The organism is Streptomyces sp. SD31, from assembly GCF_052068475.1.
Classification (GTDB): Bacteria; Actinomycetota; Actinomycetes; order Streptomycetales; family Streptomycetaceae; genus Streptomyces.
This window is the reverse complement of record NZ_JBQHCX010000001.1, coordinates 571,022-901,919: the sequence shown is the minus strand read 5'-3', so window position 1 is coordinate 901,919 and position 330,898 is coordinate 571,022. Positions and strand designations below refer to the sequence as shown.

The following is a 330,898-nucleotide window of genomic DNA, read 5'->3' as shown; positions in this document are numbered from 1 at the left end:
GCTGTTGAGTTCTCAAGGAACGGACGCTTCCTTTGTACTCACCCTCTCGGGCTTTCCTCCGGGCGCTTCCCTTCGGTCTTGCGTTTCCGACTCTATCAGATCTTTTCTCGATCCGATTTCCTCGGCGCTTTCCAGGTTCTCGCTTTCGCGTTTCCCTTTCCGGCGGTTCTGACTCTATCAGATCCTTTCGGATCCGATTCCCGGTCAGCGGGGCTTGTCTTCGCGGCTGTTGGGCCGTTCCGACGAGTGAGACTTTAGCGGATTCCGGGCTCCCGAGCTAATCGGGGCTGCGTTCTTCCGAACGCGGATTCCTCATTCCGTAAATACGCACGCCAATGAAACGACGGCAGACAGATTCACTGTCGTCGAGTGATGGTTGGTACTTGCGGAGTGGCTGTCCGGGGACCGACCGGAGTCGGCGCTCACGTCGGACAACTCGGAGAACAGTACGGATCGGCTCGGGGCGTGTCAACTTCCCTCCAAGTGGAACCCCAGGGGCGTACTCTGGGACGCATGACGACGCGTACGTGCACCCAACTGTGGTGGGCCGCCTGACGGCGGCCGTACTCACGTATGCACTCAACGGCCGCCGCCTCGGCGGCCGTTCTCGTATCTCCCTCCGGAGCTCCAGAGGGTCGGCCGCCGTGACAGCGGCCTTGACCAGGAGATGGAGAAGAGATGACTCGGGTCTTCAGTGGGGTCAAGCCGACGGGGCATCTGACGCTGGGGAACTACCTGGGAGCCATGCGGCGGTGGGCGGGCGTCGATCAGCACGAGGCTGAAGCGCTGTTCTGCATCGTCGATCTGCATGCGCTGACCGTGGACCACGATCCGGCGCGGGTGCGCAGGCTGAGTCGGCAGGCGGCGACGTTGTTGCTGGCGGCGGGGCTGGATCCGGAGCTGTGCACCGTGTTCGTACAGAGTCATGTGGATGAGCACGCGCGGCTGTCGTATGTGCTGGAGTGCGTGGCCACCGATGGCGAGATGCGGCGGATGATCCAGTACAAGGAGAAGGCCGCGCGCGAGCGGGCGCGGGGCGGGAGTGTGCGGCTGTCGCTGCTGACGTATCCCGTGCTGATGGCCGCGGACATCCTGGTGTACGGGACCGATGAGGTGCCGGTCGGGGACGATCAGACGCAGCATGTGGAGCTCGCGCGGGATCTCGCGGTGCGGTTCAACCAGCGGTACGGGCACACGTTCGTGGTGCCTCGGGCGACGCCTCCGCAGGTCGCGGCCCGGGTGATGAATCTGCAGGATCCGACGTCGAAGATGGGTAAGAGCGACGACTCCGGGCCGGGGATCGTCTATCTGCTCGATGAGCCGGATGTGGTGCGCAAGAAGGTCATGCGGGCCGTGACCGACAGCGGGCGGGAGGTCGTGTACGACCGGGCCGCTCAGCCGGGGGTGGCGAATCTGCTGGAGATTCTGGCGGCGTGCACGGGTGGGAACCCATCGGAGCTGAGCGGTGTATATGAGTCGTACGGCGCTTTGAAGTCAGCCACCGCGGAGGCCGTGGTCGAGGTTCTCAGGCCCGTGCAGGAGAGGCACAGGGAGCTGTGCGCGGATCCTGGCTATGTGGAGGGGGTGCTGCGGGATGGTGCGGAGCGAGCTCGGGCGATGGCCCGGCCGACCGTGGATGCCGCGTATCGGGCGATCGGGTTGCTGCCGGCGGCTGCGGTTGCCGCTGCGGATATCGGGGTGACTGCTTAGGGGGCGTGCTGGGCCGCCCCCTGTGCAAGGGCGGCCAGGGCGTCAGCTGCTGTTGCCGGAGGCCAGTTGGCGGCTGCGGTCGCGGGCTGCTTCGAGGGCGGCGATGAGGGCGGCTCGTACGCCGTGGTTCTCGAGTTCGCGGATGGCGTTGATGGTGGTGCCGGCGGGGGACGTCACGTTCTCGCGGAGCTTGACGGGGTGTTCGCCGCTGTCGCGGAGCATCGTCGCGGCGCCGATCGCGGACTGGACGATCAGGTCGTGGGCCTTGTCTCGGGGCAGGCCGAGGAGGATGCCGGCGTCGGTCATGGCTTCGACCAGGTAGAAGAAGTACGCCGGGCCGGAGCCGGAGAGCGCGGTGCAGGCGTCCTGCTGGCCCTCGGGGACGCGCAGCGTTTTGCCTACGGCGCCGAAGATCTCCTCGGTGTGGACGAGGTCGGCTTCGCTGGCGTGGGTGCCGGCGGAGATGACGGACATGGCCTCGTCGACGAGAGCGGGGGTGTTCGTCATGACGCGGACGACCGGGGTGCCGGTGGCGAGGCGGGACTCGAAGAAGGAGGTGGGGATGCCGGCGGCTCCGCTGATGACCAGGCGGTCGGCGGGGACGTGCGGGGCGAGTTCGTCGAGGAGGGTGCCCATGTCCTGGGGCTTGACCGTGAGGATCAGGGTGTCGGCGGTCTTGGCGGCTTCCGCGTTGGTGACCGGGGTGACTCCGTAGCGGGTGCGGAGTTCTTCGGCTCGCTCCGCGCGGCGGGCCGTCACCAGGAGGTCGGCCGGGGCCCAGCCGCCGCGGATCATTCCGCTGAGCAGGGCTTCGCCGATCTTGCCGGTGCCGAGGACTGCGACTTTCTGGGTCATGGCTGGGGTGTCCTCCGGGGGTTGCGTCGTCCGGGTTCATCCTCGCACCGAGGGCGGCTTTGGACTTGGCGTGTCCGGTGGGCGGGACGGATGGGCGGCGGGCTCGCGTACTGCTCGGCCGCCGGGGCGGTCATGCCGTCCTGCGTCGCAGGGTCGCCGCGCCCAGGCCCAGTACCAGTAGGGCGCAGCCCGCCACGATCAGGGCATCGCGTACGAAGTCGGCGGTCATGTCGGTGTGCTTGAGGACCTCGTTCATTCCGTCGACCGCGTAGGACATGGGGAGGACGTTGGAGATGGCCTCGAGGGCGGGGTGCATGTTGTCGCGGGGTGTGAAGAGGCCGCAGAGGAGGAGTTGGGGGAAGATCACGGCCGGCATGAACTGGACGGCCTGGAATTCGGAGGCCGCGAAGGCCGAGACGAAGAGACCGAGCGCGGTGCCGAGCAGTGCGTCGAGCAGGGCCACGAGCAGGAGCAGCCAGGGGCTGCCGGTGACGTCCAGGCCGAGGATCCAGAGGGCGAGTCCGGTCGCCAGGGCGGACTGGATGATCGCGAGGGTGCCGAAGGCGAGGGCGTAGCCGGCGATCAGGTCGCCCTTGCCGAGGGGCATGGCGAGGAGGCGTTCGAGGGTGCCCGAGGTGCGTTCGCGCAGGGTGGCGATGGAGGTGACCAGGAACATCGTGATCAGCGGGAAGATCCCGAGGAGGGAGGCGCCGATGTTGTCGAAGGTGCGCGGGCTGCCGTCGAAGACGTAGCGCAGCAGGAACAGCATCACGCAGGGGACGAGGAGCATCAGCGCGATGGTGCGCGGGTCGTGGCGGAGCTGGCGCAGGACCCGGGCGGCGGTGGCGGTCGTGCGGGCGAGGTTCAGGGCGCCGGTGGGGGCGGGCCGGAGCGTCGTGGTCGGGCTCGTCGTCGTGGTCATCGGGTCGTCTCCTTCGCGTGGGCGGCCGCGGTTGCCTCGTCGACCAGGTGCAGGAAGGCCGCCTCGACCGTCTCGGAGCGCGTACGGGTGCGGAGGGCGTCCGGGGTGTCGTCGGCGAGGAGCCGGCCCTCGCGCATGAGCAGGAGGCGGTGGCAGCGCTCGGCCTCGTCCATGACGTGGGAGGAGATGAGGAGGGTGGCGCCGCGGGAGGCGGCGATGTCGTGGAAGAGGCCCCAGAGGTCGCGGCGCAGGACCGGGTCGAGGCCGACCGTCGGTTCGTCCAGGACGAGGAGTTCGGGGGTGCCGAGCAGGGCGACCGCCAAGGAGACGCGGCTGCGCTGGCCGCCGGAGAGGTTGCCGGCCAGGGCATCGGCGTGGCTGGTGAGGTCGACGTCGGCGAGCACGCGATCGACGTCCTGGCGCCGATCGGCGGCGGCGTGGCCGGGGTCGAGGATCGCGGCGAAGTAGGCGAGGTTCTGGCGGATCGTCAGGTCGTCGTAGACGGAGGGAGCTTGGGTGACGTAGCCGATGCGGGTGCGCAGGGTGGGGTGGCCGGCGGGGCGGCCGAGGACGTCGAGGGTGCCGGTGACCTTGGCCTGGGTGCCGACGACGGCCCGCATCAGGGTGCTCTTGCCGCAGCCGGACGGGCCGAGCAGGCCGGTGATCTGGCCGCGCGGGACGGTGAAGTCGAGGTCGCGGAGTACTTGGCGGGCGCCGCGGACGACGTTCAGGGTCTCGGCTCGGATGGCGGGGTCGTCGGGGGGATCGGAACGAGCGGAAGAGTAATTCATCATGCGATGAATAATCCTCCGGTGGGACTGCAGCGTCAAGGCGGCGAGGAGGGCGGGCGCGAGGAGCGGTCGACGCGACGGTGTGTGCGGTGCCGCCGCGGGCGGTGGGCTGGGCGGGGGGCGTGCCCCGCGTACCGGGCCTGCTGCGCCTTCGGGGTGGGGTTGCCTCCCGCGCTGTGACGGTGTGCGCGCAGGGCGCGAAGTTGGGCGCCTGGTTCGCGCGTGGTGCGGCCTCGGTCCTGGTCGGCCCGTTCGCCCGCCCTCCTCGGCTCGGCGCGGTGCTGGGTGTCCTGAGCCGTATGGGGAGGGCGGGCGTGAGGAGGGGGCTGACGGCGGTGGGCCGGCGTGGGAGGGCGAGGGGCGTCAGGAGGTGGTGGCTACGAGGAGGTCCACGTCGTAGGTCTCTTCGATGATTCCGTCCGGGAAGGCGGCGAGGAGGAGTCGCTTCTCCTCGGCGAGGAAGGCGGTGCTCGCCTCGGTGCCGTGGACCAGGAAGATCGAGTGGCTCCCGATGTTCGCCAGGTGTGTGTCGATCGGGACGCGGCGGCTCCAGCGGACCTTGCGGGCGGTGAAGGTGAGGCTGCCGGTCGGGTCGTTCAGGGCGGATCTGGCGCCGCTGCCGTTCTGCTCGACGACAGGATGGGCGCCGAAGCGCCGCTCGATACGGCCCGCCTGCGCCACATGCCACGGGATGTCGAGAGGCGTGATGTTCCACCACAGCGCCAGCGCACCGCCCGGGCGCAGCACGCGGAGGGCCTCCGGGACCGAGTGGGCGGGGTCGGTCCAGTGCCAGGCCTGGGCGTAGGTGATGAAGTCGGCGGAAGCGGTGGCGACGGGGAGTGTGTTGCCGTTGCCGCGGACGATCGGTATGTCGGGGTTGGTGCGGCGGAACTGGGCTGCCATGCCGTCGCCGGGTTCCACGGCCAGGACGTCGGCGCCGCGCGCGCGGAGCAGGGCGGTGGCGATGCCCGTGCCGGCGCCCACGTCGACGACGCGCGCGCCGGTGAGGGGACGGCCGGCGAGTTCCTCGATCGCGTCGAAGAGGGCGGGTGGGTAGGAGGGGCGGTTCGCGGCGTACTGGGCTGCGGCGGAGTCGAAGGAACGGGCTCGGTCGGCGTGGGAAGGGACCGTCATACGGCCATGGTGGCGGTGGATGGTGCGGTGTGCACCGAGTTTGCGGAGAGGTGGTTTCCCCCGGGGGCTGGCGAGAGAGCGGCGGCAGCGACGCGGGGTGGGGAGAGGCGGCGTGCGCTGGGTTCGGAGGGGGACGGCTCCCGTCCATACCGAGGGTGTGGCTTCTTCTGTGCGTTGAGGCGTGGGCGACACAGTTGGGGAGGTCCGGGCCGCCCGCACGTGCTTCGGGCTCGGCGGGGGTTGGGCTGGGCACCTCGCCGGACCTGTAGCAAGGCGTGGGGCGCTGTCGTCGGTGTCTGTCTGGCTATGGGCGGCGGCGCTTCTTTGCCGGGTTGCCTGTGCGGCGGGTCGTGCGGGTGTCGTGTTGTTGGCGTGCGGTCTCGTATTCCTGGCGGTGGAGTTTCTCGCCGGGAGCCTCGGTGAGGGAGCGGAAGAAGTAGGCGAGGAGTGAGCCGACGAAGCCGATGGCCAGCAGGCCGCGGAGGGAGGCCTGGCGGTCGGGGTCGGGGCGCTTGGTGAAGGCGTCCCAGGTGTGGCGGAAGGCGAGGGCGCTGCACACCGCGAACATCACGACCACCACGACGGCGACGAAGTTGCCGACGTCGGCGATCTGGAGCCCCTGGTAGGCGAAGCGCAGGACCAGGCAGGAGGCGGCCGCGGTGACGAGGGAGCCGACGGTCACCGCGATGCGGCGGGCGGTGTAGCCGTTGTCGTGGTCGACCCAGGTCGTGCCGAAGAAGCGCAGGGGCTCGGGGCGGGGGCCCGTGGAGCCCGCGGGGGTGGCCGGGGTGCCGTTCTTCTCGCTCACGCGTCGATTATGGCTCCGGCTTGGCCGCGGGCTCCGTACGGGTTCCGGTGACCGGACCGCAGTGCGGATCGGAGATCAGATCACAGGTCGGGGCACGGATCGGACCAGAGGTCGGCTCAGAAGGAGCAGCGCGGGCGGACGTAGCCGTCGCTGCCGGTGTTCACGTAGGCGTCCGCGACGTACTCGCCGTCGCCGATGTTGTCCCAGATGTTCGACGTGCCGTAGGGGCCCGTCACCGTGGTGCCCGGCGTCTGGCAGTAGATCGGGATCCTGGCGCCCTCGGGGAGCACGCGGACGAGGGCGTAGTTGGTGCCGGGGCCCCGGCGGACGTTCAGGCGGACGCCAGGTGCGACCGAGTAGTAGCGCACCGCCGTGGCCGTGACCGCGGTGGCCGTAGCCGCCATGGTGGTGTCCGGCGCGGTCGTGTCCGCCGTGGTGGTAGCCGGTGTGGCCGTGGTCAGCGTGGGCGTGGCGGCCATCGTTGTGACGGCCTCTTCCACGCTGCCGTCGATCTCTTCGGCTCTTCTGACCTCTTCAGCGCGGCCTGCAGACATGCGAAAACCTCCCCCGTTGATCCCCATGACAGCCATGGGGCCCCGTTGATTCCCCTAAATCACGCCACGCACGCATGTGCGTGTTTGGAACACGGAGGCTAGCAAGCCGCCTCTGCCTCGCACGAGTCATCGACTAGGCTCCGAGCGTCGCGCGCGCGGACGAACAGCACGGGGGTGGTCCCATGGCGCCACAGCAGGACGCCGGAGCGGGCGCGGAAGCGGAACTTCCGGAGTACGCCGGTCACTACCGCCTGGAGTCGCGCCTGGGGTCCGGGGGCATGGGCGTCGTACATCTGGCGCGGAGCACTTCGGGCATGCAGGTCGCGGTGAAGGTCGTGCATGCCGAGTTCGCCCGGGATCCCGAGTTCAGGGGGCGGTTCCGGCAGGAGGTGGGCGCCGCGCGCAGGGTGAGCGGTGCCTTCACCGCACCCGTGGTCGACGCCGATCCGGAGGCCGAACGGCCCTGGATGGCCACGCTGTTCATCCCCGGCCCGACGCTCGCCGACCAGGTGAAGCGGAACGGGCCGATGGACCCCGGACAGTTGCGGCGGCTGATGGCCGGGCTGGCCGAGGCGTTGCGCGACATCCACCGGGTCGGCGTCGTGCACCGGGACCTGAAGCCGAGCAACGTGCTGCTCGCCGGCGACGGGCCGAAGGTCATCGACTTCGGCATCTCTCGGCCAAAGGACAGCGAACTGCGCACCGAGACAGGGAAGTTGATCGGTACGCCGCCGTTCATGGCGCCCGAGCAGTTCCGACGGCCACGGGAGGTCGGGCCGGCCGCCGACATCTTCGCGCTCGGGTCCGTGTTGGTGCACGCGGCGACGGGACGGGGGCCGTTCGACTCCGACAGTCCGTATGTCGTCGCCTACCAGGTCGTTCATGACGAGCCGGACCTGACCGGCGTACCGGGGAATCTCGCTCCGCTCGTGGTGCGCTGTCTGGCCAAGGAGCCCGAGGACCGGCCCACGCCCGACGAGTTGATGCGGGAACTTCGGTCGGTGGCGGCGTCGTACGACACGCAGGCGTTCATTCCGGCGCAGCGGACCGGCGGGACGCCGTCCAAGCCGGAGCGCGATCCAGTGCTCGATGCGGGGCCCGGCCCGGGACTCGATTCGGTGCTCGATGCGGAACTGGATTCGGAGCTGGATTCGGAGCTCGATCCGCAGCCGGAGGCGGAGCGAGGGCGGCCGCGTGTCGGGGAGAAGCAGGCTGGGCGGCCGCCCGGCAGGCGCCGGGGCAGGCTGTCGGCCCTCGGGGCCGGGGCCGTAGCTCTCGCCTCGGTTGTCGCGCTGGCCTCCGTGCAGCTGCTCGGCGGCGACCCGACGCCGGAGCGGGAGAGCGCGGGGACCGCGTCGGCCGCTTTCGGCGGGTGGGCGGCGACACCGGCGCCCAAGAAGGGCACGCCCCGGTGTTCGTACGGTGCCGGGAAGGTGCTGTGCGCCCAGACCGGGCTCGTCTTCGCGCTCGACCCGCTGGACGGCCGGCTGCTGTGGCGGCAGCCCGTCGACGCGTCGCATGTGGACGGACCGCCGGCCGTGGCGGGCGGGCTCGTGCATCCGTCGTCCGGGCAGGGCCGCCGGCTGGAGGCGCTCGATCCCGCTACGGGCAAGGCGCGTTGGCGGCAGAACATGCCCGCGTACAGCGGACCTGCGACCGTCGGCGGCATGCTGCTGCTCACCGGCGCCGACGGCACGGTCACCGGCGTGGACGGCGCCTCGGGCGACACGAAGTGGAGTCGGGCCCTACCGGGGCACCGGGCGCCGTACTTCGTCTCCTTCGCCGGAGATTCGCTGGCGTACACGACGACGACCTCCGACGACGATTCGAGTACGCGGGTCACCGCAGTGGACCCGGCCACGGGTGACGTGCGCTGGGACGCGCGGCTGGATGGGGCGCTGGAGCTCGTCGGCACGTCGGACGGGTCGGCCTTCTTCATCTCCGTCGAGGGGATCTACAGCGACACGAAAACCGTGGTCCGCTACTCCCCCGCCGACAGGACCTCGCGGCGCGTGGCTCTGCCCCTCCCACTCCTGCAGGCGCGCGGCACCGTACACGGGGACGTCGTCCATCTCGTGGGCGGCGACGGGATGATGGTCGCCGTCGACACGGAGGCGCGCAGGCAGCTGTGGAGCCTGGAAACGGCCGTGCTGCGCACGTCGTCGCCCGTCGCCGACGGCCGGCATGTGTACGTCACGGCCCCCGACGGCCGGCTGTTCGCCGTGGATGCCCGCGACGGCCGCCTTCTGGGCCAGACGCCGGCCCGGCTCGGCCCGAACTCCGACGGGTTGGCGGCCGACCTGCCCGAGCCCGTGCTCACCGACGGCCGCGTCTACGCGAGCGCCCCCGACGGCACCGTCTTCGCCGTCGACGGCAGCGACCCCGCTGCCTGGTGACGCCGTACATGTGAAGGGGCGACGCGAAAGGGCCGCCCCCGCGCCGGCAGGAGGCGGCCCCGCGATACGACCTTCTCAGCCCAGCTTCGTGACGTCCCGCACCGCGCCCTTGTCGGCGCTGGTCGCCATCGCGGCGTAGGCCCGCAGCGCCGCCGACACCTTCCGCTCGCGGCCCTTCGGGGCGTACGCCCCGTTCAACGCCTGCTCACGGCGGGCGAGTTCCGCATCGTCGACGAGCAACTCGATCGAGCGATTCGGGATGTCGATGCGGATACGGTCGCCGTCCTCGACGAGGGCGATCGTGCCGCCGGACGCGGCCTCCGGGGAGGCGTGGCCGATCGACAGGCCGGACGTGCCGCCGGAGAAACGACCGTCGGTGATCAGCGCGCAGGTCTTGCCGAGGCCGCGGCCCTTGAGGAAGGACGTCGGGTAGAGCATCTCCTGCATGCCGGGGCCGCCCTTGGGCCCCTCGTAGCGGATGACGACGACGTCCCCGTCGGTCACCTTCTTGTTGAGGATCTTCTCGACGGCCTCTTCCTGCGACTCGCAGACGACCGCGGGCCCCTCGAAGGTCCAGATGGACTCGTCGACACCGGCCGTCTTCACGACACACCCGTCCACGGCGAGGTTGCCCTTGAGGACCGCGAGGCCGCCGTCCTTGGAGTACGCGTGCTCGGCGCTGCGGATGCAACCGCCCTCGGCGTCCTCGTCCAGCGCCTCCCAGCGCTCGGACTGCGAGAAGGCCTCGGCCGACCGGACACAGCCAGGGGCGGCGTGCCACAGCTCGACAGCCTCGGGAGAGGGCGACCCGCCCCGCACGTCCCAGGTCTTCAGCCAGTCCGCCAGGGAGGGGCTGTGAACGGCGTGCACGTCCTCGTTCAGCAGCCCGGCGCGGTGCAGCTCGCCCAGCAGCGCGGGGATGCCGCCGGCGCGGTGCACGTCCTCCATGTAGTACGTGCGGTCCTTGGCGACGTTCGGCGCGACCTTGGCCAGGCACGGAACCCGGCGGCTGACCGCGTCGATCTGCTCCAGTCCGAACGGAATCTCCGCCTCCTGGGCGGCGGCCAGCAGGTGCAGGATCGTGTTGGTGGAGCCGCCCATGGCGATGTCGAGGGCCATGGCGTTCTCGAAGGCCGCGAAGGTGGCGACGTTGCGCGGCAGGACCGTCTCGTCGTCCTCCTCGTAGTAGCGGCGGGTGATGTCCATGACCGTCTGCGCCGCCGCGACGTACAGCTGTTTACGGGCCGTGTGCGTGGCCAGGACCGAGCCGTTGCCGGGCAGGGAGAGGCCGATGGCCTCGGTCAGGCAGTTCATCGAGTTGGCGGTGAACATGCCGGAGCAGGAGCCGCAGGTCGGACAGGCGTTCTCCTCGATGCGGAGGATGTCCTCGTCCGAGATCTTGTCGTTCACGGCGTCGGAGATCGCGTCGACCAGGTCGAGCGTACGGACCGTGCCGTCGACCAGCGTGGCGCGGCCGGACTCCATGGGGCCGCCGGAGACGAAGACCGTGGGGATGTTGAGCCGCAGGGCGGCGTTCAGCATGCCCGGGGTGATCTTGTCGCAGTTGGAGATGCAGATCAGGGCGTCCGCGCAGTGCGCCTCCACCATGTACTCCACGCTGTCCGCGATCAGATCACGGGACGGCAGGGAGTAGAGCATCCCGCCGTGCCCCATCGCGATGCCGTCGTCGACGGCGATGGTGTTGAACTCGCGCGGGATGCCGCCGGCCGCCGTGATCGCCTCGCTGACGATCCGGCCGACGGGCTGGAGGTGGGTGTGGCCGGGCACGAACTCGGTGAAGGAGTTCGCCACCGCGATGATCGGCTTCCGGCCGATGTCCGCACCGGGTACACCGGAGGCGCGCATAAGGGCGCGGGCGCCCGCCATGTTGCGACCGTGGGTGACTGTGCGGGACCTCAGCTCGGGCATCGTCGCTCGCTCCTTCGGGACTGCAGAGACTGCGATCAGAGACTTCTGACTGCTAACGAGCGTACGCCGGTCATCCAGAGGTCGGGACGAGGTGTCCGGAATGCGGGATGCATGTCTCGTGGAGCAGGCGGTTGACTCACTCGTCCGATTCACTCGTCGGCGGCGTATCGCCCCGTGAGATGCCCCTGCACCACGGGCGCCACGCGCGCGATGATCTCCTCCGGGTCCGCCGACGCGATCGGCTCGATCTTGATGACGTACCGCATCATCGCGATGCCCACCAGCTGCGCGGCCGCCAGCTCGGCACGCAGTTCCGCGTCCGGGGCGTCGATCTCCCCGGCGATGCGCCGCAGCAGCTGGGCGGAGACGAGCCGACGAAAAACAGCGGCCGCGGCCTCGTTGTTGACCGCCGACCGGACGATCGCCAGCAGCGGCTTGCGGGTCACCGGGTTCTCCCAGAGCCCGAAGATGGTGCGGGTCATCCGCTCGCCGACGCCGTCGAGGGGCCCTTCGATCACCGCGTCGCGCACCTTGAGGGCGGGCGCGAAGGCGACCTCCACCGCCGCTTCGAAGACCTGCTCCTTGGTGCCGAAGTAGTGATGCACCAGGGCCGAGTCCACCCCGGCCGCCTTGGCGATGCCGCGGACGGACGTCTTCTCGTACCCCCGCTCGGAGAACTCCTCACGGGCCGCGTTCAGGATGCGGTCGCGGGTGCCGGCGGATTCCGTACGAGGGGGCCGGCCGCGGCGTCGGGAGCTCACCTCGCCCTGCCCCGAGGTGGGGTCGGTCACCGCCGGGGCACCTTCACCGCCGAGGCCAGATGCAGCCGCGTGAAGGCGAGGGCCTCGGCGAGATCGGCCTCGCGTTCGGCGCTGGACATCGCGCGGCGGGTGTTGACCTCGATGACGACGTGGCCGTCGAAGCCGGTCAGGGCGAGCCGTTCCAGCACCTCGGCGCAGGGCTGGTTGCCGCGGCCCGGGACGAGGTGCTCGTCCTTGGCCGACCCCCTGCCGTCCGCGAGATGCACGTGCCCGAGCCGGTCCCCCATGCGATCGACCATCTGGAGCGCGTCGCTACGGGCCGTGGCGGTGTGGCTGAGATCGATCGTGAAGTGCCGGTAGTCGTCCTTCGTCACGTCCCAGTCGGGGGCGTACGCGAGCATCTCGCGGTCGCGGTAGCGCCAGGGGTACATGTTCTCGACGGCGAACCGCACATCCGTCTCGTTCGCCATCCGCCAGATGCCGTCGACGAAGTCCCGGGCGTACTGGCGCTGCCAGCGGAACGGCGGGTGTACGACGACCGTGGACGCCCCCAGCTTCTCGGCGGCCGCCTGGGCGCGCTGGAGCTTGGTCCAGGGGTCGGTCGACCACACGCGCTGGGTGATCAGCAGACAGGGGGCGTGTACGGCGAGGATCGGGATCTGGTGGTAGTCGCTGAGCCGGCGCAGCGCCTCCATGTCCTGGCTGACCGGGTCGGTCCACACCATGACCTCGACGCCGTCGTACCCGAGGCGCGCGGCGATCTCGAAGGCCGTCGCCGTCGACTCCGGATAGACGGAGGCCGTCGACAGGGCAACCTTCGCATCCGGGATGCGCACCACTGGTTCTGCCACGGGGACAGAGTACGGGGCGGCACTGGACGCCGGGGAACCGATGGCCACGCGCCCGCCACGAGCGTCCGCAATCGGCCAGGGGTGCGAACTGGGCATATACCGGGGGCTCAAGCGAGGGGGCGCCGACGGGGGTGTGGCGGGGTTCACGCAGCCGCGCGCCGTCGGCTCCCTCGCCCCCGCCGCCCCTACCCGTCCCATCCCCAGGGGCTCCGCCCCTTCGCCCCCGCCAGGGGGCTCCGCCCCCTGAACCCCCATCGGCCTGACCGGCCTCGTCCTCAAATGCCGGACGGGCTGAAACGCCTGGACCGGCGCCGAGAGGCTGGCGTGACCTCGTCCTCGAACACCGGACGGGCCGAAATGCCTGGACCATCGCTGGAGAGTGACCGCAAGCATCGAACGAGGAGCCCCACGGACCCGCAGTCGCGTACGGCGGCAAGGGGACGTGCCGGGGGGTGTCCGCCCGCAGAGTCCGGTGTCAAGAAACGGCACCTCTCGCCCAACGCCCACCACCGGACCGAGGACGGACACCCCCCGGCACGGCCCCGACCCACACCCCACCCGCAGGCGCTACACGCACCCCCACTCACCCGCACAGGCCGCCGCAGGCACCCCCGCCCAACCGCCGGAGGCAACCGTCACCCCACCGTCAAGTGATCCAACTTCCGCAAAATCACGCCTTCCCGCAACGCCCAAGGGCATATCTCCAACGTCTCCACCCCGAACAGATCCATCGCCCCCTCAGCCACCAACGCCCCCGCGAGCAGCTGCCCCGCGCGCCCCTCCGAGACGCCCGGCAGTTCCGCCCGCTCGGCGACCGTCATGCCGGCCAGCCGCGGAACCCAGCCCTCCAAGGACTCCCGCTTCAGCTCACGCTGGACGTACACGCCCTCCGCGGAGCGGGCCGCGCCGGCGAGGCGGGCAAGCTGCTTGAACGTCTTCGACGTGGCGACCACGTGATCAGGAGCCCCGAAGCGGCTGAATTCACCGACCGTACGGGCGATCTGCGCCCGCACATGCCGCCGCAGCGCCCGTATGTCGTCGGGATCCGGCGGATCCCCCGGCAGCCAGCCGGCCGTGAGCCGCCCCGCCCCGAGCGGCAGCGACACCGCCGCATCCGGCTCCTCGTCGATGCCGTACGCGATCTCCAGGGACCCGCCCCCGATGTCCAGCACCAGCAGCTTCCCGGCCGACCACCCGAACCACCGCCGGGCGGCGAGAAACGTCAGCCGAGCCTCCTCCGCACCGCTGAGAACCTGCAGCTCAACCCCGGTCTCAGTCTTCACGCGCGCGAGAACGTCATCGGCGTTGGTGGCCTCCCGCACCGCCGACGTCGCGAACGGCAGCACTTCCTCGACACCCTTGTCCTCGGCGGCCTGCAACGCCTCATGGACGACGCCGACCAGTTTGTCGACCCCCTCGGGACCGATGGCCCCGCTGTCGTCGAGGAGTTGGGCAAGGCGCAGCTCCGCCTTGTGTGAGTGCGCGGGCAACGGGCGCGCGCCAGGGTGTGCATCCACCACCAGCAGATGCACGGTGTTAGATCCCACGTCGAGGACACCGAGTCTCATGTACGGAACGCTACTGCCACCTGGGCGATCCTCCGCCCTCGAAGCCGCGGCCACGGACGCCGTACTCTGGTCCCGTGCCAAAGACGAAAAAGGCGAAGAACGAAAAGATGGACAAATCCCCCAAGGGTTCCTCCAAGGGTTCTTCGCAGGCGAAGGCGGCAACCAAGCCCAAGAAGCCGAAGAGCGGCTCCCCTGAACCGGACGAGAAGGGGCTCGACTTCGCGCGCGCATGGGTGGAGTTCCCTGATCCGGCGGACGACGAGCAGGTCTTCCGCTGCGATCTGACATGGCTGACCTCCCGTTGGAACTGCATCTTCGGCAGCGGCTGCCAGGGCATCCAGGCGGGCCGCGCGGACGACGGCTGCTGCACGCTGGGCGCGCATTTCTCGGACGAGGACGACGAGAAGCGGGTCGCCGAACATGTGGCGAGGCTCACGCCGGAGATCTGGCAGCACCACGACGAGGGCACGGCGCACGGCTGGATCTCGGAGGACGAGGACGGCGACCGCCAGACGCGCCCCTACAACGGCTCGTGCATCTTCCAGAACCGCCCCGGTTTCGCGGGCGGCGCGGGCTGCTCGCTGCACATCCTCGCCCTGAAGGAGGGCCGCGAGCCGCTGGAGACCAAGCCGGACGTCTGCTGGCAGCTGCCGGTGCGACGGACGTACGACTGGATCGACCGGCCCGACGACACGCGCGTGCTGCAGGTGTCGATCGGTGAGTACGACCGCCGCGGCTGGGGTCCTGGCGGCCACGACCTGCACTGGTGGTGCACCTCGGCGACCTCGGCGCACGGCGCGGGCGACCCGGTGTACGTGTCCTACCGGCCGGAGCTGACGGAGCTGATGGGCAAGGCGGGCTACGACCGCCTGGTCGAGCTGTGCGAGGCACGGCTGGCGTCGCAGCTGCCGTTGCTGGCACCGCATCCGGCGGATCCCGTCGACTAGGAGGTCGACCGGGTAGAAGGTCGACCGGGAGACCGACCGGCCACCGGCGTACTACGACGTCCCTGGGCTCGGATCGCCGCTGCCGCTCGGCGGCGGCATCGAGCCCCCCGGATCGGAAGGTCCGGACGGTCCGGACGAACCCGACGGCGACGGCTCGCCGGCCGTGGGCGTCGGATCGGGCGACGACGGCGGCGGCTCGCTGGGCATGGGGTCGGGCGGAGCCGAGGTCGTCGGCGACGGATAGGGCCCGGAGGACGAGGGCGGCGGGCTGCCGGGCGTCCCGGGGTCGGTCGGATCGCCGGGATGGGTGGGGTCGGTGGGATACGGGTCGGGGCCAGGGCCCGGGCCGTGACCCGGGTCGGACGGGCCGGGAGCGGTGCCGTAGCCCTCGATGGAGACGAGGGCTCCGACGGGTGAGATCGCCACGCGCGCGCTCCAGTGCCCGGACGGCTCGCGCAGATGGTCGACGTACACCTTGATCGTCAACGACTCACCGGGCGCCAGCGTTCCCGCCGACTGGCTCAGATAGAGCCAGTGCGCACCGGTGGTCGCGGACCAGCGCACCGGCGTGCGCCCCGTCGCCGTGAGCGTGACGAGCGTGGTGTCGCCACTGTGACCGGCGGACACCTCCAGGCGCCCGGCTCCCGCCCCGCGCTCGCCGCCGACGCTGATGACCTGCACGGAGACGTCGGGCTGGCCGCGATCACCGAAACGGTCACCGCGCTTGGCGCTCGCGCTGCCGGCGTTCTCGTAGCCGGCGTCCGCGGCGTCCCCGTCGAGGGTGCCCGGGCCGTGCGCCTCGCTCGCGCTGGCCGAGTGGCCGTCGACGCCCTCGCCGGTCGGGGTGGCCCGGTAGGCGGCCCACAGGGCGAGGACCGGGGCGGCGACGACGGTGGCGACGACGGTCGTGGTGACGGCACGCGCGCGTAGCCGGTCCCTGCGGGCGGCGCGGTCCTTCGGATCCATCGGGAAGCCACGCCGGTCGAAGCGCGGTACTGCGGCACCCCGCGCGCGTGGGTGGTGCGCCAGGGCCATGTGCAGGGCCGCGCGGGGCGCCTCCAGCACCGGCAGTTCGGCGGGGGTGACGGCCGCGCCGGGCCACCGGCCGGGGATGGCGCGCTCGGCGGTACGGCGGCAGCGCGGGCAGTCGTCGACGTGCCGGATGAGCTCGCGGCGCAGGGCCGTGCCGAGCACGAGCTGGTTGTCGCCGGTGAGCCGGGCGACACTCGGACAGGCGCCGGTCTCGACGACGGCGAGGGCCGCGCGCGTGCGCTCGACCTCGCAGGCGGCGGAGGCGAGCAGCTCGCGGGCGGTGGCCACGTCCATGCCGAGGACGGCGGCGACCTCGTGGGCGGCGAGGTGGTGGCGTACGGCGAGTTCGAGGGCCTCGCGCTGCTCCGGGGTGGTGCCGGCGGCCTCCGGCCAGGCGAGCAGGGCGAGTTCGCGGCGTCGCTGCTGCTGGACCTCCTCGGAGACGGGCGGGTAGGAAGCCGGTGCTCCCGCCTGCGCCCCCGTCGGCCGATGGGCGCCGGGGCGGGCCGCCGCATGACTGCCCGGACGTTTCTGCCTGGCCTCGGCCAGCTTGCGCAGGCACGCCCAGCGGGCCAGTGCGTACAGCCAGGGCCGCCGGTCCGCGGCGGCTTCCGGCACCCGCTGACCGCGCCGCTCGGCGAGCGCGAGGGCGTCGCCGAGGGCGGCGGTCGCGGTGTCGTGGTCGCACAGGACGGACAGGCAGTAGGTGAACAGCCCGTCCAGATACGGCTCGTAGCGCGCGGGCGGCCGCTGCGCCAGCGTTCGCGCCGCCGCACGATCACGCGCCTCCCGATGCGCCCGATGCGCGCCGGCGGTGCGGGTCGAGGTCTCCGGACTGCTGCTCATCATTGGTGGACCGTAGGGGGCTGCGGGTGGCGCCTTCTCCCTGCTTGAGCTCTTTTACTCCGTACGGGTGAAACGATCCCTCAAACGAGGACAGGAGCACGGGATTCCGTGACTTGTCCATGGCGAGACGGCCAGGACGAGGCACTTCCGCCGCACGGCGTTGTCAGTGGGCTCGGTTACGGTTCTTCGCATGGCTGCCCGTACCAAGACCACGAAGGACCGCCCGTCCTACCGCTGCACGGAGTGCGGCTGGCAGACGGCCAAGTGGCTCGGCCGCTGCCCCGAGTGCCAGGCATGGGGGACGGTCGAGGAGTACGGCGCGCCCGCGGTCCGTACGACGACGCCGGGGCGGGTGACGACGTCCGCGGTGCCCATCGGGCAGGTCGACGGCCGGCAGGCGACCGCGCGGTCCACCGGCGTGCCGGAGCTGGACCGCGTCCTCGGCGGCGGACTGGTGCCCGGCGCGGTGGTCCTCCTCGCGGGCGAACCCGGCGTCGGCAAGTCCACGCTGCTGCTCGACGTGGCGGCCAAGTCGGCGAGCGACGAGCACCGCACGCTCTATGTCACCGGCGAGGAGTCGGCGAGCCAGGTCCGGCTGCGCGCCGACCGCATCGGCGCCATCGACGACCACCTCTATCTCGCCGCCGAGACCGATCTGGCCGCCGTCCTGGGCCACTTGGACGCGGTGAAGCCGTCGCTGCTCATCCTGGACTCCGTACAGACCGTGGCCTCCCCGGAGATCGACGGTGCGCCCGGCGGCATGGCACAGGTCCGCGAGGTGGCCGGCGCCCTGATCCGGGCCTCCAAGGAGCGCGGGATGTCCACGCTCCTTGTGGGCCACGTCACCAAGGACGGCGCCATCGCCGGACCCCGCCTGCTCGAACACCTCGTGGACGTGGTGCTCAGCTTCGAGGGCGATCGGCACGCGCGCCTGCGTCTCGTACGCGGCGTCAAGAACCGCTACGGCGCGACGGACGAGGTCGGCTGCTTCGAACTGCACGACGAGGGCATCACGGGCCTTGCCGACCCAAGCGGACTTTTCCTGACCCGTCGTGCCGAACCCGTCCCCGGCACCTGCCTGACGGTCACCCTGGAGGGCCGCCGCCCCCTGGTTGCCGAGGTCCAGGCGCTCACGGTCGACTCGCAGATCCCCTCGCCCCGCCGTACGACGTCCGGTCTGGAGACGTCCCGCGTCTCGATGATGCTGGCCGTGCTGGAGCAGCGCGGGCGGATCAGCGCGCTCGGCAAGCGGGACATCTACTCCGCGACGGTCGGCGGAGTGAAGCTGTCGGAACCCGCGGCGGACCTCGCCGTCGCCCTCGCGCTCGCCTCCGCCGCCAGCGACACCCCCCTGCCCAAGAACCTCGTAGCGATCGGGGAGGTGGGCCTCGCGGGCGAGGTCAGACGGGTCACGGGCGTGCAGCGCAGGCTCGCCGAGGCGCACCGCCTGGGCTTCACGCACGCGCTCGTGCCGGGGGACCCGGGCAAGATCCCTGCGGGCATGAAGGTGCTGGAAGTGGCCGACATAGGGGACGCCCTCCGGGTCCTTCCGCGCTCCCGTCGTCGAGAGGCCCCACGGGACGAGGAGGAGCGCCGGTAGACTTTGCCCTGGTCTCGCCCGTCCGTACGAACCGAGTGTGCGAAACGGGAGCGTCCCAGAACCTGCGACCGGAGGAGTGCAGTGGCAGCCAACGACCGGGTAGCAGCTCCCGGAAAGTCCGGTGGGAGTACCGGTTCCGATGGCCTGATGCGCGCCTCGCTGAGCGCAGTGGCACCCGGCACGGCCCTGCGGGACGGACTGGAGCGCGTGCTCCGCGGCAACACCGGCGGGCTCATCGTGCTCGGCTTCGACAAGACGGTCGAGACGATGTGTACGGGCGGATTCGTCCTGGATGTCGAGTTCGCGGCGACGCGCCTGCGGGAGCTGTGCAAACTCGACGGCGGCATCGTGCTGTCGTCCGACCTGTCGAAGATCCTGCGGGCGGGCGTGCAGTTCGTGCCCGACGCGACGATCCCGACGGAGGAGACGGGCACCCGGCACCGCACGGCGGACCGGGTCAGCAAGCAGGTCGGCTTCCCGGTCGTGTCGGTCTCCCAGTCGATGCGGCTGATCGCGCTGTACGTCGACGGCCAGCGCCGCGTCCTGGAGGACTCGGCGGCGATCCTCTCCCGCGCCAACCAGGCCCTGGCGACCCTGGAGCGCTACAAGCTCCGCCTCGACGAGGTCGCGGGAACGTTGTCAGCGCTGGAGATCGAGGACCTGGTCACGGTCCGCGACGTCTCCGCGGTCGCCCAGCGCCTGGAGATGGTGCGCCGTATCGCGACCGAGATCGCCGAGTACGTGGTGGAGCTGGGCACCGACGGCCGCCTTCTGGCGCTCCAGTTGGACGAGTTGATCGCGGGCGTGGAGCCCGAGCGTGAGCTCGTGGTGCGCGACTACGTCCCCGAGCCGACGGCCAAGCGCTCCCGCACGGTCGACGAGGCGCTGTACGAGCTGGACGCCCTCACCCACGCCGAGCTCCTGGAACTGGCCACCGTGGCAAAGGCGTTGGGCTACACGGGATCCCCGGAGGCGCTGGACTCGGCAGTCTCCCCGCGCGGCTTCCGCCTCCTGGCCAAGGTGCCGAGGCTGCCCGGCGCCATCATCGACCGCCTGGTGGAGCACTTCGGCGGCCTGCAGAAGCTGCTCGCCGCCAGCGTGGACGACCTGCAGACCGTGGACGGCGTGGGCGAGGCCCGGGCGCGGAGCGTGCGGGAGGGGCTGTCGCGGCTGGCAGAGAGCTCGATCCTGGAGCGGTACGTCTAGCAGGCCTGCCCAGGGTCCAGTAGGTCTGAAGGGGCGCGGGGCCCTTCATCGACATGCGGCCGCCGCCGTGTTCGATATGCGGCCACCGCCGCGTTCGGCATATGGCCACCGCCGCGTGGGCGCGACGCCACGACGGCCCCGCAGTACGACGGCGCCGCAGACGCGACAACCGACGCCCCATGGCGGCCGCTTCAGCGGCGCGCCTAGTCGTTCTCCAGCACGAACGACGTCTGCGCCGTCCCGAACCCGGGCGTCTTGGCCTCCACCAGGTACGTCCCCGGCTCGGCCGATCCCGCGGCAGGCGTCGCACACTGCGGAGCGCTCGCCCGGCGGTCCCACTTCACCGTGTACGTGATGGCCGAACCGGCGGGCACCCGGAACACCAGGCTGCCGGAGACCTCGGGGCAGTCGGCGGAGGACCAGAAGTCGTCCTCGGCTCCCGCCTGAGTGATCGTCACCACCGAGTTCTTCGGGCCGAGATCGATCTTGCAGTCGTAGCTGGAGGTGTTCGTCGCGGTCAGCAGCAGCGCGGGCGTCTGGCCGGGCTCGTACGCGTTGTGGAGGCTGCTCACCGTCACCTTCACCGCACCCGCGATGCAGTCGCTCAGCGTGGAGCCCGCGGCCACCGTGTCGTCCACGCCGACGCCGGTCCCCGAGCCGCCGCCCGCGGATCCGCTGCCGGAGCCGTCGGAACCGTCGCCCCCGGCCCCCGCGCCGGCCCCTGAGCCGTCACCGGAGTCCGACCCGCCGGAGTCCCCGCCGCCGGGCGACTCGTCCCGCCCGCCCGGCGCCTGACTGATCGCCGGCCCGGAAGTCGACGGCCCCGGCGTGATCGTCGAGGGCTCGGGATTCTTGCCGTCGGACCCGCCCGCGTCGTTCTTGCCGCCTCCGCCGCCCGAGGTGAGCACCCAGGTGGTCAGCAGCGCCAACACGGCGACCACGGACAGCATGACGACCCTCCGGCGCCAGTAGATGGAGGAGGGAAGCGGCCCGACAGGATTGCGCAGAGATCCCACGGCGCAAACTGTACGAGAGATCGGTGCGTCAGCTTGCTCCACCCGCCGCCGAAGTCCGCAACTTTTCCGGATCATCATCCCGGAAGCCACCCGTCACCTGCTCTGCGACGACCACCCCACCCCTCTCTTCCGTCAGGTACGGCACCTGACGATCGCAGGGTGTGACGGTATCTGCCCGCCGCCTACGGTCCGTGACCATGGACTTCGAGGACGCCTAGCTCTACCGGGACATCACCGGCTTCGCCCACGACACCCCAAGGTGGGTACAAGACACCGCCGATACAGGGACGGAGACCGGACTGCTGCTGTTCGCCATGCTGTTCGTGACCACCTGGGGGCGAGCCAGACGCGACACCACCCGAGCGTTCGCGATCGCGGCCCTTGCACCTCTGGCCACGGCTATGGCGTACCTCTACAGCCACCACGCCACCATCACCGGCGCCGCCGCCGTCACCCCGGCCCTGCCCCTGGGCCTGGGCCTTGTCATGGCTCTCTCCCGCGTCTTCGTCGGCGTGCATCATCCGGACGACGCCGCGGCGGGCCTCGCCCTCGCCGCGCTGGTCCGCGGCGTCCGCACCGGCGTTCGTACGGTGGCTGACCGGGTCGGAGCGGTCCGGACTGCCCTATCTCCCTTGAACTGCACGGCATTTTCGCGTGGCGCGGACTGAGCTCAGCCACGCGCGCGTGCGGCGGCCTCGCGGCCGAGTCTCCGGCCACCGCCCGTACACCGGCGATCAGTTCGTACGGGCCCCCGGACTTCGGCAGGAAGCCGGTGGCGCCGCCGCCGAGTGCGCGGGCCACGTCCGGCCGGTGCGCCCCGACCCGCACCATCGCCTCGTCGTCGGCCGGCAGTACGCGGATCGCTGTGCGAACTCCGCATCTGTGGAAGGGCGTTGGGGCAGGCCGCCCCTGGGGATCACGTCCTTCGCGACCAGCCGCTCCTCATCATCGAAGCAGAGCCTGAAGTGGTCGATGGAGACGAGGAGTTCGCCGCTCGCGCGGTAGTAGCGGCAGTCGCTGCCCTTCGGGGCGGCATGGGCGCGTGCTCCACGGGGCTCGTCGCGCGCGGTGTGTTCCGGCAGGGCCTGAGCGGGGTCGTGGACCGACGCGCCGAGCCGCAACTCGGCGTAGGCAGCAGGCAGCGGGCAGCGGGCAGCGGGCAGCGGGCAGCGCGATCCTCGCCGTGCCGAGGCAGCCGACGCCCCGAAGACGACCGCCGCCGGGCGCACCCGTTCCGCGCGCAGGCCGGGCAGCAGCGCGAAGACGCCGAGCGCCGGGCTTCAGGAAACGGTGAACCGGGCGGGGCGACGGCCAGACTCAGTACGGCCGTCAGCCCGAAGGCCACCAAGGGGTAACGCCTGGCCACGGCGGCCGCGGCGGCGAGTGCGACCAGGCCGGCCAACTGCTGCCACACGGCACGCGGCTCGTTCATGCCGAGACGGTCGGCCGTGAGCGCGAGCAGCGAGGCAGAGGCAAAGACAGAGGCAGAGGCAGGTCAGTGGGGGTCTGGGGGCGCAGGCCCCACGAACCGCGTCCCACCCCGCCCAGGAGCCACAACGCACCGGCAGCCGCACCTACCCACCCGACCGCCACCGGCATGGCAGGATCGGAAGGCCATGACTGCGCCCACGAAACCCCCGCACAGCCACCCCGCCGACGCCGGCTCGGACGCCCCTCTCGCTCAGCCTCTGCAAGAACGCGCTCAGCCTCTGCAAGAAACCGTCATCGACTGGTTCGACGAAAACGCCCGCGACCTCCCCTGGCGGCGCCCCGAGGCCGGCCCGTGGGGGGTGATGGTCAGTGAGTTCATGCTGCAGCAGACGCCCGTGAACCGCGTCCTGCCCGTCTACGAACAGTGGCTCGCCCGCTGGCCCCGCCCCGCCGACCTGGCCAAGGAGGCACCCGGCGAGGCGGTGCGCGCCTGGGGCCGGCTCGGCTACCCGCGCCGCGCGCTGCGGCTGCACGGTGCCGCCGTCGCCATAGCGGAACGGCACGGCGGGGACGTACCGACCGACCATGCCCAGCTCCTCGCGCTGCCCGGTATCGGCGAGTACACGGCGGCCGCGGTGGCCTCCTTCGCGTACGGCCAGCGGCACCCCGTACTGGACACCAACGTCCGCCGGGTCTTCGCCCGCGCCGTCACCGGCGTGCAGTACCCGCCGAACGCGACCACCGCCGCCGAGCGCAAGCTCGCCCGCACCCTGCTCCCGGACGACGAGCGCACCGCCGCGCGCTGGGCCGCCGCGTCCATGGAACTCGGCGCGCTGGTGTGCACCGCGAAGAACGAGTCGTGTCACCGCTGCCCGATCGCCGCGCAGTGCGCCTGGCGGCTCGCGGGCAAGCCGGAGCACGACGGGCCGCCGCGCCGCGGACAGACGTACGCCGGCACGGACCGCCAGGTGCGCGGCAAGCTGCTCGCCGTACTCCGCGAGGCTCACACGCCCGTCCCGCAGGCGGCGCTCGACCGGGTGTGGCACGAGCCGGTGCAGCGCGCCCGCGCCCTGGACGGCCTGGTCGCGGACGGTCTGGTGGAGCCGTTGCCGGGCGGGATGTACCGGCTGCCGCTGACCTGATGCCGGCCCCGGCCGACAAGGGCGGGCAAGGGCGACCTGACGCACAGTCACATCACAGCCGTAGGCCCTCTGCAACACACCACACACAGCGGCCGCATGGTCGCCGCACGGCCATCACCTCACCAAATCACCCCATATCCACCCCAACCGATCGGCCGTTTTACCCCTTTCCTGATTCCGTTACACAACCGACGGACAGCCGAGCGCTAGCCGCAGGCTGCTTCGGACAGCCCCGTGACAACGCCTCCGTAGCTTCATTTCCGTACCCGACAGGCGGGGACGACTACGAACCACAGGCAGTGAGACCGACGGCGAACGGCCGGCCGGACACGGGGAAGCGGAGGCGGTCAACATGGCGCAGGGAGAGGTGCTCGAGTTCGAGGAGTACGTCCGCACCCGGCAGGACGCGCTGCTGCGCAGCGCCCGCCGACTGGTCCCGGACCCGGTGGACGCCCAGGACTTGCTGCAGACGGCGCTGGTGCGGACGTACCACCGCTGGGACGGCATAGCGGACAAGCGGCTCGCGGACGCCTACCTGCGCCGCGTCATGATCAACACGCGTACCGAGTGGTGGCGGGCCCGCAAGCTGGAGGAGGTGCCGACCGAGCAGCTGCCGGATGCCTCGGTCGACGACTCCACCGAGCAGCACGCGGACCGCGCCCTGCTGATGGACATCATGAAGGTGCTGGCACCGAAGCAGCGCAGTGTCGTGGTGCTGCGACACTGGGAGCAGATGTCCACGGAGGAGACGGCCGCCGCCCTCGGCATGTCGGCCGGAACGGTCAAGAGCACGCTGCACCGGGCGCTCGCCCGGCTCCGCGAGGAGCTGGAGAGCCGCGATCTGGACGCACGCGCGCTGGAGCGTGAGGAGCGGGAGCGTTGCGCGGCCTAGGCACGACAGCGGGCGGCACCGGACACACGGGCAGGACCGGACACACGGACAGGACCGGGTACACGGACAAGGGTGACAGGGACACGGACGGGGATTCCGAGGACGTCGGCCCCGACCGCCCCGGGCCCGTAACCGCCCGGGGAACCTTGCAGGCGGCGTTCACGGCGGTGGCCGTGGTCGTCGCCCTCGCCCTTTTCGCCTCCGCGTGCACCACCGGCGGTACCGGCGCCCGCGACGAGGGACCGGCGCACGACGCGGCGGGCGGCTCGACCGTCTCGGCGTCGCTCGCGGCGTCACCCTCGGCCTCGGCCGCCCCGGACTCGACGGAGGCCGTCCGGCTGGTCAAGGCGGACCCCGCGGTCTCGGCGGAGGTCAAGCGCGAGCTGAAGCCGTGTGTGTCCGACGACTATCCCGTCGACGTCTCCTACGGCGATCTGACCGGCGGACCGGCGGACGACATCGTGGTCAACGTCCTGTCCTGCGGCGATCAGGTCGGCGTCGCCTCGTACGTGTACCGCGAGCAGCGTGGCGCCTACCACAATGTGTTCAAGGCGGAGGATCCGCCGGTCTACGCGGAGATCGACCGCGGTCTGCTGGTGGTGACCGAGCAGGTGTACGCCAAGGACGACGCGCTGTCGAACCCGTCCAGCGAGTACGTGATCCAATACCTGTGGACCTCCGACCGCTTCGTCCCGAAGTACCGCTCGCGCACCGACTACAGCACTCTCGGCGGTGGTGACGAGTCGGCGCCGCCCGACAGCTGAGGACCACCCGAGAAGCGGTGAACGCATCGGCCGGTCCACGCGTCCCCCAAGTGGACACGCACGACGCACCCACACATACCTGAGAACATGCGGCACACGGCACACGAGGACTGAGAGCACCGGGATGGCAGACCAGACCCACGTTCTGTTCGTCGAGGACGACGACGTCATCCGCGAGGCCACCCAGCTCGCCCTGGAGCGGGACGGCTTCGCGGTCACCGCCATGCCCGACGGGCTGTCGGGACTGGAGGCGTTCCGGGCGAACCGGCCGGACATCGCGTTGCTGGACGTCATGGTCCCGGGCCTGGACGGCGTCAGCCTGTGCCGCCGTATCCGCGACGAGTCGACCGTGCCGGTGATCATGCTGTCGGCGCGCGCGGACTCGATCGACGTGGTGCTGGGCCTGGAGGCGGGCGCGGACGACTACGTGACCAAGCCGTTCGACGGAGCCGTGCTGGTCGCGCGGATCCGCGCCGTGCTGCGCCGCTTCGGGCACGCGGGTCGCGACGACCGGGCGGACGACGCTGGCGCCGCGGCCACCGGCGGGGTGCTGACCTTCGGCGATCTTGAGGTCGACACCGAGGGCATGGAGGTGCGCAAGACCGGGCAGCCGGTGGCGCTCACACCGACCGAGATGCGGTTGCTGCTGGAGTTCTCCTCCGCGCCGGGGACGGTGCTGTCGCGGGACAAGCTGCTGGAGCGCGTGTGGGACTACGGCTGGGGCGGGGACACGCGCGTGGTGGACGTCCATGTGCAGCGGCTGCGGCAGAAGATCGGCCAGGACCGCATCGAGACGGTCCGTGGCTTCGGCTACAAGTTGAAGGCCTGAGCGGGGCGGGCATGAGGGGGACCTTTCGACACGCGGCCGCGTCCGGCGCCGGGCACGCGGGCCTCACGGACTCGGCGCACATCGCGGGCCAGGCCGTGATCGGCAGTACGGGCCCGCGCGCCAGCACTCGCACGGGCAGCCGGGTCGCCATTCGTACGGGCCTGAGGTGGAAGCTGAGTGCGGCGATCGCGCTGGTCGGCGCGCTCGTGGCGCTCGTGCTGAGCCTGGTCGTGCACAACCAGGCCCGGGTCTCGATGCTGGACAGCGCGCGCGACCTCGCGGACGAGCGCGTCCAGATCGCCCAGCGCAGCTACGAGCAGTCCAAGCGGCTGAACTTCCCCAACGCCACGATCGACGACCCGGAGCTGCCTGCGGCACTGCGGGAGAAGGTCGAGGAGGGCCGGCGGGCGACGTACGTGACCGACACACCGAGTGGCGCGCCGGACATCTGGGCGGCCGTGCCGCTCAGCAACGGGCATGTGCTGTCGCTGCGCACCGGCTGGACCGACCGCAGTGAGCACATCCTGAACCGCCTCGACCAAGCCATGATCATCGGGTCCGTCTCGGTCGTCCTCGGCGGCAGCGCGCTCGGCGTGCTCATCGGCGGGCAGCTGTCGCGCCGGCTGCGCAAGGCGGCGGCCGCGGCGAACCAGGTCGCGAGCGGCGAGCCGGACGTGCGGGTGCGGGACGCCATCGGGGGTGTCGTACGGGACGAGACCGACGACCTCGCGAGCGCGGTGGACGCCATGGCGGACGCGTTGCAGCAGCGGCTGGAGGCGGAGCGCCGGGTCACCGCGGACATCGCGCACGAGCTGCGCACGCCGGTGACGGGACTCCTGACGGCAGCCGAACTCCTGCCTCCCGGCCGGCCCACGGAGCTGGTCCTGGACCGGGCGAAGGCGATGCGCACGCTCGTCGAGGACGTCCTGGAGGTGGCCCGCCTGGACAGCGCCTCGGAGCGAGCCGAGTTGCAGGGCGTCATGCTGGGCGAGTTCGTCAGCCGGCGGGTGGCGGCGAAGGATCCCGCCATCGAGGTGCGGGTCATCCACGAGTCGGAGGTCACGACCGACCCGCGGCGCCTGGAACGGGTGCTGTTCAACCTGCTGGCGAACGCGGCGAAGCACGGCAGGCCGCCGATCGAGGTCAGCGTCGAGGGCCGAGTCATCCGGGTCCGCGACCACGGCCCCGGTTTCCCCGAGGACCTGCTCGCCGACGGCCCCAGCCGCTTCCGCACCGGCAGCAGCGACCGCTCGGGCCACGGCCACGGCCTCGGCCTGACGATCGCGGCAGGCCAGGCCCGGGTCCTCGGCGCCCGTCTGACCTTCCGCAACATCCGCCCGCCGGGCGCCCCGGACCACATACCGTCGGAGGGCGCGGTGGCCGTCCTCTGGCTCCCGGAACACGCGCCGACGAACACGGGGAGCTACCCGATGCTGCCGTAGGGGACGGCCGCTCCGGGGGGGGCGGCTCCTGGGGACTCCCGGATGAACTCCACCCCGCGCGCCACCCCCACCCTCCAGCCCGCCCGGCGTTCGATGAACGAGACCACACCCTCCCTCTCGACGCCGGTCCGGGCATCTCAGCCCGTCTGGGGGAGTTTGAGGACGAGGCCCGTTCAGGGCCGAGCGGGGGTCCAGGGGGCGGCAGCCCCCTGGCGGGGTCGAAGGGGCGGAGCCCCTTCAGGATGGGACGGGTAGGGGCGGCGGGGGCGAAACACGCCCAAGGGCACCCGCACCGCACACTCAGACGGCCTCCACCACCGCAACCTTGGCCGCCGAACCGTCCGCAGTCTCAGCGTCCCCCTTCTCTCCCGCCCCCCTGAGCGGCACCTCCTTCACAAACACAGCCGCCACCAACGCGACCACGGCAACCACGGCCCCGAGGAGAAACGCCGAGTGCGTACCGGCCGACACCGCGTGCTTGTACGCCTCGCTGACAGCATCCGGCAGCTTCGCGAGACCCTTCGCATCCAGCTGCGCCGACTGCTCGGTCACCTTCGCCCCCAGCGCCCCGCCCCGCTCGGCCATGACGTCCTGGACCCGGCTGTTGAACAGCGCCCCCATGATCGCGACACCGAACGAGGACCCGAGCGTACGGAAGAGCGTGGTGGACGAGGACGCGACACCCATGTCCTTCATCTCGACACTGTTCTGCGCGACCAGCATCGTGATCTGCATCAGACAGCCCATACCGAGCCCGACCACGGCCATGTACACACCGGACGTGAACCGACTGGTCCCGGTGTCCATCAGCGACAGCAGATACAGCCCGACGACCATCAGCACACTGCCGACGACCGGGAACACCTTGTACCGCCCGGTGTTCGTGGTCACCCGCCCGGCGACCATCGAGGTGACCAGCATCGCCCCGAGCATCGGCAGCAACAGCAGCCCGGAATTGGTAGCGGAAGCGCCCTGTACGGACTGCTGATACAGCGGCAGGAACAACGTCGCACCGAACATCACGAACCCGGTGATGAACCCGATCAGCGACATCAGCGTGAAGTTCCGGCTGCGGAAAATGTGCAGCGGAACCACCGGCTCCGCCGCCTTGGTCTGCCAGAACACGAACCCGACGAGCGCCGCGACCCCGATCCCGACAAGCTCCATGATCACCGCGGACGTCCAGGCGTACTCCGTACCGCCCCACGTGGTGACCAGCACGATCGCCGTGATCCCCACGGTCAGCAGCGCCGCCCCGAGATAGTCGATCCGCGCCTGCGCCCGCTTCTTCGGCAGATGCAGGACGGCACTGATCGCGGCGAGCGCGACGACACCGAGCGGCAGGTTGATGTAGAAGGCCCAGCGCCAGCCCCAGTGGTCGGTGATGGTGCCGCCGACCAGCGGCCCGCCGATCATCGCCAGCGCCATCACGCCGGCCATCATGCCCTGGTACTTGCCCCGCTCCCGCGGCGGAATCAGATCACCGATGATCGCCATGACGCCGACCATCAGGCCGCCGGCGCCGAGCCCCTGCACCGCCCGGAACGCGATCAGCTGTCCCATGTCCTGGGCCATGCCGCTCAGCGCGGAGCCGATCAGGAACAGCACGATCGACGACATGAAGACGCCCTTGCGCCCGTACATGTCGCCGAGCTTGCCCCACAGCGGAGTGGAGGCCGCGGTCGCCAGCGTGTACGCCGTCACGACCCACGACAGATGCTCCAGACCGCCCAGCTCACCCACGATCGTCGGCATGGCCGTGCCCACGATCATGTTGTCGAGCATCGCGAGCATCATCGTGATCATCAGCGCGAGCAACACGACCCGTACGCTCTTCGGCTGCTTCTCGCCCGGCTCCGCCGCCCCCGGCTCGCCTGTCTTCGTCTCCGCCATGATTCCCACTCCCCCGGCCACTTGCTGCACTTACTTGCCGACCGGCTAGTTGTCTACACTCAGGGAAAGTAGGCCGCTAACTAGCCGGGCGTCAAGTAAGTTTTATGGAAAGCCGAGAGGTACGAGGATGGGTGGCACCATGGACGGCACCAAGCAGCGGCGCCGCGGGAACACCCGCCAGCGCATCCAGGACGTAGCCCTCGAACTCTTCGCCGAACAGGGCTACGAGAAGACCTCCCTGCGCGAGATCGCCGAGCGCCTGGAAGTCACGAAGGCGGCTCTGTACTACCACTTCAAGACCAAGGAAGAGATCATCGTCAGCCTCTTCGAGGATCTGACGCAGCCGATCGAGGACCTGATCGAGTGGGGTAAGCGGCAGCCGCACACACTCGAGACGAAGCAGGAGATCGTACGCCGCTACAGCGAGATCCTGACCGGCGCGGCCCCGCTCTTCCGCTTCATGCAGGAGAACCAGGCCACCGTCCGTGAGCTGAGCATCGGCGAGATGTTCAAGAACCGCATGCTCGGCATGCGCGACATCGTCATCGACCCGGACGCCGACCTCGTCGACCAGGTCCGCTGCATCAGCGCCCTGTTCACGATGCACGCCGGGATGTTCGTCCTGAAGGACCTCGAAGGCGACCCCGAGGAAAAGCGCAAGGCCATCCTCGAGGTCGCCACGGATCTGATCACTCAGGCGCACAAGGGCACCTGAACGGCTCGGTCCGTCAGATCTTCAGGCCCTTGGCCCGCAGGAAGGCGACGGGGTCGACCGCGGTGCCGTAGTTGGCGGTCGTACGGATCTCGAAGTGCAGGTGCGGCCCGCTGGAGTTACCGGTGTTGCCGGACTTGGCTATCCGCTGCCCGGTCTTGACGACCTGGCCGACCTTCACGTCGATGCGCGACAGGTGGGCGTACTGGGAGTAGGACCCGTTGCCGTGCTTGATGACGATGGCGTTGCCGTACGCGGGACCGTCACCGGCGCCGTTGCCACCGGCCTTGACGACGGTGCCGCCGTGCGCGGCCACGACCTGGGTGCCACTGGCGACGGCGAAGTCCTGCCCGCTGTGGGTGGACTGCCACATGCCGCCCGCCTGGGCGAAGCTGGCGGACTTCGTGTACTTCTTCACCGGGCTCACCCAGGAGACGGCCTTCTTGGCGGGGGCCTTCTTCGCGGCGGCCTGCGCCTGTACGGCGGTGGAGACACCGGTGGCGGAGGTCATCTCGGCGGCGACCGCGCCTCCGGCGCCCAGCACGACCGAGGCCCCCAGGCCGGCGGCCAGCACAGCGGCACGGTTGCGGATCGAGGACGTACGGGACGAACGGAACGAGAAGCGCGGGGACATTCGAAACCTCATGGGGACGACGACAGAGAAAACCACCCGGCGGACAAGGCCTCGCCGAATGGCCATCCCTTGGTAACCCGGCTCCCCTCGAACCCCAAAACCCCTGATCTACGACGGACCCTAGTACTCCGCCGCAAAATTCCCCGCATCTTGACAGAGCACCCAATCCGGACGAACCCATACTGACGCCGAAATTCTCGGCCATCTTTTGAGGCGAACGCCCTTTTTGTCCGATTGCCCGTTTCCACTATTCCCGCTAGTAACGGACAAATCGCCTGTGCGGCATGTCACCGCTGAGCGCAATCGCGAGACCCCGGAATGTGACGGGCGCTACGCCCGCGGGCTCCGCTTTTCCGAAACAAATCCGCGCCCAACTATGTGAGCGACGCCTCAAGTTGAGCTACCGTCCGGTAACCCGCTGGTTCCCCACCAGCCACCCGCACCCACGAACATGCACGCGACAACCAAGCGCACGTGACGTGAGAGGACCCCCCACATGACGCTTCGCCCCTGGGCTCGCCGAATAGCGGTCAGCACCGTCTCCGCGGCAGCCCTCGTGGCACTCGCGGTCCCCGCGGACGCCGCGGCGACCGCGACGAGCACCTCCACCACCGCCACCAGCACGGCAGCGGCCGAGGATGTCGACTACGACACCTGGCAGAAGGACTGCCAGGCGGTGATGGACCAGGCGCTGCCCTACCTGAAGCAGCGGATCGCGAACACCAAGCCGGGTGAGAAGCAGGCGATCGTCTTCGACATCGACAACACCACCCTGGAGACGGACTTCGGCTTCAGCTACCCGCAGCCGGCCAACGGGCCGGTCCTGGAGGTCGCCAAGTACGCCCGGGAGCACGGCGTCTCCCTGTTCTTCGTGACCGCCCGCCCGGGCATCATCTACTCGGTGACCGACTACAACCTCAAGCGCGTCGGTTACCAGGTCTCCGGCCTCTACGTGCGCAGCTTCGTCGACCTCTTCAAGAACGTCGCCGACTACAAGACGGCCCAGCGCGTCGACATCGAGTCGAAGGGCTACACGATCATCGCGAACATCGGCAACAGCGCCACCGACCTGTCGGGTGGCCACGCCGAGAAGACGTACAAGCTGCCGGACTACGACGGGCAGTTGTCGTAAGCCCCTCCCCTCGGGAGCGGCCCCCGCGGGCATGCGAAAGGGGCCGGTGCTGAAAAGCACCGGCCCCTTTCTTCGGCTCAACCCCCTGAGGGTCAGGCGTCCTTGCTCAGGTTCGGCCCGCTTCCACCGGCCGCCTGCTCGATCGGCGGGACGTCCGGCAGCGCCGACTTCTCCTCACCGCGGAAGGTGAAGGTCTTGGCGTCGCCCTCGCCCTCGGTGTCCACGACCACGATGTGACCGGGACGCAGCTCGCCGAAGAGGATCTTCTCCGACAGCGAGTCCTCGATCTCGCGCTGGATGGTCCGGCGCAGCGGCCGGGCGCCCAGCACGGGGTCGTAACCCTTCTTGGACAGCAGCTCCTTGGCGGACTGGGAGAGCTCGATGCCCATGTCCCGGTCCTTCAGGCGCTCGTCCACCTTGCCGATCATCAGGTCGACGATCCGCAGGATGTCGTCCTGGGTCAGCTGCGGGAAGACGACCACGTCGTCGACGCGGTTGAGGAACTCGGGACGGAAGTGCTGCTTGAGCTCGTCCGACACCTTGTTCTTCATGCGCTCGTAGTTGGTCTTCGTGTCACCCGAGGCCGCGAAGCCCAGGTTGAAGCCCTTGGAGATGTCCCGGGTGCCGAGGTTGGTCGTCATGATGATGACCGTGTTCTTGAAGTCCACGACCCGGCCCTGGGAGTCGGTCAGGCGACCGTCCTCCAGGATCTGCAGCAGCGAGTTGAAGATGTCCGGGTGGGCCTTCTCCACCTCGTCGAAGAGGACGACGGAGAACGGCTTGCGGCGGACCTTCTCGGTCAGCTGGCCGCCCTCTTCGTAGCCCACGTAGCCGGGAGGCGAACCGAAGAGACGCGACACCGTGTGCTTCTCGCTGAACTCCGACATGTCGAGGGAGATCAGCGCGTCCTCGTCGCCGAAGAGGAACTCGGCGAGCGCCTTGGACAGCTCGGTCTTACCGACACCGGACGGGCCGGCGAAGATGAACGAGCCACCGGGCCGCTTCGGGTCCTTCAGACCGGCACGCGTACGACGGATCGCCTTCGACAGCGCCTTGACGGCGTCGACCTGGCCGATGACCCGCTTGTGGAGCTCGTCCTCCATACGCAGCAGACGCGAGGACTCCTCCTCGGTCAGCTTGAAGACCGGGATGCCGGTGGCCGTGGCGAGGACCTCGGCGATCAGCTCGCCGTCGACCTCGGCGACGACGTCCATGTCGCCGGCCTTCCACTCCTTCTCCCGCTTGGCCTTGGCGGCCAGGAGCTGCTTCTCCTTGTCGCGGAGGGAGGCGGCCTTCTCGAAGTCCTGCGAGTCGATCGCGGACTCCTTGTCCCGGCGGACACCGGCGATCTTCTCGTCGAACTCGCGCAGGTCCGGCGGCGCGGTCATCCGGCGGATACGCATCCGGGAACCGGCCTCGTCGATCAGGTCGATCGCCTTGTCCGGCAGGAAGCGGTCCGAGATGTACCGGTCGGCCAGGGTGGCGGCCTGGACCAGCGCCTCGTCGGTGATGGAGACGCGGTGGTGCGCCTCGTACCGGTCACGGAGACCCTTGAGGATCTCGATCGTGTGCGGGAGCGAGGGCTCGGCGACCTGGATGGGCTGGAAGCGGCGCTCCAGGGCCGCGTCCTTCTCCAGGTGCTTGCGGTACTCGTCCAGCGTGGTCGCACCGATGGTCTGCAGCTCACCGCGGGCCAGCATCGGCTTCAGGATCGAAGCCGCGTCGATGGCGCCCTCGGCGGCACCCGCACCGACCAGCGTGTGAAGCTCGTCGATGAACAGGATGATGTCGCCGCGGGTGCGGATCTCCTTGAGCACCTTCTTCAGGCGCTCCTCGAAGTCACCGCGGTAGCGGGAGCCGGCGACCAGCGCGCCGAGGTCCAGGGTGTAGAGGTGCTTGTCCTTGAGGGTCTCGGGCACCTCGCCCTTGACGATGGCCTGGGCGAGGCCCTCGACGACGGCGGTCTTGCCGACGCCGGGCTCACCGATCAGGACCGGGTTGTTCTTCGTACGGCGGGACAGCACCTGCATGACCCGCTCGATCTCCTTCTCGCGCCCGATGACCGGGTCGAGCTTGGACTCACGAGCGGCCTGGGTGAGGTTCCGGCCGAACTGGTCGAGGACCAGGGACGTCGAGGGGGTGCCCTCGGCAGGCCCGCCGGCGGTGGCGGTCTCCTTGCCCTGGTAGCCGGAGAGCAGCTGGATGACCTGCTGCCGCACCCGGTTGAGATCTGCGCCCAGCTTGACCAGGACCTGGGCTGCGACGCCCTCGCCCTCTCGGATCAGGCCGAGCAGGATGTGCTCCGTGCCGATGTAGTTGTGGCCCAGCTGAAGGGCCTCGCGGAGCGACAGCTCCAGGACCTTCTTGGCACGGGGGGTGAAGGGGATGTGCCCGGACGGGGCCTGCTGCCCCTGCCCGATGATCTCCTCCACCTGCTGGCGGACCGCCTCGAGCGAAATCCCGAGGCTCTCAAGGGCCTTGGCGGCGACACCCTCACCCTCGTGGATCAGGCCCAGGAGGATGTGCTCGGTGCCGATGTAGTTGTGGTTGAGCATCCGGGCTTCTTCCTGAGCCAGGACGACAACCCGCCGCGCGCGGTCGGTGAACCTCTCGAACATCGTTAATCGCTCCTCAGAGCGGTCAGGCAGTGGGGGGAACTTCCCCTCCCTGTCCTTCCGCAGCTTAGTCCCGCAAGCGGGGACCGCTCATTCCAACTGCCGACACCGTCGATGGCCTCCTGACCCCGCTAACGCCGACATCTGCTCCAACCCGATGGTGCGAGACGATGTTCCCGCAGGCCAGGTGGTTACCCTCACCATCAGTACGCCGATGGCGAACGTGAGACCCACTGTCCTGCGTGTCGCCCCCTCCCACTAGGGATGTCTTACCCGCTGGGACCGACACTCCATGCCGCGCCCCCCGGTTCCCTCCGCTACGGGCGAACAACCTTGCGCCACCCCACACCCCCGCGCGCCCCCTCTTTCAGCACTCTGCGCACGCAGCAGGACACCCAGCGTAACCCGCACGTCCATTCGGCGGTTGCACTTGGCATGTTCGGCACCCGCCTCGCGATCACCACGGACTCCACCACGATCCCCTTCCCCCGTCGGCCGCTCGATCCGAGCGATCAGGTCCGCCGGTGGTACGAGAACGAACTGGGCTGGCCGGTGGTGCCCGGGCCGCCGGGATTCCCGCTGAGCCTGCGCGTGGGTCTGCGCTTCGACGTCCTGGACGCCCCTGCCGAGGCGGGCCTCGCGGCACTGCGCCATCTGACGTCTCGCTCCCCGGTGGCCGTCCGGGGCGAGCGGATGCTGCTGCTCATGTCCGCGGGCAGCGCCCAGGAGGTGCCGGGGGTCATGGACTGGCTGGACTGGGGCACGCTGCCCCTGGACCTGGCGACGCTCGGCGAGGGCGACCTCATGGAGGCGCCGCTGCCACCGGAGCAGGGGCCGGTCATGACCGTACGGCCTCTCGATACGCGATCGACGGAGGCCGTACGACGTCCTGGCGTGCCGGAGCGCGGTGAGGTGCGGCCGCTTCCCCTGGGCCGCACCGACGCCGTGCAGGGGGCCGCCGTGTGGCTGCGACCCCCCGAGCCTGGGGGCGAGGTCGAGGCCTCGCTGCCGACACTGTCGGCCATGGGGGGCGGTGGGGGCGCCCCCGATCTGGTGCGGGTTCTGGCCACGGTGGCGACGCAATGCCACCGCCTGCGACTGCGACGCGGGTGCGTCCAGCCTTTCGCCGTCCGTGGATAAGGCGTTGCCCTCGGATCAGGCGTTGACCTCTGATCAGGCGTTCGCCTTCTCGTAGGCCTCGCGAATGGACGCCGGGACGCGGCCGCGGTCGTTGACCTCGTAACCGTTCTCCTTCGCCCACGCGCGGATCTGCGCGGTGTCCTGGCTGCCACCGGAAGCGGCACGCGCCTTTCCACGCCCGCCCGAAGCGCGGCCACCGGTGCGACGACCGCCCTTCACGTAAGGGTCGAGAAGGCCACGGAGCTTGTCCGCATTGGCAGTCGTGAGATCGATTTCGTACGTCTTGCCGTCCAGCGCGAACGTCACGGTCTCGTCCGCCTCGCCGCCGTCGAGGTCGTCGACAAGAAGGACCTGAACCTTCTGTGCCACCGGATTTCCTTTCATCGATAACTTGAGGGCCTGGGGTCTGCGGCGTCCGCCGTTTCGCCGTCCCCTGTTATATGCAGTACTGCAGTACGTCGGAAAGCAAACCGCTTTTGCTGGAAAAACACAAACCCCCGGGAGAGACCCAGAGGGCGACCGCGGTCCGGAAACATGCGCGTTTCGGACATAGGGCACCTGGGCAGGGTCACCCACCGGAATAGCGGGCGGCGATCACAGATGCAGAAGCATCCGGCTGTTGCCCAAGGTGTTCGGTTTCACTCGTTCGAGACCGAGGAACTCCGCCACGCCCTCGTCATAGGAACGCAGCAGCTCCGCGTAGACATCGGTGTCCACCGGCGTCTCGCCGATCTCGACGAAGCCGTGCTTGCCGAAGAAGTCCACTTCGAAGGTCAGGCAGAAAACCCGGCGAACGCCGAGCCAGCGCGCGGTGTGCAGCAACTTCTCCAGCAACTGATGGCCGACGCCGGCACCCTTCAGGCCGGGCTTCACCGCCAGAGTGCGGACTTCCGCCAGGTCTTCCCACATCACGTGCAAGGCGCCGCAGCCGACGACCTCGCCGTTGTCGTCACGTTCGGCGACCCAGAACTCCTGGATGTCCTCGTAAAGCGTCACCGTGGCTTTGTCGAGCAGGATGCGACGCTGGACGTACTCGTCAAGGAGACGACGCACCGCCTCGACATCGCTGGTACGGGCCCGCCGGACGGTGATGGCTTTTGCGGTGACTTCTGGGCTCTCCGCCGAGGAGCTCTCGGCCGAGCGGCTCTCTGCTGACATGAGCGGACGCTATCGCCCGTCGGGCTCCTGCGCCGCGCCGGGGTTCTCGCTGCCGGTATCGGCACGGGTATCCGGGCTGGTATCGCCGCTGGTATGGGGGGCTGTATCGGTGCCGGTATCGGTGCTGCGGGTATCGGGAGCGGGGGTATCGGTGCTGCTCGTATCGGTGCTGCTCGTATCGGTGCTGCTCGTATCGGTGCCGCTCGTATCGGTGCCGCTCGTATCGGTGCTCTCGGTATCGGCGCTCGTAACGCGGCGCGTATCGGGCGGCTGCGCGGGCTCGGGTGTTTCCGGGCCCTGGACGATGCGTACGGCGTCCCGCAGGGCGTGGCGCTGTTCCTCGCTCATCATGCCGAAGAAGGCAACGAGTGCGGCTGCGGGGTTGTCGCTCTGCGACCAGGCGTCGTTCATCAGGGCGGCGGCGTAGGCGGCTCGTGTGGAGACCGCCTCATATCGATAGGCCCGGCCTTCCGCTTCGCGACGCACCCAGCCCTTCTGATGGAGATTGTCCAAAACGGTCATCACCGTGGTGTACGCGATGGACCGTTCCTGCTGGAGATCTTCCAGGACTTCTCGAACGGTCACCGGGCGGTTCCACTTCCACACCCGCGTCATGACCGCGTCTTCGAGTTCTCCCAAGGGGCGAGGCACAACTCAGCACAATAGTAGGAGATCTAGATGTTTGCGTGCCGAACGTGCACTTCAGTCAGCAAACGGGAACAAAAAGGGCGTACGACTCGGAAAGCGCTGAGGCTTGGAGTCGTACGCCGTTGACCGCGCCAGTGCCCGGATTCGGGCGCCGGGGTTCAGGCTTCCGGGTTCGCGGGGGCCTGGCGGGTGGCCTCCACGCGCGCGAGGGCGGCGTCCACGGCCGCGTCCTCCTTGGCCTTGTTGGCTCCGCCCTGGGTCTTCACGATCACCCTGATCAGACCGATGAAGAACACGGCCATGACCGTCGGGGGGAGGAGTGCGGAGACGTAGTCCATGCGTCCAGGGTAGCCAGGGGGTGGGGCTCGGCCGGGGTGGGGGTTGGGGGTGCGGTCAGCCTGCGGCGAGCTGCTGGGGCGGGGTCGTGGGGGGTGGGGTCGGTTTGCGGCGCGGGAAGACCTCGCCGGGGGTGGGGATGGGGCGCGTCGGCTTCGGGGCGGCGGGGGTGGGGCCGGGGCTTGGGGCGGGGCCTCGGCCGGGTCCGGGGGCTGCCGGCTTTTCGGCGGGCTTCTTCCGGGGCTGCTTGCCGGGTTCCTGGCCGGCGTCCTGGGCGGGGAGGTGGACCGCGGGGGTGGGCGAACCGTCGGAGAGGCCTCCAGGGAGGGCCTGGAAGCGCGTACGGGAGCCGGGGACGGTCGGCGTGACGTGGGGGGCCGGGCCGGCGGTACCGCGCGCGAGGCGGGCTCGTACGTCCTGCTCGGCGAGTGCCCGGCAGCGGCCGAGGAGGGTGGCCGCGGTGGGGTTGCCGCGCAGGGCCCGCAGTGCGGCGAGGTCGTCGGAGGTCGGGTGGTACCCGGCGCCCAGAGCCTCCTCGAGGAGGGTGAGGTAGCCGGCTGCGGAGCCGGGCAGGGCGGCGCGGCAGCGGGCGAGGTCGGCCACCAGGAAGGCGCGCATCCGGGCGCCCTCGCGCATGGCCTCGTCGAGCGACTCGGCGAGGCGGAGACAGTCCTGGATGTCCTCGGCCGTGGCGGGGCTGGGGTGAAGGGCGAGGGCGAGAGCGCGGCGGAGCACACGCAGCTCCTCCACGCCGAACGCCATGCCGCCGCGGGATCCGTATGGCGTGGGCATGGGCCGACGATACGCGCTAATCAGACAAACACGGCATAAGGGGGGTGGGTGTGGCGGGCGGAGCCACTCGGGTGGTGGGGGTGCGCGTTGGTGCCTGCGGCGGCCTGCTGCTGTTCGGTGGGGGTGCGGGTAGCGCCTGCGGGTGGGGTGTGGGTCGGGGCCGTGCCGGGGGGTGTCCGTCCTCGGTCCGGTGGTGGGCCTTGCGCGAGAGGTGCCGTTTCTTGACACCGGACTCTGCGGGCGGACACCCCCCGGCACGTCCCCTTGCCGCCGTACGCGGGTGCGGGCCGTCGCTCCCAGCCGTGGGCCGTCCCCAGCCGCGGGCCGTCCGGCCCCAGCCGCGGGCAGTCGTGCCGCTGGGGCGGCACGGGTGGGCGCGGGCGGCACCCCTTCAGCGCCGGGCTGCGCGACCCCCTCGCTCAGCGCCTACGCCGGGCAACCCGCAGCGAACGGCACCTGTGACTGGGTCGGCCGACGCAGTCACCCCGTACCGGGCTGCGCGACCCCGCCCAGCCTCATGCCGGGCAACCCCACAGCGAACGGCACCGGTGGCTCGGCTCGACCGACGGAGTCACATGCGGGAGACGTTGCGTTCGTACACCAGGCGTAGGCCGATCAGGGTCAGCCACGGCTCGTGTTCGTCGATGACCGAGGACTCGCCCAGGACCATCGGCGCCAGGCCACCCGTTGCGATGACCGTGACGTCGTCGGGGTCGTCCGCCAGCTCGCGGGCCATGCGGCTGACCACGCCGTCCACCTGGCCGGCGAAGCCGTAGATGATGCCGGCCTGCATCGCCTCGACCGTGTTCTTGCCGATCACGCTGCGCGGGCGGGCCACCTCGATCTTGCGGAGTTGGGCTCCCTTGACGCCGAGTGCCTCGACCGAGATCTCGATGCCGGGGGCGATGACACCGCCCACGTACTCACCGCGCGCGCTCACCGCGTCGAACGTCGTCGCCGTACCGAAGTCGACGACGATCGCGGGGCCGCCGTAGAGCTCCACGGCCGCGACCGCGTTGATGATGCGGTCCGCGCCGACCTCCTTGGGGTTGTCCGTCAGGATCGGTACGCCCGTCTTGACGCCGGGTTCGACCAGGACCGCGGGGACGTCGCCGTAGTAGCGGCGGGTGACTTCGCGTAGTTCGTGCAGGACCGAGGGGACGGTGGCGCAGATGGCGATGCCGTCGATGCCGTCGCCCAGTTCGTCGCCGAGGAGCGGGTGCATGCCCATCAGGCCCTGGAGGAGGACCGCCAGTTCGTCGGCGGTGCGGCGGGCGTCCGTCGAGATGCGCCAGTGTTCGACGATGTCCTCGCCGTCGAAGAGGCCGAGGACGGTGTGGGTGTTGCCTACGTCGATGGTGAGCAGCATGGCCGTTCCTACTCCGCCGCTCGCAGGTCCAGGCCGATGTCCAGGATCGGCGAGGAGTGGGTGAGGGCCCCTACGGCCAGGTAGTCGACGCCCGTGTCCGCGTACGCCTTGGCGTTGGCGAGGGTCAGGCGGCCCGAGGCTTCGAGTGCTGCCCGGCCGTGCACGATCGCCACCGCCTCCTCGCAATCGCCCGGCGTGAAGTTGTCCAGGAGGATCAGGTCCGCGCCCGCGTCCACCGCCTCGCGAAGCTGGTGGAGGGTGTCCACCTCGACCTCGATGGGGAGGTCGGGGAAGGCTTCGCGGACCGCCTTGAATGCCTGGGCCACGCCGCCTGCGGCCACTACGTGGTTGTCCTTCACCAGGGCCGCGTCCGACAGGGACATGCGGTGGTTGACCCCGCCTCCGCAGCGCACCGCGTACTTCTCCAGGGCGCGCAGGCCCGGCGTCGTCTTGCGGGTGTCCCGGACCTTCGCCCGCGTGTCTTCCAGTACGTCCGCCCACGCGCGCGTGGCCGTCGCGATGCCCGACAGGCGGCAGAGGATGTTCAGTGCGCTGCGTTCGGCCGTCAGGAGGTCGCGGGTGCGGGTGGTGATGGAGAGGAGCTTCTGGCCTGCCTCCACCTTGTCGCCGTCCTCGACGTGGCGCTCCACCTCGAACTCGTCCTCGCAGACGAGCGAGACGACCGCTTCGGCGACCCTGAGGCCCGACACGACGCCTGCCTCGCGTGCGACGAAGTCGGCGGTGGCGACTGCCTCTTCGGGGATGGTGGCGACCGTCGTGACGTCCACGCCGTGTGCCAGGTCCTCCTGGATGGCGACGTTGGCGATGTCCTCGACCTCGACCGGGTCGAGGCCGGCGTCGGCCAGCAGCTGTGCGAGGGCGGGGTCGAGGCCGCACTCCAGGTACTCCTCGTCGGCACCGCAGGCGCAGTCGTCGCCGCAGCCGCCGGTCGAGGCGAGGGGAAGGTCGGGGGTGGTCACTTCTGTCACTGCTCCTGCTGTGGCTGCCGGGTCGGGGGGAAGTCTGCGGTTTCGGTGGTGTGCACGGCCAGTGTGCGGTCCGGGTTCAGCCGTACGACGATATGGCGGCGCCAGGTCGTGTCGTCGCGGTCGGGCTCGTCCTCACGCCAGTGGCAGCCTCGCGTCTCCTCGCGCATGCGGGCGGCGGCGACCAGGACTCGGGCCACGCACATGAGGTTGGTGGCCTCCCACGTGTCGACGCCGGGCTCGGCGGTCTTGCCGTTCTCCGCGAGGGCGTCCCGGGCGTCGGTGTGCAGCTGCTGGATCTGCTCGGCGGCCTTGCCGAGGGACTCGGCGGAGCGCAGGACGCCGGCGCCGTCCGTCATGATCCGCTGGATCGCGAAGCGGGCCTCGGGTGCGAGCAGGGGGTGCTCGGGGGTTTCGGGGTACGGCACGGGGTGCGGCACGCGTGCGTGAAGGCCGTTCGACGTGCGGACCGCCGCGATGTCCGCCGCGATGCGCTCGGCGTACACCAGGCCTTCGAGGAGCGAGTTGGAGGCCAGTCGGTTGGCGCCGTGCACGCCGGTGCAGGCCACCTCGCCGCACGCGTACAGGCCGGGGACGGTCGTACGGCCCTGGGAGTCGGTGCGGACGCCGCCGGAGGCGTAGTGGGCGGCCGGGGCGATCGGGATGGGGTCGTGCACCGGGTCGATGCCGTGGGCGCGGCAGGCGGCGAGGATCGTCGGGAAGCGGTGCTCCCACATATCGGCGCCGAAGTGGCGGGCGTCGAGGAACATGTGCTCGGCGTCCTGCTCCTGCATGCGCCGCATGATGCCCTTGGCGACGATGTCCCTGGGGGCGAGTTCGGCCAGTTCGTGTTGGCCCAGCATGAAGCGCACGCCGTCGGCGTCGACCAGGTGGGCGCCTTCGCCGCGTACGGCCTCGGAGACCAGGGGCTGCTGGCCCTCCGCGTCCGGGCCGAGGAAGAGGACGGTGGGGTGGAACTGGACGAATTCCAGGTCACTGACCTCGGCGCCCGCGCGCAGGGCGAGGGCGACGCCGTCGCCGGTCGACACGGACGGGTTCGTCGTCGCCGAGAAGACCTGGCCCATGCCGCCGGTCGCCAGGACCACCGCGGGGGCGTGGACCGCGCCTACGCCGTCGTGCTGGCCCTCGCCCATGACGTGCAGGGTGACGCCCGCCGTACGGCCCTCGGCGTCCGTCAGGAGGTCCAGGACGAGCGCGTTCTCGATGCTGCGCAGGCCACGCGCGCGTACCGCCTCGACCAGCGCGCGGGAGATCTCCGCGCCGGTCGCGTCGCCGCCGGCGTGGGCGATCCGGCGGCGGTGGTGGCCGCCCTCGCGGGTGAGTTCCAGGCCGCCTTCCTCGGACTCGTCGAAGTGGGCGCCGGTCTCGATGAGGCGGCGTACGGCGTCGGGGCCCTCGGTGACGAGGAGGCGGACCGCGTCCTCGTCGCACAGGCCCGCGCCCGCGACCAGGGTGTCGTCGAGGTGCTGCTCGGGGGTGTCGCCCTCGCCGAGGGCCGCGGCGATGCCGCCCTGGGCCCAGCGGGTGGAGCCGTCGTCGAGGCGGGCCTTGGTGACGACGACGGTCGTCAGGCCGGCGGCCTCGCAGCGCAGGGCCGCGGTGAGGCCTGCGACACCGGAGCCGACGACCACGACGTCCGCGGAGATGGACCACCCGGGCGCGGGCGCGTGCAGTCGTATGCCTGTGCTGGTCACGAGGCGGCTCCGAAGGTGAGGGGGATGTTGTCGATCAGCCGGGTGGTCCCGACCCGGGCGGCGACGGCGAGGACGGCCTCGCCGGTGAAGTCGTCCTCGATCTCCGTGAAGTCGGACGGGTCGACGAGCGCGAGGTAGTCCAGTTCGAGCGGCGGGTCGAGGCGGGCGGCCTCGTCGAGGACCAGGCGGGCGGCGGCGCGGACGGCCACCGCGGCGCCGGGGACGGCCTTGGCGACCGCGTGCGCGTCGGCCGCCGCGCGGGACTCCCCTATGGCGCTGAGCGCTTCCGCACGCGCGTGCGTGGCGGGCACTTCCCGCGCACGGGCGCGCAGCGCTTCCTGGGCCGCGTGCCGGTCCCGGCCGGCGAACAGCGCCTGGGACAGCGCGAGTGCCGTGTGCCGTTCCTTGGGCGAGAGGTAGCGGTTGCGGCTGGAGAGCGCGAGGCCGTCCTCCTCGCGCACGGTCGGGACGCCCACGATCTCGACGCCGAAGTTCAGGTCGCGGACCATGCGACGGATCAGGGCGAGCTGCTGGGCGTCCTTCTGGCCGTACAGGGCGACGTCGGGGCGGGTGAGGTGGAGCAGCTTGGCGACGACGGTGAGCATGCCGTCGAAGTGGCCGGGCCGTGAGGCGCCCTCCAGGCTCTCCCCCATGGGTCCGGCGCTGATGCGGACCTGGGGCTCGCCGCCCGGGTAGACCTCGTCGACCGAAGGGGCGAACACCGCGTCCGCGCCCGCCTGTTCAGCGATCTTGAGGTCGGCGTCCAGGGTGCGCGGGTAGCGGTCGAGGTCCTCGCCCTTGCCGAACTGCAAGGGGTTCACGAAGACGGTGACGACGACCTCGCCGTCCGGCCCCGCGATGCCGCGCGCGGTGCGGATCAGGGTGGCGTGGCCCTCGTGCAGGGCGCCCATGGTCATCACGACGGCGCGGCGACCGCTGCGCACACGCGCGTGCAGTTCGTCGGCGGTGCGCAGCAAGGTGGTGGTCATCGGGCGTCTCCCTCGGCGCCGTTGGTCCCGGTGGCGAGTACCCCGAGGAGGTCCTCGGCGAGCTCCGGTTTGAGCAGTCCGTGGGCGAGCGCCCGGTCGGCGGTCGCGCGCGCCATCGCGAGATAGCCGGCGACGGTCTGCGGGGCGTGCCTGCGCAGCTCCGTGACGTGCGCGGCGACGGTGCCCGCGTCCCCGCGCGCGACGGGGCCGGTCAGGGCCGCGTCCCCGGAGCGCAGCGCGTTGTCCAGGGCGGCGCCGAGCAGCGGGCCGAGCATCCGGTCGGGGGCCGCGACGCCCGCCTCGCACAGCAGCTCCATGGACTGGGCGACGAGGGTCACCAGGTGGTTGGCGCCCAGCGCGAGGGCCGCGTGGTACAGCGGGCGCATCTCCTCGGCGATCCACTCGGGCTCGCCGCCCATCTCGATGACGAGGGCCTCGGCGGCCAGCCGCAGCTCCTCGGGCGCGGTGACGCCGAAGGAGCAGCCGGCCAGGCGCTGCACGTCCACGGGGGTGCCGGTGAAGGTCATCGCGGGGTGCAGGGCCAGCGGCAGCGCGCCCGCGCGCAGGGCGGGGTCCAGGACCTTCGCGCCGTACCGCCCGGAGGTGTGCACCAGCAGTTGGCCCGGCCGTACGGCTCCCGTCTCGGCGAGGCCCTCGACCAGCCCGGGCAGCGCGTCGTCCGGGACGGTCAGCAGCACCAGCTCGGCACGGGCGAGGACTTCGGCGGGCGGCACGAGCGGCACGTCGGGGAGCAGTTCCGCGGCCCGTCGCCGGGAGGCGTCGGAGACTCCGGAGACGGCCACCGGGCGGTGTCCGGCGAGTTGGAGGGACGCGGCGAGCGCGGGGCCGACACGACCGGCGCCGACGACACCGACGGTGAGCCGCGCGGGGCGGTCCCGGGGATCTGGCTGTTGGCTTGTACTCACGCGACGGAGGCCTTCCCGTTCCAGTCCGCTCTGGGTACCGGACGATTTCTCGTCATGTTAACGCGATCGGTTCCACGGGCGTCCGGTTGTCCACAGGCTGTGGGTTATCGCACGCAGCGTTTACGGCGGGCGGGCGTCAGGGGCGTACGGAAATGCGGGTGCTCGCGCGCGTGGGCGCACGGCATCATCCGGAGCATGAGTGATACGGCGGAGCAGGGCGATGAGCTGTCGGCACCGGAGCGGTTGCGCAAGCGGCGGTCGGCTGCCTTGCGGGAGACGCCGCGTGTGCTCTCGCGCGGCGGCTTCAGCAGCACGATCCGCCGACGGCTCGCACTGCTGATGGAAGCGGCTCCCGAGGTGTACGACCTGGACGAACCGTCGGACATGTACGGCAACGGGATCGTGGCGGCCCTGGAGGAGCGCGTGGCGGCGCTGCTGGGCACGGAGGCCGCCGCGTTCTTCCCGACCGGCACGATGGCCCAGCAGGTGGCCCTGCGCTGCTGGGCGTCCCGTACCGGGAACCCCACCGTCGCCCTGCACGCGCTGGCCCACCCCGAAGTGTGGGAGCGTGGCGCGTTCAGCCAGGTCAGTGGGTTGCGAACGGTGCGGGTGACCAGTGAGCCGCGGCTGCCCACCGCCGATGAGATACGCGACTTCGACGAGCCCTTCGGGGCGCTGATGCTGGAACTGCCTCTCAGGGACGCCGGTTTCGTGCTGCCCTCCTGGGAAGAGCTCATCGAGCTCGTGGAGGCGGCGCGGGAGCGCGACGCGGTGGTGCACTTCGACGGCGCACGCCTGTGGGAGTCCACCGTCCACTTCAGCCGTCCCCTCGACGAGATCGCGGCCCTGGCCGACAGCGTCTACGTGTCGTTCTACAAGTCCCTCGACGGCTTCGGCGGCGCCGCGCTCGCCGGTCCGAAGACACTCGTGGAAGAGGCGAAGACCTGGCGGCACCGGTACGGCGGCATGGTCTTCCAGCAGTTCCCCACGGCGCTGTCGGCGCTCGTCGGCCTGGAACGGGAGCTGCCCCGGCTGCCGGAGTACGTCCGCCACGCGCGCGTGGTGGCCGCCGCGCTGCGCGAGGGGTTCGCGGAGGCGGGCGTGGCGTGGGCGCGCGTACACCCCGAGGAGCCGCACACCCACGAGTTCCAGGTCTGGCTGCCGTACGAGGCCGGTCCACTGATGGAAGCGGCGGTGCGGCAGGCGGAGGAGACGGGCACGTACCTGTTCGCCGCGCCCTGGGACCGCGGCGGGCCCGGCCTGTCCTTCACGGAGGTCTCCGTCCGCGCCGCCGGCCTGGAGTGGACGGCCGGCGAGGTGAAGACGGCGGTCGCGGAGTTCGTGGCCCGGCTGACCGAGGAGGTCGGGGAGGGCAGGGAGGTCAGCAAGTAGAGCGCGGCCGCGGACCCAGCCACCGGCGCAGGGCCTGCCGTATCCGCCCCTGGGCCGGACGCTCCGCCACGACGGCCCGGAACTGCCGGTAACCGCGCCACTCGCGCACGATCCGCCGGTCGTGGGCACCGGGCGCGGGCGGTGCGGGCTCGCCGTGCTGCCGGGCGCGGTAGGTGTCGAGGAGGTACTGCTGCGTGATGCTCATGACGGGTCGCCTTCTCGGGACGTAGGAGTCATGGGTGGTGGTGATCGGGCTCCGCGGCTGCCCCGGTGATCCCACGTTGCGCCGAGCCTGCCGCCACGTCGCGTCGATTGACGGCGACCGTCAATCGACGGGGGCGTTGTCAGTGGCGAGGTGCACCATGAGGGCATGAGCGTGAGCATCGACATCGCGGGGCTGCGGCCGGAGAGGGTCGTCGTCGTGCCCTCGCCCCTGGCCGAGCTCGGCATGGCGCTGCACGCGCTGTCGGAGCCGGGGCATCACCCCGGCCTGCAGGGCTGGGTGACGGGCGTGACGGCCCGGCTGGACTCGCATCTGGCCGACCGGATGTGCGAGGCCGACTTCCTGTGGCGGACGACGTTCTCCGACCTCTTCATGCCCTTCGCCGGAATCCCGGGCCGCAGCACCCTCCCGGGCGCCACGCTCGCCGAGGACCTGGACCTGCTGGACAAGCTGACGGACGAGCAGTTCGTGGACGCGGCGCTGGAGTTCTCCTGCGCGATGCCCTACGGCGTCGGCCCCAGCCCACTCGTCGACGCCGGGCTGCGCCGCCGTGCCCTGGAGCTGGCCGCCGCGCGGGGACCGCAGCAGGAGCGGTTCAGTGAACTCCTGCTGACCGACCCGCCCAGGATCCGGGCCTGGCTGCGGCAGTTCCTGGAGGACTGCGACGAGGCGTTCTTCGCGGACACCTGGTCGCGACTGCGCCACCAGCTCACGGCCGACGCCCGCCGGAAGACCGACCTCCTGCGTCACAAGGGCCTGGCCGAGGCCCTGGCCGCGGTGTCCCCCGCGGTCACGGTCGACGAGACCGCCGGGGAGATCACGGTCGACAAACTGAGCGTGGCCCGTACGACCACCGAGGACGGCGGCCTTCTCCTCGTACCGACCAGCCTCGGCTGGCCCCACCTGTCCGTCCTGTACCGGCCCGGCTGGCAGCCGGCGGTGCACTATCCGGTCGGCTCCCCGGAGCTCGCGACCTCGTCCACCGTCGAGCAGCTGGCCCTGCGGATGACGGCCCTGTCCCACCCCGTCCGCATGCGGATCTGCCGCTATCTGGCCCGCAGCGCCTACACCACGAGCGAGCTGGCGCAGGCGCACGGCATGACAGCCCCGGAGATATCCCGCCACCTGAGCGTCCTGAAGAAGGCGGGCCTCATCACCACGCGCCGCCGCGGCCGGTACGTCCAACACCAGCTGGACATAGCGATCGTGGCCCGGCTGGGCAGCGACTTCCTGGAGGGGATCCTGCGCTGACCGGTCGGCTCAGTCGAACCGGATGTGTCTGATCCCGACCCCCGCCTGCCGCAGCCGCGTCCGCAGCGCACCCTCGTTGTTCGGCCGGAGCCGCAGCCCGGCCAGGACGGCGATGCGGTCCGCCGTCTTCGGCACGGTCGAGTGGTCCGTCCACAGGTGCTCGGCGAACTCCGGCTCGCGCAGCCGCTCCAAACAGTGGTCGAGCTGCTGGACGGCCCAACTCTCCCGGCGCAGCCCGGCGTTCTTCCCGGCGACATACTGAGGGAGGTGACCGAGGCCGCGTTCGCGCAGCCGCCTGAGTACGGTCTCGCGCTCGGCGAGGAGCGTGAAGTGCCGTACGTCGTGGCCGAGTTCGCGCAGTCGGCCGACCGTCTCGGCGAAGTGGTCCGGGTTCGTGACCGTCATGGGGGCAATGACCGCTCCGTCGTGCTTGGTGAGCGCGAGGTCGAGGACCTCGACGACGCCCTGCCGCCAGGAGGTCAAGTCCTGGAAGTCGCCGCGCAGTTCCGGCGGGAGCATGCGGCGCAGGCCGAACCCCGGGTGCTCGGGGTCGCAGATGACACTGCCGGGCAGCCGGCGCTGGATCTCGTGTGCGGTCTGTGTCTTGCCACCCCCGAAGGGGCCGTTGATCCACAGGAGCATGGCCAGACCCTAGTGGGCGCCGGTCACGCGCGCGTGACGTCCCGGGGACTCAGCCGTGCCCGCCCGCCCGGACCAGCCCCGTCTCGTAGGCCAGGACCACCACCTGCACGCGGTCGCGCAGCCCCAGCTTGGTCAGGATGCGGCCGACGTGGGTCTTCACCGTCGCCTCGGACAGCACCAGCCGGGCGGCGATCTCGCCGTTGGACAGGCCCTGCGCGACCAGCACCATGACCTCGCGCTCGCGGTCGGTGAGCCGCTCCAGCTCCTTGTGCTGGGCCTCCTCGCCGGCGGAGGGCAGCATGGGGGCGAACCGGTCCAGCAGGCGCCGGGTCGTCGACGGGGCCACCACCGCGTCGCCGCTGTGCACGGAGCGAATGGCGCCGAGGAGTTCGCCGGGCGGCACGTCCTTGAGCATGAAGCCGGAGGCGCCCGCCTTCAGCCCGGAGAAGGCGTACTCGTCGAGGTCGAACGTGGTCAGGATCAGCACCTTCGGCGGGTCCGGCTCCGAGCAGATTCGGCGGGTGGTCTCCACGCCGTCCAGCTTCGGCATGCGCACGTCCATCAGCACGACGTCGACGGGGGTCGAGCGCAGCACCTGGAGGGCCTCGACGCCGTCGCCCGCCTCCGCGACGACCTCCATGTCCGGCTGGGCAGCGAGCACCATCCGGAACCCGGTGCGCAGCAGCACCTGGTCGTCGACGAGCATCACGCGGATCGTCATCGGGTCCTCTTCCGTGTCTTCCGTATCCGTCTACAGGGTGTTCTACGCCTACAGGGCGTTCTACAGGGGCGTTACAGGTGTCAACAACGGGCATGCGCAGGCGTCAGTGCGCCGGTTTGAGCGGCAGCAACGCACTGATCCGGAATCCTCCGCCCGGGCGCGGCCCCGCGTCCAGGGTGCCGCCGACCATGCCGACCCGCTCGCGCATACCGATCAGGCCGTGCCCCTGGCCGTCGGCGCCGCCCTCCTCGTACAGCTCGTGCGGGGCACCCTTGCCGTCGTCCTCGACGAGCAGGCCGAGACCGTCGTCGAAGTAGACCAGGCGCACGCTCGCGCCCGCGTTCGGACCGCCGTGCTTGCGGGTGTTGGTGAGCGCCTCCTGCACGATGCGGTACGCCGTGAGCTCGACGCCGCTGGGCAGCGGACGCGGGGTGCCCTCGACCTTGAAGTCGACCGGCAGGCCGGAGGTGCGGCACTGCTGGATGAGGTCGTCGATCTGCTCGACGTCGGGCTGCGGGACGTACTCGCCGCCCTCCTGGTGCTCGCCGGTGCGCAGCACGCCGAGCAGGCGGCGCATCTCGGCGAGGGCCTGGCGGCCGGTGGAGGAGATCGTCTCCAGGGCCTTCTTGGCCTGGTCCGGGGCGGCGTCGAGGACGTAGGCGGCGCCGTCGGCCTGCACCACCATCACCGAGACGTTGTGCGCGACGACGTCGTGCAGCTCGCGTGCGATCCGGGCGCGTTCGGCGGCGACCGCGACCTTGGCCTGCGCCTCGCGCTCCTTTTCGAGCCGGGTCGCGCGCTCCTCGAGCTGCTCGTAGTAGGCGCGGCGGGTGCGGATCGAGTCGCCGAGCACCCAGGCGAGCACGAACGGCACCGTCATGAAGACCATCAGCGCCACGGTGCCCAGGACGCTCGAATCCTTCTCCGGCCAGCGCACCTGTGCGAGGGGCGCCGCGAACAGGGACACGCCCAGTGCGAGCCGGGAGGCCCAGCGGGCGCCGGTCGCGGCCACGGTGTAGGTGATCACCAGGAAGGCGAAGTTGGCGGGCGTCGTCGCCACGTCCAGCACCAGCTGCGCCAGCCCCACGCCGATGGCCAGCAGCAGCATCTTCTCCGGCATGCGCCGGCGCAACGCGATCACCAGGCACAGCAGGATGAGGACCGGGACGATGACCGCCTCGGATCCGGTCCCCCGACTCTCCTGCCCGTCCACCTGCCCGACGGACACGGTGAGCACAGAGATCCCGAGAAGGAAGACGGCCCAGAAGCCGTCGACCCATGTCGGGTGCCTGCGGAGAAAGTCATAGAGGCGTTGCACGTAACCCAGCGTAGGGAAGCGAGATGCGTGCAGGGGTCAACCGGAGGGCCGATCCGCACCACGCGCGCGTACTCCGCAAGGTGGAGGCTGCGTTCCCCTGTGCGCTTAGCCTGAGCCGGTGACAGCAGAGGCGACGGACGAGTGGCTCGGGTGGCGCGCGGCAGCGGAAGCCGCCCTCTACGGCCCGGACGGCTTCTATCGCCGTCCCGAGGGACCGGCGGGCCACTTCCGTACGTCCGTCCACGCCTCGCCGCTCTTCGCCGGTGCCGTGGCCCGGCTGCTGTGCCGGGTCGACGAGGCGCTGGGCCGGCCCGACTCGCTCGGCTTCGTCGACATGGGCGCGGGGCGGGGCGAGCTGGTCGCCCGCGTACTGGCCGCGCTCCCCGCCGAAGTGGCGGCACGCACGCGTGCGTACGCCGTCGAGCTCGCCGACCGCCCGGAAACCCTGGATCACCGGATCGAGTGGCTGCCGCAGCCGCCCCAGCGGATCTCGGGCCTGCTGTTCGCCAACGAGTGGCTGGACAACGTCACCGTGGAGGTCGTGGAGGTGGACTCCACGGGCGTACCGCGGCGGGTTCTCGTACGACGGGACGGGACCGAGCGCCTCGGGGAGCCGGTCGCCGGTGTGGAGGCGGAGTGGCTCGCGCGATGGTGGCCGCTGGGGCGCGTGAAGGGGGCGCGGGCTGGTGAAGGGGCGTGGGCCGTGTCGGGCGCGCCGGTCGTGGAAGGGCTGCGGGCCGAGATCGGGCTGCCGCGGGACGAGGCCTGGGCCGCCGCCGTCTCGACGCTGGACCAGGGCCTCGCGGTCGCCGTGGACTACGCGCACACGGCACCCGCCCGGCCGCCCTTCGGGACGCTCACCGGCTTCCGCGAGGGGCGGGAGACGGCGCCCGTGCCGGACGGTTCGTGCGACATCACGGCCCACGTGGCGCTGGACGCGTGCGCGACCGCGTGCACACTGCCCGGCGCACGCCTGCTGTCCCAACGCGAGGCGCTGCGCGCCCTCGGCATCACAGGCGCACGCCCCGCACTCGAGCTGGCCTCCACACACCCGGCCGCATACGTACGCGCCCTCGCGAGCGCCGGTGAAGCCGCCGAGCTCACGGCCACGGGCGGGCTCGGAGACTTCGGCTGGCTGATGCAGCCGGTTGGAATTCCGGACGTACTGGCGGACTGAGCGTCCTAGCCAGTCGGAATTCCGAACGAACCCCTACGATGACCTACGAAGTACCCCTACGACGTCCCCGGACGACGAGCCGCTACTTGTCGATGTCCCCCACCACGAAGAACATCGACCCCAAAATCGCCACCATGTCCGCGACCAACGTCCCCGGCAACAGCTCGACCAGCACCTGGATGTTGTTGTACGACGCCGAGCGCAGCTTGAGCCGGTACGGCGTCTTCTCGCCCTTGCTGACGAGGTAGTAGCCGTTGATGCCGAGCGGGTTCTCGGTCCACGCGTACGTGTGGCCCTCGGGCGCCTTCAGCACCTTGGGGAGCCGCTGGTTGATCGGCCCGGGCGGCAGCTCGGCGAGCCGGTCGAGGCAGGCGTCGGCGAGGTCGAGGGCGTTGTGGGTCTGCTCCAGCAGGCACTCGAACCGGGCGAGGCAGTCGCCCTCCTCGCGGGTGACGACCTTCAGGACGTCCCCCAGCTCGCCGTAGGCGAGGTACGGCTCGTCGCGGCGCAGGTCGAAGTCGACGCCCGAGGCGCGCGCGATCGGCCCGCTCGCGCCGTACGCGTGCACGGTCTCCGGCGGGAGGACGCCCACGCCCCGCGTGCGCCCGCGGAAGATCTCGTTGCCGAGGACCAGGTCGTCGAACCGGTCCATGCGCGAGCGCACGTCGGCGACGGCGGTACGCGCGCGCGTGGTCCACCCGGCCGGCAGGTCCTCCTTCAGGCCTCCCACCCGGTTGAACATGTAGTGCATCCGCCCACCGGAGACCTCCTCCATGACGTGCTGGAGCTCCTCGCGCTCGGTGAAGGCGTAGAAGATCGGCGTGATCCCGCCCAGCTCCAGCGGATACGACCCCAGGAACATCAGGTGGTTGAGCACCCGGTTCAGCTCCGCGAGGAGCGTGCGCGTCCACACCGCCCGCTCGGGTACCTCCATGCCGAGCATGCGCTCCACGGCGAGGACGACGCCCAGCTCGTTGGAGAAGGCCGACAGCCAGTCGTGGCGGTTGGCGAGCATGATGATCTGGCGGTAGTCGCGGGCCTCGAACAGCTTCTCCGCACCGCGGTGCATATAGCCGATCACCGGCTCCGCGCGCGTGATGCGCTCGCCGTCCAGGAGGAGCTTGAGGCGCAGCACGCCGTGCGTGGACGGGTGCTGGGGGCCGATGTTGAGCACCATGTCGGTGCTCTCCGCGGCGCCGCCGATGCCGACCATGGTCTCCGTCGTAGGAGTCATGGACACAGTCTCCCCTACGTACGCTGACCTCATGGAGACGGGGAGCCCGGAGCACACCGGGGCGGCGGGAGACGAGCGGGCGGGGGACGAACGGGTGGAGGCCGAGCAGGCGGGAGCCGAGCAAGCGGGAGCCGAGCCGGGGTGGACCGGGCTGCCCCCGGGGCTGCTGAAGATGCGGCGGCTGTTGCTGGTGGTGTGGCTGGGGCTGCTGACGATCGGCCTGGCGCTGCTGCTCGGCCTGCTCGTCGGGCCCGGCTGGGCCGCCTTCGCCCTGGTGCCGCCGGCCCTGATGGCCTGGGGCTGGGTGATGCTCGGCCGCAACTGGCGTTCTTGGCGCTACGCCGAGCGCGCGGACGACCTGCTGATCAGCCGGGGCGTGCTGTGGCGCGAGGAGACGGTCGTGCCCTACGGCCGGATGCAGCTGGTCGAGGTCACCTCCGGCCCCGTGGAGCGGCACTTCGGCCTGGCCAGCGTCCAGCTGCACACGGCCGCCGCGGCCACCGACGCCACCATCCCCGGCCTCGACCCGGCCGAGGCGGAACGGTTGCGCGACCGGCTCACCGAGCTGGGCGAGGCACGATCGGCAGGGCTGTGACGACGCCCGGCGTCGACGACGCCATACGCGAGAAGCGGCCTGTGACCGAACGGCGGCTGCACCCCGTGACACCGCTCAGGCGCGCGTGGGCGCCGGTCGCCGTGCTCATCGGGTGGGCGGTGCACGACCCCGACCAGGCGCAGCGCCAGCTGACCAGGCTGACGACCACCACGATTCTGCTCGCGCTCGCCGTGCTCGTCCCGGCGGCGGCCCTGTACGGCTTCCTCACCTGGTGGTTCACGCACTTCGCGGTGACCGACACCGAACTGCGCATCCGTACCGGCCTGGTGTTCCGGCGCACCGCGCACATCCGGCTGGAACGCCTCCAGGCCGTCGACATCACCCAGCCGCTGCTCGCGCGCGTGGCGGGCGTCGCGAAGCTCAAGCTCGACGTCATAGGCACGGACAAGAAGGACGAACTCGCTTTCCTGGGCGCGGAGGAGGCGCGTGCGCTCCGCGCGGAACTCCTCGCGCGCGCCGCCGGTTTCGCGCCCGAGACGGCGCACGAGGTCGGCGAGGCACCGTCCCAGGAGCTGCTGCGCGTGCCACCGGGTGTCCTGGCCGTCTCGCTCGTCCTGACCGGCGCCACCTGGGCGACGCTGGCCGCCGCGGTCGTCGTACCGGCCGTCCTCTGGCTGGCCACGGAGAGCGCGTGGACGGTCCTCGCGACCGCGGTTCCGCTGTTCGGCGCGGCGGGCGCGAGCAGCGTGGGACGGTTCGTCACCGAGTACGACTGGACCGTGGGCGAGTCGCCGGACGGGCTGCGCCTCGACCATGGCCTGCTCGACCGGGCGCACGAGACGGTGCCGCCCGGCCGCGTGCAGACCGTACGGATCGTCGAACCACTGCTGTGGCGGCGGCGCGGCTGGGTGCGGGTGGAACTGGACGTGGCGGGCTCGTCCAACTCGGTCCTGCTGCCGGTCGCCCCGCGTGAGGTCGCCGAATCGGTCGTCGCGCGCGTGCTGCCCGGGGTTACCGTTCCGCCACGCGCGTCGCTGTCCCGTCCACCGCGGCGGGCGGGACGGTGCGTGCCGGTGTGGTGGCGCGGGTACGGCCTGGCCGTCACGGACGCGGTGTTCGCCGCCCGGACCGGCCTCTTCCGGCGGAGCCTGGCACTCGTGCCGCACGCGAAGGTCCAGAGCGTACGGCTGGCTCAGGGGCCGTGGGAGCGGCTGTGGGGCGTCGCCGACGTACACGTGGACACCGGGGCCAACAAGACCGTCACCGCCCGGCTGCGGGACGCCGGGGAGGCGGCGGAGCTGCTGCGGGGACAGGCGGAGCGGTCGCGCACGGGGCGGCGGGACGCCCGGCCGGACCGGTGGATGGCCTGAGCGTCCCTCACGGCGTGCGTGACCGGGTGAGCGTCAGGAAACCGCGCTCCTGAGCCCCTGTACATCGATCTGTTCCGTCTCGTCATGAGCCGTCAGGTCGATGACCTGGCCGATGCCCCGGGACTCCTCGTCGGCCGGCTTGAACTCGGCCTCGGACTCGGCCTTGTGGAGGGCGAGGGCCTCCTGGCCGACGACGTCGGCGAGGTCCTCGTTCTGGACGGACTCCAGCGCGGAGGGCGCCGCCCCCTGCTTCGTACCGAAGAAGTCGAAGCCGCCTGCGACCGCTTGACGCCGTACGGGCGTCGCCGGTACGACGGCCACCGCGGTCGGCGCGATGAAGTGCCCCGAGGCCTGCCGGGCCGCAGGCAGGGCCGACTGGGCCTCGGCGACCGTGTCTGCCGTGGAGGTGGCGGCCGCGCGCTCGTGCCCGTCGACCGCCTCGGGCTTCCCCTGCGCCTCGTCCTCCAGCGCGGGTTCCGTCTCGGTCCCCCCGGTGACCGCCGCCTCGACGGCATCCGGACCGGCTTCCGCCGACTCGTCGTCGGAGGGGCCGTCGCCCTTCGGGGGGTCGTTCTTCGGGGGGTCGTCCTTCAGCGGGTCGTTCTTCAGCAGGTCGTTCTTCGAGGAATCGTTCCTTGGCTCGCTCTTGGCGGGCTCGCTGTCCTTCGCCGAGCCGTCCCCGCTCTTGCCCGGACCGTCTCCCGCTGATCCCTCCGACGCCTCCGGAGCCTCCTCCGCCGCCCCTGGAGCCTCATCGCCGGCGAACCGTGCCAGCGCGGCGTTGGCCCGCAGGAACAACCGGGAACCCTCCGGCGAGAAGACGGCCGGAGTCTTTGCCGTCTCCCCGACGCCCTCGGTGTCCGCGCCCGCCGTCTCGGCAGGGGCAGCCACAGCCCCCTCCGCAGCGGCAGAAACCACACTCGCGGAAGCCGCACCGTCGACCGCCGCCGGCGGCAACGCGCGCGCGGGCGTGGCCGCCTCTATCTCCAGAACCCGGCGTTCCTCCAGGACGCTCGCCCGCTCGGTCTCCGCCGTGGCGTACCGGCGCAGCAGCGCCGCGTGCTCGTTGCGCAGCCCCGCGAGCTCCGTCCGCTTGGCCCGCAGCCGCTGCTCCAGCTTGACGCGCAGCTCGCGCGACTCCTCGAGGTCGGTCTCCAGTTCGGCGACCCGCTCCTCGTACCGCCACTCGTCGCTCGCACGCGCGCGCGTGAGGTCGGCGACCCGCTTGCCCGCCTGCGTGTCCCAGCGACGCAGGACGACCGCGCCCACGACCGCCGTCGCCGCGGCGGCCGCGGCAAGGCCGCGCAGCACTACGGGCTCGGTGAACACCCAGGGGGCGAGGGCCCAGACGAGGGAGACGCCTGCGATCGCCGACGGGGGCAGCAGCCTGTGCAAGGGCGGGGAATGACGGTGACGTCCACGTGGCATGGCCAGAAACTTACCGCGCGTAGGCGAATCTTGTTGCCCCGCCCCGTAAAAACACAGCCATCCCGAGTCGTTCACACCGCATCAGGAATCAGATCGGCCACCGAATTGACCGACAACCAAGATCACAAAGCCCCGACGGCCATGTCACCCGCCATGTCACCCGCCACTTAACCCGCCGCTTCACCGGTCACGTCACCGGCCGAGTCACCTGGCGCTGAGCCGCCCGCTCATCCACTCCAGCGTCCCCGGAATCTCCCGCCGCCAGGTGTTGAAGTTGTGCCCTCCGCTTTCCAGGATGATCGACGAGATCCGCGTCAGGTTCGTGGCCTTCACACGCTCAATGAACTTCAACGTGTCCTTGTAGTTGGATTCTCCAACTTTGCTGCTGCTGACGAGCAGTGAAGTGTCCGGAGCGGGCATGTGCTTGAGGTACCACCACAGGTTCGCGCGATTGCGCAGTTCCTCGTCGCCGTGGAAGAGATCGCCCGTCGTCGGATCGATCGGCGCCTTGTAGTACGCGGAAAGCCCCGCCCCGGCGGCGTACACCCGGGGATGGTGCATGGCGAGCTTCAACGCGCAGTAGCCGCCCGTGGAGTCACCGATGATGCCCCAGCTGCCCGGTTTCCCGCCCACCCTGTAGTGCCCGCTCACGGCATCGACCAGATCTTTGGCGAAGAACGTCTCGGTCTGCGGGCCACCCGGGATGTCCACGCATTCCGTGTCCCGCGGCGGCGCCACGGTCGGCCGCATCATCACCAGGATCATCGGCCGCATACGACCGTCCTCGGCGAGCCTCGCGGCCGTGCGCGGATAGTCGAGCTTGTCCACCAGCGCCCGGGCCGTCCCCGGATAACCGGTGAGGACGACGGCCGCCGGGAATGTGCGCGTGCGGTACTGCGGCTGAAAATACTCCGGCGGCAGATAGACGTACGCGGGCGTCGCGATGTGGGTCGTACGGCCCACGATGTCGATCTTCTGGATCTGCCCGCCCAGGTGCGGCCGGGCACTGGCCGCCCCGGGCACCCGCCGCGTGTCGACGACCTCCAGCGGCCCGCCGGCCGGCGTGTGGTCCACGACGACACCCTGGTCGGTCTCCTGCCCGAACAGGTCGGCCCAGCTGGCGTAGAACCCGAACGCCTGGTTGGCGACGAGACCGACCGCCGCGAAGAGCATCACCTGTGTGGAGAGCAGCAGACCGACGCGCCCGCCCACGTTCCGCCAGCCGCGCCGCGCCAGCCGTGGCCACAGCCACACCGTGCCGACGAACAGCCCTACGGCGGCCGCGACCGCCAGCGCCAGCACCTTGTCGCTCGTGAGACCCATCGATGGTTACCTGTCCGCGCTTTCCGCCCGGTTCGCGCTTCCTCCGCGCTGCCTCCCCCGCTCCTTCGCAAGGGTTTGCCCCGGACTTTCCTTGTCCTTTGAAGCGGTTTTGAGGAGTCGAGTGAACCTCTCCCCTCGAGACACCGTCCTAGAGGGCGCAATGTCGCCGGATGCCCGAATCGGCACCGGATCCAAGGTCTCTCGCAGAACTAATGGGATGCGATGTCTGTCAGGACAGATGTGGAAATGTCGGGCGAGGTTCCCCAACGATCGAGCCAGATACGGCACCTGCCGGGCCGAGTACGGCATCTGCTCCGCGGCCCGCGCCCGGAGGCCGTTCCGGTGCTCGTCGGCAGGGCCTGCGCCCTGGTGGGCCTGCTGGACATCGCCGCGGGCGTCTTCCCGCGCTTCCGGCACAGCCGTATGCACGCCATCGCCGAGGTGCTGCCGGGCGCGATGGGCCCGTTCGCGGCCGCGCTGTCGCTCAGCGCGGGCGTGCTGCTGCTCCTGCTCGCCCACGGCCTCAAGCGCGGCAAGCGGCGGGCGTGGCGCGCCGCGGTCGTGCTGCTGCCGGCCGGAGCGGTCGCGCAGTTCACGTACCGCCACTCCCTGGTGGGCGTCCTCATCTCTGTCGTGCTGCTCACAGCGCTGTTGCGCCATCGCGACCAGTTCGCGGCGCTGCCCGACCCGCGCAGCAGGTGGCGCGCGCTGGCCAACTTCGTCCTCATGAGCGCCGGTTCCCTCGCCCTCGGGCTGGTCATCGTCAGCGCCCATCCGGAGACCCTGGTCGGCGACCCGAGCCTGGCCGACCGCATCGCGCACGTCATCTACGGCCTGTTCGGCTTCGAGGGCCCGGTCGACTACGAGGGCAACACCTCGTGGACGGTCGCCTTCTCCCTGGGCGCCCTCGGCTGGATCACGGCGGTCACCACGATCTACCTCGCCTTCCGCCCCGAACACCCCGCCGCCCACCTCACCGAGGACGACGAGGCACGCCTGCGTGCCCTACTGGTCAAGCACGGCCGCCGCGACTCCCTCGGCCACTTCGCGCTGCGCCGCGACAAGGCCGTCGTCTTCTCCCCCAGCGGCAAGGCGGCGGTGACGTACCGCGTCGTCTCCGGCGTGATGCTCGCCAGCGGCGACCCGATCGGCGACGTCGAGGCCTGGCCCGGCGCCATCGAGCGCTTCATGGACGAGGCCAAGGCCCACTCCTGGACCCCGGCCGTCATGGGCTGCTCCGAGACCGGCGCCGAGGTGTGGACCCGCGAGACCGGGCTCGACGCCCTCGAACTGGGCGACGAGGCGGTGGTGGACGTCCCGGATTTCTCGCTCGCCGGCCGCGCGATGCGCAACGTACGTCAGATGGTCAAGCGCATCGAGCGCGCCGGTTACGAGACCCGGGTACGGCGCGTCGGTGACCTCGGCGAGGCCGAGCTGGACCGCATCCGCCGCGCTGCCGAGGACTGGCGCGGCACCGACACCGAGCGCGGCTTCTCGATGGCGCTCGGCCGTGTCGGCGACCCGGCCGACGGCGACTGCCTCATCGCCACCGCCCACAAGGCCGACGAGGACCCGGGTCCGTACGGCGACCTCAAGGCGATCCTCCACTTCGTGCCGTGGGGCACGGACGGCGTCTCGCTGGACCTGATGCGCCGCGACCGCTCGGCCGACCCCGGCATGAACGAACTGCTGATCGTGGCCGCGCTCCAGGCCGCCCCGAAGTTCGGCATCGCGCGCGTGTCCCTCAACTTCGCGATGTTCCGCTCGGCCCTGGCGCGCGGCGAGAAGATCGGCGCGGGCCCGGTGCTGCGCGCCTGGCGCGGGCTGCTGGTGTTCCTGTCCCGCTGGTTCCAGATCGAGTCCCTGTACAAGTTCAACGCCAAGTTCCAGCCCCGCTGGGAGCCCCGCTTCGTCGTCTACCGCGCCTCCGCCGACCTGCCCCGCCTCGGCTTCGCCGCCATGCAGGCGGAGGGCTTCGTAAACCTGGCCCTGCCGCTGCCGCGCTTCCTGCGCCGCCGTACGACCGCCCGGCGCCCGTGCCCCCACTCGGTGGCGGAACGGAACGTCCGCGCGGCGTGACACGGCCGTCCCGGGGCGGCATGACACGGCCCTCCATGACCGGCCCGAGCGGCAGCCCGCCCCCGCCCCCATCCCAGGGCTGCTGCTCGGGCCACCGCACGTCCCGGACCTCCCATGGGCCTACGCTGAACATATGAGCAAGCAGAGCGGACGCGGGCGCGTCACGGGCCTTCCGCAGTGGGACCGGTGCGCGGTCATGGGAGTCGTCAACGTGACCCCCGACTCCTTCTCCGACGGCGGCCGCTGGTTCGACACCACATCCGCCGTCAAGCACGGCCTGGCCCTGGTCGAGGAGGGCGCCGACCTGGTCGACGTCGGCGGCGAGTCCACCCGCCCCGGCGCCACCCGCGTCGACGAGGCCGAGGAACTGCGCCGCGTCGTCCCCGTGGTCCGCGACCTCGCCTCCGAGGGCGTCACGATCTCCGTCGACACCATGCGCGCCTCGGTCGCCGAGCAGGCCCTCGCCGCCGGCGCCGCCCTCGTCAACGACGTCAGCGGCGGCCTCGCCGACCCCGCGATGATCCCGGTCGTGGCGGACGCGGGCGCCCCCTTCGTCGTCATGCACTGGCGCGGCTTCCTGCAGGGCGGGAACGTCAGGGGCGTGTACGCCGACGTCGTCGCCGAGGTCGTCGACGAGCTCCACACGCGCGTGGAGGCCGTCCTGGCCGGCGGCATCGCCCCCGACCGCATAGTCGTCGACCCCGGTCTCGGCTTCTCCAAGGACGCCGAGCACGACCTCGTCCTCCTCGCCCACCTCGACCGCCTCCTCGCCCTCGGCCGTCCCCTCCTCGTCGCCGCCTCCCGCAAGCGGTTCCTCGGCCGCGTCCTGGCCGGACCGCAGGGCGCGCCGCCGCCCGCCCGGGAGCGCGACGCCGCCACGGCCGCCGTCTCGGCGCTCGCCGCGCAAGCCGGCGCGTGGGCGGTGCGCGTGCACGAGGTGCGCGCCACGGCGGACGCGGTACGCGTCGCGCGCGCGATCGAAGAGGCGCGTGACGCCCAGAACGCGCCCGGCGCGAACGCCGAGCACAACGGCACGCACAGCTCTGAAGGAGCCCGGTGAGCGCCCCCCACACCGACGTCGAGCAGGTGGAGGCCACCAACACCGCCTTCTACGAGGCGTTGGAGAGCGGCGACTTCGAAAAGCTGTCCGCGCTCTGGCTCACCCCGTCCGACCTGGGCATCGACGAGACGTACCACGACCCGGCCGACGCCGCTGTGGTCTCCTGCGTGCACCCCGGCTGGCCGGTGCTCACCGGGCGCGGCGAGGTTCTCAGGTCGTACGCGCTGATCATGGCGAACACCGACTACATCCAGTTCTTCCTCACCGACGTGCACGTCTCCGTCACCGGCGACACCGCCCTGGTGACCTGCACCGAGAACATCCTCAGCGGCGGCCCCGCCCCCGAGGGCGGGGAGGAGCTCGGCCCGCTCGTGGGCCAGCTGGTGGTCGCCACCAACGTGTTCCGCCGCACACCCGACGGCTGGAAGATCTGGTCGCACCACGCGTCGCCCGTTCTGGCCGAAAACGACGAGGAAGACAGCGACGAGACCCCCGCCTGAGTGGGTAGGCGCCCTCAGGGGCCGCTACCGGGACACCCCAGGGCCGACGCGCGGGAGCCACCCGCGAGGGGGCCTGCCTGGCCCGCCGGGACCAAGAAGTGGTTGGAATCACGCACCTGCGGGTAGGCGCGGCTACCAAGCCATGAGCCGCCGGGTTCCCCGGGGGAAACACTCGATGAATCCTCCTGGCCCCGGACCGGACCCACGCCCCCGTGGCCCGGTCCTGTCAGTGCCCGCAGGTAGATTCGTTCGAGGCCGGTGTGGAGCCCGCACGCGACACGGACCGGCCGTCACCGACGATTGCAGGAGTGATTCGCGTGGATCGTGTCGCGCTGCGCGGCCTCAAGGCCCGCGGGTACCACGGTGTGTTCCCCGAGGAGCGCAGGGAGGGCCAGACCTTCGTCGTGGACCTCGTCCTGGGCCTGGACACCCGGCCGGCCGCCGCCGACGACGACCTGGCGAAGACCGTGCACTACGGCATCGTGGCGGAGGAGGTCGTGGCCGTCGTCGAGGGCGAGCCGGTCAACCTCATCGAGACGCTCGCCGCACGCATCGCCCAGGCCTGCCTGAAGCACGAAGGGGTCCAAGAGGTCGAGGTCACCGTCCACAAACCGGACGCGCCGATCACGGTCCCCTTCGACGACGTGACCGTCACCATCACCCGGAGCCGAGTATGACCGCGTTCTTCACCGAAGGTCACAGCGACCCGACCGTACAGCCGGTACCCGCCTCCGTCGTCGAGAAGGTCGACGCCGCCGACACCACCCTCCACAACCCGAAACGGGCTGTGATCTCCCTCGGCTCCAACCTCGGCAACCGCCTGGAGACCCTCCAGGGCGCCATCGACGCGCTGGAGGACACCCCCGGCGTCCGCATCAAGGCGGTCTCCCCGGTGTACGAGACGGAGCCGTGGGGCGTGGAGCCGGGAAGCCAGCCGTCCTACTTCAACGCGGTCGTGGTCCTCAAGACCACGCTCCCCCCGTCCTCCCTCCTGGAGCGCGCCCACGCGGTCGAGGAGGCCTTCCACCGGGTACGGGACGAGCGCTGGGGCGCACGCACCCTCGACGTCGACATCGTCGCGTACGCCGACGTCATCTCCGACGACCCGACCCTCACCCTCCCCCACCCGCGCGCCCACGAACGGGCCTTCGTCCTCGCCCCCTGGCACGACGTCGAGCCGCAGGCACAGCTGCCGGGCCGCGGTTCGGTGGCCGACCTCCTGGCCGGTGTCACCCGCCACGGCGTCGAACCGCGCGCGGACCTGGAACTCCGGCTGCCCGAGTAGTCGTTAAGGTCAAGACGACACAGTCCGTGGGGACCCGGGGGAGCTGAAGGGACACCGTGAGAGAGCTGCGCATCAGGATGCTGGTCGGCATCTTCCTCGTCGCCGGGATCCTGTCCTGGGCGGGCGCCCGCCTCTGGAACTCGATCGGCACCCTGCCGAGCGTCCCCTTGGCCGCCCCCATCGTCCTCGCCGTGATCGCCGTGGTCCTGCTCGCCACGGCGCTCTCGATTCGCGCCCGCCTGAAGGCCCAGCGCGAACGCGACCCCGAGGCCAAGGGCGTCGACCCCCTGATGGCCGCCCGCGCGGTCGTCTTCGGCCAGGCCAGCGCCCTGGTAGCCGCCCTCGTCGCCGGCATGTACGGCGGCGCGGGCGCCTTCCTCCTGGAACTCCTCGACATCCCCGCCCGCCGCGACCAGGCCATCTACGCCGGCTTCTCGGTCGTAGCAGGCGTGGGCGTGATAGCGGCGGCCATCTTCCTGGAACGCGTGTGCAAGCTCCCGGAGGACGACGAGCACAACGGGGCGGGGGCGGCGCCGACGGTGTGACGCGGGATCGGCGTGTAGCGGGCGATCAGCGGGCGCGCGGGATCAGCGGGCCATGATGAGGCTCATCGCCTCGTTGCGCGTCGCCGCGTCCCTCAGCTGACCGCGCACCGCCGAGGTTATGGTCATCGCGCCGGGCTTACGGATGCCCCGCATCGACATGCACATGTGCTCGCACTCCACGACGACGATCACGCCGCGCGGCTCCAGCATCTCCATCAGGGAGTCGGCGATCTGCGTGGTGAGACGTTCCTGCACCTGAGGGCGGCGAGCGAAGACGTCGACCAGCCGGGCCAGCTTGGACAAGCCGGTGATCTTGCCGCTGGTGGCCGGAATGTATCCGACGTGGGCCACACCCCTGAACGGCACCAGATGATGCTCACAGGTCGAGTACACCTCGATGTCCTTCACGAGCACCATTTCGTCGTGCCCGATGTCGAACGTCGTGGTCAGCACGTCCTGCGGCTTCTGCCACAACCCCGCGAAGATCTCCCTGTACGCCCGCGCCACCCGCGCCGGCGTCTCCTTCAGCCCCTCCCGATCGGGATCCTCCCCGACCGCGATCAGCAGTTCGCGTACGGCGTTCTCGGCGCGCTTCTCGTCGAACTCGCCGATGAAGCCCTCGCCATCCAGCGTCACGGGGTCGGTCATGTGGTGCCTCGTTCCTATGCGGGTCGCGCGCGTGTGGGCCACGTGCGCGCTGAACTGCGTGCATACAAAAATGCCGCGCCCCCCAGGCTAGAACCAGGGGGGCGCGGCATCCATTCCGGGCCGGTGGGGTCACCGGAGCCGGGGCGTCAGCTCTCCGGACGATCCTCGGGAACCGGCTCGGTCGCCGGCGCGGGCTCCGCCGCCGTCGACTTCGCGGTGCTGATCGCCGGAGTCGCGCCGTTGGCGCCGTTCGTCAGTGCGAGCTCCTTCGGGGAGAGCACCGGCGGGCGGGTCGACGGCGTGCGCCGCGAGGAGCCGGTCCAAGCGGGCCGGGGCGGGCGCTTGACGATGGGGGCGAAGATCTCGGCGATCTCCTCCTTGCCCAGCGTCTCCTTCTCCAGCAGCTGAAGCACCAGGTTGTCGAGGACGTCGCGGTTCTCGACCAGGATCTCCCAGGCCTCGTTGTGCGCGTTCTCGATGAGCTTCTTGACTTCCTCGTCCACCAGGGCGGCGACCTCTTCCGAGTAGTCGCGCTGGTGAGCCATCTCACGTCCGAGGAACGGCTCGGTGTTGTCGCCGCCGAACTTGATCGCGCCGAGACGCTCGGTCATGCCGTACTGCGTGACCATCGCGCGGGCGGTGGCCGTGGCCTTCTCGATGTCGTTCGCGGCGCCCGTGGTCGGGTCGTGGAAGACCAGTTCCTCGGCCGCGCGGCCGCCCAGCATGTAGGCCAGCTGGTCCAGCATTTCGTTGCGCGTGGTCGAGTACTTGTCCTCGTCCGGGAGCACCATCGTGTAGCCGAGGGCACGGCCTCTCGACAAGATCGTGATCTTGTGGACCGGGTCGGAGTTGGGGGAGGCCGCCGCGACCAGGGCGTGGCCGCCCTCGTGGTACGCGGTGATCTTCTTTTCCTTGTCCGACATGATCCGGGTCCGCTTCTGCGGGCCCGCCACGACGCGGTCGATGGCCTCGTCCAGCATGTGGTTGTCGATCAGCTTCTTGTCCGAGCGGGCCGTGAGCAGCGCGGCCTCGTTGAGGACGTTGCTCAGGTCCGCGCCGGTGAAGCCCGGCGTGCGGCGGGCGACCGCCGACAGGTCGACGTCCGGGGCGACCGGCTTGCCCTTCTGGTGGACCTTGAGGATCTCCAGACGGCCCTGCATGTCCGGGCGGTCGACCGCGATCTGGCGGTCGAATCGGCCGGGGCGCAGAAGGGCCGGGTCGAGGATGTCGGGCCGGTTCGTCGCGGCGATGAGGATCACGCCGCCCTTGACGTCGAAGCCGTCCATCTCGACGAGCAGCTGGTTCAGGGTCTGCTCGCGCTCGTCGTGACCGCCGCCGAGGCCGGCGCCGCGGTGGCGGCCGACCGCGTCGATCTCGTCGACGAAGACGATCGCCGGGGCGTTCGCCTTGGCCTGCTCGAACAGGTCACGGACTCGGGAGGCACCGACACCGACGAACATCTCGACGAAGTCGGAACCGGAGATCGAGTAGAAGGGGACGCCCGCCTCGCCGGCGACGGCTCGCGCGAGGAGCGTCTTACCGGTACCGGGAGGCCCGTAGAGCAGCACGCCCTTGGGGATCTTGGCGCCCACGGCCTGGAACTTCGCCGGCTCCTGGAGGAACTCCTTGATCTCCTGGAGCTCCTCGACGGCCTCGTCCGAGCCGGCGACGTCCGAGAACGTCGTCTTCGGGGTGTCCTTGGTGATGAGCTTCGCCTTGGACTTGCCGAAGTTCATGACCCGGGAGCCGCCACCCTGCATCTGATTCATCAGGAACAGGAAGACGACCACGATGAGGACGAAGGGAAGCAGGGAGAGCAGGATGCCGACGAACGGGTTCTGCTTGGACGGCGAGACCGTGTAGCCGTCCGGGATCTGCTTGTCCTGGTACTTGTTCTGCAGCGTGCTGGCGATGGTCACGCCCTGATCGCCGATGTAGCTCGCCTGGATCTTGGTGGCGTCCTCGACCTTTTCGCCGTCCTTGAGCTGGACCTTGATGATCTGCTCGTCGCCGGTGGTCAGTTTGGCCGACTCGACCTTGTTGTCATTGATCGCCTGGACGACCTGGCCGGTGTCCACCGTCTTGTAGCCGCCGGACGAGCCGACGACCTGCATCAACACGACCACGGCAAGGACGGCCAGCACGATCCACATGACCGGCCCACGGAAGTATCGCTTCACGTCCATCCATACGGAGCGGTGCCGCCCCGTCCCTCCTGCCATAGTGAGTTTGATAAGACAGTTCTTCTGACGGTACCCCAGCTTTGACGACCGTAGCCGCACGGGACGGCTGGCAAGCCCGTCTGCATGCTCCAACGGCTCGAGGCCCGCCGGGGTTCCCGATCTTCATACGGCGCTTGGGCCCTTCGGGTCCGGTACCCCGGACCGTCGGACTCAGCCGCCGTAGACGTGGGGCGCGAGCGTACCGACGAACGGGAGATTGCGGTACTTCTCGGCGTAGTCGAGGCCGTAGCCGACGACGAACTCGTTGGGGATGTCGAAGCCGACCCACTCCACGTCGATGGCGACCTTCGCGGCCTCGGGCTTGCGCAGCAGGGTGCACACCTTGAGGGAGGCGGGCTCGCGCGAGCCGAGGTTGGAGATCAGCCAGGACAGGGTCAGGCCGGAGTCGATGATGTCCTCGACGATCAGGACGTGCTTGCCCTTGATGTCGGTGTCGAGGTCCTTGAGGATCCGCACGACACCGGAGGACTGGGTGCCGGCGCCGTACGACGACACGGCCATCCAGTCCATGGTGACGGGGGTGGACAGCGCCCGGGCGAGGTCGGCCATGACCATCACCGCGCCCTTGAGGACGCCGACGATGAGCAGGTCCTTGCCCGCGTACTCCGCGTCGATCTTCGCGGCCAGCTCGGCCAGCTTCGCGTCGATCTCTTCCTTGGTGATGAGCACCTGCTGGAGCTCGGCACCCATGTCTTTCGCGTCCACCCGCATCACTTTCGGTCGTCCCACCGGCTGCTCCGTGCCGCTCTCACGACCCCGCTCGAGGGCCGGTGGGAGGGTCCGGATTCAGCCTTGCCGAATCACCAGTCTGCCACCCTGGCGCTGTGCGACGACTTTGCCGGGGAGATTGATGGCTCCCTGACCACGCCAGCCGGTGATCAGGCGGTCGACTTCCTCGATGTGGCGGGCGAACAGCGCACCGGCGGGTGCCCCGGCCTCGATGGCGGCCCGGCGCAGGATCCGACGGCGTACGGCGGGCGGCAGGGCGTACAGCTTGGCGCACTCCAGGAGGCCGGCCGAGTCGCGTACGGCGGCCTCGGCCTGGCCGGCCCAGGCGTCGAGGGCGTCGGCGTCGTCGCGGGAGAGCTGGGCGGTGCGTGCGAGGGCCTCCACCACACCCTTGCCGAGCGCCTTCTCCAGCGCGGGCAGGCCTTCCTGGCGCAGGCGCGACCGCGTGTAGGCGGGATCGGAGTTGTGGGGGTCGTCCCAGACCGGGAGGGACTGGACCATGCAGGCCTTGCGGGCGGTCTGCCGGTCGAGCTGGAGGAAGGGGCGCCGGTAACGGCCGCCGGCCCCCGAGACCGCGGCCATTCCGGACAGGGAGCGGATGCCGGAGCCGCGGGCGAGGCCGAGCAGCACGGTTTCGGCCTGGTCGTCGCGGGTGTGGCCTAGGAGGACGGCGACGGCGCCATGGCGGACGGCCGCGGCGTCGAGGGCGGCGTAGCGGGCGTCACGGGCGGCGGCCTCGGGTCCGCCTTGGCGGCCCACGGTCACGGCGATGGACTCGACCGGGTCGAGGCCGAGTTCGCGCATGCGCAGGACGACTTCCTCGGCGCGCAGGTCGGAGCCGGGCTGCAGACCGTGGTCGACGGTGACGGCGCCGGCGCGGATGCCGAGTTTGGGGGCTTCGAAGGCGAGCGCGGAGGCGAGGGCCATGGAGTCGGCGCCGCCGGAGCATGCCACGAGCACGAGCGGGGAGGGGGGTCGCTCGTGCGGGGCGGTGCTCGGGGGCTCCTGCGGGACCTGGCCGGGGAGTTCGTACGACGGCTCGCGCGCCGTGTCGTACGCGGTGGGCATGACGCCGGTCGAGGTCATGGACGGCGCCATGGGCAGCGCCATGTGCGGGATCTCGTACGAGGTCGCGCGCGCGGTGGCGGGCGCGGGGACGTCGGTGGGGTGGCTGTGTTCGTTGAGGATGTCGTGGAGGACGCGGCGGACCGCCAGGCGTATCGCCGCGACCGCAGGATGGGGACCCATTGTCCGGTTCCCTTCATGAAATTGTCGGGGGGTGAGCCCGAGCTCGGTCACTCAGAGTGTGTAGATGGTGACAGAACCGGGCCGTTCCCCGAGCATTGCACGCCTACCCATCGCTCACGGTCCCTCGGACGGGTGATTGAAGGGGCGTTCGCCTGCCGTCGGCCGGATTCGGTTCACGACGTTCGTATGAGATGCACGACTCGGCGCGTGATTCACGACTCCGCCTTGCGGTGCACCCGCGCGATCCAATCCGCCGGTTTGGCGATCTCCGCCTTGGTCGGGAGGGTGTTCGGGGAGGTCCACACGCGGTTGAAGCCGTCCATGCCGACCTGGTCCACGACCGCCCGTACGAAGCGTTCGCCGTCGCGGTACTGCCTGAGTTTGGCATCCAGACCCAGCAACTTGCGCAGGGCCATGTCCAGTCGGGAGGCGCCCTTGGCGCGCCGCTGCTGGAACTTCTCGCGGATCTCGGCGACGGTCGGGACGACCTGGGGGCCGACTCCGTCCATCACGAAATCGGCGTGGCCCTCCAGGAGCGACATCACGGCGGTGAGCCGGCCGAGGATCTCCCGTTGGGCCGGGGTCTGCACCAGTTCGACGAAGGACCGTCCGCCGTCGTCCTCCTCGGCCTCGGGCCGGCCGCCGGCGAGCGACTGCGCGGCCTCACGGATGCGCTCCAGGACGGTCATGGGGTCGACGTCCGTCTCCCCCAAGAACGACTGGATTTCGCCCTCCAGGTGGTCCCGCAGCCAGGGCACGGCGGTGAACTGCGTGCGGTGCGTCTCCTCGTGCAGGGTCACCCACAGGCGGAAGTCGTGGGGCTGTACGTCGAGTTCGCGCTCCACGTGCACGATGTTCGGGGCGACGAGCAGGAGTCGGCCGCCGCCGTTCTGGCCCGCCGGGAGCTCGCGGGTGGCCGGGGCGAAGGTCTCGTACTGGCCGAGGACGCGGGAGGCCAGGAAGGACAGCAGCATCCCGAGTTCGACGCCGGTGACCTTGCCGCCGACCGCGCCCAGGACCGCGCCGCCGGTGCTGCCGCCGCGGCGCTCCTGCATCTTTTCGAGCAGGGGCTTGAGGATCTCGCGGAACCCGGCGACGTTCGCCCGCACCCAGCCGGGGCGGTCCACGACGAGGACGGGGGTGTCGTGGGTGTCCTCCGTGCCCATACGAGTGAAGCCCCGGACGTGTTCCTCCGAGGCCTTGGCATGTCGGCGCAGCTCGGCGACGACGGCCCTGGCCTCGTCGCGGCTCACCTCGGGGCCCGGCCGTACGAGCCGGGTCGCGGTCGCCACCGCGAGATTCCAGTCGACCATCTCGGCACCACCGATGCTCGTCATGTGTCAACCGTACGTGAGCGTTCCCACTTGGGGCAGGCCGTGGGGGTTGGCGGGGCCGCGGTGCCTTTGGGGGTTGCTCGGCGTCGTGGGGGGCGTACGTGGGTCGGCAGGGGCCGGCGCGTGTGCGGGCGGCGCCCGGCGTTGCAGGCCGTGCCCACCCGTTCCGCCCCAGCGGAACGACTGCCCACGGCGGGAGCGGACGCGGCTGCCGGTGGGGGCGGAGCGGTAGCCGGGCGGGCGTGGCGGCGGGGCGGGGCAGAGCTGTAGCCGGGCGAGACGGGACCGAAGCCGGGCTCGGTCGGGCGGTAGCCAGGCGGGACCGGACCGAAGCCGGGTGGGATCCGACGGCAGCCACGCGGGATCCGGCGAAGCCAGGCCGACGTGACCGAAGCGCAGGCGGGGGTGGGGCCGAAGGCGGGTGGGGCCTGGCGGTGGCAGCGTGAGGTCGGCGGCGTGGTCAGCCGCAGCCGCACGCCGCCAGGGCCGTTGCCGTTCTGTCCAGGGCCGACTGGGCCGCCGCCGGGTCCGTCGTGTTGGTCGCCAGGAAGGCGAAGGCCAGTAGGTGGCCGTCCTGGTCGACCACCGTGCCGGCCAGGGCGTTCACGCCGGTCAGGGTGCCTGTCTTGGCTCGGACAACGCCTGCCGCGCCGTCCGTGTAGCGGCTGGTCAGGGTGCCGGTGAAGCCTGCCACCGGGAGGCCGGTCAGGGTCGCGCGCAGTTGCGGGCGGGTCGGGTCGGCTGCCCTGGCGAGGAGGGACGTGAGCAGGTCCGCCGTGAGCCTGTCGTCGCGGTTGAGGCCGCTGCCGTCCTTGAAGGCGGCGCCGGAGACCGGGAGTCCGAGCTTCTTCAGCTGCGCCCCGATCGCCTCGCCGGCGCCGTCGAAGTCCGCGCGCTGTCCGCTCGCCACGGCCGTATGGCGGGCCAGGGCCTCGGCGATGTCGTTGTCGCTGTTGGTGAGCATGCGCTCGACCAGCGTGGAGAGCGGGGGCGAGGAGACCTCGGCGAGGGGCTCGGCCCGGTTCGTCGCCTTGGACGGGCCGGGGGACGTCGTCTTGATGCCGTGGTCCGCGAGGAAGGACGCGAACTGGGCCGCCGCGTCCTTCGCCGGGTCCGTCACCCGGGGTGCCGGGCCGCTGGTGGAGTCGTCCGTGCGGGCCTCGTCGGCCATGAGGGCGCTGACCGGGGCGAGGTTGTCGTTCACGCCGATGGGGTGCAGTTCGGGGCCGGCGTAAAGGGTCTTGTCGTACGAGAGGGTGACCTCGCGCACGTTTCGCTTCTTCAGCGCCGCCGCCGTCTCGTCGGCCAGCTCACGCAGGCTCGCCCAGCCGTCGGCCTCCTTGCGGGCCGTCAGCGTGGGGTCGCCGCCACCGACCAGGACCAGTTCCTTCGTGTCGGGTTCGAGGGCGGTGCGGGTGGTGAGGCGGTGGTCGGGGCCCAGCGCGGCCAGGGCGGCCGCTGCGGTGGCGATCTTCGTCGTGGAGGCGGGGATGAGGGGCTCGGAGGCTCCGTCGCCGTAGAGGCGCTTGCCGGTGGCCACGTCCACGATCGCCGCCGTCCCGCGAGTGCCGAGTTCCGGGACGTCCAGGAGCGGGCCCAGAAGGCCGGCGAGCGCCTTGCCGTTCGGGGCCGACTTCACGGTGCTGACGCCGCCGCCCAGGCCGGTGAGGACGGAGGCCGCACTGGGGGCGGGGCGGGGTCCTTCGGCGTCCGTATCCGCGGAATCGGACGTATCGGCATTACGGCCGTGATCTGTGCCACCCGTGCGCTCCTGGGCGGCCGCCCAGTCCCGCTCGGCCGTACGCTGACCGGTGGAGTCCCAGGGGCCGGCGGAGGTCACCACTCCGGCGGCCAGTGCCAGTCCGGCGGTGGCGGCGCCCGCGGTGTACTGCCAGGTCTTCGGCTTGCGTCTCCGCGCAGCCTGCGGGGAGACGGCTCGCGCGAGCCGTACGACCTGCGGTTTCGCGGCCGTCGCGGCGCGTGCGAGGCGGGGGCCCACGGCGTCCGCGGCCCGTGCCAGACGCGGTCGTACGGCGCTCGCGACCCGCGTCACATGCGGTCTCGCGGCTCGCCACGGCCTCAGCTCTGGCACTACCACCAGCCCCTTTCGCGATCACACACCTGCGTGAGGGACACTTAACCACCAGAACTATGTGCTGATCATGGAGGAGCCACCGGTGGAGTTCGACGTCACGATCGAGATTCCGAAGGGTTCGCGGAACAAGTACGAGGTGGACCACGAGACCGGTCGGATCCGCCTGGACCGTCGACTCTTCACCTCGACCGCCTACCCGACCGACTACGGCTTCGTCGAGAACACCCTCGGCGAGGACGGCGACCCGCTGGACGCGCTGGTCATCCTGGACGAGCCGACCTTCCCGGGCTGCCTCATCAAGTGCCGCGCGATCGGCATGTTCCGGATGACGGACGAGGCCGGCGGCGACGACAAGCTGCTGTGCGTGCCGGCGACGGACCCGCGGGTGGAGCACCTGCGTGACATCCACCACGTCTCGGAGTTCGACCGCCTGGAGATCCAGCACTTCTTCGAGGTCTACAAGGACCTGGAGCCCGGCAAGTCCGTCGAGGGCGCCGACTGGGTGGGCCGCACCGAGGCCGAGGCCGAGATCGAGCGGTCCTACAAGCGCTTCAAGGACCAGGGCGGCCACTGAGCCATCGGGCTGAGGCACCGGCTGCTCTCAGCCACTCTCAGCCATGTGAACGGGCTGCACGCGTGCGCGTGCAGCCCGTTCGCGTGTGTGTGCGCATACTGAGTGCGGCAGGAGGTGTCGTACAGGGAGTGCTACGCACGTGACGGACCCGGAGGACCGCAAGCCGCAGTCGGACGAGGCGAGGATGGCCTTCACGCCGCCCGTCGGCGTCGAGGTCGGGGACAACGAGTCGGAGACCACGTCCGAGTTCGCCCTCCCCAAGGGGCTGGGTGTACCGCAGGCGCCGGTCCAGGAACCCGAGGGCTCGGCGTTCCGGGCGCCGAGCGGCTACAGCGTCGAGGACGCCTCACCCGCGTTCACCCCCGCGACCGGCATACCGAAGATCAGCCTGACCAAGGACCTGCCCTGGCAGGACCGGATGCGCACGATGCTGCGCATGCCGGTGGCCGAGCGGCCCGCGCCGGAGCGGATGCCGAAGGCGGAGGAGGAGGGTCCGGCCGTCCCGCGCGTGCTGGACCTGACCCTGCGTATCGGCGAGTTGCTGCTGGCGGGCGGTGAAGGCGCGGAGGATGTCGAGGCGGCGATGTTCGCGGTCTGCCGGTCCTACGGCCTGGACCGCTGCGAGCCGAACGTCACCTTCACCCTGCTGTCGATCTCGTACCAGCCGTCGCTGGTGGACGACCCGGTGACGGCGTCACGCACGGTGCGGCGGCGCGGCACCGACTACACGCGCCTGGCCGCCGTATACCAGCTCGTCGACGACCTCAGCGACCCGGAGAGCCACATCTCCCTGGAGGAGTCCTACCGGCGGCTCGCGGAGATCCGCCGCAACCGGCACCCGTACCCGACCTGGGTGCTGACCGGGGCGAGCGGGCTGCTCGCGGGCGCGGCCTCCGTGCTGGTCGGCGGTGACGTGATCGTCTTCATCGCGGCCATGCTGGGCGCGATGCTCGGCGACCGGCTGGCGTGGCTGTGTGCCGGGCGCGGGCTGCCGGAGTTCTACCAGTTCACGGTGGCGGCGATGCCGCCGGCCGCGATCGGGGTCGCGCTGACGCTGGCGCACGTCGACGTGAAGGCCTCCGCGGTCATCACCGGTGGGCTGTTCGCGCTGCTGCCCGGGCGGGCGCTGGTGGCGGGCGTGCAGGACGGGCTGACCGGCTTCTACATCACCGCGGCCGCGCGCCTGCTGGAGGTCATGTACTTCTTCGTCGGCATCGTCGTGGGTGTGCTGGTGATCCTGTACCTGGGCGTGAACCTGGGCGCCGGCCCCGACCCCGACGCGCTGCTGAACGTCTCCGAGCGGCCGTACTGGCAGATCGGCGCGTCGATGCTGCTGTCGCTGACCTTCGCGGTGCTGCTCCAGCAGGAACGGGCCACCGTGCTCGCCGTGACCCTCAACGGGGGTGTCGCGTGGGTGGTGTACGGCGCGCTGCACTACGCCGGTGAGCTGTCGCCGGTTGCCTCCACGGCTGTCGCGGCGGGGCTGGTGGGGTTGTTCGGGCAGCTGATGGCTCGGTATCGGTTCGCGTCGGCGTTGCCGTACACCACGGCGGCGATCGGGCCCCTGTTGCCAGGGTCGGCCACTTATTTCGGGCTGCTGTCGATCGCGCAGAACAAGGTGGATGCGGGGCTTGTCTCGCTGGCCACGGCCGCTTCTTTGGCCATGGCCATCGCTATTGGGGTGAACCTCGGGTCCGAGATCTCTCGGTTGTTCTTGCGGATCGGGTCGCCCGAGAAGCGGCGGGCCGCCAAGCGGACGCGGGGATTCTGAGCGTCAGGTGCCTACGAGCCCTACGGCCCCGCGCCCCTCAGGGTTTCAGTAACCCTGGTTGGGCGGGTACTGCTGGTTCTGCTGGCCGTAGCCCTGGGGGTACTGCGGGGCGTACGGCTGCTGCTGAGGCTGCTGGTCGTAGTACTGCTGGTCGTAGCCGTACTGCTGTCCGCCCTGGTTGCCGTACTGCTGGTGGCCCTGGTTGCCGTACTGCTGCTGGGGCTGGGGCTGGTCCTCGGACGGGATGCGGCGGAGCTGGGTCGTCGCGTCGTCCATCACCATGTGCTGCTGCTGGGCGGGGGCCGGGGTCTCCGCCGCCGCGCGCTTGTTCTTGGCGCGCTCTCGCAGGTACTCGATGATGATCGGGACCACGGAGACGAAGACGATCAGGACGAGGATCGCCTCGACGTTCTTGTTGATGAAGTCGATCTGGCCGAGCCAGTAGCCCGCGAGGGTGACGCCGGTGCCCCAGGCGATGCCGCCGATGACGTTGTACGTGAAGAACGTGCGGTACTGCATGCGGCCGGCGCCCGCGACGATGGGGGCGAAGGTGCGCACGATCGGGACGAAGCGGGCGAGGACGATCGCCTTGGGGCCGTACTTCTCCATGAACTCGTGGGCCTTCTCCAGGTTCTCCTGTTTGAAGAGCTTGGAGTTGGGGCGGTTGAAGAGCTTCGGGCCGAGGAATTTGCCGATCATGTAGCCGACTTGGTCGCCGATGACGGCGGCCAGGACGATGAGCGTGCAGACCAGCCACAGGGGCTGGCTGATGTACTGCCCTTGGGCCACGAAGAGGCCCGCCGTGAAGAGCAGCGAGTCGCCGGGCAGGAACGCGAAGAGGCCGGACTCGGCGAAGACGATCAGCAGGATGCCGGGGAGGCTGAAGGTCTCGATCAGATAGTTCGGGTCGAGCCACTCGGGGCCGAGCGCAAGCGTGGTCACGGGATTGTGGCTCCTGCTGGATGGGGGCGGGCGGGCTGAGGCTGGCTGCTCAAATTATCAACGCTGCACTGGCCGCCCAGGTTCCATGGACCCCCTCAGGATGCACTGTGCCCCCGCTGGGTCAAAGCTGTGATTCATGGGCATCGAAGAGTACGGCGGCGGTCAGGGGCCTCAACCCGACGTTCTGGTCGTGACCACGAACGACATTCCCGGCCACCGGGTCACAGAGGTCCTCGGCGAGGTCTTCGGGTTGACGGTGCGCTCGCGGCACCTCGGCAGTCAGATCGGCGCCGGGCTGAAGTCGCTGGTCGGCGGCGAGCTCAGAGGGCTCACCAAGACGCTGGTGGAGACCCGCAACCAGGCCATGGAGCGGCTCGTCGAGCAGGCACGCGCGCGTGGCGCGAATGCCGTGCTGGCGTTCCGGTTCGACGTCACCGAGGCGGCCGACGTGGGCACCGAGGTGTGCGCCTACGGGACCGCGGTGGTCCTGGCCCGGGAGTGACCCGTACGGGGTCCCGGGCCAGGGGTTACGAGGAGTGCCGGGCGGCGTTGGCGAGGATCGCCTCCCGGAGGTGCTCGGCGAGGCCCGGCCGCATGGCGTCGTAGTACGCCTTGAAGCGCTCGTCGGAGACGTACATCTCCGCGAAGCACTGGTGCATCTCGTACGACACCTCGAAGTACCACCTGCTGACGTGCTGCCGGTGTTCCTCGGCCAGGTCCATGGCCGCCTCGCCGGACGGCTGCTCGCCGGCGGCCACCAGGGCGGCGTACCGTTCCTGCCAGTCGTCGACCTCGGCCTGGACGCGCTTCCAGTCCTCCTTGGTGTAGGTGGCGACGCGGCGCTGTGACTCGGCGTACGCCTCCGTGCCGCCCCAGCGCTGCTCCGTCTCCTCGGCGTACTGCTCGGGGTCCTTGTCCCCGAACACCTCGAACCGCTCCTCCGGCGTCAGATTGATGCCCATCTTGCGTGCCTCCATGGCGTGCTCCACGGCCGCCGCCATCTTCTGCAGCTTCTCGATCCGGGCGGTCAGCAGCTCGTGCTGCCGGCGCAGGTGTGCGCGCGGGTCCGCGTCCGGGTCGTCGAGCAGGGCGGCGACCTCCTCGAGCGGGAAGCCGAGCTCGCGGTAGAACAGGATCTGCTGCAGCCGGTCGAGGTCGGCGTCGTTGTAGCGCCGGTGGCCCGCGTGGCTGCGCTCGCCGGGTACGAGCAGGCCGATGTCGTCGTAGTGGTGCAGGGTGCGCACCGTCACTCCGGCGAAGCCGGCGACCTGTCCCACGGAGTAGCTCAACTTCCGCTCCCTTCTCGGTACGCACTCCACGGTGAGTCCTCACGCGACGTGAGGTGCAAGCCCGTTTTCCCTTCGGGGAGCCGGTGCCCGTCAGCTGCTAACGGCTCAGACGGGCGAACCGCCGTACCGCCAACGGGAAGAACACTGCCAGGAGCACCAACGGCCATACGATCGCCGCCGCCACATGGTCCGTGCCCGTACCGCCGAACAGGTCCCGTACGGCGGTCGCCGTGTGCGACATCGGGTTCCACTCGACGACCGTGCCCAGCCAGCCGGGCATGGTGTCGGGCAGCGCGAGGGCGTTGGACAGGAAGCCGATCGGCCAGACCAGGATCTGCACCGCCTGCACCATCTCCGGCTTTCCGGCCACCAGTGCCAGGTGGATGCCGATCCACAGCATGGCGAAGCGGAAGAGCAGGAGCAGTCCCACGGCGCCCAGGAAGGCCCCCGCGCCGCCGTCCGCGCGCCAGCCGAGCGCGTGTCCGACGCCCATGAGGACGCACAGGGTCAGCGCCGACTGGAGCATGTCGGCCACCGAACGGCCCACCAGCACCGCGCCGTTGGCCATCGGCATGGACCGGAAGCGGTCGATCACGCCCTTGTTGAGGTCCTGGGTGACCGCGATCATCGTGCCCTCCAGGCCGAAGGCCATGGTGAGCGCAAGCATGCCGGGGAGGACGTAGTCGATGTAGGAACCCTGGACGCCCCGGCCGCCGCCGATGAGGTAGCCGAACATCAGCAGCAGCATCACGGGGAAGACCAGGTTGACCACGACCTGCACGGGTTGCCGCGCCCAGTGGGCGAGTTCGCGGCGGGTCATGGTCCAGGAGTCGGTCAGTGCGTACGCGGTCACACGGCCTCCTTCACGCGTCGGCGGTCCCCTGTGAGGTGCAGGAACACCTCGTCCAGCGTCGGCCGCCGCAGCGCGACGTCCTCCGCCGCGATTCCGGCCTCCTCCAGTGCCCGTACGACGCCGGAGAGCGCCGTCATCCGGTCGGTTACCGGGGCGCTGAGCAGGCGGCGGTCGGGGTCGACGGAGATGTCGTCCTTCGGTACGGGCAACAGGGCCACGGCGGCGCCCAGCTGACCGGCGTCGCGCAGAACGACGTCGATGCGGTCGCCGCCGGTCAGCGCCTTGAGCTCGTCCGCCGTGCCGTCGGCGACCACGCGGCCGGCGTCGACGACCGAGATGCGGTCGGCGAGCTGGTCGGCCTCTTCGAGGTACTGGGTGGTGAGCAGGACCGTCGTACCGCCGCCGACCAGGGAGCGGACCGCGGACCAGACCTCGGTGCGGCCGCGCGGGTCGAGGCCGGTGGTGGGTTCGTCCAGGAAGAGCACCTCCGGGTCGGTGATGAGTGAGGCCGCCAGGTCCAGTCGCCGGCGCATGCCGCCGCTGTACTGCTTCACCGGCTTGCGGCCGGTGTCGGCGAGCCCGAAGCGGTCCAGGAGCTCACCGGCACGCACGCGCGCGTGGCGGGCGCCCAGGTGGTAGAGGCGGCCGAACATCTCCAGGTTCTGATGGCCGCCCAACTCCTCGTCCAGGGCGGCGTGCTGGCCGAGCAGGCCAATGCGCAGGCGTACCTCGTACGCCTGCCGCACCACGTCGTGCCCGGCCACCTCGACGCGGCCGCCGTCCGGCCGCAGGAGGGTGGACAGGATCCGGACCAGGGTCGTCTTGCCCGCGCCGTTCGGCCCGAGCACTCCGTGCACCGTGCCGCGCGCGACCGTGAGGTCGAGCCCGTCCAGTGCGTTCTTGCCGGCTTTGCCGCCGTACTTCTTGCGTGCCTTTTCGACGGTGATCGCCGTGTCGGCCACTGAGACCCCCTCGCTAGTCAAACTTGACTACCAGCTCGAAGCTAGTGCCCGGGGATGGGCATAGTCAAACTTGATTAGCGGCGATCCTCCGGATCCCGCTCCCCCGTCGCGTACGGGTTTTCCTGGTCCTCGGCGAGGATCCCGACGAACGGCTCACCCTCCCCCGCGAAGGTGTAGGCGCCGCCCCGGATGCGTTCGATGAGGCCGCGGGTCCACTCGGCGCCGGTGTCGGCGGAGTGGACCCAGAAGTTCATGATCTCGCCGATATGGCCGAGCCGGCCGGGGCCGTCCTCGGGCGTGTAGTACTCGGTGACGGCCTTGCGCCACTGCTCGATGCTGCGCACCCGCTCCTCGAGGAGGGCGAGGACCTCCTCGCGGTCCAGGTCGACCATGCAGCCGAGGGCGGCGGTCAGTACGTCCGGTCTCTGGTCGTAGGCCGTGAGGTACTGGCGCACCAGCCCGAGGTATTCCTCGGTGCCCTTCTCGGTGATCTCGTACTCCGTGCGCGGCGGCCCGCCGGCCGTGGACGGCGCGATCTCGTGGCCGTGCAGCAGTCCCTGCTTGGCCATCTGCTTCAGGGCGTGGTAGATCGAGCCGGGCTTGGCGTTGGACCACTCGTGCGCCCCCCAGTACTCCAGGTCGTTGCGCACCTGGTAGCCATGGGCCCGCCCGTGCTGGCGGACCGCGGCGAGCACGAGGAGACGGATCGCTGACATGCGGTCCAGATTAGGACCGGGACGGACCGGGGCCGAGACCAGCCCCGGAACGGCGTCCCGTCATGTCCCTCGGCAGCGCCCCGGTCAGAACGGGAACCCGCTCCTGCCGTGCTGCACCGAGATCCACTTGATCGTCGTGAACGCGTCCAGCATCGTCTCGCCGTTCAGGCGGCCGAGGCCGGAGTGCTTCTCGCCGCCGAAGGGGACGATCGGCTCGTCGTGGACCGTGCCGTCGTTCACGTGGAACATGCCGGTGTCGATCCGCTTGGCGAAGGCGACACCCCGCTCGATGTTGCCGGTGTGGACGGCGCCGCTCAGACCGTACGGGGTGTCGTTGACGAGGCGTACGGCCTCCTCCTCGCCGTCGAACGGGATGAGGAAGGCGACCGGGCCGAAGACCTCCTGCTGGAGCAGGGCCGAGTCGGCGGGGACGTTCGTGAGGACGGAGGGCTCGACCAGGTTGTCGGTCGTCGTGCCGTGCACCAGGGCCGTGGCGCCCTCGGCGATCGCCTGCGCGACCGTGGCCGAGATCGCTTCCGCCTGGGAGGAGTTGATGACCGGCCCGATGACCGTCTCGGGGTCGCGCGGGTCGCCGGCCTTGAGAGTCTTCACCTTGGCCACGAACTTCTCGGTGAACTCGTCCGCGACCGAGCGGTCCACGAGGACCCGGTTGGCGGCCATGCAGACCTGGCCCTGGTGGACGTACCGGCTGAAGACCGCCGCGTCGACCGCGTAGTCGACGTCGGCGTCGTCGAGGACCACCAGCGCGCTGTTGCCGCCGAGTTCGAGGACCGAGCGCTTGAAGAGCGAGGCGCAGACGGTGGCGACGTGGCGGCCGACCTTGTCGGAGCCGGTGAAGGAGATGACCTTCGGGGTCGGGTGCTCGATGAAGGCGTCGCCGATCTCCGCGATGTCCGTGATGACGACGTTGAGGAGGCCGGCGGGCAGACCTGCGTCCTCGAAGATCTTCGCGACCAGGGAGCCGCCGCAGATCGGGGTGTTCTGGTGCGGCTTGAGGACCACGCCGTTGCCGAGGGCGAGGGCCGGGGCGACCGACTTGATGGAGAGCAGGAAGGGGAAGTTGAAGGGGCTGATGACGCCCACGACGCCGACCGGAACGCGGTAGACGCGGTTCTCCTTGCCGTCCGTCGGCGACGGGATGATCTTGCCCTCGGGGCGCAGCGCCAGATGGACCGCCTCGCGCAGGAACTCCTTGGCGAGGTGGAGTTCGAAGGCCGCCTTCAGCCGGGTGCCGCCGAGCTCGGCGATGATCACCTCGGTGAGCTCCTGCTCGCGGTCCTCTATCAGGCGCAGCGCCTTCTCGAAGACGGCGCGACGGGCGTAGGGATTGGTCGCGGCCCACTGCTTCTGGGCGCGGGCGGCCGCCTGGTAGGCCTGATCCACCTCGTCGACCGTGGCTATGGTGATCGACGCCAGCTTCTCGCCGTCGTACGGGTTGAAGTCGATGATGTCCCAGGAGCCTGTGCCCGGGCGCCATTCACCGTCGATGTACTGCTGAGCCAGGTCGGTGAAGTAGGACGACATGTGATCCCTCAATCCCTAGCGGACACCCGATCGACTGATCACGGACGCCTGGATCGCCTTGATCGGGCTTGATCGGCTTTGATCGTCTTCACGGTCTGATCACACGTCATCGTACTTGCGTTTCAAGAGAGTTGAAGGAGTCCCCGGAGAAGATCCCGGCTCTCGTCCGGACCCGGACTGTCCTGCTGAAGCTCCTTCAGCGCCTTCTCGTACTGGGCGACGTCCTCGTGCTTGTCGAGGTAGAGCGCGCTGGTGAGCTGCTCCAGGTAGACGACGTCCGAGAGGTCGGACTCGGGGAAGCTGAGGATGGTGAAGGCGCCGGACTCGCCGGAGTGGCCGCCGAAGCTGAACGGCATGATCTGCAGGCGCACGTTCGGGTGCTCGGAGACCTCGATCAGGTGCTGGAGCTGGCCGCGCATGACCTCGCGGTCGCCGTAGGGGCGGCGCAGGGCGGCCTCGTCGAGGACGATGTGGAACTCGGGAGCGCTCTCGGCGACGAGGTACTTCTGCCGTTCCAGGCGCAGCGCGACCCGCTTCTCGACGTCGGCCTGGCTCGCGCCCTGCATCCCGCGCCGCACGACCGCGCGGGCGTACGCCTCGGTCTGCAACAGGCCGTGCACGAACTGCACTTCGTACGCGCGGATGAGGCTGGCCGCGCCCTCCAGGCCGACGTAGGTGGGGAACCAGCTGGGCAGGACGTCCGAGTAACTGTGCCACCAGCCCGCGACGTTGGCCTCGCGGGCCAGGGAGAGGAGCGAGGCGCGCTCCTGCTCGTCCGTGATGCCGTACAGGGTCAACAGGTCTTCGACGTCTCGCGTCTTGAAGCTCACCCGGCCCAGCTCCATACGGCTGATCTTCGACTCGGAGGCGCGGATCGAGTAACCCGCCGCCTCGCGCGTGATCCCGCGTGATTCCCGCAGTCGCCTCAGTTGCGAGCCGAGCAGCATGCGCCGCACCACCGATCCGGGCTCTCCCGCGCTCACGTTCGCCAGCCTCCCCAACCCGTCTTCAGGGCCCGCAGTCTGCCACTAAATCACTTCGAGCAGTACTCGTCCGATTACAGAGATGGAAAAAAGCCAAGGATTCCTGTCAGGGAACGGTGAGTGGGAGGCAAGGAGAGGGAGTGAAGTTGGCGGAAAAAATGGCCAACAAGCGGTACGGGAGCGTCCAATTCGGTCACGTGCACGTGCATCTGCCCTTGCATCTGCTCTGCGCATCGGAAACCATGGTCCCGCGCAACCGCTGCATCGCAACGACCGCGAACTCCCGGGAGTGCCTCGCATGGGGACGAATGGATCGACCATGCTCGAGCCGTTACGGCAGGGCCTTCCGCCGCTGGATCCCGCAGCCGTCTCCAACGCCGCCTCCTGTGCTCTGCCCGCCCGCTACGACGCGGTGCGCGAGGCACGGCAGTTCACGCGCCGCACCCTCGACCAGTGGGAACTGGGCCATCGCTTCGACGACGTGTGCCTCGTGGTCTCCGAGCTGGTGACCAACGCGCTGCGGCATGCGCTGCCGGCGGGGGCGCAGCGGATACCCGAGCAGACGCCGCCCGTGCGGCTGCATCTGATGCGGTGGACCGAGCGGCTGGTGTGCGCGGTGCGCGATCCCAGCCACGACAGTCCGGTCGCGCGCGATTCCGATGACTTCTCGGCGGAGTCGGGGCGTGGGTTGTTCCTTGTCGACTCCTTCAGTGACAGCTGGGGCTGGCATCCGCTCGCGGGGGCGCTGAGCGGGAAGGTGGTCTGGGCGCTGTTCCGGCTGCAGGCGGGGCAGGTCGCGGGGGCGGCGGGGTCGGGGGCGGGGTCCCGGTCGGGGGACTGATGAATCGCGGTGCTCGATTGCCGCTGTTCTACGCGCGTTGCTGGGCGCTTGGTGCCGAATGCCCTGAGTTGTGCCGCCGACTTCGGCCGGGTGCGGGTCGATGGAGGCTGCGTCAGCCCGCGACCAGGTGGTCGAACTCGCCGTCCTTGATACCGAGGAGCATCGCCTCGATCTCGGCGCGGGTGTAGACGAGGGCCGGGCCGTCCGGGAAGCGCGAGTTGCGTACGGCCACGTCTCCGCCGGGCAGGCGTGCGAACTCCACGCAGGAGCCCTGTGAGTTGCTGTGCCTGCTCTTCTGCCAGGCCACCCCGTTCAGATCCGTGGCTGCCATGCCGTTGTACACGTCGTGGTCCACAGGTCGCTCCCCGGTGGTGCGGTGGTGATGCCATTGATGCGCGAGGTGGTGCAGTGATTGCAGTGGTGGTGCAGGTGTCAACTGCTCACGGATCATAGCTCTGTTCACGTGCAGCTGCATGAGCAGATGCACGTGCACGCGGGGTGTTGCTGCGGTTACTTCTGTGACGTACGCGGCCCTGTATTCGTTCCGGCGTCAGCTGAGTGGGGCGTGCGGGCCGAAATCCCTCGCGTACTAGGAACAGACGCGTTTTGCTGCCTTTCTGTTCCATGCCATGCCTGCGGCGTCCTGTTCCTGATCGGTGGGGGTTCGCGTAGCGCCTGCGGGAGGGTTGTGGGTCGGGGCGGTGGGCGGCTGCGGGGACGTGGGGGTGCGCGTCATTCCCCGAAAACACTCAACGCCGGTCCGGGCAGTCAGCCCGTCCGGCGTTTGAGGAGGAAGTCCGGGGTCAGCGGCTCACGTAAGGCAGGAGGGCCATTTCCCTCGCGTTCTTGATGGCCTTGGCCAGTTGCTTCTGCTGCTGGGCCGTGACTCGGGTGACCCGGCGGCTGCGGATCTTGCCTCGGTCGGAGATGAACTTCCGCAGGAGGTCGGTGTCCTTGTAGTCGATGTAGGTGATCTTGGCCTGGTCCAGGGGGTTGGGGCGGTTCTTGGCGGGCTTGCGCTCGGGCTTGCGGGGCATGGGGGTCAGACCTCCAGGAGGGTGTCGAAGGCGGGCGGGAGTTGTTTCCAGGCGTCGCGGCCGGCGGCGTACTCGGCGTCGGTCAGGAGGCAGGACTCGAGGAGTTGCTCCAAGCCGTCGCGGTCCAGGGCCGGGGACGTGAAGACCAGGTGCTGGCAGCAGTCGCCGTGCTCGGGGTGCCAGTCCAGCGCGGCGGCGGCCCGGCGGACCGGCGGCACCATGTCCCAGGCCGCGTCGGGGAGCGAGGCGAGCCAGGGGCCCGCACTCTCCACGCACAGGGCACCGCCAGCCGCGTCCCAGTGGAGCAGGACGTCGGGCCGGTCGGCGAGCCAGAAGCGGCCCCGGCTGCGGGCGGCCGCGCAGGTGAGGTCCTCCAGTGCCTCGTACAGCCGCTCGGGGTGGAAGGGACGCCGGCGGTGCCAGACGAGGGTGGAGACGCCGTGCGCGTCGGCCTCCGCGGGGAGCAGGGCGCACGCCGGGTGCTGGGCGGCCGCGGCCGACTCGACGTCGAAGCCTGCGAGGGCCGCCTGGGCGAGAGGGGAGCGGTGGCGTGGAGGGGGCACCGTCAGGTCGTCGCCGGCGCCGATCGGGACCTGGCGGGCCGTCGGGTGGAGTTGGGTGAGCAGTTCGCGGTCCTCCTCGTCGGCCTCCGGGGAGTCGGTGACGGCGAGGACGGGGGCGTACTCCAGCTGGCGTGCGAAGGTGTCGGCGACCGTGCGCTGGTCGGTCGGCGCCGCCGCCAGGCCCCGGTCGGCCAGGTCGTCGCCGTTGCCCAGGTAGGGCAGGACCAGCGCCGGGTCGACCGCGGTGATCACGCCGGTGAGCGTCAGCCCGCCGGCCGTGACCACCTCGGCCATGGCCTTGGGTTCGACCGAGTCCCACAGTTCGACGATCGCCATACGGGTGGTGCCGGCGTCCCGGAGCCGGATCAGCTCCGGGACCAGGTCCTCGCGCAAGGCGCAGCAGGCGCAGTCGTTGACGAGGGGGGTCTCGCCGGCGGTCACGATTCCGGTGGCGTCGCGGATCGTGCGGACGACCGTGCCGGCGGTGGCCGTCGCCAGGTCGTGGTGGAGTACGACGCTGTCGGGGACGTCGGCGAGCAGCTGCGCCACGGCCGCCTTGCGGGCGTCGGTGTGCAGCCCTCCGACGATCACGACGGAGAGCCCGGACATCTGAGCCACGTCGTCAGCCCTGCTTTCCGTACCGGCGCTCGAAGCGCTCCACGCGGCCGGCGGTGTCCAGGACGCGGGCCGTGCCGGTGTAGAAGGGGTGGCTGACGTTGGAGATCTCGACGTCGACGACCGGGTAGGTGTTGCCGTCCTCCCACTCGATCGTCTTGCCGGTGGGCACACCGGCGAGCGTCGAGCGGGTGAGGAAGGCGTGGTTCGCGGCGCGGTCGCGGAAGACGACGGGGCCGTAGGAGGGGTGGATTCCCTTGCGCATGGGGGTCTTCAGCGCTCCTCTCGGAAGTCGACGTGGCGGCCGGCGACCGGGTCGTACTTGCGCAGGACCATGCGGTCCGGGTCGTTGCGGCGGTTCTTTCGGGTCACGTAGGTGTAGCCGGTGCCGGCGGTGGACCGGAGCTTGATGACCGGGCGGAGTTCGTTGCGAGCCATGCTGCTATCTTACTGAAAATGAATTCCATTAACAGCTGCGTCTGAGGAGAGGTTCGTCACCGTGTCCGCCCACTGCATGCTGACCGGCGCCCAGCCCGGTTTCGGCAACACCATTTCCCACTCCCATCGGCGGACCTCCCGCCGCTTCGACCCCAACATCCAGACCAAGCGCTACTGGCTGCCGAGCGAGGGCCGGTATGTGCGGCTGCGGCTGAGCGCCAAGGGGATCAAGACGGTCGACGTCATCGGCGTCGAGGCGGCCGTCGCCCGTATCCGCGCGCGGGGAGTGAAGGTCTGATGGCGAAGAAGAGCAAGATCGCGAAGAACGAGCAGCGGCAGGAGATCGTCGCGCGGTACGCCGAGCGGCGGGCCGAGCTGAAGGAGATCATCCGTCGGCCGTCGTCCACCGATGCCGAACGGCTGGCCGCGCAGCGGGAGCTGAGCAGGCAGCCGCGGGACGCCAGCGCGACGCGGGTGCGCAACCGGGACCAGGTGGACGGGCGGCCGCGCGGGTACTTCCGTGCGTTCGGGCTGTCCCGGGTGTCGATGCGGGAGCAGGCGCACGCGGGGTATTTGCCGGGGGTGCGCAAGGCCTCCTGGTAGGCCTGGCAGGTCCTGAAGATCCGCTTACGACTCCCTGGTAACTTGCTGCGGTCGTCTCGGCCCGGTGGGCCGGCTCGGCCGTATGCCGACCGCTACAGCTTGGGAGTCTCCAGTGACCTCGGCGAATTTCTCGCGTGCGCGCACGATGTCGGGCCGGCGGATGCGGGTCGCGGCCGTGGCCGCGTCCCTGGCGGGGGCGCTCGCGCTGACCGCGTGCAGCGGTGACGGCGGCTCCGACGCCAAGGACGACTCCGGTCCCAGCGCTCCCGCGTCCGCCAGTGCCGACACCGGCGGCGGTACGGGAGGGTCGGCATCCGGTGGCCTGGCGGGCAGCTGGCTGGCCACGACCGACGGCAAGGCGGTCGTGCTGGTCGTCAACGGCACGGAGGCCGCGCTCTTCTCGACCGGCGGGACCGTGTGCAGCGGGACCGCCGGTGAGCAGGACGGGATGCGGATGATCCGCCTCAAGTGCCCCGACGGCAGCAAGGACCGGGCGGTCGGGATGGTCGACTCCGTCGGCAGGACGCGGCTGAAGGTGACCTGGCAGGGCGAGGGCGGCCTCGGCGCGGAGACCTACCAGAAGGCGCAGGGCGGGAAGCTGCCTACGGGCCTGCCCACGGCCGGTCTGGGATCCTGATGTCCGATCAGTGAGCCCCGATCAGTTCGGTGATCGCCGTCCGGTCACCGGCGTGACTCCAAGAGGACCCATGCGCGCCACTCCCCTCACCGTCGCCGCCCTCGCCGCGGCTCTCCTCCTGACCGCCTGCGACGCCGGCGGGGGCGAGGACGACAGCAAGGACAGTGCGGCCGGTTCCGCCTGCGCCGACAAGGTGGCCGTGCAGTTCGGGCCCGCCAACGCCGCCCCGGCCGCCGGTGACACCGGCAACGTGCCCGTCACGATCACCAACCGCAGCGGCGCCGAGTGCACCCTGGACGGGCTGCCCGCCGTCGAGCTCTCCGCGGGCGACACCGTCACCGACGTCCCGACCGACAAGGCCGCACGGGCGAAGAAGACGGTCCTCGTGAAGGATGCGGTCACCTCCTTCACCCTCACCTACGTCCGGGGCGAGAAGGGCGGCGGCACGAGCCTCGCCGTGCGGCAGGTGAAGATCCACCTTCCCGGGTCCGCCGAGACGCACAGCTTCAAGTGGTCGTACGGCGATGTCGCGCTGAAGAGCGACGGGCAGGCGCCGGACGCCTCGGTGAGCGGGTTCCAGCAGTCCGGCGACTGACGGGGTTCGGCGCGCGGGTTCAGCCGAGCGGCCGACGGTGGGCCATCTGCGCCCGGTCGGCCGCCTCCGCACCCTCCACCCAGCCCGCCTCGTCGCTGACGCCGCGCAGACGGGTCGTGGTCGTCTCCGGGAACATGCGGTCCAGCCGGTCGGTGACCGCCACCTCGCGGGAGGCGAGGACCGGGAGCAGGTCGTCGCTCACCGGCGCCTCGGCCGCGGCCCGCAGCCGGGTGCCGACGCGGTGGGCGTAGGCCGCCAGGAACGACTGCCGGAAGGTCTTGGTCCGCTTGCGGCCGCCCGCGCGCTGGGCGGCCTCCGCCTTCGTCATCGCCGCCTGGGCCTGCACGAGGAGTGAGGTGTAGAGGAGTTCGACCACCTCCAGGTCGGCCTCGAAACCGACGACCGTGGAGAAGCCGAACGGTTCGTTCCACACGGCACGGCAGTGGTTGACGGTCGCCACCGCGTCCAGCAGGACGGCCTTCGCCTGCTCGTACGGCGGTTCCACACCGATCCGGCAGGCGCCGGGCGCGTCATGCGACGGCGCCTGCGCGTCCAGCAGTGCCTCGTCGATGCTGTGCCGGGCCATCAGCTCCTGCGCCTTGGCGCTGAGCGCCTCCGCCTCCTGCGGGAAGCCGGTGGCCTCCGCCTTCGCCAGCAGGGCGCGGATACGGGTGAGCATGCGGGACTCGGGCCTGGGGTGCCTGGGGTGCCTGGCGGGCTGCTCGGCCTGCTCGTCCAGCGGTTCCAACGCGGGCAGGCGCAGCAGGAGGCGGTACAGCTCCAGGACGGCCGTCGCGTGCGAGAAGCGGTCGGTTCGGGGTGGGGCTTCGGTGGGCAGGTCCTCGATCTGCGCCGTCCAGCGGGGGCCGCGGGGGCGGTCGTACGGCGTCTGGGAGCGGATCAGCGCCGCGAGCAGTCGTACGTGTACGTCGTCCAGGTCGCGGCGGATCAGCCGTACGACGTCGGCGGGCTGCCAGCCGCGTCGCCAGGCCGCGGCGACGAACTCGATGCCGCGCCGGGTGAGTTCGGCGTCCGTTGCGGGGTCGGCGGCGAGGAGGGAGGCGCCGGTGTCGAGGGCGGTGTCGGTGTCGGCGTAGAGGGCGTGCTCGAAGGCCCGGTCGACGGGGCCGGGCGTACCGCTCGAACTGTTCGTGCTGCTCACCCGGCGATGGTGCCACGGGGCGGACGCGGCCCGGCTTGGGCGGTGGGGGAAATCCCGTTGAGACGCGGGGCGGGCCATGCCTAGCTTCCGCACCATGGACGAGATTCGCCCCGTACGTTTCGACCATCCCGACGCCATGCGGCTCTCCACCCTGGTGCAGGCCGAGTACCTGCGGCGCTTCGGCTACGACGACATGACCCCGTTGCACCCGGCCCACTTCGACCCGCCGGACGGCCTCTTCCTCGTCACGTACCGCGAGGGCAAACCGGTGGCGTGCGGTGGCTGGCGTGCCCAGGAGGCGGACGACGAGGGGTACGCGAACGGCGACGCCGAGCTCAAGCGCATGTTCGTGGTGCCTGAGGCGCGGGGGCAGGGGCTCGCCCGCGGCGTGCTGCGTGCGCTGGAGGACAGCGCGCGGGCCGCCGGACGGGTCCGCATGGTGTTGGAGACCGGCACGCCACTGCACGAGGCCATGGCGCTGTATGTCTCCGGCGGATACGCGCCTACGGCGAGCTTCGGCCCGTATCGGGACTACTCCGACAGCCGGTTCTTCGCCAAGCCGCTCTGACCGCGCCCCCGAAAGCCGAATGTCAACCACGGGTTGACGCTCTAGGGAGCGTCAACCTACGGTTGACACATGTCGACGAACCCGACCATCACGTCATCCGTACGTCTCGACGAACTCATCGCGGCCATCAAGAAGGTCCACGAAGAGCCCCTCGACCAGCTCCAGGACGCGGTGATCGCCGCCGATCACCTCGGTGAGGTGGCCGACCACCTGATCGGCCACTTCGTGGACCAGGCCCGGCGATCGGGCGCCTCCTGGACCGACATCGGCAAGAGCATGGGCGTCACCCGGCAGGCCGCGCAGAAGCGGTTCGTGCCGAAGGAGTCGGCCGAATTCGACCCCCAGCAGGGTTTCGGCCGCTACACGCCGCGTGCCCGCAACACGGTGATGGCCGCCCACAACGAGGCCATCGCGGCCCGCAACGCCGAGGGCCGGCCCGAGCACCTGGTCCTCGGTCTGCTGGCCGAGCCGGACGGTCTGGCCGCGAAGGCGATCGCCGCGCAGGGCATCCTCCTGGACGCCGTACGCCAGGCCGCCGCCGCCGCACTGCCGCCCGCCGCCGACGAGGTCCCCGACCTCGTCCCCTACGGCTCCGACGCCAAGAAGGTGCTGGAGCTCACCTTCCGCGAGGCCCTGCGTCTCGGCCACAACTACATCGGCACCGAGCACATCCTGCTGGCCCTGCTGGAGTTCGAGAACGGCACCGGCGTCCTGTCCGGCCTCGGCCTCACCAAGCAGGCGGTGGAGGAGTACGTCGTCGAGATGCTCTCCCAGTTCCTGAAGAGCGGTGAGCAGACGAGCAAGGCGGCCCGGGAGGAGGGCGAGGCGCAGAGCTGAGGGCGTTGTCAGACCCGGGTGCCACACTCGCTGCATGACCGACCGGTGGGCGCTCGCTCCGGCCGAGGACGGTGGCGTGGAGATCGCCCCCCTCGGTCCGGACGGGCTGCCCGCGGGGCCGGTGCGGTGGGAGGCGGACCTGGGTGAGGCCGTGCGGGGGCGGCCCGATGTGGCGCGGTGGGTGTGGCGGTCCACCGCCGAGGTCTATCCGCGGCTGCTCGCCACGGGGGTGCGAGTGGAGCGGTGCTACGACATCGAGGACGCGGAGACGCTCCTGCTCGGCCACGAGGGGCGGTACGGCGAACCGAGGTCCGCCGCCGCCGCCCTCGCCCGGCTCCGGGGTGGTCCCGTACCGCCCGATCCGCCCCAGCGGGCGGCCGAACCGGGCTCGCAGTCCTCGCTCTTCGAGCCGCAGGCGGTCCATGTGCCGCTGGCCGACCTCGTCGAGGTGTACGCCGACCAGCAGCGCCGGCACGACCGGGCCGCGCACCCGGAGCGGATGCGGCTGCTGACGGCGGCCGAGTCGGCGGGGATGCTCGTGGCCGCCGAGATGAACCGGGCCGGGCTGCCGTGGAGCGCCGAGGTGCACCGCCGGGTGCTGCACGAGCTGCTGGGCGAGCGGTACGCGGGCGGCGGTGAACCACGACGGCTGGCCGAGCTGGCGGACGAGGTGTCGGCCGCGTTCGGGCGCCGGGTGCGGCCCGATCTGCCCGCCGATGTGATCAAGGCCTTCGCGCAGGCCGGGATCAAGGTCAGATCGACCCGGCGCTGGGAGATCGAGTCCCTGGACCATCCGGCCGTGAAGCCGCTGATCGAGTACAAGAAGCTGTACCGGATCTGGGTGGCCCACGGCTGGTCCTGGCTGCAGGACTGGGTGCGGGACGGGCGGTTCCGGCCGGAGTTCCTCGCGGGCGGGACGGTCACGGGGCGCTGGGTGACCAACGGCGGGGGCGGGCTGCAGATCCCGAAGGTGATCCGGCGTGCCGTGGTCGCCGACCCCGGCTGGCGGCTGGTGGTGGCCGACGCCGATCAGATGGAGCCGCGGGTGCTGGCGGCGATCTCCCGTGATCCCGGGCTGATGGAGGTGGCCGGGCGGGAGAGCGACCTCTACCAGTCCGTCTCCGACCGGGCCTTCTCCGGCGACCGTGCACAGGCCAAGCTCGCCGTGCTGGGTGCCGTCTACGGCCAGACCTCCGGCGACGGGCTGAAGAACCTCGCCGCGCTCAGACGCCGTTTCCCCAAGGCGGTGGCGTACGTCGACGAGGCGGCGCGGGCCGGGGAGGAGGGGCGGCTCGTGCGGACGTGGCTGGGGCGGACGTGTCCACCGGCGGTCGGGGCGGCGCAGGACGCGGCCGAGGAAGCGGGGATCCCGGTCCCGGACACGGAGGACGGGTCGGCCGGGGGCTCCGGTCCGCAGGAGTGGGTGCCGGGGTACGCCTCCTCCGACGCCCGCGCCCGAGGCCGCTTCGCCCGCAACTTCGTCGTGCAGGGCAGCGCCGCCGACTGGGCCCTGCTGCTGCTCGCCGCGCTGCGGCAGGCCTGCGCGGGCATGGCGGCGGAACTGGTCTTCTTCCAGCACGACGAGGTGATCGTGCACTGTCCCGAGGAGGAGGCCGAGGCGGTCGTGACGGCGATCCGGGAGGCGGCGGAGCTGGCAGGGCGGCTGACGTTCGGGGAGACGCCGGTGCGGTTTCCGTTCACTGCGGCGGTGGTGGAGTGCTATGCGGACGCCAAGTGATCAGCGCTGTTCGGTGTCGGCGGACTTGGTTTCGGCGGGCCCCTCGTCGGCGAGCAACTCCCTGAGTTCCGTGAGGACCGTCTTCTCGTCCGTGCCGTCCAGGGCCTCAAGGGCCGTGCGCCAGGCGTCGTACGCCTCCTGGATACGTCCGCGTTCGCGCAGCAGGAGGCCGTGCTGGTGGCGGGCGAGGCCGGCGGTGTAGCGGTCGGCGCGGGCGTCGGCGCGGTGGAGCAGCTCGGCGCACTCGCGGTCGGCCCGTTCGCTGCGGCCGAGGATGCGCAGGGCGCGGACCAGACCGAGGCGGGTCTGCGACTCGCCGTGCCAGTCGCTGTGGCTGCCGAGGATGCGCAGGCTCTCGTCGAAGTGCGGTACGGCGGCGGCCGGTTCGCCGAGGGTGACGTGGGCGTAGCCGATGTTGCAGTGGGCGGAGTGCCGTACGACGACGTTGCCGATCCGGTCACCGATCGCGAGGGAGCGCCGGTGCTGCTCGATGGCGGCCCGGGGGTCGGTGTGCTCGTAGAGGTTGCCGAGGTGCTGGTATGTCACGGCCTCGCCGTAGGGGTCGTCCAACTGCCGTGAGTACTCCAGGCTCTGGTGCAGCGCCTGCCCGGACTCGGCGTACCGGCCGAGATTCTCCAGCAGCAGCCCCCGGTTGTTGAGGCAGCGCCAGATCCGGGAGGCCACGTCGAGGCGCCGCCAGATCGCCAGGGACCGGTCGTTGAGGGCGAGGGCCTCGTTGTTGCGGCCGGTCAGGAAGTGCAGGCCGGCGAGATCGCCCAGCGCGTACGCCTCGGCGGCCTCGTCTCCGAGCCGTCGGGCCACGCGCAGGGCGGCCCGTCCGAGCACGTCCATCTCGGCGACGCGTCCGGCGCGCTGGACGCAGGGGAAGAGGAGGCGGATGAGGGTGGAGATGTGGGCGGCGGTGCCGTCGGCGTCGGCGTCGGCGTCGGCGTCGGCGTCGGCGTCGGCGTGCGCATACCGCTCGACCAGCACGACGATGTTCTCCAGCTCCAGGTCACCCCAGGCGAAGGCCTCCTCGGGACTGTTGAAGGGCGCGGTCATGAGCACATGGTCCGTGTGCTCCGGCGGCTGTGCGGCCGTCGGCCTGCAGCGGTCGTCCTGGTCGAGACCGGGTTCGACGATGGCGGTGAGGGTGCGTTCGGCGACGGCGGCGTACCAGCGCAGGGCGGTCTCGGCGGTGTCCGTCTCGCCGTCCGCTTCCGCTCCCGCGAGCTCACGGGCGAAGTCGCGCACCAGGTCGTGCGGGGCATAGCGGCCGTACGCGATCTCCTCCAGGAGAGCCACGTCGACGAGGCGGTCGAGGGCGGCCTCGGCGCGGCGCTCGTCGGTGCCGGTCAGGCGGGCCAGCAGGGGTGCGCCGTACGCGGGCAGGTCGACGGCGCCGATGCGGCGCAGGGCGAGGGCCGCGTCCCGGTCGGCCTCGTGGTCGGAGGCGGCGAGGGCGTCGTGGGCGACGGCGAGGGAGCGGCGGACGCTGAGGTCGTCGTACTCCAGGTGGGGCAACCGGCTCTCGGTGGCGGCCAGTTGACCGGCGAGCACGTCGAGGGTGAGGGCACGGCGGGCGGCGAGGCGGGCGGCGACGACGCGGAGGGCGAGAGGGAGGCGGCCGGTGAGCTCGATGAGGGGGTGGGTGGCGTCGAGGCCGTCGTGAGCGGGACGGGCGGCTGGTCCTGTGCGCTGGTCACCGTCGTGGTGCCGGTGCTGTGGGTCGTGGTGGTGCTGTGCGTCGTGCCGGGGGCGCGCGCCCTGCCCGTCTTGCGCGTCGCGCCCCGACGCCGCCCTCAGCAGGGCCGCGCTGTCCTCCGCCGTCAGGGGTGTGAGCGGGAAGCGGCGGACGCCGTCCAGGGCCGTCAGTGGGGAGCGGCTGGTGACGATCACGGCACAGCCGGGGCCGGCCGGGAGCAGCGGGCGTACCTGCGCGGCGCTCGCGGCGTCGTCCAGAACCATGAGCGTGCGGGTCGGGGCGAGCAGGGAGCGCAGCAAGGCGGCGGCCGCGTCCGGGTGTTCGGGGATGGAGCGGGGGTCGGCACCGAGGTCGCGGAGCAGTGCGGCGAGCGCCTGGCCGGGGGTGAGCGGGGGCATGCCGGGAGTGGCGCCGTGCAGGTTGACGTAGAGCTGACCGTCGGGGAAACGGTTCGCCAGCCCGTGCGCGGCCTGCAGCGCGAGCGCGCTCTTGCCGACGCCGGCCATACCGCTGAGCACGGCTACCGCGACGGGGGGCTGAGGCGTGGGCGTGGGGGCGAGGGCGGGCGCGGGGGCGAGGGCGCGGCGCAGGTCGCCGAGTACGGCGGTACGGCCGGTGAAGTAGGCGGGAGGTGGGGGGAGTTGGGCGGGGCGGGGTGGTGGAGGGGGGCCTTGTTGCTGGGGTGGGGTGGGGGGTGTGCTCTCCGGCTGGTGGGGGGCTGGGGTGGCGGGCGCGTCGGAATCCCGGGGGGCCGGGGCGGCCGACTCGCGGAGGGCCGAGTTCGCGGGCACGTCCGCTTCCGGGACCGGCTGGGCAGCCGAAGCCTTCTTCTCGCGGCGGGTGGGAGCGGGCAACGCTGCCGTCTCGTGGAAGCCGTCGGCGGGCGTGGGGTGCCGGACGGCGTCGTCATCGCGCGTAGCTTCAAGGGGCGTGGCGCCGTAGGACACGTCGTCGGCGTGGGAGGTGGCGGCGTCGGCGACGTCCCGAAGTACGTCATCGTCCCGCTCGGCTGAGCCCTCCGCACCCTCCTCAGCCCCACTCACCTCGCGCCCACCGGACCCCGCGGCTATGCCACGCACCCCACGCCCGGTGCCGCCGCCCTCCGCGCCCGGCTCCATCGCACGCCCCGCGCCACCGACGTCCCCGGTCCCCCGCAACACCTCCATATGCGCCTCTCGCACCCCCGCCCCCGGTTCCACGCCGAGCTCCTCGATCAGGCGCATGCGCAGATCGCGGTGGACGGCCAGGGCCTCGGCGCGCCGGCCCGTGCGGTGCAGGGCGAGCATCAGGTGGCGGTGGAAGGACTCCCGTAGGGGGTGTTCGGCAGCGAGGGCCGCCAGTTCGGGCACGAGGCCGTCGAGTCGTGGGCCGGCGACGGCCAGCTCGGCGTCGTAGCGCCACTCCAGGAGCAGGAGCCGCGCCTCCCTCAGGCGCTGTACGAGCGCATAGCCACCCACCTCCGCGGGCAGGCCGGACAGGGGCGTGCCCCGCCACAGCGCGAGCGCTGCCGTGCACTCGCGCGCCGTGCGCTCCCAGTCCCGCGCGGCATGCGCGGCGCGGGCCGCGGCGACGCGGCTCACGAAGACGTCGACGTCCAGCTCGCCCTCGTCGGCGCGGATCACATAGCCGGGCGGCACCGCCCGCAGCCGCTCGGGGTCGTCGAGCAGCCGCCGTAGGCGAGCCACATGGTTGTGCAGCGAGGCTCGCGCGGACGCGGGCGGCGCCCCGCCCCACAGCACGTCCGTCAGCGATTCCACGGAGACGACCCGGCCGCCTTCGAGCAGCAGCGCGGCGAGCAGGGCACGCACCTTGGGGCTGCGGATGGTCCGGACAGCGCGGTCGGTCGCGGCCGGCGAGTCACCGCCGCGGCCCTGGACGTCGTCCACATTCCGACCGTCGAGGTTCTGGTTGCCAGGAGCCAGACCGACGAGATTCTGACCGCCGAGATTCTGACCGCCGAGGTCCCGGCCGTCAGAGTCCCGACCGCCGAAATCCTGGCCATCAGCGTCCCGGCCATCGCCGGAACTCCTGTCGGCCTCATACACCACCGGCGGCCCCAGCAGTCCGAACCGCAGCCCGCACCGCTTCACGCCGCCCACTGCCTTCCCACGCGGCGGGTCGGCACTCGCACCCGCGCTCACGCTCCACGACGAACATCCACACAGCACGGCGAAAATGCCGCGCCTGGCGGAGATCCGCCCCCGTACGACGGTTTCCCGCCACCCTTTTCGACGCCCTCGGTGGGAAAACCGTTCCCCTCCGGGCCTTTCCCGTTACCGTCCGTCGACTTCGCGCCAATCGAACGGCCTCGAAGCGGAACGCCGTTGGCCATATGTTAGCGATCCGTTGGCGCGGCCTGATGTGATCACTTCATCGGATCTGGCCCGACGGCGCGCGCGTACGACGCGCAACTCGGGGGAGTGTCGCCGTCGGCCGGATCCGGGGACGCAGGCGGGTCCCGGTCGCCGGAGGTGAGCGACCGGGGCCCGCGTCCCTTCCCTCCTCGCGCTCCCCGCTCGACCTCGGCAGGTCATGCGCCGCGGTTCTCCCTGCGCCGCACGAACTTCAGGCCCGACCAGTCCTCTCCCAGAGACGCGACCTTCACGTCGACCACGCCGAGCGGGAGGAAGAGGTCCCGCAGCGCGTTCTCGGTGATGTCGCTGACGTGGCCGGCCGCCCGGCGGGGCCACGCGATCCAGAGCATGGCGTGGTCCGCGAGGTCGCCGACCAGCCCGGGACCTTCGGCGACGAGGTCGCCGTACGACCGATAGAACGCGACGGCGACGTCCGCGCCCCGCGGGCCTCCTTCGGCCACCTCGCAGCCGTCCGGCAGCCCGGGAATGTCCCAGCGTGCGGGCGCGTGACGGAGGCGGACCCGGTGGCCCGGCTGGATGCCGATCTTCCTGGCGAGCGGCGTACCGGAGTAACCCATGGCGACCCCCTCATTCATCTCCACCTGTATCCACCCATCTCCGGGCCGCCTTCCCGCCGCCTTCCCGCCCTCTCGGCACCGCCTTCAGGCACGGGAATCCATGCACGGGAATCCGACTTGTCCGATTCTCGCGCAACGCGCACGCTGGAACCGTGAGTAACATCACCGCTGCAAAGTGAGCCATAATGACCACTTTTGATCAGAACCTCGGTCACTACGGGTGGTCACCGGATGCCGCGACAGCCACGATCGGCCTGGAGGGCATCGTCACGGGGTGGAGCGAGGGTGCCCGGCGGCTGCTGGGGTACCGCGCCTCCGAGGTCGTGGGACGGGCCGCGGCCGACCTCCTGGTGGATCGGGAGGCGACCGGCTTCTCGCCCGTCGGCTCCCAGGAGTGGAGCGGCACGGCGGCGCTGCGGCACCGCGACGGCCACCGCGTCGAACTGACCCTGCACGCCCAGCCCTCCCTCGACGGCGACGGCGCGACGCAGGCGTTCGTCGTCACCGCAACCACCGGAACCCCCGCCTCCCAGCGCGACCGGTGGATGGTGGAGTGGGCCTTCGCCCAGTCCTCGATCGCACTGTCCACCTACAGCGCCGCGTCGGGATCGTGGCGGTTGAACGCGGGCGCCGAGGCCGACCCGCTCGGGGAGGCCCGCTCCGACGCGGGGTTCCTCAGGTGTGTCCGGCGGGTCGCCGAGGAGGCCATGCCGATGCGGTACGAGGGGTTCGCCCCGGCCCCGGCCGCGGCTGCCCGGCAGCGCTCCTGGATCGTCGAGCTGTGGCCCGTGCGGGACCCCGAGTCCGGCGAGGTGGCCGGGGTCGGCACCGCCGCCTTCGACAGCAGCGAGCAGTACGCCGCCCGGCAGCGGCTGGCCCTGCTGAACGAGGCGGGCACCCGCATCGGCACCACCCTCAACGTCGGCCGCACCGCCCAGGAGCTGGCCGATCTGGCCGTGCCGCGGCTCGCCGACTTCGCCAGCGTGGACCTGCTCGACTCGGTGATCCGCGGGGAGGAGCCGGTGCCGGGGCCGGTCGACGCGGCCGTGGCGCTGCGCCGGATCGCCCATCAGTCGGCCACCGAGGGCGAGGGCGTGCCGGAGGCCGCCGTCGAGCTGGGCGGGATCGACACCTATCCCCCGTTCTCGCCGCCCGCCCGCTCCCTGACCAGTGGCCGGCCGGTCCTCAGCGGCAAGGAGGACCCCGATTTCCAGCGGTGGGTCACCGAGCACGAGGCGCGGGCCGCCATCGTCCGGGAGCACAAGTTCCACTCGGTCATGGCCACCCCGCTGCGGGCCCGCGGCATCACCCTCGGGGTCGCGGTCTTCGTCCGCAGCAAGAACTCCCCGCCGTTCCAGCAGGACGACCTGATCCTCGCCGAGGAACTCGCGGGCCGGGCGGCCGTCGGCGTGGACAACGCCCGCCGCTACACCCGCGAGCGCACCAACGCGCTCACCCTCCAGCGCAGCCTGCTCCCCCGCGACCTTCCGAAACAGGCGGCCGTCGAGGTGGCGTACCGCTATCTGCCCGCCGGCACGGGCGCCGGCGTGGGCGGCGACTGGTTCGACGTCGTACCGCTGTCGGGCACCCGGGTCGCCCTGGTCGTCGGTGATGTCGTCGGGCACGGCATCCACGCCTCCGCCACCATGGGACGGCTGCGTACCGCCGTGCGCACCCTCGCCGACGTGGACCTGCCCCCGGACGAGCTGCTCACCCACCTCGACGACCTGGTCACCCACCTCACCTCGGACGACGACAGCACCGTCCGCGACCTGCCGTACACCGGTGGGGTCGGCGCGACCTGTCTGTACGCCGTGTACGACCCGGTCTCCCGGATCTGCACCATCGCCAGCGCCGGCCACGTCCCGCCCGTCGTGCTGCTGCCCGACGGGTCGGTCAGCGTCGTCCACCTCACGCCCGGTCCGCTGCTCGGCGTCGGCGGGCTGCCCTTCGAGGCGACCGAGCTGGAGCTGCCCGAGGGCAGCCTGCTCGCCTTCTACACCGACGGCCTGCTGGCCCGGGAGCGCGACGTCGGCGTCGGCCTGGAACGGCTCTGCTCGGCCCTGGCCTCCCCCGTGCCGTCGCTGGAGGTCACCTGCGACGCCATCCTCAAGGCGCTGCTCCCCGAGAGTCCCGCCGACGACGTGGCCCTCCTGCTCGCCCGCACCCGCGCCCTGCACGCCGACCAGGTCGCCGCCTGGGCCCTGCCGTCCGACCCCGCGATCGTGGCCGACGCCCGCGCGCAGGCCTCCCGGCAGCTCGCCGCCTGGGGCCTTCAGGAGGCGGCGTTCGTCACCGAGCTGGTGGTGAGCGAGCTGGTCACCAACGCCATCCGCTACGGCGACGTACCGATCGGGCTGCGCCTGATCCGCGACCGCACCCTGATCTGCGAGGTGTCCGACGCCAGTAGCACGGCCCCCCATCTGCGCCGGGCCCGGACCTTCGACGAAGGCGGCCGCGGGCTGCACATGGTCGCCCAGCTCACCCAGGGCTGGGGCACCCGTCAGACCCCCACCGGCAAGACGATCTGGGCCGAACAGCCCCTTCCCGTCGGCTGACCATGACCGCGCGCACGGGTTGCCTACGCGCTCGCCCGCGTCCGGATGCGCGGCTCGGGCGCGATGGTGCTCGCCCTGGCTGGTCGCCCAGCTCCCGCCCGCCATCGTGAACGCCTTCATCGGACGGCACGGCACATCGTGGGGCGCCCTGACGGCGACGGCCACCCTCATCAGCGTGCCGGTGGTCTGCGTGTTCGCCCTTGTGCCGGCGCTTCATGGTCGGCGGGTTGACCGCAGGCAGCGTCCGAGGGTGAGCCGGGTGAGCCGCTCGGAGAAGCGGGACGTCAGACCCCGAGCGGATTGAAGCGCGTCGCCGCCATCAGATACCAGGCGGTCGCCCCCGTATGCCGATACGGGTAGTAGCCGAACCCGAAGCCGGTGTCGAGCGGACTGCTCGCCGCCACGACTCCGCAACGCCCGGGAAGCTCCCGCCCCCCGATGGTCTGCCCGCCCCCGAGCAGATCCTGAGCCCGCTCGATGGAGTCGATCAGCCGCCGGGCCCGCGCCTCGTCACCCCGCCCGCTCCGCTCCCGCAGGGCGAGCGCGAGATGAGCGGTCCCCTCGAACCACACGCCGTTGCGGTCGGGCTTGGGCTGGGTGTCGGCGATCGGAGCGTCCTCGTTCGCGAGGAGACTGACCGAGCTGAAGGTGACGCCTTCGTACGACTGCCCCGCCGGGACCGTGCTGTTGCGCCGCTCGGCATGGTCGAGAACGGCCAGCTCACGCGCGGCCCAGTCCAACGACCGGGCGTGCACACGGGAGTCGAGGGCGAGGTGGGTCCAGGTCTGGGTGTCCTCGGGGACGGGCGAGGTGTTGATCGTCGTCCCGTCGTTGGTCCCGGTGTAGAAGAACCCGCCGGAGGGCTCCCACATCTGCCTGACGAAGGCCTCGGCACGCGCCCGCCGCGCCCTCCACACCCGGTCCCCCGTGAGCCGGGCGAGCCGCCCGAAGAGGCAGACGAGGTCGGTGTTGTGCTCGGTGGAGGTGAACGGAAGCTTCTCATTCGCCCCATTGACCCCGAACTTGTAGCCCCCGAGCGGTTCCTCGGTACGCCCGTTGCGCTCGATCCACTCCCCGATCCGCACAGCCCCGTCGAGGAACCGCCGCTGCCCGGTCCGCCGCGCGAGCGCGCTGAGCGCGATCCCGGCCCAGGCCATGTCGCCCACGGCCGTCCCCGTGAACCCGAACTGTGTCCCGACGTTGGCGGTCCCGTCCGCCCGCACGAACCCGTCCGGCTGCCGCGAGCCGTCGTAGAAGGTGTACGGCCCCACGTTGTAGGCCTGCCGCAGCCGACCGTCGTCATGGACCGGGTCATGCTCCTGGGCGTACAGCAGCGCGTCCCCGAGTACGACGGCCCGGGCATGTGCGTCTGTGGAGCGGGTGGCGAGGAGGGCGAGGATCGCGAGGGCGTTGTCGTAGGTGAAGGCGGTACTGAACAGCCCCGCCTGGTCGGTGTAGCTCTGGGCGAGCCGGGTGCTGCCGTGGTCGGGGTAGGCGTCCATGGCGGCGGCGAGGAAGGCGTGGGCGCGGCGCTGGGCGGAGGTCGCGTCGGCGTGGGCGCTGCCTGCCGCGGCCGAGGTGAGCACTGCGGCGCCGAGGGCGGCCCCGATGAGGGTGCGACGACTGAACGCCGGGCCTCGACTGTCGGTCATGCCGTTCGTGCCGTCCATGCCGTCCATGGGTCTCCCTTGCCGGGCTTTGAGAGCGCTCTCACGAGTGCGAGGCCATTCTGCTGGTGCGGGTGGGACGGGTCAACGGCCTTGCGGCACGGGACAGTCGGCGTCGTCAGTCGTGGTCGGGAACGCCCGAGGACGGCGCCGTCCTCAACCGGTCAGCTTCCACTGCTGCTCGGGGGCGTTCCACTCGGTGATGCAGGTCGACTGGATGGCCTGCGCGCCGTTGTCGGTGCTGCCGCCGCCTTCGATCGACAGGCACCTGGCGCTCTTGCCGTTCTTGAACTGGCCGCCCGTGGCCCGGGCCCACCGCTGCTCGGGAGCGTCCCAGTCGGAGATGCAGGTGGACTGGACGGCCCGGGCGCCGTTGGCGGTGCTGCCGTGGTCCGCGATGGACAGGCACTTGCCGGTCTTGACGTTCTTGAGCATGTTGGACGAGGGGCCGGCCCAGTACCACCGCTGCTCGTCACCCCCGTTGCAGGCCCACTGGATGGCACTGGTGCCGTTTGCGGCGCTGCCGCCGTTGTCGAGGGACAGGCACTTCCCGCTCTTCGCGTTGACGAGCCGGTACGTGGTCCTGTCCCCCGTCGCTTCGGAGGCCGAGGCGCTCGGGGCCGCCTCCGTCTCGCCGGAGGAGGCAGAGGGGTCAGGGGAGTTGACCGAAGGCGCCGGGCTCTGCGCGGGATCCGCCACGGCCTTGCCTTGATCTCCCGCCTCCTTCCCCTCCTTGCCGCCCTTGTCACCGGACTTGCTCGCACGAGCGCTGCCGGGCTGCTCCGACGGGGTGTTGTCGTCCCCCTCGGCCGTTGCGCGGTCGGCCGCAGAGGAGACGGCCGCGTTCTTGCCGTCGTTGTCGTCGGAGCCGGCGCCGACGGCCAGGTAGGTGACGCCGCCACCGATGAGGAACACCGCGAGCGCGGCCGCGGCGATCGTCAGTGAACGGCTGCGGCGCGACCGAGGGCCGGTGGAGGCTCGCTCGTCGACGGCTGCCGTGTCGGGCTGCGGCCGGAACGGCGCCGCGGCGTGGTTCAGGGCGGGCGGCGGGCCGAACGGTCCCGCTGGTGGCGCCTCGGGCGTCCCGGGGGTCTGTGCCGGCGGGGCGGAGCGGCCGAGGCGCATCGTGACCGCCGGATCGGGCTGCGCGGTGCCGGACGCGTCGGGGGACGCGGGGGGCAGCGGCCGGCCCGTGGCGATCGCGCTGAGGAGCTGTGCCGCCTGTGCCGCGTCCGGGCGGGACGCGGGGTCCTTGGCCAGCAGCCCGTGCAGGACGGGGGTGAGCGGGCCGGCCCGGCGCGGCTCGGGCAGCGGTTCGGTGACGATCGCGGTGATGGTCGACCAGGTGGAGGTGCGGCGGAAGGGAGTACCGCCCTCGACGGCGGCGTACAGGGTGGCGCCCAGCGACCAGACGTCCGAAGGCGGGCCCGGCTGCTCCCCGCGGGCCCGCTCGGGCGCGAGGTAGTCGAGGGAGCCGACGAGTTCACCGCTGCGCGTGAGGTTGGTGCCGGCGTCGTCGCCGGGATCGTCGATGGCCGCGATGCCGAAGTCGGTCAGCACCACTCGACCGCCGTGTTCGAGCAGGATGTTGGCGGGCTTCACATCGCGGTGGAGTACGCCGGCCCGGTGGGCGGCGGCCAGGGCGTCGAGGACCTTGGCGCCGATCTCGGCCGCGTGCCGGGGGTCGAGGGCACCTTGCCGGCGCATCACGTCGTCCAGGGAGGCGCCCTCGATCAGCTCCATGACGATGACGGGGTGACCGTCGTGGTCGGTGACGTCGTGCACGGCCACCACGCCGGGGTGGTGTATCCGGGCCGCCGCACGGGCCTCGCGCTGCATGCGCAGCCGCAGGCCGGCCAGTCGGTCCGCCTCGTGCTCGTCGGCGAAGTCGCGGAGCTCCTTCACCGCGACCTGCCGGCCGAGGGTTTCGTCGACGGCCCGCCATACGGTGCCCATGCCGCCGCGGCCCAGCCGCTCCACTGTGCGGTACCGGCCGGCGATCAGCCTGCCGTCACCCTTCGCACGGCTCTCCCCCGTCACTGCCACTGCCCGCCTCGAGGTTGGTTTCCCGTGTGCGCATGGCAGCCTACGGGCTGTCCGGAGGCGGCGAGTTGACGGGTCCCCGGGCTTGGACGAGCAGCATGGGCACAGCAGCGCGTCCCCGAGCCCCACGGCCCGGGCCCGCCGTCTCCGGCCCGTGCCGCTGCCGCTGCCGCTGCCGCCGCCGAGAGCGCTCTCACCAAGTGCGGGCTCACCCTCCCGGTGGGGCGGGGCGGGTCAACGGGCATACGGCGCCGTGCAGTTGATGAGAAAGCCCGGAAAGATCCACCTGGGCTGCACCCGGCGAGCCCAGACCCGAGAAAGGGTGCGAATTCGAACCTTTCAGGAGGATTGACGAACTCCGTTGCGGGGCGAGAAATGCACCGACTACTTTCGGACAGGGAAAGCTTTGGCCCTGAGACCTTCGAACATCTCCGGCCGCAAAGCACCAGAGCGGCCCGTGGGGCACCACTCAAAACAAGCCAACCGTTGCAAAATACATTCTTGTTGGTATATTTTTCGGTGTGCAGTAGCGCCGCGTTTTAGCGACGTGAACATCAACAGGGGGATTCTTACCGTGCATATTGACAGCACATTGTCCGATAGCGCCGATCGCCACGGTGGAAACGGGGTCCCGCACCCCCGTCCATCCCGACGGCGCCGGGACGAGCCTCTTCCTCGCCGCTAGCGCGTCGGCCATCGGTTGAACGCGGACCGGAGCGCAGCCACCCGCACCCATCCCGCCGCCCCGGTACCCACCTGATCCACCGTCTGTCGTTTGCCTCGCAACCCTTCCTCCGACGGCCCGCAACCGCCGGAGCGAAGCCATGACCAGAGGCATCCGAGCAAGGAACCGAACGGAAGTCGGCCACGCGCCGCACCGACCGCAGCGTGCCCTCGTACACAGGTCACGCTTCGGCGACCACGCACACGCAGCAGTCCCGCACAACGGGGCCTGCCCGCCGAGCGAATGAGCGGAAGCGACCCCGGTCGCCCGTCTGCGCGCGCCGCGGCCTCGACCGGGCCGGGCGATACGCCGACGACCCGCTCCCTGAGGGGAAAACATGGATATCCACCACCTGCGAGCGTTCCAGGAAGTGGCTCGCGTACTGAGCTTCACCGAGGCCGCCCGGAACCTGTACCGCGCGCAGTCCACCGTGACCGGGCAGATCAAGAGCCTGGAAAAGGTACTCGGCGTACAGCTCTTCCACCGCAAGGGCCGATGCCCGATCGAACTCACCGAGGCCGGCCTGCTGCTGCAGCAGCGTGCCGCGCTCATCCTCGATGCCGTCGATTCGGCCAACCGGGATGTCAAGCAGGCAGCCCGCCCACGACGAGGCCTCCGACCCGGCGGCAAGGCCACCGGGGGCGTACGACTGCGGGCCTGACACCGGCGCCGACAGCGCGCCGGGATCAGCCGAGTGAGCGCCGCGCGGCCGGAAGGACCGTCTCCCACATCAGTGCCAGCACGTCCGCGGCGTTCACCTTGCCGGTTACCAGGCCGAGCTCCCGGGGCCCGAGCACGGCCGCGATCAACAGCCGGGCAAGCAGTTCGGGCCGATGCCCGGCGCCGATGTCGCCCTGCTCCTGAGACGACAGGACCAGCGAGGTCACCAGGGTCCGCAGCTCGGCGAAGTGGGGCCCTTCGACCTCCCCGGCCCGGGCCGCTGCCATCGACAGGCGCAGCCCTGCCAGGAAACGAACGTCCTCGGCGGTACGCCGAGACAGTTCCAGCAACAGCCGGGTGAGCGTCTGCAGAGCGGGGCCGGGGCTGTGCCGGGCCGCGGTCGTCACCTCGATCCAGCTTTTGTCGAACTCGTCGATCACCGCCGCGGCGAGCGCCGCCTTCGAGGGAAAGTGGCCGTACAGCGCGCCCTTGGTGAGACCGATACGGTCCGCGACCAACTGGAGGTTGGTGTCGGCGAAACCGCGTGCTGCGAAGATTTCACCTGCCGCGTCCAGAATGACTGCGTGCGTCAGGCGTGCCCTCGCCTGCTTCATCGAGGCGCTCCTTGGGGCAGATCGACAGGATTTATCTGCGGGTACAGATACGACCCTATTCCGCCTCACTCATTCAGGCAGAATTCGAGAAACTGTCAATGAGAGTTGTTTTATCCTGCGTGTCCGCGTCCGGCCCGCCGCGGCAGCCGCGCCACGGCGGGCGTCTGCCTCACCAGCGGTGCGTCTCGGCGAAGAAGTCCGCGATCTCGACGGCCTTCTGCTCGGCGCGGGCCCTGCGGTGCACATGAGCGCCGAGCGCGAGGTCGAGGATGCCGAGCCCGAAGGGTGAGAACACCACCGGCCGGTCGTCCGGCACGGACAGGTCGCCGTTGAGCACTGCGGCCAGCGTGCCCGTGACGAACTCCCGCCCGCCCGAGGCCTGTTCGGCCAGGTGCGGCGAGGTGTTGGCCTTCATGCAGTGCTCGACGTCGTCAAAGATGTTCGCCGACGCGAGGATCACCTCGGGGGCGAGGTCGCGCAACGACAGGTTCAGCACGAGCTGGCCGGACTTGAAAGGCGTGTGGACATAGGGGGTGCCGGCGGTGGTGGTGAAGACGACCGTGTCCGCCTCGAGAGCGGTGCCGAGGTCCTCGGTGAAGACGGCTTTCTGCCCGAGCTCGCCGTTCAGGTGCTCGACGAGCGCCTGCCCGGACGCGGCGTGCAGATCGTGCACCAGGTACTCGTCGGGTGCGCAGCCGGCCGCGTGCAGGTACTCACAGACGTTGCGGGCGATGATGCCCGCGCCGACCACGGCGACCCGCGTACCCCGGTACCCGCCCGGTCGCAGCGCGTCGGCCGCGACGGCCGCGGACGCGGCGGTGCGGGCGGCGCTGATCTGGGCGGCCTCCAGGCAGGCGATCGGGTAGCCGGTCTCGTAGTCGTTGAGGATCAGCACCGCCGAGGCCCGCGGTATGGACTTCTTCGTGTTGGACGGGAAGCTGGAGATCCACTTGATGCCGGCCAGTTGCACGTCCGCGCCGAGGAACGACGGCAAGGCGATGATCCGTGCGTCGGGCTTCTCGGGAAAGCGCAGGAAGTAGCTGTCGGGATTGACGGACTCGCCGGCCTCGTGGTCCAGGTAGGTCTGCTTCACGAGGTCCAGGACCGAACGGCGGTCGTGGGTCAGGATCTCGTGGACCACCGGGCCGGGGACCAGGTCGAAGTCGAACATGAAGGTGTTCCCTCTCTGCGGGTTGTGCCGAAGACGCCGCTCCTCCGCACGCGTTCGGAGGCGGCTGACATCGCTAAGGGCGAGGCAGCGGAGCGAGTGCCTCGGTCCCGAAGTGCTCGAAGACCCAGGCGTCGTCGTAGATGGTGTCGAGGTAGCGCTCCCCCATGTCCGGGGAGATGCACACCGTGCGCAAGGTGCGCTGGGGGTCGTTCTGTTCGAGCCAGGTACGGGCTCCGTCGACGACGGTGCCCGTGGAGCCGCCGAAGAGCAGACCGCGCGCGGACAGGGCGCGGCACATCCGGACAGCGGCCTCCTCCGGGACGAAGACCACGTCGTCGAAGGCGTACGGATCGAGCAACGGCGGTACGACACCCGCGCCGAGGCCCGGTATGAGACGGGTCGCGGCGGGTGCGCCGAAGCTGACGGAGCCGACCGAGTCGACGGCGACGACACGGGCGCTGCTGCCCAGGTCGCGGAAGTAGCGCACGCAGCCCATCGCGGTGCCGGCCGTGCCGACGCCGACGAACAGCACGTCCAGGTCCGGGAAGTGCTTGAGGATGCCCTGGGCGGTGCCCTCGTAGTGGGCCAGCCAGTTCGCCTCGTTGGAGTACTGGTTGAGCCAGAGGTGGCGGGAGTCCTCCGCGCAGCGACGGCGTACGAGGTCCAGCCGGGCCTTGAGGTATCCGCCCTCGGGGTCGGGTTCGTCGACCACGACCAGACGGGTACCGAGCGCCCGCATGAGCGACGCCGTCAGCTCATTGCACCTGCGGTCGGTGACGCAGGTGAAGGGGATTCCCTTCGCCGCCGCGATGACGCTGAGGGCGACGCCGAGGTTCCCGGAAGAGGACTCGATGAGGACGGAGTCGTCCCGCAGGAGGTTGTCCCGCTCAGCGGCGGCGATCATGTTCGCCGCCGCCTTCATCTTGATGGAGCCGCCGAAATTGAGGCCTTCGCACTTGACGTGGAGCGCATGCCCCAGCACGGGTTCGAGATCTATGTAGAGATCCGAGTCGACCAGTTCATGCGGTGACCGAATGATGGGCACTGGTAGCTCACTCCGCGGTGACGAGGGACGGGTCGGTACGGCGGGTCACGTGCACCACGGTCGTGGCCAGGGCGATCAGGTCGGGGTTGTGCGAGACGACCACCCACGCCCCGGGCCACTGCTCGGGCACGGTCTGCCAGATCGCGCGCGCCGTCGGTCCGTCCAGCGAGGAGTCGCAGTCGTCGACGACGTAGAGCTCGGCGGGACGGCACAGCATGCGGGCCAGGGCCAGGCGCTGGCGCTGTCCGCCGGACAGGCGGCTGGCCTCGCCGGAGTCGAGGAAGGTGTCCAGGCCCTCGGGCAGCTCGGGGGTGCCGGGCCGCAGGTGGACCGCGGCCAGAGCCTGGTGCATGCGCTCCTCGGTGATGCTGTCGTCGCCGAGTCGCAGATTGTCGCGGACCGTACCGGTGACGAAGCGGGGTGACTGGCGGGCGTAGGAGATGTGCGGGGCGCCGAGCCGGGCTCGGTCACCGGTGATGTCGGTGCCGTTCCAGCTGACCTGGCCGGCCGCGTCCTGCTGCAGCGCGAGGAGGGCACGGACCACGGTGCTCTTGCCGGCTCCGATGTCACCGGCGACCGCCACCAGTTGGCCGGGCCGGACGGTGAGGTCGACCGGCTCGGGGGCGGGCCCTCCCTCCGCCGCCCGGCGGGTCAGTCCGGTCGCGGTGAGCTCCCGCAGGGGCTCGGCGGTGACGGAGCGGCCCGCGGTCGGCTCGGCGTCGCCGCTCATGCCGGCCAGGCGCCGGTAGGACACCTTGCCGCTCTGGTAGCGGGCGAGGATCTTGCCGAAGAAGAACATCTGCTGGCCCAGCCAGCTGGAGTACGTCATGAACAGCACGAGCTCACCGATGGTGAAGTCGCCCTCGACGATCCGCACACTCGCGGTCAGCAGCACCACGGCGGTGCCGATCATGACGAGGTTGCGGAACAGGTCGGAGAGCAGGTCGGCGAAGACCTGATGGCGCTGCTGGAGGCGACGCCGCTCGGCGAAACTCTGCTCCAGCCGAGCCATCCGGCCGGTGATGGCACCGGACAGACGCAGATCGCGGATGCCCGTCAGGGTGTCGGTGATCGCGCCGCCGATGAGGCCCTGCTTGACCCTGGTCTGCGCCTGCAGGGACGCCACCCGGTTCTTCAGCGCGACCGAGGCGAGCAGGCCCCCGAGCAGCAACAGCAGCGGGATGGTCATGACGAGGTCCGTGGCGACGAGCACGGAGACGGCGATGACGAGCAGCACCGACCGGTAGATGAGGTCGGTGGTCCACTCCAGCAGCCCCCCGATCTCGTCGGTGTCGTCGCGCAGCCGGTTGATGGTGTCGCCGTTGCTCGCGGCGGCGTCCCGGGTGGCGGGACGGCCGAGCAGACCGCGCAGCACGCGCACCTTGAGCCAGGCGCTGGTCTTGAAGATCAGCATGAAGGTCAGCTGCAGACCGCCCCACAGCACGAGGGCCCGGAGCGCCATCAGCCCGACGGCGAACGCGAGCAGCCACCAGACCCCGGTGTCGACGGAATCGGTCCCCGCGCGGTCGATGAGCCGGGAGATCACCAGGCCGATGACGAGGGGAAGAGCGTAGATGACGGTCCAGCTCGCGATCGCGGCGAGATAGAGGCCCTTCAGACGGACACCGGCGTGCAGCAGGAACCGGCCGAACGGCTGGGAGCCCAGCGGCGGTTGGAGCTGCCCGGACGGGGGGACGGCTTCTGGCGGATTCACCTGGCGGCTCCTTCGCGGGGGCGGTCGACGTCCGTGATCCGGCCGCCAGCCATGGCGACGATCCGGTCGACGCCGTTCAGCGCGGCTTGGCGGTGTTCGACCATGACGACCGTGCGGTCCTTCATCACGGTCCTGAGAAGGTCCGACCAGGTCCGTTCCGCTCCGGGGTCGAGCTTGGAGGCCCCTTCGTCGACGACGAGCAGGCCCACCGGGCGGATCAGGACGCGGGCGCAGGCGACGACCTGCATCTCGCCCTCGGACAGGGCCCGTCCCGCGGCGCCGATCCCCGTGTCGAGCCCCTGGGGCAGCGCCCGGATCCAGCCGTCCGCGTTGAGTTGCTTCAGCACCTGCCAGATCCGCTCGTCGGAGACCGAGTCGTCGAAGAGAGTGACGTTGTCGCGCACGGAGGCCGCGAAGACGTGCGCACGCTGGCTCAGCACGGTCAGCCGCGAGGTGAACTCCCCCGGGTCGATGCGGTTGACGTCCACTCCGCCGATGGTCACCCGGCCCTCGCCGGGGGACGCCAGCCCGCACAGGAGATTGATCAGGGTGCTCTTGCCGGCACCGGTCTGCCCGACTATGCCGAGGCTGCCCCCGGCGGGCACGGTGAAGGAGACGTCACGCACCACGGGGCTGTCGCCGTAGGCGAAGCTGACGTGGTCGAAGGCCACTTCGAGGGGTCCCTCGGGAAGCGAGCCGGACGGCAGCGTGTCCTTGGCCTCGGCGGCGGGTTCCTCCAGTGTGCGGGCCGCGGTGGCCAGGACCGCCATGGTCTTCTGCAGTTCGCCCCACTGGGAGGACATCTCCTCCATCGGCTTCTGCAGCAGGTCCACGTACAGGTAGATCATGGTCAGGGTGCCGATGGACAAGGTCCCCTGGTCCAGGCCGCGCAGCCCGAAGCCGAAGCCGAGAGCGAACGCGACGGCGAAGAACAGCTGGGTCAGCGGCCAGAAGGCACGACCGCTGATGTACGCGCGGCCCTCCGTGCGCAGCAGGCCGGCCAGTTTGTCCTGGACCGTGCCGGTCGCCCAGCGGGACTTGCCCAGGGGCAGCAGATCATCCCGTGCGGCCAGGGAGTCGCCGACGAACCCGAAGAGGGCGGCCTGCTGCTCCCGAGCCAACTCCCAGCGGGTGACGGCGCGTCGGGCGAGCCGGGTCAGCAGCATGCACACGCCGACGATGAGCACGGCGATCCCGGCTCCCGCGGCGGGAACCGCGACGACCATCACGGTGAGCGTGCCCACGACGATCGCGACATTGCCGATCATCTGGAAGCCGGACTCGGCGATGGACTTGCCGACGATGTCGCTGTTGCCCTCGACCTTCTCCAGCACCTCGCCGACGGGACGACTCTCCACCTCCAGCACCGGGCGTTCGACGGCGGCGCGGCGCAGCAGCCGGACGCGCAGGCCGTCCGAGATCTCCCAGGCGCTGCGCACGGCCAGGTAGCCGGCGCCGATGCGGGCCGCGCCGCCGACCAGGGCGACAGCCAGGTAGACCAGGGCGACGGTGACGAGCAGCGACCGGCTGCTCCCCTCGGTGGCGCGGTCGACGAAGTACTGGACGAGGAGCGGGCCCGCCAGCGTGGCGAGGACACTGACGACCAGCACGCCGAGGGCGCCGGCCACGACGGTTCTGACGGGCCGGATCTCCTGACGCAGCAGGCGCGTTGCACTGCTCCGTGTACCGGTCATGCGATCGGCACTTCAGGCCGCTGCGACGTCATCGCATCTCTCCCTCGGGTGGGGACCGCTGCGGACTCGTGCGCAGCCGGACGGAGGAAGAAGACCAAATCTCTTTCGAAGGTTTCAATTGACATCGGGGATGCCGATCGAAGTGAGGCCCCCCGGTTGGCACCTGACATTCCTTTGATCGGGATGCCCGATGTCATTTGAATCCCTCGCGAAGGTTTTGCTGTCCTGACGGCCACGGCGGCGGGCACGACGCCTCCACCGGATGCAGGTACGCGCGTTCGAGCGCAGACGCGAATGCGGACAGAGGGGCGACCTTGAACGAGTCCAGCAGGCTGATTCAGGAACTGATCGCGGAGCAGGCCAGAATCCGGCCGGACAGCGTGGCTGTGTCGTACGGCGACGAGCGGTTGACCTATCGTCAACTGGTCGTCCGCGTGCGGTCATTGGCCTGGCGACTGCGCGAGGAGTACGGCATCGGCCGGGACAGCCTGGTGCCGTTGCTGTTCGAGCGTTCCCTGGACATGGTCGTCGGCATCCTGGCGGTCATCGAGGCGGGTGGCGCCTGTCTGCCGCTGGACCCCAAACACCCGGCCGCGCGGCACCGGTTCATCCTGCGGGACAGCGGGGCGCGTCTGCTGCTGTCCGACATCGACTCGGATCCGAGCCTCGCCGAACTGGTGCACGTCCTCGATCTGCGCCGGCCCACCTGGCCCGAGCGAGCCGAGGAACTGCCGCTCGTCGGCACCGCCGACGACCTCGTCTACTGCCTGTACACCTCGGGTTCGACCGGCGAGCCCAAGGGGGTGCTCATCGAGCACCGCGGTGTGCGCAACGTGCTGCAGTGGGGTGCGGCGTACTTCTCGACGGGCCCGGACGACCGGGTGCTGCAGAAGACCACGTACACGTTCGACATCTCCATCATGGAGCTGCTCCTGCCGCTGATCAGCGGCGCCCGGCTGGTCCTGCTGGCGGCGGGCGCGGAGACGTCACCGCAGGCGATCCGCGAGGCCGTGGTGCGGCACGGCATCACCCTGATCCAGTTCGTGCCGTCGGGGCTCGCCTCGTATCTGGCCGTCATGGACAGCGCCGACCCGCTGCCCGGTGTCACGCGTTGCCTCGTCGCGGGCGAGCCGCTCAAGCCCGGTCTGCGCACGGCGTTCTACACGTCCACCACGGGCTGCGGCCTGTACAACCTCTACGGGCCCACCGAGACGTCGATCTACGCGACGGCCTGCCTGGTGGACCGCGAGGCGCCCGTCACGGTCGGCGGTCCGCTCGCCAACACCACCCTCCTGGTCGTCGACAAGGACAACAAGCCCTGCCCGGTCGGCGTGCCGGGCGAACTGCTCATCGCCGGCGACGGGTTGACCCGCGGCTACCTCAACCGGGACGAGCTGACCCGCGAGCGCTACATCGAGGACCCGACCGGCAGCGGCCTGCGGGTGTACCGCACGGGCGACCTGGCGATGCGGCTGGAGAGCGGCGAGATCGACCTGGTGGGCCGCATGGACCATCAGGTGAAGATCCGCGGCTACCGCATCGAGCTCGGCGAGATCGACAGCGCGCTGTCCGCGCTGTCCGGTGTGCACAACAGCGCGGTGATCGCCACCGAGATCCACGGCCGGCAGGAGCTCGTCGCCTACTGGGTCGGCGACGACCGGGCCGACACCGCGTCCCTGCGCACCGGCCTGCTCGAAACGCTGCCCGCCTACATGGTGCCCGCCCGGTTCATGCGCCTGGACGCCTTTCCGCTGACCTCCAGCGGAAAGATCCAGCGTGCCGCCCTGCCCGCCCCGGACCTGGACGCCGACTTCGACGGCACGGTCTACGAGGCACCGGTCGACGAGATCGACGGCGCGGTGTGCGCCGTCTTCCAGGAGGTCCTCGGCTGGGGGCGCGTCGGTCTGAACGACCGGTTCCTCGATCTGGGCGGTGACAGCCTCAAGGCCGTACGCGTCGTCCTGCTCGTCCGCAAGCGACTGCGGCGCGAGGTGGGCATGGACGCGCTGCTGCGCAACGAGACCGTCGCCGAACTCGCCGCGTCCCTGCGCGCGGGGGGACCGTCGGACGCGAGCACCGCGCTGCCCGCGATCGTTCCCGCGGCCGACGCCGAGTGGCACCCCCTGTCCTCGGGGCAACTGTCCATGTGGCTCCTGGAACAGGCCGGTGCCTCGCACGCGGCCTACACCGTCCCGGCGCTGTACGAGCTGCGCGGAACCCTGGACCGGGAGGCCCTGCACGGCGCTCTCACCGGACTTGTGGCCCGCCACGAGTCGCTGCGCACCGCCTACGGGCAGTTCGGCGGCGAACCCATGCAGCGGGTGCGCGCGCAGGCGGACGTCGCCTGGCAGGTGACGAGCGCCTCCGACGAGGCGGCAGCCCACCGGCTGGTCGCCGAGTTCGTGCAGCGCGACTTCGACCTCGCGGCCGGTCACCTGATCCGCTTTCTGGTCGTGGAGCGCGCCCCCGAGCACCATCTCCTCGTCATCAGCGCGCACCACATCGCGGTCGACGGCTGGTCGCTGACCGTGCTGATCGACGACGTCATCGAGGTCTACAACGCGCTGCTGGACGGCCGGCAGCCCGCGCGGGCCCCGCTGGGCGTGCAGTACAAGGACTACGCCCACTGGCAACAGGGACTGCTGGACCGGCCGACCACCGAGGAGTCGCGCGCCTACTGGCTCCGGCGGCTCGCCGATGCGCCGGAGCCGCTGGAGCTGCCCGCCGACCGCTCGCGGCCCGCCGTCCGCACCTACCGCGGCGCGGTGCTGCGCCGCACTGTCGCCGCCGAACGGCTGGTCGGCCTCAAGTCCCTGTGCCGTCAGGAGGGTTCGACCCTGTACGCGGGTATCAGCGCCGCTCTTCGCGTGCTGTTCTTCCGCTACACCGGTCAGCGCGATTTCGTGCTCGGCACCTCGGCGCTCGGCCGCCCGGTGGAGGCCCTGCACCACCAGATCGGCTACTACGTCAACAGCGTCGCCCTGCGCGAGGAAGTATCCGCCGGCACGTCGTTCCGGGCGCTGCTGGGCACCGTCCAGGGATCCCTCAGCGACGCCGTCCGGCACGGCGAGTACCCCTTCGACCGGGTGGTGCGCGACACCGGCGTGGTCACCGCGGGCGGTCACAACCCCCTGTTCGACGTCATGGTGATGATGGACCCGGCGTGGGGCGCGCCCACCGAAGGGGCGACGGGGCTGCGGATCCGCCACCTGGACCACCCCGTCCAGCACAGCAAGATGGACCTCACCCTCTTCTTCAAGGAGACGGACGACGGCCTGAGGATCACCGCCGAGTACGCGACGGACCTGTACGACGAGGTACGCGTCGCCCGGCTGCTCACGCACTTCGAGACGCTGCTCACCAGCGTCGTCGCCGACCCCGGGGCGCCCGTCGAGGAACTGGAGCTGCTCGGCGACGCCGAACGCGCGTTGGTGCTGACCGGCTTCAACGCCACGGACACCGACTACGAGACGGACACCCCGGTCCACCACCTCTTCGAGCGGCAGGCGGCCCGTACCCCGGAGCGCACCGCCACGATCGACGAGCACCGGAGCCTGACCTTCGCCGAGCTCAACGCCAGGGCGAACGCCGTCGCCCAGGTGCTGCGCGAGGACCACGGCGTCGGCCCCGGCAGCCTGGTCGCCCTGCACCTGGACCGGTCCGTCGACATGACGACCGCCGTCCTCGGCGTGCTCAAGGCGGGCGGCGCCTACCTGCCGCTGTCCACCACCGACCCGGAGGACCGCATACGCGCCATCCTCGAGGACTCCGGCGCCGCGGTCGTGCTCGCCGACCCGGTCCATGCGCAAGCGCCCGCCCTGAGCGGCCGTACCGTCATCGACGTCACCGCCGTCCCCGCGGACGTCACCGGCACGAACAACCCGCCCCCGCTGGCGGGCCCCGACGACGTCGCGTACTGCATCTATACCTCCGGCTCCACAGGCGTGCCCAACGGTGTCCTCGTCGAGCACCGCGGCCTGATCAACCGACTGCGCTGGACGATCGAGGACCTGGGCCTGAGCGACCGGGACGTCGTCCTGCAGAAGACGCCGTACGTCTTCGACGTGTCGGTGTGGGAGCTGCTGCTGCCCGGCATGATCGGTGCGCGCCAGGTGATGCTGGCACCCGGCGGCCAGTCCGACCCGGCGCTGATCCGCGACACGATCGAGCGCGAGGGTGTGACGATCCTGCACTTCGTGCCGTCGATGCTCAGCCAGTACCTGGCCGCGGTCGACCACGGGTTCGCGGGCGTACGCAGCGTCGTGTGCAGCGGTGAGGAACTCGGCCGGGACCTCGCCACCCGATTCCTCGCGGCCACCGCCGGCACCGGCACCCGGCTGCACAACTACTACGGGCCCACCGAGGCCACCGTCGACGTCTCCCTCCTGGAGGTCGACGACCGGCCCGGACCGGTCACCATCGGCCGCCCCGCCGCCAACACCCGGCTGTACGTCCTCGACGCGACGGGCCGCCCCTGCCCGGTCGGCGTCCCCGGCGAGCTGTACATCAGCGGCGTCCAGGTCGCCCGCGGTTACCTCAACCGGCCGGAGAAGAGCGCGGACAAGTTCACCGCGGACCCGTTCCGGCCCGGAGCGCGCATGTACCGCACCGGTGACCTGGCCCGCTGGCAGGACAACGGCGAGGTGCTCTATCTCGGCCGCCTCGACCACCAGGTCAAGCTGCGCGGGCTGCGCATCGAGCTCGGTGAGATCGAGCAGGCCCTGGCGGCCGGGGCGGAAGTCGAGCGAGCCGTGGTGCTGGTGCGGAAGGATCCGGCCGGCGCGGAGTTCCTGTGCGCGTACGTCGAGAACGCGGTGCCCGGCCGGCCGGCCTCCCCCGCCGAGCTGCGGGCCGCGCTCGGTGCGCGGCTGCCGGCGTACATGGTGCCGACGCACTACGTCTTCACCGACGCCATTCCCGTGACCCGCAACGGCAAGGCCGACCGCCGCGCCCTGCTCTCGCTGGCCGACACCCAGGTCGCCGACGGCGCGTACGTGGCGCCGCGCTCCGACACCGAGGAACGGCTGACCGGTATCTGGACGGCGCTGCTGCCGGTGGCCCGCGTGGGTGTGGAGGACGACTTCTTCTCGCTCGGCGGCAACTCGCTCAGCGCGCTGCAGCTGTCCACCCGTATCAGGCGGGAGTTCGGCGTGGAGCTGAAGCTGGCGGCGCTGTTCACGCACCGGACCGTCGCCGCCCAGGCCGAGCTGATCGCCGGTTCGGCGCAGGGCGCGGGGAGCGCACCGGTCGTCTCGCGCGTCGCCCGCGGCGAGCGGCACGTCCTGTCGTTCGCCCAGGAACGGATGTGGTTCCTGCAACTGCTCGATCCCGACAGCGGCGCCTACAACATCCCCGTACTGGCCCGGCTGGCCGGGCCGGTCGACGCGGAGGTGATGGGGCAGGCCGTCGCGAGCCTCGTGGCTCGGCACGAGATCCTGCGCACGACCTTCGTCAGCGAGGCGGGCGAGGTCTTCCAGACGGTCCGCGAGGACCTTCCGAGCCCGTACGCGATACGGGACCTCTCGGACCTGCCGGCCGACGCCGCCCGGGCCGAGGCCGCGCGGCTGGTGCGCGAGATCGCCGCCACGCCGTTCCACCTGACGGACGCGGCACCGCTGCGGGTCGTGCTGTTCAGGATCGGTGCCGAGGAGTCGCAGCTGCTGGTGGTGGTGCACCACATCGCCGGTGACGGCTGGTCCCTGCGTCTGATGATGCAGGAGCTCTCGGCCCTGTACACCCGCCACTCCGGCTCCGGCGAGCCGCTGCCCGAGCCCGCGGTGCAGTACATCGACTACGCGGCGGCCGTGCGCGCTCCCGAGTACCGGACCGCCGTCGAAGGCGACCTGACGTACTGGGTGGACCGGCTCGCCGACGCGCAGCCCCTCGAACTGCCCACGGACGAACTCGACGAGACCGTACGTGACGAGGCCGGCGGCGTGACGATCCTGCGGGTCGACGGCGCCACCGGCCGCCGGGTGCGGGAGCTGGCGACGCGCACCGCGACCACTCCCTTCGAGATCACCATGGCCGCGCTCAACCTGCTGCTGTCCCGCCTGAGCGACCAGCAGGACGTGGTCGTCGGCTTCCCGGTGGTGGGCCGGCCCGGCCTCGAACTCGAGAAGACGGCCGGCCTGTTCCTCAACACGCTGGTGCTGCGCACCGACCTGACCGGCGCCCCCGCCTTCACGACGCTCCTGGAGCAGGTCAGCACCCGGGTGCGGGAGGCCTACGAGCACCAGGCCGCCCCCTTCGAACTGCTCGTCGAACGCCTCAATCCGGTGCGCGACCTGGAGCGGACCCCGGTGTTCAACGTGCTGTTGAACTACCTGGGCGACCTGCGCGAGGACCTGACGATCGACGGGATCACCGCCGAGGTCGACGACCACGCCTTCGACCTGCGCGCCAAGTTCCCGCTCACCTTCTACGTCCGCGACGAGCCGGACGGCGGCATGCTGATCGAGCTGGTCCACCGGACGGACCTGTTCTCGGCCGCGCGCGCCGAGACGATGGCGGCCCAGCTGGCCGAACTCCTCGCCCTGGTCACGACGGCCCCCGAGCAGCCGATCACCTCGTACGCGCTGACGGCCGGGGCCGCCCGCGACCAACGGGCGGCGCTCGCGGCGCCGCTGGACGAGCCCGAGCAGCAACCGGTGACCGAGCTGATCGCCACGGTCGCCGTCCGGCACCCGGACCGGGTCGCCGTCCGGCAGGGCGACATCGCGCTCACCTACGGCGAACTCGTCGCCCGCGCCGAGGCCGTCGCCCGTCAGCTGGTGGCGCGTGGCTGCGAAGTCGGTGACATCGTCGGCGTCACCGGGCCGCGCGGGATCGGCTTCCTGGTCGGGCTGCTCGGCGTGCTGCGCAGCGGGGCGACCGCGTTCCCCCTTGATCCGGCGCTCCCCGAGGGACGCAGGCGACACCTGCTGGAGATCGGCAGGCCCGGCCTGTTCGTCCGGGTCACGGAGGACGAGTCCGACGGTGCGGCTCCGCCCCTCCTGCCGGACGGCCGACAGACCGTCGACGTCGGCGCCCGGGGTCTGCTCCCGCAAGAAGCGGCGGACCCCGGCGAGACGCCGCTGCCCGAGGTGTCCGCCGCCGATCCGGCCTACCTCTTCTTCACTTCCGGCACCACCGGCCTGCCGAAGGGTGTGCTCGGCCGGCACGGCTCGCTCAGCCACTTCCTCACCTGGCAGGCCGCCGAGTTCGGGATCGGTCCGGACGACCGGTGCTCGCAGCTGACCAGCGTGTCCTTCGACGTGATGCTCCGCGACACGTTCCTCGCCCTGGTCTCCGGCGGGACCGTCGTCGTGCCCGAGCCGGCCGACGAACTGGGCGGCAAGGCCGTCTTCCGCTGGCTGGAGCGCGAGCGGGTCACCGTCCTGCACGCGGCCCCGACCGTCCTGCAGACCTGGCTGCTGGACGCCCCCGACGAGGTGCGCCTCGACGATCTGCGGCTGACGTTCTGCGCGGGCGAGCCGCTGAAGGCGGCCCTGGTGGAGAACGTCCGCAAGCGCTGCCCGCGGACCGAGGTGGTGAATCTGTACGGGCCGACCGAGACGACGATGGCGAAGTTCTTCCATCGCGTGCCGGACCGGCCGCTGCCCCCGGTCCTCCCGGTCGGCACACCGCTGCCGCAGACCCAGGGCCTCGTCATGCGGGGCAGCGGCGACGACGCCGTGCTGTGCGGCGTCGGCGAACCCGGCGAGATCGTCATCCGCACCCCGTTCCGCACGTTCGGCTACCTCGACGACCCGCGGTCCACCGACGCGAGCTTCTTCCCCAACCCGCAGCGCGAGGACGCCGGTGACCTGCTCTACCGCACCGGCGACATCGGGCGGCTGCGCCCGGACGGGCTGCTGGAGATCCTCGGGCGCGCCGACCACCAGGTGAAGATCAACGGAGTGCGGATCCAGCCCGCCGAGGTCGAGAACGCCCTGACCGGTCACTCGGCCGTGGCCACAGGCATCATCGTCGCCCACAAGGACGACAACGGCGAGGCCCACCTCGTGGCCTACGTCGTCCCCGAGGAACGCGGCCAGGACGAGCGCGCCCTCGCCGAAACGCTGCGCGCCCATATGACGGGCCTGCTGCCCAGGGCGATGGTGCCCGGCGAGTACATCGCCCTCGACCGCATCCCCACCAACACCAACGGCAAGCCCGACCGAGCCGCCCTTCCCGCACCCCGCTTCGCCCGGACGGCACCGCCCAGCGCCTCGACGGCCCCTCGCTCCGAGGCCGAGCACCGCATCCGCGGCATCTGGTCGACCGTGCTGGAGCGCACGGTGCCCGGTGTCGAGGACAACTTCTTCGAACTCGGCGGTACCTCGCTGAAGTTGCTGCGTCTGTACGCGCTGCTCGACGAACAGTTCCCGGCCGCCTTCCGGGTCGCCCAGCTGTTCGCCCACCCCACGATCGCCACGCAAGCGGCGCTGGTCGCGCCTGTCACTGCCCAGTCGGAAGACGAGGTCACCGAGCATGAGTTCTGAGATCAACGCGATCGGCGCCGGCCGGGACGTCGCCGTCATCGGCATGGCGGCCCGGTTGCCCGAGGCCGACGACCTGCGGCTGTTCCTGCGCAATCTGCGCGAGGGCCGGGACAGCGTCCGCGAGCTGACCGCCGACCGCATCAGCCGGACCTCACTGTCCGCGGACGAGCAGTATCAACTGTGCGGCTTCCTGGAGGACATCGACACCTTCGACCACGCCTTCTTCGGCATATCGAAGGGTGAGGCGCAGAACATGGCGCCGGAGCACCGGCTGTTGCTCCAGGTCGCCTACCAGGCGGTCGAGAACGCCGGCTACGCCCCGACGTCCCTCGACGGCGTGCGCGGTTCGGTGTACGTGGGCGACACGAAGATCGAGTACGACCAGCTGGCGCTCGAGCCCGAGCCCACCATGGTGATGGGCACGCATGTGTCCGCCATGGCCGGGCGGTTGTCCCGGTTCTTCGGTCTGCACGGCACGTCCGCGATGGTCGACTCGGCGTGCTCCTCCGGCCTCCTCGCCGTGTACCAGGCGGTGAACGACCTGCTGCTCGGTGAGAGCGAGCTGGCCATGGTGTGCGGCGTCAGCCTCAACGTCCTGGCCGACCACAAGAGCGGCGATCTGGACATCGGTATCCGCTCGGCCGACGGCAAGGCCCGCGCCTTCTCCGCCGACGCCTCCGGCACCGGCTCCGGCGAGGCCGTGGCCGCCGTCCTGCTCAAGCCTCTCGACGCGGCGCTGCGCGACGGTGACACGGTGCACGCCGTCATCAAGGGCATCGCCGCGGGCAGCGGCGCCTCCCGCTCCAGCACGCTGACGGCCCCGGACAGCGCCGCCCAGGCCGAGGTCATCGAACGGGCGTGGCGGAAGGCCGGGATCGACCCGGCGACCATCTCGTACGTCGAAGCCCACGGCACCGGCACGCGCCTGGGCGACCCGATCGAGATCGAGGGTCTCGACCTGGCCTTCGGGCGGGTGACCGAGCGAAAGAACTTCGTCGCGGTGTCGACCGTGAAGTCCAACATCGGCCACACCTGGAGCGTCTCCGGCCTCGTCGGCCTGATCAAGGCGGCCCTCGCACTGCGCAGCCGACAGTTGTTCCCCAGCCTGCACACCGCCGAACTCAACCCGCTGATCGACTTCGCGAACTCGGCGGTGTCCGTCACCCGGGAGCTGACGTCCTGGGACCCGGCCGCCGGGGTACGCCGAGCGGGCGTCAGCTCGTTCGGCGTGATGGGCACGAATGTGCACGCGGTCCTGGAGGAGGCACCCGCCGCTGCGGCCGACGGCGTACGCGACGCCGGGGAGACGTACTTCGTCCCGCTGTCGGCGAAGAGCCCCACGGCCCTCGGGGCCAACGCAACCGCCCTGCGTGACTGGATCGCGGACCACCCGGACCTGGACCCGGCCGACGTCGCCCGCACGCTGGCGGCGGGCCGCGACCACCACCCGTACCGCATCGCCCTCACCGCGAACAGCTTGACCGGACTCACCGACGCCCTGGCCGCCGTGGCGCCCGAAGCGGCTTTTGTGCGCCCCGTCGAACCGGTGACGACGGCACTGCTGGTCTCAGGCTCGGGAGAGCCCGCTCCGGGCCTCGCCAACCGACTGCGCGCCGCTCACCCCTACTTCGACGAGCGGTACCGGCAGGCCACGGACGCGGCGTCCGACGGCGGTCCGGTGGACGAGCGGTTCGCGCTCCAGTACGCCTTCGTCAGCCTGCTCGGCCACATCGGTCTCGACTTCGAGCACGTCGTCGCCCAGGGCGCGGGGAAGCACGCACTGGACGCCGCCAACGGCCGCGTCGACCTCACCGAGGCGCTGCGCCGGGCCGCGGCCGAGGACCGTGCCGTACCCGCGGATCTCGAGGCGCGCGTGGACCGGCTCCTCGGCAAGCTCACCGGGCCGCGGCGCGTCCTGTTCGTCGAGGCGGGACCGCTGTCGACCATCTCCGGGGCGCTGACCGAGCGCTCGGGAGACGGCTACGACGTGGTGGCCGTGGACGCCTCAGGTCTCGCCGGCTTCCTGAGCGCCCTGTACACGGCGGGTGCCCGGTGGCGCTGGGAGGCCTGTGCGGGCCCGGGACGTCGGGTGGAGCTGCCCTCGTACCAGTTCGACCGCGTCCGCTGCTGGCTGGACGCCGGCAAGGTCCGCACCCGCGCATCCGCCCCGGAGACCGCGGGCGCACCGCCTGCCGCCGTAACTCCTCTGGAAGCGGTCCTGCTGGTGTGGCGGGAGGTCCTGGGCGTCGACACCCTCGACCCCGACGCCTCCTTCTTCGACCTGGGCGGCGACTCCATCAGCGGCATGCAGGTCATGAGCCGCCTCAGCACACTCCTCGACGCCGAACTCGACGAATACGCCCTCTTCGACCACGAGACCCCCCAGCGACTCGCCGACCACATCCAGGCCGCCCTGCCCACACCCGCCCCCGCAGAGACCACCACCATGAGCACGCTGGACGCCGTGACCCTGGTGTGGCGGGAGGTCCTGGGCGTCGACACCCTCGACCCCGACGCCTCCTTCTTCGACCTGGGCGGCGACTCCATCAGCGGCATGCAGGTCATGAGCCGCCTCAGCACACTCCTCGACGCCGAACTCGACGAATACGCCCTCTTCGACCACGAAACCCCTCAGCGACTCGCCGACCACATCCAGGCGACGGCCGGCTCCACCGCCGCGGCCCCGGCCGTGCCGGTCACCGGCTCGGCGGAGCCGTTCCCGGCTTCCCCCGCCCAGCTGAACATCTGGCTCGCCGCCCAGTTCGAGGGTGGTTCCGCCGCCTTCAACCTGACGCGCAGCTTCCGACTCGACGGCCAGGTGGACGCGGACGTGCTGCAGCGCGCCTTGGACGCGCTGGCCCGGCGGCACGAGGCGCTGCGCACGACCTTCGCCTTCGCCGACGGACTGCTCAGCCAGACCTCGGCTCCCGCCGAGGGCTTCACCGCGCCGCTCGACCTGGAGCGGTCCGCCACCGCGCGGCCCGACGACGCCCGTATCGCGGAGTACGTGCGGCCGTTCGCGTCAGCCGGCTTCGACCTGGCCACCGGTCCCCTGATCCGTGCGCAGCTGGCCACCTTCCACAACGACGAGCACGTCCTGACGCTCAGCACCCACCACATCGTGGCCGACGGCTGGTCCCTGGAACTGCTCGTCCGCGACCTGTCGGCGTTCTACGCCGCCTTCGCGGGCGGCGCCCCGCTCGACCTGCCCCCGATCGAGGTCGGCTATCGCGACCACCACATCGAGGAGAGGCGACGCGCCGACGAGCGCCGGGAGCCGGCGTCGGCCTACTGGCTGGAGCAGTACGCCGACGTTCCGGCGGCGATCGACCTGCCGGTCCGCTCCGGCGTCGGCGGAGAGGCGTTCAGCGGCGCCTATCGCAGCTACGCGCTGCCCGCCGGGCTGTTGGAGAAGCTGAGGCAGTTCGCCAAGGCCGAGGGCGGCACCGTGTTCACCTCGGTCGTCAGCGCCTTCGCGGCGCTGCTCGCCCGCTACACCGACGAGGGCGAACTCGTCCTCGGCACCTCGTTGAGCGGTCGCGGCAAGCAGAGCGCCGAGCAAGTGGTCGGCATGCTGGTCCGCACCTTGCCGCTGCGCCTGCGGGTCGACGACGAGGCGGACTTCAGGGACCTCTTCGCCCAGGCCCGCACCCGCTTCACGGAGGGCGCCCGGCACAGCGACTACCCCTACGAGGAGCTCGTCCAGGAGCTGCAGCAGCGCGGCCTCACCCACTCCTCGCACCTGTTCAACGTGCTGATCGAATTCGAACAGTTCGCCGGCGACGACGAGCAGGCCCTCAACGCGATGTCCAGTGACCGCCTGCGCGTCACCCCGCTGGACGTCACCCTGCAGACCAGCGTGTTCCCGCTGAACATCATGCTCGCCGAGCTGCACGGCACCCTGGAGGCGGCCATCCGCTTCGACACGCGCCTGTTCGACGACGGCGCCGTCGACCAGCTGTGGGAATCCTTCACCGGCCTGCTGGCGGCCGTCCTGGAGCGCCCCGACGCGGCGCTGAGCCAGATTCCGTACCTGACACCGGCCGAGGAGCAGCGGGTACGCTCCATCGGCGCGCACACCTTCGACTTCGACCCGTCGTCGAAGATCCATCAGGCGGTCGAACGATTCGCCCGCACGCACCCCGACCGCGTCTGCCTCGCGGCCGGCTCGCAGGAGCGGACCTACGCCGAACTCAACGCCCGTGCCAACCGGCTCGCCCGCTACTTCAGGGACGAACTGCGGGTACAGGTCGAGGAAGTCGTGGCCCTGGTCATGGACCGGTCCCTCCTCACCGTCGAGTCGATCCTGGCCCTGTGGAAGTGCGGCGCCGCCTACCTGCCGATCGACCCGGGCTATCCGCCGTCGTACGTGAAGTCGATGCTGGAGTCGTCCCAGGTCCGCGTCGTGGCCCTCGATCCGACCCGGATGTCGCCCGAACTGCGCGATCACATCGGCGACGAGCGCACCGTGGTCGAGCTGACGGACGCCACCGGTGCCGGCCTCGACAGCGACGACCTGGGCATCACCACGGACGACTCGGCGTTGTCGTACGTCATCTACACCTCGGGCTCGACCGGTGTGCCCAAGGGCGTGATGGTCGAACACCTGGGGATGCTCAACCATCTGCACTCCAAGATCAACGACCTGTCGCTGAGCGAGCGCAGCGTGGTGGTGCAGAACGCGTCGAACAGTTTCGACATCTCCGTGTGGCAGATGTTCGCGGCCCTCTACGTCGGCGGGAAGACGGTGATCTACGAGGCCGCGCTGCAGCTCGACCCGGTGCGCTTCGGCGAGCGGGTCGACGCCGACAAGGTCACCGTCCTGGAGGTCGTCCCCTCGTATCTCGACACCATGCTGGACACCTGGGAACGCGCCGGGCGCCGCTTCGACCTGTCCTGCCTCGTCCATCTGATGGTGACCGGCGAGGCGGTCCTGCCGCGCTCGGTCAACCGCTGGCTCGCCCATTACCCGCCCATTCCGGTCGTCAACGCCTACGGTCCCACCGAGGCCTCCGACGACGTCACGCACCATGTGATGGCCGAGCCGGTCACCACCGACACCGTGCCGCTGGGCAAGCCCATCCACAACACGCTGATCTACGTCCTCGACGAGCATCTGCGGGTGTGCCCCCAGGGGATGAAGGGCGAGATCTACGTCTCGGGGATCGGGGTCAGCCGCGGCTACCTCAACGCACCCGAGCAGACCGCGCGCGTGTTCCTGGAGGACCCGTTCCAGCCGGAGCGGCGCATGTACCGCACGGGGGACGCCGGCCGATGGACCGCCGAGGGCACCCTGGAGTATCTCGGCCGTACCGACAGCCAGGTGAAGGTCAGGGGCTTCCGCATCGACCTGGGCGAGATCGAGCGCCGTGTGGACGCCTGTCCCGGTGTGAAGGCGGCCGCGGTCGTCGTGCGCGGCGACGCCAAGGACCGGCTGTGCGCGTACGTCGTCCTGGAGCCGGGAACCACCGTCGCCGAGTGCCGCACCCGACTGCACCGCGAACTGCCGCACCACATGGTCCCGGCCGACTTCGTCGAGATCGACAGGATGCCGCTGACGTCCAACGGCAAGATCGACCGCAAGTCCCTCGCGAGCACCGCCCCGCCGCGTCCGCGCACCACCGACGTGGCCGCGCCGCGCACCGAGGCGGAGCGGGTGCTCGCCGACATCTGGCGCGAGGTGCTCGGCGCGGAGGAGGTCGGCATCACCGACCCGTTCTTCGAGATCGGCGGAAACTCACTGCGGGCCATCCAGGTGCTGTCCCGGATTCGCAGCCAACTGGGCGTGGCCGTGGACTTGGAGGTGCTGTTCTCGCAACCGACCGTCGCCGCGCTGGCCGCCGCCCTGCAGCACGCGGAGAGCGGCCACGACGAGGCCATCGTCAGCATCGGCGGACCGGGCAGCTATCCCGTCGCACACACCCAGACCCTGCTGCTGCGCGCCGAGGAGACCTACAGCCGGCCCGACGCGTTCCACCGCAACGACCTGTACGAGCTGCGCGGCGATGTCGACGCGGGCGCGCTGGAGCGCAGCTTCGCCCAACTCGTCGACCGGCACGAGGCGCTGCGGACGACGTTCGCGAAGCAGGACGGCCGGTGGATGCAGGTCGTCCACGAGCCGGGCGCGTTGCCCCTGTCGTTCGCGCTCCACGACTTCACGGGCCGGCCGGCCACCGAGGCACGCGCCTTCGCCGAGGAACGGATCCGGGTGCCCTTCTCCGTCCTCGACGAGCCGCTGATCCGCGCCGACCTGCTGCACACGGACGAGCGGTGGCTGCTGGTGACGTCCATGCACCAACTGGTCTCCGACGGCCGGACGGTGGACGTCCTGCTCGAGGACTGGCTGAGGCTGTACGACGCCCAGGTGGACGGCCGCGACGCGGGCCTCGAACCCCTCGCGGCGCAGTTCAAGGACGCGGCCCAGTGGCGCAACGCCCGTATGACGGGTGAGCGGGAGGAGCAGCACCGCCGGTTCTGGACGACCGAATTGGCGGGTGCCAGTTCCGTCGTGCCGCTGGACACCGACCGGCCGCGACCGGCCCGGACCTCGTTCCCCGGGGGCCGGGTGCACCACCCGGTGACCGGCCTCGCGGCGCGCCTGGCGGATCTGGCGAGCACCCACGCCGTGACCGAGTTCGTCGTCGCGAAGACCGCGGTCAGCCTGTTGCTGACGGCGGAGACCGGCCGCGACGACATCACCGTCGGCACCTACACCCGCGGCCGCAACCGCCTCGACCTCGAGGACCAGATCGGCTTCCACATCAACACCGTGCCTCTGCGCACCCGGCTGCAGCCCGACGACACCGTCGCCTCGGTCCTGCGCACCGCCCAGCAGGATGTGCTGCGTGCCTTCCAGCACGAGGAGTACCCGTACGAGTGGACGATGCGGGACCTGGGTTGGGAGCGCGGCCCGGACCGCAGTCCCGTCTTCGACGTGATGGTGGCCATGGACTTGGCGGAGGCGCCCGAGCCGTCCGGCGCGGACGGGCACCGGCTGGAGTTCGAGCGGCTGGCGTTGCCCCGCCGCTCGAAGGAGGCCGATCTGCAGTTCGTGTTCGACCGCACCGCCGACGGCGGCATGGAGATCGCGGTCACCTACAACTCCGAGCTGTTCGACGCCGCCCGCGTCGAGCGCCTGGCCGAGCGTCTGGAGGACATCACGGCAGCCCTCGCCGAGAACCGGCCGCTGGTGGAACTGCTCAAGGGAGCACCGAGCCGGGCCGAGTAGGCCACAAGGAGACCGCAGACACCCCGGGTACCCCGGGCACTCCGGACACCCCGGATACCCCCGGGCACCCCGGACACTCCGAAGACCGCGGACACTCCGAAGACCGCGGACATCGCGGACATCGCTGACACCGCTGACCCGGTGCCGTCACCTCGGCGGCACCGGGTCACAACCGGGAGGAGATCACCGTCAGCACCTCGGAAAGCTGCTCGTCGATGAAGAAGTGGCCCCCCGGCAGAACCCGCAGCTCGAACCCGGCACGGGTCTCCTGCTCCCACAGGGCGACGCTCCCGACGGCCACCCGCGGATCACGGTCACCGGCCAACGCGACAATGGGGCAGCCCAGCTTCGGGCCGGGGACGTACGCGTAGTTCTCCAGCATCCGGTAGTCCGCACGCAGGGCAGGCAGCGCCAGGCGCAGCAATCCGGGGTGTTCCAGGACCCGCGCGTCACCGCCGGACAGCAGCCGCAACTCCGAGACCAGCAGCGCGTCGTCCGCGTCCCCCAACGAGGGCGTTCCCGGCGCGGGCCAGGGCAGTGACGGCGCCTGACGCCCCGACGCGAAGAGCACGACGGGCCCCCGCCCGTCCTCCTCCAGACGCCGCGCGACCTCGAACGCCAACACCGCCCCCATGCTGTGCCCGAGGAGTCCGACCGGCAGCCCGTCGCCGAGCTCGGGCGCCAACTCCCGCAGCACGGCGTCCACGAGATCGTCCACCCGCTCGACACAGGCCTCTCGGTGCCGGTCCTGCCGCCCCGGGTACTGCACGGCCAGCGTCTGCACGCCGTCCTCGGCCAGCCCCGCGGACAGGAGGTGATACGCGCTCGCCGACCCTCCCGCATGCGGAAAGCACACCAGCCGCGCCCGAGCCTCACCAAGAGGATGAAAACACCGCACCCACGCACCCACCGACGCCCTCCCCACCACGGCTTTCACCTCACGCTATCCGCCGCCCTTCGGCCCGAATGCGGGCCCCCACCTCGTCGACTCGGACGAGCACACCGCTGCCGACGCCGGTGGGGGTGGGGGTGGCGGTGACGGTGACGGTGACGGTGACGGTGACGGTGACGGTGACGAACTCGCCGGATGGATCGGCGACACCCTCACCAGCCTCGGCGGCACATGTGGCCGACCCGACCTCCCGACACACCCCGAGGGGATTCACCTCGGGTGTCGCAGCGGTCGGCTCTTCGATGCTGGGGCGCTCCGGCACGTCAACGTGGAGCACTGTTCGCCGTCTCCAGGTCCACGGCCGCAGGCAGCGCGAGCAGTTCCTCGCGCGCCGGCCCACGGGACACATCGCCGCGCTTAGTGATCACAGAGAACCTGTACCCCGAGAGCCTGGAGGCAGGTGGCGGATTTGCAAGCCACACGCCACAGAATCACTCCACCCCAATAACAAGAGTTTTGTTAATATGGCTCTATGGCCACCATTCCCGAACCCGCTCCCGGCGAGGGCCCCATCCGTCCGGTCTCCGTCTCCCTCCACGAAGGCACCATTGCTGCCCTCAAGGCACGCACCGGCAAGCGCGGCATGTCCGCCTACGTCGAAGCCCTCATCCAGCGCCAACTCGAGCGCGACCGGCTGCGCGAACTCATTGAAGACGCGGAGACCGAGCACGGGCCGGTGGATCAGGCAGCGGTCGAGGCCAAGCGGGCGATCCTGCGCGGCGACACGGCCGGCTCGGCGGACGCCGCGTGAGCGGCACCCTCGTCCTGGACTGCGAGGGCCTGTCCAAACTCGTACGACGCACACCTGAACTCACCGAATGGCTGGCTGCCGCCGAGGCGGAGGACATCCGCGTCATCACCAGCTCCGTCACCCTCGTCGAAGCCCGCGACCCCAAGACCAATCAGGCCCGCTTCGACTACGCCGTCTCCCGCGTCAACATCGTCCCGCCCACCGAAGCCATCGCTCGCCATGCGAGCAAACTCCTCGCCGCGGCCGGCCTCCACGGCCACAAATACGCCCTCGACGCCATCGTCGCCGCCACCGCACTGGCCTTCCCCGCACCCGTGACTGTCCTGACCTCGGACCCAGAAGACCTCCACATACTGTGCGGCCACGGCGTCCACATCATCAAGATCTGACACAGTGCGATGCCGGGCAGCGGAGAACTCCGACTCGCTGCCCCTCAGCACAGCCCTGTCCATCTGCGCGGAGACGAGGTCCGAGGCTGCGACGGAATACGCCCCGCACAAGCTGGCGGCCTATCTCTACCAACCGGCCGAACCCGCGAACAGTGCGAGAACCGTCTGTTCCTCTGCGACGTCACAGCGCGCGCCCTGCACCGGGACATGGCCCTGCTGGAGACCAGGACACCTGAGCGGCTCTGACCGGTTCGCGATCAGAACTGGGAGAGCTCCCCAGCCCTGACGTCTGTCGGCTCCCCGCGCGCTTGGCTTCGAGGATCGCTTCGGCCTTGACTTGCTCGGCCTCTGCAACGATCCGCCAGGAACTCCGATGCCCGTTTCAAGATCAGCCCTGAAACGGAGTGGTTGTGCCGCCGGTGCGCGGCGTGCAGCACCTCCGCGATCTGCGCGGCCCACCCGGCGGCGAGCGGCCAGGACGGCGTGGACTCCTTGAGCCGCCTGTGCATGGGCACTCCCTGCACGAGTTCCATGACCGCTGCAGCCAATCAATGAAAACAGCAGGTCAGGAGCACAAACGGCGCCAATCCCACGTCCTGCCGTCGTCGTCAAACCCTTGACCCACGCATTGCGACCGCGCAGGTCACCAGCCGGACTCCCGCCCGGACCAGACAGCATGAACAACAAGAAACCCCAGGTCGAAATCCTGACCTGGGGTTTGAATGGAGCCGCCTTCGGGATTCGAACCCGAGACCTACGCATTACGAGTTGTCCAATCTTGGTCCACAGGCGTCCATGAGTGCTCGCCGGGGGGCTCGTAAGCCTGGTCAGAGCATCTGCCGGACTTCCGCGGACCTCAGCGGACTGCCCCAGAACGAGCGGCGGGAGACCGTAATTGAGACCGCCGCATGCAGCGCTTCGTCCCGGCCGCTTCCTTCGGCACGCAAGGTCCACAAGCGAGGCAAACCGTGAGACACCGACGCATCCGAGTCGCCATACTTGGACCATGACCCTGAACGTCTCCACCGATCGTCCCCTCAGAAGCCCGAGACAGCTTCTGGACTTGGTCACAGCTATTCGCGATGCCGCCGAGCACGACGAAAGCGACTGGATCGAGTGGAAATCGAACCTGGATCTGACCAAGAAGGAAGTGAAGGCGACCCTCGCCCGTCACATCATCGGCATGGCTAACCGAATACCCGAGAAGTCTGCTGCCACATGCGGCGGTTATGGCTATATCGCCATCGGGGTGGAGCCTGAAAACGTCGAAGGCGTCACAAGTCTCGACTTGGCAGATCTCGATTCCGGCCTTCAGGCGTATCTCGGACACCAAGGGCCGGAATGGTCTGCGAGCTATGTAACCCTCGACGGCCGCACCGTTTTGGTGATATCAGTCGAGCCAGCCAAGATAGGCGACCCGATCCATACGCTACACAAGGATTTCGCCAACTATACGGCGGGAATGATCTTTGTGCGGCGAATGGGGCGAACCGTCCAAGCGAACCCTGGAGAGGTCGTTGCACTAACACGTCGAGCCACACAATCGACAACCACCCAGCAAAAAATGTCGATTTCCTCAGATATCGAACCGGTAGCAGTCCCCTTGTGGAAATTCAATGAGTTTATAGGCGAAGCAGTTGCGAAGAGAAGGGCGATTCTACTTGACCCCAAGAACTCAACCCGCCGCCCTAACCGACTCGGAATTGCTGCCAATCTGGACAGCCGCACCGAAGCGGACTACATGGAGGAAGTCGCCGAATACATAGAGGAGTACCACGAACATCTGATCAACTCGGCCAGAAAGGATTATGTCCGGGCCGGAGCAGGTGCTGCGCTGCTTACGGTATCCAACCCTGACCAGATGAGCCATCAAGGCGTGAGAGTGGAATTGAACTTCCCAACATGGTTGAGCGTGATACTCGCCAAAGATTACGAGGAAGTGGAATTCAAACAACCCCGACCGCCTGAGCCACTGGGCACTAAAATGTCCTACATGTTCAACACGTCTAACTTGGCAACCTTGATAAGCCCCCGTCCCGGGCAAAGCGAAATCGAAACCTCGATCGAGCCGGGCATTGTCGTGTTCAACGTCGCCAGCGTCAGGGCGGAGGGCCATGTAAAGCTTCCCAAGATTCACTTTATCGCCGAATCTTGGACGGCTTATGAAGGAGTGGTGGACTGGGCAGTCACTGCTCTCAACAGCGGCGGTCGAGCGAGAGGATCCATTCAGCTCACTCAAGCGGGTGTGGCGACCTATGTGGTCGAGGAGACTGACCCCAAGAAGAGCGAGTCGTGACACAGTGAGGCGGGCAGCTCCTCACACCGGCAAGTCGGGACCCCGATTGAACAGGCACAGTAGTGCTTGACTGATCCGATCTGATCTCGGACTACCTATTTCACAAATCTGGAACCCCGAGTAGACCCACATACAGCAGCCCTCCGAGCGCGACTCCCAGGTAACAGGAGTCTGCCTGCACATTCTGCTGCTTGCTCTTTATTTCGAAGAACGCCATAGCGCAAAGGGTTGTCGAAGTAACAAGTTCTGGCCGGTCGGCCGTCAAGAAGCGCAGCGCTACAAGCGAAAGCCCAAAGGAAATAATAAAGATTTCCCAATTTGCTTGCGAGTATCTTAACAAGAGCCTTGTCTTCCGACCGCGGCGCGATTGGCTGAAGTTTCGTGGACTGGGAGGCCGTGGATGGCCTCGCGAGATATGCCAAAACTACGGCCGGCACAAGCGACAGAGCGAGGGCTTGTGTGCCTGCACTGACACTTTCTGCAAAAGCCTGAACTATGAGGAGTACGGTAAGACCCAACATGGATGCGGGCGCAAGAATCTTCACCAGCGGAAAAACAATTCCGTTGGCGAGAACGCTTCCCCAATCTGTCTCGTGAGCCATCAGCCGCTCCACGCTCAAGAGCTAAGCGTCACCCCCCACCCACCTTTTCCCAGGTTAAGCAGGTATCGCGTCAGCCGCCACTCGGCGACCTAACACCAAGTGAGCTGCGGCTTTGTCCTCCAGGGCTAGAGGCCGTGATCGCCGCCTTGGGACTGCTGCCTCAGCGGCGAGGCAGCGACTTGCCGCGTGGGCCGCACGCTTAGAGAGGTCGACAGAACCGCCGTTCCGTCAACTTTTCAATTCAGGCGATTCCGCCCTATTTTAGGAATATTTCCCACCTTTCGGGCATACCGTCGAACGTGAACCCCTCGTGCCCTGCTCAACGCGACCGTTTACGTACGGCTCGATTCCTCTGGCACGAGTCGGCTCGTGAACCCTTCTCCGCGCAAGCGCTCGTACGCTGCTGCCACGTCGTCGGGGATCTCCTGCTCGATCATGAACCCTTGTCGGGGGTAAACCATGAGCCGCTGCTGAGCGCCGACCAGCATGTCAATTACAAGTCGCGCGTCCTGGATCGAGTCAACGTACTCAGGGAGCGTCATGGGCGTGGAGGCACTCACCCACTCCACGTCCGGCCAGAGCTTACGTGCCGTTGCGTAGGCGCGCCGTTCCTCGTACGGCTTGCTGACCAGTAGGACGGCGGAGACCGAGACACGCCGCTCTTCGAGTAGAGTCCGCGAGAAGCGGATGTTCTCGCCCGTGTTACGGGCCTTCGGCTCGACAAGAATGGCGTCCGCCGGAACCCCCAACTCCACGGCGCGGTCGCGGTAGTGCTCAGCCTCGCCGCGAGGCATCCGCTCGCGCGTCGTACGGCTAGTAGCCCCCGTGAAGACGACGAGCGGCGCCATGCCTCGGTGGTACAGCTCTGCAGTGGTGTCAGCCACTCCCAGGTCGTGACTGCCGAGTCCGATCGCGACAGAGCAGGGGCGCGGCTCGTGCCCCATCTGCTGGAAGTCCCAAAGTCGCTGCGCGTCTGACCACGCCTGAGTGGAGATCACTTGCGCTCGTCCTCCATGTTCTCCGAGTCGGGCACCTTGAATTCATACGCCCACGCGAAGCGTGTAGCAGCGTGGACCCCAATGGCGAACTCCACCACAGTGCCGTCGGCTGTGTACGTGGTGCGGTGAAGTTCCACCACCCATTCACCTGGAGATAGCTGGAGGAGCTGAGCTTCGTCTGTCGTGGGCACTCGCGCGAACAGCTCCTCCTTCATGTGGTCGATCTCGTATCCGGCGTCGTACAGGACGCGGAAGCCGCCGCCACGGCCAGCGGGACCCGGAGTTGGGTCAACGATGCGCGTACCCTCCACATGCTCGGGACGGTAGTAGCTGGTCAGGGTGTGGGTCGGCTGAGTGCCTTCCTTGACCAGGCGCGCCCGCGCGTACACCTCAGCGCCTTCCGGCAGGCCGTGAGCCCCAGCCACGAGCGCCGGCGCTTTCACGCGGCTGACGCTCTGGGTCTGCTCGTTCCTGCGGTACGCACGACCGGACGCCACACGGTCCGCTATGAACGCGACCTCGTCGCCGTCCCGCCACTTGGCTTTGTCGTAGCGCGCGATACCGAGCCTCTTGAGCGGTGCTCGCTCACGGACGACAGTGCCGTGCCCGCGCGAGGAGGTCACCAGCCCCTCGGCTTCCAGCGCCTTGTAGGCCGCGTGGACCGTGGACTTGGACCCTTCGCCTACTTCCACAAGGTCCCTGATCTGCGGCAACTGCTCACCGGGCGCGTATTCGCCGTTCCGGATCTTCTCCGCGATCCGGTCCGCCAGCTCCCGCCATTTGGGCGCCATGCAGAACCTCCTCTCGACACCGTCCAGTGAAGCACAGTCCCAGGACTGTTTACAGTCCTGGGACTGTGCGCCATTGTCTTCTCAAGCGGTTCGCAGTCCTAGGACAGCGAGCCGGGAGGGCCTTCTTTGGGCTGCTCCGAACGCGCCCGGCGGGCCCCGTACCGCAAGGTCGGGAGCCCCTCTGACCAGGGGTTACCGCGCTCACCGGAAGCGACAGTGCCTTGAGAACTCAACAGCGTGCTGAGGGAGTCCCGCCCCACCTCGCGCCAAGCGGGCGGGCGCGTACGGGTCCTGTCCCCGTGCGCGGTACAGCGCTTCTCGACCTCTCCGCAGCTCGCCCGCTGCGGCCGGTTGCCTCCGCCGCTCGTCTTGTACGAGCGGCGCTGAGGGGAGCCGGAGATTCCGACTTCAACGGCGTGAGCCCCCGGTGCTGGAACACCGGGGGCTCTGTTCGGGCCGTTGCCACCTGCGAGGGAGAACACGACCCATGGACCACATCGTCACTGTTCAGGACGCTGTTACCGCGTTCGAGCCGTGGATGGAGCCCACGGACGCGGAGCTGGACGCCATCGAGGCGGAGCTGCCCGTCATCCGTGCAGAGATGGAGTTGCTGGACGCGCAGATCGTCGTCATCGACCGTACGCCGTGCGAGCTGGACGAGCGGCGCATCCGCCGGGCCCGCCGACGCGTGCTCGCCGCCCACCGCGACCAGGTCAACGGCCTGTCCGGTGAGACAGGCGGTGCGGCATGAACCTGCACCGCAAGAGCCGCGCCACCCTGGTGCTCGCGCTGGTCGTCGTGGTCGCCATGGCCTTCCGGGTGTCCTGGAACGCGCTGCGGGACATCGCGGGCGCCATCGGCGCGGACGACACGGCCGCGACGCTGTACCCGTTCGTGGTCGACGGCCTCATGGCTCTGGCCCTGATCGCGACGCTCGTGCTCGCCGGGCGGGACCGCACGTTGCCTCACCTGGCGACACGGATGCGACGACCCGCACGCCTGCGGGGCCCGCCTGCACCGCTTCGAGCCGTGCCCGCCGGACTGCACCACTCACAAGGGCTACAAGCGCGGCTGCCCAAAGCCGTGCGCCAAGACCTGCACGAAGCACGCGAGCGCCTGCCCGGAACGCAAGGAGGGCGGACTCGTCTTCACCCGCCCCAAGACCAAGAAGAGCCGGAACGCCGTCCCGATCCCACCCGTCTTCATCCCCTTCCTGCACGACCACAGGGCCCAGCAGGAGGAGATGGGGGCCGCCGCCGGGGAACTGTGGCAAGAGCACGACGTCGTGTTCTCACGGCCGGACGGGCGCCCGCTCGACCCGCGCGCCGACTACGAGGAGTTCAAGGAGCTGCTCAAGGAGGCCGGGATCGATGACCGCCGCCTGTACGACGGGAGCCGCCACACCGCCGGCACGATCCTGAATGAGCTCGGCGTCGACATGCCCACGATCATGGAGATCCTGCGGCACACCCAGATCAGCCAGACCCCCAGGCACGTGAAGGGCCGATCTCACCTGTCGAAGGACGCCATGCGGCGCATGGGCGAGTTCTTCGTACCCGCGCCCTCAGCGCCGACTCCGGGCCCCACTGAGACCAGAACTGAGACCGCCGATACCCGTGCGGCGCGCGCCCGGCGTCGTCGCCGCGTCCGCTGAACGACAAAACCCCAGGTCGGAGCTAATCCGGCCTGGGGTTCGAGTGGAGCCGCCTTCGGGATTCGAACCCGAGACCTACGCATTACGAGTGCGTTGCTCTGGCCATCTGAGCTAAGGCGGCGCGCCGTGCGCACTTATGGTGCGATCAGCAACGTCGGTAAGTCTACACAGTTTCCGAGGGTGCTCCGTACCACCCCCGTCCAGCCCTGTTCCGGCCCTGTTCCGGCCCTGCCCCTGGCCCTCCCCGGCCCCGGAGCGAGGGCTTCCGGCGTCGGAGCAGGGCCGGAGCGAGCCGAAACCGGCCGGATCAGGGCCGGATCAGGCTCGGATCAGGCCGGGACAGGGGCGGATCAGCCTCGGATCAGGCCCGGACAGGGTCGCCCAAGGAGCTACGAGCAACGCTTGTCGCCAGTGGGCGGCGTCCCCCGGAGGAGATACGCGTTGATCGTCTTGTCGATGCACTTGCTGCCCCGCCCGTACGCCGTGTGACCGTCGCCGTCATAGGTGAGCAGCCGGGCAGAGGAGAGCTGGCCGGAGAGGGCGCGGGCCCAGCGGTACGGGGTCGCCGGGTCGCGGGTGGTGCCGACGACGACGATCGGGGCCGCGCCCCTCGCCTCGATGCGGCGCGGCTCACCGGTGGGCGCCACCGGCCAGTACGCGCAGTTCAGGGTGGCCCAGGCGAGGCCCTCACCGAAGACGGGGGACGCCTTTTCGAAGGCGGGCAGAGATTCGCGGACGTCGTCGGGGGTGTTGAAGGCCGCCGGGAGGTCCAGGCAGTTCACGGCCGCGTTGGCGAACATCAGGTTCGTGTAGCGGCCGTCGGCGTCGCGCTCGTAGTAGCTGTCGGACAGGCCGAGGAGACCCGCGCCGTCCTTCTCCCGCATCGCCGAGGACAGCGCGTCCCGCAGTTGCGCCCAGGCCCCCTCGTCGTACATCGCCGCGATCACGCCTGTGGTGGCGAGGGATTCACCGAGCACACGGCCGTCCGGGTCGCCGGTCGGGATGGGCCGCGCGTCGAGCTTCCTGAAGAAGGCCTTGAGGTTCTTGCCGACGTCACTGGCCTTCCTGCCCAGCGGACAGTCCCGATGCCGCACGCAGTCCCTCGCGAACGCCTGGAACGCCGTCTCGAACCCCGCCGTCTGGTCGAGGTTCATCCGGCGGGCCGGCAGGGAGGGGTCCATCGCCCCGTCCAGGACCAGCCTGCCCACCCGGTCCGGAAAGAGCCCGGCGTACGTCGCCCCGAGGAAGGTGCCGTACGACGCCCCCACATACGTCAGCCTCTCGTCGCCCAGCACCGCCCGCAGGATGTCCATGTCCCGGGCCGCCTCGGCGGTGGAGACGTGGCGCAGGAGGCCGGGCGCATCCGCGCCGCACCCCTCCGCGAACCTCTTGTAGGTGGCGACGAGTTCGTCGGCCTCCTTCGCGTCATCGGGCGTGAAGTCCGTCTGCGTGTACCTGTCCATCTGGCGGCCGTCCAGGCATTCGACGGGCTCGCTGCGGGCGACTCCGCGCGGGTCGACCGCGACCATGTCGTAACGGGCGCGCACGTCGAGCGGGTAGCCGATCCCCGCGTACTGCTGGAGATAGGCGATCGCCGAGCCACCCGGGCCGCCCGGGTTCACGAGCAGCGACCCGAGCCGCCCGCCCGGGCCCGTCGCCTTCTTGCGGGCCACGGCGAGCTTGATGTCCCCGGCGCCCGGCTCCGCGTAGTCCAGCGGCGCCTTCATCGTGGCGCACTGGAAACCGGGCGTCCCGCAGCTGCGCCAGGTCAGCTTCTGCCGGTAGTACGGCGTGAGCGCGGCCGGCGTCGACCGCGGCAGTGCGGCCAGCGCCGCCTCGGCCGCAGGCTTCCCGGAGGCCGCCGGATTCCCCGAGCGCGTCGACCCTCCGGAGGAGCAGGCGGAGACGAGCAGCGCGACGACGGCGAGGAGGGTGCCGACCGCACGGGCTCGCCGGGGGTTCGGGCGGCGGGTGCCTGGGCCGTGGCCGGTCGGGCTCGGGTCTGTGCTGACTGGAGTGCGCCTGATGTGCATCAGGCGAGCGTAACTCTGTGCAGCGGTTCGGGTGCAGTGCGTGCACGCCACGGCTCGTACGAGTTACATGGTCGGCCTCCTGCTGATCACTTGCGGGTGAGAGGGGCGGGACGAGTGGACGCGGGCGGCGGCTGCTTCAGCCCGCTCTGAGTGCCATGGTCATCGCCTCCACCGCGAGCAGCGGTGCCACATTGCGGTCGAGGGCGTCGCGGCAGGCGGCGATCGCCTCGATCCGGCGCAGCGTGGACTCCGGGGCGCTGTCGCGCGCGAGGCGCTCCAGGGCGTCCTCGGCATCGGTGTTGGCGAGGGCGACGCGGGAGCCGAGCTGGAGGGCGAGGACATCGCGGTAGAAGGCGGTGAGGTCGGTCAGCGCCAGGTCGAGGCTGTCGCGCTGCGTCCGCGTCCGGCGCCGCTTCTGCTTGTCCTCCAACTCCTTCATCACGCCGGCCGTGCCGCGCGGCATCCTGCCGCCCTGGGCCGCGCCCAGCGCCGCCTTCAGCTCCTCGGTCTCCTTGCCATCCATCTCCTCGGCGAGTTGCTTGGCGTCCTCGGCGGCGGCGTCGACGAGCTCCTGGGCGGCCTTGAGGCAACCGCCGACATCGCCGAGCCGGAGGGGCAGCTTGAGCACGGCGGCCCGGCGCTCACGGGCGGCCGGGTCGGTGGCCAGGCGGCGGGCCCGGTCGACGTGCCCCTGCGTGGCGCGGGCCGCAGCGGCGGCGACCCCGGGTTCGATGCCCTCCCGCCGTACGAGCATGTCGGCGACGGCGTCGACCGAGGGCGTGCTCAGGTTCAGGTGGCGGCAGCGGGAGCGGATGGTGGGCAGGACGTCCTCGATGGAGGGGGCGCAGAGCAGCCAGACCGTACGGGGGGCGGGCTCCTCGACGGCCTTCAGGACGGCGTTGGCCGACTTCTCGTTCAGCCGCTCGGCGTCCTCGACGAGGATGACCTGCCAGCGGCCGTTCGCCGGTGAGGTGAACGACTTGCGGACGGTGTCCCGCATGTCGTCGGCGAGGATCTGGCTGCCGACGGCTGCGACGGTGGTGACGTCGGCGTGCGTGCCCACGAGCGCCGTATGACACCCGTCGCAGAACCCGCATCCTGGGGCGCCGCCGAGCGCCCGATCAGGGCTGACGCACTGCAGGGCGGCGGCGAAGGCCCGCGCCGCCTGATTCCGCCCCGCCCCGGGCGGCCCCGTGAACAACCAGGCATGCGTCATCTTGGAGGCCTCGGGGGGAGGCGCATCGGCAGCGGCGGCGGTGACGAGGGCATCGGCGTCCCGAGCGGCAGCACCCAGCTGCTCACTCACCCTCTCCTGCCCCACCAGGTCGTCCCACACGCTCATGGGTCCCGCCGCCCTTCGCTCACATTTTGCGGTGCGGGATCCATTGTGCGGGCCGGCACTGACAACGGGTGCTGGGGCGGGCAGAACCCGCACCCGGCCGACGCCGACGAGCACCCCAGCCCCACGCCGAGCACCGACCCGGTCCGGCTGACCGACCGACCTCGGTGCCGCCCGGCCTGAGCGCCGACGGCCTCAGCGTCGCCGCCCGCGGCCCCCGTCCTCGTCGTACTCGTCCTCACGCGGCCCCAGAAGCTCATCGGCCAGCGTCGGCAGATCATCCAGCGGCGTCTCCTCGGCCCAGTCGGACCGCGTCCTGCGCCGGGGCGCCCCCGCCTCGTCGACCTGAGGCATCTCGCGCGTACGTTCCTCGTCCCGGAAGTACCCCGGCGGAACCCGATCCGCAGACTCCGCCCCCGCCCCCGACACGGGAGGCAGCACAGCTGTCTCGTCCGCGGCCCCCGGCACCACCGGCGGAAGCACCGCAGTCTCATCGGCCGCACCAGGCGTCACCGGCGGAAGCACCGCAGTCTCGTCCGCCGCACCAGGCGTCACCGGCGGAAGCACAGCCGTCTCGTCCGACGCCCCCGAAGGCACGGGCGGCTGCGGCAGCTTCGCCGTCACCTCGGAGTCGGACTCCCCGGAAACCCGCTCACCGGAAGCCTGGCCACCGGAAGGACGATCACCGCCCCGCTCCTCACCCCGCACCGGCCGCAACACAGTCGTCTCGTCCGACGCCCCGCCCGGCGCCTTACCCGGCGTCACCACCGGCGTAGGAACGGTCGCCGCGTCCCCGAAGGGAGCCCTGGCCCCAGGCCCCGTCGGCCTCGGCCCCGCCTCAGCCGCGGCCGCCGCCTGCTCTGCCAGCCGCCGTGCCTCCTCGGCCCGCAGCAGAGCCTCCTCCGCCTTGCGCTGCTTCTCCAGGCGGAGCGCCTCCGCCTCGGCGCGCAGCCGGGCCTCTTCCTCGGCCTGCTTGCGGCGCCGTTCCTCGTCGGCCTTGCGGCGCGCTTCCTCCTCGGCGCGTGCCTTCTCCTCCGCGAGGAGCCGCTGCCGCTCCTCCTCGGCACGCCGACGCGCTTCCTCGGCCCGCTGCCGGGCCTCCTCCGCCTGCCGTTCGGCCTCGCGCCGCTGCGCCTCCTCCAGCTCGCGCCGCTTGCGCTCCTCCTCCTCGGCGCGCAGCCGGGCGAGCTGCTCCTGGCGCTCACGCTCCAGGCGCTCCTCCTCGGCCTTGCGGGCGGCCTCTTCCTCGGCCTTGCGGCGGGCCTCCTCCTCGGCCTTGCGCCGAGCCTCCTCCTGGGCCTGGATCTCCGCCTCGGACAGCGGCAGCATCTGGTCGAGCCGGTGCCGGACGACGGTCGTCACGGCTTCCGGCTCCTGGCCGGCGTCCACCACCAGGTAGCGCCCGGGGTCGGCCGCGGCCAGCGTCAGGAATCCGGACCGCACGCGCGCGTGGAACTCGGCCGGCTCGGACTCCAGCCGGTCCGGCGCCTCGGTGAACCGCTCGCGGGCGATCTCCGGCGAGACGTCCAGCAGCACGGTCAGATGCGGCGCGAGTCCGTTCGTCGCCCAGCGGTTGATGCGGGCGATCTCCGTCGGGGACAGGTCTCGACCCGCCCCCTGGTAGGCGACCGAGGAGTCGACGTACCGGTCCGAGATCACGACCGCGCCGCGCTCCAGGGCGGGCCGGACCACCGTGTCGACGTGCTCCGCTCGGTCCGCCGCGTACAGCAGCGCCTCGGCCCGGTGCGACAGCCCCGCGCTCGACACGTCCAGCAGGATCGACCGCAGCCGCTTGCCGACCGGCGTCGCCCCCGGCTCGCGCGTGACGACGACCTCGTGGCCCTTGCCCCGGATCCACTCGGCGAGCGCTTCGGCCTGGGTGGACTTCCCGGCGCCGTCGCCGCCCTCCAGGGCGATGAAGAAGCCGGACGTCGCCGGCACCTGCTCCGGGTCGTCCCCGCCGAGCAGCGCGTCCCGCAGGTCCTTTCGCAGCGGCACCCCGGAACGGTCGTCGACCTTGGCCAGCACCAGCACGGCCACCGGCAGCAGCAGCGCCCCGACCAGCATCAGGGTGAACGCCGCGCCGCCGTGCGCGAAGGTGAACTTGCCGCTCTCCAGCCGGTGCGGCCCGATCAGCGCGGCCACCACCGGCGCGATCACCGCGCCGAGCGCCACGCACACGCGTACCACCGCGTGGAGGTGCTCCGTCGTGCGCGGCCGCCGGAATTCCTCGGCCTCCTGGTCGAGCAGCGTGTGCCCGGTGTTCGCGGCCACGCCCGCGCCGACACCCGCCAGCGCGACGATCAGCAGCACGGTCGTGACGTCCGGGACGAGTCCCGCGGCCAGCAGCGCGACGCCGGTGAAGGCGATCGCCAGCGCCAGCATCCGGCGCCGCGACAGGGCGGGCACCACGGAGGGCGCAGTACGGATGCCGACGACCACGCCGCCGCTCAGCGCGAGCACCAGCAGGCCGTACAGCACCGGCCCGCCGCCCAGGTCCTTGGCGTGCAGCACCGCCACGGCGACCGCGGCGGACACCGCCCCGGCGACCGCCGCGCAGGCCGTCACCAGCAGCGGGATGGCGCCGGTACGGCCCTTGTCGACGCCGGAGCCCGTCTTGGGGCGGCGCAGGCCCTCCAGCGGCGACCGCGCGCGCGGGGTGCGTGTGCCGGGCAGCTCCAGGAAGGTCAGCACGGACAGGGACGCGGCGAACAGACCGGCCGCGACATACGACGCGAGGGCCGCCTGGTGCTGGTCGAACCAGTCGAGTCCGGCGCCGAGCAGGTTGTTGAGCAGAGCGGCGACGACGAGTGCGGCGGCGGCCAGGGGGATCGCCACGAAGCCCGTACGCAGCGACAGGCGGCGCAGGGCGTCCATGTGGTCCGGCAGCGGTCGTACCGTCGCGCCCTCCGGGGGCGGGGGCGGCAGCAGCGCGGGCGCCGCGCTCTCCCGGCACACCGTCCAAAAACGCTCGGCGATGCCGGTGACGAAGGCGGTGACCAGCAGGACGGCCAGCGCGTTCTCCGGCGTCCAGTCGATCCACAGGGGCGCGATGATCAGCAGGGCGACCCGCAGGCCGTCCGCGCCGACCATGGTCCAGCGCCGGTCGAGCGGGCCCTCCTGGGAGGTCAGCGACGTCAGGGGCCCCAGGAGTACGGCGCCGAAGAGCAGCGTCGCCAGGATGCGCACGCCGAAGACGGTCGCCACTGCGAACGCCACGCCCCGGTACCCACCGCCGAACGACCCCTCGGCGATCGCCGCCTGGAGGGCCAGCAGGACCAGCACAAGGAGGGCGAGCATGTCGCCGACACCGCCCACCAACTGCGCGCTCCACAAGCGCTTGAGCTGCGGTCGGCGCAACAGGGCGCGCACGGCACGCTCGCGGGAGTCCGCGGCAAAGGCGTCGTCGGAGGCGGGGTGGGGGGCCGTTGGCTGCTCGGCTCGCGTCATGCTTTCAGCCTATCGGGACGCACTGACAGCCAGGCGCGCGCGCCCGAACGTACGCGCGCCCCGACACCAAACTGATGCCGAGGCGTTCGTTTTGCGAACCGGAGGTGAAGAACCGGACCCTCAACCGGGCGCAGAGTGAGCCCTGTTGCGAGTCCGGTCCTCCCGGCTCAGTCCTCGCTCGCCGACTTCGAAGCCGTCGCCTTCTTCGCGGCCGTCTTCTTCGCCGCTGTCTTCTTCGCGGCCGTCGTCGTCTTCTTCGCCGCGGTCTTCTTGGCGGCCGCCTTCTTGGCCGGGGCGGCCTTCTTGGCGGTCGTCTTCTTCGCGGGGGCCTTCTTCGCCGTCTTCTTGGCGGGACCCTTCGCGCGCTTCTCGGCGAGCAGCTCGAAGCCGCGCTCCGGGGTGATCGTCTCGACGCTGTCGCCGGAGCGCAGGGTCGCGTTGGTCTCCCCGTCCGTCACGTACGGCCCGAAACGACCGTCCTTGACGACGACCGGCTTCTCGCTCACCGGGTCGGTGCCCAGCTCCTTCAGCGGCGGCTTGGCGGCCGCGCGGCCACGCTGCTTGGGCTGGGCGTAGATCGCCTGGGCCTCCTCCAGCGTGATCGTGAAGAGCTGCTCCTCGGTCTGCAGCGAGCGCGAGTCCGTGCCCTTCTTCAGGTACGGGCCGTAGCGGCCGTTCTGCGCGGTGATCTCCACGCCGTCCGCGTCGGTGCCGACGACGCGCGGCAGCGACATCAGCTTGAGCGCGTCCTCGAGCGTCACCGTGTCCAGCGACATCGACTTGAACAGCGAGGCCGTACGCGGCTTGACGGCGTTCTTGCCGGTCTTCGGGGTGCCCTCGGGAAGCACCTCGGTGACATACGGGCCGTAGCGGCCGTCGCGGGCGATGATCTGGTGACCGGTCTGCGGGTCGGCGCCGAGCTCGAAGTCGCCGCTCGGCTTGGCGAGCAGTTCCTCCGCGAGTTCGACGGACAGCTCGTCCGGGGCCAGGTCCTCGGGCACGTCCGCCCGCTGGTGCTGCTCGGAGTCCTTCTCGCCGCGCTCGATGTACGGGCCGTAGCGCCCGACCCGCAGCACGATGTCGTTGCCGACGGGGAAGGACGACACCTCGCGCGCGTCGATCGCGCCCAGGTCGGTCACCAGCTCCTTGAGGCCACCGAGGTGGTCCCCGTCGCCGTTGCCGGCCTCGGCCGCGCCGCCGTTGTGCGTGCCCTCGCCGAAGTAGAAGCGCTTCAGCCACGGCACGGACTGGGCCTCGCCGCGGGCGATGCGGTCGAGGTCGTCCTCCATCTTGGCGGTGAAGTCGTAGTCGACGAGCCGTCCGAAGTGCTTCTCCAGGAGGTTGACCACGGCGAAGGACAGGAAGGACGGGACGAGGGCCGTGCCCTTCTTGAACACATATCCGCGGTCGAGGATCGTGCCGATGATCGACGCGTACGTCGACGGGCGGCCGATCTCGCGCTCTTCCAGCTCCTTGACCAGCGACGCCTCGGTGTAGCGGGCCGGGGGCTTGGTGGCGTGCCCGTCGACCGTGATCTCCTCGGCGCTCAGGGCGTCGCCCTCGTTGACCTGCGGCAGCCGGCGCTCGCGGTCGTCGAGCTCGGCGTTCGGGTCGTCGGCGCCCTCGACGTAGGCCTTCAGGAAGCCGTGGAAGGTGATCGTCTTGCCGGACGCGCTGAACTCGACGTCGCGTCCGTCGGCCGCCGTGCCGCCGATCTTGACGGTGACCGAGTTACCGGTCGCGTCCTTCATCTGGGAGGCGACGGTCCGCTTCCAGATCAGCTCGTAGAGCTTGAACTGGTCGCCGGTCAGCCCGGTCTCGGCAGGCGTGCGGAAGCGGTCCCCGGAGGGGCGGATCGCCTCGTGCGCCTCCTGCGCGTTCTTGACCTTCCCGGCGTACGTCCGCGGGGACGAGGGCAGGTAGTCGGCGCCGTACAGCTGCGTGACCTGGGCACGAGCGGCCGCGACGGCCGTGTCGCTCAGCGTCGTGGAGTCCGTACGCATGTACGTGATGTAGCCGTTCTCGTACAGCTTCTGCGCGACCTGCATGGTGGCCTTCGCGCCGAAGCCGAGCTTGCGGCTCGCCTCCTGCTGCAGCGTCGTCGTACGGAACGGGGCGTACGGCGAGCGGCGGTACGGCTTGGACTCGACGGACCGGACCGCGAACTGCGTCTGCTCCAGGGCGGCGGCGAGGGCGCGGGCGTTCGCCTCGTCGAGGTGGAGGGTGTTCGCGCTCTTGAGTTGTCCCAGGGAGTCGAAGTCGCGGCCCTGCGCGACTCGCCTGCCGTCGACGGTCTGCAGGCGGGCGACCAGCGACGACGGGTCCGACGAGTCTCCCGCGCGGCCGGTCGCGAAGGTGCCCGTCAGGTCCCAGTACTCAGCAGAACGAAACGCGATGCGCTCGCGTTCCCGCTCCACGACGAGACGGGTGGCGACGGACTGGACGCGGCCGGCCGACAGGCGCGGCATGACCTTCTTCCACAGGACCGGCGAAACCTCGTAGCCGTAGAGACGGTCGAGGATGCGGCGGGTCTCCTGGGCGTCGACCAGCTTCTGGTTCAGCTCACGGGGATTGGCGACGGCGGCCTGGATCGCGGCCTTGGTGATCTCGTGGAAGACCATCCGCTTGACCGGGACCTTGGGCTTGAGCACCTCCTGGAGGTGCCAGGCGATGGCCTCGCCCTCGCGGTCCTCATCGGTGGCGAGGTAGAGCTCGTCGGAGTCCTTCAGCAGATCCTTGAGCTTCTTGACCTGGGCCTTCTTGTCGGCGTTGACCACATAGATCGGCTCGAAGTCGTGCTCGACGTCCACGCCGAGCCGGCGGACCTCGCCGGTGTACTTCTCCGGCACCTCCGCGGCACCGTTGGGGAGGTCGCGGATGTGCCCGACGCTCGCTTCGACTACGTAGCCGGGGCCCAGGTAGCCCTTGATCGTCTTCGCCTTGGCAGGCGACTCGACGATGACGAGTCGGCGGCCGCCCTGTGCGGTCTCGCTTGTCGGGGACAACTTCGCTCTTCTCTCCGGTCGACGCTGGGGCCTCCCCAGGGTCGATTTGCGCCCGGGGTCGGGTGGTGGTGACGCTGCGGAGTGTGACGGTACATCCCGCCCTGTTGTCAAACGGGAAAAGCCCGCAACGGCCACTCGAACGGTAACCCGACTTCCGCCATTCCTGCCGCCCGGAGTGCCACCGGCCTTTTCGAGCCTTTCCGGAAGAGGCCCTCCCAATTATCGGCCGCGCAGCTCGTGGGCCGTTCTCAGAGGCGGTAGAGGCACCATGTTCCGAGCATCAACGCGATCACCGAGACAAGGCCCGCAAGCGTCGCCGATGCGACCGGGCTCACACCGTGGGCGACGGGCCGACGCTGCCGAACCCGGACCGCGGTCCACGCCAGCAGCCCACCTCCGAACAGGGCGAACACCGCTCCGGCGAAGATCGCCGGTCCCGTTTCCATGTCCCGCTTGCCCCTTTTCTCCTGTCCGGTGAGTGCCCAGTCCGGCGAGGCTGACACGCGTGGACGGCGCACAGGCGAACCTCAGGTGAACGCGGGGCCGACGCGGCTGTGGGCTCCCCGGACCGTGTGACCCAACCGCCACGTCGGCCCCACCGCGCTCATCGCCCTCGTCGGCTCCACCGCGCCCGTCGGCCCCAGCGAGCCCATCACCTCGCCGGCCTCACCGAGCCGATCACTCTCACAAGCCTCACTTGCCTCGCCCACTTCGGACACCTCGGACTCGCGGCGCGCGGGTATCTTTCCGGCCGTCTTCTTTCAGGGCGTCTTCTGTGGTCGGTCCTGCTGATCATGCGGACGACCTTGTTGAAGTCGAGTTGTCGCCCCACAGCTCGCTGTGGTTGTCGAAGCCCTTCTTGGCCCTTCTTGTGGCTCATTTCACCGGGTGCCTGAACAGTGGGCCCCAGCGGGTTCACCGCGCCGGTTCGAGGAACCCCTGCTCCACCAGCAGCCTGATCTGCGCGGGCGAACGGTCGCGCAGCAACACCGGATCCTCGCCCATCAGTTGGGCGATCGCGTCCAGAATGCGACCCGCGCTCAGCGAACCGTCGCACACGCCGGCAAAGCCCGCGCCGACCGTGTCCACCTGAGTGGCCCGGCGCATTCCGCGGTGCTGGCGCAGCACCACGTGCTCCGGGTCCTCGGCGCCGGGCAGCCCGACCTGTTCCTGCACGACCTCGCCGACGAGCTTGAAGTGGTCCTCCAGCAGGGCCGCGTCGTCGCGGGCGCGCAGGTAGTCGAGCCGGCCGAAGTGCGCCCGTACCGTGTCACCGAGCGGCTGCTCGACCGGATGCGGCCACTCCTCCACCGTGATCGAGGGCACGGCCGCCGACGCCTTGCGCAGGGTGATCCAACCGAACCCCACGGCCTTCACCTTGCGTGCCTCGAACTCGTCCAGCCACGCGTCGTAGCGCGCCTGGTACTCGGCCGTATCGCCCCGGTGGTCCCCGGCGTCCCTGAGCCACAGCTCGGCGTACTGCGTGACGTCCTGGACCTCACGCTGCACGATCCACGCATCGCACCCACGCGGCACCCACGACCGCAGCCGGTCCTGCCAGTCCTCCCCTTCCACGTGCTGCCAGTTGGCGAGGAACTGCGCGAACCCGCCCTCGTTCAGCCGCTCCCCCGCCCCCTGAACGATCGACCGGCACAGATCGTCCCCGCCCATCCCGCCGTCGCGGTACGTCAGCCGCCCGCCCGGCGAGATCACGAAGGGCGGGTTCGACACGATCAGGTCGTACGTCTCGCCGTTCTTGAGCGGTTCGAACAGCGAGCCCTCCCGCAGGTCCACGGAGGGCGCGCCGGACAGCGCGAGCGTCAGGGCGGTGATGTGCAGCGCGCGCGGGTTGAGATCGGTCGCCGTCACGCGCGTGGCGTGCTGTGCGGCGTGCAGCGCCTGGATGCCGGAACCGGTGCCGAGGTCGAGGGCGGAGGCGACAGGCGTACGGACGGTGATGCCGGCGAGGGTGGTGGAGGCGCCGCCGACGCCGAGGACGACGCCCTCTTCCTTGCTGCCGATGCCGCCCGCTCCTCCGACCGCACATCCGAGGTCGGACACGATGAACCAGTCCTCGCCGTCGGGCCCGCCGTACGGCCGTACGTCCACGGTCGCCGCGAGGTCGTCGCCGGCCCGGACCAGCCACCCGCTCTCCAGGCACGCGTCGACGGGCAGAGCGCCCGCCACGCGCGCGTGCGGCACGGGTTGCTGCAACAGGAACAGCCGTACGAGCGCCTCGAGCGGCGTGTCTCCCCGGGTCGCCCGGAGCGCGGGCACGGTCTCGCTCCGCGCGAGCGCCGTGTACGCGGGCACGCCGAGCAGCTCTAGCAGCCCGTCGGCGGTGAAGGAGGCCCCGAGCAGGGCATCCCTCAGCCGGGCGGCGACATCGGGGCGGTCGGAGGCGGGCAGGGCAGACAGGCTGGAGTCACTCACGCCCTCATTGTGACCCGCGTCCGCCCCTGAGGGTGGCTCAGCTGTTGGTCGCCGGGGCCGACGCGGACGCCGAAGCGGCCGCCTTGCAGCCCTCCTGAGACGTCAGCGCCTTCTTGGTGTCGCCCGACTCCAGCTTCTTCAGCGCCTGGATCGCGCTCTTGCGCTGGGTCTCCACCTGCTTCATCTCGGCCGAGACGTCCTTCAGGCCGGACGCGAACTTCGCCTGGTCCTTCGTGTTCAGCCCGTCGACCTGCTTCTTCAGGTCGGCGTATGCCGCGGAGAGGGCGGTGAGCTTCTTGACGACGTCCTGCTGGATCTTCGCGCCGCCCTCGACCCCCGGAGGCGCCCCGGCCTTGCTGATGAGGCTCGCGCGCGCCTGGTAGCCGTCGGCCAGGTCCTGGAAGGCCTTGGCGTCGGCCTGCTGGAGCTCCTTGGGCGTGCTGGTGGTGTCCTTGGCCGCCTTCGTGATCGCGACGTAGGCCGCCGAGATCTTCGCGTTCTGCGCGGGCACGGCGTCGCAGACCTGCTTGGCCCAGGCGTCCAGCTCCGGGTTGCCCTCGTCGCTCGTGCATCCCGTCAGCGCCAGTACCAGTACCGCACCGCCGGACAGTGCGGCCGCGAGCTTCTTGTTCACCGGTTCGGTCCCTTCCGTGGCTCTCGGCCAACGGACCTTACACGTCGGGCGGTGGACGGCCGTGCCCCCAATGGCGTATCTGAGGCTCTTATTACGATTTACACCATGTGAGAGAAGGGTCACGGCAAGGGCGTGAACAAGCACGAGGCGGGCGGGCGGCACGTCAACACGCGCCGCCCGCCCGCCCCTTGAACTGGGCCGTCGTAAGACCGCCTACGAAACCACCGCGGGATCGACCGGTTTGGCCACCCTTTCGGCGTTGTCTTCGTCACCCATGGCGATGCCTCGCCGCTTGGAGACGTACACCGCGGCGACGATCACGAGGAGCGAGAGCACGGCGATCACGACCCGTACTCCGACGTTCTTGTCCTCGCCGTAGCTGAACTGGATGACCGCGGGCGCGATGAGCAGCGACACCAGGTTCATCACCTTCAGCAGCGGGTTGATCGCGGGACCGGCGGTGTCCTTGAAGGGGTCGCCGACCGTGTCGCCGATCACGGTGGCGGCGTGGGCCTCGCTGCCCTTGCCGCCGTGGTGGCCGTCCTCGACGAGCTTCTTGGCGTTGTCCCAGGCGCCACCGGAGTTGGCCAGGAACACCGCCATCAGCGTGCCGGCGCCGATCGCGCCCGCGAGGAACGAGCCGAGGGCGCCGACGCCGAGCGTGAATCCGATGAAGATCGGCGCCATCACGGCGAGCAGTCCGGGCGTCGCGAGCTCCCGGAGCGCGTCCTTGGTGCAGATGTCGACGACCCTGCCGTACTCCGGCTTCTCGCTGTAGTCCATGATCCCGGGGTGCTCGCGGAACTGCCGCCGCACCTCGTACACCACGGCACCCGCCGACCGCGAGACGGCGTTGATGGCGAGTCCCGAGAAGAGGAAGACGACCGCCGCGCCCGCGATCAGGCCGACGAGGTTGTTGGGCTGCGAGATGTCCATCATCAGGTTCATCGGCGCGCCTTCGCCGGTGAGCTTCTCGCCCACGTCCCGTGCGCCGGTGGTGATGGCGTCGCGGTACGACCCGAAGAGCGCCGCCGCCGCCAGGACGGCGGTGGCGATGGCGATGCCCTTGGTGATGGCCTTGGTGGTGTTGCCGACCGCGTCCAGGTTGGTGAGCACCTGGGCGCCCGCACCCTCGACGTCGCCCGACATCTCGGCGATGCCCTGCGCGTTGTCGGAGACGGGCCCGAAGGTGTCCATGGCGACGATCACGCCGACCGTGGTGAGCAGGCCGGTGCCGGCCAGCGCCACCGCGAACAGCGCGAGCATGATCGACGTGCCGCCGAGCAGGAACGCCCCGTAGACGCCGAGGCCGATCAACAGGGCCGTGTAGACGGCAGATTCGAGACCGACAGAGATACCGGCGAGGACGACGGTGGCCGGGCCGGTCAGCGAGGTCTTGCCGATGTCCATGACCGGGCGACGGTTGGTCTCGGTGAAGTAGCCGGTCAGCTGCTGGATGACGGCGGCCAGCACGATACCGATCGCCACCGCGACGAGCGCGAGGATCCGCGGGTCGCCGTCCTTGCCCGCGATCGCCGCGTCGGTGACGCCGTCGAGGTCGGCGTACGACGACGGCAGGTAGATGAACACGGCGGCCGCGACCAGCACGATCGAGATCACCGCGGAGATGAAGAACCCGCGGTTGATCGCGGTCATGCCGCTGCGGTCGCTGCGGCGCGGGGCCACCGCGAAGATGCCGATCATCGCGGTGATCACGCCGATCGCGGGCACGATCAGCGGGAAGGCGAGCCCCGAGTCACCGAATGCCGCCGACCCGAGGATCAGGGCAGCGACCAGGGTCACGGCGTACGACTCAAAGAGGTCGGCCGCCATGCCGGCACAGTCGCCGACGTTGTCGCCCACATTGTCGGCGATGGTCGCGGCATTGCGCGGATCGTCCTCCGGAATGCCCTGTTCGACCTTGCCGACCAGGTCGGCGCCGACGTCGGCGGCCTTGGTGAAGATGCCGCCGCCGACACGCATGAACATGGCGATCAGTGCGGCACCGAGACCGAATCCTTCGAGCACCTTCGGCGCGTCGGCCGCGTACACCAGCACCACACAGGAGGCGCCCAGCAGGCCGAGCCCCACTGTGAACATGCCGACGACGCCGCCCGTGCGGAAAGCGATCTTCATGGCTTTGTGCGAGACGGCGGTGAGATCCTTTTCCGGCTCTCCCGGCGCCGGGGTCGCTTCCCGTGCGGCCGCGGCGACGCGCACATTGCTGCGTACGGCGAGCCACATGCCGATATAGCCGGTGGCTGCCGAGAACGCGGCGCCGATCAAGAAGAACACCGATCGGCCGATGCGCTGATTCCAGTCGTCCGCGGGCAGCAGCATGAGCAGGAAGAACACGACGACGGCGAATACGCCGAGCGTGCGCATCTGCCGTCCCAGATAGGCGTTCGCGCCTTCCTGGATCGCCGACGCGATCTTCTTCATGCTGTCGGTGCCCTCGCCCGCCGCGAGCACCTGGCGCACCAGGACGCCGGCGACCACGAGCGCTGCCAGTGCCACGACGCCGATAACCGTGATGATGATCCGGTTGTCGTCGGTCAGCACGACGGCTGCGAGGGTTGTGGGATGGTCCAGCTGATGAGGGGTAGAAAGCCCCGCCATTCGTCCTCCTTGACGCTTGGGCTGAGCTCAAGATGTGGACGGATTCTAGGTACCGGAACCTGATCAAAACAGAGCGCGGTAAACGGAATCGGCCTTCACGTGCCGTTCAGCAAATGATCGACGTCACGCCACTGAACCCGAAAGTGCTAATGCCTCAAAACCATTGACGTGAGCATTGGCTCTTGATCGAATTATCGGGAGATTGATCGTGAATTCCTTCACGAATTTCCGGTGCCGATGGGGAAACGCGAAAGGGCCCTGCTGAGCAGGGCCCTTTCGCGATGATGTTCGCCTTGGCGGGGTCGTTCAGGGAAGCACCACGGCCGGCGGCGTGGTCGGCCAGGTCATACGGATCAGCCCACCATGCTCCCCTGCGGAGACCTCCACATCGTCGACGAGACCACTGATGACCGCGAGGCCCATTTCGTCCTCTTCGGCCTCGATCTCGCCGTCGCCGCCCGCGGCGCCGGGCGCCCGCTCACCGGGGGTGGCGTGCGGCGCCTCGTCGCCGACCTCGATGGAGAACTGTTTCTCCTCCTCGATCAGCGACACCTTCACCGGCGCCGTGATGCCGACGCTCTGGTGCAGTCCGACGGCACGGCTGCAGGCTTCGCCGACGGCGAGTCGCACCTCGTCGAGTACGGCCTCGTCCACTCCGGCCCTGCGCGCCACCGCTGCCGCCACCAACCGGGCGGTCCTGACGTGCTCGGGCAGCGCGCTGAAGCGGAGTTCAACGGTGGCCATGCATCCCCCTCGGAACTACGGGCGTGCTGTCCGGAGGGCCGGGCTGCCGAAAGCCCGGTCCCCCTTCTCTTTCCACTTCCACCGCCCCGGGCACGCTCAGCGGCGGGCCCGGGTCCGGTGATCAGTCGGTCGCCGCAACCGCTTCCTCGACCGAGGTGTGGATCGGGAACACCTTGGTGAGACCGGTGATGCGGAAGATCTTCAGAATGCGCTCCTGGTTGCAGACCAGGCGCAGTGAGCCCTCATGGGCACGCACACGCTTCAGGCCGCCGACCAGCACGCCGAGCCCGGTGGAGTCGAGGAAGTCCACGCCCTCCATGTCGACGACGAGGTGGAAACTCCCGTCGTTCACCAGCTCGACCAGCTGCTCGCGCAGCTTGGGCGCGGTATATACGTCGATTTCGCCACCGACCTCGACGACCGTACGATCGCCGACGGTACGGGTCGACAGGGACAGGTCCACGGATCCTCCAGCACCTTGCTATCGAGCGGTCGTCCCTCGGGACACCTCGGCTTACAGCCCCCAGGACGGTTCGCCAGCCGCGATGGCATTCAATCACTTACCGGCAGGCGTGCACGACGCCTTGGTCCCATTGTCCGTCACGCCAGTGACACACTCGGTGCCGATGGCCAAGAATCACCGATCCGATCGATCCCCGACGGGCCCCGTTTCCCGGGTGGACCCGGGTACGGTGCTGGGCCGGCTCGCCTCGGGGCCGAGCCGGGCTTCGCGCATCACTCATACGGAGCATGTGCCCCCGCGGGAGGGTCGCCATGCCGTCTGGCCTGACCGGATCCGCGCGGAGGTCATCTCCGCAGTCCAGACGGCGGGAATCGAACATCCCTGGGCCCACCAGGCACGCGCCGCCGAGCACGCCCTGGACGGCGACTCCGTGGTCGTCGCCACGGGCACGGCGTCCGGCAAGTCCCTGGCCTACCTCGTGCCGGTCCTCTCGACGCTCCTGGACGGCTCCGAGGCCCCCAACGGCCGTGGCGCCACCGCCCTCTACCTGGCCCCCACCAAGGCCCTTGCGGCGGATCAGTGCCGTTCGGTGAAGGAACTTTCACATCCGCTGGGCAATTCCGTACGGCCGGCTGTGTACGACGGCGATACTCCGTTCGAGGAACGCGAGTGGATCCGCCAGTACGCCAACTACGTCCTCACCAACCCCGACATGCTGCACCGGGGCATACTCCCGTCCCACCCCCGCTGGTCCTCCTTCCTGAAGGCGCTCAAGTACGTCGTCATCGACGAGTGCCACACCTACCGCGGCGTCTTCGGCTCCCACGTCGCCCAGGTCCTGCGCCGCCTGCGCCGCCTGTGCGCCCGCTACGGCGCCTCTCCCGTCTTCCTGCTGGCCTCCGCGACCGCCGCCGAGCCCGCGGTGGCCGCCGGCCGCCTCACGGGCCTGCCGGTGGTGGAGGTCGCCGACGACGCCTCCCCACGCGGGGAACTGGTCTTCGCCCTCTGGGAGCCTCCGCTCACCGAGCTCCAGGGCGAGAAGGGCGCCCCCGTCCGCCGTACGGCGACCGCCGAGACGGCGGACCTTCTGACGGATCTGGCCGTGCAGGGTGTGCGGTCGGTCGCCTTCGTACGCTCCCGGCGCGGCGCCGAACTGATCTCGGTCATCGCCCAGGAACGCCTCGCCGAGGTAGACCGCTCCCTCGCCCGGCGTGTCGCGGCCTACCGAGGCGGCTACCTCCCCGAGGAGCGCCGTGCCCTGGAACAGGCCCTGCACTCCGGCGAACTCCTCGGCCTCGCCGCCACCACCGCCCTGGAACTCGGCATCGACGTCTCCGGCCTGGACGCCGTACTGATCGCCGGCTACCCGGGCACGCGCGCGTCGCTGTGGCAGCAGGCAGGCCGGGCGGGCCGCTCCGGACAGGGTGCGCTGGCCGTCCTGGTCGCCCGCGACGACCCGCTGGACACCTACCTCGTCCACCACCCCGAGGCCCTGTTCGACCGGCCGGTGGAGTCGACGGTCCTCGACCCCGACAACCCGTACGTCCTGGCTCCGCACCTGTGCGCGGCGGCCGCGGAAATCCCACTGACCGACGAGGACTTGGCGCTTTTCGGTCCCGAGACCAAGGAACTGTTGCCGCAACTGGAGGCCGCGAAGCTGCTGCGCCGCCGCACGAAGGCCTGGCACTGGACGCGCCGCGAACGGGCCGCCGACCTCACCGACATCCGCGGTGGGGGCGGCCGGCCGGTCCAGATCGTCGAGGCCGGGACGGGACGGCTGCTCGGCACGGTGGACGCGGGCGCCGCGCACGGCACGGTGCACGAGGGCGCTGTCCACCTGCACCAGGGCCGCACCTACCTCGTCCGCTCCCTCGACCTGGAGGACTCGGTCGCCCTGGTCGAGGAGGCCGCACCGCCGTATTCGACGGTCGCCCGCGACACCACGTCGATCTCCGTGCTGGAGACGGACATCGAGGTCCCGTGGGGCGACGGCCGCCTGTGCTACGGCTCCGTCGAGGTCACCAACCAAGTGGTCTCCTTCCTGCGTCGTCGGCTGATCACGGGTGAGGTACTGGGCGAGACGAAACTCGACCTCCCTCCTCGTACGCTGCGCACCCGCGCGGTGTGGTGGACGGTCACCGAGGACCAGCTGGACGAGGCCCGGATCAACCCCGAGATCCTCGGCGGCGCCCTGCACGCCGCCGAGCACGCCTCGATCGGCCTGCTGCCCCTCTTCGCGACCTGCGACCGCTGGGACATCGGCGGCGTCTCGATCCCGCTGCACCCCGACACGCTGCTCCCGACGGTCTTCGTCTACGACGGCCACCCCGGCGGCGCGGGCTTCGCGGAGCGCGCCTTCCACACCGCCCGCGCCTGGCTCACCGCCACCCGCCAGGCCATCGCCTCCTGCGAGTGCGACGCCGGCTGCCCGTCCTGCATCCAGTCCCCCAAGTGCGGCAATGGGAACGATCCGCTGCACAAGAAGGGGGCTGTGCGGTTGCTGACGGTGCTGTTGCGGGGGGCGGCGGAGGGAGAGGTTGCCGTGAGCGGGGAGGGGGAGCTCGCCACGGCTGGGGAGGGGGAGGCTGTGCCGGCGAGGGGTGGGGGGCCTGGCCCAGCGGGGGGCGGCACCCCGGCGAACGACGGCGGGTCCTGAACCGGCTGGGGACGGCTCGCGCGGCGGGGCGGGGGCGGCTGGCCTGCTGCCACGGCTAGGACGGGGAGCTGCCGATGTCGGCCGTGCAACCGGTCATGGAGCCGACGGCGGCCGCGCAACCGGTCGAGGAGCCGACGGCGGCCGGTCCGTCCCCGCAGCGCCGCCCGACGGAGGCCCCTCCGGCGGGGTCGCCGCCTCCGGACCCGCAGGCCCCGCCCGTGCCCTGACCTCCGCCGCGAACGGCCCCCGGCCCGACACCGCCGTCACGTCCGAGACCTCGCCCACCACCACGCACCGCACGAGCCGCGCGCCCTGCGCCCGGGCCACCCGCTCCGCACGGGCGCAGGCGGCCGTACCGCCCTGCGCCCAGTGATCGGCCGCCGCGAGCGCCGCCAGATCCGCACCGCCGGCCGCACGGTGCCGGGTCACAACAGCTTGGCCCAGGGCGAGTACGACGCCGAAGACGACACACAGCACGGCGATGGCGCCGAGGCTCCAGACGGTGGCGGAACCGCGGTCGGAGCGCGTGCCGACAGCAAGTCGCTGGGCAACATGCCTGGTGGCGACGGGCCTGCGGGCCGCATGCCGCTCGATGCCGGGACCGTGCCCGGAGTGCGGACCGGTCAGGGGCGTGTGGTCAGGTTCTCGGCCAGTGGCGGGCCTGAGGGCGGGTCCCCAGCCGACGGGCGTGCGGCCGGTCTCTGCGAAACCCCCTCTCATGTCCCCGCCCCCACCATCTCCTCCGCCGCTGCCACGGCTTCCTCCCGTACCTCGAACGGGAGCCCACGCAGCACCGGCGGCTTGGCCACGACGACCACGCGGACTTCGTCCCCCTCCCGGCCGACCGTGACCGTCGCGCCGCGCGGCGCCGCCTCACGGGTCACCTCGATGACCGCGTCGGCCGGGTCCTGCCGGGCCGCCGCGCGGGCGCCCGTCCGGGCCGCGTCCACGCACTGGATCTGCGCGGCCACCACGAGCAGCCCCCACACCAGCGCCATCGCGAACATCACCAGCACGGGCAGCACGACAGCCGACTCCGCCGTCATGAACCCCTGGTCCGATCCCCGACCGTGCTCCCGACCGGCACCCCGGTCCGTTCCTCGCTCAATGTCCCGCTCACATCCGCGCATCGAGCGCCTGCTTCACGATGGCCTGCAACTCCGCGCTGACCTGCCCGCTCGTCACGACCTTGTAGAGCACCACGGCGAACGCCACCGCCGCCACGATCCCCATCGCGTACTCGGAGGTGACCATCCCCGCGTCCCTCCGCGCCGCCCGCATCCTGCACATCAGGGCGCGCATCCGTGCCCGTACCGTCTTGTACATCTCAACCCCCGTAAGGCTCAGTCCTGTTGAAACCAGCTGTTGAACGTCTGCTGCCGAAGCCCGAACTCGCCTGCTGCCGAACGCCGAGCTCGTCCACTGACCGGCGACCGTCGCCGCCCCTCACCTGCTCATCCACCACCCCCTCCCAGCACCCCGCCCGCAAGCCCGATCACGACCGGCGCCACGCCCACCGCGATGAACGCGGGCAGGAAGCACAGCCCGACCGGCGCCGTGACCATGACGGCCGCCCGCCGGGCCCGCTCCGTCGCGGAGCGCGCCCAGTCGGCACGGGCCTCCGCGGCGAGCCGAGCGACCGGTCCGGCCGCCGGAAGCCCCGACACGCCGGCCCTTTCGAGCAACCGCGCCAGCGCGCCGGCCCCCTGCATCGAGGCCAGCCGTTGCCACGCCTCGCGTGGTTCACCGCCGAGCCGCACCTCCGCCGCCCCTCGCGCCAGCCCGTCCCCGACGGGACCGCCCAAGGCCTCGCCCACCGCCTGTGCCGCGATCACCGGACCTGCTCCCGCCGCGATGCAGGCCGCCAACAGATCGGCGGCGAGCGGCAACTGGCGAGCCACCTCACCGGCGTCCGGCTCCTCCTCGACGCCAACAGCCCTCTGCCGGCGCCGCCACATCCACATCCCGCCCGCGACGATCAGCCCCATTGCCAGGCCCACGACGCCGCCGACCACCGCCCAGCCTGCGCCCACGACCGCCGCCATGGGCAGCCCTCGCCGCATCCCCTGCCGGACGTCGAACCGTCGGCGTATCGACGTAACGTCGGCAGTCGTCATCAACTCGGCCAGGCGTCGCCGCACCCTCCGTTCGCGCCGCGCCGCCACGGGCCACCGCAACAGCCACCCGACGGCCAACGCCGCCCCCAGGGCCGCCCCCAGCCTGTGGACAAACTCCGCACTCACGCCGCCACCTCCCTCGCACGCCCCGGCCCGCCCAAGTCCTCACGCCGCCGTCTCCTTCGCGCGCCCCGACGCCGCCTCCGCTCCCCGCACGATCCGCATCGCCCACCACATCCCCAGCCCCTCCAGCACCCCGCCGACCACCACACACCCGAGCCCCGCCCCGGTGTGCAGCAGCACATGCAGGGGGTCGGCCCCCATCGCGGCACCCAGCAGCAGCCCCAGGACCGGCAACCCGGCGAGCATCACCACCGTCGACCGAGCCCCTGCCAACTGGGCGCGCAGATCGGCACGTTGGTCCCGTTCGGCCCGCAGCGCCCCTTCCAGCCGGTCGAGTCCCGCCGCAAGTCCCGCGCCCTGGTCGACGGCCACCCGCCAGCACGCGGCCAGGCCCGACAGGCCCTCGGCGCCCGGCTGCCGTGCCGCGGACGTGAGCGCGCCCGGGACATCCCCACCGAACCGCGCCGCCGCCAGCACCGCGGCCTGCGCTTCACCGAGCCCACCGCAGTCCCGCGCCACCCGCAGCAAAGCCTCACCCGGCTGCCGCCCGGCCCGTACCTCCCCGGCAAGCGCCCCGCACAGCGCGATCACCGCGTCCCCGCAACGCTCCCGCGTCCGGCGCGCCTCCCGGGCCAGCCGCACCCTCCGCAGCAACGGCACCCCGGCCGCCCCCGCGACGACCGGCAGCAACGACGCCCCCAGCACACCCAGCACCAACCCGACGGCCGGCGCCCACCATTCAGCCCGCAACCGCCCCCGCAGCCGATGCAACTCCCCGGCCATCTGCCGCCAGTCGGGCGGCCCGGCGCCCACCACTCCACCGCCCGCAAGCAGCAGCTCGGCCCGCCGCGTCCCGGAGTTCCGTCCGCCCAGCAACCAGACCGCCGCCCCGAGACACGCCGCTGCCGTGCCCAACGACATCTCACCCATTCAGACCACCGACCCCCTCACGCCACCGACTCCTCACCGCTTCGGAACCCCTCACGATCACCACGCCCCACCTCCGGGGCCCCCGCACCCTCACGATCACGGCACACACCCCTCATCGCTTGCGCCCCGAAGAAGACCCCGCAGGCGCTCCCACCCCCGCTCGTACGCGAACGCCTCCACGCCCCAGCGCAGCGCCGGCACCGTCCGCACCAGCCCCGACGGGTCCCGCTCCAGCACATGCACCTCCGAGATCCGCCGCCGCCCGGCCCGGTCCCGCACGAGATGGAGTACGACCGACAATGCGGCCGCCAACTGGCTGTGCAGCGCGGCCCGGTCGAGCCCGGCCGCCGTGCCGAGCGCCTCCAGCCGGGCCGGTACGTCGGCCGCCGCGTTCGCGTGGACGGTCCCGCAGCCTCCTTCGTGACCGGTGTTCAAGGCGGCCAGCAGATGGACCACTTCGGATCCGCGCACCTCGCCCACGACCAGCCGGTCCGGCCGCATCCGCAGCGCCTGCCGCACCAGGTCCTCGAGGCTGACGAGCCCGGCGCCCTCCTGGTTGGCGGGTCGACTCTCCAGCCGTACGACATGCGGATGGTCCGGCCTGAGCTCCGCCGAGTCCTCCGCGAGCACGATCCGCTCGCCCGGCCCGGCGAGCCCGAGCAACGCGCTCAGCAACGTCGTCTTGCCACTGCCGGTCCCGCCGCTGATGAGGAAGGACAGCCGCGCGTCGACCAGCGCCCGCAGCACCCGGTCCCCGCCCGGCGGCACCGTGCCCGCCGTGACCAGTTCGTCGAGCGTGAACGCCCGCGGCCGTACGACCCGCAGCGACAGACAGGTACAGCCGACGGCGACGGGTGGCAGCACCGCGTGCAACCGGGTCCCGTCGGGCAGCCGGGCGTCCACCCAGGGGCGCGCGTCGTCCAGCCGCCGCCCGGCCACCGCGGCCAGGCGCTGGGCAAGGCGTCGTACGGCCGCCGCGTCCGGGAAGGACACGGAGGTCAGCTCCAGGCCCCCGCCCCGGTCCACCCAGACCCGGTCCGGCGCCGACACCAGCACATCCGTCACCGACGGATCCGCGAGGAGTGGCTCCAGCGGGCCGCTCCCGACCAGCTCGGACCGCAACTGCTCGGCCGCCCCGAGGACTTCGGCATCCCCCAGCACCCTGCCCTGCTCCCGCAGGGCCTGCGCCACGCGCGCGGGCGTGGGCTCGGCCCCGCTCTCGGCCAGCCACTGCCGCACCCCGTCGAGCAGCCCCGTCGGCATGCCCGCCCCGGACGCGGCTCCGGCCGCCGTCCCGGCCGACGCCCACCGCCCAGCCGACGGACCGGCCCGGTCGACCGGATCCCACCGCCTCGTGGACGTACTCGCCGCGACCTCCGCCACGCGCGACACCACAGCGGCGCTCGTCGAGCCTTCCGACACCCGGGCGCGCACCACACCGGCACTCACCGAACCGTCCGGCACCCGAGCCCGCGCGACAGCGTCACTCGCCGAACCGTCCAACGCCCATCGCGGCGGGCGCCTATGCACCCTCCCGGCCGCTGTCCCGCTCGACCGCCACCGCTCGGGGGACGCCCGCACCGAACCACCCGCGCCACCGCTCACCCACTCGAGCCCGAGCCCCGCAGCCGTACTCATGCCGTCACTCATGCCGTCACTCGTGCCACTGCGGGCACCCTCGCTCTCGCCACTGCGCACGCCCCGACTCATGCCGCTGCTCGCACCCGCACTCGTACCGTTGCTCACGCCACCCCTCATGCCGCCCTCGCCTCAAGCACCGCGCGCTCCCAGAACTCCCCGCAGAACCGCGCCAGCGGCCCTCGCCCCACCGTCCCCGGCGGAGCCTTTGTCTCGTGCGGTCGCAGCAGTCCCGCCTCGACCGGCACCTCGCCCACCAGCGGAAGCTCCAGCAACCGGGCCACCTCGCGGTCGTCAAGGCCGGGCGCGTACGGCCCGCGTACCGCCACCCGCAGATCCCGCAGGACCATCCGGACCGCGGAGGCCACCTGCCGAGCGGCGGTGAGGGCGCGCAGTTCGGCTGGGACCACGAGGATCCCCATGTCGAGCTGGGCGAGGGCCTCCGCGACGCCGTCGTCGATGCGGCGGGGCAGGTCGACGACGACTGCGCCGCCACGGCGCCGGGCCGCGGCGAGTACCGCTCGCATCGCCTGTGGCGGGACGGCGAGGCAGTCGCCGCGATCCCAGCTCAGGACCCGTAGGGAGTGCAGCTTCGGCAGGGACTCCTCCAGGGCGCCGCTGCCGAGCCGCCCGCGCGAGCCGGCGAAGGCGGGCCAGCGCAGGCCGTCGGCGGCCTCACCGCCGAGGAGGACGTCGAGTCCACCGCCCAGCGGATCGGCGTCCACGAGCAGCGTGCGCAACCCCTCACGCGCGGCGGTGACGGCGAGGGCACAGGCGAGCGTGGACGCTCCGGCCCCGCCGCGGCCGCCGATGACCCCGACGGTGAGGGCGGGCCGGCCGACGCCCTCGGCGACATCGGCGATGCGGTCGACCAGCCACTGTTCGCCGTCGGGCAGCATCAGGACGTGATCGGCGCCGATCTCGACGGCCCTGCGCCAGACGCCCGAGTCGTCCTGGTCCCGGCCGACCAGCACCACTCCCCGTCTGCGTCCGGCTCCGCGCACACGGCGTGCGGCGTCGTCGCCGACCAGGACGAGCGGCGCGGCCTCCCAGCTGCCTCTGGGCTCGGGCACCCCGTGGTGGACCTCCGGTGTGGCGCCGGCCGCCGCGCACAGGCGCAGCAGGTCGTCGAGCAGATCGGCGTCCTCCGTGACGATCAACGGTTTGCCCGGCCGCCCCGAGGCGGCGGGCGGCTGATCGTGTGTGACGGCTGCGGTCACGGTTTCCATCCCCCATCGCTGCACCACTCGCGCGGCCCTGCGGCCCCGCGATTCCCAAACGTGTGGAGAACCGGCAACCGGCCTCCATATGAACGGCCGATACGAACCGGCCAAACTCGCCCGACTAACCAGAACCGGCCATGAAGTCGGCCTGAGCGGACGCGCTGGAATCACGGTGCAGCGATCCCGGAAATCGTGTGGATCTTGGTCGATAACTGTGGACAACTCGGCGGTTGTGAATATGGCCGTCACCCATACCGGTGACCCCCGCACCGACCTCTGTACGACTTCCGCAGAGCAGCGCGACAGCTACACACAGTCACGGATCATGAACATGTGCAAGAGGCGGCCGCCGCCGCCTCGCCTCGGCCTCGCGGCCAGGATCAGAAGGGGAAAACCCACCCGGACATGCGACGACCCCCGCCGGGGGGGAGAGCGGGGGTCGTCTCCACGGCCGACTCGGGGGGGGAGGAGTCGGACCGGGTTAGCACGGTCGCGAACGATCCGTGACTTCCATGGTGTACCCGAGAGCCCTCTCAGGCAAACCCACGCGCCCACCTTACGCCGAATGGGCTGCCCCTATGCTCAGGGTTGTGGAAAACCACTCCTTGCCCCGCACAGCGGCCTTCTTTGACCTGGACAAGACGGTCATTGCGAAGTCGAGCACGCTCACGTTCAGCAAGTCCTTCTACCAAGGCGGTCTGATCAACCGCAGGGCCGCCTTGCGGACCGCATATGCCCAGTTCGTCTTCCGCCTGGGCGGTATGGACCATGACCAGATGGAGCGCACGCGCGAGTACCTCTCCGCGCTCGTCCGCGGCTGGAACGTCCAGCAGGTCAAGGAGATCGTCGCCGAGACGCTGCACGACCTGATCGACCCGATCATCTACGACGAGGCCGCCTCCCTCATCGAGGAGCACCACACCGCCGGTCGCGACGTCGTGATCGTTTCCACGTCGGGTGCCGAGGTGGTCGAGCCGATCGGCGAGTTGCTCGGCGCCGACCGCGTGGTGGCCACGCGCATGGTCGTGGGCGACGACGGCTGCTTCACCGGCGAGGTGGAGTACTACGCCTACGGCCCGACGAAGGCCGAGGCGATCGAGGAGCTGGCCGCGTCCGAGGGCTACGACCTCTCCCGCTGCTACGCCTACAGCGATTCAGCCACCGACCTGCCGATGCTTCAGTCCGTAGGCAACCCACACGCCGTGAACCCCGACCGCGCGCTGCGCCGCGAGGCACTCGCTCGCGGGTGGCCGATTCTCGACTTCCACCGCCCGGTCCGACTCAAGCAGCGGATTCCCTCCTTCTCCGTGCCGCCGCGACCCGCTCTTGTCGCGGCGGCGGCCGTAGGAGCCGCCGCGGCCACCGCAGGGCTGGTCTGGTACGCGAGTCGACGCCGTACGGCTCTCACCTGACTTGCGCCTCCCGGTTTCCGTGTGCCCAGTTCGAGCCATCGGCGCCCGTTTGACGCAGTTTTGAGAGTAAAAGTAAAGAACTGCAACCAGGCCTTCCGCTTGGTTGGGTCCTGGAGTACAAAGGACTCAACGGCCCGCGAGACCAAGGACATCCGCGAGGATCACCTTTAATACGCATTTGGCCCCACGGACCGAGCATGAACACCGGGCACCCACGCGACGTCGACCCGTCGATTACGGGCCAGCCACACCAGGTGACGGGCAAAAGTTCCCGACCTGATGGGCAACATATCGAGGACGCTTGGTAACCCGGTGGACATGCCAGCGGCGGTACGAGTCCTCGTACCGCCGCAACTCATATGAGCCCCCGCGCGGGGCCTTTTTCGTGCCCTACGACTCTCGAGCCGCCCTACGACGCCCCACGCGCGCGTGCGTTACGACGGACCCACACGCGCGTGCGCCCACGCCCGCGTGGGTCACCACGGCCCACACCCGCTCGCGTGCGTTACGCCGCCCCACGCTGCAGCGCCTCGCACACCGCCGTCGACTCGCGTGCGCCGAGCTGGATGGCCTTGCCGCAGTGGGCGATCCAGGCGGCCATGCCCTCGGGGGTGCCGGAGACGTAGCCGTCGAGCGCCGCCAGATAGGCCGCGCGGCCCAGTTCGGCGTGGCCGACCTCCGCCGGGCAGACGGACTTCGGGTCGAGGCCGCTGCCGACCAGGACGATGCGCTCGGCCGCGCGCGCGACGAGGCCATTGCGGGAAGTGAAGGGGCGCAGCGCGAGGATCTCGCCGTGCACGACAGCGGCCGTCACCAGAGCGGGCGCCGATCCGCCGGCGATGATCAGCTCGGACAGGCCTTCCAGACGGCCGTGCACCTCCGCCGCGCTCGGCAGCGGCAGCTCGACCAGCGGCTCGTCGACCGACTCGCCCTCCTGGCGCGGTCGCCCGACCTTGTCGTCCTTGCTCGCCGCCGCCACCAGGTGCAGCCGGGCCAGCACCCGAAGCGGTGACTGCCGCCAGATGGACAGCAGTTGGCCCGCCTCGGCCGTGAGCCGCAGGGCCGCACCCATCACGCGCGCCTCGTCGTCACCGCTGAAGTCGGTACGCCGGCGCACCTCTTCGAGCGCCCAGTCGGCACCCGACAGCGCCCCGGAACCACGGGCGCCGCGCAGGGCCGCCTCGGAGGTGATCTCGTTGCTGCGACGCCGCATGATCCGGTGCCCGTAGACCCGGTCCACGGCCTTGCGCACGGACTCCACGGACTCGGGCACACCGGGCAGTGAACCGAGGGCCGCGAGCGGATCGGCGGTCGCACCTGTCGTACTCATGAGTACGACATTACGCACCCCGGGCCCTCACCCCACGATCGAGTGGCCTTCTTCACGCACATCTGCCACATACAGCTACCGCCCCACTACCCTTCGTGAACATGAAAATTGCTTTCGTCGGGAAGGGCGGCAGCGGCGAGACCACCTTGTCCTCCCTGTTCGTCCGCCACCTCGCCGCCGCAGGCGTGCCGGTCGTCGCCGTCGACGCCGATATCAACCAGCACCTTGGAGCCGCGCTCGGCCTCGACGAGAGGGAGGCCGCCGCGCTGCCCGCGATGGGCGAGCGGCTGCCGCTGATCAAGGACTACCTGCGCGGCTCCAATCCGCGGATCGCCTCCGCCCAGACGATGATCAAGACGACCCCGCCCGGCGAGGGTTCGCGGCTGCTGCGGGTGCGCGAGAACAACCCGGTGTACGACGCCTGCGCCCGGTCGGTGGAACTCGACGGCGGCGCCGTCCGTTTGATGGTCACCGGCGCCTTCACGGACTCCGACCTGGGGGTCGCCTGCTACCACTCCAAGACGGGGGCGGTGGAGCTGTTCCTGAACCATCTGGTGGACGGCCCCGGCGAGTACGTCGTGGTCGACATGACGGCGGGCTCGGACTCCTTCGCCTCCGGCATGTTCACCCGCTTCGACATGACGTTCCTCGTCGCCGAGCCGACCCGGAAGGGGGTCAGCGTCTATCGCCAGTACAAGGAGTACGCCCGCGACTTCGGAGTCGTCCTGAAGGTCGTCGGCAACAAGGTGCAGGGACAGGACGACCTCGACTTCCTCCGCGCCGAGGTCGGGGACGACCTGCTGGTGACCGTCGGGCATTCGGACTGGGTGCGCGCCATGGAGAAGGGCCGCCCACCCCGGTTCGAGCTCCTGGAGGACGCCAACCACCTCGCCCTGCGCCGGCTGCGCACGGCCGTGGATGCGACGTACGAGCTACGGGATTGGGAGCGCTACACGCGCCAGATGGTGCACTTCCATCTGAAGAACGCCCAGTCCTGGGGAAACGAGCGCGCCGGGGCCGACCTGACGGCGCAGATCGACCCCGGGTTCGTGCTCGGTGAGGCACGCGGCGAGAGCGTCCTCGGCTTGCGTGAGGGCAACTCGCCCCTGACTGCTACTGCTTGACCGCCGGCGCCCCGGGCGCCCCCTTCGGAGCCGGGGCGGGCCGCCCCGAGAGGAAGGACGCCCAGCCCTGCTTCGGGGCCTCGCCGACCCCCAGCGTGCGCAGCTTCTTCAGGACCGTCGGGTCCTGGGCGTCCAGCCAGTCGGCGAGCTGCCGGAAGGAGACACAGCGCACGTCGGGTTTGTTGCAGACGGCCTCGACCACATCCTCGACGGCGCGCATGTAGGTGCCGCCGTTCCAGGACTCGAAGTGGTTGCCGATGATCAGGGGCGCTCGGTTGCCGTCGTAGGCCCGGCGGAAGCCCATGAGCAGGCCGTCCCGCATCTGGTCGCCCCAGAAGTCGTACTTGGCGGGGTCGCCCTGGCTCGTGGTGCCCGACTGGTTGACCATGAAGTTGTAGTCCATGGTGAGCTGCTCGTAGGAGTGGCCGGGGAAGGGCACGAGCTGCATCGACAGGTCCCACAGGCCCCCCTTCTTCGCGGGCCAGACCTGATTGTTGACGCCGCTCGAGTCATAGCGGAAGCCCATCTCGCGGGCGGCCTTGACGAAGTTCTTCCGGCCTTCCAGGCAGGGCGTGCGGGCGCCGATGAGTTCCTTGTCGTAGTCGAAGGGCAGGGGGGCCGCGTCCGCCATGCCGGTGTTGGTCTTCCAGGACTTCACGAACCTCTTCGCCTGGGTGATCTCGTCCTTCCACTCCTCGACCGACCATGCGCCGACTCCGCCGCTGCCGCAGAAGTGGCCGTTGAAGTGGGTGCCGATCTCGTTGCCCTCAAGCCACGCCAGACGCAGCTGCTTCACGGTGTCGGCGATGCCCTCCACGTCGTTGAAGCCGATGTCCGAGCGGCCCGGGGAGTGCTGCGGCGGGCGGTACAGGTCGCGCTTGTGGTCCGGCAGCATGTACACACCGCTGAGGAAGTACGTCATCGTCGCGTTGTTCGCCTTGGCGACCCCGCGGAAGTGGGAGAACAGCTTCTGGCCGTCCTCGCCGGCGCCGTCCCAGGAGAACACCACGAACTGCGGGGGCTTCTGACCTGACCTCAGGCGTTCGGGTCTGGGCAGGTGTGGCTGGGCTCCGGTGTACGCGGTGGAACCGTCGCCGATCAGGCGGACCGCGCTTTGGGGCGCGGGCGCCGCCGGCTGCGGCTTCTGCGGTCCGGACGCCCCCTGCCGGATCGGGTCGGTGCCGGTCGAGCAACCGGCGAGCGATACGGCGCAGACCGCGGCGATCGCGGTACCCGCGGCGATCCGGTGCGTCACGACGATCCTGTGTGTCGCAGAAATCCTGCGGGGGGCGGCGAACCTGCGGGTGGCGGCCATGTTCCGTCCACCTTCTTCCTTCTCTCGGGTGCCGACAGCGCCGCCAAGGTCGCACGGGGCCGAGAAGGAATTAGTACGACAAGCCGACTAATTAGCCACTTCATCCTTTGGGGGGATTTATTAGCCCATTTGCCCGGAAAATCTATTCCGGGCCTTTACTCTGCATTACGATCCGTTTACCGACTGTTGATGCATCCCGCCGCTGCATGCCGTGACCACACGGCCGCGACCCGACCCCTCGCCCAGGAGCGAGGGACCACCAGATCCGCGACCGCGCTGCCCCGGAGGAGACGGGAAACATGTCCGCCTGCGTCCCCACCCGCGCCGACGACCCACGTCGACAGAAGCGCATCCACGAGCCCCACAGTCCGCCCCCGAACCGGCCCCGCCGCTTCCGCATCGCGGGCGCCGATGTGTCGGCCTCGATCGCGGTCTTCCTGATCGCGCTCCCCCTGTCCCTGGGCATCGCCCTGGCCACCGGCGCGCCCCTGCAGGCCGGCCTCGTCGCCGCCGCCGTCGGAGGCATCGTCGTCGGATGGCTCGGCGGCTCGCCCCTCCAGGTCAGCGGTCCCGCCGCCGGGCTCACCGTCGTCACCGCCGACCTCATCCATCGCTACGGCTGGCGGACGACCTGCGCCATCACCGTGCTGGCCGGCCTCGCCCAACTGGGCCTGGGCTGCCTGCGCGTCGCCCGCAGCGCCCTCGCCGTCAGCCCCGCCATCGTGCACGGCATGCTCGCCGGCATCGGCGTCACCATCGCCGTGGCGCAGCTGCACATCGTCCTGGGCAGCACCCCGCAGAGCGCCGTCCTCGACAACCTCCGGGCGCTGCCCGCGCAGTTGGCGAACCTGCACCCGGCCGCCGTGTCGGTGAGCGCGCTGACGCTGGCCCTGCTACTGCTCTGGCCTCGCATCCCCGGGCGCGTGGGGCGCCTCCTGCGCAAGGTCCCCGCCGCGCTCGTCGCCGTCACCGGTGCCACCGCCACCGCCTCGCTCGCCGGGCTCACCCTGCCCAAGGTCGACCTGCCGTCCTGGAGCAGCCACGCCTTGGCCGGGCTCCCCGAGGGCTCGGTGCTCGGGCTCGCCGCCGCCGTGCTCACCATCACGTTGGTGTGCAGCGTGCAGTCGCTGCTCGGCGCGGTCGCGGTGGACAAGCTGGTCGCTTCCCGTCCCGATCTGGTCGCCGCCCGGCCCGGTCGCGTCGGCCGCTCCGATCTGGACTGCGAACTGCTCGGACAAGGCGCCGCGAACGTCGTCTCCGGCACGCTCGGCGGACTGCCCGTGGCCGGTGTGGCGGTGCGGAGTTCGGCGAATGTGCAAGCCGGTGCCGTGAGCCGGAACTCCACGATGCTGCACGGCGTTTTCGTAGTAGTCGCCGCGCTGCTGATGGTCCCGATCCTGGAGCTCATCCCGCTCGCCTCGCTCGCCGCCCTGGTGATGGCCGTCGGCATCCAGATGGTGTCCCTGCACCACATCCGCACGGTGACCCGCCACCGAGAGGTGCTGGTGTACGCCGTCACCACCCTCGGCGTGGTGTTCTTCGGCGTCCTGGAGGGCGTGGCGGTGGGGATCGCCATGGCCGTCGCCGTCGCCCTGCACCGCCTCACCCGCACCCGGATCACGCATGAGGAGAAGGAAGGAGTCCATCACGTACATGTACGAGGGCAGCTGACGTTCCTCGCGGTGCCACGGCTCAGCCGGGCCCTGCATCTCGTACCCCAAGGCGCTGACGTCGTCGTGGAGTTGGACGGTTCGTTCATGGACCACGCGGCGTACGAGTCACTGCAGGACTGGCAGAACACACACACCGCGCACGGCGGCTCGGTCGAGCTGATCGGCCGTAGGGCCGGGGTCCGGATCGGCGAGCCGACGGGACCGGTCGGCCTCCATCTCGACGCCGGGAGGAACGCCGCCGAGTCGGCCGACTGCCGGTGCCACCCCTGGACGGCCTGGCGCAACCACCAGTGCGAGATCCCGGAGTCCGTCGCGCCCCAGGACGGACACCCCAGGGAGGCGCAGGCGGCCGGGGCCGGCGACGGCAACGGCGAGAGGGACAGGGCCGGCGACGTGTCCTGCGACACCGACGCCCCCAGTACGGCGGGCGAGCTCGACGCGGTCGGCGAGGCCGGCGGCGCCGACGGGCCCACCCGGTCCGGCCGGCCCGGCGAGAGCAGAGCCGACGGGTCCGGCGGAGTCGAAGGGAGTCGACCGAGCGCACATCAACTGGCACGCGGCATCAGCGCGTTCCAGCGCAACACCGCGCCCCTGGTGCGCAGCGAGCTGGCGCGGCTGGCGCGTGAGGGGCAGCAGCCCTCCCAGCTGTTCCTGACCTGCGCGGACTCACGGCTGGTCACGTCGATGATCACCTCCAGTGGTCCAGGCGACCTGTTCGTGGTGCGCAACGTCGGCAACCTCGTTCCTCCCCCGACTGACGCTGGGAGGTGCCCCCAGCCCGGCCAGGAGAGCGGGGACGACTCGGTGGCGGCGGCGATCGAGTACGCGGTGGACGTGCTGCAGGTGCGGTCCATCACGGTGTGCGGGCACTCCGGGTGCGGGGCCATGCAGGCGCTGCTGAACGCCGAGCCCGGCGGTCCGCAGACCCCGCTCCGGCGGTGGCTGCGGCACGGGCTGCCGAGTCTGGAGCGGATGTCCGACGAGAGCCGGCCGTGGGCCAGACTCGCCGGGCGGGCGCCGGCCGACGCGGTCGAGCAGCTCTGCCTGACCAACGTGGTCCAGCAGTTGGAGCACCTGCGCGCCCACGAGTCGGTGGCCCGAGCCCTGCGGGCGGGGGCGCTGGAGTTGCACGGGATGTACTTCCACGTGGGCGAAGCGCAGGCGTATCTGCTCGCCGAGGGCACCGAGGACGAGGTGTTCGACGACGTGGGGGTGGCGGATCTGTCGGCTTGACGCGGAGAGGTACGCGCGGCCCCGCTCGGTGCGGGGCCGCGCTTCATGTGGAGGGGCCGACGCCCCCGAATCCGAGGAACGGCCTTTCACCTGCCCCGGACCGGAGTGGGATCCGGAATGTGAAAGGGATTACAGAGCTGAACCGCCGCCGTGCGGCGTCCGTGGGAACGGATGACCCCGGTGCCGAAAGAACCTCCGGGCCGCCACGGCCCAACCGCCACCGACAGGTCTAAACCAATTTTCCGTCGACCCTTGTCATCGGGGCCCCGGGTCTGATGAGCTGTGGCCTGGGACACAACGGACACCCTGGGAAAGGGAGATGTCGTGAGCAACGAAAGCCTGGCCAACCTGCTCAAGGAAGAGCGCAGGTTCGCACCCCCCGCCGACCTGGCCGCTGATGCCAACGTCACCGCGGAGGCGTATGAACAGGCCAAGGCTGACAGGCTCGGCTTCTGGGCCGAGCAGGCCCGTCGGCTGACCTGGGCCAAGGAGCCGACGGAGACGCTGGACTGGTCGAACCCGCCGTTCGCGAAGTGGTTCAAGGACGGCGAGCTGAACGTCGCGTACAACTGCGTGGACCGGCATGTGGAGGCCGGGCACGGCGACCGCGTCGCCATCCACTTCGAGGGCGAGCCCGGCGACAGCCGCGCCCTCACCTACGCCGAGCTCAAGGACGAGGTCTCCAAGGCCGCCAACGCCCTACTGGAGCTGGGAGTTCAGAAGGGCGACCGGGTCGCCGTCTACATGCCGATGATCCCCGAGACGGCGGTCGCGATGCTGGCCTGTGCCCGCATCGGCGCCGCGCACTCCGTCGTCTTCGGCGGCTTCTCGGCGGACGCCCTCGCCACCCGTATCCAGGACGCGGACGCCAAGGTCGTCATCACCTCCGACGGCGGCTACCGGCGCGGCAAGCCGTCCGCGCTCAAGCCCGCCGTGGACGAGGCGATCGGCAAGGTGGACAACGTCGAGCACGTGCTCGTCGTACGGCGCACCGGCCAGGACGTCGCCTGGGACGACAGCCGTGACGTCTGGTGGCACGAGATCGTCGAGCGGCAGTCCGCCGAGCACACCCCCGAGGCGTTCCACGCCGAGCAGCCGCTGTTCATCCTCTACACGTCCGGTACGACGGGTAAGCCGAAGGGCATCCTGCACACCTCCGGCGGCTACCTCACCCAGGCCGCCTACACCCACCACGCCGTCTTCGACCTCAAGCCGGAGACGGACGTCTACTGGTGCACCGCCGACGTCGGCTGGGTCACCGGCCACTCGTACATCGTGTACGGGCCGCTGGCGAACGGCGCGACGCAGGTCATGTACGAGGGCACGCCGGACACCCCGCACCAGGGCCGGTTCTGGGAGATCGTGCAGAAGTACGGGGTGACGATCCTGTACACGGCGCCGACCGCCATTCGTACGTTCATGAAGTGGGGCGACGACATCCCCGCGAAGTTCGACCTCAGCAGCCTGCGGGTGCTGGGTTCCGTGGGTGAGCCGATCAACCCCGAGGCGTGGATCTGGTACCGCAAGCACATCGGCGCCGACCGGACGCCGATCGTGGACACCTGGTGGCAGACCGAGACCGGCGCGATGATGATCTCCCCGCTGCCGGGCGTCACCGCGACCAAGCCGGGTTCCGCACAGACGCCGCTGCCCGGCATCGCCGCGACCGTCGTCGACGACGAGGCGAACGAGGTGCCCAACGGCGGTGGCGGCTACCTGGTGCTGACCGAGCCGTGGCCGTCGATGCTGCGCACCATCTGGGGCGACGACCAGCGGTTCCTCGACACGTATTGGTCGCGCTTCGAGGGCAAGTACTTCGCCGGTGACGGGGCGAAGAAGGACGACGACGGGGACATCTGGCTGCTGGGCCGCGTCGACGACGTCATGCTCGTGTCGGGGCACAACATCTCCACCACGGAGGTCGAGTCCGCCCTGGTCTCCCACCCGTCGGTCGCGGAGGCGGCCGTGGTCGGCGCCGCCGACGAGACCACCGGGCAGGCCATCGTCGCCTTCGTCATCCTGCGCGGTACGGCGAACGCGGAGGACGAGGGCCTCGTCAACGCACTGCGCGACCACGTCGGCGCCACCCTCGGCCCGATCGCCAAGCCCAAGCGGATTCTGCCGGTGGCCGAGCTGCCCAAGACCCGCTCCGGCAAGATCATGCGCCGTCTGCTGCGGGACGTCGCCGAGAACCGCCAGCTCGGTGATGTGACGACGCTGACCGACTCGACGGTCATGGACCTCATCCAGGCCAAGCTCCCCGCCGCACCCAGCGAGGACTGAGCCCGGCCGAGACTGAGTCGGCCATCGAGGGGCACTCGGCGACAAGCGCGCCGGGTGCCCCTCGTGTACGTACGGTGGAGCTCGACGGATGCACTCCGGCGCACCCTTAGATAAACTAAGCAAAACAATCTCAACCTCAGGTGCGCCGGGAAGTCTGGTCGGCATGTGCTCTGTCCTGCCCACCGACCGGAGGTCCCCCTCGTGGCCGCGCCCCGCACCCCCACCCCCGTCCGCAAGGTCTTCGGACGGCTGTCCCTCCCCGAGCGGAACTTCGTCGCGGAGGCGCTGCGCACCGAGACCGTCGGTGGTGTGCTGCTGCTCGTCGCCGCGATCACCGCGCTGCTGTGGGCGAACGTCCCCGTACTGCACGACAGCTACGAGAGCGTCGGCCACTTCCACCTCGGCCCCGAGGCCCTCGGCCTGAACCTGTCCATCGAGCACTGGGCCGCCGACGGGCTCCTCGCGATCTTCTTCTTCGTCGCCGGGATCGAGCTCAAGCGTGAGCTGGTCGCCGGCGATCTCAAGGACCCCAAGGCGGCCGCACTGCCGGTCGTCGCCGCCTTGTGCGGGATGGCGGTGCCCGCGCTGGTCTACACGTTGACCAACGTCACCGGCGGCGGCTCGCTGCAGGGCTGGGCCGTGCCCACGGCCACCGACATCGCCTTCGCGCTCGCCGTGCTCGCCGTCATCGGCACCTCCCTGCCGCACGCGCTGCGCGCCTTCCTGCTCACGCTCGCCGTCGTCGACGACCTGTTCGCGATCCTGATCATCGCGGTCTTCTTCACCGACCAGATCAACTTCGCCGCGCTCGGCGGCGCCGTCGTCGGCCTGGCCGTCTTCTGGCTGCTGCTGCGCAAGGGCGTACGCGGGTGGTACGTGTACGTCCCGCTCGCCCTCGTGATCTGGGGGCTGATGTACAACAGCGGCGTCCACGCCACCATCGCCGGCGTGGCGATGGGTCTGATGCTGCGCTGCACCCGGCACGAGGACGAGCCGCACTCCCCCGGTGAGCACATCGAGCATCTCGTACGCCCCCTGTCCGCCGGCCTGGCCGTGCCGCTGTTCGCGCTGTTCAGCGCCGGTGTGACCATCTCCGGCGGAGCACTCGGCGATGTGTTCACCCAGCCGGAGACGCTCGGGGTCGTGCTCGGGCTGGTCGTCGGCAAGACGCTCGGCATCTTCGGCGGTACATGGCTGACGGCACGATTCACCAGGGCCTCGCTCAGCGACGACCTGGAGTGGGCGGACGTGTTCGCCGTCGCGACCCTCGCCGGCATCGGCTTCACCGTCTCGCTGCTCATCGGCGAACTCGCCTTCGAGGGCGACGCCGCGATGACCGACGAGATCAAGGCCGCCGTACTCCTCGGCTCCCTCACCGCGGCGATCCTGGCGACGGTGCTGCTGAAGATACGGAACGCCAAGTACCGCAGGATGGTCGAGGCCGAGGAGCGCGACGAGGACGCGGACGGCATTCCGGACATCTACGAGCAGGACACGCCGGAGTACCACCTGCGCATGGCCGCCATCCACGAGCGCAAGGCCGCCGAACACCGCCGTATCGCCGAGGAGCAGGCCGCCGTACGCCACGCGCTTGCCGAAGTGGCGGGCGGGGCAAGCGAGGAGGAGCACCGTCGGGCATGATCTGACGGGACGGTACAAAAGACGGAACCGTACGCAGTCAGGCAGAAGACGGAACCGTAACTACGAGGGAGATCGCGATGAGCGCACCCGACGGCAGCCCGGTCGGCGCCGAACGCAGCATCGGCCAGCTGTTCGCCTCGGCGACGACCGAGATGTCGGCGCTGGTGCACGACGAGATCGCACTGGCGAAAGCGCAGCTCAAGCAGGACGTCAAGCGCGGCGCGACGAGCGGCGGCGCATTCACGCTGGCCGGTGCGGTGCTGGTGTTCTCCCTGCCGATGCTGAACTTCGCCCTGGCGTACGGTATTCGGACCTGGAGCGACTGGAACCTCGCGATCTGCTTCCTGCTGTCCTTCGCCGCGAACGTCCTGGTCGCCGCGGTCCTCGCGCTGATCGGCGTCGTCTTCGCGAAGAAGGCCAAGAAGAGCAAGGGTCCGCAGAAGGTCGCCGCCTCGGTGAAGGAGACGGCGGGCGTCCTGCAGAACGCCAAGCCGCACCCGCGTCCGGCCCCGGCGACGACGCCGGAGCTGGAGGACCGGGCGCCCGCGGCCATCGAGGCTGTGGCACGCTCATCGTCATGACCGATCCCGCCACCCCTTCGGCGCAACCCGCCTCAGTCGTACGACTGGACGTCCCCGGCGGGAAAGAGGTGACGCACCGGGACGTGGCCGCCAACGGTGCGCGCTTCCACATCGCGGAGATGGGCGACGGCCCGCTGGTGCTGCTGCTGCACGGCTTCCCGCAGTTCTGGTGGACCTGGCGGCACCAGCTCGTCGACCTCGCCGACGCCGGCTTCAGGGCCGTCGCCATGGACCTCAGGGGCGTCGGCGGCAGCGACCGTACGCCGCGCGGTTACGACCCGGCCAACCTCGCCCTCGACATCACCGGTGTGATCCGCTCGCTCGGCGAGCCCGACGCCGCGCTGGTCGGGCACGACCTGGGCGGATACCTGGCGTGGACGGCTGCCGTGATGCGCCCCAAGCTCGTACGGCGGCTCGCGGTCGCGTCCATGCCACACCCCCGGCGCTGGCGCTCGGCGATGCTCTCGGACGTCAAGCAGACGAGTGCGAGTTCCTACATCTGGGGGTTCCAGCGGCCCTGGATTCCCGAGCGGCAGCTGACGGCCGACGACGGTGCGCTCGTCGCCCGGCTGATCCGGGACTGGTCGGGCCCGCGCCTGCCGGACGACGAGGCGGTGGAGACGTACCGCCGCGCGATCTGCATCCCGTCGACGGCGCACTGCTCCATCGAGCCGTACCGCTGGATGGTGCGCTCGCTGGCCCGCCCCGACGGCATCCAGTTCAACCGGCGCATGAAGCGACCGGTGCGCGTGCCGACGCTGCATCTGCACGGCTCCCTCGACCCCGTCATGCGCACGCGCAGCGCGGCCGGTTCGGGCGAGTACGTCGAAGCGCCGTACCGCTGGCGGCTGTTCGACGGGCTGGGGCACTTCCCCCACGAGGAAGACCCGGTCGCATTCTCGACCGAACTGATCAATTGGCTGAAAGACCCCGAACCCGATCGGTGACCACGCCGATGCGCCCGGTATCCGGAACTGAACACGTGTCCTACGAACAGCCAATTGCCCGGCGCATAGGCCAATTGGGGGCCCTGGAGGCGGTTATCGACCTTGGGGCAGGGGCAGACGTCGGGGTATGGGCTGGACGCACGACTACAGTGACGCAGCACGCAATCGCCGCTCGGCCAATGGGCTGAGCCCCCACCAGCGAGGCAGCACCCCGCAGATGCAGGGCGCAGACCTCCGGGTGGGCATTCCGCGCATTCTGCGCCGCCGGGCCCGCTGGGTCTCGGTACGCCTGCGCCACCCGCGCGGCTGACCCAGGCACTGTCGTTTGGATCATCCCGGCGTCGCGGGCCCTGGCACGCACAGGTCGGTCCACAGGAACCGCACCTCACAGCCGGCCCGATCCAAACGACAGGGCCTCGACCGACCGTCAGAGCGCGCAGCTGTCGCTGTCCACCTGCTGGTTGGCGGTACGGCCCTTGACGATGTCCTCCTGGATCTCGTCCGCCGTGAGCGCGTAGCCGGTGTCCGCGTCGTCGAGGGACTTCGCGAAGACCACGCCGTACACCTTGCCGTCGGGCGTGAGGAGCGGGCCGCCGGAGTTGCCCTGGCGGACGGTCGCGTACAGCGAGTAGACATCACGGTGCACGGTGCCCCGGTGATAGATGTCCGGACCGTTGGCCGGCAGGCGCCCGCGCACCCGCGCGGAACGCACGTCGTACGACCCGTTCTCCGGGAAGCCCGCGATGATCGCGCTGTCGCCGCTCTCGGCGTCGGTGGCCGTGAACTGCAGAGCGGGCGCCTTCATGTCCGGCACGTCGAGCACGGCGATGTCGCGCTCCCAGTCGTAGAGGACGACCGTCGCGTCGTACCGCTTGCCCTCACCGCCTATCTGGACGGTGGGTTCGTCGACGCCGCCGACCACATGCGCGTTGGTCATGACACGGCGGTCCGCGAAGACGAAGCCGGTGCCCTCCAGGACCTTGCCGCAACTCGTCGCCGTGCCCATCACCTTGACGATGGAGCGCTGGGCGCGGGTGGCCACCGGGCTGCCCGCCAGAGCCGGGTCGGGCGGCGCGACCTCCTTGATCGGCTCGTTGGCGAACGGGCTGAAGACCTGGGGGAAGCCGTTCTGCGCGAGGACCGAGGTGTAGTCCTTGAACCAGGTGTCGGCCTGGTCGGGCAGCGCCTCGGAGACGCCCAGCAGCACCTTGGAGCTGCGGACCTCCTTGCCCATCCCCGGCAGTGTGGTCTGCCCGAGGGCGGAGCCGATCAGCCAGGCCACCAGGAGCATGGCGACGACGTTGACGAGGGCGCCGCCGGTGGCGTCCAGGGCGCGGGCCGGGGACCAGGTGATGTACCGGCGCAGCTTGTTGCCGAGGTGGGTGGTCAGAGCCTGGCCGACGGAGGCGCAGATGATGATGACGACGACCGCGACAACGGCAGCGGTCGTGCTCACCTCCGCGTTGTCGGTCAGCGTGTTCCAGATGACCGGAAGGAGGTACACGGCCACGAGGCCGCCGCCGAGGAAGCCGATCACCGAGAGGATGCCGACGACGAAACCCTGGCGATAGCCCACGATCGCGAACCACACGGCGGCGACCAGCAACAGGATGTCCACCACGTTCACTGCTTCAGGCCTCGCCTCGTCACTTTCCGATCACCACAGGACGGCCGGGGGGACCGAGGGCCGGAGCGCCCCGGGCAACACAGCACGGCAGACACCCTGTCATGACCGCCAATCGAGCGGGACCTGCTTCTCCCGGTCCCAGGGCCGCTCCCAGCCCGAGAAATGGAGCAGACGGTCGATGATTCCGGCCGTGAAACCCCAGACCAGGGCCGATTCGACCAGAAATGCCGGACCTCGGTGGCCGCTGGGGTGGACGGTCGTGGCGCGGTTGTCCGGATTCGTGAGATCCGCCACGGGAACGGTGAAGACGCGTGCCGTCTCGTTCGGATCGACGACGTCGACCGGGCTCGGCTCGCGCCACCAGCCCAGCACGGGCGTGACGACGAAGCCGCTGACCGGGATGTAGAGCTTGGGCAGCACGCCGAAGAGCTGGACGCCGCCGGGGTCGAGCCCGGTCTCCTCCTCGGCCTCGCGCAGCGCGGCCCGCAGCGGCCCGTCGGCCTTCGGGTCACCGTCCTCGGGGTCGAGGGCGCCGCCCGGGAAGGAGGGCTGGCCGGCGTGCGAACGCAGCGAGCTGGCCCGCTCCATGAGCAGCAGCTCGGGCCCTTGGTCGCCCTCGCCGAAGAGGATCAGTACGGCGGACTGGCGCCCCGCGCCGCTCTTCGGCGGCAGGAACCGGCTCAGCTGCAACGGCTCGACCGTCTCCACGACCCGCACCACCGGATCCAGCCAGGCCGGCAGCCCTTCCTTGCTCAGCACCACCGGCCCGTCCTGCGTACCGCTCGCGCGCGTCATCGCCACCCCCGTCGTCCTGCCGATTCCAACGCCCGAGGGCACCGAGATCGTTCCGCCCGGGCCGTATGACCGCACACCCGACGCCACCCGGCCCGTCCCGCGCCGGCCGTACGACCGTGTCGCGGCGCCCCTGCCGCTTCGGTCCGCACCGTCATCCGGCCCCCAGCGGCGGGGCCGGCCTGCCGCCCGCGTCCAGGTAGGACTGCGGGGGCTTGAGGCGTTGGCCGGGGAAGCCGCCCTTCTCGTACTTGAGGAGCTTCTTCGCCTTCTCGGGGTCCGTCTCGCCCTCGCCGTACGCCGGACAGAGCGGCGCGATGGGGCAGGCGCCGCACGCGGGCTTGCGGGCGTGGCAGATACGGCGGCCGTGCCAGATCACGTGGTGCGACAGGTCCGTCCAGTCGCTCTTGGGGAACAGCGCGCCGATCTCGGCCTCGATCTTGTCCGGGTCCGTCTGCTCGGTCCACTGCCAGCGCCGCACCAGCCGCTGGAAGTGCGTGTCCACGGTGATGCCGGGGTGGCCGAAGGCGTTGCCGAGGACGACGAAGGCCGTCTTGCGGCCGACGCCGGGCAGCTTGACCAGGTCCTCCAGCCGGCCCGGGACCTCGCCGCCGTGGTTCTCCACCAGCGACTTCGACAGGCCCATCACCGACTTGGTCTTGGCCCGGAAGAAACCGCACGGACGGAGGATCTCCTCGACCTCCTCGGGATTGGCGGCGGCCAGATCCTCGGGGGTGGGGTACTTGCCGAAGAGCGCGGGGGTCGTCTGGTTGACGCGCAGGTCGGTGGTCTGGGCGGACAGAACCGTGGCGACCAGGAGCTGGAAGGGGTTGTCGAAGTCCAGCTCGGGGTGGGCGTACGGGAAGACCTCGGCGAGCTCGCGGTTGATACGGCGGGCTCGGCGCACGAGGGCGGTACGGGACTCGGCCGTGGAGGGCTTCGGGGTGACGGTTCTGACGGGGGAGGCGCCCTTTACCGCGGCGGTGGCCTTTATGGGGGCAATGGCGGGTTTCTTGGTGATCGCCTTCTTCGTGGTCACCTTCTTCGTGGCCACCTTCTTCGCAATCGCCGTCGCCTTCTTGGCGGTCGCCGTTTTCTTGGCGGTCGCCGTTTTCTTGACGGCCGCCGTCCTCTTCGCAGGCGCGGCCTTCTTCGCAGTCGCCGTCTTCTTCACCGCCGCTTTCTCGCCACTCGCCGACGCCGCACCCGGCGCCCCTTTCGCCGCTTTTGCCGTTTTCCTTCCGCCACCGGGGTTCTGTTCGCCCACAGCGGAATCGCGACGTACAACCACCCGCCCAGCCCCCTTGGCCTGTGCTCTCACCGGCGATTTGGACACCCGGCCAGCCTAAAGCCCGGCACCGACATCCGCCCCGGACCCTGAAGATCGGCCCCCAATTGGACCCCTGCCGCGTACCCCGGGACACCTGTGCGGCATCCTTGTGACAGATCACACTGTTTGGACTGTCCGGCAAAATGGGCACCACGGTCCCCTGGTACGCGGGGGAGCAAGATCCCCTGAGCAGGTCGACAAGGAGAGAACTCGTGGACGACGTTCTGCGGCGCAACCCGCTCTTCGCGGCGCTCGATGACGAGCAGTCCGCGGAGCTCCGCGCCTCCATGAGTGAGGTGACCCTCGCACGCGGTGACTCCCTGTTTCACGAGGGCGACCCCGGTGACCGGCTCTACGTCGTCACCGAGGGCAAGGTGAAGCTCCACCGCACCTCACCCGACGGCCGCGAGAACATGCTGGCCGTCGTCGGTCCCGGCGAGCTCATCGGTGAGCTGTCCCTCTTCGACCCGGGTCCGCGTACGGCTACGGCGACCGCGCTGACCGAGGTGAAGCTGCTGGGTCTGGGCCACGGCGACCTCCAGCCCTGGCTGAACGCCCGCCCCGAGGTGGCCACCGCGCTGCTGCGCGCCGTCGCCCGCCGTCTGCGCCGCACCAACGACGCGATGTCCGACCTGGTCTTCTCGGACGTCCCGGGCCGTGTCGCCCGCGCACTCCTCGACCTCTCCCGCCGCTTCGGCGTGCAGTCCGAAGAGGGCATCCACGTCGTCCACGACCTCACCCAGGAGGAGCTGGCCCAGCTGGTCGGCGCCTCCCGCGAGACGGTCAACAAGGCGCTGGCCGACTTCGCGCAGCGCGGGTGGCTCCGCCTGGAGGCGCGTGCGGTGATCCTGCTCGACGTGGAGCGGCTGGCCAAGCGGTCGCGCTAGGCGCCCCCAGCCAGGCGTTCAGTCAGCGTCCAGGTCCCAGGATGTCGAGGTCCCGTCTCACCGCGAGGCGGGACCTCGCTGCATTCGGCCACCCCTCGAACATCCGCGCACCAGGAGATAGCCTCCGCCCATGGCAAACGGGCAGTGGTACCCACCGGAGTGGCCGGATCGCATCCGTGCGCTCGCGGAAGGAAGCCTGACCCCTGTCGTTCCGAAGCGTGCGGCCACCGTCATGCTGCTCAGGGACACCGACGCCGGGCCGTCCGTGCACATGCTGCGCCGCCGCGCCTCCATGGCCTTCGCCGGCGGGGCGTATGCCTACCCGGGCGGCGGTGTCGATCCCCGCGACGAGCATCGGATCCGCTGGGCGGGCCCCACGCGCGCGTGGTGGGCGCGAAGGCTCGGCGTCGACGAAGCGACGGCCCAGGCGATCGTCTGTGCGGCCGTACGGGAGACGTACGAGGAGGCGGGCGTCCTGCTCGCCGGGCCCACCGACGACTCCGTCGTCGGCGACACCACCGGCGAGGACTGGGAGGCCGACCGTGCCGCCCTGGTCGCCCGGGACCTGTCGTTCGCCGAGTTCCTGGACCGCCGTGGACTGGCCCTGCGCTCGGACCTCCTGGGCGCCTGGACCCGCTGGATCACCCCGGAGTTCGAGCCCCGCCGCTACGACACCTGGTTCTTCGTCGCCGCCCTCCCTCAGGGCCAGCGCACCCGCAACGCCTCCACGGAGGCCGACCGTACGGTGTGGATCCGCCCCGCGGACGCCGCCGCCTCGTACGACAAGGGCGAGCTGCTGATGATGCCGCCCACCATCGCGACACTGCGCCAGCTGTCCCCGTACGAAAGCGCCGCCGACGCCCTCGCCGCCGCCCCCGACCGGGATCTGACCGCCGTACTGGCACAGGCCCGCCTGGATGACGGCGAGATCGTGCTCTCCTGGCCGGGCCACGACGAGTTCACCAAGCACATCCCGGCCGGCGGAGCTCCCGCATGACCGTGCCCGCAGCGCCGGCAGCGCCCGCACTGTCCACAGCTCTGGAAGGCCCCCTCGCATGACGGACGCAGCAGCCCTCCCCGGCCAGCCGCGAGGCGGGGTCCTCACCGGCCCCGCCACCCCCCGCGCCGTCAACGTCCTCGCGCCCAACCCCTCCGCGATGACCCTGGACGGCACGAACACCTGGATCCTCTCCGAGCCGGACTCCGACCTGGCCGTCGTCGTCGACCCGGGCCCGCTGGACGAGGGACACCTGCGCAACGTCGTCGCCACGGCCGAGAAGGCCGGCAAACGCATCGCCCTGACCCTGCTCACCCACGGCCACCCGGACCACGCCGAGGGCGCCGTCCGCTTCGCCGAACTGACCGGCACGCGCGTGCGTGCTCTGGACCCGGCGCTGCGGCTCGGCGACGAGGGGCTGAGGGCCGGGGACGTGGTCAGCGTCGGTGGGCTGGAGCTGCGCGTCGTTCCGACGCCGGGCCACACCGCCGACTCCCTCTCCTTCCACCTCCCGGCCGACCGCGCCGTGGTGACCGGCGACACGATCCTGGGTCGCGGTACGACGGTCGTGGCGCACCCCGACGGCCGCCTGGGCGACTACCTGGACTCGCTGCGGCGGCTCAGGTCCCTCACGGTCGACGACGGCGTGCACACCGTCCTCCCCGGCCACGGGCCGGTCCTGGAGGACGCCCAGGGCGCCGTCGAGTTCTACCTCGCCCACCGCGCCCACCGCCTCGCCCAGGTCGAGACGGCCGTCGAGGACGGCTACGGCACACCGGCCGAGGTCGTCGCCCACGTGTACGCGGACGTGGACCGCTCCTTGTGGCCGGCGGCCGAACTGTCGGTGCGGGCGCAGCTGGACTACCTGGAGGAGCACGGGCTCATCTAGGCCCTGCCGTTCGGATCATCCCGGCGTCGCTGGGCCTCGCCCGTGCCTACGCCTCCTGGGGCCGCGGCGCTTTGACCCCGTGCACGCGCGCGTACTCGTCCACGAGCCACGGCCCGAGGTCCTCGACGTACGACCGGAGGACGCCCGCGTCGCCCGTCGGCTCGTACCCGAGCACGGCCGCCGCCCGCATCCGCTCGGCCTGTGCGGGGTAGTACGACGCGAAGGCCTCCGCCATCTCCCGCAGATCGCTGGTCCACCCGCCCCAGCGGGGCATGACGAGGGTGAACCCGGTCCGCACCAGACGCCGCGACATGAACCGCACGAGCGGCCTGCGTGCGTCCTCGCTGTCGTCGGCGTCGGCGATCCGCTCGCGCCACCGAGGCAGCAGGAGGCCGAGATCGCCGTTGGTCTCGCGCGCGAGCAGCGAGTCGGGGCGGTAGCGCGGCAGATACTCGGCGAGATCCTCCCCCAGCAGAGGCGTACAGAGGCAGGCGACGAACCATCCGAGGTCGTACGTCTCCAGGTCGCTCAGCAGCCGCCCACGGCTGTCCAGCAGCGTCCCGGCCCCGTCGATCTGCGCGAACTCGTTGTCCAGCGCCTCGTCGAGCAGGCGCGCGTCCGCCCGGTCCGCGTCGGTCGGCTCCGCGTGCAGGGCGATCAGCAGATCCAGGTCGCTGCGCCCCACGCGCGCGGTGCCGCGCGGAATCGACCCGTAGAGGTAGGCGCTGTGCATCCGCGCCCCGAACACCTCCAGCAGGCGGTCACGCGCGGTGGCGACGACCGGCCGGAAGGCGTGGGGAACGCGCGCGAGGGAGCCTTCGCGCGCGATGTACCCCTGAGCGTCGAGCCCTCTGCGGAGAGCGATTTCGGCCATGGGATCACTGTGCCCTGCCGGGAGGTCGGGGGCGGCTCATTTTTTTGCGGCTGGGATACGCCGCCCCCACGCCCCACCACCGAAGGCCTACGCCTGCGTCAGCTCCACCTGGACCTCGACCTCCACCGGCGCGTCCAGCGGCAGCACGGCCACGCCCACCGCGCTGCGCGCGTGGACGCCCTTGTCGCCGAGGACCTCGGCCAAAAGTTCGCTCGCGCCGTTGATGACGCCCGGCTGGCCGGTGAAGTCCGAGGCCGAGGCCACGAAGCCGACCACCTTCACCACGCGCGCGATACGGTCCAGGTCGCCCGCGACGGACTTGACGGCGGCCAGCGCGTTCAGCGCGCACGTACGCGCCAGTTCCTTGGCCTCCTCCGGCGTCACCTCCGCACCCACCTTGCCGGTGACCGGAAGCTTGCCCTCCACCATGGGGAGCTGGCCGGCGGTGTAGACGTACACGCCCGACTGCACGGCCGGCTGGTACGCGGCCAACGGAGGCACCACCTCCGGAAGCGTCAGGCCCAGCTCTGCGAGCTTCGCCTCGACGGCGCTCACGCCTGCTTCTCCCGCTTCAGGTAGGCCACGAGCTGCTCGGGGTTGTTCGGCCCGGGCACGACCTGGACGAGCTCCCAGCCGTCCTCGCCCCAGGTGTCCAGAATCTGCTTCGTGGCGTGGACGAGCAGCGGCACGGTTGCGTATTCCCACTTGGTCATGTGGCCGACTTTATCCGTTGCCCGCGGGGGTCCATGCGGCCGACCGCTGTCAGGTTGTCCACAGGCCGCCGCGTGACTCGCGCGGCGACTGGTTAGGCTCGAAGACGTGAGCAGGCTCCAGGTCGTCAGCGGCAAGGGCGGGACCGGAAAGACCACGGTCGCCGCCGCGCTCGCGCTCGCCCTCGCCACCGAGGGGAAGCGGACGCTTCTCGTCGAGGTCGAGGGCAGGCAGGGCATCGCGCAGCTCTTCGAGACAGAGGCGCTGCCATATGAGGAGCGGAAGATCGCCGTCGCTCCAGGGGGCGGGGAGGTGTATGCCCTCGCCATCGACCCCGAACTGGCCCTTCTGGACTACCTCCAGATGTTCTACAAGATGGGCGGCGCCGGCCGGGCCCTGAAGAAGCTCGGCGCCATCGACTTCGCCACCACCATCGCGCCGGGACTGAGGGACGTACTCCTGACCGGCAAGGCGTGTGAGGCGGTGCGGCGGAAGGAGAAGAGCGGGCGGTTCGTCTACGACTACGTGGTCATGGACGCGCCCCCCACCGGGCGCATCACCCGCTTCCTGAACGTCAATGACGAGGTCGCCGGGCTCGCCAAGATCGGGCCGATACACAATCAGGCGCAGGCCGTGATGCGGGTGCTGAAGTCGGCGGAGACGGCCGTGCACCTGGTGACGCTGCTGGAGGAGATGCCCGTCCAGGAGACCGCGGACGGGATCGCCGAGCTGCGGGCGGCGCGACTGCCGGTGGGGCGAATCATCGTGAACATGGTGCGGCCCGAGGTGTTGGACGCGACCGATCTGGAACTCGTACGCAGTGTGCCGCGCGCCGCCATGGCCAAGTCGCTGTCCTCGGCCGGGCTGGGCGGGGCGCGGCGCGGCGGGAACGCCGAGCGGCTGGTGGACCCGCTGCTGGCGCAGGCCGGCGAGTACGCCGAGCGGCACGCGCTGGAGCACGAGCAGCGGGCGGTCCTGGAGGAGTTGGAGCTCCCGGTGCACGAACTGCCCCTGCTGGCCGAGGGCATGGATCTGGCGGGCCTGTACGAACTCGCGGGCGAGCTTCGGGAACAGGGCCTGTCATGAGTTCGTTCACCTATCGGGAGCCGTACGCGGTACGTCGGAAGCAGGGGATGTCATGAGTCCGGAACCCGCCCACGCGCACGATGCCGCCCGCCAGCCGCACCATCCCCCTCACCTCTCCCCCGCGCGCGTGCTCGACCTCGACCCGCTGCTCGACGACCCGAAGACCCGCATCGTGGTGTGCTGCGGCTCGGGCGGCGTCGGCAAGACCACGACCGCGGCGGCGCTGGGGCTGCGGGCCGCCGAGCGGGGGCGGAAAGTGGTCGTGCTGACCATCGACCCGGCCCGCCGGCTCGCCCAGTCCATGGGCATCGACTCGCTGGACAACACCCCGCGCCGGGTGAAGGGCGTCGAGGGCGACGGCGAGCTGCACGCGATGATGCTCGACATGAAGCGCACCTTCGACGAGATCGTCGAGGCGCACGCGGACCCCGAGCGGGCGTCCGCGATCCTGGGCAACCCCTTCTACCAGTCGCTCTCGGCGGGCTTCGCGGGCACGCAGGAGTACATGGCGATGGAGAAGCTGGGCCAGCTGCGGGCCAGGGACGAGTGGGACCTCATCGTCGTCGACACGCCGCCGTCCCGCTCGGCGCTGGACTTCCTGGACGCGCCCAAGCGGCTCGGCTCGTTCCTGGACGGCAAGCTGATCCGCGTCCTGCTGGCCCCGGCGAAGGTCGGCGGGCGGGCGGGGATGAAGTTCCTGAACGTCGGCATGTCGATGATGACGGGGGCGCTCGGCAAGCTGCTGGGCGGTCAGCTGCTGAAGGACGTCCAGACGTTCGTGGCCGCGATGGACTCGATGTTCGGGGGCTTTCGTACCCGCGCGGACGCGACGTACAAGCTGCTTCAGGCACCCGGGACGGCGTTCCTCGTCGTGGCCGCCCCGGAGCGGGACGCGCTGCGTGAGGCCGCGTACTTCGTGGAGCGGCTCGCCGCCGAGGACATGCCGCTCGCCGGCCTGGTGCTCAACCGGGTCCACGGCAGCGGCGCCGACCGGCTGTCCGCCGAGCGGGCGCTCGCCGCCGCGGAAAATCTTGAAGAGCCCCGCATTGTGGATCAGGAGGGCGGGAAAGCTGGACTTCGTAACTCCCCCGACACGTACGACAGTTCAGAATCGGCCGCTTCCGAGGCACCGGCTCCTGACGAAGGCTCCCCCGCCGTCACGGACATGGAGCGAACCGCGGCCACGGACGAGCCACAGTCCGCCACCCCGCATCTGGAGCGGTCCGTCGACCAGCTCACGGCAGGCCTGTTGAGGCTGCACGCCGAGCGGATGCAACTGCTCTCCCGCGAGCAGCGCACGCGTGACCGCTTCACCGCGCTCCACCCCGAGGTGGCGGTGGCCGAAGTGGCCGCGCTGCCCGGCGATGTGCATGACCTCGCGGGACTGCGGGACATCGGACACCGGCTCGCGGCCAACCGGCCGGAGCTGCCTGATCCCGCGGTCGGCGCCTGAGGGAGGCCTGTTGGGCCCGCCCGAGGGCAAACCCTGTCCGCAGTGTGCGAGGAGGTCCGCGGTGTGCGAGGAGACCTCGTGGCCCCCTCAGCTCACCGCCGCGTAGTTCTCGTACACCTCGTCGTCGTCGAGCGGCAGGATGCCCGCCCCTCGCTCGTACTCCGTACGCGCCGTCTCCAGCAGTCGGCGCCAGGAGGTCACCGTTGGTCGCCTGCGCAGCAGTGCGCGGCGCTCCCGCTCCGTCATGCCTCCCCACACGCCGAACTCGACGCGATTGTCCAGCGCGTCCGCCAGGCACTCCGTGCGCACCGGGCATCCGGTGCACACCGCCTTGGCCCTGTTCTGCGCTGCTCCCTGAACGAACAGTTCATCCGGATCGGTAGTGCGGCAGGCCGCCTGCGCACTCCAGTCGACTACCCAGCCCATACCGGCGCCGTCCTCTCCCGAATCGAGGCTCCCCCACGGCGGCAGCGGCATATTCACCGCCGCCAGTTGAGGACGTTACGGAAGGTGGGCACAGCGCAACACCCCCTTCGGGCCCAATCTTGAATGGCCCGAACGGACTATGGGTAAGCGGCAGATCACCCGGGGGAGTGAGCTGGCGACATGCGTGACTTTCCCGGCAAACCGGGACAGTTCAGTTGAGTCACAACGGACACCGGATGACACACAAGGCGGATTCGGACACGCGCCCACCAAAAAAGTGGGGAACCTCCGCAACGATTCGGGGTCGCCGGACGTATTGATACGTGGCCGCACTGCTGTGACAGTTGAGAGCAGCTTAGGCCAACGCCTGCACGCCTGTCCGGGAAATGGGCTGACTTTGCCGTGCCATGGCCTGCGTCGGCGCACGCCCCCTTCACAAGGCCATGGCCAACGTCACCTCACCGTGCCCCGTTGAGGGGCAGTCGGCCCTCGGTTCGCTCATCTCTACGGTTTAGGCTGCCCCCATGCCAAAGAAGCGCTCAGGCGGTGGTCTGTCGCCCACGCAGCAGGCGGCCAAGTTCCTCGGTGTCAGTGTGCTCGCGGGAGCCGTGCTGGCCGGCATCGCACTGCCCGCCGTCGGCGCGCTGGGGCTTGCCGCCAAGGGATCGGTCGAGAGTTTCGACGAACTCCCGGCCAACCTCAAGACACCGCCGCTGAGTCAGCGCACCACGATCCTGGACGCCAAGGGCGGCACGATCGCCACCGTCTACTCGCGCGACCGTACGGTGGTCGACCTCAAGGACATCTCGCCGTACATGCAGAAGGCGATCGTCGCGATCGAGGACGCCCGCTTCTACCAGCACGGCGCGGTCGACCTGAAGGGCATCCTGCGTGCCCTCAACCGCAACGCCCAGAGCGGCGGCGTCAGCGAGGGCGCGTCCACGCTCACCCAGCAGTACGTGAAGAACGTCTTCGTCGAGGAGGCCGGCGACGACGCGACGAAGGTCGCGCAGGCCACCCAGCAGACCCTCGGCCGCAAGATCAAGGAGCTGAAGTACGCGATCCAGGTCGAGGAGGAGCTCGGCAAGAAGAAGATCCTCGAGAACTACCTGAACATCACGTTCTTCGGTCAGCAGGCGTACGGCGTCGAGGCCGCCGCCCAGCGCTACTTCTCCAAGTCCGCCAAGGACCTCAAGCTCCAGGAAGCCGCGCTGCTCGCCGGCATCGTCCAGTCACCCAGCCGCTACGACCCGGTCAACGACGAGGCCGAGGCCACCAAGCGGCGCAACACCGTGCTGCAGCGCATGGCCGACCTCGGCGACGTCTCCCAGGCGGAGGCCGACAAGGCCAAGGAGACCCCGCTCGGCCTGAAGGTCAGCAAGCCGAATAACGGCTGCATCACCGCAGTCAAGGGCGCCAGCTTCTTCTGCAGGTACGTCGAGAAGGTCTTCCTCAGCGACCCGGTCTTCGGCAAGAACCGCGAGGCCCGCGCCAAGGTCTGGAACCAGGGCGGCCTGACCATCACGACCACCCTCGACCCGCAGGCCCAGGAGTCGGTCCAGGCCTCGCTCAAGGACCACGTCAACCAGACGGACAAGGTCGCGGCCGCGGCCACCCTGGTCGAGCCCGGCACCGGCAAGATCCTCGGCATGGGCCAGTCGAAGCCGTTCGGCTACGGCAAGAACGAGACCGAGCTCAACTACTCGGTCGACTCGGCGTACGGCGGCTCCAACTTCGGCTTCCCGACCGGTTCGACGTTCAAGCCGTTCGTCGCGGCGGCCGCGCTGGAGGAGGGCCGGCCGCCGACGCAGGAGTACTCGTCGCCGTACGAGATGGAGTATCCGAGCCCGGTCCAGACGTGCGAGAGCACGCCGTGGACCAACCGGAACGGCGAGAAGCTGGAGAACGAGAGCGAGTCGGAGCGCGGCCCCTACCGTCTGAAGAAGGCGATGGAGCTGTCGGTCAACACCTACTTCGTGCAGATGATCGCCGACATCGGCCTGTGCCCGGTGGTCAACATCACCGACAAGCTCCAGGTCCGCCAGGGCAACGGCGACAAGCTCCCCGAACGCCCCGCCATCGCCCTCGGCTCCGTCGGCCTCTCGCCGCTGACGATGGCGAGCGCGTACGCCGCCTTCGCCTCCCGCGGCATGTACTGCACGCCGATCGCCATCGAGTCGATCTCGCAGAAGGTCGGCGGGGAGCAGAAGTCGCTGGAGGTGCCCAAGTCGACGTGCTCACGGGCGATGTCCGAGCAGACCGCGGACACCATCAACAGCCTGCTGCAGGGCGTGGTCGACTCCGGTACGGGTAAGGAGGCCGGTCTCACCGACCGCCAGAGCGCCGGTAAGACGGGTACGACCGACGAGCGCCGCAACGCCTGGTTCGTCGGCTACACCCCGAACCTCTCCGGCGCCGTCTGGGTCGGCAGTGCCACCCAGAAGGTCAAGATGCGCAACATCTACATCGGCGGCCAGTACCACGACCTGGTCTACGGCGGCCGGGTCCCGGGCCCGATCTGGCGGGACGCCATGACCGGCGCCCTCGATGGCAAGCCCGTCGAGCAGTTCAACACCATCCACATCCCGGACGACGAGGAACGTGACAAGGGTGACGGAAACGGCGACGACAACGGGAACCAGAACGGCGGCAACGACGGGGACAACGGCGACGACAACCTGATCGGCGGCCTGGTCGGCGGCGGAAACACCGGCGGCACGGACGGCGGCACGGAGCCGACACCGACCTTCACGCTCCCGGAGGGCTGGTGGCAGGGCCAGACGAACGGGAACGGCAACGGGGGGCGTGACTGACGGGGTGGACCGAGGGTCCGGGAGATCCTGAGTGCCCTTGAAACCCTGCGGGCCCCTCGGGCCCCTATACGGCAGACGGCCCCTGTCCCTTCGTACGAGGGACAGGGGCCGTCTGCCGTATAGGACCGGTCGTGCACGGGGCGTTCGCAGCCGTCGGCTGCTGCCCCGTGCCGTGGGTGTCAGCCGGCCAGCAGCTTCTTGACCGCCGCTGCCACGCGGCCGCCCTCCGCCTGGCCCGCGACCTTGGGGTTCACGATCTTCATGACGGCGCCCATGGCGCGCGGCCCCTCGGCCCCGGCCGCCTTGGCCTCTTCCACGGCCTGGGCGACGATCTGGTTCAGCTCGTCGTCGCTGAGCTGCTTCGGCAGGTACGCGGCAAGGACCTCGCCCTCCGCCTTCTCCCGCTCGGCCGACTCGGCACGACCACCCTGCGCGAAGGCGTCGGCGGCCTCACGACGCTTCTTCGCCTCGCGGGTGATCACCTTCTGCACCTCGTCGTCGGAGAGCTCGCGCTTCTCCTTGCCCGCGACCTCCTCCTTGGTGATCGCGGCGAGCGTCAGCCGGAGCGTCGAGGAGCGGAGCTCGTCGCGCTCCTTGATCGCGGCGTTGAGGTCTTCCTGCAGCTTCGACTTGAGCGTGGTCATGACGCCGATTGTCGCAGGTGTGGCGTGCGGAACGCCCGTTGATTTCAAGGGGCTGCGCGAAGGGTCGTACCGGAAACGGCGCAAGCTGGCCGGACACGGGACACTCCCACGGTCTGACACGATGGTCGTATGCAAGCGCGATACGGAGTACCCCTGGGAATCACGGCGGTTGGCGCCGCCGGTCTGCTGTACTCGGCGGGTTTCGAGGCCCGTTCCTTCCGCCTGCGACGGGTGACGATCCCCGTCCTGCCCGCCGGCATGCGTCCACTGCGGGTGCTCCAGGTCTCCGACATCCACATGGTGAGCGACCAGCGCAAGAAGCAGCGCTGGCTGCGCTCGCTGGCCGGCCTGCGCCCCGACTTCGTGATCAACACGGGTGACAACCTCTCCGACCCGGAGGGCGTGCCGGAGGTCCTGGACGCGCTGGGCCCGCTGATGGAGTTCCCGGGCGCGTACGTCTTCGGCTCGAACGACTACTACGGCCCGAGGCCGCGCAACCCCGCCCGCTACCTGCTGGAGAAGGTCCAGGGCCGCCACGGCCTGAACGGCAACCCGCCCGTCGTCGGCGCGATCCACAACCCGTGGGAGGACCTGCGCGACGGCTTCGACGCCGCGGGCTGGCTCAACCTGACGAACACACGCGGGACGCTGAAGGTCGAGGGCGTGTCCGTGGAGCTCACCGGCCTGGACGACCCGCACATCAAGAGGGACCGGTACGAGCAGGTGGCCGGTGGCCCGTCGGGCGCCGCCGACTTCGCGATGGGCGTGGTGCACGCGCCGTACCTGCGAGTGCTGGACGCCTACGCGGCCGACGACTACCCCCTGATCCTGGCCGGCCACACCCACGGCGGCCAGATCTGCATCCCCTTCTACGGCGCCCTGGTCACCAACTGCGACCTGGACACGGACCGCGTGAAGGGCCTGTCGACGCACACGGCGGAGGGGCGTACGGCGTACCTGCATGTCTCGGCAGGCTGCGGTACGAATCGCTATACGCCGTTCCGCTTCGCTTGCCCGCCGGAGGCGACGTTGTTGACGTTGGTGGGGCGGGAGTAGGTGGTGGGGGCGGAGTAGGTGGTGGGGGCGGGGCGGTCGGTAGGGCGCGGGAGTCGGTAGGGCGCGAGTAGTGGTGGGGGCGGGGCAGTCGGTAGGGCGCGGGTAGTGGTGGGGGCGGGAATCGGGGAGCGGCCGAAATAGGGACGGCTCGGCGTAACCCGCACAGCCCACCCGCATCGCCCCTTTTGTCCGCCCTGCTTAGCGTGAGGGCATGACCGCCCCGATACCCAGGGACATGCCGGACCTCCCCGCGATACCGGGCATGCCCGCACTGCTGCCCTCCCACGTCCCCGCCACGGCGGTGATGCCCCCGGTGCGCCGCCCCTTGACCGCCGGGTACCGCCTGCTGATCGCCCTGGCCGCGGCCACGGCCGTCACCGTGGAACTGGCCCTCGGCAGCCCTCTGCGCACCCTGAGCCACTTCGCGATCCAGGCCAACGTCCTGCTGGCCCTGGTCTTCGCCCTGGCGGCCCGCCGCGCCTGGACCGCCCGCCGCCCGCTCCCGTCCGCACTGACGGGCGCCACGCTGCTCTACGCCCTGGTCACGGGCCTGGTCTACCACCTGCTCCTGGCGAACCCGTCGAGCCCTTTCACGCTGCCCGGCGCCCTGACGGGCGAGGCCACCGACCCGACCGGCTGGCACGCGTTCACGACCCAGGTCCTGCACACGGTGACGCCCCTCGCGGCCCTGCTGGACTGGCTGCTCCTGACGGCCGCCGGCAACCTGCACCTGCGCCAGGCAACGACCTGGCTGGTCTACCCCCTCACCTACCTGGCGTTCACCCTCATCCGAGGCGAGCTTCTCGTCCCCGGGACGCCGGCCCGTTACCTCTACCCGTTCCTCGACGTGGGCCGGCACGGGTACCGGAGCGTCCTTGCCAACGGCCTCCTCATCGGCCTCGCCATCTACGCCCTGGCCATCCTCTTGGTAGCCCTCGACCACACCCGCCCCAACCCGCTCCGCCACCGCCTCCGTCACCGCGCGAAAACCGGATTTCGTCTCCAGCCACCGGTGGGCTAGAGTAAACGTCGTCGCCGCGACAAGCAGCGACATCGGGGTGTAGCGCAGCTTGGCAGCGCGCTTCGTTCGGGACGAAGAGGTCGTGGGTTCAAATCCCGCCACCCCGACGCTGGTCAGAGGGCCAATCGCATGATTGCGATTGGCCCTCTGTCATGCTCGGGGGGCCAAACAGGGGGCCAAACGATTTTGATCAGGCCACCGCGTCGCCCTCTTCCTGGCTCTCCGTGTCCTCCCCTTCCTGATCTTCGGCGAAGATGTCGTCCATCGCTTCGGCGGCCTGCGTGATCACAGGCCGGAGCTGTTTCCGGTAGACCGCCTCTCTGGTCGCCTGGCTGCTGTGACCGACCAAGAACGCGATCCGCTCCAAGGGGATGCCGTGGTCGGAGAGCAGGGACACGAAACTGTGCCGGAGCTCCCGCGGCGTCCACTCAGGCTTCAGTCCGGCCTTCTTTACGATGGCCTTGAAGTCTCGCCGTGACGTTTGCCGCGTCGAGCATTCTGCGGCCCTCCGCGGGAAGCTTTATTGCGGCGCCGCGTCGGGTTCGTCCGTTGCTGATGGGTGAACGTACCTGCCCTCGTCGAACGGGGTGAACCACGACCCGAACGCCATGGGGGCGATGCCGAGAGCCGCGCCGGTGGCTCCTACGGCTCCTTCGTCGACCCCGTCCGACGAGTCGTCGTAGAGCCACTCGTGATCCATGTCCTCGTACACGTTGTCGGCGAATGCTTCGAGAGCGGACGCTACGTCGTCGTCCAAAAGCCCGTGCAGTTCCAGAGTCGTGGTCGCCCCGCTCAGCAGGAACCTCAGGGCGAGTTCCTCGGCCACGCAGCTGAGTTGCTGGAAGCTGCCGTCGGTGAAGCGGGTGGTCATCGCGATCACGGTCGTCAGGAAGCGGCGGGCGAACCGGGCGTCGTATCGGAGGGCGTACCGGTCGGGCAGTCGCTCCAAGTGCCACAAGGGGCCCTCGCATTCCGCGACGTTGGTGTCCTCCTGCGTCAGGACCTGTACGTCTTCGAACAGCTCGTCCACCAGGGTGCCGGTCGCGTAGACCAAGGCGCCGGCGGCGAGTCGGGCGCTCCCGGTGAACTGCTTGCCCCCCGCCCCGTCTTCGTGGTCCTCGTCGTCGTCCTCGTCCCTCCCTTCGGCATCGAGCACACCGAACATCGCCGGGGAGAACGCACGCAGTTCGTCCGCCAACCCCAGCATCCGGCTTCGCACGGCCGTGGCCTTCGCCTCGGTGTCGTCGCTGTCGTCAGCGCTCTCGGTGCGCGCGCTCTCGGTGTGCCGGGCCTTGCGAGCGGCCGGGTCGTCGGGCGGGACGTCGGGGCCGTCGGCTGCGTCGAGGCTCTCCTTGGCCAGGCCCGGGTGGAGTTCGACCTCGCACCGTTCGATCTTCCAGTCCGCCAGCAGCTCGGAGCGCTCCAGCAACTCATCGACCAGCGCCTGCACCGCGTCCTCGGCGAATTCCAGCGCCGGAGCATCCACGATGACCTTGAGCAGAGCGCCGCCCGGATAGACGGCCACGATGCTGTCGATGAGATCGACTTCGACTCCGTCAGGCCCTTCAACGGACTTGACGGAGACGAATCCGTCCTCGATGAGCGCCACGGCGCCCGCTCGTTGAAGTGGGTCCATCTCCGGAGTGCCCTCCGGGATGCAGGTGTCCACGGTCACTACGTACGTCACGTACCCGAGCTTGGCAGTAGGGAGCCGTTCCGCGTGGGGGAATGGGACCGTTCACGGATGGCTGTTCGGCCACTGTTCAGCCTTTCACCTGCGTTGTCAGAGGCATGGGTCACTATGGGTTACGCACGATGACCGATCCGTGGGGGGATTGCATGACCGCTGACGAGCCGCGCTCCGGCCTGCCCATCGAGTTTCTCCGTACCGTTGCCGCAGAGGCGGACTCGGACTCTCCGCCGGTCCGCATGGCTGTGGAGAAGGCGCGGGCGCTGCCCCCGGGCAACGCCCGTGACGATCTTGTGCTGGCCCTCCTCCAAGGCGCGTTGAGCGACTGTGCACCGGAGTGGATGCTCCAGGCCGCGACGGACAGCGACCTGCGGAGGGACGACCAGCCCTCCGTGGGCTCCTCCATGAGCTCCTCCATGAGCTCCTCCATGGGCTCCTCCATGCGTCTCGCCACGATCGCGCTCGCCCACCCCTCGTGCCCGGACACGCTGCGCGCTGAGGCCCTCCGACGCTGTTCCGTTCAGCAGCTCGCCGCCGTCGGCCGCGCGCACTGTGGGGACGTACTGGCTCAGGCCGTCGTGAGCGAGTTGCAGCACCGAGGACCGCACAAGCAGCCCATGACTCCGGAGCTCCTGACGGAGCCGACGGTCGCGCAGGTGGTCCTGCGTGAGCCCGGCCTGCATGACGCGGTGTTCTTCGCCGCCGTCGACCTCCTCCCCCGGTTTCCGGCCTTCGAGGACGAGTCCGACGCGGACGACGCGGATGACGCCGACGACGACAGCTGGGCGCAGTACGAGAGGTACCGGGATGCCCGCAAAGCCTGGAAGGGCATGTGGGAGCACGTGGTGACCCTGCACACCGGCCGCCACCGGCAACTGGTCGAGTGGGCGCAGGACGGCGACGCCCTGCATGTCATCCGTGAGCACCTGCTGGGCACCGTTCCCTGGGATGTGGAACCGTCGTTGCTGGAGGAGCTGGCCGCCGAGGATCTGGCCGAGTTCCACGTCAGCGAACTGATCACCCGCCTCTGCCGGATGCTCAGGGACGGTGCGTCCGAGGAGGTGACGCGCGCTCGTTTCGCCGATGACCTCGAGGCCGTCGAGCCCGGTGACCGGGAGCGTATCGAGGACTACTTCAGTGACCCCGTCCCCTTTCGGAAGTACGGTCTCCGGGCCGCGGTCACCTGGGTGAAGTCGCGGGCCGACGGTGCCTGGCGGCACATCCTCAACCCCGCCGAGGCCAAGAACCGCTACGGCGAGCCACACACGTGGCTCGCATCGGAGGAACTCCTCGCCAGGCTCGGCCGGGACTTCGCCGCCACGGCTGTCGCCGCCCTGCTCCTGTGGGAGCCGGACCCCGAGCCCGGCCGTCCCCGGCCCCGCGACCTGCGCTGGCTCCACACCATGCTGCTCCACCTGCCCGAAGTGTCGGAGGAGGTGAGGGAGAAGGCGCGGGCCGTGGTGCGGCACATCCGCCCGCGCTCCCGCGGTTCCTGGGAGCGCGTCGACTACTCGACCCAGCAGGACGACCGTCGGCTGGACGAGATCCGCACCGCCGTCGTGCGCATCCTGGGCGATCCCGCGACGGCGGTCCGAAAGGCCGCGCTCGGAGACCCCGAGCACATCACCGTGGCCGAGCTGTCCCGGGCCTCCGGCGACGTTCTGCGCGACTACCTGGACCGTCATCCCGGCAGGGACGACCTCATGGAGAAGGTGCTGCTGTCCTTCGCCTCCGCCTCGCACCGCTCCCCGCTCTCCTTCGCGGATGTCCTGGCGCGCCACTCCGCCCCGCAGGCCGCGCTGCTCCAGATCACCCGGGATCTGCGAAAGCGTCTGGGGGGCGGCCCCCACCTGAGGGAGACCTGGACTCGGCGAGTGCTCGCGCTGCCGGACCGCACACCGGAGCTCATCCGTGCCCTGCCGGCGTGGACCGCGCTCACCGTCGGCGGCACGTCTTACCGCACCGCCCACGAAGCTGTCGTCTCCGTGGTGTTGACCACGCTCGGCAGTGACGACGAAGCATGGTCCCGCTTCGCCACGAGCCCTGCCTCCCACGCGGGGCCGACCGCCTGGCTACGGCTCGGTGATGTCCTCGATGCCGCGGCCAAGGGTGAGGCATGGCCGAAGCCCCCCAGCGCCAGATGACGATCCACGCGGGGCGCGGCGCGGACTCGCCGGTGTGGCGAAGCGCGGTGAAATACCCGTCGTCCGGCACCGGTCCCTCCCCTCGTGGGGACCGGTGCCGGACGACGGGGGTGGTGTCGATCCGCAGAACCTGCCGTGTAGGTACGCGGCGGGTCAGTGTGGATCGAGCAGGAGGGGGGAGGCACGAGGTGTTCGCGGATCCTGCGGGAGGGGATCCGGCGGAAGCGGATCCTGCCGAGGGTGACCAAGAACTTGCGGCGCCATGAGTGGTCTCTCCGAGCTCTGGGCTGGTGGCCTGCCTGAGCGACGCGCGAGTGATGCGCATTTGCGTCGTGATCCTGCCAGTCGAGGGTGCCGGGGAGGAGTGTCCGGTCTCCGGAACCCGCCTTTGCCGCAGGTCAGCCGTATAAAGTGAGTTTTCCGGTCCGGATGTCCAGTGCGGCGGAGGTAAGGGAGTGGAGGCCTTGAGTCCCGATGCGGGGGCACGCACAGCCTTCGCGGAACGGCTCGCGCTGCTCTACAAGGAGGCCGGCAATCCTCCGCTGAAGAGCGTGGCCGAGGCGGTCGTCCGGCTTCAGCGGGTCGATGAGCGCGGGCGGCCCGTACGGGTCTCCGCCCAGCGGATCAGTGACTGGCGCCGGGCCAAGAACGTGCCTGCCCAGTTCGCCGCGCTCCAAGCCGTCCTGCATGTCCTGATCCCCCAGGCTCGGCGCGCGCGTCCCGTGCCCGTGTCCGCCGGGCTGTACGACCTCGGCCAGTGGCAGCGGCTGTGGGAGCGGGCGACCGCCGGGGAAGAGGAGGAGCAGGCTCCGGTCGAGGTCCCCGTGGTTGCCGGTGGGGTGTGTCCGTATCGGGGGCTGGCCTCGTACCGGCAGCAGGACGCCGGCTGGTTCTTCGGCCGGGAGCGGAGTACGGCTTCCCTGGTCGCCCAGCTCCGCGCGGCGGGGAAGACCGGCGGCCTCGTCATGCTCGTCGGTGCCTCGGGCGCCGGTAAGTCCTCGCTGCTGAACGCCGGCCTGGTGCCGGCCCTGCAGAGCGGTGCGCTGAGCGGTGAGAGTGGCCGGTCGAGCGCGGTGGCACAGCTCGTACCGGGTGCCGATCCGCTCGCCGAGCTGACACGTCGTATTCCGGAACTCGCGGACGTTGTCACTTCCCCGGGGGGCGAAGGCGGGTCCTCAGGGGACCAAGACGGGTTGGAAGACGAGGCCGGGGCCGGGGCCGGGGCCGGGGCCGGGGCCGGGGCCGGGGCCGGGGCCGGGGCCGAAGAAGGAAACGGCGAGTTGGCGGGGGCCGAGGAACCCGGCGGCCAAGCGCCTCACACCGACTTCGTGCAGGCCACACGTGACGCCGTCCTCGCCTGGGCCCGGCGCGTAGACCCCGCTGCCGTCCCCGGCTCCACCCCACCCGTCCTCATCGTCGACCAGTTCGAAGAGACCTTCACCCTCTGCCCCGACGAAGCGGACCGACGTACCTTCATCCGGCTCCTCCACGCCGCCTGCACGCCCGTCGAACCCGGTGGTCCGGCTCCCGCGCTCGTCGTCCTCGGCATACGCGCCGACTTCTACGAGCAGTGCCTGGGGCACCCGGAGCTGGCCGACGCGTTGCAGCACCGGCACATGGTGCTCGGGCCGCTCACCACCGCGGAGTTGCGGGATGCGGTGACCGGGCCGGCCAAGGCCGTGGGGCTGGAGTTGGAGCCGGGGCTGGCGGAGCTGATCGTGCGGGAGGTGAGTGCGGACGGGCCGCGGGGGACGCATAACGTGGGCGTGTTGCCGTTGCTGTCGCACGCGCTGCTCGCCACATGGCAGCGCCGCAAGGCGGGGCGGCTGACGCTGGCCGGGTATCGCGCGGCCGGGGGGATCCAGGGAGCCGTCGCCGCCACCGCCGAGCGCGCCTGGTCCGGGCTCGATCCGGCGGCGCGTACGGCCGCGCGGCTGCTGCTGCTCAGGCTGGTGCGGCTGGGCGAGGACACACAGGCGACGCGCAGGCGGGGGACGCGGCGGCAGCTGGCGGCGGAGTCGACGGATCCGGGCAAGACGGAGGAGTCGCTCGAAGCGCTGGTGCGGGCCCGGCTCGTGACGCTGGACGCGGAGACCGTGGAGATCACGCACGAGGCGCTGCTCCATGCCTGGCCCCGGCTGCGGGACTGGATCGACGACGACCGGCAGGGCAATCTGCTGCGCCAGCGGCTGGAGGAGGACGGCCGGGCCTGGGAGGAGTCCGGGCGGGACTCATCGCTGCTCTACCGGGGCTCCCGGCTGGGGCAGGCCCACAGCTGGGCGCGGTCGGCCGGCGACACCTTTCTGACCCGGAGCGCGATGGAGTTCCTGGCCGCCGCGGTCCGGCTGCGCCGGCGCACGGTCTGGATCAGCCGGGGTGCGGTGGCGGCGCTCGTCGCGCTCGCGATGGTGGCCGTCGGCTCGGCGGTGGTCGCCTGGCAGCAGCGCGACGACGCCCAGTTCGCGCAGGTGCTCGCCGAGGCCGACCGCTTCCAGTACTCGGACCCGTCGCTGTCCGCCCAGCTCGACCTGGTCGCCCACCGGCTGCGCCCGGACGACGAGGACACCACCAGTCGGCTGATCTCGATCGTGAACGCCCCGCTGGCCACGCCCCTGCTCGGCCACACCGGCGCCGTCTACCTCACCACGTTCAGCCCGAACGGAAAGCTCCTGGCCACCGCCAGCTATGACCGGACGGTCCGGCTGTGGGACGTGGCCGACCGGGAGCGGCCCAAACCGCTGGGCAAACCCCTGACCGGGCACAAGAGCTGGGTGAGCAGCGCGGTCTTCAGCCCCGACGGCCGCACGCTCGCCAGCGCCGGCGACGACGGCACGGTCCGGCTGTGGGACGTACGGGATCCGAGCCGGCCGCGGCCGCTGGGTGCGCCCCTGACCGGCCACAAGGGCACGATCTACCTGATCGCCTTCAGCCCGGACGGCCGTACGCTCGCCTCGGTCAGCGAGGACCGGACCGTGCGGTTGTGGAACGTGGCGGATCCCCAGCGGCCCGAGGCGGCGGCCACGCTGACCGGGGCCGGGGCCGCCGTGCGGTCCGTGGCGTTCAGCCCCGACGGCGACACCTTGGCGGCCGGGGGCGACGACAAGACGATCCGGCTGTGGGACGTGTCCGAACCGGACCGGCCGAAGGCGCTTTCCACGCTGACCGGCCACACCGCCCTGGTGCACTCCGTCGCCTTCAGCCCGGACGGCCGCACCCTCGCCAGCGGCAGCTCGGACGACACGATCCGGCTGTGGGACATCTCCGATCCCCGTCACGGCGGCCAGCTCGGCTCCCCGCTCACCGGGCACACCGGCCCCATCTGGTCGGTGGCCTTCAACCCGGCCGGCAATATGCTCGCCGCCGCCAGCGCGGACAGCACCGCGAGCCTGTGGAACGTCAGCGACCGGGAGTATCCCTCGCAGGTCGGCGAGCCCCTCGCGGGCGCCAGCGGGGAGATGTACGCGCTCGGGTTCAGTCCCGACGGCCGTACGCTCGCCACCGGCAGCGGCGACAGCAAGGTCCGGCTGTGGTCGATTCCGACGGCGGACATGACCGGCGGCAACGGGGCGTTCCGCCCGGACGGCAAGGTGCTCGCCACGGCCGCGCGGGACGGACGGATCCGGCTGTGGGACGTACGGGATCCTGCCCGGCCGGTGGCGCTGAGCAAGCCGTTCCTGCCCGGGGACACCGGCCAGCGCTCCCAGGTGTTCTCGCCCGACGGCCGCACGCTCGCGGTGACGACGGGCGAGCAGAGTGTGCGCCTGTGGAATGTCAGCGATCCGGCACGCCCGGTCGCCTACGACTCCCCCATCATGCTGCGCACCCGGTTCATGGGCCCCGACGCGCTGGCGTACAGCCCGGACGGGCGCACGCTGGCCACCGCCTGGGACGAGCGCACCCTCCGGTTGTGGGACGTCAGCGACCCCGCCCATGTCGTGCCGCTCGGCCCGCCCATCACCGGGCACACCGGCTACATCAACTCCCTCGCCTTCAGCCGGGACGGCCGTACCCTCGCCAGCGGCAGCGCGGACGCCACGATCCGGCTGTGGAAGGTGACCGACCCCCGCCGTCCCACCCTGCTCGGCGCCCCGCTCACCGGGCACGCCGGGCCGGTCAACGCGCTCGCCTACAGCCCCGACGGCCATACGCTGGCCAGCGGCAGCGACGACGACACCGTACGGCTGTGGGACGTCACCGACCCGCGCGAGGCGACTCCGCACGGCGACCCCCTCACCGGCCACACCGAAGCGGTCGTCTCCCTGACGTTCAGGGAGGGCGGGCGTTATCTGGCCAGCGGCGGCAACGACAACACGGTCCGGCTGTGGAACGTCACCTCCCCGTCCGACGCCTCCGCCGTCGGCCAGGCGATGAGCCCCAACGCCAAGACGGGCAACTTCCTGTCGTTCAGCCCGACGAGCCACATGCTCGGCGTCTCCAGCGGCACCGACACCATCCGGCTGTGGAATCTGGACGTCGACCAGGCGATCCGCCACGTCTGCTCGAGCACACAGGGCGTGCTGACGCGGGAGAAGTGGCATGAGTATCTGCCTCGGCTGTCGTACGAGCCGCCGTGCCGGCGGTAGCCCCGTTCCGGCGGGAGCCCTGTTCCGGCGGTAGACCCCGTGCCGGCGGTAGACCCCGCGGTGGACCCGTGCACGCGGTAGATCCGAGCAGGCCGTAAACCCCGGTAAGAGCGGGTACGGCCGCGCTCCATGCGCTCAGTGACGGGGCGGGAACTCAAGTGACATGACGGGGGTTCGATCGAGAGCGGTTTCCGTGATCCCGATCACAACCCCGGGCCGCAGCCGAGCGGGCGGCTCCCGCGAGGCAGACAGCCTTGTTACTGTGGGCTCAGCCCGATCGCTGGTGCATCCCCCGTCGCCAGCGGTCGGGCCTTCTCATGTCCGCGGCGCCGCCGGCCCGGGACCTGCCCGGCCCGGCGGGAGCTTTCGCGGAGTCGTACGCTGATCCTGTGCCAAAGGCGTACGAAGTGATCGTGGACGACCTGCGACGCCCCCGCACCCCGATGCTCCGCGACAACCACCGGCACCAGTGGGAGAAGGACCGGGCACGCCGCCCGCTCGCCACGCGGGCCGCGACCGGGGCCACGGAGCGCGACACCGGGCTTCAGGTGCGGGACCTCGTCTTCCACGCGCGGTACCGGGAGGTCGCCGCGCCCCCGGAACTGGCGGACGCGTTCGGCGTGCCGGAGGGGACCCCGCTCCTGGAGCGCGTCTACCGGACGCGGTGCTCGGCCGAGAGCGCCCCGTTCAGCCTCGTGACGTCCTACCTCGTCCGCGCCATGATCGCCGCGAACCCCGCTCTTCTGGACGACTCCCACGAGCCCTGGCCGGGCGGCACCCAGAACCAGCTCCACACGGTCGGCATCGAGGTGGGCCGGGTCGAGGAACGGGTCACCGCGCGGCCGGCGACGCCTCGGCAGGCGTGGGAGCTGGGCCTGCCGCCGGGGGCGCCGGTGATCCTGCTGCGCAAGACGTCGTACGACATCATCGACCGCGTGGTGGAGATCTCCGAGGTGACGCTGCCCGGGGACCGCACGGAACTGCTTTTCACCACTCTCCTGGAAAGGTGGTGAGTGCCGCGGTGGGTCGGCGCGTCATCATCGTCACGGCTGTCCACGGCCCTTCGGCGGCGTTCCTGCCGGACGCCCACAAGTCGCTGCGCGCGCAGGAGTTGCCGGCGGGGTGGGAATGGCGGTGGGTGATCCAGGAGGACGGGAAGACGGACCAGGTCCGCCCGTACGTCCCCGATGACGCGCGCGTGACGTTCCGCCAGGGCCGGCCCGGGGGGCCCGGCGTGGCGCGCACCATCGCGCTCGCGCACGCCGAGGGCGAGTACGTGAAGATCCTCGACGCCGACGACCAGCTCACCCCGGGTGCCCTCGCCCGTGACCTGGCGGTCCTGGAAGCCGACCGGACCATCGGCTGGACGACCTCCCGGGTCCTGGATCTCCTGCCGGACGGTACGACGGCCGGATTCCCCGGCGACCCCGACGACGGGCCCGTCGAGCGAGGCGCCGTACTCGACTTCTGGAAGGCGAACGACTTCCGCGCCCCGGTCCACCCGGCGACCCTCTGCGTACGCCGGGACCTCCTGCTCGCCCTCGGCGGCTGGATGGCGCTCCCCGCCTCCGAGGACACGGGCCTGCTGCTCGCCCTCAACTCCGTGAGCCGGGGCTGGTTCTCGGCGGAGGTGGGGCTCCTCTACCGCAAGTGGGAGGGCCAGGCGACCGGCCAGTCGGCCCACCTGGACCCGGCGGAACGAGCGGCGCGCATGGCAGTGGCCGAGGCCAGGGCGCGGGCACTGGCCTCCTTCGACTGGTGGTATCCGCCGGGCCGGTGACCGCCGCCATCCGGTGACGGAGAGGCAACCGAACACCGACGGGGCCGCCCCGCGCACGCGCTCGGCGGAGCCGCAGCAGGGGCTGGGACGGGGCTGGCGGACTCTCCCACCGCAAGCGGAAGGACCAGGCGACCAGCCCGTCGGCCCACCTGGACCCGGCGGAACGAGCGGCGCGCATGGCAGTGGCGGAGGCCTGGCGGACGACTGGGCCGTCCGCCTGTCGAGCCCGCTGCGTCACTGGTCGAAGGACAGGTCGAGCATCCGGATCGCGTTGCCCCGCAGCAGCTTGTAGGCCACCTCGTCGGAGAGACCGCCCACGTGCTCCGCGGCCACCCGCTTCGTGTCCGGCCAGGTCGAGTCGACGTGTGGGTAGTCCGTCTCGAAGGTCGCGTTGTCGACGCCGACCGTCTCGATGGCCTCGATGCCGTGCTTGTCGCGGAAGAAGCAGCAGAAGATCTGGCGGTAGTAGTACGTCGACGGCGGCTCCGGGATCAGGTCCTTCACGCCGCCCCAGGCCCGGTGCTCCTCCCAGACGTCGTCGGCGCGTTCGAGGGCGTACGGGATCCAGCCCATCTGGCCTTCGCTGTACGCGAGTTTCAGCCGGGGGAACTTCACCAGGACCCCGGAGAAGAGGAAGTCCATCATCGACGCCATGGCGTTGTTGAAGGACAGGGACGCCTGGACGGCGGGCGGGGCGTCGGGGGACGCGGCCGGCATCTGGGAGGAGGAGCCGATGTGCATGTTGACGACCGTGCCGGTCTCCTCGCAGGCCGCGAAGAACGGGTCCCAGTAACCGGAGTGGATGGAAGGCAGGCCCAGATAGGTCGGGATCTCGCTGAACGTCACCGCGCGCACCCCGCGCGCCGCGTTGCGGTGGATCTCCGCGACCGCGAGGTCGATGTCCCACAGCGGGATGAGGCACAGCGGGATCAGCCGGCCGCCGCTGTCGCCGCACCACTCCTCGACCATCCAGTCGTTGTAGGCGCGCACGCAGGCCAGCCCGACATCCTTGTCCTTGGCCTCGGCGAAGGTCTGGCCGCAGAAGCGGGGGAAGGTGGGGAAGCAGAGCGAGGCCTCGACATGGTTGATGTCCATGTCCGCCAGCCGCGCCTTGGGGTCCCAGCAGCCGCGCCGCATCTGCTCGCGGGTGATGCCGTCCAGCGTCATCTCGTCCCGGGAGAAGCCGACGGCCGCGATGATGCGCTTGTACGGGAAGAGGTCGCCCTCGTACTCCCACCAGTCGGTGATCTGGCCGTCCGGGTCCGTGGTGAACCGGTACTTCCCGCCGATGTACTCCAGTTCGCCGATCCCGGCGGTGAGGGGCTTCGGGCCCCGGTCCCGGTACTTGGCCGGAAGCCAGGTCTCGAAGAGGTGCGCGGGCTCGATCACGTGATCGTCCACGCTGATGACCTTGGGCAGATCCTTGGTGCTGCTGTCGGTGGTGCTGCGGTTGGCGGTCGCCACGTCTGGCCCCCTAGTGCCTGCCTCGTGCCTGCCGGCGGACCGCCGGAAAACCGGATCACGATCCGAATCTGACGGTCCATCAGATTTGTGGTTCACAGTAAGGGGCCTCCCCGGCGACGGCAAGGGGCCATCCGGTCAGCGGTGAATCGAGGCGAGTTCGCGAAGGTCCGACGCAGGGGGCTGCCGGGTCCCGTGTGCGCCGCTACGATCCCCAAGTGATCGAACTCGCAGAAATGATCCGGGAGTTGCGTCACGAGCTGAACGCGGCCCTGGCGGACGGGTCGGCCGCGCCGGTGCGGTTCGAGCTCGGGGCGGTGGAGATCGAGGCGACCGTCATGGTGGGGCGCAGAGGCGGAGCAGCCGGGAAGGTGCGGTTCTGGGTCGTCGAGGCGGGCGGTGACACCCAGTCGGAGTCGTCACGGACGCACCGGATCAGCCTCACCCTGGAGCCCAAACTGGTCGCGCCGGACGGAACGCGGCGCACTGTGCTGATCGCCGGGGACGAGACCGACGCGGAACGCTGATCCGCGCGCTTCGCGCCCCTGACGTGGCTGGAGTTGTGGCCGTACGCTGGGTCGACGACTGTCGGTAGGAACTCGATGACGACTGGTGGCGATCGGGAGGTCACGGGGGTGGAAGGGCGCAGCCCTGCACGGGTTCGCAACGAGTTGATGGCCGAGGTCGTCGACGTACTCCAGGAATCGACCACCATGCGGCAGCCGACCAGCGTCGACTTGCTGGTGACCATGCTCAGCCAGGAACTGGGCTCGCCCGTGGAACCCCTGCGCAACGAGTCGCTGCGGCCGTGGCTGCTGCACCTCGTCGAGCAGTGCACCCAGATACCGGACGGGCTGCCGTGTCTGGTGCGCTGCCTGGGCTACGTCGAGCAGCAGTCCGTCGCCGTGACGACGCTGCGGCCCCTGGTGGACGAGTGGGAGGCCGTGGACTTCTTCGACGGCGCCGATCTGCTCCCCCTGCGGCACATACTCCGGGAGATGCGGTCGTCGTCCACCCTCGCGACCCTGGCGCGGCGGGCGAGCCGCTCACGCACCCAGGAGCTTCCCCCGTGGTGCGACACGGGCTGGACGGTGTTCCTGCGGCTGGCCGGCGACAACTCCGGCGCGAAGGACCTACCGGTGAGCATGGCGTTCCTGTCGCTGGCCGCCGACCACTTGATGGAGGACGGACAGGCGCCGGCGGCCGAGGAGCTGCGCCGCTGGCTCCGTCGGCAGGCCCGCGCCTGGGAGCTGGAGGAGAAGCTGGCGGAATGGCAGCGCAGCGGAGTTGCCCAGCCGCCCCCTTCGCTGGTACCGGCGTATCTGATGATCCAGTTCGAACCCGACGGGGTGGATCCCGAGCGGTACTACCTCTCCCACTGGCGGCAGTCGGATGCGGAGGGCTGGCATCCGGTGCCCGGCGAGACGCTGCACCTGCACCGCGACCAGCTTCCCTCGGAGGTCGAGCTCCTCATCGAGCAGACCGAGGAACGCTGGTCGGACCTGCGTCAGCCGGTCGTGCTCGAGTTCATCCTCCCTTGGGAACTGCTCGGCGAGCCGGTCGAGTGGTGGCACAAGGAGTCGGACTCGGCCTCGCCGACACCGCTGGTGATGGACTACGCGGTGCTCGTACGGTCGTTCGAGCGCCTGCGCAAGGCCGCCTGGCACCGGCCGTGGCACAACAAATGGCGCCAGTTCAAGGAGCGGCCGGCCGACACCCACTCGCACTGGAACCGTCCGGGCCGCTCCCACTTCCATCTGGAGCGGGAGTTGAAGGAGGACGAGCAGGCGGTCTGTCTGGTGCTCAGCGAACCCCCGGGCACCGACTCCGTGACCGGCCGTCAGGAGTACCTCGCGGGACTGCGGTCGGGCATACCGGCCATGCTCTGGCACCGCGGCGACTGTTCCGACCCCTCCTTCAAGGAGGCGGTGGCCGACATCGTGCAGGACCGCGGGCTGGCCGGTCTGCTGGAGCGGACCGGAAAATGGCGCAAGGAAGCTCTGGCCATGGGGCCGGAGGGCTGGGACAACCACGTGGGACGCCATCTTGCGATCCTGCTCGACGATCCGGAACGCAGACCCGGCCCTCCCGGGCCCGACCACCGGCCGGTGAAGCCGTGACCGGGGGCGGAGGCGGAGGCCGGGCACGGGTGGCACAGATGGCACGGACCCAGGGTCCATCCGCCCGCGGCGAGAGGGGCTGCCCCGATATGCAGCAGCGTGCATCCGCTGGTCCGCGTCTGTGTCGCACCCGCTTCCCCGCCCCTGACGTGCCCATGCGCACACCGTGCGCGAGCCCCCGTACGCACTTGCTTCCGCAGTGCACGCACTGCAAGGCTTTGACCGTGGATGTCACGCATGCCCGGGGTCTGCGCGACTCCCCAGCACTCTCACCGTCACTTCGACGCCTTGAGAGCACCTATGCGTGACGACGATGGTCAGCGACCGGCACGGGCTGCGCGGGCACGTCGTGAGGCCGCGAGGGCCCTCGGACGGCTCGGACGGAAGGACGGGCCGCAGCTCACGGAGGCGGTACTCGTCCTCGACACCCACCCGACGATGCGGGTGTGGGACCGTTCGGTGGACGAACTGCTCGACGAGCTGCGGCAGTCGGGGCGGTTCACCCGGGTGCGGCGGGTGCGCCTGCTCGGGACCGACGAGACGGACGCGGCGCGGGTGAGCACCGAGGAGCCGCTCGCCCCCGCCTCCGCGGATCTGCGCCGGGTGGTGCTGGTGCTGACCGACGCCCTGGCGGTCGGCTGGCGGCTGGGCGCCGTACAGCCGCTGCTGCGCGAAGCGGGGCGCAGGTGCCCCGTAGCCGTGGTGCACCTGCTTCCCCAGCGGCTGTGGTTCCGTACCGGGCTGGACGTGCACCGGGTACGCATCCGCGCCCCGCACGCCTGGGCGGCCAACCGGGAATGGGACTGGGAGGGACGCGAGGTCCCGGCCGGATTACCGGACGCCGAGGAGTCCGGATCCGAGGGTGACGCCGTGGTCGTCCCCGTTCTCGCCCTGACCCACCGTTCGGCGGAGTCCCTGGTCCGACTGGTGGCCGGGCCGGCATCCGAATGGCGGGATCTGTCCGCCATCCAGGCGCGGGAGTGGAAGCGCAGGCCCGACGCGGCCCGTGCCCTGCCCTGGGCGGAGGACGTGCCCGACCCGCACAGCACCGTGCCCGCCGCGGAACGGGTCTCCGACTTCAGAGCCGCCGCCAGCCCCACCGCGTTCATGCTCGCGACCCGGCTGGCTGCCGCGTCATTGAGCCTGCCGCTCATCCGTACCGTCATGGAGAGCGCCCCGAACGCGGGCCCGGTGCATGTCTCCGAACTGCTGCTGAGCGGTCTGGTCCGGCCCACCCGGACGGAGAACGAGGGTCCGGCGGACGTGGCGTTCACCTTCGCACCGAACACCCGCGAGGAACTGCTGGCGCTGGGCCGCCGCAGCGCGACCGCCCGGGTCCTGCACGACGTACGCGCCTTATTGGCCGCGGACCCCGCGACCCGCTCGCTGTTGCCCGACCCCACCGAGCCGCTCGACACCCTGGCGATGCCGCGCGTCAACAGCCGTAACATCGCGTTCCTCCGGGTGGAGCTGACCGCTTTGCGTGCTTTGTCCGGGCGTTATGGCCAGCGTGCCGCCATGTTGACGAGGGTGCTGAGCTGGCACGATCGGCGATACGCCGTCAGCCTGGAAAAACCGCCCCGTACGTCACCGGGAACCGCACCCCCCGGTTCGGCCACGGCGGCGGTCAAACCGCGTCCTCAGTCCCGGCCCGCTTCTGAAGGAGCCTCTCAGATGTCGACAACACCCCAGCGCACCGTGGAGGAGGACCGGACGACACGGCCGCGTGTCTGGGGGAACCTACCGCCGCGGAACCCGAACTTCACGGGTCGCACCGCCCTGCTGGAGCTGCTCGACCAGCGCCTGCGGGAAGGCACGACCACGGTGCTGCCGGAAGCGATCCACGGCATGGGCGGCGTCGGCAAGACACAGCTCGCGATCGAGTACGCCTACCGCCACCAGTCGGAGTACGACATCGTGTGGTGGATTCCCGCGGAGCGGCCGGGGCAGATCGGCCAGGCGCTGGTGGAACTGGCCCAGCGGCTGGGTCTGGTGACCACGACCGAGGCCAACATCGCCGGTCCCGCGGTCCGGGAGGCGCTGCGCGAGGGCCGGCCGTACTCCCGCTGGCTGCTCATCTTCGACAACGCCGACAACCCCGAGCAGGTCCGCCACTACTTCCCGCAGGGCGGCAACGGCACCATCCTCGTCACCTCCCGCAACCGGCGGTGGGGACAGGTGGGCGGGTCCCTGGAAGTGGACGTGTTCACCCGGGAGGAGAGCAAGGAGCTGCTGCGCCGCTCCGGGCCGCCCCTGCACGACGACGAAGCCGACGCGCTGGCCGAGGCGCTGGGCGATCTGCCGCTGGCCCTGGAGCAGGCCGCCGCCTGGCGCGCCGAGACGGGCATGCCCGCCTCCGAGTATCTGCGGCTGTTCGAGAACAAGCGCATGGAACTGCTGGAAGTGGCCCCGCCGCCGGACTACCAACTGCCGGTCGCCGCGGCCTGGAACGTCTCCCTGGACCACCTGGAGACCCGCAGCCCCGCAGCACTGCGCCTGTTGCAGCTGTGCTCCTACTTCGCTCCCGACCCGATCTCGCGGTCCATCTTCTCGGGCCTCGGCAACAGCAGCATCTTCCCGGAGCTGGACGCCGCCCTGAACGACCCGATGAAACTCGCGCGCGCGATAAGGGAGGTGAACCGCTACTCCCTCGCCCGCATCGACCACCGCACGAACTCCATCGAGATGCACCGCCTCGTGCAGCTCGTCCTGAACAACCGCATGACCTCCGAGGAGCAATCTCGCATGCGCCATGGCGCCCACACCCTGATGGCCGCCGCGGACCCGAAGTCCCCGAACGACCCGGCCAGCTGGCCCCGCTACGCGGAGCTCTACAGCCATGTCATCGCCGCGGACGCGATCAAGTCCGACCAGCCGTGGGTGCGCCAGCTGGTCAGGAACATCGCCGAGTACCTCTACTACTGGGGCGACCACGAGGTGTCGCTCGACTTCTCGGAGCAGGCCTGGGAGTCCTGGCTGACCATCTTCGGCGAGGAGGACCAGCAGACGCTGCTGATGGGGCAGTGGCTGTGCTTCATGTACTGGGTGGTGGGGCGGTTCGACGACGCCGGCCGGCTGGTCACCCACCTCCGGGAGGTCTACGAGCGCACCGCCCCAGCCGAGGGCGAGGACACCCGGGAGGACGCCCTCGACGCCCTCCAGCTCGAAGCCGCCGTACGGCGGGTCGAGGGCCGGTTCGCCACCGGCGCCGAGCTGGACAAGATCGCGTACGAACGCGCCCGCAGGGCCTTCGGCGAGGACGACCCGACCACCCTCAACATCGCGCACAACCTCGGGGTGAGTCTGCGTCTGGTCGGTGACTTCCGCCAGGCGCTCGAACTCGACCAGCGCACACTGGCGCTGAAGCTGCGTCTGTACGGCCGTGACGACCGGCGGACTCTGATCACCGAGAGCGGCGTCGCCATCGATGTGCGCGAGACGGGGGACTACGTCGGCGCCCGATCGCTGCACGAGACCGTGCTGGCGGCCTACCGGGAAGTGTTCGGTCATGAGAACCCCGCCACGATCGGGGCGATGCGCCAGCTCAGCGAGGCCTGCCGCAAGGAAGGCGACCATGTGCGCTCGCTGGAGCTGGCCACCGAGGCGCACGCGATGTTCATCCGCCGCTACGGCGAGACCCACCCCCAGTCGCTGGCCTCCGCGCTGACCCTGTCGGTGGCACTGCGCCAGAACGGCGATCTGCAGGCGGCCAGGACCCGGGGCCTCAAGGCCAGCGAGGGATACCGGCAGATCTACGACCCGCACCACCCGCACGTGCTCTCCGCCGACGTGGACCTCGCCGTCACCCTGCGCCTGCTCGGCAAACCCGAGGAGGCGCACCGCCTGGACGAGACGGCACTGGCCTCACTCACCGACCGGCTCGGCGCCGCTCATCCGCTCTCCCTGATCTGCGCCATCAACCTGGCCAGCGACCTGGCCGCGCTCGACCGGCACGAGGACGCGCGGCGCCGGGGTGAGGACACGCTGGCCCTGTGCCGCGTCACCTTCGGGGATAACCATCCGACCACGCTGGCGTGCGCCGGCAACCTGGCGATGGACCTCGTCTCCGTCGGCGCTCAGGCCCAGGGCAGCGCCCTGCGCGAGGACACCGTGGCGCGCATGGAGCGCGTGCTCGACGCACCCCGGCTGCGCGCGGAGCACGGCACTCCGCACCCGGCCACCGTGCAGTTCAGGGACCGCGAGCGGGCCAACTGCGACATCGACCCGCTGCCGCTGTAGGAGCCTGTGCTCGGGCGGGGCCATGGGCCTCGCCCCGCCGGGCGAGTTCCGGGGACGCGGTGCGCGCCGTGTCGTCCGGTCAGCTCGGGTGGCGTGCCAGCCAGGTCGCCAGGCCGATGGGGTCCGCGCCCCGTCCCGTCGCCGACTCCAAGGCGTCCTGCACGGCTCGGGCACGCTCCGGGAAGCCGAGCAACAGGCGGGACGCCGCCGCGTGGGCCGGATCGTCGGCCAAGGCCCGCCCCAGGCCGACCCAGGCGGCCGCCGGCGCCCCCTTGTCGGCCAGCCGGGCGGCGAAGGCGGCCCGCGCTCCGGCAAGGTCACCGCAGGCCAGCAGCACGTCGGCCGAGTCGGCGCCGTCGACGCCCCCGGCCTTGGCGCCGTACGCGGCGGCGGTGTGCCGCCAGCTTCCCTCGGGCTCGCTGAGCCGGTGCCGGGTGAGGACGGCCGCGCTGTCCAGAAACCGGACCTCGGTGTCCGGGGCCAGCACGGGGTCATCGGCCAGGGCGGCCGGCGGCTGGGGGGCGCCGCGCTGCCAGGCCTGTACGGCGTCCTCGACGGCCGCGGCCGACGGTCGCAAGTGGTGGGCCCGCCAGCGGGCCAGGTGGTCGTGCGCGGCGTCCTCGGCGAGCCGCAGCGGCGCCACGGGCACCTCGTCGGCCAGCCACTGCGCGCAGCGCTCGCTCAGGCCGTCCACGACACGCTGTCCCAGCGATGTGAGTCGCTCATGGCCACGGACCCGGTTCAGCGTGGACCACACCTGGCCTCGCCAGAGCGCGAACTCGAAGTGCGCCAGCGGGGCGTACGCCGGGTCGGCGGCGTGCCGGTGCGCGCGCCAGAACCGGGTCACCCCCAGGAAGGCGTAGATGCCCTGGAGCAGACCGTCCAGCGGACGGGGATCGTCGCGCCAGGGGGCGTAGAACAGCTCTTCCGGCACCTGGGGGTCCGGTGCCGGCACGGTCAGTGGTCCCAGGTGGATCAGGCCGCCCAGTTTGATGTGCTGGACTTCGTGCACCAAGGTCGCGGCGAGCTGGGCGGCGTCGTCCGGGCGGGAGGCCACGACCCCGCCGAACGCGGCGGAGGCCGTGCAGCTGTAAGGCCGAAACCTTTCTCTCGCCGGGGTGGGAGCCACCGACATCAGCCCCAGGTGCATCGCCCCGGCGCTCACCGGATCATCGCGCTGCAGCACCTCCCAGGCACCGGCGAGGAGCGACGCCCACGCCTGCGCCTCCGCCTCCGCCATCGGGCGGGGTTCGCTGGGGCGGGGGAAGGTCCGGTAAGGGTCCAACTCCTCCAGCACCAGGGACTTCGCCGTCTCGGCAGACCCCAGCGCCATCCGGCGCACCGGCAGCCAGCCCGGGCCACGCCGGTTCCATCCGGGTGCGACCTCCACCTCACCACCCGCACCCGTGATCCGTAACCGGCCCTCGCGGCCCATGACCCGGGCTGTGCTCCATGGTTCGGTGTCCGGCAGAACCGCGCATCCCAGTGTCGGCAGCAGCACCAGCCCGTGACGCACGGGAACGGTGATCGAGAAGTCCAGTCCGGCCCGCGCCGCCGCGGCGGCGGCCAGCGCCGCCAGATGCCCCGTGACCACCCATTGCGGCGCCTCTTCCTCGGCCACCCACCCCCTGACCCTGCGGACCGCGAGTGAGGCCCACATCCCGGTGTTGGGGGACATCAGGACGTCCTCGAACGCCTCGGGCGCGCGCCGCTGGGCACGCTCCAGCAGGGCCCAGGCCTCCGCGTACGGAGCCGAGGCTCCCCGGGGTGCGGCCGGACCGCGCCGGGACAGCTCCTTGTCCAGTGCCCGCAGCAGCAGGAGTCGACGGCTGCGCTCCGCGCCGATCAGTGCCTTCAGCACCGTGTCGTCGCCCTCGCCCCGCGCGAGAGCCAGAACGCCGTCCGACGAGAGCCGATGGAAGGGCAGGCGATCCCGCGTGGTCGTGGCTTCAGCGGCCACGGACGCCCCACCACTCCGGGTCGATCACCTCGTCAGGCGTCGAAGCGGGACCCGTTGTAGCCCCCCGCAGTGATGCCCTGGGGGCCGTCGATGTCGTGCACCACCTGCTCCAGCGACTCGCCGAAGACGGTGCCGTCCATGGAGCGCAGCGCTTCAAGAGAGACCCCCGAGAGATCGACGAGACCGGACTCGACGGCAGGCATCGTTTCCTCCACGGCTGCCAAGTCCCCTCCCGTACCTACCAGTCAGCGCTGTCGGTGCCTCAACCATGATGACCCAGCAGGGCACATGTCGAAACCCCGTATCCCGGCCGCGCCACTACATCAAGTCAGCCAATGGCCCACACCGTCGGGCCCCTTGAGTACCTGCCGCGAACCCGTCGGCGTCACCCGATGCGCCGCGCGAGTCCGGCCGCCGCACGGTCCACGCGTTCCACTTCCGGGGACGGCCCCTCCAGCAGACGCACGGCTTCCAGGAACTGGTCGAGTGTGCCCGGGTAGCGCAGGCAGGTGCGCACGATGCCGTAGATCGCCATCCGCAGCCTGGGGTCGCGGGGGGTGTGGGCCGCGATCCGGCCGTCGATGCTCTCCAGGAGGAGCTCCGTCCCGCTCCCGCCGCGCAGCATCGGAAGCGCCGTCAGGGCGTCGACGAGGTCCGCCAGTTCCCGCAGCGGCAGATCCGCGGGCAGACCGGCCAGGGCGGGGACCGGGCGGGCGTCAAGGGCGCCGTCGGCGAGGGCGAGCGCGCCCCGCGGGGGCAGTCCGCCGTACCGCTGGAGCAGTTCCAGCTCGGCGGGGGCGAGGGCGTCGTACCAGCGTTCCACCCGCCCGGCCGCGAGCCTGCCCAGGCCGTCCGAGCGGTGATGGGCGCTCACCACGCCGATCACGCTGCCGCCGCACCACACCACGGCACCCGACATCCCCTCCCACGGCGAGCGTTCCGGTTCGACCTCGGCGGGCGGGGTGAGGACGGCCAGCTCCAGCGTGCCCGCACGGCGGTTGGACAGGACGGAGATCTTGCCCGAGACATGACACGAGTCCCGGTACTGGCTGGGGGATCCGTCGTCGAGGCGGTGCGCGGTGTCCTCGCGCAGCTTGAAGCGGGGGAAGCCCATCGCGCTGAAGGGCAGGGTCACATCGGCGTCCGGCACCGCCGCGTAGCGGGGCGGGCCGACCGGGGGCCGACCGGGCGGGAGGTCGGCGAGCTCCAGCAGCGCGAGGTCCGCGGACTCGGCCAGCAGCACGACACGCGCCTCGGCGCTCCACTCCCCCGGCCGGTCCGCGTCGAAGCGCACCCGTACCGAGGCCACCGGCCCGGCCACGACATGAGCGGCCGTCAGCACGCACGCCTCGCCCACCCGGTATCCCGAACCGCGGCGACCGGCCGGTCCGCCCGGCCGCCGCACCAGTATCTCGGCGACCCGCGCCGCCTCCAGTCCCTGCGCCCGTTCCCCCACAGCGGCCCCTTACCCCTCGCGCGTCAGGGGTACGCGGAGCGTCCCGTCGGAGTCAGTTGTTCCAGCTCTCGTCGTACGGGTCGGTCGGCTCCTTCACCGGTTTCGCCTCCGTGACCTCGATGAACGGGATCGGGCCGCCGTTGACCGGGTCCTTGACGCGGCGCGGGGTGTAGGTGCCGGTGATCTGGAGCCAGGTGTCCGGCTGGAGCACCGGGGGGATCCGGCCGGCGAGGGCGACCTTGACCGGCTGGGCGTCGGCGGCGCAGCAGTTGAGGGCCATGCGGACGAGGTAGGGGGTGCCGTCGCGGTCCAGGGCCAGGAAGCCGGTGAGCTGGACGCGGCGGTCGTGGAGGGTGCGGCCGTGGTCGTAGACGGCGCGGCCCGCGTAGTCGACCACGCTGAGGCGCAGGGGGTCGGCGGCGGGGAGGGACGGATAGGCGAGGGGTTCCTGGAGGGCCGTACCGGCGCGGGTCGCGCTGTAGGAGCCGAGGGCGGGCGGGGCCACCAGGATCAGGGCGAAGAGGGGGAGGACGAGTAGCCAGGAGACCCGGGGTTCGCGGTGGGGGTGGGCCTCCGTGTGCCGGTCCTCGTCGGTGTCGTGCCGCGCGTCCTGGTCGGCCTCGCGCTGCTGCTGCGCCCGCGTCCGCTTCCGCTCGTACCAGACCGTCGCCACCGCCGCCGCGATCAGCACCGCGCCGGACACCAGCACCAGCGGGCGCAGTCCCTGTTTGACGTACCGCAGATAGAGGTCGGTCGTGGCCGCGTGCAGGAGGGACGCACCCAGCAGGAACAGGACGGCGGCCTGGGCCTGGCGGTTCACAGGATCACCGCCCCCGTGAGCACCGACACGACCACGGCCAGCGCGAAGGTGGCCGGTGCGAAGCGCAGGGCGAAGGCGCGGCCGAAGGTGCCCGCCTGCATCGCGAACAGCTTCAGGTCGATCATCGGGCCCACCACCAGGAAGGTGAGGCGGGCCGTGAGCGAGAACTGCGACAGTGACGCCGCCACGAAGGCGTCCGCCTCCGAGCAGATCGACAGCACCACGGCGAGGACCGCGAGGGCGAGGACCGCCAGCACCGGGTTGTCGGCCGCCGCGCGCAACCAGCTCTCCGGAACCGCCGCCTTGAGGGTCGCGGCCGCCATCGCGCCGACCACCAGGAAGCCGCCCGCGTGCATCACGTCGTGCCGGACGGAGCCCCAGAAGGCCTCGCCCTTGCTCTGGCCGTCGTAGGACAGGCGGGAAGGCGGTCGCAGCCATTCGGTACGGCCGAGGCGCAGCCACAGCCAGCCCATCGCGCAGGCCACCAGCAGGCTCGCGACCAGGCGGGCCAGGACCATCTCCGGATTGCCGGGGAAGGCTACGGCGGTCGCCGTCAGCACGATCGGGTTGATCGCGGGGGCGGACAGCAGGAACGCCAGCGCCGCGGCCGGGGTGACGCCACGCCGGACCAGCGCTCCGGCCACCGGCACGGACGCGCACTCGCAGCCGGGCAGCACCGCGCCCGCCGCTCCGGCGACCGGGACGGCGAGGGCGGGACGGCGGGGCAGGGCGCGGGCGAAGAAGGACGGCGGCACGAACACCGCGATCGCGGCCGAGAGCAGCACGCCCAGCACCAGGAACGGCAGCGCCTGGACCATCACCGCCACGAACACCGTCGTCCAGCTCTGCATCACCGGTGCGGCGAGGGCGCGGCGGATCGGGCTCTGGAGAAGCACCAGCACGAGCATGAGCATGGTGAGGAGGAGGGGGGAGTTGAGGTGGCGGCCCTCATCCGTCGGTCTCGGGTCTGCCCGCCGCTTCGGGTCCACGGCCCGCTCCGCGTCCCCGGGCCGTTCCCGGTCCCTGCGGTCGTCGGTCCGCTGCGGGACGGTCTTGGTGATCGCCACGGGCGAGGTACCTCCGGTGGTGCGGAAGGGCGCTGGTTTCCCTCCCCTCTCATACGGTCGGCCGGGCGCGGGCGTTCAGGTTCCGAGGGGGCGCCGGTGGAACCACCCGTCCCAGTGAGGCAGTCTTTCCCCTTGTGGCGAGCGTTCCGAATCAGGGCTTAGGGAGTGACGCGGCCGCGCACATGGTGGTGTGCGGCGACGACGGGCTCGCGCACCGGCTGGCCGCCGAGTTGCGCGGGGTGTACGGCGAACAGGTCACGCTCGTCGTGCCGCCCTCCGAACGCACGGTACGGCCGCCCGTCGTGGGCCGGGCCCGGGCGGTGTCGGCGGCGCTGCTCGACCGGGTGGTGAACGCGGCCGTCAACCGAGCGGGCGGCGGGGCCGGTGGCGGGACGGGCGGCGGGCCCGTCGGCGGCAGCGAACCGGCCGGGAGCGTACGGGTGCTGGAGGCCGCCGAGGCCACCGAGGAGGCGTTCGCCGACGCGGGCGTGGAACGGGCCGCCGCACTCGCCCTCGTCTACGACGACGACGAGACCAACATCCGCGCCGCCCTCACCGCCCGCCGCCTCAACCCCCGCCTCCGCCTCGTCCTGCGCCTGTACAACCGCCGGTTGGGCCAGCACATCGAGGAACTCCTCGACCAGGCGGCCACGTTGGCGACGGGGAGCGGCGACGCCGCTCTGGACGCCTCCACGACTGTCCTGTCCGACGCCGATACGGCCGCCCCCGCGCTGGCCGCCTCCGCCGTGGCCGGCACCACCAAGGTCGTGCAGACGGACGGCCTGCTGCTGCGCGCGGTGGAACGCCCGCCGCTGCGGCCCGGTCAGGCGCCTGCTGCCGGGCTGGCCACGCTGGCCCTGCTGTCCACGACCGGCAACGGCTCGTCCGGAGCGGGAGGTTCGGGCGGTTCGGATGGTTCGAATGGTTCGGATGGTTCGGCCGGCCATGGCGAGCAGGGGCCGCTGCTGCTGCCGGACGCGGCGGCGGTGCAGGGGGCAAGGGGGCGTGGCACGGTCGTCCTGGAGCAGGTGTCGTACGCCGGCCCGTCCCTGCCTTCGAGCCGCGGCGGGCGGGGCGTCGTACCGGCCTTCGCGTCACTGTTCTCGCGGCGGTTGCGGTGGTCGCTGGCCGGACTGGTGGGGTGTGTGGCGGCGCTGGCCATCGCGCTGACGGTGGTGACCGGGGAACACCCGCTGTACGCCACCTACATGACCCTCCTCGACCTCTTCGCCATCAACGACCCCGCGCTCCACCAGGGTCTGGCCCGCCAGATCCTCCAGCTCCTGTCCGGGCTGATGGGCCTGCTGCTGCTTCCGGTGCTGCTGGCGGCTGTGCTGGAGGCCCTCGGCACGTTCCGTTCCGCGTCCGCCCTGCGCAAACCGCCGCGCGGGCTGGGCGGGCACGTGGTTCTGCTCGGGCTGGGCAAGATCGGCACCCGGGTGCTGACGCGGCTGCGGGAACTGCACATCCCCGTGGTGTGCGTCGAGGCCGACCCCGAGGCGCGCGGGCTGGCGACGGCGCGGCGGCTGCGGGTGCCGGTGGTGCTCGGGGACGTCACTCAGGAGGGTGTCCTGGAGGCGGCGAAGATCCACCGGGCGCATGCGCTGCTGGCCGTGACCAGTGCGGATACGACCAACCTCGAAGCCGCCCTGTACGCGCGCTCCGTCCGCCCCGACCTCCGTGTGGTCCTGCGTCTGTACGACGACGACTTCGCCACCGCCGTCTACCGCACCCTGCGGGCCGCGCACCCCTACGCGTCCACCCGCAGCCGGAGCGTGACGCATCTGGCCGCGCCCGCGTTCGCCGGGGCGATGATGGGGCGTCAGATCCTGGGCGCGATTCCCGTCGAGCGGCGGGTGCTGCTGTTCGCGGCGATGGACGTGGGCGGTCATCCGCAACTGGAGGACAAGACCGTCGGGCAGGCCTTTCGGGCGGGTGCCTGGCGGGTGCTGGCACTGGATCGGACCGGGCGGGACGAACGGCGCGACGAGCGGCGGGAGGAGCCGGCGGTGGAGGAGGCGTACGAGGACAGTCGGGCGGGGGGTGCGGCCGCTTCGGGGTGGGTGTGGGAGCTGCCCGACGATTACGTCCTCCAGAAGGAGGACCGGGTGGTGCTGGCCGCCACACGGCGGGGGTTGGCGGAACTGTTGGGCAGGCGGTCTCGGGAGCGGGCGGGGGCTTAGGCCGGGGGTTTGCGCCCCCGGCCTAAGCCCCTACCCGTTCCATCCCCAGGGGCCGCCGCCCCTTCGGCCCCGCGTCCCTGGGGCAGCGCCCCTTCACCTCGGTGGGGCGGACGGCCGCTCCGTACGCCCGGGAGGGCTAGGGCTGCTGCGGAGCCCTCAGGTGGCGTTCCGCGAAGTCCAGTTCCAGTCTCACCTGCTTGATCCGCTCGTCCACCACCAGCGAACCGTGGCCCGCGTCGTAGCGGTACACCTCGTGCACCGCCTCCCGGGCCTCCAGCCGCTTCACATAGTTGTCGATCTGCCGGATCGGGCAACGCGGGTCGTTCACGCCCGCCGAGATGTAGACCGGGGCCTTCACCTGGTCGACGTACGTCAACGGGGACGACGCCTCGAAGCGCTCCGGCACCTCCTCCGGTGTGCCGCCCAGCAGCGTGCGGTCCAGGGCCTTCAGTGACTCCATCTCGTCGTGGTACGCCGTGACGTAGTCGGCGACCGGGACCGCCGCGATGCCCAGGCTCCACGCGTCCGGCTGGGTGCCGAGGCCGAGAAGGGTGAGGTAGCCGCCCCACGAACCGCCGGTCAGGATCAGGCGGGCCGGGTCGGCGAGGCCGGACGTCACCGCCCACTCCCGTACCGCAGCGATGTCCTCCAGCTCGATCAGCCCGACCCGGTGCTTGAGCGCGTCCGTCCAGGCACGCCCGTAGCCCGTCGAGCCGCGGTAGTTGACCCGGACCACCGCGTACCCGTGGTCCACCCAGGCCGCGGGACCTGCCGCGAACGCGTCGCTGTCGTGCCAGGTCGGGCCGCCGTGGATGTCGAAGACCGTCGGGAGCGGGCCCTCCACGCCCTCGGGGCGCTGCACGAGGGCGTGGATACGGCCGCCCGGGCCCTCCACCCACACGTCCTGGACCGGGACCGAGCCGGGGGACTTCATGCCGGGCGGGTCCAGCACCACGCGCCCCGTCGTCGACCGCACCGCCGACGGCTGCGCCGCCGACGACCACAGGTACTCCACACTGCCGTCCGGACGGGCCGTCGCCCCCGACACCGAGCCCGCGGGGGTCGGGATCCGCACCAGCTCGCGCCGGCCCAGGTCGTACCGGAACAGCTCGCTGCGGGCCTCGAAGCTGTGCGCGATCAGCAGACCGGTGCCGTCGGGATACCACTCGGCGCTCACGTCACCGGGCAGTTCCAGCGCGAGGTCCGTCTCCTCCCCCGTCGCCACGTCCCACACCAGCGGCTCCCAGCGGCCGCGCCTCTGGTGGCCGATGAGCAGGCGCGCGTCGCCCTCCACCGGGGCGAAGCCCAGGACCTCCAGGCCCAGTTCCTTCGAGCCGCCCTTGGTGTCGTCGAGTTCGGCGACCGCCGTGCCGTCGGGGCGCAGGACGCGCAGCGCCGAGTGCATCGCGTCACCGTGCTCGGTGTGCTCGATGGCGATCAGCGTGCCGTCGTGCGAGAGGTCGCCGACGCCCGCGGACTCGCGGTGGCGGTAGATCTCCAGCGGGGGCTCGCCGGTGCGGGCCAGATGGATCGTCGTGCCGTCCTCGTCCGTCGAGCGGCCCACGATCGCCGTACGGCCGTCGCGGCCCAGGGCGAGGCCCGCCGGGTACGACGGGTCCAGGCCCGGCGCCGCGAGCTCGTCCTCGCCGCCGTCGAACCGCTGGCGGCGCCAGACGCCGAACTCGTCGCCGTCCTTGTCGTCGAACCACCAGATCCACGCGCCGTCCGGGGTGAGCACGCCGTCCGTCGTGCCGTTCGGCCGGTCGGTCACCTGGCGTTGCTCGTCCGTCGACCGGTCCCAGGCGTACAGCTCGTACGTCCCTGTGGCGTTCGACACGAACAAGGAGCGGTCCGGGGCGTCCTCCGCCCAGTCGGGCAGCGACACCCGAGGCGCCCGGAAGCGCTTCTCCCAGTCCGGCATGGCCTTGTCCTGCTTGTGGTGATCCCGCGAATCGGACCCGTGGCTCTCAGTCATGGCCCCATAGTGCCTGGCCTCGCCGACAATTCGCTGGCGAGGTCCCCAGCCTGTGGATAACTTCGCGGCCATGCGCTCCGCCATACCCGCAGACTGGCATGATGCCAACCGCGCGCTCTGGGACCTGGGGGTCCCCCCACGCCGTTGAGGCGTGGGGGAGCGTCCCGCTGACGCCCTGCGCGACTTCGAACGGGCGGAGGCGGGGGACGGCTCCGAACCCGCGGTGGACATGGCCCGCTCGCCCGCCGCCGACCTCGGCCTCGGTCAGGACCGGGCGGCCTTCGTCGCGGCCGACGTGTACGACGCGGTGGAAGCGGTGCCGGACCCCGCGTACGACATCGTCCACACCGGTGTGGGCGCCCTGTGCCGGCTGCCCGACATCCGCCGCTGGGCCGAGACGGCGGCCTCGCTCGTCGCGCCGGGAGGGTTCCTCCACCTGGCCGAGTTCCACCCCTTCACCGACGTCCTCGACGACGAGACGGGCTCCCGGGTCGTCCGCGACTACTTCGACCGCGACGCCCAGGTGTACGACATCCCCGGCACGTACGGGTCCGACAGCACCGACACGGTCCACAACCGCAGCGTCGAGTGGCGGCACCCGGTCGGCGAGGTCGTGACCGCGCTCGCGGCTGACGCTGTCCGCGACCCCGCGGCCAGGCCCTGTGCAGGAGCCCCGTACCGTTGAAGCCGTGTACCGGTTTCTGCTGACGCCCCGTTGGTGGGGAATCAACGTCTTCGTGCTGCTCGCCATCCCCTTCTGCGTGTTCATGGGGTCGTGGCAGCTGAGCCGGTTCGAGGCGCGGGTGGCGGACCATCGCAGCGCCGGTGAGCAGGCCGCGGAGAACAAGCGGGAGGCGGCCCGTCCGCTCGCCGAGCTGCTGCCCGTGGACAAGGCGACCGTGGGCAAGCAGGTCACCGCGAGCGGGCGGTACGGCAAGCAGTTGCTCGTCCCCGACCGGGAGCTGGACGGCAAGCAGGGGTACTACGTGCTGACGCTGCTGCACACCGACGAGGGCAAGGCCCTGCCGGTCGTGCGGGGCTGGCGGCCCGGCGACGCCGACCGGGCCGAGGCCCCCGCCGCACCCACCGGCGAGGTCACGGTCACCGGCGCCCTCCAGGCCTCCGAGGTGCCGGGCGAGAACGGCGTGAGCGCACAGGGTGGCCTGCCGTCCGGCCAGACGGCGGCGATCAGCGCGGCGTCGCTGGTGAACCTGGTGCCGTACGACGTCTACGACGCCTGGGTCACCCTCGACAAGGCCGACTCCGGCATGAAGCCCGTGCCGGTGGCCGCCGCCAACGACACCGGCCTCGACCTGAAGGCGTTCCAGAACCTCGGCTACACCGGCGAGTGGTTCGTCTTCGCGGGCTTCGTGGTCTTCATGTGGTTCCGCCTGCTCCGCCGCGAGGTGGAGTTCGTGCGGGACGCGGAACTGGGGCTGGTGCCGGACGGCGAGGCCGACGGCCCCGGCGCGAACGAGGCGGGCCGGACCGAGGAGTCGAGCGAGGGCCCGACGACGCAGGAGAAGGCGAAGGCCTAGAACCTGTCGTCGCGGGGCAGGCGGGAATTTGACGACAGGCCCTAGGGGGAAGCCCCAAGGGCCCCGCCTCCGCGGGCCCCTGCGCGAGCTACGCCCCGGCCAGCACACCCGTCCAGTACACGATCCCCGCGCACGCGTTGGACACCGTCACCGTGGCCGCCGGCGCTCCCGCCTCCGGCGTGTTGGTGATCGTGACGCTCCCGTCGGCCGTGGTGTCCTCCGACATCAGCTGGGTGGAGGTGCCGGTGTCGCCGCCGGTGGAGGTGCCGTCGGTCGTGCCGGTGTTGTTCTCGGTCGGGGTGGGCGTGGGTGAGGGGTCGTTGCCGCCCGTGCCGCCGGTGGTGGGGTCACTCGTGGTGGGGCAGGTCTCCGAGGCGACCCAGGCGAACTTCACCTGGTACGAGCCGCCCGGCTTGAGGACGAGGGAGGTCAGCTCCTGGGCTGGATCGGGCAGGCCGGCCGCCGCGTCACCGGCGACATGCCGGGCGTCGGTGATCTTCGAGCCGTCCGCCGCTCCCCCCGCGGCCAGGGTCACCGTGCCCGGGCTGCTCACCGTGCAGTCGACGGTGGAGACGTTGCTGAAGGTGAAGGTGCCGTACACCGTGCCGGACGGATCGGGGGCGTCCGTGGTCCCGCCGGACGTGCCGAGCTGGTCCGCGGTACACGCGGCTATGCCGGCCGGGCTGGTCGCCAACGGGTCGGTGGGGCTCCCGGAGCCGGTACCCGCACCGGTGCCGGTGCCCTTGTCCTCGTCCTTCTCGCTCCCCTTGCCCTTGTCCTCGGTCTTGCCCGAGGAGCCGCCGGAGGTGCTCGCGCCGCCCTCCGTCTCCTTGCCCTCGCCGACCGCGCCCTGCGCGTCCTGGCCGTGCCCGGCCACGGACGGGTTGACGTCGGAGCCGGTGGAGTTGGAGACGTGCACCAGGGCCGGGACGGCGGTGCCGACGAAGAGGCACGCGGCCGCCATGCCGACGAGCGCCTGCCGCTTGCGCGCCCGTCGCGCGGGCACCGCCCGCCGCAGATGGTCCAGCGTGCCGTCGCGCGGCTCGATCTCCTCGACCGCGCCGTGCAGCATGCGACGCAGTGCCAGCTCGTCCGAGTCGAGCCCCTCGGGGCCCTGGTCGTCGGGGCCGTGGTTCACAGTTCCGTTCCCAGCGTGCGATTGCTTCGGCTGTTGCCTGTCCGGCCGCCCGGTCGGCTCACGCCGCCCCCACTGCCCGAGAGGCGTGGGGGGATCCCCGGACGGCTCGTGGGGCACGTGCAGATGACGCCGCCCGTCATGGTCCTCGCTCATGCCGGCGCCTCCATGGCCACCCGCAGCGCCGCGATGCCGCGCGAGCCGTACGCCTTCACCGAGCCCAGTGAGATGCCGAGCGTCTCGGCGACCTGCGCCTCGGTCATGTCCGCGAAGTAACGCAGGACCAGCACCTCGCGCTGCCGGCGCTGCAGGCCCTTCATCGCCTTGATGAGGGAGTCGCGCTCGAGCTGGTCGTACGCCCCCTCCTCCGCGCTCGCCATGTCGGGCATCGGCTTGGACAGCAGCTTCAGGCCCAGTATCCGGCGGCGCAGGGCGGAGCGGGACAGGTTGACGACGGTCTGGCGCAGATAGGCCAGTGTCTTCTCCGGGTCACGCACGCGCTTGCGCGCGGAGTGGACGCGGATGAACGCCTCCTGGACGACGTCCTCGCAGGAGGCGGTGTCGTCGAGCAGTAGGGCGGCGAGACCCAGCAGCGAGCGGTAGTGCGCCCGGTAGGTCTCGGTGAGGTGGTCGACGGTCGTACCGGCCGCCGCGGTGTTCTCGGCGTGTTCGGAACCGTCGCGCTGACTGGGAATGCGGGCGGGCCGCGCTGCGGGCATGGGCGCGATCACCGGCATGCCGCCGGGCGCACCGGGCATGCGGGATCGGACGGGCCGGCGGGGCGGCCGTAGGGCCGTACCGCGGGTCGCCGCACTGAAGTCGAGTACCTCTGCCACGCCTGTTGGACACGCGTCCCCCCGTAAGGGTTGTACGTGCCGGACGTCACTTTTGCGTCAGCCCCGGCAGCCGACCCTCTTGCCCCAGGCAGCACAGCTGACCGTGCGTCAAACGCCCACATGCCTACCCGCTCTTCCCTTATGTCCAAAATGAGCGGACGTCCCCACGCCCGGCTCATGGCGTCCCCACGCCAGAAAAAAACGCGTCTTCACGCCCCATAAGGGCGACCGCAAAGACGCTCCCCGCCCTGCAAGCGGTTGCAGAGCGGGGAGGAAAATCTTCGGCTGCCGCCGGGGCCCGGTTCAAGTGGTCCGGACCATCGATCGGCTCACACTTTTCGCATGGATCCTACAAAGGATTCAACCAAGTCCCAGGAGTTTTCCGGCCCACGAGAGGTCTCACGAAAACTCCGCCGCCACGAGCTCGGCGATCTGCGCGGTGTTGAGGGCCGCGCCCTTGCGCAGATTGTCGCCGCAGACGAAGAGTTCGAGCGCCGTCGGATCGTCGAGCGCGCGCCGCACCCGGCCCACCCAGGTCGGATCGGTGCCCACCACGTCGGCGGGCGTCGGGAACTCCCCGGCCTCCGGGTCGTCGTAGAGCACGACCCCCGGCGCCGTGGCCAGGATCTCGCGCGCCTTGGCGACGGTGACCTCGCCCTCGAAGCGGGCGTGCACGGTCAGCGAGTGCCCGGTCAGCACCGGCACCCGCACACAGGTCACCGCGACCGGCAGCTTCGGCAGCCCGAGGATCTTGCGGGACTCGTCCCGCACCTTCATCTCCTCCGACGACCAGCCGTCCTCGCGCAGCGACCCGGCCCAGGGCACGACGTTCAGCGCGACCGGCTCCGGGAACGGCCCGGTGTTCTCGCCGATGGCCCGCCGTACGTCACCGGGGCTGTTCCCCAGATCCGTACCGGCGACCAGGGACAGCTGCTGCCTGAGCGTCTCCACACCGGCGCGCCCGGCCCCGCTCACCGCCTGGTACGAGGACACCACCAAGGAGCGCAGCCCGAACTCGGCGTGCAGCGCGCCCAGCGCCACGATCATGGAGAGGGTGGTGCAGTTGGGGTTGGCGACGATGCCGCGCGGTCGCATCCGTACGGCATGCGGGTTGACCTCGGGAACGACCAGGGGCACATCCGGGTCCATCCGGAAGGCGCCCGAATTGTCCACCACCACCGTGCCCTTGGCGGCGGCGATCGGCGCCCATCGCGCGGCCACCTCGTCCGGTACGTCGAACATCGCGACGTCGACCCCGTCGAAGGCCTCCTCGGTGAGCGCCACCACCTCGACCTCCTCACCGCGCACGGCCAGCTTGCGGCCGGCCGAGCGCGGCGAGGCGACGAGACGGATCTCACCCCAGACGTCGGCGCGCTGGGAGAGGATCTGGAGCATGACCGTGCCGACGGCTCCGGTCGCTCCCACGACCGCGAGCGTCGGGCGGCGGGACTCCATCCCCGCCATCAGCGTCCGGTGCCTCCGTACACGACGGCCTCGTCGCTGTCGGAGTCGAGACCGAAGGCGCTGTGCACGGCGCGGACGGCCTCGTTGACGTCGTCGGCGCGGGTGACGACCGAGATACGGATCTCGGAGGTCGAGATCAGCTCGATGTTCACACCGGCGTCGGACAGCGCGGTGAAGAAGTCGGCGGTGACACCGGGGTTCGTCTTCATGCCCGCGCCGACCAGGGAGATCTTGCCGATCTGGTCGTCGTAGCGCAGCGAGTCGAAGCCGATGCCGCTCTTGTTCTTCTCCAGGGCGTCGATGGCCTTGCGGCCCTCGGCCTTGGGGAGCGTGAAGGAGATGTCCGTCAGGCCCGTGGAGGCCGCGGACACGTTCTGCACGATCATGTCGATGTTGATCTCGGCGTTGGAGATCGTCCGGAAGATCGCGGCCGCCTCGCCCGGCTTGTCCGGCACGCCGACGACCGTGACCTTGGCCTCGGAGGTGTCGTGCGCGACACCGGAGATGATGGCCTGCTCCACCTGCTTGTCCCCTTGATCGATCGGCTCGCTGCTGACCCACGTGCCCTGCAGTCCACTGAAGCTGGACCGGACGTGGATCGGGATGTTGTACCGGCGGGCGTACTCCACACAGCGGTGGAGCAGCACCTTCGAGCCGGACGCCGCCAGCTCCAGCATGTCCTCGAAGGAGATCCAGTCGATCTTCTTCGCCTTCTTCACCACGCGCGGGTCGGCGGTGAACACGCCGTCGACGTCGGTGTAGATCTCGCACACCTCGGCGTCGAGGGCGGCGGCCAGCGCCACGGCGGTCGTGTCCGAGCCGCCGCGCCCCAGGGTGGTGATGTCCTTCGAGTCCTGGCTGACGCCCTGGAACCCGGCCACGATGGCGATGTTGCCCTCGTCCACCGAGGTGCGGATCCGGCCCGGCGTGACATCGATGATCCGGGCTTTGTTGTGGACCGAGTCGGTGATGACACCTGCCTGGCTGCCGGTGAACGACTGGGCGCTGTGGCCCAGGTTTTTGATCGCCATGGCCAGCAGTGCCATGGAGATCCGCTCTCCGGCGGTCAGCAGCATGTCGAGCTCGCGCCCGGCAGGCATCGGGGATACCTGCTCGGCGAGATCGATCAGCTCGTCCGTCGTGTCGCCCATCGCGGAAACCACGGCGACCACCTGGTGGCCGTTCTTCTTGGCTTCCACGATCCGCTTGGCGACGCGCTTGATGCCCTCGGCATCGGCTACGGAGGAGCCTCCGTACTTCTGCACGACAAGGCCCACGTGCGCTCCTCGCTCAGTCCGTGTGTGTCGGCTCAGTTTACCGAGCGTCCGAAAACGACCTTGGGGTTCCCAGATGGTGAGATTCCGGCGCTCCGGGAGGGTGTCTGCCCCGTCGGGGGTGGGGCAACCGGGTTAGTGGTGCAGGTCACTCGGTGCGCGGCGGACACTCGCCTGCTCGTCACCGAAGCGAGGACCACCGGTCACGATCTTTGCCATTGACGCTCTCCGTAGTCGAACGCTAACTTCGCGTCGTCGTCGCCACACCAGGAGCACAAGGCTCCATCGGGACTCGCGACGCGAAGGAATCTCTTCCTTTGACGACTGTGACCGATCCAGAGATCCAGCACGTCACCCGAGCCGATACGGATTCCCCGGCCGGCCTCTTCAAGATCCAGCCCTTCACGCCGCACTGCGAGGTCATCCGCGTCGCGGGCGACCACGCCGTCATCGGCGTCTCCCCCGGCAACAGCTACTTCTCCGCCCGCCGCGTCCACGACCTCGCCCTCTGGGGCCTCGCCCTCTTCGAGCGCGTGGACTTCGTCTACACGGACCTGTACGTGGCCGAGATGTACGCGGCGTCCGGCTATCCGCCCGACGACGCGCGCCGCAAGGCGGTGAAGAACCTGCGCGGCGTGCGCGCCAAGGTGCTCGGCGCCGTCGAGGCCGTCGACCCCGGCGGCACGCGCCTGCACGCCCACGCCATGTCCGACTTCCGCGGCAACCCCGCGTACCGCGAGATCCACGACCTCCTCCAGGACCGCCTGGCCACCGACGACGAGTTCCGCACGACCTGCGAGAAGCTCGTCGACACCTTCCTGGCCGGAAAGGCCGGGCGGGTGACCGAGGCACAGCGCGAGGTCTGCCTGGCCTACGTCTGCGCCGAGGCGCCCCTCTTCCTGGACACACCCGCCATCCTCGGCGTCCCCTCCTCCCTCAACTGCTACCACCAGCTCCTGCCGATGGCCGAGCTCCTCTACTCCCGGGGGGCGGGCCTGCGCGCCTCGCGCAACCAGGGACACGCCATCGTGACGCCGGCAGACAGGACCACCGATGCTCACTGAAGCCACTGAGGCCCCCCTCGACTTCCCCTTCTCCTGGCGCGGCGACCAGATCCCCGCCGAGGTGGCGGAGTTGCGCGCCGCCAGCCCCGTGCGCCGCGTGCGCACCATCGCCGGTGACGAAGCCTGGCTCGTGTCGTCGTACGAGCTGTGCAAGCAGGTTCTCGAAGACCCGCGCTTCAGCCTGAAGGACACCTCGGCCCCGGGCGTGCCCCGCCAGTACGCGCTGACGATCCCGCCCGAGGTCGTCAACAACATGGGGAACATCACCGGCGCGGGGTTGCGGAAGGCGGTGCTGAAAGCGCTGAACCCGAAGAGCCCGGGCCTCGCCGAGTGGATGCGCTCCTACGCCGCCGGACTCGTCGACGAGCTGATCCGCGAGGGTGCCCCGGCGGACCTGCGCGGCGGCTTCGCCGACCCGTACTCGGCCGGCATGCACTGCCGTATCCTCGGCATCCCGCAGGCGGACGCGCCCAGGCTGATGCGGAGTCTGGACATCGCGTTCATGAACTCGGCCTGCCCGGTCGCCGGGGCACGGCTGAACTGGGACCGCGACATCGCGTACATGACGGAGCGGCTCGACGACCCGGCGACCACCGGCCTTATGGCCGAGCTCGCCGCCCTGCGCGCCGACCCCGACTACGGCCACCTCACCGACGAGATGCTCGCGACGGTCGGCGTGACGATGTTCGGCGCCGGTGTCATCTCCACCGCCGGTTTCCTGACCATGGCGCTGGTGTCGCTGATCCAGCACCCGGAGCTGCACGCCCGCCTCCTCGCCGACCGCACCCTGGTCCCGGCCGCCGTCGACGAGCTCCTGCGCATCAACCTGTCCATCGGCGACGGGCTGCCGAGGCTGGCGACCGAGGACGTACTCCTCGGAGATGTGCGGGTCACAGCGGGTGAGCTGGTCCTCGTCCTGGTCGAGGGCGCGAACTTCGACGCGGCCGCCTTCCCCGACCCGTACACCGTCGACCTCACCCGCGAGAACGGCACCGCCCACCTCTCCTTCGGCGGCGGCCGCCACTACTGCCCCGCGACCGCCCTCGGCCGCAAGCACGCGGAGATCGCCCTGGAGACCCTGCTGGAGCGGATGCCCGGGCTGCGGCTCGCGGTGCCGATCGAGCAGCTGGTGTGGCGGACCGGGTTCATGAAACGGATCCCGGAGCGGCTGCCGGTCATGTGGTAGCAGCCTGACAGCAGCCGATTTACCCGCTTATCGCCTGCTCACGGCCTCGGCGACCGGCCGTCTTTAAAGTTCAACCACTATGGTTCGCCTGTGCGCGTACTGCTGGTGGAAGACGACGAACCGGTCGCCGAGTCGCTCCGGCGAGGACTGCTGCGTTACGGCTTCGAGGTGGCCTGGGTCACCACGGGTGCCGCGGCGCTCGGCCACGCCGAACCCTACGACGTCGTACTCCTCGATCTCGGCCTGCCCGACACCGACGGTCTCGACGTCTGCAGGGCGCTGCGCGAGCGCGGCGAAGTGCCGATCATCGTGATCAGCGCACGCAGCGACGAGACGGACCGAGTGGTCGGGCTGGAGCTCGGCGCGGACGACTATGTGTCCAAGCCGTTCGGGGTCCGCGAGGTCATCGCGCGGATACGAGCGGTCATGCGCCGCATGCAACCACGTACGGCCGCTGCCGCCGCCGAGGCCGGCCCGGACCGCTACGGCCCCCGCCTCACCATCGACCGCAAGGCGGCCCGGGTCCGCCTGGACGGCGAGGAGGTCGCCCTCGCGCCCAAGGAGTACGACCTGCTGGCCTTCCTCACCGAGGAGCCCGGGGCGCTCATGTCGCGCGAGCAGATCATGGAGGCGGTCTGGGACGCGAACTGGTTCGGCCCGACGAAGACGCTGGACGTCCATGTGGCGGCGCTGCGGCGCAAGCTCGCCGGGGTGATCACGATCGAGGCGGTTCGGGGGGTCGGGTTCCGGCTGGAGATCGTCAGCGGTGACCAGGGCGACGGCGGTAGCGGCGCGTCATGATCCGTCAGCTCATTCGCAGTTACGTCCTGCTCGTCGCGGTCGCGATCGCCCTGTTCACCGTGCCGGTGGCCTTCACGCTCACGGACCAGTTGCGGCGCGACACCGCGGACTCCGTCCGGCGTGAGGCCAAGACCATGGCCCTGCTGCTCGGCAACGGGAACGCCCCGTCGTGCGCGGCGCTGGAGGAGATGGCCGACGCGTACGCCGGCCAGACCCCCGGCAAGGTCACAGTGACCGAGCGCTGCGACACGAACCTGCGGAGCCCGAAGCGGGACGCGGCCCTGACCAAGGCCCTGGAGCAGGGCGAGCCCACGACCGACTGGGGATCCTCCTTCATCTGGGGGCCGCAGCTTGAGATCACCGTGCCCGCCCGCGCGAGCGAGAAGGACCTCGACGGCCGCAACAACGGCCCGGTCGTCGGCGCGGTACGCATCGCGTACTCGACCAACGACATGACCAGCCGGCTGTGGCAGATCTGGGGCTTCCGCGCCGGACTCGCGGTGGTCGTCCTCGGCGTGGCCGCCGTGATCGGCGCCGCGGCGGCCCGGCGTATCACCCGGCCGCTGCGCCAGCTCAACGACATGGCGAGCAAGTTCAGCGACGGCGATCTGACCGCCCGCTCCCCCGTGACGGGCCCTCCGGAGACCCAGACCCTCGCCCGCACCCTCAACCAGGGCGCGGAACGCCTGGACACACTGGTCGCGGCCCAGCGCATCTTCGTGGCCGACGCCTCGCATCAACTCCGTACCCCTCTCACCGCGTTGCGGCTGTCGCTGGACAACATCGCGGACGGCGTGGACGACGACTTCGTCAGGGAGGACGTGGAGCAGGCCACGGCCGAGGTCGTCCGGATGAGCCGGCTGGTGAACGGCCTGCTGGTGCTCGCCCGGGCCGAGGCGAAGGTGTCGGCGGCCGAGCCGCTCAACCTGTGGGACATCGTGCGGGAGAGGCTGGACGTGTGGAGGCCGGCCGCCGACGAGCGCGGAGTCACCATCGCGCTCAGGGGGAGTGCCGACGGCCGGCTGCTTGTGCTGACCAGCCCCGGTCATCTGGACCAGGTGCTGGACAACGTGCTCTCGAACGCCCTGGAGGTGTCACCGGACGGCGGCACGATCACGGTCCGGGTGGAGCCAAGGGGCGACGAGGTGGTCCTCTCGGTGGACGACGAGGGCCCCGGCATGTCGGACGCGGAGAAGTCCCGCGCCTTCGACCGCTTCTGGCGCGGCCAGGGCCTGACCGGGAAGACCGGCTCCGGCCTCGGCCTCGCCGTCGTCAAGCAGCTGGTGACCGACGACGGCGGGGCGGTGGCCCTGGGCGACGCTCCCGGGGGCGGGCTGTCCGTGCGGATCAGCCTTCGGGCATCAACGAGGAGTGGTGGCTGACGATCTTCCACTCGCCGTCCCGCTTCTCCCACTCGTAGGTGTAGCGGGCCTTGGCGATGCTCTTCTTGCCGGTGTCGTGGTCGGTGAGCGCGAACTCGTAGACACCCGCGTCCAGCACCGAGTTCGAGTCGAGGACGTTGATGTGCGTCGCGATCTTCTTGCCGACCGGCTTGTTCGCCAGGAAGTGCTCGAAGTAGTCGACGCGGCTGTCGCGGTCGGCACGGACCTGGTTGGAGAGCGTGGGCAGCAGGACCGCGTCGTCCCAGTAGAGATCGGCGACCTTCTGCGGGTCCTGAGTCTTCAGCGCCGCGTTCCACTCGTCGAACAGGGCGGTCACCTGCTTCTTGGTGGGCTTCGCCGCCTCCTCCTCCGGCCCGGCGACCGCGCCACCTGCGGCGAAGGTGCCGACGGCGACGAGGGCGGCGGCGGCGACCACGGCTACGCGCTTGGTTATGGAACGACGGGTCATCGCGAACTCCCAGTGCTGTGCGGTCGGGTGGGTCTCCCTCCGCTTTCTGTGTTCTCTGCGGTGGAGGTGACTCCAGATTCGCGTGGCACCGGTTAGGGGCTGTGCAGTGGACGTACAGCCCCGGGACAAGGCGCTTCCAATTCACTTTGCGTATCGTCGCGATGACACAGCGGAGCCACCTCCGCGCTCGCGCTCTGCGCCCGGCCGCGATGGTCCCGCTGTGCGGGGCGGCGGCGTGCACGGTACCCGCAGGGACCTGGGCGACTCGTCAACTCCCCGAGTCCTGGCTCCCGTTGGTCATGGGCGGCCTGGTCACGGTGGCCGTGCTGCTGGTCCTGCGGGGCGTTCGGACCTCGGCCCTGCGCGGCACGCGGGGAGCGATCGCGGCCGGGGGGCGCGTTCTCTGTGGCGTCGAACGGAGTGCCGGGGCTCTGCTCGTGCTCGCCGTCAGCACGCGCGAGTTCGAGTTGCCGGCCGATGAACAGACCTGTCCTCTCAGGCAGGTCGACCATGCTCGGCGGAGCCTGCGACGGCGATCGAGCGGTCCCCGGACGCCTCCGCGAACCCGCTCATCCGTCCCCCATCGGCCCGCTCACGCATTCCCCGTCGACACCGACCCGATGTCACCCCCGGCCGCGACGGAACGCTCCCCGGAGGCGGTGACGGGCCCGTGCGTCGGACGCGTGGGCGTGGCGGGCAGCGTGGGCGGCGGCGCGGTCGACGCCCCGTCCCCCGTCGAGACCGCACCGATGCCGCCGCCGGCGGCGACCGCACGCGTACCGCTCGCGGTCACGGCGGCCGTGGGCGCCGGCACCGGTCCGAGGAGGGCGTAGAGCGTCACCGCCAGCCCGATCAGGCCCGCCGCTCCCCCGGCCACGCTCGCCCAGGGATCCGCGGCATCGACGTCCAGCACGCCGCCGACGGCCAACCCCAGGGCACCCGCCACGCAGAGCCCGACTCCCGTCCACCCCAACGCCTTTGACCGACTCGCCACACGTCCATCATGGAGGAGTCCGGTGACCATGGCCCGAAAACCGGGTCATCGACGCCGTATGCGTGCGGCACGGGGCCCCGGGATACGGGCTCCGAGCGCACGCGCGTAGGCGCGCATGGTCTCCAGGTCGTGGATCTCGCCTTCCTCCAGCTGCGATATCCACGTCGGGAAGAGGTCCGCGGCATCGGCTGCCTGCCCCCGCGTGAGGCCCCGTTCCTCACGGACCTCCCGCAGCCGGCGCCCCAGCGCATACGCCTGCGGGGCGGACAGGGCGCCCCGGAAACCGCGTATCACACCCGCCCCCCGAACAGCGCCACCAGACCCTGGTCCAGCTCGGCCCCCACGGTCTCCTCGCCTGGCGCGATCACGGTGAAGGTGCGGGCCAGGAAGCGGAACAGGTCCGCCGAGCCGAAGCGGAGCACCGCCGTGCCCTCCGGCGCGTGGAACTCCACATACGTGTGGGACGACCCGCAGGGCCGGACACGGACGCGGCCGACCCCGGCGCGGGCGCGCAGACCCTCGCTCAGCAGTACGCGGGCGAACGTCCACGTGGTGACCTCGCCGTCGAGCGTGACATGCGGCGGGAAGTCGATGTGCACCGCCAGCGGGTCGGCGGAGGTGTAGCGGAGGGTCGCGGGTATCGCGATCTCCTGGTCCGCGGCCGTGATCAGACGGGCGCCGGTCGGCTGCTCGAGGGTGACGTGCATGGTGGGGCTCCGATTCGGGCGGGGCAACCGGCCGGGGGCGGCCGTTGTCGCCTGAGAGACCGCCCGAGGGGCCCGTGCATTACGCCGGTTCAGAAGCCTTTTTTCGTAACGTGCGTCACACCAGCGCTCGGCCGCTACTTCGCGGGCCGCATCCCCAGCGGCTCGCCGATCTCCTGTTCCATGACCTTGCCGGCTTCGAACTCCAGCGTCTCGTCGCCCATCATCCCCTGGTCCGTGTCCAGGCCGTCCAGCTCCTCCAGGGGCTGGTCCAGGCGGATGTGGGCCAGGACCGAGTGCAGGGCGCGCAGGGTCGCCGACGCCGTCGTGCCCCAGTTGGAGAAGTAGGAGAACTGCCACCACCACAGGGCCTCCGTGGTGCGGCCGGCGCGGTAGTGGGCCATGCCGTGACGGAGGTCGGTGATGACGTCGGCCAGGTCGTCGGAGATGCGGGCCGGGACCGGGGCCTTGCGGGGCTCGTAGGGGTCGAAGACCTCCGAGTAGACGTCCACCGGATCCAGCAGGCGGGCGAGGTTCTCGCGGAGTTCGTCGACGTCCGGCTCGGGGCCCAGGTCGGGCTCGTAGCGCTCGTCGGGGACGATGTCCTCGTGGGCGCCCAAACGGCCGCCGGCCAGGAGGAGTTGGGAGACCTCCAGGAGGAGGAAGGGCACGGTCGAGCCCGGCTCGTCGCCCTTCGCGACCTCCGTGACGGCGACCAGGAAGCTCTCGATCTGGTCCGAGATCTGGACCGCGAAGTCGTCCGGGTTGTGCTCGGTCGCGTGCAGCGTGGCGTCAGACATCTAGGAGTCGTCTCCCCTCGAAGGCGCGGCCGAGAGTGACCTCGTCCGCGTATTCCAGGTCGCCACCCACCGGGAGGCCGCTGGCCAGGCGGGTGACCTTCAGGCCCATGGGCTTGATCATGCGCGCGAGGTACGTGGCCGTGGCCTCGCCCTCGAGATTCGGATCCGTGGCCAGGATCAGTTCCGTGACCGTCCCGTCGGCCAACCTCGCGAGAAGTTCCCGTATACGCAGGTCGTCCGGTCCGACACCCTCGATCGGGCTGATCGCGCCGCCGAGGACGTGGTAGCGGCCGCGGAACTCTCGGGTCCGCTCGATCGCCACGACGTCCTTCGGCTCCTCGACCACGCAGATCACCGCCGGGTCACGGCGTGTGTCCCGGCAGATGTTGCACAGCTCCTCCTGCGCGACGTTCCCGCATGTCGCGCAGAAGCGGACCTTCGCCTTGACCTCCAGCAGGGCCTGGGCCAGGCGCCGTACGTCCGTCGGTTCCGCCTGCAGGATGTGGAAGGCGATCCGCTGCGCGCTCTTGGGACCGACGCCGGGCAACCGCCCCAACTCGTCGATGAGGTCCTGGACCACGCCTTCGTACAACGGACTGCCGTCCTTCCTGGGGTTCCTTACGGTACGTACCGTAGTTGGCCGCGGCCCGTCTTAGAAAGGCAAGCCGTAGAACGCGGGCGACGTCAGAAGGGCAGGCCGGGGATACCGCTGCCGCCGCCCAGGCCCTGGGCCAGCGGGCCCAGCTTCTGCTGCTGGAGGTTCTGCGCGTTCTCGTTGGCCGCCTGTACGGCCGCGACGACCAGGTCGGCGAGGGTCTCGGTGTCCTCGGGGTCCACCGCCTTCGGGTCGATCCTGAGCGCCCTGAGTTCGCCTGAGCCCGTCACGGTGGCCTTCACCAGGCCGCCGCCCGCCTGGCCCTCGACCTCCGTCTGAGCCAGTTCCTCCTGCGCCCTCGCCAGGTCCTGCTGCATCTTCTGGGCCTGCTGGAGCAGCTGCTGCATGTTGGGCTGGCCACCACCGGGGATCACGATCAGCTCCTTGCGTTCGTACGCGTGTCTGTACGGGGTTTCCGCTCGGCTTTCCCGTTCAGCACGAGCCTACGTGGTCCGCACAGCCGTCGCTCCAGCACTCTTTCGAGTGAGAGGAACTGGAGTCCGATACCTGATCAAGCCCCTCTTCCGGGCGGAAAAGAGGCGAAAGGCATCTCTTCGACACTCATGGGGCGCTAGGAAGGATTCGGCGCGTCAGCCTCAGGTGCTGCGTGACGTTCCGTGCACGGCGGGGGTCGTATCCACGTCGCAGTTCGCACGTGATGTCACGCACCGTGACAGTAGGGAGTGCCGGGTGGGTCAGCCGGAGATGCAGCCCGAGAGGTCGTCTCAGCACGGGCGGAGCGTCGGGGGCGGGGGCGGCGATGGGGCGGCCGGGATCCGGCCGGGCGATCTGCGGGGGCGGGCGTTTCCGCTCGGGGACTGGGGGGAGCCGGCCGTGCGGTTGCACGAGTTGTACCGGTGGGTGGAGCGGGGGGCGCTGGACACGGCCGCGTGGTATCTCGCGGATCGGGTGTGGAAGCGGCGGGGGGCCTGGGCGTTGCGGGGCGGGGCCGCGGCGGGGGCGGTCGTGGGGGCCGCGCTGCCCCTGCTGGATCTGACGGGGGTCGCGAGCGGGGTGGCGCCGTGGGGGTATCTGGCGCTGCTGCTGGCGGTGGCGTGTGTGGCGGTCGATCGGTTCTTCGGGGTGACGTCCGGGTGGATAAGGGACGTCGCCACGGCTCAGGCGGTGCAGCGGCGGCTTCAGGTGTTGCAGTTCGACTGGGCGACGGAGAGCGTGCGGGAGGTTCTGGGGCCGGCCGAGGGGACGGCGAGTGAGGCGGCGGAGCGGTGTCTGGGGGTGTTGCGGCGGTTCTCGGAGGACGTGAGCGAGTTGGTGCGGGCGGAGACCGCGGACTGGATGGTGGAGTTCCGGACGGGGGCGGCGCCGTTGGGGATTCAGTCGGCTGTGGCTGGAGGGGTTCGGCAGGATGTGGGGGCGGGGCAGGGGCGGCTTTCCGTTCCGCCGGGGAATGGGGCTCGGCCGAACATGCCTCGGCAGCGGCCGCCGGAGCCTCGGTAGGGGCCCGCGGCGGAGCCGCCCCCGGACCAGCGCCGAGAGGCCAAGCCCTCACCGCCTGGTGTACGTCAGCTTCTCCCCGCTGTTCGTGTTCACCCGCTCCAGCCTGCCGTCCGACAGCACCGTGACCTCGGTGGCGTCGCCCGGTGAGCAGGCGGTGGGCGGCTCGCCGGCTGTCACCTTGGACGGGCCCATCTCCAACGGGCCCGTCTCGCCGGGCTCTTCGGACAGTGGCGCCTCGAACTCGCAGTGGTAGGTGCCGGTGCCGGCGGGGCCGTCGGCGACCAGGGTCAGGACCGTGTCGCCCACTTCGCCCTGCCGGATGGTCAGCCGACGGGTGTTCTCGCCGTCGCCGTTGTCGATCGAGGCCGTCCAGGTGCCCAGGTAGGCCGCCGGGATGACGCCGTCCGGCGGGGACGAGGAGGGGGAGGAGGAAGGGGACGGGGAAGGGGAGGGGGAAGCGGAGGGGGTGGTCGGGGCGCCGCCGGTCGTGTCGTCGGCGCCGCCGTTCATGAGGGCGTACACCGAGCCGCCGGCGGCGAGTGCCACGACCAGCGCGACGACGATGAGCGCCGCCGTGGAACGGCCGCTTCGGCGGGGCTCTTCGGGTGGGGTGACGGGGAGGTAGGGCAGGGGTGGGGCGTACGGCGGGGTCGGGCCGTACGGCGGGGGGACGTACGGCGGTTGCTGCGTGGGCTGGGGGTGCGGGCCGCTCCGCGTCGCGGCCACGGTGGGGAGTTGGTCCGTCGGCGTCGCTGCGGCGTGTTCGGGTGAGGCCGCGGGAGTCGGCTCCACGGAGCCCGGCAGGGCCCCGGCGCCCGCCTCCGGCGCCCGCACCTCGGCCGGCCCCACCGGATCCTCCGCATCCAGCAACCGCACCGCGTGCCGCCCCAGTTGCGCCACCAGCGCACTAGGCAGCCACGGATCCCGGGACCGGCCGTCGCAGACGGTGTCCTCGGCCCCCGTACGCTCCAGGATCCGGTCCAGCGTCGGCCGGGCGCCGGGGTCCTTGCGCAAGCAGTCGCGCACCAGGTCGGCGATGCCCTCGGGCACCCCCTCCAGGTCGGGTTCCTCCTGGGCGATCCGGAACATCACGGCGTGCGCGCCGCTGTCGACGGAGCCGAAGGGCAGCGTGCCGGTCGCGGCGTACGCGAGCACCGAGCCCAGGCAGAACACGTCGCAGGCAGGGGTGATCCGGTCGCCGCGGACCTGCTCGGGCGCCATGAACCCCGGCGACCCGATGAGCGCGCCGGTGCGGGTGAGCCCGCTCTCGCCCACCGTCTCCAGCGCGCGGGCGATCCCGAAGTCGATGACGCGGGGTCCGTCGATGGTGACCAGGATGTTGGACGGTTTAAGATCCCGGTGCACTATCCCCGCGGCATGGATGTCCTTGAGCGCATGCGCGAGGCCGGCCGCCAGGATCCGTACCGACCGCTCGGGCAGCGCCCCGTGGTCGCGCCCCACGACCTGCTGGAGGCTCGGCCCGGCCACATACCCGGTGGCCACCCAGGGCACCTCGGCCTCGGTGTCCGCGTCGAGCACCGGCGCGGTCCAGAACCCGCCGACCCGCCGCGCGGCCCGCACCTCCTGCCGGAACCGGTCCCGGAACTCCTCCTGCGCGGCGAGCTCCCGCCGTACGAGTTTGACGGCGACGGTACGGCCACGGTCGGAGCGGGCGAGATAGACGTCCCCCATGCCGCCTGCCCCCAGCCGCGCCACCAGCCGATACGCCCCGATCTGCCGCAGATCACCCGGCCCGAGCTTCTCCATCGCACGCCCCCAACCCCACCCCACGCCAGCCCCCGCTTACGCGACGGCCCCACGATAGTGCGGCATATGGGGAGGTGAGAGGGGGCGGCGTCTACGGTTCCGTAACAGGAACGGCGAGCTGGTCGAGCACCTTCGACAACCGTTCCAGAACCCGTACGGCATCGGCGAGTTCCGTCTGCCCGAAGGCCTCCGCCAGCCGGTCCGCGAGGGCCGCGTGCCCGGGGTCGATCCGGGAGATCGCCGCCCGCCCCTCGTCCGTCGGCGCGAGGAGCTTGGCGCGGCGGTGGGCCGGGTTGGGCCGGTACTCGGCGAGGCCCTTGTCCACCAGCAGATCGGCGATGCGCTGCACGCTCTGCCGGGTGATGCCCATGGCACGGGCGATGCCGGCGACGGGGAGGGGCTCGCCGAGCACCGCGCCCAGCACCTGCCACCAGGCCGCCGTCAGCCCGGCCGGCCGGGCCAGTTCCTCGGCGACCGCGAGGAACTGGCCGTTGAGCCGGAAGACACCGAGCGCGCTGCGGCTGAGCAGGTCCTGACGTTCCTTCCGGCTCACAGGACGCCGGCCTTCTCGAGTACGGCGTACGCCGTCGCGTCGGAGTCGTGGAACAGGCGGTACCAGGCGTCGACGGCCTCGTCGTCGTACACCTTCAGCAGCCGCAGGATCTCCCGGGCGAAGGCGACGGGCTCGGTGGGGCCGGCCGTCACGAGCCCCCTGTCGGTGACGGCGTCGGCCTCGACGTACCGCTCGCCGCCGCCGTAACCGGTCGCGGCCAGGTAGAAGGAGACGGCGCTGGTGTGGTCCCGGTCGTCGAGCAGGCCTTCGCGGGCCAGTCCGGCGGTGGCACCGCAGATCGCGGCGACCGGCACACCGGCGTCGAGGAACTCCCGCGCCTTGCGGGCGAAGGGGGCGAGGTCGTCGCCTGTGTCCCAGAGGTCGGCGCCCGTGAGGATCAGCAGGGACGCGTCGGACGGCCGTACGTCGTCCAGGGCCAGGTCGGGCTGGATGCGGAGGCCGCCGACGGTGGTGACGGGCTCGCGGGTGGGGCCGACGGTGCGGATCTCGTATCCGGCGCGAGCGAGCTGCGCGGTGGCGTGACCCGGCTCCCAGTCGGCCAGGGTGGCGTAGACGGCGAGGTACACGGGCTTGCTCATGGCTCCTCCTGGAAACCTCGAAGATGACAATATGCTGTCACTTAGACAGCTTGCTGTCAATGGACTTCTGGCGTGCCCTTCGTCGACAACCTGTCGCGGAAACCCACCGACCGCAGACAAGACGCCGATGTCGCGCCCGTGTCCCGGACACCTACGCTCGCCGCATGACCCCTCATCCCGATCCCGAGGTCGGCGCCGCCGTGAAGGCCGCGGACCGTGCGCATGTGTTCCACTCCTGGTCCGCGCAGGAGCTCATCGACCCGCTCGCCGTCGCCGGCGCGGAGGGGTCGTACTTCTGGGACTACGACGGCAGGCGTTACCTCGACTTCACCAGCGGGCTCGTCTACACGAACATCGGCTACCAGCACCCGAAGGTCGTCGCCGCGATACAGGAGCAGGCCGCGAGGATGACGACCTTCGCGCCCGCCTTCGCCGTCGAGGCCCGGTCCGAGGCGGCGCGGCTGATCGCCGAGCGGACTCCTGGCGACCTGGACAAGATCTTCTTCACCAACGGCGGCGCGGACGCCGTGGAGCACGCCGTACGGATGGCGCGGCTGCACACCGGGCGGCCGAAGGTGCTGTCGGCGTACCGGTCGTACCACGGGGGCACGCAGCAGGCCGTGAACATCACGGGTGACCCGCGCCGCTGGGCCTCCGACAGTGCCACCGCCGGTGTCGTGCACTTCTGGGCGCCCTTCCTCTACCGCTCCCGCTTCTACGCGGAGACCGAGGAGCAGGAGTGCGCGCGGGCGCTGGAGCACCTGGAGACGACGATCGCCTTCGAGGGGCCGTCGACCGTCGCCGCGATCATCCTGGAGACGATCCCGGGGACCGCGGGGATCATGCTGCCGCCGCCCGGATATCTGGCCGGCGTGCGCGAGCTCTGCGACAGGTACGGGATCGTCTTCATCTTGGACGAGGTCATGGCGGGGTTCGGGCGGACCGGTGAGTGGTTCGCGGCGGATCTGTACGACGTCACCCCCGACCTGATGACCTTCGCGAAGGGCGTGAACTCCGGTTACGTGCCGCTGGGCGGGGTGGCCATCTCCGGGCCCATCGCCGAGACCTTCGCGAAGCGGCCGTACCCCGGCGGTCTCACGTACTCCGGTCACCCGCTGGCCTGCGCGGCCGCCGTCGCGACGATCAACGTCATGGCCGAGGAGGGCGTCGTCGAGAACGCCGCCCGGCTGGGCGCCGAGGTGGTCGGGCCGGCGCTGCGCGAGCTGGCCGAGCGGCACCCCTGCGTGGGTGAGGTGCGCGGTGTCGGCATGTTCTGGGCGGTCGAGCTGGTGCGGAACCGGGAGACCCGTGAGCCGCTGGTGCCGTACAACGCGGCCGGCGAGGCGAACGCCCCGATGGCGGCGTTCGGCTCCGCCGCGAAGGCCGGGGGCCTCTGGCCGTTCGTGAACATGAACCGCACCCATGTCGTCCCGCCGTGCAACGTGAGCGAGGCCGAGCTGAAGGAGGGGCTGGCGACGCTGGACGCCGCGCTGTCGGTGGCGGACGAGTACACCGAGTAGGGATGGGGCGGGTAGGGGCGGCGGGGGGCGAGAAAACCGCCCTTCCCCGCGGAAACGTCCCCCGGCACCCGAACGCGTAAGGTGGCGTGCTCGTAGACATGTACGTGCACGCCACCTCATCGCGACGACGGGAGACGCCCTGACCATGCCCGGCAACGGCAGCAACGGCTCCGTGACCCGGAGCACCCTGCGGCAGCAGATCGCGGACGCGCTGCGGGACGAAGTGCTGGCCGGGCGTTTGCAGGCGGGGCGGGAGTTCACCGTCAAGGAGATCGCCGAGCAGTACGGAGTGTCCGCGACCCCGGTACGCGAGGCACTCGTCGACCTCTCCGCGCAAGGCCTCCTCGAGGCCGACCAGCACCGCGGCTTCCGCGTCCACGAGTACTCCGTCGAGGACTACCGCGGCATCATCGAGGCCCGCGGCCTGGTCATCACCGGCATGTTCCAGGTCCTGGCCACCGACACCGCCCGCCACCGGGACCCCGACGACCCCCGCGTCCACGCCGCCGTGGTCGGGGTACGCCGCCGCGCCGAGGAGGCGCAGCGCGCCGCCACCGCCGGCGACCTCACCGTGCTCATCGGCTACGACCTGCGCTTCTGGCGCGAGCTCGGCGCCCTCTTCGGCAACCCCTACCTCGCCGACTTCCTGCACCGGCTGCGTGTGCAGTCCTGGGTCTGCGCGGTCCAGCATCTGCGCCGCCTCGACGACCTGCGCGGCCACCTGTGGTCCCGCCACACCGACCTGGTCGACGCCCTGATGCGCCGCGACCTGCCGACGGCCCGCTCGATCATCGCCGCCCACGACGCGGACTCCCTCGCCCTGATAGAGCGGCTGACGTCCGGATGACCCACGAGCGGGAGCTGCGGGAGGCCCCGCGTCACCGCGCGCCCCTTGGTTACCGGGAAGTTGGTGGGCGGTCCGGGTAGGTGGGTGGACGGAGTGTGGGTATGGGACCTGCACGAGCGGGGACTTGCCTGAGGAGTCCCATGAAGACCCGCATGAAGTCCCGTAAGAGGGGCTCCGCCCCCGAGCCGCACCGATTACCCTGCCCTGACCGACGTGCTATGCGAGGAGCCCTCTTTTGGCCTGTGACCTGTGGCTGGTACCGCTTGTCGACGTGTTGTGCCACACCCCCGACAACCCCTTCGCCGAGGAACTCGCGCAATACAACAAGGTGCTCGCCGAGGCCGGGCTGCCGCCGGTGCCGGTGTACCAGTACATGCCGGGCCTGTCCGGCGACGTCGCCCCGGTCGCCGGGTTCGACTACGACGCGCTGCACTTCCTGCGCCGCGCGTACCTGCTCCAGGTGTGCGGCCTGCCGGTGACCCCGGTCGACGAACTGGGCGGCGACTACGAGCAGCTCCTGGAGATGTTCGAGACCACGGCCCAGCAGTCGCACCTGGTCTGGCACTACGACCACGCGGGCGCCTATGTCCCCGTCGACTTCCCGAACCCGCTCTCCAACGACGAACTCCTCGCGGGCGGCGGTCCCTTGGGCTCCTCGCAGGGGCTGCTGCGGGAGCTGGAGTTCGTGGCCCCGGTCATCGGCGTCGACCCGGCCAACCCGCCGACGGCCCCGCAACCTCCGCTCGCGCCCACGGCCCTGGAGGAACCGGCGGTCCCCGCCCCGTACGACCCGAGCCCCTTCGCCCGCGAACGGCATGTGTGGCTGGGGCTGCACGCGGCGGCGACGCGGAGCCTGGCGCAGGGTTCGATGATCGTCTTCAGCTGACCTGCTTCCGCTGACCTGCTTCAGCTGCCTACTTCAGCTGGGACAACCCCTTCTGCACGTCCTCGAAGTTCATCACCGGTGAGTAGTCCACCTCGGCGCCGAACTTCTCGAAGAGCGGCTCGGTGAGCGGTGGCATCTGGGAGGGGTCCTGCATGTCGAAGAACAGGAACATCGTGCGGACCCCGGCGTTCGCGGTGAAGTAGGAGGCCTCCGGCTTGAAAGCCTCCATGATCTCCCGCATGACCTGGGGCATCTGGCCGCTGCGGATGACGTCGTTCGTCTTCTCCGTGTCGAGATGGGCCTGGAGCAGCACACGCATGACGCACCTTCTTCTGATCGCCGCTGAACCGTACGACCTCACGCTAGGGGCGGTATGCGCGTTTCGCCCGCTCACTACTCCATCGGAAGTTGGGGGGGCAGCTCCGCTCGACGGTGAGCAGCGCGAGGTGCAGCACGTGTGCGCCACTCCAGTCCGGCTCGTCCTTCCCGCCGTCGTCGGCCCCGGATCACCGCCGGTCATCCGCCCGAGCCAGTCGGCGACGTCCCGGCCCTCCTCGCCGTCGACTCTGATCGCATCGAACTGGACGCCCGCCTTGTGGAGTCCAAAACCCCGACGGCCCAGGCCTCACCGTCTCCGGCAAGGCCTGGGCCGCCTTCACCTCACCGGCCTGCCAGGCCGAGGGGTGCCTCAGCGCCTCGTCACAGCGGACCGCCGGGCTACGGATCGGCTAGTTCCCGAAGTTGACGGACCCGTGGATGTCCCGCGCCTGGACGAGATTGCCATGGACCGTGCCGTCGGCCTTGTTGTTCACGTCACCGGAGCCGGTCGATGCGGGCGCGGGCTCAAGTGCCTCGGCCTGACGGCGCCAGACGTCGAGCGCCGCGGCGAAAGCGGGATCCTGGCCGGCGCGCAACGCCAGCACCTCGGCCAGTTCGTGGGCGCGCTGCTCGCTGTTCGCCGCCTGCGTGAGAGCCGTCAGCTCCGCCTCGCCGCCCAGCTCTCCGCTCCTTGACCGGCGGGTGACCAGTTCACGCAGGGTTGTCCAGGTCTGCTGCCCCGCCGCACTCGCGGTGCCGCCCGCGACAGCCATGAGCAACTCAGGTGGGATCGGGTCCACGGGCGCCCTCCGATGTCGTCCTTCAGCGGCATGCGGTGCGGCTTGAGCCTAGAGCACCGCGGACGACCCCTGCGCTTGAACTCCCTTACGCTCACTGCCTGTTGGGTTCGTCGCAGCGCACCGGGATCGCCGACGAGCAACACGAACATCAACGTCGTTCACCGCGTGAACGGGCGAAGGACGTGTACCGCGAGACCGGTCCCCCGGGCTCGCGGTACACCGTCTTTCACGCGATCGTCGGCTGGCACCCGTGACCGATGGCCGCAGGTCCAGCACATGTCCTAAAGGCATGTCCTACAGGAACGAGTTGATCTCGATCGTCTCGTCCCGGCCCGGCCCCACCCCGATCGCGGAGATCGGCGCGCCGGACATCTCCTCCAGCGCCTTGACGTACGCCTGGGCGTTCTTCGGCAGGTCGGAGAAGGACTTGGCCTTGCTGATGTCCTCGCTCCAGCCCGGCAGCATCTCGTAGACCGGCTTCGCGTGGTGGAAGTCGGTCTGGGAGTACGGGAGTTCCTCGACGCGCTTGCCGTCGATCTCGTACGCCACGCAGACCGGGATCTGCTCCCAGCCGGTCAGGACGTCCAGCTTGGTGAGGAAGAAGTCGGTCAGGCCGTTCACGCGGGTCGCGTAGCGGGCGATCACCGCGTCGAACCAGCCGCAGCGGCGGTCACGGCCGGTCGTCACGCCCCGCTCGCCACCGATGCGGCGCAGCGCCTCGCCGTCCTCGTCGAACAGCTCGGTCGGGAACGGGCCGGCGCCGACGCGGGTCGTGTACGCCTTGAGGATGCCGATCACGCGGCTGATCTTCGTCGGGCCCACGCCCGCGCCCGTGCAGGCGCCGCCCGCGGTCGGGTTCGAGGAGGTGACGAAGGGGTACGTGCCGTGGTCGATGTCGAGGAGGGTGCCCTGGCCGCCCTCGAAGAGGACCACCTTGTCGTCCTCCAGCGCCTGGTTGAGGACCAGGACCGTGTCGGCGACGTACGGCTCGATCTTCGCGGCGTAGCCCAGCAGCTCCTCGACGACCTGGTCGACGGCGATCGCGCGCCGGTTGTAGAGCTTGGTGAGGATCTGGTTCTTGGCGTCGAGGGCGGCTTCGACCTTCTGGGTCAGGATCGACTCGTCGTAGAGGTCCTGCACGCGGATACCGACGCGGTTGATCTTGTCGGCGTAGGTCGGGCCGATGCCCCGACCGGTCGTGCCGATCTTCCGCTTGCCGAGGAAGCGTTCCGTCACCTTGTCGACCGTCACGTTGTACGGCGTGATGATGTGTGCGTTTCCACTGATGAGGAGCTTGGACGTGTCGACGCCGCGCTCGTTCAGACCGCTCAGCTCGGAGAGCAGGACCGACGGGTCGACGACGACACCGTTGCCGATGACCGGGGTACACCCCGGGGAGAGGATTCCGGAAGGGAGCAGGTGGAGGGCGTACTTCTGATCACCCACGACTACCGTGTGGCCGGCGTTGTTGCCGCCTTGGTAGCGCACCACATAGTCGACGGAGCCGCCTAGCAGGTCCGTCGCCTTTCCCTTGCCTTCGTCACCCCACTGAGCACCGAGCAGCACAAGTGCGGGCACGCGCGTACACCCCTTCCGGGCGGGGCATGTCCAAGGTCAGGGGTGTACACGGAGGGTCTTGACCGTGTACACCACGACAGGTCGCGACCGTCGTTGGCCGTGAACCGTCGGACCGGATGGCCCCGGAATAGACGAAGCCCCTGGCGCAATAGCGCAAGGGGCTCTTGCACAAAGATGCTACCCGAGGAAGCGAGGCATGGCCGAGGTGGCGACTTTCGCGATGTCCGATCAGCTGCTGGTGGTGATCGATCCGGCTGCCCGGCGGACGGACGGGGAGTCCGTCAGGATCGCGAAAGACGTGCTCAGCGCGGGTGCGGCGACGAAACTGTGCTTGCCGGAGGGGCCGGAGGAATTCGCCCGGGCACTGGCTCGGCGCGGGTCGCGGCGGCCCGTGGTCATCGGCGACGACCGGGCCCTGATGCGGGCCGTGTCGGTGCTGCACCGGCAGCGGCAGCTGGCCGAATGCCTGCTGTCGGTAGTGCCGGTCGGGGCCACGCTGTCGCTGGCCGGATCCCTGGGGGTGCCGACGGGGGCGGTGGCGGCGGCCCGGGCGGTGCTGGACGGTGTGGAGCGGCGCCTGGATCTCCTCATGGACGACAGTGACGGCGTGGTGGTGGGCGGGCTGCGGATCCCGCCGATACGGGACCCTGCCGCGCCGGAGGGGGCCACCGCAGTGGAGGCGGGAGCGGGGCGGCCCTGGTTGCGGACCTGCCAGTCGCTCGTACGAACGCTGGTACCGGCGCGGGGCGCCTCCCCGGTCGCATCGGGGCCGTCGCGACTGCGCGTCGAGGTCGACGGGGCGACCCTGGTGGACCTCGACCAGCCCGTGGAGGCGGTGTCGGTGGCGCCGGGGATCGCCGGGGTGGCCGCGGTGGAGGTGCGGCCGCTCTCGGTGGGCGCGGAGGCCTCACCGCTGCTGGCCGAGGGCCGGACCGTGACCGTGTCGGGGGCGCACTTCCGGTACCGGGCGGATGCGGTGGTGTCGGGGCCGCTGCGCAGACGGACGTGGACGGTCGGCGAGGGCGCGCTGCGGCTGGTGCTGCCGGCGTCGGCGTGAGCCGTCAGGCCTCTTCTTGCTCTCCGGGTTCCTTCTCCAGAGATACGGACCAGCCGCAACTCAGCGCAGCGACTCCACTACGTATCCGCAGTCGATCGCCAAACTCGCAGGTCAGCCCTGCCCAAAGGTCTTCTCCCGGTGCACCCGCCACCGCTCCATCATCGCCGCGAGCTCCCCCTCGATGAACTCGAAGAACGCGAGCGTCTCGGCCAGTCGGCGCCCCGCCGGAGTGGCCGCGCCGAGGCTGCTGACGCCCTCGCGCAGGGCGCTCTCCCACCGCTTGAGGACGGCCTCGCGGTTGGCCAGCGCCTCGTACCACTGGTCGCCGTGCACCCGGTAGCGCTCCCGGCGCGAGCCGGGCTCCCGCTCGCGCGACACCATGTGCGTCTGGGCCAGGTAGCGCACCGCGCCGGAGACCGCCGCGGGGCTGATCCGCAGTTGTTCGCTCAGTTCGGCGGAGGTCAGCACGCCCTTGTCGGAGGCGAGGAGCGCGGCGAAGACGCGGGCGGCCATGCGCTGCATCCCGGCCTCGACGAGCTGCGCCGCGAAGGACTCCACGAAGTTCGACACGGACTCCGCGTCCCGGCCGGCCCCGACTCCGACTGATTCCGTCATGCGTCCATCCTATGGGGCTTTATACGTTTCCTTAACTTCACAAATTTCTGAAAGAAGCGTACGTTCTGAACCATGACGAAGGCCAACCTCGCCATCGAGGTATCCGGACTGCACAAGTCGTTCGGCAAGACGCACGCGCTCGCCGGCCTCGACCTGGACGTCGAGACCGGCGAGGTCCACGGCTTCCTCGGCCCCAACGGCGCCGGCAAGTCCACCACCATCCGCGTCCTGCTCGGCCTGCTGCGCGCCGACGGGGGCGCCGCGCGGGTGCTGGGCCGCGACCCCTGGGCGGACGCGGTGGAGGTGCACCGCCGCATCGCCTACGTGCCGGGCGACGTGACCCTGTGGCGGAACCTGTCCGGCGGCGAGGTCATCGACCTCTACGGCCGTCTCCGCGGCAGCCTGGACACCCGACGCCGGGACGAGCTGATCGAGCGGTTCGAGCTGGACCCGACCAAGAAGGGCCGCACCTACTCCAAGGGCAACCGCCAGAAGGTCGCCCTCGTCGCCGCGTTCGCCTCGGACGTGGACCTGCTGATCCTCGACGAGCCGACCTCGGGCCTGGACCCGCTGATGGAGGAGGTCTTCCAGCGCTGTATCGAGGAGGAGCGCGAGCGCGGCCGTACGATCCTGCTCTCCTCGCACATCCTCAGCGAGGTCGAGGAGCTCTGCGACCGGGTCAGCATCATCCGCAAGGGCCGTACGGTCGAGAGCGGCTCGCTCGCCGACCTGCGCCATCTGACGCGCACGAGCGTCACGGCCGAACTCGCCGGTCCGCCCAACGGGTTGTCCCGTCTGCCGGGCGTCCACGACCTCGCCATTCAGTCAACGGAGAGGGGTCAGGGCCGCCGCGTCCGGCTCCAGGTCGACACCGACAAACTCGACGCCGTACTGCGCTCGCTCAGCGAGTCGGGCGTGCGGTCGCTGACGTCGACGCCGCCGACGCTGGAGGAGCTGTTCCTGCGGCACTACCAGGCCGACCAGGCCGACGTGAGCGACGTGGCCCGATGACCGCCACGGCTTTCGGCGTACGGCCGCCGGGCTCACGCCAACTCGCGGGCACCGGCACACTGTTGCGCTTCGCCCTGCGCCGCGACCGGGTGATGATCCCGGTCTGGGTGGCGGTGAACGCGCTGATGATCCTCTCCATGCCGAACACGCTGGAGAACCTGTACGCCACCCCCGCCGAACGCGCCGACCTCGTACAGAACACCGCCACCAACGCCTCCTTCCGCGCGCTGATCGGCCCGGCCTTCGACGACTCGATCGGCGCCCTGACGGCCTGGCGCGTCGGCGTCTACGCGGGCGCGCTCGCGGCCGTGCTGAGCCTGCTCCTCGTCGTACGGCACACCCGGGACGAGGAGGAGAGCGGCCGCCAGGAGCTGGTGGCGTCCGGGATGGTGGGGCGCCGGGCGTCCCTGACGGCGGCACTGCTGACGGCGGCGGTCGCGAACGCCGCACTGGCGCTCCTGGTCACGGTCGGGCTGTCCGCCCAGGGCGCCTCGGGGGCCCTGGCCCTCGGGCTCGGTCTCGCCGGGGTCGGCATGGTCTTCGCCACGCTGGCGGCGATCGTCGCCCAGTTCACGGAGAGCGCCCGGCTGGCACGAGGGCTGACGGCCGCGCTGGTGGGCGCCGCGTTCGTGCTGCGCGCGGCGGGCGACTCGGCTTCGGACGACGGTTCGTCGGCGCTGACGTGGGTTTCGCCGCTGGGCTGGCTGGAGAACCTGCGGGCCTTCGCGGGCGAGCGGTGGTGGGTGCTGCTGCTGTTCGCGGCGGCGGCTGCGGTGCAGGGCGCGGTGGCGTACGAACTCGCCGGGCGCCGGGACGTGGGCATGAGCTTCCTGCCCGCCCGGCCAGGCCCTGCCGACGGCCGCCTCGGCACGGCGGGCGCGCTGGCCTGGCGGCTGCAACGCGGGAGTGTGCTCGGCTGGTCGATCGGCTTCTTCCTGGCCGGGGTCGTCTACGGTGGGTTGACGGACGGGGTGGCCGACCTGGTCGGCGACAACGACAACGCCCGCGAGATCTTCCAGCGGATGGGCGGGCAGTCCGGCATCACGGACGCGTTCCTCGCGTCGATGGTCGGGATGCTGGGCCTGATCGCCGCGCTGTACGTCGTGGCATCGGTTCTGCGGCTGCACGGCGAGGAGACCTCGATGCGGGCCGAACCGCTCCTGGCGAACGCGGTGAGCCGACCGCGCTGGGCCGCCGGCCACCTGCTGATCGCCTTCGCCGGATCCGCCCTGATCATGCTGCTCGCGGGGCTGGGTTTCGCGGCCGGTTACGGCAGGCAGGTGGGCCCGATCCTGGGCGCCTGCCTGGTGCAGCTCCCGGCGGTGTGGGTCGTCGGCGGGCTGGCGGTCCTGCTGTACGGGGTGCTGCCGCGGGCGGCGATGGCGGCGTGGGGTGTTGCCGGGGCGGTGCTGCTGATCGGCTGGGTGGGGCCTGCGCTGGATGTTCCGCAGGCGGTGCTGGACGTGTCCCCGTTCGGGCATCTGCCGAAGTTGCCGGGTGGGGGGATGGAGTGGGGGTCGGTCGGGGTCCTGCTGGGGGTGGCCGTAGTGCTCACGGCTGTCGGCCTGGTGGGGTTGCGGCGGCGGGACATCACGACCTGACGGTGATTCGAACCATGTCGGAGGGCCGCGGACTTCCCCCTCTACCCCCACCTGCGGCCCTCAGCCGGACGTCCCGGTCATGGGCACCCGCCGTGACTGGCTCGCCCCGCCCTCACCTGCGAGACGCGTGAAGGAGACGACCTCTGCGGCGATATGGCATGGGCGGGTGTGAACGACCCTTCGACCGCGTGAGCCTCAACAACCCAAGCGATCAAGTCATCCACACTCGTCCACCCGCGAAAAGACGCCCCGCGCTACGACTTTGCCGAGGAACCGGGCAGCACGCCGGAGATCCGCGACAGCTTGCCGCCCCGCGTGCTGACGTAGATCCAGCCGTTGGCGCGGTCCAGTCCGACGCCGCAGACCTCGCCGAGACCGTCGGCCACCACACGCTGACGTCCCTTGGCCTCGCCGGCAGCCATGACGACCTCATGCAGCGTGCCGCCGCCCGGATGGGAGACGTATGCGTTGACTGCGCCATCCAGCGCTACGCGAACGCTGCTGCCGGGCTTCCCCAGGACCCCTCTCAGGCCACCTCCACCTGAAGCCCCTCCAACCCCCGGATCACAAAGTTCGGCTTCCTCTCCGGCTCCGCCGTCAGGCGCAGCGTCGGGGTCCGCTCCAGCAGCGCCGTCATCGACGCCGCCAGCTCGATCCGGGCCAACGGCGCTCCGATGCAGTAGTGGATGCCGGCGCTGAAGGAGATGTGCGGGTTGTCCTTGCGGGTGAGGTCCAGCCGTTCCGGGTCGGCGAACACCGCCGGGTCATGGTTCGCGGAGCCGAACAGCATCGCGATCTCCGACCCGCGCGGAATCGTCGTACCGTCGATCTCGATGTCGTCCAGCACCCACCGCTCGAAGAGCTGGAGCGGGGTGTCGTGGCGCATGAGCTCCTCGACGGCGGACGGGACCAGGGAGTGGTCGGCCCGCAGGGCGGCGAGCTGGTCGGGGTTGCGGAACAGGGCGTACCAGCCGTTGACGGTGGCGTTGACCGTGGCCTCGTGGCCCGCGTTCAGGAGCAGGACGCAGGTCGAGATCATCTCCTGCTCGGTCAGGCGGTCGCCCTCGTCGTACGCCGCGATCAGGCCGGAGATCAGGTCGTCGCCGGGCTCCTTGCGGCGCTCGGCGATCAGCTCCCGCAGGTACTCGGTGAACTCCACCGACGCCCGCACCGCCTTCGCCGCCGTCTCCTCGGACGGGTTCAGCTCATACATCCCGCAGATGTCCGCCGACCAGGGCCGCAGCGGGGCCCGGTCGGACTCGGGGATGCCCAGCATTTCCGCGATGACGGCCACCGGGAGCGGCTCGGCGACATCCGCCAGCAGATCACCGCCGCCCGCCTCGACGAGCCGTTCCACCAGCTCCCCGGCGAGGTTCGCCACGTACGGCTTCAGCTGCTCCACCGTGCGCGGCGTGAACGCCTTCGACACCAGCCGGCGGATCCGGGTGTGGTCCGGCGGCTCCAGGTCGAGCATGCCGTGGTCGTTGAGGGTGTGGAACGGCTCGTGTTCGGCGGGCGGCGCGGTGCGTCCGAAGTCCTCGTGGCTGAACCGGTGCTGGTACGTCCGGCCCAGCCTGCGGTCCCGCAGCAGCGCCGAGACGTCCGCGTGGTGCGGGACCAGCCACTGGTTCGTGGGCTCGAACCAGTGCACCCGGCCCCGGGCGCGCAGTTCGGCGTAGGCGGGGTACGGGTCGGCCAGGAACGCCGGCTCCCACGGGTCGAAGGCGAGGGGGGAAGGAGCTGCCATGCCCGGACGTTAGCCCGGCCTCCCCCTCCCTGACCAGGGGTGTCGGCTCAGCGGGCGTCGGCTCAGCCCGGCGTGACCAGCCGCGCCTCGTACGCGAACACCGCCGCCTGGGTACGGTCCCGCAGGCCCAGCTTCACCAGGATCCGGCTGACGTGGGTCTTGATCGTCGACTCGGCGACCACCAGCCGCTCGGCGATCTCCGCGTTCGACAGGCCCTGCGCGATCAGCACCAGCACCTCCGTCTCCCGCTCGGTCAGTTCCCCGTACGCCGCGTGGGCGGAGGACATCAGGCGCGGGGAGTCGGACAGCTTGGAGAACTCGGTGATCAGGCGCCGGGTGACGGAGGGGGCGAGGAGGGCCTCGCCGGCCGCCACCACCCGGACGCCGTCGGCGAGTTGGCGAGCCGAGGCATCCTTCAGCAGGAAGCCCGAGGCTCCCGCACGCAGCGCCTGGTACACGTACTCGTCGAGGTCGAAGGTGGTCAGCACCAGCACCTTGGACGTGCTGTCGGCCGCGACGATCTCCCGGGTGGCCTCGATGCCGTTCAGCTCCGGCATGCGGATGTCCATCAGCACGACATCGGGGGAGAGTTCACGGACCCGGTCCACCGCCTCGCGTCCGTTGACCGCCTCGCCGACGACCTCAATGTCCGGCATCGCGTTCAGCAGGACCGAGAAGCCCTCGCGCACCATCATCTGATCGTCCGCTATCAGTACGCGGATGGTCATGAGCCGTCCTCTGCCGTCATGGTGACCGGCAGGAACACGGCCACCTCATAGCCGCCGTCCTCCGTCCGGCCCGCCGTCATCTCGCCGCCCAGCATGCTGACCCGCTCCCGCATCCCGGTGATGCCGTGCCCCGCACCCGGTGAGGGCTTCAGCAGGGCCGACGCGGGCGGCGAGCCGTTGACTATGCGCAGGCCCAGACCGCCGAGGACGTAGCCGATCTCGACGCGGGCGCCGGCGCCGGGCGCGTGGCGCAGGCTGTTGCTCAGTGCCTCCTGCACGATCCGGTACGCCGACAGCTCGACGCCCTGCGGGAGTGTACGTACCGCTCCGGTCACCGTCTTCTCGACGTCCAGGCCCGCGTCCCGCACATTGGCCAGCAGCGCGTCCAGGTCGGCGAGGGTGGGCTGCGGGGCGTCCGGGGCCTCGTAGTCCTCGGCGCGGACGACGCCCAGGATGCGGCGCAGTTCGGTGAGCGCCGCCACCGCGTTCTCCCGGATGGTGGCGAAGGCCCGCTCCAGCTCCGGCGGCGGGTTCTCCACCCGGTAGGGGGCGGCCTCCGCCTGGATGGCGACGACCGACATGTGGTGGGCGACCACGTCGTGCAGTTCGCGGGCGATCGTCGTGCGCTCCTCCAGCAGGGTGCGCTTGGAACGCTCCTGCGCGGTCACGGTCTGCTGGGCGGTGACCTCCTGCCGCGCCTCCCGGCGTATGTGCCAGAGGGCGACGCAGAGCAGGGACATCGCGGAGACGACCATCATGGGCCCGGTGTTGGTGCCGTAGTAGCCCGGGCCGAAACCGGCCTCCGTCACCAGGCCGTACGCTCCCGTCACCAGCCACATCCACAGGGCCGTACGCGGCCGGGTGCGCACGGCCACGACCGTCAGCACCGTCAGATGGGAGGCGAAGGCGCCGGGCACCCACGGCCAGGCGCCCGCGCTGTGGCCGAGCACGCCGGAGAACGGGGTGGCGGCCATGGACAGCCAGAACGCTCCGACGGGCCGCACCATGGTCAGCAGCACGGGCATCACGCAGAGCGGACCGAGCAGCAGGGCCGAGCCACTGGAGTCGACCGTGGCGAGCATCAGCGTGAACAGGGCGGCCACCCCGATCAGCGCGTGCGGGGTCCAGGAGGCGTACTCCCGCAGACGCGTCGGCAGCCGCCTGGTCAGCGGGCCGTCGACCCGCATGCGGGACATCGGACGGTAGGCGAAGGCGTCGTGGATCAGGTCCTGGCGCAGCCCGCGCAGGGCCTCGGCGGCCATCCGGAACTCCGGGCTGCGCGGGTTGGCCCCGTCCCCCGGCGGCTGGGTCTGCGGGTGAGTCGTCTCGGTCACGTACAGAACGGTAGGCGCAGGGCCCAGTAGCGGTCGTCCCCAGTGAGAGGGGTTCCGGCAGGTCCATCTCAGGTACTACGGGTATCCCCGCTGGTCGCGCCCGGTACGGGCCCACCGGGACCCACGCTCAATACCCGGAGGGCCGCACCAGTCCCGACTCGTAGGCGAACACGGCCGCCTGCGTCCGGTCCCGAAGCCCCAGCTTCACCAGGATCCGGCCCACGTGGGTCTTCACGGTCTGCTCGGCCACGACGAGGCGTTCGGCGATCTCCGCGTTCGACAGGCCCTGGGCGATCAGCGCCAGGACCTCCGTCTCGCGCTCGGTCAGGTCGCCGACGCGTTCCTTCAGCGGGGCGCGGGGCCGGTCGTCGAGGCGGGAGAACTCGGTGATCAGCCGGCGGGTGATGCCGGGCGCGAGCAGCGCGTCGCCGGCCGCCACGACGCGTACCGCCTCGGCCAGCTGGTCGGCGGAGGCGTCCTTGAGGAGGAAGCCCGAGGCTCCCGCACGCAGCGCCTCGTACACGTACTCGTCGAGGTCGAAGGTGGTCAGCACCAGCACCTTGATGTGCGGTGACTCGGCGGTGATGCGGCGGGTGGCCTCGATGCCGCCGAGTTCGGGCATGCGGATCCGCGGGTGGCCACATGGCCGCCGACCATGAAGAACACGGCGAGGGTCTGGAAGGCCCAGGAGATCGGGGCCAGCCAGGGCAGGTAGTGGAGCGGGCTCCCGGTGCGCAGGCCGGTCCCGCCGTCCGCCACCAGGGCCGTCACCAGCCAGTGGCCGAGGACGACACCGAGGATGGCGAAGGCCCGCAGGGCGTCGACGGCCCGGTCCCGGTCGGCGGGGGTGACGGCGTCGACACGGGCGGCGCCCCGGCCCATGCCCAGCCACATGCCCCGCAGGCGCCCTTCGGCGCGGGGGCCGGCCATGTGCTCGGTCAGGGGCTCGACGACGGGCTCGGCCGAGGACTCAGCCATGGCGCACCTCCGAGGTCTCGCCCAGGACGATGCGGGCCAGGTTCGCCAGGGACGTGGAGCCCGGCCGGAAGTAGTCGCTGTGGCCGCCGTCGCCCGCCGCGAAGACCCGGGCGCCGAAGGACGGGGACATCGGGTCGGTGCCGAAGCCGACGACCGTGCCGAACAGGTCGAGCCTGATGTGCGGCACCTGAGCCACCCAGTCGTCGCTGCCGCGGGCCGCCCAGACGCGGGCCGGCGTGCGCAGGGCCGCCGTGGTGTCCGCGCCGGTGCCGGGGCTGCCGACCAGGGCGATGTCGTCCACGTCCAGGTGGGAGGCCGCACGGCCGCAGACCACCGAGCCGTAGGAGTGGCAGACGAGGGAGATGTGCGGCTCGCTGCCCCCCGGCCCGTTCGGCTCGGCGTCCGCGAGGGCGCGCAGCTGCCGTATGAACTCCCGCAGCTTCGGGGCCGCCTCCTCGGCTCGGCCCGCCGTCGTGACCGTGGTGCTGACCGTGGCCGGGGTTTCGTAGCCGAGCCAGGCGACCACCGCGGTGCCGGTGCCCTGCGGGGCCTCCCGGGTGAGGCGTTCGTGCAGGGCCCGGGCGGCGTCGCGGAAACGGTCGTAGGTGTCGATGGATGTGTCGGAGCCCGGGACCAGGACCGCGATGCGGTCGGCGTGGGCCAGGTCGCCGAAGACCTCCGTCGCGAGGCCGGGGCCGCGGCCGTCGAAGGAGAGGAAGTGACGGGACGGGTCGGCCATCGCGCGGTCCGCGGCGGCCCGTTCGCGGTTGCCGTGGGCCGCGGCCATGCGGGACGCCTCGGCGGCGTTGGCACGGTTGGCCGCGTACGTCTCGTCCAGGGTCGCCGCCGTCACCGGCGTGAGGGCTGCCGGGGCCGGGGCGGGGACCTCGGGACGGGCGGCACCGGACAGCGGGACGACCACGGCACCGGTGATCAGGGTGGCGAGCAGGGCCCGGCGCCATCTGTGACTGCGGTGGGCCTTCTTCTTCGGCTCGCTCGTCTTCCTCGGCTCACTCGCCCCGGCTGCGCCGACCCCCGTGGTCCGCCCCCTGGTCCGCCCCATGGTCGTCTTCCCTTCCAGTCCGCCCGGCCATCGGGCTTGTCTGGATGGGAAATTACGGATCCAGCCTCGTCGCCCGCGTCCCGCCAGGGAGCTCACCTGCGACGTAGCTCTCAGGTATTACGGGTACGAAGGGGCTCACCCAGTACGGGACAAGAGCCGCCGAGTCACCACGCCAACTGCGCGATCTCCTCCACCACCACCGCACACGCGTCCGCCGCCGGATCGATCAGCGGAAAGTGCCCGACGTCCTCCAGCAGCGTGAGACCGACCACCTCCCCCGCCTTCGCCGCCGCGTCCGCGTACGACTCGGCGACCGCCTGCGGGACGACGATGTCGGTGCGGCCCTGGACGAGCGTCGTGGCGATGCCGGTCGGGAGCAGGAGCGCGGGGTCGGCGTAGGGCCGGCGCTCGGCGAACTCCACTGCACCGCCCAGGAGTTGCCGCGCGGCACCCCCGCAGACGTCCAGCTTGTCGGCGACCGTGAAGTCGGCGATCGGGGCCAGGGCGACCACACCGCGCAGAGGGGCGGGGCGGTCCGTGCGCCAGGAGGCGTCCGCGGGCAGGACATGGCGGGCCGCCGCCCAGAGGGCCAGGTGGCCGCCGGCCGAGTGACCGGTGAGCACCATGCGGCGCGGGTCGGCCTGCGGGAGCATCTCCCGTACGAGCGCGGGCAGCGCGTCCAGCGCGGCGGCCACGTCGTCAAAGGTGTCCGGCCAGCGCCCGGCGACCGGTCCGCCCCCCGCAGGCGCAACCGCCACGCCGCCCGCGCCGTCCCCGCCCCGCCGATACTCCACATTGGCCACGGCGAACCCCCGCCGAGCCATGAAGTCCGCGAACGGCGTGACATGCCGCCGGTCGTACGGAGCCCGCCAAGCCCCGCCGTGCAGCAGGACGACCAGCGGGGCGAGGCCGCCCGGACCGGCCGCGCCGCGCGGCGCGTAGAAGTCGATCACCTGGTCGGGGTGGTCGCCGTACGAGGCGATGGCGTCGGGGTCGACGGGCGGGTGCGAGAAGGCCGACTCCTCTTCGGCAGCGGCCCGGGCTGCTGCGACGTCGTCCGGCATGCTCCAACCTCTCAGCGACGGAACGGATTTGCACGAATGGGGGTGGCGGACCAGGGGGAATTCGGCGCGCTGGCGGGGACGGTATCAGGCCGGTGACGTGCGCCAACACAGGGATGTCACGCTCGGTGAGGATTAAATGGTTCTATCGTTTCGTTACGCTGACCTCGCGGACCGCACCGCAGCTCGCCCCGCAGCCCGTACGTGACCAAGGAGGCCGATATGTCCGCCGAACCCGGCACCGTACGTCCCGGAGGGCGTACCGCGCGTGTCCGTGCGGCCGTCCTGCGGGCGGCCGGAGATGTGCTCGCGGAGCAGGGTTTCGACGGCCTCGACCTCGCGGACGTCGCCCGGCGCGCCGAGGTGGGCAAGACGACCGTGTACCGCCGGTGGGGCTCGGTGACGGGCCTGGTGGCCGACCTGCTCGCCGACATGGCCGAACAGTCGCTGCCGCGCGAGGAGACCGGGTCCGTGCTCGGGGACCTGCGGGCCAACGCGGCGCTGGTGCGGCGGACGTTGGCGGACGCCCGGCAGGGCGCCCTGTTCCGCGCCGTCATCGCCGCGGCGACCTGCGACGAACGTACGGCGCAGGCGCTGCGGCGGTTCTACGAGGTGCGGGTCGCGGAGTGGGCGCCGTGCGTGGAACAGGGCGTCGCCCGAGGGGAGTTGCCCGCCGGGACCGACGCCGAGGCGGTCGTACGGGCGGTGTCGGCGCCCTTGTACTACCAGTTGCTGACGACGGGGGTGATCCCCGACGCCCCCGCCGCGGAGCGCGCCGCGCGGGCCGCGCATGCGGCTGCCGTGGCGGGGGTGTACGTCGGTTAGCGCGGCGGCCCCTCGGCCGCCCCCTCCGGCACCCTTTCCTCCAGCACCTCCCCCGGCACCTCCGCCAGCACCTCCCCCAGCACCCGCGCCGCCCGCTCCACGTCCGCGAACCCGACGTACAGCGGTGTGAAACCGAAGCGCAGCACGTCAGGGTGGCGGAAGTCGCCGACCACGCCCCGTTCGATGAGCGCCTTCATGACATCCCCGGCGCCCTCGCAACGCAGCGCCACCTGGCTGCCGCGCTCCGCGTGCGCCGCCGGAGTCACCGACTCCACGCGCCCCTCCCCCACATACGCCCCGACGCACTCCAGGAAGAAGTCGGTCAGCGCGAGGGACTTGGCGCGCACCGCCTCGACCGACACGCCCTCCCAGACCTCCAGCGCGGCCTCCAGGGCCAGCATGGAGAGGATGTCCGGCGTGCCGACGCGACCGCGCAGTGCGCCCGCCGCCGGTTCGAAGTCGCCGCGCATGCCGAAGGGCTCGGCGTGCGAGTTCCAGCCGGGGAGCGGGGAGTCGAAGCGGTCCTGCAGATCGCTTCGCACATACAGGTACGCCGGTGAACCGGGCCCGCCGTTCAGGTACTTGTACGTGCAGCCGACCGCCAGGTCGACGCCGTGCTCGTCCAGCCCCACCGGCAGCGCGCCCGCGCTGTGGCAGAGGTCCCAGACGACGTACGCCCCCGCCGCGTGCACGGCGGCGGTGAGGGACGGCAGGTCGTGCAGGCGGCCGGTGCGGTAGTCGACGTGGTTCAGCAGGACGGCGGCCGTACGCCCGTTCAGCGCACCCGGCACCTGCGCGGGCGTCACGGGCCGCAGCGCGCACCCTGTCATCCGCGCCACCGACGAGGCGATGTACCCGTCCGTGGGGAAGGTCGTCGCGTCGACCAGGATCTCGTCCCGGCTTCCTGGACGGCCCGCCCCGCCGACAGCGGAGTTCGCCATCCGCACAGCGGCGACAAGTGCCTTGAAAACATTGACACTTGTCGAGTCACCGACCACGATCTGGCCGGGCGCCGCGCCCACCAGGGGAGCGATCCGGTCCCCGATCCGCTCGGGGGCGGTCCACCAGCCGCTCTCGCCCCAGGAGCGGATACGCAGCTCGCCCCACTGCCGCCGTACGACGTCCTCGACCCGCCCCGGCACGTTGGCCGGGAGGGCGCCCAGGGAGTTGCCGTCGAGGTAGACAACGTCATCGAGTACGAACTGCTTGCGGACGCCGGCCAGTTCGTCGGCCGCGTCCAGCGCCCCCGCCTTGGCGGCGAGTTCCGCGAACTCAGACATGGGACCTCGCCGTCCACAGCTCCGGGAACACGTTCTTCTGCGCGCGCTTCTCCAGCCAGGCCACCCCGGCCGAACCGCCGGTACCGGCCTTGGCGCCCATCGCGCGCCGGGTGGCGACGAGGTGGTCGTTGCGCCAGCGCCACACCAGTTCGGCGACATCGGTCAACGCCTCGCCGAGGCGGGCGAGTTCGGCGTTCTGGTCGCCGGAGTAGATCTCGGTCCAGACGGCCTCCACCGCGTCCGACGGCTCGTACCGCCGCGACACGTCGCGCTTCAGCACGCTCTCCGGGATCGCGCAGCCGCGCCGGGCGAGGAAGCGCAGCACCTCGTCGTACAGGCTCGGCTCGTGCAGCGCCTTCTCCAGTTCCGCGTGGACGCGCGGGGCGCCGCGGTGCGGGACCAGCATGGACGCGGACTTCTCGGCGAGCAGGAACTCCATGCGGCGGTACATCGCCGACTGGAAGCCGGAGCCCTCGCCGAGGGCGCTGCGGTATGCGTTGAACTGGGCCGGCGTGAGCTGGCCGAGCGGCTTCCAGGAGGCGTTCAGGGCCTCCAGTTCCCGTACGGAACGCTTGAGCGCGTCGATCGCCACCGGCACACGGTCCTCGCGGAGGGCGTTCGCGGCCGTCTCCCACTCGTGGACGATGACCGTGAACCACAGCTCCATCACCTGGGTCGTGACCAGGAAGACCATCTCTCCGGGGTCGTCGGAGAGGGTGTGCTGGAGGTGGGTGAGGACGTCCGCCTGTACGTAGTCCTCGTACGGCGTGGTGCCTGCGAAGTCGAGATGCGGAGTCGAGGGCTCTTCAGCCTCGTGAGCCTCGTGGGACATCGCTGTCTCCTGTGGTAACTCAGGGTAGCGGTCCGCCCCTGCCGTTACCGACACGGGGGCCCCGGTCCCCGCCGGGCATCTTCTTCGATGGTCCGCCGAAAATGCAAGGCCCGCCTGATCACACAGGCGGGCCCGGGAGAACACATCGGCGTTCGGCGATTAACCCAGCGTCTGGGCCGCCGTCGGCGAGGAGTCCTTCAGGAACTGCGTGCAGCGCTCGTACTCCTCCTGCTCGCCGATCGCTCCGGCGGCACGGGCGAGGGCGTGCAGGGCCCGCAGGAAGCCACGGTTCGGCTCGTGCTCCCAGGGGACGGGGCCGTGGCCCTTCCAGCCGTTGCGGCGCAGGGAGTCCAGGCCCCGGTGGTAGCCCGTACGGGCATAGGCGTACGACTCCACGACGCTGCCCCGCTCGAACGCGTCGTCGGCCAGCTGAGCCCATGCCAGCGAGGAGGTCGGGTACTTCGCGGCGACGTCCGCGGGCGCGGTCCCACCGGCGAGCAGCTCACGCGGGTCGGGATCGTCGGGGAGGTGGGTCGGGGGCGGTCCCCCGAGGAGGTTCTCGTGAATCGTCATGGGTTCCAGTCTGAGGCATGGGGGGCGCCGACCACGGCCACCCCCTCTCGACGCCGGCCCAGGCAATCCCAGCCCGTCCGGCGTTTGAGGACGAGGCCCGTTCAGGGCCGAAGCGGGGGTCTGGGGGCCGCAGGCCCCCAGGGACCGGGGTCGAAGGGGCAGCGCCCCTGGAGGATGGGACGGGTAGGGGCGGCGGGGGCGAAAACCACCCCTAGGAACCCCCACCCTCAGGCACCCTGCCCCGCACCGGCCGCCCCTCCAGCGGCGGCGCCACGACCCCGCCGTGGGTGCGGCACTCGGGGCGGGTGCAGTCCGGCGGCAGGCGGCGCACGGTCACGAAGGCGAGGACCGCTCCCACCACGAGGACCCCCGCGCACACGGACATCGCCCGACCGAAGGCGTCGTCGAAGGCCGCAGGCGAGCGGTACGCCTCCTGCCCCATCCCGGTCAGCAGAGGCAGCGCGGCCACGGCGACGAGACCGGCCGCGCGGGCCGCCGCATTGTTGATGCCGCTGGCCAGCCCCGCCCGCGCGACGTCCACGGAGGCGAGGACGGTGGCGGTCAGCGGGGCGACCAGGGTGACCAGACCGAAGCCGAGGACGAGGACGGCCGGCAGTACGTCCGCGACGTACGAGGCGTCCGGCCCCACGCGCAGCATCAGCAGCATGCCGGCCGCGCACAGCAGGGGCCCGACGGTGAGCGGGACACGCGGCCCGATCCGGTCGGCGAGGGCGCCGGAGCGGGCGGAGAGCAGCAGCATCAGGACGGTCGTCGGCAGCAGTGCCGTACCGGCGCCGAGGGCCGAGTAACCGGAGACGACCTGGAGCTGGAGCGCGGCGAGGAAGAAGAAGCCGCCGAGGGCCGCGTACACGCACAGGGTGACGAGGTTGACCGCGCTGAACTGGCGGGACGCGAAGATGTCGAGCGGCATCATCGGGTCGGGGCGCCGCTTCTCGACGACCACGAAGGCGATGCCGGCGGCCACCCCGGCGACCGCGGACACGGTGACGACGACCGAATCCCCACGGGCCTCGATCAGCGCGTACGTCACCAGGGCGAGGGACAGCGCACCGAGCGCCGAGCCGAGCACGTCGAAGCGGCCGTGCTTACGGCCGTCCCCCGACTCGGGGACATGCCGCAGCGCCACCGGCACACACAGCAGGGCCAGCGGGACGTTGAGCAGGAACACCCACCGCCAGCCCGGCCCGTCGACGAGCCACCCGCCGACAAACGGCCCGACCGCCGCACCGACGCCCCCGAACCCCGACCACAGGCCCACGGCCCGCCCCCGGTCGTCGGGATGGAAGGACGCCTGGATGAGCGCGAGCGACCCCGGCGTGAGGAGCGCCCCGCCGATCCCCTGCAACGCCCTGGCGGCGATGAGCACCCCCGCGTTCGGGGCGATCCCGCACAGCAGCGAGGCCACCGCGAACCACACGACCCCGATGACGAAGATCTTGCGGCGCCCGTACCGGTCCCCGAGGGAACCGCCGAGCAGGATCAGCCCGGCCAGCGTGAGCATGTACGCGTTGACGGTCCACTGGAGGGCGGCCAGGTCGGCGTCGAGGTCGCGGCCGATGCGCGGGAGGGCCACGTTGACGACGGTCGAGTCCAGCAGGGCCATGCTGGAGCCGAGGATGGTGGTGAGCAGGATCCACTTGCCCTGCGGGGAGGCCAGCCGAACGTCGGGCATGCCCTCAGGTATACAGCGAGCCCGGCGCCATGGCACCGGGCTCGCTGCGAGGTGGGTGAACGCTCGGGTTACTTGATCTTCGTACCCGTGGAGCGCAGGTTCGAGCAGGCCTCCGTCACGCGCGCGGCCATGCTCGCCTCGGCGAGCTTGCCCCAGGTGCGCGGGTCGTAGGTCTTCTTCGAACCGACCTCGCCGTCGACCTTGAGGACGCCGTCGTAGTTCTTGAACATGTGGTCGGCGACCGGACGCGTGAAGGCGTACTGCGTGTCGGTGTCGATGTTCATCTTGACGACGCCGTTGTCCAGCGCGGTCGCGATCTCCTCGGCGGTGGAGCCGGAGCCGCCGTGGAAGACGAAGTCGAACGGGGACGCCTTGCCGTACTTGGCGGCGACGCCCTCGTTCAGCTCCTTGAGCAGCTCGGGGCGGAGCACGACGTTGCCCGGCTTGTAGACGCCGTGGACGTTGCCGAAGGAGGCGGCGAGCAGGTAGCGCCCCTTCTCACCGAGGCCGAGGGCCTCCACCGTACGAATCGCGTCGTCGACGGTCGTGTACAGCGAGTCGTTGATCTCGTGCGAGACGCCGTCCTCCTCGCCACCGGTCGGGGTGATCTCGACCTCAAGGATGATCTTCGCGGCGCGGGCGCGCTCCAGCAGCTCCTGCGCGATGGACAGGTTGTCGGCGAGGGTCTCGGCCGAGCCGTCCCACATGTGCGACTGGAACAGCGGGTTCTCACCGCGCGCGACCCGCTCCTCCGACACCGCGAGCAGCGGCCGTACGTACCCGTCGAGCTTGTCCTTCGGGCAGTGGTCCGTGTGCAGGGCGACGGTGATGTCGTACTTCTTGGCGACGATGTGCGCGAACTCGGCCAGGGCGACGGCGCCGGTCACCATGTCCTTGTTGTGCTGACCGCCCAGGAACTCGGCGCCACCCGTCGAGATCTGGATGATGCCGTCGCTCTCCGCCTCCGCGAAACCGCGCAGGGCCGCGTGCAGGGTCTGGGTCGACGTCACGTTGATGGCCGGGTAGGCGAACTTGCCTGCCTTCGCCCGGTCGAGCATCTCGTTGTAGACCTCGGGGGTTGCGATGGGCATCTGTCCGCTCCTTGGAGTGTGCGGGTTGACGTACTACGTACGTAACTGCGTACGGCGTTCTTCTTACGGCCCTGACCTAGACCTTGGGGGGGTTGCGACGTCGTCGTCGGCCCCATCTTTCCAGACGAACCGGGATGGTCCGAGCGTCTGTCATCAGCCGAGATGGACGCCCGTCGGACCTCGGTCAGTCGAGCCCGAGTTCGTCCTTGGAGTAGGCGAAGAGGTACGGCACCCCGGCACCTTCCTGGATCTTCTCGGCGGCGCCGGTGGCCCGGTCGACGATGGTCGCGACGGCGACCACCTCGGCGCCCGCCTCGCGCACGGCCTCGACGGCGGCGAGCGGCGAACCGCCCGTGGTGGAGGTGTCCTCGACGACGAGAACCCGCCGCCCCGCGATGTCCGGCCCCTCGACCCGCCGCTGGAGCCCGTGCGCCTTGGCGGCCTTGCGCACGACGAAGGCGTCCAGTCGCTTCCCGCGCGCCGCGGCGGCGTGCAGCATCGCGGCGGCGACGGGGTCGGCACCCATGGTGAGCCCGCCCACCGCGTCGAACTCCAGCTCCGCGGTCAGATCGAGCAGCACCTGCCCGACGAGCGGGGCCGCCTCCCCGTCGAGGGTGATACGCCGAAGATCGACGTAGTAATCGGCCTCCAGCCCCGACGACAGGGTCACCTTGCCGTGCACCACGGCCTTGTCCTTGATCTGCTGCAGCAGCTCGCCACGTACGTCAGTCATGCCGCCCAGCTTAGAGGCGCCGCCAGCTCCAGACGGTCGTGGCTTCGAGCGGCTCCAAGGGCGTGACCAGGCGAGGCATGCTGTTGAGCCCATTGGGCGGCCCGGTCTGCGGCTCGACACACACGGCGGCCTCCTGCTCGTCGTACACGACGACCCACTCCTCCCGACTGCTCACCTTCAGCTCCAACTGCCCCGGCCAGGTGAGCGTGACGTCGACGCCGCCGGGCATACCGAAGCAGTCGTCCCAGGGCCCCGGCTTCGGCTCGATCCGATTCCCGGTGGGAAGGTGATCGTCCCCGCGCTCCTCCTGCCAGGCCGGGCTGAAGTCGAGCCGCACATCCTGCGCCCCCTCCCCGCCGAGGTTCCGGTTGAACCAGGGATGCCAGCCGATCTGCGCCGGGAAGGACGTCTCGTACGTCTCGACGGACATGGTGAGGCTGAGGCTGTCCGGGGTGAGCGCGACGACCTGCGTGACGCGGCCGGCATAGGGCCACGGCTCGACCAGGTCGTACGTGATGACCGCCTCGTCGTCGGCGGCCCGGGCGACGCGCCAGGCGCCGTCCCGTACGGTGCCGTGGATGGCGTTCGGCGGGGCGTTGAGCGGCATCTGCCGCACCACGGCCCCGTCCAGGAACCGCCCGTCCCGGATCCGCCCGCACCAGGGAACCATCGGGAAACACCCGAACCGCTCCCCCTGCCGCAACAACTCGCTCCCCCCGACGCGCAGCCCCCCGACCCGCCCGCCGTTCCCCGGCAGCACGTCCACCTCCGCGTCACCCGCGGTCAGCGTGATGTGTTCGTTACTCACGGGACGACCCTACTGGGGTGATCAAGGGGGCCTGAAGAGTCTGCGTCCGCTTCTCGACGCCGGTCGTGCGTCTCAGCCCGTCCGGGGTCCTCTGGTGGAGTTTGAGGACGAGGCCCGTTCAGGGCCGAAGCGGGGGTCTGGGGGCCGCAGGCCCCCAGGAGGGCGGGGTCGAAGGGGCAGCGCCCCTGGGGATGGGGCGGGTAGGGGCGGCGGGGGCGAAAACCCTCAGCGACGCCGCCGAAGCATCCGCCCCACCACGATCGCCGACGCCACCACCACGGCCGCCGCCGGAGCCGCCCACCGCAACGCAGAACTCGGCGCAACGGTCTGCGGCGCAGGCACCGGCGCATAACGCCCCCGCGGCGGAGCATGGTCCACTTCCTCCGCACTACGCCCGATCATCGTCCGCCGAGCATGAGCCGCCTCGGCGACGGCAGGCTCACCGGCATCGGCACCGGCGTCCGCAGGTTCGCTCACTTCAGCCCCCGGTTCAGGCGCCGCAGGCTCGGGCGCCGCAGGCTCAGGCGCCGCAGCATCATCCGCATCCGGCGTCGTCTCGAAGTCACTGGTGACCCGCGTTTCGAACTCCCCAGGAGCCAGGGTCTCCAGGGTCTCCGCGGTCTCCCCGGCGTCCCCCGCCTCGTCCTCACCCACCGCCGACGCCGTCTCCCCCGCCACCACCCCGAGCTGCTCCCCGAACCGGCTCAGCAACCGAGCCACAGCCGACCCGACCGCCTCCGCCGAGAACTCCGCGATCCGCCCGTCCGCCGAAGCGGCCCCCTCGAATGTCAGGGCGGAGCCCCCGTCGGCCTCCCGAACCCGCACCGTCAACGCGAGCTTCACGGAACCACTGCCCCGCGCCTCGGTGGCGTCGCCCTCCACGGCGTACGAGCCGTCCTCGCGCTCGGACACCCGCACAGCACCCCGGTACGTGATGGTGTGACCACCGACGCGCACTTTCAGCCGCCCGGCGACAGGCTCGGCACCGGCGTCCTGCTGGAGCCCGGGGACCGCCCGGGCAACCCGTACGGGATCGGCCAGCACCTCCCTGAGCCGCTCGGCCGCAACCGGAACGAACACCTCATGCTCCATGGTGAGCGAGCCTACCCAGCATGGCGCGAAGCGCACCCGTACATCCAAGGATTCTCACCGGACACGGCCCGACCAGGCGTATCCTCCGCCCCCGCCCAAGCCTGCCCGCGCCCTCAATACCGCGGATGCACCAACGTCGACACTCCCAGCCCCCCGACCCGAGTCCCCTCCGCCACCCCCGCGTGCGCCACCAGCCTCTCCTGCGTCAACGTCCCCAACCGCGGCGCCCCTTTCCCCTCCCGGAGCCGCAGCGCCGGCCGCTCCCCCCGCCCCGCCAGGATGAACCCCCAGTCGTGCGGTGCCCGCGTAGGGCCTGCCGAGCGGTCGGGGCCCGGGGCGAAGCCGGAGGCGCGGCCCCTGACGCAGTACGGCGCCGTGCGCAGACCCGCCGCGCGGAGTGTGGTGTCGACCGTCCAGAAACTGCGGGGGCGGGAGGAGACCGGCCCGGCGTGGACGGCGAGGCGTCCGCGCGGGGTCAGGACGCGGCGGGTGAGGCCGTAGAACTCCTGTGAGTACAGCTTGGTGCTGGCGGTGATGCCGGGGTCGGGCAGATCCGAGATGACGACGTCGTACGACGTCGGCGGCGCCGCCCGCAGCCGGCGGAAGGCGTCGCCCGTCATGACATGGACGCGGGGGTCGTCGTAGGCATGGCCATTCAGCTTCGACAGCGGCGGGTCCCGGCGCGCCAGCCGCACCACCCCGGCGTCGGCCTCGACCACGTCGACCCGCCGCACCCCGGGGTGGCGCAGCACCTCGCGCGCCGCCAGCCCGTCCCCGCCGCCGAGGATCAGTACGCGCGTGTGGTCGCCGCTCATCGCGGGGTGGACCAGCGCCTCGTGATAGCGGCGTTCGTCGCGGCCGCTGACCCTCAGGCGGCCGTCGAGGAAGAGGTCGAGGGGGCGGCCGTGGGTGCCGCCGGTGATGACGACCTCCTGGACGTCCGTCTGCAGCGCCACGCGTACGTCCCGCCCGTACACCGCCTGCCGGGCCGCCCGTTCGAAGTCGTCGACGAGGACGGCGGCCGAGGCGAGGATGCCGAGCACCGTGACGTTGGCGATCACCAGCAGCCAGCGGGCCCGGCGGGTCAGGTCCCGCCGGAACAGGCCGAGGACCAGCGCGCCGCCCGCGACGGCGTTGACGGCGCCGGTGATCAGCGTCGCGGTCAACTGGCCCAGCAGGGGCAGCAGAAGGAAGGGGAAGGCGAGGCCGCCGACGAGGGCGCCGACGTAGTCCGCGGCGAACAGGTCGGCCACCGCGCCGCCGGCGTCCTGGCGCCGGATGCGCTGGATCAGCTCCATCAGCAGCGGGATCTCGGCGCCGATCAGCAGGCCGATGGTGAGGGAGAAGGCGACGAGGAGACAGCGGGGGCCGTTGGCCCACATGCCGCCCCAGTCGCCGGTCCAGGCGAAGACGGCGTACAGGGCGAGCGCGCTGCAGCCGCCGACGAGGGCGAGGACGGCCTCGACGGCGCCGAAGCCGGCCGCGGCGAGCGGGCGCAGGCGTTTGGCGACCAGGGAGCCGATGCCCATCGCGAAGACCATGACGGAGAGCACGACGGAGGCCTGGGTGACCGAGTCGCCGATCAAGTACGAGGCGAGGGCGACGAGTTCGAGTTCGTATACGAGTCCGCAGGCGGCGCAGACGAAGACGCCCGCGAGGACCAGGAACCGGCCCGTGCCCGGCCGGACCGGGAGCCGCGCGCAGCCGCCCCGGGGCGGCGCTGTGCCGGGTGGGGCGGGTGCGTGCGGTTCGATCACGTTGCCGACGGTACGTTACGCCTGCGGCACGCTGGGTCACCCACACGTGTGTTGTTGACGCGCGGGACGTTTGCGTCGCCTCACACGCCGGACGCGCTGAGATCGCCTCCCCGGCGCCGGGAAGTGCCCGACACCACCCGCACCCCCACCCGCGTCCGGGTGGCCACCAACTGCCCGTCCTGCGGATACGCGTGCCACGTCCGCCAGTGCATCTGTCCCTCCTGACGCTGGGCCAGCATCGCCGTGAAGGCGTGCGGACTGCCCGGGAAGACGCCGGCGAGGCCGTGCGGGTGGTCGGCCACCAGTGCCAGCAACTCCTGTGCGCGGCCCGCGAACTGACCCGGTGACAGCACCTCCACCCGGGCCGCGAACTCGTACTCCCAGTCGCCCACCCGCTTGGCCACCCCGAGCGGAAGCGGCGTGCTACTGCCCGGCATGCATGCCACGGTCTCCGAGCAGATGCCCCGCTCCTCCTGCAGGAGTACCTGGTGGGACGCGCCGAGCAGTCTCAACTCAAGCTTCGCGCCGGTCAGTTCGAGGTCGAGTGTGGCCAGGGCGGGCAGCGGCTCCCGCCCCAGGGCCCAGGCGAGGTCGGCCGCGCGCGTGTCGGTATAGGCGGTGTTCAGGGTCGTGAGCATGGATGGGCTCCGCTAGCACGCAAAGAAAGGGAGGTATCGGGCTCCGGCGCACCCCCGGCCGACACCGGGAGGTCGGCCGGGTCAGCCCAGTCGGCCGGTCAGAAGGGGTGTCCGCGGGACGTCCGAGGGGCTGCGTTGGTGAATTTCACTGAATCATGAACGGTGGCGCCGTCACAGCGTTTTTACCCAAGTTCGTAGGGTTTCCATCCCTCAGAGGGCTTATCAGCTCAACTGTTCAACCCCGGCGTACGCCGGGGGCGCACCTGCCCGCCGCGAAAGCCGTACGGAAAACAGCAAAGCGGGGCCGGTCCAGGCACCGGCCCCGCTCCTTCCGGATGCGGTTCCCCCCAGGGGAACTCAGCTGCCCCGTGTCAGCTGCCTCCGCCACCGCATCCGCCACCGCCCCCTCCTCCACCGCAGGACGACCCGCCTCCGCAGGACGAGCCGCCTCCGCAGGACGATCCCCCCGAGCCGCTGTCTCCCCCGCCGGCCCACCAACTGCCGCCGGCTGAGCCTGAGCTGTCGTGCGAGCTCCCCCGACGGCTGCGCGTGCGGTGGACCGAACCGCCGCCGCCGGCGCGGGCCATGGCCACGACGATCACCACGAACAGCAATGCGACCAGCGCCCCGATGAAAACTGTGATCACGGCGTCAGCCTCCTTCCGTTCCCCCGAAGCGGACCGAGGCGTCCCCCCGTGGGCGCCTCCCGCTCGGTGCGTGGCAGTCAGATGCCCGGCCGTCTCACGACCCAAAGCAGAGTTGAGCAAGTCCAGAGCTTGGGCGCAGGATGACCGGCATGACCTCCACCTCGCGCCCCCTGCTCAACCGCCGTCTCGCCGAGTTCGGGACGACGATCTTCGCCGAGATGTCCGCGCTGGCCCTGCGGACCGGGTCCATCAACCTGGGCCAGGGCTTCCCCGACACCGACGGCCCCGAGGAGGTCCGCGAGGCGGCCGTACGGGCCCTGCGGGACGGGCGCGGCAACCAGTACCCGCCGGGCCCCGGCGTCCCCGAGCTGCGCACCGCGATCGCCGCGCACCAGGAGCGGCGCTACGGGCTGTCGTACGACCCCGACACGGAGGTCCTGGTCACCGCGGGCGCCACCGAGGCCATCGCGGCCACGCTGCTCGCGCTGCTGGAGCCCGGCGACGAGGTGATCGCCTTCGAGCCGTACTACGACTCCTACGCGGCCTGCATCGCCATGGCGGGCGGCACGCGCGTGCCGGTCACCCTGCGTCCGAGCGAGGGCAGCTTCCGGCTCGACATGGACGAGCTGCGCGCCGCGGTGACGGACCGCACCCGACTCCTGCTGATCAACACCCCGCACAACCCCACCGGCACGGTCCTCACCCGCGAGGAGCTGGCGGCGATCGCCGAGCTGGCCGTCGAGCGGGACCTGCTCGTGGTGACCGACGAGGTGTACGAGCACCTGGTCTTCGACGACGCCGAGCACCTGCCGCTGGCCGGCTTCCCGGGGATGCGGGAGCGGACGGTGACCATCGGGTCGGCGGGCAAGACGTTCTCCTTCACCGGCTGGAAGGTCGGCTGGGTGACCGCGCAGTCCGGCCTGGTCACGGCCGTACGGTCGGCGAAGCAGTTCCTGACGTACGTCTCGTCGGGGCCGTTCCAGTACGCGGTCGCCGAGGCGCTCGCGCTGCCCGACAGCTACTTCGCGGCCTTCCGCGAGGACATGCTGGCCAAGCGGGACCTGCTGGCGACGGGTCTGACGGAGGCGGGGTTCGAGGTCTTCAAGCCCGCCGGCACCTACTTCATCACCACCGACATCCGGCCCCTCGGCGAGAGCGACGGCTTCGCCTTCTGCCGCGCGCTGCCGGAGCGGGCCGGGGTGGTCGCCATCCCCAACGCGGTCTTCTACGACCACCGGGAGGCGGGGGCGCCGTTCGTGCGGTTCGCGTTCTGCAAGCAGACGGGGGTGCTGGAGGAGGCGGTGCGGCGACTCAAGGCGCTGGCGGGCTGAGGCCTCCTCGCCGGGGCCGGACAGTCACCCACAGGCTGTGGACGGCGAGAGCCCGGCCCCGGCACGCGGCCGTGGTGGCCGGTGCCCTGGGCCGGGCTCACCTCGCCCACGGCGCGTATCCGGTCGTAAGGGCCGATACACCGCCGTAGGCCACGCCTGGTGTCGCGGCTTACTCGCCGTCTTCTTCCTCGGGCTTCTCCGCCTCGTTGATCTCCTGCTCCAGGCCGAGCTGCTCGACGAGCCACTTGTCGAACTCGATGGCGGCCCGCACCCAGCTGACCGTCGACGAGACGAAGTGCTCCAGGGCCACGCCGGTGCCGATCAGCATCTGCGCCTCGCCGATCAGGCGGACGGTGCCGTCGTCGTGCGTGTGGCTGTAGACCTTCGGCCACAGGGTCCGGCGGTTCCAGTCGTCGATCGACTCGAGGAGCTGCGGCTTCTCGTCGATCTGGTGGGGCCGGTCGTAGAACGTCCGCACCGAGAAGACCTGCTGGTCGCCCTCGCCGCGGAACATGAAGTACGTACGGAACTGCTCCCACGGCGCCGCGAGGTCACCCTCGTCGTCGACGACGTACTTCAGCTCCATCTGGTCCAGGAGCTGCTTCACGAGGTCCTGATCCGGGACAACGGGGCCGGGCGGCGGGCCGGGCTGCGGCTGCTGCTGACCCCCGAAGTTCGGAATCGAGGACGGGTCGATGCTCACCGTGATTTTCCCTTCGTACGGATTCCGCCATCCTCCCCCATGCGGGGAGGGGGGTGGCAAGCCCGGACGGGGCTGTCAGCCCTCGGCTGACTCGATCCGGTCACTCCGTGCGGGTACCCGGACCCACCGGGTACCCGCGATGAGGGGTTCCTGCCGGGTCACAGTGACTTTCCGGCCGCCGGGCCCAAGGTCAGCCCGCCCTCGGAGGCGTCCACCCGGACCGTGTCGCCGTCCTTGACCTCGCCGGAGAGGATCTTCTTGGCGAGACGGTCGCCGATCGCGGTCTGGATGAGGCGGCGCAGGGGGCGGGCGCCGTAGGCCGGGTCGTTGCCCTCGTCGGCGAGCCAGGTCAGGGCCTCGTCGGTGACGTCCAGGGTGAGGCGCCGCTCGGCGAGGCGCCCCGCGAGCCGGCCGATCTGGAGCTGCGCGATCCGCCGCAGCTCGTCCTTGGCCAGGGCCGAGAAGACCACCAGGTCGTCGAGCCGGTTGAGGAACTCCGGCTTGAAGGAGGCCCGGACCACCTCCAGCACCTGCTCCTTCTTCTCCACCTCGCTGGTGATCGGGTCGACCAGGAACTGGCTGCCCAGGTTCGACGTCAGCACCAGGATCGCGTTGCGGAAGTCGACCGTACGGCCCTGACCGTCCGTCAGCCGCCCGTCGTCCAGCACCTGGAGCAGGATGTCGAAGACCTCCGGATGCGCCTTCTCCACCTCGTCGAGGAGCACGACGCTGTACGGCCGCCTGCGCACCGCCTCCGTCAGCTGGCCGCCCTCCTCGTAGCCGACGTATCCGGGGGGCGCGCCGACCAGCCGGGCCACGCTGTGCTTCTCGCTGTACTCCGACATGTCGATGCGGACCATCGCCCGCTCGTCGTCGAAGAGGAAGTCGGCGAGGGCCTTGGCGAGTTCGGTCTTGCCGACGCCGGTCGGGCCCAGGAAGAGGAAGGAGCCGGTCGGCCGGTCGGGGTCGGCGATGCCGGCGCGGGTACGCCGTACGGCGTCGGACACGGCCTGCACGGCCTCGGTCTGCCCGATCAGCCGCTTACCCAACTCCTCTTCCATGCGAAGGAGTTTCTGCGTCTCGCCCTCCAGCAGGCGCCCGGCCGGAATGCCGGTCCAGGCGGCGACGGTGTCGGCGATGTCGTCCGAGCCGACCTCCTCCTTGACCATCGTGGACTTGGCGGCTTCCTCCTCGGCCTGCGAGGCCTCCTCCAAGTCCCGCTCCAGGGCCGGGATCTCGCCGTAGAGCAGCTTGCTGGCGGTGTCGAAGTCGCCGTCGCGCTGGGCGCGTTCGGCCTGCCCGCGCGCCTCGTCGAGCCTCTCCTTCAGCTCGCCGACGCGGTTGAGGGACTGCTTCTCCTTCTCCCAGCGGGCGGTCAGCCCCCGCAGCTCCTCTTCCTTGTCGGCGAGGTCACGGCGCAGCCGCTCCAGGCGCTCGCGGGAGGCCGGGTCGGTCTCCTTCTCCAGCGCGAGCTCCTCCATCTTCAACCGGTCGACGGCGCGCTGGAGTTCGTCGATCTCGACCGGGGAGGAGTCGATCTCCATCCGCAGCCGGGAGGCCGCCTCGTCGACGAGGTCGATGGCCTTGTCGGGCAGGAAGCGGGAGGTGATGTAACGGTCAGAGAGCGTCGCCGCCGCCACCAGGGCGCTGTCGGCGATCTGCACCTTGTGGTGGGCCTCGTAGCGCCCCTTGAGCCCGCGGAGAATGGCGATGGTGTCCTCCACCGTGGGCTCGGCGACCAGCACCTGCTGGAACCGCCGCTCCAGCGCGGGGTCCTTCTCGATCCGCTCGCGGTACTCGTCCAGCGTGGTGGCACCCACCATGCGCAGCTCACCGCGGGCGAGCATGGGCTTGAGCATGTTCCCGGCGTCCATGGCGGTGTCCCCGCCGGCACCGGCGCCCACGACGGTGTGCAGCTCGTCGATGAAGGTGATGATCTGCCCGTCGGAGCCCTTGATCTCCGCGAGCACGGTCTTCAGCCGCTCCTCGAACTCACCCCGGTACTTGGCCCCGGCCACCATGGCGCCCAGGTCGAGCGCGACGAGCCGCTTGTCCTTGAGGGACTCGGGCACGTCCCCCTTGACGATCCGCTGGGCGAGCCCTTCGACGACGGCGGTCTTGCCGACACCGGGCTCACCGATGAGGACGGGGTTGTTCTTGGTACGGCGGGACAGCACCTGCACGACCCGCCGGATCTCCTGGTCCCGCCCGATGACGGGGTCGAGCTTGCCCTCCCGGGCGGCGGCGGTGAAGTCGGTGCCGAACTTCTCCAGCGCCTTGTACTGCCCCTCGGGGTCGGCGCTGGTCACCCGGCGCCCGCCGCGCGCCTTCTGGAAGGCGTCCAGCAGCTTCTTCGCAGTGGCCCCCTGCCGGCTGAGCACCTCACCCGCCTGACCGCCCTTGGCGGCGGTGCCGATGAGCAGGTGCTCGGTGGAGAGGTACTCGTCCCCGAGCTCCTTGGCCCGTGCCTGGGCGTCCGCGATCACGGCGAGCAGCTCACGGTTGGGCTGCGGGGGCGCGACGGTGGACCCGGTCACGCTGGGCAGCGAGGCGAGGACCTTCTCCGCACCGGCGCGCACGGCGGCCTGATCGGCGTCGACGGCGGCGAGAAGATCGACGATGTTCTCGTTGTCCTGCCCCTGGAGCAGAGCGAGGAGCAGGTGGGCAGGGGTGAGGTCCGCATGGCCCTCGGTAAGGGCCCGGTTGCTGGCCGCGTTGATCGCGTCCCGGCTCCTGTTGGTCAGCTCGGCGTCCACGTTGTCGTTCTCCTCCTGGCGTCAGCGTCTCCCAGTACTGACTGAGTACTGACTGACTCAGCGTACACAAAGTTGAGTCTATTCCGCTCAAGGTAGTCGCGGCAGCCTTGCTGCGGCTAGGTTTCCGAACCATGGCCGCATACCCCCAGGATCCGGGCGCGCCGGACGCGCCGTACCTCACCTTCTGGCAGGAGAGGCACCTGTGCACTCTGACGACCCTGCGCCCGGACGGCACCCCCCATGTAGTACCCGTCGGAGTCACATACGACCCCGAGGCGCGACTTGCTCGGGTGATCACGAACAAGTCGAGCGCGAAGGTGGGCCACGTGCTCGCCGCCGGTCCGGAGGGGGCGCGGGTGGCGGTGTGCCAGGTGGACGGGGGGCGGTGGGCGACGCTGGAGGGACTGGCGTACGTCCGGACCGAGCGCGAGCGGGTCGCGGAGGCGGAGCGGCGGTACGCGCAGCGGTACGGGCGGACGCCGGCGCCGAATCCCGACCGGGTGGTGATCGAGATCGAGCTGCGGCGGGCGATGGGGCGCGGGTGATCGGTGTGCCGTGTGGCTGGATACCGGGCGCCCGGTTTCAGCCACCGCAGGAACCGATGGATACGGGGAAATGTCCCCGAAAACTGCAGCGGCGTCACCGTGTTCAGGTCACGGTGACGCCGCTGCGGGGGGAAGCACCTGAGCGATCTGTTACGACGGGGGAATCGCGTCAGGCACTGCGGGGGGTGGCTGAGATGGTCGTATGGGCCGGGGCTTCCGGCTCCACCAGTCGGTGGTCGCGCTGATCAAGGTTGACGAAGATCATTCCGTACCGGATGGCACACCGCACGGGCTGCGGCGCCCCCCGAGGCCGCCGCAGACACCGGTAAGCCCGTACGTCCTCGTCCTCGTCCCGCGTGACGACGACCGGCTCACCGAAGACGGTCACCATCAACGAGTCACCGGGGTGGGGGATCGCGGTGACCAAGTCGATGAAGTGCCAGCCGGAGCGGTAGGCGGTGGCCATTTCTCTGCGGAAGGAGCGGTCGTCGGGTGGAGTCGTCATCGAGATCAGTCCCACGTGCTGTCGAGAGGAAAGGCCGGCGTTTCATCGCCGACAGTCCCGGCGGCAACGAACTGAGCACCACCCGCCTTGAACGCATCGCTTTTCGCACCGGAGAGGCCAGTCAGTGCTCCGATGGCCACAACGGTGGAGAAGGCGGCGACAAGTACCGAGCGAAGCATTCTGTTACGCATAGTCGGCTTCGTCCTCACTTGAAGGTCCCCTCTTCCCCCGTCGAATAAGACGATGGCTCATTCAGGCACGTCATGGCCACACGATCGGTGCATCATGTTCCTGCATGTTCAGGACCCTGGGGGGTGGAGATTTGGCAACAAATGGGACTAAGGCGACACATCCCCATGCGGTGACCGAGTTGTGTGAGGCAGGAAGCCGCCTCTATGCGAGCGCCCTGCGCACAGGTCGCATTCTGCGGGCGGATGTGGAACCGGCTCCGTGCCTGATGGAGTTCGCCCTCCTTCACCCCGATCCCGATGACGCGAAGTGGCTGCGCCCTGTTCCCCCCTCCGTCGCCCTGGCCCAGCGGCTCAACCCGATAGAGCGCGAAATCACGGCACAGCGGCGCAACTCGATCGCGCTCGCCGAGGCCTTCGAGCCATTCATGGCCCTCGGCATCCAGGAGACCGCCTCCACCCACTCGATCACGGTGCTGGAGGGCCTTGACCGCATCAACGCGGCGCTCGACCTGGCGATCACCCAGTGCCAGACCGAGATGCTCACGGTCCAGCCGAGCGGGCACCGCCGCCCTGAGAACCGGCTCGTCGAGGCGCTGGAACGCGACAGGCCGCTGATCGAACGCGGGGTGCGGATCCGAACCCTCTACCAGCACACGGCCAGGTTCATTCCCGACCGGCTGGCCTACATGGACCACTTCACCGACGGGAAGGTGGAGTACCGCACCATCGACGAGCTTGTCGAGCGCCTCATCATCTGCGACGAAACCGTCGCTTTCATCCCCATCCGCGACGACCGTCAGGTGGCCCTGGAGCTCCGCCACCCGGGTCTCGTCAGTTACCTGATCAAGGTCTTCGAGTTCATGTGGGCTCGCGCCGTGCCCCTGCGTGCCGGCACCCCGTACGAGACCGCCCCCGACGGCATCACCGACATCCAGCACTCCATAGCCAAGCTCCTCGTGGAAGGCCACGTCGACGAAGCCATCGCCCGCCGCCTGGGCATGAACGTACGCACCTGCCGCGCCCACATAGCCAAGCTGGCCACCGCCCTGGGCAGCGGCAGTCGTGCCCAACTCGGCTATCTCATCGCCCAGTCGGGGATCCTCGACCAGAATCACCGGCCGCCGGGAGGAGAAGGCCACACGTGACCGCAGAGGCGCACCACCACGATGCCGGCGAGCCGTGTGCGACAGGCCTGGCGTTGTACACACGTGCCCTGCGTGAGGGCTCCGTGCCGGAGCGGGATGCCGCGCCGGTGCCTTGCGTGCTGCGCTCCGGACTGCTCCGCCCGGACATCGACGATCCGCACCGGCTGCACCCCGTGGCTCCGACGGCGGCCATCCCGAGGCTGCTGCGGACCATCGCCGAGGACATCGCCCGGCGGCGCCGGGCCGAGGCCCGACTGGCCGAAACGTTCGAGTCGCTTCTGGCGCTGGGCGGTGACCACACCCACTGCACGGACCCAGGCGGGATCACCCTCCTCAACGGCTTCGACCGGATCAACGAAGCCATCGGGCAGGCCATGGTCGCCTCCCACGAGGAAGTGCTCACCATCCAGCCGGGCGGGAAGCGGCCGCCGTCCTCCCTCCACATCGCCCTCGCCCGGGAGCAGGAGGTGCTGTCCCGGGGCGGCCGTATGCGCACGCTCTATCAGCACACCACCCGCCATGACCCCGCGGTCCTCGTCCACTTCGAACGCCTGGACGGCGACGTGGAGGTGCGCACCCTGGACGAGGTACCCGAGCGCCTTGTCATCCTCGACCGCGAGGTGGCCTTCATTCCGGCCAACGCGGACCGCACACTCGCCGCGGAGATCCGCCACCGGCCCCTGGTCACCTACCTGGCCACCACCTTCGACCGCCTCTGGCGCCTGGCCACCCCCATGTACCCCGAAGCCGTCCAGCAGCCCACCCTCAACGGAGTCACCCCCCGCCAGCGTGCGATAGCCGCCCTCCTCGTCGAAGGCCACACAGACGCCGTCATAGCCGACCGCCTCGGCATGAACGTCCGCACCGCCCGCGTCCACATCGCCAAACTCGCGGCGACGCTCGGCAGCGAGAGCAGGGCCCAACTCGGCTATCTCATCGGCCAGTCGGGGATTCTTGACCAGGAACCCCCGGCACCCCGGCAACACTGATCACCGCCGCCTCCGACGACGACGCGCGCGGCCGGTCCAGCCCCACCTGGGCGATCCGCACCCCCAACTGCGTACGACTCGCCGCCCCCAGCGTCTCCGACAGCCGCGCGATGTGGGCCCGGCAGGTACGCACGCTTATCCCCAGCCGCTCCGCGATCACCGCGTCCTGATGGCCCTCGGCGAGCAGCGCGGCGATGGACTGTTCGCGGTGGGAGATGCCCTCGATGCCCGTGTCCGGCAGCGGTGCCGTCAGGGGGATCGCCAGCCGCCACAGCCGTTCGAACACCGTCACCAGGTAGTGGACCAGCGCCGGGTGGCGCAGTTCCAGCGCCATCGTGCGGTCCGCGTTCGCGGGGATGAAGGCGACCGTACGGTCGAAGAGGATCAGCCGGTCGATCACCTCGTCCAGCGTGCGGGCCTCCACCGAATCGCCCATCAACTCCAGGTAGTTGAGCAGTCCCTGGCCGTGCCGAGCCACGTGGGTGTACAGGTCGCGCATGCGCACGCCCCGGCCCCGCAGCGCCAGCGCCCGGTGCAGCCCCTCCGTCAGCTCGTGCTCGGGACGGATGCCGCCGGGCTGCACGGTCAGCACCTCCGTCGCGCACGCCTGGGTCGCCTCGTCGAGGGCGGCCTGGATACGGGAGGCCCCGTCGAGCACCCGGATCGCCGTGCCCTCCGCGCCGGACGCCTGCGCCGGCTGCGGACCCAGCCGGGCGTACCACTCGAACGCCGCCACCGCCGAACCCATCCGCCGCTGGCTCGCGCTGACCTCGTCGTACACCCCGCGCAGCAGCCGGGTCATGACCTCCTGCGGGGACGTCGGCACCAGCCAGTCCATGTCGTCGGGGTCGGGGTGCAGCAGCGCCAGGTCCAGCAGGCAGGGCACCGGGTCCGCGTCCCGGCGCGGCACCCGGCCGCGTCGTACGGCCCGGGAATACACGCGATCCCCGGCCTCGCACAGTCGGTCGGCACCGTGTGGATGCTCCTGCGCCCCCTGCCCGGCCATCGCCCATCCACCCCCGGTTCCTGCCTCTTTCGCCGGCTCGCCCACCTCGGAGCGCGGTGTCGACACCTGCGCCGGGACACCCGGGCCGGGCGTGGCCCTGGTCGACAGGCCCACCGTGCTCAGCCCTTCGGGCCTACGGTTCGCTCGCGCTTCCGCAGCGCAACTATGCGCGGACAGGCCGTGCTCCGCAACACGGCTCACGCCGGGACGGCCGCCTTAATCCACCGGTTTGCCTCACTGTTTCCGGGCCTCCGCCCGTCGAGTTGCAACAAGCTGATGGTGTGGCGCCCGGCCTTTGCCGTGTGCGCGCAAATCCCACACACGACCGGGTGAACCGACCGCCCTCGACACCCGGAGGCCCCGCTTCCGCGTGCACCTCCCGGAAATCCCCCAGAGATCACCGTGTTACAAACCCCACTTAACGTCAGGCCATGGCGGACATATTTGACGCGTACGCGTTGGCCGACGCGTGGGACGAGATGTTTGAGCGGCCGGGTGAGGTCAGGACCGCCTATGAGCCGGTGCTGGCTGCGCTTCAGCCGATCGAACCGAGTGAACTGCGGTTCCGGGCCGACCAGATGGCCCGGGCGTTCACCGACAGGGGCGTGACGTACGCCTTCGCGGGCGAGGAGCGGCCCTGGCCGCTGGACCTCGTGCCCAGGATCCTCGACGCGCTCGAGTGGGATCTCATACAACGCGGGGTGGGGCAGAGGGTGCGCGCCCTTGAGGCGTACCTCGCCGACGCCTACGGGCCCGCCCGTGCCTTCGAGGACGGCGTCGTGCCCTGGCGGCTGCTGCTCAACTCCCCGCACTTCCACAGAGCGGCCCATGGGGTCGAGCCACCGGGCGGGGTGCGGATCCATGTCGCCGGGATCGACCTCGTACGGGACGAGGCCGGGGACTTCCGGGTGCTGGAAGACAATGTGCGCGTGCCCAGTGGCGTCTCGTACGTCATCGAGAACCGGCGTGCCATGACCCGGATCTTCCCCTCCCTCTTCGCCGAGCAGCATGTGCTGCCCGTCGACGGGTACGCCCAGCGACTCCTCGCCGCCCTGCGGGCCGCCGCGCCCGACGGGACCGACGATCCGCGCGTCGTCGTCCTCACCCCGGGCCCCAACAACGCCGCCTACTTCGAACACGCCCTGCTGGCCCGGCTGATGGGTGTGCAGCTCGTCGAGGGGCACGACCTCGTGTGCCGCAACAACCGCGTGTGGATGCGGACGACACGCGGTGAGGTGCCCGTCCACGTCGTATACCGACGGCTCGACGACGACTTCCTCGATCCCCTCCACTTCCGCCCCGACTCGGTGATCGGCTGTCCGGGCATCATGGGCGCCGCCATGGCGGGCACCGTCACACTCGCGAACGCGGTGGGGAACGGGATCGCCGACGACAAGCTCCTCTACACATACGTCCCGGACCTCATCCGGTACTACCTCGGCGAGGAGCCGATCCTCCCGAATGTGGAGTCGTATCGGCCCGACGAGCCAGGACAGTTGGAAGCGGTCCTCGACCAGATCGAGCAGCTCGTCATCAAGCCCGTCGACGGCGCCGGCGGTCAGGGCATCGTCATCGGCCCCAGGGCCGACCGCGAGACCATCGAACGCACTCGCAAAGCCGTCATCGCCGACCCGCGCGGCTTCATCGCCCAGCGGCCCGTCGCCCTGTCCACCTCCCCGACCCTCGCGGGCGAGCGCATGGCACCGCGCCACATCGATCTGCGGCCCTTCGCCGTCAACGACGGCAACGATGTCTGGGTGCTGCCCGGTGGCCTCACCCGCGTCGCCCTCCAGGAGGGCAACCTGATCGTCAACTCCAGCCAGGGCGGCGGCTCCAAGGACACCTGGGTGCTGGCCGAAGGCCCGACGGAGTCGCCCGAGCCCCTCAGCGCCGCCGATCCGCTCGCCGTCGCGCCGCGGCAGCTCGGACCCGACGGCACCCCCACCGTCGTACAGGAAGGGGCGCAGCAGCAGTGAACGACGTGATCCTCTCCCGTATCGCCGAGGCCCTGACGTGGACCGGGCGGTATGTCGAACGCGCCGACGCCACGGGCCGCATCCTCGACGCCTACCTCCACCGCATGCTGGAGGACCCCTGGCGTGACGAGGACGTGGCCTGCCGGTCCTTGTACGCGATCCTCGGCATGGACGCCGGCGGCCGGCCCGTCGACATGCAGCAGGTCCTCGACCAGCTGGCCTTCGACGCCCGCTCGACGGGCTCGATCGAGGGCGCGCTGGGCGCCGCCCGGCTGAACGCGCGCAGCGCCCGTGAGGCGGTGTCGTCGGAGATGTGGGAGTGCCTGAACTCGACGTGGCACGCGCTCGCGGACCAGCGGCTCGCCGCCCGCCGCACCGGCCCGTACGCCTATCTGGAGCTGGTGCGCAGACGAGCGGCGCTGTTCTTCGGCCTCGCCGACTCCACCATGAGCCGGGACGACAGCTGGCGTTTCGTCGTCCTGGGCCGCAGCCTGGAACGGGTGGACATGACCGTACGGCTGCTGTCGGTGCGGGTGCTGGACGCCGCGCACGCGCCCGACTGGCCGACCCTGCTGAGCGCGTCCGGCGCGGACGAGGCGTACGCGCGTGTGTACAGCGGCTTCGGCGACACGCCGAGGGTGGCCGAATTCCTCCTCCTCGACCGGGACTTCCCGCGCTCGGCGCTGCACGCGCTGACCACGGCGGAGGAGTGCCTCACGGCGCTGGGCCGCCCCCGCCAAGACCCGGCGCGCCGCCCGATCGGCCGGATGCGCACCCGCCTCGAATACCTGGACACCCACGCGCTGGAGGACCAACTGCCCCTGCTGCTGAAGGACTTGCAGCAGGCCTGCATCGCCTCGGCGGACGCGGTGGCCGACCGGTTCTTCCCGTACCAGGGGCCCGTCGAGTGGGCCCAGGAAGGAGCGTGAGATGACCACCGCCCAGGGCACTCGCCGTCTCCGCATCAAGCACGTCACCCGCGTCTCGTACGCCCAGCCCGCCGCGTCCTCGCACAACGAGGTCCGCATGACCCCGCTGACGCTGCCCGGCCAGACCACCCTGGACGCCCGGGTCACCGTCAGTCCGGCGGCCACCACCTGGGCGTACTGGGACTACTGGGGCACCCAGGTCACCGGCTTCGACCTGATGGACCCGCACGCCGACCTCACCATCACGGCGTCCAGCCTGGTGGAGACCCACCCACCGGGCCCGCTCCCCGAGGCGCCCACATGGCGGGGGCTGGCGGAGGAGGTGGCCTCCTCCCGCCTGCTGGAGTTCGCCGGCCCGACCCCCCGTACGACCGTGCCCGCCCCGCTCGTCGAGAAGGCGCGGGAAGCGGCGGCCGGTCTCGATCCGCACGAGACGGCGATCGCGGTGTCGCTGCTGGTCGCCGACCGGGTGGCGTACCTCCCCGGCACCACGAGCGTGAACACCTCCGCCGCCGAGGCCTGGGAGCAGTGCGCGGGCGTCTGCCAGGACATCACCCACCTCACGATCGCGCTGCTGCGGGGAGTGGGCCTGCCCGCTCGCTACGTCTCCGGCTACCTCCACCCCGAGCGGGAGGCGGAGCTGCACCGGCCGGTCGCCGGGCAGAGCCACGCCTGGATCGAGTACTGGGCGGGCGACTGGTGCGGCTACGACCCCACCAACCGGACGCGGGCCGACGAGTCCCACGTCGTCGTCGGCCGCGGCCGCGACTACGACGACGTCACCCCGCACAAGGGCATCTACCGCGGTGTGCCCGGCGGCCCGCCGGAGGTGACGGTGGAGTTCACGCGGGTGGCGTGAGCGGACCCGGGCAGGTGGCGGCCGGGAGAGGGCTGGAGCTGGTGCGGCCTCCCTCCCGGCCGTTCATGCGTCAGCGGGCGACCATGAACTCCAGCGAGGAGCTCTGCCCACCGACCCGCCCATAGGCGTCCACGGCGTACACGGTGACCATGCACGGGCCGTTGTACGGCGGGATCCACTCGATGCTGCCCGTCGTGCTCAGCCGGGTACCGCTGAACCCGCAGGCACCGTCGATCTCCCAGGAGTAGCCCTTCAGCAGGCGCCCCTCGTCCCCGGCCCCGGGCTTGGCCGTGACCTGGATGGGCCACCGTGTGCCGCCCGAGGCGACCAGCGTCAGCTGCGGCGCCGCCGGCCCGCTCAAGGTGGCCGGGGTGAGCCGGTCGACGGTGACCTGGCCGGACGGCACCGACTCGGCGCCCGCACCGTCGACGGCGACGACGTAGTAGTACGCCTTGCCCTGCGGGGCGGAGGTGTCGTCGTACGACGTCTGCGACGCACTGGCGCTCCCGGCGAGCACCCAGCCGCCGACGGCCTCGGTACGCCGATAGACGCGGAAGCCGGTGACGTCACCCTCGGCCGGGGTCCAGGTGAGCCTGGTGTGCGCGTCGGCGGGCGTGCCCTGCACCGAGGTCGGAGCCGGGACGTCGGACGCCACCGGCCGGGTGACCGTCACCGGATCGGAGACGGGAGCAAAATTCCCGGCGGCGTCGACGGCCTGCACCCTGTAGGTGTACGCCGTCCCAGGGGCGGCCGTGGTGTCCGTCCACGACGTACCCCAGACAGGCTGCGGACCGTCCGGATCCGTCTCCCCGACCGGCGCGCCCCACACCTCGTAGTGATCGACGTCCTTCGCCGAAGGGGCCTTCCACGTCACCGAGTTGCCTGCCGTGGTCCCCAGCGCCGCCAGCCCCGTGGCCTTGTCCGGCGCCGCCCGGTCGGCGGTGGTCACGGCCTGGTCCGCGGTACCGGTCGAGACGTTGCCTGCTTTGTCGTAGGCGCGGATCTCGTAGTAGTAGGTGTCGCCGGTGACCGGAAGGGTGGCGTCGGTGTAGGTGGTGGAGGTGGAGGTGGTCGTCGCGAGGGGCGTGCCGGGGAAGGCAGCGCCCTTGAGGCGGCGGAAGACCCGGTACCCCGCGAGGTCCATCTCCTTGTTCTTCGCCCAGGTCAGCTTCGCGTTGCCGGTCGTGGCGTCGTACGCCACCGATGTCCCGGTCGGGGCCAGGGGCTTGACCGTGTCGACGGATGCCGAAGTGCGGGGCGTGTAGCCGAACTTGACCTTGGCGCTTCCGGTCCAGTTGACGTAGTCGACGCGCAGGGTGTGCTTGCCGGACGGGATGGTGACGTTGACCGTCTTGGACACCGTGGAGGAAACGTTCTTCCACAGGTCGATCTTGCGGACGCCGTCGAGGTAGACGCGGATGCCGTCCAGCCCGGAGGCTGCGAAGGAGAACGGGCCGCCGGAGCCGAAGTCCCGCGTCAGCGTCCACCGCACGCCGAAGTTGTCCTTCGGCAGACCGGTGGCGGGAGCCCCGCTCCAGCTCTGGTCGATCGCGCTGTCGCAGTCGGTCTTCTTCGGCGTACCCGAGAAGGTGGTGTTCGCGAAGAATTGCCGCTTGAAGACGGGCGAGGCGCAGGTCACGGCGGCGGAGGCGGGCGTGGCGACGGCGGTGAGCAGGCCGCCCGCGGTGGCGAGTACGACGGCGGTCGCGGCCGCTGCGGTCGTACGTCTGGCTGGGTTCATTCAGTCCTCAGGTCGTGATCAGGACAGCCCGCCAGTGGGCTGTCCTGATCACGACTCACGAGGAGCGGGGTTGGTTGTACGTCAGCCGACTCCGGGGCGCCGGTCAGGCCGGCCGGCGGGAGCCGGAGGCCACGGGCGCTACTTCAGCCCGATGGACAGGCAGTCCGCCTTGTACTTGGCGGTGCAGATGTCGGACAGCTCGTAGATCCCGTCGGCGATGACGGTCTCCTTGATGTTGTCCTGGGTCAGGGCGACCACGGGGACCAGCAGGGCCCGGATGTCCTTGTGGGTCGGGCTGTCGACCTGGTCCTGGGTGAGCGAGTCGAACTGGATGTCGTGGCCCTTGACCTTGGCCACGGCCATCTCCGCGGCGCTCTCCGCCTCCTGCGGGTACGACTTGTACACGCTCATGTACTGCTCGCCGCTCACGATCCGCTGGACGCCGTCCAGTTCGGCGTCCTGGCCGGTGATCGGGGGCAGTTCGGTCACGCCCGCGGCCTCCAGGGCCTTGATGACGCCGCCGGCCATGCCGTCGTTGGCGGAGTAGACGCCCTTGATGTTGTTCACGCCGATGGACTCGATCGCCAGAGCCATGTTGGTCTGGGCGTTCTCCGGCTTCCAGTCCTTGGTGTCGTAGGACTTGGCGATGTCCACCGAGCCGTTGAGCTCGGAGAGGGCGCCCGCCTTGAACTGCTTGGCGTTCGGGTCGGTGAGCGAGCCGTTCATCATGACGATCTTGTCGGAGGAGTCGACGTTCGGGCCCATGGCCTCCAGCAGGGAGCGCCCCTGCACCTCGCCGACCAGCTCGTTGTCGAAGGAGACGTAGGCGTCGATCGGCCCCTCGGCCAGGCGGTCGTAGGCGATGACCGGGATCCCGGCGTCCTTGGCCTTCTGCACGCCGCCGGCGATGGCGTGCGCGTCGACGGCGTCCAGCAGGATCACATCGACCTGGTCGTCGATCATCTTCTGCAGCTGGCTCTCCTGCTTCTTCGCGTCCGCGTCCGCGTTCAGGTAGACGACCCGGCCCTGCTTGTCCGTGAGCTCCTGCACCTTGCTCCGGATGATGGGGTAGTCGAACTTGTCGTAGCGCGTGTTCGCCGTCTCCGGCAGCAGCAACCCCACGGTGATGTCGTTGCCCTTGGTCGGGCTCGCCTCAGTGCTGTCCCCGGTGACGCCCAGTGCCCCGCACGCGGCCAGCGAAAGGGTCATCGTCGACGCGGCGGCCACGGCTGTGGCGGTACGGCGCAGGGGGCGCATGGAACGCATAGAGGAGCTCACTTCTGGTGCCTTCGGGACACGGACGCGCCATTGCGCCCAGATGTCTGAAAAGACAACGCGGCGACGGCCCCCAGCGTCAAGCGGAACTACTTAACGAGTGCGCAACACCACGCTCAGCTGCGCATGTGAAGGCAACACGGAACGTCTCCAAACGCCCATTACACACCCTCCACCGAACCTTGGTCGAAGAGTCGACCAAGACCGTACAACCAAAGCCATTCCTCGCGAGTCGTGATCTGGACAACCCCCAACCAATGTTCCGCACTCGACCAGAGGATCGAATGAACCCAGCCAGACGCACGACCGCCGCAGCCGCGACGACGGTCGTGCTCGCCACCGCGGGCACCCTGCTCGCGACGACCCCCGCGTCCGCCGCCGTGACCTGCGCCTCGCCCGTCTTCAAACGGCAGTTCTTCGCGAATACGACCCTTTCGGGCACCGCGAAGAAGACGGACTGCGACAGCGCCATCGACCAGACCTGGAGCGGGGCCCCCGCCACCGGTCTGCCGAAGGACAACTTCTCCGTCCGCTGGACCGTGACACGGGACTTCGGCTCCGGCGGCCCGTTCTCCTTCGCCGCCTCCGCACAGGACGGCATCCGCGTCTACCTCGACGGCGTCCGCAAGATCGACCTGTGGAAGAACGTGTCGACGACGGTGAGCAAGACGGTCAACGTCACCATCCCGTCCGGCAAGCACACCCTGCGCGTCGACTTCGCCAACTGGACCGGCACAGCCACCGTCAAGTTCGGCTACACGCCCCGCACTTCGGCATCCGTCGACACGGTCAAGCCCCTGGCCCCGACCGGGACTTCGGTGGCGTACGACCCGACGACCGGCAAGGCCAAGCTCACCTGGGCGAAGAACAAGGAGATGGACCTCGCGGGGTACCGGGTCTTCCGCCGCCTCAAGGGCGCTGCCTTCCCCGGCACACCCCTCGCGACCACCACGACCTCCACCACCACCTACACCGACGCCACCCTCCCGGTCACCGGCGACACCTACTACTACGAGATCCGCGCCTACGACAAAGCCGGCAACGTCTCGACCGGTACCGCGGACCAGGCCGTCACCACCGCCGACCGGACCGCACCCGGCGTGCCCACCATCACGAGCGCGACGGGCGAGGTGACCCCGACCGGGGGTACGGGCGGACTGCTGGTCGGCTGGGACGCGGTCGCGGACGCGGCGACGTACCGCGTCTTCCGGGCGGCGAGCGAGAACGGCACGTACGCCGAGGTCGCGAGCACGGACCAGCTCTCCTACCTGGACACCTCGGCCGTCGAGGGCACCGTGTACTACTACCGGGTGTCGGCCGTCGACGCGGCGGGCAACGAATCCGCCCTCACCGAGCCCCAGCGGGGCAAGATCTGGGACAACGACCCCCCGCCGCTCGTCAGCGGGCTGAACGTCACCCCGACCGAGTACGGCTTCCAGCTGGACTGGGACAAGAGCCCGGCCGAGGATCTGCGGTACTACACGATCCACTGGGGCGAGCTGTGGGGCGACGAGGGCGAACAGGTCTGTGCCGGAAGCCTGGTGGACTACGTCTCCCCCGACGAGACCTCGTACGCGTACACCACGCTCCCTGACGGCGACGAGGTCTGCTTCTTCGTCGACGCCGTGGACGACGAGGGCAACTCCGCCATCAAGTGGAGCGACGATTCGGTCGAGGCCGTGCGGGTCACCGAGCTCGACATGACGCCGAGCGTGGCGACGCCCGAGGGCTCACCGCTGCGCCTGACGGTCACGGGCGCGGAGGGCGACGAGGGCAACCGCCTCGAGTGGTCCGGGCTCGGCGCGGGCGAGGAGGAGTCCGCCGACCCCGCGGAGAGCTTCCGTGTCTACCGGTGGAACCCGGCCTCCTCGGCGTACGAGAAGATCGCCGAACTCCCGGCCGGTGCCTTCACGTACTCCGACACGGGCGCGCGGCGCGGCACCACGTCCTACTACTGGGTGACCGGTGTGCAGGCCGACGGCACCGAGTCCGTACCCGCGGGCGACTGGACGGTCACGGCGCCCGCCGCCTGACCTGCCCCACCTGCCCCACCTGCCCCACCTGCCCCACCTGCCCCCTGCGAAGATCATCCGCATGACCGTGACTGAAACCCCCGTCGAGGACAGCCTGTTCGGCCCGCTGGCCGTCCGCCTGGACACCGAGCGGGGCGAAGTCGTCGTCGAGGGCGAGGCGCTACCGCGGATCGTGCTGAGCCGTGCCGCCGGCACCGAGACCGACGACCACATACCCGTCGGGACCCGGGACGGCGGCCGGCTCACCCTCACCGTCGACGGCGAGGAAGCCTCCGTGCACCCCGCCAAGGGCCGGCTGACCCGGCGTTCGTTCCGGGTCGACGTCCGGTATGCGGGCCACCTGTGGCGGCTGGTGCCCGACTCGTTGCCGGGGAGCCAGTTCCTGCGCGACGGGCGGCGGTTGGGGAACTTCTACTCCGAGGGCGACGGGCAAGTGGCGGCCGAGTGGCGACAGGATCCCGGGCCGGACACCGGGCCGGACACTGACCCGGACATCGCGCCGGACCCCACGGATGCCGCCCTGGGCTACGCCGTCGCCGCCGCGTTCGGCACGGGCGCGCAGCCGATGTGGATGCTGGTCGGCGATGCGATCGGTGAGCTGATTCCCTGACACCGGATACAGCCGAGGACGCCGCCCGCAGGACCGTACAACCAATCGGTGCCCCGGCCGGCCCTGTTCGGCGACGGTTGATCGCCGTCGTCGCCGAACAGACTGAAGGACCGCACCGACGCCGAGGACCCGCTGGCCATGCTCTGCATCGACATCCCGGACGGCGACCCGTCCGTCCCCACCGTCACCGCCACGGAGCTGAACATCGTCCCGGGCGAGCCGATCGGCCAGGACTTCGAGGCGGGCGGCCCGCGGTTCGCCCCCGCCGACGCCACCGCACCCCGCGTCTGCCGGGCGGCGACCTCCTCGACCGGCTCAGCTGAAGGCGGTGGCGTGCTCCGACACCCATTGGCGGAACGTCCTGGCCGGGGCACCGGCGATTCGGGAAACGGTGTCGCGCACCATGAGCAGTTCCGCGTTGACGGCGCCGCCCGTCACATCGAGCATCGCGTCGGCGGTCTCGTCGCCCAGGAGGGCGGCCAGGTCACGGTGGGCCTCCTCCCGGCTGATCTCGGCGAGCGCCACGTCCCGGCCCAGCACGTCCGCGAGGGCTTCCACCTGCTGCCGGGCGGTGATCCGCTGTGGGCCGGTCAGCGCGTACGTCCGCCCTCGATGGCCGGACTCGGTCAGCGCCACCCGTGCCACCGCCGCGATGTCCGCGGGGTGGATCGTGGGCAACCCGATGTCCGCATAAGGCGTACGGACCGCTCCGTGGTCACGGATCTCCTCGGCCCACCACAGGGCGTTCGAGGCGAACTGCGTCGGCCGCAGGATCGTCCACGCCATGCCGCTGCCCTTGAGCAGACGCTCGACGGCCAGGTTCTCCGCGGCCGGGCCCAGGTGCGGATGCGTCTGTGCGGTGATGGACGAGACCAGCACCACATGCTCCACGCCCGCCGCCCGGGCGGCTTCGAGGATCTCGGCGTCCGGGCCGAGTCGCGACACGAGGAACAGGGAGCGCACCCCCTCCAGCGCAGGCTTCAGTGAGGACGGCCGGCCGAGGTCACCCTCGACCGCCTCGACTCCTTCCGGGAACACGGCCCGCGCGGCATCCCGGGTGAGCCCTCCCAGCGGTCCGGCGTCGATCCCCCGGAGTTCCTTCACGAGGGCGCTGCCTATGTTTCCGGTGGCTCCGGTCACGAGAATCATGCGGGTGACATTAGGACCTCAACCAACCTTGAGGTCAAAGGTCGGAGGAGCCAAAAGGCCCTTGGCCCGCAGGTTCCGAGAGGAACCTGCGGGCCAAGGGCCTTTGACGTCGCCATCAGTCAGAGGTCTGCTGCCGCTTGGGCCGCCACACCACCAACGCGCTGGTCTGCTGCACTTCCTGATACGGCACCAGGTCCCGGCGGTACGACGCGTGCACCGCCGCCTCGCGCTGCTGCATCGCCGCCGCCGCGCCGTCCAGGGCCGACTGCAGTTCGGCGACCCGGGACTGGAGCGCGGCGACCTGGTTCTCCAGTTCGATGATGCGCTTGATGCCGGCCAGGTTGATGCCCTCGTCCTGCGACAACTGCTGGACGGTGCGCAGCAGTTCGATGTCGCGGGCCGAGTAGCGGCGCCCCCGGCCGGCGGTGCGGTCCGGAGACACCAGGCCCAGACGGTCGTACTGGCGCAGCGTCTGCGGGTGCAGGCCGGAGAGCTGGGCCGCCACCGAGATGACGTAGACCGGGGTTTCCTCGGTCAGTTCATACGGGTTGCGTCGACGACCGTCCATCTGACTCATGCTCCCTTCGCGGCCTGGAACAGCTCCGCCCGCGGGTCCTCGCCCGCGGTCGCCTCGCGATACGCCTCCAGTGCGTCACGAGCCTTCCCCGAAAGGTCCTTCGGGACACTCACCTCGACGGTGACCAGGAGGTCGCCGCGGGTGCCGTCCTTGCGGACCGCGCCCTTGCCCCGCGCCCGCATGGTGCGGCCGTTGGGTGTGCCGGGCGGCAGTTTCAGGGTGACCGGCGGTCCGCCCAGGGTGGGGACCCTGACCTCGCCGCCGAGGGCCGCCTCCGTGAAGGTCACGGGGACGGTCACCGTGAGGTTGTCGTCCTTGCGGCCGAACACCGGGTGCGCGGCGACATGCACGGTGACGTACAGGTCGCCGGACGGGCCGCCGCGTTCACCGGGTGCGCCCTTGCCGCGCAGACGGATGCGCTGGCCGTCGGAGACCCCGGCCGGGATGCGCACCTGCATGGTCCTGGACGACTTCGCCCGGCCGCTGCCCTTGCACTCCAGGCAGGGGTGCTCGGCCATCAGGCCGCGCCCCTTGCAGTCCGGGCAGGGGTCGGTGAGGGAGAAGCCGCCACCGGAGCCCCGCGCCACCTGGCCGGTGCCGACGCAGGTCGGGCACACCCGCGGTGTGCCGTTCTTGTCGCCGGTGCCGGCGCAGGCCTTGCAGGGAGACTGCGAGGACATCCGCAGCGGGACCGTCGCACCCTCGATCGCCTCGGTGAAGCTGAGGCTGACCTCGGTGTCGATGTCCTGGCCGCGCCTGGGCTGGGTACGGGTCGTACCCGTGCCACCGCGGTTGAACAGGCCCCCGAAGACGTCACCGAGTCCGCCGCCGAAGCCGCCGGCTCCCCCTTGCCCGCCCTGGGCGCCGCCTCCGAAGAGGTCGCCCAGGTCGAAGTTGAAGGAGCCGCCCGCGCCGCCCGGCCCCGGGCGGAAGCCGCCGTTGCCGAAGAGGGCGCGTGCCTCGTCGTACTCCTTGCGCTTCTTGGGGTCACCGAGGATGTCGTTCGCCTCGGAGATCTCCTTGAAGCGCTCCTCCGCCTTGGCGTTGCCCTTGTTGGCGTCCGGGTGGTACTCGCGGGCGAGCTTGCGGTACGCCTTCTTGATCTCGGCTTCGGTGGCGTCCTTGGGGACGCCGAGGACCTTGTAGAAGTCCTTCTCGATGAAGTCCTTGGTGCTCATCCTCGACGTACCCCCTTCCCGTAGTCCCTCGTCAATTCAACGTCAGCCCTCGTCCGGGCCACCGCTCTCCTTGTCGTCGCCCGCCTCGGTCGCCTCATCGGCCTTGACCGTCTGCGCGCCCGGCTGGGGCTCGGCGACGGCCACCCGCGCGGGGCGGATGGTGCGCTCGCCGATGCGATACCCCGGCTGGAGGATCGCGACGCAGGTCGTCTCGGTGACGTCCGGCGCGTAACTGTGCATCAGGGCCTCGTGGATCGTCGGGTCGAAGGGCTCGCCCTCCTTGCCGAACTGCTGCAGGCCCAGCTTCGCCGCGACGGTCTCCAGCGACTCCCCGACGGACTTGAATCCGCCGACGAGTTCGCCGTGTTCCCGTGCGCGCCCGATGTCGTCGAGCACGGGCAGGAGCTCGGTCAGGAGGTTCGCGATGGCGATCTCCTTGACCGTGATCCGGTCGCGCTCGACACGGCGGCGGTAGTTCTGGTACTCGGCCTGGAGCCGCTGGAGGTCCGCCGTGCGCTCACCGAGCGCCGTACGCACCTGGTCCAGCTGGGCCACCAGGCCCGCGTCTGCTGCTCCGTCCCCGGCCGGGGCCGCCCCCTCGCTGTTCGACGAGGTTGCGGCCTTCGACTCGGCGTCGTCAGGGGTCGCGCCGGAGGGGACGTCGGGCTTCTCCTCGAAGCCCGGGGTCTCCTCCGTCATTACGCGGCACCGTCCTTGCGCTCGTCGTCCACGATCTCGGCGTCGACGACGTCGTCGTCGGCGGCCTTGCCGCCCGCCGTGGCGCCCTCGGGGCCACCGGCGGCCTGCGCGCCCTGGGCGTCGGCGTACATGGCCTGGCCGACCTTCTGCGAGACCGCGGCGACCTTCTCGGTGGCCGTGCGGATCTCGGCGGTGTCCTCGCCCTTGAGCGCGGTCTTCAGCTCCTCGACGGCGGCCTCGACCTCGGTCTTGACCTCGCCGGGGACCTTGTCCTCGTTGTCCTTGAGGAACTTCTCCGTCTGGTAGACGAGCTGCTCGCCCTGGTTGCGGGTCTCGGCGGCCTCGCGGCGGCGGTGGTCCTCCTCCGCGTACTGCTCGGCCTCCTGGCGCATCCGGTCGACCTCGTCCTTCGGCAGCGAGGAGCCGCCGGTGACGGTCATCTTCTGCTCCTTGCCCGTGCCCAGGTCCTTGGCGGTCACGTGCATGATGCCGTTGGCGTCGATGTCGAAGGACACCTCGATCTGCGGGACACCGCGCGGCGCCGGCGGCAGACCGGTCAGCTCGAACATCCCGAGCTTCTTGTTGTACGCCGCGATCTCGCGCTCGCCCTGGTAGACCTGGATCTGCACGGACGGCTGGTTGTCCTCGGCCGTCGTGAAGATCTCGGACCGCTTGGTCGGGATCGTGGTGTTGCGCTCGATGAGCTTGGTCATGATGCCGCCCTTGGTCTCGATACCGAGGGACAGCGGGGTCACGTCGAGGAGCAGGACGTCCTTGACCTCACCCTTGAGGACACCGGCCTGGAGCGAGGCGCCGATGGCGACGACCTCGTCCGGGTTCACGCCCTTGTTGGCCTCCTTGCCGCCGGTCAGCTCCTTGACGAGCTCGGCGACGGCGGGCATACGGGTGGAGCCACCGACGAGGACGACGTGGTCGATCTCGTTGATGGAGACGCCGGCGTCCTTCATGACGTTGAAGAACGGGGTCTTGCAGCGCTCCAGCAGGTCCGCGGTCAGCTGCTGGAACTGAGCCCGGGTGAGCTTCTCGTCCAGGTGCAGCGGGCCCTCGGCAGAGGCGGTGATGTAGGGCAGGTTGATCGAGGTCTCGGTGGAGGAGGACAGCTCGATCTTGGCCTTCTCGGCGGCCTCGCGGAGGCGCTGGAGGGCCATCTTGTCCTTGGCGAGGTCCACGCCGTGACCGGACTTGAACTGCTGCACCAGGTAGTCGACGACGCGCTGGTCCCAGTCGTCACCACCGAGGTGGTTGTCACCGTTGGTGGCCTTCACCTCGACGACGCCGTCGCCGATCTCCAGCAGGGACACGTCGAAGGTGCCGCCACCGAGGTCGAAGACGAGGATCGTCTGGTCGTCCTTGTCGAGACCGTACGCGAGCGCGGCCGCGGTGGGCTCGTTGACGATGCGCAGGACGTTCAGACCGGCGATCTCGCCGGCCTCCTTCGTCGCCTGGCGCTCGGAGTCGTTGAAGTACGCCGGGACGGTGATGACCGCGTCGGTCACCTTCTCGCCCAGGTAGGACTCGGCGTCCCGCTTCAGCTTCTGGAGGATGAAGGCGGAGATCTGCTGCGGGTTGAAGGGCTTCCCGTCGAGCTCCATCTTCCAGTCGGTGCCCATGTGACGCTTCACGGACCGGATGGTCCGGTCGACGTTCGTGACCGCCTGACGCTTGGCGACCTCGCCGACGAGCACCTCACCGTTCTTGGCGAAGGCGACGACGGAAGGCGTGGTCCTGGCGCCCTCGGCGTTGGTGATGACGGTGGGCTCGCCGCCCTCCAGAACGCTGACGACGGAGTTAGTCGTGCCCAGGTCGATGCCGACCGCACGTGCCATGGTTGATTCCTCCAGCTGACTTGAGTGGAACGGACTCAAGTGTGCATGACGGCCCCGCCCCGGTCAACAGAGCTGAGTCGACCCCACTCAACTCTTATCCGTTCCTTACACGCAACTGGGCTCTGACCTGCGTAGATGTGGCCTGAGCAGGCGGCCGCACAGCACCCCCCAGGGGAAAAGAGGGTTGACGACGAGGCGCGTAGGGCTTGACCAGCAGCAGTCCGAATACGGCGATGAGGGCACCCACCCCCACCCAGAACACTCCCGACTCGGCAAGCCATCCCATGTGCACGAGAACGGCGACGAGTACCCCGGAGAAGGCCGCCACACCCAGGACGACGGTCGCGGCCGGCGGGGTGAGGCCGAGCCGGCGCAGGCGATGGGCGAGATGGTCGGGGCCGCCCCGCAGCAGCGGCCGCCCGGCCAGCCGGCGGGACAGCGCCACCAGGAGGACGTCGGCGGTGGCGAGCGCGGTGAGCGCGTAGAGCACACCCATGCTCGACACCGGCTCGTGCCCGGTACGGGTCATCACGGCCGTCGACGCCAGCACGAACCCGACGAACAGGGATCCGCACGCCCCGAGCCCGACCCGGGCGGGGTGCCAGTTGTGCATGAGGAAACCGGTCAGGGCGGCGGCCAGCACGCTCAGCAGCACGGCCAGTTCGTCCATCACCTCGGCCGCCGCCAGCAGCCCGACGCCGAACGCGGTGACGACCCCGACGGTGCCGGCCAGCCCGTCCGCATGGTCGAGCGCCTTGAAGCCGACGGCGACGAGAACGATCCAGCCGACGGCCGGCACCCCCAGCAGGAAGCCCGTCTCGCCGTACGGCACCACGCAGGCCGCCGCCACGGCCGTACCGCCGGCCAGGAACCGCGCCTTCACCCGCCGCACGTCGGCGACCAGCCCGAGCACGGCGACGGCGCCCGCGGCCATCAGCAGCCGCTCGATCTCGGGGCCCAGCGGGGCGAAGCCCGTCCACTCCCCCGCGGCGACGACCAGGCAGGTCACGAGCACGACACCGGCACCGCCGAGCAACGGCAGCGGCCGCTGACGACGACGATCGACGATGCCGAGGCGCAGGGCGGGCAGCCGGAGCAGCGCCGCGAGGAAGGCGGCGAGAAGGAGAGAGGTGGTGGCTGCTGCGATCCCGTAAAGCACGGGGCTAGGTTAGTGCCGTATATACCATTTCGGGATGAATAACACGATCGGTTCTTAAGGCAACCCTCAGCGACTCACATCACTCCACACCTGGCTACAGTGCGGCGGAGGATGCGGGTAGTCTCAGACAGACTGAATAAGTTACCGCTTAGTAATGTCCTCTCAGTAATGTCGAGGGACCCCCTCGAACCACCCCTCGCAGGCCCGAGGAGCCCCGAAATGCAACTCGCCGCGATCATCGTGTCGCTGGTGCTGACCGTGGTCGGCGTTGCGCTGCTCGCACGCGCCATCGGCCAGTTCGTCCGGTACTTCAAGCTCGGCCAGCCCGTGCCCGCCGGCACCCGGACCGACAACCCCTACCAGCGCAGTGTGACCCTGGTGCGGGAGTTCCTCGGCCACACCCGGATGAACCGGTGGGGCATCGTCGGCTTCGCCCACTGGTTCGTGGCGGTCGGCTTCCTGACGCTGCCGCCGACGATCATCACCGCGTACGGCCAGCTGTTCGAGGCCGACTGGACGCTGCCGGTCATCGGCGGCTTCCTGCCGTACGAGCTGTACATCGAGTTCATCGCAGCGATGACCACCCTCGGCATCGTCACGCTGATGGTGATCCGTCTGCTGAGCCTGCCCTCGCGCGCGGGCCGAAAGTCGCGGTTCGCGGGCTCGAAGATGGGCCAGGCGTACTTCGTCGAGTACGTCATCTTCACCATCGGCCTCGCCATCTACGTCCTGCGCGGGCTCGAGGGCGCGCTGCACCACGTGGACCACTTCGAGGCCGCGTACTTCGCCTCGTACCCGCTGGTCCTCGCCTTCAAGGGCCTGAGCGTCGCCACGCTGCAGAACCTCGTCTACCTGTTCGCGATGATCAAGCTGAGCACGACGATGATCTGGATGATCACGGTCTCGCTCAACACCAACATGGGCGTGGCCTGGCACCGCTTCCTGGGCTTCCCGAACATCTGGTTCAAGCGCAACGCGACGGGTGAGACGGCCCTCGGCGCCCTCCAGCCGATGACGTCCGGCGGCAAGCCGATCGACTTCACCGACCCCGGCGAGGACGACGTCTTCGGTGTCTCCCAGGTCGAGCAGTTCTCCTGGAAGGGCCTGCTGGACTTCTCCACCTGCACCGAGTGCGGCCGCTGCCAGTCGCAGTGCCCCGCCTGGAACACGGGCAAGCCGCTCTCCCCCAAGCTCCTGATCATGTCGCTGCGCGACCACGCGCACGCCAAGGCCCCGTATCTGCTGGCCGGCGGCGGCAAGACCATGGAGGGCGAGGAGAAGGCCTCCGAGGAGCAGCTCAAGGACGTCCCCGCGGCCGCCCTCGCGGAGGCCGAGCGCCCGCTGATCGGCACCGTCGAGGAGAACGGCGTCATCGACCCGGACGTCCTGTGGTCCTGCACCACCTGCGGCGCCTGCGTCGAGCAGTGCCCGGTGGACATCGAGCACATCGACCACATCGTCGACATGCGCCGCTACCAGGTGATGATCGAGTCCGCGTTCCCGTCCGAGGCGGGCACGATGCTCAAGAACCTGGAGAAGAAGGGCAACCCCTGGGGCCTGGCGAAGAAGCAGCGCCTGGAGTGGCTGAAGGAACTCGACTTCGAGGTGCCGGTCGTCGGCAAGGACATCGAGGACCTCACCGAGGTCGAGTACCTGTACTGGGTCGGCTGCGCCGGCGCCCTGGAGGACCGTGCCAAGAAGACCACCAAGGCCTTCGCCGAGCTGCTGCACATCGCGGGCGTCAAGTTCGCGATCATGGGCGGCGACGAGAAGTGCACCGGTGACTCCGCCCGCCGCCTCGGCAACGAGCCCCTGTTCCAGGAGCTCGGCATGGAGAACGTCATGGCGCTGAACATGGCGTTCGGCGAGGAGATGGACGACGAGGGCAACGTCACGCCCGAGTCGAAGAAGCCGAAGTCGGCGAAGAAGATCGTCGCCACCTGCCCGCACTGCCTCAACACGATCGGCAACGAGTACCCGCAGATCGGCGGCGACTACGAGGTCATCCACCACACCCAGCTGCTCCAGCACCTGGTGGACGAGGGCAAGCTGGTCCCGGTCACGCCGGTCGAGGGCATCATCACCTACCACGACCCCTGCTACCTGGGCCGCCACAACAAGATCTACACGCCCCCGCGCGAGATCATCGCCAGCGTCCCGGGCATCCGCAACGAGGAGATGCACCGACACAAGGAGCGCGGCTTCTGCTGTGGCGCCGGTGGTGCGCGGATGTGGATGGAGGAGCGGATCGGCAAGCGCATCAACAACGAGCGCGTCGACGAGGCCCTCTCGGTCAACCCGGACATCGTCTCGACGGCCTGCCCGTTCTGCCTCGTCATGCTCACGGACTCCGTGAACGGCAAGAAGAACGACGGCAAGGCCAAGGAGTCCATCCAGGTCGTCGACGTCGCCCAGCTGCTGCTGGAGTCGGTCAAGACGCCGGTGGACCCCGAGGACACGGCGGAGACGGAGAGCGAGCCGGAGCCCGAGCCCGTGAAGTAGCAGCCGTTACGGCCGTCCGGCGCCCCCTGTCCTCATCGGCAGGGGGCGCCGTCGTATGTCAGCCGATGCTGCGGACCGAGGTGAAGACTTGGCCGAGCAGGACGAGGAGGAACGCGCCGACGAAGCAGAGCATCTGCGGGATGCTCGGGGTCTGCCCCAGCAGCAGGGGAAGCCAGCCCCAGAACAGCGCCCCGGCCAGCACGGCGCGCACCGTCTGGAGCGGGGCCGACCAGGCCAGTTCCTGCAGGTCGTCGCCGTCGGGCACGAGGGTGAACACAAGGCCCAGGACGGCGCCGATGAGCCCGATGACGACGAAGGCGATCACCGACCCGGTGCCCAACTCGTCGTCCTGGAAGGCACTCCAGCGATTCCCGGCGAGCGCGTGCAGGTCCTTGCTCTCGTTGGCGTAGCCGCCGAGCTCCGGTGCGGACCGGGCCCACAGCACGTCGATCTCGGTTCCCCGGCGCGGCTTCTCGTACGTGTACGCACCGCGCACGGTGAGCCGCTCGGCCCCGCCGGGCACGGAGACCACCAGCCGTGACGCGTACCCCTTCACGCCGCCTTCGCCGTCGGACTCCTCCCGGGTCGACTGCCGCTCCACGACCCTCGCGGCGCTGACCTCGGCGCCCGCCTCACGCAGGGCGTCGAGCTTCTCGCCCGCGTTGACGGAGGTGAGCAGGGCGACGAAGAAAACGGCGGAGGAGAACGTCACCAGCAGCCAGACGGCACCTGTGCGGAGCTTGACCCAGACGCCGCCCGTGAAAACGTCGGCGGCGGGCTCGTCGCGCAGCACCCACAGCGCGATCGCACGCACCACCGCACAGCCCACGGCGACGGCCCCCCAGACGAGCGGCTCGTGCCAGGGCCGCGACATGGCGGTCGCCCCCAGCAGCCACGTACACGCGACGGCCGCCGCGACCCACCCCACCAACGCACACAGCCGTACGATCCACACCAGCGCAGTACCCATGTGCCCTCCCCCGAGGGGCGTCCCCATCGCCCGCCGCGGGCACTGTACGGCAGGAACCAATCAGAAAGGACCGCAAGCGTGATCATCTTCGGTACCAAGGGCTACCTCTACCAGCTGGCCATACTCACGCTGGTGTGCGGCCAGTGCGGGAACCCCGCCGCGCACACGCTCAGGAAGCGCGTCACGAAGTTCACGCTGTTCTTCGTGCCGCTGTTCCCGATCTCGACGAAGTACGCGACGCAGTGCACCTTCTGCGGCGCCGATCAGAAGGTGACTCAGGAGCAGGCGGAACAGCTCCAGACGCAGTCCGCCGCCGGCGGCGGTCAGCAGCAGTACGGGCAGCCGCAGCAGCCGTACCAGTCCTGACCCGGCGCCGTTACGACCTCGGCTGCTTGGGCCCGTTCACCGCGTCAGCGGCATGCCGGGGGCCGGGCCGCGACGAGAACTGGCCGACGAGCTCGCGAAAGCAGATCAGGGCGGTGATCGGCGGAATTCCGACGACCACCATCGCGAGCAGAGAATGCGGTGACTGGCCGATGCACAATGCCACCGCCGTGCCGGAGGAGACGAGCATGACGGCCCAGGACCGGCGAGCGGTTCGGCGCTGGACGGCTGCCCGCAGAATGGACAGCCCTGCCAGCAGCCACGGCCCATAGACCGTCAACGGCCACCAATGGGCCAGCTTCGGCGAGACCACGAGCAGCGCGATGGAGCGCAGCTGATCGTACGAATACGAAATGGACCAGGTGAGCATCGTGCCCGCACACAGGGTGATGAGTGTGACCAGGACCGCGACAGTGATGATCTTCGGGTTTCTGGGAAGGACGTGAGCGCTGGGCTGAGGCCGCCGTCGATGGACCGGGCGGGGCAGCGGCCTGTCGCTGTCCGGCGCGGGCGGAGCGGGAGCCGGGGCGGAAGCAGGATCCAGGCCCTGCCCCGCCAGACCCGCCAGGCCCGGCACCTGCAGCCCCTGCGTCGTGTTCAGCATCTGGGCAAGCTCTTCGTCCAGATCCCAGCCGCCCGACGACGAGATCGCCGAATCAGGGGCGTGCCAGAGGTTCTGCATGTCGAGCTGTTGCGTGTAATGAGGCTGTTCGTCGACCGCCTCGTAGTCGGTTCGCATTTCTAGAACCCCTCCCCCTCCATCGCGGCCCGAAGATATTCACTCTCCATACGGCTGATGGTTCTGAGAAAGTCATCGAGCAGATCAGAGCAGTGCGTGATGCCTTCCGCAGCGGTCTGATCAACCGCCTGCCGCAAGCGGAACGGATGATCATCATCTGCGTGTGTTTCCCGCCAAGTCACGCCCACTCAACGAGCGCCACGCCGTGCAGGACATCTGGCATTCGGGGGAATATCCGTCAACGGTGATTATCTGGAATATCCAACGACAGGGCCCGGACGGTGAAATTCAGAATATGTGTGATGCGGTGTTATTGATATCCGCCAGTCCGGTTCCGGAAGATCACGGCGAGGGCGGGGCCGGCGACGAGGAGGAGAGCGAGGGCGGCGTAACCCCAGGTGAGGGTGGCCAGGGAGGCGACGGCGGCGACCAGCAACGGGCCGCCCGCGTCGCCGAGTTCGCGGCCCAGCTCGGCGGAGCCCATGGTCTGGCCCAGCCGTTCGGCGGGCGTGGCGGCGGCCAGGGCGGCGAACCCGAGCGGGGTGATCAGGCCGGTGCCGATGCCGATCAGCGTGGCCGCGAGGAGGACGCCGGCCAGGCCGGGCAGCATCGCCGAGGCCAGTCCCGCCGCCGTGATCAGCAGCCCGGCGGTGAGGCCGGTGCGTGCGGTGAGGCGGCCATCGTCCAGGGCCCGCCCGGCCTTGGGCTGTACGACGGCCGCGCAGGCCGCCAGCACCGACACCGCGGCGCCGGTCGCGACCGTGCCCAGCCCGGCGGCGGCGCCGGAGACCGGCAGGAAGCCGACGCCGACGGAGAGGGCGGCGGTCGCGCCGGCCAGGGCGGCCGTAGGACGGAGGAAGGCCGGGTCGGCCAGGCGCCGAGCCAGGTCCAGGACCGTCTGCCGCTGCTTGGGCAGTGGCGGTACGTGCGGGACGGCGAGCGCGGCCCAGAGCGCGACCGCCGCGCCGAGTACCGCCAGCACGGTGAACAGCAGTCGTAGGCCACCGGCCCACACCAGGACGCCGCCGAGCAGCGGGCCCAGGGTGTAGCCGATGGACTTGTGGAAGCCGTAACTGCCGAACGCCCGCCCGTGCTTGGCCGCCGGGTTCAGCCGGGCGACCAGCGCGGACGCGGACGGCGAGAACGCGGAGGCCGCGGCGCCCTGACCGAGCCGGGCGGCCCAGAGCCAGCCGGGGCTGTCGGCGACGACGTACGCGGCGGAGGCCAGCGCGAACGCGACGAGGCCGCCGAGCAGCACCGGACGCGCCCCGATCCGGTCGGCGAGCGTGCCGAAGAGCGGCTTGAGCACGACCTCGGCACCGTCGTACAGCGCGAGCAGGCCGCCGAGGACCAGCAGGGAGGTCACGGCGTCGTCGGAGTAGCCACCGAGGTTGGCGGCGATGCCGTGCGCGCCGAAGGCGGTGGTGAAGCCGGCGGCGTAGAGGGGCCACATCTGGGGGGCGGAGGTGGGGGTGGGGGACGGGGCGGGTGGTCGGTCCGGCGTTGCGGTCATATGTGCTCGCCGTCCTTGGGGGCTGGGCTGCGGGGGCACGGGGTGTGGCGGCTCGGGGTGCAGTGGCCGCCTCGCCGGCACCTGGCAAGTACTGGCTAGCCCCTGCGTCCCGTACCGGAGGCGAAGCCCAGCCATGTGTGGCGGTTGCCCCACCAGCACCAGCCGACCTTCGGGGCGTTGCGCCGCTCGCGGCCGTCGCGGCCCGTGCCGTTGCTGATCCAGATCGCCGGGGTGCGGGCGTCCAGGGCGCCGCTCGGCTTGCGCAGCCGGGAGCCGATGGTCATGAAGCAGCGGTTGCGCTCGAGGATCGGCGGCTGCTGGAGCACCCAGTGGATGCCTTCGGTGAGCAGCAGCGGGGTGCGGTCTTCCTTGGTCAGGGCGGGCAGCGCCTCTTCCGGGCTCCAGTTGGCCATACGGTCGCCGCGGTCGAGGCCGGTGACGACGTAGAGGGGGGCATCGGGCAGTTCGACGGCGTCGGGGGCGAAACGGTCGACGTCGGGCATGTCGACCACCACGAAGCCGGGCTTGCCGTCGTGACGGAGCAGCGGCGCGAGGGCGGACGCGGGGGCGCGGTCCGGGTGGACGGCGAGCAGCGCGTCGTTGCCTCCGCTGCCGGCGTCCTGCGCGAAGGTGCGTATCTCGTCGGCGGATATCCCCGCGAGTTCGTGCACCCCGAGCTCGATCAGGCGTTCCGCCTGGGTGGTGAGCGGCGGGAGCGAGGTCACGGTGGCGTTGGACGAACTGTCGGGCACAGGACTCCTCGGTTCGCGGGTCACGGCAGCGGCGATAGCAGCAGCGGCAGCGGGCGGACCTGAGGTCAACGTGGCGGTCACGCGGAATGTTCCCGGTCACCACGCCCGCGCGCCACCAGCCATCCCGGCACACGGGCGCACCCATCCCCGCAAAGGGACTGTCGCCCCTTCTCGAACGCGTGCATGATTACCCAGTTGTTGACCCTGGTGCTGACGAGGTGAGCGGTGCGCGCGCGAAGAGGCGGGAAGTGTACGGCGGCCAGGACCGGCACCCTCGGCGTCCTCGGCGTCCTCGCCCTGGCGGCCTGCGGTCCCGGCCGGCACACCGACAACGCCGAGCCGGCCCCGCACACCCCCGTCCAGATCGCCGACGCCCCCGCCCAACTCCCCGTCCCTCAGGGCAAGGGCAGCAAGACCCCCGACGACTTCAACGGCGACGGCCACCGCGACCTCGTCCTCAACGACCTGGTCAAGTCCCAGGCCCACGCCGACGATCCGGGCATCGGCATCGTCTACGGCGGTGACCGCGGGCTCGTCCCGGGCGCACGGCAGTTGCTCAGCCCCCGGCTCCAGGCGGCCCCGACGAAGGGCCGGCTCCCCGCGGTCTTCGACGCGGAGGAGACCTGCGACCTGAACCGCGACGGCTTCACCGACCTGGTCGTCTCCACCGACCCGCCCTACGACGGCCAGGGCCGCCCCCCGGTCCCCCTCCAACTCCTCTTCGGCTCCCCGGACGGCCTCACCGGCAAGGCGGTCGAACTCGCCATCCCCGCCTCCGCCCGCGCCGGCAACGACTGGCCCGACCAGCCGGTGTGCGGCGACTTCGACGGCGACGGCGCGCAGGACCTGGTCGTCCACGCCTCGGACGTCCAACTGACCTTTCTCCGCGGCCCGTTCACCCGCAACGGCAAGCCCAAGGCCGCAGCCGCCCCCATCCCGGCCCCCGGCAACGCCCCCACGGGCCCGGCAGCCGACGTCGACCACGACGGATACGACGATCTGGTGGTCCGTACGGCACAGGGCACAGGAAAGTCAGCGGTGGTCCTCGGCGGCCCTACCGGACCCACCCGCACCGGAGTCGTCCTGCCCGCCGGCATCGACGTAGCCCTCGGCGCCTTCGGCAAGGACAAGGCCGAGTTGGACGCGGCGGTCGGCACGATGGACGGAACCTTCCTGCGCTACGACCTCCCGGCCGCGGCCGTACGCGGAACCCTCGAAGTCCCCGGCTCGGTACTCGACGCCGCCGACTTCGACGGCGACGGACGGAGCGAACTGGTCTCCAGCGGCTCGCAGTTGCGTGTCTTCCGCGGTCGTACGGCAGGAATCGCGGCCGGCGGCGTGGTGACCGTGGAGCCGCCCGCGCAGGGCACCACGCGCGTCGTGGCCGTCGGCGACTTCGACGCGGACGGGCGGGCGGACCTGGTGGTGCGGACGTCCGCCGGCGAGACGAAGGACACGGTGGCCGTGTACCCGGGGAGGAAGACGGGGCTGGTGGCGGCGGAACCGTCGGTCGAGTTCTCCAGCTCGGAGTTCCAGGCGCGGTAGCAGTAGCCGCCACCGCCGCCCTTCCCGTCATTCATTGCAACGCGGCATTGCATTCACCTCCAGCGTCATTGCATCAATTTTCCGCCCTTCACCTGGGAAAACACCTCTCGATCGATTGACGCAACCCTGAATGCAACGTAGCTTTCAGGAAACGTGAAACACGTCATATCGCGAGATGGGAAACGGCAAATGACCATGGGGGAATCCATCCACAGCGTCACCGCACTGCCCACAGACCGTCGGCCCGGCTGTCCCTTCGACCCGCCGGCAGAGCTGCTCGACGCCCGTCGGCACGGTCCCATCAGCCGCTTAACCCACCCCGGCGGAAAGCCCGGCTGGCTGATCACCGGGTACGACCTGGTCAGGTCGGTCCTCGCCGACCCACGGTTCAGCTCGCGCAAGGAGCTCATGAACGTCGTCGACTTCGAGATTCCTCCGGCGCCACCCGGCGAGTTCCTGCTCATGGACGAGCCGCAGCACGGGCGCTACCGGAAGCCGCTGGTGGGCAAGTTCACCGTACGGCGGATGCGACTGCTCACCGAGCGCATCGAGCAGATCACCACCGAGTGCCTGGACGCCATGGAGAAGGCCGGGCCGCCGACCGACCTGGTGACCGCGTTCGCCAAGCCCATCCCCACCGTCATCATCTGCGAGCTGCTGGGGGTGCCGTACGAGGACCGGGGCTCCTTCCAGGAGCAGATCGACACCTTCATGGGCGGGGAGACGGACGACGAAACGCTGATAGCGGCCTACACCGCGACCCAGGAGTACCTCGCGGGGCTGGTCGCCGCCAAGCGTGCGAACCCCACCGACGACGTGCTCAGCGAACTCACCGACAGCGATCTGACCGATGAGGAACTGCAGGGAATCAGCCTGATCCTGCTGGCGGCCGGGTTCGACACCACCGCGAACATGCTGTCCCTCGGCACCTTCGCGTTGCTGCAGCACCCGGAGCAACTGGCCGCGCTGCGCGCCGACCCCGCGCTCACCGACGGGGCCGTGGAGGAGCTGTTGCGGTATCTGAGCGTCGCCAAGACGTTCATGCGGACGGCCCTTGAGGACGTGGAGGTGGGCGGCCGGACCATCGAGGCCGGCACCACGGTCGTCCTGTCGTACAACACCGCCAACCGCGACCCGGAGCGCTTCACCGACCCCCATGTGCTCGACGTGCGCAGGCCGTACGACGGGCATCTGGCCTTCAGCCACGGCATCCACCAGTGCCTGGGCCAGCAGCTGGCCCGTATCGAGATGCGCGTCGCGTTCCGCGCGCTGCTCGACCGCTTCCCCACGCTGCGTCTGGCCGTACCGGCCGAGGAGGTCGGTCTGCGCCCGGAGACCGCGGACATCTACGGGGTGCGGAGCCTCCCGGTCACCTGGGACAAGGAAGGCTCATGACACCGACGCGCCTGCACATCGACCGTGAGCGCTGCATCGGCGCCGGGATGTGCGCCCTGACCGCCCCCGAGGTCTTCGACCAGGACCCCGACGACGGCCGCGTGCTCCTGCTGCACCCCGAGCCGCCCACCGCCCACCGCGCGGCCGCACGGATGGCCGCCGGGCTCTGCCCCTCCGGGACGATCACCTTCCATGAGCCCGAAGCCGGCGACGCCTAGGGCTTCACGTCGGAGCGCCCTCATGGCTCGACCACGAGGGCGCTCCCAGGGGTCCGGCGGAACTGCCGCCGGTTACTGCCGCCAGGCCCAGTGCAGGCGGTCCAGCCCGCTCTGGTTGTTCACCTGAAGGCTGAGGTCGGTGCCTGTGCCCTGGAGGGTGGTGAGGGAGTAGGTGTCTCCGTTGCGCAGGCCGGGCCAGTAGACCGAACCCAGGCCCAGTTCACGGATGGTGTCGGTCGCCGCCTGGATATAGGCGATCTCGTTGGAGCCGTTGATCGGCCCGTTGTAGTTCAGTCCGGAGGTCATCGTGGCGCCGAACTCGTCCAGGATGGTGCGCGAGGCGCAGTCGCCGATGCGCGCCTTGAAGTCCTGCTTCCACTGGTCGGAGCTGGTCCAGTCGGTGTGCCAGAAGCCGTAGTTGTGCAGGGCCAGCCGGGTGCCATCCAGCCGGCTGTCGGCGCACACGGGCTTGACGTCCTCGCTGTACTTGACCCCTCCGATGAGGATCCGGTCGCGGGGCACGGAGCGGTGGGTCGTCACCCAGCGGGCGGCTATGTCGCGCCACTCCTGGGAGGTGTAGCCGAACGGCTCGTTCATCGGCTCGAAGTACACCCGGGAGTTGCCCACGTAGGAGGAGGTGATCCGCGCCCACATCTGGTCGTAGGCGGCCTGGTTGTCGATCTTGCCGTCCTTGGCGTTGTCGGCCTCCCAGTAGCCCAGGATGACCTTGAACCCCTTGGCGGTGGCAGCGTCGATCGCTCCCTTGTACGACTTCCAGAACGGGCCGTTGACGGAGGTGGGGTTGACCGGCAGCCGGACGGTGTTGGCCCCCAGCTTGGCGAACCCGCCGATGATCGCCTTGGACTTGGCGTAGGTGGTGGCGTAACTGTCGGAGGTCGACAGCCCCGAGGGCACGACCGCGTCATCGGCGTAGTTGTCCCGCGGGTCGGCCCAGTTGACCCCACGGAAGTCGCTGACGGGGATCACGGCCGCCTTGCCGGATGTGGGGGATGCGGATTCGGGGGAGGCGGATGCGGGGGAGGCGAGCGCTCCCCCGAACGCCGTGGCGCAGGACAGCAATGCACCGAGGCAAGCTGTCCGGCGATGGTTCTTTCGTGTCACGGCGTCTCCTTCTGAGCAGTTGCGTTGGCGAAAACTGGCAGACCCGGTCGACGGCTGGATAGCTCCCGCAAACTAGAAGATGATCCGAACAGAGGTCAACACATCAGCACACAAAGTTTCACCATGGCCTCGCCCACGCGCACGGCCACCAGGCCCGCTGTGAAACTCGCTGTCCGATTGTTGGAACGCGCGCCGCGGTCGCCTCCGCGCCCAGCCGCGACGTGCGGGTGCCGACCTGCCCCGAGTGGACGTTGTTCGATCTGGTGCAACACCTGGGCGACGGGCGCCGCTCCTGGGGCGCCGCCAGTGAGCTGGTCCTCACCCTGTACGGCCGTATGCCGGTGGACTCCCTGAAGGTCGACGGCGACCGGCATCTCTTCGACCTGCTCCAGGCCTGGGAGCCGGAGGAGCAGGACGTGACGGTGCGCCACAAAGACGGAGAAACAGCGGCCGCGGTGATCTGGCGAATGGCCGCTTCTTCCGCGAGGGGCAGGACGTGGCGCACGACGCCCCGGATCGCATCAGGCCCCCAGCCACAGTCGCCTCAAAGAATGACCGAACTCACGTACAACCCTTACGCCCCCTCGCCGGTCTCCTGATCGCTGACCGTGCCATGAACCCGAGGACAACTCCCGGCAAACACGCACGATCGCACCCCATCGACTGCGGATGCCCGCCAAGCATCCCCGCATGCAGCAGGAGAACCCGCATGCACAAGCACCACCCGCGCCGCACGGCACGACTCGCCCTCGCGACGGCCACCGCGGCCGCGCTGACCGGCGGTCTGCTCACCTTCGTGGCGTCCACGGCGACCGCCGCCGACTCCACCGACGTCCCGCACGCCGACTTCAACGGCGACGGCCTGGGCGACGTCGCCTTCTCCGCCCAGGGCGCCTACGTGAGCGGCAAGAAGGCGGCCGGCCAGCTCGTCGTCCTCTACGGCACCGCGAGCGGCGTCTCGTCCGCCAAGCGCCACACGATCAGCCAGAACACCACCGGCACCCCGGGCACCGCCGAGGCCGGGGACAACTTCGGTGCCGAGACCGCGTACGCCGACTTCAACGGTGACGGCTACGACGACATCGCCGTCAGCGCCTGGGGTGAGGACGTCGGCAGCGACGTCGACGGCGGCGGGCTGGCCATCCTGTGGGGCTCGGCCTCCGGCATCACCGGCAAGGGCGTGACGGTCGCCGACCCGGCACCGTCCTCGCACGACTGGTGGGGCAAGAACCTCGCCGCCGGCGACTTCGACGGGGACGGCAAGGCCGACCTCGCCGTCGGCAACAGCACCGCCACCATCCACGTCTTCAAGGGCGGCTTCAACGCCTCCGGTGTCGCGGGCGGCCGTTACACCATCAAGCCCCCGATCATGGGCAGTGACGCCGGCGGCCCGATCAACCTGACCGCCGGTGACATCAACGGCGGCGAGACCGACCTGGTCGTCGACGGCTACGAGACCGAGACCGACAACGGCTGGAACCGCAACTACTTCATCCCCGGCGGCCCCACCGGCCTGAGCACCGCGGGCGCCAAGGCCCTCAAGCCCGGCGTGATCACCGCGATCGGCGACATCAACGGCGACGCATACGGCGACGTCGTCAGCGGCGCCTACTGGAACACCACCACCAGCGACGGCACCTCGATCCCGGACTCCGGCAAGGGCGGCAAGGTCTGGGTCACCTACGGCTCGGACGACGGTCCCCTCACCTCGTACGCCACCGGCATCACCCAGGACACCGGCAACGTCCCCGGCGCCGCCGAGACCAACGACAACTTCGGCCACGAGCTCGACCTCGGCGACATCAACGGCGACGGCTTCCTCGACCTCGCGATCGGCGTCGCCGGCGAGAACATCGGCAGCGCCGCCAACACCGGCGCGGTCACGATCCTCTACGGCACCGCCGACGGCCTGAACACCACCTCCGGCACCCAGGGCTTCGCCCAGAGCACCGCGGGCGTGCCCGGCGACGACGAGGACGACGACTCCTTCGGCCTGGACGTCAAGCTCGACGACGTCACCGGCGACGGCAAGGCCGACCTGGTCGTGGGCTCCATGGAGAACGCCGGCAACGGCGGGGTCACCTACCTGCCCTCCGACGGCTCGAAGATCACCACCACCGGCTCCCGTTCCATCGCCCCCAGCAGCTCGGGCGTCTCCACGACGGGAACGCCGTACTTCGGCGCGAACTTCGCGGACTGAGCAGCCGTAGGACACGACCTGCCGGGCCCGTTCGTCCCCACGGGCCCGGCACCTCTTTCCTCCGTCCCCACGGGCCCGGAACCCCTCTCCCAGGAGCACTCACCTTGCGCAAGCGCCCCCTCCTCCTCGCCGCCACCCTCACCACCGGCCTGCTCACCGCCCTCCCGGCGGCCACCGCCTCAGCCGCCCCCTCCGGACTGGCGGGCGACTTCAACGGCGACGGCTACCGCGATGTGGCCGTCAGCGCCATGTGCACCAATGTCGGCTCCGCGTCCTGCGCCGGTGCCGTCGTCGTGCTGTACGGCTCGTCGTCCGGTGTCTCGGCCACCCGCAAGGCCGTGATCACCCAGAATTCCGCCGGGGTGCCGGGCACCGCCGAGTCGGGAGACCTGTTCGGCGCCGCCCTCGCCGCCGCCGACCTGGATCGCGACGGCTACTCCGACCTCGTGGTCGGCGCCACGGGCGAGAGCATCGGCGACCGGGACGGCGTCGGCTCCGGCACCGTCCTGTGGGGCGGCCCGTCCGGTCTGTCCGGTGGGAAGGGGCTTCCGCAGCCGTCCACGCTCGCCGAGTGGGGCGGCTTCTCCCGGGGCATCGCGGCCGACGACTTCGACGGCGACGGCGACACGGACGTCACGCTCACCGGCCAGAGCCACACCCGCCTGTACCTGGGCCCCTTCACCCGCACCGGCGGCCCGCTGAGCCACTACCGCGTCGGCGAACTCGGCACCAGCTACGAGGCGATCGCCGGCGACATGAACGGCGACGGCGCGGCCGAGCGCGTCTACCCGCACGCCGTGGACGGCGACTCCGGCGGCCAGATCCTCTACTACCGCACGAGCGGCACCGGCAACTCCACTCTGACCGAGCTGCCGAACGCCGACGGCTTCCCCGGCTCGATCGCCGACATCAACGGCGACGGCTACGGCGACCTCGTCCTCGGCGACCACACGGACCCCTCCAGCTACAAGCCCGGCGGCCACAAGGGCGGCCAGATCACCGTCTGGTACGGCGGCCCGAACGGCCCCGACCCCGCGCAGACGCCGACCGTCGTCCACCAGGACACCACCGGCGTGCCCGGCTCGGGCGAGACCGACGACGCCTTCGGTGCGACCGTCGGCACCGGCGACATCAACGGCGACGGATACGCCGACGTCGCGGTCGGCGCCCGTGGCGAGGACCTCGGCGCGGCGAACGAGGCGGGCTCGGTGACCGTGCTGTTCGGCTCGGCCTCCGGCCTGAGGACCAGCGGCGCCAAGTCGTACACCCAGAACACCTCCGGCGTGCCCGGCACCGCCGAGGCCTGGGACGGCTTCGGCTCCGCCGTCGACCTGACCGATCTGACCAAGGACGGCAAGGCCGAACTCGTCATCGGCGTCGACGGCGAGAACTCCGCCGGCGGCGTCTGGACCCTGCGCGGCACCTCCACCGGCCCGACCACCACGGGCGCCAAGGGGCTGACCGCCGCCGACATCTCCCTCAAGTACGCCGCCAACTTCGGCTCGGTGATAGCCCAGTGACACACCGTCAGCCGACTGGCGGAGCCTTTGTGCGCGCCCGTATCACCGCCGCCGTTCTCGCGGCGGCCCTGACCCCGCTCGCGCTCACCCTCAGCGCCCCGGCCGCCCACGCCGCCACGGCCGCCAAGCCGTACGACTTCAACGGCGACGGCCGCGTCGACCTCGCGATCGGCGCGCCGGGAGCCACGGTCGGGGGCCAGGCGAAGGCGGGCGCCGTGTCCGTGGTCTACGGCAGCTCCGGCGGGCTGAAGACCTCGACGCGCACGCTGATCACCCAGAACACGGCCGGCGTCCCCGGCGCCGCCGAGGCCGAGGACGCCTTCGGGTCCGCCGTCGCCTCCGCCGACCTCGACACCGACGGCTACGCCGACCTCCTGATCGGCACACCCGGTGAGGACGTCGGCGGGGACACCAACGACGGCACGGTCGTCGTCATCTGGGGCTCCGCGTCCGGGCTGTCCGGGGCCCGTGCGGTGCCCAACCCGTTCGCCACGGACGTGGACCGCTACGGGCAGTCGCTCGCGGCGGGCGACGTCGAGGCCGACGGCGACCCGGACCTCGTGATCGGCTCCAACGGCCCGGTGAAGCTGGCCTTCATCAACGGGCCGTTCACCAGGACCAGTTCCTTCCAGGGCGGCTCCGGCCAGAGCTTCGCCGGCCAGTACTCCGCCTCGTACGGCGTGACGTCCGTGAGCGTCGGGCACGTCACGGCCGCCTCGGAGACCAACCTGGTCCTGCACGGCCGCAGGGCGGGCACCGACGACGCGATCACCCACCTGGTGACCGAGCCGTACGTCGGCAATTTCGGCGACTGGATGCAGGAGCTGCCCGCCGGCCACGTCTCCGCGATCGGCGACATCGACAAGGACGGCCACGCGGACATCGCCATCGGCAACGAGCGCGAGACCTCCGCCGACCCGGCCGGCGCCAAGGGCGGCAAGGTGACGGTCCGCTACGGCGGCCCGGCGGGCCTGGACTCCTCCCGCGCCCCGCTCGTCCTCACCCAGGACACCGCCGGAATCCCCGGCGCCGCCGAGTCCGGCGACCGCTTCGGCGGCCATGTCTCCCTGGGCGACATCAACGGCGACGGCTACGCCGACCTGGCCGTCGGCGCCTCCGGCGAGAACTCCGGGGCCGGCGCGGTGACCGTCCTGTACGGCTCGGCCGCCGGCCTGAGGACGACCGGCGTCCAGTCCTTCACCCAGAACACCGCCGGCGTGCCCGGCACCTCCGAGTCGAACGACCGCTTCGGCGCCCGCGTCCTGCTCGCCGACCACCGCGCCGAGCTCACCGTCTCCGCGACCGGCGAGAACGGCGACGGCGCGATCTGGTCCCTGCGCGGCGCGACGGGCGGCGTGACGACCAGCGGGGCGGCGAGCTTCGGCCCGGCAACGACGGGCGTGTCCACAGCCGGCAACCCGGGCTACGGCACGGCCCTCAACTCCTGAGCTGAGAAAGGGACTTCACGATGCGCAAGCGCACCCTGCCGCCGGTGGTCACCTGCCACCGCCGCACACGCCTTCCTGCCCTCGCCCTCGCCACGGCCACCGTCGCCGCCGCGCTGACGGCGGGCCCGCTGCTCACCGCCGTACCGGCCGCCGCGGCCCCCGCCAAGTACGCCGACGACTTCAACGGCGACGGCTACCGGGACCTCGCCACCGCCGCGCCGTACACCCCGGTCGGCGGCAAGACCGACGCGGGTGCCGTCGTCGTCAACTACGGCTCGGCGAACGGCATCAGCGCCTCGCGCCGCACCGTGCTCACCCAGAACACGGCCGGCATCCCCGGCGCCGCCGAGCAGGGCGACGAGTTCGGCACCTCCCTGACGTCCGGCGACCTGAACCGGGACGGGTACGCCGACCTCGTGATCGGCAGCAACGGCGAGAACGCCGAGGCCGGCGCCGTGGTGATCGTCTGGGGCGGCCAGAACGGCCTCTCCGGCGGCCAGGTCGTCCCCGACCCCGCCCCGTCGGCCCACGACGAGTACGGCATGTCCCTCGCCGTCGGCGACTTCAGCGGGGACGGCCGGGCCGACCTCGCCGTCGGCAGCACCGGCAGCGACGTCTGGATCCACAAGGGCGGCTTCACCAAGGCCTCCGGCGCCGCGTCCCGCTACGAGCTCGCCACCGACCTGTACTCCGGCATCATCTACGGCGCCCAGAGCCTCGCCGCCGGTGACGTGAACGGCGACGGCATCGCCGACCTGGTCGTCAGCGGCAGCCAGGCGGAGACGTACGACGACGGCACCTTCGTCTACCTGGGCTCCGCCTCCGGTCTCACCCGCCAGACGTTCCTGCAGAACGGCGCCGACGAGCTGGCGGCCGTCGGCGACCTCAACGGCGACGGCTACGCCGACGTGGTCACGTCGACGTACGGCGACGACGGCGTGACCAGCATCGGCGGCTCCGTCAACGCCTACCTCGGCAGCGCGGACGGCGTCCGCACCCGACCGCAGACCACGATCACCCAGGACACCCCCGGCGTCCCGGGCTCGGACGAGGAAGGCGACTGGTTCGGCAACGCCCTGTCCATCGCCGACATCAACGGCGACGGCTACGGGGACCTGGCCGTCGGCACGATCCACGAGACCATCGGCACCGCCAAGATCGCCGGCAGCGTCACCGTCCTGCGCGGCTCGGCCACCGGCCTGACCACCACCGGCGCCCAGTCCTTCACCCAGAACACGGCCGGCGTCCCCGGCACCGCGGAGTCCGCCGACCGCTTCGGCGCGTCGGTACGGCTGTCCGACCTCAACGGCGACCGCAAGGCGGACCTGTCCGTCGGCGCCGACGGCGAGAACCACCCCGCGGGCTCCATCTACAGCCTGCGCGGCTCGGCCTCGGGCGTGACCACCAACAAGGCGATCAGCTTCGGCCCGGGCTCGACGGGCCTGCCGACGTCCGGCTACCTGAGGCTGGGGCAGGTGATGCTGCGCTAGCGGCTCCTTGACCGCATCCCTGACCGCATCCCTGACGACATCCCTGACCGGCTCCCTGAACCGACCCTTGGCCATCCCTTATCGGCCCCTTAGGGGATGTCACAGGTCGGCCGCAAAGCCGGGCCCGAACCGCAGGGCCCGGCACGCGACTCTCCGGGACCAGGTACGTTCGAAGACGTGGCTGGATTCAGGATCGGACGGGGCAGCCGGAACAACGGCACCCCGCAAACGCGCCCCCAACAACCTCCGTACGGGCAGCAGGCTCCCCAGGGACCGTCGTACGGCTATCCCCCGCCGCCGCAGCAGCCGTACGGCGGCTCGGGCGGCGGTGCAGGCGGCTGGCCGCAGGCGAACGGCCGCGGTGGCCACGGCGGTTACGGCCCCGGCGGTCATGGGGGCCACGGGGGTCAGGGTGGTCAGGGAGGCCACGACGAGCCGGAGTACTTCGGCGACGGCGGCTACCCGCACGACCCGGGCGGCTCCCCGGACCCGTACGCGGCGAACAACCCGGGCCACACCCAGGCCTTCTCGGTCGGCGACGACCCCTACAGCCAGGGCGAGACCTACCAGGCGGGCGCGGCCCCGGCCGCCCCGATCGGCCCTCGCCTGCACTGGAAGCAGCTGCTGCGCGGCATCGTCCTGTCCCCCGCCCAGACGTTCCTGCAGATGCGGGACTACACGATGTGGGGCCCCGCCCTCGTCGTGACCTTCCTGTACGGCCTGCTGGCGGTCTTCGGCTTCGACGGCGCACGCAACGACGCGATCAACGCGACCCTGTCGAACGCGGTCCCGATCGTCCTGACGACGGCCGTGGCGATGGTCCTGTCGTCCTTCGTCCTGGGCGTGGTCACCCACACCCTCGCCCGCCAGCTGGGCGGCGACGGCGCCTGGCAGCCCACGGTCGGCCTCTCCATGCTGATCATGTCCCTGACCGACGCGCCCCGCCTGGTCTTCGCGATGTTCGCCGGCGGCGACGCGACGTTCGTCCAGATCCTGGGCTGGGTGACCTGGGTGGCGGCGGGCGCGCTGCTGACGGTGATGGTCTCCAAGTCCCACGACCTGCCCTGGCCGAAGGCGCTGGGCGCGAGCGCGATCCAGCTGGCCGCGCTGCTGTCGATCGTGAAGCTGGGCACGTTCTAGGGTCCGTCGACGTACGTGAGGGCCCCCGGCGTCCGCGCCGGGGGCCCTTTTTCAAAGAATCTCGGATTCCTCGAAAAATCTCGGGCGGCGATGTCGATAACCCGCGCCTGGCTCCGTCCCCGGGGTGAACGCGGCCAAGATGGATCGCACCAGTACCGAGGAGAACACGATGGCCAAGTACCTGCTGCTGAAGCACTACCGCGGCGCTCCGGCTCCGGTGAACGACGTGCCGATGGACCAGTGGACGCCGGAGGAGATCTCGGCGCACGTGCAGTACATGAACGACTTCGCGGCCCGGCTGGAGAAGACCGGCGAGTTCGTCGACGGTCAGGCGCTCGCCCCCGAGGGAGCGTGGGTCCGGTACGACGGTGAGGGGCGCCCACCGGTCACCGACGGCCCGTTCGCCGAGACCAAGGACCTCATCGCCGGCTGGATGGTGATCGACGTCGACAGCTACGAGCGCGCCGTCGAGCTGGCCGGGGAACTGTCGGCAGCCCCGGGAGCGGGCGGCAAGCCGATCCACGAGTGGCTGGAGCTGCGCCCGTTCCTGACCGCGACGCCCAACATCACCGAGTGCCATTGATGAACGAGGCCCTGCTGAGGAGCCTCACGCCGAGCGTGCTCGCCGTCCTCGTCCGCCGCGGAGCCGACTTCGCGGCGGCCGAGGACGCCGTACAGGACGCGCTGGTCGAAGCGGTCCGCGTCTGGCCGGCCGACCCGCCGCGGGATGCGAAGGGCTGGCTGGTCACGGTCGCCTGGCGCAAGTTCCTCGACCAGGCACGGGCGGAGAAGGCCCGCCGCCGACGTGAGGACCTCGTCGACGAGGAACCGGCGCCCGGGCCCGCGCCCGCCGTCGACGACACGCTCCAGCTGTACTTCCTCTGCGCGCATCCCTCGCTGACACCGTCGTCCGCCGTCGCGCTCACCCTGCGTGCCGTCGGCGGACTGACCACCCGCCAGATCGCCCAGGCCTACCTGGTGCCGGAGGCGACCATGGCGCAGCGCATCAGCCGGGCGAAGCGGACCGTCTCCGGCGTGCGGTTCGACCATCCCGGCGATGTAGCCACCGTGCTGCGCGTGCTCTACCTGGTCTTCAACGAGGGCTACTCCGGGGACGTCGACCTCGCCGCCGAGGCCATCCGGCTCACCCGGCAGCTCGCGGCCGCGATCGACCACCCCGAGGTGGCGGGGCTGCTCGCCCTCATGCTGCTCCACCACGCCCGGCGCGCCGCCCGGACCGCGCCCGACGGCAGCCTGGTGCCGCTCGCCGAGCAGGACCGGGGCCGCTGGGACACGGAGTCGATCGCCGAGGGCATCGAGATCCTCCAGTCTGCCCTCGCCCGCGACCGGCTGGGCGAGTTCCAGGCGCAGGCCGCCATCGCGGCCCTCCACGCCGACGCGCCCACCGCCGAGGAGACCGACTGGGTGCAGATCGTCGAGTGGTACGACGAGCTCACGCGCCTGACGGACAGCCCCGTCGTCCGGCTCAACCGCGCGGTGGCCGTCGGCGAGGCCGACGGCCCCCGCGCCGGCCTGGCGGCACTCTCGGAACTGGACGCCTCACTGCCCCGCTATGCCGCGGTGGCGGCGTACCTCCACGAGCGCGACGGCGACCTTCCGACGGCGGCACGCCTGTACGCCGAAGCGGCCCACAAGGCACCCAACGTCGCCGAACGCGACCACCTGACCCGCCAGGCCGCCCGGCTCAACGCCCGGCGCCGCCACTGACGATGGCCCGTATGCGGGTCAGAGGGCTTCCTTGTTCTCCCTGGGCGCCTCTCCCGGCTTCCGCACGGGAGGCAGCACACTCCACGGGAAGTTGATCCACTCGTCGGTACGCTTCCACACGTACTCGCACTTCACCAGGGAGTGGGACTTCTCATAGATCACGGCGGACCGCACCTCGGCGACATGGTCGAGGCAGAAGTCGTGCACGAGCTTCAGCGTCTTGCCGGTGTCGGCGACGTCGTCGGCGATCAGGACCTTCTTGTCGGTGAAGTCGATCGCATTGGGGACGGGAGCGAGCATGACGGGCATGTCGAGGGTGGTCCCCACACCGGTATAGAACTCGACGTTCACGAGGTGGAGGTTCTTGCAGTCGAGGGCGTAGGCGAGCCCACCGGCGACGAACACACCACCGCGGGCGATGCTGAGCACGATGTCCGGCTCGTACCCGTCGTCGGCGATGGTCTGCGCGAGCTCACGAACGGCGACACCGAACCGCTCGTAGGTCAGGTTTTCCCGTATGCCCTTGTCACCCATACCGTCGCTCACACCTGGGTCCGATGGAAGTTCTGGAAGGACCGGGAGGCGGTCGGCCCGCGCTGCCCCTGGTACCGGGACCCGTACCGCTCGCTCCCGTACGGGAACTCGGCGGGCGAGCTGAGCCGGAACATGCACAGCTGCCCGATCTTCATGCCGGGCCAGAGCTTGATCGGGAGCGTGGCGAGGTTGGACAGCTCGAGGGTGACGTGCCCGCTGAAGCCCGGGTCGATGAACCCGGCGGTGGAGTGGGTGACCAGCCCGAGCCGCCCGAGCGAGGACTTGCCCTCGAGCCGGGAGGCGAGATCATCAGGCAGCGTGATGACCTCGTACGTAGAGGCCAGCACGAACTCCCCGGGGTGCAGGATGAACGGCTCGTCGCCCTCGGGCTCCACGAGCCGGGTCAGGTCCGCCTGCTCGATGGAGGGGTCGATGTGCGGGTACCGGTGGTTCTCGAACACCCGGAAGTAACGGTCCAGCCGCACGTCGATGCTGGACGGCTGCACCATGGTCTGGTCGTAGGGATCGATCCGTACCCGCCCGGCGTCGATCTCGGCCCGGATGTCCTTGTCTGAGAGAAGCACGCCCCGAGGATACGCAAGGCGCGCGGAACGGCCACAATCGCGACCACCCGCGCGCCCGGCACTGCACTTGCTGGCACTGGTACTGCTGGTACTGCTGGTGCTTCTGATGCTGCTCCTACGGCACCTGCTCCCGCTACCCCTTACTGCCAGCCCTTACCGCTACCGCTTCTCCAGCGCCACCGGCACCACACTGCGGAGCCGGGCACACCGGGGACACCGAAGGAGCCGGCCTGGGCCGAGTCGCTCGGCCTGCTGCATCGGGAACGAAGCGGTGCTGAACACGTGCCCATCGGCACAACGGACGACGGTGCGCTCCATCAAGTCCTAGAGTCCCTTCCCCAAGAGCCGCGTCGGCTGCTACCTGCCTGACGACGAGAGGCCACATTACGGGATCAAAGGGACGGCCCTCCAGGCGGCACTCCGCCCCCGCCCGGACCCTCTCCGACCCCTCCACCGTACGCCCCAACTCCGGTACCCCGCAGCCACATCCCGCCCCCTGAAACGCACTCAGGCCCCACGGCGTCAGCGCCGGGGGCCGGTGATGAGGTACAGTGACCAGGCGATCGGACACCGCCTCCGGATCATCTCGGGAGGGGCGTCTTACGCGGGTGTAGTTTAATGGTAGAACATCAGCTTCCCAAGCTGAGAGCGCGAGTTCGATTCTCGTCACCCGCTCCATAATGAAACCCCAGGTCAGTTGCCTGGGGTTTGTTTGTTGTCTAGTCCAATTCGAGGGTCACGCGCCCTCCGCGTGGCCTGAGTCCAGGTCAACCGCCCCTTCAGGAGCGCCCGGGCGCAGGTTGAATCACCAGAGCGCCCGATCGCCTCAAATAATGAGACACATTTTCGGCGACCTGGGTCACAGCCTGAACAAAGGACGGACCAGCCACCTCCGCAAGCCCGCAGTTCGCAGCGGGGGCGCATGCCGACGCGTGCACCCGCTGGGCCCAGCGAGGGGATAACTGTTCCTCGCCGCCCGGGTGAGCCCCGCCGGCCCTTCGGGGCCGCGTTGTCAGGTGCTCTTTAGGCTTCTTGTTGTCACCGACGACAGCAGGCCGTGCATGGCCGTGTTCAAGATCAACAAGTGGGCCATCGCGAAGGAATTCGAGTGCGCGGCCCGTAAGCATCCCATCCGTGTTCCGGTGCAGGTGGATGCTCCAGAGATCCGTCCGCATCACCGGCGAACGCAGATATCGAGAAGGACCCGCATCTCTCACGCCTGCTCGTGTGGCTTGACGATCTGGCTGCCCTCCAACCGGGAGCAGCCGCTGACCGAACATCAGGTGATCAAACCGGACACCGCGCGAGAACGAATCAGCCCTGGCGGCGTGGCCCACCGGTGGGACCTGCGCCCCCGCCCATGGTCACGCTCCGGGGTGCAGCCCGAGCCAGCCCGGCGTGGGGTCGCCCTTGACCTCGCCGAAGTACAGGGCGAACGTCTGCTTCCAGCGCTCCACTTCGGCACGGTCGGCCATGAAGCGGGGGAATCCGTCGAGGTGGGCGTTCGGGTACTCCCAGATCGGCTTCAGCCCGCCCGCGGGAGTGACGTCGGTCCGTACCGACCAGCCGAAGCGGGCTGCTTGCTGCCGTTCGGCGGACAGCACCCAGTTGAGGTAGAGCTTGGCCGCGGTCGGGTTCTTGGCCTGTCTCAGGACCGCGAGGCGCTGCCCCCAGGCCACGAACGGATGCCCGTCGGCCACCGCCCACCGCACGGGCTCCGACGCCGACGCCGCCAGCGACCCCGACCCGCCGACACCGATCGCCGCCTGGCCGCCGCTCACCGCGTCCTCCGGGAAATTGGTGCCCCGCGCGAACCGCACGTCCTGTGCGGCCAGCCGGGCCACCCAGTCCCAGCCGTACCGCTCGGCGTACAGCTTGTAGAGAAACAGGACCGCGTCGTCGTCATGCGGGTACGACGAGGCGATCTTCCCCTTCCACTTCGGGTCGACCAGGTCGAGCGGAGTGCGCGGCGCGTCCGAACCGACCGCCGCCGGGCCATACATGAAGCTGAAGCCGATCACCGCGCCCGCCACCCAGGCGCCCTGCGGGTCCCGGAAGCGGTGGTGCAGCTTGGAGAACCCGGCGGGCTTGTAGGGCAGCAGACGGCCTTGCTCCTTCCAGCGCGCGAAATCGTGCAAAGTCTGCAGCTGGACGAGGTCGGGGACGAGGCTGCCGGTCGCGAGCTGGTTGTCGACACGGACGCCGTGGTACTTGCTGTAATCCACGATCAGCGTCATGTCGATGCCCGGGAAACGCCGCGTGAAGCCCGCCTTGACGGCGTCCAGCTGGTTCGGCGTGTCACCGCCGGCGTAGAGCACGAGCTTGCCGCCCTCGGCGAGGGCGGCCTGGTACAGCTCGTCGAGCGTCCTGGTCTCCTCGGGGCCGGAGGCGCGCCGGGGCGCGGAAGGAGAGGCTGTGGCCCGAGCCGCGGCGGCGCCGAGACCGAGGGCGGCACCCGCGCCCGTGGCGAGGACATGTCTCCTGCTGAGGAAGCTGGACATGTAGGAAAGACCTCTCTGCTGGGGGGAAGCACCAGACCCGGCGCCATGGACACGGGCCATAATCAGGGCGTGCGCCGAGTGCAGATAGCACGTGGTCCGTACGGGGTCTTCGGTACTCGGACGGACCGCCGAACGTGGTGGCGATCCTGCCGCCATTCGCCACCGGCAACCAGCCACTGCTTCCCCTACGAGCGGTCTTCCTACTACTGACAGGGACAGGCAATGGAGAGGGTAGAGCAGGAGCTTGCCGGGTTCCTGCGAACTTGGTCCGGTTGACGTTGGCGGCGAGCCCCACCGCCGGATGCCGAGCCGACACCGAACGCCACCGCTTCCTCGCCGCGGGTCAGCCGGATCGGCTTGCCCGCGTTGCGGCTTTCCGTCCGCGCCAACTCCTCGCTGCGGGCCTGGAGCCGGTCCGCCCAGCGCAGCAGGGCCTCGGAGCGTTCGGCGGGGGTGGTGCGGGACCACTCGACGAAGGCGGCCCGCGCGGCGGCCACCGTCTCGTGCACGTCCTGTGGGCCGGCCGGGGTGTCGGTGGCCAGGACCTCGCCGGTGGCGGGGTTGGTCACCTCGTACTGTTCGCCGGATGTGCCGGAGCGGCGCTTGCCCGCGAGGAACTGCTGTCCGTTGCTCTCCATCAGTCAGGTCTCCAAGGTCTGTTCGCCCCACAGGTCGCCGAGCGTGTAGCCGTGCGGGAAGGGGTCGGTCTCGTCCAGGACGTACTGGCTGAACGCGGTGATCCAGCCGCGTCCGCTGATCGTCGGCAGCACGGCCTCGTACGGGCCGATCCGGGTCTCGGACAGGAGCGTGCCGATGAAGGTGGTGCCGATGATCGACTCGTGGACGAACGGGGTGTCGAGGGGAAGTTCGCCGCGGGCGTGCAGGGCCGCCATACGGCCGCTGGTGCCGGTGCCGCACGGGGAGCGGTCCAGGGTGCCGGTCCGCCGATGCGGCGCGACACCGTCTTCGACGCCGCCAGCCTCACCAAGGTCGTCGCCGTCTGGTCCTCCATCGGCGCCCTGTGGGAGGAAGGCAAGCTCGACCTCGACGTCCCCCTCAACGACTTCTGGCCCGAAGTCGTCGGCCACCCGCTCGGGGCCGTCGCCGCCCGCCAGCTGCTGACCCACACCGCCGGCAGCGACTTGCGGGCCCAGCTGAAGAACTTCTACGGCACCGACCCACAGGACGTGCGCGACGGCGTCCTCCACGAGGCCCTGCACCGTCCTCCCGGCGAGGCGGTCGAGTACACCGACCGGGCCGCCCTCATCCTCGGCTACCTCGCCGAGCACCTCTCCGGCCAGCGCCTCGACCGGCTCGCCACGGAACGGGTCTGGCAGCCGCTGAGCATGGCCTCCACCCGCTTCGGGCCGCTGCCCGCCGAGATCGCCACCCGATGCGCGCCGACGGGACTCGACCAGGACAGCGACACTCACCTCAAGGGCGTCGCCCACGACTTCTCCGCCCGGCTCCTGGGCGGAGTGTGCGGGATCGCGGGCGCCTTCACCGTCCTCGACGACCTCGCCCTCTTCCTGCGCCACATGCTCGACACCTCAACCAGCCTGGGGCGAGCCGGATGCGACCCCGCCTGGACCAGGCAGTCACTGACCGTCCAGACCGGCGCCCTCGAACCCGTGCGCGGCTTGGTCTGGCACCCCGCCCCTGGCACCCACCCCGATGACGACCTCTGGGTCCACTACGGCTTCACCGGCACCGGCATGTGGATCTAGCCCCAACAGGGGCGGTGGGCAGTGCTACTGACCAACAAGCTCTACTACACCCGCGACCGCCAGCCCTTGACCGACGTCCGCAACGCCTTCCGCGCTCTGGCCTTCGCCTGAAGCCACGGTCGCGAACCCGTTGACAGAGTCCGTATAGCTTCCAGAACGTGTGATGGGCCCGACCGATCCTGGTCAGGCCCGTCATGTGTCTTCGTCCGGTGGCCTACGACCGTTGCACCCCTATGCGAGGGCCGGAGCCCAACGCCGGTGTCAGTGCCTGCTGTCAGGATCAGCATCGCCCCATATCGTCGTCTGGAGGACACATGAGTGCCGACCTTGGTCCGCTGGCCATCACACGCCGCAGCAGCAGTGAGCCGATACGGGCCAACGGCGAAACGGTGGGCAGACTCGGCGACTTCTGGAGCTGGGCATGCTCCGACCTGGCCAACAACACCATGAGGGGCGTCCTGGCCGAGTATCTCGTGGCCACGGCGCTGGACGCCGCAGTCGGCACCCGCACCGAATGGGACACCGTCGACATCCGCACGCCCGAGGAGTGGCGCGTCGAGGTGAAGTCGACGGCCTACCTGCAGTCGTGGGCACAGTCCCAGCCATCGAAGGTCTCGTTCCACATCGCGCCGGCCTCCGGCTGGGACGCCCAGACCGGTACCACCTCGGCCGAAGTACTGCGCCGCTCGGACGTGTACGTCTTCTGCCTGCTGCACCACCAGGACAAGCAGACCCTCGACCCCCTGGACCTTGACCAGTGGACCTTCTATGTCCTGCCCACGCGGGTCCTGGACGAGCGCTGCCCGACGCAGAAGTCCATCAGGCTGTCCAGCCTCGAGCGCCTGAACCCGCTGAAGACCGATTTCGTCGGCTTGCCGAAAGCAGTCGCCGCGTGCGCCGAGGGCATGCGATAGCCCGACGGCAGAGATCTCAACCAGTCCGGTGGGCCTACAACTCCCATCTTGCGCATATGAGTTCAACCACCGCCATCACTGACTGGAGGCCATCTTCAAGCAGGGCCGCGCGACGCCTACCTTGCCTGCATGCCATGGGTAACCCTGCTCAGCGCAGTTGTTGGTGCAGTCATCGCTACCTCGTCCGCAGCCCTGCTTGATCGAGTCCGGTGGCGACGAGATCGACACGACCATCTCATCGGTGTCCGCCGTGCGCTGTACGGCGACTACCTCGAATGCCTCTCGCAAGCCCGCAACGCCTTCCGCAGCCTCGCACGCGACCTGGAAGCACCAGCCTCCGAACGGCAACGAATCGCCCGGGACAGCTTCGGCCCCTGCTATGGCATGCGATACCAAATATCGATCACTGCCTCAGAAGCGGCCTTCGAAGCCTCAGAGGTCGCCTTCAGACGCCTTCGCGATCTCCGCGACCTGGTGGCAGCCGGCACCGTGGCAAGCGACGAAGCCTACGTTGACGGCCGCCTTGGCTACGACGATGCCCTGAAACAGCTTCGCGCTGCCATGCGACAGGATCTCGGTGCCGACCGCGTGACGGTGTGACACCCCGTGCCACAAGGGTGAGTAACAACTTACCAACGTCGACAACTACCGACAGCTCAGCAGCAGGTCAGGGCGTTGATCGATAAGGCGGCCGCAGGTCACGGCCGCCGATGATCAGTTGTGGCTGCGCAGATCGCGAGAAACCCATGCCTTGCAATGGTCATAGCTGTGGGCTTCTTCGCTCGTGCTGGTAAGTAAGGCTGGCGACCCCGGTTGGCGACGCCTGTCACGCCCCCCACAGGTTGACCGTCACGCCAGAGCCGTCGCGCGGCTGGGCGGGATGCGTACAGCCAGGGCGGTTGCGGTGACTTGACCAGACAGACGGTGGCAGACCGGCGGCACATCGAAGCTCCGTTGTGGGACGGCGACTTGGCAAGGTCACCTCCACAACGGAGCTTCGTTGCGTCCGGTCGCGCACCCGACCAGCATCGTCATACCGCCGTGACCTGCACATCCAAGAGATCACCACGACTTTGCAATCGCCCTGCTCCCGGGCCCCGCCCGGCGGCACGCCGCGCGGCAGCCCGACCATCTCCGCTCCGAGAGATACGTACAGCACCCCTGCCTATGTGACTGCCTGTTCCGACAGCCGTGATAGACAGCTGCAATGAACCAAGCAAAACCGCTGATGGTCGCCGTGGTCAGTCACAACGGCGGCTTCCCCGTCGGGTTTTCCTCGGAGAATGCGCGGATTGCCCGGTCGCCCGGACAGTTGCGCTCCATTGACGATGTGGTGCTCTTTTACGGGCCGCGTATGGCCGAGGCCTGCCGTGTGTTCTCCCGGCGCCTCGGGGCCGGAATGCCGCCCGCGATGGTGCTGGCGCCCCGATTTGATCCGGCCGACGCGGTCGCCGCAGTCGAGCAGGGCGTCATCAGTTATCTGCTGGAGGGCAGGTACGATGGTTGCCTGTTCCAAGCGCTGTCGGGTACCTCACGGGGCATCAGTTTTCTGGATCCGCTGGTACAGTCCGAGCTCGTTCGGCTTCGACGGATAGCCACCGTTCCGGCGTACTCCTCTCGCGAGGACTCCCTGTCGACATCGGCGGAGAAAAGCACCGAAGGCTACGGGCTTTCGCCACGGGAAATCGAGATAATGAACCTGCTGTCCGATGGGCTCACGGTTCTGGATGCCGCCAAGCACCTTTCCCTCAGCGAGAAGACCGTACGCAACACCCTGTGCCGGATCTACCGGAAGCTGAACGTGCGCCGCCTGCCGGAGGCAATCCTCATCTGGGTCGGTCGACTTCCCACGTGACCGGATTTCATTTATGGCCACATACCGGATTCCCTCGACCGCTCATTCGGCCAGGGGAATCCGTGTAATCCGGTCAGCTACGTTCAGCGCTCGCAGTAAGTCGCAGTTTCGCAGCCTCGCTGGTACTGGTTGGCCTGGTCTGCCCCAGAGGCGTTGTTTTGGTTCTGCAGCGCGCCGTAGTCGATGGTGTCCGCCAATGCGGGGCGGCCTTCCTGCGACGCCGACGCCGACGCCGAGAAGGAGTACGCCCCCGCGCCGACCAGCAGGGCTGCCGCGCCCGCTACGACCGCGGCGACACTCCTGCGCCGCAGGTACGTGATGTTCATGCTCATGGGAACCTCTTTCTTTGCTGGTCTGTGATCCCTCTGAGCATGCTAGGGACGACGGGTGCACGGAACTTAGAGACAAACATCCCGCTTTGCTGTACTCCGCCATTCCGTTGAGGTTTCTTGACGTGAAGCTTGCCGGGTGAAGGCATCGAACGGCCAGGGCGATTGCAAAGTCGTGGTGATCTCTTGGATGTGCAGGTCACGGCGGTATGACGATGCTGTTCGGGTGCGCGACCCGGACGCAACGAAGCTCCGTTGTGGAGGTGACCTTGCCAAGTCGCCGTCCCACAACGGAGCTTCGATGTGCCACCGGTCTGCCACCGTCTGTCTGGTCAAGTCGCCCACCCGTCAGCTCCGTGCGATCGGCCCGTTGGCCGAGCGGCTGCGGGCACTGGCCATCCGCGGTGCCGGCGCGGGAAGCGTCACCCCTTCGTGGCAGTACTGCTGATCGCCTGCTCCGCCGTGGTGACCGGGCGAGGAGCTTCGTAGCGATCAGCGAGTGGGCGGCCGAGGCCCCTCAGGACGTCCTGGTCCGGCTCGGCGCCCGCACCGCAACCGCCCTGGCTGTGCGCATCCCGCCCAGCGGCGCGACGGTCCGCCGGGTCATCAAGGACACCTGCGCCGGCGGCCTCGCCGACCTCCTCGGCCACGACCCGTCCGGCACCGACACCCTCGCCCTGGACGGCAAGAGCGCCCGCGGCTCGCACCTCGGCGCCACCCCGGCCGCCCATCTGCTGGCCGCGATGACCGGCACCGGGATGACCGTCACCCAGCTCAGGGTCCCCGAGAAGACGAACGAGATCATCTGCTTCGCCGCCTTCCTGGACACCTATGACCTGCAAGGAGTCACCGTGACCGGCGCCGACGCGCGATCAAAGGACTTTGCAATCGCCCTGGGCAACGGACAGCGCGCGGAGTACGGCACTCACCGCAACCGCACCCAGCGCCAATGACCTCAGGCGACCACCGGACCAGCCCAGACCGCACTGCCCCCTTAGCCGAGAGTTCTGGCGTCGCTTGGTGGGCACGGGATTCGATGCGCTCGGCGGGGCGAGCATGCTGGGCCGTCTCTGGCCGTGCGAGGGCGCCCGAGGCCACCCGAGGCCACTCAACGGCGGCCAAAGCGGTGCTGGTCGGCCGTGGACCATCCGCGGACTGGTCCCGCCAGATCTGTCACGTGCAGCGCCGTGACCTGCTGCGTTACCCACGTGCCAAAGGGCCTCCGGAGCCGTGTGCGCCAGTTACAACCACTCAGGGTGTTACGGCCGGACTCCCGATTCAGACTGCCGTCTGCACCGCTCCCAGGAACTCCGTCCATGAGGCGAGGTTCCGGCCGGGCAGGGCGCCCTTCAGGCTGAGTTGCAAGGTGCGGCGCAGGGGATGGGGAGACCGCATGATCGCCTCGTTCCGGGCTGCCAAACGGGCGAGTTCCTCCTGGGCGGGCAGTCGATCGCTCTTCGCTCCATTGCAGGCGGCGTGCGCAGGGGCGAGGTTCCAAAGGGCGTCCAGATCTGGGCCGTGCCAAGAGCCGACGCTGTCGAAGCGGCGCATGAGGGAGAACGGGAAGACATGGTCGACCGCTATGGCGTCTTTCCGGTACAGGACGTCATCGCAGATCAAACAGCGGCCGTGTTGGAAACCAACCGTGGCCTCGATGATGCCGGTCACCGAGCGGCGGCGGCGTTTGTCGGTGATCTTGAGCGTGTCCCAGTCGACCGCGACGCCCTCCTCGACCAGGCTGCGACCGACACCGGCAGCGAAGCAGCTCTCCACGATGCTCCAGCGCGCGTCCAACTCGGCAGCCAGGCTTTCTGCCTGGTCCGACTGCGCCAGTCGAAGCAAGTCGGGGGTCAAACGCACGACGCGCTGCCGCCCCGTCCCAGTCAGCTCATAGAAGGTGTGGGGCACCGCAGTGTCGCCACGCAGGTTGTGGAACTTCTGCATCACCATCATCGGCATTGAGCGCACCGCGGCCGCCAAGAGGCGCTCGGTGGGGCGGCCGGCGTCCAGCGTCGCGGCACTCTCCTGGTCGGCCACGGTCAAAAAATCCTTCTCACCCAGCTCCACGGTGTGCGGTGCCTGTGGGTCCTGGGCCAAGTGGCGCACCATGCCGAGACTGTAGGCGGCGGCGAACTCGGCGAAGAGGACCTCCTCTTGTCCGGTCCGTCCGAACTCCAGCAAAGCCTGGCCAAGGGCGAACTTGTAAGTGCGCGAGTTGGCACCCATCAACACTGCCAAGCGCCACGACGCGCGCGCTGAAGCATCCTGGGCGTAGAACTGCCGCCCGCTCACTCTCCCCCCTTGCGCAGGGCGACCGTCTGCCACCACACCTCGGCACGGCCGAGCCGGTCCGCGCCCTCCTCCACCAGTCGCACCAGCCGCAGTCCCGCTCGCTTCCCGTCCCGCACGACCTCCTCGGCGGGAACGTCGAACATCACGCGGTCCGCCGGAGGTACTCCCCGTCGTAGCGAGATGACCAGCAGCCCTGACGGAGCCAGCAGCGCGGCCAGGCGGTCCATCGCCTGTCCACGTGCCGTCGGCGGCAGGTGCATCCACACCGCCGACAGCAGCGCCAGCTCAAAGGAGCCTTCCAGCCGGGACAGCTCAGGCAGCGAATCCTCTGCCCAACGGATGTTTTCGCTCGGGTACAGGCTCTGCGCGACCGCCCGTAGCTCGCGCACCGGCTCCGCCGCAACCACCTGGTAGCCGCGCAGCGCCAGTGCCGCGGCGTCCCGCCCGCTGCCGGCCCCGACATCCAGCACCCTCGCAGGGGCTGGCGGCAGCAGATCCAGCACCCCGCCATGTACCTCGTCGAAAGTGACGCTTCCATACCGCTGCCCGAGGAATCCGGCGTTTTGAGCGTAGTAGGGCTGGACGCCAGCAGTGGGTTGTCCCACCGCCGACAACTCGCCGGGTTGAGTGAAGTTCTCGCCTGTACCGACCATGGTCTCAAGCTACGGGAGCGCTCTGACAACGTCCGACTCGCGAGAAGCTCACCTCCTCCTGGGGGAGAACAGCGGACTCGAAGTAGGCTCCGTAGGATTGGAGTTGAAGAAATGCGACGACGAATGACTCGTGCCAGACGCGTGTCAGATTCAGCGGGGAACAGCGGGGAACCAGGCGACCGTCCATCAAGCGTCTGCGCTCATCCGCCGCAGGTCAGCCTCAGAGCCAGCTTCAGATGCCCTCAGCTTCCCAAGCTGAGAGCGCGAGTTCGATTCTCGCCACCCGCTCCATGATGAAACCCCAGGTCAGCGGCCTGGGGTTTGTTTGTTGTCCAGCCCAATTCGGGGGTGGCGCGCCCTCTGCGTGCCCTGAGTCGAGGTCAAGCGGCCCCCGAGGCTGCCCTTAAGCGCCGATTCGGACACCGCGACGACACGGCGCCTCAAATCCCGAGACGGACTTTCGATGACCTGGGTCACAGAGTGCACGCATGGCGAGCAAGTCGCACATGCAGAGCAGCAGTTCACTAGACGAGTCATTCCGATGTGATCAGTGGTCGTAGGCGATCAGAGATCGCATGACCGGCTGGCCGGTCTTGTGGTTGTGCCGGATCGCCGCGGCCATCGCGAGGAGACGTTTGCGCGACCCGGACAGCGACGCCTCGAAGGTCCTGCCGCCGTGTTGTTCCAGGTCGAGCTGCCCCTTGAGGGTGTGTCCGTTCACGGAGTCGATCAGCTGCCGCACCCACCGCCGACGGCCGGCGTGATCCCGCGTCGCCGAGTCCTCGGCGCCGGGTCAGGTGTCGTACGGCCTTGGCCTTGGGCGCCGTCCCAGAGCGTGAGGCGACGGCGGACGCCTGGTCGCCGTCGCCGAGAACCGTACGCGGGCGCCGGGCAAGCAATCTCCAGGGGCGTCCCGGTAGGGGCAGAAGCCTGTGACGCCGGCCAGTCCGGAACCGCCCACCGAATTGTCTGACCTGGCAAAAGGGACGTGCCAAACAACGTTCCGGTTGCGAGCGTCGGTGCGGCAAGGCCGGATCCCGGCACCCTGAGTCACCCGGAGAAGAGCACATGTCTTCCACCGGCGCGATGACGCTCCCCGAATCGGAAGCGCCTCAGCAGCCGCCGCGACGCCCACCCGCAAGATCACCGTCGGCGGTCAGTGCCCCGGGCCGCGTAGAAGTCCTCACCGGAGCGCCCTCCGCCTGAAGATCGCGAAACCGGGCCCGCGCAAGGAGCCACCGCCGGACACCCGGATCGGTCGCCGGCCGTGTCGGGCCCGAACCGACCTGCCCCGAACCGATCCGCGCGGAGCCTTCGCAGAACGCGGGCGGCAGGGCCCGCCCGTAGCTCCGCCGGCTCCGGCCGGCACGGGTGCGGTCGCCTCGCCGAAGGCGAACACAGTGACACTGACCAGCCATTTCACAGGGAAAACGGGGGACGCCGCACGTGCGCATCGCCTTCCTGCTGCACAACGCCTACGCGATGGGCGGCACCGTACGGACGACCATGACACTCGCCGACACGCTCGCCGGGCGACACCAGGTGGAACTCGTGTCGGTCTTCCGGCACCGCGAGAAGCCACGGCTGGGGCGGTCGCCGGAGGTGCCGCTGCGGGCCCTGGTGGACCGGCGTGAGGGATCCGCGGACGCGGCGGATCCCCTCGCCAGGCGGGCCGGGGAGGTCTTCCCGAAGGGGGACAGCCGCTCGCACCAGTACCACCGGCTCGCCGAGCAGCGGGTCATCGACTGGCTGCGGGAGACGGACGCCGACGTCGTCGTGGGCACCAGGGCCGGGCTCAACGCGCTGCTGGCCCGGTTCGGACCACGACATGCCGTGCTCGTCGGCCAGGAGCACCTCACCCACGACAACCACTCGCACCGGCTGCGGACGGAACTCCAGCGCTGGTACGGCGGTCTCGACGCGCTGGTCACCATGACCGAGGCCGACGCGCGTGACCACCGGCGCGGCATGCGGCTGTCGCGCACCCGGGTGCTGGCCATCCCCAACAGCGTCCCCGAGCCCTCGGTGCCGCCGGCCGACGCGGCGGCCAAGGTCGTCGTCGCGGCGGGACGGCTGGCCCGCGTCAAGCGGTACGAGATGCTCGTCGACGCGTTCGCCCTGGCCGGGTCGGCCTGCCCCGACTGGTCCCTGCGCATCTACGGGGACGGCCCGGAGCGCGCCCGGATAGCCGACCGGATAGCCCAACATGGCCTGGGTGACCGGGTCCTCCTGATGGGTTCGGCCACTCCCATCGAGGCCGAGTGGGTCAAGGGCTCCATCGCCGCGGTGACCTCGGCGCACGAGTCGTTCGGGATGACGATCGTGGAGGCCATGCGCTGCGGCCTGCCCGTGGTGAGCACCGACTGCCCTCACGGGCCCGGCGAGATCATCCGCCACGGTGTGGACGGCTGTCTCGTCCCGCGTGACAGCACCCGGGGTGTGGCCGACGCGCTGCTGGCACTGATGCGGGACGACGGGCGGCGTGCGGAGATGGGCAGGGCCGCCCGGGCCAGTGCGGCGAAACGATTCACCCCGGACGGCGTCGCCGACCGCTACGAGCGGCTGTTCAGCACCCTGGTGGAGGAGCGGGCCGAGCGGGCCGCTCCACCACCCGGCCCGCCCGACTGGCGCGACCGTGCCACCGTGCTCGCCGCCACGGCAGGCATCCTCGCCCGCGCAGCGGTGCGCCGTGGGCGGCGCAAGCTGGGGTGGGTCGGATGAACGCGAATCGCACAGCGGCCTCGGCACAGCGGATGCTGTGGATCGTGGTCGCCGGGTTCTGTCTGGTGTCGGCCGTCCTCGTACCGCTCACACTGCCGCTCGGCTGGGACGAGCTCGTGTACGCCAGCCGCTTCGGGCCGTACGGTCCAGCGACCCCGTTCAGCGCCCCGCGTACCCGTGGGGTCCCCCTGCTGCTCGCTCCGATCGCCTCCTGGAGCGACTCGACGGTGCTGCTCAGGGTGTGGCTGCTCCTGCTGGCCGGCGGTGCACTCTGGCTGGGATTCCGGCCCTGGCTGCGCATCGTGCACCGCCCGGCGGCGGTGTGGGTGGCGGCCGGGCTGTACGGCAGCCTGTGGATCACTCTGTTCTACGCCGGTTCCGCGATGCCGAACCACTACACCGCGATGGGTGCCACCGCCGCGGTGGGCTGTTTCCTCGCGCCGCGTCCCCGGTACGCGGGTGTCGCGGCAGGCCTGGCGGTGGTGACCCTGATGCGGCCCAACGACGGTGTGGCCGTCGCCGCGCCGCTGCTCCTGGCCGCCGTACTGATGCCCGCACTGCGCGGCCACGGCCGTCTCCGGGGGCGTCTGTCGGCTGTGGCGGCCGGACTCGTGGCGGGTGCGCTGCCCTGGGTCGTCGAGGCCGAGGTGCGGTTCGGCGGGGTGCGGAACCGGCTAGCGGAGGCCGACCAGGTCCAGGGCGGTCTGCGGGCCGTCTTCTCCCTGCGCTCCCATCTCACCGCGCTGGACGGCCCGCTGCTGTGCCGTCCCTGCACGGGCGACACCGTATCGCTGCCCGTGACGGAGTGGTGGGTGCTGCTGCCGCTGCTGGTCGGCCTGGGGCTGTGGGCGGAGCGCCGGGCGCGCCGGTCCGCTGCACCGCTGTGGCTGTCCGTGGCGGTGGCGGCGGCCACGGCGGCGCCGTATCTCTTCCTTGTCCCCTACGCCGCGCCGCGGTTCCTCCTGCCGGCCTACGCCCTGCTGGCGCTCCCTGCCGCTGTCGGGCTCCTCGCCGTGGTCCACCGGGCCCGCACCCGCCGTTCACTGCCGACGGCCGCGGTGCTCGCCCTGGCACTCCTCGGGCACTGGGGCATCCAGATCGGGCTCGTCCACACGCATGCGGGCATCCAGCAGCGGGCCCGCGGAGACTGGGACCGGATCGCCTCCGTGCTGCGCGAGCACGGGGTGCACCCGCCGTGTGTCCTCGCGGGGAACACTTCGACGATTCCCATCGCCCACACCGCGGGCTGCACTGTCTCGGAGACGGATCCCCCGGCGCATCCCAGTGCGCTGGTCCTGCGCGAGCGGAACCCACCGCACTGGGCGCGCGACTGGCAACGTTTCCCGGTGCCGGACACCTACAGCCCCGGATGGACCGTCGTCGTGCGTCCATGACGGCCGGCTGTGCGCCTCGGGGCCGGTAGGGCGATGCGGCCCCGAGGTCCACTGCGGCGCCGGCGGCTCCCGAGGTGCCACCGCCCCGGCCGTGTCCTTTGGCCGGCTGATCCCTCTCAGCGTCCACCGGGACGAACTGGACGCGCTCGGCATGCTGCACAACTCCCGCTACCCGCTTCGCTGCTCGTGGAGCGCGCGTGGCTCTACCTTTGGCAGCATCACGACGTCGGCAAGACGGTCAACGCACCGAGTCGATCAAGGAACACCAAGCTCACCGAGGTCAAACGTCAAGCCGAGGCGGCCGTGGGGATGGTGATGGCTTCCACCCCTCTGGTGGGGGAGCAGAGGGGTGGAAAGGGCCGTCAGCCCTGGGTGCCGTCCTGGTTGACGGGGTACAGGCCGAGCACGCCCTGCGGGTCGGAGGGGTTCACGCCCTTGACGTCGCCGACATAGAGGTTGACGCGGGCCTTGTAGCGATCGAGGGCGGTGCGGTTGCTCATGAACTCGCCGAGACCGAGCGGGTTCATGTTCGCGTAGTCGAAGATGCCCTTGCGGCCCGCCGGCGGGGCGACGTCGGTGCGGGCGCTCCAGGTGCCTATGGAGTCGCGTTGGGCATCCTTGGACAGCAGCCAGCTCAGGTAGAGCTTGGCGGCGGCCTTGTGCGGGGCGTCCTTGAGGATGGCACCGGTCTGCGGCCAGGCGACCCACGGCGACTTCTTGGGCAGGGTGGTCTCGGCGACGCCCGGGGCGCCTCCGGCTGTGCCGAAGCTCGCCACGTAGTCACCGGAGCCGACCAGGTCGGCGGAGTCCTGGGTGCCGCGGACGAACTTCGGGTTCTGGGCGAGCAGCTTCTTCAGGTAGTCGAAGCCGTACTTGTCGGTGAGCTGTTTGAAGTAGTAGAGGACGGCGTCGTCGTCGTTCGGGTAGGTGAAGACGAGCTTGTTCTTGAACTCGGGCTTGAGGAAGTCCTTGGCCTCGACGGGCGCGTCGTCGCCGAGCTTGGTGGCCGTGACGTTGGAGAAGGCGAAGAAGAACAGGCCGGTGTAGTAGCCGTCCTTGTCCTTGATCTGGTCGAAGACCTTGTCCCAGCCGACCGGCTTGTACTTCTGCAGCACGCCTTCCTTCTTCCAGCGCGGGAAGTCGTCGACGGTCTGGAGGTGGACGACGTCGGCGACCACGTGGTGCTCGGCGATCTGGTTGTCGACACGGGCGTCGTGGTTCTTGCTGAAGTCGACGACGATGTCGACCTTCATCTTGGGGAACTTCTTGACGAACGCGTCCTTGAGGTAGTCCGCCTGGCCCGGCTTGTCACCGCCGGCGTAGACGACCAGACGGCCGCCCTCGGCCACGGCCTCCTGGTACAGCTTCTGCAGCTGGTCTTCTTCACTCGTGGGCTTGGGGGCGGACTTCGGGGAAGGGGTGGCGGCGGCGACGGTGGCACCGCTCGCGGCCAGGACGCCCAGGGCGACGGCGGCGGCCCATGCCTTGTGGGGGGACTTCACACTCGACTCCTTCGTGGTGGGGCAAGAAGGGGAAGCTTGATAGTTCAAGCATCTGTCTTCACTCTAGGGCCGGTATTGCAAATCTGCAAGATATTGCGATGGGTGCCTGGGCGGTCGCGCAGAGAAGTCGGGGAGGGGTGTGGGAGTTCGGCAGGCTCGCCTCTGCCTCCGGAGGGAGGTCAGCGGCGCCAGGGGAGGTCGGCGGGGAAGGCCGGGCGGTCCGGGCCCGTGAGGCCGGCGAGGATGATCTCGCACGCTTCACCGAAGGCGCGCGCCTGCTCGGGCGTCAGCCGGTCGAAGACGGCAGCCCGGACGGTGGCGACGTGACTGGGGGCGGCCTGCTCAAGGGCGGTCAGCCCCTCCTCCGTCAGCACGGCGAGCTGGGCCCGCCCGTCCCCCGGCGCGTCCTCGCGGCGCACCCAGCCGCGCTCCTCCATGCGGCTGACGGTGTAGGAGAGCCGTGTCCGGGCGATCTTCAGCTGTTCGGCGAGGTCCGTCATGCGCAGCCGTCGCTCGGGGGCCTCCGAGAGGAACACCATCACCGAGTAGTACAGGTGGCTGAGGTCGGCCTTGTGTCGCAGTTGCTGGTCGAGAGCGTCTTCCAGTACCAGGCTGAGGTCGCGGTAGGCGCGCCAGGCGCGCTGCTCCTCGGGGGAGAGCCAACGGGGTTCCATGGATCGCACTCTAGTGAGAGCTGCTTCGAGGGTCGTCTCTCCGACCGGGTTCCGGGGGCCTCACAGCGCCGGCGGTCAGGTGGTCACCGTTGAGTGAATGTCGCCGTAGTGAATGAGGCGAGTCGGCGACCAGCGCGCGGCTTTGAGAGGCAGACGGTGGCTACTGGGTACTGCTGCCATCACCCAGCAAGGGCGCTACGTCGCCCCTCGAACCGAGCCGCCGCCGTGAGAGCCAGGCCTGAGCGGCCGGCCGCGCGGGGGACCCGGCCGAGCGAGAGCAGCGGGCGCTTCATATCGGCCTTGCTCGCGTCGCCTGGGCACTGCCGGTCAGCCTGATGCCGAAACGGGCGCCCTCGAGCGACGTCCGTTAGTACGCGACGGTGATGCGGCGGCGGATCGCCGTGCTCTTCTCGGCCTCGTCGACCAGGGCGACCGCGTAGTCCTCGGCGCTGATGAAGCTGGTGCCGTCCTCCGCGATCAGTAGGTCGTCGCCGCCCAGGCGGAAGGTGCCGGTGCGCTCGCCGGGGGCGATCTCGTCGGCCGGGGAGACATACGTCCAGTCCAGGTCGTCGCCCACTTCGCCGCGCAGCAGGCGCAGCACCTCACGCTGGGCGAGCGACTCGGCCTTGTACATCGCGGGGAAGTCCGGGGTGTCGACCCGGTCCTGACCCGAGGCGGTCTTCAGGCTGCCCGCCCCTCCGACCACCAGCAGACGGTGTACGCCCGCGGTGCGCAGCCCCTCGACCAGGGACTTGTACGTCGCCAGCAGCGGGGCGGCCGGGTCGGAGCCGTCGCGGGGCGGGGAGACGGCGGAGATGACGGCGTCGTGTCCGGCAGCGGCCTGGGCGACCTTGCCCGGCGCGGTGGCGTCCAGGGCGAGGGCGGTCAGCGCCTGGTGCTCCGGCAGCCCGTCCGCACCGCCCGAGCGGGTGGCGGCGGTGACTTCGTGGCCGCGGCCGAGCGCTTCCGCCGTGATGCGGGAGCCGATCATGCCGGTGGCGCCGATCAAGAGGATCTTCACAGGTGACTCCGTTCGTACTCGTTGCGTGTGCGTGTGCCTATGCGTGGGTGTCGTCAGCGCTGGATCTCGAAGGTGACCTTCGCCCGCTCCACCGTCTCCTGCAGGACGCACACCTCTCCGGAGGCGTTCTGGTACTTGCCGGTGCCGCCCGTGATGGCGAACCGCTCGTCGAAGACGGGTCCGGAGGCGGAGAGCTTGGCCGTGCCGGCCGTGGTGATCTTGCCGCCGGGCAGCTCGTAGACGAAGGTCAGCAGCTCTGCGGTGCGCGGCTTGGCGTCGGTGGAGACGCCCACGAAGCTGCTGGTGCCCAGCTTGCGGCCGTCGCGGCCGATGAGGTCGCCGGTCCCGATCAGCTGGTCGCCGAGGGCGGAGTCGGCCGGGGCGACGTCGACCATGTTGATCGTGGTGGCCTTCTCGACGGCCTCGATGGTGATCGTGCGGTGCCCGTGCGAGGCGGGGGCGGCGTCCGCCGAAGCGGGCGCCAGGGACAGGCCGAGGGTGAGGGCGCCGGCCGTGGCGGCGGCGACACCGAACGCGGGGAGGGTGCGCTTGCGCATGAGCGGGCTCCACATCCGTAGGGACGTACGAGAAAAGTACCTGCCGAGGCAGACAATATATCTGTAGCTACAGATACTGCAACGGCAGCTTCTTCCGCTCTCGGCTTTCTGTCATCCTCGTGGGGTGAACGAGCACCTGCTGAATGACGACGACGTGACGCTCTACGGACTGTTCGTGGAGGCGTTCGCTCGCCTCAAGCCCCTCGTACACCGCGATCTGGGGGTTCCGGACACATGGTTCGAGGTGCTGCTGCGGTTGGGCCGCACGCCCGGGCACCGGCTGCGCATGACGGACCTGGCGGAGGCCGTGTCCTTCAGCTCGGGCGGCTTCACGCGGCTCGCCGACCGCATGGCGAAGGAGGGGCTGATCCGCCGCGACCCCGACCCCGCCGACCGCCGAGCCGCACTCGCCACGCTGACCGACAAAGGCGCCGAGGCGCTCGACCGCGCCCTGACCGCCCACGTCCGCCATCTCCGCAGCCACGTCACCGGACCGCTCTCGTCCGAGGACCGCCGCCACCTGGAGCGCATCCTGCGCACGCTCCGCGACGCCAACGAGTGAAGTTCCGCGCGGACGCGCAAACCCTCAGCGCAGGACGGGGCCGGGCCGTGTCCGTTACGTCGCAGTCCAGCACTGGATGGCGGTGCTGGGCCGGTCGGGAGCCGGGTGCGACAGGCGGTGCGGTCGGTACGGTGGCTGCGCCCTGCCGGACGGCGAGCAGTACCAGCGCGCGGAGGACCGCACCCGAGGCGGACATCGCCCGCCTTCCTTGCGGGATCCCGCGCGCGCCTCGGTCATTCGGCCATTGTCGAGGAGGCCCCCGCTCGGGCGGCGATGGCCGTTCGGCCGATCCTGCCGGGCCGCAGGATGCCTACTCTGGCGCCGTGAACCTTGTGCCCGTGATCGACGGACCGGCCGTGCCAGGCGGCCGTCGGCGCAGAGGGCTGCACGCCGTCGGCGTGGCCCTGATGATCCTGGCGGCCGGCACGGACCTGCTGGAAGCGGGCCTCATGGCGGCGCTGGGACCGCAGGACGGGTACAGCGTGACGCCGTGGCTGCAGCCCGCCACGGTGCTGCCGCTGTGCCTGGCCGCGGTGCTCTGGCCCACGGCCAGGCGGCCTGCGTGGGTCAGCCCCGCCCTGCGCATCGCGGTACCCGCCGGGGCCTCGGTGGCGTTGACGGTGGTCGCTGTCCTGACCGACTGGCCGATGGCGTTCGGCCTGGGGGAAATCGCGACCCTGCTGTACCTGTTGCTGGTTGCCGTCCGTTCCTGCCCCGGGTGGTGGGCGACGGCGTTCGTGGGGCTGTGCGGCCTGGCCGTCGTCATCCTGCCCGCCAGGCTTCCCCTCCCCGACGCGGCTGCTGCCGCAGGAGGCGGGCTGGGGCTCCTGTTTCCGGTCATGATGGCCGCCGGACTGGGCGGCTACCTGCGCTTCCTCGATCACCGCCGCCGCGCGATGGTCGACAGGACCCGCCGGAGCGAACGCCTCGCGATGGCTGCCGACCTGCACGACTTCGTCGCCCATCACGTCACGGGGATCCTGGTGCAGACGCAGATGGCCCAGATGTTGGCCACCGACCCGGACCAACTGCGCCCCGTGCTGCGGAACATCGAAACCTCCGCCACCGAGGCCCTGGCCTCCATGCGGCGCACCGTCGGCCTGCTGCGCGAGGCCCCGGACCACACCGCCGCAGCCGACGGCACGAGCCGTCCGCTCGGCGATCTGGCGGCGCTCCCGAGCCTGGTCGAGGGCTTCGGCGGCCCCGTCGGCCCGAAGGTCGTCCTGCGCCGCGACCCCGCCGTACCCGACGACCTCCCGCCCGAGGTGCAGACAGCCGCATACCGCGTCGTCCAGGAGGCCCTGACCAACATCCGTCGCCACGCCGCCGACGCCGACGAGGTCACCGTGGACCTGGTCCACGACGGCCGCGCCCTGACGGTGACCGTGCGCGACGACGGCCGCGGCGGCACCCGGATCCCGCAGGCCGCGCGGGGCGGCGGCTTCGGTCTCGTCGGCCTCACCGAACGCGTCACCGCCCTCGGCGGCGAACTGCGCGCAGGTCCCCGCCCCACCGGCCAGGGCTGGGAGGTCACGGCGGTGCTGCCGACGGCCTAGCCGGCCAGGGCGTGAC

274 protein-coding genes, 3 tRNA genes and 12 pseudogenes are annotated in these 330,898 nt (G+C 70.6%); 121 read left to right on the top strand and 168 right to left on the bottom strand.

All coding sequences use genetic code 11. The features are described from left to right. Positions 1 to 678: 678 nt before the first annotated feature. Positions 679 to 1,710 carry a tryptophan--tRNA ligase gene (trpS, locus tag ACTMVF_RS03985; protein WP_441269510.1) on the top strand — a complete coding sequence of 344 codons (1,032 nt, stop codon included), beginning with the start codon at positions 679 to 681 and terminating at the stop codon, positions 1,708 to 1,710. 42 nt (positions 1,711 to 1,752) lie between these two features. Here the strand turns inward: trpS and proC are convergent, their stop codons facing one another. The 6 genes from proC to ACTMVF_RS03955 form a co-directional block, all read right to left on the bottom strand. Further along, entirely contained in the window at positions 1,753 to 2,565 is an 813-nt protein-coding gene (gene proC, locus ACTMVF_RS03980) for a pyrroline-5-carboxylate reductase (protein WP_441269509.1), read from the bottom strand. A gap of 130 nt (positions 2,566 to 2,695) precedes the next feature. Then, on the bottom strand, positions 2,696 to 3,487 hold the full coding sequence (locus tag ACTMVF_RS03975; protein ID WP_441269508.1) for an ABC transporter permease: 792 nt from the start codon (positions 3,485 to 3,487) through the stop codon (positions 2,696 to 2,698). Beyond that, the gene (locus ACTMVF_RS03970) at positions 3,484 to 4,281 is read right to left on the bottom strand and encodes an ABC transporter ATP-binding protein (protein WP_441269507.1); all 798 of its coding nucleotides are present in this window, start codon (positions 4,279 to 4,281) and stop codon (positions 3,484 to 3,486) included. The genes ACTMVF_RS03975 and ACTMVF_RS03970 overlap by 4 nt, the downstream gene beginning before the upstream one ends. Positions 4,282 to 4,641: 360 nt before the next feature. Further along, positions 4,642 to 5,412, bottom strand: coding sequence for a class I SAM-dependent methyltransferase (locus tag ACTMVF_RS03965; RefSeq protein WP_441269506.1), 771 nt, complete (start codon positions 5,410 to 5,412; stop codon positions 4,642 to 4,644). Between the two features lie 304 nt (positions 5,413 to 5,716). After that, positions 5,717 to 6,220: an EamA/RhaT family transporter gene (locus tag ACTMVF_RS03960; protein ID WP_441269505.1), complete on the bottom strand. Its 504-nt coding sequence runs from the start codon at positions 6,218 to 6,220 to the stop codon at positions 5,717 to 5,719. Between the two features lie 116 nt (positions 6,221 to 6,336). Next, a complete protein-coding gene (locus ACTMVF_RS03955) occupies positions 6,337 to 6,624 on the bottom strand; it encodes a peptidase (RefSeq protein ID WP_441269558.1) in 288 nt (95 codons plus the stop codon). 332 nt (positions 6,625 to 6,956) lie between these two features. On the opposite strand from ACTMVF_RS03955, the gene ACTMVF_RS03950 reads away from it, so the two are divergent. Next, a complete protein-coding gene (locus tag ACTMVF_RS03950; protein WP_441269504.1) occupies positions 6,957 to 9,170 on the top strand; it encodes a serine/threonine-protein kinase in 2,214 nt (737 codons plus the stop codon). A gap of 75 nt (positions 9,171 to 9,245) precedes the next feature. Here ACTMVF_RS03950 and ilvD read toward each other — a convergent pair whose 3' ends face one another. The 4 genes from ilvD to ACTMVF_RS03930 form a co-directional block, all read right to left on the bottom strand. After that, the gene (gene ilvD, locus ACTMVF_RS03945; RefSeq protein WP_441269503.1) at positions 9,246 to 11,099 is read right to left on the bottom strand and encodes a dihydroxy-acid dehydratase; all 1,854 of its coding nucleotides are present in this window, start codon (positions 11,097 to 11,099) and stop codon (positions 9,246 to 9,248) included. Between the two features lie 149 nt (positions 11,100 to 11,248). Continuing rightward, the gene (locus tag ACTMVF_RS03940) at positions 11,249 to 11,890 is read right to left on the bottom strand and encodes a TetR/AcrR family transcriptional regulator (protein WP_441269502.1); all 642 of its coding nucleotides are present in this window, start codon (positions 11,888 to 11,890) and stop codon (positions 11,249 to 11,251) included. Then, on the bottom strand, positions 11,887 to 12,711 hold the full coding sequence (locus ACTMVF_RS03935) for a sugar phosphate isomerase/epimerase family protein (RefSeq protein WP_441269501.1): 825 nt from the start codon (positions 12,709 to 12,711) through the stop codon (positions 11,887 to 11,889). The genes ACTMVF_RS03940 and ACTMVF_RS03935 overlap by 4 nt, the downstream gene beginning before the upstream one ends. A 635-nt stretch (positions 12,712 to 13,346) precedes the next feature. Next, positions 13,347 to 14,279: a Ppx/GppA phosphatase family protein gene (locus tag ACTMVF_RS03930; RefSeq protein ID WP_441269500.1), complete on the bottom strand. Its 933-nt coding sequence runs from the start codon at positions 14,277 to 14,279 to the stop codon at positions 13,347 to 13,349. Between the two features lie 74 nt (positions 14,280 to 14,353). On the opposite strand from ACTMVF_RS03930, the gene ACTMVF_RS03925 reads away from it, so the two are divergent. Next, positions 14,354 to 15,226: a hypothetical protein gene (locus ACTMVF_RS03925; protein ID WP_441269499.1), complete on the top strand. Its 873-nt coding sequence runs from the start codon at positions 14,354 to 14,356 to the stop codon at positions 15,224 to 15,226. Between the two features lie 51 nt (positions 15,227 to 15,277). On the opposite strand, the gene ACTMVF_RS03920 is transcribed toward ACTMVF_RS03925, so the two are convergent. Then, positions 15,278 to 17,107, bottom strand: coding sequence for a BACON domain-containing protein (locus tag ACTMVF_RS03920; RefSeq protein WP_441269498.1), 1,830 nt, complete (start codon positions 17,105 to 17,107; stop codon positions 15,278 to 15,280). Between the two features lie 187 nt (positions 17,108 to 17,294). Here ACTMVF_RS03920 and radA point away from each other — a divergent pair, with 187 nt between their 5' ends. Next, a complete protein-coding gene (gene radA, locus ACTMVF_RS03915) occupies positions 17,295 to 18,704 on the top strand; it encodes a DNA repair protein RadA (protein ID WP_441269497.1) in 1,410 nt (469 codons plus the stop codon). Between the two features lie 81 nt (positions 18,705 to 18,785). Continuing rightward, the gene (gene disA / locus ACTMVF_RS03910) at positions 18,786 to 19,910 is read left to right on the top strand and encodes a DNA integrity scanning diadenylate cyclase DisA (RefSeq protein WP_441269496.1); all 1,125 of its coding nucleotides are present in this window, start codon (positions 18,786 to 18,788) and stop codon (positions 19,908 to 19,910) included. Positions 19,911 to 20,113: 203 nt separating this feature from the next. Here the strand turns inward: disA and ACTMVF_RS03905 are convergent, their stop codons facing one another. Beyond that, the gene (locus ACTMVF_RS03905) at positions 20,114 to 20,926 is read right to left on the bottom strand and encodes a hypothetical protein (protein ID WP_441269495.1); all 813 of its coding nucleotides are present in this window, start codon (positions 20,924 to 20,926) and stop codon (positions 20,114 to 20,116) included. Positions 20,927 to 21,240: 314 nt separating this feature from the next. Between ACTMVF_RS03905 and ACTMVF_RS03900 the strand changes: the two genes are divergently transcribed. Continuing rightward, a complete protein-coding gene (locus ACTMVF_RS03900; RefSeq protein WP_441269494.1) occupies positions 21,241 to 21,594 on the top strand; it encodes a phosphatase PAP2 family protein in 354 nt (117 codons plus the stop codon). Between the two features lie 66 nt (positions 21,595 to 21,660). On the opposite strand, the gene ACTMVF_RS03895 is transcribed toward ACTMVF_RS03900, so the two are convergent. Then, on the bottom strand, positions 21,661 to 22,155 hold the full coding sequence (locus ACTMVF_RS03895) for a hypothetical protein (RefSeq protein ID WP_441269493.1): 495 nt from the start codon (positions 22,153 to 22,155) through the stop codon (positions 21,661 to 21,663). A 387-nt stretch (positions 22,156 to 22,542) separates the two neighbouring features. On the opposite strand from ACTMVF_RS03895, the gene ACTMVF_RS03890 reads away from it, so the two are divergent. The 5 genes from ACTMVF_RS03890 (at position 22,543) to cseC (ending at position 27,426) form a co-directional block, all read left to right on the top strand. Beyond that, positions 22,543 to 23,499 carry an A/G-specific adenine glycosylase gene (locus ACTMVF_RS03890; RefSeq protein ID WP_441269492.1) on the top strand — a complete coding sequence of 319 codons (957 nt, stop codon included), beginning with the start codon at positions 22,543 to 22,545 and terminating at the stop codon, positions 23,497 to 23,499. A 352-nt stretch (positions 23,500 to 23,851) separates the two neighbouring features. Continuing rightward, positions 23,852 to 24,391 carry a SigE family RNA polymerase sigma factor gene (locus tag ACTMVF_RS03885; protein WP_003999062.1) on the top strand — a complete coding sequence of 180 codons (540 nt, stop codon included), beginning with the start codon at positions 23,852 to 23,854 and terminating at the stop codon, positions 24,389 to 24,391. A gap of 146 nt (positions 24,392 to 24,537) precedes the next feature. Continuing rightward, positions 24,538 to 25,155 (top strand): hypothetical protein, encoded by a 618-nt coding sequence (locus ACTMVF_RS03880; protein WP_441269491.1) that lies wholly within the window; start codon positions 24,538 to 24,540, stop codon positions 25,153 to 25,155. A 124-nt stretch (positions 25,156 to 25,279) separates the two neighbouring features. Next, positions 25,280 to 25,984 (top strand): two-component system response regulator CseB, encoded by a 705-nt coding sequence (cseB, locus tag ACTMVF_RS03875; protein WP_441269490.1) that lies wholly within the window; start codon positions 25,280 to 25,282, stop codon positions 25,982 to 25,984. Positions 25,985 to 25,995: 11 nt separating this feature from the next. Continuing rightward, the gene (cseC, locus tag ACTMVF_RS03870) at positions 25,996 to 27,426 is read left to right on the top strand and encodes a two-component system sensor histidine kinase CseC (protein WP_441269489.1); all 1,431 of its coding nucleotides are present in this window, start codon (positions 25,996 to 25,998) and stop codon (positions 27,424 to 27,426) included. A gap of 300 nt (positions 27,427 to 27,726) precedes the next feature. Here cseC and ACTMVF_RS03865 read toward each other — a convergent pair whose 3' ends face one another. Then, the gene (locus ACTMVF_RS03865; protein WP_441269488.1) at positions 27,727 to 29,319 is read right to left on the bottom strand and encodes an MDR family MFS transporter; all 1,593 of its coding nucleotides are present in this window, start codon (positions 29,317 to 29,319) and stop codon (positions 27,727 to 27,729) included. A 127-nt stretch (positions 29,320 to 29,446) separates the two neighbouring features. Between ACTMVF_RS03865 and ACTMVF_RS03860 the strand changes: the two genes are divergently transcribed. Then, positions 29,447 to 30,034 carry a TetR/AcrR family transcriptional regulator gene (locus tag ACTMVF_RS03860; protein ID WP_441269487.1) on the top strand — a complete coding sequence of 196 codons (588 nt, stop codon included), beginning with the start codon at positions 29,447 to 29,449 and terminating at the stop codon, positions 30,032 to 30,034. Positions 30,035 to 30,047: 13 nt separating this feature from the next. Here ACTMVF_RS03860 and ACTMVF_RS03855 read toward each other — a convergent pair whose 3' ends face one another. Then, positions 30,048 to 30,665: a M23 family metallopeptidase gene (locus ACTMVF_RS03855; RefSeq protein ID WP_441269486.1), complete on the bottom strand. Its 618-nt coding sequence runs from the start codon at positions 30,663 to 30,665 to the stop codon at positions 30,048 to 30,050. 496 nt (positions 30,666 to 31,161) lie between these two features. On the opposite strand from ACTMVF_RS03855, the gene ACTMVF_RS03850 reads away from it, so the two are divergent. Continuing rightward, on the top strand, positions 31,162 to 31,797 hold the full coding sequence (locus ACTMVF_RS03850) for an HAD family acid phosphatase (RefSeq protein ID WP_441269485.1): 636 nt from the start codon (positions 31,162 to 31,164) through the stop codon (positions 31,795 to 31,797). A 92-nt stretch (positions 31,798 to 31,889) separates the two neighbouring features. Here the strand turns inward: ACTMVF_RS03850 and ACTMVF_RS03845 are convergent, their stop codons facing one another. Continuing rightward, the gene (locus tag ACTMVF_RS03845) at positions 31,890 to 34,415 is read right to left on the bottom strand and encodes an ATP-dependent Clp protease ATP-binding subunit (protein ID WP_441269484.1); all 2,526 of its coding nucleotides are present in this window, start codon (positions 34,413 to 34,415) and stop codon (positions 31,890 to 31,892) included. A gap of 432 nt (positions 34,416 to 34,847) precedes the next feature. On the opposite strand from ACTMVF_RS03845, the gene ACTMVF_RS03840 reads away from it, so the two are divergent. Continuing rightward, complete coding sequence (locus ACTMVF_RS03840; protein WP_441269483.1) at positions 34,848 to 35,552, top strand: SCO3374 family protein; 705 nt, start codon at positions 34,848 to 34,850, stop codon at positions 35,550 to 35,552. A 33-nt stretch (positions 35,553 to 35,585) separates the two neighbouring features. Here the strand turns inward: ACTMVF_RS03840 and ACTMVF_RS03835 are convergent, their stop codons facing one another. The 10 genes from ACTMVF_RS03835 to ACTMVF_RS03790 form a co-directional block, all read right to left on the bottom strand. Next, a complete protein-coding gene (locus ACTMVF_RS03835) occupies positions 35,586 to 35,921 on the bottom strand; it encodes a histone-like nucleoid-structuring protein Lsr2 (protein WP_030959275.1) in 336 nt (111 codons plus the stop codon). A 225-nt stretch (positions 35,922 to 36,146) separates the two neighbouring features. After that, positions 36,147 to 36,710, bottom strand: a complete 564-nt coding sequence (locus ACTMVF_RS03830) for an amino-acid N-acetyltransferase (protein ID WP_441269482.1) — start codon at positions 36,708 to 36,710, stop codon at positions 36,147 to 36,149. Between the two features lie 9 nt (positions 36,711 to 36,719). After that, entirely contained in the window at positions 36,720 to 37,349 is a 630-nt protein-coding gene (locus tag ACTMVF_RS03825) for a BlaI/MecI/CopY family transcriptional regulator (RefSeq protein WP_441269481.1), read from the bottom strand. A 167-nt stretch (positions 37,350 to 37,516) separates the two neighbouring features. Next, entirely contained in the window at positions 37,517 to 37,696 is a 180-nt protein-coding gene (locus ACTMVF_RS03820) for a hypothetical protein (RefSeq protein WP_441269480.1), read from the bottom strand. A 55-nt stretch (positions 37,697 to 37,751) separates the two neighbouring features. Further along, positions 37,752 to 38,456 (bottom strand): hypothetical protein, encoded by a 705-nt coding sequence (locus ACTMVF_RS03815; RefSeq protein WP_441269557.1) that lies wholly within the window; start codon positions 38,454 to 38,456, stop codon positions 37,752 to 37,754. Positions 38,457 to 39,057: 601 nt separating this feature from the next. After that, a complete protein-coding gene (locus tag ACTMVF_RS03810) occupies positions 39,058 to 39,855 on the bottom strand; it encodes a type III pantothenate kinase (protein ID WP_302003627.1) in 798 nt (265 codons plus the stop codon). 8 nt (positions 39,856 to 39,863) lie between these two features. After that, the gene (nadC, locus tag ACTMVF_RS03805; RefSeq protein WP_441269479.1) at positions 39,864 to 40,835 is read right to left on the bottom strand and encodes a carboxylating nicotinate-nucleotide diphosphorylase; all 972 of its coding nucleotides are present in this window, start codon (positions 40,833 to 40,835) and stop codon (positions 39,864 to 39,866) included. Positions 40,836 to 40,840: 5 nt separating this feature from the next. After that, positions 40,841 to 42,556 carry an L-aspartate oxidase gene (locus ACTMVF_RS03800; protein ID WP_441269478.1) on the bottom strand — a complete coding sequence of 572 codons (1,716 nt, stop codon included), beginning with the start codon at positions 42,554 to 42,556 and terminating at the stop codon, positions 40,841 to 40,843. Beyond that, a complete protein-coding gene (gene panC, locus ACTMVF_RS03795) occupies positions 42,553 to 43,545 on the bottom strand; it encodes a pantoate--beta-alanine ligase (RefSeq protein WP_441269477.1) in 993 nt (330 codons plus the stop codon). Before panC ends, ACTMVF_RS03800 begins: the two co-directional genes overlap by 4 nt. Continuing rightward, entirely contained in the window at positions 43,542 to 44,471 is a 930-nt protein-coding gene (locus ACTMVF_RS03790; protein ID WP_441269476.1) for a Rossmann-like and DUF2520 domain-containing protein, read from the bottom strand. The genes panC and ACTMVF_RS03790 overlap by 4 nt, the downstream gene beginning before the upstream one ends. 195 nt (positions 44,472 to 44,666) lie before the next feature. Between ACTMVF_RS03790 and ACTMVF_RS03785 the strand changes: the two genes are divergently transcribed. After that, on the top strand, positions 44,667 to 45,863 hold the full coding sequence (locus ACTMVF_RS03785; RefSeq protein WP_441269475.1) for a threonine aldolase family protein: 1,197 nt from the start codon (positions 44,667 to 44,669) through the stop codon (positions 45,861 to 45,863). On the opposite strand, the gene ACTMVF_RS03780 is transcribed toward ACTMVF_RS03785, so the two are convergent. Then, a complete protein-coding gene (locus ACTMVF_RS03780; protein ID WP_441269474.1) occupies positions 45,853 to 46,068 on the bottom strand; it encodes a hypothetical protein in 216 nt (71 codons plus the stop codon). The genes ACTMVF_RS03785 and ACTMVF_RS03780 overlap by 11 nt on opposite strands. Before the next feature lie 165 nt (positions 46,069 to 46,233). Here ACTMVF_RS03780 and ACTMVF_RS03775 point away from each other — a divergent pair, with 165 nt between their 5' ends. Then, positions 46,234 to 47,337, top strand: coding sequence for a DUF5937 family protein (locus ACTMVF_RS03775; protein ID WP_441269473.1), 1,104 nt, complete (start codon positions 46,234 to 46,236; stop codon positions 47,335 to 47,337). Positions 47,338 to 47,346: 9 nt separating this feature from the next. Here the strand turns inward: ACTMVF_RS03775 and ACTMVF_RS03770 are convergent, their stop codons facing one another. From ACTMVF_RS03770 to ACTMVF_RS03760, 3 genes are all read right to left on the bottom strand, one after another. Beyond that, positions 47,347 to 47,979, bottom strand: coding sequence for an AAA family ATPase (locus ACTMVF_RS03770; RefSeq protein WP_441269472.1), 633 nt, complete (start codon positions 47,977 to 47,979; stop codon positions 47,347 to 47,349). A gap of 49 nt (positions 47,980 to 48,028) precedes the next feature. Continuing rightward, entirely contained in the window at positions 48,029 to 48,700 is a 672-nt protein-coding gene (locus ACTMVF_RS03765; protein WP_441269471.1) for a response regulator transcription factor, read from the bottom strand. 103 nt (positions 48,701 to 48,803) lie between these two features. Beyond that, positions 48,804 to 50,018 (bottom strand): sensor histidine kinase, encoded by a 1,215-nt coding sequence (locus tag ACTMVF_RS03760; protein WP_441269470.1) that lies wholly within the window; start codon positions 50,016 to 50,018, stop codon positions 48,804 to 48,806. 118 nt (positions 50,019 to 50,136) lie between these two features. On the opposite strand from ACTMVF_RS03760, the gene ACTMVF_RS03755 reads away from it, so the two are divergent. Beyond that, positions 50,137 to 51,195, top strand: coding sequence for an SAM-dependent methyltransferase (locus ACTMVF_RS03755; protein ID WP_441269469.1), 1,059 nt, complete (start codon positions 50,137 to 50,139; stop codon positions 51,193 to 51,195). 82 nt (positions 51,196 to 51,277) lie between these two features. Here the strand turns inward: ACTMVF_RS03755 and ACTMVF_RS03750 are convergent, their stop codons facing one another. Then, positions 51,278 to 52,429: an NADH-quinone oxidoreductase subunit D gene (locus ACTMVF_RS03750; protein ID WP_441269468.1), complete on the bottom strand. Its 1,152-nt coding sequence runs from the start codon at positions 52,427 to 52,429 to the stop codon at positions 51,278 to 51,280. 31 nt (positions 52,430 to 52,460) lie between these two features. Between ACTMVF_RS03750 and ACTMVF_RS03745 the strand changes: the two genes are divergently transcribed. Both ACTMVF_RS03745 and ACTMVF_RS03740 read left to right on the top strand, forming a co-directional pair. Next, positions 52,461 to 53,024 carry a PH domain-containing protein gene (locus ACTMVF_RS03745; protein ID WP_441269467.1) on the top strand — a complete coding sequence of 188 codons (564 nt, stop codon included), beginning with the start codon at positions 52,461 to 52,463 and terminating at the stop codon, positions 53,022 to 53,024. Next, a complete protein-coding gene (locus ACTMVF_RS03740) occupies positions 53,021 to 54,355 on the top strand; it encodes a PH domain-containing protein (RefSeq protein ID WP_441269466.1) in 1,335 nt (444 codons plus the stop codon). The genes ACTMVF_RS03745 and ACTMVF_RS03740 overlap by 4 nt, the downstream gene beginning before the upstream one ends. A gap of 33 nt (positions 54,356 to 54,388) precedes the next feature. On the opposite strand, the gene ACTMVF_RS03735 is transcribed toward ACTMVF_RS03740, so the two are convergent. Further along, complete coding sequence (locus tag ACTMVF_RS03735; protein ID WP_441269465.1) at positions 54,389 to 55,783, bottom strand: hypothetical protein; 1,395 nt, start codon at positions 55,781 to 55,783, stop codon at positions 54,389 to 54,391. Positions 55,784 to 55,987: 204 nt separating this feature from the next. Continuing rightward, a complete protein-coding gene (locus ACTMVF_RS03730; protein ID WP_441269464.1) occupies positions 55,988 to 57,106 on the bottom strand; it encodes an alpha/beta hydrolase in 1,119 nt (372 codons plus the stop codon). Between the two features lie 246 nt (positions 57,107 to 57,352). Between ACTMVF_RS03730 and ACTMVF_RS03725 the strand changes: the two genes are divergently transcribed. The 6 genes from ACTMVF_RS03725 (at position 57,353) to ACTMVF_RS03700 (ending at position 62,575) form a co-directional block, all read left to right on the top strand. Continuing rightward, positions 57,353 to 59,185 (top strand): phosphatidylglycerol lysyltransferase domain-containing protein, encoded by a 1,833-nt coding sequence (locus tag ACTMVF_RS03725; protein ID WP_441269463.1) that lies wholly within the window; start codon positions 57,353 to 57,355, stop codon positions 59,183 to 59,185. 133 nt (positions 59,186 to 59,318) lie between these two features. Then, a complete protein-coding gene (folP, locus tag ACTMVF_RS03720; protein ID WP_441269462.1) occupies positions 59,319 to 60,245 on the top strand; it encodes a dihydropteroate synthase in 927 nt (308 codons plus the stop codon). After that, complete coding sequence (locus ACTMVF_RS03715; RefSeq protein ID WP_441269461.1) at positions 60,242 to 60,745, top strand: nuclear transport factor 2 family protein; 504 nt, start codon at positions 60,242 to 60,244, stop codon at positions 60,743 to 60,745. The genes folP and ACTMVF_RS03715 overlap by 4 nt, the downstream gene beginning before the upstream one ends. A gap of 317 nt (positions 60,746 to 61,062) precedes the next feature. After that, positions 61,063 to 61,422 (top strand): dihydroneopterin aldolase, encoded by a 360-nt coding sequence (gene folB, locus ACTMVF_RS03710; RefSeq protein ID WP_274241749.1) that lies wholly within the window; start codon positions 61,063 to 61,065, stop codon positions 61,420 to 61,422. Then, the gene (gene folK / locus ACTMVF_RS03705; protein ID WP_441269460.1) at positions 61,419 to 62,030 is read left to right on the top strand and encodes a 2-amino-4-hydroxy-6-hydroxymethyldihydropteridine diphosphokinase; all 612 of its coding nucleotides are present in this window, start codon (positions 61,419 to 61,421) and stop codon (positions 62,028 to 62,030) included. The genes folB and folK overlap by 4 nt, the downstream gene beginning before the upstream one ends. Before the next feature lie 56 nt (positions 62,031 to 62,086). Next, the gene (locus ACTMVF_RS03700) at positions 62,087 to 62,575 is read left to right on the top strand and encodes a DUF3180 domain-containing protein (RefSeq protein WP_441269459.1); all 489 of its coding nucleotides are present in this window, start codon (positions 62,087 to 62,089) and stop codon (positions 62,573 to 62,575) included. 42 nt (positions 62,576 to 62,617) lie between these two features. Here ACTMVF_RS03700 and folE read toward each other — a convergent pair whose 3' ends face one another. From folE to dacB, 6 genes are all read right to left on the bottom strand, one after another. Continuing rightward, on the bottom strand, positions 62,618 to 63,223 hold the full coding sequence (gene folE / locus ACTMVF_RS03695) for a GTP cyclohydrolase I FolE (protein ID WP_441269458.1): 606 nt from the start codon (positions 63,221 to 63,223) through the stop codon (positions 62,618 to 62,620). Between the two features lie 146 nt (positions 63,224 to 63,369). Then, positions 63,370 to 65,409 carry an ATP-dependent zinc metalloprotease FtsH gene (ftsH, locus tag ACTMVF_RS03690; RefSeq protein WP_441269457.1) on the bottom strand — a complete coding sequence of 680 codons (2,040 nt, stop codon included), beginning with the start codon at positions 65,407 to 65,409 and terminating at the stop codon, positions 63,370 to 63,372. 207 nt (positions 65,410 to 65,616) lie between these two features. Further along, a complete protein-coding gene (gene hpt / locus ACTMVF_RS03685; RefSeq protein WP_274249614.1) occupies positions 65,617 to 66,177 on the bottom strand; it encodes a hypoxanthine phosphoribosyltransferase in 561 nt (186 codons plus the stop codon). A 75-nt stretch (positions 66,178 to 66,252) separates the two neighbouring features. Next, a complete protein-coding gene (tilS, locus tag ACTMVF_RS03680) occupies positions 66,253 to 67,443 on the bottom strand; it encodes a tRNA lysidine(34) synthetase TilS (protein ID WP_441269456.1) in 1,191 nt (396 codons plus the stop codon). A 212-nt stretch (positions 67,444 to 67,655) separates the two neighbouring features. Then, a complete protein-coding gene (locus ACTMVF_RS03675; RefSeq protein ID WP_441269455.1) occupies positions 67,656 to 68,780 on the bottom strand; it encodes a zinc-dependent metalloprotease in 1,125 nt (374 codons plus the stop codon). A gap of 457 nt (positions 68,781 to 69,237) precedes the next feature. After that, positions 69,238 to 70,875 carry a D-alanyl-D-alanine carboxypeptidase/D-alanyl-D-alanine endopeptidase gene (gene dacB, locus ACTMVF_RS03670; protein ID WP_441269454.1) on the bottom strand — a complete coding sequence of 546 codons (1,638 nt, stop codon included), beginning with the start codon at positions 70,873 to 70,875 and terminating at the stop codon, positions 69,238 to 69,240. A gap of 79 nt (positions 70,876 to 70,954) precedes the next feature. Here dacB and ACTMVF_RS03665 point away from each other — a divergent pair, with 79 nt between their 5' ends. Together ACTMVF_RS03665 and ACTMVF_RS03660 are read left to right on the top strand one after the other, a co-directional pair. Continuing rightward, entirely contained in the window at positions 70,955 to 71,446 is a 492-nt protein-coding gene (locus tag ACTMVF_RS03665) for an inorganic diphosphatase (RefSeq protein ID WP_031487466.1), read from the top strand. Between the two features lie 139 nt (positions 71,447 to 71,585). After that, entirely contained in the window at positions 71,586 to 73,217 is a 1,632-nt protein-coding gene (locus tag ACTMVF_RS03660) for a threonine/serine ThrE exporter family protein (protein ID WP_441269453.1), read from the top strand. A 45-nt stretch (positions 73,218 to 73,262) separates the two neighbouring features. Here ACTMVF_RS03660 and ACTMVF_RS03655 read toward each other — a convergent pair whose 3' ends face one another. After that, positions 73,263 to 74,159, bottom strand: coding sequence for a DedA family protein (locus ACTMVF_RS03655; protein WP_441269452.1), 897 nt, complete (start codon positions 74,157 to 74,159; stop codon positions 73,263 to 73,265). Positions 74,160 to 74,295: 136 nt separating this feature from the next. Here ACTMVF_RS03655 and ACTMVF_RS03650 point away from each other — a divergent pair, with 136 nt between their 5' ends. Then, complete coding sequence (locus tag ACTMVF_RS03650) at positions 74,296 to 74,661, top strand: YbjQ family protein (protein ID WP_441269451.1); 366 nt, start codon at positions 74,296 to 74,298, stop codon at positions 74,659 to 74,661. 25 nt (positions 74,662 to 74,686) lie between these two features. Here ACTMVF_RS03650 and ACTMVF_RS03645 read toward each other — a convergent pair whose 3' ends face one another. The 6 genes from ACTMVF_RS03645 to ACTMVF_RS03620 all read right to left on the bottom strand — a co-directional run bounded on the left by ACTMVF_RS03645 (position 74,687) and on the right by ACTMVF_RS03620 (position 80,471). After that, positions 74,687 to 75,448, bottom strand: coding sequence for a MerR family transcriptional regulator (locus ACTMVF_RS03645; protein ID WP_441269450.1), 762 nt, complete (start codon positions 75,446 to 75,448; stop codon positions 74,687 to 74,689). Positions 75,449 to 75,545: 97 nt separating this feature from the next. Next, positions 75,546 to 76,301, bottom strand: coding sequence for an ABC transporter permease (locus tag ACTMVF_RS03640; RefSeq protein WP_441269449.1), 756 nt, complete (start codon positions 76,299 to 76,301; stop codon positions 75,546 to 75,548). Next, entirely contained in the window at positions 76,298 to 77,263 is a 966-nt protein-coding gene (locus ACTMVF_RS03635; RefSeq protein ID WP_441269448.1) for an ATP-binding cassette domain-containing protein, read from the bottom strand. The genes ACTMVF_RS03640 and ACTMVF_RS03635 overlap by 4 nt, the downstream gene beginning before the upstream one ends. 74 nt (positions 77,264 to 77,337) lie before the next feature. Next, positions 77,338 to 77,979: a PadR family transcriptional regulator gene (locus ACTMVF_RS03630; protein ID WP_441269447.1), complete on the bottom strand. Its 642-nt coding sequence runs from the start codon at positions 77,977 to 77,979 to the stop codon at positions 77,338 to 77,340. 84 nt (positions 77,980 to 78,063) lie between these two features. Further along, positions 78,064 to 79,524, bottom strand: coding sequence for an aldehyde dehydrogenase family protein (locus tag ACTMVF_RS03625; protein ID WP_441269446.1), 1,461 nt, complete (start codon positions 79,522 to 79,524; stop codon positions 78,064 to 78,066). Between the two features lie 122 nt (positions 79,525 to 79,646). Then, positions 79,647 to 80,471: a helix-turn-helix domain-containing protein gene (locus ACTMVF_RS03620; protein ID WP_441269556.1), complete on the bottom strand. Its 825-nt coding sequence runs from the start codon at positions 80,469 to 80,471 to the stop codon at positions 79,647 to 79,649. A 334-nt stretch (positions 80,472 to 80,805) separates the two neighbouring features. Between ACTMVF_RS03620 and ACTMVF_RS03615 the strand changes: the two genes are divergently transcribed. After that, positions 80,806 to 81,348 (top strand): ATP-binding protein, encoded by a 543-nt coding sequence (locus tag ACTMVF_RS03615; RefSeq protein WP_441269445.1) that lies wholly within the window; start codon positions 80,806 to 80,808, stop codon positions 81,346 to 81,348. Between the two features lie 112 nt (positions 81,349 to 81,460). On the opposite strand, the gene ACTMVF_RS03610 is transcribed toward ACTMVF_RS03615, so the two are convergent. The 5 genes from ACTMVF_RS03610 to rpmG form a co-directional block, all read right to left on the bottom strand. Then, positions 81,461 to 81,679 (bottom strand): DUF397 domain-containing protein, encoded by a 219-nt coding sequence (locus tag ACTMVF_RS03610; RefSeq protein ID WP_217207196.1) that lies wholly within the window; start codon positions 81,677 to 81,679, stop codon positions 81,461 to 81,463. Positions 81,680 to 82,151: 472 nt separating this feature from the next. Next, a complete protein-coding gene (gene rpsR, locus ACTMVF_RS03605) occupies positions 82,152 to 82,385 on the bottom strand; it encodes a 30S ribosomal protein S18 (protein ID WP_301998092.1) in 234 nt (77 codons plus the stop codon). Positions 82,386 to 82,390: 5 nt separating this feature from the next. Next, positions 82,391 to 83,557 (bottom strand): CobW family GTP-binding protein, encoded by a 1,167-nt coding sequence (locus tag ACTMVF_RS03600; protein ID WP_441269555.1) that lies wholly within the window; start codon positions 83,555 to 83,557, stop codon positions 82,391 to 82,393. A gap of 13 nt (positions 83,558 to 83,570) precedes the next feature. After that, positions 83,571 to 83,828 carry a type B 50S ribosomal protein L31 gene (locus tag ACTMVF_RS03595; protein WP_301998094.1) on the bottom strand — a complete coding sequence of 86 codons (258 nt, stop codon included), beginning with the start codon at positions 83,826 to 83,828 and terminating at the stop codon, positions 83,571 to 83,573. An 8-nt stretch (positions 83,829 to 83,836) separates the two neighbouring features. Next, positions 83,837 to 84,001, bottom strand: coding sequence for a 50S ribosomal protein L33 (gene rpmG / locus ACTMVF_RS03590; RefSeq protein ID WP_201843023.1), 165 nt, complete (start codon positions 83,999 to 84,001; stop codon positions 83,837 to 83,839). Between the two features lie 61 nt (positions 84,002 to 84,062). Between rpmG and rpmB the strand changes: the two genes are divergently transcribed. The 4 genes from rpmB (at position 84,063) to ACTMVF_RS03570 (ending at position 85,836) form a co-directional block, all read left to right on the top strand. Then, complete coding sequence (rpmB, locus tag ACTMVF_RS03585; protein ID WP_441269444.1) at positions 84,063 to 84,299, top strand: 50S ribosomal protein L28; 237 nt, start codon at positions 84,063 to 84,065, stop codon at positions 84,297 to 84,299. Further along, positions 84,299 to 84,604: a 30S ribosomal protein S14 gene (gene rpsN / locus ACTMVF_RS03580; RefSeq protein WP_441269443.1), complete on the top strand. Its 306-nt coding sequence runs from the start codon at positions 84,299 to 84,301 to the stop codon at positions 84,602 to 84,604. The genes rpmB and rpsN overlap by 1 nt, the downstream gene beginning before the upstream one ends. Before the next feature lie 160 nt (positions 84,605 to 84,764). Next, entirely contained in the window at positions 84,765 to 85,241 is a 477-nt protein-coding gene (locus ACTMVF_RS03575; RefSeq protein ID WP_441269554.1) for a hypothetical protein, read from the top strand. A 70-nt stretch (positions 85,242 to 85,311) separates the two neighbouring features. Next, positions 85,312 to 85,836, top strand: a complete 525-nt coding sequence (locus ACTMVF_RS03570; RefSeq protein WP_441269442.1) for a DUF4232 domain-containing protein — start codon at positions 85,312 to 85,314, stop codon at positions 85,834 to 85,836. Between the two features lie 19 nt (positions 85,837 to 85,855). Here ACTMVF_RS03570 and ACTMVF_RS03565 read toward each other — a convergent pair whose 3' ends face one another. After that, on the bottom strand, positions 85,856 to 86,998 hold the full coding sequence (locus ACTMVF_RS03565) for a DUF2786 domain-containing protein (protein ID WP_441269441.1): 1,143 nt from the start codon (positions 86,996 to 86,998) through the stop codon (positions 85,856 to 85,858). A gap of 94 nt (positions 86,999 to 87,092) precedes the next feature. Between ACTMVF_RS03565 and ACTMVF_RS03560 the strand changes: the two genes are divergently transcribed. From ACTMVF_RS03560 to ACTMVF_RS03550, 3 genes are all read left to right on the top strand, one after another. Then, positions 87,093 to 87,566, top strand: coding sequence for a GNAT family N-acetyltransferase (locus ACTMVF_RS03560; protein WP_441269440.1), 474 nt, complete (start codon positions 87,093 to 87,095; stop codon positions 87,564 to 87,566). A 69-nt stretch (positions 87,567 to 87,635) separates the two neighbouring features. Then, on the top strand, positions 87,636 to 88,403 hold the full coding sequence (locus ACTMVF_RS03555; protein ID WP_441269439.1) for a Clp protease N-terminal domain-containing protein: 768 nt from the start codon (positions 87,636 to 87,638) through the stop codon (positions 88,401 to 88,403). A gap of 34 nt (positions 88,404 to 88,437) precedes the next feature. After that, the gene (locus tag ACTMVF_RS03550) at positions 88,438 to 90,141 is read left to right on the top strand and encodes a bifunctional 3'-5' exonuclease/DNA polymerase (RefSeq protein ID WP_441269438.1); all 1,704 of its coding nucleotides are present in this window, start codon (positions 88,438 to 88,440) and stop codon (positions 90,139 to 90,141) included. On the opposite strand, the gene ACTMVF_RS03545 is transcribed toward ACTMVF_RS03550, so the two are convergent. Both ACTMVF_RS03545 and ACTMVF_RS03540 read right to left on the bottom strand, forming a co-directional pair. Next, entirely contained in the window at positions 90,142 to 93,936 is a 3,795-nt protein-coding gene (locus ACTMVF_RS03545) for a BTAD domain-containing putative transcriptional regulator (protein ID WP_441269553.1), read from the bottom strand. It abuts the gene before it with no gap. 440 nt (positions 93,937 to 94,376) lie between these two features. Then, positions 94,377 to 94,796, bottom strand: coding sequence for a DUF3052 domain-containing protein (locus ACTMVF_RS03540; protein ID WP_441269552.1), 420 nt, complete (start codon positions 94,794 to 94,796; stop codon positions 94,377 to 94,379). Between the two features lie 167 nt (positions 94,797 to 94,963). Here ACTMVF_RS03540 and ACTMVF_RS03535 point away from each other — a divergent pair, with 167 nt between their 5' ends. Next, positions 94,964 to 97,336, top strand: a complete 2,373-nt coding sequence (locus tag ACTMVF_RS03535) for a SpoIIE family protein phosphatase (protein WP_441269437.1) — start codon at positions 94,964 to 94,966, stop codon at positions 97,334 to 97,336. Positions 97,337 to 97,620: 284 nt separating this feature from the next. Here the strand turns inward: ACTMVF_RS03535 and ACTMVF_RS03530 are convergent, their stop codons facing one another. Further along, on the bottom strand, positions 97,621 to 99,006 hold the full coding sequence (locus tag ACTMVF_RS03530) for a Tat pathway signal sequence domain protein (RefSeq protein ID WP_441269551.1): 1,386 nt from the start codon (positions 99,004 to 99,006) through the stop codon (positions 97,621 to 97,623). Between the two features lie 153 nt (positions 99,007 to 99,159). Further along, positions 99,160 to 100,959, bottom strand: coding sequence for a protein kinase domain-containing protein (locus tag ACTMVF_RS03525; protein WP_441269550.1), 1,800 nt, complete (start codon positions 100,957 to 100,959; stop codon positions 99,160 to 99,162). 1,148 nt (positions 100,960 to 102,107) lie between these two features. Here ACTMVF_RS03525 and ACTMVF_RS03520 point away from each other — a divergent pair. Continuing rightward, a complete protein-coding gene (locus tag ACTMVF_RS03520; protein WP_441269436.1) occupies positions 102,108 to 102,431 on the top strand; it encodes a LysR family transcriptional regulator in 324 nt (107 codons plus the stop codon). A 25-nt stretch (positions 102,432 to 102,456) separates the two neighbouring features. On the opposite strand, the gene ACTMVF_RS03515 is transcribed toward ACTMVF_RS03520, so the two are convergent. The 5 genes from ACTMVF_RS03515 to ACTMVF_RS03495 form a co-directional block, all read right to left on the bottom strand. Continuing rightward, on the bottom strand, positions 102,457 to 103,044 hold the full coding sequence (locus ACTMVF_RS03515; protein ID WP_441269435.1) for a TetR family transcriptional regulator: 588 nt from the start codon (positions 103,042 to 103,044) through the stop codon (positions 102,457 to 102,459). A gap of 169 nt (positions 103,045 to 103,213) precedes the next feature. Next, positions 103,214 to 104,215 (bottom strand): 2,3-diaminopropionate biosynthesis protein SbnB, encoded by a 1,002-nt coding sequence (gene sbnB / locus ACTMVF_RS03510; RefSeq protein ID WP_441269434.1) that lies wholly within the window; start codon positions 104,213 to 104,215, stop codon positions 103,214 to 103,216. 73 nt (positions 104,216 to 104,288) lie between these two features. Beyond that, positions 104,289 to 105,260 carry a 2,3-diaminopropionate biosynthesis protein SbnA gene (gene sbnA / locus ACTMVF_RS03505; protein ID WP_441269433.1) on the bottom strand — a complete coding sequence of 324 codons (972 nt, stop codon included), beginning with the start codon at positions 105,258 to 105,260 and terminating at the stop codon, positions 104,289 to 104,291. Positions 105,261 to 105,267: 7 nt separating this feature from the next. Then, entirely contained in the window at positions 105,268 to 106,974 is a 1,707-nt protein-coding gene (locus ACTMVF_RS03500) for an ATP-binding cassette domain-containing protein (protein ID WP_441269432.1), read from the bottom strand. Further along, positions 106,971 to 108,668, bottom strand: a complete 1,698-nt coding sequence (locus ACTMVF_RS03495; protein WP_441269431.1) for an ABC transporter ATP-binding protein — start codon at positions 108,666 to 108,668, stop codon at positions 106,971 to 106,973. The genes ACTMVF_RS03500 and ACTMVF_RS03495 overlap by 4 nt, the downstream gene beginning before the upstream one ends. A gap of 314 nt (positions 108,669 to 108,982) precedes the next feature. Between ACTMVF_RS03495 and ACTMVF_RS03490 the strand changes: the two genes are divergently transcribed. Together ACTMVF_RS03490 and ACTMVF_RS03485 are read left to right on the top strand one after the other, a co-directional pair. Further along, positions 108,983 to 117,154, top strand: coding sequence for an amino acid adenylation domain-containing protein (locus ACTMVF_RS03490; RefSeq protein WP_441269430.1), 8,172 nt, complete (start codon positions 108,983 to 108,985; stop codon positions 117,152 to 117,154). Next, a complete protein-coding gene (locus ACTMVF_RS03485) occupies positions 117,144 to 124,382 on the top strand; it encodes an amino acid adenylation domain-containing protein (RefSeq protein WP_441269429.1) in 7,239 nt (2,412 codons plus the stop codon). The genes ACTMVF_RS03490 and ACTMVF_RS03485 overlap by 11 nt, the downstream gene beginning before the upstream one ends. Before the next feature lie 166 nt (positions 124,383 to 124,548). On the opposite strand, the gene ACTMVF_RS03480 is transcribed toward ACTMVF_RS03485, so the two are convergent. After that, positions 124,549 to 125,280 (bottom strand): thioesterase II family protein, encoded by a 732-nt coding sequence (locus ACTMVF_RS03480; RefSeq protein WP_441269549.1) that lies wholly within the window; start codon positions 125,278 to 125,280, stop codon positions 124,549 to 124,551. Between the two features lie 40 nt (positions 125,281 to 125,320). Continuing rightward, positions 125,321 to 125,611, bottom strand: a complete 291-nt coding sequence (locus tag ACTMVF_RS03475) for a hypothetical protein (protein ID WP_441269428.1) — start codon at positions 125,609 to 125,611, stop codon at positions 125,321 to 125,323. A gap of 195 nt (positions 125,612 to 125,806) precedes the next feature. Here ACTMVF_RS03475 and ACTMVF_RS03470 point away from each other — a divergent pair, with 195 nt between their 5' ends. From ACTMVF_RS03470 to ACTMVF_RS03455, 4 genes and pseudogenes are all read left to right on the top strand, one after another. Beyond that, a complete protein-coding gene (locus tag ACTMVF_RS03470) occupies positions 125,807 to 126,085 on the top strand; it encodes a hypothetical protein (RefSeq protein ID WP_441269427.1) in 279 nt (92 codons plus the stop codon). After that, positions 126,082 to 126,474 (top strand): type II toxin-antitoxin system VapC family toxin, encoded by a 393-nt coding sequence (locus ACTMVF_RS03465; RefSeq protein ID WP_441269426.1) that lies wholly within the window; start codon positions 126,082 to 126,084, stop codon positions 126,472 to 126,474. Before ACTMVF_RS03470 ends, ACTMVF_RS03465 begins: the two co-directional genes overlap by 4 nt. A 43-nt stretch (positions 126,475 to 126,517) precedes the next feature. After that, positions 126,518 to 126,720, top strand: a pseudogene (locus ACTMVF_RS03460) (arginine--tRNA ligase); the annotation flags it as partial. Positions 126,721 to 127,480: 760 nt separating this feature from the next. Continuing rightward, positions 127,481 to 128,770, top strand: a complete 1,290-nt coding sequence (locus ACTMVF_RS03455; RefSeq protein WP_441269425.1) for an AlbA family DNA-binding domain-containing protein — start codon at positions 127,481 to 127,483, stop codon at positions 128,768 to 128,770. Between the two features lie 934 nt (positions 128,771 to 129,704). On the opposite strand, the gene ACTMVF_RS03450 is transcribed toward ACTMVF_RS03455, so the two are convergent. Both ACTMVF_RS03450 and ACTMVF_RS03445 read right to left on the bottom strand, forming a co-directional pair. Beyond that, the gene (locus ACTMVF_RS03450) at positions 129,705 to 130,370 is read right to left on the bottom strand and encodes a YdcF family protein (protein WP_441269424.1); all 666 of its coding nucleotides are present in this window, start codon (positions 130,368 to 130,370) and stop codon (positions 129,705 to 129,707) included. Then, complete coding sequence (locus tag ACTMVF_RS03445) at positions 130,367 to 131,161, bottom strand: GntR family transcriptional regulator (protein WP_441269423.1); 795 nt, start codon at positions 131,159 to 131,161, stop codon at positions 130,367 to 130,369. Before ACTMVF_RS03445 ends, ACTMVF_RS03450 begins: the two co-directional genes overlap by 4 nt. A 487-nt stretch (positions 131,162 to 131,648) precedes the next feature. Here ACTMVF_RS03445 and ACTMVF_RS03440 point away from each other — a divergent pair, with 487 nt between their 5' ends. The 3 genes and pseudogenes from ACTMVF_RS03440 to ACTMVF_RS03430 form a co-directional block, all read left to right on the top strand. Next, entirely contained in the window at positions 131,649 to 131,912 is a 264-nt protein-coding gene (locus ACTMVF_RS03440) for a DUF6284 family protein (protein ID WP_441269422.1), read from the top strand. Beyond that, positions 131,909 to 132,121 (top strand): annotated as a pseudogene (locus ACTMVF_RS03435) (DUF2637 domain-containing protein); the annotation flags it as partial. The gene ACTMVF_RS03440 and the pseudogene ACTMVF_RS03435, both read left to right, overlap by 4 nt. Positions 132,122 to 132,125: 4 nt before the next feature. After that, positions 132,126 to 132,815: pseudogene (locus ACTMVF_RS03430) on the top strand (tyrosine-type recombinase/integrase); the annotation flags it as partial. A gap of 44 nt (positions 132,816 to 132,859) precedes the next feature. Here the strand turns inward: ACTMVF_RS03430 and ACTMVF_RS03425 are convergent. From ACTMVF_RS03425 to bldG, 11 genes are all read right to left on the bottom strand, one after another. Next, a tRNA-Thr gene (locus ACTMVF_RS03425) sits at positions 132,860 to 132,936 on the bottom strand. 268 nt (positions 132,937 to 133,204) lie between these two features. Further along, positions 133,205 to 134,848, bottom strand: a complete 1,644-nt coding sequence (locus tag ACTMVF_RS03420; protein ID WP_441269421.1) for an alpha/beta hydrolase — start codon at positions 134,846 to 134,848, stop codon at positions 133,205 to 133,207. Positions 134,849 to 134,984: 136 nt separating this feature from the next. After that, positions 134,985 to 136,190 (bottom strand): DNA polymerase III subunit delta', encoded by a 1,206-nt coding sequence (locus ACTMVF_RS03415; protein ID WP_441269420.1) that lies wholly within the window; start codon positions 136,188 to 136,190, stop codon positions 134,985 to 134,987. Between the two features lie 192 nt (positions 136,191 to 136,382). After that, a complete protein-coding gene (tmk, locus tag ACTMVF_RS03410) occupies positions 136,383 to 139,637 on the bottom strand; it encodes a dTMP kinase (RefSeq protein ID WP_441269419.1) in 3,255 nt (1,084 codons plus the stop codon). 167 nt (positions 139,638 to 139,804) lie between these two features. Further along, positions 139,805 to 142,642: a type I DNA topoisomerase gene (gene topA / locus ACTMVF_RS03405; protein ID WP_441269418.1), complete on the bottom strand. Its 2,838-nt coding sequence runs from the start codon at positions 142,640 to 142,642 to the stop codon at positions 139,805 to 139,807. A gap of 248 nt (positions 142,643 to 142,890) precedes the next feature. Then, positions 142,891 to 143,088, bottom strand: a complete 198-nt coding sequence (locus ACTMVF_RS03400) for a hypothetical protein (protein ID WP_441269417.1) — start codon at positions 143,086 to 143,088, stop codon at positions 142,891 to 142,893. Positions 143,089 to 143,557: 469 nt separating this feature from the next. Then, the gene (locus tag ACTMVF_RS03395) at positions 143,558 to 145,075 is read right to left on the bottom strand and encodes a DUF7059 domain-containing protein (protein ID WP_441269416.1); all 1,518 of its coding nucleotides are present in this window, start codon (positions 145,073 to 145,075) and stop codon (positions 143,558 to 143,560) included. 37 nt (positions 145,076 to 145,112) lie between these two features. After that, a complete protein-coding gene (locus ACTMVF_RS03390) occupies positions 145,113 to 145,709 on the bottom strand; it encodes a small secreted protein (protein ID WP_441269415.1) in 597 nt (198 codons plus the stop codon). 213 nt (positions 145,710 to 145,922) lie between these two features. Then, positions 145,923 to 148,328, bottom strand: coding sequence for a sodium-translocating pyrophosphatase (locus ACTMVF_RS03385; RefSeq protein WP_441269414.1), 2,406 nt, complete (start codon positions 148,326 to 148,328; stop codon positions 145,923 to 145,925). 306 nt (positions 148,329 to 148,634) lie between these two features. After that, positions 148,635 to 149,072, bottom strand: a complete 438-nt coding sequence (locus ACTMVF_RS03380; RefSeq protein WP_441269413.1) for an ATP-binding protein — start codon at positions 149,070 to 149,072, stop codon at positions 148,635 to 148,637. Positions 149,073 to 149,193: 121 nt separating this feature from the next. Next, on the bottom strand, positions 149,194 to 149,535 hold the full coding sequence (bldG, locus tag ACTMVF_RS03375) for an anti-sigma factor antagonist BldG (protein WP_003975386.1): 342 nt from the start codon (positions 149,533 to 149,535) through the stop codon (positions 149,194 to 149,196). An 82-nt stretch (positions 149,536 to 149,617) separates the two neighbouring features. Between bldG and ACTMVF_RS03370 the strand changes: the two genes are divergently transcribed. Continuing rightward, a complete protein-coding gene (locus ACTMVF_RS03370) occupies positions 149,618 to 152,191 on the top strand; it encodes a DEAD/DEAH box helicase (RefSeq protein WP_441269412.1) in 2,574 nt (857 codons plus the stop codon). Between the two features lie 93 nt (positions 152,192 to 152,284). On the opposite strand, the gene ACTMVF_RS03365 is transcribed toward ACTMVF_RS03370, so the two are convergent. The 7 genes from ACTMVF_RS03365 to ssd form a co-directional block, all read right to left on the bottom strand. After that, a complete protein-coding gene (locus tag ACTMVF_RS03365) occupies positions 152,285 to 152,785 on the bottom strand; it encodes an Rv3654c family TadE-like protein (protein WP_441269548.1) in 501 nt (166 codons plus the stop codon). A gap of 122 nt (positions 152,786 to 152,907) precedes the next feature. Further along, complete coding sequence (locus ACTMVF_RS03360; RefSeq protein WP_441269411.1) at positions 152,908 to 153,237, bottom strand: TadE family type IV pilus minor pilin; 330 nt, start codon at positions 153,235 to 153,237, stop codon at positions 152,908 to 152,910. A 70-nt stretch (positions 153,238 to 153,307) separates the two neighbouring features. Beyond that, positions 153,308 to 153,517, bottom strand: coding sequence for a DUF4244 domain-containing protein (locus ACTMVF_RS03355; protein WP_441269410.1), 210 nt, complete (start codon positions 153,515 to 153,517; stop codon positions 153,308 to 153,310). A gap of 128 nt (positions 153,518 to 153,645) precedes the next feature. Continuing rightward, a complete protein-coding gene (locus ACTMVF_RS03350) occupies positions 153,646 to 154,434 on the bottom strand; it encodes a type II secretion system F family protein (protein WP_441269409.1) in 789 nt (262 codons plus the stop codon). A gap of 39 nt (positions 154,435 to 154,473) precedes the next feature. Next, a complete protein-coding gene (locus ACTMVF_RS03345) occupies positions 154,474 to 155,361 on the bottom strand; it encodes a type II secretion system F family protein (RefSeq protein ID WP_441269408.1) in 888 nt (295 codons plus the stop codon). 96 nt (positions 155,362 to 155,457) lie between these two features. After that, positions 155,458 to 156,624, bottom strand: coding sequence for a TadA family conjugal transfer-associated ATPase (locus ACTMVF_RS03340; RefSeq protein WP_441269547.1), 1,167 nt, complete (start codon positions 156,622 to 156,624; stop codon positions 155,458 to 155,460). A gap of 491 nt (positions 156,625 to 157,115) precedes the next feature. Continuing rightward, a complete protein-coding gene (ssd, locus tag ACTMVF_RS03335; protein WP_441269407.1) occupies positions 157,116 to 158,228 on the bottom strand; it encodes a septum site-determining protein Ssd in 1,113 nt (370 codons plus the stop codon). Between the two features lie 572 nt (positions 158,229 to 158,800). On the opposite strand from ssd, the gene ACTMVF_RS03330 reads away from it, so the two are divergent. Beyond that, on the top strand, positions 158,801 to 159,634 hold the full coding sequence (locus ACTMVF_RS03330; protein WP_441269406.1) for an HAD family hydrolase: 834 nt from the start codon (positions 158,801 to 158,803) through the stop codon (positions 159,632 to 159,634). Between the two features lie 505 nt (positions 159,635 to 160,139). Here ACTMVF_RS03330 and ACTMVF_RS03325 read toward each other — a convergent pair. Beyond that, positions 160,140 to 160,964 (bottom strand): oxidoreductase, encoded by an 825-nt coding sequence (locus ACTMVF_RS03325; protein ID WP_441269405.1) that lies wholly within the window; start codon positions 160,962 to 160,964, stop codon positions 160,140 to 160,142. Between the two features lie 101 nt (positions 160,965 to 161,065). On the opposite strand from ACTMVF_RS03325, the gene ACTMVF_RS03320 reads away from it, so the two are divergent. Next, on the top strand, positions 161,066 to 162,088 hold the full coding sequence (locus ACTMVF_RS03320) for an ATP-binding protein (protein ID WP_441269404.1): 1,023 nt from the start codon (positions 161,066 to 161,068) through the stop codon (positions 162,086 to 162,088). Here the strand turns inward: ACTMVF_RS03320 and ACTMVF_RS03315 are convergent. Next, positions 162,078 to 163,349: a polysaccharide deacetylase family protein gene (locus ACTMVF_RS03315; protein WP_441269546.1), complete on the bottom strand. Its 1,272-nt coding sequence runs from the start codon at positions 163,347 to 163,349 to the stop codon at positions 162,078 to 162,080. The two genes, ACTMVF_RS03320 and ACTMVF_RS03315, sit on opposite strands and share 11 nt — an antisense overlap. Positions 163,350 to 163,702: 353 nt before the next feature. On the opposite strand from ACTMVF_RS03315, the gene ACTMVF_RS03310 reads away from it, so the two are divergent. From ACTMVF_RS03310 to ACTMVF_RS03285, 6 genes are all read left to right on the top strand, one after another. Continuing rightward, positions 163,703 to 166,309 (top strand): bifunctional SulP family inorganic anion transporter/carbonic anhydrase, encoded by a 2,607-nt coding sequence (locus ACTMVF_RS03310; RefSeq protein ID WP_441269403.1) that lies wholly within the window; start codon positions 163,703 to 163,705, stop codon positions 166,307 to 166,309. 324 nt (positions 166,310 to 166,633) lie between these two features. After that, complete coding sequence (gene acs, locus ACTMVF_RS03305) at positions 166,634 to 168,592, top strand: acetate--CoA ligase (protein ID WP_441269402.1); 1,959 nt, start codon at positions 166,634 to 166,636, stop codon at positions 168,590 to 168,592. 201 nt (positions 168,593 to 168,793) lie between these two features. Next, entirely contained in the window at positions 168,794 to 170,233 is a 1,440-nt protein-coding gene (gene nhaA / locus ACTMVF_RS03300) for a Na+/H+ antiporter NhaA (protein WP_441269401.1), read from the top strand. A 77-nt stretch (positions 170,234 to 170,310) separates the two neighbouring features. Beyond that, positions 170,311 to 170,814, top strand: coding sequence for a phage holin family protein (locus ACTMVF_RS03295; protein ID WP_441269400.1), 504 nt, complete (start codon positions 170,311 to 170,313; stop codon positions 170,812 to 170,814). After that, positions 170,811 to 171,761: an alpha/beta fold hydrolase gene (locus ACTMVF_RS03290; RefSeq protein WP_441269399.1), complete on the top strand. Its 951-nt coding sequence runs from the start codon at positions 170,811 to 170,813 to the stop codon at positions 171,759 to 171,761. Before ACTMVF_RS03295 ends, ACTMVF_RS03290 begins: the two co-directional genes overlap by 4 nt. A 127-nt stretch (positions 171,762 to 171,888) precedes the next feature. Further along, positions 171,889 to 172,071: a hypothetical protein gene (locus ACTMVF_RS03285; RefSeq protein ID WP_441269398.1), complete on the top strand. Its 183-nt coding sequence runs from the start codon at positions 171,889 to 171,891 to the stop codon at positions 172,069 to 172,071. A gap of 117 nt (positions 172,072 to 172,188) precedes the next feature. Here the strand turns inward: ACTMVF_RS03285 and ACTMVF_RS03280 are convergent, their stop codons facing one another. From ACTMVF_RS03280 to nth, 3 genes are all read right to left on the bottom strand, one after another. Continuing rightward, positions 172,189 to 173,388 (bottom strand): MarP family serine protease, encoded by a 1,200-nt coding sequence (locus ACTMVF_RS03280; RefSeq protein WP_441269397.1) that lies wholly within the window; start codon positions 173,386 to 173,388, stop codon positions 172,189 to 172,191. 99 nt (positions 173,389 to 173,487) lie between these two features. Then, on the bottom strand, positions 173,488 to 174,183 hold the full coding sequence (locus ACTMVF_RS03275; RefSeq protein WP_441269396.1) for an NUDIX hydrolase: 696 nt from the start codon (positions 174,181 to 174,183) through the stop codon (positions 173,488 to 173,490). Between the two features lie 151 nt (positions 174,184 to 174,334). Continuing rightward, entirely contained in the window at positions 174,335 to 175,354 is a 1,020-nt protein-coding gene (nth, locus tag ACTMVF_RS03270; RefSeq protein ID WP_441269395.1) for an endonuclease III, read from the bottom strand. Between the two features lie 368 nt (positions 175,355 to 175,722). On the opposite strand from nth, the gene ACTMVF_RS03265 reads away from it, so the two are divergent. The 3 genes from ACTMVF_RS03265 (at position 175,723) to ACTMVF_RS03255 (ending at position 178,283) form a co-directional block, all read left to right on the top strand. Beyond that, entirely contained in the window at positions 175,723 to 176,397 is a 675-nt protein-coding gene (locus tag ACTMVF_RS03265; RefSeq protein ID WP_015658871.1) for a Crp/Fnr family transcriptional regulator, read from the top strand. A 130-nt stretch (positions 176,398 to 176,527) separates the two neighbouring features. Beyond that, entirely contained in the window at positions 176,528 to 177,394 is an 867-nt protein-coding gene (locus ACTMVF_RS03260) for an NUDIX hydrolase (RefSeq protein WP_441269394.1), read from the top strand. A gap of 58 nt (positions 177,395 to 177,452) precedes the next feature. Further along, positions 177,453 to 178,283, top strand: a complete 831-nt coding sequence (locus ACTMVF_RS03255) for an MBL fold metallo-hydrolase (RefSeq protein WP_441269393.1) — start codon at positions 177,453 to 177,455, stop codon at positions 178,281 to 178,283. A 46-nt stretch (positions 178,284 to 178,329) separates the two neighbouring features. On the opposite strand, the gene ACTMVF_RS03250 is transcribed toward ACTMVF_RS03255, so the two are convergent. The 3 genes from ACTMVF_RS03250 to ACTMVF_RS03240 all read right to left on the bottom strand — a co-directional run bounded on the left by ACTMVF_RS03250 (position 178,330) and on the right by ACTMVF_RS03240 (position 179,870). Continuing rightward, positions 178,330 to 179,157, bottom strand: a complete 828-nt coding sequence (locus ACTMVF_RS03250) for a nucleotidyltransferase (RefSeq protein ID WP_441269392.1) — start codon at positions 179,155 to 179,157, stop codon at positions 178,330 to 178,332. A gap of 87 nt (positions 179,158 to 179,244) precedes the next feature. Next, positions 179,245 to 179,712, bottom strand: a complete 468-nt coding sequence (locus ACTMVF_RS03245; RefSeq protein ID WP_301998407.1) for a RidA family protein — start codon at positions 179,710 to 179,712, stop codon at positions 179,245 to 179,247. Then, positions 179,709 to 179,870, bottom strand: coding sequence for a DUF4177 domain-containing protein (locus ACTMVF_RS03240; protein ID WP_003975360.1), 162 nt, complete (start codon positions 179,868 to 179,870; stop codon positions 179,709 to 179,711). Before ACTMVF_RS03240 ends, ACTMVF_RS03245 begins: the two co-directional genes overlap by 4 nt. A 106-nt stretch (positions 179,871 to 179,976) precedes the next feature. Here ACTMVF_RS03240 and ACTMVF_RS03235 point away from each other — a divergent pair, with 106 nt between their 5' ends. Then, positions 179,977 to 180,954 (top strand): ArsA family ATPase, encoded by a 978-nt coding sequence (locus ACTMVF_RS03235; protein ID WP_441269391.1) that lies wholly within the window; start codon positions 179,977 to 179,979, stop codon positions 180,952 to 180,954. Positions 180,955 to 181,006: 52 nt separating this feature from the next. Further along, the gene (locus ACTMVF_RS03230; RefSeq protein ID WP_441269390.1) at positions 181,007 to 182,407 is read left to right on the top strand and encodes an ArsA family ATPase; all 1,401 of its coding nucleotides are present in this window, start codon (positions 181,007 to 181,009) and stop codon (positions 182,405 to 182,407) included. 87 nt (positions 182,408 to 182,494) lie between these two features. On the opposite strand, the gene wblA is transcribed toward ACTMVF_RS03230, so the two are convergent. Further along, entirely contained in the window at positions 182,495 to 182,833 is a 339-nt protein-coding gene (wblA, locus tag ACTMVF_RS03225; protein WP_062697668.1) for a transcriptional regulator WblA, read from the bottom strand. Between the two features lie 524 nt (positions 182,834 to 183,357). On the opposite strand from wblA, the gene ACTMVF_RS03220 reads away from it, so the two are divergent. Further along, entirely contained in the window at positions 183,358 to 185,646 is a 2,289-nt protein-coding gene (locus ACTMVF_RS03220) for a transglycosylase domain-containing protein (protein WP_441269389.1), read from the top strand. Between the two features lie 179 nt (positions 185,647 to 185,825). On the opposite strand, the gene ACTMVF_RS03215 is transcribed toward ACTMVF_RS03220, so the two are convergent. Beyond that, entirely contained in the window at positions 185,826 to 186,290 is a 465-nt protein-coding gene (locus tag ACTMVF_RS03215) for a GatB/YqeY domain-containing protein (protein WP_128433690.1), read from the bottom strand. 129 nt (positions 186,291 to 186,419) lie between these two features. On the opposite strand from ACTMVF_RS03215, the gene ACTMVF_RS03210 reads away from it, so the two are divergent. From ACTMVF_RS03210 to ACTMVF_RS03200, 3 genes are all read left to right on the top strand, one after another. Continuing rightward, the gene (locus ACTMVF_RS03210) at positions 186,420 to 187,346 is read left to right on the top strand and encodes a metallophosphoesterase (protein ID WP_441269388.1); all 927 of its coding nucleotides are present in this window, start codon (positions 186,420 to 186,422) and stop codon (positions 187,344 to 187,346) included. Positions 187,347 to 187,557: 211 nt separating this feature from the next. Beyond that, entirely contained in the window at positions 187,558 to 188,367 is an 810-nt protein-coding gene (locus ACTMVF_RS03205; protein ID WP_441269387.1) for a Pr6Pr family membrane protein, read from the top strand. Between the two features lie 33 nt (positions 188,368 to 188,400). Next, positions 188,401 to 188,474, top strand: a tRNA-Pro gene (locus ACTMVF_RS03200). An 83-nt stretch (positions 188,475 to 188,557) separates the two neighbouring features. On the opposite strand, the gene ACTMVF_RS03195 is transcribed toward ACTMVF_RS03200, so the two are convergent. Next, the gene (locus ACTMVF_RS03195) at positions 188,558 to 188,824 is read right to left on the bottom strand and encodes a tyrosine-type recombinase/integrase (protein ID WP_441269545.1); all 267 of its coding nucleotides are present in this window, start codon (positions 188,822 to 188,824) and stop codon (positions 188,558 to 188,560) included. A gap of 63 nt (positions 188,825 to 188,887) precedes the next feature. Beyond that, on the bottom strand, positions 188,888 to 190,054 hold the full coding sequence (locus ACTMVF_RS03190; RefSeq protein WP_441269386.1) for a hypothetical protein: 1,167 nt from the start codon (positions 190,052 to 190,054) through the stop codon (positions 188,888 to 188,890). A gap of 152 nt (positions 190,055 to 190,206) precedes the next feature. Here ACTMVF_RS03190 and ACTMVF_RS03185 point away from each other — a divergent pair, with 152 nt between their 5' ends. From ACTMVF_RS03185 to ACTMVF_RS03170, 4 genes are all read left to right on the top strand, one after another. Further along, a complete protein-coding gene (locus ACTMVF_RS03185) occupies positions 190,207 to 192,201 on the top strand; it encodes a hypothetical protein (RefSeq protein WP_441269385.1) in 1,995 nt (664 codons plus the stop codon). A 455-nt stretch (positions 192,202 to 192,656) separates the two neighbouring features. Continuing rightward, positions 192,657 to 196,784, top strand: coding sequence for an nSTAND1 domain-containing NTPase (locus ACTMVF_RS03180; protein WP_441269384.1), 4,128 nt, complete (start codon positions 192,657 to 192,659; stop codon positions 196,782 to 196,784). Positions 196,785 to 197,227: 443 nt separating this feature from the next. Continuing rightward, positions 197,228 to 197,797: a UTRA domain-containing protein gene (locus ACTMVF_RS03175; RefSeq protein WP_441269544.1), complete on the top strand. Its 570-nt coding sequence runs from the start codon at positions 197,228 to 197,230 to the stop codon at positions 197,795 to 197,797. After that, a complete protein-coding gene (locus tag ACTMVF_RS03170; protein ID WP_441269383.1) occupies positions 197,794 to 198,564 on the top strand; it encodes a glycosyltransferase family 2 protein in 771 nt (256 codons plus the stop codon). The genes ACTMVF_RS03175 and ACTMVF_RS03170 overlap by 4 nt, the downstream gene beginning before the upstream one ends. A 234-nt stretch (positions 198,565 to 198,798) precedes the next feature. Here the strand turns inward: ACTMVF_RS03170 and ACTMVF_RS03165 are convergent, their stop codons facing one another. After that, the gene (locus ACTMVF_RS03165) at positions 198,799 to 200,028 is read right to left on the bottom strand and encodes an amidohydrolase family protein (RefSeq protein ID WP_441269382.1); all 1,230 of its coding nucleotides are present in this window, start codon (positions 200,026 to 200,028) and stop codon (positions 198,799 to 198,801) included. Between the two features lie 215 nt (positions 200,029 to 200,243). On the opposite strand from ACTMVF_RS03165, the gene ACTMVF_RS03160 reads away from it, so the two are divergent. The 3 genes from ACTMVF_RS03160 (at position 200,244) to fxsT (ending at position 206,384) form a co-directional block, all read left to right on the top strand. After that, entirely contained in the window at positions 200,244 to 200,552 is a 309-nt protein-coding gene (locus ACTMVF_RS03160) for a trypco2 family protein (protein WP_441269381.1), read from the top strand. A 75-nt stretch (positions 200,553 to 200,627) separates the two neighbouring features. Then, on the top strand, positions 200,628 to 202,145 hold the full coding sequence (locus tag ACTMVF_RS03155) for a VMAP-C domain-containing protein (RefSeq protein ID WP_441269380.1): 1,518 nt from the start codon (positions 200,628 to 200,630) through the stop codon (positions 202,143 to 202,145). Between the two features lie 300 nt (positions 202,146 to 202,445). Then, entirely contained in the window at positions 202,446 to 206,384 is a 3,939-nt protein-coding gene (fxsT, locus tag ACTMVF_RS03150; RefSeq protein WP_441269379.1) for an FxSxx-COOH system tetratricopeptide repeat protein, read from the top strand. 79 nt (positions 206,385 to 206,463) lie between these two features. Here the strand turns inward: fxsT and ACTMVF_RS03145 are convergent, their stop codons facing one another. The 5 genes from ACTMVF_RS03145 to ACTMVF_RS03125 all read right to left on the bottom strand — a co-directional run bounded on the left by ACTMVF_RS03145 (position 206,464) and on the right by ACTMVF_RS03125 (position 211,609). Then, positions 206,464 to 208,344, bottom strand: a complete 1,881-nt coding sequence (locus ACTMVF_RS03145; protein ID WP_441269378.1) for an HEXXH motif domain-containing protein — start codon at positions 208,342 to 208,344, stop codon at positions 206,464 to 206,466. A 32-nt stretch (positions 208,345 to 208,376) separates the two neighbouring features. Continuing rightward, positions 208,377 to 208,547: a hypothetical protein gene (locus ACTMVF_RS03140; RefSeq protein ID WP_441269377.1), complete on the bottom strand. Its 171-nt coding sequence runs from the start codon at positions 208,545 to 208,547 to the stop codon at positions 208,377 to 208,379. A gap of 182 nt (positions 208,548 to 208,729) precedes the next feature. Next, positions 208,730 to 209,800 (bottom strand): effector-associated domain 2-containing protein, encoded by a 1,071-nt coding sequence (locus tag ACTMVF_RS03135; RefSeq protein ID WP_441269376.1) that lies wholly within the window; start codon positions 209,798 to 209,800, stop codon positions 208,730 to 208,732. A gap of 52 nt (positions 209,801 to 209,852) precedes the next feature. Beyond that, a complete protein-coding gene (locus tag ACTMVF_RS03130) occupies positions 209,853 to 210,620 on the bottom strand; it encodes a TIGR03943 family putative permease subunit (protein WP_441269375.1) in 768 nt (255 codons plus the stop codon). Further along, positions 210,617 to 211,609: a permease gene (locus ACTMVF_RS03125; RefSeq protein ID WP_441269543.1), complete on the bottom strand. Its 993-nt coding sequence runs from the start codon at positions 211,607 to 211,609 to the stop codon at positions 210,617 to 210,619. Before ACTMVF_RS03125 ends, ACTMVF_RS03130 begins: the two co-directional genes overlap by 4 nt. A 260-nt stretch (positions 211,610 to 211,869) precedes the next feature. On the opposite strand from ACTMVF_RS03125, the gene ACTMVF_RS03120 reads away from it, so the two are divergent. Then, positions 211,870 to 213,870, top strand: a complete 2,001-nt coding sequence (locus ACTMVF_RS03120) for an NAD-binding protein (RefSeq protein ID WP_441269374.1) — start codon at positions 211,870 to 211,872, stop codon at positions 213,868 to 213,870. A 136-nt stretch (positions 213,871 to 214,006) separates the two neighbouring features. On the opposite strand, the gene ACTMVF_RS03115 is transcribed toward ACTMVF_RS03120, so the two are convergent. Then, on the bottom strand, positions 214,007 to 215,845 hold the full coding sequence (locus ACTMVF_RS03115; protein ID WP_441269373.1) for a prolyl oligopeptidase family serine peptidase: 1,839 nt from the start codon (positions 215,843 to 215,845) through the stop codon (positions 214,007 to 214,009). 70 nt (positions 215,846 to 215,915) lie between these two features. Here ACTMVF_RS03115 and ACTMVF_RS03110 point away from each other — a divergent pair. Then, positions 215,916 to 216,488, top strand: a pseudogene (locus ACTMVF_RS03110) (SAM-dependent methyltransferase); the annotation flags it as partial. A gap of 46 nt (positions 216,489 to 216,534) precedes the next feature. Then, complete coding sequence (locus ACTMVF_RS03105) at positions 216,535 to 217,383, top strand: SURF1 family protein (RefSeq protein ID WP_441269372.1); 849 nt, start codon at positions 216,535 to 216,537, stop codon at positions 217,381 to 217,383. An 88-nt stretch (positions 217,384 to 217,471) separates the two neighbouring features. Here ACTMVF_RS03105 and ACTMVF_RS03100 read toward each other — a convergent pair whose 3' ends face one another. From ACTMVF_RS03100 to ACTMVF_RS03085, 4 genes are all read right to left on the bottom strand, one after another. Continuing rightward, a complete protein-coding gene (locus ACTMVF_RS03100; protein ID WP_441269371.1) occupies positions 217,472 to 218,521 on the bottom strand; it encodes a hypothetical protein in 1,050 nt (349 codons plus the stop codon). Between the two features lie 149 nt (positions 218,522 to 218,670). Further along, positions 218,671 to 219,354, bottom strand: coding sequence for a SigE family RNA polymerase sigma factor (locus tag ACTMVF_RS03095; protein ID WP_301998541.1), 684 nt, complete (start codon positions 219,352 to 219,354; stop codon positions 218,671 to 218,673). Between the two features lie 399 nt (positions 219,355 to 219,753). Beyond that, positions 219,754 to 220,818 (bottom strand): aspartate-semialdehyde dehydrogenase, encoded by a 1,065-nt coding sequence (locus ACTMVF_RS03090; RefSeq protein ID WP_441269370.1) that lies wholly within the window; start codon positions 220,816 to 220,818, stop codon positions 219,754 to 219,756. After that, a complete protein-coding gene (locus ACTMVF_RS03085) occupies positions 220,818 to 222,095 on the bottom strand; it encodes an aspartate kinase (protein WP_128433729.1) in 1,278 nt (425 codons plus the stop codon). Before ACTMVF_RS03085 ends, ACTMVF_RS03090 begins: the two co-directional genes overlap by 1 nt. 323 nt (positions 222,096 to 222,418) lie before the next feature. Here ACTMVF_RS03085 and ACTMVF_RS03080 point away from each other — a divergent pair, with 323 nt between their 5' ends. The 4 genes from ACTMVF_RS03080 (at position 222,419) to ACTMVF_RS03065 (ending at position 226,525) form a co-directional block, all read left to right on the top strand. Further along, positions 222,419 to 223,156 carry a tRNA-dependent cyclodipeptide synthase gene (locus tag ACTMVF_RS03080; RefSeq protein ID WP_441269542.1) on the top strand — a complete coding sequence of 246 codons (738 nt, stop codon included), beginning with the start codon at positions 222,419 to 222,421 and terminating at the stop codon, positions 223,154 to 223,156. Beyond that, on the top strand, positions 223,146 to 224,342 hold the full coding sequence (locus ACTMVF_RS03075) for a cytochrome P450 (RefSeq protein ID WP_441269369.1): 1,197 nt from the start codon (positions 223,146 to 223,148) through the stop codon (positions 224,340 to 224,342). The genes ACTMVF_RS03080 and ACTMVF_RS03075 overlap by 11 nt, the downstream gene beginning before the upstream one ends. Positions 224,343 to 224,432: 90 nt before the next feature. Continuing rightward, complete coding sequence (locus ACTMVF_RS03070; protein WP_441269368.1) at positions 224,433 to 225,143, top strand: response regulator transcription factor; 711 nt, start codon at positions 224,433 to 224,435, stop codon at positions 225,141 to 225,143. Continuing rightward, positions 225,140 to 226,525, top strand: coding sequence for a sensor histidine kinase (locus ACTMVF_RS03065; RefSeq protein WP_441269367.1), 1,386 nt, complete (start codon positions 225,140 to 225,142; stop codon positions 226,523 to 226,525). Before ACTMVF_RS03070 ends, ACTMVF_RS03065 begins: the two co-directional genes overlap by 4 nt. On the opposite strand, the gene ACTMVF_RS03060 is transcribed toward ACTMVF_RS03065, so the two are convergent. Further along, complete coding sequence (locus tag ACTMVF_RS03060; protein ID WP_441269366.1) at positions 226,491 to 226,994, bottom strand: SgcJ/EcaC family oxidoreductase; 504 nt, start codon at positions 226,992 to 226,994, stop codon at positions 226,491 to 226,493. The two genes, ACTMVF_RS03065 and ACTMVF_RS03060, sit on opposite strands and share 35 nt — an antisense overlap. A 188-nt stretch (positions 226,995 to 227,182) precedes the next feature. Here ACTMVF_RS03060 and ACTMVF_RS03055 point away from each other — a divergent pair. Beyond that, a pseudogene (locus tag ACTMVF_RS03055) lies at positions 227,183 to 227,386 on the top strand (sulfite exporter TauE/SafE family protein); the annotation flags it as partial. A 200-nt stretch (positions 227,387 to 227,586) separates the two neighbouring features. Here the strand turns inward: ACTMVF_RS03055 and ACTMVF_RS03050 are convergent. The 6 genes from ACTMVF_RS03050 to ACTMVF_RS03025 all read right to left on the bottom strand — a co-directional run bounded on the left by ACTMVF_RS03050 (position 227,587) and on the right by ACTMVF_RS03025 (position 230,521). Beyond that, positions 227,587 to 227,988 carry a hypothetical protein gene (locus ACTMVF_RS03050; RefSeq protein WP_441269365.1) on the bottom strand — a complete coding sequence of 134 codons (402 nt, stop codon included), beginning with the start codon at positions 227,986 to 227,988 and terminating at the stop codon, positions 227,587 to 227,589. Positions 227,989 to 228,033: 45 nt separating this feature from the next. Further along, the gene (locus ACTMVF_RS03045) at positions 228,034 to 228,282 is read right to left on the bottom strand and encodes a helix-turn-helix domain-containing protein (RefSeq protein WP_441269364.1); all 249 of its coding nucleotides are present in this window, start codon (positions 228,280 to 228,282) and stop codon (positions 228,034 to 228,036) included. Continuing rightward, positions 228,279 to 228,695: an SsgA family sporulation/cell division regulator gene (locus ACTMVF_RS03040; RefSeq protein WP_441269363.1), complete on the bottom strand. Its 417-nt coding sequence runs from the start codon at positions 228,693 to 228,695 to the stop codon at positions 228,279 to 228,281. The genes ACTMVF_RS03045 and ACTMVF_RS03040 overlap by 4 nt, the downstream gene beginning before the upstream one ends. 134 nt (positions 228,696 to 228,829) lie before the next feature. Then, the gene (locus ACTMVF_RS03035; protein WP_441269362.1) at positions 228,830 to 229,492 is read right to left on the bottom strand and encodes a DUF5063 domain-containing protein; all 663 of its coding nucleotides are present in this window, start codon (positions 229,490 to 229,492) and stop codon (positions 228,830 to 228,832) included. Next, entirely contained in the window at positions 229,485 to 230,084 is a 600-nt protein-coding gene (gene recR / locus ACTMVF_RS03030) for a recombination mediator RecR (protein ID WP_128433740.1), read from the bottom strand. Before recR ends, ACTMVF_RS03035 begins: the two co-directional genes overlap by 8 nt. 92 nt (positions 230,085 to 230,176) lie before the next feature. Then, positions 230,177 to 230,521, bottom strand: a complete 345-nt coding sequence (locus ACTMVF_RS03025) for a YbaB/EbfC family nucleoid-associated protein (RefSeq protein ID WP_062697765.1) — start codon at positions 230,519 to 230,521, stop codon at positions 230,177 to 230,179. 316 nt (positions 230,522 to 230,837) lie between these two features. Between ACTMVF_RS03025 and ACTMVF_RS03020 the strand changes: the two genes are divergently transcribed. Beyond that, complete coding sequence (locus ACTMVF_RS03020; RefSeq protein WP_441269361.1) at positions 230,838 to 231,605, top strand: SLATT domain-containing protein; 768 nt, start codon at positions 230,838 to 230,840, stop codon at positions 231,603 to 231,605. A gap of 48 nt (positions 231,606 to 231,653) precedes the next feature. Here ACTMVF_RS03020 and ACTMVF_RS03015 read toward each other — a convergent pair whose 3' ends face one another. The 3 genes from ACTMVF_RS03015 to ACTMVF_RS03005 form a co-directional block, all read right to left on the bottom strand. Beyond that, positions 231,654 to 233,372 (bottom strand): serine/threonine-protein kinase, encoded by a 1,719-nt coding sequence (locus ACTMVF_RS03015; protein ID WP_441269360.1) that lies wholly within the window; start codon positions 233,370 to 233,372, stop codon positions 231,654 to 231,656. 91 nt (positions 233,373 to 233,463) lie between these two features. After that, on the bottom strand, positions 233,464 to 233,925 hold the full coding sequence (locus tag ACTMVF_RS03010; RefSeq protein WP_441269359.1) for a MarR family winged helix-turn-helix transcriptional regulator: 462 nt from the start codon (positions 233,923 to 233,925) through the stop codon (positions 233,464 to 233,466). Then, positions 233,922 to 234,524, bottom strand: a complete 603-nt coding sequence (locus ACTMVF_RS03005; protein ID WP_441269358.1) for a type 1 glutamine amidotransferase family protein — start codon at positions 234,522 to 234,524, stop codon at positions 233,922 to 233,924. The genes ACTMVF_RS03010 and ACTMVF_RS03005 overlap by 4 nt, the downstream gene beginning before the upstream one ends. A gap of 164 nt (positions 234,525 to 234,688) precedes the next feature. On the opposite strand from ACTMVF_RS03005, the gene ACTMVF_RS03000 reads away from it, so the two are divergent. The 3 genes from ACTMVF_RS03000 (at position 234,689) to ACTMVF_RS02990 (ending at position 237,777) form a co-directional block, all read left to right on the top strand. Then, entirely contained in the window at positions 234,689 to 236,044 is a 1,356-nt protein-coding gene (locus ACTMVF_RS03000; protein ID WP_441269357.1) for an aspartate aminotransferase family protein, read from the top strand. A 145-nt stretch (positions 236,045 to 236,189) separates the two neighbouring features. After that, positions 236,190 to 236,891: a GntR family transcriptional regulator gene (locus tag ACTMVF_RS02995; protein WP_441269356.1), complete on the top strand. Its 702-nt coding sequence runs from the start codon at positions 236,190 to 236,192 to the stop codon at positions 236,889 to 236,891. 235 nt (positions 236,892 to 237,126) lie between these two features. Further along, a complete protein-coding gene (locus ACTMVF_RS02990) occupies positions 237,127 to 237,777 on the top strand; it encodes a hypothetical protein (RefSeq protein ID WP_441269355.1) in 651 nt (216 codons plus the stop codon). A 28-nt stretch (positions 237,778 to 237,805) separates the two neighbouring features. On the opposite strand, the gene ACTMVF_RS02985 is transcribed toward ACTMVF_RS02990, so the two are convergent. The 3 genes from ACTMVF_RS02985 to ACTMVF_RS02975 all read right to left on the bottom strand — a co-directional run bounded on the left by ACTMVF_RS02985 (position 237,806) and on the right by ACTMVF_RS02975 (position 240,473). Beyond that, complete coding sequence (locus ACTMVF_RS02985) at positions 237,806 to 238,096, bottom strand: hypothetical protein (RefSeq protein ID WP_441269354.1); 291 nt, start codon at positions 238,094 to 238,096, stop codon at positions 237,806 to 237,808. Between the two features lie 409 nt (positions 238,097 to 238,505). Further along, a complete protein-coding gene (locus tag ACTMVF_RS02980) occupies positions 238,506 to 238,895 on the bottom strand; it encodes a hypothetical protein (protein WP_441269353.1) in 390 nt (129 codons plus the stop codon). Between the two features lie 294 nt (positions 238,896 to 239,189). Continuing rightward, positions 239,190 to 240,473 (bottom strand): adenylosuccinate synthase, encoded by a 1,284-nt coding sequence (locus tag ACTMVF_RS02975; RefSeq protein WP_441269352.1) that lies wholly within the window; start codon positions 240,471 to 240,473, stop codon positions 239,190 to 239,192. 196 nt (positions 240,474 to 240,669) lie between these two features. Between ACTMVF_RS02975 and ACTMVF_RS02970 the strand changes: the two genes are divergently transcribed. Further along, positions 240,670 to 241,530 (top strand): diacylglycerol kinase, encoded by an 861-nt coding sequence (locus ACTMVF_RS02970; protein ID WP_441269351.1) that lies wholly within the window; start codon positions 240,670 to 240,672, stop codon positions 241,528 to 241,530. A 111-nt stretch (positions 241,531 to 241,641) separates the two neighbouring features. Here ACTMVF_RS02970 and ACTMVF_RS02965 read toward each other — a convergent pair whose 3' ends face one another. Beyond that, positions 241,642 to 242,145: a GbsR/MarR family transcriptional regulator gene (locus ACTMVF_RS02965; protein ID WP_441269350.1), complete on the bottom strand. Its 504-nt coding sequence runs from the start codon at positions 242,143 to 242,145 to the stop codon at positions 241,642 to 241,644. Positions 242,146 to 242,217: 72 nt separating this feature from the next. Here ACTMVF_RS02965 and ACTMVF_RS02960 point away from each other — a divergent pair, with 72 nt between their 5' ends. Together ACTMVF_RS02960 and ACTMVF_RS02955 are read left to right on the top strand one after the other, a co-directional pair. Further along, on the top strand, positions 242,218 to 243,156 hold the full coding sequence (locus ACTMVF_RS02960) for an ATP-binding cassette domain-containing protein (RefSeq protein WP_441269349.1): 939 nt from the start codon (positions 242,218 to 242,220) through the stop codon (positions 243,154 to 243,156). After that, entirely contained in the window at positions 243,153 to 244,757 is a 1,605-nt protein-coding gene (locus ACTMVF_RS02955; protein WP_441269348.1) for an ABC transporter permease, read from the top strand. Before ACTMVF_RS02960 ends, ACTMVF_RS02955 begins: the two co-directional genes overlap by 4 nt. A gap of 254 nt (positions 244,758 to 245,011) precedes the next feature. Here the strand turns inward: ACTMVF_RS02955 and ACTMVF_RS02950 are convergent, their stop codons facing one another. The 8 genes and pseudogenes from ACTMVF_RS02950 to ACTMVF_RS02915 all read right to left on the bottom strand — a co-directional run bounded on the left by ACTMVF_RS02950 (position 245,012) and on the right by ACTMVF_RS02915 (position 251,671). Then, positions 245,012 to 245,179: a hypothetical protein gene (locus tag ACTMVF_RS02950; protein WP_441269347.1), complete on the bottom strand. Its 168-nt coding sequence runs from the start codon at positions 245,177 to 245,179 to the stop codon at positions 245,012 to 245,014. A gap of 104 nt (positions 245,180 to 245,283) precedes the next feature. Beyond that, positions 245,284 to 246,504 carry a cytochrome P450 gene (locus tag ACTMVF_RS02945; protein ID WP_441269346.1) on the bottom strand — a complete coding sequence of 407 codons (1,221 nt, stop codon included), beginning with the start codon at positions 246,502 to 246,504 and terminating at the stop codon, positions 245,284 to 245,286. Between the two features lie 62 nt (positions 246,505 to 246,566). Then, a complete protein-coding gene (locus ACTMVF_RS02940) occupies positions 246,567 to 247,232 on the bottom strand; it encodes a response regulator (RefSeq protein WP_403334544.1) in 666 nt (221 codons plus the stop codon). Further along, positions 247,229 to 248,566, bottom strand: coding sequence for a sensor histidine kinase (locus ACTMVF_RS02935; protein WP_441269345.1), 1,338 nt, complete (start codon positions 248,564 to 248,566; stop codon positions 247,229 to 247,231). The genes ACTMVF_RS02940 and ACTMVF_RS02935 overlap by 4 nt, the downstream gene beginning before the upstream one ends. 127 nt (positions 248,567 to 248,693) lie before the next feature. Then, positions 248,694 to 249,194, bottom strand: a pseudogene (locus tag ACTMVF_RS02930) (LuxR C-terminal-related transcriptional regulator); the annotation flags it as partial. Then, a pseudogene (locus tag ACTMVF_RS02925) lies at positions 249,188 to 249,448 on the bottom strand (acyltransferase family protein); the annotation flags it as partial. The pseudogenes ACTMVF_RS02925 and ACTMVF_RS02930, both read right to left, overlap by 7 nt. Positions 249,449 to 249,536: 88 nt before the next feature. Further along, positions 249,537 to 250,607 carry an alpha/beta hydrolase gene (locus ACTMVF_RS02920; RefSeq protein WP_441269344.1) on the bottom strand — a complete coding sequence of 357 codons (1,071 nt, stop codon included), beginning with the start codon at positions 250,605 to 250,607 and terminating at the stop codon, positions 249,537 to 249,539. A gap of 164 nt (positions 250,608 to 250,771) precedes the next feature. Beyond that, positions 250,772 to 251,671, bottom strand: a complete 900-nt coding sequence (locus ACTMVF_RS02915) for an alpha/beta hydrolase (RefSeq protein WP_441269343.1) — start codon at positions 251,669 to 251,671, stop codon at positions 250,772 to 250,774. A gap of 219 nt (positions 251,672 to 251,890) precedes the next feature. Here ACTMVF_RS02915 and ACTMVF_RS02910 point away from each other — a divergent pair, with 219 nt between their 5' ends. Beyond that, complete coding sequence (locus ACTMVF_RS02910; protein WP_441269342.1) at positions 251,891 to 252,493, top strand: TetR/AcrR family transcriptional regulator; 603 nt, start codon at positions 251,891 to 251,893, stop codon at positions 252,491 to 252,493. On the opposite strand, the gene kynU is transcribed toward ACTMVF_RS02910, so the two are convergent. The 10 genes from kynU to ACTMVF_RS02860 all read right to left on the bottom strand — a co-directional run bounded on the left by kynU (position 252,490) and on the right by ACTMVF_RS02860 (position 262,990). After that, a complete protein-coding gene (gene kynU, locus ACTMVF_RS02905) occupies positions 252,490 to 253,773 on the bottom strand; it encodes a kynureninase (protein ID WP_441269341.1) in 1,284 nt (427 codons plus the stop codon). The two genes, ACTMVF_RS02910 and kynU, sit on opposite strands and share 4 nt — an antisense overlap. After that, positions 253,766 to 254,605, bottom strand: a complete 840-nt coding sequence (locus tag ACTMVF_RS02900; protein ID WP_441269340.1) for a tryptophan 2,3-dioxygenase family protein — start codon at positions 254,603 to 254,605, stop codon at positions 253,766 to 253,768. Before ACTMVF_RS02900 ends, kynU begins: the two co-directional genes overlap by 8 nt. Before the next feature lie 159 nt (positions 254,606 to 254,764). Continuing rightward, positions 254,765 to 255,178, bottom strand: a complete 414-nt coding sequence (locus ACTMVF_RS02895) for a DUF3151 domain-containing protein (RefSeq protein ID WP_441269339.1) — start codon at positions 255,176 to 255,178, stop codon at positions 254,765 to 254,767. 211 nt (positions 255,179 to 255,389) lie between these two features. Next, positions 255,390 to 256,871 (bottom strand): MFS transporter, encoded by a 1,482-nt coding sequence (locus ACTMVF_RS02890; protein ID WP_441269338.1) that lies wholly within the window; start codon positions 256,869 to 256,871, stop codon positions 255,390 to 255,392. A 68-nt stretch (positions 256,872 to 256,939) separates the two neighbouring features. Then, positions 256,940 to 257,962, bottom strand: a complete 1,023-nt coding sequence (fbaA, locus tag ACTMVF_RS02885; protein WP_403334521.1) for a class II fructose-bisphosphate aldolase — start codon at positions 257,960 to 257,962, stop codon at positions 256,940 to 256,942. Positions 257,963 to 258,146: 184 nt separating this feature from the next. Then, positions 258,147 to 258,695, bottom strand: a complete 549-nt coding sequence (gene pyrE / locus ACTMVF_RS02880; protein ID WP_003999325.1) for an orotate phosphoribosyltransferase — start codon at positions 258,693 to 258,695, stop codon at positions 258,147 to 258,149. Between the two features lie 10 nt (positions 258,696 to 258,705). Next, positions 258,706 to 259,503, bottom strand: a complete 798-nt coding sequence (locus ACTMVF_RS02875; RefSeq protein WP_441269337.1) for an aldose epimerase family protein — start codon at positions 259,501 to 259,503, stop codon at positions 258,706 to 258,708. Between the two features lie 225 nt (positions 259,504 to 259,728). Next, complete coding sequence (locus tag ACTMVF_RS02870; RefSeq protein WP_441269336.1) at positions 259,729 to 260,595, bottom strand: SRPBCC domain-containing protein; 867 nt, start codon at positions 260,593 to 260,595, stop codon at positions 259,729 to 259,731. Between the two features lie 113 nt (positions 260,596 to 260,708). Next, positions 260,709 to 262,352, bottom strand: a complete 1,644-nt coding sequence (locus ACTMVF_RS02865) for a polyamine aminopropyltransferase (protein ID WP_441269335.1) — start codon at positions 262,350 to 262,352, stop codon at positions 260,709 to 260,711. 80 nt (positions 262,353 to 262,432) lie between these two features. Beyond that, the gene (locus tag ACTMVF_RS02860; RefSeq protein WP_441269334.1) at positions 262,433 to 262,990 is read right to left on the bottom strand and encodes a DUF2617 family protein; all 558 of its coding nucleotides are present in this window, start codon (positions 262,988 to 262,990) and stop codon (positions 262,433 to 262,435) included. A 787-nt stretch (positions 262,991 to 263,777) separates the two neighbouring features. On the opposite strand from ACTMVF_RS02860, the gene ACTMVF_RS02855 reads away from it, so the two are divergent. Next, the gene (locus tag ACTMVF_RS02855; protein WP_441269333.1) at positions 263,778 to 264,968 is read left to right on the top strand and encodes a pyridoxal phosphate-dependent aminotransferase; all 1,191 of its coding nucleotides are present in this window, start codon (positions 263,778 to 263,780) and stop codon (positions 264,966 to 264,968) included. Between the two features lie 169 nt (positions 264,969 to 265,137). Here ACTMVF_RS02855 and ACTMVF_RS02850 read toward each other — a convergent pair whose 3' ends face one another. Next, positions 265,138 to 265,671: a YbjN domain-containing protein gene (locus ACTMVF_RS02850; protein ID WP_441269332.1), complete on the bottom strand. Its 534-nt coding sequence runs from the start codon at positions 265,669 to 265,671 to the stop codon at positions 265,138 to 265,140. Positions 265,672 to 265,829: 158 nt separating this feature from the next. After that, positions 265,830 to 268,427, bottom strand: coding sequence for an ATP-dependent chaperone ClpB (clpB, locus tag ACTMVF_RS02845; RefSeq protein ID WP_441269331.1), 2,598 nt, complete (start codon positions 268,425 to 268,427; stop codon positions 265,830 to 265,832). 131 nt (positions 268,428 to 268,558) lie between these two features. On the opposite strand from clpB, the gene ACTMVF_RS02840 reads away from it, so the two are divergent. Then, a complete protein-coding gene (locus tag ACTMVF_RS02840) occupies positions 268,559 to 268,972 on the top strand; it encodes a pyridoxamine 5'-phosphate oxidase family protein (RefSeq protein ID WP_441269330.1) in 414 nt (137 codons plus the stop codon). Positions 268,973 to 269,141: 169 nt separating this feature from the next. Here ACTMVF_RS02840 and ACTMVF_RS02835 read toward each other — a convergent pair whose 3' ends face one another. Beyond that, positions 269,142 to 269,477, bottom strand: coding sequence for a hypothetical protein (locus ACTMVF_RS02835; protein WP_301998634.1), 336 nt, complete (start codon positions 269,475 to 269,477; stop codon positions 269,142 to 269,144). A gap of 295 nt (positions 269,478 to 269,772) precedes the next feature. Here ACTMVF_RS02835 and ACTMVF_RS02830 point away from each other — a divergent pair, with 295 nt between their 5' ends. Both ACTMVF_RS02830 and ACTMVF_RS02825 read left to right on the top strand, forming a co-directional pair. Beyond that, positions 269,773 to 270,813: a helix-turn-helix transcriptional regulator gene (locus tag ACTMVF_RS02830; protein WP_441269329.1), complete on the top strand. Its 1,041-nt coding sequence runs from the start codon at positions 269,773 to 269,775 to the stop codon at positions 270,811 to 270,813. Next, on the top strand, positions 270,810 to 271,802 hold the full coding sequence (locus tag ACTMVF_RS02825; protein WP_441269328.1) for a LuxR C-terminal-related transcriptional regulator: 993 nt from the start codon (positions 270,810 to 270,812) through the stop codon (positions 271,800 to 271,802). The genes ACTMVF_RS02830 and ACTMVF_RS02825 overlap by 4 nt, the downstream gene beginning before the upstream one ends. On the opposite strand, the gene ACTMVF_RS02820 is transcribed toward ACTMVF_RS02825, so the two are convergent. Then, positions 271,747 to 272,808 carry a LuxR C-terminal-related transcriptional regulator gene (locus tag ACTMVF_RS02820; RefSeq protein WP_441269327.1) on the bottom strand — a complete coding sequence of 354 codons (1,062 nt, stop codon included), beginning with the start codon at positions 272,806 to 272,808 and terminating at the stop codon, positions 271,747 to 271,749. The genes ACTMVF_RS02825 and ACTMVF_RS02820 overlap by 56 nt on opposite strands. Before the next feature lie 431 nt (positions 272,809 to 273,239). Between ACTMVF_RS02820 and ACTMVF_RS02815 the strand changes: the two genes are divergently transcribed. Genes ACTMVF_RS02815 through ACTMVF_RS02805 form a run of 3 tightly spaced genes read left to right on the top strand, consistent with a single transcriptional unit; the run spans position 273,240 to position 276,572 of the window. Continuing rightward, positions 273,240 to 274,784 carry a circularly permuted type 2 ATP-grasp protein gene (locus ACTMVF_RS02815; protein ID WP_441269326.1) on the top strand — a complete coding sequence of 515 codons (1,545 nt, stop codon included), beginning with the start codon at positions 273,240 to 273,242 and terminating at the stop codon, positions 274,782 to 274,784. Beyond that, on the top strand, positions 274,781 to 275,713 hold the full coding sequence (locus ACTMVF_RS02810) for an alpha-E domain-containing protein (protein WP_441269325.1): 933 nt from the start codon (positions 274,781 to 274,783) through the stop codon (positions 275,711 to 275,713). The genes ACTMVF_RS02815 and ACTMVF_RS02810 overlap by 4 nt, the downstream gene beginning before the upstream one ends. Before the next feature lies 1 nt (position 275,714). Continuing rightward, positions 275,715 to 276,572 (top strand): transglutaminase family protein, encoded by an 858-nt coding sequence (locus tag ACTMVF_RS02805; RefSeq protein WP_441269324.1) that lies wholly within the window; start codon positions 275,715 to 275,717, stop codon positions 276,570 to 276,572. Between the two features lie 70 nt (positions 276,573 to 276,642). On the opposite strand, the gene ACTMVF_RS02800 is transcribed toward ACTMVF_RS02805, so the two are convergent. Together ACTMVF_RS02800 and ACTMVF_RS02795 are read right to left on the bottom strand one after the other, a co-directional pair. Then, on the bottom strand, positions 276,643 to 278,313 hold the full coding sequence (locus ACTMVF_RS02800; RefSeq protein ID WP_441269323.1) for a fibronectin type III domain-containing protein: 1,671 nt from the start codon (positions 278,311 to 278,313) through the stop codon (positions 276,643 to 276,645). A 138-nt stretch (positions 278,314 to 278,451) separates the two neighbouring features. Further along, on the bottom strand, positions 278,452 to 279,570 hold the full coding sequence (locus ACTMVF_RS02795) for a sugar ABC transporter substrate-binding protein (RefSeq protein ID WP_441269541.1): 1,119 nt from the start codon (positions 279,568 to 279,570) through the stop codon (positions 278,452 to 278,454). A gap of 302 nt (positions 279,571 to 279,872) precedes the next feature. Between ACTMVF_RS02795 and ACTMVF_RS02790 the strand changes: the two genes are divergently transcribed. Further along, a complete protein-coding gene (locus ACTMVF_RS02790) occupies positions 279,873 to 281,621 on the top strand; it encodes a PA14 domain-containing protein (protein WP_441269322.1) in 1,749 nt (582 codons plus the stop codon). A 61-nt stretch (positions 281,622 to 281,682) separates the two neighbouring features. Then, positions 281,683 to 282,231 (top strand): hypothetical protein, encoded by a 549-nt coding sequence (locus ACTMVF_RS02785; protein ID WP_441269321.1) that lies wholly within the window; start codon positions 281,683 to 281,685, stop codon positions 282,229 to 282,231. A 315-nt stretch (positions 282,232 to 282,546) separates the two neighbouring features. Here the strand turns inward: ACTMVF_RS02785 and ACTMVF_RS02780 are convergent, their stop codons facing one another. The 6 genes from ACTMVF_RS02780 to ACTMVF_RS02755 all read right to left on the bottom strand — a co-directional run bounded on the left by ACTMVF_RS02780 (position 282,547) and on the right by ACTMVF_RS02755 (position 288,840). Then, complete coding sequence (locus tag ACTMVF_RS02780; protein ID WP_441269320.1) at positions 282,547 to 283,380, bottom strand: NAD(P)H-binding protein; 834 nt, start codon at positions 283,378 to 283,380, stop codon at positions 282,547 to 282,549. A gap of 115 nt (positions 283,381 to 283,495) precedes the next feature. Further along, complete coding sequence (locus ACTMVF_RS02775; RefSeq protein WP_301998669.1) at positions 283,496 to 283,948, bottom strand: heat shock protein transcriptional repressor HspR; 453 nt, start codon at positions 283,946 to 283,948, stop codon at positions 283,496 to 283,498. 5 nt (positions 283,949 to 283,953) lie between these two features. Next, positions 283,954 to 285,135 carry a molecular chaperone DnaJ gene (dnaJ, locus tag ACTMVF_RS02770; RefSeq protein WP_441269319.1) on the bottom strand — a complete coding sequence of 394 codons (1,182 nt, stop codon included), beginning with the start codon at positions 285,133 to 285,135 and terminating at the stop codon, positions 283,954 to 283,956. Positions 285,136 to 285,177: 42 nt separating this feature from the next. Continuing rightward, positions 285,178 to 285,834 (bottom strand): nucleotide exchange factor GrpE, encoded by a 657-nt coding sequence (gene grpE / locus ACTMVF_RS02765; RefSeq protein ID WP_441269318.1) that lies wholly within the window; start codon positions 285,832 to 285,834, stop codon positions 285,178 to 285,180. After that, the gene (gene dnaK, locus ACTMVF_RS02760) at positions 285,834 to 287,681 is read right to left on the bottom strand and encodes a molecular chaperone DnaK (protein WP_441269317.1); all 1,848 of its coding nucleotides are present in this window, start codon (positions 287,679 to 287,681) and stop codon (positions 285,834 to 285,836) included. Before dnaK ends, grpE begins: the two co-directional genes overlap by 1 nt. Positions 287,682 to 287,775: 94 nt before the next feature. Then, positions 287,776 to 288,840 (bottom strand): MraY family glycosyltransferase, encoded by a 1,065-nt coding sequence (locus ACTMVF_RS02755; protein ID WP_441269316.1) that lies wholly within the window; start codon positions 288,838 to 288,840, stop codon positions 287,776 to 287,778. A 219-nt stretch (positions 288,841 to 289,059) separates the two neighbouring features. Between ACTMVF_RS02755 and ACTMVF_RS02750 the strand changes: the two genes are divergently transcribed. Further along, the gene (locus tag ACTMVF_RS02750) at positions 289,060 to 291,342 is read left to right on the top strand and encodes a (Fe-S)-binding protein (protein ID WP_441269315.1); all 2,283 of its coding nucleotides are present in this window, start codon (positions 289,060 to 289,062) and stop codon (positions 291,340 to 291,342) included. Positions 291,343 to 291,400: 58 nt separating this feature from the next. Here the strand turns inward: ACTMVF_RS02750 and ACTMVF_RS02745 are convergent, their stop codons facing one another. After that, positions 291,401 to 292,312 carry a hypothetical protein gene (locus tag ACTMVF_RS02745; protein ID WP_441269314.1) on the bottom strand — a complete coding sequence of 304 codons (912 nt, stop codon included), beginning with the start codon at positions 292,310 to 292,312 and terminating at the stop codon, positions 291,401 to 291,403. A 78-nt stretch (positions 292,313 to 292,390) separates the two neighbouring features. On the opposite strand from ACTMVF_RS02745, the gene ACTMVF_RS02740 reads away from it, so the two are divergent. Then, positions 292,391 to 292,678 carry a zinc-ribbon domain-containing protein gene (locus ACTMVF_RS02740; protein ID WP_403334466.1) on the top strand — a complete coding sequence of 96 codons (288 nt, stop codon included), beginning with the start codon at positions 292,391 to 292,393 and terminating at the stop codon, positions 292,676 to 292,678. A 10-nt stretch (positions 292,679 to 292,688) separates the two neighbouring features. On the opposite strand, the gene ACTMVF_RS02735 is transcribed toward ACTMVF_RS02740, so the two are convergent. The 3 genes from ACTMVF_RS02735 to ACTMVF_RS02725 form a co-directional block, all read right to left on the bottom strand. Continuing rightward, complete coding sequence (locus tag ACTMVF_RS02735; RefSeq protein WP_441269313.1) at positions 292,689 to 293,435, bottom strand: DUF2637 domain-containing protein; 747 nt, start codon at positions 293,433 to 293,435, stop codon at positions 292,689 to 292,691. Positions 293,436 to 293,745: 310 nt separating this feature from the next. Further along, positions 293,746 to 294,888 carry an MFS transporter gene (locus tag ACTMVF_RS02730; RefSeq protein ID WP_441269540.1) on the bottom strand — a complete coding sequence of 381 codons (1,143 nt, stop codon included), beginning with the start codon at positions 294,886 to 294,888 and terminating at the stop codon, positions 293,746 to 293,748. 155 nt (positions 294,889 to 295,043) lie between these two features. After that, entirely contained in the window at positions 295,044 to 295,700 is a 657-nt protein-coding gene (locus tag ACTMVF_RS02725) for a DUF5701 family protein (protein WP_441269312.1), read from the bottom strand. A 225-nt stretch (positions 295,701 to 295,925) separates the two neighbouring features. Here ACTMVF_RS02725 and ACTMVF_RS02720 point away from each other — a divergent pair, with 225 nt between their 5' ends. From ACTMVF_RS02720 to ACTMVF_RS02710, 3 genes are all read left to right on the top strand, one after another. Further along, the gene (locus tag ACTMVF_RS02720; RefSeq protein WP_441269311.1) at positions 295,926 to 297,245 is read left to right on the top strand and encodes an FG-GAP repeat domain-containing protein; all 1,320 of its coding nucleotides are present in this window, start codon (positions 295,926 to 295,928) and stop codon (positions 297,243 to 297,245) included. A gap of 195 nt (positions 297,246 to 297,440) precedes the next feature. Next, complete coding sequence (locus ACTMVF_RS02715) at positions 297,441 to 298,640, top strand: cytochrome P450 (protein WP_441269539.1); 1,200 nt, start codon at positions 297,441 to 297,443, stop codon at positions 298,638 to 298,640. Further along, positions 298,637 to 298,858 (top strand): ferredoxin, encoded by a 222-nt coding sequence (locus tag ACTMVF_RS02710; RefSeq protein ID WP_441269310.1) that lies wholly within the window; start codon positions 298,637 to 298,639, stop codon positions 298,856 to 298,858. Before ACTMVF_RS02715 ends, ACTMVF_RS02710 begins: the two co-directional genes overlap by 4 nt. Before the next feature lie 72 nt (positions 298,859 to 298,930). Here the strand turns inward: ACTMVF_RS02710 and ACTMVF_RS02705 are convergent, their stop codons facing one another. Next, complete coding sequence (locus ACTMVF_RS02705) at positions 298,931 to 299,980, bottom strand: glycoside hydrolase family 5 protein (protein ID WP_441269309.1); 1,050 nt, start codon at positions 299,978 to 299,980, stop codon at positions 298,931 to 298,933. 176 nt (positions 299,981 to 300,156) lie between these two features. Between ACTMVF_RS02705 and ACTMVF_RS02700 the strand changes: the two are divergent. From ACTMVF_RS02700 to ACTMVF_RS02665, 8 genes and pseudogenes are all read left to right on the top strand, one after another. Further along, positions 300,157 to 300,282: pseudogene (locus ACTMVF_RS02700) on the top strand (maleylpyruvate isomerase N-terminal domain-containing protein); the annotation flags it as partial. A gap of 407 nt (positions 300,283 to 300,689) precedes the next feature. Beyond that, positions 300,690 to 302,180 carry a VCBS repeat-containing protein gene (locus tag ACTMVF_RS02695; RefSeq protein ID WP_441269308.1) on the top strand — a complete coding sequence of 497 codons (1,491 nt, stop codon included), beginning with the start codon at positions 300,690 to 300,692 and terminating at the stop codon, positions 302,178 to 302,180. 104 nt (positions 302,181 to 302,284) lie between these two features. Then, positions 302,285 to 303,700 (top strand): FG-GAP-like repeat-containing protein, encoded by a 1,416-nt coding sequence (locus ACTMVF_RS02690; protein WP_441269307.1) that lies wholly within the window; start codon positions 302,285 to 302,287, stop codon positions 303,698 to 303,700. Between the two features lie 29 nt (positions 303,701 to 303,729). Next, positions 303,730 to 305,148: a hypothetical protein gene (locus ACTMVF_RS02685; RefSeq protein ID WP_441269306.1), complete on the top strand. Its 1,419-nt coding sequence runs from the start codon at positions 303,730 to 303,732 to the stop codon at positions 305,146 to 305,148. Between the two features lie 20 nt (positions 305,149 to 305,168). Continuing rightward, positions 305,169 to 306,638 (top strand): FG-GAP repeat domain-containing protein, encoded by a 1,470-nt coding sequence (locus tag ACTMVF_RS02680; RefSeq protein WP_441269305.1) that lies wholly within the window; start codon positions 305,169 to 305,171, stop codon positions 306,636 to 306,638. 96 nt (positions 306,639 to 306,734) lie between these two features. Further along, positions 306,735 to 307,778 (top strand): Yip1 family protein, encoded by a 1,044-nt coding sequence (locus ACTMVF_RS02675; protein ID WP_441269304.1) that lies wholly within the window; start codon positions 306,735 to 306,737, stop codon positions 307,776 to 307,778. A gap of 169 nt (positions 307,779 to 307,947) precedes the next feature. Then, positions 307,948 to 308,361: a YciI family protein gene (locus ACTMVF_RS02670; protein WP_441269538.1), complete on the top strand. Its 414-nt coding sequence runs from the start codon at positions 307,948 to 307,950 to the stop codon at positions 308,359 to 308,361. Next, a complete protein-coding gene (locus tag ACTMVF_RS02665; RefSeq protein WP_441269537.1) occupies positions 308,361 to 309,506 on the top strand; it encodes an RNA polymerase sigma factor in 1,146 nt (381 codons plus the stop codon). The genes ACTMVF_RS02670 and ACTMVF_RS02665 overlap by 1 nt, the downstream gene beginning before the upstream one ends. A gap of 18 nt (positions 309,507 to 309,524) precedes the next feature. On the opposite strand, the gene ACTMVF_RS02660 is transcribed toward ACTMVF_RS02665, so the two are convergent. Further along, the gene (locus ACTMVF_RS02660) at positions 309,525 to 310,040 is read right to left on the bottom strand and encodes a phosphoribosyltransferase (protein WP_441269536.1); all 516 of its coding nucleotides are present in this window, start codon (positions 310,038 to 310,040) and stop codon (positions 309,525 to 309,527) included. 8 nt (positions 310,041 to 310,048) lie between these two features. Further along, positions 310,049 to 310,624 carry a dCTP deaminase gene (dcd, locus tag ACTMVF_RS02655; RefSeq protein ID WP_301998720.1) on the bottom strand — a complete coding sequence of 192 codons (576 nt, stop codon included), beginning with the start codon at positions 310,622 to 310,624 and terminating at the stop codon, positions 310,049 to 310,051. A 604-nt stretch (positions 310,625 to 311,228) separates the two neighbouring features. Here dcd and ACTMVF_RS02650 point away from each other — a divergent pair. After that, a tRNA-Gly gene (locus tag ACTMVF_RS02650) sits at positions 311,229 to 311,302 on the top strand. A gap of 686 nt (positions 311,303 to 311,988) precedes the next feature. Here the strand turns inward: ACTMVF_RS02650 and ACTMVF_RS02645 are convergent. From ACTMVF_RS02645 to ACTMVF_RS02635, 3 genes and pseudogenes are all read right to left on the bottom strand, one after another. After that, entirely contained in the window at positions 311,989 to 313,125 is a 1,137-nt protein-coding gene (locus tag ACTMVF_RS02645; RefSeq protein ID WP_441269303.1) for an ABC transporter substrate-binding protein, read from the bottom strand. Positions 313,126 to 313,328: 203 nt separating this feature from the next. Beyond that, positions 313,329 to 313,763, bottom strand: a complete 435-nt coding sequence (locus ACTMVF_RS02640) for an aldehyde dehydrogenase family protein (RefSeq protein ID WP_441269302.1) — start codon at positions 313,761 to 313,763, stop codon at positions 313,329 to 313,331. Positions 313,764 to 313,766: 3 nt separating this feature from the next. Continuing rightward, positions 313,767 to 314,063, bottom strand: a pseudogene (locus tag ACTMVF_RS02635) (proline racemase family protein); the annotation flags it as partial. On the opposite strand from ACTMVF_RS02635, the pseudogene ACTMVF_RS02630 reads away from it, so the two are divergent. From ACTMVF_RS02630 to ACTMVF_RS02615, 4 genes and pseudogenes are all read left to right on the top strand, one after another. Continuing rightward, positions 313,965 to 314,963, top strand: a pseudogene (locus ACTMVF_RS02630) (serine hydrolase domain-containing protein). The pseudogenes ACTMVF_RS02635 and ACTMVF_RS02630 overlap by 99 nt on opposite strands. A gap of 203 nt (positions 314,964 to 315,166) precedes the next feature. Further along, positions 315,167 to 315,766, top strand: a complete 600-nt coding sequence (locus tag ACTMVF_RS02625) for a hypothetical protein (protein WP_441269301.1) — start codon at positions 315,167 to 315,169, stop codon at positions 315,764 to 315,766. A gap of 129 nt (positions 315,767 to 315,895) precedes the next feature. Then, a complete protein-coding gene (locus ACTMVF_RS02620) occupies positions 315,896 to 316,366 on the top strand; it encodes a hypothetical protein (RefSeq protein ID WP_441269300.1) in 471 nt (156 codons plus the stop codon). A 607-nt stretch (positions 316,367 to 316,973) separates the two neighbouring features. Then, positions 316,974 to 317,621 carry a helix-turn-helix transcriptional regulator gene (locus ACTMVF_RS02615; protein ID WP_441269299.1) on the top strand — a complete coding sequence of 216 codons (648 nt, stop codon included), beginning with the start codon at positions 316,974 to 316,976 and terminating at the stop codon, positions 317,619 to 317,621. Between the two features lie 83 nt (positions 317,622 to 317,704). On the opposite strand, the gene ACTMVF_RS02610 is transcribed toward ACTMVF_RS02615, so the two are convergent. Continuing rightward, positions 317,705 to 317,953 carry a hypothetical protein gene (locus tag ACTMVF_RS02610; protein ID WP_441269298.1) on the bottom strand — a complete coding sequence of 83 codons (249 nt, stop codon included), beginning with the start codon at positions 317,951 to 317,953 and terminating at the stop codon, positions 317,705 to 317,707. Positions 317,954 to 318,516: 563 nt separating this feature from the next. Here ACTMVF_RS02610 and ACTMVF_RS02605 point away from each other — a divergent pair. Continuing rightward, positions 318,517 to 318,903 (top strand): hypothetical protein, encoded by a 387-nt coding sequence (locus ACTMVF_RS02605; protein WP_441269297.1) that lies wholly within the window; start codon positions 318,517 to 318,519, stop codon positions 318,901 to 318,903. A gap of 325 nt (positions 318,904 to 319,228) precedes the next feature. Here ACTMVF_RS02605 and ACTMVF_RS02600 read toward each other — a convergent pair whose 3' ends face one another. From ACTMVF_RS02600 to ACTMVF_RS02590, 3 genes and pseudogenes are all read right to left on the bottom strand, one after another. Then, complete coding sequence (locus tag ACTMVF_RS02600; RefSeq protein WP_441269296.1) at positions 319,229 to 320,242, bottom strand: HNH endonuclease; 1,014 nt, start codon at positions 320,240 to 320,242, stop codon at positions 319,229 to 319,231. Further along, positions 320,239 to 320,895, bottom strand: coding sequence for a class I SAM-dependent methyltransferase (locus ACTMVF_RS02595; RefSeq protein ID WP_441269295.1), 657 nt, complete (start codon positions 320,893 to 320,895; stop codon positions 320,239 to 320,241). The genes ACTMVF_RS02600 and ACTMVF_RS02595 overlap by 4 nt, the downstream gene beginning before the upstream one ends. 547 nt (positions 320,896 to 321,442) lie before the next feature. Continuing rightward, positions 321,443 to 321,637 (bottom strand): annotated as a pseudogene (locus ACTMVF_RS02590) (IS982 family transposase); the annotation flags it as partial. Between the two features lie 704 nt (positions 321,638 to 322,341). Here ACTMVF_RS02590 and ACTMVF_RS02585 point away from each other — a divergent pair. The 3 genes and pseudogenes from ACTMVF_RS02585 to ACTMVF_RS02575 form a co-directional block, all read left to right on the top strand. Then, complete coding sequence (locus ACTMVF_RS02585) at positions 322,342 to 323,616, top strand: glycosyltransferase (protein ID WP_441269294.1); 1,275 nt, start codon at positions 322,342 to 322,344, stop codon at positions 323,614 to 323,616. Next, positions 323,613 to 325,010, top strand: coding sequence for a hypothetical protein (locus ACTMVF_RS02580; RefSeq protein ID WP_441269293.1), 1,398 nt, complete (start codon positions 323,613 to 323,615; stop codon positions 325,008 to 325,010). The genes ACTMVF_RS02585 and ACTMVF_RS02580 overlap by 4 nt, the downstream gene beginning before the upstream one ends. Positions 325,011 to 325,101: 91 nt before the next feature. Beyond that, positions 325,102 to 325,238, top strand: a pseudogene (locus ACTMVF_RS02575) (acyl-CoA thioesterase); the annotation flags it as partial. 134 nt (positions 325,239 to 325,372) lie between these two features. On the opposite strand, the gene ACTMVF_RS02570 reads toward ACTMVF_RS02575, so the two are convergent. The 4 genes from ACTMVF_RS02570 to ACTMVF_RS02555 form a co-directional block, all read right to left on the bottom strand. Beyond that, on the bottom strand, positions 325,373 to 326,512 hold the full coding sequence (locus tag ACTMVF_RS02570) for an ABC transporter substrate-binding protein (RefSeq protein ID WP_441269292.1): 1,140 nt from the start codon (positions 326,510 to 326,512) through the stop codon (positions 325,373 to 325,375). Positions 326,513 to 326,691: 179 nt separating this feature from the next. Beyond that, a complete protein-coding gene (locus tag ACTMVF_RS02565) occupies positions 326,692 to 327,186 on the bottom strand; it encodes a MarR family winged helix-turn-helix transcriptional regulator (protein ID WP_441269291.1) in 495 nt (164 codons plus the stop codon). A 367-nt stretch (positions 327,187 to 327,553) separates the two neighbouring features. Then, a complete protein-coding gene (locus ACTMVF_RS02560; RefSeq protein WP_441269290.1) occupies positions 327,554 to 328,207 on the bottom strand; it encodes an NAD(P)-dependent oxidoreductase in 654 nt (217 codons plus the stop codon). A gap of 53 nt (positions 328,208 to 328,260) precedes the next feature. Further along, positions 328,261 to 328,764, bottom strand: a complete 504-nt coding sequence (locus ACTMVF_RS02555) for an allene oxide cyclase barrel-like domain-containing protein (protein ID WP_441269289.1) — start codon at positions 328,762 to 328,764, stop codon at positions 328,261 to 328,263. A gap of 124 nt (positions 328,765 to 328,888) precedes the next feature. Between ACTMVF_RS02555 and ACTMVF_RS02550 the strand changes: the two genes are divergently transcribed. After that, positions 328,889 to 329,326, top strand: a complete 438-nt coding sequence (locus tag ACTMVF_RS02550) for a MarR family winged helix-turn-helix transcriptional regulator (protein ID WP_441269288.1) — start codon at positions 328,889 to 328,891, stop codon at positions 329,324 to 329,326. Between the two features lie 323 nt (positions 329,327 to 329,649). Then, positions 329,650 to 330,882, top strand: a complete 1,233-nt coding sequence (locus ACTMVF_RS02545; protein ID WP_441269287.1) for a histidine kinase — start codon at positions 329,650 to 329,652, stop codon at positions 330,880 to 330,882. Positions 330,883 to 330,898 lie beyond the last annotated feature (16 nt).

Coding starts and splice junctions, on each gene's coding strand:
- trpS (WP_441269510.1), top strand. CDS start 679: ATGACTCGGGTCTTCAGTGGGGTCAAGCCGACGGGGCATCTGACGCTG.
- proC (WP_441269509.1), bottom strand. CDS start 2,565: ATGACCCAGAAAGTCGCAGTCCTCGGCACCGGCAAGATCGGCGAAGCC.
- ACTMVF_RS03975 (WP_441269508.1), bottom strand. CDS start 3,487: ATGACCACGACGACGAGCCCGACCACGACGCTCCGGCCCGCCCCCACC.
- ACTMVF_RS03970 (WP_441269507.1), bottom strand. CDS start 4,281: ATGATGAATTACTCTTCCGCTCGTTCCGATCCCCCCGACGACCCCGCC.
- ACTMVF_RS03965 (WP_441269506.1), bottom strand. CDS start 5,412: ATGACGGTCCCTTCCCACGCCGACCGAGCCCGTTCCTTCGACTCCGCC.
- ACTMVF_RS03955 (WP_441269558.1), bottom strand. CDS start 6,624: ATGGCGGCTACGGCCACCGCGGTCACGGCCACGGCGGTGCGCTACTAC.
- ACTMVF_RS03950 (WP_441269504.1), top strand. CDS start 6,957: ATGGCGCCACAGCAGGACGCCGGAGCGGGCGCGGAAGCGGAACTTCCG.
- ilvD (WP_441269503.1), bottom strand. CDS start 11,099: ATGCCCGAGCTGAGGTCCCGCACAGTCACCCACGGTCGCAACATGGCG.
- ACTMVF_RS03930 (WP_441269500.1), bottom strand. CDS start 14,279: ATGAGACTCGGTGTCCTCGACGTGGGATCTAACACCGTGCATCTGCTG.
- ACTMVF_RS03920 (WP_441269498.1), bottom strand. CDS start 17,107: ATGATGAGCAGCAGTCCGGAGACCTCGACCCGCACCGCCGGCGCGCAT.
- radA (WP_441269497.1), top strand. CDS start 17,295: ATGGCTGCCCGTACCAAGACCACGAAGGACCGCCCGTCCTACCGCTGC.
- ACTMVF_RS03900 (WP_441269494.1), top strand. CDS start 21,241: ATGCTGTTCGTGACCACCTGGGGGCGAGCCAGACGCGACACCACCCGA.
- ACTMVF_RS03890 (WP_441269492.1), top strand. CDS start 22,543: ATGACTGCGCCCACGAAACCCCCGCACAGCCACCCCGCCGACGCCGGC.
- ACTMVF_RS03885 (WP_003999062.1), top strand. CDS start 23,852: ATGGCGCAGGGAGAGGTGCTCGAGTTCGAGGAGTACGTCCGCACCCGG.
- cseB (WP_441269490.1), top strand. CDS start 25,280: ATGGCAGACCAGACCCACGTTCTGTTCGTCGAGGACGACGACGTCATC.
- cseC (WP_441269489.1), top strand. CDS start 25,996: ATGAGGGGGACCTTTCGACACGCGGCCGCGTCCGGCGCCGGGCACGCG.
- ACTMVF_RS03865 (WP_441269488.1), bottom strand. CDS start 29,319: ATGGCGGAGACGAAGACAGGCGAGCCGGGGGCGGCGGAGCCGGGCGAG.
- ACTMVF_RS03860 (WP_441269487.1), top strand. CDS start 29,447: ATGGGTGGCACCATGGACGGCACCAAGCAGCGGCGCCGCGGGAACACC.
- ACTMVF_RS03855 (WP_441269486.1), bottom strand. CDS start 30,665: ATGTCCCCGCGCTTCTCGTTCCGTTCGTCCCGTACGTCCTCGATCCGC.
- ACTMVF_RS03850 (WP_441269485.1), top strand. CDS start 31,162: ATGACGCTTCGCCCCTGGGCTCGCCGAATAGCGGTCAGCACCGTCTCC.
- ACTMVF_RS03845 (WP_441269484.1), bottom strand. CDS start 34,415: ATGTTCGAGAGGTTCACCGACCGCGCGCGGCGGGTTGTCGTCCTGGCT.
- ACTMVF_RS03840 (WP_441269483.1), top strand. CDS start 34,848: ATGTTCGGCACCCGCCTCGCGATCACCACGGACTCCACCACGATCCCC.
- ACTMVF_RS03830 (WP_441269482.1), bottom strand. CDS start 36,710: ATGTCAGCAGAGAGCCGCTCGGCCGAGAGCTCCTCGGCGGAGAGCCCA.
- ACTMVF_RS03820 (WP_441269480.1), bottom strand. CDS start 37,696: ATGGACTACGTCTCCGCACTCCTCCCCCCGACGGTCATGGCCGTGTTC.
- ACTMVF_RS03815 (WP_441269557.1), bottom strand. CDS start 38,456: ATGGCGTTCGGCGTGGAGGAGCTGCGTGTGCTCCGCCGCGCTCTCGCC.
- ACTMVF_RS03810 (WP_302003627.1), bottom strand. CDS start 39,855: ATGCTGCTCACCATCGACGTAGGCAACACCCACACCGTCCTCGGCCTC.
- panC (WP_441269477.1), bottom strand. CDS start 43,545: ATGACCACCACCTTGCTGCGCACCGCCGACGAACTGCACGCGCGTGTG.
- ACTMVF_RS03785 (WP_441269475.1), top strand. CDS start 44,667: ATGAGTGATACGGCGGAGCAGGGCGATGAGCTGTCGGCACCGGAGCGG.
- ACTMVF_RS03780 (WP_441269474.1), bottom strand. CDS start 46,068: ATGAGCATCACGCAGCAGTACCTCCTCGACACCTACCGCGCCCGGCAG.
- ACTMVF_RS03775 (WP_441269473.1), top strand. CDS start 46,234: ATGAGCGTGAGCATCGACATCGCGGGGCTGCGGCCGGAGAGGGTCGTC.
- ACTMVF_RS03770 (WP_441269472.1), bottom strand. CDS start 47,979: ATGCTCCTGTGGATCAACGGCCCCTTCGGGGGTGGCAAGACACAGACC.
- ACTMVF_RS03765 (WP_441269471.1), bottom strand. CDS start 48,700: ATGACGATCCGCGTGATGCTCGTCGACGACCAGGTGCTGCTGCGCACC.
- ACTMVF_RS03750 (WP_441269468.1), bottom strand. CDS start 52,429: ATGACTCCTACGACGGAGACCATGGTCGGCATCGGCGGCGCCGCGGAG.
- ACTMVF_RS03745 (WP_441269467.1), top strand. CDS start 52,461: ATGGAGACGGGGAGCCCGGAGCACACCGGGGCGGCGGGAGACGAGCGG.
- ACTMVF_RS03735 (WP_441269465.1), bottom strand. CDS start 55,783: ATGCCACGTGGACGTCACCGTCATTCCCCGCCCTTGCACAGGCTGCTG.
- ACTMVF_RS03730 (WP_441269464.1), bottom strand. CDS start 57,106: ATGGGTCTCACGAGCGACAAGGTGCTGGCGCTGGCGGTCGCGGCCGCC.
- ACTMVF_RS03725 (WP_441269463.1), top strand. CDS start 57,353: ATGTCGGGCGAGGTTCCCCAACGATCGAGCCAGATACGGCACCTGCCG.
- folP (WP_441269462.1), top strand. CDS start 59,319: ATGAGCAAGCAGAGCGGACGCGGGCGCGTCACGGGCCTTCCGCAGTGG.
- folK (WP_441269460.1), top strand. CDS start 61,419: ATGACCGCGTTCTTCACCGAAGGTCACAGCGACCCGACCGTACAGCCG.
- folE (WP_441269458.1), bottom strand. CDS start 63,223: ATGACCGACCCCGTGACGCTGGATGGCGAGGGCTTCATCGGCGAGTTC.
- ftsH (WP_441269457.1), bottom strand. CDS start 65,409: ATGGACGTGAAGCGATACTTCCGTGGGCCGGTCATGTGGATCGTGCTG.
- hpt (WP_274249614.1), bottom strand. CDS start 66,177: ATGCGGGTGGACGCGAAAGACATGGGTGCCGAGCTCCAGCAGGTGCTC.
- tilS (WP_441269456.1), bottom strand. CDS start 67,443: ATGGGTCCCCATCCTGCGGTCGCGGCGATACGCCTGGCGGTCCGCCGC.
- ACTMVF_RS03675 (WP_441269455.1), bottom strand. CDS start 68,780: ATGACGAGCATCGGTGGTGCCGAGATGGTCGACTGGAATCTCGCGGTG.
- ACTMVF_RS03650 (WP_441269451.1), top strand. CDS start 74,296: ATGGGCATCGAAGAGTACGGCGGCGGTCAGGGGCCTCAACCCGACGTT.
- ACTMVF_RS03630 (WP_441269447.1), bottom strand. CDS start 77,979: ATGTCAGCGATCCGTCTCCTCGTGCTCGCCGCGGTCCGCCAGCACGGG.
- ACTMVF_RS03625 (WP_441269446.1), bottom strand. CDS start 79,524: ATGTCGTCCTACTTCACCGACCTGGCTCAGCAGTACATCGACGGTGAA.
- ACTMVF_RS03620 (WP_441269556.1), bottom strand. CDS start 80,471: ATGCTGCTCGGCTCGCAACTGAGGCGACTGCGGGAATCACGCGGGATC.
- ACTMVF_RS03615 (WP_441269445.1), top strand. CDS start 80,806: ATGGGGACGAATGGATCGACCATGCTCGAGCCGTTACGGCAGGGCCTT.
- ACTMVF_RS03610 (WP_217207196.1), bottom strand. CDS start 81,679: ATGGCAGCCACGGATCTGAACGGGGTGGCCTGGCAGAAGAGCAGGCAC.
- rpsR (WP_301998092.1), bottom strand. CDS start 82,385: ATGCCCCGCAAGCCCGAGCGCAAGCCCGCCAAGAACCGCCCCAACCCC.
- ACTMVF_RS03600 (WP_441269555.1), bottom strand. CDS start 83,557: ATGTCCGGGCTCTCCGTCGTGATCGTCGGAGGGCTGCACACCGACGCC.
- ACTMVF_RS03595 (WP_301998094.1), bottom strand. CDS start 83,828: ATGCGCAAGGGAATCCACCCCTCCTACGGCCCCGTCGTCTTCCGCGAC.
- rpmG (WP_201843023.1), bottom strand. CDS start 84,001: ATGGCTCGCAACGAACTCCGCCCGGTCATCAAGCTCCGGTCCACCGCC.
- rpsN (WP_441269443.1), top strand. CDS start 84,299: ATGGCGAAGAAGAGCAAGATCGCGAAGAACGAGCAGCGGCAGGAGATC.
- ACTMVF_RS03575 (WP_441269554.1), top strand. CDS start 84,765: ATGCGGGTCGCGGCCGTGGCCGCGTCCCTGGCGGGGGCGCTCGCGCTG.
- ACTMVF_RS03570 (WP_441269442.1), top strand. CDS start 85,312: ATGCGCGCCACTCCCCTCACCGTCGCCGCCCTCGCCGCGGCTCTCCTC.
- ACTMVF_RS03560 (WP_441269440.1), top strand. CDS start 87,093: ATGGACGAGATTCGCCCCGTACGTTTCGACCATCCCGACGCCATGCGG.
- ACTMVF_RS03555 (WP_441269439.1), top strand. CDS start 87,636: ATGTCGACGAACCCGACCATCACGTCATCCGTACGTCTCGACGAACTC.
- ACTMVF_RS03550 (WP_441269438.1), top strand. CDS start 88,438: ATGACCGACCGGTGGGCGCTCGCTCCGGCCGAGGACGGTGGCGTGGAG.
- ACTMVF_RS03540 (WP_441269552.1), bottom strand. CDS start 94,796: ATGAATGAGGGGGTCGCCATGGGTTACTCCGGTACGCCGCTCGCCAGG.
- ACTMVF_RS03535 (WP_441269437.1), top strand. CDS start 94,964: ATGACCACTTTTGATCAGAACCTCGGTCACTACGGGTGGTCACCGGAT.
- ACTMVF_RS03530 (WP_441269551.1), bottom strand. CDS start 99,006: ATGGACGGCACGAACGGCATGACCGACAGTCGAGGCCCGGCGTTCAGT.
- ACTMVF_RS03525 (WP_441269550.1), bottom strand. CDS start 100,959: ATGGGCACCGTATGGCGGGCCGTCGACGAAACCCTCGGCCGGCAGGTC.
- ACTMVF_RS03520 (WP_441269436.1), top strand. CDS start 102,108: ATGGATATCCACCACCTGCGAGCGTTCCAGGAAGTGGCTCGCGTACTG.
- ACTMVF_RS03515 (WP_441269435.1), bottom strand. CDS start 103,044: ATGAAGCAGGCGAGGGCACGCCTGACGCACGCAGTCATTCTGGACGCG.
- sbnB (WP_441269434.1), bottom strand. CDS start 104,215: ATGTTCGACTTCGACCTGGTCCCCGGCCCGGTGGTCCACGAGATCCTG.
- ACTMVF_RS03495 (WP_441269431.1), bottom strand. CDS start 108,668: ATGACCGGTACACGGAGCAGTGCAACGCGCCTGCTGCGTCAGGAGATC.
- ACTMVF_RS03485 (WP_441269429.1), top strand. CDS start 117,144: ATGAGTTCTGAGATCAACGCGATCGGCGCCGGCCGGGACGTCGCCGTC.
- ACTMVF_RS03470 (WP_441269427.1), top strand. CDS start 125,807: ATGGCCACCATTCCCGAACCCGCTCCCGGCGAGGGCCCCATCCGTCCG.
- ACTMVF_RS03455 (WP_441269425.1), top strand. CDS start 127,481: ATGACCCTGAACGTCTCCACCGATCGTCCCCTCAGAAGCCCGAGACAG.
- ACTMVF_RS03445 (WP_441269423.1), bottom strand. CDS start 131,161: ATGGCGCCCAAATGGCGGGAGCTGGCGGACCGGATCGCGGAGAAGATC.
- ACTMVF_RS03440 (WP_441269422.1), top strand. CDS start 131,649: ATGGACCACATCGTCACTGTTCAGGACGCTGTTACCGCGTTCGAGCCG.
- ACTMVF_RS03420 (WP_441269421.1), bottom strand. CDS start 134,848: ATGCACATCAGGCGCACTCCAGTCAGCACAGACCCGAGCCCGACCGGC.
- ACTMVF_RS03415 (WP_441269420.1), bottom strand. CDS start 136,190: ATGAGCGTGTGGGACGACCTGGTGGGGCAGGAGAGGGTGAGTGAGCAG.
- tmk (WP_441269419.1), bottom strand. CDS start 139,637: ATGACGCGAGCCGAGCAGCCAACGGCCCCCCACCCCGCCTCCGACGAC.
- ACTMVF_RS03400 (WP_441269417.1), bottom strand. CDS start 143,088: ATGGAAACGGGACCGGCGATCTTCGCCGGAGCGGTGTTCGCCCTGTTC.
- ACTMVF_RS03385 (WP_441269414.1), bottom strand. CDS start 148,328: ATGGCGGGGCTTTCTACCCCTCATCAGCTGGACCATCCCACAACCCTC.
- ACTMVF_RS03380 (WP_441269413.1), bottom strand. CDS start 149,072: ATGGCCACCGTTGAACTCCGCTTCAGCGCGCTGCCCGAGCACGTCAGG.
- ACTMVF_RS03370 (WP_441269412.1), top strand. CDS start 149,618: ATGGCATTCAATCACTTACCGGCAGGCGTGCACGACGCCTTGGTCCCA.
- ACTMVF_RS03360 (WP_441269411.1), bottom strand. CDS start 153,237: ATGACGGCGGAGTCGGCTGTCGTGCTGCCCGTGCTGGTGATGTTCGCG.
- ACTMVF_RS03355 (WP_441269410.1), bottom strand. CDS start 153,517: ATGTACAAGACGGTACGGGCACGGATGCGCGCCCTGATGTGCAGGATG.
- ACTMVF_RS03345 (WP_441269408.1), bottom strand. CDS start 155,361: ATGGGTGAGATGTCGTTGGGCACGGCAGCGGCGTGTCTCGGGGCGGCG.
- ACTMVF_RS03340 (WP_441269547.1), bottom strand. CDS start 156,624: ATGCCGACGGGGCTGCTCGACGGGGTGCGGCAGTGGCTGGCCGAGAGC.
- ssd (WP_441269407.1), bottom strand. CDS start 158,228: ATGGAAACCGTGACCGCAGCCGTCACACACGATCAGCCGCCCGCCGCC.
- ACTMVF_RS03330 (WP_441269406.1), top strand. CDS start 158,801: ATGCTCAGGGTTGTGGAAAACCACTCCTTGCCCCGCACAGCGGCCTTC.
- ACTMVF_RS03325 (WP_441269405.1), bottom strand. CDS start 160,964: ATGAGTACGACAGGTGCGACCGCCGATCCGCTCGCGGCCCTCGGTTCA.
- ACTMVF_RS03320 (WP_441269404.1), top strand. CDS start 161,066: ATGAAAATTGCTTTCGTCGGGAAGGGCGGCAGCGGCGAGACCACCTTG.
- ACTMVF_RS03310 (WP_441269403.1), top strand. CDS start 163,703: ATGTCCGCCTGCGTCCCCACCCGCGCCGACGACCCACGTCGACAGAAG.
- ACTMVF_RS03295 (WP_441269400.1), top strand. CDS start 170,311: ATGAGCGCACCCGACGGCAGCCCGGTCGGCGCCGAACGCAGCATCGGC.
- ACTMVF_RS03290 (WP_441269399.1), top strand. CDS start 170,811: ATGACCGATCCCGCCACCCCTTCGGCGCAACCCGCCTCAGTCGTACGA.
- ACTMVF_RS03285 (WP_441269398.1), top strand. CDS start 171,889: ATGGGCTGGACGCACGACTACAGTGACGCAGCACGCAATCGCCGCTCG.
- ACTMVF_RS03275 (WP_441269396.1), bottom strand. CDS start 174,183: ATGACGCGCGCGAGCGGTACGCAGGACGGGCCGGTGGTGCTGAGCAAG.
- ACTMVF_RS03260 (WP_441269394.1), top strand. CDS start 176,528: ATGGCAAACGGGCAGTGGTACCCACCGGAGTGGCCGGATCGCATCCGT.
- ACTMVF_RS03255 (WP_441269393.1), top strand. CDS start 177,453: ATGACGGACGCAGCAGCCCTCCCCGGCCAGCCGCGAGGCGGGGTCCTC.
- ACTMVF_RS03250 (WP_441269392.1), bottom strand. CDS start 179,157: ATGGCCGAAATCGCTCTCCGCAGAGGGCTCGACGCTCAGGGGTACATC.
- ACTMVF_RS03240 (WP_003975360.1), bottom strand. CDS start 179,870: ATGACCAAGTGGGAATACGCAACCGTGCCGCTGCTCGTCCACGCCACG.
- ACTMVF_RS03230 (WP_441269390.1), top strand. CDS start 181,007: ATGAGTCCGGAACCCGCCCACGCGCACGATGCCGCCCGCCAGCCGCAC.
- wblA (WP_062697668.1), bottom strand. CDS start 182,833: ATGGGCTGGGTAGTCGACTGGAGTGCGCAGGCGGCCTGCCGCACTACC.
- ACTMVF_RS03220 (WP_441269389.1), top strand. CDS start 183,358: ATGCCAAAGAAGCGCTCAGGCGGTGGTCTGTCGCCCACGCAGCAGGCG.
- ACTMVF_RS03215 (WP_128433690.1), bottom strand. CDS start 186,290: ATGACCACGCTCAAGTCGAAGCTGCAGGAAGACCTCAACGCCGCGATC.
- ACTMVF_RS03210 (WP_441269388.1), top strand. CDS start 186,420: ATGCAAGCGCGATACGGAGTACCCCTGGGAATCACGGCGGTTGGCGCC.
- ACTMVF_RS03205 (WP_441269387.1), top strand. CDS start 187,558: ATGACCGCCCCGATACCCAGGGACATGCCGGACCTCCCCGCGATACCG.
- ACTMVF_RS03185 (WP_441269385.1), top strand. CDS start 190,207: ATGACCGCTGACGAGCCGCGCTCCGGCCTGCCCATCGAGTTTCTCCGT.
- ACTMVF_RS03175 (WP_441269544.1), top strand. CDS start 197,228: ATGCTCCGCGACAACCACCGGCACCAGTGGGAGAAGGACCGGGCACGC.
- ACTMVF_RS03155 (WP_441269380.1), top strand. CDS start 200,628: ATGACGACTGGTGGCGATCGGGAGGTCACGGGGGTGGAAGGGCGCAGC.
- fxsT (WP_441269379.1), top strand. CDS start 202,446: ATGCGTGACGACGATGGTCAGCGACCGGCACGGGCTGCGCGGGCACGT.
- ACTMVF_RS03140 (WP_441269377.1), bottom strand. CDS start 208,547: ATGCCTGCCGTCGAGTCCGGTCTCGTCGATCTCTCGGGGGTCTCTCTT.
- ACTMVF_RS03120 (WP_441269374.1), top strand. CDS start 211,870: ATGGTGGTGTGCGGCGACGACGGGCTCGCGCACCGGCTGGCCGCCGAG.
- ACTMVF_RS03115 (WP_441269373.1), bottom strand. CDS start 215,845: ATGACTGAGAGCCACGGGTCCGATTCGCGGGATCACCACAAGCAGGAC.
- ACTMVF_RS03090 (WP_441269370.1), bottom strand. CDS start 220,818: ATGGCGGGGATGGAGTCCCGCCGCCCGACGCTCGCGGTCGTGGGAGCG.
- ACTMVF_RS03075 (WP_441269369.1), top strand. CDS start 223,146: ATGCTCACTGAAGCCACTGAGGCCCCCCTCGACTTCCCCTTCTCCTGG.
- ACTMVF_RS03065 (WP_441269367.1), top strand. CDS start 225,140: ATGATCCGTCAGCTCATTCGCAGTTACGTCCTGCTCGTCGCGGTCGCG.
- ACTMVF_RS03060 (WP_441269366.1), bottom strand. CDS start 226,994: ATGACCCGTCGTTCCATAACCAAGCGCGTAGCCGTGGTCGCCGCCGCC.
- ACTMVF_RS03040 (WP_441269363.1), bottom strand. CDS start 228,695: ATGCACGTCACCCTCGAGCAGCCGACCGGCGCCCGTCTGATCACGGCC.
- ACTMVF_RS03035 (WP_441269362.1), bottom strand. CDS start 229,492: ATGTCTGACGCCACGCTGCACGCGACCGAGCACAACCCGGACGACTTC.
- ACTMVF_RS03015 (WP_441269360.1), bottom strand. CDS start 233,372: ATGGAGAAGCTCGGGCCGGGTGATCTGCGGCAGATCGGGGCGTATCGG.
- ACTMVF_RS03005 (WP_441269358.1), bottom strand. CDS start 234,524: ATGAGCAAGCCCGTGTACCTCGCCGTCTACGCCACCCTGGCCGACTGG.
- ACTMVF_RS03000 (WP_441269357.1), top strand. CDS start 234,689: ATGACCCCTCATCCCGATCCCGAGGTCGGCGCCGCCGTGAAGGCCGCG.
- ACTMVF_RS02995 (WP_441269356.1), top strand. CDS start 236,190: ATGCCCGGCAACGGCAGCAACGGCTCCGTGACCCGGAGCACCCTGCGG.
- ACTMVF_RS02985 (WP_441269354.1), bottom strand. CDS start 238,096: ATGCGTGTGCTGCTCCAGGCCCATCTCGACACGGAGAAGACGAACGAC.
- ACTMVF_RS02970 (WP_441269351.1), top strand. CDS start 240,670: ATGGCCGAGGTGGCGACTTTCGCGATGTCCGATCAGCTGCTGGTGGTG.
- ACTMVF_RS02965 (WP_441269350.1), bottom strand. CDS start 242,145: ATGACGGAATCAGTCGGAGTCGGGGCCGGCCGGGACGCGGAGTCCGTG.
- ACTMVF_RS02960 (WP_441269349.1), top strand. CDS start 242,218: ATGACGAAGGCCAACCTCGCCATCGAGGTATCCGGACTGCACAAGTCG.
- ACTMVF_RS02955 (WP_441269348.1), top strand. CDS start 243,153: ATGACCGCCACGGCTTTCGGCGTACGGCCGCCGGGCTCACGCCAACTC.
- ACTMVF_RS02950 (WP_441269347.1), bottom strand. CDS start 245,179: ATGGCTGCCGGCGAGGCCAAGGGACGTCAGCGTGTGGTGGCCGACGGT.
- ACTMVF_RS02945 (WP_441269346.1), bottom strand. CDS start 246,504: ATGGCAGCTCCTTCCCCCCTCGCCTTCGACCCGTGGGAGCCGGCGTTC.
- ACTMVF_RS02940 (WP_403334544.1), bottom strand. CDS start 247,232: ATGACCATCCGCGTACTGATAGCGGACGATCAGATGATGGTGCGCGAG.
- ACTMVF_RS02920 (WP_441269344.1), bottom strand. CDS start 250,607: ATGGGGCGGACCAGGGGGCGGACCACGGGGGTCGGCGCAGCCGGGGCG.
- ACTMVF_RS02915 (WP_441269343.1), bottom strand. CDS start 251,671: ATGCCGGACGACGTCGCAGCAGCCCGGGCCGCTGCCGAAGAGGAGTCG.
- ACTMVF_RS02910 (WP_441269342.1), top strand. CDS start 251,891: ATGTCCGCCGAACCCGGCACCGTACGTCCCGGAGGGCGTACCGCGCGT.
- kynU (WP_441269341.1), bottom strand. CDS start 253,773: ATGTCTGAGTTCGCGGAACTCGCCGCCAAGGCGGGGGCGCTGGACGCG.
- ACTMVF_RS02900 (WP_441269340.1), bottom strand. CDS start 254,605: ATGTCCCACGAGGCTCACGAGGCTGAAGAGCCCTCGACTCCGCATCTC.
- ACTMVF_RS02895 (WP_441269339.1), bottom strand. CDS start 255,178: ATGACGATTCACGAGAACCTCCTCGGGGGACCGCCCCCGACCCACCTC.
- ACTMVF_RS02890 (WP_441269338.1), bottom strand. CDS start 256,871: ATGCCCGACGTTCGGCTGGCCTCCCCGCAGGGCAAGTGGATCCTGCTC.
- fbaA (WP_403334521.1), bottom strand. CDS start 257,962: ATGCCCATCGCAACCCCCGAGGTCTACAACGAGATGCTCGACCGGGCG.
- pyrE (WP_003999325.1), bottom strand. CDS start 258,695: ATGACTGACGTACGTGGCGAGCTGCTGCAGCAGATCAAGGACAAGGCC.
- ACTMVF_RS02870 (WP_441269336.1), bottom strand. CDS start 260,595: ATGGAGCATGAGGTGTTCGTTCCGGTTGCGGCCGAGCGGCTCAGGGAG.
- ACTMVF_RS02860 (WP_441269334.1), bottom strand. CDS start 262,990: ATGCTCACGACCCTGAACACCGCCTATACCGACACGCGCGCGGCCGAC.
- ACTMVF_RS02855 (WP_441269333.1), top strand. CDS start 263,778: ATGACCGGCATGACCTCCACCTCGCGCCCCCTGCTCAACCGCCGTCTC.
- ACTMVF_RS02840 (WP_441269330.1), top strand. CDS start 268,559: ATGGCCGCATACCCCCAGGATCCGGGCGCGCCGGACGCGCCGTACCTC.
- ACTMVF_RS02835 (WP_301998634.1), bottom strand. CDS start 269,477: ATGACGACTCCACCCGACGACCGCTCCTTCCGCAGAGAAATGGCCACC.
- ACTMVF_RS02830 (WP_441269329.1), top strand. CDS start 269,773: ATGTTCAGGACCCTGGGGGGTGGAGATTTGGCAACAAATGGGACTAAG.
- ACTMVF_RS02820 (WP_441269327.1), bottom strand. CDS start 272,808: ATGGCCGGGCAGGGGGCGCAGGAGCATCCACACGGTGCCGACCGACTG.
- ACTMVF_RS02815 (WP_441269326.1), top strand. CDS start 273,240: ATGGCGGACATATTTGACGCGTACGCGTTGGCCGACGCGTGGGACGAG.
- ACTMVF_RS02805 (WP_441269324.1), top strand. CDS start 275,715: ATGACCACCGCCCAGGGCACTCGCCGTCTCCGCATCAAGCACGTCACC.
- ACTMVF_RS02800 (WP_441269323.1), bottom strand. CDS start 278,313: ATGAACCCAGCCAGACGTACGACCGCAGCGGCCGCGACCGCCGTCGTA.
- ACTMVF_RS02795 (WP_441269541.1), bottom strand. CDS start 279,570: ATGCGCCCCCTGCGCCGTACCGCCACAGCCGTGGCCGCCGCGTCGACG.
- ACTMVF_RS02790 (WP_441269322.1), top strand. CDS start 279,873: ATGAACCCAGCCAGACGCACGACCGCCGCAGCCGCGACGACGGTCGTG.
- ACTMVF_RS02785 (WP_441269321.1), top strand. CDS start 281,683: ATGACCGTGACTGAAACCCCCGTCGAGGACAGCCTGTTCGGCCCGCTG.
- ACTMVF_RS02780 (WP_441269320.1), bottom strand. CDS start 283,380: ATGATTCTCGTGACCGGAGCCACCGGAAACATAGGCAGCGCCCTCGTG.
- ACTMVF_RS02775 (WP_301998669.1), bottom strand. CDS start 283,948: ATGGACGGTCGTCGACGCAACCCGTATGAACTGACCGAGGAAACCCCG.
- dnaJ (WP_441269319.1), bottom strand. CDS start 285,135: ATGAGCACCAAGGACTTCATCGAGAAGGACTTCTACAAGGTCCTCGGC.
- grpE (WP_441269318.1), bottom strand. CDS start 285,834: ATGACGGAGGAGACCCCGGGCTTCGAGGAGAAGCCCGACGTCCCCTCC.
- dnaK (WP_441269317.1), bottom strand. CDS start 287,681: ATGGCACGTGCGGTCGGCATCGACCTGGGCACGACTAACTCCGTCGTC.
- ACTMVF_RS02750 (WP_441269315.1), top strand. CDS start 289,060: ATGCAACTCGCCGCGATCATCGTGTCGCTGGTGCTGACCGTGGTCGGC.
- ACTMVF_RS02745 (WP_441269314.1), bottom strand. CDS start 292,312: ATGGGTACTGCGCTGGTGTGGATCGTACGGCTGTGTGCGTTGGTGGGG.
- ACTMVF_RS02735 (WP_441269313.1), bottom strand. CDS start 293,435: ATGCGAACCGACTACGAGGCGGTCGACGAACAGCCTCATTACACGCAA.
- ACTMVF_RS02730 (WP_441269540.1), bottom strand. CDS start 294,888: ATGTGGCCCCTCTACGCCGCCGGCTTCACCACCGCCTTCGGCGCGCAC.
- ACTMVF_RS02715 (WP_441269539.1), top strand. CDS start 297,441: ATGGGGGAATCCATCCACAGCGTCACCGCACTGCCCACAGACCGTCGG.
- ACTMVF_RS02710 (WP_441269310.1), top strand. CDS start 298,637: ATGACACCGACGCGCCTGCACATCGACCGTGAGCGCTGCATCGGCGCC.
- ACTMVF_RS02695 (WP_441269308.1), top strand. CDS start 300,690: ATGCACAAGCACCACCCGCGCCGCACGGCACGACTCGCCCTCGCGACG.
- ACTMVF_RS02680 (WP_441269305.1), top strand. CDS start 305,169: ATGCGCAAGCGCACCCTGCCGCCGGTGGTCACCTGCCACCGCCGCACA.
- ACTMVF_RS02675 (WP_441269304.1), top strand. CDS start 306,735: ATGTCACAGGTCGGCCGCAAAGCCGGGCCCGAACCGCAGGGCCCGGCA.
- ACTMVF_RS02670 (WP_441269538.1), top strand. CDS start 307,948: ATGGCCAAGTACCTGCTGCTGAAGCACTACCGCGGCGCTCCGGCTCCG.
- ACTMVF_RS02665 (WP_441269537.1), top strand. CDS start 308,361: ATGAACGAGGCCCTGCTGAGGAGCCTCACGCCGAGCGTGCTCGCCGTC.
- ACTMVF_RS02660 (WP_441269536.1), bottom strand. CDS start 310,040: ATGGGTGACAAGGGCATACGGGAAAACCTGACCTACGAGCGGTTCGGT.
- ACTMVF_RS02645 (WP_441269303.1), bottom strand. CDS start 313,125: ATGTCCAGCTTCCTCAGCAGGAGACATGTCCTCGCCACGGGCGCGGGT.
- ACTMVF_RS02640 (WP_441269302.1), bottom strand. CDS start 313,763: ATGGAGAGCAACGGACAGCAGTTCCTCGCGGGCAAGCGCCGCTCCGGC.
- ACTMVF_RS02625 (WP_441269301.1), top strand. CDS start 315,167: ATGAGTGCCGACCTTGGTCCGCTGGCCATCACACGCCGCAGCAGCAGT.
- ACTMVF_RS02620 (WP_441269300.1), top strand. CDS start 315,896: ATGCCATGGGTAACCCTGCTCAGCGCAGTTGTTGGTGCAGTCATCGCT.
- ACTMVF_RS02615 (WP_441269299.1), top strand. CDS start 316,974: ATGAACCAAGCAAAACCGCTGATGGTCGCCGTGGTCAGTCACAACGGC.
- ACTMVF_RS02610 (WP_441269298.1), bottom strand. CDS start 317,953: ATGAGCATGAACATCACGTACCTGCGGCGCAGGAGTGTCGCCGCGGTC.
- ACTMVF_RS02595 (WP_441269295.1), bottom strand. CDS start 320,895: ATGGTCGGTACAGGCGAGAACTTCACTCAACCCGGCGAGTTGTCGGCG.
- ACTMVF_RS02580 (WP_441269293.1), top strand. CDS start 323,613: ATGAACGCGAATCGCACAGCGGCCTCGGCACAGCGGATGCTGTGGATC.
- ACTMVF_RS02565 (WP_441269291.1), bottom strand. CDS start 327,186: ATGGAACCCCGTTGGCTCTCCCCCGAGGAGCAGCGCGCCTGGCGCGCC.
- ACTMVF_RS02555 (WP_441269289.1), bottom strand. CDS start 328,764: ATGCGCAAGCGCACCCTCCCCGCGTTCGGTGTCGCCGCCGCCACGGCC.